General features: G+C 71.3%; 396 protein-coding genes, 6 tRNA genes, 31 pseudogenes and 1 riboswitch (1 of these 434 cut by a window edge). Of the genes and pseudogenes, 195 read left to right on the forward strand and 238 right to left on the reverse strand.

Annotated elements, in window-relative coordinates:
• On the reverse strand, positions 1–225 hold the beginning of the coding sequence (glgC, locus tag ENC19_RS01335; protein WP_164445325.1) for a glucose-1-phosphate adenylyltransferase. 1,008 nt of this gene lie to the left of the window's left edge; the window shows 225 of its 1,233 coding nt (coding positions 1–225); the start codon lies at positions 223–225; its stop codon lies off the left edge, out of view.
• A gap of 95 nt (positions 226–320) precedes the next feature.
• Between glgC and glgA the strand changes: the two genes are divergently transcribed.
• Entirely contained in the window at positions 321–1,520 is a 1,200-nt protein-coding gene (gene glgA / locus ENC19_RS01340) for a glycogen synthase (protein ID WP_164445326.1), read from the forward strand.
• 5 nt (positions 1,521–1,525) lie between these two features.
• Here the strand turns inward: glgA and ENC19_RS01345 are convergent, their stop codons facing one another.
• The 3 genes from ENC19_RS01345 to ENC19_RS01355 all read right to left on the reverse strand — a co-directional run bounded on the left by ENC19_RS01345 (position 1,526) and on the right by ENC19_RS01355 (position 3,014).
• The gene (locus ENC19_RS01345; protein ID WP_164445327.1) at positions 1,526–1,981 is read right to left on the reverse strand and encodes a type II toxin-antitoxin system VapC family toxin; all 456 of its coding nucleotides are present in this window, start codon (positions 1,979–1,981) and stop codon (positions 1,526–1,528) included.
• Positions 1,971–2,210 (reverse strand): AbrB/MazE/SpoVT family DNA-binding domain-containing protein, encoded by a 240-nt coding sequence (locus ENC19_RS01350; protein WP_164445328.1) that lies wholly within the window; start codon positions 2,208–2,210, stop codon positions 1,971–1,973. The genes ENC19_RS01345 and ENC19_RS01350 overlap by 11 nt, the downstream gene beginning before the upstream one ends.
• A gap of 129 nt (positions 2,211–2,339) precedes the next feature.
• Positions 2,340–3,014 carry a nucleotidyltransferase domain-containing protein gene (locus tag ENC19_RS01355; protein ID WP_164445329.1) on the reverse strand — a complete coding sequence of 225 codons (675 nt, stop codon included), beginning with the start codon at positions 3,012–3,014 and terminating at the stop codon, positions 2,340–2,342.
• Between the two features lie 91 nt (positions 3,015–3,105).
• On the opposite strand from ENC19_RS01355, the gene ENC19_RS01360 reads away from it, so the two are divergent.
• The 5 genes from ENC19_RS01360 to ENC19_RS31195 all read left to right on the forward strand — a co-directional run bounded on the left by ENC19_RS01360 (position 3,106) and on the right by ENC19_RS31195 (position 11,643).
• Entirely contained in the window at positions 3,106–5,244 is a 2,139-nt protein-coding gene (locus tag ENC19_RS01360) for an alpha-1,4-glucan--maltose-1-phosphate maltosyltransferase (RefSeq protein ID WP_164445330.1), read from the forward strand.
• Positions 5,232–7,334 carry a 1,4-alpha-glucan branching protein GlgB gene (glgB, locus tag ENC19_RS01365; RefSeq protein ID WP_164445331.1) on the forward strand — a complete coding sequence of 701 codons (2,103 nt, stop codon included), beginning with the start codon at positions 5,232–5,234 and terminating at the stop codon, positions 7,332–7,334. Before ENC19_RS01360 ends, glgB begins: the two co-directional genes overlap by 13 nt.
• Before the next feature lie 462 nt (positions 7,335–7,796).
• Positions 7,797–9,086 carry a lipopolysaccharide biosynthesis protein gene (locus tag ENC19_RS01370; protein WP_309246122.1) on the forward strand — a complete coding sequence of 430 codons (1,290 nt, stop codon included), beginning with the start codon at positions 7,797–7,799 and terminating at the stop codon, positions 9,084–9,086.
• Positions 9,083–10,453 (forward strand): glycosyltransferase, encoded by a 1,371-nt coding sequence (locus tag ENC19_RS01375; RefSeq protein WP_164445332.1) that lies wholly within the window; start codon positions 9,083–9,085, stop codon positions 10,451–10,453. Before ENC19_RS01370 ends, ENC19_RS01375 begins: the two co-directional genes overlap by 4 nt.
• Positions 10,450–11,643: a glycosyltransferase family 4 protein gene (locus ENC19_RS31195; protein WP_164445333.1), complete on the forward strand. Its 1,194-nt coding sequence runs from the start codon at positions 10,450–10,452 to the stop codon at positions 11,641–11,643. The genes ENC19_RS01375 and ENC19_RS31195 overlap by 4 nt, the downstream gene beginning before the upstream one ends.
• 31 nt (positions 11,644–11,674) lie before the next feature.
• Here ENC19_RS31195 and ENC19_RS01385 read toward each other — a convergent pair whose 3' ends face one another.
• Genes ENC19_RS01385 through ENC19_RS01400 form a run of 4 tightly spaced genes read right to left on the reverse strand, consistent with a single transcriptional unit; the run spans position 11,675 to position 16,041 of the window.
• Positions 11,675–12,661, reverse strand: coding sequence for an LCP family protein (locus tag ENC19_RS01385; RefSeq protein ID WP_164445334.1), 987 nt, complete (start codon positions 12,659–12,661; stop codon positions 11,675–11,677).
• Positions 12,662–12,668: 7 nt separating this feature from the next.
• A complete protein-coding gene (gene wecB / locus ENC19_RS01390) occupies positions 12,669–13,787 on the reverse strand; it encodes a non-hydrolyzing UDP-N-acetylglucosamine 2-epimerase (RefSeq protein WP_235944349.1) in 1,119 nt (372 codons plus the stop codon).
• An 8-nt stretch (positions 13,788–13,795) separates the two neighbouring features.
• Complete coding sequence (locus tag ENC19_RS01395; protein ID WP_164445336.1) at positions 13,796–14,929, reverse strand: SDR family oxidoreductase; 1,134 nt, start codon at positions 14,927–14,929, stop codon at positions 13,796–13,798.
• Positions 14,926–16,041, reverse strand: a complete 1,116-nt coding sequence (locus tag ENC19_RS01400) for a polysaccharide biosynthesis protein (RefSeq protein WP_281601610.1) — start codon at positions 16,039–16,041, stop codon at positions 14,926–14,928. The genes ENC19_RS01395 and ENC19_RS01400 overlap by 4 nt, the downstream gene beginning before the upstream one ends.
• A 160-nt stretch (positions 16,042–16,201) precedes the next feature.
• Between ENC19_RS01400 and ENC19_RS01405 the strand changes: the two genes are divergently transcribed.
• Positions 16,202–17,587, forward strand: coding sequence for a hypothetical protein (locus ENC19_RS01405; protein WP_164445337.1), 1,386 nt, complete (start codon positions 16,202–16,204; stop codon positions 17,585–17,587).
• A 34-nt stretch (positions 17,588–17,621) separates the two neighbouring features.
• Here ENC19_RS01405 and ENC19_RS01410 read toward each other — a convergent pair whose 3' ends face one another.
• Entirely contained in the window at positions 17,622–18,662 is a 1,041-nt protein-coding gene (locus ENC19_RS01410) for an App1 family protein (protein WP_164445338.1), read from the reverse strand.
• A 114-nt stretch (positions 18,663–18,776) separates the two neighbouring features.
• Between ENC19_RS01410 and ENC19_RS01415 the strand changes: the two are divergent.
• The 4 genes and pseudogenes from ENC19_RS01415 to ENC19_RS01430 all read left to right on the forward strand — a co-directional run bounded on the left by ENC19_RS01415 (position 18,777) and on the right by ENC19_RS01430 (position 23,062).
• Positions 18,777–20,399: pseudogene (locus ENC19_RS01415) on the forward strand (ArnT family glycosyltransferase).
• Positions 20,400–20,407: 8 nt separating this feature from the next.
• A complete protein-coding gene (gene yaaA / locus ENC19_RS01420; RefSeq protein WP_408058038.1) occupies positions 20,408–21,199 on the forward strand; it encodes a peroxide stress protein YaaA in 792 nt (263 codons plus the stop codon).
• 146 nt (positions 21,200–21,345) lie between these two features.
• Positions 21,346–22,015: pseudogene (locus ENC19_RS01425) on the forward strand (hypothetical protein).
• 84 nt (positions 22,016–22,099) lie between these two features.
• Positions 22,100–23,062, forward strand: coding sequence for a TAXI family TRAP transporter solute-binding subunit (locus ENC19_RS01430; RefSeq protein ID WP_328824128.1), 963 nt, complete (start codon positions 22,100–22,102; stop codon positions 23,060–23,062).
• A 9-nt stretch (positions 23,063–23,071) separates the two neighbouring features.
• On the opposite strand, the gene ENC19_RS01435 is transcribed toward ENC19_RS01430, so the two are convergent.
• From ENC19_RS01435 to ENC19_RS01485, 11 genes are all read right to left on the reverse strand, one after another.
• On the reverse strand, positions 23,072–23,311 hold the full coding sequence (locus tag ENC19_RS01435; RefSeq protein ID WP_164445340.1) for a helix-turn-helix transcriptional regulator: 240 nt from the start codon (positions 23,309–23,311) through the stop codon (positions 23,072–23,074).
• 15 nt (positions 23,312–23,326) lie between these two features.
• On the reverse strand, positions 23,327–24,178 hold the full coding sequence (locus tag ENC19_RS01440) for an ABC transporter permease (RefSeq protein WP_164445341.1): 852 nt from the start codon (positions 24,176–24,178) through the stop codon (positions 23,327–23,329).
• A complete protein-coding gene (locus ENC19_RS01445; RefSeq protein WP_164445342.1) occupies positions 24,175–25,146 on the reverse strand; it encodes an ABC transporter ATP-binding protein in 972 nt (323 codons plus the stop codon). The genes ENC19_RS01440 and ENC19_RS01445 overlap by 4 nt, the downstream gene beginning before the upstream one ends.
• 96 nt (positions 25,147–25,242) lie before the next feature.
• Entirely contained in the window at positions 25,243–26,697 is a 1,455-nt protein-coding gene (locus tag ENC19_RS01450) for a sensor histidine kinase (RefSeq protein WP_164445343.1), read from the reverse strand.
• Positions 26,698–26,707: 10 nt separating this feature from the next.
• The gene (locus tag ENC19_RS01455; protein ID WP_164445344.1) at positions 26,708–27,364 is read right to left on the reverse strand and encodes a response regulator transcription factor; all 657 of its coding nucleotides are present in this window, start codon (positions 27,362–27,364) and stop codon (positions 26,708–26,710) included.
• Between the two features lie 85 nt (positions 27,365–27,449).
• The gene (locus ENC19_RS01460; RefSeq protein ID WP_235944350.1) at positions 27,450–27,797 is read right to left on the reverse strand and encodes a hypothetical protein; all 348 of its coding nucleotides are present in this window, start codon (positions 27,795–27,797) and stop codon (positions 27,450–27,452) included.
• 101 nt (positions 27,798–27,898) lie between these two features.
• Positions 27,899–29,656 carry a CDP-glycerol glycerophosphotransferase family protein gene (locus ENC19_RS01465; protein WP_164445345.1) on the reverse strand — a complete coding sequence of 586 codons (1,758 nt, stop codon included), beginning with the start codon at positions 29,654–29,656 and terminating at the stop codon, positions 27,899–27,901.
• Positions 29,657–29,850: 194 nt separating this feature from the next.
• Entirely contained in the window at positions 29,851–31,464 is a 1,614-nt protein-coding gene (locus ENC19_RS01470; RefSeq protein ID WP_164445346.1) for a DUF6077 domain-containing protein, read from the reverse strand.
• Positions 31,392–31,634, reverse strand: coding sequence for a hypothetical protein (locus ENC19_RS01475; RefSeq protein WP_164445347.1), 243 nt, complete (start codon positions 31,632–31,634; stop codon positions 31,392–31,394). The genes ENC19_RS01470 and ENC19_RS01475 overlap by 73 nt, the downstream gene beginning before the upstream one ends.
• The gene (locus tag ENC19_RS01480; protein ID WP_164445348.1) at positions 31,610–32,167 is read right to left on the reverse strand and encodes a hypothetical protein; all 558 of its coding nucleotides are present in this window, start codon (positions 32,165–32,167) and stop codon (positions 31,610–31,612) included. Before ENC19_RS01480 ends, ENC19_RS01475 begins: the two co-directional genes overlap by 25 nt.
• 188 nt (positions 32,168–32,355) lie before the next feature.
• On the reverse strand, positions 32,356–32,955 hold the full coding sequence (locus ENC19_RS01485; RefSeq protein WP_164445948.1) for a TetR/AcrR family transcriptional regulator: 600 nt from the start codon (positions 32,953–32,955) through the stop codon (positions 32,356–32,358).
• A gap of 219 nt (positions 32,956–33,174) precedes the next feature.
• On the opposite strand from ENC19_RS01485, the gene ENC19_RS01490 reads away from it, so the two are divergent.
• The 4 genes from ENC19_RS01490 to ENC19_RS01505 all read left to right on the forward strand — a co-directional run bounded on the left by ENC19_RS01490 (position 33,175) and on the right by ENC19_RS01505 (position 38,269).
• Positions 33,175–34,071 (forward strand): ABC transporter permease, encoded by an 897-nt coding sequence (locus ENC19_RS01490; RefSeq protein ID WP_164445349.1) that lies wholly within the window; start codon positions 33,175–33,177, stop codon positions 34,069–34,071.
• Positions 34,072–34,078: 7 nt separating this feature from the next.
• Entirely contained in the window at positions 34,079–34,879 is an 801-nt protein-coding gene (locus tag ENC19_RS01495) for an ABC transporter ATP-binding protein (RefSeq protein WP_164445949.1), read from the forward strand.
• Positions 34,880–35,029: 150 nt separating this feature from the next.
• Complete coding sequence (locus tag ENC19_RS01500; RefSeq protein ID WP_164445350.1) at positions 35,030–36,535, forward strand: bifunctional cytidylyltransferase/SDR family oxidoreductase; 1,506 nt, start codon at positions 35,030–35,032, stop codon at positions 36,533–36,535.
• Between the two features lie 36 nt (positions 36,536–36,571).
• Entirely contained in the window at positions 36,572–38,269 is a 1,698-nt protein-coding gene (locus tag ENC19_RS01505) for a CDP-glycerol glycerophosphotransferase family protein (protein ID WP_164445351.1), read from the forward strand.
• A gap of 118 nt (positions 38,270–38,387) precedes the next feature.
• Here the strand turns inward: ENC19_RS01505 and ENC19_RS01510 are convergent, their stop codons facing one another.
• On the reverse strand, positions 38,388–39,035 hold the full coding sequence (locus ENC19_RS01510; protein WP_164445352.1) for a DUF4360 domain-containing protein: 648 nt from the start codon (positions 39,033–39,035) through the stop codon (positions 38,388–38,390).
• Positions 39,036–39,506: 471 nt separating this feature from the next.
• Between ENC19_RS01510 and ENC19_RS01515 the strand changes: the two genes are divergently transcribed.
• The gene (locus ENC19_RS01515; RefSeq protein WP_164445353.1) at positions 39,507–40,157 is read left to right on the forward strand and encodes a DUF4360 domain-containing protein; all 651 of its coding nucleotides are present in this window, start codon (positions 39,507–39,509) and stop codon (positions 40,155–40,157) included.
• A 109-nt stretch (positions 40,158–40,266) separates the two neighbouring features.
• Here ENC19_RS01515 and ENC19_RS01520 read toward each other — a convergent pair whose 3' ends face one another.
• Both ENC19_RS01520 and ENC19_RS01525 read right to left on the reverse strand, forming a co-directional pair.
• On the reverse strand, positions 40,267–41,076 hold the full coding sequence (locus ENC19_RS01520; RefSeq protein ID WP_164445354.1) for a class I SAM-dependent methyltransferase: 810 nt from the start codon (positions 41,074–41,076) through the stop codon (positions 40,267–40,269).
• Positions 41,077–41,258: 182 nt separating this feature from the next.
• Positions 41,259–41,570 (reverse strand): hypothetical protein, encoded by a 312-nt coding sequence (locus ENC19_RS01525; protein ID WP_164445950.1) that lies wholly within the window; start codon positions 41,568–41,570, stop codon positions 41,259–41,261.
• Positions 41,571–41,923: 353 nt separating this feature from the next.
• On the opposite strand from ENC19_RS01525, the gene ENC19_RS01530 reads away from it, so the two are divergent.
• Together ENC19_RS01530 and ENC19_RS01535 are read left to right on the forward strand one after the other, a co-directional pair.
• Positions 41,924–42,736: a helix-turn-helix domain-containing protein gene (locus ENC19_RS01530; protein WP_164445355.1), complete on the forward strand. Its 813-nt coding sequence runs from the start codon at positions 41,924–41,926 to the stop codon at positions 42,734–42,736.
• Positions 42,727–42,927: a DUF397 domain-containing protein gene (locus ENC19_RS01535; protein ID WP_164445356.1), complete on the forward strand. Its 201-nt coding sequence runs from the start codon at positions 42,727–42,729 to the stop codon at positions 42,925–42,927. The genes ENC19_RS01530 and ENC19_RS01535 overlap by 10 nt, the downstream gene beginning before the upstream one ends.
• Before the next feature lie 67 nt (positions 42,928–42,994).
• Here ENC19_RS01535 and ENC19_RS01540 read toward each other — a convergent pair whose 3' ends face one another.
• The 4 genes from ENC19_RS01540 to ENC19_RS01555 form a co-directional block, all read right to left on the reverse strand.
• Positions 42,995–43,891 (reverse strand): C39 family peptidase, encoded by an 897-nt coding sequence (locus ENC19_RS01540; RefSeq protein ID WP_164445357.1) that lies wholly within the window; start codon positions 43,889–43,891, stop codon positions 42,995–42,997.
• 226 nt (positions 43,892–44,117) lie between these two features.
• Positions 44,118–44,258, reverse strand: a riboswitch (cyclic di-AMP (ydaO/yuaA leader).
• Positions 44,259–44,525: 267 nt separating this feature from the next.
• Positions 44,526–45,293 (reverse strand): hypothetical protein, encoded by a 768-nt coding sequence (locus ENC19_RS01545; RefSeq protein ID WP_235944351.1) that lies wholly within the window; start codon positions 45,291–45,293, stop codon positions 44,526–44,528.
• A gap of 199 nt (positions 45,294–45,492) precedes the next feature.
• On the reverse strand, positions 45,493–46,005 hold the full coding sequence (locus ENC19_RS01550) for a hypothetical protein (RefSeq protein ID WP_164445358.1): 513 nt from the start codon (positions 46,003–46,005) through the stop codon (positions 45,493–45,495).
• A gap of 110 nt (positions 46,006–46,115) precedes the next feature.
• Entirely contained in the window at positions 46,116–47,444 is a 1,329-nt protein-coding gene (locus tag ENC19_RS01555; protein ID WP_328824129.1) for an acyltransferase family protein, read from the reverse strand.
• 252 nt (positions 47,445–47,696) lie between these two features.
• Between ENC19_RS01555 and ENC19_RS01560 the strand changes: the two genes are divergently transcribed.
• The 5 genes from ENC19_RS01560 (at position 47,697) to ENC19_RS01580 (ending at position 53,573) form a co-directional block, all read left to right on the forward strand.
• Positions 47,697–49,022 carry a polysaccharide pyruvyl transferase family protein gene (locus ENC19_RS01560; RefSeq protein WP_164445359.1) on the forward strand — a complete coding sequence of 442 codons (1,326 nt, stop codon included), beginning with the start codon at positions 47,697–47,699 and terminating at the stop codon, positions 49,020–49,022.
• A gap of 89 nt (positions 49,023–49,111) precedes the next feature.
• A complete protein-coding gene (locus ENC19_RS01565; RefSeq protein ID WP_164445360.1) occupies positions 49,112–50,236 on the forward strand; it encodes a glycosyltransferase family 2 protein in 1,125 nt (374 codons plus the stop codon).
• The gene (pseI, locus tag ENC19_RS01570; RefSeq protein ID WP_216592629.1) at positions 50,227–51,279 is read left to right on the forward strand and encodes a pseudaminic acid synthase; all 1,053 of its coding nucleotides are present in this window, start codon (positions 50,227–50,229) and stop codon (positions 51,277–51,279) included. The genes ENC19_RS01565 and pseI overlap by 10 nt, the downstream gene beginning before the upstream one ends.
• A gap of 52 nt (positions 51,280–51,331) precedes the next feature.
• Positions 51,332–52,438, forward strand: a complete 1,107-nt coding sequence (locus ENC19_RS01575; protein ID WP_164445362.1) for a potassium channel family protein — start codon at positions 51,332–51,334, stop codon at positions 52,436–52,438.
• Between the two features lie 187 nt (positions 52,439–52,625).
• A complete protein-coding gene (locus ENC19_RS01580) occupies positions 52,626–53,573 on the forward strand; it encodes a TerC family protein (protein ID WP_164445363.1) in 948 nt (315 codons plus the stop codon).
• A 10-nt stretch (positions 53,574–53,583) separates the two neighbouring features.
• On the opposite strand, the gene ENC19_RS01585 is transcribed toward ENC19_RS01580, so the two are convergent.
• From ENC19_RS01585 to ENC19_RS01600, 4 genes are read right to left on the reverse strand one after another with little or no spacing between them, the layout of a single operon-like run.
• A complete protein-coding gene (locus ENC19_RS01585) occupies positions 53,584–54,081 on the reverse strand; it encodes a hypothetical protein (RefSeq protein WP_328824130.1) in 498 nt (165 codons plus the stop codon).
• Positions 54,065–54,823 (reverse strand): SDR family NAD(P)-dependent oxidoreductase, encoded by a 759-nt coding sequence (locus ENC19_RS01590; RefSeq protein ID WP_164445364.1) that lies wholly within the window; start codon positions 54,821–54,823, stop codon positions 54,065–54,067. The genes ENC19_RS01585 and ENC19_RS01590 overlap by 17 nt, the downstream gene beginning before the upstream one ends.
• Positions 54,816–56,066 (reverse strand): AMP-binding protein, encoded by a 1,251-nt coding sequence (locus ENC19_RS01595; protein WP_164445365.1) that lies wholly within the window; start codon positions 56,064–56,066, stop codon positions 54,816–54,818. The genes ENC19_RS01590 and ENC19_RS01595 overlap by 8 nt, the downstream gene beginning before the upstream one ends.
• The gene (locus ENC19_RS01600) at positions 56,063–56,314 is read right to left on the reverse strand and encodes an acyl carrier protein (RefSeq protein ID WP_093403117.1); all 252 of its coding nucleotides are present in this window, start codon (positions 56,312–56,314) and stop codon (positions 56,063–56,065) included. The genes ENC19_RS01595 and ENC19_RS01600 overlap by 4 nt, the downstream gene beginning before the upstream one ends.
• Before the next feature lie 27 nt (positions 56,315–56,341).
• On the opposite strand from ENC19_RS01600, the gene ENC19_RS01605 reads away from it, so the two are divergent.
• The gene (locus ENC19_RS01605) at positions 56,342–56,902 is read left to right on the forward strand and encodes a GNAT family N-acetyltransferase (protein ID WP_309246126.1); all 561 of its coding nucleotides are present in this window, start codon (positions 56,342–56,344) and stop codon (positions 56,900–56,902) included.
• Here the strand turns inward: ENC19_RS01605 and ENC19_RS01610 are convergent.
• Complete coding sequence (locus tag ENC19_RS01610) at positions 56,859–58,730, reverse strand: glycosyltransferase family 39 protein (RefSeq protein ID WP_164445366.1); 1,872 nt, start codon at positions 58,728–58,730, stop codon at positions 56,859–56,861. The genes ENC19_RS01605 and ENC19_RS01610 overlap by 44 nt on opposite strands.
• 268 nt (positions 58,731–58,998) lie before the next feature.
• On the opposite strand from ENC19_RS01610, the gene pseB reads away from it, so the two are divergent.
• Genes pseB through ENC19_RS01635 form a run of 5 tightly spaced genes read left to right on the forward strand, consistent with a single transcriptional unit; the run spans position 58,999 to position 64,532 of the window.
• Positions 58,999–59,982, forward strand: coding sequence for a UDP-N-acetylglucosamine 4,6-dehydratase (inverting) (pseB, locus tag ENC19_RS01615; protein WP_164445367.1), 984 nt, complete (start codon positions 58,999–59,001; stop codon positions 59,980–59,982).
• Positions 59,979–61,139 carry a DegT/DnrJ/EryC1/StrS family aminotransferase gene (locus tag ENC19_RS01620; protein ID WP_164445368.1) on the forward strand — a complete coding sequence of 387 codons (1,161 nt, stop codon included), beginning with the start codon at positions 59,979–59,981 and terminating at the stop codon, positions 61,137–61,139. The genes pseB and ENC19_RS01620 overlap by 4 nt, the downstream gene beginning before the upstream one ends.
• Positions 61,140–61,150: 11 nt before the next feature.
• Complete coding sequence (locus ENC19_RS01625) at positions 61,151–61,987, forward strand: hypothetical protein (protein ID WP_164445369.1); 837 nt, start codon at positions 61,151–61,153, stop codon at positions 61,985–61,987.
• Positions 61,984–63,801: a class I SAM-dependent methyltransferase gene (locus ENC19_RS01630; protein ID WP_164445370.1), complete on the forward strand. Its 1,818-nt coding sequence runs from the start codon at positions 61,984–61,986 to the stop codon at positions 63,799–63,801. The genes ENC19_RS01625 and ENC19_RS01630 overlap by 4 nt, the downstream gene beginning before the upstream one ends.
• Positions 63,798–64,532 carry a cytidylyltransferase domain-containing protein gene (locus ENC19_RS01635; RefSeq protein WP_164445371.1) on the forward strand — a complete coding sequence of 245 codons (735 nt, stop codon included), beginning with the start codon at positions 63,798–63,800 and terminating at the stop codon, positions 64,530–64,532. Before ENC19_RS01630 ends, ENC19_RS01635 begins: the two co-directional genes overlap by 4 nt.
• A 5-nt stretch (positions 64,533–64,537) precedes the next feature.
• Here the strand turns inward: ENC19_RS01635 and ENC19_RS31200 are convergent, their stop codons facing one another.
• Entirely contained in the window at positions 64,538–64,762 is a 225-nt protein-coding gene (locus tag ENC19_RS31200; RefSeq protein WP_328824131.1) for a hypothetical protein, read from the reverse strand.
• On the opposite strand from ENC19_RS31200, the pseudogene ENC19_RS01640 reads away from it, so the two are divergent.
• Positions 64,703–65,583: pseudogene (locus tag ENC19_RS01640) on the forward strand (spore coat protein). The gene ENC19_RS31200 and the pseudogene ENC19_RS01640 sit on opposite strands and share 60 nt — an antisense overlap.
• On the opposite strand, the gene ENC19_RS01645 reads toward ENC19_RS01640, so the two are convergent.
• The 3 genes from ENC19_RS01645 to trpB are packed head-to-tail and all read right to left on the reverse strand — an operon-like array spanning position 65,548 to position 68,327.
• Complete coding sequence (locus ENC19_RS01645) at positions 65,548–66,315, reverse strand: GntR family transcriptional regulator (protein ID WP_164445372.1); 768 nt, start codon at positions 66,313–66,315, stop codon at positions 65,548–65,550. The pseudogene ENC19_RS01640 and the gene ENC19_RS01645 overlap by 36 nt on opposite strands.
• 15 nt (positions 66,316–66,330) lie before the next feature.
• A complete protein-coding gene (gene trpA / locus ENC19_RS01650) occupies positions 66,331–67,131 on the reverse strand; it encodes a tryptophan synthase subunit alpha (RefSeq protein ID WP_309246129.1) in 801 nt (266 codons plus the stop codon).
• Entirely contained in the window at positions 67,128–68,327 is a 1,200-nt protein-coding gene (gene trpB / locus ENC19_RS01655; protein ID WP_164445373.1) for a tryptophan synthase subunit beta, read from the reverse strand. The genes trpA and trpB overlap by 4 nt, the downstream gene beginning before the upstream one ends.
• Positions 68,328–68,475: 148 nt before the next feature.
• Here trpB and ENC19_RS01660 point away from each other — a divergent pair, with 148 nt between their 5' ends.
• Positions 68,476–69,111, forward strand: coding sequence for an alpha-ketoglutarate-dependent dioxygenase AlkB (locus ENC19_RS01660; RefSeq protein ID WP_164445374.1), 636 nt, complete (start codon positions 68,476–68,478; stop codon positions 69,109–69,111).
• A gap of 124 nt (positions 69,112–69,235) precedes the next feature.
• Here the strand turns inward: ENC19_RS01660 and ENC19_RS01665 are convergent, their stop codons facing one another.
• The 5 genes and pseudogenes from ENC19_RS01665 to ENC19_RS01675 form a co-directional block, all read right to left on the reverse strand.
• Positions 69,236–70,618, reverse strand: coding sequence for an RICIN domain-containing protein (locus ENC19_RS01665; protein ID WP_164445375.1), 1,383 nt, complete (start codon positions 70,616–70,618; stop codon positions 69,236–69,238).
• Positions 70,619–70,830: 212 nt separating this feature from the next.
• Positions 70,831–73,470, reverse strand: a complete 2,640-nt coding sequence (locus ENC19_RS31205; protein WP_373688889.1) for a DNA gyrase/topoisomerase IV subunit A — start codon at positions 73,468–73,470, stop codon at positions 70,831–70,833.
• A 132-nt stretch (positions 73,471–73,602) separates the two neighbouring features.
• Positions 73,603–74,367, reverse strand: a pseudogene (locus ENC19_RS31210) (LAGLIDADG family homing endonuclease); the annotation flags it as partial.
• Positions 74,346–74,610: pseudogene (locus ENC19_RS31640) on the reverse strand (DNA gyrase subunit A); the annotation flags it as partial. The pseudogenes ENC19_RS31210 and ENC19_RS31640, both read right to left, overlap by 22 nt.
• A gap of 31 nt (positions 74,611–74,641) precedes the next feature.
• The gene (locus ENC19_RS01675; protein ID WP_164445954.1) at positions 74,642–76,699 is read right to left on the reverse strand and encodes a DNA gyrase/topoisomerase IV subunit B; all 2,058 of its coding nucleotides are present in this window, start codon (positions 76,697–76,699) and stop codon (positions 74,642–74,644) included.
• 340 nt (positions 76,700–77,039) lie between these two features.
• On the opposite strand from ENC19_RS01675, the gene ENC19_RS01680 reads away from it, so the two are divergent.
• Together ENC19_RS01680 and ENC19_RS01685 are read left to right on the forward strand one after the other, a co-directional pair.
• A complete protein-coding gene (locus ENC19_RS01680) occupies positions 77,040–78,296 on the forward strand; it encodes an SGNH/GDSL hydrolase family protein (protein ID WP_164445377.1) in 1,257 nt (418 codons plus the stop codon).
• Positions 78,297–78,419: 123 nt separating this feature from the next.
• A complete protein-coding gene (locus ENC19_RS01685; RefSeq protein ID WP_164445378.1) occupies positions 78,420–79,274 on the forward strand; it encodes an alpha/beta hydrolase family protein in 855 nt (284 codons plus the stop codon).
• A 132-nt stretch (positions 79,275–79,406) separates the two neighbouring features.
• On the opposite strand, the gene ENC19_RS01690 is transcribed toward ENC19_RS01685, so the two are convergent.
• Positions 79,407–79,841: a hypothetical protein gene (locus ENC19_RS01690; protein ID WP_164445379.1), complete on the reverse strand. Its 435-nt coding sequence runs from the start codon at positions 79,839–79,841 to the stop codon at positions 79,407–79,409.
• 214 nt (positions 79,842–80,055) lie between these two features.
• Between ENC19_RS01690 and ENC19_RS01695 the strand changes: the two genes are divergently transcribed.
• The 3 genes from ENC19_RS01695 (at position 80,056) to ENC19_RS01705 (ending at position 82,161) form a co-directional block, all read left to right on the forward strand.
• The gene (locus ENC19_RS01695) at positions 80,056–80,952 is read left to right on the forward strand and encodes an RNA polymerase sigma-70 factor (protein WP_164445380.1); all 897 of its coding nucleotides are present in this window, start codon (positions 80,056–80,058) and stop codon (positions 80,950–80,952) included.
• A 97-nt stretch (positions 80,953–81,049) separates the two neighbouring features.
• The gene (locus tag ENC19_RS01700) at positions 81,050–81,688 is read left to right on the forward strand and encodes a hypothetical protein (RefSeq protein ID WP_164445381.1); all 639 of its coding nucleotides are present in this window, start codon (positions 81,050–81,052) and stop codon (positions 81,686–81,688) included.
• An 86-nt stretch (positions 81,689–81,774) separates the two neighbouring features.
• Complete coding sequence (locus ENC19_RS01705; protein ID WP_164445382.1) at positions 81,775–82,161, forward strand: hypothetical protein; 387 nt, start codon at positions 81,775–81,777, stop codon at positions 82,159–82,161.
• Positions 82,162–82,180: 19 nt separating this feature from the next.
• On the opposite strand, the gene ENC19_RS01710 is transcribed toward ENC19_RS01705, so the two are convergent.
• Complete coding sequence (locus ENC19_RS01710; RefSeq protein WP_164445383.1) at positions 82,181–83,074, reverse strand: DUF72 domain-containing protein; 894 nt, start codon at positions 83,072–83,074, stop codon at positions 82,181–82,183.
• 82 nt (positions 83,075–83,156) lie between these two features.
• Between ENC19_RS01710 and ENC19_RS01715 the strand changes: the two genes are divergently transcribed.
• Genes ENC19_RS01715 through ENC19_RS01725 form a run of 3 tightly spaced genes read left to right on the forward strand, consistent with a single transcriptional unit; the run spans position 83,157 to position 85,544 of the window.
• On the forward strand, positions 83,157–83,894 hold the full coding sequence (locus tag ENC19_RS01715; RefSeq protein ID WP_166457891.1) for a Pr6Pr family membrane protein: 738 nt from the start codon (positions 83,157–83,159) through the stop codon (positions 83,892–83,894).
• Between the two features lie 53 nt (positions 83,895–83,947).
• Positions 83,948–84,994, forward strand: a complete 1,047-nt coding sequence (locus tag ENC19_RS01720; protein ID WP_164445384.1) for an NAD(P)-dependent alcohol dehydrogenase — start codon at positions 83,948–83,950, stop codon at positions 84,992–84,994.
• Between the two features lie 34 nt (positions 84,995–85,028).
• Positions 85,029–85,544 carry a 2'-5' RNA ligase family protein gene (locus ENC19_RS01725; protein WP_164445385.1) on the forward strand — a complete coding sequence of 172 codons (516 nt, stop codon included), beginning with the start codon at positions 85,029–85,031 and terminating at the stop codon, positions 85,542–85,544.
• A 49-nt stretch (positions 85,545–85,593) separates the two neighbouring features.
• Here the strand turns inward: ENC19_RS01725 and ENC19_RS01730 are convergent, their stop codons facing one another.
• From ENC19_RS01730 to ENC19_RS01745, 4 genes are read right to left on the reverse strand one after another with little or no spacing between them, the layout of a single operon-like run.
• A complete protein-coding gene (locus ENC19_RS01730; RefSeq protein ID WP_164445386.1) occupies positions 85,594–86,505 on the reverse strand; it encodes a siderophore-interacting protein in 912 nt (303 codons plus the stop codon).
• Between the two features lie 28 nt (positions 86,506–86,533).
• Positions 86,534–88,630 (reverse strand): iron ABC transporter permease, encoded by a 2,097-nt coding sequence (locus tag ENC19_RS01735; protein ID WP_164445955.1) that lies wholly within the window; start codon positions 88,628–88,630, stop codon positions 86,534–86,536.
• Positions 88,631–88,635: 5 nt separating this feature from the next.
• Positions 88,636–89,619, reverse strand: a complete 984-nt coding sequence (locus tag ENC19_RS01740; RefSeq protein ID WP_164445387.1) for an ABC transporter substrate-binding protein — start codon at positions 89,617–89,619, stop codon at positions 88,636–88,638.
• Positions 89,620–89,658: 39 nt separating this feature from the next.
• Positions 89,659–90,492 carry an ABC transporter ATP-binding protein gene (locus ENC19_RS01745; protein WP_164445388.1) on the reverse strand — a complete coding sequence of 278 codons (834 nt, stop codon included), beginning with the start codon at positions 90,490–90,492 and terminating at the stop codon, positions 89,659–89,661.
• Positions 90,493–90,806: 314 nt separating this feature from the next.
• Here ENC19_RS01745 and ENC19_RS31645 point away from each other — a divergent pair.
• Positions 90,807–92,282, forward strand: a pseudogene (locus tag ENC19_RS31645) (hypothetical protein); the annotation flags it as partial.
• Positions 92,283–92,570: 288 nt separating this feature from the next.
• Here ENC19_RS31645 and ENC19_RS01750 read toward each other — a convergent pair.
• Together ENC19_RS01750 and ENC19_RS29765 are read right to left on the reverse strand one after the other, a co-directional pair.
• Positions 92,571–93,896 carry a cation:proton antiporter gene (locus ENC19_RS01750; RefSeq protein ID WP_208020790.1) on the reverse strand — a complete coding sequence of 442 codons (1,326 nt, stop codon included), beginning with the start codon at positions 93,894–93,896 and terminating at the stop codon, positions 92,571–92,573.
• Positions 93,897–94,308: 412 nt separating this feature from the next.
• A complete protein-coding gene (locus ENC19_RS29765; RefSeq protein WP_235944352.1) occupies positions 94,309–94,974 on the reverse strand; it encodes a hypothetical protein in 666 nt (221 codons plus the stop codon).
• A 321-nt stretch (positions 94,975–95,295) separates the two neighbouring features.
• Here ENC19_RS29765 and ENC19_RS01760 point away from each other — a divergent pair, with 321 nt between their 5' ends.
• Both ENC19_RS01760 and ENC19_RS29770 read left to right on the forward strand, forming a co-directional pair.
• Complete coding sequence (locus ENC19_RS01760; protein WP_164445390.1) at positions 95,296–96,264, forward strand: helix-turn-helix transcriptional regulator; 969 nt, start codon at positions 95,296–95,298, stop codon at positions 96,262–96,264.
• Between the two features lie 81 nt (positions 96,265–96,345).
• Positions 96,346–96,765 (forward strand): annotated as a pseudogene (locus ENC19_RS29770) (ATP-binding protein); the annotation flags it as partial.
• Between the two features lie 764 nt (positions 96,766–97,529).
• On the opposite strand, the gene ENC19_RS29775 reads toward ENC19_RS29770, so the two are convergent.
• Positions 97,530–97,913: a hypothetical protein gene (locus tag ENC19_RS29775; protein ID WP_235944353.1), complete on the reverse strand. Its 384-nt coding sequence runs from the start codon at positions 97,911–97,913 to the stop codon at positions 97,530–97,532.
• 84 nt (positions 97,914–97,997) lie between these two features.
• Positions 97,998–98,570, reverse strand: coding sequence for a hypothetical protein (locus ENC19_RS29780; RefSeq protein ID WP_235944354.1), 573 nt, complete (start codon positions 98,568–98,570; stop codon positions 97,998–98,000).
• Between the two features lie 176 nt (positions 98,571–98,746).
• Between ENC19_RS29780 and ENC19_RS29785 the strand changes: the two genes are divergently transcribed.
• The 3 genes from ENC19_RS29785 to ENC19_RS01775 all read left to right on the forward strand — a co-directional run bounded on the left by ENC19_RS29785 (position 98,747) and on the right by ENC19_RS01775 (position 100,406).
• Positions 98,747–99,142: a response regulator transcription factor gene (locus tag ENC19_RS29785; protein ID WP_328824148.1), complete on the forward strand. Its 396-nt coding sequence runs from the start codon at positions 98,747–98,749 to the stop codon at positions 99,140–99,142.
• A gap of 191 nt (positions 99,143–99,333) precedes the next feature.
• On the forward strand, positions 99,334–99,858 hold the full coding sequence (locus ENC19_RS01770; protein WP_309246134.1) for a hypothetical protein: 525 nt from the start codon (positions 99,334–99,336) through the stop codon (positions 99,856–99,858).
• 23 nt (positions 99,859–99,881) lie between these two features.
• Complete coding sequence (locus tag ENC19_RS01775) at positions 99,882–100,406, forward strand: DUF3558 domain-containing protein (protein WP_164445391.1); 525 nt, start codon at positions 99,882–99,884, stop codon at positions 100,404–100,406.
• 16 nt (positions 100,407–100,422) lie between these two features.
• Here the strand turns inward: ENC19_RS01775 and ENC19_RS01780 are convergent, their stop codons facing one another.
• Positions 100,423–101,640 carry an FUSC family protein gene (locus ENC19_RS01780; RefSeq protein WP_164445392.1) on the reverse strand — a complete coding sequence of 406 codons (1,218 nt, stop codon included), beginning with the start codon at positions 101,638–101,640 and terminating at the stop codon, positions 100,423–100,425.
• A gap of 304 nt (positions 101,641–101,944) precedes the next feature.
• On the opposite strand from ENC19_RS01780, the gene ENC19_RS01785 reads away from it, so the two are divergent.
• From ENC19_RS01785 to ENC19_RS01795, 3 genes are all read left to right on the forward strand, one after another.
• Positions 101,945–104,059 (forward strand): cellulase family glycosylhydrolase, encoded by a 2,115-nt coding sequence (locus ENC19_RS01785; protein WP_164445393.1) that lies wholly within the window; start codon positions 101,945–101,947, stop codon positions 104,057–104,059.
• Positions 104,060–104,121: 62 nt separating this feature from the next.
• Positions 104,122–104,502, forward strand: coding sequence for a YccF domain-containing protein (locus ENC19_RS01790; RefSeq protein WP_099851924.1), 381 nt, complete (start codon positions 104,122–104,124; stop codon positions 104,500–104,502).
• 11 nt (positions 104,503–104,513) lie between these two features.
• Positions 104,514–105,332, forward strand: a complete 819-nt coding sequence (locus ENC19_RS01795; RefSeq protein WP_208020791.1) for an SDR family NAD(P)-dependent oxidoreductase — start codon at positions 104,514–104,516, stop codon at positions 105,330–105,332.
• A 4-nt stretch (positions 105,333–105,336) separates the two neighbouring features.
• On the opposite strand, the gene ENC19_RS01800 is transcribed toward ENC19_RS01795, so the two are convergent.
• The 4 genes from ENC19_RS01800 to ENC19_RS01815 all read right to left on the reverse strand — a co-directional run bounded on the left by ENC19_RS01800 (position 105,337) and on the right by ENC19_RS01815 (position 110,005).
• Positions 105,337–106,251 carry a cation diffusion facilitator family transporter gene (locus tag ENC19_RS01800; RefSeq protein ID WP_164445394.1) on the reverse strand — a complete coding sequence of 305 codons (915 nt, stop codon included), beginning with the start codon at positions 106,249–106,251 and terminating at the stop codon, positions 105,337–105,339.
• Positions 106,252–106,421: 170 nt separating this feature from the next.
• Positions 106,422–107,798, reverse strand: a complete 1,377-nt coding sequence (locus ENC19_RS01805; protein WP_164445395.1) for an FAD-dependent oxidoreductase — start codon at positions 107,796–107,798, stop codon at positions 106,422–106,424.
• Positions 107,799–107,969: 171 nt separating this feature from the next.
• Entirely contained in the window at positions 107,970–108,866 is an 897-nt protein-coding gene (locus tag ENC19_RS01810; RefSeq protein WP_164445396.1) for a bile acid:sodium symporter family protein, read from the reverse strand.
• Between the two features lie 71 nt (positions 108,867–108,937).
• Positions 108,938–110,005, reverse strand: coding sequence for a DUF2855 family protein (locus ENC19_RS01815; RefSeq protein WP_164445397.1), 1,068 nt, complete (start codon positions 110,003–110,005; stop codon positions 108,938–108,940).
• 147 nt (positions 110,006–110,152) lie between these two features.
• Between ENC19_RS01815 and ENC19_RS01820 the strand changes: the two genes are divergently transcribed.
• Together ENC19_RS01820 and ENC19_RS01825 are read left to right on the forward strand one after the other, a co-directional pair.
• Positions 110,153–110,749, forward strand: coding sequence for a SigE family RNA polymerase sigma factor (locus ENC19_RS01820; RefSeq protein WP_164445398.1), 597 nt, complete (start codon positions 110,153–110,155; stop codon positions 110,747–110,749).
• Entirely contained in the window at positions 110,739–112,100 is a 1,362-nt protein-coding gene (locus tag ENC19_RS01825; RefSeq protein ID WP_164445399.1) for a hypothetical protein, read from the forward strand. Before ENC19_RS01820 ends, ENC19_RS01825 begins: the two co-directional genes overlap by 11 nt.
• Positions 112,101–112,160: 60 nt before the next feature.
• Here ENC19_RS01825 and ENC19_RS01830 read toward each other — a convergent pair whose 3' ends face one another.
• The gene (locus ENC19_RS01830; RefSeq protein WP_281601662.1) at positions 112,161–112,631 is read right to left on the reverse strand and encodes an SRPBCC family protein; all 471 of its coding nucleotides are present in this window, start codon (positions 112,629–112,631) and stop codon (positions 112,161–112,163) included.
• Positions 112,632–112,728: 97 nt separating this feature from the next.
• Positions 112,729–118,227, reverse strand: coding sequence for an ATP-binding protein (locus ENC19_RS01835; protein WP_164445401.1), 5,499 nt, complete (start codon positions 118,225–118,227; stop codon positions 112,729–112,731).
• A gap of 304 nt (positions 118,228–118,531) precedes the next feature.
• On the opposite strand from ENC19_RS01835, the gene ENC19_RS01840 reads away from it, so the two are divergent.
• From ENC19_RS01840 to ENC19_RS01855, 4 genes and pseudogenes are all read left to right on the forward strand, one after another.
• Positions 118,532–118,753: a hypothetical protein gene (locus tag ENC19_RS01840; RefSeq protein WP_099851929.1), complete on the forward strand. Its 222-nt coding sequence runs from the start codon at positions 118,532–118,534 to the stop codon at positions 118,751–118,753.
• A 163-nt stretch (positions 118,754–118,916) separates the two neighbouring features.
• A pseudogene (locus ENC19_RS01845) lies at positions 118,917–120,403 on the forward strand (DEAD/DEAH box helicase).
• A 136-nt stretch (positions 120,404–120,539) separates the two neighbouring features.
• A complete protein-coding gene (locus ENC19_RS01850; protein ID WP_164445402.1) occupies positions 120,540–120,914 on the forward strand; it encodes a PadR family transcriptional regulator in 375 nt (124 codons plus the stop codon).
• Positions 120,911–122,311, forward strand: a complete 1,401-nt coding sequence (locus ENC19_RS01855; RefSeq protein WP_164445403.1) for a permease prefix domain 1-containing protein — start codon at positions 120,911–120,913, stop codon at positions 122,309–122,311. Before ENC19_RS01850 ends, ENC19_RS01855 begins: the two co-directional genes overlap by 4 nt.
• 150 nt (positions 122,312–122,461) lie before the next feature.
• Here ENC19_RS01855 and ENC19_RS01860 read toward each other — a convergent pair whose 3' ends face one another.
• From ENC19_RS01860 to ENC19_RS01880, 5 genes are all read right to left on the reverse strand, one after another.
• Complete coding sequence (locus ENC19_RS01860) at positions 122,462–122,890, reverse strand: type II toxin-antitoxin system VapC family toxin (RefSeq protein ID WP_235944355.1); 429 nt, start codon at positions 122,888–122,890, stop codon at positions 122,462–122,464.
• Positions 122,887–123,132 carry a FitA-like ribbon-helix-helix domain-containing protein gene (locus ENC19_RS01865; protein ID WP_164445404.1) on the reverse strand — a complete coding sequence of 82 codons (246 nt, stop codon included), beginning with the start codon at positions 123,130–123,132 and terminating at the stop codon, positions 122,887–122,889. Before ENC19_RS01865 ends, ENC19_RS01860 begins: the two co-directional genes overlap by 4 nt.
• A 43-nt stretch (positions 123,133–123,175) precedes the next feature.
• On the reverse strand, positions 123,176–123,910 hold the full coding sequence (locus ENC19_RS01870; RefSeq protein WP_164445405.1) for a YqjF family protein: 735 nt from the start codon (positions 123,908–123,910) through the stop codon (positions 123,176–123,178).
• Positions 123,911–123,973: 63 nt separating this feature from the next.
• Positions 123,974–125,566: a GGDEF domain-containing protein gene (locus ENC19_RS01875; RefSeq protein ID WP_164445406.1), complete on the reverse strand. Its 1,593-nt coding sequence runs from the start codon at positions 125,564–125,566 to the stop codon at positions 123,974–123,976.
• 49 nt (positions 125,567–125,615) lie between these two features.
• Positions 125,616–126,842, reverse strand: coding sequence for an MFS transporter (locus ENC19_RS01880; RefSeq protein ID WP_164445407.1), 1,227 nt, complete (start codon positions 126,840–126,842; stop codon positions 125,616–125,618).
• Between the two features lie 278 nt (positions 126,843–127,120).
• Between ENC19_RS01880 and ENC19_RS01885 the strand changes: the two genes are divergently transcribed.
• Complete coding sequence (locus ENC19_RS01885; protein WP_164445408.1) at positions 127,121–128,383, forward strand: hypothetical protein; 1,263 nt, start codon at positions 127,121–127,123, stop codon at positions 128,381–128,383.
• A 61-nt stretch (positions 128,384–128,444) separates the two neighbouring features.
• Here ENC19_RS01885 and ENC19_RS01890 read toward each other — a convergent pair whose 3' ends face one another.
• From ENC19_RS01890 to ENC19_RS01915, 6 genes are all read right to left on the reverse strand, one after another.
• Positions 128,445–130,838: a ricin-type beta-trefoil lectin domain protein gene (locus ENC19_RS01890; protein WP_164445409.1), complete on the reverse strand. Its 2,394-nt coding sequence runs from the start codon at positions 130,836–130,838 to the stop codon at positions 128,445–128,447.
• Positions 130,839–130,972: 134 nt separating this feature from the next.
• A complete protein-coding gene (locus ENC19_RS01895; RefSeq protein WP_164445410.1) occupies positions 130,973–131,824 on the reverse strand; it encodes a sugar phosphate isomerase/epimerase family protein in 852 nt (283 codons plus the stop codon).
• A 7-nt stretch (positions 131,825–131,831) separates the two neighbouring features.
• Positions 131,832–133,019: a substrate-binding domain-containing protein gene (locus tag ENC19_RS01900; RefSeq protein ID WP_235944356.1), complete on the reverse strand. Its 1,188-nt coding sequence runs from the start codon at positions 133,017–133,019 to the stop codon at positions 131,832–131,834.
• Between the two features lie 12 nt (positions 133,020–133,031).
• Complete coding sequence (locus tag ENC19_RS01905) at positions 133,032–134,015, reverse strand: ABC transporter permease (protein WP_164445411.1); 984 nt, start codon at positions 134,013–134,015, stop codon at positions 133,032–133,034.
• A gap of 1 nt (position 134,016) precedes the next feature.
• The gene (locus tag ENC19_RS01910; RefSeq protein ID WP_216592568.1) at positions 134,017–134,991 is read right to left on the reverse strand and encodes an ABC transporter permease; all 975 of its coding nucleotides are present in this window, start codon (positions 134,989–134,991) and stop codon (positions 134,017–134,019) included.
• A 76-nt stretch (positions 134,992–135,067) separates the two neighbouring features.
• Positions 135,068–136,576: a sugar ABC transporter ATP-binding protein gene (locus tag ENC19_RS01915; RefSeq protein ID WP_164445412.1), complete on the reverse strand. Its 1,509-nt coding sequence runs from the start codon at positions 136,574–136,576 to the stop codon at positions 135,068–135,070.
• 525 nt (positions 136,577–137,101) lie between these two features.
• Between ENC19_RS01915 and ENC19_RS01920 the strand changes: the two genes are divergently transcribed.
• A complete protein-coding gene (locus ENC19_RS01920; RefSeq protein WP_164445413.1) occupies positions 137,102–140,650 on the forward strand; it encodes a ThuA domain-containing protein in 3,549 nt (1,182 codons plus the stop codon).
• Positions 140,651–140,712: 62 nt separating this feature from the next.
• On the opposite strand, the gene ENC19_RS01925 is transcribed toward ENC19_RS01920, so the two are convergent.
• From ENC19_RS01925 to ENC19_RS01960, 8 genes are all read right to left on the reverse strand, one after another.
• Complete coding sequence (locus tag ENC19_RS01925; RefSeq protein ID WP_164445414.1) at positions 140,713–141,690, reverse strand: aldo/keto reductase; 978 nt, start codon at positions 141,688–141,690, stop codon at positions 140,713–140,715.
• Positions 141,687–142,562 carry an amidohydrolase family protein gene (locus tag ENC19_RS01930; protein WP_164445415.1) on the reverse strand — a complete coding sequence of 292 codons (876 nt, stop codon included), beginning with the start codon at positions 142,560–142,562 and terminating at the stop codon, positions 141,687–141,689. Before ENC19_RS01930 ends, ENC19_RS01925 begins: the two co-directional genes overlap by 4 nt.
• Positions 142,559–143,320 carry a 2-dehydro-3-deoxy-D-gluconate 5-dehydrogenase KduD gene (gene kduD / locus ENC19_RS01935; RefSeq protein ID WP_164445416.1) on the reverse strand — a complete coding sequence of 254 codons (762 nt, stop codon included), beginning with the start codon at positions 143,318–143,320 and terminating at the stop codon, positions 142,559–142,561. The genes ENC19_RS01930 and kduD overlap by 4 nt, the downstream gene beginning before the upstream one ends.
• Positions 143,317–144,342, reverse strand: a complete 1,026-nt coding sequence (locus ENC19_RS01940; RefSeq protein WP_164445417.1) for a zinc-dependent alcohol dehydrogenase — start codon at positions 144,340–144,342, stop codon at positions 143,317–143,319. The genes kduD and ENC19_RS01940 overlap by 4 nt, the downstream gene beginning before the upstream one ends.
• Positions 144,343–144,404: 62 nt before the next feature.
• The gene (locus ENC19_RS01945; protein WP_164445418.1) at positions 144,405–145,643 is read right to left on the reverse strand and encodes a mandelate racemase/muconate lactonizing enzyme family protein; all 1,239 of its coding nucleotides are present in this window, start codon (positions 145,641–145,643) and stop codon (positions 144,405–144,407) included.
• A 1-nt stretch (position 145,644) separates the two neighbouring features.
• Positions 145,645–146,472 (reverse strand): carbohydrate ABC transporter permease, encoded by an 828-nt coding sequence (locus ENC19_RS01950; protein ID WP_164445419.1) that lies wholly within the window; start codon positions 146,470–146,472, stop codon positions 145,645–145,647.
• A complete protein-coding gene (locus ENC19_RS01955; protein ID WP_164445420.1) occupies positions 146,472–147,416 on the reverse strand; it encodes a carbohydrate ABC transporter permease in 945 nt (314 codons plus the stop codon). The genes ENC19_RS01950 and ENC19_RS01955 overlap by 1 nt, the downstream gene beginning before the upstream one ends.
• Positions 147,417–147,456: 40 nt before the next feature.
• Complete coding sequence (locus tag ENC19_RS01960) at positions 147,457–148,722, reverse strand: ABC transporter substrate-binding protein (RefSeq protein WP_164445421.1); 1,266 nt, start codon at positions 148,720–148,722, stop codon at positions 147,457–147,459.
• A 143-nt stretch (positions 148,723–148,865) separates the two neighbouring features.
• Here ENC19_RS01960 and ENC19_RS01965 point away from each other — a divergent pair, with 143 nt between their 5' ends.
• Positions 148,866–149,636, forward strand: a complete 771-nt coding sequence (locus ENC19_RS01965) for a FadR/GntR family transcriptional regulator (RefSeq protein ID WP_164445422.1) — start codon at positions 148,866–148,868, stop codon at positions 149,634–149,636.
• A gap of 85 nt (positions 149,637–149,721) precedes the next feature.
• Here ENC19_RS01965 and ENC19_RS01970 read toward each other — a convergent pair whose 3' ends face one another.
• The 3 genes from ENC19_RS01970 to ENC19_RS01980 form a co-directional block, all read right to left on the reverse strand.
• The gene (locus ENC19_RS01970; RefSeq protein WP_164445423.1) at positions 149,722–151,116 is read right to left on the reverse strand and encodes an RICIN domain-containing protein; all 1,395 of its coding nucleotides are present in this window, start codon (positions 151,114–151,116) and stop codon (positions 149,722–149,724) included.
• 364 nt (positions 151,117–151,480) lie between these two features.
• Positions 151,481–152,584, reverse strand: a complete 1,104-nt coding sequence (locus tag ENC19_RS01975) for a glycoside hydrolase family 53 protein (RefSeq protein ID WP_164445424.1) — start codon at positions 152,582–152,584, stop codon at positions 151,481–151,483.
• A gap of 188 nt (positions 152,585–152,772) precedes the next feature.
• Positions 152,773–153,636 (reverse strand): alpha/beta fold hydrolase, encoded by an 864-nt coding sequence (locus ENC19_RS01980; RefSeq protein WP_164445425.1) that lies wholly within the window; start codon positions 153,634–153,636, stop codon positions 152,773–152,775.
• Between the two features lie 142 nt (positions 153,637–153,778).
• Here ENC19_RS01980 and ENC19_RS01985 point away from each other — a divergent pair, with 142 nt between their 5' ends.
• From ENC19_RS01985 to ENC19_RS31225, 6 genes are all read left to right on the forward strand, one after another.
• A complete protein-coding gene (locus ENC19_RS01985; protein ID WP_164445426.1) occupies positions 153,779–155,005 on the forward strand; it encodes a trypsin-like serine peptidase in 1,227 nt (408 codons plus the stop codon).
• Positions 155,006–155,096: 91 nt separating this feature from the next.
• Positions 155,097–155,531: an SRPBCC family protein gene (locus tag ENC19_RS01990; protein WP_164445427.1), complete on the forward strand. Its 435-nt coding sequence runs from the start codon at positions 155,097–155,099 to the stop codon at positions 155,529–155,531.
• Positions 155,528–156,445, forward strand: coding sequence for an SMP-30/gluconolactonase/LRE family protein (locus ENC19_RS01995; protein WP_164445428.1), 918 nt, complete (start codon positions 155,528–155,530; stop codon positions 156,443–156,445). Before ENC19_RS01990 ends, ENC19_RS01995 begins: the two co-directional genes overlap by 4 nt.
• Before the next feature lie 135 nt (positions 156,446–156,580).
• Positions 156,581–156,790, forward strand: coding sequence for a DUF3072 domain-containing protein (locus tag ENC19_RS02000; RefSeq protein WP_164445429.1), 210 nt, complete (start codon positions 156,581–156,583; stop codon positions 156,788–156,790).
• A 135-nt stretch (positions 156,791–156,925) separates the two neighbouring features.
• Positions 156,926–158,908: a HelD family protein gene (locus ENC19_RS31220; RefSeq protein ID WP_309246135.1), complete on the forward strand. Its 1,983-nt coding sequence runs from the start codon at positions 156,926–156,928 to the stop codon at positions 158,906–158,908.
• Positions 158,866–158,994 (forward strand): hypothetical protein, encoded by a 129-nt coding sequence (locus tag ENC19_RS31225; protein ID WP_309246136.1) that lies wholly within the window; start codon positions 158,866–158,868, stop codon positions 158,992–158,994. Before ENC19_RS31220 ends, ENC19_RS31225 begins: the two co-directional genes overlap by 43 nt.
• Here ENC19_RS31225 and ENC19_RS02010 read toward each other — a convergent pair.
• Entirely contained in the window at positions 158,984–159,583 is a 600-nt protein-coding gene (locus tag ENC19_RS02010) for a TetR/AcrR family transcriptional regulator (protein ID WP_164445430.1), read from the reverse strand. The two genes, ENC19_RS31225 and ENC19_RS02010, sit on opposite strands and share 11 nt — an antisense overlap.
• A gap of 72 nt (positions 159,584–159,655) precedes the next feature.
• Between ENC19_RS02010 and ENC19_RS02015 the strand changes: the two genes are divergently transcribed.
• Both ENC19_RS02015 and ENC19_RS02020 read left to right on the forward strand, forming a co-directional pair.
• A complete protein-coding gene (locus ENC19_RS02015) occupies positions 159,656–161,632 on the forward strand; it encodes an acyl-CoA dehydrogenase family protein (RefSeq protein ID WP_164445431.1) in 1,977 nt (658 codons plus the stop codon).
• A 33-nt stretch (positions 161,633–161,665) separates the two neighbouring features.
• Complete coding sequence (locus ENC19_RS02020) at positions 161,666–162,346, forward strand: GntR family transcriptional regulator (RefSeq protein WP_164445432.1); 681 nt, start codon at positions 161,666–161,668, stop codon at positions 162,344–162,346.
• 1 nt (position 162,347) lies between these two features.
• On the opposite strand, the gene ENC19_RS02025 is transcribed toward ENC19_RS02020, so the two are convergent.
• The gene (locus tag ENC19_RS02025; protein ID WP_164445433.1) at positions 162,348–162,824 is read right to left on the reverse strand and encodes a MarR family winged helix-turn-helix transcriptional regulator; all 477 of its coding nucleotides are present in this window, start codon (positions 162,822–162,824) and stop codon (positions 162,348–162,350) included.
• A 123-nt stretch (positions 162,825–162,947) separates the two neighbouring features.
• On the opposite strand from ENC19_RS02025, the gene ENC19_RS02030 reads away from it, so the two are divergent.
• Both ENC19_RS02030 and ENC19_RS02035 read left to right on the forward strand, forming a co-directional pair.
• A complete protein-coding gene (locus tag ENC19_RS02030; RefSeq protein WP_164445434.1) occupies positions 162,948–163,595 on the forward strand; it encodes an FMN-dependent NADH-azoreductase in 648 nt (215 codons plus the stop codon).
• Positions 163,596–163,844: 249 nt separating this feature from the next.
• Positions 163,845–164,840 (forward strand): glycosyltransferase family 2 protein, encoded by a 996-nt coding sequence (locus tag ENC19_RS02035; protein ID WP_281601690.1) that lies wholly within the window; start codon positions 163,845–163,847, stop codon positions 164,838–164,840.
• Between the two features lie 357 nt (positions 164,841–165,197).
• On the opposite strand, the gene ENC19_RS02040 is transcribed toward ENC19_RS02035, so the two are convergent.
• Entirely contained in the window at positions 165,198–165,407 is a 210-nt protein-coding gene (locus ENC19_RS02040; protein ID WP_164445436.1) for a hypothetical protein, read from the reverse strand.
• 437 nt (positions 165,408–165,844) lie between these two features.
• Here ENC19_RS02040 and ENC19_RS02045 point away from each other — a divergent pair, with 437 nt between their 5' ends.
• Positions 165,845–167,359, forward strand: coding sequence for a hypothetical protein (locus tag ENC19_RS02045; protein WP_164445437.1), 1,515 nt, complete (start codon positions 165,845–165,847; stop codon positions 167,357–167,359).
• 80 nt (positions 167,360–167,439) lie between these two features.
• Here ENC19_RS02045 and ENC19_RS02050 read toward each other — a convergent pair whose 3' ends face one another.
• The gene (locus ENC19_RS02050; protein ID WP_164445438.1) at positions 167,440–169,014 is read right to left on the reverse strand and encodes an alpha/beta hydrolase; all 1,575 of its coding nucleotides are present in this window, start codon (positions 169,012–169,014) and stop codon (positions 167,440–167,442) included.
• A 508-nt stretch (positions 169,015–169,522) separates the two neighbouring features.
• Here ENC19_RS02050 and ENC19_RS02055 point away from each other — a divergent pair.
• Positions 169,523–170,299: a hypothetical protein gene (locus tag ENC19_RS02055; RefSeq protein WP_164445439.1), complete on the forward strand. Its 777-nt coding sequence runs from the start codon at positions 169,523–169,525 to the stop codon at positions 170,297–170,299.
• 30 nt (positions 170,300–170,329) lie between these two features.
• Here the strand turns inward: ENC19_RS02055 and ENC19_RS02060 are convergent, their stop codons facing one another.
• Entirely contained in the window at positions 170,330–170,836 is a 507-nt protein-coding gene (locus ENC19_RS02060; RefSeq protein ID WP_164445440.1) for a GNAT family N-acetyltransferase, read from the reverse strand.
• Between the two features lie 58 nt (positions 170,837–170,894).
• Here ENC19_RS02060 and ENC19_RS02065 point away from each other — a divergent pair, with 58 nt between their 5' ends.
• The gene (locus ENC19_RS02065) at positions 170,895–171,473 is read left to right on the forward strand and encodes a TetR/AcrR family transcriptional regulator (RefSeq protein ID WP_164445441.1); all 579 of its coding nucleotides are present in this window, start codon (positions 170,895–170,897) and stop codon (positions 171,471–171,473) included.
• Positions 171,473–172,609 (forward strand): GDSL-type esterase/lipase family protein, encoded by a 1,137-nt coding sequence (locus tag ENC19_RS02070; protein ID WP_164445442.1) that lies wholly within the window; start codon positions 171,473–171,475, stop codon positions 172,607–172,609. The genes ENC19_RS02065 and ENC19_RS02070 overlap by 1 nt, the downstream gene beginning before the upstream one ends.
• A gap of 11 nt (positions 172,610–172,620) precedes the next feature.
• On the opposite strand, the gene ENC19_RS02075 is transcribed toward ENC19_RS02070, so the two are convergent.
• Complete coding sequence (locus ENC19_RS02075; RefSeq protein ID WP_164445443.1) at positions 172,621–173,568, reverse strand: SDR family NAD(P)-dependent oxidoreductase; 948 nt, start codon at positions 173,566–173,568, stop codon at positions 172,621–172,623.
• A gap of 94 nt (positions 173,569–173,662) precedes the next feature.
• On the opposite strand from ENC19_RS02075, the gene ENC19_RS02080 reads away from it, so the two are divergent.
• From ENC19_RS02080 to ENC19_RS02100, 5 genes are all read left to right on the forward strand, one after another.
• On the forward strand, positions 173,663–174,337 hold the full coding sequence (locus ENC19_RS02080; protein WP_166457894.1) for a TetR/AcrR family transcriptional regulator: 675 nt from the start codon (positions 173,663–173,665) through the stop codon (positions 174,335–174,337).
• A 27-nt stretch (positions 174,338–174,364) separates the two neighbouring features.
• A complete protein-coding gene (locus ENC19_RS02085) occupies positions 174,365–175,171 on the forward strand; it encodes a hypothetical protein (RefSeq protein WP_235944358.1) in 807 nt (268 codons plus the stop codon).
• A 91-nt stretch (positions 175,172–175,262) separates the two neighbouring features.
• Positions 175,263–175,958, forward strand: coding sequence for an Ntn hydrolase family protein (locus ENC19_RS02090; protein ID WP_164445445.1), 696 nt, complete (start codon positions 175,263–175,265; stop codon positions 175,956–175,958).
• 132 nt (positions 175,959–176,090) lie between these two features.
• Positions 176,091–176,681, forward strand: coding sequence for a redoxin domain-containing protein (locus ENC19_RS02095; RefSeq protein ID WP_164445446.1), 591 nt, complete (start codon positions 176,091–176,093; stop codon positions 176,679–176,681).
• A 2-nt stretch (positions 176,682–176,683) separates the two neighbouring features.
• Complete coding sequence (locus ENC19_RS02100) at positions 176,684–177,595, forward strand: cytochrome c biogenesis CcdA family protein (protein ID WP_164445447.1); 912 nt, start codon at positions 176,684–176,686, stop codon at positions 177,593–177,595.
• Between the two features lie 40 nt (positions 177,596–177,635).
• Here ENC19_RS02100 and ENC19_RS02105 read toward each other — a convergent pair whose 3' ends face one another.
• From ENC19_RS02105 to ENC19_RS02115, 3 genes are all read right to left on the reverse strand, one after another.
• Complete coding sequence (locus tag ENC19_RS02105; protein ID WP_164445448.1) at positions 177,636–178,592, reverse strand: 1-acyl-sn-glycerol-3-phosphate acyltransferase; 957 nt, start codon at positions 178,590–178,592, stop codon at positions 177,636–177,638.
• 21 nt (positions 178,593–178,613) lie between these two features.
• Positions 178,614–179,855 carry a dihydrolipoyl dehydrogenase family protein gene (locus ENC19_RS02110; RefSeq protein ID WP_164445449.1) on the reverse strand — a complete coding sequence of 414 codons (1,242 nt, stop codon included), beginning with the start codon at positions 179,853–179,855 and terminating at the stop codon, positions 178,614–178,616.
• Positions 179,856–179,954: 99 nt separating this feature from the next.
• Positions 179,955–180,128: a hypothetical protein gene (locus tag ENC19_RS02115; protein WP_164445450.1), complete on the reverse strand. Its 174-nt coding sequence runs from the start codon at positions 180,126–180,128 to the stop codon at positions 179,955–179,957.
• 77 nt (positions 180,129–180,205) lie between these two features.
• Here ENC19_RS02115 and ENC19_RS02120 point away from each other — a divergent pair.
• Positions 180,206–180,986 (forward strand): annotated as a pseudogene (locus tag ENC19_RS02120) (transposase family protein).
• A 188-nt stretch (positions 180,987–181,174) separates the two neighbouring features.
• On the opposite strand, the gene ENC19_RS02125 reads toward ENC19_RS02120, so the two are convergent.
• Positions 181,175–182,095 carry a hypothetical protein gene (locus tag ENC19_RS02125; RefSeq protein WP_164445451.1) on the reverse strand — a complete coding sequence of 307 codons (921 nt, stop codon included), beginning with the start codon at positions 182,093–182,095 and terminating at the stop codon, positions 181,175–181,177.
• Positions 182,096–182,340: 245 nt separating this feature from the next.
• Here ENC19_RS02125 and ENC19_RS02130 point away from each other — a divergent pair, with 245 nt between their 5' ends.
• Positions 182,341–183,936: an ABC transporter ATP-binding protein gene (locus tag ENC19_RS02130; RefSeq protein WP_164445452.1), complete on the forward strand. Its 1,596-nt coding sequence runs from the start codon at positions 182,341–182,343 to the stop codon at positions 183,934–183,936.
• 15 nt (positions 183,937–183,951) lie between these two features.
• On the opposite strand, the gene ENC19_RS02135 is transcribed toward ENC19_RS02130, so the two are convergent.
• Both ENC19_RS02135 and ENC19_RS02140 read right to left on the reverse strand, forming a co-directional pair.
• A complete protein-coding gene (locus ENC19_RS02135) occupies positions 183,952–184,890 on the reverse strand; it encodes a nucleotidyltransferase family protein (RefSeq protein WP_164445453.1) in 939 nt (312 codons plus the stop codon).
• Between the two features lie 692 nt (positions 184,891–185,582).
• Positions 185,583–187,568 (reverse strand): asparagine synthase-related protein, encoded by a 1,986-nt coding sequence (locus ENC19_RS02140; protein ID WP_164445454.1) that lies wholly within the window; start codon positions 187,566–187,568, stop codon positions 185,583–185,585.
• 63 nt (positions 187,569–187,631) lie between these two features.
• On the opposite strand from ENC19_RS02140, the gene ENC19_RS02145 reads away from it, so the two are divergent.
• Together ENC19_RS02145 and ENC19_RS02150 are read left to right on the forward strand one after the other, a co-directional pair.
• Positions 187,632–187,913 (forward strand): PqqD family peptide modification chaperone, encoded by a 282-nt coding sequence (locus ENC19_RS02145; RefSeq protein WP_164445455.1) that lies wholly within the window; start codon positions 187,632–187,634, stop codon positions 187,911–187,913.
• Entirely contained in the window at positions 187,910–188,314 is a 405-nt protein-coding gene (locus tag ENC19_RS02150) for a lasso peptide biosynthesis B2 protein (RefSeq protein WP_164445456.1), read from the forward strand. The genes ENC19_RS02145 and ENC19_RS02150 overlap by 4 nt, the downstream gene beginning before the upstream one ends.
• Positions 188,315–189,204: 890 nt before the next feature.
• On the opposite strand, the gene ENC19_RS02155 is transcribed toward ENC19_RS02150, so the two are convergent.
• Together ENC19_RS02155 and ENC19_RS02160 are read right to left on the reverse strand one after the other, a co-directional pair.
• Positions 189,205–189,678 (reverse strand): DUF6461 domain-containing protein, encoded by a 474-nt coding sequence (locus ENC19_RS02155; protein WP_309246137.1) that lies wholly within the window; start codon positions 189,676–189,678, stop codon positions 189,205–189,207.
• Between the two features lie 78 nt (positions 189,679–189,756).
• The gene (locus tag ENC19_RS02160) at positions 189,757–190,128 is read right to left on the reverse strand and encodes a NucA/NucB deoxyribonuclease domain-containing protein (RefSeq protein ID WP_444968372.1); all 372 of its coding nucleotides are present in this window, start codon (positions 190,126–190,128) and stop codon (positions 189,757–189,759) included.
• 276 nt (positions 190,129–190,404) lie between these two features.
• Between ENC19_RS02160 and ENC19_RS02165 the strand changes: the two genes are divergently transcribed.
• Positions 190,405–190,662, forward strand: coding sequence for a hypothetical protein (locus tag ENC19_RS02165; protein WP_164445459.1), 258 nt, complete (start codon positions 190,405–190,407; stop codon positions 190,660–190,662).
• Positions 190,663–192,189: 1,527 nt separating this feature from the next.
• On the opposite strand, the gene ENC19_RS02170 is transcribed toward ENC19_RS02165, so the two are convergent.
• Both ENC19_RS02170 and ENC19_RS31230 read right to left on the reverse strand, forming a co-directional pair.
• A tRNA-Val gene (locus tag ENC19_RS02170) sits at positions 192,190–192,264 on the reverse strand.
• A 50-nt stretch (positions 192,265–192,314) separates the two neighbouring features.
• Positions 192,315–192,992, reverse strand: a complete 678-nt coding sequence (locus tag ENC19_RS31230; RefSeq protein ID WP_309246138.1) for a TIGR02611 family protein — start codon at positions 192,990–192,992, stop codon at positions 192,315–192,317.
• Positions 192,993–193,288: 296 nt separating this feature from the next.
• Between ENC19_RS31230 and ENC19_RS02180 the strand changes: the two genes are divergently transcribed.
• Complete coding sequence (locus ENC19_RS02180; protein WP_007457244.1) at positions 193,289–193,720, forward strand: SsgA family sporulation/cell division regulator; 432 nt, start codon at positions 193,289–193,291, stop codon at positions 193,718–193,720.
• Between the two features lie 210 nt (positions 193,721–193,930).
• Here ENC19_RS02180 and ENC19_RS02185 read toward each other — a convergent pair whose 3' ends face one another.
• Positions 193,931–194,707, reverse strand: coding sequence for a glucose 1-dehydrogenase (locus ENC19_RS02185; RefSeq protein ID WP_164445461.1), 777 nt, complete (start codon positions 194,705–194,707; stop codon positions 193,931–193,933).
• Between the two features lie 211 nt (positions 194,708–194,918).
• Here ENC19_RS02185 and ENC19_RS02190 point away from each other — a divergent pair, with 211 nt between their 5' ends.
• From ENC19_RS02190 to ENC19_RS02200, 3 genes are all read left to right on the forward strand, one after another.
• A complete protein-coding gene (locus ENC19_RS02190) occupies positions 194,919–195,818 on the forward strand; it encodes a helix-turn-helix transcriptional regulator (protein WP_164445462.1) in 900 nt (299 codons plus the stop codon).
• A gap of 84 nt (positions 195,819–195,902) precedes the next feature.
• A complete protein-coding gene (locus tag ENC19_RS02195; RefSeq protein WP_164445463.1) occupies positions 195,903–196,358 on the forward strand; it encodes an RrF2 family transcriptional regulator in 456 nt (151 codons plus the stop codon).
• Between the two features lie 110 nt (positions 196,359–196,468).
• On the forward strand, positions 196,469–196,642 hold the full coding sequence (locus tag ENC19_RS02200) for a DUF4236 domain-containing protein (RefSeq protein ID WP_093402924.1): 174 nt from the start codon (positions 196,469–196,471) through the stop codon (positions 196,640–196,642).
• Between the two features lie 81 nt (positions 196,643–196,723).
• On the opposite strand, the gene ENC19_RS02205 is transcribed toward ENC19_RS02200, so the two are convergent.
• Positions 196,724–197,578: a hypothetical protein gene (locus ENC19_RS02205; protein WP_164445464.1), complete on the reverse strand. Its 855-nt coding sequence runs from the start codon at positions 197,576–197,578 to the stop codon at positions 196,724–196,726.
• 48 nt (positions 197,579–197,626) lie between these two features.
• Positions 197,627–198,148, reverse strand: a complete 522-nt coding sequence (locus ENC19_RS02210) for a VOC family protein (protein WP_164445465.1) — start codon at positions 198,146–198,148, stop codon at positions 197,627–197,629.
• Positions 198,149–198,197: 49 nt separating this feature from the next.
• Between ENC19_RS02210 and ENC19_RS02215 the strand changes: the two genes are divergently transcribed.
• The 3 genes and pseudogenes from ENC19_RS02215 to ENC19_RS02225 all read left to right on the forward strand — a co-directional run bounded on the left by ENC19_RS02215 (position 198,198) and on the right by ENC19_RS02225 (position 202,961).
• A complete protein-coding gene (locus tag ENC19_RS02215) occupies positions 198,198–198,659 on the forward strand; it encodes a MarR family winged helix-turn-helix transcriptional regulator (RefSeq protein WP_164445466.1) in 462 nt (153 codons plus the stop codon).
• A gap of 68 nt (positions 198,660–198,727) precedes the next feature.
• Positions 198,728–200,577 (forward strand): annotated as a pseudogene (locus ENC19_RS02220) (tetratricopeptide repeat protein).
• A 161-nt stretch (positions 200,578–200,738) separates the two neighbouring features.
• Positions 200,739–202,961: a HelD family protein gene (locus ENC19_RS02225; RefSeq protein WP_164445962.1), complete on the forward strand. Its 2,223-nt coding sequence runs from the start codon at positions 200,739–200,741 to the stop codon at positions 202,959–202,961.
• 83 nt (positions 202,962–203,044) lie between these two features.
• Here the strand turns inward: ENC19_RS02225 and ENC19_RS02230 are convergent, their stop codons facing one another.
• Positions 203,045–203,446, reverse strand: coding sequence for a hypothetical protein (locus ENC19_RS02230; RefSeq protein WP_164445467.1), 402 nt, complete (start codon positions 203,444–203,446; stop codon positions 203,045–203,047).
• 172 nt (positions 203,447–203,618) lie between these two features.
• Here ENC19_RS02230 and ENC19_RS29800 point away from each other — a divergent pair, with 172 nt between their 5' ends.
• On the forward strand, positions 203,619–205,661 hold the full coding sequence (locus ENC19_RS29800; protein ID WP_166457895.1) for a glycerophosphodiester phosphodiesterase family protein: 2,043 nt from the start codon (positions 203,619–203,621) through the stop codon (positions 205,659–205,661).
• 197 nt (positions 205,662–205,858) lie between these two features.
• Complete coding sequence (locus ENC19_RS02240) at positions 205,859–206,236, forward strand: hypothetical protein (protein ID WP_164445468.1); 378 nt, start codon at positions 205,859–205,861, stop codon at positions 206,234–206,236.
• A gap of 86 nt (positions 206,237–206,322) precedes the next feature.
• Here ENC19_RS02240 and ENC19_RS02245 read toward each other — a convergent pair whose 3' ends face one another.
• Together ENC19_RS02245 and ENC19_RS02250 are read right to left on the reverse strand one after the other, a co-directional pair.
• Positions 206,323–207,324: a sporulation protein gene (locus ENC19_RS02245; protein ID WP_164445469.1), complete on the reverse strand. Its 1,002-nt coding sequence runs from the start codon at positions 207,322–207,324 to the stop codon at positions 206,323–206,325.
• Between the two features lie 185 nt (positions 207,325–207,509).
• On the reverse strand, positions 207,510–208,121 hold the full coding sequence (locus tag ENC19_RS02250) for a hypothetical protein (protein WP_164445470.1): 612 nt from the start codon (positions 208,119–208,121) through the stop codon (positions 207,510–207,512).
• 119 nt (positions 208,122–208,240) lie between these two features.
• Between ENC19_RS02250 and ENC19_RS02255 the strand changes: the two genes are divergently transcribed.
• Positions 208,241–208,657: a MerR family transcriptional regulator gene (locus ENC19_RS02255; protein ID WP_164445471.1), complete on the forward strand. Its 417-nt coding sequence runs from the start codon at positions 208,241–208,243 to the stop codon at positions 208,655–208,657.
• A gap of 70 nt (positions 208,658–208,727) precedes the next feature.
• On the opposite strand, the gene ENC19_RS02260 is transcribed toward ENC19_RS02255, so the two are convergent.
• Positions 208,728–210,116, reverse strand: coding sequence for a cellulase family glycosylhydrolase (locus tag ENC19_RS02260; RefSeq protein WP_164445472.1), 1,389 nt, complete (start codon positions 210,114–210,116; stop codon positions 208,728–208,730).
• 346 nt (positions 210,117–210,462) lie between these two features.
• On the opposite strand from ENC19_RS02260, the gene ENC19_RS02265 reads away from it, so the two are divergent.
• On the forward strand, positions 210,463–211,425 hold the full coding sequence (locus ENC19_RS02265) for a TIGR03557 family F420-dependent LLM class oxidoreductase (RefSeq protein WP_164445473.1): 963 nt from the start codon (positions 210,463–210,465) through the stop codon (positions 211,423–211,425).
• A gap of 123 nt (positions 211,426–211,548) precedes the next feature.
• Here the strand turns inward: ENC19_RS02265 and ENC19_RS02270 are convergent, their stop codons facing one another.
• The 6 genes from ENC19_RS02270 to ENC19_RS02295 all read right to left on the reverse strand — a co-directional run bounded on the left by ENC19_RS02270 (position 211,549) and on the right by ENC19_RS02295 (position 216,961).
• The gene (locus ENC19_RS02270) at positions 211,549–212,343 is read right to left on the reverse strand and encodes an endonuclease/exonuclease/phosphatase family protein (protein ID WP_164445474.1); all 795 of its coding nucleotides are present in this window, start codon (positions 212,341–212,343) and stop codon (positions 211,549–211,551) included.
• 7 nt (positions 212,344–212,350) lie between these two features.
• Positions 212,351–213,841 carry a phosphatase PAP2 family protein gene (locus ENC19_RS02275; protein ID WP_164445475.1) on the reverse strand — a complete coding sequence of 497 codons (1,491 nt, stop codon included), beginning with the start codon at positions 213,839–213,841 and terminating at the stop codon, positions 212,351–212,353.
• Positions 213,842–213,913: 72 nt separating this feature from the next.
• On the reverse strand, positions 213,914–214,930 hold the full coding sequence (locus ENC19_RS02280) for a YihY/virulence factor BrkB family protein (protein WP_164445476.1): 1,017 nt from the start codon (positions 214,928–214,930) through the stop codon (positions 213,914–213,916).
• Positions 214,931–215,025: 95 nt separating this feature from the next.
• The gene (locus tag ENC19_RS02285; protein ID WP_281601723.1) at positions 215,026–216,021 is read right to left on the reverse strand and encodes a diacylglycerol/lipid kinase family protein; all 996 of its coding nucleotides are present in this window, start codon (positions 216,019–216,021) and stop codon (positions 215,026–215,028) included.
• Between the two features lie 125 nt (positions 216,022–216,146).
• Positions 216,147–216,725, reverse strand: a complete 579-nt coding sequence (locus ENC19_RS02290; RefSeq protein ID WP_164445478.1) for a Clp protease N-terminal domain-containing protein — start codon at positions 216,723–216,725, stop codon at positions 216,147–216,149.
• Positions 216,725–216,961, reverse strand: coding sequence for an HTH domain-containing protein (locus ENC19_RS02295; RefSeq protein ID WP_093402906.1), 237 nt, complete (start codon positions 216,959–216,961; stop codon positions 216,725–216,727). Before ENC19_RS02295 ends, ENC19_RS02290 begins: the two co-directional genes overlap by 1 nt.
• Positions 216,962–217,081: 120 nt before the next feature.
• Between ENC19_RS02295 and ENC19_RS02300 the strand changes: the two genes are divergently transcribed.
• From ENC19_RS02300 to ENC19_RS02315, 4 genes are all read left to right on the forward strand, one after another.
• Positions 217,082–217,852, forward strand: coding sequence for a PP2C family protein-serine/threonine phosphatase (locus ENC19_RS02300; RefSeq protein WP_281601724.1), 771 nt, complete (start codon positions 217,082–217,084; stop codon positions 217,850–217,852).
• A gap of 97 nt (positions 217,853–217,949) precedes the next feature.
• On the forward strand, positions 217,950–218,780 hold the full coding sequence (locus ENC19_RS02305) for a universal stress protein (protein WP_164445479.1): 831 nt from the start codon (positions 217,950–217,952) through the stop codon (positions 218,778–218,780).
• Between the two features lie 115 nt (positions 218,781–218,895).
• Entirely contained in the window at positions 218,896–221,289 is a 2,394-nt protein-coding gene (locus ENC19_RS02310) for a phosphoketolase family protein (protein ID WP_164445480.1), read from the forward strand.
• Positions 221,290–221,302: 13 nt separating this feature from the next.
• Entirely contained in the window at positions 221,303–222,184 is an 882-nt protein-coding gene (locus ENC19_RS02315; RefSeq protein ID WP_164445481.1) for a universal stress protein, read from the forward strand.
• Between the two features lie 23 nt (positions 222,185–222,207).
• Here ENC19_RS02315 and ENC19_RS02320 read toward each other — a convergent pair.
• A pseudogene (locus tag ENC19_RS02320) lies at positions 222,208–224,119 on the reverse strand (heavy metal translocating P-type ATPase).
• Positions 224,120–224,365: 246 nt separating this feature from the next.
• Positions 224,366–224,488 (reverse strand): hypothetical protein, encoded by a 123-nt coding sequence (locus ENC19_RS31650; RefSeq protein ID WP_408058039.1) that lies wholly within the window; start codon positions 224,486–224,488, stop codon positions 224,366–224,368.
• Positions 224,489–224,559: 71 nt separating this feature from the next.
• Between ENC19_RS31650 and ENC19_RS02325 the strand changes: the two genes are divergently transcribed.
• Positions 224,560–225,360 carry a nitroreductase family protein gene (locus tag ENC19_RS02325; protein WP_408058040.1) on the forward strand — a complete coding sequence of 267 codons (801 nt, stop codon included), beginning with the start codon at positions 224,560–224,562 and terminating at the stop codon, positions 225,358–225,360.
• Between the two features lie 102 nt (positions 225,361–225,462).
• On the forward strand, positions 225,463–227,091 hold the full coding sequence (locus ENC19_RS02330; protein ID WP_373688891.1) for a GAF domain-containing sensor histidine kinase: 1,629 nt from the start codon (positions 225,463–225,465) through the stop codon (positions 227,089–227,091).
• A 10-nt stretch (positions 227,092–227,101) separates the two neighbouring features.
• On the opposite strand, the gene ENC19_RS02335 is transcribed toward ENC19_RS02330, so the two are convergent.
• Complete coding sequence (locus ENC19_RS02335) at positions 227,102–227,740, reverse strand: response regulator (RefSeq protein ID WP_164445482.1); 639 nt, start codon at positions 227,738–227,740, stop codon at positions 227,102–227,104.
• 245 nt (positions 227,741–227,985) lie between these two features.
• Here ENC19_RS02335 and ENC19_RS02340 point away from each other — a divergent pair, with 245 nt between their 5' ends.
• Positions 227,986–228,960, forward strand: coding sequence for an Acg family FMN-binding oxidoreductase (locus ENC19_RS02340; RefSeq protein ID WP_164445966.1), 975 nt, complete (start codon positions 227,986–227,988; stop codon positions 228,958–228,960).
• A 5-nt stretch (positions 228,961–228,965) separates the two neighbouring features.
• Here the strand turns inward: ENC19_RS02340 and ENC19_RS02345 are convergent, their stop codons facing one another.
• From ENC19_RS02345 to ENC19_RS02360, 4 genes are all read right to left on the reverse strand, one after another.
• Positions 228,966–229,994 (reverse strand): NAD-dependent epimerase/dehydratase family protein, encoded by a 1,029-nt coding sequence (locus ENC19_RS02345; RefSeq protein WP_164445483.1) that lies wholly within the window; start codon positions 229,992–229,994, stop codon positions 228,966–228,968.
• 275 nt (positions 229,995–230,269) lie between these two features.
• Complete coding sequence (locus tag ENC19_RS02350) at positions 230,270–231,283, reverse strand: LacI family DNA-binding transcriptional regulator (RefSeq protein WP_164445484.1); 1,014 nt, start codon at positions 231,281–231,283, stop codon at positions 230,270–230,272.
• A gap of 128 nt (positions 231,284–231,411) precedes the next feature.
• The gene (locus ENC19_RS02355; protein ID WP_164445485.1) at positions 231,412–232,449 is read right to left on the reverse strand and encodes a LacI family DNA-binding transcriptional regulator; all 1,038 of its coding nucleotides are present in this window, start codon (positions 232,447–232,449) and stop codon (positions 231,412–231,414) included.
• Between the two features lie 100 nt (positions 232,450–232,549).
• A complete protein-coding gene (locus ENC19_RS02360; protein WP_164445486.1) occupies positions 232,550–233,842 on the reverse strand; it encodes an extracellular solute-binding protein in 1,293 nt (430 codons plus the stop codon).
• A gap of 252 nt (positions 233,843–234,094) precedes the next feature.
• Between ENC19_RS02360 and ENC19_RS02365 the strand changes: the two genes are divergently transcribed.
• From ENC19_RS02365 to ENC19_RS02375, 3 genes are all read left to right on the forward strand, one after another.
• Positions 234,095–235,717, forward strand: a complete 1,623-nt coding sequence (locus tag ENC19_RS02365) for a glycoside hydrolase family 43 protein (protein ID WP_164445487.1) — start codon at positions 234,095–234,097, stop codon at positions 235,715–235,717.
• A 419-nt stretch (positions 235,718–236,136) separates the two neighbouring features.
• The gene (locus tag ENC19_RS02370; protein ID WP_164445488.1) at positions 236,137–237,330 is read left to right on the forward strand and encodes an endo-1,4-beta-xylanase; all 1,194 of its coding nucleotides are present in this window, start codon (positions 236,137–236,139) and stop codon (positions 237,328–237,330) included.
• A gap of 94 nt (positions 237,331–237,424) precedes the next feature.
• Positions 237,425–238,093, forward strand: coding sequence for a polysaccharide deacetylase family protein (locus ENC19_RS02375; RefSeq protein WP_235944359.1), 669 nt, complete (start codon positions 237,425–237,427; stop codon positions 238,091–238,093).
• Positions 238,094–238,203: 110 nt separating this feature from the next.
• On the opposite strand, the gene ENC19_RS02380 is transcribed toward ENC19_RS02375, so the two are convergent.
• Entirely contained in the window at positions 238,204–239,271 is a 1,068-nt protein-coding gene (locus ENC19_RS02380) for a saccharopine dehydrogenase NADP-binding domain-containing protein (protein WP_164445489.1), read from the reverse strand.
• Between the two features lie 98 nt (positions 239,272–239,369).
• Here ENC19_RS02380 and ENC19_RS02385 point away from each other — a divergent pair, with 98 nt between their 5' ends.
• Positions 239,370–240,317 carry a helix-turn-helix domain-containing protein gene (locus ENC19_RS02385; RefSeq protein ID WP_164445490.1) on the forward strand — a complete coding sequence of 316 codons (948 nt, stop codon included), beginning with the start codon at positions 239,370–239,372 and terminating at the stop codon, positions 240,315–240,317.
• Between the two features lie 55 nt (positions 240,318–240,372).
• Here ENC19_RS02385 and ENC19_RS02390 read toward each other — a convergent pair.
• Both ENC19_RS02390 and ENC19_RS02395 read right to left on the reverse strand, forming a co-directional pair.
• Positions 240,373–240,447 (reverse strand) — tRNA-Val (locus ENC19_RS02390).
• A gap of 39 nt (positions 240,448–240,486) precedes the next feature.
• Positions 240,487–240,559 (reverse strand) — tRNA-Gly (locus ENC19_RS02395).
• A 152-nt stretch (positions 240,560–240,711) separates the two neighbouring features.
• Between ENC19_RS02395 and ENC19_RS02400 the strand changes: the two genes are divergently transcribed.
• Positions 240,712–240,951 carry a DUF6458 family protein gene (locus tag ENC19_RS02400; RefSeq protein WP_164445491.1) on the forward strand — a complete coding sequence of 80 codons (240 nt, stop codon included), beginning with the start codon at positions 240,712–240,714 and terminating at the stop codon, positions 240,949–240,951.
• Positions 240,952–241,033: 82 nt separating this feature from the next.
• Here the strand turns inward: ENC19_RS02400 and ENC19_RS02405 are convergent, their stop codons facing one another.
• The 5 genes from ENC19_RS02405 to ENC19_RS02425 form a co-directional block, all read right to left on the reverse strand.
• Positions 241,034–242,254 carry an FAD-dependent monooxygenase gene (locus tag ENC19_RS02405; protein WP_164445492.1) on the reverse strand — a complete coding sequence of 407 codons (1,221 nt, stop codon included), beginning with the start codon at positions 242,252–242,254 and terminating at the stop codon, positions 241,034–241,036.
• The gene (locus tag ENC19_RS02410; RefSeq protein WP_164445493.1) at positions 242,251–242,847 is read right to left on the reverse strand and encodes a PadR family transcriptional regulator; all 597 of its coding nucleotides are present in this window, start codon (positions 242,845–242,847) and stop codon (positions 242,251–242,253) included. The genes ENC19_RS02405 and ENC19_RS02410 overlap by 4 nt, the downstream gene beginning before the upstream one ends.
• Before the next feature lie 128 nt (positions 242,848–242,975).
• Positions 242,976–243,050: transfer RNA gene (locus tag ENC19_RS02415), tRNA-Val, on the reverse strand.
• Between the two features lie 13 nt (positions 243,051–243,063).
• Positions 243,064–243,134: transfer RNA gene (locus tag ENC19_RS02420), tRNA-Cys, on the reverse strand.
• Between the two features lie 34 nt (positions 243,135–243,168).
• Positions 243,169–243,241 (reverse strand) — tRNA-Gly (locus ENC19_RS02425).
• A 175-nt stretch (positions 243,242–243,416) separates the two neighbouring features.
• Here ENC19_RS02425 and ENC19_RS02430 point away from each other — a divergent pair.
• Together ENC19_RS02430 and ENC19_RS02435 are read left to right on the forward strand one after the other, a co-directional pair.
• Positions 243,417–244,019 (forward strand): TetR/AcrR family transcriptional regulator, encoded by a 603-nt coding sequence (locus ENC19_RS02430; RefSeq protein ID WP_164445494.1) that lies wholly within the window; start codon positions 243,417–243,419, stop codon positions 244,017–244,019.
• Between the two features lie 90 nt (positions 244,020–244,109).
• Entirely contained in the window at positions 244,110–244,685 is a 576-nt protein-coding gene (locus tag ENC19_RS02435) for a TIGR03086 family metal-binding protein (protein ID WP_164445495.1), read from the forward strand.
• A 49-nt stretch (positions 244,686–244,734) separates the two neighbouring features.
• Here ENC19_RS02435 and ENC19_RS02440 read toward each other — a convergent pair whose 3' ends face one another.
• On the reverse strand, positions 244,735–245,637 hold the full coding sequence (locus ENC19_RS02440) for a hypothetical protein (protein WP_164445496.1): 903 nt from the start codon (positions 245,635–245,637) through the stop codon (positions 244,735–244,737).
• 176 nt (positions 245,638–245,813) lie between these two features.
• Here ENC19_RS02440 and ENC19_RS02445 point away from each other — a divergent pair, with 176 nt between their 5' ends.
• The 4 genes from ENC19_RS02445 (at position 245,814) to ENC19_RS02460 (ending at position 249,431) form a co-directional block, all read left to right on the forward strand.
• Positions 245,814–246,482, forward strand: coding sequence for a class I SAM-dependent methyltransferase (locus ENC19_RS02445; RefSeq protein ID WP_164445497.1), 669 nt, complete (start codon positions 245,814–245,816; stop codon positions 246,480–246,482).
• Between the two features lie 9 nt (positions 246,483–246,491).
• Positions 246,492–247,670, forward strand: coding sequence for a cytochrome P450 (locus ENC19_RS02450; RefSeq protein WP_164445498.1), 1,179 nt, complete (start codon positions 246,492–246,494; stop codon positions 247,668–247,670).
• An 85-nt stretch (positions 247,671–247,755) separates the two neighbouring features.
• Positions 247,756–248,682 (forward strand): ATP-binding cassette domain-containing protein, encoded by a 927-nt coding sequence (locus ENC19_RS02455; RefSeq protein WP_164445499.1) that lies wholly within the window; start codon positions 247,756–247,758, stop codon positions 248,680–248,682.
• On the forward strand, positions 248,679–249,431 hold the full coding sequence (locus ENC19_RS02460; protein WP_164445500.1) for an ABC transporter permease: 753 nt from the start codon (positions 248,679–248,681) through the stop codon (positions 249,429–249,431). Before ENC19_RS02455 ends, ENC19_RS02460 begins: the two co-directional genes overlap by 4 nt.
• A 20-nt stretch (positions 249,432–249,451) precedes the next feature.
• Here the strand turns inward: ENC19_RS02460 and ENC19_RS02465 are convergent, their stop codons facing one another.
• The 5 genes and pseudogenes from ENC19_RS02465 to ENC19_RS02485 form a co-directional block, all read right to left on the reverse strand.
• The gene (locus ENC19_RS02465; RefSeq protein ID WP_164445501.1) at positions 249,452–250,129 is read right to left on the reverse strand and encodes a response regulator; all 678 of its coding nucleotides are present in this window, start codon (positions 250,127–250,129) and stop codon (positions 249,452–249,454) included.
• Complete coding sequence (locus ENC19_RS02470; protein ID WP_164445502.1) at positions 250,126–250,527, reverse strand: hypothetical protein; 402 nt, start codon at positions 250,525–250,527, stop codon at positions 250,126–250,128. The genes ENC19_RS02465 and ENC19_RS02470 overlap by 4 nt, the downstream gene beginning before the upstream one ends.
• Positions 250,524–251,726, reverse strand: a complete 1,203-nt coding sequence (locus ENC19_RS31235; RefSeq protein ID WP_164445503.1) for a sensor histidine kinase — start codon at positions 251,724–251,726, stop codon at positions 250,524–250,526. Before ENC19_RS31235 ends, ENC19_RS02470 begins: the two co-directional genes overlap by 4 nt.
• Before the next feature lie 57 nt (positions 251,727–251,783).
• Positions 251,784–252,521: a dethiobiotin synthase gene (gene bioD / locus ENC19_RS02480; RefSeq protein ID WP_164445504.1), complete on the reverse strand. Its 738-nt coding sequence runs from the start codon at positions 252,519–252,521 to the stop codon at positions 251,784–251,786.
• Positions 252,509–253,644 (reverse strand): annotated as a pseudogene (locus ENC19_RS02485) (8-amino-7-oxononanoate synthase). Before ENC19_RS02485 ends, bioD begins: the two are co-directional and overlap by 13 nt.
• A 179-nt stretch (positions 253,645–253,823) precedes the next feature.
• Between ENC19_RS02485 and bioB the strand changes: the two are divergent.
• The 3 genes from bioB to ENC19_RS02500 are packed head-to-tail and all read left to right on the forward strand — an operon-like array spanning position 253,824 to position 255,527.
• Entirely contained in the window at positions 253,824–254,819 is a 996-nt protein-coding gene (gene bioB / locus ENC19_RS02490; protein WP_164445505.1) for a biotin synthase BioB, read from the forward strand.
• Positions 254,816–255,016, forward strand: a complete 201-nt coding sequence (bsaP, locus tag ENC19_RS02495) for a biotin synthase auxiliary protein BsaP (RefSeq protein WP_164445506.1) — start codon at positions 254,816–254,818, stop codon at positions 255,014–255,016. The genes bioB and bsaP overlap by 4 nt, the downstream gene beginning before the upstream one ends.
• Before the next feature lie 4 nt (positions 255,017–255,020).
• A complete protein-coding gene (locus ENC19_RS02500) occupies positions 255,021–255,527 on the forward strand; it encodes a GNAT family N-acetyltransferase (protein WP_164445968.1) in 507 nt (168 codons plus the stop codon).
• Between the two features lie 89 nt (positions 255,528–255,616).
• On the opposite strand, the gene ENC19_RS02505 is transcribed toward ENC19_RS02500, so the two are convergent.
• On the reverse strand, positions 255,617–258,559 hold the full coding sequence (locus ENC19_RS02505) for a glycoside hydrolase family 9 protein (protein WP_408058041.1): 2,943 nt from the start codon (positions 258,557–258,559) through the stop codon (positions 255,617–255,619).
• Between the two features lie 361 nt (positions 258,560–258,920).
• Here ENC19_RS02505 and ENC19_RS02510 point away from each other — a divergent pair, with 361 nt between their 5' ends.
• Positions 258,921–259,706, forward strand: a complete 786-nt coding sequence (locus tag ENC19_RS02510; RefSeq protein WP_164445507.1) for an LPXTG cell wall anchor domain-containing protein — start codon at positions 258,921–258,923, stop codon at positions 259,704–259,706.
• Positions 259,707–260,026: 320 nt separating this feature from the next.
• Positions 260,027–261,595: an aldehyde dehydrogenase family protein gene (locus tag ENC19_RS02515; protein WP_164445508.1), complete on the forward strand. Its 1,569-nt coding sequence runs from the start codon at positions 260,027–260,029 to the stop codon at positions 261,593–261,595.
• A gap of 99 nt (positions 261,596–261,694) precedes the next feature.
• Here ENC19_RS02515 and ENC19_RS02520 read toward each other — a convergent pair whose 3' ends face one another.
• Both ENC19_RS02520 and ENC19_RS02525 read right to left on the reverse strand, forming a co-directional pair.
• Positions 261,695–262,756: a GNAT family N-acetyltransferase gene (locus tag ENC19_RS02520; RefSeq protein WP_164445509.1), complete on the reverse strand. Its 1,062-nt coding sequence runs from the start codon at positions 262,754–262,756 to the stop codon at positions 261,695–261,697.
• A 101-nt stretch (positions 262,757–262,857) separates the two neighbouring features.
• On the reverse strand, positions 262,858–263,559 hold the full coding sequence (locus tag ENC19_RS02525) for an ACT domain-containing protein (protein ID WP_164445510.1): 702 nt from the start codon (positions 263,557–263,559) through the stop codon (positions 262,858–262,860).
• A gap of 148 nt (positions 263,560–263,707) precedes the next feature.
• On the opposite strand from ENC19_RS02525, the gene ENC19_RS02530 reads away from it, so the two are divergent.
• Together ENC19_RS02530 and ENC19_RS02535 are read left to right on the forward strand one after the other, a co-directional pair.
• A complete protein-coding gene (locus ENC19_RS02530; RefSeq protein ID WP_164445511.1) occupies positions 263,708–264,760 on the forward strand; it encodes a phosphotransferase family protein in 1,053 nt (350 codons plus the stop codon).
• Positions 264,760–265,980, forward strand: a complete 1,221-nt coding sequence (locus ENC19_RS02535; RefSeq protein ID WP_164445512.1) for an acyl-CoA dehydrogenase family protein — start codon at positions 264,760–264,762, stop codon at positions 265,978–265,980. Before ENC19_RS02530 ends, ENC19_RS02535 begins: the two co-directional genes overlap by 1 nt.
• A 369-nt stretch (positions 265,981–266,349) precedes the next feature.
• On the opposite strand, the gene ENC19_RS02540 is transcribed toward ENC19_RS02535, so the two are convergent.
• From ENC19_RS02540 to ENC19_RS02565, 6 genes are all read right to left on the reverse strand, one after another.
• Entirely contained in the window at positions 266,350–267,396 is a 1,047-nt protein-coding gene (locus ENC19_RS02540) for a LacI family DNA-binding transcriptional regulator (RefSeq protein ID WP_164445513.1), read from the reverse strand.
• 82 nt (positions 267,397–267,478) lie between these two features.
• On the reverse strand, positions 267,479–268,912 hold the full coding sequence (locus ENC19_RS02545; protein WP_164445514.1) for a GH1 family beta-glucosidase: 1,434 nt from the start codon (positions 268,910–268,912) through the stop codon (positions 267,479–267,481).
• Complete coding sequence (locus ENC19_RS02550; protein WP_093402872.1) at positions 268,909–269,751, reverse strand: carbohydrate ABC transporter permease; 843 nt, start codon at positions 269,749–269,751, stop codon at positions 268,909–268,911. Before ENC19_RS02550 ends, ENC19_RS02545 begins: the two co-directional genes overlap by 4 nt.
• 10 nt (positions 269,752–269,761) lie before the next feature.
• Positions 269,762–270,730 (reverse strand): carbohydrate ABC transporter permease, encoded by a 969-nt coding sequence (locus ENC19_RS02555; protein ID WP_164445515.1) that lies wholly within the window; start codon positions 270,728–270,730, stop codon positions 269,762–269,764.
• 189 nt (positions 270,731–270,919) lie between these two features.
• Positions 270,920–272,209, reverse strand: a complete 1,290-nt coding sequence (locus tag ENC19_RS02560) for an ABC transporter substrate-binding protein (RefSeq protein ID WP_164445516.1) — start codon at positions 272,207–272,209, stop codon at positions 270,920–270,922.
• 282 nt (positions 272,210–272,491) lie between these two features.
• Complete coding sequence (locus ENC19_RS02565; protein WP_164445517.1) at positions 272,492–273,037, reverse strand: plasmid pRiA4b ORF-3 family protein; 546 nt, start codon at positions 273,035–273,037, stop codon at positions 272,492–272,494.
• 151 nt (positions 273,038–273,188) lie between these two features.
• On the opposite strand from ENC19_RS02565, the gene ENC19_RS02570 reads away from it, so the two are divergent.
• From ENC19_RS02570 to ENC19_RS02625, 12 genes and pseudogenes are all read left to right on the forward strand, one after another.
• Positions 273,189–273,935 (forward strand): pyrimidine reductase family protein, encoded by a 747-nt coding sequence (locus ENC19_RS02570; protein ID WP_164445518.1) that lies wholly within the window; start codon positions 273,189–273,191, stop codon positions 273,933–273,935.
• 179 nt (positions 273,936–274,114) lie between these two features.
• Complete coding sequence (locus tag ENC19_RS02575; protein WP_164445519.1) at positions 274,115–275,866, forward strand: ATP-binding protein; 1,752 nt, start codon at positions 274,115–274,117, stop codon at positions 275,864–275,866.
• 15 nt (positions 275,867–275,881) lie between these two features.
• Complete coding sequence (locus tag ENC19_RS02580) at positions 275,882–277,030, forward strand: exonuclease SbcCD subunit D (RefSeq protein ID WP_164445520.1); 1,149 nt, start codon at positions 275,882–275,884, stop codon at positions 277,028–277,030.
• Positions 277,030–279,482, forward strand: a pseudogene (locus ENC19_RS02585) (AAA family ATPase). The gene ENC19_RS02580 and the pseudogene ENC19_RS02585 overlap by 1 nt, the downstream one beginning before the upstream one ends.
• Positions 279,483–279,489: 7 nt before the next feature.
• A pseudogene (locus tag ENC19_RS02590) lies at positions 279,490–280,453 on the forward strand (hypothetical protein).
• 1 nt (position 280,454) lies between these two features.
• Positions 280,455–281,314: pseudogene (locus ENC19_RS02595) on the forward strand (spermidine synthase).
• Positions 281,315–281,397: 83 nt separating this feature from the next.
• Positions 281,398–282,090 carry a sigma-70 family RNA polymerase sigma factor gene (locus ENC19_RS02600; protein ID WP_164445521.1) on the forward strand — a complete coding sequence of 231 codons (693 nt, stop codon included), beginning with the start codon at positions 281,398–281,400 and terminating at the stop codon, positions 282,088–282,090.
• Entirely contained in the window at positions 282,087–282,863 is a 777-nt protein-coding gene (locus ENC19_RS02605; protein WP_164445522.1) for an anti-sigma factor family protein, read from the forward strand. Before ENC19_RS02600 ends, ENC19_RS02605 begins: the two co-directional genes overlap by 4 nt.
• A 212-nt stretch (positions 282,864–283,075) precedes the next feature.
• A complete protein-coding gene (locus ENC19_RS02610; protein ID WP_164445523.1) occupies positions 283,076–283,744 on the forward strand; it encodes a COG4315 family predicted lipoprotein in 669 nt (222 codons plus the stop codon).
• A 548-nt stretch (positions 283,745–284,292) separates the two neighbouring features.
• Positions 284,293–285,933: a stealth family protein gene (locus ENC19_RS02615; protein ID WP_309246141.1), complete on the forward strand. Its 1,641-nt coding sequence runs from the start codon at positions 284,293–284,295 to the stop codon at positions 285,931–285,933.
• An 83-nt stretch (positions 285,934–286,016) separates the two neighbouring features.
• Positions 286,017–286,916 carry a hypothetical protein gene (locus ENC19_RS02620; RefSeq protein ID WP_164445524.1) on the forward strand — a complete coding sequence of 300 codons (900 nt, stop codon included), beginning with the start codon at positions 286,017–286,019 and terminating at the stop codon, positions 286,914–286,916.
• Complete coding sequence (locus ENC19_RS02625) at positions 286,913–289,762, forward strand: stealth conserved region 3 domain-containing protein (RefSeq protein ID WP_164445525.1); 2,850 nt, start codon at positions 286,913–286,915, stop codon at positions 289,760–289,762. The genes ENC19_RS02620 and ENC19_RS02625 overlap by 4 nt, the downstream gene beginning before the upstream one ends.
• A 108-nt stretch (positions 289,763–289,870) precedes the next feature.
• Here the strand turns inward: ENC19_RS02625 and ENC19_RS02630 are convergent, their stop codons facing one another.
• Positions 289,871–291,670 (reverse strand): stealth family protein, encoded by a 1,800-nt coding sequence (locus ENC19_RS02630; RefSeq protein ID WP_235944360.1) that lies wholly within the window; start codon positions 291,668–291,670, stop codon positions 289,871–289,873.
• 453 nt (positions 291,671–292,123) lie between these two features.
• Here ENC19_RS02630 and ENC19_RS02635 point away from each other — a divergent pair, with 453 nt between their 5' ends.
• Positions 292,124–293,041, forward strand: a complete 918-nt coding sequence (locus ENC19_RS02635; protein WP_164445526.1) for a DNA-3-methyladenine glycosylase family protein — start codon at positions 292,124–292,126, stop codon at positions 293,039–293,041.
• A gap of 9 nt (positions 293,042–293,050) precedes the next feature.
• On the opposite strand, the gene ENC19_RS02640 is transcribed toward ENC19_RS02635, so the two are convergent.
• Entirely contained in the window at positions 293,051–293,263 is a 213-nt protein-coding gene (locus tag ENC19_RS02640) for a hypothetical protein (protein WP_164445527.1), read from the reverse strand.
• Between the two features lie 136 nt (positions 293,264–293,399).
• On the opposite strand from ENC19_RS02640, the gene ENC19_RS02645 reads away from it, so the two are divergent.
• Entirely contained in the window at positions 293,400–294,500 is a 1,101-nt protein-coding gene (locus tag ENC19_RS02645; protein ID WP_164445528.1) for an ATP-dependent DNA ligase, read from the forward strand.
• A gap of 33 nt (positions 294,501–294,533) precedes the next feature.
• On the forward strand, positions 294,534–296,117 hold the full coding sequence (locus ENC19_RS02650) for an alpha/beta hydrolase (protein WP_164445529.1): 1,584 nt from the start codon (positions 294,534–294,536) through the stop codon (positions 296,115–296,117).
• 18 nt (positions 296,118–296,135) lie between these two features.
• On the opposite strand, the gene ENC19_RS02655 is transcribed toward ENC19_RS02650, so the two are convergent.
• Entirely contained in the window at positions 296,136–297,221 is a 1,086-nt protein-coding gene (locus ENC19_RS02655) for a hypothetical protein (protein ID WP_164445530.1), read from the reverse strand.
• A gap of 4 nt (positions 297,222–297,225) precedes the next feature.
• Positions 297,226–297,897: a winged helix-turn-helix transcriptional regulator gene (locus ENC19_RS02660; protein WP_164445531.1), complete on the reverse strand. Its 672-nt coding sequence runs from the start codon at positions 297,895–297,897 to the stop codon at positions 297,226–297,228.
• Between the two features lie 63 nt (positions 297,898–297,960).
• Between ENC19_RS02660 and ENC19_RS02665 the strand changes: the two genes are divergently transcribed.
• The gene (locus ENC19_RS02665; protein ID WP_164445532.1) at positions 297,961–298,686 is read left to right on the forward strand and encodes a DUF899 family protein; all 726 of its coding nucleotides are present in this window, start codon (positions 297,961–297,963) and stop codon (positions 298,684–298,686) included.
• A gap of 96 nt (positions 298,687–298,782) precedes the next feature.
• Here the strand turns inward: ENC19_RS02665 and ENC19_RS02670 are convergent, their stop codons facing one another.
• On the reverse strand, positions 298,783–299,577 hold the full coding sequence (locus ENC19_RS02670) for a LamG domain-containing protein (RefSeq protein ID WP_164445533.1): 795 nt from the start codon (positions 299,575–299,577) through the stop codon (positions 298,783–298,785).
• Between the two features lie 223 nt (positions 299,578–299,800).
• Here ENC19_RS02670 and ENC19_RS02675 point away from each other — a divergent pair, with 223 nt between their 5' ends.
• A complete protein-coding gene (locus tag ENC19_RS02675; protein WP_164445534.1) occupies positions 299,801–300,253 on the forward strand; it encodes a GNAT family N-acetyltransferase in 453 nt (150 codons plus the stop codon).
• On the opposite strand, the gene ENC19_RS02680 is transcribed toward ENC19_RS02675, so the two are convergent.
• Positions 300,243–300,527, reverse strand: a complete 285-nt coding sequence (locus ENC19_RS02680; RefSeq protein ID WP_164445535.1) for a hypothetical protein — start codon at positions 300,525–300,527, stop codon at positions 300,243–300,245. The genes ENC19_RS02675 and ENC19_RS02680 overlap by 11 nt on opposite strands.
• A 387-nt stretch (positions 300,528–300,914) precedes the next feature.
• Here ENC19_RS02680 and ENC19_RS02685 point away from each other — a divergent pair, with 387 nt between their 5' ends.
• Together ENC19_RS02685 and ENC19_RS02690 are read left to right on the forward strand one after the other, a co-directional pair.
• Positions 300,915–301,781 carry a helix-turn-helix domain-containing protein gene (locus ENC19_RS02685; protein WP_373688879.1) on the forward strand — a complete coding sequence of 289 codons (867 nt, stop codon included), beginning with the start codon at positions 300,915–300,917 and terminating at the stop codon, positions 301,779–301,781.
• The gene (locus ENC19_RS02690; RefSeq protein ID WP_164445537.1) at positions 301,774–301,971 is read left to right on the forward strand and encodes a DUF397 domain-containing protein; all 198 of its coding nucleotides are present in this window, start codon (positions 301,774–301,776) and stop codon (positions 301,969–301,971) included. The genes ENC19_RS02685 and ENC19_RS02690 overlap by 8 nt, the downstream gene beginning before the upstream one ends.
• Before the next feature lie 175 nt (positions 301,972–302,146).
• Here ENC19_RS02690 and ligD read toward each other — a convergent pair whose 3' ends face one another.
• The gene (ligD, locus tag ENC19_RS02695) at positions 302,147–303,172 is read right to left on the reverse strand and encodes a non-homologous end-joining DNA ligase (RefSeq protein ID WP_164445538.1); all 1,026 of its coding nucleotides are present in this window, start codon (positions 303,170–303,172) and stop codon (positions 302,147–302,149) included.
• Positions 303,173–303,219: 47 nt separating this feature from the next.
• Here ligD and msrB point away from each other — a divergent pair, with 47 nt between their 5' ends.
• The gene (msrB, locus tag ENC19_RS02700) at positions 303,220–303,630 is read left to right on the forward strand and encodes a peptide-methionine (R)-S-oxide reductase MsrB (RefSeq protein ID WP_164445539.1); all 411 of its coding nucleotides are present in this window, start codon (positions 303,220–303,222) and stop codon (positions 303,628–303,630) included.
• 30 nt (positions 303,631–303,660) lie between these two features.
• On the opposite strand, the gene ENC19_RS02705 is transcribed toward msrB, so the two are convergent.
• Both ENC19_RS02705 and ENC19_RS02710 read right to left on the reverse strand, forming a co-directional pair.
• Positions 303,661–304,257 carry a DUF305 domain-containing protein gene (locus ENC19_RS02705; RefSeq protein WP_328824132.1) on the reverse strand — a complete coding sequence of 199 codons (597 nt, stop codon included), beginning with the start codon at positions 304,255–304,257 and terminating at the stop codon, positions 303,661–303,663.
• A gap of 107 nt (positions 304,258–304,364) precedes the next feature.
• Positions 304,365–305,114, reverse strand: coding sequence for a lytic polysaccharide monooxygenase (locus ENC19_RS02710; RefSeq protein ID WP_164445540.1), 750 nt, complete (start codon positions 305,112–305,114; stop codon positions 304,365–304,367).
• Between the two features lie 153 nt (positions 305,115–305,267).
• Here ENC19_RS02710 and ENC19_RS02715 point away from each other — a divergent pair, with 153 nt between their 5' ends.
• From ENC19_RS02715 to ENC19_RS02730, 4 genes are all read left to right on the forward strand, one after another.
• A complete protein-coding gene (locus ENC19_RS02715) occupies positions 305,268–305,528 on the forward strand; it encodes a Prokaryotic metallothionein (RefSeq protein WP_164445973.1) in 261 nt (86 codons plus the stop codon).
• 67 nt (positions 305,529–305,595) lie between these two features.
• Positions 305,596–306,036: a GNAT family N-acetyltransferase gene (locus ENC19_RS02720; RefSeq protein WP_164445541.1), complete on the forward strand. Its 441-nt coding sequence runs from the start codon at positions 305,596–305,598 to the stop codon at positions 306,034–306,036.
• Positions 306,037–306,241: 205 nt separating this feature from the next.
• Positions 306,242–307,339: a lytic polysaccharide monooxygenase auxiliary activity family 9 protein gene (locus ENC19_RS02725; protein ID WP_164445542.1), complete on the forward strand. Its 1,098-nt coding sequence runs from the start codon at positions 306,242–306,244 to the stop codon at positions 307,337–307,339.
• A 251-nt stretch (positions 307,340–307,590) separates the two neighbouring features.
• The gene (locus tag ENC19_RS02730; RefSeq protein WP_164445543.1) at positions 307,591–308,688 is read left to right on the forward strand and encodes a lytic polysaccharide monooxygenase auxiliary activity family 9 protein; all 1,098 of its coding nucleotides are present in this window, start codon (positions 307,591–307,593) and stop codon (positions 308,686–308,688) included.
• 95 nt (positions 308,689–308,783) lie between these two features.
• Here the strand turns inward: ENC19_RS02730 and hemQ are convergent, their stop codons facing one another.
• From hemQ to hemE, 3 genes and pseudogenes are all read right to left on the reverse strand, one after another.
• The gene (gene hemQ, locus ENC19_RS02735; RefSeq protein ID WP_164445544.1) at positions 308,784–309,485 is read right to left on the reverse strand and encodes a hydrogen peroxide-dependent heme synthase; all 702 of its coding nucleotides are present in this window, start codon (positions 309,483–309,485) and stop codon (positions 308,784–308,786) included.
• A pseudogene (hemG, locus tag ENC19_RS02740) lies at positions 309,482–310,885 on the reverse strand (protoporphyrinogen oxidase). The gene hemQ and the pseudogene hemG overlap by 4 nt, the downstream one beginning before the upstream one ends.
• A 5-nt stretch (positions 310,886–310,890) precedes the next feature.
• Positions 310,891–311,988, reverse strand: coding sequence for a uroporphyrinogen decarboxylase (gene hemE, locus ENC19_RS02745; protein ID WP_164445545.1), 1,098 nt, complete (start codon positions 311,986–311,988; stop codon positions 310,891–310,893).
• 157 nt (positions 311,989–312,145) lie between these two features.
• Between hemE and ENC19_RS02750 the strand changes: the two genes are divergently transcribed.
• The 5 genes and pseudogenes from ENC19_RS02750 (at position 312,146) to ENC19_RS02770 (ending at position 318,664) form a co-directional block, all read left to right on the forward strand.
• Positions 312,146–312,718 carry a DUF3000 domain-containing protein gene (locus tag ENC19_RS02750; RefSeq protein ID WP_164445546.1) on the forward strand — a complete coding sequence of 191 codons (573 nt, stop codon included), beginning with the start codon at positions 312,146–312,148 and terminating at the stop codon, positions 312,716–312,718.
• An 86-nt stretch (positions 312,719–312,804) separates the two neighbouring features.
• A pseudogene (locus tag ENC19_RS02755) lies at positions 312,805–314,110 on the forward strand (ribonuclease D); the annotation flags it as partial.
• Positions 314,111–314,338: 228 nt separating this feature from the next.
• The gene (locus ENC19_RS02760; RefSeq protein WP_164445547.1) at positions 314,339–315,535 is read left to right on the forward strand and encodes a thiolase family protein; all 1,197 of its coding nucleotides are present in this window, start codon (positions 314,339–314,341) and stop codon (positions 315,533–315,535) included.
• Complete coding sequence (locus ENC19_RS02765) at positions 315,532–317,598, forward strand: 3-hydroxyacyl-CoA dehydrogenase NAD-binding domain-containing protein (RefSeq protein WP_164445548.1); 2,067 nt, start codon at positions 315,532–315,534, stop codon at positions 317,596–317,598. Before ENC19_RS02760 ends, ENC19_RS02765 begins: the two co-directional genes overlap by 4 nt.
• A gap of 133 nt (positions 317,599–317,731) precedes the next feature.
• Positions 317,732–318,664, forward strand: a complete 933-nt coding sequence (locus ENC19_RS02770; protein ID WP_164445549.1) for a hypothetical protein — start codon at positions 317,732–317,734, stop codon at positions 318,662–318,664.
• Between the two features lie 35 nt (positions 318,665–318,699).
• On the opposite strand, the gene ENC19_RS02775 is transcribed toward ENC19_RS02770, so the two are convergent.
• Positions 318,700–319,137, reverse strand: a complete 438-nt coding sequence (locus ENC19_RS02775) for a winged helix-turn-helix transcriptional regulator (RefSeq protein ID WP_164445550.1) — start codon at positions 319,135–319,137, stop codon at positions 318,700–318,702.
• 126 nt (positions 319,138–319,263) lie between these two features.
• Between ENC19_RS02775 and ENC19_RS02780 the strand changes: the two genes are divergently transcribed.
• Positions 319,264–320,136, forward strand: coding sequence for an aldo/keto reductase family oxidoreductase (locus tag ENC19_RS02780; protein WP_164445551.1), 873 nt, complete (start codon positions 319,264–319,266; stop codon positions 320,134–320,136).
• A 66-nt stretch (positions 320,137–320,202) separates the two neighbouring features.
• Here ENC19_RS02780 and ENC19_RS02785 read toward each other — a convergent pair whose 3' ends face one another.
• The 4 genes from ENC19_RS02785 to ENC19_RS02800 form a co-directional block, all read right to left on the reverse strand.
• Positions 320,203–320,616 carry a VOC family protein gene (locus ENC19_RS02785; protein WP_164445552.1) on the reverse strand — a complete coding sequence of 138 codons (414 nt, stop codon included), beginning with the start codon at positions 320,614–320,616 and terminating at the stop codon, positions 320,203–320,205.
• Positions 320,617–321,376: 760 nt separating this feature from the next.
• The gene (locus ENC19_RS02790) at positions 321,377–322,570 is read right to left on the reverse strand and encodes a sensor histidine kinase (RefSeq protein WP_328824133.1); all 1,194 of its coding nucleotides are present in this window, start codon (positions 322,568–322,570) and stop codon (positions 321,377–321,379) included.
• Positions 322,567–323,235, reverse strand: a complete 669-nt coding sequence (locus tag ENC19_RS02795) for a response regulator transcription factor (protein ID WP_164445553.1) — start codon at positions 323,233–323,235, stop codon at positions 322,567–322,569. Before ENC19_RS02795 ends, ENC19_RS02790 begins: the two co-directional genes overlap by 4 nt.
• A gap of 119 nt (positions 323,236–323,354) precedes the next feature.
• Positions 323,355–324,650, reverse strand: coding sequence for an outer membrane protein assembly factor BamB family protein (locus tag ENC19_RS02800; RefSeq protein WP_164445554.1), 1,296 nt, complete (start codon positions 324,648–324,650; stop codon positions 323,355–323,357).
• Positions 324,651–324,732: 82 nt separating this feature from the next.
• On the opposite strand from ENC19_RS02800, the gene ENC19_RS02805 reads away from it, so the two are divergent.
• Positions 324,733–326,571, forward strand: coding sequence for a hypothetical protein (locus ENC19_RS02805; RefSeq protein WP_408058050.1), 1,839 nt, complete (start codon positions 324,733–324,735; stop codon positions 326,569–326,571).
• A 7-nt stretch (positions 326,572–326,578) separates the two neighbouring features.
• Here ENC19_RS02805 and hpxZ read toward each other — a convergent pair whose 3' ends face one another.
• From hpxZ to ENC19_RS02850, 9 genes are all read right to left on the reverse strand, one after another.
• Positions 326,579–326,968, reverse strand: a complete 390-nt coding sequence (gene hpxZ, locus ENC19_RS02810) for an oxalurate catabolism protein HpxZ (RefSeq protein WP_164445556.1) — start codon at positions 326,966–326,968, stop codon at positions 326,579–326,581.
• A gap of 97 nt (positions 326,969–327,065) precedes the next feature.
• Positions 327,066–328,739: a permease family protein gene (locus tag ENC19_RS02815; protein WP_164445557.1), complete on the reverse strand. Its 1,674-nt coding sequence runs from the start codon at positions 328,737–328,739 to the stop codon at positions 327,066–327,068.
• Positions 328,740–328,751: 12 nt separating this feature from the next.
• Positions 328,752–329,444, reverse strand: coding sequence for a cysteine hydrolase family protein (locus tag ENC19_RS02820; protein ID WP_164445558.1), 693 nt, complete (start codon positions 329,442–329,444; stop codon positions 328,752–328,754).
• 8 nt (positions 329,445–329,452) lie between these two features.
• On the reverse strand, positions 329,453–330,142 hold the full coding sequence (gene biuH, locus ENC19_RS02825) for a biuret amidohydrolase (protein WP_164445559.1): 690 nt from the start codon (positions 330,140–330,142) through the stop codon (positions 329,453–329,455).
• An 18-nt stretch (positions 330,143–330,160) separates the two neighbouring features.
• Positions 330,161–330,586, reverse strand: a complete 426-nt coding sequence (locus tag ENC19_RS02830) for an allophanate hydrolase-related protein (RefSeq protein ID WP_164445560.1) — start codon at positions 330,584–330,586, stop codon at positions 330,161–330,163.
• Positions 330,583–332,034: an allophanate hydrolase gene (atzF, locus tag ENC19_RS02835; protein WP_164445561.1), complete on the reverse strand. Its 1,452-nt coding sequence runs from the start codon at positions 332,032–332,034 to the stop codon at positions 330,583–330,585. The genes ENC19_RS02830 and atzF overlap by 4 nt, the downstream gene beginning before the upstream one ends.
• Before the next feature lie 75 nt (positions 332,035–332,109).
• The gene (locus ENC19_RS02840) at positions 332,110–332,775 is read right to left on the reverse strand and encodes a GntR family transcriptional regulator (protein WP_164445562.1); all 666 of its coding nucleotides are present in this window, start codon (positions 332,773–332,775) and stop codon (positions 332,110–332,112) included.
• 44 nt (positions 332,776–332,819) lie between these two features.
• Positions 332,820–334,643 (reverse strand): hypothetical protein, encoded by a 1,824-nt coding sequence (locus ENC19_RS02845; protein ID WP_166457898.1) that lies wholly within the window; start codon positions 334,641–334,643, stop codon positions 332,820–332,822.
• The gene (locus ENC19_RS02850; protein WP_164445975.1) at positions 334,643–336,535 is read right to left on the reverse strand and encodes a glycosyltransferase family protein; all 1,893 of its coding nucleotides are present in this window, start codon (positions 336,533–336,535) and stop codon (positions 334,643–334,645) included. Before ENC19_RS02850 ends, ENC19_RS02845 begins: the two co-directional genes overlap by 1 nt.
• Before the next feature lie 317 nt (positions 336,536–336,852).
• On the opposite strand from ENC19_RS02850, the gene ENC19_RS02855 reads away from it, so the two are divergent.
• Entirely contained in the window at positions 336,853–338,052 is a 1,200-nt protein-coding gene (locus ENC19_RS02855) for a hypothetical protein (protein WP_164445564.1), read from the forward strand.
• A 136-nt stretch (positions 338,053–338,188) separates the two neighbouring features.
• Here ENC19_RS02855 and dxs read toward each other — a convergent pair whose 3' ends face one another.
• The 3 genes and pseudogenes from dxs to ENC19_RS02870 all read right to left on the reverse strand — a co-directional run bounded on the left by dxs (position 338,189) and on the right by ENC19_RS02870 (position 343,468).
• On the reverse strand, positions 338,189–340,135 hold the full coding sequence (gene dxs, locus ENC19_RS02860) for a 1-deoxy-D-xylulose-5-phosphate synthase (RefSeq protein ID WP_208020793.1): 1,947 nt from the start codon (positions 340,133–340,135) through the stop codon (positions 338,189–338,191).
• Between the two features lie 71 nt (positions 340,136–340,206).
• Positions 340,207–341,423, reverse strand: a pseudogene (locus ENC19_RS02865) (class I SAM-dependent RNA methyltransferase).
• Entirely contained in the window at positions 341,420–343,468 is a 2,049-nt protein-coding gene (locus ENC19_RS02870; protein WP_164445565.1) for an APC family permease, read from the reverse strand. Before ENC19_RS02870 ends, ENC19_RS02865 begins: the two are co-directional and overlap by 4 nt.
• A 152-nt stretch (positions 343,469–343,620) precedes the next feature.
• On the opposite strand from ENC19_RS02870, the gene ENC19_RS02875 reads away from it, so the two are divergent.
• Both ENC19_RS02875 and ENC19_RS02880 read left to right on the forward strand, forming a co-directional pair.
• A complete protein-coding gene (locus ENC19_RS02875) occupies positions 343,621–344,283 on the forward strand; it encodes a potassium channel family protein (RefSeq protein WP_164445566.1) in 663 nt (220 codons plus the stop codon).
• Positions 344,280–344,975 (forward strand): potassium channel family protein, encoded by a 696-nt coding sequence (locus ENC19_RS02880; protein WP_164445567.1) that lies wholly within the window; start codon positions 344,280–344,282, stop codon positions 344,973–344,975. Before ENC19_RS02875 ends, ENC19_RS02880 begins: the two co-directional genes overlap by 4 nt.
• A 44-nt stretch (positions 344,976–345,019) precedes the next feature.
• Here the strand turns inward: ENC19_RS02880 and ENC19_RS02885 are convergent, their stop codons facing one another.
• The 4 genes from ENC19_RS02885 to dut form a co-directional block, all read right to left on the reverse strand.
• A complete protein-coding gene (locus ENC19_RS02885) occupies positions 345,020–345,742 on the reverse strand; it encodes a DUF3159 domain-containing protein (protein WP_164445568.1) in 723 nt (240 codons plus the stop codon).
• A 31-nt stretch (positions 345,743–345,773) separates the two neighbouring features.
• Positions 345,774–346,154 (reverse strand): OB-fold nucleic acid binding domain-containing protein, encoded by a 381-nt coding sequence (locus ENC19_RS02890; RefSeq protein WP_164445569.1) that lies wholly within the window; start codon positions 346,152–346,154, stop codon positions 345,774–345,776.
• Positions 346,155–346,328: 174 nt separating this feature from the next.
• On the reverse strand, positions 346,329–347,009 hold the full coding sequence (locus ENC19_RS02895; protein ID WP_164445570.1) for a DUF3710 domain-containing protein: 681 nt from the start codon (positions 347,007–347,009) through the stop codon (positions 346,329–346,331).
• Complete coding sequence (dut, locus tag ENC19_RS02900; protein ID WP_164445571.1) at positions 347,006–347,536, reverse strand: dUTP diphosphatase; 531 nt, start codon at positions 347,534–347,536, stop codon at positions 347,006–347,008. The genes ENC19_RS02895 and dut overlap by 4 nt, the downstream gene beginning before the upstream one ends.
• A gap of 86 nt (positions 347,537–347,622) precedes the next feature.
• On the opposite strand from dut, the gene ENC19_RS02905 reads away from it, so the two are divergent.
• A complete protein-coding gene (locus ENC19_RS02905) occupies positions 347,623–348,114 on the forward strand; it encodes a DUF3093 domain-containing protein (RefSeq protein WP_164445572.1) in 492 nt (163 codons plus the stop codon).
• Between the two features lie 57 nt (positions 348,115–348,171).
• On the opposite strand, the gene ENC19_RS02910 is transcribed toward ENC19_RS02905, so the two are convergent.
• Both ENC19_RS02910 and ENC19_RS02915 read right to left on the reverse strand, forming a co-directional pair.
• On the reverse strand, positions 348,172–348,966 hold the full coding sequence (locus tag ENC19_RS02910) for a hypothetical protein (protein ID WP_164445573.1): 795 nt from the start codon (positions 348,964–348,966) through the stop codon (positions 348,172–348,174).
• 143 nt (positions 348,967–349,109) lie between these two features.
• Complete coding sequence (locus ENC19_RS02915; protein WP_007075406.1) at positions 349,110–349,406, reverse strand: DUF4193 domain-containing protein; 297 nt, start codon at positions 349,404–349,406, stop codon at positions 349,110–349,112.
• Positions 349,407–349,835: 429 nt separating this feature from the next.
• On the opposite strand from ENC19_RS02915, the gene ENC19_RS02920 reads away from it, so the two are divergent.
• Entirely contained in the window at positions 349,836–350,351 is a 516-nt protein-coding gene (locus ENC19_RS02920) for a LytR C-terminal domain-containing protein (protein ID WP_216592635.1), read from the forward strand.
• 41 nt (positions 350,352–350,392) lie between these two features.
• Here ENC19_RS02920 and ENC19_RS02925 read toward each other — a convergent pair whose 3' ends face one another.
• Positions 350,393–351,214 carry an inositol monophosphatase family protein gene (locus tag ENC19_RS02925; protein WP_164445575.1) on the reverse strand — a complete coding sequence of 274 codons (822 nt, stop codon included), beginning with the start codon at positions 351,212–351,214 and terminating at the stop codon, positions 350,393–350,395.
• Positions 351,215–351,501: 287 nt separating this feature from the next.
• Here ENC19_RS02925 and ENC19_RS02930 point away from each other — a divergent pair, with 287 nt between their 5' ends.
• On the forward strand, positions 351,502–353,103 hold the full coding sequence (locus tag ENC19_RS02930) for an RNA polymerase sigma factor (RefSeq protein WP_164445576.1): 1,602 nt from the start codon (positions 351,502–351,504) through the stop codon (positions 353,101–353,103).
• A gap of 244 nt (positions 353,104–353,347) precedes the next feature.
• The gene (locus ENC19_RS02935; RefSeq protein ID WP_093410327.1) at positions 353,348–353,581 is read left to right on the forward strand and encodes a DUF7455 domain-containing protein; all 234 of its coding nucleotides are present in this window, start codon (positions 353,348–353,350) and stop codon (positions 353,579–353,581) included.
• Between the two features lie 189 nt (positions 353,582–353,770).
• Here ENC19_RS02935 and ENC19_RS02940 read toward each other — a convergent pair whose 3' ends face one another.
• The 3 genes from ENC19_RS02940 to ENC19_RS02950 form a co-directional block, all read right to left on the reverse strand.
• Entirely contained in the window at positions 353,771–355,501 is a 1,731-nt protein-coding gene (locus ENC19_RS02940) for a DEAD/DEAH box helicase (RefSeq protein ID WP_164445577.1), read from the reverse strand.
• A 193-nt stretch (positions 355,502–355,694) separates the two neighbouring features.
• On the reverse strand, positions 355,695–356,348 hold the full coding sequence (locus ENC19_RS02945) for a trimeric intracellular cation channel family protein (RefSeq protein ID WP_164445578.1): 654 nt from the start codon (positions 356,346–356,348) through the stop codon (positions 355,695–355,697).
• Between the two features lie 39 nt (positions 356,349–356,387).
• On the reverse strand, positions 356,388–356,606 hold the full coding sequence (locus ENC19_RS02950; RefSeq protein ID WP_164445579.1) for a DUF3039 domain-containing protein: 219 nt from the start codon (positions 356,604–356,606) through the stop codon (positions 356,388–356,390).
• Between the two features lie 88 nt (positions 356,607–356,694).
• On the opposite strand from ENC19_RS02950, the gene ENC19_RS02955 reads away from it, so the two are divergent.
• Together ENC19_RS02955 and ENC19_RS02960 are read left to right on the forward strand one after the other, a co-directional pair.
• A complete protein-coding gene (locus ENC19_RS02955; RefSeq protein WP_164445580.1) occupies positions 356,695–357,630 on the forward strand; it encodes a pseudouridine-5'-phosphate glycosidase in 936 nt (311 codons plus the stop codon).
• A 5-nt stretch (positions 357,631–357,635) separates the two neighbouring features.
• The gene (locus tag ENC19_RS02960; protein ID WP_164445581.1) at positions 357,636–358,550 is read left to right on the forward strand and encodes a carbohydrate kinase family protein; all 915 of its coding nucleotides are present in this window, start codon (positions 357,636–357,638) and stop codon (positions 358,548–358,550) included.
• A 15-nt stretch (positions 358,551–358,565) separates the two neighbouring features.
• Here the strand turns inward: ENC19_RS02960 and ENC19_RS02965 are convergent, their stop codons facing one another.
• Positions 358,566–358,928 carry a DUF3099 domain-containing protein gene (locus tag ENC19_RS02965; protein WP_164445582.1) on the reverse strand — a complete coding sequence of 121 codons (363 nt, stop codon included), beginning with the start codon at positions 358,926–358,928 and terminating at the stop codon, positions 358,566–358,568.
• Between the two features lie 110 nt (positions 358,929–359,038).
• On the opposite strand from ENC19_RS02965, the gene ENC19_RS02970 reads away from it, so the two are divergent.
• Both ENC19_RS02970 and ENC19_RS02975 read left to right on the forward strand, forming a co-directional pair.
• Positions 359,039–359,338, forward strand: coding sequence for a hypothetical protein (locus tag ENC19_RS02970; RefSeq protein ID WP_232511440.1), 300 nt, complete (start codon positions 359,039–359,041; stop codon positions 359,336–359,338).
• Between the two features lie 2 nt (positions 359,339–359,340).
• Complete coding sequence (locus ENC19_RS02975; protein ID WP_164445584.1) at positions 359,341–359,652, forward strand: hypothetical protein; 312 nt, start codon at positions 359,341–359,343, stop codon at positions 359,650–359,652.
• A 64-nt stretch (positions 359,653–359,716) separates the two neighbouring features.
• On the opposite strand, the gene ENC19_RS02980 is transcribed toward ENC19_RS02975, so the two are convergent.
• From ENC19_RS02980 to ENC19_RS02990, 3 genes are all read right to left on the reverse strand, one after another.
• On the reverse strand, positions 359,717–360,943 hold the full coding sequence (locus ENC19_RS02980; RefSeq protein ID WP_164445585.1) for a low temperature requirement protein A: 1,227 nt from the start codon (positions 360,941–360,943) through the stop codon (positions 359,717–359,719).
• Between the two features lie 34 nt (positions 360,944–360,977).
• Positions 360,978–361,559, reverse strand: a complete 582-nt coding sequence (locus tag ENC19_RS02985) for an HhH-GPD-type base excision DNA repair protein (RefSeq protein WP_164445586.1) — start codon at positions 361,557–361,559, stop codon at positions 360,978–360,980.
• Positions 361,560–361,692: 133 nt separating this feature from the next.
• Complete coding sequence (locus ENC19_RS02990) at positions 361,693–362,913, reverse strand: S8 family peptidase (protein WP_164445587.1); 1,221 nt, start codon at positions 362,911–362,913, stop codon at positions 361,693–361,695.
• Positions 362,914–363,174: 261 nt separating this feature from the next.
• On the opposite strand from ENC19_RS02990, the pseudogene ENC19_RS32005 reads away from it, so the two are divergent.
• The 6 genes and pseudogenes from ENC19_RS32005 to ENC19_RS03015 form a co-directional block, all read left to right on the forward strand.
• Positions 363,175–363,279 (forward strand): annotated as a pseudogene (locus tag ENC19_RS32005) (hypothetical protein); the annotation flags it as partial.
• A gap of 115 nt (positions 363,280–363,394) precedes the next feature.
• Entirely contained in the window at positions 363,395–364,567 is a 1,173-nt protein-coding gene (locus tag ENC19_RS02995; protein ID WP_456243347.1) for a DUF7782 domain-containing protein, read from the forward strand.
• A gap of 52 nt (positions 364,568–364,619) precedes the next feature.
• The gene (gene dtd / locus ENC19_RS03000) at positions 364,620–365,042 is read left to right on the forward strand and encodes a D-aminoacyl-tRNA deacylase (protein WP_164445588.1); all 423 of its coding nucleotides are present in this window, start codon (positions 364,620–364,622) and stop codon (positions 365,040–365,042) included.
• A 77-nt stretch (positions 365,043–365,119) separates the two neighbouring features.
• On the forward strand, positions 365,120–365,578 hold the full coding sequence (locus ENC19_RS03005) for an SRPBCC family protein (RefSeq protein WP_164445977.1): 459 nt from the start codon (positions 365,120–365,122) through the stop codon (positions 365,576–365,578).
• On the forward strand, positions 365,575–365,913 hold the full coding sequence (locus ENC19_RS03010) for an ArsR/SmtB family transcription factor (RefSeq protein ID WP_164445589.1): 339 nt from the start codon (positions 365,575–365,577) through the stop codon (positions 365,911–365,913). Before ENC19_RS03005 ends, ENC19_RS03010 begins: the two co-directional genes overlap by 4 nt.
• Positions 365,914–366,002: 89 nt before the next feature.
• Positions 366,003–366,443 carry an SRPBCC family protein gene (locus tag ENC19_RS03015; protein WP_208020812.1) on the forward strand — a complete coding sequence of 147 codons (441 nt, stop codon included), beginning with the start codon at positions 366,003–366,005 and terminating at the stop codon, positions 366,441–366,443.
• A gap of 23 nt (positions 366,444–366,466) precedes the next feature.
• Here ENC19_RS03015 and ENC19_RS03020 read toward each other — a convergent pair whose 3' ends face one another.
• A complete protein-coding gene (locus ENC19_RS03020; RefSeq protein ID WP_164445590.1) occupies positions 366,467–367,255 on the reverse strand; it encodes a sporulation protein in 789 nt (262 codons plus the stop codon).
• A gap of 254 nt (positions 367,256–367,509) precedes the next feature.
• Here ENC19_RS03020 and sigB point away from each other — a divergent pair, with 254 nt between their 5' ends.
• The 4 genes from sigB (at position 367,510) to ENC19_RS03040 (ending at position 369,887) form a co-directional block, all read left to right on the forward strand.
• Complete coding sequence (sigB, locus tag ENC19_RS03025) at positions 367,510–368,520, forward strand: RNA polymerase sigma factor SigB (protein ID WP_235944362.1); 1,011 nt, start codon at positions 367,510–367,512, stop codon at positions 368,518–368,520.
• 121 nt (positions 368,521–368,641) lie between these two features.
• A complete protein-coding gene (locus ENC19_RS03030) occupies positions 368,642–368,995 on the forward strand; it encodes an ArsR/SmtB family transcription factor (RefSeq protein ID WP_164445591.1) in 354 nt (117 codons plus the stop codon).
• Positions 368,992–369,483, forward strand: a complete 492-nt coding sequence (locus tag ENC19_RS03035; protein ID WP_164445592.1) for an SRPBCC family protein — start codon at positions 368,992–368,994, stop codon at positions 369,481–369,483. Before ENC19_RS03030 ends, ENC19_RS03035 begins: the two co-directional genes overlap by 4 nt.
• Positions 369,480–369,887, forward strand: a complete 408-nt coding sequence (locus ENC19_RS03040) for a VOC family protein (RefSeq protein WP_164445593.1) — start codon at positions 369,480–369,482, stop codon at positions 369,885–369,887. Before ENC19_RS03035 ends, ENC19_RS03040 begins: the two co-directional genes overlap by 4 nt.
• An 11-nt stretch (positions 369,888–369,898) precedes the next feature.
• Here the strand turns inward: ENC19_RS03040 and ENC19_RS03045 are convergent.
• The 3 genes and pseudogenes from ENC19_RS03045 to ENC19_RS03055 form a co-directional block, all read right to left on the reverse strand.
• A pseudogene (locus ENC19_RS03045) lies at positions 369,899–372,447 on the reverse strand (bifunctional acetate--CoA ligase family protein/GNAT family N-acetyltransferase).
• A gap of 28 nt (positions 372,448–372,475) precedes the next feature.
• Positions 372,476–373,657, reverse strand: coding sequence for an acetoin utilization protein AcuC (locus ENC19_RS03050; protein ID WP_164445594.1), 1,182 nt, complete (start codon positions 373,655–373,657; stop codon positions 372,476–372,478).
• Positions 373,658–373,762: 105 nt separating this feature from the next.
• Positions 373,763–374,603, reverse strand: a pseudogene (locus tag ENC19_RS03055) (sulfurtransferase).
• A gap of 99 nt (positions 374,604–374,702) precedes the next feature.
• Between ENC19_RS03055 and ENC19_RS03060 the strand changes: the two are divergent.
• The gene (locus tag ENC19_RS03060) at positions 374,703–375,389 is read left to right on the forward strand and encodes a metal-dependent transcriptional regulator (protein ID WP_164445595.1); all 687 of its coding nucleotides are present in this window, start codon (positions 374,703–374,705) and stop codon (positions 375,387–375,389) included.
• An 11-nt stretch (positions 375,390–375,400) separates the two neighbouring features.
• Here the strand turns inward: ENC19_RS03060 and ENC19_RS03065 are convergent, their stop codons facing one another.
• Positions 375,401–375,640 (reverse strand): DUF5522 domain-containing protein, encoded by a 240-nt coding sequence (locus ENC19_RS03065; protein WP_164445596.1) that lies wholly within the window; start codon positions 375,638–375,640, stop codon positions 375,401–375,403.
• A gap of 91 nt (positions 375,641–375,731) precedes the next feature.
• Here ENC19_RS03065 and ENC19_RS03070 point away from each other — a divergent pair, with 91 nt between their 5' ends.
• Together ENC19_RS03070 and ENC19_RS03075 are read left to right on the forward strand one after the other, a co-directional pair.
• A complete protein-coding gene (locus ENC19_RS03070; RefSeq protein WP_164445597.1) occupies positions 375,732–376,073 on the forward strand; it encodes a YciI family protein in 342 nt (113 codons plus the stop codon).
• Positions 376,074–376,159: 86 nt separating this feature from the next.
• Positions 376,160–377,341 carry an RNA polymerase sigma factor gene (locus tag ENC19_RS03075; RefSeq protein ID WP_164445980.1) on the forward strand — a complete coding sequence of 394 codons (1,182 nt, stop codon included), beginning with the start codon at positions 376,160–376,162 and terminating at the stop codon, positions 377,339–377,341.
• A gap of 16 nt (positions 377,342–377,357) precedes the next feature.
• On the opposite strand, the gene ENC19_RS03080 is transcribed toward ENC19_RS03075, so the two are convergent.
• Complete coding sequence (locus tag ENC19_RS03080; protein WP_164445598.1) at positions 377,358–378,296, reverse strand: GlxA family transcriptional regulator; 939 nt, start codon at positions 378,294–378,296, stop codon at positions 377,358–377,360.
• A gap of 83 nt (positions 378,297–378,379) precedes the next feature.
• Here ENC19_RS03080 and ENC19_RS03085 point away from each other — a divergent pair, with 83 nt between their 5' ends.
• Together ENC19_RS03085 and ENC19_RS29465 are read left to right on the forward strand one after the other, a co-directional pair.
• Positions 378,380–378,913, forward strand: coding sequence for a DUF6010 family protein (locus tag ENC19_RS03085; protein WP_208020794.1), 534 nt, complete (start codon positions 378,380–378,382; stop codon positions 378,911–378,913).
• Positions 378,850–379,332: an HIT family protein gene (locus ENC19_RS29465; RefSeq protein WP_208020795.1), complete on the forward strand. Its 483-nt coding sequence runs from the start codon at positions 378,850–378,852 to the stop codon at positions 379,330–379,332. The genes ENC19_RS03085 and ENC19_RS29465 overlap by 64 nt, the downstream gene beginning before the upstream one ends.
• On the opposite strand, the gene ENC19_RS03095 is transcribed toward ENC19_RS29465, so the two are convergent.
• Complete coding sequence (locus ENC19_RS03095) at positions 379,253–382,132, reverse strand: vitamin B12-dependent ribonucleotide reductase (RefSeq protein WP_164445599.1); 2,880 nt, start codon at positions 382,130–382,132, stop codon at positions 379,253–379,255. The two genes, ENC19_RS29465 and ENC19_RS03095, sit on opposite strands and share 80 nt — an antisense overlap.
• Before the next feature lie 66 nt (positions 382,133–382,198).
• Positions 382,199–382,687 (reverse strand): transcriptional regulator NrdR, encoded by a 489-nt coding sequence (gene nrdR / locus ENC19_RS03100; protein WP_164445600.1) that lies wholly within the window; start codon positions 382,685–382,687, stop codon positions 382,199–382,201.
• A gap of 539 nt (positions 382,688–383,226) precedes the next feature.
• Here nrdR and lexA point away from each other — a divergent pair.
• The gene (lexA, locus tag ENC19_RS03105; RefSeq protein WP_164445601.1) at positions 383,227–384,009 is read left to right on the forward strand and encodes a transcriptional repressor LexA; all 783 of its coding nucleotides are present in this window, start codon (positions 383,227–383,229) and stop codon (positions 384,007–384,009) included.
• Between the two features lie 52 nt (positions 384,010–384,061).
• On the opposite strand, the gene ENC19_RS29470 is transcribed toward lexA, so the two are convergent.
• Together ENC19_RS29470 and hflX are read right to left on the reverse strand one after the other, a co-directional pair.
• Positions 384,062–385,753, reverse strand: coding sequence for a beta-propeller fold lactonase family protein (locus ENC19_RS29470; protein WP_208020796.1), 1,692 nt, complete (start codon positions 385,751–385,753; stop codon positions 384,062–384,064).
• Positions 385,754–385,817: 64 nt separating this feature from the next.
• A complete protein-coding gene (gene hflX, locus ENC19_RS03115; RefSeq protein ID WP_164445602.1) occupies positions 385,818–387,266 on the reverse strand; it encodes a GTPase HflX in 1,449 nt (482 codons plus the stop codon).
• A gap of 175 nt (positions 387,267–387,441) precedes the next feature.
• On the opposite strand from hflX, the gene ENC19_RS03120 reads away from it, so the two are divergent.
• The gene (locus ENC19_RS03120) at positions 387,442–388,914 is read left to right on the forward strand and encodes an NAD-dependent malic enzyme (protein ID WP_164445603.1); all 1,473 of its coding nucleotides are present in this window, start codon (positions 387,442–387,444) and stop codon (positions 388,912–388,914) included.
• Between the two features lie 97 nt (positions 388,915–389,011).
• On the opposite strand, the gene dapF is transcribed toward ENC19_RS03120, so the two are convergent.
• Genes dapF through ENC19_RS03135 form a run of 3 tightly spaced genes read right to left on the reverse strand, consistent with a single transcriptional unit; the run spans position 389,012 to position 391,507 of the window.
• The gene (gene dapF / locus ENC19_RS03125; RefSeq protein ID WP_164445604.1) at positions 389,012–389,854 is read right to left on the reverse strand and encodes a diaminopimelate epimerase; all 843 of its coding nucleotides are present in this window, start codon (positions 389,852–389,854) and stop codon (positions 389,012–389,014) included.
• A 7-nt stretch (positions 389,855–389,861) separates the two neighbouring features.
• Entirely contained in the window at positions 389,862–390,791 is a 930-nt protein-coding gene (gene miaA, locus ENC19_RS03130) for a tRNA (adenosine(37)-N6)-dimethylallyltransferase MiaA (RefSeq protein WP_373688892.1), read from the reverse strand.
• Positions 390,776–391,507, reverse strand: a complete 732-nt coding sequence (locus ENC19_RS03135; protein ID WP_164445605.1) for a class III extradiol dioxygenase subunit B-like domain-containing protein — start codon at positions 391,505–391,507, stop codon at positions 390,776–390,778. Before ENC19_RS03135 ends, miaA begins: the two co-directional genes overlap by 16 nt.
• 262 nt (positions 391,508–391,769) lie before the next feature.
• Here ENC19_RS03135 and ENC19_RS03140 point away from each other — a divergent pair, with 262 nt between their 5' ends.
• The gene (locus tag ENC19_RS03140; RefSeq protein ID WP_164445606.1) at positions 391,770–392,978 is read left to right on the forward strand and encodes a DUF349 domain-containing protein; all 1,209 of its coding nucleotides are present in this window, start codon (positions 391,770–391,772) and stop codon (positions 392,976–392,978) included.
• 300 nt (positions 392,979–393,278) lie between these two features.
• Complete coding sequence (locus tag ENC19_RS03145; RefSeq protein ID WP_164445607.1) at positions 393,279–394,652, forward strand: pectate lyase family protein; 1,374 nt, start codon at positions 393,279–393,281, stop codon at positions 394,650–394,652.
• Between the two features lie 95 nt (positions 394,653–394,747).
• Here ENC19_RS03145 and miaB read toward each other — a convergent pair whose 3' ends face one another.
• From miaB to selD, 3 genes are all read right to left on the reverse strand, one after another.
• Entirely contained in the window at positions 394,748–396,244 is a 1,497-nt protein-coding gene (miaB, locus tag ENC19_RS03150; RefSeq protein WP_164445608.1) for a tRNA (N6-isopentenyl adenosine(37)-C2)-methylthiotransferase MiaB, read from the reverse strand.
• An 85-nt stretch (positions 396,245–396,329) separates the two neighbouring features.
• A complete protein-coding gene (locus tag ENC19_RS03155; protein WP_164445609.1) occupies positions 396,330–396,809 on the reverse strand; it encodes a hypothetical protein in 480 nt (159 codons plus the stop codon).
• Between the two features lie 215 nt (positions 396,810–397,024).
• Complete coding sequence (gene selD, locus ENC19_RS03160; RefSeq protein WP_164445610.1) at positions 397,025–398,014, reverse strand: selenide, water dikinase SelD; 990 nt, start codon at positions 398,012–398,014, stop codon at positions 397,025–397,027.
• Between the two features lie 188 nt (positions 398,015–398,202).
• On the opposite strand from selD, the gene ENC19_RS03165 reads away from it, so the two are divergent.
• From ENC19_RS03165 to ENC19_RS03180, 4 genes are read left to right on the forward strand one after another with little or no spacing between them, the layout of a single operon-like run.
• Complete coding sequence (locus ENC19_RS03165) at positions 398,203–398,949, forward strand: amino acid ABC transporter ATP-binding protein (protein ID WP_164445611.1); 747 nt, start codon at positions 398,203–398,205, stop codon at positions 398,947–398,949.
• Positions 398,950–399,009: 60 nt separating this feature from the next.
• Complete coding sequence (locus ENC19_RS03170; protein ID WP_164445612.1) at positions 399,010–399,891, forward strand: glutamate ABC transporter substrate-binding protein; 882 nt, start codon at positions 399,010–399,012, stop codon at positions 399,889–399,891.
• A 24-nt stretch (positions 399,892–399,915) separates the two neighbouring features.
• On the forward strand, positions 399,916–400,623 hold the full coding sequence (locus ENC19_RS03175; protein WP_164445613.1) for an amino acid ABC transporter permease: 708 nt from the start codon (positions 399,916–399,918) through the stop codon (positions 400,621–400,623).
• Positions 400,620–401,606, forward strand: coding sequence for an amino acid ABC transporter permease (locus ENC19_RS03180; protein ID WP_164445614.1), 987 nt, complete (start codon positions 400,620–400,622; stop codon positions 401,604–401,606). Before ENC19_RS03175 ends, ENC19_RS03180 begins: the two co-directional genes overlap by 4 nt.
• A 708-nt stretch (positions 401,607–402,314) precedes the next feature.
• Here the strand turns inward: ENC19_RS03180 and ENC19_RS03185 are convergent.
• The 11 genes and pseudogenes from ENC19_RS03185 to ENC19_RS03225 all read right to left on the reverse strand — a co-directional run.
• A pseudogene (locus ENC19_RS03185) lies at positions 402,315–402,968 on the reverse strand (ATP-binding cassette domain-containing protein); the annotation flags it as partial.
• Between the two features lie 259 nt (positions 402,969–403,227).
• Positions 403,228–404,994, reverse strand: coding sequence for a ribonuclease Y (rny, locus tag ENC19_RS03190; RefSeq protein WP_164445615.1), 1,767 nt, complete (start codon positions 404,992–404,994; stop codon positions 403,228–403,230).
• 779 nt (positions 404,995–405,773) lie between these two features.
• The gene (locus ENC19_RS03195) at positions 405,774–406,340 is read right to left on the reverse strand and encodes a regulatory protein RecX (RefSeq protein ID WP_166457902.1); all 567 of its coding nucleotides are present in this window, start codon (positions 406,338–406,340) and stop codon (positions 405,774–405,776) included.
• Between the two features lie 179 nt (positions 406,341–406,519).
• Entirely contained in the window at positions 406,520–407,020 is a 501-nt protein-coding gene (locus tag ENC19_RS31240) for a hypothetical protein (RefSeq protein WP_269742610.1), read from the reverse strand.
• Between the two features lie 171 nt (positions 407,021–407,191).
• Positions 407,192–407,746 (reverse strand): annotated as a pseudogene (locus tag ENC19_RS31655) (LAGLIDADG endonuclease); the annotation flags it as partial.
• 60 nt (positions 407,747–407,806) lie between these two features.
• Positions 407,807–408,658 (reverse strand): annotated as a pseudogene (gene recA / locus ENC19_RS31250) (recombinase RecA); the annotation flags it as partial.
• 185 nt (positions 408,659–408,843) lie between these two features.
• A complete protein-coding gene (locus ENC19_RS03205) occupies positions 408,844–409,044 on the reverse strand; it encodes a DUF3046 domain-containing protein (RefSeq protein ID WP_164445618.1) in 201 nt (66 codons plus the stop codon).
• Positions 409,045–409,048: 4 nt separating this feature from the next.
• Positions 409,049–410,431, reverse strand: coding sequence for an MFS transporter (locus ENC19_RS03210; protein WP_164445619.1), 1,383 nt, complete (start codon positions 410,429–410,431; stop codon positions 409,049–409,051).
• Between the two features lie 68 nt (positions 410,432–410,499).
• Positions 410,500–411,639, reverse strand: coding sequence for an acyl-CoA dehydrogenase family protein (locus tag ENC19_RS03215; RefSeq protein WP_164445620.1), 1,140 nt, complete (start codon positions 411,637–411,639; stop codon positions 410,500–410,502).
• Positions 411,640–411,671: 32 nt separating this feature from the next.
• Entirely contained in the window at positions 411,672–412,373 is a 702-nt protein-coding gene (locus ENC19_RS03220) for a UdgX family uracil-DNA binding protein (protein ID WP_164445621.1), read from the reverse strand.
• A gap of 110 nt (positions 412,374–412,483) precedes the next feature.
• Positions 412,484–413,824 (reverse strand): aminotransferase class I/II-fold pyridoxal phosphate-dependent enzyme, encoded by a 1,341-nt coding sequence (locus ENC19_RS03225; protein WP_164445622.1) that lies wholly within the window; start codon positions 413,822–413,824, stop codon positions 412,484–412,486.
• Positions 413,825–413,858: 34 nt separating this feature from the next.
• Between ENC19_RS03225 and ENC19_RS03230 the strand changes: the two are divergent.
• A pseudogene (locus tag ENC19_RS03230) lies at positions 413,859–415,093 on the forward strand (bifunctional pyridoxamine 5'-phosphate oxidase family protein/GNAT family N-acetyltransferase).
• Positions 415,090–415,752, forward strand: coding sequence for a leucine efflux protein LeuE (gene leuE / locus ENC19_RS03235; protein WP_164445623.1), 663 nt, complete (start codon positions 415,090–415,092; stop codon positions 415,750–415,752). The pseudogene ENC19_RS03230 and the gene leuE overlap by 4 nt, the downstream one beginning before the upstream one ends.
• 39 nt (positions 415,753–415,791) lie before the next feature.
• Here the strand turns inward: leuE and ENC19_RS03240 are convergent.
• The 10 genes and pseudogenes from ENC19_RS03240 to ENC19_RS03285 all read right to left on the reverse strand — a co-directional run.
• A pseudogene (locus ENC19_RS03240) lies at positions 415,792–416,709 on the reverse strand (sporulation protein); the annotation flags it as partial.
• A gap of 9 nt (positions 416,710–416,718) precedes the next feature.
• On the reverse strand, positions 416,719–417,786 hold the full coding sequence (locus ENC19_RS03245; RefSeq protein ID WP_164445624.1) for a hemolysin family protein: 1,068 nt from the start codon (positions 417,784–417,786) through the stop codon (positions 416,719–416,721).
• The gene (locus ENC19_RS03250) at positions 417,783–419,135 is read right to left on the reverse strand and encodes a hemolysin family protein (protein ID WP_164445625.1); all 1,353 of its coding nucleotides are present in this window, start codon (positions 419,133–419,135) and stop codon (positions 417,783–417,785) included. The genes ENC19_RS03245 and ENC19_RS03250 overlap by 4 nt, the downstream gene beginning before the upstream one ends.
• Positions 419,136–419,304: 169 nt before the next feature.
• A complete protein-coding gene (gene mnhG, locus ENC19_RS03255) occupies positions 419,305–419,640 on the reverse strand; it encodes a monovalent cation/H(+) antiporter subunit G (RefSeq protein WP_164445626.1) in 336 nt (111 codons plus the stop codon).
• Positions 419,637–419,900, reverse strand: coding sequence for a monovalent cation/H+ antiporter complex subunit F (locus ENC19_RS03260; RefSeq protein ID WP_164445627.1), 264 nt, complete (start codon positions 419,898–419,900; stop codon positions 419,637–419,639). Before ENC19_RS03260 ends, mnhG begins: the two co-directional genes overlap by 4 nt.
• Complete coding sequence (locus ENC19_RS03265; protein ID WP_164445628.1) at positions 419,897–420,478, reverse strand: Na+/H+ antiporter subunit E; 582 nt, start codon at positions 420,476–420,478, stop codon at positions 419,897–419,899. The genes ENC19_RS03260 and ENC19_RS03265 overlap by 4 nt, the downstream gene beginning before the upstream one ends.
• A complete protein-coding gene (locus ENC19_RS03270) occupies positions 420,475–421,977 on the reverse strand; it encodes a Na+/H+ antiporter subunit D (protein ID WP_164445629.1) in 1,503 nt (500 codons plus the stop codon). Before ENC19_RS03270 ends, ENC19_RS03265 begins: the two co-directional genes overlap by 4 nt.
• Before the next feature lie 37 nt (positions 421,978–422,014).
• Entirely contained in the window at positions 422,015–422,479 is a 465-nt protein-coding gene (locus ENC19_RS03275; protein ID WP_164445630.1) for a Na(+)/H(+) antiporter subunit C, read from the reverse strand.
• Positions 422,476–425,310 carry a Na+/H+ antiporter subunit A gene (locus tag ENC19_RS03280; protein ID WP_164445631.1) on the reverse strand — a complete coding sequence of 945 codons (2,835 nt, stop codon included), beginning with the start codon at positions 425,308–425,310 and terminating at the stop codon, positions 422,476–422,478. Before ENC19_RS03280 ends, ENC19_RS03275 begins: the two co-directional genes overlap by 4 nt.
• A 147-nt stretch (positions 425,311–425,457) precedes the next feature.
• On the reverse strand, positions 425,458–425,838 hold the full coding sequence (locus ENC19_RS03285) for a hypothetical protein (protein ID WP_164445632.1): 381 nt from the start codon (positions 425,836–425,838) through the stop codon (positions 425,458–425,460).
• A gap of 214 nt (positions 425,839–426,052) precedes the next feature.
• Between ENC19_RS03285 and ENC19_RS03290 the strand changes: the two are divergent.
• A pseudogene (locus tag ENC19_RS03290) lies at positions 426,053–430,589 on the forward strand (ATP-dependent helicase).
• A 58-nt stretch (positions 430,590–430,647) separates the two neighbouring features.
• On the opposite strand, the gene ENC19_RS03295 reads toward ENC19_RS03290, so the two are convergent.
• Positions 430,648–430,974: a hypothetical protein gene (locus tag ENC19_RS03295; RefSeq protein ID WP_164445118.1), complete on the reverse strand. Its 327-nt coding sequence runs from the start codon at positions 430,972–430,974 to the stop codon at positions 430,648–430,650.
• A gap of 516 nt (positions 430,975–431,490) precedes the next feature.
• On the opposite strand from ENC19_RS03295, the pseudogene ENC19_RS03300 reads away from it, so the two are divergent.
• Both ENC19_RS03300 and ENC19_RS03305 read left to right on the forward strand, forming a co-directional pair.
• Positions 431,491–432,398: pseudogene (locus tag ENC19_RS03300) on the forward strand (SAM hydrolase/SAM-dependent halogenase family protein).
• Positions 432,399–432,424: 26 nt separating this feature from the next.
• Positions 432,425–432,667 carry a CPCC family cysteine-rich protein gene (locus ENC19_RS03305; protein WP_164445633.1) on the forward strand — a complete coding sequence of 81 codons (243 nt, stop codon included), beginning with the start codon at positions 432,425–432,427 and terminating at the stop codon, positions 432,665–432,667.
• A 74-nt stretch (positions 432,668–432,741) separates the two neighbouring features.
• Here ENC19_RS03305 and ENC19_RS03310 read toward each other — a convergent pair whose 3' ends face one another.
• Positions 432,742–433,623 carry a hypothetical protein gene (locus ENC19_RS03310; RefSeq protein WP_235944364.1) on the reverse strand — a complete coding sequence of 294 codons (882 nt, stop codon included), beginning with the start codon at positions 433,621–433,623 and terminating at the stop codon, positions 432,742–432,744.
• A gap of 430 nt (positions 433,624–434,053) precedes the next feature.
• Here ENC19_RS03310 and ENC19_RS03315 point away from each other — a divergent pair, with 430 nt between their 5' ends.
• Positions 434,054–434,857, forward strand: a complete 804-nt coding sequence (locus tag ENC19_RS03315) for a zinc finger domain-containing protein (protein WP_164445634.1) — start codon at positions 434,054–434,056, stop codon at positions 434,855–434,857.
• 246 nt (positions 434,858–435,103) lie between these two features.
• The gene (locus ENC19_RS03320; RefSeq protein ID WP_164445635.1) at positions 435,104–438,838 is read left to right on the forward strand and encodes a hypothetical protein; all 3,735 of its coding nucleotides are present in this window, start codon (positions 435,104–435,106) and stop codon (positions 438,836–438,838) included.
• Positions 438,839–438,849: 11 nt separating this feature from the next.
• Here the strand turns inward: ENC19_RS03320 and pspM are convergent.
• From pspM to ENC19_RS03355, 7 genes and pseudogenes are all read right to left on the reverse strand, one after another.
• A pseudogene (gene pspM / locus ENC19_RS03325) lies at positions 438,850–439,631 on the reverse strand (phage shock envelope stress response protein PspM).
• Positions 439,632–439,674: 43 nt separating this feature from the next.
• Positions 439,675–440,535: a PspA/IM30 family protein gene (locus ENC19_RS03330; RefSeq protein ID WP_164445636.1), complete on the reverse strand. Its 861-nt coding sequence runs from the start codon at positions 440,533–440,535 to the stop codon at positions 439,675–439,677.
• Positions 440,536–440,718: 183 nt separating this feature from the next.
• Positions 440,719–441,177 (reverse strand): helix-turn-helix domain-containing protein, encoded by a 459-nt coding sequence (locus tag ENC19_RS03335; RefSeq protein WP_164445637.1) that lies wholly within the window; start codon positions 441,175–441,177, stop codon positions 440,719–440,721.
• A gap of 239 nt (positions 441,178–441,416) precedes the next feature.
• The gene (locus ENC19_RS03340; RefSeq protein WP_164445638.1) at positions 441,417–441,926 is read right to left on the reverse strand and encodes a CinA family protein; all 510 of its coding nucleotides are present in this window, start codon (positions 441,924–441,926) and stop codon (positions 441,417–441,419) included.
• 57 nt (positions 441,927–441,983) lie between these two features.
• On the reverse strand, positions 441,984–442,577 hold the full coding sequence (pgsA, locus tag ENC19_RS03345; RefSeq protein WP_164445983.1) for a CDP-diacylglycerol--glycerol-3-phosphate 3-phosphatidyltransferase: 594 nt from the start codon (positions 442,575–442,577) through the stop codon (positions 441,984–441,986).
• Between the two features lie 71 nt (positions 442,578–442,648).
• Positions 442,649–444,136 (reverse strand): 30S ribosomal protein S12 methylthiotransferase RimO, encoded by a 1,488-nt coding sequence (gene rimO, locus ENC19_RS03350; protein ID WP_164445639.1) that lies wholly within the window; start codon positions 444,134–444,136, stop codon positions 442,649–442,651.
• 57 nt (positions 444,137–444,193) lie between these two features.
• Positions 444,194–445,116 (reverse strand): annotated as a pseudogene (locus ENC19_RS03355) (ornithine cyclodeaminase family protein).
• Positions 445,117–445,245: 129 nt separating this feature from the next.
• Here ENC19_RS03355 and ENC19_RS03360 point away from each other — a divergent pair.
• The gene (locus ENC19_RS03360; protein WP_164445640.1) at positions 445,246–445,560 is read left to right on the forward strand and encodes a DMT family transporter; all 315 of its coding nucleotides are present in this window, start codon (positions 445,246–445,248) and stop codon (positions 445,558–445,560) included.
• 85 nt (positions 445,561–445,645) lie between these two features.
• A complete protein-coding gene (locus ENC19_RS03365; protein ID WP_164445641.1) occupies positions 445,646–445,873 on the forward strand; it encodes a hypothetical protein in 228 nt (75 codons plus the stop codon).
• A 389-nt stretch (positions 445,874–446,262) separates the two neighbouring features.
• Here the strand turns inward: ENC19_RS03365 and ENC19_RS03370 are convergent, their stop codons facing one another.
• Complete coding sequence (locus ENC19_RS03370; RefSeq protein WP_164445642.1) at positions 446,263–446,640, reverse strand: VOC family protein; 378 nt, start codon at positions 446,638–446,640, stop codon at positions 446,263–446,265.
• A complete protein-coding gene (locus ENC19_RS03375; RefSeq protein ID WP_164445643.1) occupies positions 446,633–449,083 on the reverse strand; it encodes an FtsK/SpoIIIE family DNA translocase in 2,451 nt (816 codons plus the stop codon). The genes ENC19_RS03370 and ENC19_RS03375 overlap by 8 nt, the downstream gene beginning before the upstream one ends.
• Before the next feature lie 112 nt (positions 449,084–449,195).
• Between ENC19_RS03375 and ENC19_RS03380 the strand changes: the two genes are divergently transcribed.
• Both ENC19_RS03380 and ENC19_RS31255 read left to right on the forward strand, forming a co-directional pair.
• A complete protein-coding gene (locus tag ENC19_RS03380) occupies positions 449,196–449,675 on the forward strand; it encodes a YbjN domain-containing protein (protein WP_164445644.1) in 480 nt (159 codons plus the stop codon).
• 116 nt (positions 449,676–449,791) lie between these two features.
• Positions 449,792–451,333: pseudogene (locus tag ENC19_RS31255) on the forward strand (YbjN domain-containing protein).
• Between the two features lie 47 nt (positions 451,334–451,380).
• On the opposite strand, the gene ENC19_RS03390 reads toward ENC19_RS31255, so the two are convergent.
• From ENC19_RS03390 to ENC19_RS03415, 6 genes are all read right to left on the reverse strand, one after another.
• On the reverse strand, positions 451,381–452,565 hold the full coding sequence (locus tag ENC19_RS03390; protein WP_164445645.1) for a S1 family peptidase: 1,185 nt from the start codon (positions 452,563–452,565) through the stop codon (positions 451,381–451,383).
• Positions 452,566–452,731: 166 nt separating this feature from the next.
• A complete protein-coding gene (locus ENC19_RS03395; RefSeq protein WP_164445646.1) occupies positions 452,732–454,423 on the reverse strand; it encodes a ribonuclease J in 1,692 nt (563 codons plus the stop codon).
• Between the two features lie 52 nt (positions 454,424–454,475).
• On the reverse strand, positions 454,476–455,402 hold the full coding sequence (gene dapA, locus ENC19_RS03400; RefSeq protein WP_164445647.1) for a 4-hydroxy-tetrahydrodipicolinate synthase: 927 nt from the start codon (positions 455,400–455,402) through the stop codon (positions 454,476–454,478).
• Positions 455,403–455,480: 78 nt separating this feature from the next.
• The gene (gene thyX / locus ENC19_RS03405) at positions 455,481–456,224 is read right to left on the reverse strand and encodes an FAD-dependent thymidylate synthase (protein WP_164445984.1); all 744 of its coding nucleotides are present in this window, start codon (positions 456,222–456,224) and stop codon (positions 455,481–455,483) included.
• A gap of 63 nt (positions 456,225–456,287) precedes the next feature.
• A complete protein-coding gene (locus ENC19_RS03410; RefSeq protein WP_408058044.1) occupies positions 456,288–456,902 on the reverse strand; it encodes a DUF2752 domain-containing protein in 615 nt (204 codons plus the stop codon).
• Complete coding sequence (locus ENC19_RS03415) at positions 456,899–458,128, reverse strand: winged helix-turn-helix domain-containing protein (RefSeq protein ID WP_164445648.1); 1,230 nt, start codon at positions 458,126–458,128, stop codon at positions 456,899–456,901. Before ENC19_RS03415 ends, ENC19_RS03410 begins: the two co-directional genes overlap by 4 nt.
• 78 nt (positions 458,129–458,206) lie before the next feature.
• Between ENC19_RS03415 and ENC19_RS03420 the strand changes: the two genes are divergently transcribed.
• Positions 458,207–458,761 (forward strand): GNAT family N-acetyltransferase, encoded by a 555-nt coding sequence (locus ENC19_RS03420; RefSeq protein ID WP_164445649.1) that lies wholly within the window; start codon positions 458,207–458,209, stop codon positions 458,759–458,761.
• Here ENC19_RS03420 and ENC19_RS03425 read toward each other — a convergent pair.
• Positions 458,657–459,940 (reverse strand): glycosyltransferase family 87 protein, encoded by a 1,284-nt coding sequence (locus tag ENC19_RS03425; protein ID WP_164445650.1) that lies wholly within the window; start codon positions 459,938–459,940, stop codon positions 458,657–458,659. The genes ENC19_RS03420 and ENC19_RS03425 overlap by 105 nt on opposite strands.
• A 35-nt stretch (positions 459,941–459,975) precedes the next feature.
• Between ENC19_RS03425 and ENC19_RS03430 the strand changes: the two genes are divergently transcribed.
• Positions 459,976–460,557, forward strand: a complete 582-nt coding sequence (locus ENC19_RS03430; RefSeq protein ID WP_164445651.1) for a GNAT family N-acetyltransferase — start codon at positions 459,976–459,978, stop codon at positions 460,555–460,557.
• A gap of 29 nt (positions 460,558–460,586) precedes the next feature.
• On the opposite strand, the gene dapB is transcribed toward ENC19_RS03430, so the two are convergent.
• Complete coding sequence (dapB, locus tag ENC19_RS03435) at positions 460,587–461,360, reverse strand: 4-hydroxy-tetrahydrodipicolinate reductase (protein WP_164445652.1); 774 nt, start codon at positions 461,358–461,360, stop codon at positions 460,587–460,589.
• Between the last annotated feature and the right edge of the window lie 13 nt (positions 461,361–461,373).

A 461,373-nucleotide genomic window follows, 5' to 3' on the forward strand; every position in this document is an offset into this window, starting at 1 on the left:
CATCCGCCACGTCTTGGTGATGTGTCGGTCGAGGGAGTGGGATTTGTACTGGGTCAACACGACGATCTTCAGATAGCCGGCGTTGGCCAGGTTGGAGAGGACGAAGTCGACCATGCGGTACATCCCGCCGAACGGGACGGCCGGCTTGGCCCGGTCCGTGGTCAGCGGCATCAGGCGCTTGCCCTCTCCGCCGGCCAGGACGATCGCGAGCACCTTGGCAGCCATGAACAGACGCTATCCATACCGCTGCCGGTTCACCACTCGTACGGGACAGTTCCGCGGCCGGGTGCGGCGCCGGATTCTGCACTAGGGTGCCGGGCATGACCGACTCCGCACAGCTACGCGTGGACCTGCTGACCCGGGAGTACCCACCGGAGGTCTACGGCGGCGCCGGGGTGCACGTCGAGTACCTGGCCCGGGAGCTGCGCCGGATCACCGACGTGCGGGTGCACTGCTTCGGTGCGCCGCGTACCGAGCCGGGAGTTCGGGCGTACGCCGAACCGGCGGCCCTGACCGGCGCGAACGCCGCGCTGCGCACCATGGGCGTGGACCTGGAGATGGCCGCCGGATGTGCCGGCACCGACGTGGTGCACAGCCACACCTGGTACGCGAACCTGGCCGGGCACACCGCGAAGCTGCTGTACGGGGTGCCGCACGTGGCGACCGCGCACAGCCTGGAGCCGCTGCGACCGTGGAAGGCCGAGCAGCTCGGCGGCGGCTACGCGCTCTCCTCGTGGTGTGAGCGCACCGCGTACGAGGCGGCCGACGCGATCGTGGCGGTCAGCGCGGGGATGCGGCGGGACGTGCTGGCCGCGTACCCGTCGGTGGACCCGGACCGGGTGCACGTGATCTACAACGGCATCGACACCGCGCAGTACGCCCCGGATCCGGGCACGGACGTGCTGGCGCGACTCGGCATCGACCCGGCCCTGCCCAGCGTGGTCTACGTCGGGCGGATCACCCGGCAGAAGGGCCTGCCGCACCTGCTGCGCGCCGCCCGCGAGCTGCCGGCGGACACCCAGCTGGTGCTGCTGGCCGGCGCGCCGGACACCCCGGAGATCGCCGCCGAGGTGGAGGGCCTGGTCGCCGAGCTGCGGGAGAAGCGCTCCGGGGTTGTCTGGGTGGCCGAGATGCTGCCCAAGCCCGAGGTGATCCAGGTGCTCACGCACGCCACCATCTTCGTCTGCCCGTCGGTGTACGAGCCGATGGGCATCGTCAACCTGGAGGCGATGGCCTGCGAGACGGCGGTGGTGGCCACCGCCACCGGCGGCATCCCCGAGGTGGTCGCCGACGGCGAGACCGGCCTGCTGGTCCCGCTCGACCAGGCCGGCCTCGACGGCACACCCGTCGACCCGGCACGCTTCGAGGCCGACCTGGCGGCCCGCCTGAACGAGCTGCTGGCGTCTCCCGAGCGTGCCGCCGCACTCGGCCGGGCCGGCCGGCACCGCGCCGTCGAACACTTCTCCTGGGACGCCGTCGCCGCCCGCACCCTCGACCTGTACCGCTCCCTACTCAAGTAGGGCGATCAACCGGCCGGGCTGATCAACTCCAGCTTTGGGAAATACGTCCGGTAGCGTGCCCCGTCGCGGGTCAGCAGACGGTATCCGCACACGGCCGCATGTGCCCCGATGTAGAAATCGGCTATCGGCGACCTCTTGGTGCCGCCCTGCGCTCGGTAACTCGCGTACGCCTTGCCCGCGAGGAAACCGGCCGCATACGGGAGTTCCTCACGAAGGAAGTCACCAGCCGGCAGCGCCTCGCCGAGGTCCTCGATGCGGTCGAGACGGACCGACACCTCGGCGTACACAATGGGGTTGATCACCAGGGCCCCGTTGTCCCGTGCCTCGGCCAGTGACTCGCTGGACCAGTTCGCCCACCGGGCGTCGTCGGTGAGGATGTCGAGCAGCACGTTCGTGTCGACCAGGGTCGTGGCCGAGTCGATGGGCCGGTGCGCGACGGCGCGGAGCCGATCAATCCCCACGCAGCAACTCCATGAGGTCGTCGGTGGACATGCCGGCGGTCTGCTTCGTGCCACCGCGCCCGCGCATGTGTCGCACCAGGCGCTGCCCTCGACTCTCCGCGCCGCTCACCCGGACGATTCGGAGCGCACCGCCGTCCTCGATCACGTCGACCTCGTCACCCTCGTGCAGCCCGTACCGGGCGCGCAGCGCGGCCGGGATGGTGACCTGCCCCTTGCTGTTGAGCTTCATGGCGCCTCCGCGTATCACGTAATACGAACGATACGTGTCAGAAGAGGGATACGTCCTCCGAGCATCAGAACAGCAGTCGGCGGGGTAGCTCCCGGGCGGCCTCGGCGGCCCACGACGGCACCTCGACGGTCACTCCAGGTTCCTTTCCCGTACGGCGGTGAGCAGCCGGTCTACGGCATCGCGGTCGGGTTGTTCCGGCAGCGCGGTGGTGGCGGCCGCGTCGGCGAGTTCAGCTTGCAGGGTCTCGGCCCAGCCGGTGACCGCCTCCCAGGACAGCTCGCCTCGGCGCACCGCGAGCAGCCGGTCACGCAGGTGCCGCACGTCGACCAGGATCTCCCCGGTGCGCAGCACGTGCACCCCGGCGACCAGCAGCCGGATCATGTGCATGGCCTGCTTGTGGTTCGTCTCGCCGGTGCGCTCGCGGCGGGCCGCCACCCGGTCGAGCTGATCCCGGGCGTAGCCGCCGTAGGTCTGGGCCACCCTCCGTGACAGGAACGCGTGCCGGGTGGCCAGCAACTGTCGCCCGTCCTCGGTGATCGTCTCGACGAGCGGGGACCAGAGCACCTCCAGCACCGTCGGATTGCTCTGCAGGGCCAGCTCGCAGAAGCGTTCGAACTCCCAGGAGAACTGCTCCGCCGCCGGCCCGTCGAGGTGGGTGGGTGGCTTGTCCAGGCGCCAGAAGGCGCGGGTCGGTGCCACGTACACGCCGCGCCGGCCGTGGTCGGAATCCGGGCCGTGCAACCCGTACGCCCGCGACCCGACCATGACGGCGAGGGCGGTGTGCCGCTCGACCAGTTCGATCACGCCGGGCACGCTACCCGGCGCACCACCGCCCTCCAAGATCTCGTTGGTCGTCGGCCGAGCGCGAGGGGATCTCGGGCAGTAGGTTGGGGCGGTGAGCGGACGGTTCCCGATCGAAGACGTCTCCCCCGTCGTCTCCTGCGGTCGCTACCCGGCCCGTGCGGTGGTCGGCGAGGTGGTGCCGGTGTCGGCGCGCGCCTACCGCGAGGGGCACGACGCGCTCGGCTGCAACGTGGTGTGGCTCGGCCCGGACGGGGTGGCCCGCCCGTTCACCCGGATGCGTCCGGGTGAACCCGGCCAGGACCGGTGGCACGCCAGCATCGTGCCGGACGCGGTGGGCGAGTGGAAATTCACCGTCGAGGCGTTCAGCGACCCCTACCTGACCTGGCACAACGCGGTCACCAAGAAGATCGCCGCTGGCCAGGGGCCAGCCGAGCTGGCCAACGACCTCGCCGAGGGCGTACGCGTGCTGAGCGCCGCCACCAAGCTGGTGCCGAAGGGCGAGCGGGCCCGCCTCAAGACGGCCGCGAAGGCCCTCGGTGACGCCAAGCGGCAGTTGCCCCAGCGGGTGAGTCCGGCGTTGGAGCTGGCCGACCTGCTCTGGGCGCATCCGGTGCGGGAGCTGGTCACCACCGGCGAGGAGTACCGCCTCTGGACCGACCGCGAGCGGGCCCTCTTCTCCGCCTGGTACGAGTTCTTCCCCCGCTCCGAGGGGGCGATCCCGGCGACCGTCGACGCGCCGGCCCGCTCCGGCACCTTCGCCACCGCCACCGAGCGGCTGCCAGGCGTGGCGGCGATGGGTTTCGACGTGCTCTACCTGCCGCCGATCCACCCGATCGGCCGGGTCAACCGCAAGGGCCCGAACAACAGCCTGCTCGCCGGGCCGGACGACGTGGGTTCGCCGTGGGCGATCGGCGCGGCCGAGGGCGGGCACGACGCCATCCACCCCGACCTGGGTACGCCGGAGGACTTCCGCGACTTCGTCGCCGCCGCCGCCGAACACGGCCTTGAGGTGGCGATGGACCTGGCGTTGCAGTGCGCGCCGGATCACCCGTGGGTGACCGAGCACCCGGAGTGGTTCACCACCCGGGCCGACGGCAGCATCGCGTACGCGGAGAACCCGCCGAAGAAGTACCAGGACATCTATCCACTGAACTTCGACAACGACCCGGAGGGCATCCGCGCCGAGGTGCTGCGGGTGGTGCGGCACTGGGTCGGCGAGGGCGTGAAGATCTTCCGGGTGGACAACCCGCACACCAAGCCGGTCGACTTCTGGCACTGGCTGATCTGGGAGGTCAAGCGGGTCGACCCGGACGTGCTCTTCCTGGCCGAGGCGTTCACCCGACCGGCGATGATGCACGGGCTGGCCAAGGTCGGCTTCACCCAGTCGTACACGTACTTCACCTGGCGGACCTCGGCCGCCGAGATGCGCGAGTACTGCACGGAGCTGGTGGCGGCGGCCGACTACATGCGGCCGAACTTCTGGCCCAACACGCCGGACATCCTGCACGCCTCGTTGCAGCACGGCGGGCCGCCGATGTTCAAGATCCGGGCGGTGCTGGCCGCGCTGCTCTCCCCGTCCTGGGGCATGTACGCCGGCTACGAGCTGTTCGAGCATGTGGCGCGCCCCGGCGCGGAGGAGTACCTCGACAACGAGAAGTACGAGCTGCGGCCCCGGGACTGGGCCGGCGCCGAGGCACGGGGCCGGTCGCTGGCGCCGTTCCTCACCACCCTGAACCGGGTACGCCGGGAGAACCCGGCCCTGCGCCGGCTGCGCAACCTGGTCTTCCACGACATCGACAACCCGGCCCTGCTGTGCTGGTCCAAGCACGATCCGGAGACCGGCAACACGGTGCTGGTGATCTGCTCGTTCGACTCGCACACCGTGCAGTGGGGCAACACCACCCTGGACATGCCGGCGCTGGGCCTGGACTGGCACGACCGGTTCACCGTGCACGACGAGCTGACCGGGGCCCGCTACGACTGGGGGCAGCGCAACGCGGTCCGGCTCGACCCGTACCTGCAGCCCGCGCACGTGCTCACCCTGCGCCCGGTCGCGGCGGCGTCGCCGTCGACCGGGCCGGGCGCGTCCGGGCCGGCCGACGCCGGGTCACCGGGTCAGGGCGGCACCGAGCCGGTCACCCTGACCGTTGAGAACGTGCCGGCCGACCTGTCGGGCGGCACCGCACCGACCGTTCCCGCCCAGAAGGACGACACCCGATGGACCAGCTGATCTCCGGGGAGATCCACGACCCACACGCCGTGCTCGGCGCGCACCCGACCGGCGGGCGTACGGTGATCCGCGCCCTGCGCCGGGGCGCGGGCGACGTGAGCGTGCTGGTCGGCGAGGAGCGGCACCCGATGAAGCGGGTGCACGACGTCGGCGTCTTCGAGGCCACCGTCCCCGGTGAGGTGCTCGACTACCGGCTCGACGTCGACGGGGTACGCCACGACGACCCGTACCGTTTCCCGCCAACCCTCGGCGAGCTGGACCTGCACCTCATCGCTGAGGGCCGGCACGAGCGGCTGTGGGAAGCGCTGGGCGCCCGGGTCGTCGACGGCGGGGTGGCATTCGCGGTGTGGGCGCCGAACGCGCGGGGCGTGCGGCTGGTCGGCGACCTGACCGGCTGGGCACCCGACGACGGATGGCCGATGCGGTCGCTCGGCTCGACCGGCGTGTGGGAGATCTTCGTGCCCGGGGCCACCGCCGGCAGCCGGTACAAGTACCGCGTGCTGGGCGCGGACGGGTACTGGCGGGACAAGGCCGACCCCCTCGCCGCGTACGCGGAGGTGCCGCCGGCCACCGCGTCGGTGGTGCACCGGTCGACCTTCGAGTGGTCGGACGCCCAGTGGCTGGGCCGGCGGTCGCGGCGGCAGCCGCACCAGGAGCCGATGAGCGTGTACGAGGTGCACCTCGGCTCGTGGCGGCCCGGCCTGGGCTACCGGGAGCTGGCCGAGCAGTTGACCGCGTACGTGGTGGAGCTGGGCTTCACCCACGTGGAGTTCCTACCGGTGATGGAGCACCCGTTCGGCGGCTCGTGGGGCTACCAGGTGACCGGCTACTTCGCCCCGACCGCCCGGTTCGGCGATCCCGACGACTTCCGGTACCTGGTGGACCGGCTGCACGCCGCCGGCATCGGGGTGATCCTGGACTGGGTGCCCGCGCACTTCCCGAAGGACGAGTGGGCCCTCGCCCGGTTCGACGGCACCCCGCTCTACGAGCATCCCGATCCGCGCCGGGGTGAGCATCCCGACTGGGGCACCTACGTCTTCGACTTCGGTCGCCGGGAGGTACGCAACTTCCTGGTCGCCAACGCGCTCTACTGGCTCGACGAGTTCCACGTCGACGGGCTGCGGGTGGACGCGGTCGCCTCGATGCTCTACCTGGACTACTCCCGCCAGGACGGGCAGTGGACGCCGAACGTGCACGGCGGCCGGGAGAACCTGGAAGCCATCGCGTTCATGCAGGAGGTCAACGCGACGGTCTACAAGCACCACGCCGGCGTCATGATGATCGCCGAAGAGTCCACCGCCTGGCCGGGGGTGACCCGGGCGACCAGCGACGGCGGGCTCGGCTTCGGGTTCAAGTGGAACATGGGCTGGATGCACGACACCCTGCTCTACACCTCGAAGGACCCGATCTACCGGCAGCACCACCACCATCAGCTCACCTTCTCCCTGGCGTACGCCTGGAGCGAGAACTACACGCTGCCGATCAGCCACGACGAGGTGGTGCACGGCAAGGGCTCACTGGCGAGCAAGATGCCCGGCGACACGTGGCAGCGGCTGGCGAACGTCCGGGTGCTGCTGGCGTACATGTGGGCGCACCCGGGCAAGCAGTTGTTGTTCATGGGGTGTGAGCTGGCCGACGACCGGGAGTGGAGCGAGGAACGCGGCCTCGACTGGTACCTGCTGCACGATCCGGCACGGGCCGGCGTGCAACGCCTGGTCGGCGACCTGAACCGGGTCTACCGGGACACCCCGGCCCTGTGGGCGCAGGACACCTCCCCCGCCGGTTTCCGCTGGCTCGCCGGTGACGACGTCGCCAACAACACCATCTCGTTCGTCCGGATCGCGCCCGACGGGGCGACGCTGGTCTGCGTGGCCAACTTCTCCGCGCTGCCGCTGGAGGACTACCGGATCGGGTTGCCGGCCGCGGGTGCCTGGGCGGAGGTGGTCAACACCGACGCCCACCACTACGGCGGCTCGGGCGTCGGCAACCTGGGCACGGTGCACGCCGAGAACGTGCCGTGGCACGGCCAACCGGCCTCGGTGGCGCTGCGCGTACCGCCCCTGGGCGCCCTCTGGCTCCGCGCGGCATGAGCAGCGAGCAGTGATCAGTAGGGCGAGTGGCACGGTTGGAGACAGTCGAGACTAGTGCGCCGCCACGGCGGGCGAGATCGATGAGTTGACCCTTTTCCCGGTCGTCCGCTCCATACCGACCACGCACCCCGCATGACCAATAGTACGCTTTGTCCGATATGGCAGTTATCGGGGTGACGCGGGGAGCGCCATGTTCTGGAGGCGTGGCACCCAGCTTTGCCCTGCGTCCGCTAGCGCACCAGCCTGCGATACCTCTCGGTGACGGCTGGAGACACTTCCCGACGCGGCCACCAGGTGGCCGGTTTGTCTAGGCCCAACTTCACAGACGGCGGGCGGCCGACCATGCCAGCCGACGCGGTCGGCGTGTCCCTCGCCCCGAGCACCTCAGCGCACTCGAATACCCCCGGGCCCTCGACCGGCCGACCAGGGACTCCGGCGGTCGCTTCATGGATAGCCACCGCAGTGATCGGACGCGCGGTCAGCGCCATCGTGCCGCTGGCGCTGATTCCGGTGACGCTGTCGTATCTCGGCCCTGATCTGTACGGGCTGTGGATGGCGGTGCTCGCTCTGACCGGCATGGCTGCCTTCGCCGACCTGGGACTCGGGAACGGCCTGCTCACCCGGCTGGCGCCGTGTTGCGCCAGTGGTGACAGCCGACTGGCCCGCGGTTACGTCACCAGCGCCTACGCGATGGTGACGGGCATCGCCCTGAGCGGCTGCGCCGCGCTGTGGCTCATCTCGGGGCTGATTCCCTGGCGAACCGTCTTCAACGCGCCAGATTCCATTGCACCCGCCGACGCCCGCACCTTGACCCTAGCCTGCCTGACCGCGTTCTTGCTGAACATGCCCCTGTCGCTGGTCAACCGGGTCCAGTTCGCGTATCGACTCGGAGCAACAAGCAACCTGTGGCAGGCGGCCGGAGCGGCTTCCTCGCTGCCGCTGGCGCTTGGCGCAGTGCATATCGGCAGCCCCGCTGTCGCGGTCGTCGCTGCCGCCGTCACCGGCCCGGTGCTGGTCAACGTCGTCAACACCGCCTGGACGTTCGGTCGCAGGCTGCCTGACCTCGCTCCGACATGGCAGGCCCTGGACCCCGCAACCGGCCGGCAGCTACTGAGGATCAGCGGCTTGTTCGGCGTCGTCACGATCCTGATGACCGTCGCCGACAACGCGGACAGTTTGATCATCGCGCACACGCAAGGTCTCGCCGAGGTCACCGCGTACGCGGTTCCGGCCCGGTTGTTCATACAGCTCGGCGTGGTCGTGATGCTGGTGAATCAGCCATTCTGGCCGGCACACGGCGAAGCGCTGGCCGCCGGTCGGGTGAGCTGGATCCGCCACACCGCGCGGCGGATGGTCCTCGTGTCCACGGTCATCGTGCTGGTGCCGGCCACCGCCCTGGTCCTGTGCGGTGAGTGGCTGTTCGTCACCTGGTTGTCGGTGCCGTTGGTGGACGATCGCTGGCTGTTGCCGGGCCTGGCCCTGTGGTGGCTGGTCGTGGCGGCCACCTCACCGATATTCATGGTGCAGAACGCCGCCGGAGTCGTCCGACCGCAACTTATCGGCTACGCCGCCTATCTCGGTCTGTCGCTCGTCGGCAAATGGTACGGCGCGAAGTGGTTCGGCATTTCCGCCGTGCCGTACGTCGGCGCGGCCTGCTATCTGCTGACTGTCGTCCCGGCGGCGATACACGGCTACCACCGGGCGTTGGCCTCCCGGGCACTACCCGAACATGCGAAAGGTGATCTGCGATGACACGTCCTCGTGACGATTCGCCGCACGGTGGCGGATTCCCCAAGGTGCTGGTCGTCGGACACATGCCGTTCGACCGCTCCACCGGCACGACGATCACATTGTCCAACCTGTTTCACGGCTGGCCGAAGGACCGCCTGGCGCAGGTCTACACCTCTGGTGCCGAGCCGTCGACGGAGGTGTGCGAGGAATTCCTGCAGTTCCCGCCGCGCGAGCACTACCCCCGCCCGCAGTATCTCGCGCTTCGGATGCTGGGGTGGAACGGCACCGGCCCGGTCCAGAACATGCCGGCACTCGCCGCAGTTCGCGACGCCGCGGACCGGCGGTCCACCGTGGCGTCCTGGTACACGCATCTTGTCGCGCTCGGCGATCTCAGCCCACTGCGCCTTCCGCCCCGGGTCGCCGACTGGATGCGGCAGTACCGACCCGACCTGGTCTACTCGATGCTCGGCAGTGTCCGACTGACCCGGCTGGCGGCCCACGCCGCCCGGCTCTGCGGGGTGCCACTGGTCCCGCACTTCACCGACGACTGGCCAGCGACTTTGTACGGTCGTCGCGAGCTGTGGGGCGTCGCGGCGTCGCGGTTGCACGCCGCGGTCCGCGACCTCATCAGGCTCGCCCCGTGCGGCATGGCGATCAGCGAGCCGATGGCCGAGGAGTACCAGCGCCGGTACGGGATCCCGTTCGACGTCTTCACCAACTCGGTGGACGCGGACTTCTTCGCCGCGCCACCGCCACCGGTGGCGCCTGAACGGGACCGTCCGACGAACCTCGTCTATGTCGGAGGGCTGCACCTGGGTCGTTGGCGGTCGCTGCTCAGCATCGCGGCCGGCGCGGCAGCGATCAGCACCGCAGCCACCCCGGTCCGGCTCACCGTGCACTGTCCGACCGAGGACGCCGACCGCTACCGTCGCGAGTTCGCCGGTTATCCCGGCGTGCACTTCGGGCGGTCGCTGGCCAGTCACGAGGTGCCCGCCGTGCTCGCGGCAGCGGACATCCTGGTGCACGTCGAAAGCTTCGCCGAGGACACCCGGCGCTATACGCACTATTCGGTGTCGACCAAGATTCCTCAGTACCTGGCCGCCGGCCGACCCATCTTCGGGCACGGTCCGGCCGAACTCGCCTCGATGGCGTACATCCGGTCGGCCGGCGCCGGGATCGTGGTCGGAACACCTGAGCCGGACGTGGTCACTGAGCAGTTGTGGAAGCTGTGTCTCGACTCTTCCTCCTGGCGGGAGTACGCAGGCAACGGTCGGGCGCACGCGGAGCGCCACCACCGACGGGAGCGGGTGGCGACGCGGTTCGCCGAGGTACTCCAACGGGCCGCGCGATCGAGCCCCACACCGACCGGGACGAGGGAAAGACTGTGAATCGCTCAGGAGAGTGGATCGCCTGTGTCGGCCCGTTCCTCTTCCCCTGGGGCGACGCTAGTTCCCGCCGAGTTTTCGGCCTCGTCGGCTCGTTGGCGGCCGCCGGCCAGCAGGTTGTGGTGGCCAGTGGCGATTCGCAGCCGCGCGTACCGACGCCGGTGCCCGGCTTCGACGGACCAGGCACCGTATCCCACGTGGGCCTCGGCGAGGCACCAGCGGCGGATGCGGGACTGCTCCGCGTCTCGGTGCGGGCCTTCGTCACATGGGGTCGACGCACGGTGCGCTGGCTGGAGGAGCAGCCGACGAAACCGTCGCACGTGCTCCTGCACGGCGGGCAAGCACAGTACGCCCACCAAATCATCCGCTGGTGCAGCCGGCATCGGGTGCCACTGGTGGCTGACGTGGTGGACTGGCATGACGGACGCTACGTCAGGGGCGGCAGGTTCGGTCCGCTGAACGCCAGCATGAAGTTGGCGCTGCGGTACCACTACCCGCGCTGCGACGGCATCATCGCCATCAGCGCCCTGCTCACCGAGTACTACGAGGCGCGCGCTCGTGCGGTGGTGCGGGTACCGTCGACGGTGGACGTGGCAAATCTTCCTCTCCTCGCCCCGAAGGGTCGACGCGGAGCCGCACTCGTCATCGCCTACGCGGGGAATCCCGGCCGGAACAACAAGGACCTGCTTTCCCACGTGGTGCTCGCCGCGCAGCGGGCACACTGCGCACAGGCACCGGTCGAGCTGCGCATCCTCGGCCCGTCCCCCGACGAGGTGCGTGCGCTGATCGGTGGGGCGCTGCCGGACAATGTACGCGCACTGGGACGGCTGGCACAGCACGAGGTTCCGATCGCGGTGCAGCAGGCCGACTTCACGGTGCTGCTGCGCCGGCCGGAGCGGGCCTCCAACGCGGGATTCTCCACCAAGTTCTGCGAGAGTCTCGCCAACGGGGTACCGGTGATCGCGAATCTCACCGGCGACATGGCTGAGTACCTCCACCACGGGGTAGAGGGGCTGGTCTGTCCCGATTACTCCGTGGAGAGCGTGACGCAGACCCTTCGCGTTGCGGCGCGGCTCAGCGATCGGGACCGGGCGCAGCTTCGGGTGGCGGCGCGGGAGCGGGCGCTGAAGTCCCTCGACTACCGCGTCCACGCCGTCACCCTCGGCGAATTCTTCGATCGCCTGCACGCCTGACCTTCCGCGTACGCGGCGGCTGGTGCGGTGACTACTGCGGATTCTCCGTCAACCAGTGGTCCAACTCGTCGTTTTTGACCGCCTGGTACAGCGCGGCGGCGGCAGGCCGGTCCGCAAGGACGACGCTCTGGTCACCGATCATGCCAACTCCGGCGGTGGGACTGGTCAGCATTGTCACCCGGTCGGCCCTGATCCTGCGGAGACGCCAGGCGGTGTCCCCAACGGCCAGATCCGCGTCGATCTGCACGGCACCTGCGAGTCTTCGCAGAAAGGTGTTGAGACGCGCCGGTTCGACGAGGATGCCCGCGCGGGTCACCTCTTGCAACACGGCGGTGAAGATCGCTTGTTGGTGACGAATCCGGCTGAAGTCGCCGTCGGCGAACTGATAGCGCTCACGGGCGTACTCGAGGGCGACCGCGCCATTCATCCGGTGCGTACCCGGAGGAAAGACGGCACCACCTGCGGCAAAGGACCTGAACGGCGCATCGACGACCACCTCTATCCCGCCGAGCCCATCGATGATTTCAGCGAACCCGGCGAAGTCCACAACTGCGACGTGGTCGACCCGGACACCGGTGAAATCCTCGACGGTTCGTACGAGCAGCGGTGCGCCACCCCAGGCGTAGGCAGCATTGATCTTGGCATGCCTGGGCCGGTCGGCCGTGCTGGCCGTTGGGACGTTGACCCAGGTGTCACGAGGGATGGAGATGACGTACGCCCGGTCCTGGCTCGGCGGGACGTGCACAAGAAGAATGCTGTCGCCACGTTGCGCCGCACCAGGCTGTTCAGCCTGGTCCGTACCGATCACGAGGAAGTTGAGCGCCTCATCCGGCGCCGGCCGCTGCTCGGCGGGGATGCGCTCGAAGGCGTCGACGCGCCGGATCTCGGCATCAAACGAGCGAAGGTAGAGCCAACCGCCGACGCCGGCACCGGTGATCACCAGCAGGGCCAGGGCGGCAACCAGTGCCACCGCCCTGGTCCAGCGGTTGCGCAACACATTGGGCCTGCGCAGTTCCATCGTCACCTCATTCTTGACGCCTGATGCCCGCCCAATCGTGGTGCCGACGGACCGTGGAAAGGACGAAGTCGACCACCCGGCGTGAGGTGTCGGGAACTTGGTAGTCAGCCGGGCAGGGCACCCCCGCAGCAGAGACCTGATCCAGCGTCACCCCGACCGCCTCGACCACGCCCGACGGCTCCAGACCGGTCATGATGATCCCGCCGGCATCCAGCGCCTCCGGCCGTTCGATCGACTCGCGCAGAGTGACGGCCGCAAAGCCGAGGATGGCGCTCTCCTCGCTGATGGTGCCGCTGTCCGACAGCGTGCATCGGGCATTTCGTTGTAGCTGCACGTAGTCGAAGAGGCCGAAGGGTTCGTGGAACTCGATGCCGTCCAGGCCGGTGGGATCCGCGGCGAGCGCCTCCAGTCGCTTGCGGGTCCGCGGATGGGTGGAGACCAGCACCGGTAGCTGCCACTCGTCACGGACCGCACGCAGGCAGTCGAGCAGGCTCGTCAATCGCGCCGGATGATCGACGTTCTCCTCCCGGTGCGCGCTCACCACGAAGTATCCGTTCGGCACCAGGTCGAGCTGCTCCAGAATGCGTGAACTCCGGATGTCCTCGACGTAGTGGTCGAGCACCTCACGCATGGGCGAGCCCGTGTGCAGGATGCGACGGGGATGCAGCCCCTCGGCGAGCAGGTTACGCCGAGCGTGCTCGGTGTAGACCAGGTTGAAATCAGCCACGTGATCGACCAGACGGCGATTGGTCTCCTCGGGAACGTTCAGATCGAAACAGCGGTTGCCGGCCTCCATGTGGTAGACGGGCACCCGCATCCGCCGTGCCATCAGTGCTGCGATGCAGCTGTTGGTGTCGCCGAGCACGAGTAGCGCGTCCGGCCGCACCTCGTCGATCGCCTGCTCGACGCCCGTCAGCACCCCGGCGAACACCCTGGCCAGCGAGGAGGTGTCGACCCGCAGGAATCGATCGGGTTCCCGCAACCGCAACTCAGCGAAAAAGACCTCGGACAGTGCCCGGTCCCAGTTCTGCCCGGTGTGTACCAAGACATGATCCAGCGTACGGTCGAGCCGGTCGATCACGCGGGACAGACGGATGATCTCGGGCCGGGTGCCCACCACGGTCATGACGCGGGTCATGGCGCCACCCCCGTCGTCTGTGCCGCCGAATTACCTACGGATTCCGGGTAGGTGTCCGGGTGAGTCGGGTCGAACAGCTCATTGGTCCAGAACAGCGTGAGCAGGTCATCCGTACCGGTATTGATGATCTCGTGGGCCCACATCGTCGGCATGTCCACCACAACCGGCGAAACACCGCTGACCGGGAAGCTGACCACGTCTCGGTACCCGACCCGTCGCAGCCGGATCTCGGCGGTGCCGCGAACGACCGCGAAGCGTTCGACCTTCGCCAGGTGGAAGTGATTCCCGCGACTGACTCCCGGCCGGGTCGTCGACACAAAGGTCTGCCCACCGCCACCTCGGGCCCGGACGACCTCCGTCAGGCTCCCTCGGTTGTCGCTGCGGTCGGTCAGCGGAAGCGGCATGTCAGCCGGAAAGCAGTGCGATCGGTACGTGTTGAACATCCGCACGGCGTGCCGGTCGGACAACGCCGGAAACTCCCCGGACCGGTAGAAGGTCGCCAGGTCAGTCAACCATTCAGCGAGGCGTGGCACGTCGATCCGTAGTGCCGGCATGGTCGAGTCCCAGGTGTGCCCGGATGGCAAGCCGATGAGTCGTGCCGCGGCATCCTGCACGTGCACCAGTGCCAGTTCGTTGTCGACTCTCACCTCCGGCCGGCCGCCGTCGGCGAGGATCCGGCAGAAGGTCGCCACCACCGAGTTGTAGAAGGGCCGGCCGTGTTCGCCGTAGAGGTTCGGCAACGGGACGTCGTCGAAGTCGTAGCCGACGCCCGAGGCAGCGGCCAGTGCGCCAGCCGCCGCCGCCTTGCTCTCGCCGTACGGCGTCGCGTTGCCGGCCTGCACCGAGTTGGCGAACACGACCCGTTTCGGCGGGGCGGGACATCGTCGAAGGGCATCGGCCAGGGACTTCGCCGAGTTCACGTTGCCGGCGACCACGTCGGCCGGACTACCCCGATTGACACCCGCGAGATGCAGGAGCAGATCCGCGCCAGCGATCCGGTCGGCGGCAACCGCCGGAACGGCCAACTCCGCTTGGGTCAGCACCGTCGGCACGGGCCAGCCCACCGCCCGGAGTAGTACCCGGACATGCCAGCCGAGAAATCCGCCGGCACCGGTCAGAGCGACCTTCATGACACCAGCACCGGCTCGCGCAGGGACAGTTCTGCTCGAATCGGAGGAAGGTTGAGCAGCACCTCCCTGACTCCGGACACGTCCAGGCGCGGTGCGTTCGCCGAGTTGAGTTCCTGCACCACGGCGGCCCCCGCGATGGCGAGACTGTGCGGCAAGGACTGCACGCCACGGCCCTCCATCGGCACCCGCAGGAAGTCACCGAAGTCGTCAGCCCGCGCCACCTCTTCCGCGCTGGCCAGGCACTCGTGCAGCTTTTCACCGAGACGGATACCGACCACGTCGAGCTTCTCCGAGACATCGAACAGCTGGCACAAAGCCGTGGCCAGATCTCCCACCCGGCAGGCGCTGGCCTTGTGGATGAAGACATCGCCGGGGCGGGCGTGCGTAAACGCGTGTTCGACCAGTCGCACGGAGTCCGCCAACGACATGAGGAATCGCGTCATGTTGGGATCGGTGACGGTTGGTGCCCGCCCGGCCCGGATCTGCTCCACGAACAGTGGAATGACCGAACCACGTGAGTACATGACGTTGCCGTAGCGGACACACGAGACGGTCGTGTCGCTGGCGGGATGGTTGCGAGCGTGCGCCTGGGCCAACTTCTCCATGATGGCCTTGGTCATCCCCATGGTGTTGACCGGCTGGACCGCCTTGTCGGTGCTCAGCAGGACGACCGAGCGCACCCCGTTACGCTCGGCCGCCTCCACCACGTTGGCGCTGCCGGAAACGTTGGTTCGCACCGCCTCGATAGGGAAGAACTCGCAGGCCGGGACCTGCTTGAGGGCGGCGGCGTGGAAGATGTGGTCGATGTCGCGGCTGGCACGCAGCACAGTCTCGAAATCCCGGACGTCACCGAGGTGGTAGCGCACGCGATCATCCGGGAGGGCGTGGCGCATCGCGTCCTGCTTGGCCTCGTCTCGGCTGAGAACCCGTACCTCGGCAACGTCCCTCTCAAGCAGTCGACGGACCATCGTCTGGCCGAACGAACCGGTGCCGCCGGTGACGAGGACCGTCGCGTCGGGCTCAAATGGTGTCATCAAGATCCCCTTACAGCTGTCACTACTGCCAAAGCGGAGGCGCTTCCCCTGAAGGAGGTTTACCGGATACAGAGGCACGAAAGGCGCAATCTGCCAAAAAGGGTACTTAAGTGTGGATTAGGCTCTGGATTGGTAGCGTCGCATCGCAGCAGAGATTCCGATCCGGTCCGCGCGGCGGCGGCCTGCCGACCGTGCACGATCCGTGTAGCGGGGCGAGGACAACCGGAAGGTGCTGTAGGTGGCATCTGTAGATGCGCAACGCGGCGGGGTCCAAGGAGCACACCGTGGCGGTGGGACCGACACGGCCTGGCACCCCGATCCACCAGAGTCCGGCCAGCGGGAGCAGCCCGGCCCGCTGCGGATCTGGTTTCCCCTACTCCTGGCCCTCTGCTGGATGCTCGGCACCTTCGCGGTCTTCTGGCTCAGCGACTTGGACCAACGGGTGCCGAACAAGACCCAACTGTGTGTCTTCGTGTTCAGTGCCACAGGCCTGTTCGCCTTCGGATACGCCGTCCAGGCCTGGCGCTGCAAACCAGACAGATTTCTCTCCGTCGCGCCTACCGAGTTCACCAGGGCTCGGAAACTGCTGTTTGTGGGAGTCGGCTATCACGTCGCGGTGAGCGCCGTCGCGATGGCCACGCTGGGGGCGACAGGTCCGACAAGTGTCTGGTCCAACGTGCGTGATCCAGCCAACGCCTACTTCGACAAACTGGACGCATACGAGCAGGGCGTCGGCCAGGGTAATGGGACCCTGACACTGCTGGCGCTACTCGGCGTCTGCGGCACCATGTTGGCACCGCTCCTGGTGGTGTACTGGCACCGCCTTTCCTGGCCGGTACGGACGGTCGGCCTGCTCGGCCTCGCCTTCCACGCGACGTACTACCTCTTCGTCGGCACGCTCAAGGGCCTCGGCGACGTCGCGGTCATGCTGGGGGCGGGACTGCTCGTCGTCGCGGTGACCGCCCGCCGACGCCCGGGTACCCGACGCGGCAGATTGCTCGCGCTCGCTGCGATGATCGCCGTCGCCTTCACGGCCTACATGGTCTTCAGCCAGGCGGCACGGAGTACCGTCTCCGGCACGAGTGACATGGTCAGGGCAAGCCCGACCGTGGCGAGTGTGGCCGGTCCCCACGTGGCCAACGGTGTCGCCGCAGTGGTGTTCTACCCAACCCACGGCTACCTCGGACTGGCGCACAACCTACAGGTGCCGTTCGAGTGGTCCCGTGGCCTGGGCAGCGCACCCGCCGCGACCATCCTCGCCGAACAGCAGTTCGGCGCGGACGCGTCGGCCCACCCGAGCTATCCGAAGCGTACGGAGAACGCGACCGGCTGGCCTGCCCAATTGTACTGGGCGACGATCTACCCCTGGCTCGCCTCTGATCTCACCTTTCCCGGCGCCGCCCTGTTCATGGGCCTGGTCGGGTGGTTCTTCGCCCGGGTGTGGTTGGAGGCCACCCTCGCCCGACGGGTGCTGCCACTACTGATCTTCGCTCAGCTCTGGATCGTCATCGCCTACCTGCCGGCCAACAATCAAATCGGCATGTCCCCGGAATCCGTCAGCGGAATGATCACCCTGTTGGCGCTCTACCTGTGCCGATCTCGGCCTGCGCGGCGGGCCGCATAGGTCCAGATCCGGCCCCCAGGCCGCGCGGTTCAGCTCAGACCAGGCCAGCGTCGCGCAGCAGGGTCCACAGTCCGGCGCCGTCGGGAGCGGAGAGCCACTTCTGCCCCACCGGCCCCTCGGTGGGGTGGCCGTGCGGGACGGGCAGGCTGCCGGCGAGCACCGCCTGGGTGGGTGACAGCCGGCGGATCGCCACCCCGGCGACGTTGTCCGGGTGGGCGACGGCGAACTCGCGGTAGATCTCCTGGTCGTGCTGGCCGTCGTCGCCGACGAGCAGCCAGCGTACGTCGGGGAACTCCTTGGCCAGCCGGGCCAGGGTGGCGCGCTTGTGTTCCCGGCCGCTGCGGAACCAGCGGTCCTGCGTCGGCCCCCAGTCGGTCAGCAGCAGCGGCCCGGCCGGGTAGAGGTGCCGGGACAGGAACCGGGTCAACGTCGGTGCGACGTTCCACGCGCCGGTGGACAGGTAGAACACCGGCGCGCCGGGGTGGGCGGTGACCAGCCGCTCGTAGAGCACCGCCATGCCGGGCACCGCGGCGCGGGCGTGCTCGTCGAGGACGAAGGTGTTCCAGGCGGCGAGCAGTGGTCGGGGCAGCGCGGTGACCATGACCGTGTCGTCGATGTCGGAGAGGATGCCGAAGCGCACCTCCGGGTCGAGGATGCGCACCGGCGCCTCGACCGGATCGGCGTCGGGCAGGCTCAACCGCACCGAACCCCAGCCGGGTGGCAGGCCCGCCTCGACCACCGTGTCGATGAAGCCGCTGCGGTCGGCCCGCGCCTCGTGCACCACCCCGCCGGTCTCGATGGTCACCGTGACGTGCTTGGCCGGCAGGGTGGTGAAGCTGCGCCAGCCCCGGACCTTCTCCAGCCGGCCACGCTGGCGGGTGTCGGGCCGGCCCAGCAGCACCCGGCACATCACCCGCACCCAACCGGGCCCGCCGTAGCCGGTGTACGCGATGATGTTGGTCCGCCAGCCGGTCCGGCGCAGCCGGCGTTCCACCAGGGCGTGCACGGCGTCCTCGATCCGCGCGGCCCGGTGCAGGTTCGGTATGGCCAGCTGGCCTGCGGGAGTGGGTGGCACGCCAGCAACCCTGCCACAGACCGGCCACCTCGGCCACGCGAGCTGTGCCGAACCGCCACGCCCGGCGTGGCCGTCGTGACACACTCCGGTCGGGACGGCGACGGGGGCGAGGTCGTGCCACGAGCAGCGGCGGAACCAGGGCGACAGCGGGGGCGGTGGCGGCCACGGCTCGACCGGCCGGCGCTTGTCGCGCTGCTGTTCGGGATGGTCGGAGTCGGTTACCGGCTGGTCCTGGTGCTGACCACGGTGCCGGTCTCCAACAGCGACGAGGCGACCTTCGGGCTGGCCGCGCTGCACATCGCGCAGGGCCGCGAGCAGCCGATCTTCCTCTACGGCCAGCGGTACATGGGCACCCTGGAGTCGTACCTGGCCGCGCCACTGCTCGCGGTGACCGGACCGAGCTGGCCGATGCTGCGGCTACCGGTGCTCGCCCTCTACGCGCTGTTCCTCTGGTTGATCCACCGGTTGACCCGCGGGATCTGCTCGCCGTGGTTCGCCACCGTGGTGGTCGGGCTGCTCGCCCTCGGTTCCGAGCGGGTCGTCCGGGATCAGGTGACCGCGGTCGGCGGGCGGCCGGAGGTCAAGGTGGCGGTGCTGGCGATGCTGCTGGTCGTGGTGGCGCTGGCCCGCGGCACGGTACGGCACCGGACGCTGGCCGTGGGCGGCTTCGGGCTGCTCGCCGGGGTGGCGCTCTGGTCGGACTGGCTGATCGTGCCGTACCTGGCGGTGGCCGGGCTGGCGCTGGTGTGGACGCTGCGCCGGGAACTGTTCGGCTGGGCGGGGCTGCTGCTGGTGATCGGGTTCGCCGTCGGGCTCGCCCCGATGGTCCGGGACAACCTGGTGGCCCCGCCCGGGCAGGACTCCCTGTCGGTGTTGCGTGGCGTCAGCGGCGAGAACGGGCCGGTGCCGCCGTGGTCGCAGCGGCTCGGCGGTGGGCTGTTGGAGGGGGTACCGCTGGCCGCCGGGCTCTGCCCGGTCGACGGCTGCGCCCGGTGGCAGGCGTGGTTCGGCCTGCTCTACCCGCTGCTGCTGCTGGTGGCGGCGGGCTCGCCGGGCTGGCGTACCGGCGGGCGTGCGGGCGCCACGACCGGGTCGGCCCGGTCGTGCACCTCGCGCTGCTCGCCGGCGCGGCGCTGACCCTGCTGGCGTACGTGCGCAGCCCGCTGGCGGCGGCGGATCCGCTGGGCAACGCCCGCTACCTGTCGGTGCTGCAACTGTCGCTGCCGGCGGTGCTGTGGCCGTTGTGGGTGGCGGCGGTCGCCGCCCGACGGGGCACGGCCGGCGTGGCGGGCCGGGTGGCGGGGGTGGCGGCCACCGCCGTGCTGGGCGCGCTGGCGGCCGCTTCGCTCGTGGTGACCGTGCTGTTCGCCACCACCGGCGCGGATCCCGGGCGCGTCGAGGAACGACAGGCCCGGCAGTTGGCCGACACGGTACGCGCGGCCGGTCTGCGTGAGGTGTACGGCGAGTACTGGACCTGCAACCGGCTGGTCTTCAACACCGCCGAGGAGGTGGTCTGCGGGGTGATCGACGGCAGCCTGCACCCGGGCCAGAACCGGTACCCGGCGTACTGGTGGCGGCTGGCCCGGGCACAGCGGCCCGGGTACGTGCTGGCGGCCGACGCCCCGGCGGACCGGCGGCTGCGGGAACTGCTCGGCGGCCGGGCCGACGCGCGCTGCTCGCGGAGGTCGGCGGTTTCCGGGGTACCACCCACCGGAGCCGCTGCGGCCGTGGCGTTAGAGTCACCCATGCTCATCCTGCTGCCGCCCTCGGAGGGCAAGGCCGAGGCCGGCTCGGGCCGCCGACTGGACCTGACCGGCTCTCCTGCCGGAGCTGAACCCACGGCGGGAGGAGGTGCTGTCCGCGCTTGTCGCCCTCAGCGCCGGGCCGCCGGAGACGGCGCTTGCCGCGCTGGGCCTCGGTGCCGGGCAGCACGGCGAGCTACGGCGCAACGCCCGGCTGCGGCAGGCAGCCACCGCGCCCGCCGGCCGGATCTACACCGGCGTGCTCTACGAGGCCCTCGACCTGGCCGGCCTGCCGGCGACGGCGCGCGCGCGGCGGCACGTCAGGTGCTGGTCAGCTCCGGTCTGTGGGGCGCGGTGCGGCTGACCGACCGGATTCCGCCGTACCGGTGCCCGATCGGGGCCCGGCTGCCCGGCGTCGGCGCGTTGCCGGCGCTGTGGCGTCGGGATCTGGGTGCCGCGCTGACGGCGGCGGCCGGTCGCGGCCCGGTGCTGGACCTGCGTTCCGGGGCGTACGCGGCGGCCTGGACACCGCGTGGCGAGTTGGCCGAGCGCACCCTCACCGTGCGGGTGCTGCACGAGCGGGAGGTCGACGGGGTGCCGGTGCGCTCGGTGGTCAGCCACTTCAACAAGGCCACCAAGGGGCGGCTGGTGCGGGATCTGCTCCTCGCCGGTGCCCGGCCACGTTCCGTGGCCGCGCTGACGACGACGCTGCGGGACCTGAAGTACCAGGTGTGCGAGCAGGCCACCACGCCCGGCCGACCGCGTCAGGTCGACGTGATCGTTTCGGAGCTGTAACCAGACGCAAGATTTCCTCAAGGCTGGACCGGATCGGTACCACCGGTCGGTGTCCCGGGTCACCGTAAGAGGACCCGACGCGACGAGGAGGCCCTCCGGTGGTTGCCGAACCGATCCTGCTCGACCGGTCCCGCCCGTCATCGGCCCTGCCGGCGCCGACCATGCCGTCGGCGGTCCGGCCCGCGTCGGCACCGCCACCGCTGGACTGGACGACCCTGGCCGACGCCTTCGAGACGGCCTGCCTGCTGCGCTGCATGCCGCCGCCGGCGACCACCGCGCACCGGCAGGCCGGGCAGCAACCCGTCGGGCCGACCACGATCGAGTTCAACCGGGAGGAGGCGGCCCGGCGGACCGGCAACTGCTCGGTCGCCTGACATCCCGGTGCGGCACGAGGTGGCGGTCGGTGGGCTGCGCCGCCGGTACGAACTGCACCGGCTGCACGTCGAGCGGGAACACCGGCCGACGTACGGGGCGATCGTGGAGAACGGCTGGCGGCGCGGCCGGCGCGAACTGCTCGGCGGACCGGTGCCGGGTGCCTCGACGGCGCGGCGGTTGTGGCGCACCCGGTTGGCCGCCGCCGCCTGGCGGGCCGCGCTGCTGGCCGGGGGTCGGCATGTCCGGCGGCACATCCTCGGGGTGCGGATCACCGACCGGGAACTCGGTGCGGTGCTGGTACGCGGCGCCGCCCTGCTTGACGTACCGGCGCTGCTGCGGCCGAGCACCGGTTGCTTTCTGGTCAGCGTGGCGCACGGTCGGGACCGGGATCGGATCCTGCGGTACGCGGCGGAGGAGGCGGTGCAACGGCCGGTTGCCTGACCTGGCGGTCGTGCCACGGCCGCACCACGCTGCGCCCGTCCCCGGGGTTGCGCCATCGGGGTCCGGCGGCGCACAGTGCTGCCCGTGACCCGTACCCGGTATCCCGCCCGAGCCCGGTGGCGCGGCGCCCGCGTGGCGGTGGCGCTGACCGTGCTGCTGGCCCTGCCCGGCCTCGTCGGTTGCCGCGACGATCCGGGCGAACCGGTGGTCATCCGGATCGCCACCGGCAGCCCGACCGCCGTCTACCACGCCTTCGGCGCGTCACTGGCGGCCATCCTCAACCGGGAACTCCCGCAGGTGCGGGCCCAGGTGCTGGTCACCGCCGCCTCGGCGGAGAACGTGCGACTGCTCAACGCCGGGCAGGCCGAACTCGGCTTCACCCAGGCCGACGTGTTGCAGCCCGATCCGGGTCCGAATCCGCCGGTGGTGGCGGTGGCCCGGGTCTACGACGACCTGCTGCACCTGGTCACCAGCGCCGACAGCCCGGTGCGGACCCTGACCGACCTGCGCGGGCGGCGGGTCTCGGTGGGCGCGGCCGGCTCCGGGACCAAGATCACCGTGGACCGGCTGTTGACCGCGGCCAGCCTCGACGGCGCACAGGTGCGGCAGGAACAGCTCGGCCTGGACGATTCGGTGGCGGCGCTGCGCGCCGGCCGGATCGACGCCTTCTTCTTCTCCGGCGGGCTGCCTGTGCGCGCGGTCGCCCAGTTCGCCCAGGGCACCCCCACCCGCATCGTCGACCTCGGCGAGTGGACGGCACCGCTGCGGCGCGGCAACCCGGAGGTGTACGTGCCCCGCGACATCCCCCGCTCGGTGTACGGCGTCGACCCGGTCACCACCGTGGCCAACCCGAACTACCTGGTGGTGCGGGCCAACCTGCCGGAGTCGCTGGTACGCGAGGTGACCCGGCTGCTGATGGAACGCCGCTCCGAGCTGGCCGCCGCGCACCCGGCGGCCGGCCGGATGAGCCCTCGCTCGGCCATCGCCACCTCACCGTTGCCGCTGCACCCCGGTGCCGTCGACTACTACCGGGCCAGCAAACCCTGATCGGGCGGTTCAGGCGGACCGGGCGGGGTCGCCGAGGCGGGGGAACGGTTCGGTGGAGAAGACCACCTCCACCGGCACCTCGAAGTGCCGGGCGATCCGCAGCGCCAGATGCAGGCTCGGGCTGAACTCGCCGCGTTCCAGGTAGCCGATGGTCTGATAGTGGACGCCCAGCGCCTCGGCCAGCTGCCGGCGGGAGATCCCCCGCTCCGCCCGGAGCATGGCGATGCGGTTGTGGACCAGCTCACTCATCTCGACGGTCCATCCTCAGGTCACCCGCTGCATGGCCTTCTCGCGGCGGGCCGCCACGCTGGACCCGGACTCCCGGCGGGCCATCCGGCGCAGCACCACCGGTGCCAGCACCAGCCCGGCGACCGCCCAGCCGCCGAGCACCAGCAGCGTCTCCAGGTGCCGCCACGACTCGCCGAGCTCGACGGCGGCCATCGCCTCGGGCAGCAACGCCGACCGCATGCCGAGACCGAGCCAGTAGATCGGGAAGACCTGCGCGACCGCCTGCAACCAGCCGGGCATCGCGGTGATCGGGTAGAAGATGCCCGACGTCGCGATGAGTCCCATCATCGGCAGCATGATCAGCCCCATGTTCCGGGGGTTGGACAGCAGCGAGCCGAAGACCGCACCGACCGGCATGGTCGCCACCATGCCGACCAGCATCACCCAGGCCAGGGTCAGCCAGGCACCGATGCTGTCCAGCGCGAAGACGTCGAAGAGAAAGAGACCCGGTACGAGCAGCAGGGCGACGCTGACAAGCGTCATCCCCGAAACCAGGGTGATCTTGCTGATCAGGTAGCCGAACATGCCGTTCGGGGTGGCCTTGGCCCGCAGCAGGGTGCCGTCCTCGCGTTCCACGGTGAGGATCGACGCCATGGTGACCAGCCCGCCGAACGCCACGGTCATGCCGAGCGTGCTGGGCAGTGTCTGCGCGCCGAGCGAGAACTCGGTGCCCGGCACCTTGGCGCCCCGCAGGAAGAACATCACCACCAGCAGGACGACCGTCGGGAAGAGGTACCCCCAGAGGGTCTCCGCGTTGGTGAAGCTCTGCCGCAGTTCGATGCGGCCCCGGGACAGGCCGGCCCGGGCGGCCACGACCAGCGGGCTCATCGAGCCACCTCCTCGAACGCGCGGGTCGCGCCGTCGGCGCGGCCGGACTCGTGATCGCGTACCAACGTCATGTAGGTGTCCTCCAGGCTGGCCCGGCGCACCTCCAGGTCGGCGATGTCCTCGCCGTGCTGGGCGAACAGCTCCCGGACGAAGCCGGTCGCGTCGGCGGTGGAGTGCACGAACCGTGCCCCGCCCTGGCTCCAGCGCACCTCGGCGTCGGCGGAGATGCGGCGGGACAACTCGTCGGCGGACCCGCTGGCGATGATGCGGCCACCGGCCAGGATGAGGATCCGGTCGGCCAGCTTCTCCGCCTCGTCCAAGTCGTGGGTGGTGAGCAGGATGGTGGTGTCGTCGATGTCGGTGAGCCGGTGCACCAGGTCGTGGAACTCGCGGCGGGCGGCCGGGTCGAACCCGGCGGTCGGCTCGTCGAGGAAGAGCACCTCCGGCCGGCCGACGATGCCGATCGCCACGTCCACCCGGCGGCGTTGGCCACCCGAGAGCTGACCGACCTTCTTGTCCGCGTGCTCGGTCAGCCCGACCACCTGGATCAGCTCGTCGATGTGCCACGGCCGGCTGGTCCGCTCGGTCGAGTAGGGCGCGTAGTAGGAACCGAGGTGCGCCAGCAGTTCCCGCACCCGCCATCGGCTGTGGTCGCGCCAGGACTGGAGCACCACACCGAGCCGGGACCGCCACCGCTCGTCGCCGCGCGCCGGGTCGATCCCCAGCACCTCGACCCGGCCGCCGGAGCGCATCCGGAAGCCCTCCAGGATCTCGATGGTGGTCGTCTTGCCGGCACCGTTGGGGCCCAGCAGGGCCAGCACCTCGCCGCGTCGCGCGCGGAACGACACGCCGGTGAGCACGTCGGTCGAGCCGTACCGCATCCGCAGGTCGTGCACGTCCAGGGTGACGCCCCGGTCGGTCGGCGGCCCGCTACTGGTCGGGGTCTCCGCCTCGGCGCTGACAGCCATGGACCACCACCTCCGTATGATCTGTGCGCTGAAAGATAGCACTCATACTACAACTAGCAGCAAACCTCGGTTGTCCTGCGGTGCACGGTGTTGCACTCAGGCCACTGCTGGCTGGGACGACGCCGGGTCGCTGGGTGCCGCTGGTTCGGCCTCGACGCCCGCGTCGGCGGGGTCGGCCGGCTCCGCCGGCTGCGGGAACCACAGCGCGGCGACCAGGCCGCGCGGCGAGTTCGGGTGCATGGTGAGCCGGCCGTCGGAGGCGTCAACGAGCACGGCGGCGATGGTCAGGCCCAGCCCGGCACCGTCGACGTTCTGCACCTCCGGTGCCCGCCAGAACCGTTCGGTGGCCCGACCGAGCTGGCTGCGGGTCATCCCCGGGCCGGTGTCGCGTACCTCGAGGGTCGTGCCGCCGTCGCGGGCCGCGACGGTCACCGTCACCTCGCCGCCCGCGCCGCTGAACTTCACCGCGTTGTCGATCAGCGCGTCCAGCGCCTGGTCGATGGCGGTCGGCACGGTACGGGCATAGGCCGGGCCGGAATCGGCCGCCAGCCGCAGGGTGACCGACCGGTGCCGGGCCAACGGCTCCCAGGCCGCGACCCGGGAGGCGGCCGCGGCCGTCGCGTCGACGGTGATCCGCTGGTTCTCGCGGCGCTCCGCTCGGGCCAGGGTGAGCAGCGCGTCGAGCAGCAGCGCGAGCCGGTCGGTCTCCTCCAACGCCAGCCGGTGCTCGGCGCGGCCCTGCTCGTCGGTGACGCTCGGCCCCAGCTCCTCCACCCGCAGCCGCAACGCGGTCAACGGATTGCGGAGCTGGTGGCTGGCGTGCGCGACGAACGCACGCTGCCGGTCCATCACGTCGGACACGACGTCGGCCATGTGGTTGAAGCTCGCCGCCAGGCGGCGCAGCTCCGGCGGCCCCAGCCGGTGCTGCACGCGGGCGCCGCGATCGCCCTCGGCGATCTCGTGGGTGACCGCGTCCAGCTCGGTGACCGGACGCAGCACCCAGCCGGCCAGCCCGAACGCGGTGAGCACGCAGGCCAGCACGGCCAGCAGGCCCAGCGCGGCGACAAGCGTCCACCAGGTGGCGACGGTACGCCGAACCCCGTCGGCCGGGGTCGCGGTGACCACCGCACCGAGGACCTCGCCGCCGTCGTTGATCGGCACCGCCACCACGATCGGCCCCTCGACCCACGGCCAGACCGAGTCGGGTCCGCTGGCCTGCTGCCCGGACAGCGCGACGTCGAGTGCCTCGCGGGTGCCCGGGGCCGGGCGCCAGCTCGCCGAGGCCACCACCTCCCGCCGGTCCCGGTCCACCACCGCCGCGCCGATGCCGTACAGCTCGTCGTAGCTGCCCAGCTCGTGGTCGAGCGGACCGGGCGTGCCGTCCCGCAACGCCGGCCCGGCCAGCGACGCGAACCGGGTGGCGTCGGCGAGCCGGTCGGCCCGCACCCGGTCGGTCTCCCGGGTGGTCAGCGTCACCGCCAGCGGCGTGCCCAGCGCCACCACCACCAGCACCATCAGCAGCAGATAGCTGATCACCAGCCGCCGTCGCACCCTGGGCTCCTCACTCGCCCCGGAGCCGGTAACCGACGCCACGGACGGTCTCCACCAGACGCGGGTCGCCGAGCTTGCCGCGCAGCGAGCCGACGTGCACCTCGACCGTGTGCCGATCGGTGAAGGTGGTGCCCCAGGCGTCGAGCAGGATCCGGTCGCGGGGCACCGCGACGCCGGGTTGCCGGGCCAGCGAGAGCAGCACGTCGAACTCCTTGCGGGTCAACGACACCGCCCGTCCGGCCACCGCCACGGTGCGGGCCGCCACGTCGATGTACACCGGCCCGACCTCGATCAGGTTGCGCTCCGGTGCCGCGTGCGCGGCCCGCCGCAGCACCGCCTCGATGCGGGCCTGGAGTTCCACCATCGAGAAGGGCTTGACCACGTAGTCGTCCGCGCCGAGCCGCAGGCCGAGCACCCGGTCCCGCTCCTCACCTCGGGCGGTCACCGCGATGATGCCGAGCTGGTTGCTGCGCCGCCGCAACTGCCGGCACAGGTCGGTGCCGTCACCGTCAGGCAGGGTGAGGTCGAGCAGCACCAGGTCGCAGGGGGCGGCGGAGAGCGCGGCCGCGACGGTGGCGGCGTGCTCCACCTCGTAGCCGCGACGGGTCAGGGCCGACGACAGCGCGGCGGCCACCCGTCGGTCGTCCTCGACCAGCAGGATGCGCACCCGGCCTCCCCGTTCGGTCTGCTAACCCGCACTAGATGGTGGCAGACGAGCGGCCGGGTGGACAGGCCCGGGCCCCGGGGGCGGTTCAGAGGCCGAAGGTCTCGTCGGAGGCGCCGTCGCGCACCCCGTCCACGAAGCCCTTGAATCCGGGATCCTCGTGGCTGGCCGGCACGGTGGCGACGACCTCGCCGGTGGCCTCGGTGACCGCGTCGATCAGCGGCGCGAAATCGATCTCGGCGTCGGCGAGGGTGTCGTCGTCGGCCTCCGCCAGGTTGATCACGTGCTGGACGTCCTCCGACGGCGTGTCGGGGTCGTCGGCCCAGTCGGCGCCGGCGCGGTAGCACTCGTCGTAGAGCGCGCGCTGGCTGTCGGTCCAGTCCTCGTGGTAGCTCTCCATGCCCATCCCCTCGCCGGCGGCCTGCCCTTCGAGCATGCCCGCCGGGGCCGTGGACCGGGCCGGTACCGGACAAAACCGGGTCAACGACGACGTGCCCGGGACGAGGGCTCGTCCCGGGCACGTCAGGTCGGTCGGTGTCAGCGGCAGAGCCGGCCGACCTCCTCGGCGAACCGGTCCATCGGGTTGGCGTCGGCCGGGCCGAGCAGATAGGTCTTCAGCTCCCGGCGGGCCTCGGTCATCGGGTCGTCACCGGCCCGGGTCACCGCCACGATCTTCTCCAGCTCCCCGCAGTCGGCGGCCAGCAGGTACGCCGCCCGGGAGGTCGGGAAGGACCGTCGGAACTCGTCCTCGGGCAGCCCGGCGGGGTTGGCCACCACGTACGGCCGCTGGCTCTGCACGAAGTCGGAGACCACGCTGGACACGTCGCTGACCAGCAGGTCGGTCTGGTTGAAGCAGTCGAACAGCGCCGGCACCCGCCCGGTGACGACCCGGTGTGCCGGACCGTCCAGGGTGCTCGCGTCGACGTCGCCACCGGCGGCGCGGATCATCGCCACGATTCGCTCGTGCACCGCCTTGGCCTGCTTGGACCGGCTGCCGGTCAGCGGGTGCGGCTTGTAGACCACCCGCACCCCCGGCCGGACCGCCAGCAGGCCGGCGATGATCCGCTCACCCATCAGCACCAGCGAGGTGTGGTACGGGTCGTCGTCGAGCCAGCCCTCCCAGGTGGGCGCGTAGAGCACGGTGAAGGGCCGCTCGACCGACTCCGAGCCGAAGGTGTGCACCCCGGCCAGCTGCGGCCGGCCGATCTCCACGATGTCGGCGTCCAGGACGCCCACCCCGGCCCGCGCGTACCGTTCGCGCCCGGCCAGCCCGGCGACCCAAACCTCGTCGTAGACCTTGCTGTACGGGTTGACGCTCGCCGCCTTGTCGCTGTCACCGTGGCCGACGAACACGTGCTTCATGCCGGGTTCACGCAGCATGTGGATGTTCGGGCCGACGTTAGCCGCGTACAGGGTGGTCCGCAGGCTGCTCTTGTCGAGATTCATGAAGTCCGGTGCGGCCGGCACGCAGATCACCGGCAGTCGGGTGTCGGCCAGCTCGAGGAACGCCTCCTTGCTGCGCATCAGCACCACCGCCGGTCGGCCGAGCGCCTCGATCGGGGCGAGCCACATGTTCGCCTGGTAGACGTCCTTGGCCGGACCGGCGAAGTACAGCGCCACCTCGGGGCGGTCGCGGTCCAGCCAGCGCTGCACGGCCGGCAGCAGCGGGCTCTGGCCCGCGCCCCGGCCACGCAGCCAGGTCACCATGACCACGCCGCCGACCAGCGCGGCCAGCCCGACGGCCACCGCGCCGGCCACGAAGACCGGTGCCGGCTCGCTCGCGGCCGCCGTGACGACCGCCCCCGGCAGCAGCAGCACGTTCACCCGGGGCAGCCGGTCGCCGACGAAACGGGTGGCCCACTCCGGCGGACGAGGTGCTGCGGACACCGGCCCCAGGTCGATGTTGCGCACCAGGGCCGAGAGGGGGTTACGCCTGTCGATCATGCGGTTGAACGCACCGGCGAAGACCGCGATCACCCAGACCGCGGCGGGCAGCAGGAGCAGCAGGGTCAGCTCCTGGTCGATCAGCGGCACCTCGGCGGCCACCAGCAGGACGGCCGACAGGTCGCGGCTGAGTTGGCGGTAGATCCGGCTGATGCCGACCTTGCCCAGCAGGTTCACCGTCGCCGGTGACCACCGCTCGACCGCGAACTCCCCCAGGACCGCCGCCAGGGCGGCGACCGCGAAGAGGCCGACCCAGCCGAGCGCGGCCGCGGCCAGCAGGATGAGATAGGACGCCACCAGCAGGGCGCCGCGCGCGGCGACCCCGACGCGTGCAGTCAACGTGCCGAACAACGAGAACGCTCCCTAAAGAGATCGATGACCGGCTGGATACGCCTCGACGGCCGCCAGCGTAGCTGCGACCTTAACGCGAATCGTCTCCGGGACAACGTCGGGGTATCCGGCACTTTCCCCCAAACCACCGGGCCCGACAGCGGGACGAGCACCCCGGCCGGGCAGAAACCGCCCGGCCGGAGTACCGGCCCAGGTCAGGCCCGACGCAGGCAGGTGACGGCGCCGGGCTGATCGGGCACGGGTGGGGGCCGCTCGGCGAATTCGAGGTAGCCCAACCGTTGGGCTGTCCGACGGGCGAAGCGGTTGCCGCTGTAGACACAGATCGTTCCGACGTCCAGCCGCTCCAACGCTCCGGCGACCTGCTCGCGGGTCGGTCGGCCCTCGGCCGCGCCACTGTTGGCGAACCGGGTAAGCAGCAGCCGGTCCTGGGCGAACTGCGAGTCCAGGTCGTACTCCACCAGGTAGAAGTCGCGCGGCAGGACCACCCGCACCCGGGTGGTCAGCATCGGTATGGCGCGCATGGCGGTCTCCGGCGCGAGAACGAGCCCGTCCGGACGGTCGAGGGTGGTGATCCACTGCGCGATGCCCAGCCGCTGTTGCGGGATCTTCCAGACCGGTTCGGCGTGCACCTGAACCCAGCTGCGCTCGGACCACATCGGCGTGGCGTAGGTGGCGAACGAGGCAACCATCGCCCCGGCCAGCACCACGCCGACAAGCGCCCGGACGCTGCGCAGCCGGGTCGGCAACCAGACGGTGCAGAGCAGCCCGATCAGCGCCGGCAGGGCAAGCAGCCACGGCACCCGCCACAACACCACCGAGATGCCGGTCAACTCACCGAGCCACTCCAGCACCCCCGGCAGCAGCAGCACGCTGAGCGTGAGGCCGCCGCCGGCCGCGAGCAACGCCGGGGTGCGGCGGCGGGCCAGCAGCGGGCCGCACCACAGGGCCAGGCCGGCGATCACTCCCACGATGCCGATCTGGAACGTGCGCTGGAAGGTCCGTTCGGCACCCCAGACGTTGACGTCCGCCGCGGCCTCGGTGGCGGATCCGACGAGCAACTGGGCGACGGCGACCACCCCGACCGGGTACGCGAGGGCCGCGACGCCGGCCACCAATGCCGCCTTCCACCGCCCCACCAGCAGCATCATCAGGGCCGCCCCGCCGACCAGCAGCGGCAGGATGATCGCGGCGGTGGTGGTCAGCCCGATCGCGGTGATCGACAGGGCGACGATCAGCACCAGGGCACGCCGGGAGCGCTCGTCGAACCACCGGGTCAGGTAGAGCCACATCAGCGGCACGACCGCCGAGACGAACATGCCCTTGCCCTGGTAGAGCCGGGGTAGGTGGAAGGTGCCCAGGGCGGCGTCGGGTCCGCAGACCAGGGCGAGGAAGGCCACCGCCACGGTGAAGGCGAGCACCGGGCGCCGGGGTGCCCAGCGCTGCACCAGCCGCCACAACGCCAGCACGGCGAGCACCGCCATGATCGGCAACAGCACGTACCAGGTCGCCGAGGCGGCCGGGAGGGAGAGGAGGCGGGCCAGCGCGCCCGCGAGCACCTCGACGCTGGCGACCGGGGGCTGCGAGGCCATCGGCGGCAGCACGTTCTCGCTGAACAGGAAGTCGTTGAGGGGAACCTGATCCCGCTCCGCCACCCACACCGAGCGGCCCACGTAGTAGATGTCGTCGGGAGTGTTGCGGGCCAGGTAGAGCGAGGCGACCGCGGCCCCGCCGGCGATCAGCAGCGCGTACGCCGACTGCCAGGCCCCGGCGACGGCGCCGCCGGGGTGCTCGCCGGGGCGACCCGCCACGTCCGCCAGGTGAGCAGTACCGCGCCGACCGCCGCGACGGCACCCGCCGAGGCCGGCACCCACCAGGAGATTCCCTCGCCGGCCGGCGTGCCGGCCACCCCTGCGGTGATCGCCGCGCCGGTGCCGATCAGCAGGACCAACGCCGTCAGCAGGCGCTGCGCCACCGGCATCCGTGGGATGTTCGCGCTGTCGGTCCGCGCAACCGGGTCACGCGTGGCCGTGTCCCGCGTCCGGGCTGCGGCGGTGTCGGGCGCTCGGTCGCCACCCGGCTCCGCCGGGGCGGCCTCGTCGACGCCGTTGATGTCGGTGTCGGTGCTCCGGTCCGGCGGCGCGAGGGCAGCGTCGGGGTGTCGCCCGTCGCCACGGTGGTGCCGGTGGGCCGGGCGGCCCGGCGACGGCGGCGCCAGCGCAGGGCGAGCCGGGTCGCCACGGCCAGCAGGGCCAGGGCCGGACCGGTCATCAGCCAGGTCCGCAGCGTCAGCGACGGGGCCAGGTCCAACAGCAGCGCCGCGTGGTAGAGCAGCGTCCAGAGGGCGAACGCGAGCACCGCACCGTCGGTCAGCACGGCGGGTATCGCGGCGAAGCCACGCCGGACACGGCCGGCCACCACCCGTACCCGACGGGGGCGGGCCGGCGTGGGGACGGTCGCCTCATCGGCCGTTGCCGGCTCGACAGCGGCGACGGCGACGGTCTGGTCGGTCATCGACACGGGCGTCCTTGTCGTCGTACGGGCGAATCCGGCGGGGCTACGCGCTCGTGCGCGGCGGTGCCCCGCACCACGATCCACACCGAGAGTAGTAGTCGTCGCGGGGCCGTCGAGTCGAGCCGACGCGCGGGGCGGCGGCCTGCCGGGGGGCCGTTCCGGACAGCCCTACCCACGGCGGCCGATGCTCAACCAGGGTCGGGCGCGGACCGTTGCCGGGGGACCGAGTCCTGGGCACCGAGCCCGGACGCCACCGACTCCACCAGTGCCTCCAGGTAGCTGTCGGTGACGGGGGTACGGGCGATGGCGATCCGCCAGTACAGCGGACCGACGATCAGATCGACGGCGACGTCCGGATCGGTGTCGGCGGGCAGTTCTCCGCGCCGCACCGCCCGGCCGATCAGCTCACCGGCGACCTCCTGCTGCCGGGCGCGCAGCACGCGTTGGAGAGTCTCGTCGATCGTCGGGTTGCGGGCCGCCTCGGCCAGCAGGTCGGGGATGATCTGCGAGGCCAGCGGGTGCCGCAACGCGTGCGCCAGGACCTGGAACAGCAGGGACAGGTCACCGCGCAGGGTGCCGGTGTCCAGCGCGGGCAGCCGGCGGCCGGCGGCGGCGGCCACCACCTCCAGCACGAGATCCAGCTTCGAGTTCCAGCGCCGGTAGATCGCGGTCTTGCTGACCCCGGCGCGACGGGCCACCGCCTCGATCGAGAGCCGGCCGTACCCGACCGCGGCGAGTTCCTGCATGAGGGCGCGCCGGATGGCCGTGGTGATTTCCCCACGGAGCACCGCCGCACCGGCTGGTGTGCGTCTCTTCTCGGCCGTCACCTGGGACTCTTCTCGACTGTCACGAGGGACAGCGTAGCGCAACGACGCTACGGTTGCGTCCCGACGCATTTCGGACTACTGTCCAGCCAGCGACCGGGGGCGGCGCTCCCGCACTGACCACGCTAGATTCTCTCGTCGCGAGACATAACGCCGGCACGACAGATCGGAGCGCCAATCCCCATGGCCAACCTGCTGGCCGACCCCGACTCCGGCCTCACCCCAGCTCAGCTGGCCGCCCGACACGGGCTGCGGGTGGCCGGCGAGCGGCCCTCGATCGGCGCCTACAGCGGCCAACTGTGGCGCTACCGGCATTTCATCTCCGCGTACGCCCACGCCAAGCTGACCGCCTCGTTCAGCAACGCGCGGCTCGGGCAGCTGTGGCAGGTGCTCACCCCGCTGACCAACGCGGCGGTCTACTTCCTGATCTTCGGTCTGGTGCTCGAACAGAGCCGCAACATCCCCAACTTCATCGCCTACCTGACCACCGGGCTGTTCATCTTCAACTTCACCCAGGTCAGCGTGCAGCAGGGCACCCAGGCGATCAGCGGCAACCTCGGTCTGATCCGCGCCCTGCACTTCCCCAGGGCCTGCCTGCCGCTGGCCATCACCGCCACCCAGTTCCAGCAGCTGCTCGGCTCGATCGTGGTGCTGCTGGCCATCGTGGTCGCCACCGGTGAGCCGATCACCCTGATGTGGCTGATGCTGGTGCCGGCGGTGCTGCTCCAGACGGTCTTCAACGCCGGGTTGACCATGGTGGTGGCCCGGCTGGGCGCCAAGGCCACCGACCTGAAGCAGGTCATGCCGTTCGTCCTGCGGGCCTGGATGTACGGCTCCGGGGTGCTCTACAGCGTCAACCTGTTCGCGGAGAACCTGCCGGGCTGGGCGACCGCGGTGGTGCAGTTCAACCCGATGCTCGTCTACATCGAGCTGGCCCGCATCTCCCTGCTGGAGAACACCCACCTGCTCAACGACTCACTGCCGCTCACCTGGCTGATCGCGCTCGGTTGGGCGGCGCTCGCGGGCCTCGGCGGTTACCTCTACTTCTGGCGCGGCGAACAGGAGTACGGCCGTGGTTAACCTGGAAATGTCCAATGATGTGACGGTGACCCTCCCCCGGATCCAGGAGCGGATCCCCACCGTGGTGGTGGACGACGCGCACGTCGTCTACCGGGTGCACAAGGGCGCCGCCGGCAACACCAGCCCGGTGGCCGCCTTCAAGCGGATGGTCACCCGCACCAACGCACCGAACGTACGCGTGGTGCACGCCGTGCGCGGGGTCACCTTCACCGCGTACCGGGGCGAGGCCATCGGGCTGATCGGCACCAACGGCTCCGGCAAGTCGACCCTGCTGCGGGCCATCGCCGGACTGCTGCCGGTGGAGCAGGGCGCGGTCTACACCCAGGGGCAACCGTCCCTGCTCGGAGTGAACGCCGCCCTGCTCAACGACCTGCCGGGTGAGCGCAACGTCACGCTCGGCTGCCTGGCCATGGGCATGTCTCCGGCGGAGGTGCGGCGCAAGCTCCCGGAGATCATCGAGTTCTCCGGCATCAACCAGCGGGGGGACTTCGCCTCACTGCCGATGCGCACCTACTCCTCCGGCATGTCGGCCCGGCTGCGCTTCTCGATCGCCGCGGCGAAGCAGCACGACGTGCTGCTGATCGACGAGGCCCTGGCCACCGGGGACAAGGCGTTCCGCAAGCGCAGCGAGCAGCGGGTGCGGGAGTTGCGGGAGAGCGCCGGCACTGTGTTCCTGGTCAGCCACCAGCTCTCCTCGGTACGGGACACCTGCGAACGGACCATCTGGCTGGAATCCGGCGAAATCCGGATGGACGGCCCAACTCCTGAGGTGCTGGCGGCCTACGAGGCATTTACGAACGGCAAGTAGAGTCTGGGTGAACCAGCGGCGTCCTGGGCCGCGTTGTCCCGTTGGGGCGACGCGGCCCGCGCGTTATGGTTCACTCCGTCGCCGTGTCGGCGGAACCTTCCGTTCACGTACCCCACCACTGTCATGCACCCCCGAGAGCGAGGACCGGCAATGACGCAGGACCAGACCACCGATCCGGGTACGACGCCGGAGGGCCGGGCGCCGTGGCGACCCTCACGGACGGTGGCGGTGGTGTTGGCCGGCGGCACCGGCACCCGGTTGGGCCTAGGCATCCCCAAGCAGTTGCTCAAGATCGCCGGTAAGCCGATCATCGAGCACACCCTCGCCGTCTTCGAGGCCGCGCCCGAGATCGACGAGATCATCGTGCTGATGGCCACCGGGCACGTCGCCGAGGCGCAGAAGATCGTCGACAAGGCCGGCTTCCGCAAGGTCACCAAGGTGATCGAGGGTGGCGACACCCGCAACGCCACCACCCGCGTCGCGCTGGACGCGGTCGGTGCGGGTGACTGCAACATCCTCTTCCACGACGCGGTGCGCCCGCTGCTCAGCGGCCGCATCGTCCGCGAGTGCGTGAACGCCCTGTGGACCTACTCGGCCGTCGACGTGGCCATCCCGTCGGCCGACACGATCATCCAGGTCGACGAGAACGAGTGCATCACCGACATTCCCGTGCGGGCCACACTGCGTCGGGGTCAGACCCCGCAGGCGTTCCGCTCCGGCACCATCCGCGAGGCGTACCGCCGGGCCGAGGGCGATCCCGACTTCGCCGCCACCGACGACTGCGGCGTGGTCCTGCGCTACCTCCCGGAGACCCCGATCAAGGTGATCGACGGCTCGGACGAGAACATCAAGGTCACCCACCCGGTCGACGTGCATCTGGCCGACAAGCTGTTCCAGCTGGCCGCCGCCAAGGTGCCCCGGCTCACCGACCACCGCGCGTACAGCGAGGAGGTCTCCGGCCGGACGATCGTCGTCTTCGGCGGCAGCTACGGCATCGGTCACGACCTGACGGAGCTGGCCCGCCGCTACGGTGCCCAGGTCTTCCCGTTCAGCCGCTCCAGCACCGGCACCCACGTGGAGCGCCCCGAGGACGTCGAGGCCGCGCTGCGGACCGCCTTCGAGGCCACCGGCCGGATCGACCACGTGGTGGTCACCGCCGGGATCCTGGAGAAGGGCGCGCTCGCCGAGATGGACCAGGAGACCATCGACCGGGTGCTCCAGGTCAACTTCGTCGGCCCGGTCACCGTCGCCCGGCAGGCCCTGCCCTACCTCCAGCAGACCAAGGGCCAGCTGCTGCTCTACACCTCCAGCTCGTACACCCGTGGGCGGGCCGACTACGCGCTCTACTCGGCCACCAAGGCCGCCCTGGTCAACCTCACCCAGGCGCTGGCCGACGAGTGGGCGGAGTTCGGCGTACGGGTCAACGTCATCAACCCGGAGCGGACCGCCACCCCGATGCGGACGAAGGCCTTCGGCGCGGAGCCCGAGCACACGCTGCTCGCCGCCGAGACCGTCGCCCAGTCGTCGCTGGACGTGCTGATCTCGGATCTCACCGGCCAGGTGATCGACGTTCGCCGTCCGCCGGGCGAGGCACCGGTCGCCGTCGCCGTACCCGCACAGACCGACCGGTCGGCAAGCGCCGCCGCCGTCGGCTGACCTCCGACCCACACGACCCGCGAAAGCGACACCGAGATGCGTGGTGAGCTGGTCCGGAAGTTGACCGCACGGGGCCTGGCCACCGGTGGGGCGGTCCTGGCGTTCCTGGTGCTCGCCCTCACCGGCGCGACCGCCTGGGGGCTCTGCCTGGCCGTGGCGGCACTTGCCGCCACCGTCTGGGAGCGCCGGGTACGACCCGGTGCCGACAACGTCGCGGAGACCACGCTGATCGCGGCGGGAGTGCTGGTCGGCTATGCCCGGCAGCTCGACGCCGGCTTCGATCCGGCGCTGGCCGCGACCGCTCTGGTGTTGCTGGGCCTGGTGCTGCTGACCGGTCCGCTGCGCCAGGCCGGGAACCTGGAGATCCGGGTCGCCAACCTGCCGGTACGGACCTGGGTGCCGCAGGCCGCGGCGATGCTCGGCGACGCCGTGGCCGCGCTGCTCGGCCTGCTGGCCCTGGCCGCCCTGGCGGGTCTGCCCGCCGCCGTGGCCCTGGCGGCGACGCTGCTGGTCGGTGGGGTCGCCGCAGCGGTCGCGCTCGGTCTTGCCCGGCGACGGTTCCGGCCGTCCCCGGCCGGGTCGGCGGTGGCTCGGGCGCTGCGCCGGCACCAGCCCGAGTTCGTGCTGCACTTCTCCGCCCCGCCCGGTTCCGAATATCAGGTCACCATGTGGCTGCCGTACCTGGCACGGATCGGCCGGCCCTTCGTGGTGATGGTCCGGGAGCCGGAGTTCCTGGCCTCGATCGCGGCGGCCACCACCGCCCCGGTGATCTACTGCCCCACCACCCGGAGCATGGACGAGGTGCTGGTGCCGAGCCTGCGGGTGGCGTTCTACGTCAACCACGGCGCCAAGAACAGTCACTGCATCAGGTTCACGCAGCTCACCCACGTGCAGTTGCATCACGGTGACAGCGACAAGGCCCCCAGCGCCAACCCGGTCTCGGCGATCTTCGACCGGATCTTCGTCGCCGGTGCGGCGGCCATCGAGCGGTACGCCCGCGCCGGGATCGACATCCCGGCCGAGAAGTTCGTGGTGGTCGGTCGTCCCCAGGTCGAGGCGATCGAGGTGCGCTCGCGGCCGGCGCGGGCCCTGACGAACCCGACGGTCCTCTACACCCCCACCTGGACCGGGCACAACGCCGACGCCGACTACTGCTCGCTGCCGGTGGCGGAGCCGCTGCTGCGACGCCTGCTGGACCGGGGGGCCACCGTCATCCTGCGGGCCCATCCCTACACCGCGCAGAACCCGGCCTCGGCCCGGCAACTGGCCCGGCTGCACGACCTGCTCGCCGCCGACCGGACCCGCACCGGGCGGGCGCACGTCTACGGTGCCGCGGCGAGCCGGCTCACGCTCACCGACTGCGTCAACCGCGCGGACGCGCTGGTCTCCGACGTGTCCGGGGTGGTCTCCGACTGGCTCTACTCGGGCAAGCCGTACGCGGTGACCGACATGGGCACCGACGGCGACCGGTTCGTCGAGCGCTTCCCGCTGGCCGCCGCCGGCTATGTGCTGCGCCGGGACATGGCCGACCTGGACGACGTGCTGACCCGACTGCTCGACACCGATCCGCTCGCGGAGGCCCGCTGGGTCACCCGCCGCCGCTACCTGGGTGACTTCCCCGTCGACTCGTACGCCGAGGTCTTCCTGGCCGCCGCCCGACGCGAGCTGGACCCGGCCTGGACCGCACCGGCGCAACGCGCCGCGGTCGCCGTGCCCTTCACCTCCGCCACCTGAGATCACACGCGGCGCGTCCCGCTCGGGATCCGGTGCCGGGTGGTCGTCGGATCCCGGGCGCCCGGTGAGGGTGGCCGGCGTCGCCGACCACCCTCACGAGCCGTTGGCCGGGGTCAGGTCACGGGCAGGGCTGCCAGGCGAGGTGGTACATCGTCTGGATGCTGCCGTCGGTCGAGTCCATCGTGAGGAAGTTCGTGTCCGTGGACCTGCCCCGGCTCAGGCGCAGCTCGGTGTTGATGTTCAGGTTGCGCAGCTCGCCGCAGGGGTGCCAGACCACGGAGGCGATCGGCACCTCGTCGGTCACCATCCAGTTGTCGTCGAGCGGAGCGGCGATGGGGTGGTTGCTGAAGGTGCTCTGCGTCATGCCCTGGAAGTAGTAGTTCGCCCGCGCCGAGGCGACGGCGCCCGGGTTGAGCAGCCCGTACCCGCGGTAGTCCACCTTGACGATCGCGAAGGTGTAACCGGCCGGGGCGTGCACCAGCACGTTGAGCTGGCAGTTCCGGCGCCCGTCGGTGACCGGGATGCCCGGGCCCGCCTGGACCAGGTAGTCGCTGTAGATGGTGGTGAAGGCGGTGTTGTCCGGGGAGACCGCGACGTCGGCGGTGCCCGGTCGGCATCCGGAGCCGGCCATCGCGACAAGGTCGATCACGACCTTGTCGGTGGGCGGGTCATCCATGATTCCCCTAGCGGACGCCGGCGTTCCCACGGTCAACGACGAAGCGAGTAGCACAAGCACCACGCCGCCCCGCGTCAGCAGTTTACGCATGAATCCTCCTCCGGTACAGGAAACGACGCCAGATGCGGAACAAGCTACGTACAGACATAGATGTGTGTCAACGTAATCCCCATTGTTTCACGGCGAACTGCAAACCGAATATTATTCGGCTCAGTTCGCCAGCTTTACGTCGTCCCACAGAGTGAGATCGCCGGAGGCTCCGACCGATGAGGCCACTTGATCAGGCACACACCCGTTGCGCAGCAACAGTTATAGAGGTTGATCTCCGCTTCCGGCAATTACGATCAAGCGCACACCCGTAATCGATCATATAGACGTGTGCTGATGCTTGCGGGTGCCGTACAGCGTCGCTAGCATCCTCTCGCAGAACGACATCCGAGTGCTCTCCATCACCACTCGCCACCGCCTGCACCGGGTCGGTAGGCGACGAGTCTCACGGCCGTTCGGCGAAGAAACACGCGTTGAATTCGGTGAACATCAACTGCATCCGAGAGGAACAGAATGACAAAGAACCTCGTCGGCGCGAGAACCGCGATCTTCGCCGTACTCGGCACGGTTCTCGCGTTGTCCCTGTCCGCACCGGCCCACGCCGCCCCAACCGGTTCCACGGCTGCGCCCGACAGCGAGATCACCGTCGAGGTGGTGGCCGCCAACGGCTCCGGCTGTTCGCCCGGCACCGCTCGTGTGGTGGCCCATCCCGACAACACCGGCTTCCGGATCCGGTACTACGACTTCGTCGCGACCGCCGGCCGGGGCGTCGAGGTCACCGACAGCCGGAAGAACTGCCAGCTCGGCGTGCTCGTCAACGTGCCGGCCGGCTGGACCATCGCCGTCGCCGCCGCCGACTACCGGGGCCGGGCCCGGATCCCCACCGGCGCGACCGGTCGCCAACGGACGAGCTACTACTGGCAGGGCTCGTCCGAGACCAGCCGCACCGACGCGACCTTCACCGGCCCCTACAACGGTTTCTGGGGCACCTCGGACGTCGCCCCCGTGCTGGTCTACACACCCTGCGGACAACAGCGGGTGCTCAACGTCAACACCGAGTTGAGAGTGGACCCGGGCACGGCCGGGTCGAACGTCAGCATGTCCATGACGACGACCGAGGGCGACGTCGACACCCTGTTCAACCTCAAGTGGGAACGGTGCTGATCCCCTGATCCGGCAGAGTCACCACGCCGAGCCACCCGGCGGCGGGCGCGGGCGAACAACCCGCCCCGCCGCCCTGGTTACCTGAGCGGAAACGGGCGCGGCGGGTAGATCAGTCGAGGCGTGCGGCGACCTGGAGGGTGTTCAGGTAGTGCTTGCGTATCGTCCCGGCCGGACGGGTGGCGATCAGCTGCCGGATCCCGTCGAAGAGGGTTCGCCGCTGCCAGGGCTCGGCGGCGATGTGATTGGAGTACGTGGACAGCACGGCCAGGTACTCGTCGGCGGTGTAGTCGCGGCTCCAGACGTAGCGGTGCACGGTCGGGCTGGCGAAGAACCCGCTGCCCGCCATCGCCGCCGCATCGGGGGCCGCGATCGTCTCGGGTGGCTGCGGGCCGCCCTGCCCGTCCCCCATGCCCACCTCGGCGTAGATCCGCTGGACCTGCCGGAAGAAGTCGTCGCCACCTGCCGGTGACACGTGCTCGGTGGCCACGATCGCCAGGTGGCCGCCGGGACGCAGCAACTCGGCCGCCCGGCGGTAGGCGACCTCCGGGTCCAGCCAGTGCCACGCCGTGGCGGCGAAGACGAGGTCGAACGGCACGCTCTCGTCAGCTTCCCACCGCTCGAAGGGCGCCACCAACACGCGCACGTCGCCCCGGCCGGCGAGTACCCGACGCGCCACGGTGGCCAGTTCCCGTCCCGGCTCCAGGCCGACCACCTGCCAGCCACGCGCCAACAGACCACGGGTGGCCTTACCGGTGCCCGTACCGACCTCCAGCGCCCGGGCCGGCCCGGCCACCAGGCCCGTCGTCTCGGCCAGGTCGGCGAACAACGCCTCCGGATAACCCGGCCGGGCCTGCTCGTACAGTTCGGCGGCCGTGTCGAACGTCGTGGCCAGCCCCGCGTACGGTTCCTGCTCCCCCATGATGTCCCCTCGCAGGTGTCAGACGTCGCGGCCGATGTCACAGGTGATCGTCGCACCACCACGACCAGCCGCCCCCACGCCACTCCCACCCACTCGCCGCCCGAGATCTTGGAACGTTTCCGTCTTTCGCGAACGGAAACTTTCCAAGATCTCGGGTTCTCGCGCTGGGCGGCGACGGGGTGCTAGGTGGGACGGCGGGTCCAGGCCATGAAGCGGGTGAAGAGGGTGGTGGGTGTCGGGCCGTCGTGCGGGTTGAGGCGGTAGAGGTCGCGCATCGCCTCGTACATCAGGCCGGCGAGGTAGATGGACAGGCCGGGCAGGTTCCCGTCGTATTCGACCCGCAGCAGCAGCCGGGCCTGACCGCAGGGCCAGGGCTGCCCGTCGACGCGGCAGCACCAGATCGGCCGCAACGGGGTGTGCGGCACCTCGTCACCACAGGTGGAGGGTCGCAGCGGACGCGGACCCCGCTCGGGAGGGAAGAGCCGGGTGGTGATCGCACCCGACCGGCCCACGGTCACCACCGGCCCCCGTTGACCCGCCGTTGCCACCCCGGTGAGGACACCGGCAGCAGCGTCGTCGGGCACAGGTAGCGGGCAACCCGGGTACGCACATCGACCTCCCAGTCAGTGATCGGAAGGGGCCGCCCGGACACGGGGGAAGGCGCACGGGCGGCCCCGGAGCAGAACCGCCCCGTCCCTGTCGGATGGGAGCGGCCCCGCTGCGTGACAGTCTGGTGAGGACACCACTACTGTCGGAAGGCATCGACGCTGGCCACGGTGGGTTCCGGGTGCCCCGAACCGGTCCCTGGCGGCCCCTTGGCGATCTACGTAGACCCGGTGGAGGGGACATGGAACGCGAGCAGCCTTCCGACCTGCACGAGTTGATCCGTACGCAGCTCCGCCGGCTGCGAGCCGCGGCCGGCATGAACCAGGAGGAATTCGGTCGGCGGACGAACTACTCGGCGTCGCTGGTGTCCGCTGTGGAGGTGGGCACCCGTCCCCTCGACCGGCCGTACGCGAAGCGGGCCGACGAGGTGCTTCAGACCGGGGGCATGTTCGAGGAGTTGCTGCGCACGGCGGAGGTGCTGCGCCAACCCTCGTGGTTCCTGCCCTACCTGGAGGCCGAGCGTAACGCCCGGCAGCTCCGCTGTTACCAGCCGACGCTGGTGCCGGGCCTGCTCCAGACCGAGCGCTACGCCCGCGCGGTGATCCGGACCGACGCCGCGCTGACCGAGGCGGGGGTGGAGCGTCGGCTGGCCAACCGGATGGCCCGGCAGGCGGTGCTGGAGCAGGACGACCCGCCGCAACTCGTCGCGGTGATCGACGAGGTGGTGCTGCGGCGGGTCGACGAGGAGCTGAAGGACGTGCTGGTCGAGCAGGTGCACCACCTCATGGAGCTGGCCACCCGGCCCAACATCAGCGTGCACCTGGTGCCCACCGGCGTCGCGATGCACGATGGACTGACCGGCCCCTTCATCCTGGCGAGGGGCGCGGACGGCGGCTGGGTGGCTAATCTGGACACCCAACTCGGCGGCGTCCTGGTCGACAAGGACGACGACCTGAGTGTCCTGCTGTCGAAGTGGGAGACGGTGCGCAACGAGGCACTGTCCGGCCGCCAGTCGATCGAGCTGATGAAGGATGTGGTGAAGCCGTGGATCTGAACGGCGCGACCTGGCGCAAGTCCACCCGCAGCGGCTCCAGCGGCAACGACTGTGTGGAGGTCGCCGACAACCTGACGGGCATCGTGCTGGTCCGCGACACCAAGGATCGCGACGGCGGCACGCTGGCCTTCACCCCGGCGGCCTGGGCGAGCTTCGTCGGCCAGGCGAAGCAGCGCGGCCCGCACGCCTGACGTACGTACCCGGAAGCCCTCGGCCGGCGGGCCGAGGGCTTCCGGGTGTGCAGCGGGACCGGTGCGATCAGGCCGAGTAGCCGCGGGTGGCGGCCCAGTTGGCCAGGTCGATGGTGCTGAGCCAGTACGACGGGTACGAGGCGTCCGCCGAGTCGGCGATCTTCACCAGCCGCCCGGAGTCCTTGTAGCCGACCACGGCGATGTAGTGCCCGCCGGGGAAGGAGTGCCAGCGGCCGTCGGTGTCGGTGACGGTGCCGGCGACGTTCACCACGACGCCCCGCCCGTCGCTGACGGCGGTGACGACGTCCGCCTGGAGCTGGTCCATCTGGGCCGGGCTGGCCGCACCGCCACGGATCATCGTGGTCTCGTACGGGTCGCCCTTGACGACGGCGTTGAGGACGCGGGTGGTGTCCTCGGCCGAGTTGGTGCCCGCGAACGTGGTGCCGAGCTGGCTGGCCAGGGCGTCCTGGCTGCGCGCGACACCGGCGGCGCTCAGCGCGTTACGCACCGCGGCGGGACCGCAGTAGTAGCCGTTGATCTGGGCCTGGTGGTCGTACGCCAGGACCTTCGAGGCGGGCGGCTTCGGTGCCGCCTTCTTGCTGGTCAGATCCGGGTCCGGGGTGGCCGAGCTGGGCTTCGGCGACGGCGAGGCGGTGGCGCTTGCCGGTGCCGGGCTGGCCGGCGCGGCGCTGCTCGGCGCGGCGCTGCTCGGTGCGGCGCTGCTCGGTGCGGCGGTCGACGGCGCGACCTCCGCCTGGCTCGGCGCGGCCACCGTGTCGCCGGACAGTTCGGCGGCGGTGGTGGCCTGCGCGGGGGCCGGGGTGTTCCCGGTGCCGGCGAGGGCGGCTCCGGTGCCGGTGGCCAGGACGAGGGCCACGGCGGATCCGGCAACGAGCTGATAGGGGCGTTCGCTGACCAGCCGGCGGAGCCGGCGGGAAAGGGTGTGCTTCACGGATTCCTCCACGGGCTGAGGGGAGAACGGCACACCGGCTCCGGCGGTCGGGTCGGCAACGGGACGCCGACGACCGCCCGGGCGAGCGGGACAGGCCGTTCAAGGGGTACGCCCGGAAGAACCCGGGCGGTGGCGATGACCGGGGTCAGCTCGCGGCGGTCGGGCCGGCGAGCACGGGCACCGCGGTGCCGTGGAGGCGGGGGAACGGGGGAATCACATCGGACTGCACGAGGGTTGGTACTCCTTCCGTCACCGCCGACCGGGTTAGCTGACGGATTCGGGCGGGAAGTCGCCCTACCGCGGGCCGAGGCTCGCGGATTCACCCCAGTGGTGCAGTGGGTCCCCGGTTCGTGAGTTCACGATTGAGCGGGTCGGTACGGCGTCGCTTCCTGCGATCGGTTACCGCACCGGACGCGCTGACACTACTGGCCGGTTACCTCGAAGCCAACCCGCTCTGACCTGCTTAAACATGATCGAGCCAGGCAATTTTCGGGTACCCGGGAACTGGCGTCACTCAATGGGACCGACGGCATTCCGGGCACCTTCGGGTGACAACCGGACGGCAGGGGAAAATCTCGTCGGGGATTACTGCGGTAATCGTCTCACCTACGAACAGTGACCGAATTTCGAGCCAATGTGACCCAGCTCACGGAATTTCAGCCGAGCCGAGCCGGACGCCAGCGCGGGACCAGGTCGGGCCGCCCGGCGGTGGCTCGACCGGAGACGGGCGGTCGGGTCGGTCGGAGCCGCTCGGCGGCCGCGTACGCCTCGGCGGAGAGGCTGCGGGCCGCCTCGGTGGCCAGTTCCGCCGCCCGCCACAGGTCACGCTCCCGCTCGGCGGCCGATCGATAGGCGGCCAGACGGTTGTCGCGCACCACCCGGGCGAGGACCGCCTCCTGCTCGGCCGGGTGACGTCGGGGTCCCAACCGGACCGGTGCGCCAGCACGTCGGTGAGCTGTCGGGCGGTCAGGTCACCGCGCCAGTGGGCAGCCATCGCGGCCCGGTGCAGCCAGCGTTCCCGAGCCGCGTACTCGGCCGGGGTGCGCGGGGTGCGCGGGGCCGACAGCCCGGTGACGCCGGCCAGCCGACGGGCGGCGGCCTCCGCCTGGTCGTACGCGGCCCAGGCGCGGTCCAGCTCCGCCTGGGCCACCCGCCACGCCGTACGCCGTCGCTCGGCGTTCTGCCCGGCACCGGCTGCCGCGACCGCCACCTCCCCGGCGTATCGGCGCAGGTCGGCCTCCTCGGTCGCGGCGCGGACCGCATCCTGGTCGGTGGTCTTCTCCACCGGCCCGGCCGGCTCCGGGCGGGCGACCAGCACGGTGAGTACGCCCAGCGCGAGCACCAGCAGAACCGACCAGATGGCGGCGGCGCGTGGCACCTCGATCAGGAACTGGTAGAGAACGGTCTTCTCCATGTCGGCACCTCAGAGACATCGGTACGGCGTCGGTGGTCGTACCGGCAGCGGATGGCGTTGCGGCGCGGTTGCCGGGTTGGCGGGCGGTGCCGCCGGTCAGCGCGAGCATCGACGGCGCGACCGGCGGCGACGGGCTGGCCGTGCTCGGCGCCGAGGCGCGGCCGGGCGCGGTCTGGAGGCGAGGAAAGGGTCGCCAGGATCAGGCGTGCGGTGGGGCGCGGGCGACTCGGACACCCGTCACCCGAGCCGGCGACCCCCGCGTGACGCCGGCGGTGCCGCTGCCGAGCGCCGTCAGCCCGGGCTGGCCATCGGCCGCCGGTGGCATCGCGGGAATTCCGGACCCGGCGAAGTCACCGGCGTCCCGCGCGATCGGCGACCCGGTCGCCTCCGCCGCGTCAGCAGCGCGCGGTCCGGTGGACGACGCGGACACCCCGGCGAGGTCGGCGCCACCGGCACCGCGCATGGTCGGCGTCGCCAGGCCGACCGGGTCGAGGCCGGCCACCAGGTCGAGACCGGCCAGGTCGAGGGGCGCGGCGACTTCGTGGGCCAGGTCCGGTGCGACGGCGGCGGCCGGCGATGCGGCGGCGGGTGACTGGTCGGGCAGGGCCCAGGCGCCGAGGGTGAAGGCGGCGGCGACCGCGAGCCCGGTCAGCAGCCGCGCGGCCCAGCGCGCCAACCACCACAGCGGACGGGCGGGCGCGGCGGGAGGCACCTCGTCACGCTACCGCCACCGCCCGCCCGCACACACCGGTCCCCGGGCGTGTCGACCGTCCGGCGCGTCGGCCACGTACGTCGATACGCGCAGGTCAGCCCGGCGGCCGCCTACCGTCCCTGATGGACGGGGCGGTCCTGCTCCGGGCCGGTGGCGGGGTCCGGGTCGCTGCCACCGGACACCCGCTGGCGCGGCAGCCCGTCCACGACCGGTCCGCCCGGCGCGCCGGATCTCGGGGCACCGTTCGACTCCGTGGCTCGCGCCGTGCCACCCGGCGTCGTGGACCACCCGCCATCCGACGTCGCGGACCGCGCCGCGCCGTTCTGCCGGCCGGGTCGTGGCGGCCGGGACGGGGCCAGGCGGCGCATCATCGGCTGTTCCACGTACCGGTGCAACAGCGCGGCCAGTCCCAGGGTGAGCAGCAGGAAGCCGATCACCGCGACCGGGCCCCACCAGCCGGGCAGGCCCGTGCCCCAGTCGCCGGTCACCCGCAGGATCGTCATGATCACGAAGACGTGCACCAGGTAGAAGGCGAAGGAGACCTCACCCAGCCAGACCATCGGTCGGGAGCGCAGCGGTGAGCGCCGCCCGTGCACGTCCGCGTCGGCCGCCGCCGCGATCACCAGGACGTACGCCGCCGACAGCAGTGCCGCCCAGAATTCCGCCCGGATCCACTGAGCGGCCGCCACCCAGGTCACGACGAAGATCAGACTGGCCAGCGGCAGTCGTGGTCCCCGCCAGCGACCGCGCAGCATGAGTTCGGCGGCGGCCACGCCCATCCAGAACTCCAGCGAACGGACCAGCGGGAAGACCTGGGTGAACCACCAGCGACTCTGCTCCGGCACCAGCGCCTGCCCGGGCCAGAGCGCCAGCGTCAGCAGCGGCACCGCGATCACCACGGCCCACAGCAGCCACGGTCGGGCCCGTCGCACCGCCGGCAGCGTCAACGGCAGACACAGGTAGAAGAACAGTTCGCAGGAGAGCGACCAGCTGACGTTGTTGACGCTGTAGAAGTGGCCGGGCCGGGGATCCCAGGCCTGGACGAGGAAGAGGTTCTCCAGCGCCGCCACCGGGTTGATCGGATCGGCGAACCAGAGCATCGCCAGCATGGCCAGCGCCCACAGCACCAGGTGGTTCGGATAGATCTTGGCGAGTCGTCGTCGCCAGAACCGGCGGCGGGAAGCACCGGGCCGCATCGACCAGACCAGCACGAAGCCGCTGAGGATGAAGAAGAACTGCACCCCGGACAGGCCCAGGGTGAAGATCTCCCCCACCACGGCCTGCGGGCCGGGGTCGGCGATGATGCGCATGGTGCCGGCGTGGAAACCGAAGACCAGCAACGCGGCGATCCACCGCAGACCGGTGAGCGACGGCAGGCGGCTCGCGTACCCGGGCCCGGCGGCGGGCGTCGGTCGATCGACGGCGATGGTGCTGGTCACCCCGGAACCCTACCCACTGAACCTCGGTCCACCTGGACGGCGTGGCACGCAGGCTGTCTGCGGCCGGGCGGCGGTGGCGTACCGGACACACTCGGGCGCTGACCCACAGATCAGCACAGACCTTCCGCAACCGCCGCATGTGTCATCTGCCGGCCTCGTGGCCTACTATTCCGAGACCCGAGAGGTACACCACCCCGTCACCTGGCGACCCGCGGGCGTGGGCGGACGCACCGACGAGAGGCAGAGCCAGCGATGCACCAGCGGATCCTGATGCGAGCCCGCAAGGAGCCCTTCGAGGTCAACTCCCCGGAGGAGACGTTCGACCGGAACCTGATCGGTGACAACGTCGGCAACCTGGTGTTCAGCCACGCCGCACACAAGCTGCTGGGCGCGCCCGGCGTCGAGATCACGTCCAACCGGTTCGTGGTCAACCCGCGTGCCGCGGACCGGATCAACGAGAAGTACGACGTCTTCGTGGTGCCGCTGGCCAACGCGTTCCGCCGCAGCTACGCGCACCGGGTCGACGCGATGACGAACCTCATCGAGCGGCTGAAGATCCCGGTCGTGGTGCTCGGCGTGGGCGTGCAGACGAACGTCGACGGTGACCGGGAGTACCTGCGACCGATCGACGAGTCGGTCAGCCGGTTCTGCCGCGCGGTGCTCGACCGCTCGCACAGCATCGGGGTACGCGGCGAGATCACCGCGAGCTACCTGCGTACGCTCGGTTTCTCCGCCGTCGAGGAGATCGGCTGCCCGTCGATGTTCCTGCACGGGGACACCCTGCCGGTGGAGAAGCGCAAGGCCACGCTCGGCACCGACGACCGGATCGCGTTGACCGTCTCGCCGTACGTGAAGGCGATGGCGAAGATCATCCAGTCGCACCAGCAGCGCTACCCCAACCTGCGCTACATCCCGCAGGACCTGAAGACCCTGGGCACGCTGCTCTACGGCGACGCGCCAGAGGACCGGGGCAAGACCAGCGCGATCCCGCTGCACACCTCGCATCCGCTGTTCACCGAGGACAAGGTGCGGATGTTCGTCGACCCGTGGACCTGGATCGACTACCTCACCGGCTTCGACTTCAACTTCGGCACCCGCATCCACGGCACGATCGTCTCGTTGCTGGCCGGCACGCCCGGCTACCTGTTCGCCCACGACTCACGCACCCTGGAACTGGCCCGGTACTTCGAGATCCCGCACCGGGTCATGCGGGACGTGCCCAAGGACGTCGACGCCGCCCAGTTGTACGACGAGGCCGACTACTCCGGGATGATCAACGGGCACAAGGCGCGCTTCGCCACGATGCTCTCCTTCCTCGCCAAGCACGATCTGGGCAACGCCTTCGCCCACGGGGACAGCCCGGCGGCGTTCGACGCCCAGGTCCGCGCGACGACCTTCCCACCGGCGGTCCGGCCGGCGCTGGCGACCTCACCGGAGGTGCTGCTGCACCGGATCCAGTGGCTCTACGACCGGGACGTCGAGCACCGCGAGCAGCTCCAGCAGCAGCGTCCGGACCGGTTCCGCACCCGGATCAAGAAGGCCGTTCCGGCACCGGTACGCCGCATCCTCAGCCGTTAACCTGATGCCGGCCGGCTGTTCAATTACTGAACCGTCGCCGGTCACGTCAGGTTCCAGGTCTGTCCACCCGGGTGGCCAATTGTTTCCGGGTGGTCACACAGCCGACGCCAACGCCGCTGCTGAGCATCGTCGTGCCGGTTTACGGCGTCGAGGCGTACCTGCGCCAGTGCCTGGACTCGATCCACGCCGACATTCCCGCCGACGAGGTGGCGCAGGTCGAGGTGGTCGCCGTCGACGACGCCTCACCGGACCGGTGCGGTGACCTGCTGCGCGAGTACGCCGCCGAGCATCCCGGGCTGCGCGTGCTGCACCTGGCGCGCAACGTCGGCCTCGGGCCGGCCCGCAACGCGGGCCTGGACGTCGCCACCGGCCGGTACGTCTGGTTCGTCGACAGCGACGACTGGCTGCCGGCCGGCACGATTCCGGCGGTGCTGGACCGGCTGCGGGTGGACCGCCCCGACGTGATGATGGTCGACCACCTGCGGGTGCACGAATGCGGACGCGAGGAGGTGGACGCCAGCAGCCGACTGCTGCGCGCAACCCCCGGCGTGGTGCGGCTGGCCGACCGACCGCAACTGCTGCGGGTGCAGCACACGGCCTGGAACAAGGTGGTACGCCGGGAGTTCATGGCTGAGCTGGGGCTGCGCTTCCACCCCGGCTGGTACGAGGACATTCCGTTCAGTCACCCGCTGCTGGTCGGCGCGGAGCGCATCAGCGTGCTGGACCGGGTCTGTTACCTGTACCGCCAGGGCCGCCAGGGCGCGATCACCTCGACGCGCAGCGGCCGGCACTTCGACTCCTTCGAGCAGTACGACCGCCTCTTCGCCTGGCTGCGCCACCGGCATCCCGACGGACGCTGGCACGCCGAACTGTTCGACCTGATGGTGAACCACTTCCTGGTGGTGGTGGGCAACGACGACCGGCTGCATCCACACCTGCGCCGGGACTTCTTCCGCCGGGTCGCCGCGCACTACCGCAGGTACCTGCCCAGTGGCGGCTACCCCCGACCGGGCGGGGTGTCGGGGCTCAAGCACCGGCTGGTCGGCCGCGACAGCTACCTGGCGTACGCGGCGCTGCGGCGAGCCCACCGGCTCGCCGGCCGGTTGCGGGGCGGCACCGGTGGGGATCCCGCGACGGCCGGGACGGGCCCGGCAGCGGACGGCCCGGCCCGAGATCGCACGTTGGTGAACACGCACGGAAACGGATCGGAATGACGTTCAAGATCGGATCGCATCTGGTCGGCACCGGGGAGCGCCCCTTCGTGGTCGCCGAGATGTCCGGCAACCACAACGGCGACCTGGACCGGGCATTGTCCATCGTGGACGCGGTGGCGGCCAGCGGTGCGCACGCGCTGAAGCTCCAGACGTACCGGCCGGACACCATCACCATCGACGTGGACACGCCGGACTTCCGCATCTCCGGCGGGCACGAGCTGTGGGGTGGGCAGAACCTGTACCGGCTCTACGAGAAGGCGCACACCCCGTACGAGTGGCACCGGCCGATCTTCGAGCGGGCCCGCGCCCTGGGGCTGACCGTCTTCTCCTCCCCGTTCGACGCCTCCGCGGTGGAGCTGCTGGAGGAGCTGGACGCCCCGGCGTACAAGATCGCCTCGTCGGAGCTGGTCGACCTGCCGCTGATCCGGCTGGTGGCGGCCACCGGCAAGCCGATGGTCATCTCGACCGGCATGGCCACGCTTGCCGAGATCGACGCCGCCGTGCGCACCGCCCGCGACGGCGGTGCGGGTGGGATCATCCTGCTGGCCTGCACCGCCTCCTACCCGGCACCGCCGGCCGACAGCAACCTGCGCCGCATCCCGGTGCTGGCCGACGCGTTCGGCGTGCCGGTGGGCCTGTCCGACCACACCCCCGGCATCGGGGTGCCGGTCGCCTCGGTGGCGCTCGGCGCCTGCTTCATCGAGAAGCACGTCACGCTGGACCGCGCCGACGGCGGGGTGGACTCCGACTTCTCCCTCAACCCGACCGAGTTGGCCGCCCTGGTGGTCGAGTCGGAGCGGGCGTACGCGGCACTGGGCGGCACGGCGGTCGGGCCGACCCCCGCCGAGCAGGAGGGCCTGCGCTTCCGGCGCTCGCTGTACGTGGTGGCGGACGTGCGGGCCGGAGACGAGGTGACGGTGCACAACGTCCGCTCGATCCGACCGGCCGGTGGGCTCCCCCCGGTCGAGATCGATCGGGTGCTGGGCCGCCGGTTCACCGCCGACGTGGCCCGTGGCACCGCACTGAGCTGGGACCTCATCTGACGGTGCCGGGGCGCGTCGTGACGATCACCGGCGGACGGGTATACCTCTGCGTATGACCTTGGTAGCGGTGACGGCGGGCCTGGCACTGATCGCCGTGGTGGTGGTCGACGTCTGGCTCACCGTGCTGCATCCGGACGCGGAGGGACCGATCGCCCGTACGGTCCGGCGGCTGGTCTGGCGCGCCTCGTCGCTGACCGCCGGCCGACGCCGCACGCCGCGCCGCACGCCGCTGGTCTGGGCCGGGCCGGTCCTGGTCACCGGCACGTTCCTCGCCTGGCTCGGGCCGCTGGTGCTCGGGGTCGCACTCGTCGTCTGGCCGAACCTGGACGGCTACCACCGGGTCGCCGGTTACGGGCCGGCCGGTTTCGTCGACGCCCTCTACTACGCCACCGGGCTGCTGACCGTGCTCGGCTTCGGCGACCTCACCCCGGACACCGGGCCGCAGAAGCTGTTCGCCGTGACCGCCGCCGCCCTCGGTTTCGGCTTCTTCGCCGCGCTGGCCACCTATCTCATCGAGCTGATCACCGGGCTGACGGTCCGCAACCGGTTCGCGCTCACCATTCACGACCAGGTTCGCGGCACCGACGGGGTGGGCCTGCTCGCCCGGAGCCTGACCGACGAGGGGGTCGACGTGGCCCGCGAGCGGTGTACGGCCTGGGCGGCGAGCCTGCGGGAGGTCGACGACACCGTCCGTCGGTATCCGCTTGTCGCCCTCACCTACCGGCCCCGCCGCCGGGACTACGACATCGAGCCCGCCCTGGAGCAGATCGCCGCGGTCACCGTCGCGGCCCTGCTGGCCGCCAGGTGCGATCCCTGGCGCGGCCTGCGCCCCCGGGCGGAGGAACTGGCGTACGCCCTGCTGCGCCTTCAGGACACCATCGCCAGCCGTTACCTGGGCCGTCATCTGCTGCCGGCGGCCAGCGATCCGGCGGCGGCCGACGCGCATCCCGACGAGGTTCTCCGCCGCGTGCACGCGCGGCTGGTGGACGATTTGGGGCCCCGGTTCGATCGGCCACCGGACGGCGACAGGTTCGTCGACGAGGTGCTCTCCCGGTCACTGCCGTTCCTCGCGGCGCTGCGCGGCTGGTCGGTGCTCGGGGTCACCCGCGACGGACCACCGATCGGGGTGGCCCGGCCGGACGAGCCGGAGCGGCCTTGACGCACGAAGCATGCTTCGTGAATAATGGTGCGTAGTTCGAGGGGGAGTACCCGACGCACTGCGCGCCACCGTCAGTACGGGCCCGGCCCATCCGGGCCCCGGTGGCGCGGCCACCACACCGGTGGCCGGGGAGACCTTCGTCCCGCGACGCCGGACGCCGCGTCCGGCCGGACGAGAGGTCTTTCCGGTGTCTGTCTCCTGGTGGGTCTGGGCCCTGCTGATGCTGGCGATCGCCGTGATGCTGGCGATCGACCTGTTCCTGCACCGTGACAACCACGTCATCGGCTTCCGCGAGGCCGCGACCTGGTCGGGCATCTGGATCGCCGCCGGCCTGCTGTTCGGGGTGGTCCTGTGGGCGTGGCAGGGCGGTGACGTGGCCGGCACCTACTTCGCCGGCTATCTGATCGAGAAGGCGCTGTCCATCGACAACGTGTTCGTCTTCGCGATGATCTTCACCTACTTCGCGGTTCCCGCCGCGTACCAGCACAAGGTCCTGTTCTGGGGCGTCATCGGTGCGCTGGTGTTCCGGTTCGTGTTCATCTTCGTCGGCGCGGAACTGCTGGAGACGTTCTTCTGGACCGCGTACCTGTTCGGTGCGTTCCTCATCGTGACCGCCTACAAGATGGCGTTCCAACACGGCGAGCAGACCCCGCCGGACCGCAACCCGGTGGTGCGCCTGGTACGCCGTCTCGTGCCGACCGATCCGGCGTACCACGGCGACCGGTTCTTCACGAGGATCAACGGCAGGAGGGTCGCGACCCTGCTGTTCGTGGTCCTGATCGCGGTCGAGACCACCGATCTGATCTTCGCGGTCGACTCGGTCGCGGCGATCCTCGCCATCACCACCAGCACGTTCATCGTGTGGACCGCGAACGCGTTCGCGATCCTCGGGTTGCGCAGCCTGTACTTCTGCCTCGCCGGCCTGCTCCGCCGCTTCGTGCACCTGCACTACGGCCTGGCGGTGCTGCTGGCCTTCGCCGGGGTCAAGCTCATCCTGTCCGAGACCCCGGTCGGCAAGCTGCCCATCCCGGTCACCCTGGGCGTCATCGTGGCGACGATCGCGGTGTCCATCGCCTGGAGCCTGCGCAGCACCAGCTCGCGCCCGGAGACGCCGGAGCCCGCACGACTTCCCTGATGGTGCGGTCTCAACCGGCGCCGGACACCGCAATATCCGGGAAAGTGCCCGACTCCCGCTCGATGGGGGTGGCGGGGGTGAAGGCGACGGTGACGACCAGGTCGTCCAGCGGCAGGGTGCGCCACAGCCAGGCGGTGCCGGGCGGCACCTCCAGGCCGTGCCGGTGCCACCAGGTGGCCACCGGCACGTCGGCGAGCTTGGCCAGACACTCGACGCGGGTCCACCGGCCCCAGAAGTCGGTGGACCCGAACCGGCGGGCCAGCGCGGGGGGTAGCGCAGCGGCGGCCCGCTCGGCGTCGATCGCGACCCGCCAGCCGGGCACCGGCGGGGCGTACCAGCCGACACAACGTCCGTCGCCGAGATGGCTGCGGGTGACGGCGGCACCGGAGTCGGCCACCGCCGCCACCCGCAGGTGTCGTGGCGCGGCGGCGAGCAGGGCGGAGACCTGTTGTCCCGCACCTTCGTAGGTGCGGGACAACGGGTGCGGCGGATCAGATCGAGGCGGCACCGTCGACCACGATGACCTGGCCGTTGATGTTCGTCTGGTCGCGCAGCAGCAGCCGCACCACCGGCACCACCTCCTCCGGCTCGGTCAGCTGACCGGTCGGCGTACGGCGCACGATCTGGTCGAGCTGGGTCTGGCCGAGCACCGCCGACATCTCCGAGGCGAAGAAGCCCGGCGCCACCGCGTTGACCAGTACCCGCCCGCCCAGTTCCCGGGCCAGCGAGCGGGTCGCCGCGTCCATCCCGCCCTTGGTGGCGGAGTACGCCACCAGACCCGGGAAGCCGCGCTGCGCGCAGATCGAGGTGATGTTGACGATCCGCCCACGCCGCCCCTGGGCCAGCATCCGCCGCACGACCAGCCGGGTGAGCTGCAACGGTGCGGTCAGGTTGGTCTCGATGATCCGGGCGATGTCGGCGGTGGCGGTGTGTACGTGCAGCGAGTCCTGCCCGACGGCCGCGTTGTTCACCAGGCCGTCGATCGGACCGAGCCGCTCCTCGGCCGACCGGACGAACGCCTGCGCGGCGGCGAGGTCGGTCACGTCGACCGAGCCGACGTGGGTCCGCTCGGGGTGGGCGTCGGCGAGCTTGGCCAACTCGGGTGTGACGGTACGGGCGAAGGCCGCTACCTTCAGGCCCGAATCGAGCAGGTCGGTGACGATGGCGAGGCCGAGGCCGCGGGATCCGCCCGAAACCAGCACCACGGAGCTGGGCGGTACGGGCCGGGCGAGGGTGGTGGGGTCAGACATCGCTCTTCAGGGTCTCCTTGACGGGAATTTCGGTCAGCACACGGATCCGCCGCGGGACCGCGTACTCGGGCAGCTGGTCGGCGCACCAGCGCACCAACGTCGCCTCGTCCAACTTGGCGCCTGCGGTCGGTACCACCTCGGCCACGACCATGTGGCCGAGCAGCGGGGCACGCCGACCGGTGACCCGGGCCCAGGCCACCTGCGGATGCGCGGTCAGCACGTCACGGACCACACCGGCGGAGACCTTGCTGCCACCGACGTTGATCTCGTCAGCGTCGAGCCGACCGGTGATCAGCACCCGGTCACCGCTCACCTGCGCCCGGTCCCCGGTGCGAACCGGACCGTCCAGCCCGGCGCCGTGGTACGGCGAGGTGATCACCAGCTCCCCGTCACGCACCCCGATCGTGGGACGGCCCGGAGCTGCCCGGTCCAGCCAGTCCACCGGAAACCCGGCCCGCCCGTCGTGCACCACGATGGCCGCGCCGACCTCGGAGGAGGCGTAGATCCAGGAGATCCGGGCCGCCGGGAACACCTCCCGCAACCGGTCCAGGATGGTCTGGTCGACCGGTTCGCCGCCGAGGGTCAGCTGACGCAGCGGCACCCGGGCCAGCCCGGCCGGGTCGCGGTGCAGGGCCCGCCGCCAGAAGGTGGGGGTGCCGGAGGCGGCGTCCACACCGTGCTCGGCCGCCAGTGCCGGCCAGTCGTCGAGCTGGTCCGGTTCCACCACCACCAGGTGCTGCCCCGGCTGGGTCAGCGACAGCGTGACCACCTGCCACCAGGCGTACGTGCCGGGGGCGTACGGGCAGAGCCAGGTCCGCGCCGGCTGCTGCCCCCGCACGGTGGTGAGCGATTCGAGGGTGTGCCCCACCCGCTTGGGACGACCGGTGGAGCCGGAGGTCAGCAGCCACAGCCGACCGGGCTCGGCGGCCCGCGCCGCGGGCGCCGTCGCGTCCCCGGCCGTCGGGGCGTCCAGCTCGGTGACCGCGAACCCGGCGTCGCGCAGTTCCGCGCGCATCGCCGCGTCGACCCGGCTTGCGGTGCTGAGCAGCAGCTCGGTGCCGTGCACGGCGTGGTGCCGGGCGGCGGCGAGCGCGTACCGGGCCGAGTGGGCCAGCGCGGCGACGGGCTCCGGCAGAGTCAGCTCCGGCAGGTCACGCCAGGTCAGCGTGGCACCGTCGACGACGATCCGGTTGTCCGCCCCCGCCGGATGGACGGGGGCCGGCGCGGCGGTCTCGACGCTCACTGCCGCTGCAACTCGACGAGGAAGTCCAGCACGTCGCCGACGGTGGCGATCCGGCGCAGCCCGGGAGCGTCGAAGTTCAACTCCTCCCCCGTGGCGTCCTCGACGCGCAGCGCCAACTCGGAGAAGTCCAGCGACCGGAAACCGACCTCGCGCAGATCGGCGGCGTCGTCGGCGGGCAACGCCTTGCCCTGGTTCTTGAGAACCTCGCCCATGAGGTCGCGAATCTGCGCCCGACTCAATTCCTTCATGCGGCGGAGTGTACAGCCAGGTGAATCGTGATTAGGGTGCCCGGTGACCAGGTAAACGGAGCGGAAAGCGAGCGGTACGTGTTGCGTGACGCCACCGAGGACGACGTTAACCTGATGTTGTCCTGGCGTAATCAGGAAATCAACCGACAGGTCAGCAAGACCAGTCACGTCATCACCGTCGAGGAGCACCGACGGTGGTGGTCGGCGGTCCGTCAGGACCCCACCCGCCGGGTGCTGACCTACCTGCGCGACGGCGTACCCAGCGGCGCGGTCAGCTACTTCGACCTGCGGATGTCCGGCCCGCGTACCGGCGGTTGGGGCTTCTACCTGGACGCCGAGGGGCTGGCCGAGCGGGGTGACACGCTGCCGGCCTGGCTGGAGGTGATGCGGGAGGCGGTCGACCACGCCTTCGACGTGCTGGCCCTGGACCGGCTCGACGGCGAGGTGCTCGCCCACAACACGGCGGTGCGCCAGATGAACCGTCGCTTCCGTTTTGTCGAGGGGCCCGGTCGTCAGGAGACGCACGACGGCCGGGAAATCACCGTCATCCCCATTTCCCTGGAGCGCGCCAACCGCCGCGTTCGCTGATTCTTGGCATTCCGTCCACGCATTGTTCACGTGGCCGACGGGTTGCGTTGGCCGTTACTGCGGGATTGTCACCGACGCCGCCACGCGGCCCACTGCCGCTGCGGGTCGCCGCCCAGCCGGACGAAGCCGTACCGCGCGCCGTCCCAGTCGCCGGGCTCGCCGGGCGCCCAGCGGGCGAAGACCACCTCCGCCTCGGCCGGCGGCCGGTCCCGGAACCACGGCACCTCGGTCCAGGTGACCTGGTGGCTGAGGTTGAACCGGAGCTGGTAGGGCACGCCGATGGAGGCGGCGACCCGCTCCGGTGCGCGGACCCCAGCCCGGTCACGCTGGGCACGGGTGTGCCGGCCGCCGCCAGCGGGCGGATCAACCGCTGCGTGATCACCTGCATGGTCGCCACGTTGACCACGACCAGCGCGGCGAGCACGACCGCCAGCAGGCCGGTGCGCGCGGCCGGCCGGCGGATCGCCAGCACGAGCACCAGCAGCAGGCAACCGGCGACCCCGATCGCGGAGCCGACCAGGGGACGCATCTGTCGCCACCCGTCGGTCAGGGCCATCAGGTCCGGCGCGCTGAACCCACCCCAGCGCAGCCGCGCGCCCCGGGCCTCGGCGTGGTCCAGGCGAAGCCGGATCAGTGTCCCGCCCACCACCAGCAGCAGCACGGTGACCCCGACCCGGCGCAGCAGCGGACGGTACGCCGCGCCGAACAGCAGCCCGACGCCGACCAGCAGCCAGAACGGGGCGAACACCTGCACGTAGCGGGCGTAGATGGCGTCCGGTACCCGGTCCGGCACACCGGCCAGGACGACCTCCGCGCCGACGGCGACGCCCACAGTGGTCAGCAGGGCCATCCCGAGCGTCCACCTGGCGGCGTCACCGCCCCGGCGACACACCCTGGTCACCGCCTCGGCACCGGCCAGCCCGGCCAGCCCGAAGGTGACCACCGTCAGGTACCACAGCTGCGTACCGACCGACGCCAGCACCTGCGACAGGCCGCGGACCGAGGTGAGCGCCCGTACGGCGTTGCCACTGGCCGGGTTGCCGAGCAGGTGCACCGTGTCGCCGAGCAGTCGTACTCCCGCCTCGTTGCCCAGCGCCGCGACCGCCACCGGCAGCACCGCCGCCAGCAGCGGCACCGGGCCCAGCCGACGGCGGACGAGAAGTGCCAGGGCCAGCAGCGCGGATCCGGCGACGACCACCACGCCGCGCGAGTGCACCAGGTGGGCCGCGCCGGCCAGGGCACCGCACACCGCCGCGGCGACCGGCCCGGGTCGGTCGACCAGCCGGTGCACGGCGAGCAGCCAGGCCAGCAGCAGCGGCCCGAGCACCGCGTCGGTCATCGCCACCGTGGCGTGGAAGGCCACCGCCGGCAAGGTCGCCGCGCCGACCGCCGCCGCCAGCGCCGGACCGGATCGCAGCCCCAACAGCCGGCGACCGAGCAGGTACGCCAACGGCAGGACCGTCGCGTTCAGCGCCGCGTTGATCACCCGTACCAGCAGGTAGGTGTCGAGGAACTCCCGGTCCAGCAGGAAGGCCGGCGCGATCAGCAGCGGGTAGCCGATCCGGCGCAGGGTCTCGTTCTCACTGCTGAACCCCCCGGGACCGCCGGCCAGGGCGCGTGCGGTGTTGAGGTAGCTGTCCTCGTCGGTGTGCGCGAACGGCATGCTGGCGTGGCGGGCCAACCAGATCCGCCACGCGGTCGCCAGCAGCCAGCCGCCGACCAGCAGCAGGGGCAGCAACCAGCGGCGACGGTCGGGCCAGGCCGCTGCCCGCCGGTCCACCGGCCCGTCCGGGTCCTCGGCCCGGATCGTCTCGGCTTCGACGGTCATTGTTTCCTCCCACGACACGGCCGGGCCGGCAGCCGCCGTCCGAACGCGCCACGGTTCCCGGTCGGGTCGAGACGCTAACGGCCCGGTCGACGCAGGTCGGCGGGCACGCCGCGACGACGGCAGGTGTTCGCCAACCGGGTGCCGGCCATTCACCGCCGCACGGCACGTGGTTAACCGCAGGGCTCGGGCCCGTTAACCCGCCGCGTCTAGCGTTCCCACCCGGCCGGCCCAGGCCGACCGCGAATCCGACACACACGGGAGCACCAAGTTGAGCGAGCTGAACGGATCGTCCATCCTCGTCACCGGGGGAACGGGTTCCTTCGGCAGGACCTTCCTGCGGCACCTCCTCGCCGATACCGATCCGGCCCGGGTGGTGGTCTTCTCCCGTGACGAACTCAAGCAGTACGAGCTACGTCAGCAGCTCGGCGACGACCATCGGCTGCGCTGGTTCATCGGCGACATCCGCGACCGGCACCGGCTGACCCGGGCCATGCACGGCGTGGACTACGTCGTGCACGCCGCCGCCCTCAAGCAGGTCGACACCGCGGAGTACAACCCGTCGGAGTTCATCGCCACCAACATCACCGGTTCGCAGCACGTCGTCGACGCGGCGATCGAGGCCGGTGTGCAGAAGGTGGTGGCCCTCTCCACCGACAAGGCGTCCAGCCCGATCAACCTGTACGGCGCGACCAAGCTGGTCGGCGACAAGCTGTTCATCTCCGCCAACCACTACGCGGCACAGCACCCGACCCGCTTCGCGGTGGTGCGCTACGGCAACGTGGTCGGCAGCCGGGGCTCGGTGGTTCCGCTGTTCCGTCGGCTCGCCGCCGAGGGCAAGAGCCTGCCGATCACGGACAAGCGGATGACCCGCTTCTGGATCACCCTGGACCAGGCCGTGCAGTTCGTCATCGACTCGTTCGACCAGATGCAGGGCGGCGAGCTGTTCGTCCCCCGCATCCCCAGCATGCGCATCCTCGACCTGGTCGAGGCGGTCGCCCCGGACGCCACCACCCATGAGATCGGCATCCGGCCCGGCGAGAAGCTGCACGAGGAGATGATCGCCCCGGACGACAGCCGGCGGACGCTGATCGCCAAGGACCGGTTCATCGTGCAGCCGACCATCGCCACCTGGGGCTACCAGCCGCCCGTCGGCTGCGAGCAGGTGGCGGACGGCTTCGCGTACCAGTCGGACACCAACGACGAGTGGCTCACCGTGCCCCAGCTGCGTGAGATGCTCGGCATCGCGGCATGAGTTCGTCTTTTCTTCCGTACGGACGCCAGTCGGTCACCGACGACGACGTGGCCGCCGTGGTCGCCGCCCTGCGCAGCGACTGGCTCACCACCGGCCCGGAGGTGACCGCCTTCGAGGCGGACATCTCTGCGTGGGCCGGTGGCGCCGGGGTGGCGACGGTCTCCAACGGCACCGCCGCGCTACACGTGGCGTACGCGGCGGCCGGTGTCGGCCCCGGCGACGAGGTGATCGTGCCGCCGATGACGTTCGTGGCCACCGCCAGCAGCGCGGTCGCCCTGGGTGCCCGGGTCGTCTTCGCCGACGTGGAGGAGGAGACGTTCACCCTGGACCCGGCGGCGGTGGCCGCGGCGACCACCGAGCGGACGAAGGTCGTCGCCGCGGTGGACTACGCCGGTCACCCGGCCGACTACGACGCGCTGCGTGCCGCGCTCGACGGCAGCGACGCGCTGCTGCTCGCCGACGCGGCCCACTCGATCGGTGCCACCTACCGGGGCCGGCCGGTGGGATCGCTTGCCGATCTGACCACGTTCTCGTTCTTCCCGACCAAGAACCTGACCACCGCCGAGGGCGGCGCGGTCGCCACCACCGATGCGCGGTTGCTCACCCGGGCCCGCCGGTTCCGCAACATCGGGCTGGTCCGGGAACCCGACGAGCTGCGCTGGCCGGACGAGGGTGGCTGGCACCAGGAGGTGCACGAGTTCGGCCTGAACTACCGACTGCCGGACGTGTTGTGCGCGCTCGGCCGTAGCCAGTTGCGCCGCCTCGACGCCTTCCTGGCCCGTCGCGCCGAACTGGTGGCCCGCTACGACGAGGCGCTCGCGGAACTGCCCGGCGTGCTCGTCCCCGGCCGGCGCGACTGGGCGGCACCGGCCTGGCACCTGTACCCGATTCGGGTGCTCGACGGCCGCCGCCGCGAGATCTACGAACGGATGCGCGCCGCCGGCATCGGCGTACAGGTCAACTACATCCCCGCGCACTGGCACCCGGCCTTCGCCGATCTCGGCTACCGGCGCGGCAGTTGCCCCGTGGCGGAGGCCTTCTACGCCCAGCAGTTGTCGCTGCCGCTCTACCCTGGACTACGCGACGCCGACCAGGAGCGCGTCATCGACGCATTGGCTGCGGCCCTGCGCGGCACCTCGCTCCGGTCCGCCGCCTGAAGGAAAGCCCGATGCACCACGCCAACCACTTCTACGGTCACGCCCACGTGCTGGCCCGCTACGCCGGGCTGGGTGACGGCCATCCACCCCGGATCAACGGGTACGTCCAGCACGGCTGGAACATCGGCGACGGCCTCGCCCCCGGGCACCCGTACGCCGAGCGCACGCCGAGTCTGCTCTGGTCGGAGCAGACCCGGCGGCGGGCCTGGTCGGTCGGGCGGCGCAACGTCACGGTGATCGGGGCACCGTTCGTCTACCTGCTGGCCATGCGGCCGGAGGAGGAATCCGCGCCGCACCGGGAGGGCACCATCTGGTACCCGTTCCACGGCTGGGAGGGCCAGCACGTCAAGGGTGACCACAAGAAACTGATCGCCCGCATCCGGGACACCGAACCCGGCCCGGTGACCGTCTGCCTGTACTGGCACGAACACCGGATGCGGCGGGTACGCCGGCTCTACGAGAACGCCGGCTTCCGGGTGATCTGCCACGGCTACCGGGGACACTGGTGGTCCGACACCGACCCACAGTTCCTGGACCGCCAGCTCGCCGAGCTGCGCCGGCACCGCCGGGTCGCCTCCAACCGGCTGACCAGCGCCATCTTCTACGGCATCGCGGCCGGTTGCGAGCCGGCGGTGTACGGCGACCCGATGGTGCTGGCCGACGAGGACCCGACCTTCGGCGGCACCGCCCGGATCCGCCGGCAGTGGCCGCAGCTGCACGGCGAGCAGGTGCACCTGCCGACCGCCGTCGAGATCGCGCACGCCGAACTGGGCACCGACCACCACCACCCGCCCGCCGCGCTGCGGGAGCTGCTGGGGTGGTCGTACCCGCAGGAGGAGACGACGTGACAACCGAGACGGCTTCGGCGGTGACGCTGCCCGGCGGCGAGATGCTCGCCTGGTCCGACCGGACGGACCCGGCCGACGACGGCCCTCTCGCCGCGTTGGCCGCCCGCCTGGTGCCGGCCGGCGCCCGGGTGCTGCTGGCCGGACCGCACGGTCCGGCGGTGCTCGACGCGCTGGCCCACACCCGGCTCACCTGCCTGCTGCGCGGCTACCCGGACGCGACAGCGGTCGCCGGACGGGTGGACCGGGTCCTGGTGTCCGGCCTGCGGGGCCTGCCCGCTGGCGAGGAGTACGACGTGGTGATCGCCGGTGCCGGGCTGGACGCGATCGAGTCGGTCGAGGGTGAACGGCTCGGCTGGGACGAGCTGCTGGCCCGCCTGGTGGCGGCCGTCCGCCCCGGCGGTGACCTGCTGCTACGGCTGGACAACCCGCTCGGCGTGCACCGGCTAACCGCCGCGGAGAGCTGGTACGCCGGCCGGGGCGACGCCGAGTGGACCGTCGGTGGCGTGCTCGACGCCGCCCGCCCCGCCAATCTGGCGCAGGTACACGAACGGCTGACCGTCGCCGGGATGCGCGTCGGCACCTGCTACGCCGGGTATCCCCGTCCCGACCTGACCACCGCGCTGCTGGCCGCCGACGAGCTGGCCCGGCACACCACCAGCGGACTGTTCGACGCGGTGCTGCACGCCGCCTGCACCGACGGATACACCGGCCGGTTCGTCCTCGCCGACCCGGCCCGGCTGGCCGTGGACGCCCTGCACGCCGGTCGCGCCGCCGACCTGGCCCCGTCCTGGCTGGTGCTCGCGCGCCGGCCGGCCACCGGGTCGGGCGGCACCGACGACTACTCCGGCGACCCACCGCCGCGCCTCGACCGGCCGGAGGATCCGCCGCCCGGGGTCGGCGGGCCCGACCGGCTGCCGGTGGCCTTCTTCGCCGACGCGACGGCGGGCGGCACCGTGGTCGAGGTACGGGACGGGCCACCGGGCTGGCACTGGCACCAGTCCGGCGTCACCGTGCCCGCCCCGTCGGCCGACGCACCGAACGCCGGTCGTGAGCCGGCCCACCGTGACCCGGCCGCCCCCGACGGACCGGTGCCCGACGGGCGTCTGCTGCGCAGCCTGCTGCTCGACGGATGCCTGCGGCGCGACACCGCACTGCTGCGCCGGCTGCTCCGTGGGTACGCCGACTGGCTCGACGGCCAGGCCGAGCAGGGACGGCTCGCCGGGGCGGTGGCCCTGGCCGGGGCGGACAGCCTGGTCGTCGACGGTGACCGCTGGGGAGTGCTCGACCGGGGCTGGCGCGCCGACGCCCCGTTGCCGGTCGACGTGGTGCTGGTCCGGACGCTGTGGCGCTTCGCCGCCGACCTGCTCACCGGCGGGTACGCCCACCCGTGGACCTCCACGCTCGACGTGACGGGGCTGACCGTGCTGCTCGGTGGGGTCGCCGGACGCGACGTCGACCGGGCCGCCGTCGAGGCCGCGATGGCGAAGGGCGCGACGGCTGCGGAGGCCGAGGTCAGCCCGACCGACCCGCCGCCCGGCCCGCGCAGCTACCAGCAGCTGCGCGAGGCGTGGCTGCGCCAGCGGGAGGAGAACACCCGGCTGACCGCGCTGCTCACGTGGACCGAGAACCTGCTCACCTCGCGCGAACGCGCGCTGCGTCGGGCCGAAGCGAAGATCAACCTGATGAGCGGTTCGCTGAGCTACAAGGTCGGGCGGCTGGCCTTGACCCCGGCCCGGATGGCCAAGCGCGGCGCCCGCGCCGCCAAACGCCGTGCCCGCACGGCCATCGCCGCGAAGCAGGGAGAACAGAAATGACGGACCGGATCGTCGGCATCGTGCAGGCGCGGATGGGGTCGTCCCGGCTGCCCGGCAAGGTGCTGCGTCCGCTGGCCGGACGCAGCGTGCTCGGCCGGGTGGTCCGGGCCGCGCAGGACAGCGGCGTACTGGCCGACCTGGTGGTGGCGACCAGCAGCGACGTCGGTGACGACGCGGTCGTCGCCGAATGCGAACGGCTCGGCATCGCCTGGCACCGGGGCCCCGTGGACAACGTGCTGACCCGCTTCGTCGGCGCCCTGGACGCCCATCCCGCCGACGCGGTCATGCGGTTCACCGCCGACTGTCCGCTGCTGGACCCGGAGATCGTCAGCCTGGTCGCCTCGGTGTACCGCGCCGTGCCGGGACTGGACTACGCCAGCACGTCGATCGCCCGTACCCTCCCCCGGGGGCTGGACGTCGAGATCATCCGGGCGGACGCGCTGCGTACCGTCGATCGGCTCGCCACCGACCACCACCGGGTACACGTGACCTCGTACGCGTACGCGCATCCGGAGGTGTTCCGGGTGCTCGGCGTGACCCTCACCCCGGACCGTTCGCAGCTGCGCCTCACCCTCGACACCGACCGGGACTGGGAGCTGGTCCGCGCGGTGGCCGACCACTTCGGTGACGTCAGCGTGCCGTTGGCCAAGCTCGCCGACTGGCTGGACGGGCAGCCGACGCTGCGCGCGCTCAACGCCGACGTCCGGCAGAAGCGGTTGGAGGAACGCTGAGCACGTTACGCGTCGGGCTGCGCTGCGACGCCGGGCCGCTGCGCGGTGTCGGGCACCTGGTTCGCTGTCTCGCCCTCGGCGAGGCGTTCCAGGCCCGGGGGGCCACCGTCGAGGTCTTCGGCACCGTCGACGGCGTCGGATGGGCGGCCGACCAGCTCACCGCCCGGGGCATCGCGTCGCACCCCGGCCCGGACACCCCGGCCGAGCTGGTCGCCGCCGCCCGCCGCCACGACCTCGACGTGCTGGTCCTCGACTCGTACGAGCTGGATCCCGCCGGTGCGGGGGCGCTGCGGGCCGCCGGGGTGCTGACCCTGGCCATCGTCGACGGGGACACCCGGGGACAGGACGCCGACCTCTACCTCGACCAGAACTTCGCCACCGACCTGGCGGTGCCCGCGGGCCGGCTGCTCGCCGGCAGCGGGTACGCCCTGTTGCGCGCGGGTGTCCTGGCCGCCCGGCCGGCGGCCCCGCGCCCGGCGGTGACGGTCGATCCCCCTCGGTGCTGGCCTTCTTCGGCGGCACCGACGCGGTCGGCGCGGCACCGGTGCTGACCGAGGTGCTGCTGTCGACCGGCCGGCCGATGGAACTCACCGTCGTCGTCGGCCGGCCCGAACTGGGCGAGCGGATAGCCGGGCTGACGCCGGGCCCCGGGCAGTCGCTGCTGCCGGTGCCTCCCACCGCAACGCTGCCGGCCCTGATCGCCGCGGCGGACCTGGTGGTCAGCGCGGCCGGCACCTCCACCTGGGAACTGTGCTGCCTCGGGGCGCCGTCGGCGCTGGTCTGTGTGGTGGACAACCAGCGCGAGTCGTACCACCGGGTGGTGGCCGCCGGGCTGGCCGCCGGGCTCGGTGAGCTGCCCGCGCTGGCCGGTGACCCGGCGGCGGTCCGCGCCGCCACGCACACCCTGGCGGGGCTGCTCGACGACGGGGCACGCCGGGCGGAGCTGTCCGCCCGGGCCTGGGCCACGGTGGACGGGCGCGGGCGGGAACGGGTGGTGGACGCGGTGCTGGACGCGCTACGGCAGGTCGCGGCTGGCTCCCCAGTGCAGTGACAGGCCCCGCACGGCCCGGTCGGTGTTGATCTGCATCATGTTGCCGAGGATCGTCGCCCGGTCGACCACGATCGCGGTGCCGTCGAGCGTGTAGGTGGTCCGGTCGCTGATCAGCACGGCAGCGCCCGGTGCGGCGTCGAGGTGTGTCGCCAGCGCCGCGTCGAGGACGCCGGGCCGGATCGTCTCGGTGGCCCGGGCCACCGAGACACCTCGGGCCGCGAGCGCCTCGTACAGCGACGTCGCGGTGAAGTCCACCTCACGCAGCCCGTCCGCGTGCGACGCGCGAACCCACGAGACCTGGTGCACGGCGCGGCGGCCGGCGAACGCGCGCACCCGCTCCAGCCGCAGCCCGTAGTCGGTCGTGTCGGTCCGCAGCGTGCCGGCGATCCGCGCCGGCAGCCGGCGCACCGCCCGGCCGACGACGGTGGTACGCACCTCGTGGCCCTGATCCCGCAGGTCGTCGGCGAAGCTGCGCAGCGAGCCCAGCCGGTACGCCAGGTGCGGCGGGGCGACGAAGGTGCCCCGGCCGGGTTGCTGCTCGATCAGCCCCTCGTCGCTGAGCTGCCGCAACGCCTGCCGCAGCGTCATCAGCGTGACGCCGTAGGCGGCGCTGAGATCGCGTTGGGAGGGCAACGCCTCGCCGGGCCGGTAGTCCCCGGCGCGGATCTTGGCGGCGAGGTCGGCGGCGATGGTGCGGTACCGCGCCGTGGGCGCGTCCTGCCCAGTGACCATGCCGCCGCCCGCCCCCTAACCTCCGGCGTCCGCCGTTGTCCGTGCCGGCACGCCGTCCAGCGCCGTGCGCAGTGACCGGACGAATCCGGCGGTCGACGCCGGGTCCGCACCGTCGAGCAGGCGTCGCATCAGCGCCGCGCCGACGATCACACCGTCGGCGTCCCGCGCCGCGGCAGCCGCCTGCGCCGGTGTCGAGATGCCGAATCCCAAGAATACGGGCCGGTCCGTGACGCCCCGCAGGCGCCGCGCCAGTGCGGCGGCCGAGGCGGCGAGGTGCTCCCGTTCGCCGGTGATTCCCATCAGGGAGACCGCGTAGACGAAACCACGGCTACGCTCGGCGATCTCCCGAAGCCGGTGGGTGGGCGTGGCCGGTGACGCCAGCAGCGCGAGGTCGACGTTCGCGGCCCGGGCGGCCACGCTTGTCGCCCCGGCCTCCTCCAGCGGCAGGTCGGGCACGATCAGGCCCTGGACGCCCGCCTCGGCGAGGGACCGGCAGAACCGGCCCGCGCCGCGCCGCAGGGCGAGGTTGGCGTACGTGCTGACGACGACCGGCACCTCGACCCGGTTCCTGGACAGGTCGGCGAGGACGCCGTCGGTGGTGGCGCCCCGGGCCAGCGCGACGTCGGACGCCTCCTGGATGGTGACGCCGTCGAGGGTGGGGTCGGAGAAGGGGATACCGACCTCGATCGCGTCGGCCCCGGCATCGGCGATCGCGCGCAGGTGGTCGGTCCAGTCCGGGGTGACTCCCCCGGTGAGGTAGGGCATGAGCAGCTTGCGTCCACGGTCGCGCCGCAGCCGGGTCTCCAGCGTGGTCACCGCGCCTCCTCGTCGCCGAGGTACGTCGTCAGGGTCGCGATGTCCTTGTCGCCGCGGCCGGAGAGCGTGACGAGCACGCTGCTGCCGGTGGGTAGGTCGGTGGTGCCGGCGGCCCGGACGACCCAGGCGAGCGCGTGCGCCGACTCGATCGCCGGGACGATGCCCTCGGCGCGGGCCAACCGGACCGCCGCCGCCAGTGCCTCCTCGTCGGTGGCGGTGACGTACTCGGCCCGGCCGAGATCGCGCAGGTGGGCATGCTCCGGACCGACTCCCGGGTAGTCCAGGCCCGCCGCGACGGACCGTGCCTCCCGGATCTGGCCCTGCTCGTCCTGGAGGAACAGCGACTGGAATCCGTGCAGGACGCCGACCTCACCCAGCGCCGCGCCGGCACCGCCCGCCGCCTCGACCCCCACCAGGCGGGCTGGCGTGTCCACGAAGCCGGCGAAGGTGCCGGCGGCGTTGGAGCCACCACCGACGCAGGCGACGACCTGATCCGGTGTGCCGGCCGACAACTGCTCGGCGCACTGGTGTCGGGCCTCCTGGCCGATGACCGCCTGCAGCTCGCGCACCAGCCACGGGTACGGGTGCGGCCCGATCACCGAGCCCACGCAGTAGTAGGCGTCCTCGGTGGCGCTCACCCAGTGGCGCATCGCCTCGCTGGTGGCGTCCTTGAGGGTCCGGCTGCCCGAGCGCACCGGCACGACCTGCGCACCGAGCAGCCGCATCCGGAACACGTTGTGCGCCTGCCGCTCGACGTCACGCTCGCCCATGAAGACCGTCACCGGCAGGCCCAGCAGGGCACCGGCGGTGGCGGTGGCCACGCCGTGCATTCCCGCGCCGGTCTCGGCGATCAGTCGCCGCTTGCCCATCCGGCGCGCCAGCAACGCCTGCCCCAGCACATTGTTGATCTTGTGAGAGCCGGTGTGCGCCAGGTCCTCCCGCTTGAGCAGCACCGTCACGCCGAGTTCGGCCGACAGTCGCACGGCCGGAGTCAGCGGGGTCGGTCGGCCCGCGTACCTCGACAGCAGCCACGCCAGGTCACCCCGGAAGCCGGGATCCGCCCACGCCTCGGCGAAGGCCGCCTCGACCTCCTCGCACGCGGGGATCAGCGGCTCGGGCACGAACCGGCCACCGTGGCGCCCGAACCGACCGGCCACGGGCGCGGCGGTCGGGCCGCGCAGGGCCAGAGCTTCCATGACAGCTCCCAACTGTTCTATAACTGTTGGCATCAGTTATAGAACAGTTCCTCCGAGGTGCGCAAGGGACTCCACCGACGCGCCCACCACACGACCGGACCGGCACCGCCCTAGGACAGGTGTGCTAACTCGCTGCTAGGGTGGGGGCATGTCGCAGACCGCGTACCAGCCGTCGATGCTGGAGGTCACCGATGCGGCGCCCACCCTCGGCCCGTTGGCCGGGCAGCCGCGCCGGCACCCGCTGACCCGGGGCGCCTGGGTCGATCACCTGCCCGGCTGGGTGCGCGGCTCCGACCAGGTGCTCGACGTGCTGCTACGCGAGGTGCCGTGGCGGGCCGAGCGACGCACCATGTACGACACCGAGGTCGACGTCCCCCGGCTGCTCAGCTGGTACGGTGCCGGCCGACCACTACCACACCCGGTGCTCACCGCCGCCCGCGCGGCGCTGACCCGCCACTACGCCGACGAGTTGGGCGAGCCCTTCGTCACCGCCGGGATGTGCCTCTACCGCGACGGTCGGGACAGCGTCGCCTGGCACGGCGACACCCAGGGCCGCTCCGCCCACGTCGACACCATGGTCGCCATCGTCTCCTTCGGCTCGCCCCGCCAACTGCTGCTGCGCCCGCGCGGCGGCGGGACCAGCCTGCGTTTCCCACTCGGCCACGGCGACCTGGTGGTGATGGGCGGCTCCTGCCAGCGCACCTGGGAACACGCGATACCGAAGACCGCCCGCCCGGTCGGCCCCCGGGTCAGCGTCCAGTTCCGCCCGGCCGGCGTCGCCTGAGCGACCCCGCAGCCGCTCCACCGTCCTGAGCACGGGCGAGCCCGCCCCCGCCGGATCGACGGGAACGGGCTCGCCCTCAGCACGGTCGCGACCTGAGGGACGCGTTCTGCTCAGACCGCGCACCCTAGAACTGCGCGAAGAAGCGCCACACCTCGCCCTTGGTCCAGGTCCTGGCGCCGCTGTCGCCGCCGCCATCGACCGGGCCGGGGGTGTGACCGCCGTCGAACGCCCCCCACTGCACGGGATAGCCGGCGCGGCATCCCGAGTAGACGGTGGTGATGTGCGTCCGGCTGCCCGCCGCCGGCTCCGGCGGGTTCTGCGGGGTGCAGCCGTTGTTACGGACGAACCTGTCCCGCAACGACCGCCCGCTGGTGATGTTGTCGGAGATGCCGTGGATGCCGAAGTACGCGATCGGCTCGGTGCCACCACTGCACCCGCTCAGCTCCCGGGGAGCGCCGTAGACCGCGACCGCCCGGAAGACGCCGGCGCGGGCACAGGCGAGGGCGTAGCTCATCGCGCCGCCGTAGCTGAACCCGAGGGCGAAACGCTGCGACGTGTTGACGCACAGGTCGCTCTCGATCCGGCGGATCATGTCGTCGACGAAGGTGACGTCCTCGCCGCCGGAGTTGGCCCAGCCGTTGCCGATGCCCTGCGGCGCGACCAGGATCGCGGTGTTGTTCGACTGCTCCTGCTGCCCGTAGTAGGCCCAGGCCGCCCCGTCGGCCCCACCGTAGGCGACATCGCCGGCCGTGCCGCCCCACCAGTGGAACGCGAACATCAACCGGTAGCGGGTGTTGCTGTTGTAGTTGGCGGGGAGCCTCAGGATGAAGCTGCGACTCTGGCCGCCGCTCTGGATGGTGTGCGTACCGTTGCCCAACGTCGGCGTCCGGCCGCATCCCGCGCCCGGCTCACCGGTGGGTGGTGGCGACGTGGGGCCACCCCCGTCGACCCGGGCCAGCTGCCACTGCTGGTTGGCGCCATTCCAGTCGGCGTACTGCACCACGTTCGCGCCGTCCGCCGTGGCCGCACCCTGCACCTCCACGACCTTACCGCTGTGCCGACCGACCAACCGCACATGACCACCATCGGAATCAGCCAACCGGAACTGCTGATTGGTGCCGTTGTGATCAGACCACTGCACCACCGCCGCACCATCCGCGGTCGACGCGTTCGACACATCCAGCACCTTGCCCGAATGCCGCGACTTCAACCGGTAGTAACCACCACCGGAATCCACGAACTGCCACTGCTGATTCGCACCGTTGTTACGCGTCCACTGACTGATCCGCGCACCATCGCTGGTCGCCAGACCATACACGTCCAACGCCTTACCACTGTTGCGGTTCACCAACACGTACCAGGCATTGGTGTCCACGGTCGCCGCCGCCGCGGGCGCCGCGTTGACGGCGACGAGGCTACCGGCCACCAGGACGGCCGCACCGACCGCCGCCACGACCGACCGTCGGCGACGCCTGGGAGGAGAGGCGGGACGAACCTCACCATTCATTGATCCACTCCTTCGACTAGGACCACGCGCGGTCGGGAGGGGACGCGCGTTGTCGCAGGCACCGACGGTGTGGATGGTGGTGTCGACACGTCGGGCCGCCAGCGAGCAAGCCCCAACGTATCGTCGTAATACGTCATACGTCAATGAAGGACGTCGATGGACTGCGGCGTGCCGGACGATCACGTCCGGCACGCCGGGTGCGGAACAGGCAGCTACTCGCGGTCGATCTGGTGACCCACCACGGCCGGGCCGAGCATGACGGCGAAGCCGGAGCCGTCGCGGCGCGGGTCGGCCGCCGGCAGCTCCACCGCCTCACCGTTGGCCGTCGAGCCGACCGGCCGGGGACCGACCCAACCGACCACCACGTCGGTCTCACCCTTGAGGAACCGATGGGCACGCACCCCGCCGGTCGCCCGCCCCTTCGCCGGGTACGCCGACAGCGGCGTCACCTTGACCGTCGCACCGGTCGAGGTGACCACCATCGGCTCACCGTGCTCCGGATCGTCGGTGCGCACCGCGCCGAAGAACACCACCCGAGCCCCGGATGGCAGGGCGATCCCGGCCATCCCGCCGCCCTTGAGCCCCTGCGGCCGGATCGTCCCGGCGGCGAACCGCAGCAGCGAGGCCGCGCTGGTCAGGAAGGCGAGCGTCTCAGCACCGTCGACCAGCCAGGTCGCCCCGACCACCTCGTCGCCGTCGCGCAGCCCGATCACCTCGAACTCGTCGGAACGCACCGGCCAGTCCGGCGCGCAGACCTTCACCACGCCCTGCCGGGTACCGAGCGCCAGACCCGGTGAGCCCTCGGCGGCACCGAGCGGCGCCAGGCCGACCACGGTCTCCCCCGGCTCCAGCGGCACCAGCTCGGCGGCGGACATCCCGCCGCGCAACGACACCGTGCCGGCCTGCTCCGGCAACACAGGCAGCGGCAGCACGTCCACCTTGAACGCCCGGCCGGCACTGGTCACCAGCAGCACCCGCCCCCGGGCGGTGGAGTGCGCCACGGCGCGTACCGCGTCGTGCTTGACCCGGCCGTGCCGGCGGCGCCCCTCGGCGGCCTCCTCCGACTCGGCCGCGGTGCGGGCCACCAACCCGGTCGCCGACAGGATCACCTGGCACGGGTCGTCGGCGACCTCCAGCGGCCCGGCCGGCGCGGACGCGGCCAGGACCTCCTTGAGGTCGCCGTCGACGAGCGTCGTCCGCCGGGGCGCGGCGAACTGCTTGACCACCGCGGCCAACTCGTCCGAGACGACCTTCTTCAGCACGTTCTCGTCGTCCAGGATGGTCGACAACTCGGCGATCTCGGCGCGCAGCTTCTGCTGCTCGGCCTCCAACTCCAGCCGGTCGTACTTCGTCAGCCGGCGCAGCGGAGTGTCCAGGATGTAGTTCGCCTGGATCTCGGAGAGCTTGAACTGGCGCATCAGGCCGCTGCGGGCCGCCTGGGCGTCCTCGCTGCCCCGGATCAGCTTCACCACCTTGTCGATGTCGAGCAGGGCGATCAGCAGACCGTCGACCAGGTGCAGCCGCTCCTCCCGCTTACGTTTGCGATAGGCGCTGCGCCGGGTCACCACCTCGTAGCGGTGGGCCAGGAACACCTCCAGCAGCTCCTTGAGCCCCAGGGTGCGCGGCTGCCCGTCGACGAGCACCAGGTTGTTGACGCCGAAGGACTGCTCCAGCGGGGTCAACCGGTAGAGGTCGGCGAGCAGGGCCTGCGGGTTCACGCCGACCTTGCACTCGATGACCAGCCGGGTGCCGCTCTCGCGGTCGGTGAGGTCCTTGACGTCGGCGATCCCGGTGAGTCGCTTGGTCTTGGTCACCTCGTTGGTGATGGCGGCGATGACCTTCTCCGCGCCGATGCCGTACGGCAACTCGACCACCGTGATGGCCTGCCGACCCCGGCTGCCCTCCAGCGGCCCGATCTCCACCTTGCCGCGCATCCGCACCACGCCCCGGCCGGTCTCGTACGCCCGGCGCACCTCGTCCAGGCCCAGCAGCATGCCGCCGGTGGGCAGGTCGGGACCGGGCACGAATTCCATCAGCTTGTCGAGGGTGGCGTTCGGGTGCCGGATCAGCCACCGGGCCGCCGCGACGACCTCGCCCAGGTTGTGCGGGATCATGTTCGTCGCCATCCCGACCGCGATCCCGGCGGCACCGTTGACCAACAGGTTCGGGAAGGCCGCCGGCAGCACCGTGGGCTGGGTCAGCGAGCCGTCGTAGTTGGGCTCGACGTCGACGGTGTCCTCGCCCAGCTCACCGACGAGCAGCATCGCCTCCCGCGACATCCGAGCCTCGGTGTATCTCGCCGCTGCCGGTCCATCGTCTGGGCTCCCAAAATTTCCATGCCCGTCGATGAGTGGCACGTTGAGTGAGAAGTCCTGCGCCAGCCGGACCATCGCGTCGTAGATCGCGCCGTCGCCGTGCGGGTGGTACTTGCCCATGCAGTTGTGGACTATGTAGCCCTCGGCAACGAACGCGTGGTCGTCGGCTCCAACCTGGATGTCGTAGGTGGCGGCAGGGGCTACGGCCTCAACTGCGGCAACGCGAAGGAAAGAGCGGCCGGACAACGTCTCAAGCCGGTTCGCAAGCGGTGAGCCGATTCGCCGGAGTTTGCGCACCCACCCGTCGCGTTCCGCGCGCCACAGCGGGAACGACCGGTCCGAAAGGTGCACTCCATTCCGGTCTTTACCGTAACGCACCTTGCTTCCAGCACCCGACAATGACGCCCGAAAAGCTTTACCGCCCACCTCGTGGAACCATCCGCCACCTCGATGCGCCTTGGCGAACTCCTGCATCACTGGACCACAAGGAAGGCGGTCGTTACCTTGTTTACCGCCGTATGGGTATCCAAGCTCCATCACCCGGCGAAGCCCGTCGTTCTTGTATGGAATTCGCACCCAGGGCAGAAGCAACTCGGCAATGGCAGCAGCGTCCCGCCCAGTAACGGCAAGACCGCAGAGCGGGTGGTCGCCGGCTCGGTTGCTGGTCCAGTGGTGGCCGTGCACTCCCAAATCGGCAAGCATGGCGTATACCTGACGCACCAACGTCTCGCTGGTGCTCACAAAGACGATCTCTCGAAAACGTTTCCGCACATAGCCGTCGCCGTCGAAGAAGCCGGCGAGGAACGGTGCCCAGGCGGAGCGGTTTTCGATGATGTCGTCCGGGATTCGCTTGGCACGGCTGAGCGGCGTCGCAGCGTCAAGCAGACCCCGATGCCGGGCGAACGTGATGATGTGCTGGTCGCGATGGCCCGGCTTGGCTGCCTCGCGCTTACCCCGAGTGGCATTCAGCCCATTGGCTATAGCCCAACCGTGCGCGGCATCGAGCGGCTCTCCGTCGCACATGTGTAGTCGGACACGACCATCTGCGGCTCGTGCACGATCGACGGGGAAGCCCTCGGCTACAACGAGCCCGCGGACGTAGTCGTAGATGTCTCCACCCGGGATGGCGGCCTGCCAGCGACGTCCGCCGTAAGCCAGTGTCAGGTGATTCTTCAGGTTCCGGGCTTCGGTCCAGCCAACGGTCAGATCATCATTTACGACACGAAACCGTTGACCGGGCGTGACGACCATGGTGTGACCATTACTCCAGGTTATTCGGACCAGTTCCGACACGGGGTTTCGGTAGACCTGGGTGACCGGAGTAGCGGCGCCATCCCCGTCCAACACGAGGTCACCAATCTCAATGTCCTCGATAGCCCTGAGACCTTCGGGTGTGGGAACCAGCGTTCCCGCGACGAAACAGTCCCCGACGATCCGGGCGGACTTCACGTGCGCCCGGTCCGGGCGATGGCCCTGCTCGTACATCGACCAGAGGATGCGTCGGTGCACCGGCTTGAGGCCGTCGCGTGCGTCGGGCAGGGCCCGGGAGTGGATGACCGAGAAGGCGTACTCCAGGTAGGAGTCGGACACCTCGGTGGTCAGCGGGTTGTCGATGATCCGCGCGCCGGCCCGGTCGAACGCGGAGTGGTCGACCTTCGTCTCCTTGCGGCGTGCCATGGCTCAGCTTTCCTTCCGAGAGACCCGATGGTCAGGCGTCGATGGCGTCACGGTCGACCCGGTCGGCGGAGTCGATCAGCCAGTTGCGGCGCGGCTCGACCTTCTCCCCCATCAGCAGTTCGAGGATCCGCTCGGCGGCGTCGATGTCGTCCAGGGTGATCCGGCGCACCGCGCGGGTGGCCGGATTCATCGTGGTCTCCCACAGTTCCTCGGCGTCCATCTCGCCGAGACCCTTGAACCGGGGCACCGGGGTGACGATCTGCTTGCCGGCCTTCTCGAACCGGCGCACCGTCGACTCCATCTCCGCCTGGGTGTAGGTGTAGACGGTCTCCGGGTTGCGCCCCTTGGTCGTGATCTTGTGCAACGGCGGCATCGCGGCGTAGAGCCGGCCCGCCTCGATCAACGGCCGCATGTACCGGGCGAAGAGGGTGATCAGCAGCGTCCGGATGTGTGCGCCGTCGACATCGGCGTCGGCCATGATCAGCACCCGTCCGTAGCGCAGCGCCGACAGGTCGAAGGTGCGCCCGGAGCCGGCGCCGAGCACCTGCACGATCGCCGCGCACTCGGCGTTGTCCAGCACCTGCTGAAGGCTGGCCTTCTGCACGTTGAGGATCTTGCCCCGGATCGGCAGGAGCGCTTGAAATTCCGCAGAACGGGCTAGTCGCCCGGTACCCAGGGCGCTGTCCCCCTCCACGATGAATAGTTCACTTCTATCGATGCCTGAGGCGCGGCAGTCGACGAGTTTGGCGGGCATGGCCGCGCCTTCGAGGGCGGTCTTGCGCCGGGCCGCGTCCTTCTGCTGCTTCTGGGTGAGGCGTACCCGGGACGCGTCGACGATCTTCTGGAGGACCGTACGCGCCTCGGTGCGCGTCTTGCGGTCGTCCAGCCAGGACTTGACGTGCTGCTCCACCAGGCCCTGCACGACCTTGGTGATGCCGGCGGTGGAGAGCTCGTCCTTGGTCTGCGAGGTGAACTGCGGCTCGGGCACCCGCACGTGCACCACCGCCGTCATGCCCTCCAGCACGTCGTCCAGGGTGGGCGCGTCCTCCTTGGCCTTGAGTAGGCCCCGGGTGTTGCGTACGGCGTCGGCGAGAGTACGCGCCAACGCCCGCTCGAAGCCCTTGCGGTGGGTGCCGCCGTGGGCGTTGCGGATGGTGTTGGTGAAGCACTCGACCGTGCGTTCGTAGCCGGTGCCCCAGCGGAAGGCGATCTCGACCTCGGCCCGGCGCTGCACGTTGGACTGCATGACGCCGTTGGCGTCGGCGGCGTTCTCCCGGTACGTCCCCTCGCCGGTGACCAGCAGGGTGCCGGAGACGGGCCGGTCGCCGGCCGGTGCGAGGAACTCCACCATGTCGGTGAGGCCGTTGGGGTAGTGGAAGCGCTCCTCGGTGGTCTCCCCCGTGGTGCGGTCGTGCAGGGTGTAGCCGACGCCGGGGACCAGGAAGGCGGTGTGGCGCAGCTTGGCCCGCACGGCGTCGTGGTCGAGGGTGGCACCGGTCTCGAAGTAGCGGGGGTCGTGCCAGTAGCGGATCGAGGTGCCGGTGCGGCGGCCGCGCTTCATGGCGCCGACGACCTGGAGGCCGGGGCCGGGGGTGAACGGCGCGTCGGGGCCGTCGCCGTCGAAGACGCCGGGCACCCCGTGCCGGAACGACATGGTGTGCACCTTGCCGCCCCGGCGCACGGTGACGTCGAAGCGGCGGGACAGGGCGTTGACCGCCGAGGCACCCACGCCGTGCAGGCCGCCGGAGGTCTTGTAGCCGGAGCCGCCGAACTTGCCGCCGGCGTGCAGGCGGGTGAGCACCAGCTCCACCCCGGAGATGCCGGAGCGGGCGTGCACGTCGGTGGGGATGCCCCGGCCGTCGTCGTCGACCTGCACCGACCCGTCGGCGTGCAGGATGACCTCGACGCTTGTGGCGTGGCCGGCGACACCCTCGTCGGTCGAGTTGTCGAGGATCTCGTTGACGAGGTGCCCCACGCCACGGCTGTCGGTGGAGCCGATGTACATGCCGGGCCGCTTGCGGACGGCGTCCAGCCCCTCGAGGTGCGTGAGGTCGTCGGCCCCATACAGGGTGTCAGGCTCTGCGGTCAACTGGTCGTACTCCCCGGTCTCGGCGATGTGCTCCCCCGCGCCGTCGGCGGTCGGCCCGGCGCGGACACGCCGCAGCGAGCGTAGCCGCACGCCCCGACAACCTGTGCGGACACCCGCCCGGCACGCCGCGGGCCGCTCCTGGCGGACCTGCTGCGGTCAACGCCCCGGCCGCCGGCCTTATGCCCGGCGGCGGCACTCGACGCCGTTCGCGGGAGCATCCCTGACCCCGCTGGACCCACCTGTCACGGATGTTTCCCACTGTTGACGTTCGTCACACCCGCGTGATCTCATCACCGCACCAGAGGATCTTTCACATTTCTATGAACGGATGGGGATGCCGATGTCCGCGTTGCGTCGTACCGCCGCCGCGATGGCCCTGGCCGTCACCGCGGCGACTCTCTCCACCGCCGTCGCGGTCCCCACCGCCTCGGCCGCCCCACCCACCGCGGCGGTGGCCCTCGGCGACAGCTTCATCAGCGGCGAGGGCGCCGGCTCCTACCAGCCGGTGGTCGACGTGACCGGCGTGGCGCGGAGCTTCCCGGGGTGGACAGCGCCCAACAGCAATGCCTTCTTCTGCCACCGCTCGGCCAACGCCTCGCTGCACAAGGCGACGCTGCCCGGCATCCAGGACCGGTTCAACCTGGCCTGCTCCGGTGGCCAGCCGCACGACATCGCCGCCGCCTCGTCGGCCCGAACGAGCGGCCGGCAGGTCGCCGCCCAGCTCGACCAGCTCCGCGCGGTCGCCCAGACCCATGACATCGACCTGGTGCTGATCGGGCTCGGCTCGAACAACAGCTCGTTCACCTTCGGCGGGGTGGCCGAGAAGTGCGCCAACCGGTTCATCGCCGACGCCTGGACCGGCTGGTGGGAGTTCTGGGCGTACCTGAACGGCCCGGTGGAGCAGAAGCCGTGCAGCGACGCCGACCTGGCCACCGCCGCTCAGATCACCGCCGCGACCGCGGAGACCACCGCGGCCGTACGCCAGATCCTGACCACCCTGCGCGAGGTGGACGCCGACGGTCAGCACCGGGTGGTGCTGCAGGACTACACCAACCCGCTGCCGCTGGACCTGGCCCCCACCTACCACTCCGAGGACAACCGGGACGACACCCGGGACAAGTTCCGCGCGCTGGGTGCCGAGCGGTACGCGGCCGGCTGCCCGATCCACCGGGCCAGCCTCCCGCCCGGTCACCGGTTCTCGCAGGGCCTCGGGACCATCGTGCGGTCCACCCGGGACACCCTGGCCGCCGAGTTCGCCGGTGCCGACCTGGTCTACCTCAACGTGCAGCGCGCCTTCGACGGCGCCCGGCTCTGCGAGAACACGAACAGCCCGACCGGCACCCTGGCCACCCCGATCCGGTTGATGGACAACCCGCCGAACGGGACCTTCGTGACCAGCCTCTCCGGCAAGGACAAGATCGCCATCCAGCGGATCGCCAACACCTGCGTGAGCTACTTCCAGACCTGCCAGGAGTCGTGGCACCCGAACGCCGCCGGGCACCAGGTGCTGGGGCAGTGCCTGTCCGGCGCGGCCAGCACCGCGGCCCGCTCGGTGGCCTGCGTACGCTCCGCGAACGGCACGATCGGCGTTTCCTGACCGCCCCGAGTCGGGCAGTGGGGTGCCCCGGAGTCCGGCCGGACTCCGGGGCACCCGTCGCCGCGGTGCGATCCCGGCGGGGGTGGCCCCCCGCCACAACCTACCCGCCGGTAACCTGTGGTCGTGAACGCGACGGAGTATCAGCAGGAGTTCGTCCAGGTCGACGATGCCCGGCTCGGCATCCAGGTCTACCCGGAGCCCGTCGGGGTGGCCGATGCTCCGGTGGTGCTGATCTCTCCGGCGATGGGGGTCCGGGCCCGCTACTACCGACCGTTCGCCGCCGCGCTGCGCGCCGCCGGGCTCGCCGTGGTCGTGGCGGACCTGCGCGGCACCGGCGAGAGCACTCCCCGGCCGAGCCGGACCTGCCGGTACGGCTACGCCGAACTGGCCGCCGACATCGGGGCGGTACGGACGGCGCTCAAGCCCCGGCTCGACGGCCGGCGGACGGTGTTGCTGGGACACTCCCTCGGTGGCCAGGCCGCCGTGCTGCACCTGGCCCTGCACGGCGAGCACGAGGTGGACGGGCTGGCCCTGATCGCGGTCGGCATCCCCTACTGGCGTGACTTCTCCGGCCCCCGACGGTACGGGGTACTGCCGTACACCCAGGGCATCGCGGCCACCGCCCGGATGCTCGGCGTCTGGCCCGGTTGGGGCTTCGGTGGTCGGCAGGCACGCGGGGTGATCCGCGACTGGGCGCACACCGCACGCACCGGACGCTTTCCCGAGCTGGACGGGGTGGACACGGAGGCGGCGGTGCGCCGGATCCGCACCCCGGTGCTGGCGATCAGCGTCGACGGCGACCAGTACACCCCGCATCCCACGCTGGACCGGCTCTGCGCCAAGCTCACCGCAGCTCCCGTCGAGCGTGAACGCTACGGCGCGCCGGGCACCGACCTGGACCACTTCACCTGGGTACGCGCCGCCGGACCGCTGGCCGCGCGGGTGGCCGACTTCGTCACCACCCTGCCCGCCCGCTGACCCGCACGGCGGCGGCCGGGACGCCCGACAGCGGTCAGGCCGACGGGCTGGCCGAACGGCGCCGGCGAAGCCGGAACAGCAGCCGGGCCACGGTCATCGGCAGCAGGTGCAGCACCACCACCAGCGCAGCCGTCAGCATCGCGTACTGGCCCACGGAGAGCCCGGCCAGGGCCAGCACCAGCCCGGCGCAGGCCGTGACCTGCCAGTCTGGCCTGCGATCCGTAAGGTGATCTGTCGGGCGATTGGGTCCACCTCGGCCTCGGTGGATCGTCGCAGCGCCGCGCCGGCCGCCGCCGCGATCATGGTCAGGCCGGCGAACTGCAAGGCCCAGAGGGCGACCCGGCCGACACCGGCCTCGTCGGTCGCCGCCGGCGCGACGAGGGTGGCCAGCGCGAACACGACGAAGGTCGGTGGCCAGGTGAGGACGAAGGCGGCCAGCACCGCCAGCGCGACCCTGCTCGGCAGGCTCGGCTCCGGGGTGACCTCCTGCCGGATACGGGCGGCCACCTCGTCGGGTGCCCACACCAGCTTGCCGTCGGTGCCCGCTTCTGGTGCCGGTTGTGCCATGCGGCGAGCCTAGTGGGATCGGTCAATGCGCTCGGGTGCGGCGTATCCCGTCGGCCGACCACCACCGCACGGCGACGTGACCTGCCTCACCAGGCGGCACAGCGGTGGGCATTACGGTGTCTTGCGGCCGGAGCCAGACCCACGGGGCGCCATGATCCCCGGTGCTCGTCATCGACGGCGGGTACGCCGGGGTCCGGAAGGAGAGGTCGAGACAGTGAGTGAGCGCATCACCGACCCGGCGACCACCACCTTCGTCGCCCACCGCAACCTGCTGTTCACCGTCGCGTACGAACTGCTCGGCTCGGCCGCCGACGCCGAGGACGTCCTTCAGGAGACCTGGCTGCGCTGGGTCGACGTCGACCTGGATCGGGTCCGCGACCAGCGTGCCTACCTGGTCCGGATCACCACCCGGCAGGCGCTCAACCGGCTGCGCACGTTGCGTCGCCGCAGGGAGTCCTATGTCGGCTCGTGGTTGCCCGAGCCCTTGCTCACCGCACCGGACGTGGCCGAGGACGTCGAACTCGCCGAGAGCGTCTCGATGGCTCTGATGCTCGTCCTCGAGACGCTGTCACCGACCGAACGGGCCGTGTTCGTGCTCCGCGACGCGTTCGAGGTCAGCTACGACGAGATCGCCGCAGCGATCGGGCGCAGCCCCGCAGCGGTGCGACAGATCGCGCACCGGGCCCGCCAGCATGTCACCACCCGCCGCCCCCGCGACGTGGTCTCTGCCGGCGAGACCCGGGCGGCGCTGGAGTCGTTCCGGCGCGCGGTCGAGACCGGCGACCTCCAGGCCCTGCTCGACGTGCTCGCTCCCGAGGTCGTCCTGGTCGCCGACGGCGGCGGCGTGCGGCAGGCCGTGCCGAACCCGGTCGTCGGCGCGGACAAGGTGGCCCGCATGATCCTCGGCGGTCTCCGCCGGGCGCCGGGCCGGCTGACCGCGACCGTGACGGCGCTCAACGGCAGCCCGGCCCTCGTCGTACACCTCGATGGTGATCTCGACGGCGTGCTGGCCGTCCGGGTCGGTGAGGCGGGCATCGGTGGCCTCTACTACGTCCGCAACCCGGCGAAGCTGACCCGGGTCGGCTCCGAGACCCGACTCGTCCGCCGCTGAACGCCGGGATCATCGCGGCGGGTGTCCCCAGGTCACCGCGATTAGCCCGGCCGAAGGCGGGTAAGCCGCTGCGCCCGACACGGTGGAAGGGGACCAGATGTCTGACAGCCACACCGCACTACGTTCCATGCACGACCTGGGCCTGGCGGCCTGGTTCGGCGGCAGCCTGATGGGTGCCTTCGGCGTGAACGGTGCCGCAGCCCGGATCGGCGACTCGACCCAACGACTCTCGGTGGCTTCGACCGGTTGGAACCGGTGGACGCCGGTCAACGCGGCGGCCATCGGCGCTCACCTCGCCGGCGCGGTCGGCGAACTGGTGACCGAGAGCCCGCGCATGGCCGCCCAGGCCGGGGTCGGCCGGGCCAGCACCGTGAAGACCGCGCTGACCGTCGGCGCCCTGGCGGTGACCGGGTACAGCCGGTTGCTCGGCATGCGACTGGCCAAGGCCGGCCAGGCGTCGGTCGAGGGGGTGACCGAGCCGAACGGACAGACCCCGGCGAACGTGGCCTCCTGCCAACGCCAGATGAAGGCGCTGCAATGGGCGATCCCGGCGCTGACCGGCGCCCTGATCGTGGTCACCGCCTACATGGGTGAGCAGCAGAAGCCCGGGCAGGTCCTGCGCGGCATGCTCGGCCGCGTGGGTGGCCTCGGGCACTCGTCGAAGACGATGGGCAAGGGCGCCGGCGGGATGGCGGCGGCCAAGGCGATCCGGCAGATGGCGATGTCCGGCCGCTGACGGCGGCGGCATCACCGCCAGTGCACCCATGTGCCGGCGTCGGTATCGGGTAGACCGGCGGCCGCGCACCGATCAGCGAGGTGGCCATGACGGACCGGGACAGGCAGGACCGGGCACCCGAGGGTGTCTCCCCCTGGGGGACCACCGACGGCTTCGACGGGGATCCGCCGTGGGGTGCCGGCGCGGACTCCCCGATGGATGAGGGCAGCGAGGAGACCGCCGTGCCGGAGGGACGACGCGGTGAACGACGCGCGGCCGGCACTTCCGCCGGTGATCCGACGGACCGGCCCGCCGGGCGGCACGGGTTCGGCTCGGTGGAGCCGACCCGTACCCCGGCGGCCGGGCCCGGGGCACCACCGGACCCGGCGCCCTCGCGGCGCAGCTTCCCGGACGACTCGGCCGGTGGGGACCTGCCGGACAACGCGCTGGAGGAGGCGACCGGGATGCACCCGGAGGGCACCTGGCGCGGGTGAGCGCCACCGTGCCGTCCACTCAGGACGGTACGGCCCGCCGGTCGGCCCCGTCGAGCAGACCGACCAGCCGCTCCGCGTCGCGTTGGGCCTGACCCGCGCAGCAGTTGTTGAACAGCACGTGCAGCTCGTCGGCCTGCCCGGCGAGATCGATCAGCAGCTCGGACCAGCGGCGCAGTTCCTCGTCGCCGTAGGCGTACCGGAACCGGTCCTCCTTGTCGCCGCTGGTCCAGGCGCTGCTGTGGCCGTGGAACCGGATCATCGCCAGGTCGGCGGTGGCGACCGGGATCGGCGGCACCGAGTCCGGATGTCCCTGCGGCATGTCCACGCAGCAGAAGGTCAGTCGCTGCTCGCGCAGGAAGGCCAGCGTCTCCAGCGCCGCCGCCCCGTCGAACCAGGAGGCGTGCCGCAGCTCGACGGCGACCCGCCACGGTCGGCACCGCGACGCCAGCTCCGCGATCCGTCGGCGGGCCGCCTCGCCGCGGGCCAGCCACGGCGGGAACTGCAACAGCACCGCGCCGAGCCGGTCGGCCGCCGCGATCGGCGCCAGCGCCGCCCGGAACCGGTTCCACAACTCGTCGTACGCGGCCGTCGGCAGGTCACGTCGGCGGATCCGGGCCGGACCGCCGCCCGGACGGAGGTCGGCGGGCAGGGTGGCCACCGGGGTCGGGTGACCGGTGAAGAGACTGAACGCCTTGACGTTGAAGGTGAACCCGTCGGGCGTGGCGTCGACCCAGCCCTGCGTGGTCTCCGGTGCGGGCACCGCGTAGTACGACGTGTCCACCTCGACCAGCCCGAACCGGTCGGCGTAGTGGCGCAGTCGGCCGGCCGGTGTGTTGGCCTGGCGCGGGTACCAGCCGGAACGGACGAGCGTCCGGTCCGCCCACGAGGACGTGCCCACCTTGATGACACCCATGTAGTTCAGTGGACCGCCGAACGGGCCCATCGGCAACCGCTGGGCGGTGACCGCCGGGCCGACCCGTTGGTAACGTGCCGCGATGACTCTGCGGCGTCGATCCGCGGCGGTGGTGGTGCTCCGCCTGGCGATCGTGACAGGTGTGCTGGCCGGCGTGGTGCTCACCGCGCTCGGCCCGGCCACGGTGACCGGGCTGCTGCCGTACTTCACCATCCAGAGCAACCTCGCGGTGGGCCTGGTCGCCGGGTACGCGGTCTGGCGGGGCCGGCCGGATCCGTCGGACGTGCTCGCCGCCGCGGTGACCCTCTACATCACCATCACCGCCGTGGTGTACCACGTGGTGCTGGCCAATCCGGCCAGCCCGTTCGCCATGCCGCAACCGGACCGGGCGCTCGGTGAGGCGTTCGGTAACCAACTCCTGCACACCGTGGTGCCGTTGCTCGCCGTCGCCGACTGGGCGGTGCTTCGCCGGCACGGGCGGCTGCGCCTGCGGCACGCGCTGTGGTGGTTGGCGTTCCCGCTGGGTTACCTGGGTTTCGCCCTGGTACGCGGGCTGGTGGTGCACCGCTACCCGTACCCCTTCCTGGACGCGGGCGAGCTCGGCTACGCCGGGGTGGGCATCGTCTCGGCCTGCCTCGCCGTGGTGTTCTGGCTGCTCGGCCTGCTGCTCGTCGGCATCGACCGGACGCTGACCCGGCTCCGGCCGGCATCCGTGCCGGCCGACCCGGACCCGGTGCCGGCGGCCCGACCCGCCCCTGCCGGGTCGGCACCGCCCGACACTGCGACCCCACCGGAGGAGCAGGCGGCGGAGGTGGTTTGAGTCGGCATCCGTCGGGGAGCCTCGGGCAGGGGTAACGGCGACGGGAGACAGGGATGCGTGCACTGCGGCTGCCCGCCTGGAAGACCGAGCCGGAACTGGTCGAGGTCGACCAACCGACACCCGGCCCGGGCCAGGTGGTGGTGCGGATCGGGGCCGCCGGTGCCTGCCATTCCGACCTGCACCTGATGCACGACTTCGAGGCCGGCGGCCTGCCCTGGAATCCGCCGTTCACGCTCGGCCACGAGAACGCGGGCTGGGTGCACCGGCTCGGCGCCGGGGTGACCGGCCTGGAGGTGGGCCAGCCGGTGGCGGTCTACGGCCCGTGGGGCTGCGGTCGCTGCGCCCGCTGCCGGGTCGGTGTCGACAACTACTGCGAGAACCCGGCCGCGGCGCCGGTGCCGGGCGGTGGTGGTGGCCTCGGCCTGGACGGCGGGATGGCCGAGTACGAGCTGGTGCCGGACGCCCGGCACGTGCTGCCGCTGCCGGACGGGCTCGATCCGGTCGACGCCGCGCCACTGACCGACGCGGGGCTGACCCCGTACCACGCGATCCGCCGGTCGTGGCCGAAGCTGCCACCGGGCAGCACCGCGGTGGTGATCGGCGTCGGTGGGCTCGGGCACGTCGGGGTGCAGATCCTCAAGGCGACCACCGCCGCCCGGGTCGTCGCGGTGGACACCCGGGAGGAGGCGCTGCGGCTCGCCGAGGAGTGCGGTGCCGACCTGACGATGCGCTCGGCCGAAGGCACCGCCGAGGAGATCCGCCGGGTCACCGGCGGCCGGGGCGCCGACGTGGTGCTCGATTTCGTCGGCGCCGACGCCACGCTCAGGCTGGGCGTCGCCGCCGCCCGGACCGTGGGCGACCTGACCATCGTGGGGCTCGGCGGCGGCTCGCTGTCGGTCGGCTTCTTCTCCGTGCCGTACGAGGTCAGCATCCAGACCACCTACTGGGGCAGCCGTCCGGAGCTGCTCGAGGTGCTCGACCTGGGTGCGCGCGGACTGGTACGACCGAAGACCACCACGTTCGGGCTGGACGAGGCGATGCGCGCGTACCGGATGATGCAGGACGGCAGTCTGGAAGGTCGGGCCGTGATCGTGCCGTGAGTCGCCCGACGACGCGCCCCTCTACAGTGATCATGTGGTCGCCGCGTTGGAGCTGTACCTGGACCCCGTCGCCACCCGGCGGATCCGCGTGCTGTGGGACGCCCTGGAGGCCGAGGGGGTGCAGAGCATGCGCTCCCTGCTGGCGCAGCGGCACCGGCCACACGTCTCGCTCGCGGTCGCGCCGCGCTTCGACCCGGAGCAGGTCACGGCGGCGCTCGCCGGCACCACGGTGGCGGCACCGCTGCGATTGTCGTTCCAGCATGCCGGCCAGTTCGTCGGTCGGGTGCTCTGGTTGGGCCCGGTACCCACCCCGGAGCTGCTGGCGCACCACCGACGGGTGCACGACCTGCTCGTCGCCGGCGGGGTGCCGCTGGTGGAGCACTACCGGCCCGGCCGGTGGGTCCCCCACTGCACCCTGTCCATGCGGGTCCCCAACGCGCTGATGGCCCCCGCCGTCCGCCGCTGCCTCGAGGTCCTACCGCTGGAGGCCACGGTCGTCGCAGCCGCCCTCACCGACCACGCCCGCAACATCTCCCACCCCCTCCCCTGACAGACCGCTCCCACCCCTGGGGCGGCGGGTGGGGTGGGGTCGATGAGGGTCAGGAGGGGTGGTTGTGGCGCCAGTAGCCCATGAAGGCCACCGCGCGGCGGTCCAGGCCCCGTTCGGTGACCAGGTGCCGGCGGAGGGTACGGATGACTCCGGCCTCTCCGGCCAGCCAGGCGTAGAGCGGGGCGGTCGGGTGTGCGTCGGGTACCTCCCAGAGGATCTCGTGGTCCTCGTCCACCTCGTCGACCGGTTCCGGTACCGGGCCGTCGCCGGTGACCGGGCCGCTGGCCAGCAGTTCGTCGGCGGCCGCGGCGACGGCGGCGACGAGCCGGCTGCCGTGCCCGCCGGCACCCCGGGGCAGCCAGGTCACCTCGACACCGGGCGGAGTGACCAGCGACAACGCGTCGCCGGCCTCGGGGACTTCCAGCAGCACCCGACCACACGCGTCAAGTGGCAGCCGCTCGCAGATGCCGCTGATCGCCGGCACTGCCGTCTCGTCCCCGGCCAGCAGCAGACGCCCGGTCGACGGGGGGCGGAACTCGACGCCACCGTGGTCACCGCCGTACGCCGAGTCCGGGCCGACGATGGCGATCTCGTCGCCGGGGCGGACCCGGCGGGCCCACCGGGTCGCCGGCCCACCGTCGCCGTGCAGCACCAGGTCGACGTCGACCTCGCTCAGGTACGGCCGGACCGCGCGCACCGTGTAGGTCCGGATCGGGTTGCGCTGGTGATCCGGCAGGGCCCGCCACCGCGCGTACCAGTCCGGCCCCTGCGGCAGGAGCACACCGGCCTGGCCGGGCAGCGGCAACGCCAGCTTGATCCGTTGGTCGTAGCCGTTGTCGGCGAAGCGGTCCAGGTCGGGACCGGTGAAGGTGACCCGGACGAAGGACGGGCTGAGCCGACGTACCGCGCGGACCTCGACGGCGAACAGCCGCCACGGTGCGACGGGCAGGGTGTGGGTCATGATGCCTCTCCGGGTCGGGTCGGTGCGCTTACCGGGACGGGGTGGCGGCGCGGGACCGCCACAGCAGCCAGACGAAGTAGGGGGTGCCGATCATGGCGGTGACCAGCCCGGCGGGTATCTGCGCCGGAGCGATCACGGTGCGGCCGAGCGTGTCGGCGAGGCTGACCAGGGCTGCGCCGAGCAGCGCGGCGACCGGAAGCACCCGGGTGTGCCGGCCGCCGACGAGGGCCCGGGCCGCGTGCGGGGCGACCAGGCCGACGAAGCCGATCACACCGACGGCGGAAACCGCCGTCGAGGTGAGCAGGGCCGCCGCGCCGAGCGCGATCAGTCGGGTGCGTTCCAGCCGGACACCGAGCACCCGAGGGGTGTCGTCGTCGAGCGTCATCAGGTCCAGCTCGCGCCGGGCGGCGACCACGGCCGGGGTGAGCACCAGCAGGGCTATCGCCACCGGCAGCACCTGCGTCGCGGTCCGCCCGTAGGTGGAGCCGGAGAGCCAGGTGAGGGCCTTGCCGGTGTTCCAGGGATCGAAGGCGACGATCATGAAGGTGATCATGGCCATGCCGCCCTGCCAGGCACCGAAGCCGATCAGGACCAGCCGGTCGGAGCTGAGACCACCGCGCCACGCCGCGCCGTACACCAGGGCGAAGGCCAGCATGGCACCGAGCCCGGCGACCCCGGAGACGGCCCAGACACCGGCCAGCGGCACGAAGGTGAGCAGCGAGACCGCGCCCAGCCCGGCACCGGCGGTGATGCCGAGGATGCCGGGCTCGGCCAGCGGGTTGCGGCAGACCGCCTGCACGGTGGTGCCGGCGACCGCCAGGGCCGCGCCGGCCAGCATCGCCGCGGCGACGCGCGGCCACCGTTGGTCCAGCACGAAGGTGTACGCCGGCCCGGTGCTGCCGTTGATCCAGTTGACGATGTCGCCGAGCAGCAGCCAGGTGTCCCCGGCGAGCATGCCGAGCAGCACCGCCGCGACGGTGACCGTGGCGGCGACCGCCACCACGGTGCGGTGGAAGGTCGCGGAGCGTACGGCGGCGTGGCCACCGGCGGGGCGGCGGGTGGGGCCGGCGTCGCGGTGCCGACGGGCCAGCCAGATCAGGATTCCCGCGCCGAACAGTGTGGTCACCACGCCGGTCGGGATGTCGACACCGGCCTGTCCGCCCATCAGGGCCCGCAGCAGCACGTCGGAGCCGAGGACGATGATGACGCCGGCCATGCCGGACAGTGGCAGCAGGATCCGGTGCCGGTGGACACCCGGCACCAGCGGACCGAGCAGCCGGACGATCACCGGCGCGCAGAGGCCGACGAAGCCGACCGGGCCGGTGAGGGTGACCGCCGCGGCGGACAGCAGCACGGCCAGCACGGTGACGATCAGCCGGGTACGGCGTACGTCGATGCCGAGCACGGTGGCGGTGTCGTCGCCGAGGGCGAGGATGTCGAGGCGGTGGCCGAACAACATCAGCGTCGCCATGGCCGCCACGATCACGGGGGCGAGCTGGGTGAGGGTGTCCAGGTCGCTCTGCACCAGTGAGCCGTTGCCCCAGGCGAACAGGCCGATGGTGGCCTGCTCGAACAGCAGGAGCAGCAGCATGGTCACCGAGCTGAGCGCCAGCGCGGTGGCCGAGCCGGCGAGGATCAGTCGGGTGGTGCCGGCCTGGCCGCCGGAGGACATCGCCATGACCAGGCCGGCGGCGGCGAGGCCACCGCAGAAGGCCAGCCCTCCGGCGGGCAGCGCGGGCAGCGCGATGCCGAACGCGGCCACCGAGACGATGGCCAGGTGGGCGCCGGCGTTGACGGCGAGGGTGTCCGGGGACGCGAGCGGGTTGCGGGCTATCGACTGCAACGCCGCGCCGGCGAAGCCGAGGGCGACACCGATGGTGAGCCCGGCGAGCAGCCGGGGCACCCGGGAGGCGACGAAGACCCGGGCGGTCTCGTCGTCACCGCCGGTCAGCAGGCGGAGCAGATCGAGCGCGCCCACGGTGGAGGTGCCCTGGGTGAGGTGCACCGCCACGACCACCAGCAGCAGCGCGGTGGCCGCGAGGAAGATCCCGACGACGCGCGGAACCGAGGCGCGCCCGGCCGGAGCCGGCTGGACAGCCGGCTCCGGACGCGAGGGCGCGGACAGCATGGTCACCCCGCGTAGGTGGTGACGAGCTGGTCGATGTACTGCTTGCCGGACAGCGGCCCGCCGAAGGTCCAGATCCCGTCGGGCATCCGGTGCAGGTTGCCCTGCTTGACGAAGGGCAGCGACTTCCAGATGGCGTTGCTGTTCAGCCCGTCGGCGAAGACGTCGGTGCCGTCCGAGGCGTTGTAGAAGAAGTGCAGGTCCGGGCTGGAGAGCACGGTCAGGCCCTCGACGTCGGTCTGGCCCAGGCCCCACGCCGGGTCGGTCTCGCCGGTCCACGCGTTGGTGAGGCCGAGCTGGATGCCGATCTGGGAGACCAGCGCGCCCTCGCCGAACATCCGGATGCTGACCGTGCTGCCCTCCTTCCAGCCGTCGGCGATGGCGAACGGCTTGCCGGCGGCACCGGCGTCGGCGATCTTCTTCTTGCCGTCGGCGATGGCGGCGTCGAAGTCGGCGAGCAACTTCTCTGCCTCGGCGGTCTTGCCGACCGCGGCGGCGATCATGTTCAGGTCGGCCCGCATCCGGCCGAGGTTGTCCGAGGCGTCGCTGCCCTTGGTCACGATGACCGGGACGTACTTCTCCAGCTGCGTGATGACGTTGGCGCCCCGGTCGTCCTCCATGACCACGAGGTCGGGTTGCAGCGCCACGATGGAGTCGATGCTCGGCTCGCCGCGGGTGCCGACGTCCTTGACGCCGGGGTCGAGCTTGGCGGCGCTGACCCAGGTCGCGTACCCCTCGGGGTCGGCGACGCCGACCGGCATGACGCCGAGACTGACGAGCATCTCGACCTCGCCCCACTCGAGACCGACCACCTTGGTCGCGGGGGCGTCGAGCTTGACCTCCTTGCCGCGGCTGTCGGTGACGGTGACCGGGCCGCTGGCGGCGGAGGTGGCGGCGGCGGGCTCGGTGGTGTTCTCGGTGGTGCCGCAGGCGGCCAGCAGCACCGCGGTGGCGGCAGCCAGCAGGGCGGTTACACGGGTACGGGACATGATGTTCTTTCTCGGGTGGGTGTCGTGACCGGTCTGTGCTCAGACCGGGACTCGGGCCAGGTGTCGGCCCACTGGGCGGGCCGTCACCAGCCCGCTGAGCGGGTCGGTGCTGACCTCGATCCGGATGCCGTAGGTCTCGGTCAGATCCGGTTCGGTGAATACCTCGGCCGGGGTGCCGGTGGCGCGGACCCGGCCACCGTGCAGCAGGACCACCTCGTCGGCCACCGCGGCGGCCTGGTTGAGGTCGTGCAGCACGACGCCGACCGCGACGCCGTGGTCGTCGGCGAGGTCACGCATCAGGTCGAGAATCCCGACCTGATACCGCAGATCAAGGAAGGTGGTGGGCTCGTCGAGCAGCAGCACCGGGGTGTCCTGGGCCAGACAGGTGGCCAGCCAGACCCGCTGCAACTCGCCACCGGAGAGTTCGTCCACCGGCCGACCGGCCATCGCGCTGACGCCGGTGACCTCCATGGCGCGGGCGATGGCGGCCGGGCCGTCCGGGTCGTCCGCGCGCCACCGGCCCCGGTAGGGGTGGCGGCCGTAGCCGACGACGTCGCGGACGGTGACGCCGTTGGGGACCGGCCTGCTCTGGGCGAGCAGGGTGACCCGGCGGGCGTACTCCTTGGCGGGCAGGCCAGCGGCGGCGATGCCGTCGGCGAAGAGCACGCTGCCGCGGTCGAGCGGATGCAGCCGGGCCAGTGCCCGCAACAGGGTGGACTTGCCACTGCCGTTGGGGCCGACCAGAGCGGTCACCGTTCCGGGGCGCAGGGCGATCGCCGCGCCGTGCACCACCGTCGTGCCGTGGTAGCCCAGGCACAGGTCGACACCGCGTAGACTCTGCTCGGCGTCGTTCGACATCAGTCCGCTCGACATGTGGTTAGGCTAACCTAACCTAAGTACCTGTCAAGACGTGGGTCCGTCTCACCCTTCTGAACCTCGACCGTCACTCGGCGTTGCTGGACCGCCGTCGATGCGCCGAGCCACCTCGCTGGCCAGCCCTGGTGGCGCACGCCGTGACGAGCCGCCACCTGCGATCGGGCCGGGACGCCGATGCCGGGCCACCCGTCAGGCGGCCCGAAATCCGTACCGGGGTGGGACGACAGAGCAGTCGGAGCAGCGGTAACGTTGCGCGTCATCCGCCGCCGGCCCGCCGGCGTGGCGCTCTTCGATCCTACGGAGGATGGGGCATGTCCATCGGCGAGGAGCCGTTCGCAGTCCGCGACGACCTGGCCTCGCGGCCGAACTTCGAGGTCGCCCTGCGTGGGTACGACAAACGGCAGGTGGAACGCTACGTCGAGCAGATCGACGGCCGGCTCGCCGCGGTCTCGGCGGAACGGGACCGGGCCACCGCCCAGTTGCGGGAGCTGACCGGGAAGCTTCAGGCGGTGCAGGGCGAGATGGCCGAGCTGCGGCAGCGACCGGCGCAAGTGGACAAGGCCACCTTCCAGGACGTCGGCCCGATGGTCGGCCAGATCCTGGACCTGGCCGAGAAGCAGGCCGCGGCGATCATCGAGACGCACAGCCAGCGGGCCACCAAACTCCAGGCGGAGGCGGAGAAGACGCTCGCCAACGCGCGGGAACGCACCGTCAAGGCGCTTGCCGACCTTGAGGAAGAGCTGGCCGGCCGGCGGGCCGAGCACGAGAAGACGTACGAGGAGTTGCGGGCGGCCGCCGACGCGGAGCTGGCCGAGAGCCGAGAGCGGGCCGACAAGCTGCGCGCCGACGGGGAGGCCGCACACGAGCGTGCGCAACAGGAGGCGCAGCGGATCGGCGAGCAGTGCCGCCAGCAGGTCGAGCAGGCCCGCTCGGCGGCGGAGGCGCTCACCACCTCGGCGCGTACCCAGATCCACCAGGAGATCCAGGCGGCCCGGTCGAAGAGCCAGCAGGAGCTGGCGCAGTGGCGGGCCACGGTCGAGGAGGAGCTGGCCGAGCGGCGGGCCACGGCCGAGGAGGACCTGGCCGAGCAGCGGGCGGCCGTCGAGCGCGAGTTGGCCGCGCAGCGGTCCGCCGCCGAGCAGCGGGTCAGCTCGATGATCGCCGACGCCCAGCAGTACTCCGCGGAGATCCGCAAGCGCGCCGACGAGCAGGCGGCCGAGGTACGCAAACTCAGCGACGAGCAGGCCGCGGCGGCCGAGGAACAGCTGCACGCCGTCCAGCTCGAGGTCGGGGAGCAGCGTCAGGCACTGGCCCAGCTGCACGAGCAGTTGGACGACGCCGAGCAGCAACTCGACGCCGCCCGCCGCACCAAGGACGCCACCGAGACCGAGCTGACCCGGCTGCGGCAGTTGCTGGAGGAGACCAGCCACGAACTCGTGGCGGAGCGCCAGCGGCTGGACGAGGTGCGCCGGGCGGCCGAGGCCGCCGAGCGGCACGCCAAGGAGACCCGGGCCCGGGTGCAGCGGGAGGCCAAGCGGGTCGCCGATCTGGCGGCCGCGGCGGTGATGGCCGCGGCGGCCGGTGGCGGCGAGACCGCCGAGTACCCGATGGTGGCCGCCCGACTCGGGGTGTCCCGAACCGCTGGCGACGCCGCCGCGGCGGGCGGTGGCGAGGTGACCTCGGCGGCCGGTGGTCAGACCGAGGACGTGGCCACCGAAGCCGAGGGCAGCGCCGAGCGGGCCGGGTCGGATCCACAACGTACCGTCACCGACGCCACCGACCCGGCGGGTCGGGAGCGCAACGGCGTGGTCCCGGCCGACCGGGGCACCCACAGCCGGAGCAGGGCGCACGCCCCGTGGTCGATCCGGTGGCTCGCGCGGCGGCCGCGGTGGCGGCCGGTGGGCCGGGTGGCATCGACTGGTTCGCCGGTCAGGGCGGGAACCAGCAGTTTGAGGCTGAGGAACCGCCGACGCCGGGCGCGACCGCGGCCGACCGGGCGCCGGAACCCGCGGCGAACTGAGCGCGACCGACAACGGGCCGCCCACCCCGAACCCCGGGGTGGGCGGCCCGCCGCGTCAGGACCGGCTGGTTGCCAGTTCCGGTTCCCGCGCGGTCGGATCCGGCACCAGCCCGGAGGGGCCGTAGACGAGGCCCCTGCGCCGTGCGCCCCGCTCGAACATCCGATGCAACGGAGTCGCGGCGAAGGTGGTCACGATGGCCATGATCGCCAGCACCGTGTAGAGCTGTTGGCTCACCAGGCCGGCGGAGAGCCCGATGTTGAGCAGGATCAGCTCCATCAGCCCTCGGGCGTTGGCCAGTGCGCCCATCGACCCGGCCTCCCGCCAGGTCATGCCCTGCCACCGGGCCGCGAGCCCGACGGCACCGAACTTGCCCAGGAAGGAGGCCGCCATTACCACGGCGGCCACCAGCAGCACGGACGGCTCGAAGATGAGGCTGAGCTTGGTGTTCAGCCCGGAGTAGATGAAGAAGGCCGGTAGCAGCAGGTACGCGGCGAGCGGCTCGGCCCGTTCCCGGAGCGCGTCGACGAAGCGACCCCGCGGCATGACCGCACCCGCGACGAAGGCACCGAAGACCGAGTAGATGCCGACGAAGTCGGTGAACCAGGCGGCGAGGAGCACCACCGTCAGCGTGACGGTCAGCGGCCCCACCGGCAGTGCCGCCGTCTCGCCGACGGCACGTCGGCGCTCGGCCCAGTCCTCCAGTCGGCGCAGCAGCGGCCGACCCACGAAGATCATGAACAGCAGGAACGCCAGCCCACCACCGAGGGCCACCACACCGCCGCCGATCCCGCCGGCGGCCGTGGCCACCACGATCGCCAGGAGCACCCAGGCGCAGGCGTCGTCGGAGGCCGCGCAGGCCAGGGCCATCGTACCGAGCCGGGTGCGCAGCAGGCCCGAGTCGTAGACGATCCACGCCAGCATGGGGAACGCGGTGATGGCGATGGCCGAGGCGATGAACAGGGCGCCCTGCCAGGGCGCCACCCCGGCGCTGAAGTACTCGTCACTGTGGACGGTCAGCCACCAGCCGAGCACGCCACCGAGCAGCAGCGGCACGCCGAGCCCGGCCGAGGCGGTGGCCCCGGCCTGCCGGACGTGCCCACGGAGAATACCCAGATCGAACGAGCAACCGACCAGAAACATGTAAACGACGAGACCGAGTTGCCCGATGACATAAATGGCGGTCAGCGAGGGGTGCGGTATGGCCTCGCCGCCGACCTGCAATGTCAGGGGGAACATCCATTGTTGCGCCGCCGGCCACAACAGCCCGAACAGCGACGGGCCCAGCAGGAAACCGGCGACCATGATGGCCACCACCTGCACCTGCCCCAACCTGCGAAACAGCGGCCAGATCAGTCGATAGACGGCCAGAATCACGGCCATCTGCAGAAAAAGATGCATGGCAATTTCGAGCATCGAAGGCATGAGCCATCCACTTCTCGATTGACACGGCAACGGAAACAGCGCTCGACCGAAATTTCCCCCGGAGGAATTATCGACGATGCTAGATCCGGTCCGGAGCGGCGACAAGAGTGGCTCGGCGTCCCCGACCGTCTGGTGGCGGACACTTCACGGTCCGACCTGGTTGCCACCCCGGTACCACCGGTGGAAACGACGAAAGGTCTGGTTGGTCGAGTCTCTCTTCGCTCTTCAGAAGGGACCTTCCCCCGCACCCGGCGAGGTTCGCTCGATATCGGGTCGGCTGGGACGCCGACCGGTGACACCGCCGCACCCGGTGGTCACGGGCTCACGCGAGCCGGGGACCGCCGGGCGCGGCGTACGGCCGCCGGGCCGGTCAGAACGGCCGGCGTGGCAGCCAGCCGAGGAAGCGGTTGCGGGCCCGGGCCAGCGGCAGCCCGGGCAGGTCGCGGGCGGCGGCGAGCAGACAGGAGCCCAGGTAGACCGCGAGCGCGGCGCGGGCCCCGCCGAACTCCGCGAGCAGTTGACTCTGCTTGACCGCGCACGGCCACTCCTGCCCGCAGCCGGTGCAGGTCCAACTCGGCGGCGAGGGCAGGTGCTCCGGTGGCTTGGCGGAGCGGTAGCGCACGGCGGCACTGTTGCGTCGGCCGACCCGGGTCGGCAACCGGTGTGGACCGCCCGACGCGGGATGCCGATCGGTGAACAGTTCCCGACGGGCCAGTCCGAGCGCCCCGCCGACCCGGACCAGCGCGTCCGGCCCCGGGCGATAGCCGACCACGGCACCCAGCAGGTGGTGACCCAGCAGATCGAAGGCGTCCGGCCCGAGCGCTAGATCGCGACAGAGCGCGATCAGCCGCGTCGGTGCCGCCACCCGCTGCGCCACCAGGGCGCAGCGCAGCACGTCCCGCAGGCCGCCACCCAGGTCGGACAGGCGGGTTCCCACGATGCCGGCAAGGTCCGCCTCCCCGGCGACCCGCCGGAGTGCCTCAGCCGTCGCCAGTCGGACGATGTCAGTCGGATCCTTGGTCTCCAACGCCCCCACCCCTATCCGTTAGGCGAACAATTGCCCTTGTTCGACACCCTTCGCATGATCACGGCCACGGACGGTTGCTGGCTAGCCCGGTTCGCGCAAGCCGGACCGCACCGACTAGCCCAAAAACGAAAACTCCCCTGACATCGACAACGAGCGAGATCCACCGGCGCGACGGATGCGCCGCGAAAACTTCATGGGACTCCTTCCTTTGTGGATACCATCGATGGGAATCCTGGCTCCGCATGTCCTACCGCTCTCCGGATCCACCACGTCCGTCGGGTGCCATCCCGGCGTGCCGAAGCGCCCTCCGTCCAGGTCGATGGAGACGTATTGAAGACGAAGGTGCCGACCACCCACCGGTTCGACAGCGGCGACCCGGAGACGATCCACGACTTCCTGGCCCGCGCCTACCACTCCAGAGTGGCCATCCGCGCGGCCGTCGACGCCCGGTTCCGGTTCCGCCACCACCGGGTCGACGCGGGCTCGTTCTGGTGGGAGACGGTGGACCAGTCCACGCAGCTCGACATCGATGTCGAGCCAGCCCACGCGTTGGTGATCTGCGAAGTCGTCAGCGGACGCGTCGACCGCTCCGGTGCCGGTACGCACGGTCGGTTCGGGCCGGGTGACGTCTTCCTGGCCACCCTGCCCGACCTGGCCTGCTCACTGCGCTGGCTGCCGGGCAGGATCACCGCCTGCCTGCTGAGTCCCTCCGTCCTGGACCGGGTGACCGGCATCGCCTCCGCCGGCCGGGCGAGCAGGATCCGGTTCACCGGGCTGATCCCCGCCTCCCCGGCCCTGGCCGGTCTGTGGCGACACACCACGAGCTATCTGCACCATGTCGTGCTGGGCAATCCATACGCGTACCGCGAGCCCCTGGTGATCGCCAACGCGGCCCGGATGCTGGCCGCGTCGGCCCTGGCGGTCTTCCCGCACACCAGCGTGGGCTGGTCTCCCGCCGCCGACCAGCGGGCCGCCACCACCACCGCGCTGCGCCGGGCGACGGCGTTCATCGAGGAGTACGCCGACCGTGACATCGGTGCGGCCGACATCGCCGCCGCGGCCCAGGTCTCGCTGCGGACCCTGCAACTGGCGTTCCGCCGACATCTCGGCACCACCCCGATGGCGCACCTGCGCCGGGTCCGGCTCGACCGTGCCCATCGCGAACTGCTACAGGCCGACCCGCGGCAGGAAACCGTCTCGGCGATCGCCTCGCGGTGGGGATTCCTCAGCCACAGCCGGTTCACCGCGCGCTACCACGCCACCTACGGATTCCCGCCCAGTCGCACCCTGCACGCCTGACGTCCGTGCTGACCGACCGCCGCGGGGCGGGCCACCGTCCGCATGATGGCCGCCCCACCGCATCGATGCCAGAATCGCACCATGCGGGGTACGCTCGTCGGCCGCGACGGGGTGTTCGATCAGTCCTGGCGCGCACTGCGCGAGCCGGGCTCGGTGCTGTTGGAGGGCCCGGCCGGCATCGGCAAGACGACGGTGCTACGGGAACTGGTCACCGAGGCGAACCGGGCCGGCTGGTCGGTGCTGAGCTGCGCCCCGACCGAGTGCGAGACCGAGCTACCCTTCGCCGCCCTCGCCGACCTGCTCCGCCCACTGGCGGACCTGGTGGCGGCGCTGCCCCGCCCACAGCGGGTCGCGGCCGAGGTGGTGCTGCTCCTGCGGGACAGCGACGAGACCATCGACGAGCGGGCGGTCGGCGCCGCCACCCGCTCGCTGCTGGAGGCGGCCCTCGCCGCCGGCCGGCCGGTGCTGGTCGCCGTGGACGACGCGCCGTGGCTGGACCGGCCGAGCGAACGAGCACTGCGGTTCGCGCTTCGCCGGGTCGGGCCCGGGCTGTCCATCCTGGTCAGCTGCCGCACCGACAACAGCGCGGCGCTGCGGATCGCGCCACTCGGGCTCGACGCCGGTCCCGGCCGACTGACCCGGCTGACCCTGGCGCCGCTGGGCGTGGGCGCCCTGCACCACCTCCTGCGGGAGCGGGTCGGTGCCGTCCTGAGTCGTTCGCTGCTGGCCCGGATCGCCCGGGAGGCCGCCGGCAATCCACTCGTCGCCATCGAGGTGACCCGCGCGGTACAGCGCCTGCCGCAGCCACCGGAACCGGCACAGGACCTGCCGGTGGCCTCCTCGATGCACCAGCTCCTCGGCGAGGTGCTGGCCCGGCTGCCGGCCGGCTGTCGCGATGCCGTACGGCTGGCGGCCCTGCTGGGCGTACCTCTGCTTCGGGACCTGGCCGCGGCGGGGGTCTCCCCTGCCGCGTTCGACGCCGCGGAGGAGGCCGGGTTGCTCGTGGTCGGGGCCGCGCGGGTGGAGTTCACCCATCCGGTCTACGCCGCCGCGGTCCGCGCCGGCATCCGCCCGGCGTCCGGCGCGGCCTGCACCGCAGGCTGGCCGAGGTGGTCACCGATCCGGACGAACGGGTCCGGCACCTGGCCCTGTGCACCACCGCGCCGGATCCGGTGGTCGCCGACGCCCTCGCCGCGGCTGCCGCCCGCCAGTACGCGCGGGGTGCGCCGGAGGCCGCCGCGAACCTGTACGAGCCGCGGCGCGGCTCACCCCACCGACGACGAGGCCGATCGTGGCCAGCGGCTGTTGGCGGCGGCCCGGTGCCGCTTCGGATGCGGCGACCATCCCGGGGCACGGATCGCCGCGAGGCGGTGGCCGAAGGGTTTGGCGGCGACGTCCGGGCGGAGGCGCTGCTGCTGCGCGCGGTGGTCGCGTGGAGTGCCGACGAGTCCGGCGGTACGGCGGTCGAGGCAGCCGGGCGGGCGCTGGCCGCGACCAGTCCGGACGCCCCGCTGGCCGGCCGGATCCACGCCCACCTGGCGCTCTTCGTCGACCTGCCGGATCCGGCGCGGGCCCACGCCGAGGCCGCCATCGCCCTGCTCACCGGTGCCGGTGGGGACCGCACGCTGCTCGCCGCGGCGCTGCTGCACCTGTTCTTCAACGAGGTACGCGCCGGCGAACCGCCCCGCGTCGAACTGCTCGACCGGGCGCTGGAGATGGAGGGGCCGGAGCCGTCATGGCTCGCCGGCACGATCCCGGCGATCTGGTGGAAGTCGATCGACGATCCGGCGCGGGCCCGACGACGGCTGGGCCGGATGCTCGACCTGGCGGCAGCCCGGTGCGACGAGCCCTCGCAGTACGACCTGCTCAAACACCTCGGCGAGACGGAGCTGCTCGCCGGGCGGTGGTCGACCGCCGAACGGCACATCGCGGCGGCCCGGGAACTCGGCGAGCTGCTGGGCACCGAGGCGACCGCGGAGATCTGGCTGGCCGGGCTGCTCGACGCGTTGCGCGGCCGGCTCGACGTGGCGCAGCGGGTGGCCGAGGCGGGGCTGCGACTGGGCGAGCGGCTCGACGACGACTGGTGTCGGCGGATCCACCTGCAACTGGGCGCGTTCGTGGCGCTCTGCGCCGGCCGGATGGCCGACGCCGCGGCCGGATACGGTCGACTCGCCGCGACGGTCGACCGGATGGGTCTGGCCGAGCCGCTGGCACAGCGCTTCGAGCCCGACTGGATCGAGGCCTGCGTGGGCGCCGGTGACCTCGTCACGGCACGGGTTGCCCTGGCCCGGCTGGCGGAGCGGCACCGGCGGTTGCCACGCCCTGGACGCGGCTGGGCCTGGCGCGCAGCCGGGCCCTGCTGGACAGCGCCAGCGGCGCCGACCCGTCGGCCGCCCTGGACGAACTCGCTGCCGCGCGGTCCGCCGTGCCGCCGGAGGTGCTGCCGCTGGACCGGGCGAGGTGTCTGCTGGTCGAGGGCGTGGTGCACCGCCGGTCCCGCCGCAAGCGCCCGGCCAGGGAGGCACTGGCCTGCCGCGGCGGCCGAGTTCGACGCGCTGGGCGCGACGGTGTTCGGCGGGCGGGCCCGGGCCGAGGCCGCCAGGCTCGGCGGGCGGCCGCCGCACCGTCGGACCTCACCGCCACCGAGGAGCGGGTCGCCCGGCTCGCCGCGCAGGGACGGACCAGCCGGGCCATCGCCGACGAACTGTTCGTCAGCCCGAAGACCGTCGAGACCAACCTGTCCCGGGTCTACCGCAAGCCGGGCATCTCCCGTCGGGCGGAACTGGGTGCCGCGCTGGCGCGGGTCGGTGGAGCCGACGAACAGGCGCGCGGGCCGGCGGCCACCGCCAGCGCGCCGGCCGGCGCGGTCAAAGGCTAGGGAAACGCCGGATTCATCCACGGCCGGGTGGTCGTAGCGTCGAACTGTCACTCCCGCCGGGCCGACTCGTCCGGCCGGCACGTCAGCAGACCCTGCCGCCCGGAGGGCCGGCTTCCGCCACCGGCGCGGTCCCACACCATGTCGAGCTGCCCGGCCCGGTCGCGGTCGGGTGTCAGAAGGGAACCGAACACGTGCGTCGACTGATCCTGCCCGTGGTGCTGGTGGCCGCGCTCGCGCTGACCGGCTGCGACAGCGCCGAACCCACGCCACCGGCGGCCGGCCCCGGCGCGGACGCGGAAGCGGAGACCGACCTCGACCTGCCCGCCGACGGTGCCGGCAACCAGACCCCGGCCTGCCCGTTCACCGCGGCCCAGGTCTCCGAGCTGGTCGGCCAGTCGATGGTCGACGACGGCAACTGCAGCTTCGGCGACGGCAAGGGAGTGGCGGCGCTGTCCGTGACGACCGCCTCCCAGCTGGCCGGCGAGACGACCTACGACTACCAGCGCCAGCAGGCCGAGCAGAGCTACCAGACGGTGACGGACCTCGACGGCGACGGTAAGGGTTACCTGGCGGTCAAGGACATCGGCGCCGAGGCGGTGCTGGTCGGCGGAGCCGGCAGCTTCACCGTGACGCTGAGCAGCTTCGAGCGCCTCGGCGCGGAGCCCGACGGCTACGCGCAGGCGCTGCGCCGGCTGCTCGACGCCCTGCCCCGGTGACACCACGCCCCGAGGAGACGACCGTGAGGTACCTCAAGCTCGCCGCGGCGGCCGCTGCCGTCGCCGTTCTCACCGCCTGCGGCGGCAGCGCCGAACCTGCCGCCGCGCCACCGCCACCGACCGAGGTGGCCGAGCCGGCACCGCCCAGCGAGGCGACCGAGGCGGAGCCATCGACCGAGGCACCGCAGGTCGACGCCTGTGCCCTGGTGCCCAAGGAGGACGCCGAGAAGCTGGCCGGCACCCGCCTGGAGGATGCGGTGCCGGTCCGCGAGACCTGTACCTACACCGGGCCGACGTCGGGTCCGTTGGCGCAGGTGGAGGTGTACGTGGGCGACGGAGCCAAGAAGATCCTCGACGTCGACCGTGACCTCGACCACGAGTTCGAGACGCTGTCCGGGATCGGGGACGAGGCGTACCTGGAGGACGGCGCGGTCTTCTTCCAGTCCGCCGGGGTGTGGGTGGCCATCCGACTGGTCCGGCTCGACGACCCGGCGAAGTACGACAAGCCGCTGACCGAGCTGGCGCGGACGGTCGCCGGGCGGCTCTGAGTCCGGCCGGGGCCGATCACGCCGCCTTCCGCTCGGCGGGCGACGCCTCCCCGTCCTGACTCCGCAGTTCGTGACGCTGCGCCTCGAAGCGTCGCCGGATCACCTCGACCGCCTCCTCCTCGTGGCAGCCCAGGCTGCGCAGCAGGTCGGTGGCGACGGTGCGGATCTGGGCCACCACCACGCTGCCGGAGAAGCCGACCCCCTCGTCGTACGCCTCGGCGGCCCGGTCGACCGCTCTGAGGACCAACTGCTCGGAGCGCGTCGTGCGCTGCCGACTCTCCGCCTCGACCTGCAACAGCGCCAGGGCGTCGCCGAAGTAGTGCACCGCAGCCGACAGCCCGGCCGGCATCGGTTCGCCGTCGCGCACCGCGGTGGCCGCCCGGCGCAGCATCTCCTGGCCGCCCCCGACGGACAGGTCGAGGTAGCGGGTACCGCGTTGGTAGTGCTCGAACTCGCCCCGTCGGTGCCAGCGGGCCGGCGACACCGCCACCGCCTCCTGTGCACCGGAGACAGCGTCGTTGAGCAACGCCAGTTGGGGGGTCAGGCCGTACAGCCCGTCCCGGGCCCGGGCCACCGCCCCGGCGTCGCCCCGGGACATCCCGTCCGCGGCGTCGTGCAGGTGCTCGATCAGTGCGGCAAAGAGGGGGCGGGCGGCCCGTTGGATGATGCGCACCGGGTTGACCGGCAGCAGGGCCACCACCACCACGGCGGAGACCGCGCCGATGACCGCGTCGATCACCCGCGGCACCTCCAGTCCCCGCTGGATCGGCGAGAGGGTCGCGATCAGCACCGCCGTACCGCCGGCCTGGGTGACCACCGCGCCACCCCGGCTCATGGTCAACGCGAGCAGGATGGCCAGGGTGACCACGGTGCCGATCTGCCAGGGGCCGGTGCCGATGACCATGATCAGGGCATCGCCCACCAGCAGACCGGCCAGCACGCCGACAAGCAGTTCGAGGGTGCGGCGGGTCCGCCGGCCGATCGCGGCGGCGATCGTACCGACGGCGGCGCTGGGGGCGAACACCGGCGAGGGGTGACCCAGTAGTTCGTGCGCCAGCGTCCAGGCGAGCGCGGCGGCCACCCCGGCCTGCACCGCGAGGATGGCGTACAGCTCCAGGCTCCGGCGTCGCTCCCGCCAGTTGATCTTCCGGCTGATGCTGCCGACCGTCTCGGCGACCCCGGCCTCGAACCGGTCACCGGCACGACGCGCCCAGCTCCGGTCGTCCTCCGCCACCGCCACGCCGCCGACTACCCCGCGAGGCCACGCTCATTCGCTGCCTGCCGGACCAGTGCCGCCTGACTCCGACTGCCGCCACCGATCCGCTGGACGTCGGCTTTCCACCCCTCCGGTACGACGGGCCACCCCTGTTGCTCATCGGGCCACCCTCCCCACCTGGAAAGAAGGAGACTAAATCGCAGAACGTCAATTGACAAAGTTGACGATCCCAACTTATGGTGCGAGCCGGCCGGATGTTTCCGGTGGACCGGCGACGCCCGGCCAGCCACCCCGTCGACACCATCACCACGCGAGGAGCGTCATGGCTGGGCTGAAGGGCACACTACGCAGGACACGATGGCGATTCGGCCTGGTCGCCAGCGGCGTCGCCGCACTACTCGCCGGTGCCGGCCTGATCACCGCCGGCACCGCCCACGCGGCGGCCGGATGCCGGGTGGCGTACTCCGCCCCCAGCCAGTGGCCGGGCGGGTTCACCGCGAACGTCGCGGTGACAAACCTCGGCGATCCGCTCAACGGTTGGCGACTGACCTGGACGTTCCCCTCGGGGCAGCGGGTCACCCAGGCCTGGAACGCCACGGTCACCTCGTCCGGTAACGACGTCACCGCCAGCAACGTCGGCTACAACGCCGCGCTGGGCACCAACCAGACCGTGTCGTTCGGCTTCAACGGGTCGTGGTCCGGCAGCAACACGGCACCGACCACGTTCGCCCTCAACGGTGTCACCTGCACCGGCAGCGTCGGCACCACCCCGCCGCCGACCACCACCCCGCCGCCGAGCACGCCCCCGCCGACGACCCCGCCGCCCACGTCGCCGCCGCCGGCCGGCGACCCGATGGCCTACGTGGCCGCGATGCAGCCCGGCTGGAACCTCGGCAACACCTTCGACGCGGTCGGTGCCGACGAGACCGCGTGGGGCAACCCGCGCGTCACCCAGGCACAGCTCGACGCCATCCGGGCACAGGGCTTCAACAGCATCCGCATCCCGGTGACCTGGAGCAACCACCACGGCCCCGCCCCGTCGTACACCATCGACGCGGCCTGGCTGAACCGCGTCAAGGAGGTCGTCGGCTGGGCCCTGGACGACGGCTTCTACGTGATGATCAACCTGCACCACGACTCGTGGCAGTGGATCCACGAGATGCCGACGAACCGGACCACGGTGCTCAACCGCTACAACGCGCTGTGGACCCAGATCGCCGCCGCGTTCCGGGACCACTCGCCGAGGCTGCACTTCGAGAGCGTCAACGAGCCGCAGTTCGCCAACAGCTCCGGCGACGCCCAGAACGCGGAGCTGCTGCACGAGCTGAACGTCAACTTCCACCGGATCGTGCGCGCCTCCGGCGGCGTCAACGCCACCCGGATGCTGGTCCTGCCGACCCTGCACACCTCCTCCGAGCAGGCCCGGATCAACGAGCTGACCACGACGATCAACCAGCTCAACGACCGCAACCTGATCGCCACCGTGCACTTCTACGGCTACTGGCCGTTCAGCGTCAACGTGGCCGGCGGCACCCGCTTCGACGCCACCACCCAGCAGGACCTGACCGACTCGTTCGACCGGGTGCACAACGCCTTCGTGACCCGCAACATCCCCGTCGTGATCGGCGAGTACGGGCTGCTCGGCTTCGACCGGCACACCGGCACCATCCAGCAGGGTGAGAAGCTCAAGTTCTTCGAGTTCCTCGGCCACTACGCGCGGACCAAGCGGATCACCACCCAGCTCTGGGACAACGGCCAGCACTTCGACCGGGTCGCCTTCCAGTGGAAGGACCCGGAGCTGTGGGCCCAGATCAGGTCGAGCTGGACGACCCGTTCCGGCACCGCGTCGTCCGACCAGGTGTACGTGCCGCGTACCGGCTCGGTCACCGCGAAGTCGTTGACCCTCAACCTGAACGGCACCACCTTCTCCGGGTTGCGCCAGGGCAGCACCAACCTGGTGCAGGGCACCGACTACACGGTCTCCGGCAACCAGCTCACCATCACCGCCAGCGCGCTGACCCGGCTGGTCGGCAACCGGGCGTACGGGGTCAACGCCAGCCTCCAGGCCCGCTTCTCGGCCGGCGTGCCCTGGCGGATCGACGTGATCACCTACGACACGCCGGTGCTGTCCAACGCCACCGGCACGACCGCCGCCTTCGCCATCCCCACCCAGTTCCGCGGCGACCAGCTCGCCACCATGGAGGCGAGGTACGCCGACGGCAGCAACGCCGGCCCGCACGACTGGACGTCGTTCAAGGAGTTCGACGTGGCCTTCTCACCCGACTACCCGGGTAACCGGATCACGTTGACCGACACCTTCTTCGGCGAGGTCCGCGACGGCGCACCGGTCACCCTCACCTTCCACTTCTGGAGCGGTGCCCAGGTGACCTACCGCGTCACCAGGTCCGGCAGCAACGTCACCGGGGTCACCGGCTGACCGGCCCGCGCCACCGGCCGCCCACCGGGTGGCCGGTGGCGCGCGGCGGTCATCATGGGCTCATGATCCGATTCCTGCTGAACGTGCTCTGGCTCATCTTCGGCGGTGGTCTGGTGCTGGCGATCGGCTACGGTATCGCCGCCCTGATCTGCTTCGTGCTCGTCATCACCATCCCGTTCGGCGTGGCGTCGCTGCGGCTGGCGTCGTACTCGCTGTGGCCGTTCGGCCGGACCCTGGTGCCCAAGCCCGGCGTCGGGGTGGCCTCGGGACTGGCCAACATCATCTGGGTGCTGCTGGCCGGCTGGTGGCTGGCGCTCTCGCACATCGTCGCCGGCGTCAGCCTCTGCCTGACCATCATCGGGATCCCGTTCGGCGTGGCCAACTTCAAGCTCGTCCCGGCGGCGATCTGGCCGTTGGGACAGGAGGTCGTACCCGCACCGTGAGAGTTGAAGACGTGTTTCCGACAAACGACCTGACCGGCCGGGTCGCCCTGGTCACCGGGGCCAACCACGGCATCGGCGCGGCCACCGCCGTCGCGCTGGCCCGGGCGGGCGCCGCAGTGCTGGTCAGCTATCTACGGTTGGACGACCCGCCGGATGCGGGCATCCCCGACACGTACCGGCGCAACCGGGCCGGCGACGCGACCGAGGTCGTCGAGCGCGTGCGTGCCGTCGGCGGCCGGGTGCTTCCCGTCGAGGCGGACCTGGCGGACCCGGCCGTCCCGGCCCGGCTGTTCGACATCGCCGAGCGCGAGCTGGGCACGGTCGACATCCTGGTGAACAACGCCAGTGGCTGGCTGGCGGACACCTTCAAGCCCACCGCCGTCGACCGGCACGGCCGCACGCTGCGGCCGGTGAGCGCCGAGTCGTTCGACGCCCAGTTCGCCGTGGACGCCCGCGCGGGCGCCCTGCTGATCGCCGAGTTCGCCCGCCGCAACGTCGCCGCGCGGCGCGGCTGGGGGCGCGTCATCAGCCTCACGTCGGGCGGCAACGACGGCTTCCCCGAGGAGGTCTCCTACGGTGCCGCCAAGGCGGCCCTGGTCAACTACACGATGGCCGCGGCACACGAGCTCGCGCCGTTCGGTATCACCGCCAATGCCGTGCACCCGCCGGTCACCGACACCGGCTGGGTCAGCGACGAGGTACGCGCCGCCGTCGACGACGACCCGCACCTGCTGCGGGTGGCCGAGCCCGAGGAGGTCGCCGACGTGATCACCTTCCTCGCCGGGGAGAGCGGGCGGCTGGTCACCGGCAACGTGGTCCAGCTGCGCTGACGACTCACCAGTGGGCGCCGCCGCAGACGCCTTCGGCGTCGCGTGGCTCGACCTGCAGGGTGGCGTGCTCGATGGTGAAGCGGTCGTGCAGCAGCTCGCGGGCGGCGGCCAGCACCGGGGTCAGCTCGGCTCCGGTGTCCAGGGTGAGGTGTGCCGAGGCCACCTCCATGCCCGAGGTCAGCGTCCACACGTGCAGGTCGTGCACGTCGGCGACGCCGTCGAGCCCGCGCAGCCCGTCGCGTACCTCGGCGACGTCCAGGTGCGGGGGCGCGGCCTGCACCAGCACCCGCAGCGCGGCGCGGGCGAGGCGGTAGGTGCGCGGCAGGATGAACAGCGCCACCCCGACGGCGACGATCGGGTCCGCGTACCACCAGCCGGTCAGCGCGATCACCCCGGCCGCGACCAGCACGCCGACCGAGGCGAGCAGGTCACCGAGGACCTCCAGGTAGGCGCCACGCACGTTGAGGCTCTCCGTCGACCCGGCGCGCAGCAGCAGGAAGGCGGCCACGTTGGCGACCAGCCCGCCGACGGCCACCACGAGCATCGGGCCGACCAGCACCTCCGGCGGCTCGTCGAGCCGCCGCACCGCCGCCACCAGCACGTAGAGGGCCACCCCGGAGAGCAGCACCGCGTTGGCCAGCGCCGCCAGGACCTCCATCCGGTACAGGCCGAAGGTGCGCTGGCCCGCCCGGGAGGCCCGGCTCGCGGCGGTGATCGCGGCGAGCGCCATGCCGATGCCCAGCACGTCGGTGAACATGTGGCCGGCGTCCGACAGCAGGGCCAGCGAGCCACTGACCCAGGCACCGACCGCCTCCACCAGCATGAAGACCGTCAGCAGGACGAAGGCCGCCCACAGCCGCCCGCGGTGCTTCTCCCCCGCCCGGGCGACCTGCCGCCCGTGATCGTGCCCGGCACCCACCCCGCACTCCCTCCGTCCGTCCCACCCGCAAACATATGCTGACATTGCAATGAGTGCAACAGTTGCTCGGCCACCACCCTCGCGATCTTGCACTTCCGGTCGGCGAGATGCGTGTTTTCACCGCTTTTGCGGGGGCCAGAAGTGCAAGATCGCGGGGAACGTGGCGGAGATCAGCGGGCGCGGCGGTTGGCCAGCAGGGCGTTGAGGATCACCGTTGGGGTGGCCAGGGAACTCGGGTGTTTGCGCATCGAGACGACGTCGTTGAACCGGCGGGCGGTGGCCACGTCGGTGACGGTCGCCGCGATGATCTGCCGGCTCACCCAGCTGGAAAGCCGGTAGCCGCGTGGGTAGGGGCCGTCGACGTGCGGCAACGCCAGGTCGGCCGAGGTGGAGATCGACCAGGCGGCGTCGACCACGACCTTCTGGAGGGCGAAGAAGTGTCGGGCCGGCAGGCCGAGGTCCGGGCGGGACCGCAGGTAACTCGCCAGGCAGGCCGCGTGCAGCGCGGCGGCGGTGATGCCCTGGCCGTACACCGGATTGAACGAGGCGACCGCGTCACCGACGCTCACCAGCGCCGCCGGCAGCCGGGTCAGCGCGTGGAAGTCCCGGCGCCGGCTGTCGGCGTGCCGGTAGGTCTGCACGTCGCCGAGGAGTTCGCTGTCGGCGACCACCGCGAACTCCGGCGGGAACTGCTCCCGCAGCCGGCGGACGAAATCCTCGGCGGTACGGCCGGGACGGTTCTCCCCGTAGCCGGCCATCATGGCCATCCACCGACCGTCCTCGATCGCGAAGAAGGCGGCACCGGCCACGTCCACCGACCTCGTCGGGCTGTGCAGCGCCAGCACCACCGCGTGCTCCGGGTTCGCCTCGTGGCGCCGGAACAGGGCGGTCGCGTAGTTGAGGTCCACCGTCATCCGCCGCAGCGCCGGCCGCTGCCAGCCGGCCTCCGCCAGCCAGTCGGACAGCCGGCTGGACCGCCCCATGGCGTCCACCACCAGGTCGGCGTGCTCGACACCGGCCGCACCGCCGACGTCGCACCGCACTCCGCTGGTCACGTCGCCGTCGAAGACCAGGCCGGTGGCCCGCGCGGTGACCGTCTTGACGTTCGGCAGTCGCAGCACCTGCTGCCGGATCAACGACTCCAGCAGCGGCCGGCTGCCGGCCAGGCTGTCCGCGTCGTCCGGCACGACGACCTTCAGCCGGCCGTCCAGGTAGTTCCGCCGGGCCGCGGGCGGAGCCTCCACCGCCCCCTGCGCCAGGGCCTGCTCCCGGAACCCGGGGAACAGCTGCTCCAGCAGGAGGAACCCGCCGGGCAACAGGGCGTGCAGCTGGGTTCCCTGTGGTACGCCCGGTCGCCCGCCGGTCGCGTGCAGGTCGTCGCGGTCGACGACCACCACGCTCTCGGCGTGATCGGACAGCACCCGGGCGGCCAGCATCCCGGCGATGCTGCCGCCGACCACCACCGCCTTGCCGACGACGGGAGACGACTGGTCGGGCGGTCGCACCGCGTTCAGCGCGGCGAGGACCCGAGCCGGGGAGCGGGACATCGTGCTCTCCAAAGGGGTACGAGGTGGGGCGCCGTTCCGCCTGCCTGCCAGTGACCGTTGCTCGGTCAGGCCGACGGAGCCGGACGGTCGGCATGACGCCCAACGATCGTTGCACAGCAAGGGAACGCCGACGGCGAACCGGTCGTACCTCTGTCACGCGGCCTCGTCGGCTCAGGTCCGGGCGGCACCGTCCGGCGCGGCGTCGCGTCCGCTGCCCACCCGGTTGACCAGGTACCCGAAGGCGGCGGCCGTGAAGAACATGACGATGCCGTAGACCGCGCCGGGAATCGCCATCCGGGTGCTGTCGAGCAGCGCCGGACTGAGCGCGACGGTGATGGCCAACGTGCTGTTGTGGATGCCGATCTCGAACCCGGCCGCCTTGGCGGCGCTGCGCTCGACCCCGGCCAGCCTCGGCACCCCGTACCCGATGCCGAGGCTGAGCAGGTTGAACGCGAGTACGGCCAGACCGACGGAGACGAAGTAGTCGGCGAGGTTCTCCCGCTCACCGAGCACCGCACCGGCGATCACCGCGACCAGCACCACCACGGACAGCACCCGGACCGGACGGTCCAGCCGCTCGGCCACCCGGGCCCAGCGTGCCCGGACCAGCATGCCGACCACGACCGGGACGAGCACGATCGCGAACACCTGGAGCACCTTGTCGAACTGCAACCCGATGCTCCGTGCGTCGCCGAGGAAGTACGCCGCCGACAGGTTGACCACGATCGGCAGGGTGAACACGGCCAGCACCGAGTTGATGGCGGTGAGGGTGATGTTCAGCGCCACGTGGCCGCCGAACAGGTGACTGTAGAGGTTGGCCGTGGTGCCGCCCGGCGAGGCGGCCAACAGCATCATCCCGACCGCCAGTTCGGGCGGCAGGTCGAAGGCGAGCACCAGGCCGAAACAGAGCGCCGGGAGCAGCAGCACCTGGCACCCCAGCGCGATTACGGCGGCCTTCGGGTGCCGGGCCACCCGGCGGAAGTCGCCGGTGGTCAGGCCGAGACCCAGACCGAGCATGATGATGCCGAGGGCGACGGGTAGTCCGATCAGGGTCAGGGCGGAGTCCATGACACGACATCGTTACCACCGGGTAATGCACTGGCAATCCTCCATGCGGCCGGGGTGCCCGCTCCCCCCGCTCAGAACTGGACGACCCGCCCCACCCGGGGCGGGGTTCGGCCCGCGAGCACGTCGAGCCAGGCACTCTCCAGCGCGGCCGGGCCGGTGCCGAGCTGGACGTCGACCCATCCGCCGGCCACCTCCGTGAAGCGCCGCCAGGCGTCGGCGAAGCGTCGGTCGAGCCCGTCGCGACCCCAGTCGAGGCGGCGTTTGCGCATCTGCACCGGGGCGAAGAAGACCTCCCCGGCGGCGTCGGCGTTCGGGATCTGGTTGGTCAGGCCGACCGCGATGTCGCGCACCAGCCGGTCGCCCAGGTGCCGCCGCAGGGCAGCCCGGGTCGCGGGAGCACCGGACAGGTCGAGGTACGCGGTCGGCACCGGGTCGAGGGCGGTGATCCCGTCGTACGGCAGCACCTCGTCGTAGCAGCCGAGCGCGCGGGTGAACTCGACGTTGCCGGGCGAGGTGAGCCCGACCAGACGTGGGCCGCGCCCGCGCAGTTCGACGGCGGCGGCGTACGCGGTCTTGCTGGACGCCGACGAGACGACCAGCGACGTCGCGCCGTAGCAGTCGTTGTCGACGACCTGGTCGGCCAGCATGAAGGAGGTGAAGAACAGCGGCCGGAACAGGATCAGCAGGTCCTCCTGGTCGGCCTGGTACGCCGGGTCACTCACCGTCGAGCGGTACCCGTTGTACGGCGAGGGCAGGTCGGCCCGGTGCGCGCTGGCGTCCCGGAACCCGGTGGCGTCCACCCTCGCCGGCCGGACCACCAGGTGTCCTGCCGGCGGAAGGTAGCCGTACACCCGGCACCCCACCTCGACCTCGGCGACGGTCGAGGCGACCACCTCGGCGAAGCCCCACACCGGCGGCAGCCCCCACTGCCCTCCCAGCCCGTGGTGCTCGGGTGGAAAGAACTCCCAGTAGCGCATCGAGTCGCCGAGCACCGCGTAGGTGACGTTGTTCGCGGTCAGTCCGACACGGTCCACGCGCAACAGCGCCTCGCCGTCGGACAGCGCGGGCACGGCACGCTCCACCAGGGTGGTGCGGCTCAGCTCGGCACGGGCCACGGCGAACGTCCAGGAGGCAGCCATGCCGAAGACGCTAGGCAGCCCCGGCCTCCGAAACAAGATGCACTGTAGGTGCAAAATCCCACTCCTCGTCGGCACCGCACAACCTTTCCGGTCGGCCCGGGGTCTTCCTGTCATGAACGATGCCCAGGCAGGGCTGGAGGGGCGCAGGTGACCGATGACGGCTTCCGCGAGTTCGTCGAGATCAGGTACGCGGACCTGGTCCGGACCGCGTACCTGCTGACCGGTTCCCGTCACGCGGCCGAGGATCTGGTGCAGATCGCGCTGATGCGGGCGATGCGCCGGTGGAGTCAGGTGGACGAGCCGATGGCGTACGTCCGCCGGATCATGGTCAACGAGCGGACCCGGCTCTGGCGGCGGTTCGGTTCCCGAGAGCTCCTCGCCGGTGTCACAGGTTCCTGGCGGTCTCCGAGCGAGCCTGGCCGGGACCTGGCCCACGATGTCGTGGTCCGCGACGAGATGCTCGCCGCGCTGCATCACCTGCCACCCCGGATGCGTGCGGTGCTGGTCCTGCGCTACTGGGAAGACCTCACCGAGGCCCAGATCGCCGACGCGCTCGGATGCTCGGTCGGCACCGTGAAGAGCCAGTCCTCACGGGCGCTCGCCCGGCTCCGGGCGGTGCTGCCGGCGGCACCGCCCCGGCCGGTGACATCGGAACAACCGGCACCGTGCCGCGACGTCGACAAGAGTTCGCTGGCCGCGGTGCCGGACGCGTCGAGAAGGAGAGATCCGAGCGATGGCCGATGAGATCAGGCACGCGCTGGCCCGGCTCGCCGAACCGGTGGTGCCCGAGCCCGACCCGTACCAGCGGTTGCTACGTCGCGTACGGCGACGCCGGCGGCGACAGGCGGCGTTGACGGGTGTGGCCGCCCTGGTGTTGGCCATGGTGACCATACCGCCCGTGGGTCTTGCAAGCCTGCTGAGGACCGACGAGTCCACGCTGGCCACGGCGGCGTACCAACCGGCGAGTCCGATCGACGATCCGATGGTGCGCCGGCTGCTCGACTCACCCACCCGCGGCAGTCTGGCCGGCGACACGGCGCTGATCGCCACCATCGAACGGGAGTACCGGGCCGCCCGCGCCGAACTCCTTGTCGATCCGTCGTTGGACGAGGTGCGGGTGCTGTTCGCCGACGACATGCCGGGCGCGTCCCGCGTGGTGGTGGTGGCCTACCTGAACGACTCGCACGCACTGATTCGCCACAGCAGCGGCCCGGAGGGTGCGTCCGTGCCGGAACTGCTCGACCAGACCGGGACGCCGGACGAGCCGCAGGAATTGACTCCGTACGTCTTCTTCGCACGGTACGCCCCCAGGGGCGACGACCACGTCGCCGATCTCGCGGTCGGCCTGGCACCGGCCGGTTGCCGCGTGGAGGTCTCCAACGCCGGTCGGCTCCAGCCGGACGGCTCCGTCGTCCGGTCCTGGGCGCGGATGAACACCGACGGTTACGCGGTGCAGGGGGGTGAGCCGGCCGGACGGTGGCAGTTCACCTGCGACGGGACCGTGCGGTACTCCGGCCCGGCCGTCCAGGCCGGCGTGCGGACGAACCTGACGATCACGGAGGCGCAGGAAACCGACCTCGGCAAAACCGCCGTCCGCGAGCTGCGCGACGTGCTCGACGGCGAGGGACTCGTCGGCTCGACGCCCGAGGTGTTCTGGACCGGTCGGTTGCCCACCTGGGTCCCCGATGCGCCGGCAGCCGTCCTGGTCCGGTCCTGTTCGCTCGACGGCGGTTGCGCCGCGCTGCTCAAGGCCGACGCTCGTGCGCTTGCGCGATCACACCCAGCGATTCCGCCCGACCACCGGACCGGCATCGGCAGCGCCGCCCTCGTCGCCGTGCCGTTGCCGGGCGAGACCGCCGGTGTGCTGGTGGCCGGGCCGGAATCGGCAGCGCGCGCCGAGCTGGTCGACGCGCGGGGGTCGACGATGGCCGATGGACCGCTGAACGACGGCATCGGTGTCTTCAAGATCGACCATCGCAAGGTCGCCGGGGTAAAGGTCTTCGACAGTGCGGACCAGCCGTTGCTCACCGCTGCCACGCCGCACCTCACCGAGGACACGCATCAACTCGCCGAGCCGACGGTCTGGGCCTGGTGAGGCGTCATACCGGACCCATTCGACTCGGGAGGGGCACGCCGACGGGGAGGCCGGGTGTGGCTACGCCGCCATGCGGCGGGTCAGTTCGGCCGCCCGGTACGCCGCGACCCGGCGGGCCGCACCGGCCACGAAGCGCCGCAGCGGCGCCGGCGCGTCGGCGGTGACCCGCTCGTGCACCCGGGTGCCCGCCGACAGGGCGGTCAGCGTCACCACGGCCCGCAGGGACACCCGGCCTGGGCTGCGCACCTGGCTGACCAGCGGGCCGTGCGGCGGCGTCGACACCATGCGTACCCGGATGCGGTTGTCCCACCGCACCGGCCCGACCAGCCGGAACCGCTCGACGGCGAGGTACTCGGCGACCGCGCGGCCCTCGGCGTCGTGACCGTGCCGCACCTCGTCGACCGCCACGATCAGCGGCGACAGTCCGATGTAGCTGCGTGGATCGGCCAGGTGCGCGTACACCACGTCGGGCGCAGCCGCGACGGTGCAGGTGGTCTCGAACGCGATCGGCGGCTTCCGGTCCTCGGGCACGCCCCATGGTGGCACGGCGGCGACGGAGTCCGTACCGCCGCCGGGTCCGACCGGTCGACCCGGCGCGGCCGCGCGGTCGCCTTGGTCACCGCGCGAGCTACCCCCGCGCCGCCTTCGCCAGCCCCCGTTCGACGGCCGCGACGAGCTGCGGGCGCAGTTCCTCGGGCCGGATGATGGCGTCCACCGAGCCGACCTCGACCGCCCGCTGGATGCTGTGCACGCCGTCGAACTCGGCGGCCACCTCCGCCAGCTTCTCCGCCCGCACCGACGCGCGTACCTCCATCAGCCGCGTCACCAGCGCCGCCCGCTGCCCGCCGCTCGCCGCCGCGACGCGGGCCTCCAGCTCGGCCACCCGGGGATCCTTGGCGGTACGGGCGTCGACGTCGCCGGCGAACACCACGGCCGCGGCCGGTGCGCCGCCGATGACGGAGGCGAACGAGCCCGCCACGGCGAGGACCGTCATGTTCGGGTTGAGCGCCTTGGAGAAGACCACGAACGCGCCACCGTGGTACCGCGAGATCACGCAGAAGACGATCGGTCCGTCGAAGTTGACGATCGCCCGGCCGATCTCCGCGCCGTACTCCAGTTGCAACTGGCGCATCGACTCCGGTGAGCCGTCGAAGCCGGAGAGGTTGGCCAGCACCACGAGCGGCCGGTTTCCGCTTGCCGCGTTTATCGCCCGGGCGGCCTTCTTGGACGAACGCGGGAAGAGCGTGCCGGCGGTGTAGGTGTCCGGCCCGTCGGTGGGCGGGAACCCGCGCCGGGGCACCGAGCGGGACTCGATGCCGAGCAGGCACACCGGGATGCCGCCGAGGTGCACGTCCTGCACGACCGCCGTCTCGGCGTCGGCCATGCCCGCCCAGCGTTCCAGCACCGCGTGGTCCTGGTCGGCCAGGGCCCGCATCAGCGTACGGATGTCGAATGCCTTCTTGCGGTCGGGGTTGCGTTCCCGGGAGAAGATCTCGCCAACGGTGGTGAAGTCGCTGTCCGGCACGGCGTGCGGGTAGTCGGAGATGTCGCGGTCGATCGGGTCGGTGGTGACCGCACGACGTGGTCCGCTCTCCCCCGGTGCCACGTAGGCGTGGTCGTGGTACGCCATCAGCACCCGGTGGGCGCCGCGCAGGTCCGGCGCCCAGTACTGGGCCTGACCGTTGGGACCCATCACCCGGTCGTAGCCGCCGATGCCGAAGTTGTCCTCGGCGGAGACCCCACCGGAGAAGTCGAGCGACTGCTTGCCGGTCAGCACCATCGCCGAGTCGGGCGTCATCACCAGGATTCCCCGGGTGTGCATGAGCATCGTGGCCTCGGCGTTCCAGTACGGCTGGGCACCCACGGTGATTCCCGCGACGACGATGTTGATCTCACCACCGGCCTGGGTGAACTCGACGATCCGCTTGAGCGCGGCGGCCACCCAGTCCATGTTCTCGGTGCCCGAACTCATCGAGATCCGCGCGCCGGCCGACAGCGCGAACCAGTCGACCGGTACCCGCATCCGCTCGGCCAGGTCGAGCGCGGCGATCACCCGGACGCACTCCGGCTCGGCCAGCGCGCCCAGCGCCCTGGTCGGATCGCCGAGCAGCACCACCCGGGTGACACCCTCCGGATAGCGCTCGGTGGGCGTGCTCGCCACACCGACGACGATGCCCGCCGTGTTCTGGCCCTTGGGTCGCCGCACCGGCACCAGTTCGCCGGAGTCGGTCAGGTCGTGCTCGACGAAGCTGCCGTTACGGCCGGCCAGCAGCTCGGTCAGCTCGTACGGGTAGGTGGTGCCGCGCCGCCGAGCCGACAGCACCTTCTGCCGGTAGTCGTCGAGCGGTTGGATCAGCTCCGTCGTCGGCTCGGTGACGGAGATGCGCATGCCCTCGGCGTAGGAGATCTGCACCGCGATGTCGGTCAGCTCACCGGTGTCCGCGTCCCGCTGGCGGCCGAGGAACAGCACCTCCTCCAGTCCGGCGTCCGCCGTGATCGGAAGCACCCGCTGAGCGACGGTGTTCAGCTCCTCGATGCTCAGCTCGTTGGGCGGCCAGACGAAGATGGTGATCCGGTTGGTGTCGAACCGCTTCTTCGCCGGGCGCTGGGCCTGCACCTTGCGGATCGCGTCGAGGCAGGCGTCGAGCGCACCCTCGACCGCGGGCAGCGCCAGGATCCGACCGTCGGTGTCACGCAGCGGGGTGAGGTCGCGTACCTGGGCCATCGCGGCCAGCCGCTCGTCGGCCGGATTGTCCGGGGCGACGCAGTGGAAGAGGTACACCTCCTCGTCGGCCGAGGGCAGCCGGGTCAGGTCGAAGTTGCGCAGCCGGGGCAGTTGCAGACGCTGGGCGATCAGCGGGTGCAGGCCCCGGATCACCCGGTCCTCGCCCAGGTCGGGCCGGAAGGTGAAGTGGTGGTGCATCTCGGCGCCGTTACGCCCGGCGACGGAGATCGTCACCCGCTGGAGCATGTCCAGCAGGCCGGCATTGTCGAGCACCTCCCGCAGGGTCGCGGCCATCGCCTCCGCGTCGGGCTGCTCGGCCCAGGTCAGGTACACGTCGGCGACTGACGGCGCACGATCGCCGCCCGCCATCAGCGACACCGAGCCGTCCGCGCCGACCAGCGCGGCGATCTTCGTCAGGGTCGCCGGCAGCCCGGCGAAGTCCGTGGCCGCGGCGACCAGTCGGAAGCGTTCGCCGTCGCGGTCGTACCCGGCGGTGAAGAACGACCGCCCCGCCACCTCGACGGCTCGGGCATCGCTCGCACCACGGCTGCCGTAGTAGCGGCGACTGAGCACCTCCAGCATCGGGCCATGGTCGACGCCCGGCCGGCCGATGCGCTGGGCGAGCAGCCGGACCAGCGGCTCCGGTGAGGCGACCATCGTCGCGATCCGCTCGGCCCGGTCGGGCGCGCCGGGGTCGCGGTCGAGGTGACGCAGGTTGCGCCGCACGTCGGCGTACACCTCGGCCCGCTTGCGACGCAGCATCGGCTGCGCCGCCCAGCGGAACACCACGCTGCGGGCGAGGTCGCCGATCACCGGGAAGCGGCGCTGGGTGGCGAAGATCAGGTGTTCCAACGCCTGACCGACCAGCTCGCGCAGGCTGTCGGCCGGCGGCGGCTCGGTCAGCCACCGTTGCAGGAAGGTGACGACCACCTTCGCATCGGCCGCCGCCCGCTGCTGGGCGAGGAAGATCCGGAAGACGGCCTCCTCCAGCTCCGGGGTCCGTTCGAAGTCCTCGACGCCGTAGTGGGCTAGCACCCGGGCGAGCCGCTGACGGAACGTCTCCGGCAGGGCGGCCCGCTCGACGTCGAGGCACTGGAGGTAGGTGTGGAAGTACTCACGCGGGCTGTGCACCCGGGTGTCGGTCCTGGTCTCCTCGCCGGCCGGCCGGTTGCGGCTGAGCTCGGACAGGTCGGCGAAGACCTGGAGCAGCTCGACCTCCTCCTCCAGTGGCCGGTGCGGCAGTTCGGCCCGGGCAGCCAGGTACGCGGCGAGGACGCGGCGCTCGTCACGCGGGTCCAGGTCGTAGCCGAGCAGCAGACTGCGCAGGTCGGCGATGCCCCGCGCGACCCGGTCGCCGGCCGACAGGCCGGTCGGCTCGGGCGGCAGTTCCAGGTCGACGGCGGTGGACTCGGCGACCTCGCTCACGGTCGGATCACCGAGCGGCTCCAGGCGCAGCAGCGGTGCGCCGGTCTCCACCTGGCTGCCGACGGAGACCAGGCACTCGCGCACCTTCGCCGCGAACGGGGCGCGCAGCACGGTCTCCATCTTCATGCTCTCCAGCACCAGCACCGGCGCGCCGGCCTCGACCTCGTCGCCCACCGCGAGCGGGGTCGCCACGACGAGCGCGGGTGACAGGGAGCGCAACACGCCGCCCTCGTCGCGGCTGACCCGGTGCGTGACGCCGTCCACCTCGACCAGGTGGATGGGTCCGTGGGTGTCGGTGACCAGCCGGAACCGCCGACCGTTGACCAGGATCCGTCCGCTGTGCTCGTCGTAGCGCTCCAGTTCGACGTCCACCGTCGCCGTCTCACCGACGCCGACCCGGAACCGGTGTGGGCCGGTCTGCGCGACGGAGACCCGGTAGGTCGCGCCGCGCAGCTTCAGGTCGATCGGCCGGCCGCTGACGTGCTGGACCTGGGGACGGCCGCCGTGCGCGGTGGAGAGCAGGCGCTGCCGCTCCACGTGCGCCTCGTCCTCGTACGCCTCGATGGCGGCGGCGGCCAGCGCCACCCCGGAGTGCCGGGTGCAGACCAGGCGGCCCTGCGCGCGGACCCGGTCGATCCAGCCGGTGTCGGCGCTGGCGTCGATCACCTCGGGCTGGTCCAGCAGGTCGAGCAGGAAGCTCTTGTTGCTCGCACCACCCTCGATGATCACCGTGGTCTCGGTGACCGCGCGGCGCAACCGGCTCAGCGCCTCGTCGCGACTGCGGCCGTACGCGATGATCTTCGCGATCATCGAGTCGAAGTCGGCGGGGATCACGTCGCCCTCGCTGACCCCGGTGTCCACTCGCACGCCGGGTCCGCTGGGCAGCACCAGGCGCACGATGCGACCGGGCGACGGGGCGAAGTCCCGGTCGGGGTCCTCGGCGTTGAGGCGGGCTTCCACGGCGTGCCCCGCCTCGACCGGGATCCGGTCACCGAGCCGTCCCCCGGCGGCCACCTGGATCTGCGCCTTCACCAGGTCGAAGTCGGTGGTGGCCTCGGTGATCGGGTGCTCCACCTGCAACCGGGTGTTGACCTCCAGGAAGGCGAACATCCGGTCACCCGGGTGGTAGAGGAACTCCACGGTGCCCGCGCCCCGGTAGTCCACGGCCAGCGCGAGCCGCTCGGCCGCCTCCTTCAGCTCGCGGGTCTGCTCGGCGGAGAGCACCGGCGAGGCGGACTCCTCGATCACCTTCTGGTTGCGTCGCTGCACCGAGCAGTCCCGTACGCCCAGCGCCCACGCGGTGCCCTGGCCGTCGGCGATCACCTGCACCTCGACGTGCCGCGCACCGGTGACCAGCCGCTCCAGGAAGACCACACCGCTGCCGAACGCGCGCTGCGCCTCCAGGCTCGTGCGCTCGTACGCCTCGGCGAGTTCGGTGTCGCTGCGCACCACCCGGATGCCCCGGCCACCCCCACCCGCGGTCGCCTTCAGCATCAGCGGGTAGCCGATCTCGGCCGCGGCGCGCTGGGCCGCGTCGAGGCTCTCCACCGCGCCGCGACTCCACGGCGCCACCGGGACGCCGACCTCCTCGGCGATCAGCTTCGCGCCGATCTTGTCGCCGAGCTTGCGCATCGCCTCCGGGCTCGGACCGATGAAGGTGACGCCGTTCTTCTCGCACAGCTCGGCGAAGGCCGGATCCTCGGCCACGAAGCCCCAACCCACCCAGGCCGCGTCGGCGCCGGTGTCGTGCAGCGCCCGTTCCAGGACCCGGTGGTCCAGGTACGGTCGGGCGGACGCGGGCCCGAGGCAGTAGCTGTGGTCGGCCTCGCGTACGAAGGTGGCCAACCGCTCCGCCTCGGTGTAGAGCGCGACGGTCTCGATCGGCGGGGCGTCGGTCTCGGCATTGAGCTCGCGAACAGCGTGGATCAGCCGCATGGCGGCCTCTCCCCGGTTGACGATGGCGATGCGGCTGAACACCGAGCAGGCCTCCGGAAGATCGTCCTGACAGGAGGGGACGCTCCCTCGGACAGGGGGTCCCGCTCAACCAACCTTCGTGGCTACCGGCGGGTAAGGAAGACGTGGGAACTGCCACCTCCGGACAACGGATTTTGTCGGGACCCTCCAACGCCACGCTTGGACCCGGACGACGGGTGGCCCGGGTCACCCCGGACGGGCCCCGAACGACCACACCGGGTCGAGGCGGCAAACACCCTGCGTGGCGGTCAAATCTCCCAAGATCATCAACATTTCCCTGACGGACCTGGTGCTATACGGTCAGCGGGTGAGAGTTGAGCGTCACTGGTGGAACGGCGACCACACCCCACGCGGACGTCGCGACGTCTACATCCGCACGGACGGTGAGTCGTGGGAGGTTGAGGCCCGGGCCGGCGGCGGCACCGGCCGCTCCAAGATCTACCCCTGCCCAGGCCGCAAGTCGGCGGAGATCCTGGCCGGAGCGTGGATGGGCGGCCAGAGCCGCTGGCGGGTCGTGGCACCCTCCTGAACCTCACCGGCAGCCGGCCCGCCGCCGGTCGGGTAGGCTGACCATGCGACCCGCCCGACGGCGGGTCCGATTCGATGCCCCAGACCCCGCGCCGTCGACGCGCCAGGCCACGGCCGGCAACGCAGCGCCGGATGGGACGTCCCCTTCGACGTTCGGAGCCTTCATGGCGGCACGCCGCCCGCAGCAACAGACCACCCCGCCCACCGTCCCGACCTTCGCCGAGCTGGGCGTGCCCGCCGCACTCACCCGGGTGCTGACCGCGACGGGGGTGGACCAGCCATTCCCGATCCAGGCCGCCACGCTGCCCGACGCCCTGGCCGGTCGCGACGTGCTCGGTCGGGGCCGCACCGGTTCGGGCAAGACGTACGCCTTCGCCCTGGCGGTGCTCACCCGGCTGGCCGCCACCGCCACGCCCCGCCGGCCTGGCGACCCGGGCGCTCATCCTCGCGCCCACCCGGGAGCTGGCCACCCAGATCGACAGCGTGATGGCGCCGCTGGCCCAGGCGCTGTCGCTGCGCACCATGACCGTCTTCGGCGGCGTCGCCGCGCGGCCGCAGATCGCCGGTCTGCGCGCCGGGGTCGACGTGCTGGTGGCCTGCCCGGGCCGGCTCGCCGACCACGTGCAGGCCGGACACGCCCACCTGGACGCCGTCGAGATCAGCGTGCTCGACGAGGCCGACCACATGGCCGACCTGGGGTTCCTGCCGACCGTCCGCCGGCTGCTGGAGCTGACCCCGCGCGGTGGGCAACGGCTGCTCTTCTCCGCCACCCTGGACTCCGGCGTCGACGTGCTGGTGCGGCGTTTCCTCACCGATCCGGTGGTGCACAGCGTCGACTCTCCCCGGTCGCCGGTCGCCGCGATGACGCACCACGTGCTGCACGTGCAGGCCGAGGACCGGTTCGCCGTGCTTGTCGACCTGACTGCCGCGCCGGGCCGGACGGTGGTGTTCACCCGCACCAAGCGCGGCGCCAAGACCCTCACCCGCCGGCTGGTCGCGGCCGGGGTCGCCGCAGTGGAGCTGCACGGCAACCTGGCCCAGGGGGCGCGCACCAGGAACCTCAAGGCGTTCTCCGACGGCACGGTGCGGACGCTGGTGGCCACCGACATCGCGGCGCGGGGCATCCACGTCGACGACGTGGCCCTCGTGGTGCACGCCGATCCACCCGTGGAGCACAAGGCGTACCTGCACCGGTCGGGGCGTACCGCCCGGGCCGGCGCGGCCGGGACGGTCGTCACGCTGATGACCGACACGCAGGCCCCGGAGGTGCGGGAGCTGACCCGCAAGGCGGGCATCGCGGCGACCACCACCCGACTGCGTCCCGGGGACGCGCTGCTGCGTGAGCTCGCGCCGGGGAACGCACGCTCGCGGTCGCGCCGGCCGCCGGAACCCCAGCCACCCGGCGGAGGTGCCGTCCGCACCCACTGGCCGCCGTCGACGCGGCGGCAAACCCGCCCAGACCAGCGCGACCCGCTCCGCTTCAGCGAACTCGGGGCGGGCGGTACCGGCCGGCTCGGTGCGGTCCGCGTCGGCCGGCACCGGGCGATCCGGTGCCGCCCGGCCGAGCGTCGGGCAGGCCGGTGCCGCCCGCTCCGGTGCGGCGGCGTTCTCCGCCCGGGCCCGGCCCGGCGGGCGTGGCGGCGGGCGCTGAGCGGCACCCCACCCCCGACGACCTGGACGATCCACCCGAGCGCCCGCCGGCGATGCCGGCGGGCGTTTCTTGCGCCGTCCGCATACCTAGAACTACTATGCCTCACAGTTCTAGGTATTGGTGGTGGGAGAATCTCATGAAGGTCACCAAGGATCTCGTCGCCGCCTCGGCGACGCCGATGGTGCTCGGCATCCTGGCCGACGGGGAGAGCTACGGGTACGCCATCCTCAGGCGGATCAACGAGCTGTCCGACGGCGAGCTGGACTGGACCGAAGGGTTGCTCTATCCCCTGCTGCACCGGCTCGAACGGCTCGGTCACGTGGAGTCGAGCTGGCAGTCGGTCCCCGGGGAACGGCGACGCAAGTACTACCGCATCACCGACAGCGGCCTGGCCGAGCTGGCCGAGCAACGTCGCCAGTGGGACACCGTGGTGAGCGCCCTCAAGGCGATCTGGGTCGACCCCGGCGACGTGCGGCGTCTGGCGACGATTCCCCTCGGAGGTCTGGCATGACCGCGCCCGGCAGCCCCGACGGCGGCACGACACCCTACGGACCGGACGGGCTGGAGGCCCAGTTCGACCAGTGGCGTCACTACGTCCGACGTCGCCCGGAGTTGCAGCGCTCCGACGCCGAGGAGTTGGAGGACCACCTGCGCGGCTCGGTGGACGAGCTGATCGCCGCCGGTCTGCGCCCCGACGAGGCGTTCCTGGTCGCGGTCAAGCGGCTCGGCGGCCTCGACGAGCTGTCCCGCGAGTTCGCCCGGGAGCACTCGGAGCGGTTGTGGAAGCAACTGGTCCTCACCGGCGGTACCGATGATCCGGAGACGGACAACCGGTCCCGGCGCGACCTGGTCGCGATGATCGTCTGCGCGGTCGGCGCGGCCGTGTCGATCAAGCTACCGGCGTTGTTCGGCCAGGGTTTTGAACAGGACGGTGCCTTCTACGCACCCAACTTCGCGTTGTTCACGCTGCCCTGGCTGGCCGCGTACCTGGCCTGGCGGCGCCGGGCCGGGACGGCGGTGATCGGGGTGATGGTGGCGTTGTTCGCGCTCGGCGCGGTGGCCGCCAACGTCTACTCCCTCGCGGAGGACTCCCAGTCGCTGGTGCTGACCACCATCCACCTGCCGATAGCCCTGTGGTTCGTGGTCGGCCTGGCCTACGTCTCCGACGACCTACGCTCGTCGCGACGACGGATGGACTTCATCAGATTCACCGGCGAGTGCTTCGTCTACTTCGTCCTCATCGGCCTCGGCGGCGGCGTGCTGACCGCCTTCACGGTCGGCACCTTCCAGGCGATCGGCATCGACCCGGAGGGCTTCGTCTCGGAGTGGTTGCTGCCGTGCGGCGTGGTGGCCGCGGTGGTCGTGGCGGGTTGGCTCGTCGAGGCCAAGCAGAGCGTCGTCGAGAACATCGCCCCGGTACTCACCCGCCTGTTCACGCCGCTGTTCACCGCCGCGTTACTGGCCTTCCTGATCGCCATCGTCTGGACCACCGCCGGCATCAACGTCGAGCGGGAGGCCCTGATCCTGTTCGACCTGCTGCTGGTCGTGGTGCTGGGGCTGCTGCTCTACTCGATCTCGGCCCGCGACCCGCTGGCCCCGCCCGGCCTGTTCGACAGGTTGCAGCTCGCCCTCGTGGTCAGCGCGCTCATCATCGACGTGCTGGTGCTGTGGGCGATCACCGAACGGATCACCGAGTACGGCACCACCCCGAACAAGGCCGCGGCACTCGGTGAGAACGTCATCCTGCTGGCCAACCTCGCCTGGTCGGCGTGGTTGGTGCTGGGATTCGTCCGTCGGCGCACCCCGTTCGCGGCCCTGGAACGCTGGCAGACCGGCTACCTACCGGTCTACGCCGGTTGGGCCTGGATCGTGGTGCTGCTCTTCCCCCCGCTGTTCAACTACCTCTGATCCGCCACGCGCCCCGAGCGGCCACCGGCTAGCACTGACGGCAATCGTCCGCGCCCGGTGGCCGCCTGCGCGCCGATCTTCCAGCTCCTGGCACCGGCAACCGCTTGAAGCGCCTTCATGCCGATCGACCACGCAGTGAGTGCCGGCGTCTCAGCTGGTCGCGCCGCGCCAGGGATCGACGACATTGATCCCTGTGTCAGTGAAGTCCTTAGTGTTCCGGGTGGCGAGGGTGGCGGCCTGGACGCGGCAGATGGCGGCGATCTGGGCGTCGAACCCATCGATCGGGTGGCCGAGTTTTTCCCGCACCGCGACCACGTCGGCGTAGGCACCGGCTGCGGCGAGGTCGAAGGGCAGCACCTGGCGAGGAAAGGCGGCGAAGATCTCGCTGGCAGCCTGGTGCAGTGATTCCCGGCGCTGGCCTTCCGGCAGCCGCGCAATGCCGTAGCGGATCTCGGCGACGGTGACGGCTGTGGTGTACAGGCCGGTGCTCGAACTCTGCTGGAGCCACGCGAGAACCACTGGAGCGGGCTCGGCCCGCATGAGCTCGGAGACAACGTTGGTGTCGAGAACGATCATCATTCGGGCAGATCCGCCGCACGGGGGGCCGTGGAACGTGCCGGTACATCCAGCTCAACCCCACCGAGTCTGGTGAATCGATCGGTGAGTGCGCTGAACAGATCGTTTGCCGGTGCGTCCTCGGCAACTGCCGCAGTGAGTATGTCGCGGATCTCGGCCTCCATGGATCGGCCGTGTTGCGCAGCGCGGCGGCGCAGCTTGTCGCGCACGCTGTCGTCGAGATCTCTGATGCTGAGGGCTGCCATGCTGTTCCTCCCACCTACCCAATGAGAGCAATGCTAGCATGGGCTACCGCACGCTGGTCGGCGGGCCGAAGGCGACCGGCACCCCCGGCGAGTAGAGCACGCTGACCGGCGGCCCCTGCGGCGGCGGCAGCCCGGCGGCGGTCACCAGTTCGTCGTCCAGGTCGAGCAGTTCCGCGTGGTGCAGTGGCCAGCGGGGGTGCCAGTTCGGCAGGTGCCGGGTTCGTCGGTACGCCCGGGTGTGCAGGCCCCAGCGCGCGGTGACGAAGTGCTCCAGCGGCGTCGGCTCGGCGATCGGCTCGCCGACCCGCACCTCGATCCGGCTGGTCGTGCCGGTCGGGCCCGGCCACCGACGCCGGCAGCGGTAGCGGAGTCGGTCGCCGTCGCGTTCCAGGCTCATCGCCGACCACAGGTACGGCAGCCGCAGGGTGGCCCGGGCCACCAGCACCGGCACCAGCCGGGAGGCGTCGAGCGAGCGGAAGACCACGGCCCGTCGGCCGGAGCCGTCCACGGAGTACAACCGCACGTTGGTTTCCCAGAAGCTGCCGAAGTACGGCACACCCGGCCCGAAACCCAGCCCCAGACCGACCATCCGGAAGCCGATCAGCCCGACGTAGGTCAGCCCGTCGAGCGTGTCGGGGCGGGTGCCGGCCGGCAGCAGCGGTGCGACCCGCGCCGGCTCGACCGGCCAGTGCAGGAAGATCAGATCATCCCAGCGTTGCCGAAGGATCGCGCGGCGGAATCCCCGCACGGGCGCGACGTCGACCGGCTCGATGTCCACACACCGATCCTGCCGGACCGGCCGACGCCGCCGCACCCGGCATGTCCGGGCCGCGATCGGCGGTCAGGTACCGGGGTGGCGGCTGCTAACCCGGTTACCGCCCGCCCGCTTCGCCGCGTACATCGCACCGTCCGCATGCGCCAAGGTCTCGCCGAGGGTGTACGCGGAGCCGCCGGCCACCCCGACGCTCACCGTCACCCGCCACGCCGCCATTCCGGCGACGGCGTCGACGGTCCGCTGGGCGACCTGCTCGGCGGCACCGAGATCCGCCCCCGGCAGGATCGCGACGAACTCGTCGCCGCCCAGCCGGGCGACGAGATCGTCCCGGCGGACACTGGCCGCGACCACCTGGGCCACCGCCCGCAGCACGTCGTCGCCGGTGGCGTGCCCCAACGAGTCGTTGACGTCCTTGAACCGGTCCACGTCCACGATCAGCACCGCCACCGGATCCGTCCCGGCCGCCGTGGGAGTGGCCAGGCGCTCCAGGAAGCTGTCCAGGCCACGCCGGTTGGCCACCCCGGTGAGGGGGTCGATCCGCGCGGCCCGTTCGGCCCGCTCGTGCTGCCACCGCAGCACGTCGTACGACTGCATCGTCACCGCCGCGTGCAGCCAGCGGTGCCGCTGACGCCACAGCAGTTCCGCGAGCGCGTCGCCGTAGGTGAGGCCGGGCAGCGCGTCGCGCGCCCCGTTCTTCGCCAGCAGCACGGCGTGCGTACGGTGCAGCGCCGCGGTGATCAGCCAGTCGCTGTCGGGAGACAGGCCGGTCACCGCCTCCTCGATGACACGCAGCGCCTCACCCGGCCGCCCGGACCGGCTGAGCGCGACGGCGTGGAACGGTCGGCACAGCAGTTGCTCCTGGTGCCCCTGTTGGACACCGTGCTCCTGCAGCGTCGCCAGGAACCGGGGGATGTCCTCCGCCGCACCGGCCGGGTCCTGACGGTCGGCGCGGGCGCACGCCGCGAACAGCGACGCGGAGAGCCGCCACACCTCCGCCTTGGGGCCGGAGGCTTCCGTCATCGCCCGCATCGCGTGCTCCTCGGCCACCGTGGTGTGCTTCTCCGCCTCGGCGACCTGACCCACCTGGTACAGCTCCAGGGCCCACATCAGGTTGAGTTCGGCGAGGTTGCACAGCCACATCGCCCGGTTGCCGTTGTCCGGGTACCCGGGTCGGCAGGTGGTCTCGTACGCCGCCTGGAACTGTGGCACCGCCAGCTCGTAGAGGCGCAGCTTCGCGTACCCGATCGCCAGCCCGGTACGGGCGTTGCCCTCGATCACCGGGTCGGGTTCGCCGGCCAGCAGAGCCGTCTCCGCGCGGACGAGATCCCGCAGGACGGCCTCGATGTCGTACTCGGCGATGTCCTGGTCGCCGAGGCGCAGCCGCCGGTCGGCGCGCAGCGACAACGCGCAGGAGCGCCACCCGGCGCTGTTCTCCCGCTCGGCGGCGACGAGCATCAGATCGGCGGCGGCGATCGCGGCGCGCAGGTCACCGAGCCGGGTCAACGCCACAACCCGCGCGAAGTGCATCGCCGCGGGGCCGTCACGCAGTTCCCCGGTCGGTTCCCGCAGTGCCGCGACCGCCTCCGCCAGCACCTGGGCCGCCCCACCGGCCTGCGCCTCCTCCAGTAGCCGCAGGGCTCGGAGGGTCACATCGTCCATGCGGTCTCCTCCGCACCGCCCAGGGAAGAACAGCCCGATGGTACGGTAATCAGCCCTCTTCGATAGCCTCCGACCGGTTCTGACTCTGCGTCAGCGGTCGCCAGGCGGCCAGAGCGACAAGCGCCATCGTCACCCCGGCGATCCAGAACGGTGTCGTGATACCCCAGACGCCGGCGATCAGACCACCGAGGAGGGAGCCGACCGCCGCCCCACCGAGATCGAGCACCGCGTACGCGCTGCCGACCCGGCCGAGCAGATGGGACGGCGCCAGCCGTTGTCGCAGCGACGCGACGGTGACTCCCCAGACCATGCCGTGCGCGCTGAACACGACAAGGACGGCCACCACGACCCAGAGCGCCGTGGTGGTGGCCAGGATCAGGTGCGTGAGCATCTCGACGACCAACCCGACCCGCAGCACCACGGTTCGTCCGAACGTCCGGACCAGCCGGGTCGCCAGCGCGGTGCCGGCCAGCCCACCGACCGCGAACGCGGTGAGCAGGAAGCCGTAGCCGACGTCGGAGACGCCCAGACGCTGCCGGCAGTAGAGCACGAACACCGCGAACGCGGCGCAGAAGGCGACGTTGCCCACGCCCATGCTCAGGGCCAGGGTCCGCAGCAGCCGGTGCCGCCACAGCCACCGCACCCCTTCGGCGATCGAGCGGATCACCGAGGCGTGCGTCGTGGCGGCCGGTGCCGGGGCCGGCCGCAACCTCACCAGCAGCACTGCGGCGAGGACGAACGTGAGTGCGTTGAGCCCGAACGGCGCCGCCGCGGCGATCACGAACAGCCAGGCGCCCAGCGGCTTGGCCACGAACTGGTTGCCGATCGTGAAGGTGGCGTAGAGCCGCGCGTTCGCGCTCGACAGCCGGTCGGGGGCGACCACCGATGGCAGCAGCGCGCCCATGGCGGTGTCGGCCAGCGTCTCCCCCGTACCGAGGAGGAAGAGCACCGCGTAGCAGACGGCCACGGTGACGGTTCCGGTGGCGATGGTGAGGGCCAGCGTGGTGAGGGCGGCGGCTCGGACCAGGTTCACCGTCACCACCAGGCGACGCCGGTCGAGCCGGTCCACGTAGGCGCCACTGAGCAGGGCGAACAACAACCAGGGCAACTGCTGTACGAAGACGGCACCGGCGACCAGCGCCGGGCTGTCGGTGATGGAGGCGATCAGCAGGGGGCCGGCCGCCATGGTGATGCCGTCACCGACGTTGGACACCGCCGAGGCGGTCCAGAGTTTGGCGAAGTCCGCGCCGAGACGCGCGGAGGTCAGGGCAGGCAAGATTGCTCCTCGAGCTGGAAGGGAACGGCCGTCAGGGGACCGCTCCGCGGCGAGGAGCACCGCCACCGCCGGTGGACCGACGGTGGGCCGCGCAGGTCAGCGCACGGTGAGCTCTCGCGCCGGAGCGGGGGCCGTGACCAGGTCGAAGCGCATCTCAACTCCTGTCCGTCGCCGGATGTCGACGCGCACGATAGTCATCCGATGTCGTACGACGACACCGGTTTTCGCCGGGTCGCGCTGCGCCCGTGGGTCGCGACATCGGTCGATACAGTGACCCGGTGGAGCAGATCAGCCGGCGGCGGTTCGTCGACGAGATCGTGGCCGTCACCCGGGACCGGCAGGCCACCACTCACCTCTACGTGATGCTGCGCGAGGGCGGGGCCATCGGCGTGCAATGGGAGCAGCCCGGTCTGGACCATCTGCGGGAGTTCCGCGTGGTCGACCCGGACGGGCCCGTCTGCCCGCACTGCCTGATCATCGAGACGGTGGTGAGACTGGCCCCTGTCCTGCCGCTCGACATGCTGCGGACGGCCCGTGCCCGGGTGCAGTACGAGCGGGTCCTGCGTGCCGGGATGCTGCCGGCGCCCGCGTTCGCCCGGCAGTCGGCGAGTCGTGAGGTCACCTGGTTGGGGGACTGCCACGGGGCGACCGGCAATCCGCACACCGACGCGGACTGCGCCGAACACGCGGCGATCGGTCCCGCCGTGGTCAGCGATCCGCTCGACGTCGACCCCGTGGCGACGCTGCCCCGGGCACTGCTCGAGATGACCGACGTCGCCGACGTCCGGGACCGGCTGCGGCTCGCCCGCGACTGGCGCGACACCGCCGCCGAACTGGCGCGGCGCAGCCGTTGGGCCGCGACGACCTGGGGTTTCCTGCGCAGTTCCGCGGTGCTGGGTGTCCCGGTGGCCGGGGTGCCGGGGCTGGTCCACGCCCTCGACCCGGACGTGCCGGCCGACGACCGTCCCTTCGCCGAGGCGTACGCGACGGCGATGCGGTCGCTTGCCGGTCAGGGCGACCTGGTCTACGCGGACCGGGTCTGCCTGGTGCCCGACCCGGTGCCCGGAAGTCAGCGGATGCCCAGCTTCGCCGGTGCGGTGGACGTGGCCGCCGGGCAACCGGTACGCACGTTGCGGCTGCCGTCGCCCCGCCGGCCGCTGAGCCGGCTCGGCCGCGGGATCCTGCTGCTGTTCGAGGCGCGGCACGTGATGCTGATCCGCCACGTCCAGCGTGATCCGGACTGGGAGTCCGAGGCGGCGCTGCACCTGTTCGAGTTCGGCATGCTCGAGGAACTCGGCGGTCCCGCGTATACCTCGGCCGTGGCCGCCTACCTGGACGCTCTGCGGCGCGAGGGTGAGTTGCTCGCCCGGCCGCAGCAGGTCCTGGACCGCCGCGAACGCCGGGCGCTCGCCAGTATCTTCGGCGACATCGACGACGAGGAACTGCACCTGTGGGGTTCGGTCGCCTACCGCAACGCGATCATGGTGATGCTGGGCAGCCAGGCCGCCTTCGCCGAACATCTTCGCCGGCAGGCGTCCTGAACCGACAGCGGGCCGGCCCGGGTGGGTGGGTTCGGTGCGCGAACCCACCCACCGGGGGGCGTCAGTTACGCAGGTTCCACTGCTGGTTGGCGCCGCCGTGGCAGGCCCACAGGTGGATCACGGTGCCGTTTGTGGTGCCGTAGCCGCTGGCGTCGAGGCAAAGTCCGGACTGCGCACCGGTGATGGAGCCGTTGGCGTTGACGTTCCACTGCTGGTTGACCTGGCCGTTGCAGTCCCAGATGATCGCCAGGGTGCCGTTGCTGGTGCCCTGCCCCGAAGCGTCGAGGCACTTGTTGCCGTACACCATGAGTTGCTTGCTGGCGGTGTAGGTCCACCGCTGGTTCGTCCCGCCGTGGCAGTCCCAGAGCTTCGCCTGAGCGCCGTTGGTCGTGCTCGCACCTTCGACGTCCACGCACCGCCCGGACTGGGTACCGACGATCTGCACGTTCTGGGTGCTGCTGCCGCCCTGCGGACCGGCCCCGGCCATCACCGCCTGGGCACCCGAGGGCCAGTTCCCGTTGGTCACCGTCACGTTGCCGGACACGACGTTGCCCCGGTCCCCGTTCGTCACGTTGGTGCTGCCGTTCGTTGACCAGTTGTTGGTGACGGTGAAGTTACCCATGTTCTCGGCGTACCAGTAGTTGGCGGTGGCCCAGGTGCCGGTGGACGAGAACACGTTGTTGCGGGCGGTGTAGTAGCGGGATCCCTCGTCGAAGTAGACGCCGAAGTAGCCGTTGGTCCGCAGGCAGTAGTTGTCGCTGATCAACCCGCCCGGGTTCGCCGACAGGGTGTAGATGCAGCCACCGTCGTTCATCTGCTGCATCACGTCGTGCACGTAGTTGCCGATCAGGCGGTTGTTCGACGCGGTGGTGGCCGTCGTGTAGCGCGGCTGGTAGTTGTACAGGCCACGGCCGGCGTAGTGCTCACTGCCACCGGCGTCGTTGGAGCCCCAGCCGTACCCGATGGACATGCCGGTGTACGGCATGTTGTAGACCTCGTTGTACGACACCGTGGAGTTGGTGACGTAGGTGGTGAGCACCGAGACGATGCCCCGGTACTCGATGCCCAGGTTGTGCAGGCGGTTGTTGCTGATGGTGATGTCCCGGTTGACCATCCGCTGGTCACTGGGGTGGTGGGCGTCGGCGCGTACGCCACCGACGACGATGCCGCCAGCCGCGTTCCGGGCGATCTCGGAGCGGGTGACGGTGATGTTGCTGGCCCCCAGGCCCACCCCGCTGGCGTGGGCGTTGGCGTCGTTGCCGATGCCGATGGCCGTCTGCCCGAGGTTGACGAACTGGGAGTCGCTGAAGGTGATGTTGTTGGCGGCCGAGACCTGCACGGCGGCGGGCATCTGCTGCCAGTTCGGCCGGGTGGCCTCGAACTGCGGGCAGCCGTTGTGGCAGGAGGAGAAGCTGGGCCAGTTCCAGTTGCCGTAGATGTAGGCGCCGGTCTGCTGGTCCACGTAGCCCTGGTTGCTGCTCGCCCCCAGCCAGGTCGTGCCGGTGAAGGTGATCCCGGTGAACGAGATGTGGTGTGCCGGCGAGGCGTAGGTCCCGCCGAGGTTGACCAGGGACTGCTGCGTCGGCAGTTCCACGCTCACACTGCTCATGTTCTGGCCGGCTAGCGGGATGTAGTTCAGCGCGCCGCTGCCCGGGTCGAGGTACCACTCCCCCGGGGTGTCCAGGAACTCGTAGGCGTTGGCCAGGTAGAGCGGCCCGGCGCGGTGCGGGCTGGTGAAGGTGTCGTACCCGAAGTTGTTGTTGCTCCAGCCGGGCTGCTGCATCCGGATCAGGTTGCCGCTGATGCTCTGCACCGACACGTACCGGTCGGTGAACGAGTTGACGCTCTCCATCTGGATGCGGCTCTGGTTGGCCAGGTTGTTGAGGTAGCTCAGGGCGCCGCTGGTGAACCGCATGCCGGTGCTGTCAGCGGTGAAGTCCGCCCGGTTGACCTGGGTGCGGGCCCGGGTGGCGAGTGCGCCGTTGACGTAGAGCTGGCGGGTGTCGGTGCCGGCGCCGACGTTGGCCCGCCAGATGTTGCGGCCGGTGTCCACCTGCGACCAGCCGGTGACCGCCCGGGCGCCGCTGATCACGGGACGGGCCGACGGTGCCGCCTGCCAGATCACCCGGTAGCCGTTGGTGCCGGAGTCGGCGGCGGTGAACCGCAGCGGCGAGGAGAGCCGGTAGACGCCGTCGGCCAGTTGCACGACGATGTCGCCCGACATCGAGCTGTTCATCGAGCGGACGGCGGTCTGCGCACCGGTCAACGAGCACGGTTGAGCGGCGGTGCAGCTGCTGCCGCCACCGGAGGGGGAGGCGTAGAGGGTGGTGGTCGCGGCGAGGGCCGGTGCGGCGAACGTGGTCACGGCGGCCACGGTGGCCGCGGCGGTCAGCGCCACCGCCGCGGTCGCGGCGAGCACCCGTCGGGGTGTGCCGGAGGATGGAGGTACGGACACGGGGGTCTCCTTACCTGGGCCGGTGGTGCGGTGTGGTGGGTGGCATATGGACGGCAGTTCATCATACGAATGATGTCTGCGCAAGGATCGACCGAGCTCACGCCGGTGACCTGCTGCCGGCGTGGCGGCGCAGCTCAGCCGAGGATGCTGCGGAGATAGGCCAGCCCGTCCCCCGCGAGCCGGTCCGGTGACGGGGCGAGCGGGCGCCAGATCGAGGCGGCGGTCGCGATCGTCGCGTTCTCCGGGGTGAACGACTCGATGCAGATCGCCCCCCAGTAGCCGGTGGCGGCCAGGGCGGCGAGCAGCCGGGGCCAGTCCAGGTGATCCGACCCGGGCGCGCCCCGGTTGGTGCCGCTGACCTGTACGTGCTTGATGTGCGGACCCGCCGCGGCCAACGCCGCGTACGGGTTCGCCTCCTCGATGTTCATGTGATACGTGTCGATCATGAGACCGACGTTCGACGGCAGACCGTCGATCATCTCCACGGCCTGTTCGAGCGTGTTCACGACGCTGGTCTCGTACCGGTTGAGCGCCTCCACCCCGATGGACACCCCCCGCTCGCCGGCCCGGTCGGCGACCGGCACCAGCGCCCTACGGAAATCCACGTAACAGGTGGCGCGTTCGGCCGGCGTCATCCGCCAGGTGCGGCCGACCGACGCGTAGACCGGACCACCGACGCACGGCGCACCGATGATCGCCGCGCTGTCCACGCAGCCGTTCAGGTACGCCACCGTGGCCTCCACCACGGCGGGCTCGGCGTTGACGAGTTCCCGCCCGGGCGGGGTGACCGCACAGACGCCGGCCGCGGCTAGCCCGTACCTGGCGAGCAGGTCGCGGACGCGGTACGGATCCCAGTCGCCCGGCTGCTCGATCGGCAGTTCGACCGCGTCGAAGCCGAGCGCCGCGATCCGTGGAATCAGCGCGGCCAGGGCCTCGTCGTCGACCGGCGAGGCCCAGACCCAGGGATTGACACCGACGGCACGCATCGGACGCCTACTTCCAGCGCTGCGGGTAACCCGGCAGGTCGGTGCAGCCGCACATGGCGTAGTGCAGCGGCGGCATGTTCGGGTCGAGATAGCTGTCCAGGTTCTCCTGGGTGATCGTCGGCTGGGGCAGCTTCCACGGGTCGGACACCTGCTGGCCGTCGAGGATCCGCAGCGCTGCGATGATCGGCGTACGCCACTGGTAGGTCGGGTACGTGGGCGCGATCGCGGTGAGCCCCTCGTCCTTCCACATCTTGAGGAAGTCGAGCTGGTCCTCACCGTTGATCGGCGGCACCGGCTGACCGGCGTCCTGGAACGCCTCCACCGCCGCGACGGCGACCGCGCCCGCGTCCATCCAGACGCCGTCGATGGTGCCGTGCCGCTGGATGTAGTCGTTGACGATCTTCTTGGTCTTGGCCGGGTCGCCGTCGGTGAACTCGACACCGACCACGTCGACCTGCGCCTTGTCGAACGCCACCTTCGCGGCGGACCACCGGGTCTCCAGCACGTCGACACCGGGCAGGATGCGCAGCGCGAGGACCTTGCCGCCGGGTTTCATCCGCTGGCTGACGAACTCCGCGCCGACGTGGCCGAACCCGTACCCGCCGATCGGGTTGATGAACGTCACCGGGCAGTCGGTGTCCACGCCACGGTCGAAGACGATGACCGGCAGACCGGCGTCGCAGGCCGCCGTCACGGCCGGGGTGAGCGTGGCGGTGGTGTTCGGCGAGACGATGAGCGCGTCGCAGCTCTTGCCGAGCAGGTCGTTGATGTCGGCGATCTGCTTCTGGTCCTTGCCCTCGGCGTCGACGTGGACGAACTCGGAGATCCGGTCGCCCTGCGCCTCGACCTCGGCCTGCATGGTCTTGAAGCCGACCTGCCGCCACGGGTTGTTCAGCGCCGCGTTCGAGAAGCAGATCTTGTGGGGGCCGTCCTTCTTGAACTTGGCGGTGTCCACCATCTTCGGGTTGAGCACCTGCTCCCACGGCTTGTCGGCCGGCCCGGTCGGTGCGGCGTCGAGCAACGCGAGTTCGTTGTCGTAGTCGGCCTGCACGAAGAACTTCGACTGCTCGCCGGTGCCGGCCCCGGCCGGTGGTGCGGAGGCACCGTCCGACGGGGTCGCCACGGGCTCGTCGGTGGCACAGCCGACGAGGGACACCAGGAGGAGCGCGGCCGTGGCCGCCATGTGTCGTTTCATGAAGGATTCCCCTTATCTCGACGTGGAACGTCGGGTCGAGACCGCCACGGCGAACAGGATGATGGCGCCCTGGACGGTCGGTCTGAGGGCGCCGGAGACGCCGTAGAAGTTCATGAGCGTGAAGAGCAGTTCCAGGGTCAGCGCGCCGAGCATCGCGCCGGCGACCGAGCCACGTCCGCCACCCAGGGCGACGCCGCCGAGGACGACCGCGGTGATGGCACCGAACTCCAGACCGGCACCGGCCTGGAAGGACACCCCGCTGTAGCCGCCGATCAGGATGGCCGCGACGGCGGCGGCGAGGCCGCTGAGCATGAAGGCGATGGTCCGGGTACGGGCCACCCGGGCGCCGCTCAGCGCCGCCGTCCGCGCGTTGTCCCCGACCGCGACCAGGATCCGGCCGAAGTCGGAGCGCATCAGCAGCACCGCGAGCGTGGCGAGGACCAGCAGGACGACCAGGGCGTACGGGATGCGGCCGAGCACCGGAACGTCCTCGAAGGCACGCCGGCCGAACCGACGGAACTCCTCCGACAGCCCGCCCTTCGGCGCGCCGTCGGACCAGAGATAGACCGCCCCCACCAGGATCAGGAACATGCCGAGGGTGGTGATGAACGAGGGCACCCGCAGCCGCGTGGTGATGAGCCCGTTGACCAGCCCGACGAGCACCCCACCGGCGAGCAGCACCAGCACCACCGGCCAGGTCCGGGACGGATCGCTGTCGATGAGCCGGGCGGCGACCACGACCTGCGCGGTGACCAACGAGCCCACGGACAGGTCGAACTCACCGGAGACGATCACGAAGTACTGACCGGCGGCGAGCAGGATGATCGGCGCCGACCGGCCGAGGAAGGACATCAGGGAGGCCGGAGCCAGGAAGTCGGGCTGGCGTACGGCGACCAGAACCAGCAGCACCGCGAGTATCGCGAGCAGGGGCAGCAGGCCGCCGGCGCGTACCCGGGACAGCTGGGGCGGCAGCGGGCGACGCTGGACGAGCTGCATGTCAGACGGCCGCCTTTCGCATGGCCCGACGGGCGTAGACGGCCACGGCGGCGATGATGATGGCCCCCCGGATGACCTGCTTGAAGAAGGCGTCCACCTCGAGCTGGTTGAAGATGGCGTCGATGCTGGCGAGCAGCAACACGCCGCCGAGCGTGCCGACGACGCCGCCCTTGCCACCGGCGAGCGCGGTGCCACCGATCACCACGGCGGCGATCGACTCCAGGTCGTAGAGGCCCTCGGTGCCCACCCGTGGGGCACCCGAGCCGAGCCGACTGGCCAGGTAGATCCCGGCGAGTCCGGCGCAGAGTGAGCAGAGCACGTGGGCGGTGACCAGCACCCGGTCGTTGCGGACGCCGGAGAGTCGGGCGACCTCCGGATCACCGCCGACGGCGACCAGGTGGTGACCGAACCGGGTCCGTGCCAGGGCGAACCAGCACGCCCCGGTGACGGCGAGCAGCAGCAGGAAGGACAGCGGCACCGGGCCGATGCGCTGATAGCCCAGGCTCTGCACGAGCCCCGGCGAGGTGCTGCCGGCCGGACCGTCGTAGCCGTTGTCGAGATATCCCTTGAGCAGCAGCCCGACGCCGAGAGTCGCGATGAACGCGTTGATCCGCAGCCGGGTGACGAGCAGTCCGTTGAGCAGCCCGACCGCGGCGCTGACCGTGAGCGCCAGACCGACCGCGGGCAGCAGCGCACCGTCGCGGCCGTTCATCGTCTCGGCCGCGACGAGGGTGCTCAGGCTGATCACGTACGCCACCGAGAGGTCGAGCGAACCCCCGAGGATGACCAGGGTCTGCCCGACGGCGACGAGGCCCAGTCCGGCGGCGACGTGCAACAGGCTCACCGTCGTCGACTGGTTGAACAGCTGACCGCCGTCGATCATGACGACCAGCCAACCGACCGCCAGCGTGATGGCCAGCGCCACGAACACGCCTGGCACCGGCCGTCGGGTCGGCCGCAGCGACAGCACGCTCACGCCACCGCCTCGCTTCGCTCCACGGCGGCGCGAGACGCCACGCTGCTGAGCCTGATGGTTCGCTCGCTACGCTCGCTCACGCCGCCGCCTCCCGTACCGTCCCGACCGCCAGGGCGAGGACGTCCTCCTCGGTGGCGCCGGCGGGTAGCTCACCGGCGACGCGGCCGTCGCGCATGACGAGCAGCCGGTCACTCATGCCGAGCAGCTCCGGCAGCTCGGAGGAGATCATCAGTACCGCCGCACCCGCGCGGGCGAGCCGACGGACGAGATCGTGGATCGCCGACTTCGCGCCCACGTCGATGCCCCGGGTGGGTTCGTCGAAGAGCAGGATCAGCGGGTCGAGCGCGAGCCATCGGGCCAGCACCACTTTCTGCTGGTTGCCGCCGGACAGGAACCGGATCTCCTGGTCGTCACCGGCGGCCCGGACCTCCACCGCGGCGAGCAGCTCGCGGACGCGTGCGGTGCGCGCGGCGCGGCCCGAGCGGGCCGGCACGACCGCCCGGCTCGCGAGCAGGGCGTTGTCGAGCACGGACTGCCGGCCGACGATGCCCTCGCCCTTGCGGTCCTCGGTGACGTACGCGAGGCCGGCCCGCGTCGCCGCGCGCGGTGAGCGCAGTCGGGTCGGCCGACCGTCGATCGTGACCACCCCGGAGGTGAACGGTTCCACTCCGAACAGCGCGCGGGCCAGCGCCGATCGCCCGGAGCCCTGCAGGCCACCTATTCCCAGCACCTCACCGGCGCGCAGGTCCAGGTCGACGTCGCGCAGTTTCCGGTTGCCGCCGCCGCGCACGGTGAGCCGTACCGCGCCGATGTCCGCGGGAACGGCCCGGTCCGGGTAGTAGCTGGACAGTTCCCGACCGACCATCTGGCGCACCACGTCCTCGGCAGTGGCGTCGGCGGTAGGCATCGTCCGCACCAGCCGCCCGTCCTTGAGGACCGTGATCCGGTCGGACAGGTCGAAGACCTCGGTCAACCGGTGCGAGACGTACAGCAGGCCGATGCCCTGCTGTTGCAGCCGTCGGACCAGGCCGTAGAGCAGTTCGACCTCGTGGTCGGCGAGCGCGGCGGTGGGCTCGTCCATGATGAGCAGGCGCGCGTCCAGCGCGAGCGCCTTGGCGATCTCCACCACCTGCTGCTGGGCGACCCCGAGGCGGCCCACCACGGCCTCGGCGGGCAGGTCCGTCTCCCCGATGGTGGCCAGCAGTTCCGCTGTGCGGCTGAGCATCTGTCGCCGGTCGACCAGGCCGCGCCGCTTCGGCTCATGGCCCAGGTACACGTTCTCCGCGACGGTGCGCTCCGGCAGGAGGTTGAACTCCTGGTGGATGATGCCGATGCCGGCCCGCTGCGCGTCCCGCGGGCCGCCGAAGACGCGCGGTTGCCCGGCGAACTCGATGGTGCCGGTATCCGGGGCGTACCCACCCGAGACGATCTTCATCAGGGTGGACTTGCCGGCGCCGTTCTCCCCCACCACGGCGTGCACCTCGCCCGGCGCCACGTCGAGGTCGACACCGTCGAGGACGCGTACCCCGAAGAAGGACTTGCCGATGCCCCGCAGGGTCAGCAGCGCCGGAGGTCGAGCCGACATCAAGAATCCTCACGGATAGTAATCGCCAAGGGCATCGGTGTGCCACCTCAGAATTCGCTCGGGACCGGCCGGTCACCTGGCTTTAGTTATCGGAAGCGAAGCTTCCTGTTGTCGTGCTCAAACTTTCGCTTGACATGACCGAAACATCACACGTATGAAGATAGATGCTCGGGGATGGGTACGCAATCCCCGATCTTCCCGGACTCTCGACCGGGCCGGTAGCAGGCAACGACGCCGGGTCGGGTCCACTGGGGAACGCAGGTGCCGATGATCAGTCCCATCCATGTTGTCGTTAACATCAATATATGTCCATATCACCACTATTTAGGCTCCTTGCCATCACGGGGCCCGGAACCCACTCAGGCGTGACGCTGCGTTACATCCGGCACTGTCACGCCGGTGCGACGATCCGCGCGACGACAATCGCGCGTCCCGTCGTGGCACCAGGCACCACCCGACGTGCCATGGGAGGCGACCGGACTCGTGGTCGCGCCCCCTGTTGCTCCGCCCCGACGAGGAGACGGCATGCGTCGTAAGACAGCCATCATCGGACTGATCACCGGTCTGTTACTGGCGCTCGCGCTGGTCCAGCCGGCATCAGCGGCTCCGGAGTTCCGCGCCCTGTTGTTCACCAAGACCACCGGTTACCGGCACGACTCGATCCCGGCCGGGGTCTCGATGTTCCAGCAGCAGGCCGCCTCCGACAATTTCGAGCTGGTACACAGTGAGGACTCCAGCGTCTTCACCGCAGCCAACCTGGCCACCTTCGATGTCCTGATCATGTTCCAGACGTCCGGCATGGTGTGGACCTCCGCCAGCCAACGCCAAGCGGTGGAGGGCTACCTCGCCAGCGGCAAGGGCATCGTGGCCATCCACAACGCCACCGACATGGGCATCGAGAACGAGTACCCGTGGTGGGACCAGACCATCAACGCGGGTGCCCACATGCCGGAGCACTCCCCCGGCGTCCTGCCCGGCACCGCCATCGTCGCCGACAAGAAGCACCCGTCGACGGCAAGCCTGCCGGATCGCTGGAACCGCAGCGAGGAGTGGTACAACTTCGACAAGAACCCGCGCGGTGAGGTGCACGTCCTGGTCACCGCCGACGAGCGCACGTACAACCCGGGCCCGCGCGCGATGGGCTCCGATCACCCGATCTCCTGGTGCCGTAACACCGGCGGCGGCCGGGTCTGGGCCACCGCGATGGGTCACGCCGCGGCCTCCTACAGCGAGACCCACTTCCGCAACCACGTCCTCGGCGGGGTGAAGTGGGCCGCCGGCAACGAGCCGGGCGACTGTGGCGGCACCGTCTGGGGCAACTTCGAGAAGCGGACCCTCGACAGCAACACCGTCGACCCGATGGCGCTGGCCGTGGCACCCGACGGCCGGGTGCTCTACGTCCAGCGTGACGGCCAGGTCAAGATCTTCAAGCCGAGCACCAACAGCACGGTGACCGCCGGCACGCTCAGCGTCTACACCGGAGGTGAGGACGGACTGACCGGGCTGGCTCTCGACCCGAACTTCGCCAGCAACGGGTACGTGTACCTGTACCACGCACCGGCCAGCAGCTCCACCGACGTCAACCGGGTCTCCCGCTACACGCTCAACGGCGACACGTTGAACATGTCCAGCGGGGTGACGATCATCGACATCCCCGCCTACCGGGACCGGACGTACCCCGAGCCCGGGCACACCGGCGGGTACATCGCCTTCGGGCCCGACGGCAACCTGTACATCGGCACCGGTGACGACGTCGCACCGAACCTCGACCCGAACTGGCAGGGCTACGCCCCGCTGGACTGGCGCCCGGGCAAGCACATGCTCGACTCCGCCCGTACCGCCGGCAACACCAACGACCTGCGCGGCAAACTGCTGCGCATCCGCCCCTCCGCCAGCGGCGGCTACACCGTGCCGTCGGGCAACCTCTACCCGCAGGGGACGGCGCAGACCCGGCCCGAGATCTACGCGATGGGCTTCCGCAACCCGTTCCGCTTCTCGATCGACCCGGCCAACGGCTGGGTCTACCTGGCCGACTACGGACCGGACCGGAACCCGCCGACCACCAACCGGGGGCCCGAGGGCCTCGTCGAACTCAATGTGATCAAGGCGCCGGGCAACTACGGCTGGCCGTTCTGCCACGGCGACAACCAGCCGTACGCGCCGTACAACCCGGACACCGGCCAGGTCGGTGCCAAGTTCAACTGCGCCGCGCCGGTGAACAACTCGCCGAACAACACCGGCCTGACCAACCTCCGGCCGGTCGTCGCACCCAACATGTGGTACGGCTACGGCGCCTCGCAGAACTTCCCGGAGGTGGGCACGGGTGGCTCGGCACCGATGGGCGGACCGGTCTACCGTTACGACCCGGAGAACCCGTCTGCGACGAAGTTCCCGCCGTACTACGACGGCGTGCACTTCTTCTACGAGTGGTCGCGTGACTACATCAAGGAGATGCACTTCGACTCGGCGTCGGCGGTCACCCGGACCAACCCGTTCCTGCCCGCCACCCGGTTCAACAGCCCGATGGACCTCGAGTTCGGCCCGGACGGCTCGCTCTACCTGCTGGAGTGGGGCACCAACTTCGGTGGCGGCAACAGCGACTCCGGTCTCTACCGGATCGACTACGTCCAGGGTGGCCGGTCACCGATCGCCAAGGCCAGCGGTACGCCGACCAGTGGCAACGCCCCGTTGACCGTGCAGTTCTCCAGCGCCGGGTCGGCCGATCCCGACCCCGGTGACACGATCAGCTACCAGTGGACGTTCGGCGACGGCACCACCTCCACGGCGGCCAACCCGTCGAAGGTCTACACCAGCAACGGCAACTACACGGCGCAGTTGAAGGTCACCGACAGCTCGGGCAAGACCGCCTTCGCCAACGTGCCGATCACCGTCGGCAACACCGCTCCGGTGGTCACCATCACCACGCCGGCCAACGGTGGCATGCTCGCCTTCGGCGACCGGGTGTCGTACCAGATCACCGTCACCGACCCGGGCGGCGCGGCGATCGACTGCAGCAAGGTCTTCCTCAACCCGGCGCTCGGGCACGACGACCACGCGCACGAGACCACCGACTACGCCGGCTGTTCCGGGAGCATCCCCACCGACCTGCTCGGCGGGCACCCGGACGGCGCCAACCTGTTCTACGTGCTCAACGCGCGGTACACCGACAACGGTGGGGCGGGCGGCGCGGCCCCGCTCACCGGCCGCGCCCAGGTGATCCTCCAGCCCAAGCACAAGCAGGCCGAGTACCACAGCAGCCAGTCCGGCACCCGGATCATCGACCAGGCCGGCGCGGAGAGCGGCAAGCGCATCGGGGACATCTCCAACAACGACTGGGTGGCGTTCACCCCGATGAGCCTGTCCGGCATCAACACCGTCAGCTACCGGCTGTCGTCGCCCTCCGGCGGCGGATCGATCGAGTTGCGGGCCGGGTCGCCGACCGGCACGCTGCTGGCCACCACTCCGGTGCCGAGCACCGGCGGCTGGGACAACTACCAGTCCACACCGCCGGTGAACGTCACCCCCCTCGCCGGCACCCACACCCTGTACCTGGTGTTCAAGGGCAGCTCCAACAACTGGTTCGACCTCGACTCGCACACCTTCGGTGGTCCGGGAGTGGGCGTCGGTGACACCGGCGGCGGGATTGCCGGCCGCACGTGGACGCTCACCGCCCAACACAGCAACAAGCTGATGGACGTCAGCGGCGTCTCCACCGCCGACGGCGCGCAGATCCACCAGTGGGCGTCCACCGGGGGCAACAACCAGAAGTGGCAGGCGGTCGACGCCGGCGGCGGCGCCGTCTATCTCCGGGCCGTGCACAGCAACAAGTGCGCGGAGATCATTGGTGGCTCCACCACCCCCGGCGCCTTCCTCCAGCAGGCCACCTGCAACAACGGCAACCAACAGAAGTTCACCGTCACCTCCACCGGCACCACCGGGGTCTACACGGTGAAGAGTGTGCCGAGCGGGCTCTGCATCGACGTCAACGGCGGCGCCACCACCGACGGCGCCCGCCTGTTGCAGTGGACCTGCCACAGCGGCACCAACCAGCAGTGGCGGTTCAGCCTGGCCTGACACTCGCGACCATCGGCGACGTCCCTGGTCCGCTCCGGCGGACCAGGGACGTCGGTCAGAGGTCAGATCGAGGCGAGCAGCCCGGCGCTGGCCAACGACTGCCACAGCTCGTCGGGCACCACCGCCGCCGAGCGCCGCACGGTCTGCGCCATCTGCGTGCCGTTGCGGACACCGACCACGGTCGAGACCACGGCCGGGTGCCGGCGGACGAAGGCCAGCGCCGCCTGCGGCAGAGTGACACCGTGCGCGTCGCAGACCTCGGCGATCCGGCGGGCCCGCTCGATCAGCTCCGACGGCGCCTGCTGGTAGTTGTAGAACGCGTCGGCGGACGGGTGGTCCCGGGACAGCAGCCCCGAGTTGTAGACGCCGGCGATCACCACGCCGACTCCCCGGCTCTGCGCGAGCGGCAACAGGTCGTCGGCCGCGCCCTGTTCGAGCAGGGTGTACCGGCCGGCGCACATCATCACGTCCACGTCGGTCTCCCGGACGAACCGGGCGAGCATCGCCGACTGGTTCATGCCGGCCCCGATCGCACCCACCACGCCCTGTTCGCGCAGCTCGACCAGGGCGGGCACGGCCTCGGCGGCGGCCTGCTCCCAGTGGTCGTCAGGATCGTGCAGGTAGACGATGTCGATCCGATCCAGGCCGGTGCGCTCCAGGCTGGCCTCGATGCACCGGCGTACCCCGTCCCGGCTGAAGTCCCACACCCGGCGATGGCTCGCGGGCACGTCGAAGCCCTCGGGGTCGCGCTGGTGCGCGTTCTGCGGCGACGGCTCCAGCAGCCGGCCCACCTTCGTCGACACCACGTACTCGTCGCGTGGTCGGTGCCGCAACGCGCCGCCCAGGCGACGCTCGGACAGCCCGAGGCCGTAGTGCGGCGCGGTGTCGAAGTACCGCACGCCCGCCGCCCAGGCGGTGTCGACCGCGGCGGCGAACTCCTCGTCCGTGGTCGCCCGGTACAGGTTGCCGCCCTGCGCCGCACCGAAGCCCAGCTCGGTGAGGCCGATCGCCGGCCGGCGCGGCAGCGCGTGCGTCCTCATGACGCTGCCAACCGGTAGCAGCGCCGGGCGGTGCCGGCCCAGAACGCCGCGCGGTCGGTCGGGTCGAGGTCGCCCAGCAACTCCGTCACCGCCGCCACCCAGCGGGCGTACGAGGTGGCGAGCAGGGACACCGGCCAGTCCGAGCCGAACATCAGTCGCCGCGGCCCGAACGCGTCGAGTGCGTGGTCGACGGCGGGTCGGAGATCGGCCACCGCCCAGGGTGACCGGGGCACCTCGGTCGTCAGGCCGGACACCTTGGCCGTCGTGTTGGGCGCTTCGGCGAGAACCCGTAGGTCTCGCTTCCAGTTGTCGAACTCCGGGGTGCCCAGCGCGGGCTTGCCGAGGTGGTCCAGGACGAAGCGCACGTCGGGCAGGTCGTGCGCCAACCGGGCGGCCATGGGCAACTGGTGTTGTCGGACCAGCAGGTCGAAGACCAGGCCGGCGGCACCGACCGCGGCGATGCCCCGGCGGACGTCCGGTCGGTCCAGGTAGGCCGGGTCGGTCTCGCTCTGCACGAGGTGACGGATGCCGACCAGGTGCCGCCCGCCGGGGGCAGCGCGCAGCCGGTCGAGGCGATCGGCGACGTCGTCGGCCGTCAGGTCGACCCAGCCGACGACGCCGCCGACCAGGACGTCGTCGGCCGCGACGCGGAGCAGGTCCACGGTCTCCCGCGCCGAGGCGATGGACTGCACGACGACCGTGGCGGTGACGCCCGCCGACCGGGCCAACGGGGCCAGGTCGGCCAGTTCGAAGTCGGCGTCGATGGCCGCCATGGTCACCGGGTCGATCCACGGCTGGGGATGCCGGGCCCGGACCCACAGGTGGTGGTGGGCGTCGACGATGCCGCCCGCGCCCGGAGCTTCGTCGGTCATCGGCCCAACCACCCTCCGTCGACCGGCAGCACGATCCCGTTGACGTAGTCGGAGGCCGCCGACGCCAGGAACACGGTGGCGCCACCGAGGTCGTCGGCGGCACCCCACCTGCCGGCCGGAATCCGGGCGAGGATCGCCCGGTCGCGCTCGGGATCCTCACGCAGGGCCCGGGTGTTGTCGGTGGCGATGTAACCGGGGGCGATGGCATTCACGTTCACCCCGTGCGCCGCCCACTCGTTGGCCAGGGCCTTGGTGAGACCGGCCACGCCCGACTTCGACGCGGCGTACCCGGGCACCGTGATGCCGCCCTGGAAGCTGAGCAGCGACGCGGTGAAGATGATTTTCCCGTGGCCGCGCTGCACCATCGTCCGACCGATCTCCCGACTCAGCACGAACTGGCTGTTCAGGTTCACCTCGATGACATGGTCCCAGAGTTCGTCGGGATGGTCGACGGCCGGGGCGCGGGCGATCGTGCCGCCGTTGTTGACCAGGATGTCGATCGGTTCGAGCGCGATCAGTTCGTCGGCCAGCCGGCGTACCGCCGCCCGGTCGGCGAGATCGGCGCGCAGCGCGGTGAACCGTCGCCCGGTGGCCCGCACCCGGCGCGCCACCTCGCTCTCCTCCGGTTCCAGGTGCGCGGAGACACCGACGACGTCGGCACCGGCCGCGGCGAGGGCCTCGGCCATGGCCAGGCCGATGCCCCGCCGGGCCCCGGTGACCACGGCGGTCCGTCCGGACAGGTCGAACGGGTTCGTCACCGGTCATCCTCCCGCCAGTCCAGCAGCACCTTCATGACACCGCCGCCCTCCAGCGCGGTGAACGCCGCGGTCGCCGCCTCCGGCGGTTCGACCCGGGAGATCAGTTGCCGCGCCGGAATCGCACCCGAGGCGATCAGCCGGATCGCCTCGGCCATGTCGTCGCGCTGGTACAGGCGGGCGCCGCGCAGTTCCAGTTCGCGCCAGAAGAACCGGTGCAGGTCGACCTCCCGGGGCCGGGGATGGATCGCCACCATCACCAGCCGACCCCGGACAGCCAGCACCTCGACCGCGGTGGCGACACCCGCCGCCGCGCCGGACACCTCGAAGGCGACGTCGGCCCCCGCGCCGTCGGTCCGGTCGGCGACCAACGCCGCCACGTCGACCGCGGTCGGGTCGACCGCCTCGATGCCGATGTCGCCCGCCACGGCGCGCCGCGTCGGGTCCGGCTCGACGAGCAGTACCCGCGCACCGCGGCCCTTTGCGACGGTGCCGATGAGCACCCCGATCGGCCCGCCGCCGACGACGACCACGTGATCGCCGGAGGCCACCTCGCCACGCCGTACGTCGTGCACGGCGACGGCCACCGGTTCCACGAGTGCGCCCTGGTCGAGCGGCAGTTCCTCGGGCAGCGGCAGGACGAGTTCCGCCGGCACGTTCCAGCCGGACTGCATGGCGCCGGGCGAGTCGATGCCGAGGAAGTTCATGGCGTGGCAGATGTGCGAGTTGCCGCGTCGGCAGGCGGCACACCGCCCGCACCATCTGGTGGGAAGTACCGTCACCGGCTGGCCGACGGCCCAACCGGTGACGCCCTCGCCCAGCGCCGCGACCCGCCCGGACATCTCGTGCCCGATGATGGCGGCGGCACCGACCCGGGAGTCCATGTCCCCGTGGTAGATGTGCAGGTCGGTGCCGCAGATCCCGGTGTAGGCCACCGAGATGCCCAGTTCACCGGGCCCGGGTGCCGCCGGCTCACGTTCCTCGATTCCGAGGCGCCGTGCTCCCCGGTAGACCACTGCCTTCATCGATCCTCCGTATCAACGGCCGCACGCCGCTCGTGCCGCCGGCCACCACCGTGGGGTCGTTGTCAGTGACGTCCGGTCGGCGACACCTGATTGCTGTTGTGTGCCGGGGTGGCAGTCCGGGCCAGCGGGAAGCCGCCGGCGGCCGGCAGGACACCGTCCGTCGTCGCCAACAGCCGTCGCCCGGCCTGCTCCGGCCGGACGTTCGGGCCGTCGACCGCCTGCGCCTGCGGGTGCCGGTCCACGGCCCGGATCCGTTGTTCGTCGACCCGCAGGCCGAGCCCCGGCGAGTCGCCCAGGACGAAGGCCCCGTCCTCGACGTGCACGTCGACGGAGACGCCGACCGGCGGCCAGAGGTCCTGCAGCTCGCTGGTCAGGTGGTTCGGCACCGAGGTGGCCGCGTGCAGCAGCCCGAACGGGCTGTTGCCGATCGGGCTGACCGGCAGGTCGTAGGCGTGCGCCAGGGCGGACACCCGCAGGAAGTGGGTGACTCCACCGATCGCGGACGTCTGGACGACGTCGACCGCGCCGGCGGCGATCAGCGGTCGGTACTGCTCAAGCCCGGTGAGGTTCTCTCCGGTGGCGACGGAGGCACGCACCCCCCGGCCGACGGCGGCGAGCCCTTCGGCGTCCCAGCGCCGAACCGGCTCCTCGATCCAGATGAGGTCGAGGGTGCGTTCGAGTTCGCAGACGTGCCGGACGGCCTGCTTGCGGGTCCACGCCTCGTTGACGTCGAGCATCAGGCCCGGCCGCAGTCCGTGGCCAGCCTCGGTCAGGATCTCCTTCACCAGGTGGAGCCGGTGTCGGTCGTGCTCGATGTCGAGTCCGCCCTTGAGCTTGGCGGCCCGCAGCCCGTGCTCGGCGTAACGGATGTACGCCGAGACGAGTTCCTCGTCGCTGAGGGCGATGTCGAGCCCGGACGCGTACGCCGGGACCCGGCGGTCGCGGCCGCCCAGCAACCGCCACAGCGGCTGGCCAGCCGCCTGCGCCTTGATGTCCCACAACGCGGTGTCGAGTGCGCCGATCGTGCCGAACACCGGGCCGGCGTGACCTGCCTTGAAGGTGTGTCGCAGCATCCGGTCGTAGAGCGTCGTCACCGCACGGGGATCTTCACCGTCGATGGCCGCGAAGATCCGCTCGATCTCGACGTGCGGGCCGATGCCGACACCCGACAGCCCTTCGTCGGTCTCCACGACGACGATCGGTACCGGGACCCTCCCGTCGGCGAACACGCCGTTGGCGTCGCCGACCGGGCGCCCCCATTCGTGGACCGTGGTGAGCGTCCGATATCCCGTGATGCGCATGTCAGCCCTTCGTGGAGCCGGCGGCGACGCCGTCGGCGATCTGGCGCTGGAGGAAGAGGTAGACCACCAGGACCGGTATCGCGGCGATCAGTACCCCCGAGGCGAAGGTGGGAATGTCGTCGGAGTACTGGCCACGCAGCGAGGTCACGCCGACCATGAGCGTTCGGTGATCCGCCGACGGCATCATCACCAGCGACATCAGGACGTCGTTCCAGCAGAACAGCGCGTTGAGGATGCCGACCGACAGCAGCGCCGGGGTGCCCAGCGGCAGCATGATCCGGCGGTACACGCCGTACACGCTGTTGCCGTCGATCCGGGCCGCGTCGATGACCTCCCGCGGGATGGTCTTGTAGTAACTCGTCATCAGGAAGACGGTGAAGGGCAGGAACTGGGCCACGAAGACCAGGACCAGTCCGGGGTACGTGTCGATGAGGGCGGTGTCGGCCATGATCCGGGCAAGCGGCACCATGATCACCTGGAACGGCACGAACAGGCCGGCGAGGCAGCCCAGGAACAGCGCCGAGGAGCCACGGAACCGGAGCTGGCTCAGGGCGAAGCCGGCCATGGACCCGAGCAGCAGCAGCAGGACGACCGACGACGTCACCACGATCAGGGAGTTGAGGAAGTACCGGTCCATGCCGACGCTGTTCCACGCCGCGCTGATGTTGTCCCAGCGCAGGGTGTCGGTCACGGAGAACCGGTCGAGGATGTAGTCGCGCCGGGTCTTCATCGCCACGTTGACGGTGAACAGCAGTGGGTAGATCGTCGCCAGCGCGAGCAGCGACATCGGGATGGCCAGCAGCCACCGGCTCAGTCGTACCCGGGACATCAGTCCTCACCTCCCGCCCGCCGGAGCAGCTTCACTTGGAGCAGCCCCACGACGAGCATGATCACGAAGAGCACCGTCGACGCGGCCGAGGCGAGTGCGGGCCGGTTCATCTGACCCTGCTGGATCCAGATGTAGTACTCCGGGAGATAGGTGGATCCCTCCGGCCCACCGCTGGTCATCACGTAGAGCAGGCCGAACATCGAGGTCAGCATCCCGACCATGGTGGTCACGGCGACGAACGCGATGGTGCGGGACAGGCCCGGGATGATCACGTGCCGGATGACCTGGGGCAGCGAGGCACCGTCCACGCGGGCGGCGTCCAGCAGCGCGGCGTCCAGGGTCGCGAACCCGGCCAGGAACACCACGAGCGCCATTCCGAAGGTGGCCCAGACGTGTACGCCGACCACCACGAACATCGCGACGTCGGGATTGCCGAGCCAGTCCACCGGGCTGATGCCGACCGCCTCGAACACGGCGTTGACCGGGCCGTCGAAGGCGAGCAGCAGGTTGAAGATCGCGCCGACGATGACCGGTGAGAGCACCGCCGGGAAGAAGTAGACGCTGCGGTAGAAGCGATGCCCGGGCACCTTGAGGTAGATGAACGTCGCCAGCAGCCCGGGGATCGCCACCGCCACCGGGAGCAACAGCACCAGCAGCCCGACGTTGCTCAGTGCGGTGCGGAACAACGGGTCCTCGATCAACTCGAGGTAGTTGTCGAGACCCACCGCCTGACCGTTGCGCTCGCCGTCTCCGGTGAAGGAGAAGTTGACCCCGAGCAGCAACGGGTACAGCCGCAGCACCACGATGATCAGGATGGCGGGTGCGACCAGGACGTAGGGGGCGAAGCGCTCGGCCCGCGAGCCGCCGCGGCCGGGCCGAGCCCGGGCACCACGGCGGCGACGCGCGGAGCCGGCCGCCGCCCCGTCGGTCCGTCCGGCGGGCACCGGACGGACCGACGGTTCTGCGTTTCCGATCGGCACGAAATCAGCCCGCCTGGTCGGAAGCTGCCAGCTGCTTCACCGCCTCGTCGACGCTGATCGAGCCGCTGAGCAGTTGCTGGGAGACCCGTCCCATCAGGTCCAGGGTCTTCGAGGAGAGCGCCACGTGCAGGGCGGGCTTACCGCTGTCGAGCGCGGCGACGATCGCGGCGGCGGCCGGGCCGGCCTGCGACACGTCGATGGTGGTGTCGGCGGCGATCGCGCCGGCCTCGGCGTAGAACGCCTGGAGCGCCCCGGTCGACGTCAGCGACCGCACCAGGTCGGCGGCGACCTTGGGATCCTTGGTCCACTTCGCCACCGCGTACCCGATGCCGCCGTCGTAGGCCAGGCTCGGCGTGGTGCCCGCGGTGACCACCGGGGCCTTCATCACGCCGAGCTTCTCGGGCGTGAGGAACTCGTTGAAGTCCTTCCAGTGCCCCACGTCCGACATCAGCCCGATGACGTGCGCGGCCTTGGCGGACTGGAAGAGCGCGAACGAGTCGTTGAACATCGCGGTCGAGTTGGCCCCGTCGTTGTTCAGGCCGGCGTCGCCGGCCTCCTTCCAGAGCTCGAAGATCCGCTTCACGTTCGGCGAGGTCCAGTCGCGCTTGCCCGCGATCCAGTCGTCGTACTCCTGGGCGGTGAGGATGCCGGAGCCCAGGGCCGACATCCAGAACTGGATCCCGGCACCCTCCTTGTTGCCCAGGGCGAAGCACTTGGCACCGGCCTTGCCGATGGCGGCGCAGTCGGCGAGGAACTCGTCCCAGGTCGTGGCGGGGCTCGCCGGATCGAGCCCGGCCTTCTCGTAGAGCGCCTTGTTGTAGTAGATGGGGTGCCCCTGCAGCGTCACCGGCGCGGCGTAGGCCTTGCCGTCCTTGTTGAAGGCGTCCCAACCCGCGAGCCGCTGCTTGTCCTCGGCCACGTACTCGTCGAGCGGCACCAGCGCGTCGACCCGGTCCCGGATCTGGCCGCCGCCGTTGAACAGCATCACGTCCGGGCCCTTGCCGGACTGGATGGCCGCGCCGAGCAGCGTGTAGTACTGGTCGAACGGCTGCGCGACGAACTCGACCGTGACGTCGGGGTGCTTGGCGGCGAAGTCGGCCTTCGCCTTGTCGACATACGCTTTGGCCGACGGCTCGCCGGACTTCCAGTCCCACACCACCAGCTTGTCGGTCGAGCCGCCGGAGGAGGGGCCCGTGTCGCTGGCACTTCCACAACCTGCCGTCGCCAGTCCCACAACGAGGACGGCGGACCACAATGCTCGTTGTTTCATCGTTGTTCACCTCTGAAGGGAGTGGCTGACGGCCTGCCGCAGCCAACGTGATCAAGAACGTAACTCGTATGACGTCTGACGTCAACAGTCAGCCGTACACTGGCCTTGGACGTCGTGGCACGACGAGCCAATCGGAGGGGGACATGACGCCATCGCAGGAGACGGCCCTGGAGAAGCTGGCCGCCCCGACCTGGTCGCGCCGCCCCACCAACCTCGCCACGGCGGTCACCGCCGAGCTGGTGGAACGCATCGTCCGCGGGGTGCATCCCTCCGGCACCGCGCTGCCCCCCGAGCCGGTGCTCTGCGAGACCTTCTCCGTCAGCCGGACCGTCGTCCGGGAGGCGGTGAAGATTCTCCAGGAGAAGGGTCTGGTGCAGGTCCGTCAGGGTGCCGGCACCATGGTCACCCCGCAGTCGATGTGGGACATGCTCGACGAACTCGTCCTCGGGGCCACCATCGCCGAGGACGACAGCCTCGCCATCCTCGACGATGTGGTGGTGACCCGGCGGCTGCTGGAGTCCGACATGGCACACGTCGCCGCCCGGGTCGCCGATGAGGAGACCGTGGACCGCCTGCGTGCCCTGGTCGATCGGATGGACGAGCTCGTCGGCGACACCGTGGCCTACCACGAACTCGACCGTGCCTTTCACGACACCGTCATGCAGGCGTCCGGGAACCGCATCGCTCGTGGCGTTGTGCAGGCGCTGGAGAGTCAGGTCGTGAACACGGCGCGGTACACCGGCCGCACCGAGCGGTCGCTCTGCGTCGCCTCCAACCGTGGACACCGACGTGTCTACGAGATGATCGCCGCCCACGACCCGGAAGGGGCCGCGACGGCGATGTTCACCCACATCACCGAGGCCTGGCTGGTGCGACGCAGCGGCCCGGGCAAGCCGGACCGCCTGCAACGCTGACCCGGGACACGACGGGCCGACGGGCCCGACCTCCTGGCTCCCACTGCCGCCAGGAGGCCGAGACCCGCCGTCGCGCTCGGCCCGGTCAGGAGAACTGGGCGAAGAATCGCCAGATCTCACCCTTGGTCCAGGTGGTGATGCCACTCTCGGCGTACGTCCCGTCCACCGGCCCGGGCATGTGCCCGTTGTCGAACGCCGCCCACTGCACCGGGTAGCCGGCGCGGCAGCCGGAGTAGGCCGTGGTGATGTGCGTACGGCTGCCCGCTCCCGGCTCCGGCGGGTTCTGGGCGTTGCACCCGTTGTTGCGGACGAAGGTGTCGCGCAGCCCCCGGCCCTGGCCGATGCTGAGGACGTTGTCCGAGATGCCGTGCAGACCGAAGTACGCGATCGGCTGGGTACCGCCACTGCACCCGCTGATCTGCGCACCGGCGATCACGGCGACCGCCCGGAAGACGGTGGCCCGGGCGCAGGCGAGGGCGTAGCTCATGCCGCCGCCCCAACTGAAGCCGAGGGCGAAGCGCTGCCTCGGGTTGACGCACAGGTCGCTCTCGATCCGGCGGATCATGTCGTCGACGAAGGTGACGTCCTCGCCGCCGGCGTTGCCCCAACCGTTACCGAGCCCCTGCGGCGCGACCAGGATCGCGCTGTTGTTCGACTGCTCCTGCTGGCCGTAGTAGGACCAGGCGCTCCCGCTGGTGCCGCCGGAGGAGATGTCCTGCATGGTGCCACCACGCCAGTGGAAGGCGAAGATCAGCCGGTAGGCGTTGGTGTTGTTGTAGTTGGCCGGCAGGCGCAGGATGAACTGGCGGCTCTTGCCGTTGCTCTGGATCGTGTGCGTGCCGTTGTACAGCGTCGGGGCCTTGCCGCACCCGGTGCCACCGGTGGGTGGTGGCGACGTGGGGCCACCCCCGTCGACCCGGGCCAGCTGCCACTGCTGGTTGGCGCCGTTCCAGTCGGCGTACTGCACCACGTTCGCGCCGTCCGCCGTGGCCGCACCCTGCACCTCCACGACCTTACCGCTGTGCCGACCGACCAACCGCACATGACCACCATCGGAATCAGCCAACCGGAACTGCTGATTGGTGCCGTTGTGATCAGACCACTGCACCACCGCCGCACCATCCGCGGTCGACGCGTTCGACACATCCAGCACCTTGCCCGAATGCCGCGACTTCAACCGGTAGTAACCACCACCGGAATCCACGAACTGCCACTGCTGATTCGCACCGTTGTTACGCGTCCACTGACTGATCCGCGCACCATCGCTGGTCGCCAGACCATACACGTCCAACGCCTTACCACTGTTGCGGTTCACCAACACGTACCAGGCATTGGTGTCCACGGTCGCCGCCGCCGCGGGCGCCGCGTTCACCACCACGAGCGCGCTCGCCGCCAGGATCGCGGCGGCCGCCGCGGCCATTCCGGACCGCCAACCGCGTCTGGATGGGGAGGCGGGACGAGCCTCACCGATGGCCTTCATGGTCCACTCCTTCGATCGGGGTCATCCACGCACAGCTCGTGGATGCCCGGCGGATGTGCCGGCGTCAGGTGGTGGCGTCAGCACGGTGGGGTGGTGCGGAAGATCTGGTCACCAGGAACCGCCGGCCAGCATGGCGACGCGCCCACGGTCGCGGCTGGCCGGCGCGGGACCACGGCGGGAAATCGGGCTCCCGGCAGCCACAACACCCGCTCGTGACAGCGAAGTTAGCGTTAACGACGTCATACGTCAAACGACAGAGGTCTATCGATTCTCGGTGCTTCTGACCCCTGTCCCGGACCACGCGAGGGCCACGCAACACCCTCGTGCACTGGGCCCGGTGGCGACTCCCGGGCCCGGGCGATGGTCACGGAGTCCAGTACACGTGCGGGTTCACCCGCCCCGACCAGTCGAAGACGGCCATGTTGTCCCAGCCGTTACCGGTTCCGTTGATGTCCGCCGGATCCCAGCCGTTGCCGCGCACCGCATGCCAGGTCGGCTCCCAGTAGAAGACACCGACCGCACCGGCGTTGCGCGCGGTGTTCTGCACCCAACTGAACTGCTGCGCCTGCCCGGACCAGGTGGCCGGGATGTTGTCGCAGCGCTCGTTACCCGAGATCACGTTCGGCTGGTGGTCGGCGTCGGCCGTGGTGAACGGGTACGCCGTCTCGGCGATCACCACCGGTTTGCCGTAGCGCGACCGCACGTCGGCGATCACGTTGTAGAGGTTGGCCAAGGTGCCGTGCCACATGCAGTAGTAGGACAGGGCGGTGACGTCCCAGGGAACTCCCTGTGCCCGGATCCCGTCGTAGAACCAGCGGGCGTTGGCGTTGCTGTCCGCGTTCGCCGTGTGGATCCACACCTGGGTGCCGCCGTGGCACGCCTTGGTGGCCTGGTAGCCCCGCTTGAGCAGGCTCGCCAGCGGGGCGAAGTCGTTGTTGACCACCTGGCCGGCGGGCCAGAGCATCCCCACGTTGATCTCGTTGCCGATCTGCACCGCGTCCGGCGTGGTGCCCTGTGCCTTCAACGCGGTGCACACGTCGTAGGTGTAGTTGTAGACGTCGGCCTGCAAGTGGCTGAGCGAGTGGTTGGCCCAGGCCGCCGGCGGATACTGCTTGCCCGGATCCGCCCAGGTGTCCGAGTAGTGGAAGTCGATCAGCAGCTTGAAACCCTTCGCCTTGATCGTTCTGGCCTGCTGGAGCACCCTGGCCTTGTTGTTGTAGCCGCTGGCCGGGTTGTTCCAGACGCGCAGCCGCAGGTAGTTGACCCCCTTCGAGGCGAGGATGTCGTAGGGGTCGGCCGGCGCGCCGGAGGCGTTGTAGTAGCGGGCACCGAGGTCGAGGCTGCGTTGCAGCGAGGAGACGTCCGCGCCGCGCATGGTGAGAGTGTTCGCCGCCTGTGCGGGGGCGGTCAGGGCCAGCGGGGCCGCGAGGACGACCACCGCCGCGAAGGCCCGGAGGGACGGTTTCATGGCGCTCCTTCACATCCGCGGGATGCGGGTGCCCGACGGTTCGGGCACGTCCGGCGGGTCTGCCGGACGGTCTCGGAACCAGGTGAGGTGGTGACGGGTGTCGATGCATCAAGCCTGACCGCAAGAGTGACCCACGCCGGTGCCGCCGCACCAGCCCTGACCGTGGAGGCGTGATGGCGGCGCGGCGGTCAGGCGAGGAAGTGGCACAGGGCGGCGGTGAGGTCGTCGGGGTTCTCCTCGGCGACGTGGTGCCCGGACTCGATCGGGTGGCCGCGCAGATCGTCGGCCCAGGAACGCCAGACGGCGAGCGGGTCGCCGTAGAGATCCGCCAGATCGTCCCGGGTCGACCAGAGCAGCAGGGTGGGGCACCGGACCGTACGACCGGCCCGCCGGTCGGCCTCCTCGTGCGCCCGATCGACCCCGAGGCCGGCGCGGTAGTCCTCCAACATCGCCCGTACCGTCGCCGGGTCGTGGATGGCCTGCCGGAACTCCCGGTGGTTGTCGACTCCCATCCGGTCCGGTCGCGCCTTGTCGCCGTACCAGGCGTCGGGATCGGCGCCGATGGCCCGTTCCGGCTTGTCCGGTTGGGCGAAGAAGAACCAGTGGTACCAGTTCCGGGCGAACGTCGCGTCGCACCTGGCGAGGGCCTCGCTGATGGGCACGCCGTCGATGACCACCAGTCGGCTGACGGCGTCGGGATGGTCGAGCGCCAGGCGTAGCGCCACGCAACAACCGCGATCGTGCCCGACGGCGGCGAACGTCGCGTGGCCGAGTGTGTGCATGAGTCGGACCATGTCCGCCGCGACCGCGCGCTTGGACTGCTGGGAGTGGTCCGGCAGGATCCGCGCCTTGCCGGACTGGCCGTAGCCCCGCATGTCGGGGCAGACCACGGCGAACCCGCGATCCACCAGCCCCGGGGCGACCCGGTGCCAGGTCGATCCGGTACGCGGATGTCCGTGGACGAGTAGGACGGCGGGGCCGTGCCCGGCATGCCGGACGCGCAGTTCCACCTCGCCCACGTCGACCCGCTCGTCGGTGAAGCCGTCGAACATGTGCCTCCAGTACCCAGGTCGGCTCCACGTCAACAGGCGGGCCGAGAGGCGGTATTACTCATTGATTATCTTGCATGTATCGATCAGCTTCGGTAAGAAAGCTTAGGAATCGTTCAGGTTCCGCTTCCTGGGAGGAGCGACGATGAAACCTGTCCTGCGCCGTCTACGTACGGTGACCGTCACACTCGCCACCTGCACACTCGGCCTGAGCCTGCTGTCGGCCCCCGCCGCGGCAGGCCCGGTACAGCCGGTCACGCCACTCTCGGACCGGGCACCCGAATCGGACCAGTTCTCGGCCGAGGGTGTGACGACCGTCGGTGAGCTGCGCACCGTCGGCGGTTCCTTGTCGTACGCCCGCGACGGCCGGACCCAGATCATCCAGCACCCCGGCGCGACGTACATCAAGGTGCACTTCAGCTCGCTGCGACTGGCTCCCGGCGAGTACGTCACCGTGTCGAGCCCGGACGGCCGGGAGAGCTACCGGTACGACCGTCACCTGAACCGGGCGACCGGCGCGGACTACACCACCGACGGCCGGCCGGGCTTCTGGGCGATGTCGGTGGAGGGCGACACGGCGGTGGTGACGCTGCACAGCAACCGCTCCTCCCGGGGCAGCGCCGCGACCATCGACCGGTTCTGGCGCGGCTACGACCGCACGGAGATCGGCCAGTACAACTTCTCCACCCAGTCGGTGTGCAGCACCGACGCCCGCCGCGACGTGGTCTGCTACCAGAGCAGCCACCCCACCGAGTACGCCCGGGGCAACGCGGTGGCCCGGCTGCTGATCAGCGGCGGCGGAATGTGCACCACCTGGCGGGTCGGCAACACCAACCGCATGCTGACCAACAAGCACTGCTTCTCGACCCAGGCCGCGGTCAGCGGCAGCGAGATGCAGTTCAACTACCAGTGCGCCACCTGCGGCGGCGCGAACCCCGGGCCCGGCACGAAGGTGAGCGGTGCGACGCTCTACCGGGTGAGCAGTGGTGGCTCCAGCCAGCTCGACTACGCCCTGTTCTCGGTGAACAACTTCGCCGCCATCCAGGGCTTCGGCACGCTCTACCTGGCGACGTCCGCCACCACCACCGGGACGCAGATGTACATCCCGGGGCACGGTGACGGCAGCCCGAAGCGGCTGTCCATCTTCGAGAACACCCAGAACGGGGCGCGCTGCACCGTGCGGAACGCCAACTACAACACCTGGAACATCAGCTACAGCTGCGACACCTCCGGCGGCAACTCGGGCTCACCGGTGCTGAACAGCAGCCACCGGGTGATCGCTCTGCACCACCTCGGCGGATGCCCGTCCAACCAGGGCGCCAAGGCACACCTCATCTACAACGAGATCGCGAGTCTGATCGACAACGGGTGACCACCGTGGTGGCGACCCGGATCGGAGCCGTCCGCCGGGTCGCCACCACCCTCGTCGGGCACGCACCGGACGCCGCCGTACCATCCGGTCCATGACGATTGCCGTCGAACGGCACGTGGCCGCCGACCCCGCCACCGTCTGGCGCATCGTGAGCGACGTCGACCGTTGGGCCGAGTTGCTGCCCACCATCGACGAGATCATCCGCATCGACGACGCCGCTCCGGTGACGGTCGGCAGCCGCTTTCGGATTCGCCAGCCGGGGCTGGCCACCGCCAGGTACGAGATAACCGACTGGCGACCCGGGGCCGGCTTCACCTGGCAGGCCCGTACGCCGGGCGTCCGGACCACGGCGAGCCACGAGCTGCGTCCGGAGGGCTCCGCGACCCGCCTGCGGCTGAGCATCGACTGGGACGGCCCGGCGGCCCGCCTGGTCGAGCTGCTGTATGGCAGGCGCACCCGGCGGCTCCTCGAACAGGAGGCGACGGTCTTCGCCCGACTCGCCTCGGGCAGCGAGGGTGCACGATGAGCCCGGTCGAGCGCACCGTCACCCGGTGGGAGGTCCTGGACGATCGGTTCCGGGCGGTCAGCGGTGACCACGTGGTGCAGCGGCTGTTCGACGGCGGGCGGTGGCTGGAGGGGCCGGCGTACTCCCCCGCGTGGCGCTGCCTGCTGTTCAGTGACATCCCGAACGACCGGGTGCTGCGGTGGGACGAGATCACCGGGCGGTGCGACGTCTTCCAGACGCCCGCCGGTCACCCCAACGGCCGCACCATCGACCGCCTCGGTCGCGTCGTGACCTGCGAACACGGCCACCGTCGGGTCACCCGTACCGAGCCCGACGGGTCACTGACGGTGGTGGCGGACCGGTGGCGGGGCAAGCGGTTCAACAGCCCGAACGACGTCGTCGAGACCAGCGACGGCTCGTTGTGGTTCACCGATCCGAGCTACGGCATAGACAGCGACTACGAGGGGTACCGGGCGGATCCGGAACTGGACGGCTGCCACGTCTACCGCTGCTCGCCGGACGGCCGGGTCGAGCGGGTCGCCGACGACTTCCTGCGACCCAACGGTCTCGCGTTCTCGGCGGACGAACGACGACTGTTCATCGTCGACACCCGACGTCGGCACCTGCGTCACTTCGACGTGGGCCCCGACTGGACGCTGCGCGACCGTGGCGTGCTCGCCGAGTGTGATGCCGGCTCGTTCGACGGGATCCGACTCGACCGGGAGGGCCGGCTGTGGGTCGCCGCCCACGACGGCCTGCACTGCTTCGACCAGGAGGGCACGCTGCTCGGCAAACTCCGGCTACCGGAGATCTGCTCGAACCTGACCTTCGGTGGCCGCAAGCGCAACGTGCTGTTCGTTACGGCCACCACCTCGGTCTACTCGCTCGCGCTGAACGTCACCGGCGCGGGCCCGACCGGCCCCGCCACCGGGTAGGCACACCGACGTCCGCTGGTCGGACCACCCGAACACCAGCCACCGGTCCACCGCTGGCGGGCCACGGCACCCGGGGAGGGTTGGGTGGCCACCGGCCCGGGTATGGCACACCTGTTCGAGAGAAGGGGTGCCGAGATGACCGAGAAGCATGATCCGCAGGCTGCGGTGAAGGATCCGGACGAGTGGCTGACCGGCGACGAGCCGACGACGGCGGCACAGGAGTCCTACCTGCGGACCCTGGCCCGCGAGGCGGGCGAGAGCGTGCCGGACGACCTCACCAAGGCCGAGGCGGCGAAGTTGATCGACCAGTTGCAGCAGCAGACCGGGCGGGGCGACCAGGCCTGATCCCGGGAGGCCACCTCCAGCTTATCCACGCGTCAAGTCGCGCGAATCGCCCTGGATGCCGATTTTGTGGGTCTGGCCGGTACATATTCTCGACCGGTCCCCGAGCGGCAAACCGCTGGCAGACCAGGGAGCAGTGTGTCCGAGACGGTGCGGCAGCTCGCCATCGAGCAGCAGGTGGTCGACAAGGTGTACGCGCGGCTGGAGGTCATGCGGTCGCAGGCGAGGGAACTGGAGTCCGAGGGTCGCGGTCGCGCCTCGGCCGGCCCGCTGACCGGGCTGGTCGAGCGCGACGCGATGGTGTTGCGCGCCGCCACGCGGCTGTCCGACCTGGACGGCCAGGAGGAGGGCCTGGTCTTCGGTCGGTTGGACTTCGACGACGGCGAGACCTACCGCGTCGGCCGGCTGGGCGTACGCGACGAGGACCGGGAGCCGCTGGTGGTGGACTGGCGTGCGCCGGCTGCCGCGCCCTTCTACCGAGCCACCCCCGGCGAGCCGCTGGGCGTGGTCCGCCGTCGAATCATCACCTGCGCCGGCCCTCGGGTGGTCGGGGTCGACGACGAGGTGCTGTCGGCCGGCGACGTCGACGGTGTGGTGGGTGAGGGCGCCCTGCTCGCGTCCCTCACGCGGGAACGCGGCCCCCGCATGCGGGACATCGTCAGCACCATCCAACGCGAGCAGGACGAGGCGATCCGCGCGCCGGCGCACGGCGTCATCGTCATCACCGGTGGTCCCGGAACGGGCAAGACCCAGGTCGCTCTGCACCGTGCCGCCTATCTGCTCTACACCGACCGGGGCAGGTTCGCCGACGGCCGGGTGCTGGTGGTCGGTCCGTCGACCGTGTTCACCGAGTACATCGGCCGGGTGCTGCCCGGTCTCGGTGAGGACAGCGTCCACCTGCGGGCGATCGGCGAGCTGTTCGACGGTGTGGTGGCGACCCGGCGTGACCGCGCCGAGGTCGCCAGGTCCAAGGGCGACCTGAAGATGGTGCGGGTGCTCACCGAACTGGCCTGGGACACCCCGCCGAACGCGCCACAACGGTTGGGCAGGCTCGACGCCGACGACCTGGCGAAAGCCCGCCAGGAGGTACGTCGACGGTGCGAGGCTCGGGGCATCAAGCCCAACCTCGCCCGCGCCGAGGCGGCGCAGGTGCTCTCGGACCTGCTCGGCGGCCGGGAGATTCCGGACACCTTCCTGAGGTCGTGGTGGCCGATGCTGACCCCGCAGGACGTGCTGCCCGCGCAGCACGGGCAGTGGTCTGTGGACGACGTCCCGCTGCTCGACGAACTCGCCGAGATCCTGGGCCCGCCGGTCGCCCCGACGGTGACCGGGAACGAGTGGCAGGTGCGTGAGTTGAGCAGCGGTCCGCGTCTGGCGGAGACCTTCGTGCTCAGCCTGAGCCTCAACGACGGTTGGCAGCTCTTCGCACCCGGCCTGTCCACCCCGATCGCCGTCTCCGGCCAGTCCCTGGACACCGGCAACGCCTGGGCGGCGCAGCGCTGGGCGGCGGCGATCATCCTGCGCGAGGGCCACACGGTGGTGGGCTGGGCGGACGGCTTCGACCCGTACGGCGAGGAGGGGTACGTGCCGGAGCTGGCCGAGCCGCTGCCGGTCGCCGAGGCGGCCGAGCCCGTCGAGGACGCGTACCTGCACGTGATCCTCGACGAGGCCCAGGACCTGTCACCGATGGAGTGCCGGATGATCGCCCGGAGGGCCGCCCACGCCTCGATGACGATCGTGGGCGACCTCGGTCAGGCGACCCATCCGCTGGCCGCCGGTAGCTGGCCGGAGCTGGTGAAGCAGCTCGGCAAGCGCGAGGTCCGGATGCTCGATCTGCCCACCGGCTATCGGGTGCCGCAGGTCATCGCCGACTTCGCCGCCCGGGCGCTGGCGCCCGGGATCGCGCCGACCCGCTCCTTCCGACCCGGCGGCACCCTCACGATCCGCCAGGTGGACGATCTGCGGGCGGCCCTCGACGAGGAACCGGCGCGGTCATCGCCGCGGACGCGATCGCCGACCAGCTCGGGGCGATCCCGGTCAGCCAGGTCAAGGGACTGGAGTACGACCGGGTGGTGCTGGTGGAACCCGCCGACATCGTCGCCGCCGAGCCTCGCGGCATGAACCGGCTCTACGTGGCCCTGACCCGGGCCGTCGCCGAACTGGTCATCCTGCACACCAAGGCACTGCCGGAGGCACTCAGGTCGTGACCTCCGCGACGACCCGCCACACCTGGACGGCGAGCCAGTCGTTGAGCTGGTCCGGCTCCACCTCGTCCCGGTGGTCGAACCACCAGATGATCCCGGCGTCGACCATGCCGACGACGCTGGCCACCACGTACGCGGGCAGGTGCGCCTCGTGCCCCGCGGCGCGCAGATTGGCGACGGCCGCTTCGGTGATCTCGGGAACGGCGTGCGCGGTGCCGAGGCGGGCCCGGAACCGATAGAGGTTGGGGTGGGCCACCGCCCAGCTCAACACCCGGCCGATGACGCCGTGCACCACCTCCGGCGGGGTGCCCGGAGCCGACAGCGACGGGCGGATCCAGGCGCTCACCTGGCGGGCGGCGTGCCGGGCCACGGCCTGATCGAGGTCGTCCTTGCTGGTGAAATGACGGTAAACGTGCGGTCTGGGCAGCCCGGCGTGGTCGGCCACCGTGCCCAGCCCGGCGCCGGTGCCGTGTTCCTCGATGACGCGGACCGCGGCCTCCACGATCGCCTGCCGCCGCCGGGCCCGCTCCTGCGGGATGCCACCGGCGCGGCGGGCGGCGATGGTGTCCCGTTTCACCGCCGCATTGCTCACCGGATCACTGTAGCGGCTCGGTACCCTTGGTTGGGTACGAGCTGTACCCAACCAGCGTCCTGCGAGGTAGCCATGCCCAGTCCAGCACCCGGCCCCGTCGACCTCACCCGCCTTCAGGACGTGCTCGACGGACCGTGGGCCGAGGTCCGCAACGCGCACCGCAGGCACCTCGACGAGCGCTTCCTCCCGGTGTACGGCGAGACCGGCGACCAGGCGCGCGAGCGGGTCACCCGGCTGCTCGGCGAGCTTCCGGTGAAGCTGGGCATCGCCTCGGCCTTCCCCACCCAGTACGGCGGCGGATCCGACGTCGGCGGCTCGATCATCGCCACCGAGATGCTGGCCCAGGTGGACCTCTCGCTGATGGTCAAGGCCGGCGTGCAGTGGGGCCTGTTCGGCGGCGCGGTCGCGGCCCTGGGCACCCGGCGCCACCATGACGCCTACCTTCGGGACATCATCTCCGGCCGGATCCTGGGCTGCTTCGCGATGACCGAGACCGGGCACGGCTCCGACGTCCAGCAGCTCCGCACCACCTGCACCTACGACCCCGAAACGCAGACCTTCGACCTGCACACCCCGTACCAGGCGGCCCGCAAGGACTACATCGGCAACGCCGCCCGGGACGGACGGATGGCGGTGGTCTTCGCGCAGTTGGTCACCAACGGGCAGCGGCACGGCGTGCACGCGTGGCTGGTGCCGATCCGCGACGAGCGGGGCAACCCGCTACCCGGCGTGACCATCGGCGACGCGGGGCCCAAGGCCGGCCTGCTCGGCGTGGACAACGGGCGACTGAGCTTCGACCACGTGACGGTGCCCCGGGACATGCTGCTGGACCGTTACGGCCAGGTCGCCGAGGACGGCACGTACTCCAGCCCGATCGAGAACGACTCGCGGCGCTTCTTCACCATGCTCGGCACCCTGGTCCGGGGCCGGGTCAGCGTGGGTGGAGCCGCGTCGGCGGCCACCAAGTCGGCGTTGACCATCGCGGTCCGGTACGGCGACATCCGCCGCCAGTTCAGCACTCCCGACGCCGAGCGGGAGGTGCCGCTCAACGACTACCTGGCGCACCAGCGCAAGCTGCTGCCCGCCCTGGCCACCACCTACGCACTGCACTTCGCCCAGGCCGAACTGGTCGCCGCGGTGCACGAGGTGCAGGGCGGCGACGGCCCGGTCGACGAGCGGCGGCAGCGGGAGTTGGAGTCCCGCGCCGCCGGGCTCAAGGCCGCGCAGACCTGGCACGCCGCGCGCACCATCCAGCTGTGCCGCGAGGCGTGCGGCGGCGCCGGCTACCTGGCCGAGAACCGGCTGCCGGGCCTGCGCGCCGACACCGACGTCTTCACCACCTTCGAGGGCGACAACACGGTCCTGCTGCAACTGGTGGCCAAGGGGCTGTTGACCGGGTACCGGGACGAGTTCGGTTCGCTGGACGGCTGGGGACGCGCCTCCTTCGTCGCCGAGCAGGTCCGGGAGATGGTGCTCGAACGCAGCGCCGCCCGGTCGCTGATCCAGCAACTGATCAGCGCCGTACCCGGACGCGACGAGGAGGTCGCCGTCACCGACCGGGGTTGGCAGCTCAAGATCTTCGACGACCGCGAGAAGCACCTGCTCGAAGGGGCGATCCGCCGCCTGCGCAGCGGCGCGGCCAGCAAGCGGGACCGTCCGTTCGACATCTTCAACGACGTCCAGGACCACGTCCTCACCGCCGCCGCGGCGCACATCGACCGGATCACCCTGGAGGCGTTCGTCGCCGGCATCGAGGACACCGCGGACCCGGCGGTCCGGGCGCTGCTCTCCCGCGTCTGCGACCTGTACGCCCTCAGCGTCATCGAGTCCCACAAGGGGTGGCTGCTGGAGCACGGCCGACTCACCCCGGTCCGCTCGAAGGCGATCACCGCGGTGGTGAACGGCCTGCTCAAGGAGCTGCGTCCGCACATGCGAACGCTTGTTGACGGCTTCGCCATCCCGGAGACCTGGCTGCACGCCGCCATCCTGCGCGAGGAATCCGGCCGCCAGGACACCATGACCGCCCACGACAGCACACGAGGCAGTTGACATCCCGCGCGGTGGAAATGTGCAATATGTTGCATGCCGATTCCTGCGCGCGCTGGCGTCGTTGCCCGGTCACTGCTGCGCGACGACGCCTTCCGGGCGATCCGCGACGCGATCGTGAACGGGACGCTGGCCCCTGGTGAGCGGCTCAACGACGGCGATCTCGCCCAGTGGCTCGGGGTCAGCCGCACGCCGGTGCGCGAGGCGCTGACCCGGCTCGAGGAGGCGGGCCTGGTCCGGACGAGGCCGGGCCGCTACACCATGGTCAGCCCGCTGGACCTGCGGGCACTGCGTGGTGCCCAGTCCGTGACCACCGCGATGCACGAACTGGCGGTGCGCGAGGCACTGCCGAACCTGTCCACCGCCGAACTGGACGCCATGCGGGCGGCGAACGCCCGGTTCGCGCGGGCGCTCCGGGACGACGACGTGGACGCCGCCGTCGCGGCGGACGACGACTTCCACGGCGTCCTGGTGGGCGCCTCGGCGAACGCGGCGCTGCGGTCGGTGCTCGACCAGTTCACGCCCGCGCTGCGGCGGCTGGAACGACTCCGTTTCGCCTCGCTGAGCGGCCGTGGCTCCGTCGCGCAACACGAGCGGATCATCGCGCGGTGCGCGGCCGGTGACGTCGAGGGTGCGGTCGCGGCCACCCGCGCCAACTGGCAGACCCTGGCCCCCCTGCTGGACACCGCGATCGACGCGGGCGGGCCCGACACCTGAGCTACCGCGGCAGCCGCGCCGCCTCGTCGATCTGGTGCGTCACCCGACAGGCGACCTCCCGCAGCGCGGTGACCTGTTCCTCGGTGAGCCCGTCGATGACGAACCGGCGTACCGCCGCGACATGCCCCGGTGCCGCGGCGACCACGAGATCCCACCCGGCCCCGGTCAGCACCGCCCGGTTGTAGCGGGGGTTCTCCGGGTCGGGCTCACGACGCAGCAGGCCTCGCTGCTCGAGACGCTTGACGACGTTCGACAGCCGGGACAGCGAGCTGCTGATCTGGCTGGCCAGGGCGCTGAGCCGCAGGGTGCGCCCGGGTGCCATGGACAGGCCGCTCAGCACGAAGTAGTCGAACAGCGTGAGGTCGTGGTCGCGTAGCAGCTGCGCGTCGAGCGCGCCGGGCAGCTTGAACATGAGGCTGGCCAGGGCGAGCCAGGCCTCGCGCTCGCACTCGTTCAACCACCGGGGTTCCTCCGGCATGCCGCCCAGCCTAGCCGTCGATCGCGCGGCGGGAGGTGAGCCATCTCGCATTCACTTCAGCCTTGAACCTCACTGGCTCTATCGTCGACTTCAAGCTTGAACTCAACAGACCTTGGAGTTGTCGTGACCCTGTTCCGACTGGACGCCAGCATCCGTACCCACGGGTCCGCGAGCCGCGAGATCGCGGACATCGTCGAAGCGGAGTGGCTCGCCGCTCACCCCGGTGACCCGATCGAACGTCGCCACATCGGCGTCGACGCCCTGCCCGCCACCGCCTGGGCGGCGGCGGTCACCGCCGGGACGACCGCGCCCGAGGAGCACACCGCCGAGCAGCGCGCGGCCCTCGCCCTCGCCGCGACCCTGGTGGACGTGCTGCTCGCCGCCGACGCCGTCCTGTTCGCCGTGCCGTTGTACAACTACGGCGTCTCACAGCACTTCAAGACCTACGTCGACCTGGTCAGCACCGACCAGCGCGCATTCGGCGAGCCGTTCCTCGCCGGCAAGCGGGTCGTGCTGGTCACGGTCCGGGGCGGAGCGTACGGGGGTGGCACCCCCCGGGAGGGCTGGGACCACGCCACGCCGTACCTGCGCCGGATCATCGCCGACTGCTGGGGAGCCGACCTCACCGTCGTCGAACGCGAGTTCACCCTCGTCGGCGTCAACCCCGCCCTCGACCCGTTCACCGACCAGGCCGCGACGATGCACGCCGAGGCCCTGCAGGCCGCCCGGGAGGCCGGTCGCGCGCTCGGCGCCGTTCCGGTCCCAGCCTGAGCCGGCCACCGGGAACCTGCCGGGCAGTCCGTGCCGCACACCGAGGTGTGCGGCACGGTTGCGACCGCGCCGTCCCTGCCCGACATCACAGCTCGACCATCCACGCGGCAGGCGGGATTCGCCGACCGTTAACGCCCGCGCCGGACGGGGGTCAACTTCTCGGGGGAAGGTGACCGCTTGCCTGCTTTGTGCGGGCGCTTCTGAGGTGGACTCTGCGTGGGACGGGGCCGGCAGACAATGCGATCCGACGTGACCGGAGAGACGACCCTGTCCGTGGTCGTACCGATGTACAACGAGGAGGCCGTGATCGACGGCCTCGTCGCCCGACTCCGCCCGGTGCTCGACGACCTGCACGTCGACTATGAGGTGGTGGCCGTCGACGACGGCAGCCGAGACGCGACGGTGGCGCTGCTCACCGCGCAGGCGCGGGACTGGCCGCAGCTGCGCATCGTCCGGTTGCGGCGCAACAGCGGCCATCAGGCGGCGCTGACCGCCGGCCTGCACCGGGCTCGCGGGCGGTGGGTGGTCAGCCTCGACGCCGATCTCCAGGATCCACCGGAGACGATCGCCGAGATGTTGCGGTTGGCGCGGGCCGGTGCCGCCGTGGTGTACGGGGTACGCGCCGACCGCAGCACCGACACCTTCTTCAAGCGGCACACCGCGCGGATCTACTACCGGCTGATGCGGCGGATCGTCGGCGCGGAGGTGCCCGCCCAGGCGGGCGACTTCCGGATGGTCAGCCGGGAGGTGGTGCAGACGCTGCGTCGGCTGCCGGAACGGAACCCGGTCTACCGGCTGCTGATCCCGGCCCTCGGCTTTCCCAGCGCCGAGGTCCGCTACGTGCGCGCGGCCCGGCACGCCGGACAGACGAAGTACCCGCTGCCGCGGATGATCGCGCTGGCCTGGGACAGTGTCGCGAACTTCTCCGCCGCGCCGTTGCGGCTGGCCACCTGGCTGGGCACGGGCAGCTTCCTGGCCTGCCTGGTACTGATGGCCTTCGGCGTCGTCGGGCATCTGCGCGGGGTGACCATCCCCGGCTGGACGTCCCTGTTCGTCGCGGTGCTGCTGCTCGGCGGGGTGCAGTTGGTCTGCCTGGGCCTGCTCGGCGAGTACGTCGGCCGAATCTACGCCGCCGTGCAGAACCGGCCGACCTTCCACGTCGGGTCGGACACCGCCGACGACCGGCCCACCGGGACCGAACACCGGTCGGCCGACGCACGCCCGGTCGCTGCCGTCCGTGGCTGAGTCACCGCTGCCCGCCACCCACCCGCGACCGTCCGCCGTTCCGTCGGCACCGCCTGCTCGGGGACCGGTGGGCCCGGATCCGGCAACCGCGCAGGGCACGGCGGCACCGGTGCCGGGGACCGATCCCGGTGTGCCCACCCGTGGCCCGGCCTACCGTGAGGTGCTACGCCGGTCCGCCACGCTGCTGCCCTGGCTGGCCGTGCTCGCCGTGCTGCCGATCTGGTGGTGGGACGGCGGCATCCCGATTGCCGAGGTGGGGGCGTTCGGGGCGTACTGGACGTTGGCGGTGGTGCTGCCGGGGACACTTGTGCACCGGGCGTTGCGCGGCAGCCGGGGCAACCTGCCCGAGGATCTCGGCTACGGAGCGGCCACCGGCCTGCTGCTCGAACTGGCCGCCTGGGCGCTCGCCGCCGCCACCGGAGGCCAGCACCTGCTGCGCTGGTGGGCGCTGCCGGTGGTCGTGGTCTTCCTGGCCGTGCCCCGATTGCGGCGGCACTGGCGCACCGGACCCGGCCGGCGGCTACCGCTGGCCTGGCACTGGGCGATCTGCGCGGTGCTGCTGCTCATCGCCGTGTGGGGTTACGCCAACTGGCGGTCGTTGCCGCTGCCGCCGGCCGACTACGCCTACTACCCGGATCTGCTCTACCACCTCGGACTGGTGCACGAACTCACCCGGGCCATGCCCTTCGAACTGCCGCACCTGGCCGGGGAGCCGCTGCGCTACCACTACCTGTCCGACGCGCACGTCGCCAGCGCCAGCATGATCACCGGCGTGCCGCCGGCCACGGTGCTGCTGCACCTGTGGGTGGTGCCGGTCGCCTGGGTCGCCGCGCTGGTCGCCGCCGCCCTGGTCCGCGAGCTGGCCGGACCCTGGTCGGCCGGTCCGCTGGCCGCCGCCGGGGTATCTGGGCGCCTCACCCACGCTCGGCTCGCCACTGGACATTCCGTGGACCCGCGCGCTGTCGTACGCCAGCCTTTCGCAGACGTACGCGCTGCCGCTGCTGATGCTGCTCGCCGCCGTCTGTGTCCAGGTGTTGCGCGGGCGGGCCCTCGGCCCGGCCTGGGTGCTGGTTCCGGCGCTCGGCCTGGCCTGCGCGGGCGCCAAGGCCAGCGCCCTGCCGCCCCTGATCGCCGGACTCGGGCTCGCCACGCTGGCCGCCTGGATCCGTCGTCGTCGGGTGCCGTGGCGCGTGTTCGCGGTGCTGGCATCGCTGGTCGCTGCCATGGTCGTCGGTTACCGGCTGTTCGCCGGTGGCGGCGCGGGCACCCTACGGGCCCAGCCCCTCGGGCTGATCCGCCATCTGGTGCCCTATCAGCAGACCTACGGTGCGGACGACGGCGCCCAGTTCGGAGGGTTGCTGCCGCCGGGCCTGGCCGAGGCGGACGGGACGGCCGGGTGGCTGCTCGCGGCGGCTCTGTTCGGCTCGTGGCTGCTGCGGCAGACGCCTCGACTGGCTGGCGGGCCGCTGCTGGCCACACCGGCCCGACGCGATCCGGTCGCCTGGTTGTTCACCGGTGCGGTCGCCGCCGGCCTCGCGGTGGCCTGGCTCACCTACCACCCCTCCGCCAGCCAGATCTACTTCTGGCTACCCGTCATCCCGTTCGGCGCCCTGCTCGCCTGCTGGCTGCTCGCCCGGATCCGGGTGCGGTGGCCGGTGCTCGTGACGGCCGGTCTGCTCGGCCTACTCGCCCAACTCCTCGCCCCGCCGCTCGGGTCGCCGCCCGCGCTGACCCAGGCGGAACGGGCCGTCGAGTCGGTACGCGTCGCCAACGCCAACGACTGGATGACGACGCTCGGCTGGTCGGCTGCCCGGTACGCCGCCCTGATCGTCCTGGCCGCACTGCTCGCCGTCGCGGTGGAGGCGCTGCTCCTCACGTGGCCCCGGGCCGCTGTCACCGCCCGCCGTGCCGCCCTGGTCCGTCGGCTGGGCCGCCCGGCGCGGACCACGCTGCTCGGCAGATCGGCGCTGGCCGGAACGGTCACGGCACTGCTCGGTGCCAGCATCGCCACCGGAGTGGAGATCCCGGTGCGGCACCTGCTCGCCCGTGCGGACCCGCTCGCCGCCATCAACCAGCAGCTCGTGGTCTCCGAGACCGAGATGCGGGCCGCGCTCTGGCTGCGGGAGCACACCGACCCCGACGAGCGGGTCGCCACCAACGTGCACTGCCGACCCGTACGCACCACGCCGCACTGCGACGCCCGCGCCTACTGGGTCACCGGCCTGGGCGGCCGCCGCGCGCTTGTCGAGAGTTGGGCGTACGCCGACGACGTCGTCGCCGCCCACGGCCGTGACGGTTACGGCTACCCCCGACAACCCGCACCCGACCCGGCGCTGTTCGCCCTCAACGAACGGGTCTTCACCGATCCCACCCCCACCGACCTGGCCCGGCTCCGCGACACCCACGGAGTGCGCTGGTTGCTCGCCGACACGAACGCCGGACCGGTCTCCACCGACCTGGCCCGGCTCGCCCCGGTCCGCTACACCGCCGGCCCGGTCACCATCCACGAACTGCCCTGACGTCTTCCGGCACGGGGTGCCGACCGGGACCGGGGGTGGTCGGCTCGCCTCGGCGAACCGACCACCCCCGACCCGACAGCTCAGAACAGCCAGGTCGGCAGCGCCGGGGCACCGCGCAGCGGCACCGGTGGCTGTGCGGTGGGGCCGGACTCCTGGCTCGGCGTCCGACCACGGGCCGACGTCGTGCCCGGCGGCGGGGCGGCGGCGCACCGGGTACCTTCCGCCGGCACGACCCGGTCGATCAGGTACGTCTCGATGGCCTCGTCCGCACAGCTCACGCGGCCGTACACGATGTGTCCCCAGCCCTCGTAGGTGAGCAGTTCGGCGTGGTCACCGAACTGGTCGGCGGCACCGAGCGCCCAGTTGTAGCCGGTCGCCGGGTCGTGCAGCGAGTTGACCAGCAGCAGTTTCGACTCGTTCGTCGGGTTGATCCGCCGCTGCGGGTTGTTCGCCGAAGTCGGCCAGCCCAGGCAGATCGCGCCGACCGACGCCCGGGGCGGGTCCGGCAGGTCCGGTGCGGCCCGTTGGGCCTCGGCGAGAATGGACCGCCACCGGGTGACGTCACGCGCCTTCAGGTTCCAGTCCTGGCAGAGCACCGCCTGGTACGCGAAGGGCACCACGGTCGGCGGTTCGTCGGCGACCTCCCGCGCCACCGCCGCCGAGGTCCCCCACGGCCGTCCCGCGTCGACCCGCTCCAGCTCGGCGGCGATCTCCAACCAGTACGGCTGGTAGTTGAGATTGCCCAACACGAAGTTGACCAGATCCCGCTGGGTGATCTTGTAGCTGTGGTCGTCCGGATCCGGCAGCTCGCCCCGGGCGGCGCGGTCGAGCAGCCGTTGCCAGAACTGGCGGATGTCGCGGCCGTACAGGGCACACTGCGGCAACCGGGAGCAGCCCGCCACGAACTCGTTGAACGAATCCTGCCCGGTGGCCGCCTGGGTGACGGCGAACCCACGCGCGTCCTGGCTGTGGTCCATCACGCTGTCGGCCACGATGGCGCCGACGCGGTCCGGATACATCTCCGCGTACTGCTGGGCCATCAATGTGCCGTATGACATTCCGAGGAAATTCAGCTCGGTGTCACCGACGGCCGCGCGTATCGCGTCGATGTCCTGGATCACCTGGATCGTGTCCACGTGATCGAATACCGGCCCACTGTTGGCGCGGCAGTCGTCGGCCAGCGCCCGGCTCGCGGAGACCATCCGGGAAAATGCGCTGGATGTTTTGATCGGCTCGACCGGCAAATCGTTGATCCGGTCGAGAGTGCACATGATCGGTGAACTGCGGGCCACCCCGCGTGGGTCGAATCCGACGATGTCGAAATGACGACGCAGTTCGTCGCCGTAGCTGGCCCACAGCGCCGAGTCGACACCGGAGCCGCCCGGACCGCCCGGGTTCACCAGCAGCGACCCGCGGCGCACCGCCGGATCCGTCGCCGGTCGCTTGGCCAGCGCCAACTCGATGGTCGGCCCGTCCGGATCGGCCCAGTCGACCGGTACCTCCAGGGTGCCGCACAGGGCGCCCGCGTCCTGCTCGCACGGCATCCACTCCACGTCCCCGCTCGGGGATGCGGACCCGGACGACGGGGCGAGCGGCGCCAGCACCACCCCCACGGTGACCCCGGCGAGCAATCGCCGGATCAATTTTCTGCGCATGCTCCCTCTTCCAGATCGTTTTCCGGCTTTCCGCCGGCCGGTGCTGAACGTAGCGAATGCGCCACGGTGCGGGGTTACCGGAGAATGTCGTCGTCACTACCATTCAGGTCGCGACCCGAATGACCGGAATGACAGGATCCGGGAGCGCTCCCACGGATCGCTCGTGAATGGCGAGGTCAGGCAGGAGAAATTGGGCGTCGCGACCGGCGGCCCGACATCCTTCCGACGATTGTCAACATGGCGGAGGTCACAGGCGGCGGCGATGTTCGCGCTAACATCAGAGGCACTTCATCGCGACGCCCGGCCAAATTGCGTGACGAATTGGAAACCCCGAATTCACGTACTCGAACGGCGGGTCCGCTCCCCGACCTCGGGCGTTCGGCGTACGGTCGGGTACGGCGATCCGCCGGTCGTGGTGGCTCTGTGCGGCCGGGACGCGCCGGCTGTCGGTTTTGCCGGGCGCGCCGACGGGCAGGAAGCCACGAGATCCGACGGTGGAGGCGACGCGATGAGCCAGCACGTACCCCAGGAGGCAGGGCGGGCCCGCCTGGTGAGAAGGGCGCTGGTGCTGCCGCTGCTCGGCGCTCTCGCGGTCGCCGCCGGCTGCGGAGGTGCCGACACCACCGGCGAACCGGACCCGGCCGCCACCCCACCACCGTCGGCGTCGAGCGTCGCGACCGAGCCGGCGACGGCCACCCCCACGGCCGACGCGACGGTGGTCATCCCGAAGTCGGCCTTCCTCGAACTGCCCGCGGAGTTGCGGAAGCTGCCGGCGCGCACGATGCCCGTCGCCGACGCCCTACCCGAGTTGTGCGACGACGGGTTCGGCACCGGCGGTCGGTCGGTCACCGCCAGCGCCGCGATGATGAGCGGCTACCGGCAGCCCGGCGACCCGCCCTCCAACGTCCCGTACGGCACGATCGCACAGACGATCTTCACCTTCTCCGGTGACGGCGCGGCGGACTACCTCCGGCGGCTCCGGGCGACCCTCGCCGACTGCGCCTCCTTCACCATCGACAACGGCGACACCGTGAAGGTTCGCAGCGAGGCGTTGCCCGACGCCGGCGACGAGGGACTGCTCGTCGTCCAGGTACGGCCGGCACGGAACCTGCCGGGCGACCTCGTCGAGGGCGAGACGACGACCACGCAGGTCGCCGTGGTACGGGTGGCCGACGCGGTCACCCTGCTGCACGACGAGGGGTGGGAAGGCACCAGCGGCGACCCCGCTCTGGTGGACGACTTCGTGCGGGCGGCGGTGGACGCCCTCGACACCTGGCAGCGCTGAGACCCGGAGCACGCCGGCGCCGAGCCGCTGTCAGTCGATGCCACGGAGTCGACGGCGCATGATCCAGGTCGACGCGGTGCCCTCTGCGGTCACCGCGCCCGTACCCGGGTCGATCGCCCTCCAGCGGTGCCGGTGCGGTCCTACGATCACGTAGCCCAACCTCGCGTAGAACGAGACGGCGGCCTCGTCGTCGACGTCCACGTCGAGACTCATCGCCTCGGCTCCCCGTGCCGCACCCGCCGCCTCACCGGCTCCGACGAGCGCCCGTCCGATGCCACGGCGACGGGCCGACGCGACCACCGCCAGCCCGTACAGCCATGGGTTCGGTGGGTCGCAGCCGTCCCGCCACCGGACGCTCACCACTCCCACCACGCGATCGGCGGCCACGGCGACGAGCATTTCCTCCGCGCCGCGCCGGGCGGCCTGGAGCCGCACCTCGGCGCGGTCCCGCGACCCCGCCATCTCCCCCAGCCCGTCCAGGTCGGTGTCCAGCGCGGCTCGGATCAACACCCGGATGACCGTACCGAGGTGCGTCATGCCGGCCACCGAACCTAAAGCTATTAGGTTCGCAGCTACAGGATGTAGGGTGGTGGGTATGGCACGTGCGAACCTGACCCGGGCGGTCGTCACCACCGCGGCGGCGGAGCTGGCCGACCGGGAGGGATTCGAGGCGATCACCCTGTCGGCGCTGGCCCGCCACTTCGGGGTGCAGACCGCGAGTCTCTACTCACACGTCCGCGACCGGTCGGCACTGCTCGACAGCGTCCACGAACTGGCCCTCGGTGAGCTGGCCGACCGGATCGCCGTGGCCATCGGTGGCCGGGCACGACGCGACGCGCTCACCGCCCTCGCCGACGCGCACCGTGACTACGCCCGCCAGTGCCCCGGCCGCTGGGCCGCCCTGCAACGGCCGGCGGCGGCATCGACCGTGCGGTCGGACGCGGCCGGCCGACTGGTCGCGCTGACCCTGGCGATGCTCCGTGGCTACCGGCTGCCGGAGACCGAACTCGTCCACGCCACCCGGCTGCTCGGCGCGACCATCAACGGCTTCCTGGCGCTTGAGGTCAACGGCAGCTTCGGGCACCGCGAGCCCTCCTCCGACGTCTCCTGGCAGCGAGCGTTGAGCGCGCTCGACACCGCCTTCCGCTCCTGGCCCACCGAAGAGAACCACTGATGGCCGTCTCCTCCGACCTTCTCCGCGGCGTCGCCGAGACCGAGGTGACCCCGCGCGGCATCCGGCCACACCGGCTGCCGGCCTGGGTACGGCAGCAGTTCCCGGACGGTCAGTTGCTCGCGATGGAGAGCCAGCCCTCCGGCGTACGCCTCGTCTTCCGGACCGCGGCGAGCACGCTCGACCTGGTGACCCACCCGACCCGGATCACCTACCTGGGCGCCGAGCGATCGCGTGGCCGCATCGACGTCTATGTCGACGGCGTACTCGCCCTCCGCGACCCGCTCGGCGGCGGCGACCGGGTGGAGGTCGACCTCACCACCGGCCAGAGCGTCTTCCATCCCGGGCAGGCGCACACCACACGCGTTTCCGGGCTGCCCGCCGGCCGGCACCGGATCGAGGTCTGGCTGCCGCACAACGAGAGCGTCGAACTTGTCGACCTGCGGGCGGACGCCCCGATCGAGCCGGACGACGCCACCCTGCCGCTGTGGGTACACCACGGCAGCTCCATCAGTCACGGCTCGAACGCGCTCGCACCCAGCGAGACCTGGCCGGCCGTCGCCGCCCGCCGGGCCGGCGTCGAGTTGCGCAACCTCGGGCTGGGCGGCAGCGCGTTCGTCGACCCGTTCCTGGCCCGCGTGATCCGCGACGCCCCCGCCGACTACATCAGCGTCAAGCTCGGCATCAACGTGGTGAACCTCGACGGGATGCGGCTACGCACCTTCGTCCCCGCCGTGCACGGCTTCCTCGACACCATCCGCGACGGTCACCCGGACGTCCCGCTGCTGCTGATCTCGCCGCTGTTCTGCGGCATCCACGAGGACACCCCCGGGCCGGGCGCGATCGACCCCGACTCGATCGGCACCGACCAGGTGCGTTTCGTCGCGACCGGAACACCGGGGGACGTCGCGCTGGGACGCCTGACGCTCCAGGTCATCCGGCGTGAGCTGAGCTCGCTGGCCGAGCGACGCGCCGCCGACAAGAACCTGCACTACCTCGACGGCACCACCCTGTACGGCCCGGCTGACGCCGTCGACCTTCCGCTACCGGACGGCCTGCACCCGAGCGCCGAGGCCCACCATCGGATCGGTACCCGTTTCGCCGAGTACGCCTTCACCCAGAACGGCCCGTTCGCGTAGGTGTCGCGGGGCTACCCCGCGGTGACCGGTCCGGCGGCGAACGAGTTCGGCTGGGCCTGGACGACGGGGAACGTGACTCCGGTGAGGTCTTCGGAGACGGCCCACAGTCGCTGCTGGACGGCCACCTCGTACGACTCCGGGCTGGAGGTGACCAGCCGAGGGTGGCCCATGACCTCCTGGCGTCCACCGGGACCGTAGTACTGGCCGCCGAGCACGGCGGGATCGGTGGCGGCGCGCAGGGTCGGCAGCGCGCCCATCGCCGGTGTCTGGGCGATCAGCGGCGCGAGCCAGGTGAGCGGAAGCCGGAGCGCTGCGGGGCTGTTGCGGGCGAGTTCGGTGCTGGACACGCCGGGGTGCGCGGCCACCGCGACCGTGGTGCCGAGCGGGGCGAGCCGGCGCTGCAACTCGTAGGTGAACATCAGGTTCGCCAGCTTGGACTGGCCGTAGGCGGCGACCCGGCGGTACGACCGCTCCCAGTGCAGGTCGTCGAAGTGGATCGCGGCCCGGATGCGGTGACCGACGCTGCTGACCGTCACCACCCGGGAGCCGGGCACCGGCAGCATCAGGTCGAGCAGCAGGCCGGTCAGCGCGAAGTGGCCGAGGTGGTTGGTGCCGAACTGCATCTCGAAGCCGTCCCGGGTGGTCTGCTTCGGGGTGTACATCACGCCGGCGTTGTTGATCAGCAGGTCGAGCCGGTCGAACCTGGAGCGCAGTGCCGCCGCCGCGGTCCGGACGGAGTCGAGCGAGGTCAGGTCCAGTTCCTGCACGGTCACATCGCCGGCCATCCGGGCCGCCGCCCGCTCACCCTTGCCGATGTCGCGGACGGCGAGCACCACGGCCGCCCCGCGCTCGGCGAGGGCCTTCGCGGTCTCGTACCCCAGGCCGGTGTTGGCCCCGGTCACCACGGCCACCCGCCCGCGCTGGTCCGGAATGTTCGCCGTCGTCCACTTCTCGCCCATGCCAGACTCCCTTTACGTACCGGAGGTATCTTGTGTCCGTAACGCTAAAGTACTATCGGTACGTTGTCAACGTACCGACGGTACGTAAGTTAGGATGGCGACCGTGACATTCCAGCGGGCGCGTACCGAGGAGCAGCGGGAGATCCGCCGGCAGGCGATCCTCGACGCCGCGTCGGCGATGCTCGACGAGATGCCGGTGGCCGCGGTCACGCTCAACGAACTCAGCCGCCGGGCAGGTCTGGCGAAGCCGAACGTGCTGCGCTATTTCGAGTCCCGCGAGGCGGTGCTGCTGGAACTGCTGGACCGGTTCCTGGCGGAGTGGCTGGCCGACCTGACAGCCGAGCTGACCAACGGCATCGACGCGAAGCTACCCATGGCCGAGCGGGCGGTAGCGGTGGCCGAGATCCTCAGCCGCTCACTCTCCGGTCGCGTGGTGCTGTGCGACCTCTTCGGCGCGCAGGGCAGCGTCCTGGAACACAACGTCTCCGTCGAGGTCGCCGTACGCCACAAGCGCGCCTCCCTGGCCCACCTGGCCACCATGGCCGAACTGGTCCAGCAGCATCTGCCGGAACTGGGCGAGAACGCGGAGCTGTTCGGCCTGCAAACGCTGGTCATGGCCGGCTCGCTGTCGGCGTACGCCACTCCCCCACCCAGCCTGGCGGCGGCCTACCAGGCCGAACCAAGCCTGGCCCGCTTCCACATGGAGTTGAAGGACGCCTTGAAGCTGGCCCTGACCGCGGCCCTGCTGGGCGTACTACCCCGCAGCTGACCCGACGGGATCGGACATCATCACCGCATGGGCGACCTGCTGATCAATCTGCTGGCAAGTGTCATCGCCGGCACGGCCGTCTGGCTCACGGGCTTCCTGCTGCGGCGACACAAGCTGAACCGGGCCCGTGCCTTCTTCGGCCTCGCCGCCGGAGCGAGCTGCCTGCTGGTGGTGTCCCGGCACGCCTCGTCGCCGCGCGAGTTCAGCGTCCACCGCCGCGACGTCGCCGCGCTCGTGGAGCTGGCGACCATCGCCCGCGAATGCGGCGCCCGGGCGGACCGGGTCGGCGAGAACCAACCGACCGGCGAGATCGGCCGGTTGACCGAGTTCTGCGTCGGCGGCCCCGGCGGCGCGAGCCCGCGCAGCGTCACGCACGTACGCGCGATCCTCCGTGGCGTGGCGTACGAGGTCTTCGACGAGGAGAAGCGTCGACTGTCGTTCACCGTCGGCGGCACCGAGTACGTCTACAGTCCGGAAACCAGCTACGTCCTGCTCGCCCGCTTCTGGGGGCCGGTCGGTGGACGCCCGGTGTTCTTCATCGGTGGCCTGACCGCCGGCAGCAACCTCGCCGGCGCCCGCTACCTGGCCCGGTACCACCCCGAGCTGTACCGCCAGTTCGGCGCCGACCGGCCGTTCGCACTGGTGCTGCGGATCGTCGAGCCCGCCGCGTACGGCACCGATTTCACCGAGCTGGCCGCCGACGTGACCGACGTGGCGTTCCAGCCGGCACCACAGCCTGGTGTCATCGACTCGGCCGGGACACCGCCGTCGACGAACTCGGACGACGGAGATCCACCCCGGACACTCCAGCCGGGCGTCTCGCCGGCACAGTAGGACAACACGGACCGACACCTGTCGGGGTGTAGGCAGGCGGAATGCCGGGTACCTCGCGCCCCAACCCCGCACCCCCGCCCAGGAGGACCCCATGACCGTCGTACTCGCCGTCGTCTGCAGCGACGGGGTGGTGATCGGCGCGGACTCCCAGATCACCGACAGCGACCGTGGCCTGAGCTTCCCCGCCCGGAAGCTGCACCCGCTGGGCTCCTGCGCCGCCTGGGGCGGCAGCGGCGCGCGGGGAGTACTCAACGACCTGCGCCCCCTCCTTGAGGACTCGGCCACCGCCATCCTCGAAGCACCCGACATCGGCGACGAGTTGCAGGAGCGCGTCCTGCCCGTCTTCAAGAAGCACTACGAGAACTACATCCCGGACGTGCCCGGCGAGGACGACGGCGGCGGGGTGTCGGCGTACCTGCTCGCGGCCGGCTACAGCCAGGGCGCGCCGTGGATCGTGGAGATCAACCCCAACGGGCTCATCGGCCGTTACGAGGACGTGGGCTTCCACGCCATCGGCTCCGGCGCGCCGATGGCCCAGCAGGCCGGCGCGCTGCTGTCCCACTTCCGGATGACCACGCGCACCGTCGAGTACGGCGTGGTGGGCGTGATACGGGTGCTGGAGGCGCTGGATCTGACCTCACCGTCGGTCGGCGGGCCGTTCAACGTCGCGTGCATCCGCGAGGAGGGCGCCCACCACCTCGACGAGAAGGAGATCGCCAAGGCGCTGAAGGACTCCCAGCGCTGGCGCGACCTCGAACAGGAAGCACTCGACCGGCTGTTCGACTGAAGCCGGCGATGACGGCCGACGGCTGCTGCAGCCAGGTCAGGTCGTAACCGACGACGAGCAGTTCCGCGGCATACGCCGCCCGTAAGGAGCTCGTAAGGCCGCCCGAGCCGGTGGCCGGGTTAGCATCCGATCATGCCCGGCATCCGTACCGCCCCCGCCGTCGCCGCCCTCACCGCAGCCGTCCTCGCCCTGACCGCCTGCGGTGGCACGGAGCAGCCCGCCGATCCGAAGAGCACGACTGCCGGGCCGAGCACAGCGGCTCAGCCGACACCGTCGGGTGCCGCCGCGCCGACGGCGAGCAGCGGGACGGAAACGACGGTCCCGCAGGCGCTCTCGTTCACTGCCCGGACGATCGACGGTGAGAACTTCGCGGGTGGCAGCCTCGTCGGCAAGCCGGCGGTGTTGTGGTTCTGGGCGGCCTGGTGTACCCGGTGCCGCGCGGTGGCCGACGAGGTCGCCGCTGTGCAGCGGGACAACGCAGGCCGGGTAAACGTGATCGGCGTGGCCGGGCTCGGCAGCGGCGACGAGGCGATGCGGCGGTTCGCGAAGCAGACCGGAATCGAGCGCTTCCCCAACCTGGCCGACGACGACGGTCAGGTATGGCGCCGCTTCGAGGTGACCAGCCAGGAGCAGTACGTGCTGCTCGACTCCGCCGGCACTGTCGTGCACTCGGGACCACTGTCGCAGCAGGACCTGCGCAAGCGGGTCAGCGAGCTGAGCTGACCATGACAGACACCCCGTACGGCCTCGCCGTCGGTGCCGGGCTGTTGGCTGCGGTCAACCCGTGTGGCTTCGCACTGCTACCGGCGTACCTGTCGATGCTGGTGCTGGGCGACGAGCCATCAGCCGAACGGGACGCGCTTGCGTCCGTCGGTCGGGCGGTCGCGTTGACCGGTGCCATGACGCTCGGATTCGTCGCGGTGTTCGGCGCGTTCGGGCTGCTCGCCGCCCCCGCGGCGGACGCGGTCGCCCGTCACCTGCCCTGGGTGTCGATCCTCATCGGGCTCGCCCTGGTGGCTGCCGGTGGCTGGCTGCTGGCGGGGCGCCAGTTGCCCACCTTCGCGCCGAAACTGGCCACCGGGCCGGAGGTCCGCCGGCGCTTCGGCTCGATGGTGCTGTTCGGTGCGGCGTACGCGATCGCTTCGCTCGGCTGCACCATCGGCCCGTTCCTCGCCGTCGTGGTCGCCACTTTCCGCGCCGGATCCGCCCTGTCCGGAGTCGCCCTGTTCGTGGCGTACGCCTTCGGTATGGGGCTTGCGGTGGGGGCAGCCGCGCTGGCCGTCGCACTCGCCCGTGAGTCGCTGGTACGCCGCGCCCGCCGAGCTTACTCGCTGCTCGGGCGGGTCGCCGGGCTGCTGCTGGTGGTCACCGGCGGGTACGTTGCCTGGTACGGCTGGTACGAGGTGCGGACTTTCTCCGGTAGCGGTGCCGTGGACGACCCGATCATCGAGGCGGCCGGCACCGTCCAGACAGCGGTCAGCACCTGGCTGGCAGAGCTGGGTCCGTGGACGGTCGCGGTGGCGGTGCTGGCCCTGCTCGCCCTGGCCGCAGGGATCACCCTGCAGCGTCGGCTACCTGCCCGCCGGGCCGTCGCTCGCCCGGCTGGGCCTGACCGTTCGCCGGACGACCGGGCATGAGTGTGGGTCTGCTCCATCCCGCAGGTGGCGGCCACGACCGTCAACGGCGAGCCTCGCTGGCCGAGCCGTCAAGGAGCGCCTGCACAGTGTCATGCACACGAGCGGCGCACCGGGCGACGTACTCGTCGTCGGCGGCGGCCTCCGGACCGTGCCGTTCGAAATGGATGGGCGGACCGATCCTGACGGTGATCCGGGCCGGCAGTGGCAGGTAGGGCACCGCGGGGAGAAAGGTCAGCCCCCATGGCAGGCTGAGCAGCAGCGGCCACCGTGCGAGACGCAGCCACCGTCGGGTGCGTAGCAGCCGGGCCACGGCGGCACCGTCGTACAGGACCACGGCGGTGTTGTGCGCGCCGGCTGCGGCGACCGGAACAACCGGCACGCCGCAGGCGACCGCGAGGCGCGCATGGCCGACGCGACCATCGAAGATCACCTGGTGTCGGTCGGTCCAGCGGCGAGCACCGTCGGCGTCGCCGCCCGGATAGACGAGGACCTTGTCGCCCTTCGTGAGCAGCGCCACGGCGGTGGCGAAGTCGGCGGGCACGGCGCCGAGTGGTCGGAGCCAGCGCCCGAGCAGGGTCAGCCCGAGGTCGTGGGTGAGCACCCACGGTGTGTCGGCCAGTCCCCGCGCGTGGTGCACGGCCGCGGCGAACAGGTAGGTGTCGCCGGTGTAGAAAACGCCGTTGTGGTTGGCGACGTACAGCGCCGGACCGGACGGGATGTGTTCGATGCCGATGACCCGCGCACGGTGGTAGGGCACCAGGATGCGCCGGACCCGTCCGGCCGCGCGGGCGATCGCCCGCGGATCGCGCTGCGGCTTCATCTGGTACGGGCGTGCGCTGTCGCGGCCAGCAGTGGCCGGGTCAGCCGGCGAATTGGCCAGGGTCAGCAGCCGCGCCTGCAGGTGCTCGCCCACGGCGTCGACGGCGGCAAGTGCATACGTCGGGTAGGGGTGCACGGTGCGGTACAGGTCGGTGAGCCGGCCGCGGCGGGCGACCATGCGGCCAGTTCGCCGATGACCTCACCCGCGGCGGAGCGCCACCACGGTGGCGCCGACCGAGCGCCCCCGCGGATCGGCGACCAGCTGCGCCCACCCAATCGGTACGTCCGGCGGCCACCGCCAGTCCACCTCGGTCAGGTCGAGGCGGGTGATGATGGCGCGGTCGCCCCACCGGTGGCGGGCCTGCGCGGCGCGCAGGCCGACCCGGGCGACCTCGGGGTCCGTGAAGATCACGTACGGCATCGGCAGGTAGCGAACGTGGCTCGGCAGCCAGAACAGCGCGTTGAGCGTGGCCGTGCCCGCCTGGTGGGCAGCGACGTGGGTGAAGGGCAGCACGCCCGTGACGTCGCCGGCGGCGTACACACCCGGGGCGGTGGTCCGCATCCGGCTGTCCACCCGGACCGCACCCTGGTCGGTGACGGCCACGCCGGCAGCTCCCAGGCCCAACTCGGCGGTGCGCGGCCGTCGCCCGCCCGCGACGAGGATCCGGTCGAAACCGACCGCCCCCGGCTGGTCCCCGGTCAATCGCACCCGCCACGGGTCGGCGGCGGCCACCTCGGTCACCTGTGTGCCGGTGCGCACGTCGACGCCCTCGTCGCGTAACCGGTCGGTGATCAGCTGCCCGACCTCTGGATCTTCGCGGGGCAGTAGCCGCGGCGCCCGCTCCACCAGCGTCACCGCGCTGCCGAGACGGGCGAACGCCTGACCGAGTTCGCAGCCGACCGGCCCGCCGCCGAGCACCAGCAGCCGCGGCGGCAGAACCTGCAGGTCCCAGATGGTGTCACTGGTCAGCGGGCCGGCCGCCGCCAGCCCCGGCACCGGCGGCAGCTGCGGCTGCGATCCGGTCGCCACCAGCACACACCGCGCCGTCACCTCCCGGCCGTCAGAGGCCAGCCGCACCCGCCGAGGACCGACGAAGACGGCCTCGTCCGTGATGACCTCGGCTCCGGCCGCGCGGACCCGTTCCGGTGCGTCATGCGGTGCGATCGCCTCCTGGGCCGCTCGCACATGCGCCATCACGCCCGTCAGGTCGATGTCCGGTTCCACCGGGGTCAGGCCGACCCGGTCGGCGCGGCGCATCCGGTGCGCCAGGTCGGCCGCCTCGATCAACGCCTTGCTCGGCACACACCCGGTCCACAGGCACTCACCGCCGGTACGGTCCCGTTCGATCAGCGCCACCCGGGCACCGAGCCCGCCGGCGATCACGGCGGAGACCAAGCCGGCGGTACCGCCGCCGAGCACCAACAGATCCAGGTCGGTCATGAGCACCTCACCGCAGGCCAGGTGGGTCGCAGCCCATTGTCGATCACGCCGCGACGCTACCCGGCGGCACACCGGCCGGCATCCCCGTACGGGAACTCGTCACCAACCGGTAAGCCCGGCGAGGTCAAGGTAGGCGGCTTGCGTGCCGGAGACCACGTGCACGTGCCCACCGCGCATCACCTTGACCCCTGTCATCCGCCCGCCGGGCCGCAGCAGGCCGACCGCCTGCTCCCACGCCGGTCGCCAGTCGCCGTCGACGCTGAGCGCGTACATGAACAACACCGCGTCGAACAGCTGCCCAAAGGGACGTCTCGTAGCTCCGGCGTTCGTCCATGATGGATCATGTCGGGGTGCAGGTGATCTCGGCAGCCCGCCCAGAGTGGATCTTCCCGTTCACCGGGCTGCAGCCCGTCCAGTTCCGCCGGCTGGTCAGGCTGGTCTCCGAGCGGGGCGGTGACGCGATCGCAGATGGTCGGCCGGGGCGGCAGTGGTCGCTCGATCTGGCTGATCGGGTGTTGCTGGTCGCCGCGTACTGGCGGACGACCCTGACGATGCGGCAGATCGGTCCGCTGTTCGGGGTGTCGCACTCCGCCGCGCACCGGGTCATCGACACCCTCGGCCCGCTCCTCGCCTTGGCTCCGGTACGCCGACGCCGGGTCGACCAGATCGCCATCGTCGACGGCACCCTTGTCCCGACCCGCGACCACCGCCTCGCCGCACCGAGCAAGAACTACCGCTACTCCACGAACCCTGCAGGTCGCCATCGACGCCCACACCCGCCTCGTCGTCGCCCTGGGCGACCCGCAGCCCGGCAACCGCAACGACACCATTGTCTACCGCACCTGCGGCATCGACGCCAAGCTCGCAGGCAGGCCGGTCATGGCCGACGGCGCCTACCGCAGCAACCCCGACGTGATCATCCCCTACCGCAAACCCATTAACGGCAGTGAACTAACCTGCTGGAAGAAGAACCTGAACAAGCAGCACCGCACCGTCCGAGCCCAGGTCGAACACGCCCTCGCCCGGATGAAGACCTTCAAAATCCTCCGCGACTACCGCCGCGCCGCCCACACATCGACCGACACCGCATCCGGCATCGCCCACCTCCACAACATCATCCTGCTCGGATGACACCAGCACCGGTACCAGGCAACGCCTCCACCGAGTTACGAGACGTCCTTTAGCGACCACGGAGGTTCACGGTGTTGGATAACACACCGTCCGAGTACCGATTTTCGGCGTGGGTTTCCACGCGACCACGGACGCCAGCAGGCCCCGGTGTGCGCGCAGCGCAGCTCCGTGCGACGTCGCTGCTCGCGTCAGCCGGCCGATGACGGAGTGAGCGGCGCGACAGGTAGGTCGGCCCGGGGCGTCGAGTTGGATTCGGCGGCGTGGCGAGGGCGGAGTCCGTCGGTATCCCGTCCACCCATCGCCGCCTCCTCAATCAGCATCGCCACCCGACTCCCGGTCCATCGGTTCGACGGCCGGTCCAGCTGAACGATCGGAACGGCACTGGCCAGGCCGGCTATCCACCGCAGATGCGCCTGATGCTGAAGGATGCAGAAATAGGGCCGGAGCGTGTTGGTGATGAGAGCCGTGAGGGCTGCCGGGCCCGTCAACGCGTGGACATCCGACACCACCTCGCCGCCCTCCGGGCGTAGGACGACCACCAACTCCAGGGACAGTTCGTCGTGATCGGTGGGGACGAGGGGAAAGCCGAGCTTGCCCGTTCCGATTATCTCCTCGCCACCGTCCCGGCTCATGCCGAGACGTTCCACGGTCTCCCGCCGCAGCCTCAACCGGCGACCTGACGGGCAGACGGTGGGGATGACGACGCCCTCCCGCACGGCAAAGTCGACGGCGGTGACCTCGTCAGTGACGATGGAGTGCCCTCGGCCGGCCAGGAGTGCGGCGGTAGTCGATTTTCCCGCACCGCTCGGCCCGGCCACTGCCACCAGGCGTCCTCCTACCCGGATCGTCGAGGCGTGCAGGGCGAATCGGCGTTGCTGGATGAGGACCAGCGAGGCGACCATGCCTTCGAGCCACATGCGGATCACTGAGGCCGATGCCCCGGGCATCACCTGCACCTGGACGTGCCGGCCCTGCCAGACGTGGAACCTGGCAGCACCGGGGATCTCCAGTACCGCCTCCGAGGCGTCCGCCGTCAACCAGGGCGTAGCGATGATCGGATTCGACACCCTACGGTCGACCCGACCGGCCTCCACCTTGGCCCCGAACACCGTCGGCACCGCAGCGATCAATCGGTCCTGACATACCTCCATGAGTTCTCTTTCTAGCACAAAATAGACATATGCACCTTAAGATCGACAGTATGCTCCTGGTTGCCCGTCGCCCGACGGTTGTCATCACCGCCTGGTTTCGATCCGTCTATTCAGACGTCCGCTCAGGTGAAGTCAAACTAGCCGCACTCGCCTGTCTGGGTCTCGTCAAAGGCATCGTCGAGGCGGCTCTCATCGTCCAATTGGTGACCCTGGCCCTGGCCGTGACCGGCGACGACGGCAGATCCACGATGAACCCCCTCATCGGCCTCTACCAGCTTCCGCTGCCCCACGCGGTGACCGCGCTGGCCGCATGCACCCTGCTCGCGGGCTACCTGCACTGGCTTTCCGAACGCCTCATCATGACCGTCTGCACCGAAGCCACCGTCACCGTCCGGTCGCGACTGCTGTCCTCGTACTGCAATGCGGGGTGGCACCAGCAGGCCGCCGAGCGGCCCGGTTCCCTGCAGGAACTCGTCAGCAGTTGCGCCGTGACCGTCAGCCAGGGAATGCTCACCGCGTCGTCGGCGCTCGTCGCCGCTGCGCAGATGGCCGTACTCACAGTAACCGCCGTCGTGATCAGTCCGGTCGCTGCTCTCGCCATCGTCACGGTCGGCACGGCGGGCCTGGCGGTCGCCCACCCGTTTCGTGCCAGGACGCGTCGGCTCGCCCGCGACGCCGTCCGCGCGAACGACGACCTAGCCGCCATCATCGGCGAAACCACCCTGCTCAGCAGGGACATGTGGGCCAACGGCGTGCACACGGTTGGCCCCCGCAGGGCGCGCACACCAATTGAAAAGGCCGCGCGGCTCACCGCCCGCGTCCGGTTCGAGTCGAGGATGGTACCCACGGTGAGTCGCGACCTCACCATCCTCGGCGTGGGTCTGGCCCTGGCCGTCGTCAGTCAGACCACGGTGATCGCGATCGGTTCGATCGGCGCCATCGTGCTGTTGGTGGTGCGTGCGGTCGGCCTGGGACAACAGATCTCCACGGCTTTGCAGGCCCTTTCCGACCGCCAGGCAAGCCTCAACCAGATAAGCACCGCGATCGAGCGCTACCGCAGGGCCGCCCCGAGCACCACCGGCCGCCCCGCACCGCGCCTGGAGGTCGTACGGTTCGAGGACGTCTGGTTCACATACCCGTCGACGAGCGAACCGACCTTGGCCGGCGTCGACCTGACCCTGCGTCCAGGCAGTGTCGTGGGCATCGTCGGCGGCAACGCCGCCGGCAAGTCGACGCTCCTTCACCTGCTGCTCCGGCTCGCCCAACCCACTCGGGGCCGGATCGCCGTCAATGACGTCGACATCCGCCACGTCTCCCTCACCAGCTGGCTCAGCCAGGTTTCGCTGGTGCCGCAGGATCCCGCTCTGCTCGACGGGACGGTAGCGGAGAACATCCGGTTCTTGCGCCACGGCATCGAAGAGGTCGACGTGCAGCGTGCCGCCCAGGCGGCCGGGCTGGACGAGGATCTCCGATCCTGGCCGCAAGGGTTGTCGCACCCGGTCGGCCCCCTTGGCCGGGCACTCTCTGGTGGGCAGCGTCAGCGAATCGCCCTGGCCCGAGCGTTGGCGGGTAAGCCACGACTGCTCGTGCTCGACGAACCCACCAGCGCTCTGGACACCCACACCGAAGCCATCGTGCGGGACACGATCGAACGGGTCCGTCAACACGCGGCGGTGCTGATCGTCACCCACCGTGCCAGCACCCTGTCGGCCTGCGACCGGGTGTTGGAACTACGACGTGGGCGGCTGATCGAGCAGGTCGGCACGGCTCACGGAGACAGCGTTCTCGTCGAGGGGTGAAGGAGCACTCCGCCTTCACCGCGGACGGACCGCCCACGCGCGCGCGGCTCGCCGCCAGGCACGGATCGCCGACGATAGTTGGGTGGCCATCCAGACCGGCCGGAGCAGATAACACGCGACGAGCCAGAAGGTGCCCCGCGCGGCGAGCGGCATCGACCGCCGCAACACCACCTTCGACGGGAAGACCCGTTGCACGACGAGCAGAGGACGCCGCCAGGGACGAGCGGCGTGCAGAGCGTTCAGAGTTCCCGTGCCGCGCACCTCGGTCAGGGCCCGCACCGCGAGTTCAACTGGTACGTACACCCCTCCGCCGAGCTCATCGGCCAGCTTGGACGACTCGGGAACCATACGCAGCCCCGCCACAAACGCAGGCATCGCGCCGAGTTGCGCGGCCACCGTCGCCGCTGCCCGCATCGTGTCGTCGCCGAGAATCTCCAGACCACGCCGGAGATCGCTCGGTGGTTTGGGGTCCTTCACGCCGGTACGTGCCGCGTGCAGTGCCAGGTGACAGGCCAGCGCCACGTCGTCGAGCACGGCCACCTCGGTCGTCCCGATCGTCGATCGCCGAGTGTGCTCCCGCAGCAGCGACCATACGCGGACCGGGGGCACGCCACAGCCGGCGAGCGTGATGTGCAGGTCCACGGTTGCCTGATCCGAGGTGCGGCGCCAGGTGGACGCATGAGGGGCGCGCTCGTTGCGCCGGGCGCCGGCCATCAGGTCGACAAAGCCCACATCTGTGAGGATGGCCTCGGCGTCGGCATGCCGACGCGGGTCGACGAGCAGATCGACGTCGCGATAGCTGCGGTTCACTGCCTTGCCGTCGTACAACCGGTCAACGATGCTGCGTCCCTTGAGCAGGATCGAATCGATTCCGTGCTGCCGGAAATCCGCGACCAGGCGCGCACCGACCGCGTCCAGCATCAGGCATCGCATCAGTTTTCGATTGAGAAACATCGCGGCCGTAACTGTCTGCTCCCGATCAGGATGGGCTATTCGCCCGGGACCGTACGTCTGCATCTCAACTGCCCCTTTCATAGGTCCTCGCCAGGATGGCCGAACGCCATGATCTCGACCATCCTGGCGACACCTACGAGCGAGACTCGCACCAGTTGCGACTTGACCGCATCCAATAGGCAGCGCGGCCTCGGGAAAGCAGATTCAAGCCACTGGCCAGGCTAGGAGTCCAAGCCGATAAGTGCGTCGAGGATCAGCAACACACCGCTGGCCGTGGCTCCCGCCGCCAGGCGATTCAGGCGCGGGGGCGACCAAACCGGCCTGCTCTCGCCTTGTGACAAGCGGTTCCCCGATCCGCTCGGACGTGACATGCTCATCTTTCCTCCTGTTGAATCTAAGGTGCGGAAAAGCCCGCTTCCCTCTCTTACGGCGTTTGACGCCTCTGCGATTCTGACATTTCACACCGGCATCACGCAGGACATTCGACAGCCCCACCCACCCCCGCAGAAGTTGTTTCCGACCGAAGCCAGCTCGGCCAGGACAGGCAAGGACGAAAGAATTCGCCAACCGAATGACCTCGATGCGGCCAATTTCCGATAATCTTTCATAATGGTGTCGACTGACGGTTCGGAAGCCGCCCGCCACCTGTCCACCACCGTCCGGGTGTCGGCAACGATCAGGGAAGCCGCCGATCACGGCGCGAAGTGCGAGGCGCGTTCACGGGCCTGCGGTGGTGGTGCCGCGACGCTGCGCCGGTCGGCCGTTGCATAGTGACGAAGCCAGCGCAGGTACTTACTCGTCGCCAGCGCTCGGGGCAGCAGCAGCGTGTAATCCCGCGCCACCACCGGATCACCGGCCTGGTCCGGAGTCGGCCAGTCGCGTATCAGCGCGTCGAGACGGGGCAGGTCCATCAGCTCCTGAGTGGCCGGATCCACCCGCGCGGCGGCGAACTCGTCGCGGATCTCGTCGCGCCGGTCGGTGATCCGGTCGTACCAGTCGGGCAGTTGGGCACCGCGAACCACACGCAGTCTGATGCCGTCCGGGACCCGTCCCGCCATGCTGGCGCGGGCGGCGGCCCGACCCCGTCCGCGATGGCGACGCGCCCAACCCGGCTGCCTGGCGGAGAGCTCGATCAGGGCGAGGTCGGCGGTGGGGTCCACGACACGGCCACGGCACCGCACATCGAGAGTGGCCATCACCTCGGCGTGCTGGGCATTGTCGTCGACGAAGCGGCCGAGGCCGGAGATCCTCCGGTAGGCGTCGATGCCGCCGGCGATGCGTGCCGCGAGCGCGGTCGTGGCCAGGTGCGGCCGCAGCGGGCTCGCGGCCAGCCACTGGGCGGCCGTAGACCGGTGGCCACGACGTAGCTCGATCAGTCGGTGCATGGACCCGGGCAGCATCGGACGCAACACCCCCTGGACCAGGGTCTCGCGCCAGCCGCGCCGGGCCGACCAGGCGGCGGCCTCCCGCCACGCCTCAATTAGCCGCCCGGCACGCGCCAGGTCCACCAACCACCGAGGCTCGTCCCGGGAGAAGGTCAGGTTTCCGATGCCGCCGGTGAACAGGATTGACACGTTGTCGGTCACCGCCCGCTGGTGGATGGCTCTGACCCACATCATGTTGAGGGTGTTGCGCACCGGGGTACCTCCGGCCGCGAAATAGGCGTCATCACCGTCGATGGCATGGGCGCCAACGGCGTCGACGAAGGCCGGCGCAAGGTTGGGATGCGCGCCGGCCAGCAGCCTGACCAGGGAGGATTCGTCGGTGTCCCGTCCGTTCGCCGATTCCGTCCAGCCAGCTGGCGGCACCGAGGTGTAGGTGCGCAGCCGCGCGGGGGCGACCTGCTCGGCGAGGGTCGCCGCCACAGCGGTCGAATCCAAGCCTCCACTGAGCATCACGCCGACCCCACCTCGATGCCGAAGGTGCGCGCGTACCGCCTGGTCCATTGCGGTGCGCAGCTCCTCGGCGTGCTCAGCGGCGGACCCGGACCGCCGGGGCGTGTCGTCCAGCGACCAGTAACGTCGGTGTTGCGTCCGCTCAGGGGTGATCCAGATCGTGCTGGCCGCCGGCACGGGAGCGACGTCCCTGATCCAGCTGCGTCGGGTGTCCTGGGCGACAGCCAGGAACTCGACAGCCCGATCGAGGTCCGGTTCCAGCGGCACCTGCGGCATTGCGGCGACCGCGAGCGCGGTGCTGCCGAAGCCGAGCCATCCAGCGCTCTGGTACAGGTGTAGCGGTCGCCGTCCGAGATGGTCGCGGGCGAGTAGCACTCCCCCGCGCCGCCCGTCCACCACTGCGAAGGCAAAGTCACCGCGCAGCCGGCGGCAGCAGTCCGCGCCCCACCGGGTGTAGGCGTGGGCGATCAGCAAAGAGTCCGGTACGGCCGCGGCACCCCGCAGTTCCAACATCCGGCACAACTCCACCCGGTTCGTGAGCACCGCGTCAGCGACCACCACCGTCCCGGCTTCGGCCGACGCCCATGGTTGCCGGTCCTCGTCGTCCTCGGGGACGCGACAGTGCACGACCGACGCCACTGCCGCCGCGACCGCCCCCGTTCGACCGGCCCAGCATCCGCGGGCATCCGCGCCGAGAGCGGTCAGCACGGTGATCGCGCCATCCAGATCACGCTCGGCGTACGGCCGGCCGTCCAGACTTACGAGGCCCGCGAAGCCCGTCATGTGTTCACCCGTCTTCACCCGAAAGCCGACCTACCCGAGAGACGGTATGGCACCATTTGTTCCGTGTCAGTCACTTTGTCATCTCAGGTGGTGCGCAGTTCCGCAGCACTGACCGCCACCGTCAACGACGAGATCGTCATGCTCGACCCCGAGCAGGGTGCGTACTTCGGTCTCAGCCGGGTGGCCTCCCGCATCTGGGAACTCATCGCGGAACCGACCTCCGTGGAGGACATCTGCGCCACCCTGCGCACCGAGTACGGGGTGGAGCCCGACACCTGCCACCACGACGTGACCGCATTCCTGGACGACCTGGTGCGAGCACGCCTGATCACTGTCACTCCGTGACCAGGCCAAGCACGATCGCCCTCGCGCTGGAGGCCGCCGCCCGGCTCACGACCGCCCAGATCCTGGTCGCCGTCTGTTCGGGACCACGACTCATGCGCCTGCTCGGACCAGTCGAGCGGTCCGACACCGCGACGGAGGACGCCTGCCCACGCTGGCCCGCAGCGCGCCGTGTCGCCCGAGTGGTGGACCGAGTCGGAAACCTCCTGCCCTGGCACCCCGTGTGCCTGCCGCGGGCCATGACCACCCGGGCCATGCTGCGACGTCGCGCCATCCCGTGCGAACTGCACCTCGGCGTCACCAGCACCGCACCCCTCGCCGCCCACGCCTGGGTGACGGTCGGCGGCCGGGTCGTACAGGGTGGGTCAGTCGAACACGTCACGCCGTTGGCAACATTGCGTTGAGCGCATCTGGTTCGTGGGTCGGTCGGACGGGTGGGTGATCCGCTCGCTGCGGTACTACGACGACCGGCGCCTGCCGTCCACAGCGCGGACATCGGCTGGACACCGGACGTACCGAAGTCGCGATCGACAAAGTCATCCGCCGGTGCCGGCCGTGCGGGCGGCGTACACGATGCTCCAGGGCCTGCCGCGTCCTGCAACGGGACGGTGATCGGCGGTGACGCCGCCGCGTCCAGCGTTTCGGCGGCGATCTCGGCGAACCGCTCGGCTGCAGGGTGCGGTGACTGCGCCACCGTGCCGCGGCGGTGGTCTTGTGCGGTGGATGACCGATGAGAGGACGCCAGACCACACGCGGCTCACGTCGAGCGGCGTTCTCCGGTTCGAAGGCGACGCCGTGGCCGGCGAGGCAAGCAGTCGCTCGCAGATGGCCGCACACCCGGCAGATGAGGATTCCCGATCACCTCCCGAGCCTTCCTCAGCGGCCATCACGCGGATCCTGCCAGCCGAGTGTGGACCCTCGTCTCCGAACCCGGCTACCGGCGCTACCTGCACCAGCTGCCCTGCGACCACGGACCCGACACGGTCACCAACCCACAGCGCTTCGACGACCTCTAGACACCAGCAGGTCGACCCCGTCGGGCGATCGCGTGATGACCCGGACAGCGGATGCTCCTATTCGCGTTCCTCGGTCCGCCCTTCCATCTGAGCCCGAGGTGGGACGGACGCAGGGCTGGGGAGCAGGCGCCCGGGCGCCCGGCGGCTGGTGGTACGCGGGCGGCTTGGCGAGAGAGATTCCCCGCTGGTCACAAGAGCTGCGGTGAGTAGCGGCCCGTCGACGGTGCGGGAGTCGAGCGCGGCACCGATGTGTGCCGCAACCACCTCCAGGACCGGCATCAGCCGCGAATGCGGCGAAGGACGTAGGCGAGGTGAACCTCGACAGCGTCCCACCAGGGATGTGGTGGTTGCGGCTTCGTGAAAGTCATGCCGGGCTCGAAACGCTCGACGCGTCGACCGTCACGCCAGTGGGCGAAGCTGTTCATGCCGTCGGCGCCACGCAGGACGCTGAGGGTCTCGGTGCCCTCGGACAGGGTGGTACATGTGCCGGACATGGCGCCGGTGATGCCGTGCTCCTCGAAACAGAACGACCACATGCACAAGGAACCGGCACGCAACATCGACCCTTCCTGCGCGGTCGCGGCGTACTTGGAGTTGGCCTCGTCGCGGTCGAGCAGGCGGGCGACTCGCGGGTCCGCGCCGTATCGCCCGAGCACATCTGAGGCCGTGATGGCCCGGGTGAATGTCACACACCACATGACCAGGCGTGGATCCCCGGCCCACGCCCACTGTCCGGCCGTCGTTTCACTCATGTACGTCTCCTGCGCTGTCCCACGGGGGCCGGGCGGGGCCGGAGGCTTCTTCGGGGCCCCCGGCCGGCCACGGCTTCGTCAGCTCACGGCGTGGACGTCGAACTTCTCGGTGTCGAGGACACGCTGGTTCCTCACGAAGGCACCGTACTTGCCTCCGGCGGAGGAGTTCGCGTCTACGTCAACATGGCCGCGTACGCACGGTTCGTTGAAGGTCACCGGCTTGTCTGCCCGAGCCTCGTCGAGCACCCACTGACCGTTCTCGTACAGCGGGAGGATGTCCGCGCACAGCCTGCCGTCCGTTCCTCCCTCGTAGGTGCCGGCGAAGGGGAACTCGTCGCACGAGTCGTTCGGGACGTACTCCGGCATGTACACGAACGGGTCGCTGCTGCCGGCGCCGCAGGTGCGCTCCCGGTTGGCGTTCGCGATGGCCTGGCTGTCGGTCCGGCTCAGCGGAGCCCAGCCACGAAGGTACGCCTGGGCGAACTGGTAGAGCGCGCGGCTTCGCCGTGGTTCCGATCCGAGACGGAGTACTCAAGGATTGCCCGCCGTTCCGGGATGACGCAGCCGGGCGTGCTGAGTTCCGCGTCGCAGCGGATCGGCGCTTGGACGGGGGCTATCCCAGTAGACGTTCGGCGTGGTAGGGATGCTGCCCGCGGTCGTGACATACATGTGGTATTTGGTCTGATGTTGGTGTCCCGCGCCCCGGATGCCACGGCGCTTCGGTACGTGACCGTGCCGGATGCCGAAGCGCCAGGACCGACATTCCGTGAGCCGGGCCAGGGTCGGTTGGTCGTCGCGGAGCAGGTCGACGTGCAAGCCACATCGAAGGCGATGTCGAGGCTCCTCACCTGCCCCGTCACGCCGGTCACCCGGACAGTGACCGACTCGTTCCACGCGGCGCTGCTCTGGCTGAGGGTCATGCTGGTGGCGATGTTCATGACGCCGGTGCCCAGCACCGCGCCCCTGTCGCTGTACAGGGTGTAGGTGACCGTCATGCCATTCAGGCACAGGCCGCTGGTCCGCGTCCACGTCCAGTAGCCGGGTATGGTGATGTCGCAGGCCTCGTTGGCAGCGGTGGTGTCCGCCGAGCCGGTACGGCTCACGGCCTGCGGTGTGGTGTCGACGCAGGATTTGACCGCGCCACCGACAGCGGCGCGAGCGGCCGGCGCGATGGCCGTACATAACTGACCAGTTCGGACTTTCTGCTGACCGCGCCCTACTTCCGTACGGGGAAGGTCAGCGGGGGTGATGGTGGCGATTGCCTGGTGCCGGCTGTCGGCCCGTGGATTCTGGCCCGGGGCGACAGATTCGGCTGCTTGCGCTGGTGCGCCTCCGGAGGCGATTCCGCCGCCCACCAACAAGATGAGGAGGCGACTGATCCACTTCATCCGGCGAGCATCACTCAAGGCTACCCCTCCGTCTCTTTGGGTTACGGGAGTGTGGAGGCTACCAAGAGATCAACAGATGCATTGGTCCCGATATTGTCAGCCAGTGCCAATTGATAAGAATGTTTACATGATGGCGATAAGAGACCCCTCGGATTTCACCATAAGTCCCAGCTACAAGGGGAACGTTGCCCGTGTGCGCGCCGGCCGCGCCGAGGGCGCCGCGCTGGTCCTGAACGGCAACTGGCTCCTACTCACCCGCACCATCGGAACCCTGAGCACGCACCAGCCCGAGTGGTGGGATACCTACGGCACCAGGAACCTTCTTCCGTAGGGGACCTTCCTGGGGCGGCCGTCACCTCGGTGGGCACTCCGGCCCCCAGGCGCGGGCCCGCCACCCATGACGGCAGATCCGGCAGCGCCGGACATGACGTACTCGGCATCGACAATCTTTAGGAGTAGTGGTGGAGTTGTCCCGGCGCCGGCAGACGAGGGCTTTGGGCTGATGCCCCAGCGGCATTCGAGTTCGAAGTCGAGCCAGGGTGCCAGTTGTCGGCCAGGAGCGTGCTGGGGCGAGGACTCGGCGGCGAGCGCGGTGACCTAGCGTTCCAGGACCTGGCTGCCGAACTCGGCGTCGTGGTGCAGGAGTAGGTGTCCGAGTTCGTGTGCGGATCCATCCGCGAGCAGGCCTTGCCGGTCTTGGCGGGGTTGAGGAAGACGAAGGGCCGTTGGCCGCACCAGCGAGAGAAGTGGTCGACCCGTTCGAAGACCTCGGGTAGTTGCCGGCATTGCCATCGGGTGACAGGCGCTGCGAGCACTCAGCGGTGGCGTCCCGACCTCCAATGTGGGACAAGGTCGACAGTGCCTGCAGGTCAATGGCGGGCAGCAGAATCTCCGCGACGCCCACCGGTCCAAGAACCGACCTGTCCGGGCTGCGGGATTTCCGATCCTGCTCTGGCGATCTCGACAGCGGCCACGCGGTCGTCGGCCGCCGGAATGGCGGGCGGGGAGGCCCGGCCCGCGTCATCGCCAGCCTGCTCCCAAACTGCTCCCAATTCAAGGGGTGACAGCCAATAAGCTCGTTACCGACCCAACCGGCAACGAGCTTCTGACCTGCACATATCGATGGTGGGCGATACTGGGATCGAACCAGTGACCTCTTCGGTGTGAACGAAGCGCTCTCCCGCTGAGCTAATCGCCCTCAGCGCGGATGACTCTACCCGATCGGGCGCGCGGACCGCGAACCCGGGGTCAGTGCGTCGCGAGGTAGTGCAGCACCTGGGCGATCACGTCGATGCCCAGGCTGTACTTGATCGACAGCAGGGCGACGGCGCCGACGAAGACGAGGCCGACCGAGCCGATCACCAGGCGTACGGGCAGGGATTGTTTCTTGACCCAGGCTGTCCAGCCGTGGACGTGTCGGCGGGTGAAGGCGAGTAGGCGTTTGGCCCAGTGGAACTCCACCGCCCAGATGCCGAGGCCGGCGATCACCAGCAGCCAACCGGGGCCGGGCAGCGGGATGAGTGCGATGCCGAGGGTGACCACCAGGGCACCGAACACCCCGAAGATGATCTTTAGTGCGATTCGGCCGGTGGGGTTGGCCCGGATCAGGGCGAGAGTGGTGGATATCCGCTGCCGCCACGGCGGCGGGTCGCGTCGCTCGGACACGGCGACACCACCCCTCTCGCGCTGCACGCCCCCGGTCATCTCCCCACGATGCCCCTTCCCGGTCGGTCTATCCCGGCTTCCCCCCGGGCAGCCACGTCCGTTACGCACCTGGACGGCCGCAGTGCCACGGCCACCCGACCGACCGTGATCGATCACTGACCGACCGTGCCGGTTCCTGCGCTTTTTCGGCACCCCGTACCCCCGCTGTTCGGCTGTGCGGACCGCGACGTTCGACGGGTCTCGCCCGGTCACCGCATCCACTGAGGAGCGCGTCCGCGACCATTTCCCGCCCCAGTGTGGCGCGGGCCGTCACTGCAACCGCCGACTGGACGTTACCGGAGTAAGTCGACGACTCAACAAACCCGATGCCGGGCAGGATGAACCCACTGGGCAGAATCGGAAATTCTACATGAAGTTTCACTTTCATGAGGCCCTTCCGACCCCCTTCCCACCACTGGGTGAAGTCAGCGCATGGCGGAGCGTAGCCAGGAGTAGCGGCTGAGTATGGGAAAAGCGGGACACGCGCGTTCCGCAGCGGTGCCGGGGGGAGAACGTTCATGAGTGTCATCCGACCGACGACCGTAGAGGTCGAGACGTCGCTAAGGCTCGTCGCACCTGACGCCACCGCCCTGCCGGTGCGCGCCAGTCTGCGCTACGACCCTGCTGACCCGTATGCGGTCCATGTCCTGTTCCATGCGGAATCGGCTGGCGGCGAGGCGGTGAGCTGGTCCTTCGCCCGTGAACTGCTGGTGACCGGGCTGGACGAGCCGGCGGGCATCGGGGACGTACGGGTCTGGCCCTGGGCCACCCCGCGCGGCGACTTCGTCGCGCTGGCGCTGTCGTCGCCGGACGGCAACGCCCTGTTCGAGGTGCCGCGCAGTGTGCTGGTGCGTTTCCTGCGGCGGACCTACGTCGTCGTTCCGCGCGGCCGGGAGGCCGAGCACCTGGACGTCGACACCGCGGTGAACCGGCTACTCGCCGGTCGCTGACAGACCGAACCGGGGGCCGCGCGGATCTGCCGAATCCGCGCGGCCCCCGCCTACCCTCCCCCGCGCCCCGCGACACCCTCCGCGATCTTGCACTTTTGGTCGTTGTTACGCGGCTTCTGCGGCATATGCACCGACACAAACTGCAAGATCGCGGGGGCGGGGCAGGGCGGGGGCAGGGCGGGGCGGGGATGCTGCGGCGGGGTGGGTGGGTCAGCCGTGGGTGGTCAGGCCGCCGTCGACGGGGATCACCGCGCCGGTCAGGTAGGCCCCGGCTCGGGAGGCCAGGTAGATGGCGGTGCCGGCCATGTCCTCGGGACGGCCGATGCGGCCGAGGGGAATCTGGGCCTCGATGGCCGAGCGGGAACCGGGGTCGTCGAGCGCGAACGCCATCATCTTGCTCTCGAACGGCCCGGGGGCGATCGCGTTGACGGTGATCTGCTCACCGGCCAGCTGATGGGCCAGGCTGCGGGTCAGCATGTGCACCGCCGCCTTGGTGGCCGAGTACGCGTACACCTCCATCATCGGCACCCGGATGCCGTCGATGGAGCCGATGTTGATGACCCGCGCCGGATCGTCCGAGTCCGCCGCCGCACGCAGGGCCGGAAGCAGGGCGGTGGTCAGCCGGAAGACCGCCTTGACGTTCACCGCCCACAACTTGTCGAACGCGCTCTCCGGGTAGCTCTCCAACGGCGCTCCCCAGGTGGCGCCGGCGTTGTTGACCAGGACGTCGAGCTTGTCGACCCGGTCCTGGACGGCGGCGGCGAGGTGCTGCGCGCCCTCGTCGCGGCCCAGGTCGGCGGGGATCGCCTCGCAGCGCCCGTGCGCGGCCAACTCCTTGGCCACCGCCTCGCAGACGTCGGCCTTGCGGGAGGAGATGATGACGTGCGCCCCGGCGGCGACGAAACCCCGGGCGATCATCAGGCCGATGCCCCGGGAGCCGCCGGTGACCAGGACGGTCTTGCCGTCGACCGAGAACAGATCCTTCATGCCATCCCCTTGCGGTACCCGGCCTGGGGCAGCCGGTGTCGGTGCCGCCGTCACGAACCTCGGGGGCGTCACGACGACCAGGTCACTACCGATCAGTAACCTAACCGTCCGGACACTTCGGGAACAACCCCGTCCGTCCGCCGAAGTCGCAACCTCCCAACCGGGTGGGGCGGGATGCGTACGGGCCGGGCTCGGGCTAACGTCGCAGGTGATGGTCCCTTCCGGTCACCTCGCCACGGCGCTGCCCCACGCTGCCGCCAACCCGACCGAGATCGACACGGTCACCCTCGGTGATCTCACACCCGACACCGGGTGGCGACGGCCGGTGCTGCTGGACCGCGACGTGATCGTGTTGACCACTAGTGGTCACGGGCTCGCCGAGGTGGATTTCCGAGCCCTGCCCTGCCGGCCCGGCACGCTGCTGCGGATCCGTCCCGGCCAGGTGCTGCGTTGCGCCCTGCCCCAGCTCGACGCCACGGTGGTCCGCTGGCGTCCGGAGGCGCTGGACGGGTTCGACGTCGACGCCGACGACGTGCCCCACTGGGTCCAACTGGCCGGCGAGGACGAGGACGCGATCATCAACGAGGTCAGCCAACTGACCGTCGACGCCAGCCGGCACCGGGACACCCGGGCCGCCCGCAGCCTGTTGCGCCATCAACTCAGCGTGCTGCTGCTGCGGCTGAGCATGCTGCCGTCCGGCTCCGGACAGCTGTCGCGGCCGGAGGACGAGACCTTCCGCCGACTGTGCCGCGAGGTTGAGCGGGGATACCAGGACACCCGGCGGGTCGAGGACTACGCCGAGCGGCTGGGCTGCTCGGTGCGTACCCTCACCCGGGCTTGCCTGGCGATTACCGGGCGCAGCGCCAAGCAGGTGGTGGACGAGCGGGTCGCGCTTCAGGCCAGCCGGTTGCTGGCGGCCACCGACGAGCCGATCGCCCGGATCGGCCGCCAGCTCGGCTTCACCGAACCGACGAACTTCGGCCGGTTCTTCACCCGCGAGGTCGGCATGAGCCCGGGCGCTTTCCGGGCCGCCCGCGAACGGCCCGCGTCGGCAGCGGTGGTGCGCCCCCGCCCACCCGTCGACGCGCGCATCGACGTCCATCGGGCATGACGGTGCGGCGCACGTGACGCGCCGCCGGGCGATCCGGCGGGCTCGGTGCGGCACCGGCGGCCACGGATTGGGCATGATGACGGGGTGCAGATCTCCGCGCGTGGTGACTACGCGGTACGGGCGACACTGAGTCTCGCGGCAAGCTACCCGTCGCTGCTGTCCACCCAGGCCATCGCGGCGGAGCAGGACATGCCCCGCAAGTTCCTGGAGGCGGTCCTCGCCGACCTGCGTCGGGCCGGCATCGTGCGGGCCCAGCGCGGCGCGGAGGGCGGTTACACCCTGGCCCGACCGCCCGGCGAGGTGACCGTGGGCACGGTGTTGCGGGCGGCGGAAGGGCCGCTGGCCGGCGTCCGAGGCCTGCGTCCGGAGGAGACCCGGTACGAGGGGGTGGCCGCGCACCTGCCCGAGTTCTGGGTCGCGGTTCGCGCCGCCCTGCGCCGGGTCGTCGACGAGGTGAGCCTCGCCGACCTGGTGAACGGGCGGCTGCCTGCCCACGTCCGTCGCCTCACCACCCTGCCGGACGCCTGGGAGCCCCGCTGATGCCCACCCCCACCTGCGACTGAAACTCCACTGCGGATCCGGCCTGGTTTGGCGAATCGACGCAACGGGAATCTTCGAGCCCGTACGGGAAGTCTCGAAGGGAGCCCACAATGGGTGTGATGTTGCGTAAGCGCAAGAAGTTCGGGCCGCTGATCCTGCACTTCACGCAGAACGGCTTCTCGTCCTGGAGCATCAAGCTCGGTCGGTGGTCCTGGAACTCGCGGGCCAAGGCACACCGCGTCGACCTGCCAGGGCCGCTGCACTGGAAGCAGGACAAGTCCTGAGATCCCCAACTCCCAGCGGGGCGCCGGCATCCCCGGCGCCCCAGCACTGTCTCCAGCGGATCGCCGGCTTCTCAGATGTGGTCAAGCGTCTGACCGCACGGGTGTGACCAGCACGTCGCCGCCGAGCCGGCCGTCCGGCGGGGTCCGGGTCACCCGGCCGCTGTCGAGCAGGTCGTTCAGGGCCTGCACGGCGTCCACCGCCCGGTAGGCGGTCTCCGTCACCGCGTACCGGCGCAGCTCGGTGACCGTGCGCGGGCCGTGCCGGGTCAGCTCGCCCAGCAGCGCCCGACCCAACGGGGCCGGGTCCACCGGGGACGCCGGTGACAGTGGCTCGCCGTACGGGTCACGGAGCCGCAACCCGCTCGCCCACAGGGTCTCCTTCAGCTCCTCCAGGCTGCGGTCCGATCCGGTGCCGAAGCCGAGCCGCCGGTCGGCGTCGACCAGCTCAACCTCGGTGGCCAGTGCGAACCCGGCGTCGACAAGCGCCGCCCGCAGGTGCCTCGCCGCACCGGCGACCACGAACGCCTCGGCGGCCCGGCCGGCCGCGGCGGCGGTCAGCGCCACCGGATCATCCGCCTCCAGGTAGGACAGCACCGGCGCGCCCGCGGCACCGGCCGCCCGAAGGGCCACCGGCAGCCGGGCCGGCGGGCCGGGCATCAGGTGTACGGCGACCTCGGCCGGCAGTGCGGCCTCGGCGGCACCGATTCTGGTCGGTAGTTCCTCGGTGCCCTCGGCGAGCACGAGGACGGTGAGCCGGCAGCCGGGCAGCCGCGCGGCGTGCTCGCCGGCCAGGCGTACGGTCCGCTCGGCCAGGTGCGGGTCGCTGCCGTCGTACCCGAGGGCGACGGTGGCCCGGCGGGCGCGGCGCAGCGCGGCCGGCAGCCACCGGTCCAGGTGTCGGAGGAACGGCGCGTGCCCTACGGTGTCGATCGGCATGCTGTGGTTCTACCGCAACCGGTCAGGCCGGCTCGCCTGGACGGCGGGTCACACCGGGACCGAGATGCCGACGCCGCCCCGGGTGCCCCCGCCGTAGCGCTGGAAGTCGGCGGCCAGGTCGAGACGACCGATCCTGGTCCGGGCGGCGAGGGCGGCGTCGTCGAGCTGGTCGGCGGGCACCAGCCAGACCACCTCGAACTCCAGCCCGTCCGGATCCTGGCCGTAGAGGCTCTTGGTGGTGCCGTGGTCGGAGGTGCCGACCAGCGCACCCGCCTCGGTCAGCCGCCGGGCGGTGGCGGCCAGCTCGTCGAGGGTGTCCACCTCCCAGGCCAGGTGGTAGAGGCCGACGGTGGCCCGGCCGGCGGTCGACCGACCGGCACCCGCGCCGATCTCGAACAGGCCGAGGTCGTGGTCGTTGGTGGAGCCCGGCGCCTGGAGGAAGGCGGCACCCCGGAAGCCTTCCGGGGTCATCGGTACCCGGCGGAAGCCCAGCACGTCGCGGTAGAAGGCGACGCTGCGGTCGAGGTCGCCGACGTAGAGGACGGCGTGGTTGAGGCGATGGATTCCCATGCGCCAAGGCTAGCCCGAAATTAGTTGAGTGTTCAACTACTGCGCTATGATGCTGGTCATGACCCGCTGGCTGGACCCGGACGAACAGCGCACCTGGCGGGCGTTCCTGACCGCCTCCCGGGCACTGATGGACACGCTCGACCGCGAGTTGCAGCGCGACGCCGGGATGCCGCACGCCTACTACGAGATCCTGGTACGGCTCTCCGAGGCACCCGGACGCCGCCTGCGGATGAGCGAGTTGGCCGAGTCCAGCGGCTCGTCGCGCAGTCGGCTGTCGCATGCGGTGGCCCGCCTGGAGGCGGCCGGCTGGGTGCGTCGCGAGGACTGCCCCACCGACCGGCGCGGCCAGATCGCCCACCTCACCGACGACGGTTTCGCGAAACTGGCCGCCGCCGCGCCCGGCCACGTCGAGGGGGTACGCCGGCACCTGTTCGACCCCCTCGACGCCGACCAGGTGGCGCAGCTACGCCGGATCAGCGAGGTGCTGGCCGAACGCCTGAGGTCAGCGTGACCGGATCCTGACCGAACCACTCCGGCGCGGGTCTTGTACTAAACGTCGCTGAATGAGCACGATGGGGCGTGCCCTCCGGCTTCGGTGAACTGACTGATCAGGCGCACGACCTGGTCTCCGCCGGCGATCTCGCCGGCGCCCAACGGCTGCTCGCCGACGCGCTGACCGGCGCCGACCCGCGCCCGGCCAACGCCACGTCCGAGTTGGCCGAGGCGGCCAGCCTGCACGCGCGGGTGCTGGTCGCGCTCGGTGAGCCGCACTCGGCACGCGGCTGGGCCGCCTACGCGTACGCCGCCAGCACCCGGCTGTACGGTCGTTCCGATCCGCGTACGGTGGCCGCCGCAGCCACCCTGGCGGCGGTGCTGCACCGGGTGGGCAGTTGGTCGCGGGCGGCACGGCTGTACCAGGAAGTGATCATCGAGCTGACCGCTTCGGACGGGCCGGAGTCGCTGCGGGTGCTCGCCGCCCACGCCGACCTGGCCACCGTGGAGTACGCCCGGGGTCAGTGCCAGGTCGCCCGCGACCGGCTCCAGGACGCCTGGGAGCTGCACCGCGAGGTCTACGGCGACGGGCACCCGAGCGGGATCAAGATGCTGGCCCGGCTCGGCTCGATGCAGCGCGACTGCGACCAGTTCGCCGAGGCGCAGGACAACCTGGCGCTGGCCCGTGAACTGGCCCGCCAGCACCTCGCCGCGGACGATCCACTGGCCATCCAGGTGGCGGCGCTGTCCCGGGCGGCGGCCAACCCGGACCACGTCTGCGCCGACAACCCGCCGGTCAGCGCGGAGGAACCGGTTGTGCCGTCCGCCCGCACCCCGCCGACCGAAGACATCCCGCCCGCGTCGACCTGGCCGCATCCGCGCCTGCCCGACGACGACGGTTCCGCCTGGACGGCGTCCGCGCCTACCGAGGCGGACACCACACCTGCCGGAACAGCCGCGGACACCTGGGCCGAACACGAGTCAGGATCCGCCGCGCCGCCGCGTGACACCTGGCCGCCCGCCTGGGCGACGGCACCGGAGGACGAACCGCCGGACGAGCCGACCTGGTCCGCTGCCGCGCCGCCCTGGGGTTCGGACGAGCCGGCGCCCGCCGTTGGGGAGGACCATCCGGCGGAGGGCTACCACCCGAGCCACGGGTACCCGACGGCGGATTCCGCACCGCCCGGTGCCGCCTCGGCGGTGCCCACGCCTCGGCAGCCGGTCGACGGCCCGGCCGGGCCGCCCGAGGACTGGTGGGTCGGCCCGGCCGCCGAGCAGCCCGCCCCGAACCCCTATCCGGAGGTGCCGCCACCGGCCGGCGGTGCCGTGCCGCCGAACGTGGTCGGACTGACCGGCACGCCACAGGCCCCGGGGTGTACCGGCTGCGCCGGGTCGAGCCGGAACGCCCCGGGCCACCGTCGCGGCTGCTGCCGGTTCCGGTACGCCGTACCGCCGCCGCACCGGAACCGGCCGACCGACCGAACCGGCTGGTGCTGATCGTCGCGGCCGGAGTGGCCGTGGTGCTGCTCGGTGCCGCGGCGGTGATCGCCGGGGTGTCCCGGGTCGACGGCGGCGATCCGGCACCGCCGGCGGCCAGCGGTGACCCGAGCGGCGCGGCACCTCCGGCGGCCACCGCCACCGACGGCGCTGCTCCCCCGGCCTCGCCCGGTGCCGCGCCGACCGGTCTGTCGCTGCGCGACAACCGGGACAGTGTGACGTTGCGGTGGACGTACCCGGCCGGGGCGGAGGGGCCGGTGATCGTCTCGGGCGGTCGGAACGGTCAGCCGCAGAATCCGTTCGCGGATCTGCCCGCCGGCAGCGACAGCTTCGTGGTCTACGGGCTCAACCGCAGTCTCGACTACTGCTTCACCGTCGCCGTGGCCTGGTCCACCGACACCGTCGCCCGCTCCGACGAGGTCTGCACCGAGCGTCGCTGACCGGCGGAACGCGCTATCTTTGGCAGTTCAGGCACAAAAAAGAACGGCTTCAAAAAGCCGTTCTGAATGCGAATTCTAGCCAATCGGGAGACGGATTGTCAAGGCACTCCGGCGGTTCACCGTCCGACGACGAGATCGGCCGCGAGCAGGAGTACGTCTCGATGCTCTACCAACGCCTCGACGACCTGCGGGACCAGGCGGCGACGCGGTTGACCGAGCAGCTGCGGTCCACCGGTGGCACGTTGCAGGCGCGCTCGCAGCGCGACAGCTCGGTACGCATGTACGCCGATCAGGTCGAGCAGTTCTCGGCGGTGGAGAACGGCCTCTGCTTCGGCCGGCTGGACACCGACAGCGACCAGCGCCACTACATCGGTCGAATCGGCATCTTCGACACCGAAGGTGACTACGAGCCGCTGCTGATGGACTGGCGGGCTCCGGCCGCCCGCGCCTTCTACCTCGCCACCGCCGCCAACCCGCAGGGCATCCGGCGACGCCGGCATCTGCGAACCCGGCAGCGGAAGGTGGTCGGCCTCAACGACGAGGTACTCGACCTGACCGCCGCCTCCCCCGCCGCCCACGAGGAGCTGACCGGTGAGGCGTCGCTGCTCGCGGCGGTGAACGCCGGCCGGACCGGCCGGATGCGCGACATCGTGGAGACCATCCAGGCCGAACAGGACCGGATCATCCGGGCCGACCTGTCGGGGGTGCTGGTGGTGCAGGGCGGGCCGGGTACCGGCAAGACCGCGGTGGCGCTGCACCGGGCCGCGTACCTGCTCTACACCCACCGGCGGGAACTGTCGTCCCGGGGGGTGCTGCTGGTCGGCCCGAACGTGACGTTCCTGCGGTACATCTCGCAGGTGCTGCCGGCGCTCGCCGAGACCGGCGTGCTGCTGCGCACCCAGGGCGACCTGTTCCCGGGGATCACCGCCCACCGGGCCGAGCCGGCCACCACCGCCGCCCTGAAGGGCCGCCTGACGATGGTCGAGGTGCTGACCAACGCCGTACGCGACCGGCAGCGGGTGCCCGACGAGCCGGCGGAGATCGAGTTGCCGCAGCGGGAGGTCCTGGTCCTCGACCCGGCCACCGTGTGGGCGGCGCGCGACCGGGCCCGGCGCAGCGGCCGGCCGCACAACCTGGCCCGCGCGGTCTTCGACATCGAGGTCATTCACGCGCTCGCCGACCAGGTGGCCGAACGCATCGGCGCCGACCCGCTGGGCGGGGAGAACCTGCTGGAGGAGGCCGACCGCGCCGAGATCCGCCGTGAGCTGCGCGAGGATCCGGAGGTACGGGCGGCCCTGGACGAGCTGTGGCCGGTGCTCACGCCGCAGCGCCTGCTCGCCGACCTGTACGCCGCCCCCGAGCGCATCGACACCGCCGCGCCCATGCTCAGCGACGCCGAGCGGGCCGCGTTGCATCGCGAGCCGGGCGGGTGGACGCCGGCGGACGTGCCCCTGCTCGACGAGGCGGCGGAGTTGCTCGGCGAGGACGACCGGGCCGCCGCCGCCCGCCGGGACCGGATCCGTGCCCTGCAACGCGAGTACGCCGAGGGCGTGCTGGAGATCGCCCGGGGTTCGCGCTCGATCGACGTGGAGGACGAGGCCGAGGGGGGCGAGATCCTCGGCGTGACCGACCTGCTCGACGCCGACCGGCTGCTGGAACGGCAGGAGGAGGCGGACCGGTTGACCACCGCCCAACGCGCGGCGGCCGACCGGGGATGGGCGTTCGGGCATGTCATCGTCGACGAGGCGCAGGAGTTGTCGCCGCTGGCCTGGCGGCTGCTGATGCGCCGCTGCCCGAGCCGCTCGATGACCATCGTGGGCGACGTGGCGCAGACCGGGGCGCTGGCCGGCACCCCGTCGTGGGCGGAGGCGCTGGCGCCGTACGTGGCGGACCGGTGGCGGCTGGCCGAGCTGACCGTCAGCTACCGCACCCCCGCCGAGATCATGGAGGTGGCCGCGGGCGTACTGGCCCGGATCGATCCGGCGCTGCGCCCGCCCCGCGCCGTACGCTCCAGTGGTTTCGCGCCACGGCAGCGGACGGTGCCGGCGGAGTCGCTCGGCGCGGAGCTGGTGGCGACCGCCACCGCCGAGGCGGCCGGGCTGACCGACGGGCGGCTCGGGGTGATCGTCCCGGCCGGCCGGCTCGACGACCTCGGTGCCGCACTGACGGCGGCGCTGCCCGAGGCCGCCGTCGGTGAGCAGCCGGAACTGGAAAGCCGCGTCGTGCTACTGACCGTCGCCGACGCCAAGGGCCTCGAATTCGACTCGGTCATCGTGGTCGACCCCGACCGCATCATCGCCGAGTCCCCCCGAGGCCCCAGCGACCTCTACGTAGCCCTGACCCGCGCCACCCAACGCCTGACCACCCTCAACCCCACCCCTTGACGCCCGTTGATCATGAGGTTAGCGGCACTCACGGAGATCGAAAACGCCGCTAACCTCATGATCAACAAGGTGGAGGTGGGTGGTTAGTCGAAGTTGCCCTGGTGGGTGGTGGGGGTGGAGTTGTCGCTGGTGGAGCCGGCGGACGGGGTGGTCATGCCGCCTGTGGTGGCGTCACCGGTGGTGGTCGGGGCGACCTTGCCGGGGTGGCGCTCCGGTTGGCGGGCCACCCGACGGGCGCTGGCCGGACCGGCGGTGCCGCCGGTCGTGGTGATCGCGCCCTGGCCACGGGTCGGCCCGCCGTCGCGCAGCACGGTCGGGTCGATCGGCACGTCGGCCGGGTCGTCCGGGTCGTCGCGCTGCAACTGGCTCTCCACGTCGGTCGGCGGCACGGTCACCTCGTCCAGGGCACCTTCGCCGTACACACCGCCGGTGATCCGCTCCTCGGCCCGGCGGGCGGCGTCCTGTCGCATCTCGTCCTCACGCACGATCCATCACCTCGCAGAAGGGTCGGTCTCGGTGCGTGCCCGGTGACCGGCGCGGCAAACCCGCACCGCCGGTTCACCCGACCGTCGCGCTGCGCTTGCCTGCCCGCCGTGCCGACTGCCGATGCTGTGCAGCGGATTCGGCGGGAGATCCCCGCAGGAGGGAGAGGACAGCGTGCGCACCGTACGCCGTACCGCCGTCGTGGCTCTGGTCGCGACGACAGTGACGACCATGCTGGCGGCGCCTGCCCCGGCACATCAGCGCCCGGACCGGGACTTCGACCTACAGGCCCACCGGGGCGGGCTCGGGCTACGGGTGGAGAGCACCCTCGCCTCGTTCGGCAACGCCCTCCGGCTCGGGGTGAGCACCCTCGAACTGGACGTGCAGATCACCGAGGACGGACGGGCCGTGGTCACCCACGACCGGCGGGTCAGCGCCGCGAAGTGCACCGACACGGCCCCGGTCGTACCCGGCGACCCCGAGTTCCCGTACGTCGGGAAGTACGTCAACACGTTGACCCTGGCGCAGGTGCGCACCCTCGACTGCGGCTCACGTACGCTGCCGGACCGGCCCGGGCAGCTCGCCGTGCCGGACGCCCGGATGCCGCTGCTGAGCGAGGTCTTCGCTCTGGTGAAGCGGTACCGGGCGCACGACGTGACGCTCAACATCGAGACCAAGGTGGAGGCGGGGGCGCCGAGCGAGACCGCCCCACGGGAACAGTTCGTCCAGGTCACCGCGAAGGAGATCCGGGCCGCCGGGCTGCTGCGGCAGGTGACCATCCAGAGCTTCGACTGGGGCGCGCTGAGGCGGATGCGTCAGGTCGAGCCCCGGCTGCCGCTGGTCGCGCTGACCAACTACGACTTCCTCCAGGTCGGGCAGCCGGGCGCCTCTCCGTGGCTGGGTGGGCTGGACATCGACGACTTCGGCGGCGACCCGATCCGGGCGATCCGTAGCCTGGGCGTCACCGCCTTCTCGCCGGTGCACGGCTTCCCGCAGAACGGCACCGTCACCGATCCCGGCTACCGGCCGTACGTGACGCGGGAGATGGTGACCCACGCGCACCGCAACGGCATCCGGGTGGTCCCGTGGACGGTGAACGACGTGCCGACCATGGCCAAGCTGATCGACGACGGGGTGGACGGCATCATCACCGACTACCCGGACCGGCTGCGCACGCTGCTCGCCCAGCGCGGCTACCGGCTGCCCCGGGCGTACGCGTCGCCGTTCGACATCCAGGCCCACCGTGGCGGCCGGGCGACCCGACCCGAGAACACCCTGCCCGCCTTCGCCAACGCCCTGGCCAACCCGGCGATCTCCACCCTGGAACTGGACACCGGGGTGACCGCCGACGGCCGGCTGGTAGTGCTGCACGACCGCACCGTCAACGGCTCGCACTGCCTCGACACCGCACCGGTGCGGCCGGGTGACCCGCAGTTCCCGTACGTGGGCAAGCTGGTGCACTCGCTCAGTCTCGCGCAGCTCAAGACCCTCGACTGTGGTACGAGGACCGCCGCCGACATGTCCGGCCAGGTGCCCGCCCCGGGTGCCCGGATCCCCACCCTGGAGGAGGTCTTCGCGCTGGTGAAGACCAGCGGCCGCACGGATATCCGGTTCAACATCGAGACGAAGATCAGCCCGTTGGTGGACGACACCGAGCCGTACCGCGGCTTCACCCGCAGGCTGGTCACCGCCGTGCAGCGCGCCGGCCTCACCGGCCGGGTCACCATCCAGTCCTTCGACTGGCGCACCATCACCTACGCCCGACGCCTGGACCGGCGGATCGAGACGGTCGCCCTGGTCTGGCAGTACGGGCCGACGGAGTGCGCCGGGCTGGCCGACGAGTGTTCGCTGCGGGCGGTGTACGGCGACCCGTCGGTCAAGAGCCCGTGGACCGCCGGACTGGACTGGTGGAAGTACCGGAACCTGGGCCGGCTCACCCGGGCCGCCGGCGCCGCCACGGTGTCGGCGAACTGGCAGGTGCACGACCCGGCGCAGGGGTCGGTCACCGACCCGGACTGGTACCTGCGGCAGGACCCGACGTACTTCCACGGACCGGACGTACGCACCCTCCAGGCCCGGTACGGGCTGAAGGTGATTCCCTACACCGTCAACGACGCGACGGTGATGCAGCGGGTGATCGACCTCGGGGTCGACGGCATCATCACCGACGACCCGGATCTGCTGGTCGGCGTGGCCATCCGCAACGGCCTGCGGTGAGCCGCGGCGCGGGCGACGCGGCACGCCGGCGTCGCCCGCGCCAACGACGGGAATCGCGGACCGGGCCGGCGTTACTGCCCCCGTCGGCGGGGGTAGACGCGGGGTGCCCCCGCCAAGTGCGCGAACCGTGCCGTGGCCGACACGCGGTAGCGGGGCGAGGGTCGCAGGTTACGACTCATCAATCCTGAGGAGGACAGATGAGCACGCAGGCTGCATCTACCAGGCCGATGAACCGTCCGGCGCAGGACGTGCAGAACCGCGCGGCCATGCAGGAGGCACCCACCCGTCAGATGCCGATGATGCAGGACGGGCACCGGGAGCCCATGCCGGGTGCGGGTACCGAGACGAAGCAGTCGTTCCTGACCACCGAGTTCTGGATCTACGCGGCTGCCGTCACCGCCGTGGTCATCGCCGCCTTCTGGCGTGGCACCACCGACTACGGACTGAACCTGAACAACCCGAGCCAGGCGTGGTTCTTCATCACCCTGCTGACCCTCGGTTACCTGGGTAGCCGTGGTCTGGCCAAGGCCGGCAGCGCGAAGCGTTCCGGCGAGGAGCGTAAGCGGGGACGGTGACCCCGCTCGGGCGAGGCCGCGACCGGCCCGCACACGCACGGTGGCCCTTCGGGATTCGTTCCCGAAGGGCCACCGTCCCGTCGTGCCTAGAACTCCTCGAAGCCGCCGAAGTCGCCACCGAAGTCACCGGCGGCCTCGCTCACCTCGTCCTCGGCGCCCTCGAAGGCGTTGCCGATCATGTGGCCGGCGAGCATGCCACCGGCGGCACCGAGCGCGGCGCCGGCCACCACGCCACCCATCCCGGAGCCGTGGCGCTGATGCGGGTGGCCGAACTTCTGCCCGCCGCCGTAGCCGTGCGGGCCGAACGCCTGGGTGCGCAGGGCACCGAAACGGCCGATCGTCTCCTGCAACCAGCCGTCGACCACCTGCACCCAGTCGGAGCGCTCCGCGTCGGTGTGCGCGACCTGGTAGCGGCCGAAGACGTCGTGCCCGGGTGCCAGGAAACCGCCGCGCTTGTCGCACTCCAGCACCACGTCCACGCCGTGCGGGTTGGTGACGAAGGTCAGTTCGAGTTCGTTGATGGTTTGCGCGTACTGCGGGGCGGCGAAGAACTCGATCTCCTGGTAGAACGGCAGGGTCTGGTGCACCCCGTGGATCAGCCCACGCTCCAGATCGGCCTTCTTGAACCGGAAGCCGAGCTGCAGGAACGCCTCCAGGATGCGCTCCTGCACCGGCAGCGGGTGCACGTTGATCTCGTCCAGGTCGCCCTTGTCGACGGCGCGGGCGATCGCCAACTCGGTACGCAGCCCGATGGCCATCCCGTGCAGACGCTGCCCGTAGACCGCGGTGATCGGCGTTTCCCAGGGCAGCGGCAGCTGGAACGGGATGGACAGCGCCTGCTTCGCCGCGAGTTGCAGTGGCCCGCTGACCGACTGGCGGTGGAACTCCATCACACCGGCGTGCTCACCGATCTCGACCCGGGTGACCAGGCTGATGGCGATTTCCTCGATGTCCGCCGCCGCGTCCCCGCCGAGCAGGTTGACCTGGCCGTCGAGGGCGAGTCCGGGTCTGGTGTTCGGGTTGGCCAGGACGGTGTCCACGCTGGGACCGCCCACGCCCAACGCGCTCAGCATCTTCTTGAAGACCATTGGTACTCCTGCGAGGTCTGGTGCCCGTACTCCATTGTGGGAGCGGACGCGGACCAGCGCACCCTATCGACCGGGCCTGTGAGGTCGCTGAAAAACCGGCGATCCCGGTGCGTCCCGGGTGCGTTCCCGGACGCCGACTGGCCGGGCGGCCCGAACCCGGGCCGCCCGGCTGCACGCGTTACCGGTCAGGGACGCCGAATGCTCTTGGTGTTCGGCGAGGAGTACGGACACTGGCTGGAGTATCCGGTACCGACCACGACGTAGCCCGACGGAACGGGCGAGACCCCGCAGACGACGGTGGTGCCGCTGGCGGACGGGATGCGGATGGTCCAGGTGTTCGGCCAGGCGTACGGACACTGGGTGGAGTTGCCCTGGGCCAGGATCACGTAGCCGTCCGGCAGCGGCCCGGCCTTGCAGACCACGGTGGTGGTGCTCGTGGACGGAATCCGGATCGTCATCGTGTTCGGCCACGCGTACGGGCACTGCGTGGAATTACCCTCGCTGAGCATGACGTAGCCGGCCGGGATGGTCGACACCTTGCAGACCGTGGTGGTGCCGGTGGTGGACGGGGTGGTGATGGTCCAGGTGTTCGGGTATGCGTACGGGCAGGAGCTCGACGAGCCCTCGGCGATGATCACGTAGCCGGCCGGTACCGGGGAACTCTTGCAGATGGTCGTGGTCGCCGCGCTGGCCGGCGACGACGCCGCCAGGTTGACGCCGATTGCCGCGGCGAGTACGACCAGCATGGTCAGTACGGCCCGCAACCTCGCATGACCCGCTTGACGCAACAACTGCACTGACGCCTCCACTTGTCAAGACTTCAATCGCTTTTCTGGGAGTCGGCCGCCGCGGCTTGACGCCAATCGCAATGATGCAAGTTAATGCTGACATGAAGTCAAGATCTGGTGGGCGATCAATGACTATCGGCGAGCTGGCCGGCCGGTTCGGCCTGGCTCCACACGTACTGCGGCACTGGGAGGCGATGGGTCTGCTCGCCCCCGACCGGCAACCCAACGGACGGCGTCGTTACCAGCAAAAACACGCCGGTCAGGTCGGTCTGATCCTGCTCGGCAAGGAGGCCGGGTTCAGCCTCGGCCAACTGCGGGCACTACTGGCCAACCGGGACGACCCGACGGTATGGCGGCAGCTGCTGACCGAACAGCGAAACGTACTCCGCCGGCGAATAAGTGACTCACGCACCTCGTTGGCAATTATTTCCCACGCTCTGGACAGCGATCACCGGGACCTCACCGAATGCACCGAACTGGTGAATTCGATGAACACGACCGATGCCCGGTCGGAGTCCTCCCCCATTTCCGGCGAACCCGACTGAGCCCTTTCCACCTCGACCCCGACGCAGCGGTGGCCGGGCCCGTGCGGGCCCGGCCACCGACGGTGCGAGATCAGCTCGCGGTGCAGCTCACCGCGGGAGCCGAGTTGGTCCCGTTCCAACTGCCGAGGAAGCCGAAGTTGGTGCTTGCCCCGGCGCCGAGGCGGCCGTTGTAGGAGACGTTGCGGGCGGTCACGGTGGACCCGCTGCTGGAGATCGTCGTGTTCCAGGACTGGGTCACCGTCTGCCCGTTGGCGTACGTCCAGCGCACCGTCCAGCCGTTGATGGCGGTGGAGCCGGCGGTCACCCGCACGTCGCCCTGGAAACCACCCTGCCACTGCCCGGTGATCGAGTAGGTCGCCGTGCAACCGGCGCTCGGCGGCGGGGTCGACGGGGGCGGCGTCGAGGGCGGCGGGGTCGAGGGGGGCGGCGTGGACGGTGGCGGGGTCGACGGCGGCGGCGTGGTCGGCGGGATCGAGTCGTAGACGCTTGCCTGCCGCGCGGTCTGCCGGATGCCGTTGGTGCCGTTGAACAACCGCTCACCCCAACTGGTCAGCTGGTTGGGGTTGAAGTTGGTGGCCATGTCGAGGTACTCCACGCCACCGCTGTTGCCGCTCCACGACCAGCCGAGCCAGCCGATGCCGTTGGCCTGGGTGTAGGCGAGGATCGCGTCCTCGTCGGGGTTGCCGTCGGAGTGGTTGTGCCCGAACTCGCCGACCACGATGGGCAGGCCACGGCTGCGGAACCGGCCCAGGTAGTCGCTGATCTCGGCGGCGGTGTCGAAGACGCCGTACATGTGGACCGAGAAGACCGTGTTGCCGGCCGGGTCGGCGCTGAACACGGTGGGCGCGCTGTCGCGCATGGTGAACGACCAGTCCTGCCCCCAGTTCGGGGCGTCCACCATGATGGTGTGGGTGAGGCCGCCGGTGCGCAGCCGACGGATCGCGTTGGCGGTGTCGGTGGCGTACGACGAGTAGTTCTGGTTCCCGTACGGCTCGTTGCCGATGTTGACGATGACGTACGCTTCCTGGCCGTTGAGCGCACTGGCGATGCTGAGCCAGTAGTCGACCGCGCGGTCCAGGCTGACCGCCCCGCTCTGCTCGCCGTACCCGGTGGTGTCGTGCACCTCCAGCACGCAGATCAGCCGGTTGGCCTTGCAGAGCTGGATCACGTTCGACACGTCACTGGCGCTGTTGCGGGTCCACCGGTCGCCGCTGGAGAGCACGACCCGCACCGAGTTGGCGCCGAGTGCCTTGACGTCGGCGAAGGAACTGGTCTGGTTCGGGTACCAGGTGTGCGCGTGGTTGACCCCACGCATGATGAACTCGTTGCCGTTGGCGTCGTAGAGCCGTCCGTTGCTGACCGTGAAGCCGGCGGCGGCGTGGGCCGAAGGTCCGAAGGCGAACACTGCGGCGACGGTCGCCAGCAGGACGGCGCCGACGGCCGCGAACAGTTTTCTCATGCATTCCTCGCAGGAGATGTCTCCCCCGTGCCCAGGGGGTGCGGTGAGTGGCAGGTGAGCGGCTGCAGCCCGACAGCCGCGTTCAGACCCGGCGAGGCATCAGCGTATGCCGATGGGATGGCGAAAGCAACCGGTTCAGTACGCCGGCTACCCGTGACGACCCAGGAGACACCGAGTCGTCACGGGGGCGGACATCCCCACCACAGGACGTACACCACGCCGGCATCTGAACCGGTTCAGACAACGGTAGGCACGGGCCGGGCGCACCGTCAAGCGTCGAACAGGGGTTGACCGATCCGGGCCGGGGTATCCGGAATGACCTGCCCCCGGCCCGAAGGAGACGTCAATGGTCAGCGTCGGCTACACCCTGATGTGCGAGCAGGCAGGTCCGAAGGAACTCGTCGACCACGCCGTACGGGCCGAGGCGGCGGGCTTCGACCACCTCGTCATGTCCGACCACTACTACCCCTGGCTGGAGTCGCAGGGGCACTCCCCGTACGCCTGGTCGGTGCTGGGCGCGGTCGCGCACGCCACCTCCCGCGCGGCGCTGATGTCCTTCGTGACCTGCCCGATCCGCCGTTACCACCCGGCGGTGGTGGCGCAGAAGGCGTCCACGCTGGGGGTGCTCTCCGACGGTCGGTTCACCCTCGGACTCGGTGCCGGGGAGAACCTCAACGAGCACGTGGTGGGCGGCTGGCCGCACGTGCAGCAGCGGCACGAGATGTTCGAGGAGGCGTTGCAGATCATCCGTCCGCTGCTGAACGGCGAGACGCTGACCTTCTCCGGCAACCACTTCGACGTGCCGGACGCCTACCTCTGGGACCGACCGGACACGCCGGTGCCGATGGCGGTGGCCGCCTCCGGCCGCCAGTCGGCGACCCTGGCCGCCGAGTACGCCGACGGCATGATCGCCACCGATCCGGAGCCGCACCTGGTCGAGATGTACGAGCAGGCCGGCGGGGCCGGGCGTCCCCGGTACGGGCAGGTGGCCATCTGCTACGGCCCGGACGAGGCCGAGTGCCGCAAGATCGCCCACGACCAGTTCCGCTGGTTCGGACTGGGCTGGAAGGTCAACACCGACCTGCCCGACACCGACTCCTTCGCGGCGGCCACCCGCAGCGTCCGCGAGGAGGACGTGGCCGCCGGGCTCTCCTGCGGCCCGGACGTCGACAAGCACGTGGCGGCGTTCAAGAAGTTCGTCGACGCCGGCTTCACCCACGTGGCCCTGGTTCAGGTCGGCGGCGACACCCAACCGATGTTCCTGGACTGGGCGCAGGACGAACTGCTGCCCCGACTGCGTGACCTGTGAACAGGAAGGTGTGATCGTCGATGCGATTCGGTAACACGGAGATCCGACCGGCCGGCGGCGGCGTCGGCTGCCTCCTGATGATCCTCTTCTCCCTCGTCGCCTCGGTCGTCCTGACCGTCCTGCTCAACCTGCTCCTGTGACCGCCGCCGGCGGGGTGAGAGCGAACTCGGCGACCAGGGGGTAGTGGTCGGAGGCGTGGTCGGTGTGGGGGGTGCGGACCACCTCCACGTGGGTGAGGTGGGTGGCCAGGGTGGGGGTGGCGAGCAGGTAGTCCAGGCGCACGTCGGGGAACTCGGCGCCACCGTGGGCGGTGGGCACGGTCGGGCCGGCGTCCGCGCCGAGATCCACCAGGCCGGCGGCGAGCAGCCGGGCCACCGCGCGGGTCTCCACCGTCCGCCCGTCCCGACGCAGATGCCGTCGCCGGTACCCGGGCGGTAGCCGACCCACCCGGTCAGCGTGCTCGGCGTACGGGTCGAGGGTGTTCAGATCACCGGCGAGCAGCGCCAGGCCGTCCCGGTCGGTACGCACGGCGCCGGCCGCCCAACCCGCCTCGACCAGCCGTCGGGTGCCCGAGTACGGGTCGAGGTGGGTGCCGAGCACCGTCAGCGGACCGGCGGCGGTGCCCACCACCACACGTTGGGCCGCGTGGTGGAACGGCCGACGTACCGGTGCGGCGGCCAGCACCGGCCACGGCGCCCGCACCAGCACCGCGACCGGCTGCCCGAACCAGGAGCGGGCCAGGTACGGCCGGAGCTCGACGTCGCCGGCGAAGCCCGCGACGTCGAGACCACCCAGTTCCTGCAGGGCGAGCACGTCCGGCCGCTGCCCGGCGACGACCCGGGCCACCAGCTCGCGCCGGTCCGGACCGCCACGGTCCCGGCCGCCGGTGCGGATGTTCCAGGTCATCACCCGCAACACGGGCGGCTCAGCCGGGCCGGCCGGCCCGGGCCAGCTCGTCGTCGAGGGTGTCCACGTCCTCCGACTCGATGGCCGGCTGGTTGCCCTGCCGGACGTCCTCGTTGGGGCGAACCACCCAGTACAACAGCCCGATCCAGAGCGTGGTGAGCAGGATCGCGCCCATGAAGTCCGTCGGGTGGTGCATCCCCCGGTACATCCGGGAGATCGCCACTCCCACCGGCATCACCACGGCGAGCGCCACGAAAACCCACCGCCACCACCGGTCGGTACGCGGGAAGACGATGACGGCGATCGCCACCCAGATGCAGAGCGTGGCGGCGATGTGCCCGGACGGGAACGACGAGGTCGGCATCGGCCCGTCCAGGTTCTCCACCGGCGGGCGCGGCCGGTCCACCGCCGCCGCGCTGGCCAGGAAGAGAGTCAACTCGCCGAACATGGTCAACGCCACGAACAGCACCGGTCGCCACCGCCGCCAGATGGCCAGCACCAGCGGGCAGAAGACCAGCGAGATCGCCAGGATGGCGTGGGTGTCGCCGACCTTGCTCCACCACCAGCTGACATCGTCGAGCGCGGCGGTACGCCGATCGGCGAACCAGGTGGGCACCGTCTCGTCGAGGCTGGCCAGGAAGGTGTTGTCGGCGTAGTAGCTGACGAACATGCCGAAGCCGTAGAGGGCACCGAACACCAGCACCCAGCCGACGATGATCTCGGCGACGCCGGCCCGGGCGTGCGGCAGCAGCTTCTCCTCGTCCGGCGCGGGCGCCACCTCCTGCCCGGCCTCCGGCTCCAACCCCTCGGTCAACGGCGCCGCGGGCCGCCCCCGCTCCAACCGCCACAACCGGAAGGCGTACGCGGTGACTCCCAGCCAGGCCGCGCCGAGCAGCCAGGCGCCGATCACGTCGGAGAGGAAGTGCACGCCGAGCGCCACCCGGGTGAACCCGATCAGGAAGACGACGGTGGCGACCAGGGCCATCGCCGGCCGGCGCCAGCGGGGTGCCATCGCCGGCAGGAACACCAGCAGCAACGCGCCGTAGGCCACCATCGACCCGAGGGCGTGACCGCTGGGGAAGCTCTGTCCCGCGTACGCGCCGATCGGCACCTCCACCTCGGGACGCAGCCGGTCGACGAGCGTCTTGAGCGACGGGTCGAGGATCAGCGCGCCCGCGCCGGTGACGATCAGGAACACCGCGAGGCGGCCTAGCCGGCGGATCAGCAACCCGACCACGGCGACGGTCACCAACCAGATGATGACCGCCCGCCCACCGAGGTCGGTGATGGCGGTGAGCACCGTCACCAGCGGCCCGATCGGTGACACCTGGTCGTTGAGCCACTGCGCCACGCCGTGGTCCACGTCGTACAGCGGCGACCACCGCACCCGGACCAGCACCAGCAGCAACCCGAAGCCCACCCCGGCACCGAGCACGAGCGCCAGACCGGCGAGCGTACGTTCGGTGAAATGTCCCAGGGGTCGTCGCAGTACGTCCCTGACCGCGCCCACGGCAGCCTCCTTCGCTTCTGGCGTGGCGCAGTACCCGATCCGCCGCCGCGGTACACCCGGCGCCCGGCTGGGTCAGAGTGCGGTCATCTCGCCGGTGTCGTGCACCGGTACCCGCTGTACGTTCGGCTCCCACAGGTCCGGCTTCGCCGGCTCCTGCACGCCGATGCGTACCGCCTCCAGTTGCGCCGCGAACGAGAGCCCGCCGAACAGCGCCATGCCGGTGAGGTTCGCCCAGAGCAGCAGCGCCATGATCCCGGCCAGCGCGCCGTAGGTCTGCCCGAAGTCCTCGCTGAACCGCACGTACCCGGCGAGCAGCAGACTGGCCAGCCACCACATGGTGGTCGCGATGCCGGCACCGAACAACAGCCAGGACAGGCCAGGCTGGTGACGGCGGGGCGCGTGGCGGAACAGCACCGCGACGGCGAGCACCGTCAGGCCCAGGCTGAGTGGCCAACGCACCACGTCCCACACCGTTCCGGCGACATCACCCCAGGCGTAGTGGCGTTCCACCGAGTCGCCCATCGGCCCACCGCCGACCAGGATGAGGAACCCGGCCAGCGCCGGAAGACCGGCGGTGACGGCAAGCACGGCGGCCCGCAGGTACTTCCACAACGCCGGGCGGTCCCGTTCGACGCCGTAGATCCGGTTGGCCCCCCGCTCGATCTGGGCCATGGTGCTGGTCAGCGCCACCAGGCCGGTGATCATACCGAGGGTCAGCGCCACCTCGCCGGCCTCCTCGACCCGCTCGGCGCCCGCGTCGTCGCCCCCGCCGAGCAGCTCGGCGACCATCTGGTCACTGGTGCCGGGGGTCAACGCCAGCACCGTGTCGGCGACCACCTCCCCGCCCTCGGCCACGCCCAGCTCGGAGATCAGCCCGGTGAGGGCGATCAGGAACGGCACCACGGCCAGGCAGAGCTGAAACGCGAAGGCGCGGGAGTGGCTGAACCCGTCGCCGTAGCGAAACCGGGTGAACGCGTCCCGCAACAGGTGCCAGCCACCCTCCCGGCGCAACGTCTGCCAGGCGTGGTCGGCGCAGAGCTGTTCGTCGGACATCAGCCGGGTCTCCGGCACGATCCTGGTGCTGCTCACCCGACCAGCCCTCCGTTCGCGACTGCGGGGCTCGCAAGCTCACTCCTCGCGCTCACCCGACCAGCCCTCCGTTCGCGACTGCGGGGCTCGCAAGCTCACTCCTCGCGCTCACCCCTGCCCTCCTCGACGAGGTGTTCGCCGCGCTCGGCGGCGGCCGACGCGTCCTCGGCCAGGTCGGGCGCCTGCTCCGGCCGCGGTACGCACAGCCACAACGCTCGCCGCCGGATCTGCACCCGCAGCTGGCGACCCGGTTCGATCAGGTCGCCGTCCAGTTCCCGAGGCTGGCTCCGGTTGCTGGTTATCTCCACTCGACGGGCGCGGTACACCTCCATCCGCGGCACCCGGTCGCGACGGCGCAGCACCGCCCAGCCGAGGGTGAGCCAGTGCCGCAGCGTGCGCGGGGTGAGCACGGCGACGTCGAGGTAACCGTCGTCGGGCTCCGCCTCGGTGAGCAGGGTGACCCCGCCCTGGAGCCGGCCGACGTTGGCGACCAGCACCGAACGGGCGCGGCGGCGCAACGGCGGCTGATCGTCCAGGCGGATCGACACCCGCATCGGCCGGTCCCGCAGGTGTCGTGCCGCCCCGACCACGTACGCGGGCCAGCCGATCCGGCGCTTGGTGGTCTCGCTCGTGGCATCGAGCATCTGGGCGTCGAAACCCATGCCGGCCATCACCGCGAAGTGGTGCCCGTCCACCGCACCGACGTCGAGCAGGCGGCGGCCACGCTCGATGGCCACCGCCAGCCCGGCGGGCAGTTCGTCGGAGAGTCCCAGGTTGGCGGCGAGCAGGTTGCCGGTGCCCTGGGGCAGCACGGCGAGCGCCGCCTCGGTGCCGACCAGAGCGTCGACGCAGGCCATCACCGTACCGTCGCCGCCGCAGGCGAAGACCACGTCGACCCCGGCGGCGAGCGCCTTCTCGGTCTGACCGCGACCGGGATCGTCGGGGGTGGTCTCGAACCACAGCGGTTCCGGCCAGCCGGCCGCGTCGAGCGTGTCGCCGACGGTCCGGCGCAACGCGTCGAGATCGGTCACCTTGACCGGATTGACCACCACCGCGCTACGCAGCGGCCCTTCGTCCCGTCCAGCTTCCACGGCGTCAGTGTGCAGCACGGTGCCGGGTTGGGCGACCCGACGCCGATGTGCCTCGATTCACCCCGCCGACGCCCCGTGCCGACGTTTCGACCGACGTTCGTCGGGGGACGCGGAGCAGTCGGTCGTCAGGCGCTGGCACGCAGCGCGACCTCGACCCGCTGGCGTACGTCGGCCAGGTCGACCCCGGCCTCGGTGAGCGCCAGCGCGGCGAGGCCGTTGCCCTCCCGCAGCAGGCCGAGCAGGATGTGCTCGGTGCCGATGTGGCGGTGCCGCAGCCGGATCGCCTCGCGCAGCGACAGCTCCAGCACCTTCTTCGAACGGGCGGAGAAGGGACCACCGGTCGGCCGTCGCCGGCCCCATCGGCGGCGCGGTGCCGGCACCGCCTCGCGCAGGGCGTCCTTGCCGAACGACTCCTCGATTCGGGTGACGATGGCGGCCAGGTCGATGCCGATCTCACGCAGCGCCGCCGCATCGGCTTCACCCAGGCCACTGCCCCCGGTCGCGGTGTGGCGGCGGACCCGCTCGCGCAGGTCGTCCGCGGTGACACCCGCGTCGCGGAGCACCCGCGCGGCCAGGCCGTCCCCGTCGGCGAGGACGGCCAGCAGAAGGTGCTCGGTGCCGACCGGCCGTTGGCCCTCGGCGCGGGCCTCCTCGCGGGCCCGTCGCACCACCTCGCGGGCACGGTCGGTGAATCGTTCGAACATCACGCCTCCCAGGAGGAATCGACCGCCGGTCGCCCGGCGTGCTTCTTGTGCACCGCCTGCCGGCTGACCTCGAGCGCGTCGGCGATCTCCTGCCACGACCAGCCCTGCCGTCGGGCGTTGTCGACCTGGACCACCTCAAGCCGTTCGAGCAGCCGGCGCAGGGCGCGGACGGCACGCAGGCCGACCCGGGGGTCGGTGCTGCCGGCCGCGGCCGCGAGTTCCGTCGCCTGACTCATGGCGTCAACTTACATTGACACCACAGCAGTGTCAACCCTAGTTGACACCCGAGGTGTGGTCCCCTTCGCTAGGGTCGTGGCCGCGCGGGCGTTCCGCGCCAGCCGTAGGTTGGAGGCCCGGTGAGCCAGGACGCGGACTACCAGGCAAGCCGTTTCACGCTCACCGACCTGACTCTCGAAATGGCCGGCGGCAGCGTGATCGGCAGCCGGTACCGCGACAACTACGACGTGCTCCACGTCGATCCCACGCTTCCCTTCGCCGTGGTGGCCGACGGTATGGGCGACGGTGCGGGCAGCCGTCGCGCCGGTGCCGCCGCGGTACCGACGTTCGCCGCGCTCGTCCGCGAGGCGTGGCTTGAGGTCGGGGCCGATCAGCTGCGCACCGCTGCCGACGCGGTCCAGTCCGCCGTACTCGAGGCCGGCCGGGGTAGCCCCCAGCTGACCGGCTGCACGCTCACCGGTCTGGTCGTCGAGCCGGAGGGCAGCCGGGGCTGGGTGGTCCAGTTGGGTGACTCGCGGGCCTACCGGCTCCGAAACGACCTGCTGGAACTGATCACCACCGACCACACCATCGCCTGGCTGGGGGTGCTGCACGGCTGGTACCCGGCCGACTCTCCGGCCGCCGCCCGGGCCCGGTACCAGCTCACCCGCTACGCCGGCCACCCGGCCGCACCGGAAGCCGACCTGCTGGCCGTGACCGTGCGTCCCGGCGACACCTGGCTGCTCTGCACCGACGGGGTGAGCGACCAGGTCAGCTACCACGTGATGCAGGAGGCACTCATCCGGCCCGAGCCGGCGGACGCGGTCCGGACTCTGCTGCGCGCCGCACTGGACGCTGGTGGGGCCGACAACGCCAGCGCGGTCGTCGTCCGGGCCTGGCCGGCGTCCTGACCACCCACCGGCGGTGCGGCGATCACGCCCCGGAGCAGCACCGGCGCGACTAGCCTCAACAGCAGGCCGAGCGCGACAGCTGCGGGGGTGATGGCGGATGGCCGCAGCCAGCGACGCGCCGGTGCTCGTCGGCGTCGGTCCGGAGGACGCCCTGCCGGTGGCCCGACTCGCCGCCCGGGTCGCCGCCGCCCACGGACGCGGACTGCACCTGCTGCACGCCTTCAACTGGGCGGCCTTCGACGCACCGGCGGTCTCCAGCTCCCGGGCCGCCGCCGAACAGTTGATCGCCGAGGCGACCGCGGCGGCCAACGCGAACGAGCCGGGCGTGCCGGTCACCGCCGAGATCGCCGAGGGCTCGGCGGTGGCGAACCTGGTCCGCCGGTCGGAGGCCGCCTTTCTGGTGGTGGTCGGCGACGGCGGTATGGCCCACTGCGACCGCTGCATACCGGCGGACAGTCCCGCCGTGCAGGTGGCCGCCCGCGCCGAGTGCCCGGTGCTGGTCGCCCGGCGGGAACCACCACCCGCCGGCCCGGTCCTGGTCGGCATCGACGGCTCGGCCTCCGGCGAGATGGCACTGGACTGGGCGCTCACCTGCGCCATCCGGCATGGGGCTCGGCTGCTGGCGGTCTGGGTGGTCGACTCCGACGGCATCGTCGAGGATGCCACCGCACGGCTCAGCGAGACGGTGGCGCGCCATCGGGCCGACCATCCCGACGCCGCCGTCGAGTGCCACGTCATCCGGGGCGAGCCCGGTGACGTGCTGGTCGACCAGTCCCGCTCGGCACAGTTGGTGGTGGTCGCCGCCCGGGGCGAGGAGCCGCTGCGCGGGATGCTCGGCGCGGTCAGCCAGTCACTGCTCTACCACGCGCCGTCCCCCGTCCTGGTGATCCGTGGCGTGACCGACACACCGGACCCGGACGGGTCGTGACACCCGGGCCGGCGGGACCAACGGCCCTGATCCAGGATCGCCGATTCGGCGAAGCTGACAGAGGAAACCGCGTTGCGGATGCGAGATTCACCGACCCGCGAGAGGCTCAAGCAGTATGGACACCGCTGTAGACCTGCGAAGCCCCCTGACCGATGACGAACTGCGCCGGCTGGACGCCTACTGGCGGGCGGCGAACTACCTCACCGTCGGGCAGATCTACCTGCTGGACAACCCCCTGTTGCGCGAACCGCTGGCCCCCGAGCACGTCAAGCCCCGGCTGCTCGGGCACTGGGGCACCTCTCCCGGACTGAACCTGATCTACGCCCACCTGAACCGTGCCATCGTGGCGCGCGATCTCAGCGCCATCTACATCACCGGACCCGGGCACGGCGGACCGGCGCTGGTGGCGAACACCTGGCTCGAAGGCACCTACAGCGAGCTCTACCACGACATCGGTCGCGACGAGGCCGGCATGGCCCGGCTGTTCCGCCAGTTCTCCTTCCCCGGCGGCATCCCGAGCCACGTCGCCGCGGAGGTGCCGGGTTCGATCCACGAGGGCGGCGAGCTGGGGTACGCGCTCAGTCACGCCTACGGCGCCGCCTTCGACAACCCCGACCTGCTGGTCGCCTGCGTGATCGGGGACGGCGAGGCGGAGACCGGCCCGCTGGCCGGCAGCTGGCTGTCCAACGTGTTCCTCAACCCCGCCCGCGACGGCGCGGTGCTGCCCATCCTGCACCTCAACGGATACAAGATCGCCAACCCGACGGTGCTGGACCGCATCCCCGAGTCCGACCTGCTCGACCTGATGCGCGGGCAGGGCTACCAGCCGTACGTGGTGGCCGGCGACGATCCCGCCGTGGTGCACCAGACCCTGGCGGCCACCCTGGACCGCGCGCTCGACGAGATCGCCGAGATCCAGCGCCACGCCCGTTCCGGCGCGACCGTCGAACGCCCGCGCTGGCCGATGATCGTCCTGCGTACCCCGAAGGGCTGGACCGGGCCGCACGACGTCGACGGCAAGCGGGTCGAGGGCACCTACCGCGCGCACCAGGTGCCGATCTCCGAGGTCCGCAGCAACCCGGATCACCTCGCCGAGCTGGAGAGGTGGCTGCGCAGCTACCGTCCGCAGGAGCTGTTCGACGCCACCGGCGCGCCCGTCGCCGAGCTGGCCGAGCTGCCGCCCAAGGGACCACGACGGATGAGCGCCAACCCGGTCGCCAACGGCGGCACGCTGCTGCGCGACCTGACCCTGCCCGACTTCCGCGACTACGCCGTCGAGGTGCCCCGGCCCGGTGGGACGGTCACCAGCGCCACCGGCGAACTCGGCAAGTGGGTCCGGGACGTGATCAGCGCCAACCCGCAGACGTTCCGGCTGTTCGGACCGGACGAGGTCGCCTCCAACCGGCTCCAGGCCGCCTTCGAGGTCACCGACCGGGCGTGGGTGGCCGGCACCGTCGACGGGGACGACCACCTCTCCCCCGACGGACGGGTGATGGAGGTCCTCTCCGAGCACCTGTGCCAGGGCTGGTTGGAGGGCTACCTGCTCACCGGCCGGCACGGCATCTTCACCAGCTACGAGGCGTTCATCCACATCGTCGACTCGATGGTCAACCAGCACGCCAAGTGGCTGAAGGTCACCCGTGGCATCCCCTGGCGGCAGCCGGTCGCCTCGCTGAACTACCTGCTGTCCAGCCATGTCTGGCGGCAGGACCACAACGGCTTCTCCCACCAGGATCCGGGCTTCATCGACCACGTGATGAACAAGAAGGCCGAGGTCGTACGGGTCTACCTGCCGCCGGACGCGAACACCCTGCTCTCCACCATGGACCACTGCCTGCGGTCTCGCCACTACATCAACGTGGTGGTGGCCGGCAAGCAGATCGCGCCCAACTGGCTCACCATGGACGAGGCCGTCGCGCACTGCCGGCGTGGCCTGGGCATCTGGGACTGGGCAAGCACCGACGACGGCAGCGAACCGGACGTCGTGCTCGCCTGCGCCGGCGACGTGCCGACACTGGAGACGCTCGCCGCGGCGGACCTGCTGCACCAGCACCTGCCCGAACTGAAGGTACGAGTGATCAACGTCGTCGACCTGATGCGGCTCCAGCCGGACTCCGAGCACCCGCACGGCCTGCCGGACTCCGAGTTCGACACGCTGTTCACCCGCGACAAGCCGATCATCTTCGCGTACCACGGCTACCCGTGGCTGATCCACCGGCTCACCTACCGCCGCACCAACCACCACAACCTGCACGTCCGCGGGTACAAGGAGGAGGGCACCACCACCACACCGTTCGACATGGTGATGCTCAACAACCTCGACCGCTTCCACCTCGTGATCGACGTGATCGACCGGGTTCCCGGCCTGGCCGCCCGCGCCGCGCACCTGCGCCAGGAGATGACCGACGCGCGCCAGTCCGCCCGCGACTACACCCGTCGGTTCGGCGAGGACGACCCTCGGGTCGCGGAGTGGCGCTGGGTCCGCGAGACCGACCCGACCAACCGGTGAGGAGATGGCCGTCATGAGCGAGCACGGCGCGGGCGCGGAGATCCTGGTGGGCTACGACGGCTCCCCGGACGCCGCGGCGGCCCTGGAGTGGGCGCTCGATCAGGCCCGCCGCGACGGCCGGCCGGTCCGGTTGGCGTACGTCTTCGAGTGGTTGACCGTGGCCGGCTGGGTCGGTCCGGGCGTCACGCCGGGGATGTGGCCCGACGAGCAGGCCCGCCGGCAGGTCGAGGAACTGGTCGGCAAGGCCGCGGCGGACGCCGCCGCCACCCATCCGGGACTGGACGTACGCGGCGAGGTGCTGGACGGTCCGCCCGCCCTGATCCTGGAGGAGGCTTCGACGCAGGCCGGCCTGGTGCTGGGCAACCAGCACGGCGGCTTCGCCGGCCTGCTCGCCGGCTCGACCGCCGTCGCCGTCAGCGCGCACGCACACTGCCCGGTGGTGGTGGTCCGTCGCCGGCCTACCGAGAGCGACCGGGCCGGGCACGTCGCCGTCGGCGTGGACGGCTCGGAGCATTCGCTGCTGGCCCTCGGCTACGCCTTCGAGCAGGCCGCACTGCGTCGGGTACCGCTGCACGTGGTGCGCGCCTGGCAGCCGCGACGCGACCAGTGGAGCCTACCCGGCGAGCAGGCCCGCGACGCGGCGCTCGCCGACCAGCGTGCCGAGCTGGACGAGGCACTGCACCGCTGGCAGGACACCTTCCCCGAGGTGGAGGTGACCGTCGAGACGGCCGCCGCCGCGCCGGCCGGTCTGCTCGTCGACGCCAGCCGCAACGCGCAGCTGATCGTCGTCGGCACCCGGGGACGCGGCGGGCTGCGGGGCATGCTGCTCGGCTCGGTCAGCCAGCAACTTCTCCAGCACGCCCACTGCCCGGTCGCGGTGGTCAGGGAGCGCTGAGGTGCACCGTGGGCCGGCCGCTGTCAGGCCGGCCCACGGGAACCGCCCCGGAGCGCGCGCAGCGCGTTGAGGATCACCAGCACGTCAATGCCCTCCTGCAGGAACGCGCCCGCCACGGGCGGCAGCCGACCGGTCGCCGCGAAGCCCATCGCGAGCAGCGCCAACCCCATGCCGACCGTGGCACTCTGCACCGCGATCCGACGGGCGTACCGGGCCACCTCGACCGCGTCGGCCAGCGGATCGAGGCGGTCGACGCTGAGCACGGCGTCGGCGACGTCGGCCGAGGCGGTCGCCCCGGTGGCTCCCATCGCCACTCCGACGTGCGCCTCCGCCAGCGCCGGAGCGTCGTTCACCCCGTCGCCCACCATCACGGTCACCGCCCGGCCCGCCTCGGCTCGGACCCGGGTCGCCTTCTCCTGCGGCGTGCACCGGCCAGCACGTCGTCGACGCCCACCGCGTCGGCGACCCGGCGGGCGTCCTCCGGCCGGTCGCCGGTGACCACCACGATCCGGGTGAGACCGGGCGGCACGCAGCCGAGCCATGGTCCGGCGGGCGTCGGGCCGTACCGGATCCTCCAGCAGGACGGCGCCCAACGGCCCGGTCACCCGCCACCCAGACCAGCGAGTGTCCGCCGCGCCGGCCCGACGGCTGGCCCGCTCGGCCCACTGCGGCAACTCACCCGAACTGGCGCGGACCCGGACGCGCCGGCCGTCCACCCGCCCACTCACCCCCGGCCCGGCTCCTCGGTCACCTCGGCCGGGGTGACCAGTCGAAGACCGCGCTCGCCGGCGGCGCGCACCAGCGCCGCCGCCAACACGTGCGAGGACAACTGCTCCACCGAGGCGGCCAACCGCAACACCTCGTCGGGGTCGCCGCCGGGAGCCACGACGATGTCGGCGACCCGGGGACGGCCGGCGGTCAGCGTCCCGGTCTTGTCGACGAGCAGGGTGCGCGCCCGGCCCAGGACCTCCAGCGAACCGCCGTCGCGGACCAGCACCCCGCGTCGGGCCACCCGGGACAACCCGGAGACGATGGCGATCGGGGTGGCCAGCAGCAACGGACACGGTGTCGCCACCACCAGCACCGCCACCGCCCGGAGGAAGTCGCCGGAGAGCACCCAGCCCAGCCCGGCCAGCGCCAGCGTGAACGGCACGAAGGCGGCGGCGTACCGGTCGGCCAGCCGCACCGTCGGTGCCCTGCGGGCGGTCGCCTCCTCGGCCAGCCGGACGATGCCGGCGTACGTGCTGCGTTCGGCGCTTTCCGCGGCCCGCAACCCGAACGCGGGTCCGGCGTTTACCACGCCGCTGGCCACCCGGGCCCCGGCCGCCCGCTCGACGAGCCGGGACTCCCCGGTGACCACCGACTCGTCGAGCGTCGAGGCGCTCTCGGTGACACCGTCGACGGCGACCACGTCACCCGGACCGACCAGCAACCGGTCACCGGCCGCCACCCGGTCCACCGGTACCTCCTCGACCGCGCCCTCGGCGGTTCGCCGCCGTGCGGTACGGGGCGCCCGCTCCAGCAGCGCCCGCAGATCACGGGTCGCCCGACGCTGCGCGTACGCCTCCAGCGTCCGCCCGGTGGCCAGCATCACCCGCGACCACCGCGCCGGCCAGTCGCCGACGACAAGTGCGCCGCCCAACGCCAGCACGGCGATCACATCCACGCCGAACTGCCGCCGCGGCAGGTCCCGCAGCACCGACACGGCCGCCGAGCAGCGCGCCAGGGTCGCTGCCGCCCACAGCGCGTCGGCGACGCCGGGACGCCCGGCCGGTCCGTACCGCCGCACCGGCCAGCACCAGCAGCGTGAGACCGGCGGTCGATCGACCACCAGCTGCCACGCCGCCGACGGGATGCCTCGGGTTGCGGACGCACCGGCTGGTCCGGCAGGCACTCGCCCCCGCCCCGGTCACCTGCCGACCGCTGCTCACCCACCTGCGGATCGTCTCAGCCGGACCGGGCGGTCGCGGCGGAACGCGGGCCACACGTCCCGCCGGGTAGGGACGTGCGGATCGTGCGACGCGGCGGCCGATGACGCACGATGAACCGGACCGCGCCCACAGCCGTACCGAGGTGCGGCACGATGGGCAGAGACGGAAAGGTCGTGAGGATGAGCCACCAGACGCCGGCTACCCACCGCCCGCTGACCACAGCGCTCGCGGAGGCCGCCGCGATGGCCGGTCACGCGCCGTCGGTGCACAACAGCCAGCCGTGGCGCTGGCGGGTGCTGCCCGACGCGCTGGAGCTGCGGATGGTACGCGACAGCAGGTTGGCCGCCACCGACCCGGAGGGCGAGTTGGTCACCCTCAGCTGCGGTGCGGCGCTGCACCACGGCTGGCGTTGGCCGCCGAGGGTGGGCTACCGACGTGCGGCGGATGCCCGACCCGAGCGACCCCGACCTGCTCGCCCGGCTCACCGAGCCGCGGGCCACCGGCGCCGACCCGGACGCGATGCGGGCGGTGCAGTGCATGCAGGTGCGGCACACCGACCGGCGTCCGGTCAGCGACGAGCCGGTCCCCGACGACTCCTTGAGCGCCATCGCGGCGGCCGCCGTGCAGGAAGGTGCCCGGTTGGAGGTCCTCGACCGCGACCAGGTGCTGCAACTGGCCGCGTCCGCCTCGCAGGCCGCCACGGTCGAGGCGGAGGACTCCCGACTCCGGGAGGAACTGGAGTACTGGACCAGCCGTGCCGGCGGCACCGGGCTCACTCCCGAGGTGTTGCCGGAGCAGCCCGCGCAGACCACCGTGCCGGGGCGGGACTTTGGTCGCGCCGGCACGCTGCCGGTCGGGCCGGGACACGACCGGGCGGCGTCCTACGCGGTGCTCTACGGCGACCAGGACGAGCCGGTCGACTGGCTGCGGGCCGGCGAGGCGCTGTCGGCCGCCTGGCTGGCCGCCACCCGACTGGGTGTTTCGATGGTCCCCGCTCAGCGGGTGGTCAGGTGCCGGCCACCCGGCAGACCCTGCGCCAGTTGCTCGCCGGGCTCGGCCACCCCGTACCTCGGCCTGCGCCTGGGGTGGCCGACCCGGCGCACGCCGGCCCACCGCACACCCCGCGACTGCCGCGCGAGCAGGTGGTGGACACCTCGGCGGTGTCCGGCGACGCCGCCTGACCGCGCGGTCCCGGACACCGCGCCGGCCGCATCGGGCGTTTCCGCGCGGTCGGTCGCCGGTTAGCATCGCCGGGTGACCGTCGGCGCACCCAACCCCCGCAACGAGCCACCATCGCTCGGCCTGAGCCCACTGTCCCGAGTACGCCTGGACGAGCTGCTCCAGGAGATGCTGGATCGCGTCGGCGAGGTCATGACCAGCCGGGAACGCCTACGGGCGCTGCTCGACGCGGTCGTCGGCATCGGCACCGACCTGGATCTGCGCAGCACCCTGCGGCGCATCGTGCAGGCGGCCTGCGACCTGGCCGGGGCCCGCTACGGCGCGCTCGGGGTGATCGGTCCCGACCGGATGCTGCACGACTTCATCACCCACGGCATCTCCCCGGAGCTGCACGCGAAGATCGGTGACCTGCCGCACGGCCGAGGGGTGCTCGGCCTGCTCATCGACGAGCCGAAACCGGTGCGGATGCCGGACATCACCCAGCATCCGAACTCGTACGGCTTTCCGGCGCACCATCCGCCGATGCACACCTTCCTCGGCGTGCCGGTACGCATCCGCGACCAGGTCTTCGGCAACCTCTACCTGGCCGAGAAGCAGGGCGGCGTCGAGTTCACCGACGACGACGAGGAGATCGTCGTCGCGCTCGCCGGTGCCGCCGGCGTGGCGATCGAGAACGCCCGGCTGTACGCGCTGGCCCACCGGCGGGAACGCTGGCTCGCCGCCACCGCCGAGATCACCTCACTGCTGCTCGGCGAGGTACGCCGTACCGACGCACTGACCCTGGTGGCGCGGCGCGCCCGCGAGGTCGCCGAGGCCGAACTGGCCCTGGTGCTGCTCTACGACGAGGATGCGGAGCACTTCACCGTCGAGGTCGTCGACGGCGTCGGCGCCCAGGCCGGCGCGCTGGTCGGCACGGTGCTGCCGGCCGCCGACACCAGCTTCGCCGGTCCGGTCGTCGCGGGTCGGCATGATTCGGTGGAGGATCTGGCCCACGCCGCGCCGTGGCCGGCGGTGCTGCACACCGGACCGGCGGTGATCTCTCCGCTGGCCACCGCCGACACCCTGCACGGGGTGCTGGTGATCGCGCACCGCGTCGACCACGGCGGCGCCACCGACGACGACGTGGCCCTGCTGGGCAGCTTCGCCGGTCAGGCGGCGCTGGCCATGGAACGCGCCCGTGGCCAGGAGGAACGCGAGCAACTGGTGGTGCTGGAGGACCGCGAGCGGATCGCCCGGGACCTGCACGACGTGGTGATCCAACGGCTGTTCGCCACCGGTCTGCAACTGCAGAGCGCGGTGCCGTTGACCGCGCGGCCGGAGGTCGCCAAGCGGATCAACGCCGCCGTCGACGACCTGGACACCACCATCAAGGACATCCGCCGCACCATCTTCGAGCTGCGTACCCCGATGAGCGCGGCGCTGCGCACCGAGATCCGCGAGGCGGTGGAGGCCGCCGCCGAGTCACTTGGTTTCCGACCGAGGCTGGAGCTGACCGGGCCGATCGACAGCGCCGTGCCGGACGAGGTCCGCCCCGAACTCGCCGCCGTGCTCCGCGAGGCGCTGTCCAACGCCGTACGCCACGCCGAGGCCACGGCGGTGTCGGTGGTGGTACGCGTCGACGCCGCCCGGGTCGCCGTCACCGTCACCGACAACGGCGTGGGTTGCGACCCGGCCGCCGCCCGGGGCGGACTGGTGAACCTGCGCGAACGCGCCGAACGGCACGGCGGCACCTTCGAGGTACGCGGTGCCGAGCCGCACGGCACCGAGCTGCACTGGTCGGTGCCGTTGGGGGGGTGAGCCGCACTGGTCAGTGCGTCTTGCCCAGCAGGCGGGTGGCCAGCACCGCGGCCTGGGTGCGTCGCTCCAGACCGAGCTTGGCCAGCACGCTGGAGACGTAGTTCTTCACCGTCTTCTCGGCCAGGAACATCTTGCTGGCGATCTCCCGGTTGGTCAGCCCCTCGGCGACGTACTCCAGGATGCGCCGCTCCTGCTCGGTGAGGGACTGCAACTCGCGGGGCTGCTCCACGCCGCTGCGGATGCGATCCAGCACCCGGGTGGTGATCGCCGGGTCGAGCAGCGACTGACCGGCCGCCACCCGGCGTACCGCGTCGACGAGGTCGGTGCCCCGGATCTGCTTGAGCACGTACCCGGAGGCACCAGCCATGATCGCAGCGAACAGCGCCTCGTCGTCCTCGTACGACGTCAGGATCAGCCCCTTGATCGAGGAGTCCACGGCCCGTACGTCCCGGCACACGTCGATGCCGTTGCCGTCGGGCAGCCGGGCGTCGAGGATCGCCACGTCGGGCCGCAGCGCCGGAATCCGGCGGGCCGCCTCCAGTGCGGAACCGGACTCACCGACCACCTCGATGTCCCCACTGGCATGCAGCAGGTCGGCCAGACCACGACGGACGACCTCGTGGTCGTCAAGCAGAAACACCCGGATCATCCCCCCTTTCTACCCCCTCCCGCCCACCCCCACCCGGGCCAAAAGTCCCAACCTCCCCCACCACCTCCACCCGGTTCATCAAGAAGTTTGCGTCTCCGGCGGGCCGGATCCCGACCACAACCTCTTGGTCAACAGGCTCAGGGGAGGCGGGGGGTCCTGGGGGTTCGGGACGTGTGGCCCTGCTGGGTGGGGGTGGGCGGGGCGCACCGTGGGGAGGTACCAGGCGGATGCGAGGGGGCACGACCATGGAGACCGGCTACACCGTCGAACAACTGCGGGCCGCCGCGACCGACGCGGTCCGTGCACCGTCCCTGCACAACGTCCAGCCGTGGCGGTTCCGGTTGCGTGACGGCGGGATCGAGGTGCTCCTCGACCCGACCCGACGGCTGCCCGCCACCGACCCGAGCGGCTGGGGTGCCCGCGTCGCCGGTGGAGCGGCGTTGTTCAACCTGCGCCTGGCCCTGGCGGTGGCCGGCGCACCGGCGACGGTACGACTGCGCCCGTACCCGTCGGAGCCGGACGTGCTGGCCCGGCTGGTGCCGGACCTGCCGCGCCGACCCAGCCCCGCCGAGCAGGGCCTCTACGCGGCCATCCCGCGCCGGTTCAGCAACCGTGCCCCGTTCTGGCCCGACCCGGTCCCGGCCGACTCCCGCTGGCGACTGGGTGAGGCGGCCCGGGCCGAGCACTGCTGGCTGGAACTGCTGATCGGGGTGAGCGCGGTCAACGCCTTCGCCGAGATCGCCCGCAGCGCACACCGGGTCCTCGAACGCGACCCCGCCTACCGGGCGGAGCGCGAGGCGTGGGTACGCGCCGGCACCGAGCCGGACGGCGTCCCGGTGACCGCCAGCGGCCCCCGGGCCGAGCCGCAGGACCTGCTTCCGTCGCGTGGCTTCGGTGGCACCCAGCGGGCACCCGGGCGAGACTTCGAGCCGGAGCCGCTCGTGGCGGTGCTCGGCTCCGCCGGCAACACCGCCGTCGACCAGGTGGTCGCGGGCCAGGCGTTGCAGCGGGTGCTGCTGACCGCCACCGACGCCGGGCTGTCGGTGTCGATGCTGTCCCAACCGATCGAGGTGCCGTCGGCCCGGGAGCAGCTCCGGCTGTCGCTGGGACGGTTCGGTACGCCGCAGATGGTGATGCGGATCGGGTACGGCCAGCCGGGTTGGCCCACCCCCCGCCGCTCGGTGGACGAGGTGCTGGACCTGCCGGTGTCCCTCGCCTAGCGACGTCAGCGGGGTGGCACCGCGGACGGAGGATCGGTGGCCAGGGCCGCGAGCAGGCCGGCCTCCCGGGCCGGGTCCAGACCGACCGGCGGCCGGGCCGGTCGACCGGCGCGGGCCGGCACCGAACCCACCCGGCGCAACCAGGCCCAGGTGTCGACGACGGTCTCGGTCACCGGGCGGCAGCCGAGCCCGCCGGCGTACGCGCGGGTGACGTCCATCTGCTGCATCCACCGGTACTCGTGCCCCGGCGGGATCCAGATCGGCAGATCGTTCCACGGTTCCACCCCGGCGGCGAGCAGGCGCCCCGGATCGACCCAGTTCAGCCGGGCGGCAGCGCCGGTGGCCGCCATGCCGGCGGTGAGCAGTTCACCCATGGTGGTGTGGCCGGGCCGGCTCACCACGTTCACCGCTCCAGCCTGGCCGGCGGCCCCGGCATCCAGCAGGAAGGCCGCCAGGTCGCGAACGTCGACGTACTGCACGGGCAGGTCCACCGGGCCGGGCGCGAGCACCTCACCGCCCTGGGCGAGACGGTTCAACCACCACGGCAGCCGGCCGATGTCCTCACCCGGACCGAGGATGAGACCGGCCCGGGCGAGCAGTACCCGGTCGCCGAGCACCGCGCGCAGCGCCCGCTCGGCACCGGCCTTGAGCATCGGGTAGTCACCGTCGACGTCGTCCGGGGCGGCCTCGACGAGCGGAGCCTGCTCGGTCACGCCGGCCGGCACCGGCTGGGCGTACACCGAACCGCTGGAGACGTAGACGTAGTGTCCTACCCGTCCGAGCAGCATCCGCGCCGTCGCCTGGGCGACGCGGGGCGCACCGTCCCATGTGTCGACGACGAGATCCCACTCCCCCTCGGTCAGCGCGGCCAGCCCGTCGGCGGCGGTGCGGTCACCCACCAGGTGCCGTACGCCAGCCGGAGGCGCCCCGTGCCGCCCCCGGTTGAACGCCGTCACCGCCCAGCCCCGGTGCGTCGCCTCGGCGACCACCGCCCCGCCCACGAATCCCGACCCGCCCAGCATGAGGAGTTTCATGTGAGCCACCCTGCCCCTCGTCGGCGCTGTCCGGGTGGCTCGTTCACCGTCAGCGGATCTGCCAACGGCAGAAGCCGGCGACGGCCCACGTCGGATCGGATGGGAGGTGGGTGCCGTGTCCGGCGGACGGCGTGGGCGTCCGCCGGACACGGCCGGGCGGTGCCGCGGGCACGGCGGGCACCACCAGCCAGTTCCTTGGTGAAAGGACGGCGAGTCCCATCGTCGGCCCCACCGGATGCGGCGTCAACAACTTCCGGAAAAATATCGGTAGCCGGTTAGGCGGGGGCGGCGCTGTCCCGAATGACGAGTTCGGTGGCGAGTTCGACCCGGGGGCTCTCCACCTGCTCGCCCCGGGCCAGCCGCAGCACCGTCCGCGCCGCCAGCATGCCCATCTCGGCCAGCGGCTGCCGCACGGTGGTCAGCGGCGGCGAGCACCACCGCACCTCCGGCAGGTCGTCGAAGCCGACCACGCTGACGTCGTCCGGTACCCGCAGACCCCGCTGCCGGACCGCCTCGTACACACCCAGCGCCATCTGGTCGCTCGACGCGAAGATCGCCGTCGGCGGCTCGGTCAGCCCCAGCAACCGCACCCCGCCGTTGAAGCCGGCCTCGTGGTAGAAGTCGCCCGGGCAGACCAGGTCCTCGTCGAAGGAGAGCCCGGCGGCCTCCAGGGCGGCCCGGTAGCCGTCCATCCGGGCCCGGCTGCACATCAACTGCGGCGGCCCGGCGATGAACCCGATCCGCCGGTGCCCCAGCCCGATCAGATACTCCGTCGCCCGCAGGCCCCCCGCCCAGTTCGTGGCGCCGATGGTCGGCGCCTCCCGGGCCGGCAGGCCGTCGGCGTCGACGATCACCACCGGAATGCTCAGCCGACGCAGCTCGGCCTGCAGGGGCGGCTCGACCATCGAGGTCACGAAGATCACGCCTTCGGTGCCCCGGCGGCGCATGCCGTCGAGCCACTGCTCCGCCGAGGAGGTCTGCCGGTGGATGGCCGACACGACCGTGCCCACCCCGACGGCGTGCGCCACATCCTCCACACCCCGGATGATCTCCACCGCCCACGGGCTGTCCAGATCGTTGAAGACCAGGTCCACCAACCCCGAACTGGCCCGCATACTCGGCGGCCGACGCCGGTAACCATGCCGCGTCAGCAACTCCTCCACCCGCTCACGGGTCTGCGGAGCCACATCCGAACGACCATTGATCACCCGGGACACCGTCGGCACCGACACGCCCGCCAGGTCCGCTATCGCGGATATTGTGATCTTCCGGGTGTCTCTGGCAACCACGGCACTCCCCACCCAACCGGTACGGCGACAGCCCGCACCATGCCCCGGGGCGGCCAGGACGGGCAACCAGCCGCCCGCCCACACCCTAGTGCCGGAAATTTCACTCGACTATCGGTAGTTGGCGCAGTTCACTCCGCGGGCCCCCGGTCGGCCCGTGGCGCGCACGAACTGTCCCGGATGACGAGTTCGGTGGCCAGTTCGACCCGGGGGCTCTCCACCTTCTCGCCCCGGGCCAGCCGCAGCACCGTCCGCGCCGCCAGCATGCCCATCTCGGCCAGCGGCTGCCGCACCGTGGTCAGCGGCGGCGAGCACCACCGCACCTCCGGCAGGTCGTCGAAGCCGACCACGCTGACGTCGTCCGGCATCCGCAGACCCCGCTGCCGGACCGCCTCGTACACACCCAGCGCCATCTGGTCGCTCGACGCGAAGATCGCCGTCGGCGGCTCGGTCAGCCCCAGCAACCGCGCCCCACCGGAGAACCCGGCCTCGTGGTAGAAGTTGCCCGCCTGGATCAACCGGTCGTCGATCGGGATCCCGGCGGCCTCCAGGGCTGCCCGGTAGCCGTCCATCCGGGCCCGGCTGCACATCAACTGCGGCGGCCCGGCGATGAACCCGATCCGCCGGTGCCCCAGCCCGATCAGATACTCCGTCGCCCGCAGGCTCCCCGCCCAGTTCGTGGCGCCGATGGTCGGCGCGTCCTGGGCGGGGACACCCGCCGGGTCGACGATCACGGCCGGGATGTTCAGCCGGCGCAACTCCGCCTGCTGCGGCGGTTCGAGGGTGGAGGTCACGAAGATGACCCCCTCGGTGGACCGGGTCCGGATGTTGTCCAGCCACTGCTTGGCCGAGGACGAGCGCCGGTGGATGGCCGACACGACGGTGCCCACCCCGACAGCGTGCGCCACATCCTCCACACCCCGGATGATCTCCACCGCCCATGGACTGTCCAGATCGTTGAAGACCAGGTCCACCAACCCCGAACTGGCCCGCATACTCGGCGGCCGACGCCGGTAACCATGCCGCGTCAGCAACTCCTCCACCCGCTCACGGGTCTGCGGAGCCACATCCGAACGACCATTGATCACCCGGGACACCGTCGGCACCGACACCCCCGCCAGGCGGGCGATGGCCGCGATGGTCACTGTCCGGTTGTCGTTGGCAGCCATGCGCCCTTCCCTACTTCGCTCATCCCTCGACGCTGCCGGCGGGAGCGCCGACGAGCTGACGTACGGCGGCGGCGCGGTGCCCGAGCGCCGACGACGCCCGTTACTGCTTCTTCGCCACCCTGGTGATGTCCTTGACGATCTGGTCCGGCCGCTTGGTGCCCGCGATCAGCTGCGCCACGCTCTCGTTGACCTGGGCGCCCACCGCCGGTGGGTACGCCTGGTCGAGGTAGAGCTGGAAGCCGGTCGCGATGCCGAGGTTCGCCGCCACGACCTGGTTGTTCAGATCCTTGATCCCGCCGGCCGCGGCCTGGTTGGTGGGCAGCACCGCACCGGTCTGCGCGGCCCGGCGCTGGTTCCTCGCCTGCAGCAGCGTCCGCAGGAAGTCCACGGTGGCGGGCGGCGCGTCGCGGCCGACCACGAAGCCGTTGCCGCCGCCGAACGCGTCGGTGGCCGAGCCCTTGCCGTCCTCGACGGCCGGGAAGGGGAAGAAGGCGAGCCGGTCACCGAGGCCACGCTTGCTGGTCGAGGAGGACGCCTGCACCGACGGCGCCCACTGGCCCATCAGCTCCATGGCGGCCTCCTCGTTGCCCATCGTCGCGGCCTGCCCGGTCTCGGACCCGTACTCGGCGCGTAGGTAGCCCTTCTGGAACGGCTGCATGTCGACAAGTTCGCGGAGGCGCTCACCGGCGGCGACGAAGACCGGGGTGTCGAAGTTGCGGTCCTCGGCCGCCTGTTGCAGCGCCTCGAGACCGCCGATCCGCATCGCCAGGTACGCCCAGTAGTAGTGCCCGGGCCACTTGTCCTTGCCGCCGAGCGCGATCGGAGCGATGTTGACGGCCTTGAGCTTGGTGACGACCTGCAGCAGTTCGCCCCAGGTCTTCGGCGGCGTCTCGATGCCGGCCTTGGCGAAATGGTCCCGGTTGTACCAGAAGCCGACCATGCCGATGTCGAACGGAATGCCGTAGATCTTGTCGTTCACCGTGTACGGCTGCAACGAGGCGGGCAGCAGTTGCCCGATCCAGCCCTGGACCTCGCTGGTGATGTCCTTGACCAGGCCGGCCTCGACCTGCTGCTGCAGTGCGCCGCCGCCCCACGACTGGAACAGGTCCGGAGGCAGCGCGGCCTCGACGGCTCCGTTCAGCTTGGTCTTGAACGCCTCGACCTCCAGCGGCTGCACGTCGACCGTGACGTGGGTGTGCGTGCTCTCGTACTGCCGGGCCAGATCAGCCCAGACGCTCAGCATCGGCTCGGCGTCCTGGACGTGCCACCATCTGATCTTCTGCGGGCTCGCGGAAGCGCCGCTGTCCCCATCCCCGCAGGCGCCGAGCAGGAGCGCGCCGGCGCCCGCGCCGGCCAGCCCCAGCAGCGACCGGCGGGTGAGGTGCGATGTCATGGTTCATCCCTTCGGGAGGCGTAGTAACGCGGAGGGAACACCACCGCGATCAGCGGCGGCCATGAAAGCGGGATCGCAAGTTTCGCTTCGATACCGATATTTTCGACGTGATGGCCGGCACGTTACGACGGGCTTGCGTCGCCGGTCAAGGGGGTGTCGCGAGCGGACGTCAGCCGATACCGTGAGCGCCATCCTGGCATTTCCGGAGTATTTCCGGTAAGAAACCGGGATCGTGACCTGAAGGAGTCGAACATGTCGACCGAGATCGCGGACGTGGCCATCGCCCGGTCGATCCGCAACCCCGTTCTGACCGGCTTTCATCCGGATCCGTCCATCCTGCGGGTCGACGACGACTACTATCTGGCGACCTCGACCTTCGAGTGGTATCCCGGTGTCCGGGTGCACCATTCGAAAGACCTCGTCCACTGGCGGGAACTCGGCGGCATCATCACCGAACGCCGACTGCTCGACCTTCGCGGCTGCGGCGACTCCAACGGGATCTGGGCGCCCGACCTCACGTACCACGACGGACTGTTCCACCTGGTCTACAGCGACGTCGCCAGCTTCGCCAGCGGCTACTGGGACGCACAGAACTTCCTCACCACCGCGCCGACCATCACGGGACCGTGGTCGGACCCGGTACGGCTGCACTCGCACGGCTTCGACGCCGCGCTGTTCCACGACGACGACGGCACCTCCTGGCTGCTGGCGATGAGTGCTGACTGGCGGCCGGGGCGCGACCGCTTCGGTGGCATCGAGATTCAGCAGTATGACCCGGCCCGACGGCAACTGGTCGGCCGACCCCGGATCATCTTCACCGGCACCGAGGTCGGTCTGACCGAGGGACCGCACCTCTACCGGCACGACGGCTGGTACTGGCTGGTCACCGCCGAGGGCGGCACCAGCTGGGAGCACCAGGTCACGGTGGCCCGGTCGCGGGAGTTGTTCGGACCGTACGAGGTGGACCCGGCCGGACCGCTGCTCACCTCGGTCGGGCGCCCGGACCTGACGCTGCAGAAGGCCGGCCACGGCAGCCTGGTGCGCACCCAGCGTGGCGAGTGGTACCTGGCCCACCTGGTCGCCCGTCCCTACACGCCACTCGGCAATTGCGTCCTCGGTCGGGAGACCGCGATACAGAAGGTCGACTGGTCGCCGGGCGGCTGGCCGTGCGTGTCCGGCCGGGTGCCGGCCGACGAGATCCCCGCCCCGGACCTGCCGGCCCATCCGTGGCCCGACGAGCCGGCCACCGACCACTTCGACGCCCCGCGCCTGGGTGCCGGCTGGTCGACCCTGCGTCGCCCGGCGACCGACGACTGGATCGACCTGCGCTCCCGCCCGTCGTACCTGCGGGTGCACGGCGGCCAGTCCCCCGTCGGCAAGCAGACGCCGAGCCTGGTGGCGCGGCCGGTGGGCGCGGTGCGTTGTTCACTGGAGACCGTCGTCGAGTTCGACCCCGGCGACCACCGGCATCTGGCGGGCATCACCGGTTACTACAACACCGAGAACTGGCACCACCTCTACCTCACCCGGGCCGACGACGGACGGTCCGTGCTGGAGCTGCTCAGCTGCGACGGTGGCCACCGCACCGCGTATCCGCAGCTGACCGTCGACACCGGCGGCCGGCTGCGGGTGGGCCTGCGGGTCACCTTCGACGGGCCGGTGCTGCGCTTCGCGTACGAGCTGGGCGACGGTTGGCGGCGGCTGCCGGTGGAGTTGGACGCGACCATCCTCTCGGACGAGCACGCGGCCCGGATCGTCGACGGCGAACCGGCGGCCTGGGGCTTCACCGGTGCCCTGCTCGGCCTCTGGGTGCAGGACATCGGCGGCGACGGCCGCTACGCCGACTTCGATCACGCCACCTATCTCGAACACTGATCCGCGTCGACCTACCCGCCCGCCCCGATCGATCCACCGCCGGCGGGCCCCCGGCACCGGGCCGGCTCGCTCCCGTCCACGGAACCCGCGGGAGCGAGCCGGCCCGGCTACTTCCGGGGGCGGCGGGGGCTCAGCCGAGTCGGTTAGCCGGAGTTGGATCCGGAAGTTTCCGGTTGTAAACCGGACGTTCCAGCAGTGCACACGGCCGACTTCCGGAAGTCTTCGTGGTTGACTGCGCGCATCGATGGCCCTAACGTTTCGGCCAAGTTACCGATCGAAATTCGGAAAAGTATCGGCGCCCTTTCCGGCACCTGCATGTCCGGCCAGAGCGCCGCCCAGCGCTGCCAACCTGCTCAGCACCGGTCCGACCCGGCACTTCATGATCGACACACGTCGATCGAAGATCGAGAGGAATGCAGATGAAGTTGAGACGGTGGATGGCCGTCGGTGCGGTCGCCGTCGCGACCGCAGCGACATTGAACATGGTGCCGGCCACGGCCGGCCGGCCGTACGACCCGACCGCACAGACCCTGGGTGCCCTCGGCCTACGCCACGGCCTGCAGATCGGCACCGCGGTCAGCGCGGACGCCCTCAACGACACCGCCGACCCGGAATATCGCAAGATCGCCGCGTCCGAGTTCGTCTCGGTCACCGCGGAGAACGCCATGAAGTGGGAGAGCCTCGAACCCACCCGGGGCAGCTACGACTGGGAGGCGGCCGACCAGCTCGTCAACTTCGCCAAGCGCAACCGCCAGAGCGTACGGGGTCACGTGCTCGTCTGGCACAACCAGTTGCCGCAGTGGCTGACCGAAGGCGTCGCCGACGGCTCCATCAGCAAGCAGGAGCTACGCGAGCTGCTGCGCAAGCACATCACCACGGTGGTCAAGCGCTACAAGGGCAAGATCTGGCAGTGGGACGTCGTCAACGAGGCGGTCAGCGACCCCTGGGACACTCCGCCGACCCTGCACTACAAGGGTTTCTGGGCCGAGAACCTCGGGCCCGGCTACATCGCTGACGCGTTCCGGTGGGCCCGCGCCGCCGACCCCAGGGCGCTGTTGTTCTACAACGACTACAACATCGAGGCGTTCGGCTCCGGCAACCCGGCCGACGACAAGACCCAGTTCGTCTACGACATGGTCAAGCGGCTGCGCGCCCAGGGCGTACCGATCGACGGCGTCGGCGCGCAGGGCCACCTCGGCACCCAGTACGGCAACTTCAACACCTTCCAGGTGACCGAGGCGCTGAAGAAGTTCACCTCGCTCGGCGTGGCGACCGCGTTCACCGAGGTCGACGTCCGCAGCCAGATGACCGAGGCGGTCCAGGCCGGCAACTCCGAGGAGATCAACCCCAGGTTGCAGGCGTCGGCGGCCAACCACAGCGTGCTGATGAAGGCCTGCCTGCTCGTCCGCAGCTGCCTCTCGTACACCGTCTGGGGCTTCAGCGACAAGCACTCCTGGGTGCCCGGCTGGTTCGACGACCCGCCGGAGGGCCTGGCCACCATCATGGACGAGAACTACCAGCCCAAGCTGGCCTACCACGAGATCAAGTCTGACCTGATCCTCGCCGGCCCGCCGTTCGTCCTGCCCCGCATCGCACCCAAGCCCCGCCGCTGATCCTCGTCGCGGCGGGCGGACCAGCCATCCACCACCAGCGGGCCGTGTGGGGCGCCGAGCGCCCCACACGGCCCACCAGCGGAAGGTCCGACCGATGTCGTCCACCATGCAGCCCCTGCGTACCCCGCGTGCCGCGCCCGGGTTGGGCGTCGGACCGCCGCCGGTACGGCCCACCGAGGTGATCGGCACCGACCGGGTCATGTGCCTCACCTTCGACGACGGACCGCACCCGGAGCACACCCCGCACCTGCTCGACGTCCTGGCCGCCCACCACGTGCGGGCGGTCTTCTTCCTTCAGGGCGACCGGGTCATCGAGCACCCCGAGCTGGTCCGCCGGATCGTCACGGCCGGGCACGCGCTGGGCAACCACAGCATGCACCACGACGACATGGGGTCCTGGGCCGCCGGCCGGATCGCCTCGGACCTGCTGGAGACCAACGCGGTCATCCGGCACGCGGTCCCCCACGTCCGAGTCCCCTACTTCCGGGCACCGTACGGTGCCTGGGGCCAGACGCCCGGGGTGGCCACGGCACTCGGGATGCGACCGATGGGCTGGCGGCTCGCCGTCACGGACTGGGAACCACCCGGCACGGACGAACTGCTGCGGCGTCTCGTCGAGGGCGTCGCACCGGGCGCCGTGGTGCTGTTGCACGACGGCGGCGGCGACCGCAGCCAGACCGTCGACGCCGTCGACCGCGCCATTCCCGCCCTGCACGCGGATGGTTGGCGCTTCGCCCTGCCCACCAGCGCCGACGGCCGCTGAGGATCGCCGACCCGGCCATCGCCCCGGCCGGCGTGCACCGGAGGCGCTGCGCGAAACGTCGGTCCGGATGACCGTCCGCACCCGACGGCACCCGACCGCCCGGCCTGCGATCAGCGTAGGTGGGACAATTCCGACGCGAGCCCGGCGTCGAGCGGCACGTGCAGCGACAGGTCCGGGGACAGGGCGGAGAGAAAATCCGGCGCGTCGAACATCGCGCCCGCCGAGGCTACGCCGACGGCTCTGGTCCGGCCGGTGAGGATGCGGTCGACGGCCTCCACCGCGAGCGGCGCGCTTATCGCGTAGATGTCCTGACCCGTCGCCGCCAGGCGCCGGTGCGTACCACCGGCCCGGACGAGGACGTCGACCAGGAAGGTCTGCGCGGATCGGCCGCGCTCGTCGACGGCGGTCGGCGCCGGGGCGTCCGGAGCGGACAGGTCCGCCGCCGCCGCGGCGGCCATGTAGGTACACACCCGAGGGACGGCCAGGTGGCTGGGCACGGTGACGACATCTGCCATGGTGAACTCTCCGATGACGGGTCGCGGGCCGAGCGGAGCCGGGAAGGGCCACTCCAGGGTCGGTAGCGCGTCGTCGTGGTACTCCAGTTGCCCGCCTGTGTAGCGGACCCGGCGGTGGCCGCGGCGCCGTGCCGACACCGCGCCAGCGGCGCGCGTTCCGGGGGTGGGCTGCCAATTGCTCAGGCCGTAGGCGATGTGCACCTCGTCCGCCGCCGTCGCGCCGTCCAGGATGGTGGTGACCAGCAGGTCGCCGAGACCGCCGAAGAAGGCCATCGCCGGGACCACCGCGACGCCCGCGGCGTGGGCCGGCGCCGCGAAGTGCCGGAACGTGTCGAGGTTGGCCTCGATCTCCGCCGCCACGTCGACGTACGGGATGCCGGCGCGCAGCGCCGCCGTCACCAGCGCGGCCGCGGTCGAGGCGAACGGCCCGGCACAGTTGATCACAGCGGTCGCGCCGCGCAGCGCGCGGTCGAGGGAGGTCGGATCGTCGATCGACGCCTGCCGCGTCACCAGCCCCGGTCGGGTCCGCGCCAACGCCAGCAGCTTGTCCTGGTCGCGGCCGAGCAGCAGCGGCACGTACCCGCGCTCGCCCAACTCCGCCACCACGAACCGGCCGGTGTGCCCGTACGCGCCGAACACCGCCACCTCTCGCCCCGCTGCCATGCCTGCCTCCTCCTCGACGCAATCTTCTGGGCAGACTCTGGCGGGGTCGACGCGACAGTGCGAGTGTCTGGAACGACACGACCCATACAATTCCCGACATGAGCGTCGCCCCACGCTCCGTCGCGATCGCCGCCACCGACGGGATGCTGCACTTCGAACTGGCGCTGGCCTACGAGGTCTTCGGCGCCGCCCCGGACGCCGTGCCCGTTCCCTGGTACGACGTCCGGGTGTGCGGCACGCATCCCGTCCGCGTCGGCCGGTTCCGGCTGGAGCCGGACCACGGGCTCGACCGGTTGGCAGCCGCCGACACCGTGATCGTGCCCGCCCTGGCCGACGTCGCCGAGGAACCACCCGCCGTCCTGGTCGAGGCGGTGCGTACGGCGTACGAATCGGGTGCGCGGGTGGTCTCCCTCTGCACGGGCGTGTTCGTGCTGGCCGCCGCCGGCCTGCTGGACGGGCGGCGGGCGACCACGCACTGGGCCCACACCCGGGATCTCGCCGCGCGCTATCCGAGGGTGACGGTCGACCCGGACGTGCTCTACGTCGACAACGGCCGGGTGCTCACCTCCGCCGGCAAGGCCGCGGCCATGGACCTGTGCCTGCATCTGGTCCGCCGCGATCACGGCCCGGCGATCGCCAACGTGGTCGCCCGCCGCCTGGTCGTGCCGCCGCACCGGGCCGGTGGTCAGGCCCAGTTCGTCAGCACGCCGGTGCCCGCCCGGGACGGCCACCCCCTGACCGAACTGCTCCCCTGGGTCATGCACCGGCTGGACCAGCCGCTCACCGTCGAGGACCTGGCCCGCCGGGCGAACCTCAGCTCCCGCCAGCTGACCCGCCAGTTCCGCTCGGTGACCGGTACGACCCCGCTGCAGTGGCTGCTGACGCAGCGGATCCGTCGCGCACAGGAACTGCTGGAAAGCACCGACGACAGCATCGACATCATCGCGTCGGCGGCCGGGATGGGCACGGCGACCACGCTGCGCCGGCATTTCCACCGCACCATCGGCGTGCCACCGGACACCTATCGGCGGACCTTCCGAGCCTGAACCGGCTGCCCGCCCGGAACTTCGCCGTCGCGGCTCTGCGGCGCTACGCGAAGGATGGTGGGCGATACTGGGTTTGAACCAGTGACCTCTTCCGTGTCAAGGAAGCGCGCTCCCACTGCGCCAATCGCCCGTGGAGACCGGCGACACCCGCAGGTGTGGCCGGACCGCGAGCGGACGACGGGATTCGAACCCGCGACCCTCACCTTGGCAAGGTGATGCGCTACCAGCTGCGCTACGTCCGCCTGCTCCCGACAAGCGCCGGGAACGGGCCAACTGTACCCGATGACAAGATCGCTGGAGACGCCGCCCCCGGCAGCCGGTGATTGCGCCGCTCCCGACCCGGGTACAGACCTCTCCCGACAGCACACCGCACCCCCGGACAAAGGAGGCTGTCATGGGTATCGGCACCAGCATCTTTCTCTTGGCGCTCGGCGCCATCCTCACCTTCGCGGTCAACGCCAGCATCGGCGGGCTCGACATTGACGTGGTCGGCTGGATCCTGATGGCCGCCGGCGTGCTCGGTCTGATCCTGACCACGCTCGTCTGGAACCGCCGTCGTCAGCCGGCCGCCACGGACGAGCCGGTGGAGTACCGCCGGGTCGAGGAGCGGCGGGACGTCGCGCCGCCGATGTGACCGGCAGGCGGTGGCGGTCACCGTCCGGTGGCCGCCACCGCCACGCGTCGGCGCGGCCCGGCCCTAGGCGCGGCTCGTCGACTCAGGAGCGGCCGGCGGCCAGTTCCGTGGTGACCGGCGCGTCCCAGTCGATCCGGTAGCGCTGCTCCGGGCCGAGCGTCCGCTCCGGGTTGAGGAAGGTACGCAACGCCAGCGGCATCATGATCCGCATCATCCGTTTCGCGACCGGGCCGACCGTCTTCGTGGAGGTCGTCTGCCGGCCCCGCCGGAGCACCTTCTCCACCCGCACCCGACGCAGCCGCTCGTACGCGTCGAACGCGTCGGGTACCTCGGTATGGTCGCGCAGACAGCGGGCCAGTTGCACGGCGCTCTCCACGGCCAGTGACGCACCCTGGCCGGAACTGGGCGACGGCGCGTGCACCGCGTCACCCACCAGCACCAGCCGACCGCCGTGCCAACGCGGCACCGACGGCATGCTCTCGATCGATCCGATGGCCACCAGGTCGTCCGGCTCGGTGTGGGCGAGCACCTGCCGGGCCGGCACGTCGTCGGCGAACACCTCGCGGAGCCGGTGCAACCACTGCGGTCGGGGGATCCGGCTCGCCTCGGCGTAGCTGGTCGGTCGGCGGTCCGGCACGTTCGCGAACCAGGCGGTGCGGCCGTCGGGCTGCACCCAGTAGCCGAAGAAGGCCCGAGATCCGAAGACGAAGTACATCGCCTCCGGGTCGGCGTCGGGCACCGCGTACCGGGCCGCGCCGCCGAGGTTCAGCAGTGGCAGCACCTGCGGCCCGGGCGCCTGCGGGTCGATGAGCGTACGCACCCGGGACCGGACGCCATCCGCGCCGACCAGCACGTCGGCGCTGGCCGTGGAGCCGTCGGCGAACCGGGCGAGGACGCCGTCACCGTGCTGCTCGGCGTCGACCAACCGTTTGCCGTACGCGATCCGCACGCCCTGCGCCTCGGCGCATTCGCGCAGCACCCGGGCCAGGTCGTCGCGCCACAGCCCGAGCGTGACCGGTTCCACCGCCACGTGCGGGAAGGCACCGATGCGGCCCCCGCGACCGTCGGTGACCACGGTGCGTCGCATGGGTAGGCCGACACGCTGGACGGGTCGCTCGGCATCGACCAGGCGCAGCGCGGCCAGTCCGTTCGGCGCGAGGGTCAGGGTGACCCCGCTCCCCTCGGTCGTCGACGGGTACGCCTCGTGGACGGTGGCCTCGATGCCGGCGCGACGTAGCGCCATCGCGGTCACCGGACCGGCGATCCCGCCGCCGATCACCAGCGCGGTTCGAGCGGCTGTCATGCGCGACCTCCCATGGTCTCCTGCCAGGACTTCGCGTAGTCCGGTTGCTTGAGGGACTCGATCAGATCGGTGACGAACCGGCGCTCCGCCTCCAGCAGCGCGAGCGCGTACTGCTCCTCGACCAGGAAGATCCACCCGACACCGTCGGCGCGCGCCTCGTCGATGGTCGTGCGGGTCTCCTCGATCCGACCGGCGAGCGCCGCCGACCGGCGGCGCAGCACCTCGACCGCCTCGTCGGGCGGAAGCAGGCTGAGCAGCGACAGCGCGACGGCGAAGTGCGGATGCTCCTGGCGGGGCTGGGCCAGCAGGGAACGCAGCCAGTCGTGCACCTCGTGCCGGCCCTCGTCGGTGATCGCGTACACCGTCCGTTCGGGCCGGGCGCTGTCCCGGACCGTCTCCTGCGCGGCGACGAAACCGGCCCGGGCGAGTTGCTCGATGACCATGTAGAGGGAGCTGCGGGTGTACCGGATGAGCTTGTCCTGACCGGTCTGCTTGAGCCGTCGACCCAGCTCGTAGGGGTGCATCGGCTCCCACATCAGCCAGGCCAGCACGGCCAGGGCCAGCGGGTTGGGCACTCTCCGACGTCGCTCCACCAGCACTCCTTAGTCAGGACTGACTATCCAGCACTGACTATTGAACCGTCAAGCCGCCGCCGAGGCGGCATGCCGGAGAGAATGCGAAAAGCCCGCTACCGGATCTCCGGTAGCGGGCTTTCATCTGCTGGTGGGCGATACTGGGTTTGAACCAGTGACCTCTTCCGTGTCAAGGAAGCGCGCTCCCACTGCGCCAATCGCCCTTGCTGTTCACCGAGGTGGGGACGGGATTTGAACCCGCGTACACGGCTTTGCAGGCCGTTGCCTCGCCTCTCGGCCACCCCACCGAGGTTGCCCCCGTCACGCGTGGCGGCAGCTCCGAGCGGACGACGGGATTCGAACCCGCGACCCTCACCTTGGCAAGGTGATGCGCTACCAGCTGCGCTACGTCCGCACGCCCCGGGCGTACCCGGTGACGGATGAGAACTCTAGCCGAGCGGCGGATCGGATGCCAAATCGGGCTCCCGTCCCGGCGAGTCCGGAACTGTCCGGCTTCCGACTGTCGCAAGCCGGATCAACAGGGGTTTGGTGACCGGCCGTATCCGTTTCGATCGGATACGGTGACGGACGTGACGAGACGTGCGGCGGAAATCCGCCTGGATGCCCTGCTCCGCACCGCATGTGACGTGATCGGGCAGCGCGGGTTGGCCAACACCCGCACGGCTGATGTGGCGCAGGCCGCCGGGGTGAGCCAGGCACTTGTCTTCTACCACTTTGCCACCAAGGAGCGGCTGCTCGCCCAGGCCTTCGCGTACGCGGTCGAGCAGGATCTGGCCCGGCTCGACGCGGTCACCCGCTCGAGCGCCCCGCCGCTGACCAAGCTCCGTCGCATCCTGCGCCTCTACACCCCGGCCGGGCGTGCCACCTCCTGGTCCATGTGGATCGACGGCTGGGCGGAGTCGCTGCGTACCCCCGAGTTGGAGAAGGTCTCCCGCAAGCTGGACCTACGGTGGCGGCAGGACCTCGCCACGGTGATCGCCGACGGGGTCCGGGAGGGCAGCTTCGTCTGCGCCGACCCGGCCGGGGCCGCCTGGCGGATCAGCGCCGTGATGGACGGCCTGGCGGTGCAGCTCGCGGTGCACGACCGGGTGATCTCCCGCCGACAGTTCGCCGAATGGGTACGCCTGGTGACCGCCCGCGAACTCGGGCTCGATCCCGAGCAGCTGGAATAGGCAGGCGCGGTCGGCGGCCGGGCAGCCGACGGTTACTCGCGCCACCGAATCCGGCGGGTTACCCGCGCCGCCGACGGGAACAAGGGCGAGATGGAGCTGCTGAAGACATACCGGCGCAGCCTGGCCGAGTTCACCGACCGGGTGGAACAGGTGCACCCCGGCCAATGGTCGGCCGCCACCCCCTGCCCCGGCTGGGACGTCCGCACACTTGTCAACCACGTGGTCAGCGAGGAACGCTGGAGCGTGCCGCTGCTCGCCGGGCGCACCATCGACGAGGTCGGTGACCGCTACGACGGCGACCAGCTCGGCACCGACCCGATCGAGGCCGCCCGCGAGGCCGCGGCGCAGGCCGAGGTCGCCGCCACCAGCCCGGGCGCGCTGGACCGGACCGTGCACCTGTCGGCCGGCGACACCTCCGCCGAGGAGTACCTGCACCAGCTGCTGGCCGAACATCTGGTGCACGGCTGGGACCTCGCGGTGGCGATCGGCGCGGACCCCACGATGGACGCCGACGCGGTGGCCGAGGCGGCCCGCTGGTACTCCCGCCACGTCGCCGACTACCGGCGCGACGGGCTCGTCGAACCCGAGGTCGAGCTGCCCGCCGGGGCCGGCGAACAGGACCGCCTCCTCGCCGCCTTCGGGCGGAACCCGGACTGGGCCCCGTGACGTGACGCCACGGTGGGCCGGTTCGCGACCGTGCCCACCGTGGCCCGGATCAACTCAGGTAACCGTCGTCTCGGGGTACCGTCCGCCACCGGCTCCGCGGGTCCGGCCGTCGTTCCCAGTGCCCGGGCGTCGGACCGCCGACATCGACCGCCGGCTCCGGCTCCCGGGTCAGCTGCCGCAACCGCAGCAGCAGGCCCACCCCGAGGAAGAGCAGCAGACCACCGAGGAGGAAGGCCACCTCGGTCAGACCCAGCCCGCTGCCGGCCTGGTTTCCGGCGGCGTCGGCGTCCGGCGGCTCGGCCGCCCCACCCGCGTACCCCGCGTCGTCGGCGGGAACGCTCTCCTCCTCGGTCGGATCCACCGTCGGCACCTCGGTCGGGTCCTCCGTCGGGTCCTCCGTCGGCACCTGCGACGGGGTGGGTGGCGCGGTCGTGGGACGGGCCTGGCCGCCCCGACCCACCACCTCGCGGGTCGCGGTCTGGCGGGACAGCAACCGCAGATTACGGTCGTACGCCTCGGCGGCGAGGCTCACCCGCCCCCGATCGACCTCCCGGTCGAACGCGATCCGGTACTGCGCGGTGACCGTACGCCCCGGGCAGAGCGTGCCCGGGTCGAGCTGACGGTCGGTCAGCCGGGCCGCGTCGCCCTCGGCGCGCACCTCCACCGGGAACGAACCGGTCTCCTCGATCCGGTCCACCCGCACCTGGTCCAGTCGCAACCCCTGCACACCCAGCACCAACGACCAGCGCACCTTGATGCAGTCGCCCTGGTCGTCGCGGGACACCACAGCGGAGACCGTCGCCACCCGCCCACCGGCGGTGAACTGGTCCGGCAGGCCGCCGAGTTCGGTGGCGAACGCCGCGTGCGCCGGCGCGGCCATGGCGAAGTCCACCCCGGTGAGACATGCCAGTGCCACCCCGATCCGTAGCGTGTGACGCCACAGCCTCTTCACGATCCGTCCTCCCGTTGGTCGCCTCCATTGGCAACGCTAGGAGCGCGGGAAGCCACCCGGTAGACGGGCGTGTTCGCACGTACCGTGAAGCAAGATGCCCGATTTCACGTACGGTATTGAACCGCCTACGGATCACCCGCGACACGCCGAACACGGCGACGGTGGACAATCACCGGATGTCCGCGCTCTCCGCCGCCTTCGTCCGGCTGCACGCCCGGCTCACGCCCGTCGCCTTCGTACCCGAGGTGCGGTTGCACCAGGCGGACGAGCCGATCGGGTTGTGGGAGCTGACCGAGGGTGAGTTCCGCAGCGACCGGCCGCCGCCGTTCTGGGCCTTCGCCTGGGCCGGCGGCCAGGGCCTGGCGCGCTACGTCACCGACCACCCGGAGACGGTCGCCGGCCGCCGGGTGCTCGACCTGGCCTCCGGCTCCGGCCTGGTGGCCATCGCCGCCGCCCGGGCCGGCGCGGCCGCCGTCCGCGCCGTGGAGATCGACGAACTGGCCGTCGCGGCCGTCGCGCTCAACGCCGAGGCCAACGGGGTACGCGTCGACGCCGAACTCGGCGACATCCTCGACGGCGACGCCCACGACGCCGAGGTGGTCCTGGCCGGCGACGTCTTCTACAGCGAGGCGATGGCCAACCGGGTGCTGCGGTTCCTGCTGCGGGCCACCCGGGCCGGGGCGTCGGTGCTGGTCGGCGACCCGGGCCGGGCCTTCCTGCCCCGGGAACGCTTCGACGAACTCGCCGCCTACGACGTGCCGGTCAGCGAGGCGCTGGAGAGCGTACGCGTGAAGCGCACCACGGTGTGGCGGTTGCGCGCCGGGCGCCCGACGGCGGCCGACTAGCGTGACGCCGTGCTGTTCCGCAGCTGGGAACGGGCCCCGGCCGGTACCGGGGTCGGCCCCGCCCACTGGCCCGACGTGGCCCGGGTGGCCGACCACGTGGGTGTCGAGCATCTGCTGGTGACCCGGCACGCTCTGGTCCGGCAGGTGCTCACCGACCCCACGACGTTCCGACCCGACAACGCACTGGACGCGGTGACCCCGATGCCGGTGGCCGCGCTGCGGGTGCTCGCCGCCCACCGGTTCCGGCTGCCGCCGACGCTGGCCAACAACGGTGGTGCCACCCACCCGGAGATCCGCGCCCTGGTCGCCGAGGCGCTGCATCCGACACGGGTGGCCGCCCAACGGGACTGGCTGGCCACGCTGGTCCGGCAGCGGGTCGCCGGGCTGACCGCCGCCCTGGACACCGGCGCGCCGGTCGACCTGCACGCGGGTCTCGCCGCCGATCTGCCGCTGCTGGTCCTGGCCCGGCTGGTCGACCTGCCCGACGCGCCCGTCGCGGCGGTGAAGGAGTTCGCCCGCGCGGCGCTGGAACTCTTCTGGGCGCCGCTGGACGTCGACCGGCAGCAGGTGCTCGCCGCCGAGGTGGGGCGTTTCCACCGACTGCTGCGGGAGTTCGCCACCACCGGTGACGGCCTGGTCGCGTCCCTGCGCGCCGCCGGACACCCGCCCGACGTGGTCGTCGGTGCGCTGTTCTTTCTGCTGGTCGCCGGACAGGAGACCACCTCGCAGTTCCTCACCCTGCTGCTGCACCGACTCACCGGCGAGCCGACGGTGCTCGCCGGGCTGCGCGAAGGCTCGGTCGACGTCGCCGACGTGGTCGAGGAGGGGCTGCGGCTGGAACCGCCGATCGTCACCTGGCGGCGGGTCGCCGCCGTGGACACCACGCTGGGCGGGACGGGGGTGCCGGCGGGCACCAGTGTGGTGTTGTGGCTGGCCCGAGCCGGACGGGACCCGGAGGTCGTGCAGTCGCCGGACGAGTTCCGCCCGGGGCAACGCGGGTCGCGCCGGCACCTGGCCTTCGGGGCGGGCGCGCACCGCTGCGTCGGCGACCAACTCGCCCGGATGGAAGCCGCCACGCTGGTGCGCGAGGCCGTACCGCTGCTGTCCGGGGTACGTGTGGTACGCCCACCCCACTATCCCGACAATCTCACCTTCCGGATGCCCGACGCCTTCGTCGTCCGCCGCTGACCCGGGCGGGAGTTGACGAAAGTCAGGGCCGGGTGCTGCCTTTCGGGCACGGTGGGCCACATCGTCACCGACCTACCGTCCCGGCATGATTACGTTACGTGCGTTGACCAAGCGGTTCGGGGAGACCACCGCTGTCGATGAACTGACCGTCGACATCGGTCCCGGCCGGGTCACCGGCTTCCTCGGGCCGAACGGCGCCGGCAAGTCGACCACCATGCGGCTGATCCTGGGACTGGACCGGCCCACCGCCGGCCAGGCGCTGATCGGTGGGCGGCCGTACCGCGAGCTGCGCCGGCCACTGCACGAGATCGGTGCGCTGCTGGACGCGCGGGCCCTGCATCCCGCCCGTTCCGGCCGGGCCCACCTGTTCGCGATGGCCGCCAGCAACGGCATACCGAAACGCCGGGTGGACGAGGTGCTCGCCACCGTCGGGCTTGACGATCGGGCGGCGGCGAAGCCGGCACGCGCGCTCTCCCTCGGCATGGGTCAGCGGCTCGGCATTGCCGGTGCCCTGCTCGGCGACCCGCCGGTGCTGATGTTCGACGAACCGGTCAACGGCCTCGATCCGGACGGGGTGCGCTGGATCCGGCAGCTCAGCCGGTCCCTGGCCGCCGAGGGCCGGACCGTGCTGATCTCCAGCCACCTGATGAGCGAGATGCAGCAGACCGCTGACTGGTTGGTGGTGCTCGGCCAGGGCCGACTGATCGCCGACGCGCCCACTGCCCAGGTGATCACCGGCAGCGGACTGGCCGTACGAGTTCGCAGCCCGCGACCGGCCGGGCTGGCGGCCCTCGCCGATCGGCTGACCGCAGCCGGTGCAGTTGTCGAGTCCGGCGAAACTGACGAGCTGACCGTCACCGGCAGCACCGTCGAGCGGATCGGCGAGCTGGCGTACGAGCTCGGGGTACCGCTGCACGAGTTGGCCGCGCAGGAGGCATCCCTGGAGCGGGCCTTCATGGCCCTGACCGCCGACCACGTCGAGTACCCGGCCGGCGCGGGAGGTGCGGCATGACAACGATCCGCGCGGAGTGGACCAAACTCCGGACGGTACGCAGCACCTGGTGGACGGTGCTCGCCTCGGTGGTGCTGATGGCCGCCGCCGCCGGGCAGCTGGCGATCTACGTCGCCAACGGCAACACCAACGACGATCCGAGCGACGACGCCGGGGTGGTTCCGGTGGGGACCGTACTTGTCGACTCGCTGGAACTGGTCCAGTACGCCGTGCTCGCCCTCGGCCTACTCATGATCACCAGCGAGTTCACCACCGGGACGATCCGCACCACCTTGCAGTGCACGCCGTCGCGGGGTCGCCTACTGCTGGCCAAGGCGGCCGTGACAGCGGCCGTGACCTTCGGGCTCGGCTTGCTGCTCGGCGGGGCCGGTGCCCTCGTCGCTTCGCCGGTGCTCGGTGAATGGGGAGCCGTCCCGGCGGCCGGCACTCTCCGCGACGTCGTCGCCCTGGCCGCCTACCTGGCGTTGATCGGTGTCCTCGCGCTCGGCCTCGGCGCCGTGCTGCGCAGCGCCGTGCTGACCTTGACGGTGCTCCTCGCGGTTCTGATGATCGTGCCGGTGTCGTTGCGCGAGCCGGACATCAACGCGCTGCACCGGATCGCCGACGCCCTTCCGGGCGAGGCCGGCAAACACCTCCTGGCCGGCGACGGGCAACCGTACCCGCCGGTGGTCGCACTGTTGCTGCTCGCCGGCTGGGCCGCCGTGGCGCTGCTGGCCGGCCGAGCGGCGCTGCACAGACGCGACGCGTGAGAGGTGAGGCGGGGCTGGTCCTATTCGACCGATTCAACCAGCCCCGCCTCGTACGCGAGGATCGCCGCCTGCACCCGGTTACGTACCTCAAGCCGGGTGAAGATGCTCGTCAGGTAGGTCTTCACGGTGCCCTCGACCAGATACAACCGGCTGGCGATCTCGGCGTTGGACAGTCCCGCCCCGACCAGCGCCAGTACCTCCCGTTCCCGGGTGGTCAGCCCGGCCAGCCGATCCCGGGCCAACGGTCGGCGGGCGACCCGGTCGCCGCCCAACTCGATCACCCGGCGAGCCACAGTCGGGGACAGGTACGCGCCGCCACCGGCTACCGCGTGCACCCCGGCGATGAGTTCCCGCGGGTCGCCGGACTTGAGCAGGAAGCCGCTGGCCCCGTGCCCCAGCGCCCGCGCCACATGGTCGTCCTCGCCGAACGTGGTGAGCATGATGGTGGCCGTCTGCGGCACCGACCGGCGAATCTCGGCGGCGGCGGCGAGCCCGTCCAGCTTCGGCATCCGGATGTCCAGCAGGGCCAGCCGAGGCCGGTGGGCCCGGACCAGTTCCACAGCCGTCCGGCCGTCGCCGGCCTCGGCGACGACCTCGATGCCGGGGTCGGTGGCCAGGATCGCCCGAACGCCGGCCCGGATCATCGCCTCGTCGTCGGCCAACAGCACCCGTACCGGCGCCACTGGAACACTTGTCATTCGTCCACCCGCTCCTTGCTGACCAGCCGCCCGTCGACGAAGCACAACCGCCACGTCGGCTGGGCCAACGGGAAGTTGCCGTCGGTGTAGTACTCGCAGTCCGGCCGGGCCCCGGCAGGCCGGTCGACCTGCCGGGGCGGCAGACCAACCAGGTCGCCCCGGGCCACACCCACCGGTAGTTTCTCGAAGGTGTTCCGGTCCAGCACCGTGCCGACGGTGGCGACCGGGTAGTAGATCAGCGACAGTGCCAGCGTGAGGCCGACCGGTGCGCCGAGCGCCACCAGCAGGCTGCGCCGGACCTGCCGGCGGGCTGCCGCGCCGACCGGGTGACCGCCGGCAGCAGCCGAGCCGGCCGGAGCCGGGTCGGGCGGATCAGCCGGGTCGGGCAGGTCGATCACGTCGGACCAGGCGCGCGCGCGGCGTCAACGTCGGTGGCGGGGTCAGATACGGGTAACCGGGCTCGGACGGCAAACCCGCCCTGCGGGCATGCCCCGGCGCTGAGCGAGCCACCGGCGAGCCGGACCCGTTCGGCCAGGGCGAGCAGGCCGGAGCCGGTGGCGGGCGGCCCCGGCAGCGGACCGGCCGGCGGTGGCTCGTTGACCACCTCCATTACCACGCCGTCACCCCGCCGGACCAGCCTGACCGTCACCTCGGCTCCGGGCGCGTACCGGGCGGCGTTCGTCAGCGCCTCGCGGACCAACCCGTACGCGGCGTGCCACGTCAACTCCGGCAGGGCCGGCGGTGCGTCCAACCGGCCCGACGGCACCTCATCCGGGTTCGGCGACATGCTCCGTAGGTCCAGTCGCACCGCCATGCCGGCCTCCCGCGCGCCCTCGACCAGGTCGGCGATGTCCTCCCCGGCGGGACGGGTGGTGACCGGTGCGCTCTCCTCACGAAGCACCCCGATGATCCCGTGCAACCGCTCGGTGGCCTCGGCCACGCTGGCCCGTACCTCCCCGGCGGCTGCGCGGTGCCGGGGATCGAGTCCGTCGGCGAGTTCCAGTGCGGCGGCACGCAGCGCGATCAGGCTCAGCGAGTGCCCGAGCGAGTCGTGCATCTCTCGCGCGATGCGGGCCCGCTCGCGCAACCGGATCCGTTCCGCGGCACCCAGGCGCTCTTGTGTGCGAGCCTGCTCGTAGCGGCGACCGGCGTCGACAAGCGCTGCCTGCTGCCGCCGGTACCTGCCGATCAGCCAGGGAAAGACGCCCGCGAACAGCAGCACCGTGGCGAGCAGAAACCAGGTGGCCATGCCGGTGCCGAGCAGCCCGAGGTTGAGCACCGTGCCACCGGCCGCGATCAGCGCGAAGACCGCGGCCACCGGCCGCGTACGGGAGCTGCGTCGGCCAGCCAGGTAGCTGAACACCGGGATGGCGAAGACGAAGTTCCCGTCGAGCAGCGTGCCGAGCACCACCACGAGCAGGGCGACAAGCGGCAGCCGCCGGCTGACCGCGACCGCGACACCGACCCCGCCCAGGCCGATGAGCAGCGACACCACTGCGTCGCGGGAGTGCGGCGGAGTGGCACCGACGTACCCGAACGGCGCGGCCAGCACCGCCCAGAGCAGCAGGTCACGCCACCTCTTGTGCACAGCGGTCACGCTACCCACCCCCGGCCGAGGTCGGCACTGACGAAAGTCAGCAGGTCGGCGGGGGGCTCAGGTGGTCTCGTCGGCCCAGGCGCGCCAGTCGTCGAGGACGCCGTACAGCGCCGGGGTGAGCCAGCCCGGCGCCGAACGCCGGAACACTCCCGGGTCCATCGCTCCGGCGCCGGCCGGCAGGGCGCCGAGCAGATTCGGCAGCAGGTCGCTGAGGTTCGCCCAGTGCACCAGTTCCGGCTCGGCCGGCCAGGCGCCGATCACCACGCCCGCCGGTACGGCCCGCCGTTCGAGGGCCTCCAGGGTGAGCGCGGTGTGGTTGAGGGTGCCCAGGCCGGCCCGGGCCACCACCACCGCCGCGGCGCCGAGCGACACGGCCAGGTCGGCGACCGTCCACGGCTCACCGGAGGGCCGCAGGCCCATCGGTACGAGCAGTCCGCCCGCCCCCTCGACCAGCACCAGATCGTGCTTGTCGGCCTCGTCCCGCACCGCGTCCACCGCGTTGTACAGCTCCAACGGTGGCAGCTCGGCCACCCGGGCGGCGGCCAGCGGCGCGAGCGGGTCCGGGAAGCTGGCGAGCGTACGGCCGGTCATCGGGGCGGCCAGCCGGGTGACCGTCTCGACGTCGGCGGGATCGCCGGTCGCCGTACCGGTCTGGCCTGGTTTGACCACCGCGACCCGTAGCCCGGCCGCCTGCGCCGCGGCCGTGATCGCCGCGGTGACCACCGTCTTGCCGACCTCGGTGTCGGTGCCGGTGATCAGCACCGGTCCGCGCCACTGATCCGTCATGGCGCACATTCCACGATGACCTCCAGGGCGTGTTCGAAGTCCCGCCGTGGCACCCCGGCGCTGATCGTCAGCCGCAGCCTCGACCGGCTGTCGGGGGTGGAGGGCGGGCGGAAACAGCCGACCGCCACCCCCTGGTCCCGGCAGGCGGCGGCCCACGCCGTCGCCGCCTCCGGGCTGGGCGCGGTGACCGAGACGACGGCGGCGTCGGCAGCGGAGACGTCCAGGCCGGCGGCGCGCAGCCGGCCGACCGCAGGGCGGCCCGCTCGGCCAGCTCGGCGCGCAGGCCGGTGCCGGAGCGCGCCAGCCCGACGGCGGCCCGCACCCCGGCCGCCACCACGGGCGGCAGGGCGGTGTCGTAGATGAAGGTCCGCGCGGTCTCCACCAGGTGCCGGACGAACTCGGCCGGGCCGGCCACCACGCCACCGGCCCCGCCGAGCGCCTTGGACAGCGTCGCGGTGACCACCACGTCGGGTTCGCCGGTCAGTCCGGCCCCGGTCACCGCGCCGGCACCGTCCGGGCCGAGCACGCCCAGCGCGTGCGCGTCGTCGACGAGCAGCAACGCGCCGTGTTCGCGGGCGGTGGCGTGCAGCCGAGCCAGCGGGGCGAGGTCACCGTCGACGGAGAAGACCGACTCGGTGACCACCACCGCCGGCCGGCCCGGGGCGGCGGCGAGGGCGGCGGCGACCGCGGCCACGTCGGCGTGCGGTGTCACCACCGTCTCCGCACCGGAGATCCGGCAGCCGTCGATGAGTGAGGCGTGGTTGTGCGCGTCGGAGATCAGCAGCGTACGGGGACGCACCAGCGCGCGGATCGCACCGAGGTTGGCCAGGTACCCGGAGGAGAAGACGAGCGACCGGTCGGTGCCGAGCCAGTCGGCGAGCGTTTCCTCAAGCGTGTGGTGCGCATCGGTGGAACCACGGACCAGCCGTGAGCCGGTCGCACCCAGCCCGTACGCGGAAAGGGCCTGCGCGGCGGCGGCAACCACCTCGGGGTGCCGGGCCAGACCCAGGTAGTCGTTGCCAGCCAGGTCGATCACGCCGTCCGCGGCGGCGCGGGGATGCAGTCGGCGGGTCAGCCCCGCCTTCGCCCGCAGCTCGGCGCGGCGGTCCAGTGCCGCCAGCCAGTCCGCCACCGCCACGTCCCTTCCCCGCCGGTTCCCGCCCGTCAGGCGCTTCCGCCGGGCGAAGTTACCACCCGCCGGGCCTGCCCCGGCGTGGCGTGGTGCGGCTCGCCGCACCACGCCGAGACCGCTCCGCGCCCGCCGTCCGCGCTCGTTTACCGCCTGCGAAGGGGCCTTGTAGGGTACGTGCCATGCCAGAGATCCTCGACCAGGCCCGGGACCAGGTGCTGCACAACGGCGTCGGTCTCGACGAGGCCGGTGTCCTCGCCGTGCTGAACCTGCCCGACGAGCACCTGTCCGCCACCCTCCAGCTCGCCCACGACGTGCGGATGCGCTGGTGCGGCCCGGAGGTCGAGGTCGAGGGCATCGTGTCGCTGAAGACCGGCGGCTGCCCGGAGGACTGCCACTTCTGTTCCCAGTCCGGCCTGTTCACCTCGCCGGTGCGGTCGGTGTGGCTGGACATCCCCTCGCTGGTCAAGGCGGCGAAGCAGACCGCCGCGACCGGGGCGACCGAGTTCTGCATCGTGGCCGCCGTGCGCGGTCCGGACGACCGGCTGATGAAGCAGATGCGTGAGGGCGTCGCCGCGATCAGGGCCGAGGTCGACATCCAGGTCGCCGCCTCGCTCGGCATGCTCACCCAGGACCAGGTCGACGAGCTGGTCGACATGGGGGTGCACCGCTACAACCACAACCTGGAGACCTGCCGCTCGTACTTCCCGAACGTGGTCACCACGCACTCCTGGGAGGAGCGGTGGGAGACCCTGCGGATGGTCCGCGAATCCGGCATGGAGGTCTGCTGCGGCGGCATCCTCGGCCTCGGTGAGACCGTCGAGCAACGGGCGGAGTTCGCCGCGCAGCTGGCCGAGTTGGATCCGCACGAGGTGCCGCTGAACTTCCTCAACCCTCGGCCCGGCACGCCGCTGGGCGACCGCCCGGTGGTCGAGGGCAGGGACGCGCTGCGGGCCATCGCCGCGTTCCGGCTGGCCATGCCGCGCACCATCCTGCGGTACGCGGGCGGCCGGGAGATCACCCTGGGTGACCTCGGCACCCGCGACGGACTGCTCGGCGGCATCAACGCCGTGATCGTCGGCAACTACCTGACCACCCTCGGCCGGCCCGCCACCGACGACCTCAAGCTGCTCGACGAGCTGAAGATGCCGGTCAAGGCGCTCTCGGCGACCCTGTGACGGCGGCCGTGGCGGGTCAGACCTGGTGCGACAGGTGCGGCGAAGCGGCGGTGGCCGGCGCACACGAGCAGTGTGCGGCGGCCCGCGCCCTGGAGCCGCCCCGTTACTGCGGCCGGTGCCGCCGCCGGATGAAGGTGCAGGTGCTGCCGGTCGGCTGGTCGGCGATCTGCGTCGAGCACGGTGAAATTCGGAGCTGAGCGGATGCTGCGCGGTACGGCGGTGACCCTACGATCGGCGACGGCCGCCGACGTGCCCGCGCTGGCGCGGATCCGCGCCGAACCCGAGGTGCGCCGCTGGTGGCGCGGCGGCGACGACCTGGTCGCGGCCGTCGAGGCGGATCTCGCCGACGAGAGCGTCTCGGTGTACGCCATCGAGCACGGCGACCGGATCATCGGCGCGATCCAGTGGCACGCCGAGGACGACCCGGACTACCGGCACGCCGGCCTCGACATCTTCCTCGACCCCTCGGTACGCGGCGCCGGGCTCGCCGGGGACGCCATCCGCGTGCTGATCCGGCACCTGATCGACGTGCACGGCCATCACCGTTTCACCATCGACCCGGCGGCGGCGAACACCGCCGCCATCCGCGCGTACGCGAAGGTTGGTTTCCGGACGGTCGGGGTGATGCGCCGCTACGAACGTGGCGAGGACGGCCGCTGGCACGACGGCCTGCTGATGGACCTGCTCGCCGACGACCTGCGCGACTGACCGGCCCGCCGTTCCCACGTCAGGAACAGGACTCGGCCGTGCCCGTCCCGGACCTGGGACGGGCACGGCCGAGCCGTCGCCGGCTGATCTCAGCCGATGGTGCAGGTGGCGCCGTTGAGCGTGAACGTGGTGGGCTTCGGGTTGCTGCCGGTGTGCGTGCCGTTGAAGCCGATGCCGACCGACGCGCCCGGTGCCAGGTTGCCGTTGTACGACATGTTGGTGGCGGTCACCGCCGCACCGGTCTGGGCATAGGTGGCCGACCAGCCCTGGCCGACCCGCTGCCCGGCGTTCGGGAAGCTGAACGCCAGTGTCCAGCCGTTGATCGCCGTCGTGCCGGTGTTGGTGATGGTGATGTTCGCGGTGAAGCCGGTGCTCCAGTCGTTGGTGCCGTAGGTGACCCGGCAGGGCGACGTGGGCAGCGGCGCCGAGGTGGTCACCGTCACGGCCCCCGAGGGTGGTGAGGCGTTGCCGGCCGCGTCGATCGCCACCACGTAGAACTGGTACCCGGTCTGCGGGCTCAACCCGGTCAGCGTGTGGGTGGGTGCGGTGACCGTGTCGACCAGGACGTCCACCAGGTGTACACGATAGATCCGGTAACCGGTCACCCCCACGTTGTCGGTCGACGGAGCCCAGGTCAGCGTCGCACCGGTCGAGGTGACGGCGGAGACCGTGGGCGTGCCCGGCGTGGTCGGTGGGACGGTGTCCCCCGCGTCCACGGCGGGAGTCGTCACGCTCAGCGACGGTGACGAGAAGGACGTGTTGCCGGCCCTGTCCCGGGCCACCACGCTGAACTCGTACGTCCGGGCCGGCAGCACGTCGATCGTCAACGAGTTGGTGCTGGCGTTGCGAAGCGTGATCGCGTCGTTGCCGACCAGCCGGACGCTGACCAGGTACACGTCGACCCCGCTGCCGGTGTCCGTGGACGGTGCCCAGGTCAGGCTCACCGACCCGGAGCTGACCGCGGTGGCCACCGGGGTGCCGGGGGTGGTCGGCCGGGTGGTGTCGGGGGCATCCGGCGCGGGCTCCGAACCCCACACCACCTCGCCTCCGGAGTAGAGCGGCACGTTGCGGTTCGGCCCGGCGGTGGTCTGGTACGACGGGTCGTTAGCCGGGTTCCAGGTGCCGCCCTCGGGCACGCCGACCTTGAACTGCACCTCCATCCGGTGCTGCGACTGGCCGGCCGGCGCGATGGTGTGCCCGGTGCAGTCGACCTCGACGTACCAGAGGTCACCGCTGGCCTGACGGGCGGTGGTCGGTGCCGGACAGCCCTGGGTGTAGCTGGAGGTCACCTGCACCGGGCCGGTGCCGTCGGGCCGGAAGTAGTAGCGGAACTTCGCGTCGGTCAGCGCCCGGGCCGGGAAGGCCGACTTGTTGTAGATGATCGCCTTGATGCCGGTGGCCCGGGTCTCGTTCTGCATGACCGTGGTCTCCACGGTCAGCTCGTCGATGTCCGGCTGCTCGGGAACGGGGAAGTTGGCCAGCGGGGTGCCGCCGTACTCCTGGGACAGCCGGGCCAGCGCGGAGGTGAAGCCGGCGTTGTAGTCGGTGGCGACCTCGTTCATCACGTAGTCCGACCGGTTGTCGGTGTACGCGTCGTTCGGCGAGGACGGCCCGCCGACGAGCGCGCCGTAGAGGGTGTGCCGGGTCTCGGTGGGTACGGTCTGGCTGTCCCACCAGGAACCGTGCGCGGTGCGGTGGTGCGGATTCTTCGGCGGGTTGGTGCCGAAGCCGATCACATAGCTGGAGTTGCGGGGGTTGTCGCCGAGCGCGTAGTTGATCTGCCGGACGGCGAAGTCGTGGTAACGCGCCTTACGGGTCGCGTCGGTGGTCTTGTCGCTGTAGACCAGTGCGGCGAACGCGGTGTTGGCGGCGTACCGCAGGGCACCCCACGAGTCGAGCACCGCCATCCCGCCGGGCGAGTACCGGACCCGTTCGCCGTTGACCCCGACGGTCCAGAAGTCCAGCCACCGGTTGGCGTCGTCGACGTACTTCTGCTTGCCGGTCAGGTTGGCCAGCAGCACGTACGCCCCGAACTGCTTGTTGTCCCAGGCGACGGTCCACTTGTACGAGCGGGTGGTGGTCTGCGGTTCGGTACCGAGCTTGTCGTACTCGCTCTCCGCCTTGGCCAGGTACGCGGCGTCACCGGTGGCCCGGTACAGCCAGATCGCGCCCCAGACCAGTTCGTCCTGGTAGCCGCTCCAGGACCGGTAGAAGCTGGTGGCGTCGGTGATGCACTCGTGGTAGTTCTTCCGCACCGTGTCGGCGAAGGTGTAGAGCTGCTTCGCGTGGGTCAGCAGCTTGTCGGCGTACGCGGCGTCGGTGGGCCGGAACACCATGGAGGAGGCGGCCATCGCGGCGGCGGTCTCCCCCGCCAGGTCCGCGCCACCACAGCTCGCGTCGATCTTGTACGCGGGCCGTGCCATCGGCATCACCTCGGCCGGCCCCCACCATTTGTGGTCGTCGTCCCCGTTGCCGACCTGTCCGTAGAGGACGTTCGGCGACGGGTGCGCCTTGACGAAGTAGTCGTTGACGTAGCGCAGGTTGTTCAGCAGGTGGGTGAGCTGGCCGGAGGCGGCGTACCCGGACCGGTACTCGACCGCGCCCCAGGCCAGCATGGTGGCGCTGAACGCCATCGGGAAGCCGAACTTCACGTGGTCACCGGCGTCGTACCAGCCGCCGGTGAGGTCGACTCCGACGTCCGAGCCGTCGCGGAGCGCCGAGTCACCGCGCCACGAGACGCGGTTCCAGTCCGGCAGTTTTCCGGACTGCTGCGCCTCGTAGAACAGCAGGGACTTCTGGAGCGCCTCCGCGTAGTTGAAGGCCGGTGCGGCGGCGGTCGTCGCGGCACCATCGGTCGGCGCGGCGGCGGCACCGGTCGCGGGTACGCCGAGCGCGAGCGTGCAGCCGGCGGCCAGCGCGGTGACGGCGGCCAACATCCGGCGGGGCCAGGGCTGGTCGGGACGATGGTGCGGGGGCAGGTCCGGCACCGGCCGGTCGGCGCGGATGCGGCCCGACCGTGGGGTTAGGTGCATGCGACTACTCCTGTCGATGCGTGCCCGACGGCACCGACCGGACGCGTGCCCGCGTCGGAGTGGACGGCTGCCGGCGGTGGTGGTGGCGGCGAGGTGGCTCCAACAGGACCGGGAGCGCTCCCATGGATAGTTGACAATGTAATCCGGGCACCGACGGTTGGGAAGCCCGCTCGGCGGCGACATCGGGCGTCGGAAAGCCGTGCGGCGTTACACCGACACGCGCGAGGACAACACCGCAGACACCGTCGCGGGCGCATCGCGACCTCAGGTCCGCCCAGGTCAGACCGTTCGCCTGAGATCAGCAACGGCGGCCCGGATGCGAGCATGTGCCGTCATCACGCCGAGATCCGGAGGAATTCTCATGCCACAGCGTCGGCATGCGGCGCGCGCGGCCCTTTCTGGCGCCGCTGCCGCGGCCCTTATCTCCCTCGCCACACCGGCCTGGGCGAGCAGCACCGTACCGCTCCACTCGGCCCACCGCGGCTCCGTCGCGGCCGACTTCCAGCAACAGTGTGCGGACACCAGGTTCGCCGACCGCCCCGCCGACCACGACGGTTGGCACTTCGTCCTACCCGGCGGCCCTTCCGTGGGCGGCTTCGAGAGCCTGACGCTGACCTTCGACAACGGCTCCGGCACGGTGAACGTCACCGTGCCGGACGCCACCGATGCCTACCCCGACGCGCTCTACCCCGCCGGTAACAACGGCCGCGTCATCCACGCCTACCTGTTCACCCCGGCCGGGTGGACGCTTGTGGACGGCAGCGCCACGATCAGCGGCCAGGGCGCCCGCTTCAACCTCAGTCACACCTGCGCCGGCCAGCCAACGCCGGAGTCGCCGACCCCCACGCCCACCAGCCCGGAGTCACCCTCTCCGACGCCCACCAGCCCGGAGTCGCCGACTCCCACGCCGACCACTCCGGAGTCACCCTCTCCGACACCCACCGTTCCGGAGTCGCCGACGCCGACGGCCCCGGAGTCGCCGGTTCCGTCGGACGGCACCGGCGGTGGCGGCGGTGACGACGGCGACCTGCCGGTCACCGGTGCGGCGGTGACGACCATGGCCGTGGTCGGCGTCGGTTTGATCGGTGGCGGCGTCGCCCTTGTCACGCTGCGACGCCGTCGTGACAGGATCACCTTCACCAGCTGACACCATCCGAGAACGGCCGCCGGCATCCTTGCGGCGGCCGTTCTCGTGGTAGCGGGTGATACCGCCGAGCGACCGTACCGTACTCGCCAGTAACAAAGCGGGAATCATCACACAATCGAGGGAGGTCGATCAATAGAGCGTAAACCGCAGGTGGAGATGGCCGGCGACAGCGTGACTTCAACCTCCACTGAGGACCGACCACCATCGGATGTCCTGCGATACGGACCGTACTGTTGCTGTCGCACTGGGCGGCGGGCGACAGTACGCGGCACCTGGCGGCACCCGTCGACGGCCGCTCCCGCCCACCTGAGGAGATCGCGATGGCTCTACGACTCGCCGACGGAACCTCCTGGTCCGACACTCTCGCCCGGGCGGTGGCCGGCACCGCGGAGGCGTTCGACCGCCCGGCCGACGGCACCATCACCCTGCGGAATCTGGTCGGCGGCGAGTGGCGCACCGGCGGTGCGCCGACGCCGGCGCGTACCCCGGTCGACAACAGTGTGCTGGTCAAACTGGCACGGCTGGACGCGGCGGCCGCCCACGACGCGGTGATCCACGCCGGCACGGCCCACGCCACCTGGGCCGGTACCCCGCTGGCCGAACGCCGGTCGCGGGTCATCGACGCGCTGGACGCGCTCACCGCCCACCGCGACCTGCTGGCCCTGCTGCTGGTCTGGGAGATCGGCAAGCCGTGGCGGCTGGCCTGCGCCGACGTCGACCGCGCACTCGACGGGGTGCGCTGGTACGTCGACGAGATCGACCGGATGCTCGCCGACGGCCGCACCCCGCTGCCCGGCCCGGTCAGCAACATCGCCTCGTGGAACTACCCGATGAGCGTGCTGGTGCACGCCGAACTGGTGCAGATGCTCGCCGGCAACGCGGTCATCGCCAAGACGCCGTCGCAGGGCGGCGCGGTCTGTCTGACCGTGGCGCACGCGCTGCTGCACCGCGCCGGGCTGCCCGCCACGCTGCTCTCCGGCAGCGGCGAGGCGCTGTCCGAGGTGCTGGTACGGGCACCCGAGATCGGCGCGGTGGCCTTCGTCGGTGGCCGCTCCAACGGGGGAAAGGTGGCCGCCGCCCTGCTCGACTCGAACAAGCGCCACTTCATCGAGCAGGAGGGCCTCAACGCCTGGGGCGTGTGGAACTTCTCCCAATGGGACCTGCTCGCCGCGCACCTGAAGAAGGGCTTCGAGTACGGCAAGCAGCGCTGCACCGCGTACCCCCGGTTCGTGGTCCAGCGGGACCTGGTCGACGAGTTCCTCGACATGTACCTGCCGGTGGTCCGCTCGGTCCGGTTCGGGCACCCGCTGGCGGTCGACGAGACCTGGCGGGCCGGCGACCCGCTGCCGGAGCTGGACTTCGGCCCGCTGATCAGCGCCGCCAAGGCCGACGAGTTGCGCCGCAAGGTCGACGAGGCGGTACGCGGCGGCGCCGTCCCGTTGTACCGGGGCAAACTCGACGGTGCGCCGTTCCTGCCCGGTCAGGACACCTCGGCGTACGTCGCACCGTCGGTGCTGCTCGCCCCGCCCGGCCGGTCCCGGCTGATGCACGCCGAGCCGTTCGGCCCGGTCGACACCATCGTCGTGGTGGACACCACCGACGAGTTGCTGGCCCAGATGAACGCCTCCAACGGCGCGCTGGTGGCCTCCCTCGCCTGCGACGACACCGACGAGGCGGCGAAGCTTGCGGTCGACCTGCAGGCCTTCAAGGTGGGCATCAACAAACCCCGCTCGCGGGGCGACCGCCAGGAGCCGTTCGGCGGGCGGGGTGCCTCCTGGAAGGGCGCCTTCGTCGGCGGGGACCTGCTGGTCCAGGCCGTCACCGTGGGCGACGACGACCGCCTCTACGGCAACTTCCAGGACCGCACCGCCCTGCCTCCGAACCTCTGACCGGGGCCCGGCCGGAAAGCACGCGGTGGGCAGGACTCCCGCACCGGGAGTCCTGCCCACCTCACCGGCCTCCGCACCGGAGGTCGGTCGTCTGAGCCGTCAGCCGGCGGTGTCCGCCGTCGCCGGCGTCTCGGCGGCCAACGGCACGGTCATGGTCAGCAGGCCGCCGTCCCGCTGGACGGTGGTCGGCCGGGACAACCGGCGCAGCGTACGCAGCATCGGGGCGTTGTCCGCCTGGACGTGCAGCACCATCGCCGCGTAGCCGGCCGACTCGGCCTGCCGGGTCAGCCGGCGCAGCAGCGTCGAGCCGAGCCCACGGCGCTGCCAGTCGTCGCGTACCAGCAACGCCAACTCGGCCTCGTCACCCTCGGCGAGCAGGTTGGCCATCGCGACGACCGACTCCGCCGCCCCGCCGGAGCCGGTCGTCGCGGCGACCAGGGTCAGCCCGCGCGCCGGCTCCAGCAGCCGGCGCAGTCGGGCCGGTGCGGGCACACCCGCACCCCCCAGATAACGGCGCTGCCGGCTCCGCGCCGAGCAGGCCTGATGCAACTCGACCACCGCCGTGAGGTCGTCCGCGACGGCGGGGCGTACGGTCAATTCGGCACCGTCGGGTAGGACCACGGTGACCTGCTCGGTGCTGCGGCGGGCGGCGGTGGCCCCCAGTTCGAGCAGCGCCTGGGCCCGGGCGTACTCGGCCGGGGTGAAGCTCGGCGCGAGCCGGCGCAGGGTGTACGACCCCCCGTTCGGGTCGGCCAGCAGCATCGTGTTGCCGTCGATCCCGGGGCGGGCCAGGGCCGGCGCGGCCCGCCAGGTCACCTCGTCGGCACCGAGCAGCGCCCGGAGCACCTCACCTGTCGCGTCGGGGTCATGCACCAGCCGGGTCGCCAGCCCGAGCACCCGGGTCGGCTGATCGGCCAGGCCACGCGCCTCACTGCGCGCCACCCAGCAGTCCCGCCCCCGGCCCCGTTCGACGGCGGCGAGCAGTCCCGCCTCGTCGAGGGTGTCCGGCGCGTCGACGAGGAAATCGTCGACGGCACCGTGCTCGGTGGTGTGCACCTGCACGGTGAGGATGTTGACTCCACGCAACGCGAGGCTCGCCGTGAGCACCGACAGGTAGCCCGGCCGGTCGTCCACGGTGGCTCGGATCCGCCACAGCGTCATCGTTGCCTCCCTTCGCCTGCCACCCTCGTCCGCGGCTGTTGCCGGTCGGTTGCCTCACCATGTCCAGCCGCGTCCGGCCCTGCGGTCTGCGTCACAGCCGGTCAGGGGTTGGCGCTCACCGACGGGGTGCCCACCAGGTCGAGCCGGTCGCCGAGGATCACCGCGCAGGCGCGGACCAACTGGGCGAGCCGGTCCACCTCGGTCGAGTGGAACGCGGCCGGCGTGAGCGTGTCGCTGTGCTCGCGGGAGACCACCAGGACCAGCCCGGCCCGACCGAACGGCGCGACCGCGAAGTGACCGCCGTCGGGTGCGGTCATCGCCCGGGCGCGCAGCGGGGTCACCTCCGGCAGCTTCGGTGGCACCGGGGTACGCCAACTGGCGTGCCCGACCGTCGCACCGCCACCCCCGGTACGCGACGCCCAGTCGACCGGCACCACCGCGGCAACCGACCAGTCGGCGGCGAGCAGCCCGGGTACCGCGTCGACCAGGGTGGCCAGCCCGTCGGCCGGGTTCGCCGCGACCTGCGCCAGCAGCTCGGCGTCCTGGCCGGTGGTGGTGGGCGCGCCGATCGCCCGCCAGACCCCGTCCACCCGTACGCCGGGGATCGCCGCCAGACCGACCAGCAGCCGTTCCACCCGGGCGGCGCCCGGCCACACCACCGTGAAGTCGTCGACCGCCCGCCCGCCGAGACGTTCCAGCACGACCACCTGGACGATGTCCGCCCCGGACACGCCGAGGGTGCGCGCCACCTGACCGAGCGTTCCCGGACGGTCCGGCAGGGTGACCCGAACGCGCAGCAACATCTCAAACCCCTCCGCTCGGCGGGCCGACACGGTGGCCGGCAGGCTGATGTCAGCCTGGCAGTTGACCATTTCGTCCCTGTTGCGGCGGCATGTCCCGAGGGTCAAACCTGACCTTGACAAGCCGCCGGAGCTGCCATGGACTGTCCGGATGACCGAACCGACCGCCGGCCCGCCCGCCGGTCTGGATCTGGACCGGCTCGGCGGCTACCTGGCGGCGCACCGTCCCGATCTGGCCGCCGGCCCGCTACGGGCCGAGCTGATCGCCGGTGGCCGGTCGAACCTGACCTATCTGGTCCACGCCGGCGATCGGGACGTGGTGCTGCGCCGTCCACCGCTCGGGCACGTGCTGGCCACCGCGCACGACATGGCCCGGGAGTTCCGGGTCATCTCGGCGCTCGCCCCGACCGACGTCCCGGTGCCCGGCGCCCTGCTGCTCTGCACCGAGCCGGACGTGCTGGGGGCACCCTTCTACCTGATGGAACGGGTGCCGGGTGAGGTGTTCCGCAGCCGCGCCCGCACCGACCAGCTCACCGGCGGGCAGCGACACGGGCTGGCCATGACGATGATGGACACCCTGGCGGCGCTGCACACGGTCGAGCCGGCAGCGGTCGGCCTGGCTGACTTCGGCCGCCCGGAGGGGTTCCTGGCCCGGCAGGTCCGCCGCTGGTCGGGGCAGCTCGACCGGTCCCGCAGCCGACCGCTGCCCGGCATCGACGAGCTGCGCGACCGGCTCGCCGACACCGCGCCCGAGGGGGCCAACGCCGGTCGGATCGTGCACGGGGACTTCCGGCTGGACAACCTGCTCGCCACCGTCGACCCGGTGACGGTGACGGCGGTGCTGGACTGGGAGATGGCCACCCTCGGCGACCCGCTGGCCGATCTCGGGCTGTTGCTGACCTACTGGGACGTGCTTGGCGGCGACGCTCTCTCCGACGGCAATCCGGTCGCCGACGGCCTCGGGCCGCGTGCCGGCTTCCCCAGCGGCGCCGAGCTGATCGACCGGTACGCGGGCCGCAGCGACGTCGACGTAGGTCCCCTGCACTGGCACGTCGCGCTGGGCTGCTTCAAACTGGCCGTCATCTGCGAGGGCATCCACTACCGGCACACCCTCGGCCAGACCCTCGGCGAGGGCTTCGACACCATCGGGGGCCTCGTCGCCCCGCTTGTCGCACACGGACTGACCGCGGTGAGGGAGACCTGATGGACTTCGCGTACGACGCCCGGACCGAGCAGCTGCGCACCGAGCTGACCGACTTCCTCGAGCAGCACGTGTACCCGGCCGAACCGGTGCACGCCGCCCAGGTCGCCGCGGCTGGTGACCCGTGGGCCCGCCCGCCGGTGCTGGCCGAGCTGAAGGCCGAGGCACGCCGGCGCAACCTGTGGAACCTCTTCCTGCCCGATCCGCGCCACGGTGCCGGGCTGACCAACCTCCAGTACGCCCCGCTGGCCGAGCTGACCGGGCGCAGCCCGCACCTCGCGCCGGAGGCGCTCAACTGCGCCGCGCCCGACACCGGCAACATGGAACTACTCGCCGAGTTCGGCTCCCCCGCGCAACAGGAACGCTGGCTCACTCCGCTGCTGGCCGGCGAGATCCGCTCCGCGTTCTGCATGACCGAGCCCGACGTGGCCTCCTCCGACGCGACGAACATCGCCACGTCGATCCGTCGCGACGGTGACCACTACGTCGTCGACGGCCGCAAGTGGTGGTCGTCCGGCGCGATGGACCCGGCCTGCGAGATCCTCATCGTGATGGGCAAGACCGACCCGGGCGCCGAGCGGCACCGGCAGCAGAGCATGATCCTGGTTCCCCGGGACACCCCGGGGGTCACCATCCGCCGGGGCATGCGGGTCTTCGGCTACAGCGACGCCTCGCATGGCGGACACGCCGAGATCGACTTCGACGGTGTGCGAGTGCCGGCGGAGAACCTGGTCGGTGCCGAGGGGACCGGCTTCGCCATCGCGCAGGCCCGACTCGGTCCGGGCCGGATCCACCACTGCATGCGTTTGATCGGCATGGCCGAGCGAGCGCTGGAGCTGCTCTGCCGCCGGACCGTCGAGCGGACAGCCTTCGGCCGCCCGCTCGCCGAACAGGGCGTGGTACGCGAGTGGATCGCCGAGGCCCGAGTCCGCATCGAGCAGGCCCGGCTGCTGGTCCTCAAGACCGCCTGGCTGATGGACACCGTCGGCAACAAGGGCGCGCACACCGAGATCCAGGCCATCAAGATCGCCACCCCGGCGATGGCCGAGTGGGTCATCGACAAGGCCATCCAGGCGTACGGCGCGGCCGGGGTCAGCCAGGACACGCCGCTGGCCGCACTCTGGTCCCAGGCTCGCACGCTGCGCCTCGCCGACGGCCCCGACGAGGTACACCGCAACAGCCTCGCCAAGCGCGAACTGCGCCGCTGGACCGCCCCCGCCTGAGCGCAGCCGCCCCGTGCCGCGCGAAGCACTACCGCTGGTGCCGGCACCGGTAAGCGCCAGACCTACATCCGGCGTTTGCCCCGAACATCACTCCCTGTGCACATCAGGCCGCCCCCCGATGTACCAGGTCGCAGCCTTTGCTCTGCTTCAACCGACGCAACGCTCACGGTCCGCATCCGCGTGCGGCCGACAGTCAGAACCGGCCGTCGCGTTACCACTGCTCAGACATGAATGCGTCCGTTGAAGCAGAGCAAAGCGTGCAAGGTGGCAGGTGGGTGGGACGGCCGTTAGTCACGCAGTGTCAGAAACACGGAGAGTCAGCGAGGCAGGGAGGAGGCGGTGCGGCGGCAGGGAGGAGGGGTACGCAGATCAGGCGGACGCGCGCTCGACGAACTGGGTGTCCAGGACGACGTGTGGGGTGAGCATCTCGTCGCCGCGGATGCGGTCGACGAGCAGCCGTGCCATCTGCCGGCCCATCTCCTCCACCGGCTGAAACACCGAGGTCAGTGGCGGGTTGGCCTGCCGGGCGATGGGCTCGTCGCCGAAGCCGACCACCGCCACGTCCTGCGGCACCCGGCGGCCGGCCTCCCGCAGCGTCCGCATGGCACCGAAGGCCATCAGGTCGGCGGCCACGAACACGGCGTCCAGGTCAGGGCAGCGCTCCAGCAGCCCTCGCATGGCCGTCGCCCCGCTCTCCTCGCTGAAGTCGCCGTACGCGATCAGGTCGGGATTGACGCCGAACCCGGCGGTGCGGACCGCGTCCCGGTAGCCGGACAACCGGGCCAGGCCGGCGCCCATGTCCTGCGGGCCGGCGATGGTGGCGATCCGCCGTCGTCCGCGACTGGCGAGATACTCGACGGCCTGCCGCGCCCCGCCGGCGTTGTTGACGTCGACGAACGACACGGGCTGCGCCTCGGGGTGCAGCATCCGCGCGGGCCGCCCGCCGAGCACAGTGGGCAGGCCACGCTCCTCCAGCAGGGTGGGCAGCGGATCGTCGTCGTGCAGCGACAACAGCAGTACGCCGTCGACGTGCTGGTTGGTCAGGTGGTGCTCGACCCGCTCCCGCTCCAGCGGCGACTGGGCCATGGCCAGCCAGAGCTGCAACGGCGTCTCCAGCAGGGCGGAGCTGATCCCCCGGACGATGCCGGCGAAGAACGGCTCGGCGAAGATCCGCTCACCGGACTCGCTGACCACCAGGGCCACCGAGTCGGTCCGCTGGGTGACGAGCGCCCGAGCGGCGCGGTTGGGTACGTACCCCAGCTCGGCAATGGCCTGCTGCACGGCGGCCCGGGCCTCCGGACTCACCTGCGGGGAGCCGTTGACCACGCGGGAGACCGTGCCACGGCCAACTCCGGCACGGGCGGCGACCGCGTCGAGCGTCGGTCGCCCGAGCGACCGGGTGCGCTGCGTTGTCATCGTCTGCTCCTCCGACGTCAGGCGGCCCCGGCACCTTCACCAGCGTCGGTGCCGGGCCGCCCGTTACTGGCTGGCCATCGCCCTATTGTGCGGCCAGACCGTTGCGTCGGATCACCTCCGCGTACCACCTGGCACTGGACTTGGGGATGCGGGTCTGCTTGTCGTAGTCGACGTAGATCATGCCGAACCGCTTCGTGTAACCCCACGCCCACTCGAAATTATCCAACAGCGACCAGGCGAAGTATCCCCGCAGGGGGACGCCCGCGCTGATCGCCTCGTGCGAGGCGCGCAGGTGAGCGTCGAAATAGGCGAGCCGGTCGACGTCGTCGACCCGCCCGTCGACCACCTCGTCGACGAAGGCCGAGCCGTTCTCGGTCACGTAGAGCGGAAGGTCCGTGTACTCCTCGTGCACCCGGCGCAGGGTCTCCACCAGACCAGGAGCGTCGATCTCCCAGTCCATGTCGGTGACCGGCACCCCCCGGGTGACGAACCGGACGTCCTCGCTGCCCGGCCAGCACGACTGGGCCCGCCAGTACGGTTCCGGCTGCTCGCCCGAGACCGGTGCGGCCACCACATGCCGGCTGTAGTAGTTGACGCCCACCACGTCCAGCGGCGTGGAGATGGTGGCCAGGTCACCGTCGTGGACGTGGCCGAAGTCGGTCACCTTCGCCAGGTCGGCCACCAGGTCGTCGGGGTACGCGCCGCGCAGGATCGGGTCGAGGAAGAACCGGTTGGCCAGGGCGTCGATCCGCCGGGCCGCGTCGACGTCACCCGGCGAGTCGCTGGCCGGGGTGACCGGGTACAGGTTGACGGTCACCCCGAGCTGTGCCTGCGGCACCGCCGTGCGCAGCGCCTGCACCGCGAGCCCGTGCCCGAGCATCAGGTGGTGTCCGGCGCGGACCGCGTCGGCCCCGTCGGAGCGGCCCGGGGCGTGCACCCCGGAGCCGTACCCGAGGAAGGCCGAGCACCACGGCTCGTTGAGCGTCGTCCAGTACTTCACCCGGTCGCCCAGGGCGTCGGCCACCAACAGGGAGTAGTCGGCGAACCGGGCAGCGGTGTCCCGGGCGGGCCAGCCCCCGGCGTCCTCCAACTCCTGCGGCAGATCCCAGTGGTAGAGGGTCAGCCAGGGCTCGATCCCGTTGGCCAGCAGCTCGTCGACCAGCCGCTGGTAGAAGTCGAGCCCTTCGGCGTTCGCCGGACCCGACCCGCCCGGCTGCACCCGCGGCCAGGACACCGAGAACCGGTACGACTTCAACCCCAGCTCGGCCATCAGCCGGACGTCGTCGCTGAGCCGGTGGTAGTGGTCGCAGGCGACGTCGCCGGTGTGCCCGGCGACCGTCCGGCCCTCGGTGTGGCTGAAGGTGTCCCAGATCGACGCGGTCCGACCGCCCTCGTTCGCCGCGCCCTCGATCTGGTACGCGGCGGTCGCCGCGCCCCAGAGGAAGCCGGGCGGGAAGGTGAGCGGCGGACGCTCGTCGAGGACGCCGACGGCGGGCGGGGTGGCGGGGTTGCTCACGACTTGACTGCACCTTCCATGATCCCGCCGATGATCTGGCGGCCGAAGAGGAGAAAGACGAGCACCAGCGGGATGGTGCCGACCGCCGTGGCGGCGAAGACCTGGGAGTAGTCCGTGTAGTAGGCGTACGAGAGGAAGGAGAGCGAGACCTGCAGGGTCGGGTTCTCCGGGGTGAGGATCGCGTACGGCCAGAGGAAGGAGTTCCAGGTCTCCATGAACGTGAGCAGACCGAGCACGCCGGCCGCCGGACGCAGCGCGGGCAGCACGATGTTCCAGTAGATCCGGAACGTGCTGGCACCGTCGACCCGACCGGCCTCGATCAGCTCGTCGGAGATCGCCTGGCTGGCGTACTGGCGCATCATGAACACGCCGAAGGCGCTCACCAGGAACGGCACGGTCACCGCGTAGAGGGTGTCGTACCACCCCAGCGACTGCATCATGCTCCAGAGCGGGATGAGACCCATCTGGGTCGGGATCATCATGGTGACGATGATCGCCAGCAGCAGCACGTTGCGACCGCGGAAGCGCAGCTTCGCGAAGGCGAAGCCGGCCAGGGAGCCGGTCAGCACCACCGACACGGTGACCACCGAGGAGACGATGATCGAGTTCATCAGGCCCTTGAGGAAGTTGGCCGCGTCGTTGTCGAGCACCCGGCCGAAGTTGTCACCGAACGCGCCGGCCGGGGTCATCGGCGGTGGCACGTCGTTGATGGACTCCAGGCTGCGGGTGCCGATCACGATCATGTAGTAGAAGGGGTAGATCGACAGCAGCGCCGCCAGGACGAGCGCCATGTAGGTGAGTGGACTGGTGCGCCACAGGCGCTTTGAAGCCGAGATCATCGATCTCTCCTCACTTGGCCGCGCGGCGGACGAGTACGAAGTTGATCAGCGACACGAAGACGATGATCATGAAGATGGCCCAGGCCACCGCGGCACCGTAACCTGCGGTACTCAGGTTGTAGATGCCCTTCTCGTACATGTACATGGCCAGCGTCTGGAACTCCCGCTGGTTGCCGCCGATGATGCTGCCGTTGGCGAAGAGCAGCGGCTCGGTGAACAGCTGCATGCCGCCGATCGTGGAGAGGATGACCACGAAGATGAAGGTGGGCTTGAGCATCGGCAGGGTGATCTGCCAGAACTGCCGCCACGGGCTGGCCCCGTCGATCGCGGCCGCCTCGTACAGGTCCTTCGGGATGGCCTGCATGCCGGCGAGCAGGATCAGGGTGTTGTAGCCGGTCCACCGCCAGTTGACCATCGTGGCGATCGCGGTCCAGGAACTCCACTCCTGGGCGCGCCAGTCGATCTGGTCCACCCCGACGAGGCCGAGCAGCCAGTTGAACAGGCCGAAGTCACGCTGGAACAGCATGCCGAAGACGATCGCGACGGCGGCCACCGACACCACGTTCGGCACGAAGATGGCCATCCGGAAGAAGGTCTTGGCGCGCAGCAGGGTCTGGTTGAGCAGGTTCGCCAGGAACAGCGCCATCAGCAGCTGCGGGATGGTCGACAGGGCGAAGATGCCGAACGTGTTGACCAGCGCGTTCCAGAAGTACTCGTCGGAGACCAACGCGCTGTAGTTGTCGAGCCCGATGAAGGTGTGCTCGCCGACCATGTCCCAGTCGTGCAGGGACATCCAGGCGGTGCGCAGCATCGGGTACAGCCCGAAGGCTCCGAAGATCAGGAAGAACGGCGCGATGTAGAGGTACGGGGAGTACTTGAGATCCAGGCGGTTGAAGAGATAGCCCCGCCGGCGCCGGGCGGGGGCGTCGGGGGGTGGTGCTGCTGGCGACGGCGGCGCCGTCGTGGCCGACACGCTCATGACGCCACTCCGCTGCGCTCCGTGCCGTCACGAGGCACCACAGCACTGACGTGATGATTCGCTCGCTTACGCTCGCTCATTCGAGTTTCCTTTTCCAGCAAGGCCCGAGGGCCCTCGCGCAGAGTGCTGCGCGGTGGGGACCGACCGGTGGCGTCCGGGTAGTCCCGAACGCCACCGGAAGGGAATCACTCAGAAGACGCCCTGGGTCTGCGCGTCCTTGGTGAACTGCTCCCAGGCCGCATCCTTACTGGCCTGCCCGTTCTCGAACGCCCGCATCGCCGGCTCGAACGCGTTCTCCTTGACCGCCTGGTGCTTCGGGCCCAGGTGGATCGGCTCGATCTGGGCGACGCTCTCACCGAAGATCTTGCCGGTCGGCGCGTTGCTGAAGTACTCGTTGGTGTAGTTGAGGAAGGCCTCGTTCTTCAGCGCCTCCAGGTTGGTGGGCAGCGGGCCCTTGGCCTTGAAGGCCTCCACCTGGCTGGTGGCGTTGGTCAGGAACTGGGCGAGCTTCGCCGCCTCCTCCGGGTACTTGCTCTGCTCCGGCACGGCCAGCCACGAGCCGCCCCAGTTACCGCCGCCACCCGGCACGGCCGCCACGTCCCACTTGCCCTTGTTGGCCTCACCGGAGTTGTCCGCGACGATGCCGAGCATCCAGGACGGGCAGAAGGTGGCCGCGAAGGTGCCCTGCTTGAAGCCGCCGGACCACTCGGGCGACCAGGTGGACGCCTTGGCGGAGATGTCCACCATCGAGGTGGCGGTGTCCCAGGCAGCCTTCACCGCGGGGCTGGAGTCCGCGATGATGTTGTTCTCCTTGTCGTAGAACAGGTCGCTGCCCTGCTGGAACAGCACGCCGTTGGAGACGGCGGTGATCGAGTCGATGAACGCCTTGCCGGTGGCCTGCTTGTACTTCTGGCCAGCCTGGTGGAAGCCGTTCCAGTCCGGCCAGAGCGCCGAGACCGCGTCCCGCTCGGTGGGCAGGCCGGCGGCCTCGAACAGGTCCTTGCGGTAGCAGACCGCGAGGCTGCCGACGTCGGTCGGCAGGCCGATCAGCCGACCGTCCGGCGCCTTGCCCAGCTCCCACTTCCAGGGCAGGTAGTCGTCGGAGATCTCGGACGGCACCAGCGGAGTCAGGTCGGCCCAGTTGCGCGGGTTGGCCTTGAACTCGTTGAGGATGCCCTCCTCCAGGGCGGTCACGTCGGCCGCGCCCTTGCCGGTGGCGAGGTAACGGACCAGCTTCGGCCGGTACTCACCGAGCTGCGCGGTCTTGCGCAGCTCGACCTTGATGCCGGTCTCCTGCTCGTACTGCTTGACGAGCTCGTCGTAACCCATTTCGCCGAAGGTGTCGACGACCAGCTTCGCGGGCTTCTCGCCCTCGGCCGGCGTGTCGTCGTCGTTGCCACAGGCCGCGAGCCCGCCGATAGCGGTGATCGCGGCCAGGGTGGCTGCCGCCATGCGGGAACGCCGCGTGGTGAGGCTCATCCTGACCCCTCTTTCGATGGTGAGGCTGCTTTTGTCTGTGGTGGGGGGTGCCGCTGCGCCTGCCGACACCGACTCGGTCAGCCGGCGTCGGCGACCAAGGGCGCGCCGTGTGATCCACGCCTCTTGGGAACGCTCCCATGAGATTGCCGGCAGGTGTCGGGAGTGTCAATAGTCCAGTTGGAGCGATCCCAGATCGTTACCACGCAGCTCGTTCGCCCAGGCAAACAATCGGGAATGGCTGACAGGTTGCGCACCGACAACGGTCGATGGGGTCGGCCGCAGTCAGCAGAGACGACGCAACAGGGTGTCGACGCGACGGGCGTCGAAGAACGCCGGATCGAAGGCGGCACCGACCCAGTCCCGCATCGTCCGATGCTCCGGATGACCCGGCTCGGCCAGCGCGGCGAGCAGCAGCCGATAGCCCTGCGGGCCGCCGACGTCCTCCGGTGGGCCGGCCCGCTCACCGCCGAGGCAGCTCGGGTAGCGTTCCTCCGCCTCGGCACCGAAGACGTCCTCCACCAGCAGGTCGTGCTCCCACCAGTCGCCGAAGTCGTAGGTGTAGTGGAACCGGCTGCCCTTGCCGACCACCGCGTCCAACCGCACGTCCAACTCGTCGTGCAGGGCCAGCTCGCCGTCGGGGTCGGGCTCGCCGTACTGCACGCCGTCGATCTCGAACGAGTGCAGGTGGCAGTCCCGCCAGCCCATCGCGTGCTGCACCACGCGGTGCAGCCGGTCGAGGGTGTAGCCGCCGGGTACCAGCACCCGACGCCAGATCGCCGGACGAACCCCGGACAGGGACATCCTCAGCTGGAAGATCTGACGCGGCATGGGTGTCCCATCCTCCCTCGGCATAGGCTGCGAGCATGATCTGCCGAGCGTGCCGGGCGCGGCGGCACGACGACTGCCCGGGCCGGAACTGGTGCGACTGCCAGCACCGTACCCCCCGACCGACCCCTCCCGTCACCGGTCCGGCCGGCGAATGAGCGACAGAGCGCCGATTTCCGTCCTCTGGCCGGACCCGTCCCCGGAGCCGGTGGACGACGACACGCTCATCGCCCGGTACGGTCGCGCCGACCGGCCACGCCTGCGGATGAACTTCGTGACCAGCGTCGACGGCGCGGTCAGTCTCGACGGTTACTCGGCCGGGCTGTCCGGCACACCCGACAAGCGGGTCTTCGGGCTGCTCCGGATGCTCTGCGACGCGCTGCTGGTGGCTGCCGGCACGCTGCGCCACGAGGGCTACCGGGCGATCCGGCTCGACGAGCGACGCCGGGCCTGGCGACGCGCGCACGGGCTGACCGAGTATCCGACCCTGGTCGTGGTCTCCGGCACCCTCGACCTCGATCCGACCCAGGCCGCCTTCGCCGACGCACCGGTACGCCCCGTGGTGCTCACCCACCGCAACGCGGCGGCACCGCCCGGCCTCACCGACGTGGCCGAGCTAATGCGCCACGGCGACGACCGGGTCGACCTGGTCGCCGGGCTGGCCGAACTGCGCCGACGCGGACTCTCTCAACTGCTCTGCGAGGGCGGGCCACACCTGTTCGGCGCCCTCACCGCCGCCGATCTGGTCGACGAGGTGTGCCTGTCGATCGCGCCCCTGCTCGCCGGGGCCGGGCCCGGGCGGATCACCGCCGGTGACCCGAGTCCCGCCCGGCGCCTGCCGCTGCGGCACGTGCTCCGCGCCGACGACGGCACCCTGCTGCTCCGCCACGCCCGGCACTGACGGGCGACGTGCTGTCCCAGGCAGCCCGGACACCCGCCGTCAGAGTCCCGTCGCCGTACGCGATCGGCACGGTGTCGTTACGTGGCCTGCGCCGCGTCGCGTGGCGGCCTGTCGTACTCCTCCGGCAGGATGCAGGGCGTGTGTGCCGACCGCGACGACCGACCGAGCGGAGTAGCCCGATGATCGACCAGGGGTTCGACGGCCCGGGCGAGGGGGTGGGCCGGGTGCTGGGCACCGCCGACGCCACTCCCCTGCAGTTCTGGACGGCGGTTTCCCCGGGCAGCTATCTCCAGCTCGACGACGTGGTGGTGACCCGGCGGGAGTTGCCCGACCGGGAGCCGGTGACCATCGCCGGAGTGGTCACCCAGGTCCGGGCGCGGCACGAGGGCGCACAGTTCGACTCCGACGTCTTCGCCATCGCCGACGGCACGCTGCCGGCGCAGGTGCAGGAGGCCGCCGAGATCACCACCACCCGGGTCGATCCCGAGTTCTACGTGCCGCCGCAGCCGGGTGCCGTGGTGCACCGGGCCGAGGGCGACGCCCGCGCCCGGGCCCTGCACTTCGACCGGATGGAACGGCGGATCCCGATGGGCACCGGCCGCGACGGTGTGCCGGTCTACCTCAACGCCGACTTCCTCGACGGCAGTCGGGGCGCGCACGTGTCGATCTCCGGCATCTCCGGGGTGGCCACCAAGACCAGCTTCGCCACCTTTCTTCTCTACTCGGTGTTCCGCTCCGGCCAACTCGGCGGTGACGCGGTGAACGCCAAGGCGTTGATCTTCAACGTGAAGGGTGAGGATCTGCTCTTCCTCGACCACCCGAACGCCCGGCTCGACGATCCGACCCGGGCCGCGTACGCCCGGCTCGGCCTGGCCGCGGACGCCTTCCCCGACGTGCGGGTCTACGCGCCGCCCCGGGTCGGTGACTCGTCCGGCACACCGGACGTGAGCAGTCGGCTCACCGGGGTCGACAGCTTCTACTGGACACTCACCGAGTTCTGCGCGGACCGCCTGCTGCCGTACGTCTTCGCCGACGCCGACGACGAACGTCAGCAGTACACGATGGTGGTCCACTCCGTCGCCGCCCACCTGGCCCGGTACGCCCAGCCCGCCGACGGCGGCGTCAGCATCGACGGTGTCCGGCTGGGCAGCTACGGCGACCTGGTCGATCACGTCGTCGAGCAGCTCAGCGACGACGAGACGCGCGGTGACTGGGCGGGCAGCGCGGTCGGGCTGGGCACGGTGAACGCGTTCGCCCGTCGGCTGATCGGCAGCAAGAAGGACCTGTCCCGGCTGATCCGCGGCGATCTGGCCACCCGCCGTCCGCACAGCATCAACACCTCGGAGTCGGCTCAGGTCACCGTCGTCGACCTGCACAACCTGCCGGACCGGGCGCAACGTTTCGTGGTCGGCGTGACGCTCAAGACCGAGTTCGAGCGTAAGGAGAAGGCCGGCACCGCCAAACCGCTGCTGTTCGTGGTGCTCGACGAGCTGAACAAGTACGCCCCCAGGGAGGGGTCCTCCCCGATCAAGGAGGTGCTGCTCGACATCGCCGAGCGGGGCCGCTCGCTCGGGGTGATCCTGATCGGCGCGCAGCAGACCGCGAGCGAGGTGGAGCGGCGCATCGTCACCAACTCGGCCATCCGGGTGGTGGGCCGGCTGGATCCGGCCGAGGCGTCCCGTCCGGAGTACGGTTTCCTCCCGCCCGCCCAGCGGCAGCGCGCGCTGCTGGCCAAGCCGGGCACGATGTTCGTCAACCAGCCGGACATCCCGGTACCGCTCTGTCTGGAGTTCCCGTTCCCCGCCTGGGCGACCCGGGTCTCCGAGGCGGGAGCCGCGCCGTCGCAGACCCTGCGGTCGATCACCCAGTCCGCCGACCCGTTCGCGGTCGTCGGCTCCGGCGGCGGCACCGACGACGACATCCCGTTCTAGCCCGGGGGTAACAGCATGAAGATCCTGCACACCTCCGACTGGCACGTGGGCAAGGTCCTCAAGGGACAGTCGCGGGCCGAGGAACACAAGCAGGTGCTGGCCGGAGTCATCGAGATCGCCCGGCGGGAACGGCCCGACCTGGTCGTCATCGCCGGTGACCTCTATGACACGGCGGCACCGACCCCGGAGGCGACCCGCCTGGTCACCCGGGCGTTGACCGCGCTGCGCCGCACCGGCGCGGACGTGGTGGCGATCGGCGGCAACCACGACAACGGTCCGGCCCTGGACGCGCTGCGCCCGTGGGCCGAGGCCGCCGGCATCACCCTGCGCGGCGGCGTACGCGAGGATCCGGCCGAACACGTCATCGACGGCACCACCGCCGACGGGGAACGCTGGCGGTTGGCCGCGCTGCCGTTCCTGTCCCAGCGGTACGCGGTCCGGGCGGTGGAGATGTACGAGCTGACCGCCGCCGAGTCCACCCAGACGTACGCCGACCACCTGGGCCGCATCCTGGCCCGGTTGACCGAGGGTTTCGACGAGCCGGACCGGGTGCACCTGGTCACCGCCCACCTCACGGTGGTCGGCGCGGCCACCGGCGGCGGCGAACGCGACGCGCACACCATCATGGGTTACGCGGTGCCCGCCTCGGTCTTTCCCGGCACCGCGCACTACGTGGCGCTCGGGCACCTGCACCGCGCCCAGCGGGTGCAGGGGCCGTGCCCGATCCGCTACAGCGGCGCCCCGCTCGCGGTGGACTTCGGCGAGCAGGAGAACGTCCCGGCGGTGACGCTGGTCGAGGTCACCGCGACCACGGCGGCGCGGATCCGCGAGGAGCCGGTAACCGCGGCGACCGCGCTGCGCACCGTGCGCGGCACCCTCGCCCAACTCGCCGAGATCACCCCACCGGAGGGCTGGCTGCGGGTGTACGTGCGCGAACAGCCCCGCGCCGGCCTACGGGAAGAGGTGCAGCAACTGCTTCCGCGGGCCCTGGAGATCCGTATCGACCCGGAGCTGGTGCCGGCGCCCGGCAGCGGCACCCGGGTGGCGCAGCGGTCCGGTCGCTCGCCCCGGCAGTTGTTCGCCGACTATCTGGACAGCCGGGGGCATGCCGACGAGGGCGTTCGGGAACTCTTCGACGAGCTGCTCGAGGAGGTCGATCACTGATGCGGCCGATGCGGCTGGACCTGGCCGGCTTCACCGTCTTCCGCGACGCCACCACGATCGATTTCACCGACGCGGACTTCTTCGCCCTGGTCGGGCCGACCGGTTCGGGCAAGTCGACGGTGCTCGACGCGATCTGCTTCGCGCTGTACGGCACGGTGCCCCGCTGGGGCGGCACCCGCGGGCTGGGCAACGCGCTCGCGCCGTCGGCCACCGAGGCGCGGGTTCGGCTGGTCTTCGAGTCCGGCGGTGCGCGCTACGTAGCCACCCGGGTGGTGCGTCGGGACAGCCGGGGCAACGTCAAGACCGCCGGCGCCGGGTTGCAGCTCATGCCGGAGGGGTTCGACGTCACCAAACTGGACACCGGGCTCAGTCCGGAGGATCTCGGCGAGGTGGTCGCCGGCACCCCGGCGGAGATGGACGCGGCCGTGCTGGCGGCCGTCGGCCTGCCGTACGAGCAGTTCACCAGCTGTGTGGTGCTGCCGCAGGGCCAGTTCGCCGACTTCCTGCACGCCCGCCCGGCTACCCGGCAGCAGATCCTGGTCAACCTGCTCGGCCTCGGCGTGTACGAGCAGGTGCAGCAGCGGGCCACCACTCGGGCCGGTCAGGCGGAGGCGAAGCTGGAGGCGGTCGACCAGTTGCTCGCCGGGCTGTCCGACGTCGACGACGCCGCACTGGAGCAGGCCACCGGTCAGGTCGACCGGATGCGGGAGCTGGCCGGGTCGGTGACCGCCGCCGTACCGGAGCTGGAAGCGGCGCGGACGACCGTGCGGGAGGCCAACGCGGCGCTGGCCACGCTCGACGCCGAACTGGCCGCGTTGGACGAGGTTCGGGCACCGGACGGGGTGGCCGAGGTGGCCCGGGCGGTGACGGCGACCCGGGCCGAGTCCGACGCGGCGGCGACCGCGGTGTCGCTGGCCGAGGAGCGCGAGGAGAAGCAGCGGCGAGCCACCCGCCGCCGGCGACGAGCGCTCTGCGGATGCTGCCAGTGGGCGTACGCCGACTGGGAGCAGTTGTCCGCGGAGCAGGTCCGGGCCGGGATGGAGGCGGCCGGCGTCGAGCACGACGCGGCGGTGCGGGCACTGACTGGCGCAGGCGGCGTCGAACGCGCCGGAGGCGGAGTTGGCGGCGGCGTTCCAGGCGCACGAGGACGCGAAGACCGCCGACCAGGCGACGGCGTTGCGGGCCCACCTGACCGACGGCGACTCGCCCGGTCTGCGAGCAGCCGGTGGCCCGCCGGCGACCTGACCGGCCCGGCGGCGGCGCGCGGGCGGTGGCGGCCGGCAAGGCGGCCCGGGCGGCCGGAAGAGACGGCCAGGAAACTCGTCACCGAGCCGACGCCGCCGCACGTGACCTGGAACGGGTGCTGCCATGCTGCCCGTGCCGAACATGACGGCTCGCGGGCCCGACTCGCCGACGAGCGGCTGACTGGTGCGGCTACCGCCGAGGCGCTGGTGGCGCGGCTGGCGGAGTTGGCCCGGCTGGGTGGCAGGGGCTGGACGAGGCGACCACGGCGCTCCGCGCCGGCTGGGACGCCGCCCGGCAGGCCCGGGCAGGCGGTCGAGGCGGCGCAGGATCGGCTGCGGACGGCATGGCGGATGAAGCTTCGACGGCGCCGTGACGCGGTCGCCCGGTTCGGACTGCTGGCCACCGACCGCGACGATGTCGCCGCCGCCTGGGCCACGTTGGCCGAGTGGGCACGGACCAGGCGTGGCACCGCCGGTCGGAGTGGACGGGCTGGCCGGTGCGGTGGTCGAGGCGGAGACGGCAGGCCGGCGCGGCGGCGGACCGCATCGCGGGCATCTTCGCCGGGCTGCCTGCCCCGGACGATCCGGTCCGCGCCGCCGCCGTCGCCGTGGAGCGGGCCGAGGCCGAGCTGCGCCGGTTGACCGAACGACGCGAGCAGGCCGGGGCGCTGCGCGAGCAGCGGGCCGGACACGAACGCGAGGCGCAGGTGGCCCGGGCGCTGGCGGGGCACCTGCGGGCCAACAATTTCGAGCGGTGGCTGCTGGCCGAGGCGCTGGATCTGCTCGTCGACGGCGCGTCGGGGATCCTGCGGGAACTCTCCGGCGGCCAGTACGACCTGGTCCACGACAAGGGCGAGTTCTTTGTGGTCGACCACCACGACGCCGGGCTGCGGCGCGGGGTGCGGACACTGTCCGGCGGCGAGACGTTCCAGGCGTCGCTGGCCCTGGCACTGGCGTTGTCCGAGCAGTTGGCCGGGATGTCCACCACCGCGGCCAGCCTGGAGTCGATCGTGCTGGACGAGGGCTTCGGCACCCTCGACGCGGCCACCCTCGACACGGTGGCCGCCACCCTGGAAAATCTCGCCGCCCGGGGCGACCGGATGGTAGGCGTGGTCACCCACGTGCCGGCGCTGGCCGAGCGGATCCCGGTCCGCTTCGAGGTGCACAAGGACGCCCGCTCGGCCCGGGTGGAACGGACCGGCCGGTGATGCGGACGTGAACCGCTTCTTCGTCGATGCCTGGGATCCCGGCTACGGGGCGTCGTTCGAGGCCGCGCCGGCCGGCCCGGCCGCGCCGAGCAGCGCCCAGGTCGAGGCGGAACACGAGCTGCCGGCGGTGGACTGGCGGGCGATCGGCCCCCGCCCGGAGGTCCGGGCACCGGACGTGGTGCTGCTTGTCGACGGGGTACGCCGGATCGACGCCAGTATCTGGACGGCCGAGGAGGACGGCGGCTCGTTTCCCGGGCTGGCCGCCTCGTACGCGGCCGGGGCAGGCGCTGCGACCTTCGACCGCGGTGCCGCGTAACTGGCCGGCGCCACGGTGGAGCGGGGCCTGTTCACCGCCAGCCCGTCGGCGACCGACGTGGTGGCCGGCAACGTCCGCTACCCGGTGCACCGGGTCGGCGGCAGCGGTGAGCTGGCCAAGCTGCCGGCGGCGGTGCAGGGTCCGCTCACCGCCCTGGAGGTGCAGGTGTCGGCGGCGGCGCGTACCGACGACGACCTGCTGGTGGTGGACGGGCCGTTGCGTAACCGGCGGCAGCTGCCGCGCACCCTCGGCTACATCAAGACCCAGCACAGCCAGTACCTGGACGCCCGGCTCACCGCCGTGGTCACCGGTCTGCCACCGGGTCACCGTTCGCCGGTGTTCCGGCTCGGCACCGCCTGGGGCGGCTGGTCGTGGTATCTGCGGCTGCCGGTGACCGCGGGCGCGCCCTGGGCCGGCATCGTGCGGCTGGAGTGCTCCGCCGACCTGGAGATCGCCGAGGCGGTGTGGCTGGCCGACCTGTCGCTTGTCACCCTGCCCCGGTTCGCCTCCAGCCCGTACAAGGATCCCCGGGCCCCGCAGAACCTGGTGCCGATCGCCGGGCTGGAACGGTTGCTGCGCTCTCGCCTGGGCGACGCCCGGCTGCTGCATCGCGCTCACCGTCGCCGCTCACCGCCGCCGCCCGCCGGCTGCTTGATGTGGGACGGCGGCGCGACGCGGACCGGATCTCCGAGCCGGTCGACACGGGGCTCGCCGAACTGGTGCCGGATCCGGACCGGTCCGGCTCGTGGACGCTGCTGCTCGACGGCGTACCACAGTCGCATGTGGACCTGACCGACCCGACGCACCTGGAGTTCGAGTACGTCCGTCGGCTGGCCGCCGCGATCGACCTGGTGGCACCGGCGGGCGCCCCGCTGCGGGTGCTGCATCTGGGCGGCGGTGCGCTGACCCTGCCGAGGTACGTCGCCGCCACCCGCCCCGGCTCGACGCAGCGGGTGGTCGAGGTGGACGGGGCACTCGTCGATCTGGTCCGACGGACGTTGCCGTGGCGGGCCGATCCGCGCCTGAAGGTACGGGTGGGTGACGCGCGGACGGTGCTCGCCTCCGGTCGGGAGGCCAGCTACGACCTGGTGGTCGCCGACGTGTTCGCGGGCGCCCGGACACCGGCCCGGCTCACCTCCGTCGAGTACGCCGCCGAGGCTGCCCGGGTGCTGCACCCGGCGGGCTGGTACCTGGCCAACGTCGCCGACGGCTCGTCACGTGCCGCCACGCCCGGGCACAGGTGGCCACCGTGCGAGCGGTGCTGCCCCGGGGCGGTCTTATCGCCGACGCCGCCGTGCTGCGCGGCCGGCGCTACGGCAATCTGGTGCTCGTCGCCGGCCGGCAGGATCCGCCGGTGGCCGCGTTGGCCCGCCGTGCCGCCGGTGACTGGTTTCCCGGCCGGGTGTTGGCCGAGGCGGAACTCGACCGCTTCACCGGTGGCGCCGTCGTGGTGCACGACGGCTCGGCCGTCGACTCGACGCCACCTCCGCCGGGGATTTTTTCCGTCCGACGTTGATCCGTTCGGTGCCGCCTTCCGTACCAGTCAGCAGCCATGCCCGTGGGGGGACGGCTTTCTGTCCAGGGACGTCGGAGGTCTGCATGCACGCACTGGCGGTCGGTTGGCAGGGCGACCGGGTGCGGGTGGACTGGATGTCCGCCCGGTCCCAGTCGCGGCCGACCACGTCCACCCGTGGGGTCGACTCTCGTCCGGCGGCTCGCCAGAATAGCCCGGTGACGCCGCGACCCACCCCTGGCCGCCACCAGGCTTCCACCACCGAAGCCGCCCACTCCGACCAGTTGGTCCGCACGCTCTACGCGGAACACGCCGGACCGCTGCTGATGTTCGTGATGCGGCTGACCGGCGGAGACCGGCAACGGGCCGAGGACATCGTCCAGGAGACGCTGCTGCGGGCCTGGCGCAACGCGCACCGGTTGGGCGCGCAGGGACAGGGGTCGCTACGGCCGTGGCTGGTCACGGTGGCGCGACGGATCGCCATCGACGAGCACCGCAGCGAGCAGGCCCGCCCGGCCGAGACGTACGACCGGGACCTGACCGCGTTCGCCGAGGCCGACAGCACCGACCGGGTGCTGCGGTCGATGACGGTGGCGGACGCGCTGCGAACGTTGAGTCAGTCGCACCGGGAGATCCTGGTGGCGACGTACTTCCGGGGCCGGACGGTGCCGGAGGCGGCCGAGGAGCTCGGTCTGCCGTTGGGCACCGCGAAGTCGCGGGTCTACTACGCGCTGCGCGCGCTGCGCACAGCTCTGCAGGAGAGGGGGGTGACGGAATGAGCCGGGTTGACCACATGGACGTCGCCGCGTACGCGCTCGGCGTGCTTGACGAACAGGACATGGAGCGGTTCGAGGAACACCTCGCGACCTGCTGGGCCTGTGCCGCCGAGCTGGAGACGATGGTGCCGGTGGTCGGGCTGCTCTCCGACATCGACGAGGAGTCGATCACGGCACTGGAGCAGACCCACTCGGATCCGGTCCTGCTGGACCGGACGCTCGTGGCGCTGCGTACGCACCGTCGGCGGGCCCGGTTCCGGCAGGTCCTGGCGACCGCGGCGGCCGTGGTGGTCTTCGGTGGGCTGACCGGTGTCGTGTTCAGCAATCTCACCGACAGCAGCACGGCACCGCCGATCGCCGGGCCGACCACGGCTCCGGTGGGCCCACCGACCGACCGCACCGGCAACCCCAGCGGCCCTAGCTTGGGTGGCAACGAGCAGGAGGGTGAGCAGGTCGATGTCACCGACCCGGCCACCGGTGTCGAGGCGACGTTCTGGCTGACCTCGAAGGACTTCGGCACGAAGATGGACTTCAGCCTGGGCAAGCTGCCGGGGCCGCGCACCTGCCGCCTGGTGGTGGTACGCGACGACGGCTCCACCGAGGTCGTCTCCACCTGGTCGGTGCCGGACGGCGGGTACGGCACGAACGCCAACACGCAGTTGCTCACCCTGTCGGCGGCCACGTCGACGAAGCGGGACGACATCAAGCAGTTCGAGGTGCAGGAGATCGATTCGCGGGGTGCCACGGACACTCTGGTGACCGTCCCAGCGGCCTGATCCACGTACCCGGAAGGCCCGCCTCGACCCCGAGGCGGGCCTTCGGTCTTTCCCGGCGTCAGGCGACTCAGCCACCTGGGGATACGGACTCACACGGACAGAAAACCCAGACGGTTCAATGGATTCTTGTGAACTTGCCCACCCTTTCGGATTCAACCTTGACAGCGCTCGACCCGTACTTCCCGGTGAACTGCCAAGTATGAGGAGGGCACGTGGCACAGATGAAGCGGACCGTCATCGCCGTGGGCGCCATGTTCGCACTTACGGCCTGCGCACCCGCAGGCTACAACGGGGCGGACGCGGGCGCGGCCGAGCCGGTCGCCGTCGCCGCGGCCGAGCCCAGCGTGACCGCCGACCCCGAGGCCAGCGCGGAGCCGGGCGCCTCGGCGTCACCGGGCGCGGAGGAAGAGACCGACGCTCCCCTGCCCGAGGGTGTCGAACTGACCGACAGCCTGACCGGCAAGAAGTTCCCCCGGATGGGTAGCGCCGTGGTCAACCAGGACGGCTACATCCTGTACCGCTTCGACCGCGACACCAACGACCCGCCGTCGTCCAACTGTGACGGCCAGTGCGCGGAGGTGTGGCCGCCGGCGCTGACCGACGGCGCTCCGGAACTCAAGGGTGTCTCCGACGACGACGTCGGCACCATCACCCGCGAGGACGGCACCCGCCAGATCACCCTCGACGGCTGGCCGCTCTACACCTACATCGGTGACAAGAAGCCGGGCGCCTGGAAGGGCCAGGGCGTCGGCGGCACCTGGTTCGTGGTCAACCCGGACGGCAGCAAGAACCTGGAGTGCCTGCCCAAGGGCACCCCGAAGGCGGTCGCCCCGCCGTCGAAGACCGAGTCGAACGAGTCGGACTCCGACTACGACTACTGATCCAGCAGGCACCTCGGTGGCCGGCCGCAGCCAGCAGTGGCGCGGCCGGCCACCGGCGTCTGTCAGGCGCGCACCAGCCGTCAGACGCGGGACGCTGCGGCTGCTTGATCGAAGATCAACGGTCAGCCGAACAGCCGGCAACGCCTGGACGAACGGCAAGTATCCTCACGATCACCAGGCTGATACATTGCCACACGTCGCGCGCCGGCGCGTTCGGCCACGGCATGCCGAGCCTGACACCGCTCCGCGGCCGACGAACTAATCGGGGAGTCTCCGGCGCGCCCGGAGAGATACACGGGGGATCTCGGCTTGTCTGCTGAACCTGTCCGGCAAGATGATCAGCAAGGCTCGGCCCTGGCAGAAGCAGACCTGCGATGATCGCGCTGCGTATCTACCGGGCCTTGCCTCGGCGCTATCGAGTCCGACTCGTCCAACTTCTTCCCCCACAGCGGCAACTCTGGCTCGTTCGACGATTGACCAGACTGGCACCGCCTCGAGCCCATACCCCTGTCGGACGCGTACACCGGGTGCGCGACCGCAGTAGCTGGGTGACGGCCGAGGTGGTTGAGCAGGCGACCCCGCTCGCCATGTGGCAGCGCAACCTCGATCTGGTGACCGACGCGCTCGACGGGGCGGGCATCGACTACTTCTGCGTCCGCCACAAGAACGACCTGCACAGTGCGGTCGCCGTGCCGCTAGCGCGCAAGGGCGAGGCACTCCGGGCGCTCCAACAACTCACCCAACAGCCGCAGGTCACGGTACGCCTGACCAACGGTGAGGGGAAGCACGCAAGCGCCAAACAGCGGACCGCAGTCGTCCAGGTCTTCAACGCCGTGTCAGATCCTGACAGCGTCACCGTTCTCGGTAGCGAATTTGCCTGCGAGGTCGAATTCTGGCAGGTGACAACACCAACCGACCGACCGATCACTGAGATCGTCGCACCGCGTGGCAACCAGGTCGCCAGTTCCCTGCCGGCCCAAGGCCAAGCCGTTGCCGTACCGGCCTCGCGCCTGACCCGCCTCGCGCCGGAACGCGGCGAGCCGGGCCGCTACCGGAGTCGTGCGGAGTTCGCGGGCTTGGGGTACGAGCACATAACGTTCCCGATCGACGCCGTCTACACCTGGGTGGACGGCAACGACACCGACTGGATGCAGCGGAAGAACCTGGCGCTACTCGATCAGCAGCCGGGTTCCGAGATCAGCGACGTGGCCGCTAACGCATCCCGCTATGTCAGCCGGGACGAACTCCGCTACTCCCTCCGCTCACTCGTGGCCTTCCTGCCCTGGATCCGGATGATCTATCTTGTGACGGACGACCAGGTGCCACCCTGGCTGGATGTCACACATCCCATGATCAAGGTCGTGCCTCACCGAGACATATTCGGTGACACCGGCCGGCTCCCGAGCTTCAACTCTCATGCGATCGAGTCACGATTGCACCGCATCTCTGGCCTCAGCGAGCACTTCATCTACATCAACGATGACATGTTCTTCGGTCGCCCGCTGCTGCCGACCAAGTTCTTTCACGCCAACGGGCTCGCGAAGTTCTTCCCCTCTCCAGCCCAGCTCGATGTCGGACCAGCGACGATCTATGACGCGCCAGTGACCGCAGCTGGCAAGAACAACCGCCGGCACATCCAGGAACGGTTCGGTCGTACGATCACGCAGAAGATGCGTCACGTGCCGTACCCGCTTCGCAAGAGCGTCTTGGAAGACATCGAGCGGGAGCTTACCGACGAGGTGCTCGCGACGGCTGAACATCAGTTCCGGCACCCGGCCGACCTGTCCATTCCCTCGTCATTGCAGCACTACTGGTCCTACCTGTCGGGGAAGGCGGCACCTGGATCGATCGCCTACTCCTACGCCGACCTGGGTCATCCCTCCGCGCCGATTCAGTTGGCGCGGCTGCTGACCCGTCGTGATCGCGACGCCTTCTGCCTGAACGACACCGACTCGGCCGAGGTCTCACTTCCCCAACAACACGCCATGCTCAGCGAGTTCCTCTCGGCATACTTCCCGTTCCGCGCGCCGTTCGAGCTGCCTGCCCACCTCGAGGTGGAGCGAGCACGCCAAACCGCGAGTGCACTCGCTGCGGCGAGCCTGCCGCTGGACCCGACCGACCTGATCCGTCGGGGCTCCGGAAGCAGCCAGGCGAGCATCTTCACCAACGGCCGTGAGCCTGTCCAATGAGTCCGAATGATCGCCGGAGATCTTCTCGGCCGCCGCTGCGGCTCCTGCAAGTGGTCTATGGTGCTCGCCGACGAGCGGGTGTGGTGGCGGATCGTCTCACCCGGCGGACCACCCGCTTATTGCGCGAACCCGTTGTAGATCTTCCCAGGGCGACCTGCGACTACTTCTCGGTTCTCGACGGGCGGACACTGCATGTGCACGCCCTACTACCGGCCTCCGCGGTTGCCGTCGAGCAGGCGAGTCTACTGTTCATCCAGAGCTCCCGAGTGGTGGTGTGCCCGGCGTCGGCCGAGACGATTGGTGACCGGATCTCGGTGACCGCACGAGCCGCATTCGGAACGGGTACTGATGAGATCTCGCTGGGCAAGGGGATCTGGTCGGTGGCGGTCACAGTGTCGGAAGCAAGCGGAGAGCGTCGGTTCGCGCTGCAGACGACAGAGCCGGCAGAGCACGATGGACCCACGGTGCCGACTCCGCCCCACCCGGTCTCCGGCTGGCGATTTGAGCCAGGTTGCGGCAACCAGGGACTGGCACACCTCACCGTCAAGGCAGCCAAGGCTCGGGCTGAGGTGCTCCGGCTGGCAACCGGGCCGACCGAGGCACGGATTTCCGCTCGGTTGGTCGGCGTCGGCTCACTGCAGGACCCGATGATCGTTTTTACCCCGCGCGGTGACGGCACCGATGTGATGATTCCTATCGACCCGGTGAACGGGCAGTTCGAGTTCACGGTCCCGTTGGCTGAATTGGCCGTTGGACCGCCCGGCGCCGAGGTGATCTGGGAGGCCTGGGTACGCACGTCACCAACTCGAATGGTCCGCCTCGGCCGGTTTCTGCACGACCTACGTGATCCGCGGACCGTGCTACGGGTCAGCCGGACCACTGTGACGATCGACGATCGACGCTTCGTGGGATACCGGCCCTACTACACCAAGGCCGGCAACCTCGCGGTGGCCTGTCTGCACTTTACGGGGGCATCCACATGAAGATCACTTACCTGCTGAACACAGCCGACGCCCTCGGCGGAACCGAACGGGCCATCCTCACCCAAGCCGACTACTTGGCGCGCCGTCATCAGGTCGAGGTCATCAGCGTCTTCCGCACCAGCGAGACGAGCTTCTTCGCGAACGATGCGCGAGTTCGCCGACGTTACCTTGTCGACCTTACCGGGCCCACACCTCGGCCCCTGCGACCCACGTCCGTCGACGACGCCGCGTACGAGGCACTGGCTCGCAGCGATAGCCGGCTGATCCCCAAGCGATGGGAGAGGCAGTTCAATCGCCTGGCCGACCTTGAGGTCGAGCAGGCACTGCGGTCCCTCGACGCCGATGTTCTGGTCTCGTCGTCTCCCGCGCTGATGTCACTGGCAACCCGGCTGGCACCTCCCGGGGTCGTCACGGTGCATCAAGAGCACCGACCGTCGCAACTACGCGGCGGAACCGGTCAACCGCTCTTCCAGATGTCTCCACGGCTGGACGCTCTGGTGGTGCTCACCGACCGGACCAAGGACTGGTTCGTCGACACCTTCGGCACCTCCGCCCCACGCTTGGAGGTCATCCCAAACAGCATCCCCGACGGTTTCCGGCCCCGATCCGATCTGCGCAACCCGGTGGTGGCCATCGCCGGGCGGATGGTGCCAGAGAAGCGGATCGACCACGCCATCCGGGCATTCGGGAAGGTCGCTGCTGCCCACCCGCAATGGACATTGCGGGTCTACGGCGACGGCCCGCTGCTGCCGGAGATGCGACGTCTCGCCGCCGACCTCGGTCTGCACGACAACGTGCAACTTGTGGGTGCGACCGACCGGATGACCGAGGAGTGGGCCAAGGCCAGCCTCGCGTTGCTCTCCTCCCGAGACGGCGAGGCGCTGCCGCTGGTCCTGCTGGAGGCGTTCGCCGCAGGCGTCCCGGCGGTCAGCTACGACATCCAGACCGGGCCAGCCGAGATCATCACCCACGGTGTGGACGGCCTGTTGGTCCCGTCCGGCGACGAAGACCACCTCGCGCAGGCGCTGATTCGGCTTATCGCCGACAACGAGATGCGCCGAAACTTCGGTGCCAACGCGCTCGTCGCCGCCGAGCGCTACCGCATCGAGCCGATCATGCGACGGTGGGAAGAGCTCTTTACCGAGCTGATCGCCGATCACACGAAGCAGGAGCAAACCCGCGCTGATCGTCTGGCCTCCTGGTTGGCCCTGGCTGGTGGTTCTGGTTTCGCACCCGCCGCGCCCCGGCCAGGACATGTGACCGTCGGGCCTGATCTGGAGTCACTTGAGAGGCAGATTGAGGACGCAGTTCCCGGCCTGATCCGCAGCGGCGGCCGGTTGAGCGTAGTCCGTGACGATCTGGTACCAGCCGACGTCTCGTACGACAACTTCAGCGCAGTGGTCGATGTACTGACGGAGCACGGCATCCGGTACTGGATAGCCCGCGACGCAGGCGTTCGACACCGCGTGGTGGTGCCACTGGAGGAGCGGGAGGCGACCCTGGCCGCGCTCGCCCGCAAGTTCGCCAGGGCTCCCTACTACGCCGAGACCCTGGCCGCCGGCGCCAAAGTCACCTCGGTGACACTCGCGGCATGCCTGGTTAGCGAGCCACGGGCGGCCGATGCTGTCGGTCTGCGGGTGTTCAAGCCCCTCGTGTCACCGTCACGGACTCTGCGTTACGGCCCCGCAGTCGGCTGTGACGTCGAGTTCTGGGTGCCCTCCACAAAGGGGGATGCACTCCTGGCGACCCGCCGGACGCTGCTCGGCGATTCGATATCGACGGCGGCAATGGTGCCGGCGACCGTTACCATCCGGGACCGGCAGCATCCCACCATCGAACCCTTCGCCCAACGACTTGTATCCGATGTGGACTTTCCCATCGACGTCGTCTATACCTGGGTCGACGGCGCGGATCCAGCTTGGTTGGCAAGCAAGAACAGTCTTTTATCGGCGGCCGGAAGATCCCCGGTGGACGCAGCGGAAAGTATGGCCCGGTTCCGGGACCGCGCCGAACTGCGCTACTCCCTACGCTCCATCGACATGTACGCCCCGTGGGTACGAAACATCTACCTGGTCACGGCTGGACAGACCCCCAACTGGCTGGACACCGGTCATTCTCGAATCAAGGTCATCGACCACCGGGACCTGTTCGGCTCACGAGGCACGCTACCGACATTCAATTCACACGCCATCGAGTCACAGCTGCACCATATCGATGGGCTGGCGGAGCACTTCATCTATTTCAACGACGACTTCTTCCTCGGCAGACCGGTACAACCGAGCCTCTTCTTCCGCAGCAACGGGTTGGCGCAGTTCTTCCTCTCTCCGACACCCATCCCCATGGTCGATGTGAGCGAGGAGGACGACTTCAACTTCAGTGCGGCGAAGAACAACCGCCGGCTGATCCGAGAGGCGTTCGACCGCGTTCTCACGCACGGGCTGCTGCATGCGCCCTACCCGATGCGCCGCAGCGTCGCCTACGACCTTGACAAGGCCTTCTCCGACGAGATCGAGCGGACTGCGGCAAGCCGGTTGCGCGACCACACCGATGTATCGGTCGCCTCCTCACTGCATCACTACTACGCCTACCTCACTCAGCGCTCCGTACAGGGATCCATCCGAGTCAGCTACGTGAACACGGGGGACCCGAACGAGCACCCGCAGCTGACCCAGATTCTCATCACCCGCGGCTATGACGCGTTCTGCCTGAACGACACCCACCACGGTGACCTCGATGAGACGGAGCAGGTTCGAGTCGTCTCCGGTTTCCTTGAGAGCTACTTCCCGGTCGCGAGCCAGTTCGAGCGCGGCAGCCCGCGGAACCAGGCAGTTAGGGCTCGGTTGTAGGCAACGACCCGTGCCGGCTGGGCGCTTCCCGCCGGCACGGGCTCGTTGAACAATCAGCGACGATGGGTGGCCTGACGCTCCCAAAACGGTCGGGCGAACCAGACATCATCAGAACGTTCTGCTGTCGCCGATCACGTTGAAGCGGGAGTTGGGCAGGGTCGGTGCGTCGACCTGGTTCGGCCGCCGACTAGCCGGAAGACTCTGCCGGGAACGGCGCCACAGGGTGCTCGCCCCCTGCCCGCGGCGCTCGGCCACCGTTTCCTCGGGCAGTTCGAACGGTGCCGGGAAGGGCAGATAGCGGGGCAGGAAGTCGGCGAGCATCCGCTCCTGTTCCGGCAGTGCGCGAGGATCCGAGTCGGTGTCGTTGAGGCAGAACACGTCGCGGTGACGACGCGCGAGCAGTTCGGCGAGGCGGGCCGGGGTCGAGGGGTGACCGAGGTCCGCGTACTCGTACTCGATGTCGGCCGGGACCGCCTGCGCGGTCAGGTACGCCCAGTACTGGTGCAACGACGACGGGATCGAGAGGTCCTCGTGGTGGCGGAACCGGTGCTGCGCGGTGGCTGTCACGTCGGCCTGCAACACCGCCTCGATCTGGTGCATGATGCTGCGACGCAGGGCGAACGGCGTGTGCTTCATCTTCTGCGTGATGGTCACGCCGAACTGCCGTTGGATGTGCCGGCGGTTGTTCTTTCCGGCGGCGTTCACCGGCGGATCGGTGGGCTTGGCCTCGCCGAGCCCGAACTGGGCGGGCGAGAGGAAGAACTTCGCGATCCCGTTGGCGTGGAAGAAGTGGGTCGGCAGCAACGGCCGGCCCAGGAAGACGTCGTCGTTGAGGTAGAGGAAGTGCTCCGCCAGCCCCTCGATGCGGTGCAGCCGGGCCTCGATGGCGTGCGAGTTGAACGACGACAGCCCACCGAGGTCGGCGAAGAGTTCAGCGTGCGACACGACGGTGATCATCGGGTGGCTCGGGTCGAGCCAGCTGGGCAGCTGGCCGTCGGTCACCAGGAAGATCTTCCGCAGCCAGGGGGCGAAGCTGTGCAGCGAGCGCATCGAGTACCGCAACTCGTCCCGGTTCTGGTAGCGCGACGAGTTGGCCGCGATCGCGTGCAGCTCACCGTCGGGGCCGCCCAATGCGGCCCGCTTGCGCTCCAACCACTCCGGATCCGAACCGTCCACCCAGGTGTAGACCGCGTCGATCGGGAACCCCACCCGATCCGGGGCGCGGACCGTGAGGTCCCGTCGGGTGCCGTAGGTGTGGTCGTCCGCCTCCGGCACGAAGTGGCTGAGCAGCGCCGCGGCGACCCGGACCGGCTCGGCCCGGGCCGGCGCCTCGTCGATCACCGCGTTGTGCCGGGGGGCGCGGACGACGTCGCCCGCCCGGCTCCAGAACTCGATCTCGCAGGCGAACTGGGCACCGAGCACCACCCCGGCCCGGACGTCGGTCACCGGGAACCACACCTGAATGACCTCGGTCGGTGCCAGGTCGGGCTGGTTACGTCCGGGGCGTACCTCGACGGTGCGTACGTGGGCACCCGACAGCGCCGGCGCCGAACGCACCAGCCGGCGCACGGCGTCCCGCTGATCCACCAGAATCGCCACCGAACTGCGCAGGTAGTCGTCGTTGCGCAGACAGTGGTACTCGATGCCGGCGTCCTCCAAAGCCGTGGTGACGGCGGTCAGGTTGCGGTGCCACATCTCCAGCGGTGTCGCCGCAGCCACCACCTCGGCCTCGGTACGGGAACCGTCGTCGGTCACCGTCACCCGCGCGCCGACCGGGTGCAGGTCGTCACCGCCGCGCGGCCGGGTGAAGGTACGCACCAGGCCGAGCCGCCGATGCGCGGGAAGCAGGTGGAGCAGCCGCTGCCGGAGAGCGGGCGGCAGGAGACGGTAGACGCGCAGCGCTATCATTCGGCGGGCCGTTCGATATGGACGGTCACGGCACGATCAGCGCTGACGGACGCCGGAGGGTGAACCGTGCGCCAAGCGCTCTGTATGAACAACCGCTGCGGCCGTCATCCCCGTTACCCTCCTGCACAGCTCCCCGTGTCGCGCAAGGACGACCGGTCGATGGTTCCCCCGGTGCACCGTGCCGTTTGCCGGACGGATCTGACCCTGCGCAGGTCGGACCATAGCAGCGTGTTCACCAGTGGGACAGGTGCGCTACTCCTGTTGGTCACCGTGTCGACAAGCCAGCAAGCCGGATAGATCCGGTGGTGCGGATTTTGCCCAAATAATCCTGGCCGATCAGGTGGTCCGAAAACCGGACGGATGGCTGTCAAGAATTGGCTGGGTAAATGGCTGCCCAGCATGCCGGGGTGGGTCGGCGGTGACCTGTCGCGAGCGGGGTGACACAGTGACCTGGTGACCGGGACGGAACCGAACGCCCGCCGGGTGTCGCCAACCCCGCCCGGCTACCGCCTGGCCGCTTCGGTACGCCCGCTCACCTTCAGCCCGTACGACCCGTGTGCGCGCTTCGTCGCGGGCGCCTTCTGGTGGGCGGCGCGCACACCCGACGGACCGGCCACCCTGGCCCTGCGACACGAGGGCGGCGAGCTGGTCGCCGAGGGTCACGGCCCGGGTGCCGGCTGGATGGTCGAGCACGCCGACGCGGTGGCCGGGCTCCGCGACGACCTGACCGGGTTCGCGGAGCTGGCCGCGAGCCACCCCGTGGTGGCGCGGCTGGCCGCACAGCAGGCGGGGCTACGGATGCCAGCCAGCGGGTTGATCTTTCCCCGGGTGCTGCGGGCCGTGTTGGAGCAGAAGGTCACCGGCAAGGAGGCCTACCGGGGGTACGCGGCGACCGTACGCCACTTCGCCGAGCCGGCGCCCGGGCCGGTGCGGTTGCTGCTGCCACCCGATCCGGCGGTGATCGCCGCCGCCCCGTACTGGGTCTTCCATCCGTTCGGCGTGGAACAGCGCCGCGCCGAGACACTGATCCGGGCCGCGCGGATGGCCGACCGCCTGCAACGGTGCGCCGACTCGACCCAGGCCACCCGCCTGCTGCGGTCGATCCCGGGCGTCGGGCCGTGGACCGCCGCCGAGGTGGTCCGGGTCGCGTACGGCGACGCGGACGCGGTGAGCGTCGGCGACTACCACGTACCCAACACGGTCGCCTGGGCCCTGGCCGGCGAGGCGCGCGGCGACGACGCCCGGATGCTGGAGCTGCTGGAGCCGTTCCGGGGTCACCGGGGCCGGGTCTGCTGGCTGCTGGAGACCGCCGCTGTGCAGGCGCCGAAGTTCGGCCCGCGCGCCCCGATCCGCTCCTTCGCCCACTACTGAGCGCCGGTATCAGGCGGCCTCGCGCAGGTCGGCCAGGTCGACCGGGGTACGCCGACGCAGCAGCTCCGCCAGTTCGTCCACCGAACCCACCTCGCCGAGCACATTCCTGCCGCCGCCGAAGCGCCGGGGATAGGTGTGCGCCAACCGGTACACGTACCGGCCGTGAATCAGCTCGACGCTGATCCGCCACCGTCCGCAGCACCCGCACACCCACTCCGCCACCTCGCGAAAGTAGCTCTGACCTGCGGTTTCTCGATCCGCCCGAGTGGGACGTGACGGGCCGGAGGAGGACACGCCGCCCACCGGGCGGCCGTGATCCGGGTCACCGCTGTCGGTGCCGTCTGGTTGACTGATCGCCGTGGACCTGCCGATCAACCCGCCGGTGGAGCCGATGCTCGCCCGCAGCGTCAACTCGATCCCCACCGGCCCGGGGATGACCTACGAACCCAAGTGGGACGGCTTCCGCTGCATCGTCTTCCGCGACGGCGACGAGGTGGAGCTGGCCAGCCGGGGCGGCAAGATGATGACCCGCTACTTCCCCGAGGTGGTGGAGCAGGCCCGCCGGCAGTTGCCGCCGCGCTGCGCGGTCGACGGCGAGCTGATCGTGATCCGCCGCGACGGCCCGGACGGGCAGCCCCGGCTCGACTTCGAGCTGCTGGCCCAGCGCATCCACCCGGCGGCCTCCCGGGTGAAGCTGCTCGCCGAGACGACGCCGGCCGACTTCGTCGCCTTCGACCTGCTCGCGCTCGATGACGAGAGCCTGCTCGACGCGCCCTACCCGACCCGCCGGGCCCGGCTGGAGCAGGCGTTGTCCGGGGTGCAGCCGCCGGTGCACGTCACCCAGATCACCACCGACGCCGAGGTGGCGCGCCGCTGGTTCGACGTCTTCGAGGGCGCCGGCCTGGACGGGTTGATCGCCAAGCCGGCCGACCTGCCGTACGAGCCGGGCAAGCGACTCATGTCCAAGGTCAAGCACGCCCGCACCGCCGACGCGGTGGTGGCTGGCTTCCGCTGGCACAAGTCCGGTCCGGTGGTCGGGTCGCTGCTGCTCGGCCTCTACGACGACGCCGGGGTGCTGCACCACGTCGGGGTGAGCGCCTCGTTCACCATGGCCCGCCGAGCCGAGCTGCTGGAGGAGCTGGCCCCCTACCGCGACGTCGGGCCCGAGCACCCGTGGGTGCACGGCGACCACGAACGCGGGCAACGCATCCCCGGCGGGGTCAGCCGGTGGACCGGCACCAAGAACCTGGAATGGGAGCCGCTGCGCCCGCAACTCGTGGTCGAGGTGGCGTACGACGCGATGGAGGGTGACCGGTTCCGGCACACCGCGCGCTTCGTTCGCTGGCGACCCGACCGTGACCCGCTCTCCTGCCGATACGATCAACTTGACCGGCCGGTCCGGTTCGACGTGGACCAGGTGCTGCGGGGTGACCCGGCGGTGCCGGCCGGGCCCGCGTAGCTTGGCCGTCGACCCGATCACGGAGGTTCGTTCGTGACCCGCACGCCCGACCGGACCCGCCGTTTCCGGCTCACCGTGGCCGGCCTCACCGCCGCCGTGGTGGTCACCGCCGGCTGCACGCTGCCGGCGTTCGCGCCGCGCACCGACGTCGACGGCGAGGCCGCGGCACCGGGGACCGCGCCGACCTGGCGGTCCTGCCCGGAGGTGGCCGACGAGGTGGTCGGGCGGCGCGCTCCGGACATCCGGTACGAGTGCACCCGCATCCAGGTGCCGCAGGACTGGGCGGGCGGCAGCGCCGCCACAACCGGCCCGGGCGCCGGTGAGACCTTCGAGATCGCGCTGCTGCGGGCCCGCTCCACCAACCAACGCGACCGGATCGGCTCGCTGCTGGTCAACCCGGGCGGCCCCGGCGGCTCGGGCGTCGACACCGCCGTCTACCTCACCTTCGGCGAACAGTACGGCGGCCTGCCCGACGCCATCCTCGAACGCTTCGACATCGTCGGCTTCGACCCGCGCGGGGTGTCCCGGTCCAGCCCGGTCGAGTGCATCTCCGACGCCGACCTCGACGCCGTCTTCGGTTACAACCCCGACCCGGAGAGCCAGGCGTCGTTCGACGACTTCGTCGCGCTCAACGAGCGCATCGGCCAGGGCTGCGGCGCCAAGTACGGCGACCAACTACCGCTGTACGGCACCGAGCAGGCGGCCCGCGACATGGACGCGATCCGGGCCGCCGTCGGCGACGACAAGTTGACCTACCTCGGCTACTCCTACGGCACCCTGCTGGGGGCCACGTACGCCCAGTTGTTCCCGCAGCGGGTGCGGGCGCTGGTGCTCGACGGCGCGGTCGACCCCCGGCAAGACCTGATCGAGGGTTCGGAGAGCCAGGCGAGAGGCTTCGAACGCGCCTTCGACAACTTCACCAGGTGGTGCGCGGCGAACGCGGCCCGCTGCCCCATCGCCCCCGACGCCCGGGCGGCGGTCACCTCGGCGATCGACAAGGCCGAAGTCTCCCCCGTCCGTTCCGCCGACGGGCGGGAGGCCACCGCCGGCTGGATCTTCTACGCGATCGTCTCGTCGCTGTACTCCGAGCCCGGCTGGGAGCAACTGGCCCGGGCCATCGACCGGCTCAACGAGGGCAACCCGAGCGACGTGTTCCGGCTAGCCGACAACTACACCGACCGCGACTCCGACGGCGACTACAGCAACCTCTTCGACGCCAACCTGGCCATCAACTGCGCCGACGAGGAGCAACGCCCCAACCTGGAGCGGATCCGCCAACTCCAGTCCGAGTGGCGCAGCCGGTATCCACTGTTCGGCGCGCCACTGGCCGCCGGCCTGGTCTCCTGCACCGAGTGGCCCGGCGGCAGCGACCCCTACCCGACCGGCCGCGCCGAGGGCGCCCCGCCGATCCTTGTCGTCGGCACCACAGGCGACCCCGCCACGCCGTACGAGCAGACCCCGGCGCTGGCCGAGATGCTGGGCGTGGGGCGGGTGCTCACCTGGGAAGGTGAGGGGCATACCGCCTACCCGCAGACGGCCTGCATCACCCAGGCCGTCAATGCGTACCTCATCGACCTGACCGTCCCGCCCGAGGGCAAGCGCTGCCCGGCGCGCTAAGGCGCTCGGACATCCGCGTTAATCGGCAGTGAGCGCAGAGATCGCGGACCTCGCCTGCGGCATTGCGAACAGTTGCTCCAGGACCTCGGGATAACTGGCACCCTGCGCGACCCGGCCACGCGATTGTTCAAAGGCCATCTCAACCTCTGGTGAGGCGACCGGTGGGCGGGCCCGGATGGTGAGCGATTCCCCAGCGGACGCAGACAGCGCAGAGCCGGCACGAGCGACGAGTCGGCGTATCAGGTCCGCGTAGGAGAGGCCGCACCCGTCAAGTATGGGCTGCGAATTGCGCAACTCCTCCGGCTCAGGAATCTCACTCAGCGCCAACTGATGGGTGATCGAAGCAGCAGCGAGCACGACGTGCTCAAACTGAACCTCGGTAGCCCCCTCGCGGACCGCCTGGCGGCCAGCCTCTTCCTCAAGTGTCGTCAGCAGGCCCGAACTCGGCCCGTCGATCTTCCTCGAAATCGCGTTGATGGGCCACACCAAGATGCGGCTCACCACGTTCACCCGCAGGAGTCCCACCCTCTCCAGCGAATCGACAGCAGGTGCCCACGGGTGCTTACCCTGGAACGACTTCAGCAGGCCGACCTCCGACAACACCTCACCCCGATCGACGCCGCTACGCGTCACGAGGGCACTCGCCGTCGTCCCCTCGCTCGCGAGAAGCGCGAGCAACACTTCGCGGTCACCGACCCAGGGAAGGTGCCGTTCCGCAGAGATTGCTCGCGCCTCGGCCAGGACGTGCACGGCCCCTGCCGTCCACGCCGGTGACATCGAGGGCTGCTCACCAATAAGGAAGTCCGATCCCGCGCGCACCGCCTCACGCAGGACGGCACGTGCCCCGTACAACGAGAGCGGGTCTACGCTCCCAGCCCTTCCCTGGATGTCAGACCTCGGGCCGTCCGGCGCCGGATAGTTCGACTTCAGGATGGACCTCAGGAGGGGTGCCTTGGCGCCCATCCGCCGACAGAATTCGAGCAGCAGGTCACCCGATCCGACGGTTGCTCGGCCGCCACGTGAGGCCCTCTTGAATGCTGGCACGAGGATCGCCAGAACCGTCCAGCTCGAATAGTCACCAGCGTTCACCTGCATGAAGGCCATCCCGTCAAGCTTGAGATTCCGCGACGTAGTGTCGTACGACGCGGGTGACGGTGTCGCGGTCGCCATCGACGCGTACGGTGCCGGCGCGTTCGGCGTCGGTGAGCGGCAGGCCACCGAAGAGCACCTCGCTCCAGGCCGTCGAGTCGGTGGTCACGGTCGCCACCGGGTCGACGGCGGCACCGGGCCGGACGTCCAGCATCCCGTTGACGGTGGTCAGCCGGTACTCGCGTACTGGAGGGTCGGGCTGGCGGATGTCGTAGAGGCGCAGGGCGGTCAGTGGCAGGCCCTCGGGGACGGGGGGCGCCATGGTGCGCATGGCGAGGACCATGGCGTCCGGGGTCATGCCACCGCTGGTGCGCGGGTCCGGCCCAGAGGAGTACCAGCGGCCCAGGGACGCGAGGACCGACTCCAGGCCACGGCCCCACTCGGTGACGGCGTACGCGCGGGTGCGCGCCAGGTCGGTAAGCGTCACTTGGTCGACGATGCCGGCCTGACGCAGGGATCTGAGCCGCTCACTGAGGACGGCCGGCGTGATGCCCCGGACGGACTCCTGAAGATCGGCGAAACGCTTGGGACCGAGGAGCAGTTCGCGGACGACGATCAACGTCCACCGGTCACCCACCAGGTCGAGAGCGTTGGCAGCCCGGCAGGCGTCGCCGTGGTGCGCATAGGTCAACTTGACAGGCAATCCCGATCAACTTCTTTCACACGAGTGGACGCTATGTTTATAGTAGCGGGTATGCCGAGTATGGATAGACAACCAGCGCCGCCGGTGGTCGACCGCGACACCTGGCTTCGGGAACGGAACGCACTGCTCGTACGGGAGAAGGAGCACACCCGGGCCGGTGATGCCATCGCGGCCGCCCGCCGTCGCCTCCCGATGACCGAGGTCAACCCGGTCAAACTGGTCGGCGAGCAGGGCCCGGTCTCGTTGCTCGACATCTTTGACGGGCGAAATCAACTCGTGGTCTACAAGCACATGTGGCACCTCGGCAAGCCGTTCGAGGAGCAGTGCGAAGGCTGCACCATCAGCATCTGGAACTTTCACGAGGCTAGCTACCTGGCGGCACGGGGCATCAGGTTCGCGGTCTTCGCCGAGGGACCGTACGAGGAGATCGCGCCGTTCCGCGAGTTCATGGGCTACCTCCACCCGTGGTACTCGAACTACGGCATCGACGAGCCCGCCGTCGCCGGCGGCGGCAACATCGCCTGCTACCTGCGCCAAGGCGAGCGGGTGTTCCTCACCTACGAGACGACCGGCCGCGGCGTCGAGGCGATCATGGGCTCACTCAAACTGCTCGACATGACCGCCTACGGACGACAGGAAGCCTGGGAGGACTCTCCCGACGGCTGGCCGCAGGCCGACCCGACGTACAGCTGGTGGCGCAAGGACGGCCGCCCGGTAGCCCAGTGGACTCGCCCCGGCGTCACGCCCGTTCAGTCGGACCAGCACCACTGCCACTGAGCACCTCAGGCGCTGGCTGCCATCTACTTCGGATCAACCGCGGCTTGCACGAAATCCCTGGGCGCGCCGTAGGCGGCCCAGGGATTTCGCTGGTCCCTAGCTCGCGGCGAAGTCGGCGATGCGGTCGGGATGGAGGGTGGACGCCCACAGTCGCACGTCGTCGACGACACCCCCGAGCGGCGACCATCGCTTTCCCTTGGTGGTGCCGGCGCAGCCAATCAACGTGGGTCCACCCGCCATCCACGGTGAGGGCGGAGCATCCGCTTCGCCCTGCAACACGCCATCGACGTAGAGACGCACCTTACCCGCCGGGACGTCGTACACCCCGGCCAGGTGAGTCCACCGTCCGAGCTCTGGCGGCTGCTGCGACCTGACCCTGTGCCAGCTCGGTGAAGCGCCCATCCCCGTCGACGGGAGGCCGAACTGCCAACGGTCAGCACCGGCGTGGTACCTGAGGTGGAATCCGGCCCGCTTCGCGGCGGCCTGTGACAAGACAGTGTGATTTGCAGTGGTCTGCTCGAGCATCACCCACGCGGCCACGGTAAACGACGCATCGGTTCGCACCACCGGGCCAGCCGTCTCCGCGCACGAGTCGTTCGCGAGTTCCAGGCGCATTGCGCCTTCCCTCCCGTACCCGCGATCCCGCGCCCAGCTGTACGAGCCAGTAATGGACATGTCATGGCCATTGCCCGACCAGTCAGTCAAGTAGGTCGCCGTGCCGCTCGCCGGCCCATCCAGTGGCCACATGGCCTCCAGCGTCGCGGACGGGTCGTCATCCGGCGTGGGGTCATCGGTCGCGGCGCGAGCGGGTGACCCCACGATCTGAAGCAGAACCGAGAGGACAGTGCCGGCCACAACGGACGAAAACCAGGCAGGACGAATCAACGGCACAGCCACACCCCGTGAAGACGCAATCAAGATCGAGGACTCAACATGCAGAAGGACCTATCTTCGCAGACGCCGGGGCCGACGTCTGTCCCGGCGGCCGGGAGCGGCCGAGTGCTGGACGGCGTCGGCGCCTCCGTGGCGGTGCTCGAACGCGTCACCCAGCGCAGCGACAGTTGACGGGTGCTCTGCCACACATCGGGTCGCACCGTTGTGGGACGCTCGCGGGATGGGTGAGGTGATCTTCCGTGAGGCGGTCCGGGCGGACCTGCCGGCCGTGCTCGACCTGCTCGCCGACGACATGCTCGGTCGTACCCGTGACGTCGGGGAGGTCGACGCCACGTACGAGAAGGCGTTCGCGGACATCACCGCCGACCCGCGCAACCAGCTCGTGGTCGGTGAGACCGACGGCGAGGTGGTGGGATGCATGCAGCTCACCTACATTCCAGGGCTCGGCCGGCACGGCGCCGAGCGGTTGCTCGTCGAGGCGGTGCGGATCCGCTCGGACCAGCGCGGACGGGGTCTAGGCCGGCAGATGATGACCTGGGCGATCGAACAGGCGCGGCAGCACGGCTGCGGCCTGGTGCAGCTCACCACCGACAAGGCCCGCCACGACGCGCACCGCTTCTATCTCGGTCTCGGCTTCGTCGCCAGCCACGAGGGTATGAAGCTCAGTCTCTGACACCGGCGGACGGAGGCTCTGCCAGCCTGGGTCGCCCCACGTCGCATCGGAGGACGGTGGCCCAGAAGGTCGTCAGCGTCGCCAGACTCGACCCGTGGGCCAAGGACCGGGTGGACTTCCGGATCAGCCAGAAATCCCCCTCGGGCAGGACGATCGCCCAGCCAATGGGTACGTCGTTCTCCGCCACGAGCACCAGCAGGTCCGGCTTGCTGTCGACTTCGATCTCGGGCAGGTCCGCCATCTCGACGGACCCCATCCCCTGCTCCCCGCTCACCGGTAGCTCCGCCGGTGGCATCGCCGCACGGCGTGGCTAAAGCGCTCCTGCCCCGCCCTGGTCAAAGGCCGCTGTCGTGGCTGAACCTCCGTCGGGACGTTCGCACGCAGTTCGACCGGCGCGGTAGGTACCGGGCTGCTCGCGATGGACGGCCGGTTCACCACGTCGATCGGCTCGTCTTTGCGTTGGAACCACTTCCACCGGGCCACCTCAGACCTCCCAACGTCAAGAGCCAGTTCCTTCAATCGCCACAATCCGGGAAGTTCGATGGACGGCGCAACACTCATCGTGAGACAGTCATTTAGGGATGCGCATATCGTCTACTGATGCAGGAGCCGTCTCACAGCGAGCCCGATGACGTGTCGGGATGAGACAGGAAGGACGGCAGTGGCTGAAGTTGGCTCTACGGTGCCTCGTCGGGAACTGGGACGTCTGCTCCGCCAAACCCGAGAACAAGCCGGGATCGGCTTGGAAGCCGCCGCCTCAGATCTTGAATGGTCGCGGGCAAAGATGTACCGCATCGAGTCCGGGCAGACTCCGATCCGCGCACTGGACGTCGAACAGATGTGCCGGCTTTACGGTGCCTCGCCAGAGACATCGGAGGTCCTGATCAGCCTCGCCAAGGAGTCCAAGGGCAAGGGCTGGTACCACGCCTACGGCGAGGTGATCCCTCGGTGGTTTCAGCTGTACGTCGGGCTTGAGTCGGCCGCAAGCCACATTCGCACCTACGAGCACGGTTTGGTTCCCGGACTCCTACAGACTCCCGAATACACGGCACGAGTCGCGCGATCTCGACCGGGCATAACGGACGAGGAGGTCGCAAAACTTGTTGAGCTGCGGTTGGAGCGTCAACGCGTTCTCGCCAGGCAGCGTCCGGCGGCGCCCACCCTTGACGCAATCTTGGACGAGGGCATTCTGCACAGGAGCGTGACCGGCATGGCTGAGCAGATTGACCGGCTGCTTGCGGCCAGCGAGAAACCCAACGTGTCGATCAGGATCTCCCCGCTTGGCAGCAAGCTGACTCGTGCTGCCGTGGCCGGGAGCTTCGTCATCCTGGACTTTCCCACACAGGGTGCTCGGTCAGCCGAGCCGACCACCGTGTACTGCGAGGGGCTTACCGGCGCGCTATACCTTGACCGACTGGAAGAGGTCCGCGCGTATGCCGAACTCTGGAACCACATCAGCGCCGAAGCGTTGAGCGTCGAGGCGTCCCGGACGCTGATGCGGCGAATCAAGGAGAGGCAGCATGACTGATTTGACCGGTGCGATCTGGCGAAAGGCCAGCCGCAGCAGCGACCAAGGCAACTGCGTAGAGGTGGCGGACAACCTTGCCCAGGTCGTGGGTGTACGGGACAGCAAGGACGTCGCCGGGCCGGTGCTGCTGTTCGCCCCCACCCAGTGGCGGTCCTTCGTCGAGACCCTCAAGGTCAACGGCCTCCCGTAGCCCCTTCGCCACAACCTGCGGGCAGCGGGTCCCACCTCGTTCCGCGCCCAAGTTCACACCTCCTGCCCAAGCCTCGTTGACCATGGGGTTAGCGGCAGTTTGAAGATCCAGTACTGCCGCCAACCTCATGATCAACGGATACGAAAGGTGGGAGGGGACGGAAGAAGCAGGTGGGTCAGCGGGGGCGGTCGCGGTCCTTGGAGGGTTGGACCCGTTTCGGCTCGCCCGGCATCTTCGGGTGGTCGGGCGGGTAGGGCAGGTCACCCTCTCCGGCGGCGGCGTCCCGCTCGGCCCACTCCAAAAGCGGGGTGATGTCCCACCCGGCGTCGTCGATGCCGGCGTGCGGGTCGCCGCGCTGGGCCAGCCGTTCCGGCACGGTACGCAGGTCGAAGTCGTCCGGCTCGACGTCGGGTAGCTCGTCCCAGGTGACCGGGGTGGAGACGGTCGCCCGGGCGTTGGCGCGCAGCGAGTACGCGCAGGCGATGGTGCGGTCCCGCGCCATCTGGTTGTAGTCCACGAAGACCCGCTCGCCGCGCTCCTCCTTCCACCAGGCGGTGGTGACCAGGTCGGGCCGGCGGCGGGCCAGTTCCCGGGCCAGCGCGATGGTGGCCCGGCGTACCTCGACGAACGTCCAGCGCGGCTGGATGCGCAGGTAGACGTGCACGCCCCGGCCGCCGGAGGTCTTCGGCCAGCCCGGCACGCCCAGCTCGTCGAGGATCGCCCGCAGCTCGGCGGCGGCCGTCGCGGCGTGGGCGAAGTCGGTGCCGGGCTGCGGATCGAGGTCGACCCGCAGCTCGTCGGGCCGGTCGACGTCGGCGGCGCGGACCGGCCACGGGTGGAACACCACGGTGCCCATCTGCGCCGCCCAGGCCACATGGGCCAGGTCGGCCGGGCACAGCTCCGCGGCCTTGCGACCGCTGGGAAAGCTGATCTCGGCAGTCCGCACCCACGGCGGCACGCCTCGGGTCGGCACCCGCTTCTGGAAGAACATCTCCCCCGCGATGCCGTCGGGGAAGCGCTGCAACGTCGTCGGTCGGTCGCCGAGCGCCCGCATGATGCCGTCGCCGACGCTGACGTAGTAGTGGAAGACGTCGGCCTTGGTGAAGCCCCGCTCCGGGAAGATCACCCGATCGGGACTGGACAGTCGTACGGTCTGCCCGGCCACCTCGATCTGCTCGGCCGCAGCCTTCGTGCCACCCATTGCGCGACCATATGCGATGGGTCCGACCTTCGGCGTACCGTTGACCTGTGACTGTTCCCGACAGCGAACTGCCCCGCACCGAGGACGAGTGGCGGGTCCGGCTCAGCCCCGCCGAGTTCCGGGTGCTGCGCGAGCACGGCACCGAACCGGCGTGGACCGGCGAGTACGTCGACACCAAGACGCCCGGCATGTACCGGTGCCGGGCCTGCGGTGTCGAGCTGTACCCGAGCGACACCAAGTTCGATTCGCACTGCGGCTGGCCGAGCTTCGACGACGCCATCCCGGGCGCGATCAAGGAAATCGAGGACAACTCCCTCGGCATGAGTCGCACCGAGATCCGCTGCGCCCGCTGCGACAGCCACCTCGGTCACGTCTTCCGGGGTGAGGGCTTCACCCCGAAGGACACCCGGCACTGCGTGAACTCGCTCTCCATCCGCCTGGACCCGAGCGCCGCCTGACCCGGCCACCCGCACCGCGCCGCCGGGCGGTCAGCCGGCTGCGGGCCGGCCGGCCATCAGCGCGACCTGAGCGGTACGCGACTGCTCGACGCGTCGGGCCAGGTCGAGCACCCGTGCGTCGGTACCCGCCTCCTGGTGTGCCCGGGCCAGGTCGGCCGCGGCCTGCTGGTGCGCGCTGAGCACCTCGATCAGCACCGCGTCGACCTCGGCGTCCGGGGCGTCGCGCAGCCGTGCCAGCTGCTCGGGGCCGGTGCCGTGCCCGGCGTGGTCGTCGGCGCGGGCGCTGCGCCCGGCCCGTGCCAGCCAGCCGCGTGCGGTGGCCAGTTCGTCGGACTCGGTCGCCTCGACGGCGGCGACGAGGGTGCGCAGCTCGCTGTCGCTCAGTCGGTCCCGGACGAGCCGGACGATCTGGAGGGTCTGCTCGGTGTGCCCGGCCATCATCGACAGGAACAGCAGGTCGATGCCGGTCATCTCGCTGGTGACACCAGGCGTCGCGGCGGAGGTCGCGGCCACCGGCGGCAGCGGCGCGTCGGAAGGCGCGGGCGCGCCGCCACAGCCGGCAACCAGCAGCACCGCGATCAGGTGCAGCGGCAGCACGCGCAGCGTGGCACGCCGTACCCCCGACACGGCGGCTCCGGCCGACAGCACACCAGCTCCCGCCCGCAGCACTGCGCGCGGGTGCGACGGTACGGCGGGCGGGAGGTGCGGCCAGCTCCGGCCGCACCTCCCGCTGGTCAGATCTGGCTCCACAGCGCCGGTACGTTCGGCGGCTCCCAACCGGCGATTGCGGTGTGCGCCTGCCGGCAGCGGTAGGTGCGGCCACCGTAGGTGACCTGGTCCCCGACCGCGTACGCGCGACCGGCGGCCCAGGTGCCGCCGGTCGGCGGGTTGGTGGTCGGGGCGACCGTCGGGGTGGGCGACGGTGCGGGTGGGTTGATGGTGGGGCTCGGGCTGGGCGGGGGGTTGCCGCCGCCACCGCCGATCTGCAGGTCGACGCAGGAGTAGAAGGCGTTCGCGGTGTCGGAGATGTTCCACACCGCCAGCAGCTTCTGCCGGCCGGAGTAGCCCGACAGGTTGACGGTGTGCGAGACGGTCGCGCCGGGCTGGCGTCCGCCACCGGAGAAGACCGCGACCCGGGTGTTGCCGATGAAGTACTCCCAGTCGCGGGTGGCATGCATGGCCGTGTTGACCCAGGTGAACGTCACGGTGGTGCCGACCGAGGTGGCCGGCCAGCCCCGGTTGTCGTCGTTGAGGACGGCGAAGTGCGAGATGTTGGCGTGGCAGTTGCGCAGCCCCTTCGGGCCCTCGACGCTCTGCGGCTCCCATCTGATCTGCCCGCAGTCGGGCACCCGGTTCTGGGCGCAGAGCGCCTGGCGGCTCGGTGGTGACGAGACGTAGCCGTGGGCCTGGGCGGGAGTGGCGACGGCCAGGGTGGAGACCATCGCGCCCGTCGCGACGAGCGGAAGGGTGAATCTTCGACGCATGGCGGCAGCTCCTTGTCGGCGTGGTGCCTGGTGAGGTGCCACAAACATAATTTAAACCTTGTTAACAGTAAAGACCGCTGTCGATAAAACGGGGATCAGCCAACGCCGTGCCGCAAGATGGGACAAAAGGTCTCTCTGATGGAGGTACGGGGCGTGGCTACCTGCGAGGTCTGCGGCAACGACTACTGGTTGGCGTTCGAGGTGCGTACGGTCAGCGGTGACGTGCACACCTTCGACAGCTTCGAGTGCGCCGCCCACAAGCTCGCCCCGATCTGCGAACACTGCAATGTCAAGATCGTCGGCCACGGGGTCGAGGTCTCCGGTCGGTTCTTCTGCTGCGGTCACTGCGCCCGCGCGGTGGAGACGGAACAGGGCGCCGAGATCCGCGACACCGTCGGCGCCCGCCCCGCCTGATCGTCCCGTACCGACACCAGCACCAGGTGCCAGCAGGGTCGCGGGGACACGGCACTAGCCTGGCGGGATGCCTGACACGCCGCTGCACAGCGCGAGTTTCGCCGAGTTGGACACGCACACCTTCCACGACCTGGTGCGGCTGCGCGTCGACGTGTTCGTGGTCGAGCAGGAGTGCGCGTACCCGGAGCTCGACGGGCGGGACGTCGAACCCGGCACCCGGCACCTGTGGCTGACCCGCGACGGCGCTCCGGTGGCGTACCTGCGAATCCTGGCCGACCCAGGCGGGGTGGCCCGGATCGGACGAGTGGTGGTCGCCCCGACGGCCCGGGGCGACGGGCACGCGGGCCGGCTGATGACGGCGGCCCTCGCGGAGATCGGTGACCGGCCGTGCGTGTTGGACGCCCAGTCGCATCTTGTCGACTTCTACACGCGACACGGCTTCACGGTCAGCGGGCCCGAGTACGTCGAGGACGGCATCCCGCACACACCCATGAGCCGGAAGCGGTGACCGACCGCGAAACCAGTGCTGGAAGCGCTTCGACGACCCCGTGCACCCGGTGCTGGAAATCGCTTTCCTCATTGACGGATGACGATCGAACGTGCCATCCTTCCGGTCGAGTCAGCACGCGAGGGCCACACCGACGGCACGGGAGAGGGCAAATCCCGAGCGTCCGGGCGATGTCGAGATCCGACGACTCCCCCTGGGGGCTCCCATGTCCAACTCGCTCAGATCATCACGGGCGCTCTGGCTGCTGGCCGTCGCGGCCGTCGCCACGCTGCTGCTCTCCACGGCATACGTACGACCCGCCGCCGCGCACGGCTCGGTGGCCAACCCCATCTCCCGCAACTACGGCTGCTGGCAGCGCTGGGGCGGTGACTTCCAGAACCCACGGATGGCCACCGAGGACCCGATGTGCTGGCAGGCGTGGCAGACCGACACCAACGCCATGTGGAACTGGAACGGCCTCTACCGCGAGGGCGTGGCCGGCAACCACCAGGCCGCCATCCCCAACGGCCAGCTCTGCTCCGGCGGGCGCACCGAGAACGGGCGCTACCGGGCGATGGACGTGCCGGGTGCCTGGCGGACGACCTCGGTCGGCAACAGCTTCCGGCTGAAGTTCTACGACCAGGCCAGCCACGGCGCCGACTACATCCGGGTGTACGCCACCCGGCAGGGCTACGACGCGCTGACCACGCCGCTGGCCTGGTCGCACCTGGAACTTGTCGGCCAGATCGGCAACACGCCGGCGTCGCAGTGGCAGCAGGAGCCCGGTGGGGTCTCCATCGAGATCCCGGTCAACGCCCCGGGGCGCACCGGTCGGCACGTCATCTACACGATCTGGCAGGCCAGTCACTCCGACCAGTCGTACTACATCTGCAGCGACGTGCAGTTCGGCGGCGGATCCAACCCTCCGCCGACCACGCCGCCGCCCACCACGCCCCCACCCACGACGCCGCCGCCCACCACGCCCCCACCCACCTCGCCGCCGCCCACCAACCCGCCACCGGCAGGGGCCTGCTCGGCGACGTACCGGGTCACCTCGACCTGGTCCGGCGGATTCCAGGGCGAGGTCCAGGTGACCGCCGGCAACGCCGCCATCCGCGGCTGGCGGGTGAACTGGACCAACGGCAGCGGACAACAGGTCAACCAGGCCTGGAACGCCACCGTCACCTCCAGCGGCTCCACCGTGACCGCCACCAACGTCAGCTACAACGGCAACCTCGGCGCCGGCGCCAGCACCAGCTTCGGCTTCCTGGCCTCCGGCAGCAGCACGAACACACCGACACTGACCTGCACCGCCACCTCCTGACCCCGGCCGGGGCCGCGCCACACTCCCTCGGGCGCGGCCCCGCCCGGCTCACTGAGCGGCAGCCAGCACCTGGCTGGTGGTGGTGTCGGAGCCCCGACCTGGAGCGCGCTTCCCGCGTTGACGTACGCCGATGCCCCATGGCACGCTTCCTCCGGAGCCAACACCACAGGGCAACGCGGATCGGCCACGGGAGAGGCAACTCCCGAGCGTCCGGGCGCAGTCGCGAACTGACGATTCCCTTGGGGAGCTCCATGTCGAACGTACTCAGATCACCACGCGCTGCCTGGCTGCTGGCCGTCGCGGCCGTCGCCCTGTTGCTGCTCACCACCGCGCTGACCAACTCCGCCTCCGCGCACGGCGCCACCGTCAACCCCGGGTCCCGCGCCTACGGCTGCTGGGAGCGCTGGGGTGGTGACCACATGAACCCGCGGATGGCCACCGAGGACCCGATGTGCTGGCAGGCCTGGCAGGCCAACCCGGCCGCCATGTGGAACTGGAACGGCCAACTCCGCGAGGGTGTGGGCGGCAACCACCAGGCGGCCGTACCGAACGGCCAGCTCTGCTCCGGCGGGCGGGCCGAGGGCGGTCGCTACAACGCCCTCGACACGCTCGGTGCCTGGCGGACCACCCCGGTCCCCAACAGCTTCCAGTTGAAGTTCTTCGACCAGGCCAGCCACGGTGCCGACTACATCCGGGTGTACGCCACCCGGCAGGGCGTCGACACGCTCACCAAGCCACTGGCCTGGTCCGATCTGGAACTGGTCGGCCAGATCGGCAACACGCCGGCGTCGCAGTGGCAACGGGAGGTCGACGGGGTGTCGATCCAGATTCCGGTGAACGCGCCGGGCCGCACCGGCCGGCACATCATCTTCACCGTCTGGCAGGCCAGCCACTTCGACCAGTCGTACTACCACTGCAGCGACGTCCAGTTCGGTGGCGGCACCACCCCGCCGACCACCACGCCGCCCACGACGACGCCGCCGACCACCACGCCACCCACCACCACCCCGCCGACCACTACCCCGCCCACCACCAACCCGCCGGTGACGGGGGCCTGCTCGGCGACCTACCGGGTCACCTCGACCTGGTCCGGCGGATTCCAGGGCGAGGTCCAGGTGACCGCCGGCAACGCCGCCATCCGCGGCTGGCGGGTGAACTGGACCAACGGCAGCGGACAACAGGTCAACCAGGCCTGGAACGCCACCGTCACCTCCAGCGGCTCCACCGTGACCGCCACCAACGTCAGCTACAACGGCAACCTCGGCGCCGGCGCCAGCACCAGCTTCGGCTTCCTGGCCTCCGGCAGCAGCACGAACACACCGACACTGACCTGCACCGCCACCTCCTGACCCCGGCCGGGGCCGCGCCACACTCCCTCGGGCGCGGCCCCGCCCGGATCAGCCGGCCAGATCGGCAGGCCAGCACCGGCCAGCCGGCCGGCGCCTCAGGCCAGTGCGGAGACGATGTCGGCGACCGAGCGGCGACGGCCGGTGTAGAACGGCACCTCCTCGCGGACGTGCAGCCGGGCGCGGGAGGCTCGCAGGTCACGCATCAGGTCGACGATGCGGTGCAACTCGTCGGCCTCGAAGGCGAGCATCCACTCGTAGTCGCCGAGCGCGAACGAGGCGACCGTGTTGGCCCGTACGTCGGGATAGCCGCGGGCCATCTTGCCGTGCTCGGCCAGCAGTTCCCGCCGCTCGGCATCGGGCAGCAGGTACCAGTCGTACGACCGGACGAACGGGTAGACGCAGAGGTAGGCGCGAGCCTCCTCGCCGGCCAGGAACGCCGGGATGTGGCTCTTGTTGAACTCGGCCGGCCGGTGCAGCGCCATCTGCGACCAGACCGGGGTCATCGCCCGGCCCAGGGCGGTCCGCCGCAACCGCAGGTACGCGTCCTGGAGCGCGTCGCTCGACGCGGAGTGCCACCAGACCATCAGGTCGGCGTCGGCGCGCAGCCCGGACACGTCGTAGGTGCCGCGCACCACCACGTCCTTGCCGGCCAACTCCTCGATCAGCGACTCGACCTCGCCGGTGACGTTGTCCCGCAGCGACGGCAGCGGCGCGCTGGCCCGGAACACCGACCACATGGTGTAGCGGATGGTGTCGTTGAGTTCCTTCAGTCGGGCCGCGTTGCTCTGCTCGGTCATCTCCCCGATCCTTCCAGTGCCGTGATGATCCCCTCGGCCGCCGTCTCACCGGAGCGGACGCAGACCGGGATGCCGACCCCGTCGTAGCCGGCACCGGCCAGCCGCAGCGTCGGATGTGCCGCCCGCAGCGCCGAACGGGCGGCGACGACCCGGTCGAGATGACCGGGGGTGTACTGCGGCAGCGCGCCGCCCCAGCGCTGCACGTGCCCGGCGACCGGGGCGGGCAGCGGGGCACCCAGCACCGCCGACACCTCCCGGTGCACGGTGGCGGCGAGGTCCTCGTCGGGGCGCTGGAGCTGCTCCTCGTCGCCGTACCGGCCGACCGAGGCGCGCACCAGGGCCAACCCGTCCGACCGGCGCAGGTGCCCCCATTTGGTGGTGAAGAAGGTGGCCGCCTTGACCAGCAGCCCTTCGGTGGCGGGCACCAGGAAGCCGGAGAGGTCCGGAAGCACCCCTGCGGGCAGCGCGAGGGTGACCAGCGCGACGCTCGCGTAGTCCAGTCCGCCGATCTCCTTCGCCGCCTCCGGGGCGACGTCGGCGAGCAGCCGCGCCGCCGGCCGGGCCGGCACCGCGAGCACCACCGCGTCCACGTCGACCTGCTCCGGGTCACGGGTCGGGCCGACGGTCAGCCGCCAACCGACGCCGGTCGGGGTGAGTTCGCGTACCGCCGCGTTGCGGCGGATGGTCGCGCCGCTGGCCGCCACCGCCGCGTCGACCAGGGTGCTCAGCCCGCCGTCGAGGGTGCCGAAGACCGGCTCGCCGGGGCGCGCGGCGCGGCGGCCTGGGCCGTGCGGACCGCAGCGAGCAGCGTGTGTTCCACCCGGCGGCCCGGGCCAGCGCCGGCATGGTGGTGACCAGGGACAGGTCGTCGGCGCGGCCCGCGTACACCCTGCCGAGCATCGGGTCGACCAGCCGGTCGACCACCTCGTCACCGAACCGCGCGCGGACCAGTGCCCCCACGGCGACGTCCTGGTCGGCACCGAGCAGCGGCCCGCCGCCGTCGCGGTCGGCCTCCGGAGTCGGCCGCGCCACCGCCGCCGCCTTGTCCAGATCACCGGGTACGCCGACAAGCGTGCCGCCCGGGATCGGGCGCAGCCCGGCGTCGACGGCCAGCGCCGCCTGCCCGACGGTCGGGTGCACGATCCGTGCCGCCAGGCCGAGCCGGCGGATCAGGGCCACGGCGGCGGACTCCCCGCCGGTTGGGTCGCGCATCAGAAACGACTCAGCGCCGAACTCGACCGGCCCGCCGACCAACTCGCCGGTGCGCAGCTTGCCACCGAGCGCGCCGGACTGCTCGTACACGGTGATGTCGACGTCGGCGGGGCGCGGTCGCGCAACCGGACCGCGGCGGCCAGGCCGGCGATGCCGCCGCCGACCACCGCCACCCGCCGCCTCGCCACGGCGGTCAGCCCCGGTCGACCGGTCGCGCGGACAACTCGTGCACCAGGGCGACCACCCGGGTCAACACCTCCGGGTCGGTCTCCGGCAGCACACCGTGGCCGAGGTTGAACACGTGCCCCGGAGCGGCCCGGCCCTGCTCCAGGATCCGGCGCACCTCGTTCTCCACCACCGGCCACGGAGCCAGCAACAGGGTCGGGTCGAGGTTGCCCTGCACCGCCCGGTCCGGCCCGATCCGGCGGGTCGCGACGTCCAACGGCGTACGCCAGTCGACGCCGACCACGTCGGCGCCGGCCTCGCCCATCGCGCCGAGCAGTTCGGCGGTGCCCACCCCGAAGTGGATCCGGGGCACGCCGGTGTCGGCGAGCCCGGTCAGCACCTTCGTCGAGTGGGGCAGCACGAACCGGCGGTAGTCGGCCTCGGAGAGCGCGCCGGCCCACGAGTCGAACAGCTGCACCGCCGACACCCCGGCTTCGATCTGCACCCGCAGGAACGCCAGGGTCACCTCGGCCAGCCGGTCGGCGAGGGTGTGCCACAGCTCGGGCTCACCGTGCATCAGCGCCTTCGTCTTGGCGTGGGTACGCGACGGACCGCCCTCCACCAGGTAGCTGGCCAGCGTGAACGGGGCCCCGGCGAAGCCGATCAGCGGGGTGTCGCCCAGTTCCTTGACCAGCAACCGGACCGCCTCGTCGACGTAGTCGACGTCGTCGCGGCCGATGGGCCGGATCCGTTCGACGTCGGCGGCGGTACGCACCGGTTCGGCCACCACCGGACCGGTGCCGGGCACGATGTCCAGGTCGACCCCGGCGGCGGCCACCGGCACCACGATGTCGCTGAACAGGATCGCCGCGTCCACGCTGTGCCGGCGTACCGGCTGAAGGGTGATCTCGGTGACCAGGTCGGGCCGGCGGCACGACTCCAGCATCGCCACGTTGGCCCGGATCTCGCGGTACTCCGGCAGCGACCGGCCCGCCTGGCGCATGAACCAGACCGGGGTGTGCGGAACCGGCCGGCGGCGGCACGCCCGCACGAAGGGCGAATCGGCGGGCCCGCCGGGGCGGGATTCGTCGTCTCGGGCGGCGGTGCCCGTGGTGTCGGTGGTCATCGCGGCAATCGTGCCACGCGGCCGATCGTCACCCCCCGCCCACCGCCACCTTTGTGACGTGAGAGGAGAAGCACGCCGTCGACAGTCATGGATCATCGGGGCGTCGGCTCGGCGTGCCGACGCGACCGAACCGGTACGGCGGCCTAGGCTGCGGGGCATGGCCCCCCCGATCGCGCTTCCGGACACGTTCGCCCGCGCGGTCGCGGGTCTCCGGTCGGCGACGCCCCGGCCGGAGATCCTGCTGGAGGAGGTGGGGGCGCCGCAGCGGCTGGCCCCCTACTCCTTCGCGCTCTCCGCCTCCGTGCTGCGCGACGGTGACGAGGTGGCGTCCGGGCGGCTGATCCTGCTGCACGATCCGGCCGGGCACGAGGCGTGGCAGGGCACGCTGCGGCTGGTCACCTACGTGACCGCCGAGATGGAGGTCGACCTCGCCGCCGACCCGCTGCTGCCCGGAGTGGGATGGACCTGGCTCACCGACGCCCTCGACGCCCAGGACGCGGGGTACCGGGCCATCGGCGGGACGATCACGCAGACGATGTCGACCCGGTTCGGTGAGCTGGCCGGCCCGCCCGCGACCGGCGACGTGGAGATCCGCGCCTCCTGGACACCGACCGGCGTCGACCTCGCCGCGCACCTGGACGCCTGGTGCACCCTGCTGGCTTCCACCGCCGGCCTGCCGCCGCCCGGCGTCATCGCCCTGCCGGAGCGCCGCCCGGCCGCCGCCGGCTGAGTCGGCCGCGCCTCTCCCGGCCGGTCAGCCGACACGCGGCGGGGCGGGTGGCGGCACTCGATCCACTCGGGCACTAGGGTTGTCAGGTGACCGACGAACCACCCCCTGCGCCGTCGGGCCGCCGCAAGCCGTACGGGAAACGACACGCAGCACCCGCCGTCGGCGCGGTCGGAGCCCTCGGACGCGGGGACCGAGCCCACCGGCGGCGAGTCCGTGCCGCTGACCGCGCCCCGCGAGGGCACCCCCGAGCCAGTCGCCACCCCGGATCAGCTCGCCGAGGTGGTGGCGCGTTTCGCCGGCGGTGCCGGCCCGGTGGCCCTGGACGCGGAACGCGCCTCCGGCTACCGGTACAGCCAGCGCGCGTACCTCGTACAGCTGCGTCGCGCCGGTGCCGGCACCGCATTGATCGACCCCTTGCCGCTGCCCGACCTGAGCACCCTCGACGCCGCGATCGCCGAGACGGAGTGGGTGCTGCACGCGGCGAACCAGGATCTGCCCTGCCTCGCGGAGTTGGGGCTGCGGCCACGCCGGCTGTTCGACACCGAGTTGGCGGCGCGGCTGGCCGGCTTCGAGCGGGTGGGTCTCGCCGCCCTCACCGAGCAGTTGCTCGGATTCAGCCTGGAGAAGCACCACTCCGCGGCGGACTGGTCGAGCCGGCCACTGCCCGAGTCCTGGCTGACCTACGCCGCGCTGGACGTCGAGCTGCTGACCGACCTGCGCGACGCGCTCGACGCGGAGCTGGTTCGGCAGGGCAAGTCCGAGTGGGCGGCGGAAGAGTTCGCCGCGCTCGTGGCCAGTGGCACCCGACCGCCCCGGGTACGCGCCGAACCGTGGCGACGGACGTCCGGGATCCACCGGGTGCGGGGCGCGCGGGCACAGGCCCGGGTCCGTTCCCTGTGGTACGCCCGGGACCAGATCGCCGCTCGGCGGGACTCGGCACCGGGCCGGGTGCTGCCCGACTCGGCCATCGTCGCGGCGGCGGAGTTGGATCCGAGAGACGAGAAGGCGTTGCTCACCCTGCCCGGCTTCGGCGGCCGGTCGGTGCGGCGGTTGGCGCGTACCTGGCTGGCGGCGCTGGACGACGCGCGGCAGTTGCCGGACGACGCCCTGCCGGTGGCGCCGACCGTGGAGGGCCCACCCCCGCCGCACCGGTGGGCAGAACGGGACCCGGTTGCCGCCGCCCGGCTGACCCGCTGCCGGGAGGTGGTGTTGCGGGTGGCCGGCGAGCACAACCTGCCCCCGGAGAACCTGATCTCGCCCGACACCATCCGCCGGGTCGCCTGGCAGCCCCCCGAGGAGATCACCGAGGCCACCGTCGCCGAGGCCCTGCGCGCCCACCACGCCCGCGATTGGCAGATCACCCTCCTCCTCCCCCACCTCCCCACCGCCCTCACCCCCACCTCCTGACAGCGCCCCCGCCCGCACCCCCGCCCGGTTCCAACCCGGCGCGCGGGCACGGGCGGGAGCCCGGTGGGTGTGGGATGGGTTACAGGGGGAGGTGGCGCGGGGGTTATTACTGGCGAGTAGCATCGGGGAAACGCCAGTGCTGGCGACCTTTGTCCGGTCCGTCGCGCGCCTCGGGCGACACGAACCGGATCGTGGTCGAATAGGAGGCTCATCGTGCCCCGTGAAGTCCGGGATGTCGTCTTCGTCGACGGCGTCCGCACCCCCTTCGGCAAGGCGGGTGGCATGTACGCCAACACCCGCGCCGACGACCTGGTGATCCGCTGCATCCGCGAACTGCTGCGCCGTAACCCGCAACTGCCGCCGGAGCGGGTCGAGGAGGTGGCGATCGCCGCCACCACCCAGATCGGCGACCAGGGCCTGACCATCGGCCGCACCGCCGCGCTGCTGGCGGGCCTGCCCAAGACCGTTCCGGGCTTCGCCATCGACCGGATGTGTGCCGGGGCCATGACCGCCGTGACCACCGTCGCGGGCGGCATCGCCATGGGCGCGTACGACATCGCGATCGCCGGTGGCGTCGAGCACATGGGCCGGCACCCGATGGGCGAGGGTGTCGACCCGAACCCGCGCATCATCGCCGAGAAGCTTGTCGACCCGTCCGCGCTGGTGATGGGCTCCACCGCGGAGAACCTGCACGACCGGGTCCCGCACATCACCAAGCAGCGCACCGACGCGTTCGCGCTCGCCTCGCAGCAGAAGACCGCGAAGGCGTACGCCAACGGCAAGCTCCAGGACGACCTGGTGCCGGTGGCGATCCGCGATGAGGAGAACGGCTGGGGCCTGGCCACGGTGGACGAGGCGCCCCGGGACACCTCGATGGAGAAGCTCGCCACCCTCAAGACCCCGTTCCGTCCGCACGGCAAGGTCACCGCGGGCAACGCGGCCGGTCTGAACGACGGCGCCACCGCCAGCCTGCTCGCCGACGAGGCCACCGCCCGCGAGTTGGGCCTGCCGGTGGCGATGCGGCTGGTGTCGTACGGCTTCGTCGGCGTCGAGCCGGAGGTGATGGGGGTCGGCCCGATCCCGTCGACCGAGAAGGCGCTGCGCATCGCCGGCCTGACCATCGACGACATCGGCCTGTTCGAGCTGAACGAGGCGTTCGCCGTGCAGGTGCTCGCCTTCCTCGACCACTTCGGCATCGCCGACGACGACCCGCGGGTCAACCCGTGGGGCGGCGCCATCGCCATCGGGCACCCGCTCGCCTCCTCCGGCGTACGGCTGATGACCCAGCTCGCCCGGCAGTTCGCCGAGCACCCGGAGGTCCGTTACGGCATCACCGCCATGTGCATCGGCATCGGCATGGGCGGCACCGTGATCTGGGAGAACCCGAACTGGGAGGGTGGAGACAAGTGAGCCTCACCGCACCGAACGAGGTGGTCACCAAGGCGCTGCTGCGGCAGGTGAACGTGCCGGGGCTGGACCGCCCGGCCGCCCTGATCACCCTCGACAACGGATTCGACCACACCAAGCCGAACACCTTCGGCCCCGGCGGCCTGACCAGCCTGGACGAGGCGATCAGCGCCGCGCTCGCGGCCGACCCGGCGTTCATCGCGGTCACCGGCAAGCCGTACATCTTCTGTGTCGGCGCGGACATCACCGGCCTGCCGCAGCTCGCGGACCGAGAGCAGGCGCTGGAGATCGGCCGGCTGGGTCACCGGGTCTTCGCCCGGCTCAAGGACAGCTCCGTACCGACCTTCGCCTTCGTCAACGGCGCGGCGATGGGCGGCGGTCTGGAGCTGGCGCTGCACTGCCACTACCGGACCCTGTCGGCCGGCGCGGCGGCGCTGGCGCTGCCGGAGGTCTCGCTCGGGCTGATCCCGGGCTGGGGCGGCACCCAACTGCTGCCGAACCTGATCGGCATCCCGGCCGCCACTCAGGTGATCATCCAGAACCCGTTGATGCAGAACAAGATGCTCAAGCCGAAGCAGGCGGCCGAGCTGGGCATCGCGGACGTGCTGCTGGAGCCGGCCGACTTCCTGGAGCGGTCGCTGGAGTGGGCCGCCGGTGTCGTCCGGGGGCAGGTCGAGGTGACCCGGCCCGAGGTCGACAAGGACATGTGGGCGGGCGTGCTCTACTTCGCCCGGCAGACGCTGGACCAGCGGCTGCACGGCGCGGTCCCGGCCGCGTACAAGGCGCTCGACCTGCTGGAGACGGCGAAGGACGCCGACTTCGCCACCGGCACCGCGGCGGAGGACGAGGCCCTGGCCGACCTGGTCTTCTCCGAGGAGCTGCGCAGCGGCCTGTACGCCTTCGACCTGGTGCAGCGGCGGGCCAAGCGGCCGGCCGGCGCGCCGGACAAGGGCCTGGCCCGGCCGGTGACGAAGGTCGGCATCGTCGGCGCCGGTCTGATGGCCAGCCAGCTGGCGCTGCTGTTCGCCCGCCGCCTCCAGGTGCCGGTCGTGCTGACCGACCTGGACCAGTCGCGGGTCGACAAGGGCGTGGGCTACGTGCACACCCAGATCGAGAAGGCGGTCAGCAAGGGCCGGATGGACAAGGGCACGGCCGCGAAGCTGTACGGCCTGGTGTCCGGCTCGGTCGACAAGTCCGTCTTCGCCGACGCCGACTTCGTCATCGAGGCGGTCTTCGAGGACCTGAACGTCAAGAAGCAGGTCTGGGCCGAGTTGGAGAAGATCGTCAAGCCGGAGGCGGTGCTCGCCACCAACACCTCCTCGTTGTCGATCACCGAGATGGCGGCGGAGTTGGAGCACCCGGAGCGGGTGGTCGGCTTCCACTTCTTCAACCCGGTCGCGGTGCTGCCGCTGCTGGAGATCGTCCGGGGCGAGCGGACCGACGACGCCACCCTGGCCACCGCGTTCGCGGTCGGCAAGCAGCTCAAGAAGTCGAGTGTGCTGGTGAAGGACGCCCCGGCGTTCGTGGTGAACCGGCTGCTCACCCGCTTCCTGGGCACCGTGTTCGCCGCCGTCGACGCCGGCACCCCGCTGGAGGTGGCGAACCGCGCCCTGGATCCGCTGGGTCTGCCGATGCGCCCCCTCGCCCTGCTCCAGTTGGTCGGGCCGGCCGTCGCGTACCACGTGGGCGGCACCCTGCACGCCGCCTTCCCGGACCGGTTCGGGGTCAGCGAGAACCTCAAGCGGATCGCCGACTCCGGTCAGCCGATCGTGGTCGACGACGAGATCAACGCCGAGGTGGCGAAGCTGCTGGTGGTCGGCGACCAGCCGCTCACCGAGGAGCAGGTACGCCAGAACGCGCTGGACGCGCTGGCGCAGGAGATCCGGCTGATGCTGGACGAGGGCGTCGTCGCCGAGGCGCAGGACATCGACCTGTGCATGATCCTCGGTGCCGGTTGGCCGTTCCACCTGGGCGGCGTCACGCCGTACCTGGACCGGACCGGCACCAGCGAGCGGGTCACCGGTAAGCGGTTCCTGCCGCGCGGCGCGGCCAGCCTGGCCGGCTGAGCGGCAAACGACACCGATCGCGGTGGTCGCCCGACCAGGGCGGCCACCGCGAATCGCGTTCTCGTGGTGCTGCTGGTGCGGATGCGACACCTGGCTACGATGACCGATCCACCCGAACCCAGGAGCTGACCGCATGTCCCACCCCTCGGACGAGCACCACAACCCGCCGCCCGCCGGCCCGTACCCACCCCCGGGTACGTACCCGAACCCGGCCCCGGGGGCGTACCCCCAGCCGGGCCAGGCGCCGTACCCTCAGCCGGGCCAGGCGCCGTACCCAGCGGCCGGCACCCAGCCGGCCCCGCCGCAGCAGCCCGGCGGCCAGCCGGCGCCCGGCGCCTACCCTCCGCCCGCCTATCCACCACCCAGCCAGCCGTACCCGACCGGTTCAGGCTTCCCCGGCCCGGGGCCGGCCGGTCCGGGATTCGCTGCTCCAGGGCTCGCCGATGCAGGGCCGGTCGGTGCAGGGCCGGTCGGTCCGCCGAAGAAGAAGTTCCGGGTCTGGATGATCGTGCTGATCGTTCTCGCGGTCCTGCTGGTGCTCTGCGGCGGGGGTGGCGCCGCCATCTGGTTCGCGGTCAAGGACGACGTCAGCGAGGCCGTGGACGCTTCCCGGACCCGGATGGTCGCCCCGGCCACCGTGGCCGGCCGCCCCAAGCTCACCGAGCCGGAGTTGCAGCAGGCGGCCGACGAGATGCTCAGCGATATCCGGTCCACGGTGAGCAATGAGACAAGCGCGGTCGCCGCGTTCTACGGCAGCCCGACCGGCGAGAACCTCGTCATGATCGCGGGTGCGTCCGGTTTGATGTCCGACCCGAAGCAGGAACTCGACGCGCTGGTCCAGGGCCTCTCCGCCGGCATCGCGCTCCGCAACATGACCTCGGTCGACGCGGGTCCGCTCGGCGGGGAAGCCAGGTGCGGCGACGGCCAGACGGAAGGCGTGCCGCTCGGCGTCTGCACCTGGGCCGACCGGGGCAGCGTCGGGCTGATCGTGCTGTTCTTCTCGTCCCGCGCCGACGCACAGGCCGAGTTCGTGGCCATCCGCGGTCAGATCCAGCAACGCGAATGAGCACGGCCGACCTCAGGGCGGCGGACACGAGCGCGTCATGAGGTGGCTGCGTCGTAGTCGTCGCGGTGGGTAAGAACCTCGCTCATGTGTGCCTGAGCCCAGTACCTGATCTCGCGTGTCGTGCGGTGGAGCGACAGACCGAGGTCGGTCAGCTCGTAGGTGACGGTGACCGGGACGGTCGGCGTCACGGTACGGGTGAGCAGGCCGTCACGTTCAAGCGAACGCAGGGTCTGGGTCAGCATCTTCTGACTGACCCCGGCCAGCAGGCGAGCAAGCTCGGAGTACCGCATCGCCCTCGGCCCGTCCGACCCGCCGGGTTGCGGGGAGGCATCGCCGCCCAACGCGCACAGGATCAGCACGACCCACTTGTCCGAGATCCGATCGAGCAGTTGGCGGCTGGGGCAGGCTGCGAGGAACGCGTTGTAGTCCGCTCTGGCCTGCGCCTGCCGCTGAGCCGCCCTCATCGTGGTCATTGCTGTCCTCTCGCTGCTGGGGCGTTACGCACTTTGAAGTGCCTACTTCCCGATGGAAAGTGGCTCTTCAAGAATGATGCGGGCAAGCAAGACATGCCACCGTCTCTCCAGCGAGGAAGCGACACCATGAGCACCCGCACTACTCCCCTTCCCGGCGGCACCTGGACACTTGGCGATCGGGCAGTCACCCGTTTCGGGTACGGTGCCATGCAACTCGCCGGGCCATGGGTGATGGGGCCACCCGCCGACCGCGACGGCGCCCTGGCCGTGCTGCGCGAAGCCGTCGACCGGGGAATCACCCACATCGACACGAGCGACGCCTACGGGCCGCGCGTCACCAACGAGCTGATCCGCGACGCACTGCACCCCTACCCCGAGTCGCTGCTCATCGCCACCAAGGTCGGGGCGAACCGCGACGCACAGGGCGGCTGGCCGACGGCCCGCCGACCCGAGGATCTTCGCAGGCAGGTCCACCAGAACCTGCGCTCCCTCGGGGTCGACACCCTCGATCTGGTCAACATGCGGATGGGTGACGCGGAAGGCCCCCAGCCCGGCTCGATCACCGAGGCGTTCGAGACGCTCGCCGCGCTCCAGCAGGAGGGCCTGATCCGTCACCTCGGCGTCAGCAACGTCACCGCGGAGCAGGTCGCCGAGGCGCGGGCGGTCGCCTCGGTGGTGTGCGTGCAGAATCTGTACAACCTCGCCCACCGCCACGACGACGACCTCGTCGCGCAGCTCGCCGCCGACGGCATCGCCTACGTGCCGTTCTTCCCGCTCGGTGGTTTCTCGCCGGTGCAGTCCGAGGCACTCTCGGCCGTCGCCGCCCGGCTGAACTCGACACCGATGTCCGTCGCCCTCGCCTGGCTGTTGCAGCGCTCACCGAACATCCTGCTGATCCCCGGCACCTCGAAGGTGGCGCACCTGCGCGAGAACATCGTCGGCGCGGGGCTCTCGCTGTCCGCCGAGGACGTCGCCACGTTGGACGGCATCGGCCGCTGATCGGTACGCAGGACTGACATCGGAGCGGCGGCACCCCGCCGCTCCGATGTCGCGGCGTCGTTCCGCTCAGCCGTCCGTCACAGAGCCTTCCGCCGCCTGCCGGACCGCCGCCTTCTCGGCGGCGCTGCGCAGTACGCAGAACTCGTTGCCCTCCGGGTCGGCGAGCACCACCCAACCGGCACCGGTCGGCCCGATGTGGTCGGCGACGTGCCGGGCCCCGATGCCGAGCAGCCGCTCGACCTCCTCGTCCCGGGTCCGGTCGGTCGGTTCCAGGTCGAGGTGCAGTCGGTTCTTCACCGTCTTGCCCTCGGGTACCGCCAGGAACAGCACCTCCGGACCGCCCGGCGGCAGCAACATGGCCTCCGGGTCGCCCGGGAAGTCGTCCGGCTGGCGGGGGCACTCGAAGACCTGGGCCCAGAAGCCGGCCAGGGCGTACGTGTCGTGACAGTCGATTCCGATGTTGTGGATCCGTGCGCTCATGTGTCGTCCTCGTGGTCTTCGCCACCGACTGAGTAGCCCCACCGGCCGCCGTCCGCCCGTGCCGACAAGCCTGCGACAGGCTGGACGTGGCACGGCGGGATCGGAGGCGGCCTTGCGGGCACGGACGTCGGGGCGGTCAGAACTGGCGTGACTGGTCCGCTGAGTTGCGGGACAGCGATCCCGCTTGAGGTGCCCCGCGAAGGTGAGCGGTCAGCCGGCAGAGCGGGGCGCGGACAGCATCATGGTGAACATCGACGCACCCCCCTCCTCGATCGAGCTGACCCGGAGATCTTTGCACCGTCGTGCCCCGGGCAGCAACCCGTACCGGCATCAGCATGGCCATCAGTCGATGCGCCGAGCCCGGACATCACCTTCCGTGTCCAACAAGCCGCCCTCCCGATGTGGTGTCCCGCTCCTTTGCTCTGCTTCAACCAACGCAACGATTGCACTCAGTATCCATGCGCGGCCGACGGCTGAACCTCGCCGCCGCGTTACCGCTGTTCAGACACTCGTGCGTGGGTTGAAGCAGAGCAAAGGGCGCGGGGTGGCATAGGTACCCCCGGCGAGTTGGTTACGCAGCGTCGGAAACACGGAGAGTTATCCACCGAATGACGGTGGCCCTGCCGGAATCGGCGCCTCGCCGACGCCGAGCACCGCCGCATCCCGACGGTCGGGCTCCCGCTGCGGCCGCGAGCGCCGACGGCGATCAGGGCCAGCCGCCATGAACACGGCATCCAACTCGGGGGCTGCCCGACGGCGGTCATCGGATGGCGGCCCCTGCCGCCGGCAGACTGACGGTCACCTCCAGGCCGCCGCCGGGCTGCGCGACGGCGGTCACCGTGCCGCAGTGCGCGTCGCAGACCGCGCGCACGATGGACAGGCCGAGGCCCGACCCGCGTGCCCCGGTCCGTTCCCGGCCGCCCCGCCGGAAGGGCTCGAACAGCCCCGGCACGTCGGCCGGGTCCACCTCGAAGCCGGTGTTGCCGACCACCAGCCAGGACCGCTGCCCGTCCGAGCCGGTGTGCACCCAGAGCCGACCGTGCAGGTGGTTGTAGCGGACCGCGTTCTCGATGAGGTTGCCGGCCAGCCGGTCCAGCAGCCCGGGATCACCCACCACCGGCGCCGGCTTCAGCGACGTCTGGACCGCCAGCTTGATCCGCTCCACCTCCCGGCGTACGGCAGAGAGCGCGTTGACGGTGCCGGCGGCCAGGTCGAACTCGCTGCGCCGGCCGAGCCGTTGGCCGGCCTGCGCCTCGCTGCGCGCCAGCACCAACAGCGCGTCGACCAGACCGTTGGCGCGCTCGGAGGCGTCGCGGACCACGGTCGCCATCCGGCGGTACTCGGCCGTGTCCGCTTCGTCGTCGCTGAGCGTCACGTCGATTTCGGTACGCATCACCGCCAGCGGCGTACGCAGTTCGTGCGAGGCGTTGGCCACGAACCGTCGCTGCGCCTCGAAGGCGGCGGCGATCCGGTCCAGCATGGCGTCGAACGTGTCAGCCAGCTCGGCCACCTCGTCGTCCGCGCCGGAGTAGCCGATGCGCTGGTCCAGCGTGGTCTCGCCGAGCCGGCGCGCGGTGGCGGTGACCTGGTGCAGCGGGCGTAACGCGCGCCCGGCGACCGCGTACGCCCCGACCACGCCGACGATGCCGATCGCCAGCAGCGCGGCCAGCCCCTTGGCCAGCAGTTCCCCGGAGGCCGCGTCGACGAGCCGCTGCTGCCATGCGGCGGCCTCCAGGGTGCTCCCGTCGGCGAGCACCACTGTGGTGCCGGGCAACAGCTCGTCGGTGGGGCGCAACGCGTCCCGCACCAGCAGCCAGGCCAGCAGCACCAGGATCGCGCCGGCACCGACCAGCAGCACGCCGTTGAGCAGGGTCAGCCGCAGCCGCAGCGTGGGACGTAGCCGCAGGGCGGGCCGCCGCAGCGCGGGCAGCCGGCGGCGCGCCGTACCCGTCACTGCACGACCTCGGCCGTCCGGTAGCCGGCGCCGACCACGGTCTCGATCAGCGGTGGGTCACCGAGCTTGCGACGTAACGTCATCACGGTGACCCGGACGATCGTGGTGAACGGATCGGTGTTGGCGTCCCAGACACGTTCCAGCAGTTCCTCGCTGGAGACCACCGCACCCCGGGCCTTGAGCAGCTCGCAGAGCACGCCGAACTCCTTGTTGGTCAACTCGACCGGCACTCCGCCGCGGGTGGCGGTGCGGCGGGCCGGGTCCACCACCAGGTCCGCGACCTCCAGCACCGGCGGGGCCGCCGGGGTGGCCCGCCGGCCGAGTGCCTGCACCCGGGCGACCAGTTCGTCGAAGGCGAACGGCTTCGGCAGATAGTCGTCGGCACCGAGCTGCAACCCCTCGACCCGGTCGGCGACCGTGCCGCTGGCGGTCAACATCAGCACCCGGGTCAGTTCGCCGGACGCGGCCAGCTCCGCGCAGATCTGGTCGCCGTGCCGGCCGGGCAGGTCACGGTCGAGCACCACCACGTCGTACCGGGTCACGAAGGCCATCTCGTGGCCACTGTCGCCGTCGTACGCGACGTCCACCGCCATGCCCCGTTTGCGCAGCCCCCGCGCTATCGCGTCGGCGAGGTTGCGCTCGTCCTCGACCACCAGTACCCGCATGCCCGCCTCTTTTCCGCCCGCCGACCACCGACAACGTAACGCCGCCGACCAAGCCGGCCGGCACGGGTGCCGACCGGACCGGCCGGGACGAAGGTGCGTGCCAGCCGCGCGGGACGGGATCAGTCGGGCAGTTGCCAGATGCCGTAACGACCGTCGCGCAGGCGGCAGCCGACCAGGTCGTACCGGCTCTGGCAGTCACCGCCGGCGTCGAGCAGCAGGTCGAGCCGGCGGGCCGGTGCCCCGGTGGGGTCGAGCCGGGCCAGCACCAGCCCCACCTCGGGCACCGGACGCACCACGTGCACCTGCGGCGCGTACTCGTAGCGGGCCACCATGTTCCACGATCCGTGTTCGGTCAGGGTCGCGCCGGTGTCCAGGTCGAGGGTGAGCATCTCGTTGGTGTTCCGCGCCACCGCGAGGACGTGACGCTCATCGACAAGCACGAGGTCGAGAATGTCGTCACTGCTCCAGCGCACCGCCCCGGTGGCCGGGTCGAGGACCTGCAACCCGCCGCCGGCCAGCCCGGCGCAGAGCAGTGGCCCACAGTCGGTGACGTAGGTCGCCGTCGGCACGGTCACCTGCCAGCGCTGGGTCAGACCGTCGACGCTGAGCGCGGTGATGCTGCTGGAGTTGCGTACCACCGTCACCAGGTCGCCGGCGACCCACGCCTGCTGGTAGCCGCTCGCGTGGTCGGCGGGTGGGGGAAGGCGATGGCGTACCGTCCCGGTCATCGGGTCGATCACCTGGACCTCGCCGTCGACCGTGGCCACCACGATGCTGTCGAGCGTCCCGTCGTCCCGCTGCCGGTAGTCGACGCTGGCCGCCGACAACGACATGGACCACAGCTCACGGGCGTCGGCCAGCTCGATCACCCGTAGCACGGTCGGCTCACTGTCGGTGAAGGTGCGCAGCAGCGCCCAGCCGGGCGTGTCGAGAACCGCGATACCGGGTACCCGCCAGCGTTCCTCGCCGGTGTGGGCGTCGAGCCGCAGCGTCTGGCTGGTGCCGGTTTCCTGCCGACTCATGGCGACCAGGACCCCGGCGTCGGCGACCGGATGCACCCGGTAGACCCGGTTGCCCGGGGGCACGGGCACCCGCCACAGCGGTGTCAGCAGCTGCGGTGCGTCGGTGGGACGATCGGGCCGCGGATAGGCGAGCAGTTCCTGGCTGCCGTCGGTGGCCCCGGGCGTCGGGGAGACGGTGAAGACCTGATCGGCGGCGATGAACAGGTCGCTGCCCAGGGTTGCGGGCACGATCGCGTGGATCCGTCCGGCCGGCGGTGCGCCGCCCGCCAGGGTCAGCAGCGCGACAAGTGCCACCACGACGACCGCCACCCGGTGACCACCCGGCCCGGATCGACGGCGTGGCACTGGCGGATCGGTCCGCTCGGTCAGCTCACCGAGGTCGATCAACGTCACGCCTGTCCTCCCCTGACACACACCAGACGCGCGGCGGGCGGGCGGGGTTCCGCCTGTACGATGGCCCGTCGTGGCTGTGCCGGTGGTGAATCCCTCGCTGAACCCCGTCTCCGAGACCGTCGAGACGCGATCAACGACAACACGTCCCCGGCGGCGGCCGACACGCGCCGACGTGCTGGCCATCGGAGCCTACGTGCTGCTCGGCGTCGTCGTCTGCCTGAACTACTGGGCCGACGTGAACAACCGGGTCTCGTCGCACCTGCCCACCGACCACAGCTGGTTCGAGTGGCTCTTCGCACACGGTGCGTACTCGGTGCAGCATCTGGAGAACCCGCTCTTCACCGCCCGGCAGAACGCCCCGGACGGGGTCAACATGATGGCCAACACCTCGCTGCTCGGGGTGACCCTGCCGTTGGCGCCGCTGACCATGCTGCTCGGTCCCCAGGTCGTGTACGCGCTCTACCTGGGTGGGGCGTTGGCCGCCACCGCCGGCACCTCGTACTGGATGCTGTCGCGGCACCTGGTGCGCTCCCGCGCGGCGGCCTTCGTCGGTGGCGCGTTCCTGGGCTTCGCCCCGGGCATCGTGCACCACGCCAACGGTCAGCCCAACTTCGTCTCCAACTTCCTGCTGCCGCTGATCGTGGTGCGGGTGTTCCGGTTGGTCGAGCCGGGCCGGTGGCGGCGCAACGGGCTGGTGCTGGGGCTGCTGGTCGCGTACCAGATCTTCATCAACGAGGAGATGCTGCTGCTCACGGCGCTGGCCTGCCTGGTCGTCGTGATCGCGTACGCGGCGATGCGTCCGCGCGTGGCGTGGGCACGGGCCGGCACGTTCGCGGCCGGCCTGGGCGTCGGTGGTGGGGTGGCGCTGCTGCTGACCGCGTACCCGATCTGGTTCCAGTTCAACGGTCCGCAGTCCTACCGGGGGCTTCAGGGCGGGGTGTTCCACAGCTGGGGCGAGGACGTCGTCGCGTTCGTCACCTTCCCCCGCGACACCATCGCCGGTGACGAGGCGGTGGAGGCGACCATCGGCATGACCGAACAGAACACCTGGTTCGGCTGGCCGCTGGTGCTGCTGTCGGTGGTGGCCCTGGCCCTGCTGGTACGCCGCTCGCTGGTGGCCCGGATCCTGGCCGTGCTGGTGGTGGTCTTCTCGGTCGCCGCGCTCGGCCCGGAGATCCGGTTCAACGGCGAGCTGACCGGGATCGCCGGCCCGTGGTCGTACATTCCGGCGGATCTGCCACTCGTCGAGATGATGATGCCGACCCGGCTGACCCTGGTGACCACCGCCGCGCTCGGCGTACTGCTGGCGTTGGCCTGGGACGCGGTGGCACGCAGCCACCGGCCGCCGGTGCCGGCGCCCCGCGCCCCGGAGGCCACGGTCACCGACCGGCGGCGACTGCGCTGGCAGCACGTCGTCGGGTACGCCGCGATCACCCTCGCCCTGCTGCCGCTGCTGCCCCGTCCGCTGCCCGCCGAGCCGGTCGACGCGCCGCCGGACTTCATCACCTCGGGCGCCTGGCGACCGTACGTGCCGGACGGCCGCACGCTGGTGCCGGTGCCCATCCCCAGCAACGTGCACGGCCTGTCCACGCTGCGGTGGAGCGCGCTGACCGGGCACGAGTTCCCGATCCCGGCCGGCTACTTCATCGGCCCGAACGAGGACGGCGAGGGGGTCTTCGGTGCCCCGAACCGGCCCACCAGCACCCTCATCTACCAGACCATGGACGCCGGTGAGCTGCCCGAGATCAGCGACGAGAACCGCCAGCAGGCGGTGGCGGACCTGCGCTTCTGGCGGGCGTCGGTGGTGGTGCTCGGCGCGCATCCCCGCGAGCCGGTGCTGCGGGAACTGCTGACCGCGCTGCTCGGTGAGCCGCAGCGGGTCGACGACGTCTGGCTCTGGGACGTACGCGACCGGGTGTGAGAGGTGGTCATCCCGGGTCGGACGGCAGCGGCTCGGAGACGTGGGCGGTGACGATCCGCCAGCCCTCCGGTAGGCGTACCCAGGTCTGCGTCTGCCGGCCCGTGGTGGCGCCGCCCGCGTACCCGAACCGGGTCGTGACGACCGCGAGGTCCGCGCCGAAGGCGGTGACCACCGTGTCGACCAGCCGGCGGCCGGGCGGCAGCGGTGGTTGCACGGCCCGCCACTTGCGCTGCTCGTCGAGCCCGTACTGGTGGTCGGCCAGGCCGAAGCGCACGGTGGCCTCGGAGTCCCAGAAGTATCCACAGATTCCGTCGACGTCGCCGGCCACGAGCGCCTGCTCGTAGCCGGCGAAGGCGGCCGTCACCTCGGCGACCACGTCCGTCCGGTCGATCTCCATCCGGCGAGGGTCCTTTCTGGGCGGGCGGGACGTGGGTGGGCGCACCCGGCCGGGCGGCGGCGGGCTGGTGCGGGCCGCACCGCCGCCCGGCCGGAGTTCAGCTGTTCACCGCCGGTTCGCGCTTCTCGTCGCCGACCGGCTCGCCGGTCGCCACCGGAACCGCCGGGCCGGTGACGGCGGGAGTCGGGGGTGCCGGAGAGTCCCCGCCGTGCAGGCGGTCCAGTTCGGCCTCCTCCGGCTCGGGCACCCGGGGCGGGTACTTGCCGAGCGCGAAGATCGCGCAGATCACCGCCACGAACAGGTAGCCGAGCGCCACCTGACCGTTGGCGTTCCACCGCACCTCCTCGCCGTGGATCAGGCCGATGAAGGCGAGCACCGATCCCGAGGCGGCGAAGATGGCCGCCTGGACGAAGCGTTTGTCGATGATGAAGGCGACGATCGCGCCGAGCACCAGACCGGCGAGGATCGCGCCCTCGCCGAGAATGCGCAGGCCGTCGTAGACCACTCCGGCACCGGCCAGGGCCTCGTCGCCGACCTCGGCGGCGGTGGTGCCGGCCGCCGCCAGGGCGTTGTTCATCTGCCCGGTCGCCCACGCCGCGATGTTGGGTATCAGGGCCGCCACCACCGCCGCGGCGTGTGCCCGGGGCGTCGCCTGGAACGCCTGGGCGCCGATCAGCAGCCCGATGTAGAGCAGGATCGGCACGATCGCCGCGGTCGGGAAGATCGCGCCGAGCAGGGAGAACATCCCGAGGAAGCAGAGCAGGGCGATGACGATCCCGGTCGCCATCGAATAGCCGGTACGCCCACCGGCGGCCTTCCAGCCCGGGTGGCCGACGTAGACCGCCGGGGGAAACGGCGAGCCGAGGGCGGAGCCGATGACCGCGCCGGCTCCGTCGGCGAGCAGCACACTGCGCAGGTTGTAGTTGTCCCCGGCGGTGGCCGCGCTCTCCACGTTCGTCATCGCCTCGGTGAAGTTGTAGACCCCCAGCGGGATCGCGGTCGCCAGCAGCGGCGCCATGTCGGAGAGCCCACGCAGCAGCAGGTCGAGTTGGAAGGTGGGGACGGCGAACGCGATGTCCCGGGCCGCCGCGGTGACGTCCGGCACCGACATCGCCCCACCGAGCCAGCCGATCGCCGTACCGAGCAGCAGGGCGGCCAGCCCGATCGGGAAGTTGAACGGCAGTTTCACGTCGGTGAGCAGGCCGATCAGCAGCAGCGCCAGGACCGGCAGGGCGATCCAGGCCAGCCGCCACATCTGGCCGGCCGGGTTCATCGAGATGAAGGTGATGGAGATGCCGGCGAGCGTGCCGAGCAGCGCCGCGCGCGGCGTGTAGCGACGGATGTACGGACCGACGAACGCACCGATCAGCACGATCACGCCGATGATGAAGGCCCAGGCCAGCCCCGCCTCCCAGGCGCGCACCGGGTCACCGGTGCTGAGGTAGATGGGCAGCATGATGACGAAGATGACGATGAACATGTGCGGCACGCTCGGCCCGTACGGCAGGGCGGTCACGTCGGAGCGGTTCTCCCGCCGGGCCAGCCGGCGGGCCAGGTGCGTGTAGTAGATGTTTCCCGCGACCAGGGCGATGCCGAGGGCCGGCAGAATCGTGCCGAACACCTCCCGCTCGGGCAGGTTCACCACGAAGAGGCAGAGCCCGGTCAGGGTGAGCACGTTGACCAGGACGTTGACGCCGAAACCGAAGAACGCGTTGGTGTCGCCGCGCACCCAGTACGGCAGCGACGCGACGGAGGGTCTGGTGGGGACCATGGTTGCTCCCGGTCAGGAGGAGGATTGCAACACGGGGGTGGTGGGCAGCACGGCGAGCACGTCCGTCGAGTCGGCGACCCACCCGAAGATGCCGCCCTGGGCGGCGATCATGTCGAGCCCCACCCGATGGAACTCGGGGAAGTAGGACCCGACGCAGTCGGCGAGCACGAGGCACTCGTACCCACGGTCGTTGGCCTCCCGGACCGTGGTGTGCACGCACACCTCGGTGGTCACCCCGGTGACCAGGAGACTGTGGATGGTCCGCTCGGTGAGCAGGGCGTCCAGCCCGGTGGCGTGGAAGGCGCCCTTGCCCGGCTTGTCCACGACCGGCTCGCCGGGCAGCGGCGCCAACTCGTCGACGATGTCGTGGCCGTACTCGCCCCGGACGAGGATCCGGCCCTTGGGCCCCGGGTCGCCGATCCGCTTGCTCGGCAGGCCCCGGTTGAGCTTGGCCGGTGGGCAGTCGGAGAGGTCGGGCAGATGCCCCTCCCGGGTGTGCACGACCGTCAGTCCGGCGGCCCGGGCGGCGGCCAGCAGCCTCGTCAGCGGCGCGATGGTCCGCCGCAGCTGGCCGACGTCGTTGCCCAGGCTCTCGCCGAAACCGCCGGGCTCCAGGAAGTCGCGCTGCATGTCGATGACGAGCAGCGCGGTGGTCGCGGGGTCGAAGGTGTACGGGATGGGCCGCGCCGCGGCAACTGTCAACATGGCTCACCTCACCTGGTCGTGGCGGCGATGACGGCGTCGGAGGTGGCGACGCAGCCGAACACGCCGCCCTGCATGGTCACCATGTGCAGCGCGGCGTCGTGGTTGTCCTTGTCGGTGGCACCGGTGCAGTCGGCGAGGATCAGACACTCGTAGCCCCGGTCGTTCGCCTCGCGCATCGTGGTGTGCACGCAGACGTCGGTGGTGATGCCGGTGAGGATCAGGTGGGTGATCCCCCGGGTACGCAGCACCAGGTCGAGATTCGTGGCGTAGAAGGCGCCCTTGCCGGGCTTGTCGACGACCACCTCGCCGGGCGCCGGGGCGACCTCGGGCACGATCTCCCAGCCGGGCTCACCCTTGACCAGGATCCGTCCGCACGGTCCGGCCGCGCCGATCTCGGCGCCGATCTGCGCCGAGCGCCAGCGTTTGTTCGCCGGCAGGTCGGACAGGTCGGGGTCGTGCCCCTCCCGGGTGTGCACGACGAGCATGCCGAGCGACCGGGCGTGCTCCAGCAGCCGGGCGGTGGCCGGCAGCCCCGCCCGGGTGAGGCCGATGTCGTAGCCCATCGCGTCGACGTAGCCGCCCGGGCCGCAGAAGTCGGTCTGCCAGTCGATGCAGAGCAGTGCGGTACGCGCGGTGTCGGCCGTGCCGTCGTACGGCCACGGGTAGGGGTTCGCCGTTACCGGCCCGATGCTGCCCATCCTCTCCTCCTCCGGTTGTCAACTCCGCTGCGCCGCGGCCCGGCGGTAGGCCCGCCACCCGCCGGCGGCGCTGATGTCCTCGGCACCCGAAACGGCCGCGTACGCCTCGCAGAGGAAACCGAGCACGTCCCGCCCGTCGTGCAGCCGGACCCAGCCCAGCGACAGCGGGGCCGGCACCCCGGTCAGCAGCTCGCCGACGGCGGCCACCGGCAGCCGCCACAGCTCGACCTCGATCGGGTGCCCGTCCGGGTCGGTGTCGGCGACCCGGACCAGGCCGGGCAGTCCTGCGCCGTCGGCCGTCGCCAGGCGGTAGAGCCGGTAGCGCGGCGCGGTGCGTGCGGCACCGGCGAGCGTGGCGCCCCGTTCGGTCAGCTCCGCGTTGCGGGACTCGCCGGCCAGGTGCCGCCCAACGACGGCGACCAGCACCTGCGCCGACCCGGTCACCGAGGCGGTGGGTACGGCCGGCGGACGGGCACCCACCGGGTTGGCGCCGGCAGCTCCGTGCCGGCCTGGTCGGCGGGCGCGGCGGCAGCAGGGGTGGCCCGGGAAGCGGCGGTGAAGGCGGCGGCGAGCTGCGCCAAAGTGGTGTCGCTGAACGCGGGGCCGAGCAGGGTCAGGCTCGCCGGCCGGCCCGCTGCGGTGAACCCGTTGGGCACGGTCACCGCCGCCAGGTCGAGCAGGTTGGCGAACTGGGTGTAGCGGCCGAGCACCGTGTTACGGCCGATCGGGTCCTCGGCGACCTCGGCGAGCGTGAAGGTCGTGCCGACGGTGGGCAGCACCAGCACGTCGACCTCGTGCCACAGCTGGTCGACCTGGGCCCGCAACTCGCGCAACCGGTGCTGCCCCCGGAAGGCGTCGATCGCGTCGTAGCGCCGGCCGGTCTCCAGCACGCTGCGGGTCACCGGCAGGACGGCCTCGGGATGTTCCCGCAGGAAGCCGTCCAGCCCGGCGAGCCGTTCGGCCACCCACGGTCCCTGGTAGAGCAGCTCGCCCGCCTCGAGGAAGCTCTGCAACGGCACCGACCCGACCTGGCCGACCAGACCCCGTAGCGCCTGCACGCCCGCGGCGAACCGGACCGCCTGTCCGGCGTCGCCGAAGAACTCCAGGTCTTCTGCGTGGGGCACACCGAGGCGTAGCGTGCCCGGCATGCGGGCCACCACCCGCTCCGCCGGTAGCGGACGCCCCCACGGGTCGGCCGCCGAGACGCCGCGCGCGGCGTGCAGCACGTCCACCGCGTCCGCGACGTCGGTGGCGAAGACCGAGACGCAGTCGAGCGAACGGCAGGCGGGCACCACTCCGGCGGTGCTGAGCAGGCCCCGGGTGGGCTTGAGGCCGACGATGCCGTTCAGCGCCGCCGGCACCCGGCCGGAGCCGGCCGTGTCCGTGCCCAGGGCGAAGCTGACCTGGCCGGCGGCGACCGCCACGGCCGAGCCGGAGCTGGAACCGCCGGAGATCAACCCTCCGCCGAAGACGCTCGCGCAGCTGCCGTACGGCGAACGCGACCCGGTCAGGCCGGTGGCGAACTGGTCGAGGTTGGTCTTGCCGACGAGCAGGGCACCGGCGTCGAGCAGCCGGCGCACCACGGGCGCGTCCTCGACGGCGGCGTACCCGAAGTCGGGGCAGCCGGCGGTGGTGGTCATGCCGGCGACGTCGATGTTGTCCTTGACCGCGAACGGTATCCCGTACAGCGGCAGGGTCGCGGGGTCGGCGGTGGCCGCCAGCCGCTCGGCGCGGGCGAGGAGCTGGCCGGCCGGCACGGTGCTGATCCAGACCGGCCCGCCGTCCGCTCCGGACAGCCCGGCCAGGACCCGTTCCGCCAGGTCGGTGGGGGTCAAGCCGCCGTGGCGGTACGCCGACCGCAGCTCCGAGATCGATCCGATCCGCTCTGGCATACAGTCGATTGTCGACAGTTGTGTTTCCAGGGGGCGCGCGCCAGGTAACGAAGCCGTGACGGCCGGCCGGAGGAGCTAGCCGAGATACGAGCGCGCCCCGTGCTCGGACAGCACGGCGAGCACCAGCTCCGGGTCACCGGCGGCGACCGCCTCGAAGAGCCGTTCGTGCCGGTGGACGCCGTCCTGCGGCCGCGCCACCTCCGCCTCGCGGCGCAGGTTGATCGCCATGTACAGCTGCAACTTCACCAGAATCGAGTCGTACACGGTGGAGAGCTGCCGATTGCCGGCCAGCGCCACCAGCGCGACGTGGAACGCCCGGTGCGACTCGGCCACCGCCAGCCGATCACCGTCCCGGGTCGCCTCCCGCATCTGGTCCAACGCCGCCCGCAGTCCGGCCAGGTCGCTATCCCGACGCACCGGGATCGCCGACCGCACCGCGAAGCGTTCCAGCACGTCACGCAGCTCGTACAGCTCCCGCACGTCGCGATCGGACAGGGTGGCGACCCGGACCCCCCGGCGCGGGACGTGCTCGACCAGGCCCCGCTGCGCCAACAGCCGCAACGCTTCGCGCAGCGGCGCCCGGCTGATCCCGAGCCGCCGGGTCAGTTGCTCCTCCACCAGCCGTTCACCGGGATCACTCCGGCCGCTGAGGATCTCCCGGGTCAGCCGGGCTACGGCGAGCTCCACCAGACTGACACTCTCCAGCTCGCCCTCCGCCGGCGATGCGGCCACGTCGTTCACCCCGACGAGTGTGCCACCTGCCGCCGGAGCCGCCCGCGGACGCGTCAGCCCACGAGAGGCCGGACATCCCAGACGAGGGCACCGTCGATCTCCCGGGCCGGGCCGAGCAGCGCCTCGACCGTCCGGCGTACCGGGTCACCGTGGTGCAGTCCGCCCTGCACGACCACGGCCGCCCGCCAGTGCCTCAGGTCGGCCACCGCCTGCCGGCGGTCGGTGTCGCTGATCGGCGGCAGCTCACCGGTGTCGGCCACCCGGCGCAGCAGCAACGACGTGGGCCGGTCCGGGGCGCCCCACCGGGCCGCCGGGTCGTCCGGGGAACGGGGGCCGATGAAGAATCCGCCCGGTGCGGTGAAGGCCAACCCGGTGCGGGCGGACCAGAGCATCGCCGGGCTCTGGCCCGCGTTGGTCACCGGCGGCACGGCCACCACGGTCCGCCCCGCCGGCACGTAGGCCCGCCAGGTGCCCTCCGCCACGAACGCCGGCACCTGCCAGACCGGGACGGTACGGATCGGGGTCGGGGTCAGCGGCAGCAGCGCGGCGGCCATCGCGCCGGCCCAGAGCAGCCGCACCGGCACCGCGTCCGGTCGCGTCGCGGTGCTGACCGCCTGCCGTCGCACCCGGTCCACGGAGAGGGCGAGCAGGATGCCCAGCACCGGCACGCAGACCAGCGCGAACCGGGCCGGCACCACGTGGTCGAGCAGGGGCAGCTCGGCGATCAGCCGGTACGGACCGGGCAGGTCGGTCAACGCTCCGTCGAGGCGTACCCGGGGGCCGAGGGAGAGCAGGGCGAACACCACTGCGCAGCCGGCCAGCGCCCGGACCAGCGGGCGACGCCGCAGCCACACCGTCACGACCAGGGCCAGCACCAGCAGACCCGGCCCGAAGAAGGAGTTCTCCTCGGTGGCGTTGGGTGCCAGCAGTGCCGGCAGGCGATGGTCGCCGAAGACGGTCTGCCGGGCGGTGGCGGTGAACGACGCGGCGTCCAACTGGAAGCCGTACGCGTGGAACGGCATCCCCCGGTAGTGGCCGGGGCCGAAGAACTGGAACCACAGCGGGTAGGCCAGCAGCGCCGCCGCCACCACCGCGCCGACCGCGATCCGGCCGGCCGTGGCCGGGGCGAGCCGACGTGCGGCGGCCCGGTCGGCCAGCGCGTACCCGACGACGAGGACGCCGGCGGCCAGCGCCACCAGGAGCAGCACCTCCTCGCCGAGGAAGACCTGGTACGTCACGACCAGACCGAGCAGCACCCCGGGGCGCCACACCCGCGACCAGATGCCCGACGAGGACGCGTTCGCATCGGCGGGGTCGGGGGCGAACACCAGTGCCAGGATCACCGGCACCAGGAACTGGGCGGCCATGTGCAGGTGCGATCCGGCCTGCGCGACCATGCCGGGCGCGAAGCCGCAGACCAGTCCGCCGACCGCGGCGGCCAGCCGGGATTCGACCAGCCGGCGGCGCAGCAGGACGTACCAGGCGGTGGCCGTGCCGGCCAGGCACCCGACCACCGCCACCCCGAAGGCCACCTGCGAGCCGAACAGCAGGGTGACCGGGGCCAGCGGGACGCCGAGGCCGAGCACCGAGGTGTTGGCCATCAGGTTCACCCCGTCGGGGGCGTTCAGCGCGTCGCTCCACAGCGGATGTGCCCGACCGGAGACGACCCGGGCGGCGTGGGCCAGCATCCACTCGAAGAGGATCTGGTCGCCGGCCTGGTGGAAGAGTCGGTCCGGTCGGCCCCACTGCCGGCTGGTCAGCCAGCCGGCCAGCGCCAGGTAGCCGGCCACCACCGCCAAATCAGGTATACCCGGGCGGAGCCGCCAACGGCGACGGGGGCGGGCCTGCGCCTCCCGATCGAGCGTACCGACCGACATCAGGCCCGGGGGTCGGTGAGTGACCGTACGTCCCACACCCAGACGTCCAGTTCGAGCCGGGCCGGCCCGACCAGTTGCTCGACGGTCTGCCGCAGTGACTCCGAGTGCGGCTGCCGGACCGGCAGCACCAGGATCGCCGCCCGCCAGTACCGCAACTCGTCCAGGGACCGGCGCCGTTGGCGGTCGTTCAGCTCAGGGGTCCGGCCGGTGGTGGCGACCTCCTCCAGCAGTTTCCCGATGCCGCTGGGTCGGCCACCGAAGCGACCGGGGTCGCCGGTGTTGCCGTTGCGGGGGGCGAGGAAGTAGCCACCGGGGATCTTGAAATCGAGGTTGGTGGCGGCGGCCCAGCGCATGCCGTGGGTGTTGCCCATGCTCGGCACCGGGATCGGCACCAGCGTCTGGTCCGGCGCGACGTAGGCGCGCCACCGGTCGGAGGTGATGAAGTCCGGCACCGGCGGTCGGGACGTCATCGGCAGCGGCATGGGGGTGATCGGCAGCAACGCGAGCACCAGACCGGCAGCGGTGAGCGTACGCACGGTCCGCCGGTCCAGGGACAGCGTGCTGGTCCGCTCGATGGCCAGGGCCAGCAGGATCGCCACCACCACGCTGGTGATCATGCCGAACCGGGTCGGCACCACCGCGTCGAGCAACGGCAGCCGGACCAGCCACTCCCACGGACCGACGACCAGTTCCCGGTCCCACCAGCTGACCCGCTCGCCGAGGGAGAGGACGGCGTAGAACGCGGCGGTCGCGGCGAGCGCCCGGACCAGCACCTCCCGCCGGAGCCAGAGGACGATCCCGACGGCGATCAGCGCCAGACTCCACCCGAAGAACGCGTTCTCCTCCGAGTAGTTCGGCGCGAGGTTGACGTTCGCCCGCTGGTTGCCGCCGACGGTGGGTGAACCGGGGGCGAAGTAGGCGGCGATGTCGTTGCCGTAGTCACGCACCGCCTCACTGAGCCCGTGATACGCCATCGGACCGGCGAACTGGATGTACAGCGGGTACGCCAGCAGCGCGCCGGCGATCACCGTGCAGGTGGCCAGCGCCTTGGCCAACGGCCGCCAGGCCGCCGACCAGAGCCCGGGCCGCTGGACGACCACCGCGATCAGGAAGATCCCGCAACCCATCGCGGTGAAGAGCAGGATCTCCTCGTTGATGAACGCCTGCACGGTGACCAGCAGGGCCAGCAGCGCACCGTCCCGAAACGGTCGGGTCGACCTCGTGATCACCATGACCCGCCACACGATGAACGGCAGCAGGAACTGACTGATGATGTTCGGATGCCAGCTGGCGTGCGACAGCATCGCCGGTGAGAAGCCACAGAACCAACCGCCCACCACCGCGGCGAGCCGGTTGCTCACCACGTGCCGGGACAGCACGAAGTACCAGGCCGAGGCGGTCCCGGCCAGACCGAGCGTCACCAGCAGCACGAAGGTCACGGCCGGTCCGAACAGCAGGGTCACCGGCACCATCGGGATGCCCAGGGCGAGGATGGCCGTGTTGGCCATCAGGTTGACCCCGTCGGGGTAGTTGAACTGCTCGGTGAAGAAGGGGAACTCGCCGTGCAGGACCACTCGTACCGAGTGGGCGAGAAAGAACTGCACCTGGGCCGGGTCGCTGCTGTAGAGCGAGGCCACCCGCCCGGCCGGGTCCATCCAGATCTGGCTGGTCACCCAGAGCGCGGTCACCAGGAACCCGCCGAAGACGGCGAGATCCCGTCGCCGGGGAGTCCACCTGAACCGGCGTCGCCGTTCCGGCGCGGCGTCGACGTCGTCGGCACCTCGCGTACCGTCGGCCGACGCGGTCTCCGGCAGCTGCCCGTCAGCCCCGGCCTCGGTGGCGGGTGCCTCGGTGGCGGGTGCCGCTCCGTCGATCGCCACGGCCTGGACCATGGCCGGCTCGACGGTGGGTGCGGTCTCCGGTGTGAGCGCGTCGGCGTCGTTGCGCGCCCCGTCACCCACGGTGACAACTTCGGACGGAGAGTCGGCGACGTCGGCGGATCTCGGCAGCGCGGCGGCGCGGGTCTCGGCAGGCGTCACAGTCGGCGGAGTCTACCCGAGTGGGGAAAGTGCCCCAAGTCAGACGCGATGTCCCCTGTGGCCGGTGTGGTGACCGCGCGACGCAGCGTACGGTGGCCCGAAGCATCGGCGGGACATCTCGTACTATTGCCCTCCGACACGACGACGCGATCCGATCGGGGGCGTGACAGGTGGCTCCAGCCCGTTGGCGCGGCTTGACCGCCACCGGCCTGTCCACCCTGCTGATCGCGGTCACCGCGTGCGGGCCGGTCGCCGAGCGTCAGGCACGGGACCTGCGGGTCGGCTACGACAGCATGGACGGCGCCTTGACGGTGTGGCCGCCGCGCGGCTCACTGGCCGAGGACACGACGGCGACCGCCGCCGTCACCGAGGCGGTACGCGACTGGCGCTCGCCCGTGGACGACCGGGTGCACGTACCCTCCTCCGGCATTCTCTTCTCCGGTGAGGTCGACGGCCGTCCGCTGGCCCTGGTCGCCGCTTCGGTACCCGGCGAGGCCGCGTCCTGGCTGCTTCAGCTCACCGGCGACGGCGACCGGTACACGGTCAGTCACGCCACCGAGTACACCGACCCCGGCTACCTGGTCTACTCCGACGTGCTGCCGGTCCAGTCCGCCGACGGCCGGCGCTACCTGACCTCCGAACGGGTTCGGCGGCTCGTCGGGCCGAACGGTCGCATCGTCTCCGACCGCGACGGCCTGACCAGCCCCGTCGAGGTGCCCCGGTGCCGAGCGGTGACCGTCACCGCCACCCTGCGCTCCACCGAGTCGTTGCCTCGGGGTCGGGCCACCGACCGGCTGCTCGACCTCGGCACCGGCATCACCGCCCCGCGATATCCGCTGGTACGCGACGAGAGCGGCTCCGGCCGACGCGCCCTGACCGGCCTCGACACCTGCCTGCTGGCCAACGAGGACGGCCCGTTCGGCAGCATCGACCGGCGGGTCGGCGACCGGGACGTCCCGCAGTCGGTGCCGGCGTCCTGGCCGATGGCGAAACTCGCGGTGCGTACGCTCGGCGAGTTGTCGCTCGACGGGGGCGAGCCGGCCGAGTTGGAGCAGCTCACCTGGGAGAGTGCCGAGGGCACGATGAGCGCGGTGGTGTACCGGCCCGCCGGCGACGGTGCGGTGGTGCTCTCCCCCGCCGACCGGACGAACCCGTTGCAGGTCTACGAGCTGCCGGTGCCGGATCAGCCGCTGGTCGTGCTGAGCTGGCGCGCCACCAAGGACACCGCGCTCTCGGTGCCACCCAACACGATCCGCCTGGTCGACCGCCCCGGCCTGGTGGTGGCTCCCCTCCCCGAGCGCCGCGAGACCTTCAGCCTGGCCGCCGCCGAAAAGACCCACTACCGCTCCGCCGGCTCCCCCCGCCGCTAACCCCCACCCCCACCCCCACCCCCCGGCCCCCGCCCCCCGGGTTGATCATGAAGTTGTTGTCGCGCCACGCCGGAGGCAGTGACAACAACTTCATGATCAACGCCGCGAGGCACCCGCGCGGGGTCGGGCGGGAAGGTTAGTTGGGGGTGGGGTTGGCGGTGAGGTGGGGTGGGTCGACCGGTTCGGTGTCGAGGCGGGAGATCCAGCCGGTCACGTCGCGGGCCACGTCCTGAGCGGTCAGGCCGAGGTCGGTCAGGAGCTGGTTGCGGGAGCCGTGCGGATACCAGCCGGCCGGTACGCCCAGATCGCGCAGCGGCACCCGGACACCGGCGTCGCGCATGGCCTGGGCGAGCGCGTCGCCCACCCCGCCGGAGCGGACGCCGTCCTCGACGGTCACCACCAGCCGGTGCTCGGTGGCCAGCTCGACCAGCTCCGCCGGGACCGGACGGACCCAGCGCGGGTCGACCACGGTCACCCCGTAGCCCTGCTCGGCCACCCGGGCGGCGACGTCCACGCCAAGCTGACCGAAGGCACCCACCGCGACCAGCAGCACGTCGGTACGCGCCGACTCCGCCAGCACGTCGACCGGCCCGACCCGCCGCAGAGCGGGCAGATCGGCGGCGACCGCGCCGGTCGGGAAGCGGACGATCGTCGGGCCGTCGTCGACGGCGACCGCCTCCCGCAGCTCCTCACGCAGCGTGGCGGCGTCCCGGGGGGCCGCGATCCGCAGGCCCGGCACCACGCCGAAGACCGACATGTCCCAGATGCCGTAGTGGCTCGGCCCGTCGGGCCCGGTGATCCCGGCCCGGTCCAGCACGAAGGTGACCGGCAGCTTGTGCATCGCCACGTCCAGCAGGACCTGGTCGAACGCCCGGTTGAGGAAGGTCGCGTAGACCGCCACCACCGGGTGCAGCCCACCGAGCGCCAGGCCGGCCGCCGAGGTGGCGGCGTGCTGTTCGGCGATGCCCACGTCGTAGGTGCGCTCCGGGTACTTGCGGGCCAGCTTCGCGATGCCGGTCGGCCCGGCCATCGCCGCGGTGATGCCCACCACGTCGGGCCGCTCGTCCGCGATCGCCACCAGCTCGTCGGCGAAGACGTGGGTCCACTTCACCGACGGCGCGGCGGTGGCCTTGCCGTCGGCGATGTCGAAGGCGCCGGGGCTGTGGAAGCAGTCCGCCTCGTCCTCCTCGGCGGGGCGGTAGCCGTAGCCCTTGCGGGTCACCGCGTGCACGATCACCGGGCCGCCGAAGTTCTTCGCCGCCCGCAACGCCGTCTCGACGGCGGCGATGTCATGCCCGTCGACCGGGCCGACGTACTTGATGCCGAGATCCTCGAACATCGCCTGCGGGGCGACCGCGTCCTTGATGCCCTTCTTGACCGCGTGCAGCACCTCGTACATCGGCTTGCCGACCAGCGGGGTCGAGCCGAGGGCGTCCTTGACGGCGTCCAGCACCTTCTCGTAGCCGGGGTTGAGCCGCAGCGTCGAGAGGTGATGAGCCAGACCACCGATCGTCGGCGCGTACGAGCGGCCGTTGTCGTTGACCACGATGACCAGCGGGTTGTCGGTGGCGGCGATGTTGTTCAGCGCCTCCCAGCACATGCCGCCGGTCAACGCCCCGTCACCCACCACGGCGACGACGCTGCGCGACTCGCCACGCAGCGCGTACGCCTTGGCCAGCCCGTCGGCGTAGGACAGGGCGGTCGAGGCGTGCGAGTTCTCGATGAGGTCGTGCTCGCTCTCGGCCTGGTTGGGGTAGCCGGAGAGCCCGCCCCGCTGGCGCAGCTGGTCGAACCCGCCCTGCCGGCCGGTGACGATCTTGTGCACGTACGCCTGGTGGCCGGTGTCGAACAGCAGCCGGTCCCGGGGAGAGTCGAAGACCCGGTGCAGGGCCAGGGTGAGTTCCACCACGCCCAGGTTGGGCCCGATGTGCCCACCGGTACGCGACACCTTGGCGATCAGGAAGTCGCGGATCTCGGCGGCGAGGATGTCCAGTTCGGTGGCGGACATCCGCTTGACGTCCTGGGGACCGTGCACCGTGGCCAGCAGCCGGCCGTGGTTGGCCGTGTCCTCTTCAACACTCATGACCGCAGAGTCTATCGGCCCTCGCGCACCCCGCAGCCCGGGCGCGGTGACCACCGGTCCTGAGCACCTGGTCAGGCCGGCACCAGCAGTCCGACCAGTTCCACGTGCCGGGTCATCGGAAACAGGTCGTACCCGCGCAACGCCGCCAACCGCCAACCCGCCTCGGTGAAGACCCGCAGGTCCCGCGCGAACGCCGCCGGATCACAGGCGACGTAGGTCACCACGCGCGGCCCGGCGGCCAGCACGTCGCGTACCACCCGCGCCCCGGCACCGGTCCGGGGCGGGTCGAGCACCACCACGTCGACCGGCCCGGTGACCCGGCGACGGGCCAGGGCGGTCTCCACCCGGGCCGCCACCACCTCGACGGCGGGCAGGTCACGCAGGTTCTCCCGGGCCGCCGCGACGCCGTCGCCGGCCGCCTCGACCAGGGTGACCCGCCCGGTCTCGCCGACCCGAGGGCCAGCGCGGCGGCGAACAGGCCGGCGCCACCGTAGAGATCCCAGGCCCGCTCCCCGGCCGGGGGTCGGCCAGCTCCAGCACCGCGTCGACAAGGGTGTCCGCGGCGGCGGGTGCACCTGCCAGAACGACGAGGCGGGCAGCATCCACTGCGGCCGGCGGCCCGCTCCCGTACCCGTTCCGGGCCGCTGACCCGCCGACCGGCCCCGGCCGCCACGGCGGTCACCGCCACGTCCCCGCCGGTGGTGGCGACGGTCTCCACCGCCTCGGCGTCCGGCCAGCTCACCCCGCTGGAGGTGAGCACCGGCAGCTGCTGGATCGCCGGATGGGCGATCAGGCAGCGGTCGACCGGCACCACCTCGTGGGAGCGGTGCTTGAGCAGCCCGGCGCGACCCGCCGCGTCCACCGCGTACCGGACCCGGGAACGCCAACCGAGCGGACCACCCGGCAGCGCCTCCACCCGCAGGTCCAGCGCGTCACAGCCGGCCTCGTCCAGCCCGCCGAGGCGGACGAGCTGTTCCCGGACCACCGCCGTCTTCCAGCGCAGCTGCGCGTCCGGGGCGACATGTTGCAGGTCGCAGCCGCCGCAACGGCCCGGTCGGGCGTACGGACAGGGCGGGTCGACCCGGTCCGGTGCCGCCTCCAGCACGGTGACCGCGTCGGCCCGGACGAACCCCCGGTGCACCTCGGTCACCTCGGCCAGCACCCGTTCACCCGGCAGGGCGTGCCGGACGAAGACCACCTGGCCGTCCACCCGGGCCACGCAGTGCCCTCCCGGGGCGACGGCCGCCACGGTCAACTCGACCCGCTCGGCCTCCTCCAGCCCGCTCACCGGGCCTCCCCGTCCGACGACTCACGCTCGGCAGGCGGCGGCAGGGTGGCGCGTGGTGCCACCCGAGGCCCCCGGACCGGCCCACGGCCGAGCGTGGCGTCCATCCGGGCGAGGTCCTTGCCGGCCGTCGAGGCGAGCTGCCACGGCACGCTCGTCACCATCACACCCGGCTCGAACAGCAGCCGCCCCTTGAGCCGCAGCGCGCTCTGGTTGTGCAGCAGGTTCTCCCACCAGCGGCCCACGACGTACTCCGGAATGAAGACCGTGACCACGTCGCGCGGCGACTCCCGGCGGACGCCGGCCACGTAGTTCAGGATCGGTCGGGTGATCTCCCGGTACGGCGAGTCGATCACGGTGAGCGGGATCGGCACTCCCCGACGGTCCCAGTCGGCCTGCAACTGCCGGGTGTCGTGGTCGTCGACGTTGACGGTCACCGCGGTGAGGGTGTCCGGTCGGGTGGCCTGTGCGTACGCCACCGCCCGCAGCGTGGGTTGGTGCAGCTTGCTGACCAGCACGATCGCGTGGTTGCGGGCCGGCAGCACCGGCCGTCCGTCGTCGGGGGCGAGTTCGACGGCCACCCGGTCGTAGTGCCGGCGGATGGCCAGCATCAGCACGTAGATCAGCCCCATCGCGACGATGGCGATCCAGGCGCCGAGCAGGAACTTGGTGATCAGCACGATCACCAGCACCGTGGCGGTCATCGCCATGCCGAAGGTGTTGATCGCCCGGGACCGGAGCATCCGACGACGCACCTGCGGGTCCCGCTCGGTGCGCAGCAGCCGGTTCCAGTGCCGGATCATCCCGGCCTGGGAGAGGGTGAACGAGACGAAGACACCCACGATGTAGAGCTGGATGAGCTTGGTCACCTCGGCCTGGAAGCCGATGATCAACAGGATCGCGAAGCCGGCCAGGAAGAGGATCCCGTTGGAGAAGGCGAGCCGGTCACCCCGGGTGTGCAGTTGGCGGGGCAGGTAGCGGTCCTGGGCGAGGATCGAGCCGAGCACCGGGAAGCCGGTGAAGGCCGTGTTGGCGGCCACGAACAGGATCGTCGCGGTCACTCCGACGACCAGGAACAGCAGCACCGACCCGGGTCCGAAGATCGTCTCACCGAGTTGTGCGGTGACCGTCTTCTGCACGTACCCCTCCGGGCCGGAGACGATCTGCAGGGCGGGATCCTCGACGAACTGCAGCCCGGTGAGCCGGGCCAGCCAGACGATGCCGACCAGCATGGTCACCGCGACCAGGCCGAGCATCAGCAGCGTGGTGGCGGCGTTGCGGCTCTTCGGCGCCTTGAACGCCGGCACCCCGTTGGAGATCGCTTCCACACCGGTGAGCGCGGCGCACCCGGAGGAGAAGCTGCGCAGCAGCAGGAACGCCATCGCCCAGCCGGTGGTGTCGTGCCACTCGGCGGCGATCACCAGGTCGGCGCTGGGGGCGCGCAGGTCCTCGCCGAGCACGACGACCCGGACCACCCCGGTGAGGATCATGCCGATGATAACGATCATGAAGCCGTACGTCGGGACGGCGAACGCGCTGCCCGCCTCCTTGATCCCGCGCAGGTTGACCGCGGTCAGCAGCGCCACGGCGGAGACCGCGATGAGCACCTTGTGGGTCGCCACGAAGGGAATCACCGAGCCGAGGTTGGCCACCCCGGAGGAGACCGACACCGCGACGGTGAGCACGTAGTCGACAAGCAGCGCACTGGCCACGCCCACCCCGGCGCGCGGGCCGAGGTTCACCGTCGCCACCTCGTAGTCGCCGCCGCCCGAGGGGTACGCGTGCACGTTCTGCCGGTAGCTGGCCACCACGGTCAGCATGACCACGACCACGCCGAGGGCGACCCACGGTGAGAACACGAACGCCGAGGCACCCGCGATGGAGAGCATCAGCAGGATCTCGTCCGGCGCGTACGCCACGCTCGACAGCGCGTCCGAGGCGAAGACGGGCAGCGCGATGCGCTTCGGCAGCAGGGTGTGCTTGAGCCGGTCGGACCGGAACGGCCGGCCGACGAGCAGCCGCTTCAGCAGGGAGGTGGATCGGGCCACAACGGCCAAGCGTACGGCCACCGGCGACGGGCACGTGGGGTGGCCGGTCACGGGCGTATCCGAGGCGGGAGTACCGTCGGTCCCCGGCCGCGGCCCGGACGTGGCAGGCTCGCAGGCGACGAGGCGCAGCGGTACGCACCGTGGGAGGCAGCGTGCATGTCGTGATCATGGGTTGTGGCCGGGTCGGCTCGACCCTGGCGCACAGCCTGGAGGCCCGGGGACACTCGGTGGCGGTCATCGACCAGGACGCGGACGCCTTCCGCCGGCTGCGGCCCGACTTCGCCGGGGTCACCGTCACCGGGGCCGGCTTCGACGGCGACGTGTTGCGCCAGGCCGGCATCGAGCGGGCCGACGCCTTCGCCGCCGTCTCCAGCGGCGACAACTCCAACATCATTTCGGCCCGGTTGGCCCGTGAGACCTTCGGCGTGGTCCGGGTCGCGGCTCGCATCTACGACCAGCGCCGCGCGCAGGTCTACGAACGACTCGGCATCCCCACCGTGGCCACCGTCCGGTGGACGGCCGACCGGATGCTGCGGCACCTGCTGCCCGAGGGCAACGTGGAGATCTTCCGCGATCCGACGAGCACCGTCTCGATCGTCGAGGTGCCGGTGCACAAGGACTGGATCGGTCGCCCGGTGCGGGCCCTGGAGGAGGCGACCGGTGCCCGGGTGGCGTACCTGATCCGCTTCGGCATCGGCACGCTGCCCACGGTGGCCAGCGTGGTGCAGGAGGGTGACCAGATCTTCATGCTGGTCACCGACGACATGGTGGCGGCGGTCACATCCGTGGCGGCGACGCCGGAAGGGGGTCAGTGATCATGCGGGTCGCTATCGCCGGCGCCGGCAACGTGGGCCGCTCCATCGCCCAGGAGCTGATCGAGAACGGCCACCAGGTGATGCTCATCGAGCGGCAGCCCCGGATGCTCCGGCCGGCCCGGGTGCCGGACGCCGAATGGGTGCTGGCCGACGCCTGCGAGCTGGCCAGCCTGGAGGAGGCCGAGTTGGCCGGCTGCGACGTGGTGGTCGCGGCCACCGGCGACGACAAGGTGAACCTGGTGGTCTCGCTGCTGGCCAAGACCGAGTTCGCGGTGCCCCGGGTGGTCGCCCGGGTCAACCGGGCCGAGAACGAGTGGCTGTTCACCGAGCAGTGGGGCGTGGACGTGGCGGTCAGCAAGCCCCGGGTGATGGCCGCGCTGGTCGAGGAGGCGGTCACCGTCGGCGACCTGGTCCGGCTGATGACGTTCCGGCAGGGCGAGGCGAACCTGGTCGAGATCACCCTGCCGCCGACCGCGCCCTACGTCGGGCACCCGCTGCGCGAGGTGCCCCTGCCCCGGGACTCCGCGCTGGTGGCGATCCTGCGCGGCAAGCGCGTCCTGGTGCCCAGCCCGGACGACCCGGTCGAGGCCGGTGACGAGCTGGTCTTCGTCTGCACCGCCGAGGTGGAGGACGCGGTACGGGCGGTGGTGCTCGGCCCGGACAGCGTCGAGCGCACCCGCGAGTCACGCTGACCGCTACGCCGGGCCGGGCCCGGCGCCCCGACCGCCGGTGCGGCTCAGCTCGGCAGCGGCTCCGTCGGGCGCTCGCGGGTCACCCGCCGCACCGTCCAGACCGTGATCAACAACAGCAGCACGTACGGCGGGTAGCCCAGGGCCAGCCGCGCCACCCCGAGGGCGGTCTCCATGTCGGCGGCGGCGGCCTCGTCGCCGAGCTGGTCGAACCGCCGGGCCGCCAGGTAGATGCCGGCCTGCACGCCCACCTTGGCCAGCCAGACGACGCCCCAGAGCACGGTCAGTCTGGTGAAGGTGCGCACCAGCAGAGGGTCGTCGCGCCACTGCGAGCTGCCCTTGGCCACCAGCACCGACCAGATCCAGCCGACCAGCGGTTGCCGGATCACCGCCGACAGCAGCAGGGCCAGGCCGTAGCCGATGCCGTAGAGGATCCCCGGCAGGTAGAAGTCGCGCGCGTCGCCGGTGCGCCAGGCGATGGCGGCGCCGATCCCGATGCCGAACAGCCCGTTGACCGCGTGCCGCACCGGTCGGCGCTGAGCCAACCGCAGCCCACCGATCAGCACCGCCACCGCCACCGAGGCGATCACGGCTGGCCGCAGGTCGGTGACGATGTTGGCGATCACGAAGACCACCACCGGAATGCTGGACTCGGCCAGCCCTCGCCAACCGCCGAGCTGGTCGGCCATCTGCTCGGCGACGGTGGGCAGCCGCTCCTCGTCCACCGGCCCGGTCTCCGGCTGGGTCGCCGGGTGCTGTCCGGTGGTCATCGCCCGCTGTCCATCCGCAACGCCCGCAGCTTCACTTCGACGGCTCCAGCTCGTAGTACGGGTTGTAGATCACCTTGCGGTCGTCGCGCACCGCGACCCGCCCCCGGGCCGTCAGGTGCCGGCCCGGCTCGATGCCGACGATGTGCCGTCGCCCGAGCCAGACCAGGGTCACGACGTCGCTGCCGTCGTAGAGATCCGCCTCCAGCGCCGGCAGGTTCGTCCGGGGGGTGTAGACGACGGTACGCAGTCGGCCGCTGACCGACACCACCTGCCCCCGACCGCACTGCAACACCGGCATCGCGCCACAGCGGGCACTCTCCCGCTGCAACTGCTGCGCCTCGATCTCGGCCTCGCTCGCGGTCAGCCGTCGCAGCATCCGCCGCAGCGAACCCCGACCCTCGTCGGTGGTCATGTGCTCCGCGTCACCCTCTCCACACCGGCCGGCTGGCACCGGAAGCCACGGCCGCCGGACGACTGCCGCGACGGCATCCGCCAGCGTACGCCGGACAGGGCGTTTCCGGCGCACCGGAAGCGCTCCTGCGGCCGTGCCGGGCACCCGCGCGGGGGCGGGGCCGCTGCTGGCCGATCAGCGGTTCCCGGGTGCCGACGCGGCGTCGGCCGGCCCGGTGGCCGGACCGGCCGCCGCGGCCTCTCCCGCCTCGCGGGGCAGCCGCAGCGGCAGCGGCTCACGTACCGGCTTGGCCTCCACCCCCCGGTCGACGACCAGCCCGTCCAGGCAGTGTGCCAACGGGCCGGCGGCGGACGGATCGGTGGCCGCCGCGCCCTGATAGACCGCCCGAACCATCCAGCGCGGGCCGTCGATGCCGACGAACCGCAGATCGGTCAGGCCGTCCTCGGTGCGTACCCGGGCGTGCAGCTCGGTGCCGTACTCGCCGGTGGCCTCCTGCGCGGCGGCGCCGTCGGCGAGCAGCGACTGGCGGATCTCTTCGCGTACCTCGTCCCAGATTCCCTCCGACCGCGGGGCCGCGAAGACACCGAGTTGCAGGGCGCTCTGGCCGTGCACCAGCACGACCTGCTGGACCACCCCCTGCTGGTCGGCCTGCACCCGCACCTCGACCTCGGGCACCGCCGGGATCTGCAGGCTGCCCAGGTCGAGCCGCTGCACCTCGGCCGGGGCCTCGGTGACGTCGTACGGCCCACGCGCCGGCTCCGCCGGGGCCGACGGGGCGTCCTCGATCTCGGGCAGGTTCGTGGCCCGCTCGTCAAGGGCGTGCCGTCCCGCGGCCCGCTTCCGGGAGAAGATCACTGCGTCCAACCTCCGCTGTTCGCACTCACGGTGCCATCTTTTCCGTTCGCGCCGTCCGTGGCCGGCGGCGGTACCAACCCGGCGTGCCCGCCGGTGGAGCCGTGCCCGCCGGTCCCGCGTCCGGACGCGGGCAGCTCGGCCACCGGCTGGAAGATCGCTCGTTCCACCCGCTGCACGATCAGCTGCGCGATCCGGTCACCCCGGGCGATCCTCACCGCCGCGGCTCGATCATGGTTGATCAGGTTGACCAGGATCTCACCCCGGTAGCCGGCGTCGACCGTACCGGGCGCGTTGAGCACCGTCACGCCGAGTCTGGCCGCGAGCCCCGATCGGGGATGGACCAGACCCACGTACCCCTCGGGCAGGGCGATCGCCACGCCGGTCGGCACCAGCGCCCGACCGCCCGGTGGCAGCTCCACGTCAGCGGCCGCCACCAGATCGGCACCGGCGTCACCGGGATGGGCGTACTCCGGCATCGGCAGCTCGGGATCGAGCCGCCGGACCGGCACGGGCACCACGTCGGTCATGATGTCCCTCTTTCGTCCGTTCCGCTGGGGGTGACCCTGTCATCCTGCCCGGTACCCGAGGGCCGCCGCGCCGTACCCTGGCATGAGTGAGCCAGTCAGCGTCACCTTCGTCCGTCTCGGCCCCCCCGGCGTACGCCGAGCGTCTGCGGCTGCCCTGGTGGTTGTGGCTCGCCGGGCTCGCGGCCGCCGCCCTGCTCGCCGTGGAGGTGTGGATGGGCGCGGCCGGTGCGCGCGCCTGGCTGCCGTTCGCGGTGTTGCTGCCCGCCGCTGCCGCCGGGCTGGCCTGGTTGGGCCGGATCCGGGTCGCGGTGACCGACGCGGAGCTGCGGGTCGACGACGCCCGGCTGCCTGTCCGGTTCGTCGCGGACGCCGTCGCGCTGGACGCCGCGGGGCGGCGTGAGGTGCTCGGTGTGGGCGCCGATCCGCTGGCGTTCGTCGTGCAACGCCCGTGGGTCCCCGGTGCCGTCCAGGTGGTCCTGAACGATCCGGCCGACCCCACGCCGTTCTGGGTGGTCAGTTCCCGGCACCCGGTCGAGCTGGCCGAAGCGCTGCTGGCCGCGCGGGACGCGGCCCGCTGATCCGAGCCGCCACCGGTCACCGGATCGTGCGGTGTCCGCCGACGCCGCTGCCGGCGGTCAGGACGACTCCGGCAGGGCCGGCGGGGTGGGCGGCGCAGCGGGCAGGGTGTGCCGCTGCCGGCGCAGGTCGGTGCGGAGTTGGTCGGCCAGCGTCCGGGTCGCCCGTCGGTTCAGGTAGCTCGCCACGGCGGCTCCGGTGAGGAAGGGACCGAGCGTGGTGAGGTTCCGGCCGAAGCGCTTGAGCAGCGTGTCCCGCAGCTCGTTCCGGGCGGCCGTACCCAGCACGGCGCCCACGCCGACGCCGGGCATCATCGGGTTGACACCGCGCTGGCTGGCCCATCCCTGCACCAACGCGATCGTCCGCTCGGTGCCGCCGGCCGGCAGCGGTACGCCGTAGATCTCGTGCAGCTCACCGGTCAACTTCAGCTCCACCGCCACCACCGCGACCGTCTCGGCGGCGAGCAGTACCGGAGCGGAGAGCAGGGTCGGTGTCACCGTCCACTGCACCGCCGAGGCTCCGCCGCCGGCCGCGCCGACCCCCGCCGTGGCCCGGGAGGCGTTGCGGACCAGCCGGTCGGCCAGTTCCTCGTCCGACAGCCCGGGAAAGTGGCGGCGCAGGGTGGCCAGATCCCGGACCGGCACGTGCGGGGCGATCTCCGCGACGGTGTCCACCATCCAGCGCAGCGCGGCCCTCGGCTTGAACAGGTCGCCGATCCCCCGGGCCCGAGCCTGTCCGACCAGCCGGGTGAGCAGTTGACGCCGTCTCGCCGGCTCGATCTCGTCGGCGGTCAGCGCCGCGACGGTCTTCCCGAGCTCGTCCCGGTCCTCGGTGCGCTCGCTGCCCTCGCTCATGACCGCACCACGGCGCCGCGCCCGCCGATTCGCTCGCTCATGGCTATCGAGTCAACCAGGTTGCGCGGCGTCGCGCTCGCCGAGCCGGGCGGCGGCGACTCCACTTGGGAGTCGCCGCCATGGTCGTGGTCGTCGCACTGCGGTCAGACGCACTCTCGGCAGATCAGCTCGCCGTTGCGTTCGACCGCGAGCTGGCTGCGGTGGTGCACCAGGAAGCAACGGGCGCAGCGGAACTCGTCCTGCTGCATCGGTAGCACCTTGACCGTCAGTTCCTCGTCGGCAAGGTCGGCGCCGGGCAGCTCGAAGCTCTCAGCCACTTCGGCCTCGTCGACGTCCACGGCGCCCGACTGCGAGTCGACGCGCCGGGCCTTGAGCTCTTCCAGGCTGTCCTCGCCGAGGTCGACCTCGTCTCGGCGCGGAGCGTCGTAGTCGGTGGCCATCGGTTTCACTCTCCCATTTCGATGTTGTCGCTTCCGGTTGTAACGCCGGACGACGCTGTTTCGGTTCCGCTGGCCGGCCACCGCTAGTGTCGGCCACCTGACCCGACGACCGCTCGGACCAGACCGCCAGAGGATCTCCCCGGCGAGCGCGGAACCCTACCCCCCCTTTGGGCGAGGCATGTATACCGCCCTCGTGGCTGAGATGTACGCCCCTGCACGGGAAGTTGTTCCCAATGTGACTCAGGCGACACGAAGATAGGGGTAGTACTACCCCGTTCTCCGGTGGCGCGCCGGCATGTCGGACTGTTTCCACGCGACGGTCGGACACCCGTTAACCTCAGCGGCGTACCCGACGACCGACGGAACGGCCCGATCGTCGGCCGCCGCCACCCACCACTGCCCGGGAGTGACCTGATGAGCTTTGCGCGAGTGCGAGCACTCGTTGTCGTCGGTTTACTGGCGGTGGTCGCCCTGGTCTTCGTGGTCGTCGCCCTGGTCAGGGACACCCAGAGCAACGCCGGCGCCGGTGAGGGTTGTCCGGACGACTGGCCGCGCGCCGACGTCACCCTACGCGACCACAAGGACGTCAAGATCAACGTGCTGAACGGCACGGACCGTCCCGGTTTGGCCGCCGACGTCGCGGGCGACTTCCGCAACCGCGACTTCCAGGTGCAGAAGGAAGCCACCCAGAAGAAGAAGATCGACGACGTGGCGGTGCTGCGCTACGGGCCCAAGGGAGTCGGCTCGGCGCACCTGCTGCGGGCGTACTTCCTCGGCGACGCCGAGCTGGAGTACGACCCCAAGCGCGAGAACGACGTCGTCGACGTGGTCCTGGGCGGCAACTTCCAGCAGTTGGCCACCATCACCGAGGTCAACCAGTCGCTGGGCGACCTGGGTGCCCCGGTAGCCCCGCCCGGTTCCTGCCCGATGTCGGTCGAGGGCTGACCACCGGGTCGTCCAGCGGGCCCGACGGGCACCACACGGCCTCAGGGGCCGCCGGAGGCGTCCAGGGCGGCCAGGCGGTCGTGCAACGCGTCGAACAGCGCCGGCGGGGCGGCGACGACCATCTCCGGCCCGGGGGCCGCCCCCTTGAGCCCGCCGACCCGCAGACCGGCCTCGGTGGCCACCAGCGCCCCGGCGGCCTGGTCCCAGGCGGCCAGACCCTTCTCGTAGTAGGCGTCGGCCCGCCCCTCGGCGACCAGGCAGAGATCGACGGCGGCGGCGCCGAGACGGCGGATGTCGCGCACGTGCGAAATCAGCTCGGTCAGTACCCGGGCCTGGTGAACCCGGCGGGCGGCGTCATAGCCGAAGCCGGTGATCACCAGCGCCTGACCGAGATCGGTCTCGGTGGAGCAGTGCAGTCGCCGACCCGCCCGCCAGGCACCCCCGCCGACGGTCGCGGTCCACTCCTCGCCGGTGTGGATGTTGCGCACCACACCCGCCACCACCTCGCCGTCCAGCTCCGCGGCGATGGACACCGCGCAGTGCGTCAGGCCGTACAGGTAGTTGACGGTGCCGTCGATCGGGTCGACGATCCACCGCACCCGGGCACCCGGGCCCTCGCCACTGGCCGCGGCACCGTACTCCTCGCCCAACACGGCGTCGTCCGGCCGCAGCCGGCGCAGCTCGGCGGTGATCTGCCGCTCCACGGCCCGGTCAGCCGCGGTCACCACGTCCGTGACGGTGCTCTTGGTCGCCGCGACCGAGACTCCTTCGGTACGCATCCGGTACGCGGTGGCCGCCGCGCCCCGGGCCACCTCGATCGCGATCTCCAGCAGTTGCGGTGGCGGTGGCGCCGCGCGCTCCATATCCGTTCCCTTCCCGCACGGCCAGGTATCCGGCTTCCGCGCGGGTATCATCCTTACAAAGTCCAAAAGCGCACCGAATCGGCGGTCCCGACCGCCGATCAGCCGTGCGGCGCAGGATGATCGCCGCAGACGGCGTTACAATTCACCCCTGCCCACGCGCCACGGACCGCCCGACAGCCGGCCGGCCCGGGACACGGGGGTTCCTCAACCACATCGCCCGGCGCGGTGCCCTACGCTGCGTCGGACGAACCCGGCCGTGCTCGCTCTTCGCCTCCGGAAGGTCATTCGTGACAGAACCCCGCCAGACCGGCGCCGACGTTCGCTCGCTCACCGACACCTTGATCGCCCACGCGCAGAGCGCTGGCGGCCAGCTCACGTCGGCCCAGCTCGCGCGCACCGTCGAGTCCGCCGAGGTGACTCCGGCCCAGGCCAAGAAGATCCTGCGGGCGCTCTCCGAGGCCGGGGTGACCGTCGTGGTCGACGGCTCGGCCAGCACCCGCCGCCGGGTCGCCGCCGCCCGGTCCGCCACCCCCGCGTCCCGGGCCACCACCGCCAAGACCACCAAGAAGGCCGCCGCGCCCGCCCCGAAGCAGGCGCCCTCGGCCGAGGAGGCACCGGCGCCGGCACCGCGCAAGGCGACCTCGCGCAAGGCTGCCGGCACCACCGCCGAGGTGGCCGCCAAGGCCGCCGCGCCGGCCAAGAAGTCCACCCGGGCCACCAAGGCCACCGTGGCCGCTGCGGCGGGCGCGGCGAAGCCGGCCAACGCCGCCGAGGGCGAGGCCGCCGAGGGCGAGGTCAATCCCGAGGAACTCGCCGCGGAGATCGAGGACGTGGTGGTCGAGGAGCCGGCGGAGCTGGCCCAGGCCGCCGCGGCCGACGCGGCGAACTCCGCCACCGACAACGACTTCGAGTGGGACGACGAGGAGTCCGAGGCGCTCAAGCAGGCGCGTCGCGACGCCGAGCTGACCGCCTCGGCGGACTCGGTCCGGGCGTACCTCAAGCAGATCGGTAAGGTTCCGCTGCTCAACGCCGAGCAGGAGGTGGAGCTGGCCAAGCGGATCGAGGCCGGGCTCTACGCCGCCGAGCGGCTGCGGGCCGCCGACGAGGGCGAGGAGAAGCTCGTCCGGGACATGCAGCGCGACCTGCTGTGGATCTCCCGGGACGGCGAGCGGGCCAAGAACCACCTGCTCGAGGCGAACCTCCGCCTGGTCGTCTCGCTGGCAAAGCGGTACACGGGCCGGGGGATGGCGTTCCTCGACCTCATCCAGGAAGGCAACCTCGGCCTGATCCGCGCGGTCGAGAAGTTCGACTACACCAAGGGCTACAAGTTCTCCACCTACGCCACCTGGTGGATCCGACAGGCCATCACCCGCGCCATGGCCGACCAGGCCCGCACCATCCGCATCCCGGTCCACATGGTCGAGGTGATCAACAAGCTGGGCCGGATACAGCGCGAGCTGCTCCAGGATCTGGGCCGGGAGCCCACGCCGGAGGAGTTGGCCAAGGAGATGGACATCACACCGGAGAAGGTGCTGGAGATCCAGCAGTACGCCCGGGAGCCCATCTCGCTCGACCAGACCATCGGTGACGAGGGCGACAGCCAGCTCGGTGACTTCATCGAGGACTCGGAGGCGGTGGTCGCCGTCGACGCGGTCTCGTTCTCCCTGCTTCAGGACCAGCTCCAGCAGGTGCTGCAGACGTTGTCCGAGCGTGAGGCGGGTGTGGTGCGTCTGCGGTTCGGGCTGACCGACGGCCAACCGCGCACCTTGGACGAGATCGGTCAGGTCTACGGAGTCACCCGCGAACGGATCCGGCAGATCGAGTCCAAGACGATGTCCAAGCTCCGGCATCCCTCGCGTTCCCAGGTGCTCCGGGACTACCTCGACTGATCAGCATCCGTCAACTGATCGTGCCGTTTTGACCACCTGGCGTACAACGTCGGATGGTGATCAGGTGGTTGCACGAATGTGATCGTTGACGTGGCACCCTGGGTGCACGGCACACTGTCCGTGCCAGGTGTGACCTCGGTCCCCCGCGGGCACACAGGGAAGGCGAGGCCCGACAAGGGTGTTGCACGATAGGTGACCAAGACCGAAGAGAGTGTTCATCGGTGACGACCAGAGGAGGAAGGCGATGACCCCGACCCTCACGCCGCCGCCCGAGACGGTGAGCCCCCCGGCCGCCGATGAACGGTGCGACCGCTGCAATGCCGCCGGCAAGCTCCGGATCACCCTGGCGGGTGGCAGTGAGCTGGTGTTCTGTGGGCACCACGCCAACAAGTACGCCGAGGATCTCGTCAAGATCACCGTGCGGTACGCGACGGACCCGGAGTTCACCTGGCGCGGTGCTGACCTGATGGCCAACTAAGGCTTCAGCAGACCGGACAAAAGCCGGCCGGAGACATCCACAGGATGTCTCCGGCCGGCTTTTCCATACCCCCCACCCACCCCACCCCACCCCGGTTGATCAAGAAGTTTTCGTCACCGCCAGCGCGTTTCACGACGCAAACTTCTTGATCAACGCGGCGGTGGGTGAGGTCGGGTGGGGTGGGTGGGGTTAGAGGGTTTGGACGGTGGCTATGCGTTCTTCGAGTTGCTCGATGGTGGCCTGGGCGCTGGGTGGGCCGCCGCAGATGCGGCGCAGCTCAGCGTGGATCTTGCCGTGGGGCTGGCCGGTGCGGTGGTGCTGGGCCGCGACCAGGGCGTTGAGCTGACGGCGCAGGGCCACCCGGCGCTGGGCGGCGCTCATCGGTGCCGGCGGAGCGGACGCGGGCGTGGCGGACTCCGTCCTCTGCTCGGTCGCCCGACGTCGCTGGGCAGCGAGCTGGTCGGCCTGCCGCTTGGCGAGCAGTGACGCCACCTGTTCCGAGGTGAGCAACCCGGGCAGGCCGAGGTACTCCTCCTCCTCGGGAGTGCCGGCCTGGGCCGCCGTACCGAACGAGGCCCCGTCGAAGATCACTTGATCCAGTTCCGCCGTGGCGGACAGCGCGGCGAAACGCTTCTCCAGTTCACCGCTGGCCTGCTCGTCGCGCTGAGCCCGGTCCAGCAGCTCGTCGTCGAAGCCCTCGCGGTCCTTGGGCTTGCCGAGCACGTGGTCCCGCTCGGCCTCCATCTCGCTGGCCAGCCCGAGCAGGTGCGGCACGCTGGGCAGGAAGACCGACGCGGTCTCCCCGGGGCGCCGGGCCCGGACGAAGCGCCCGATGGCCTGCGCGAAGTACAGCGGGGTGCTGGCACTTGTCGCGTACACACCAACGGCCAGCCGGGGGATGTCGACGCCTTCGGACACCATTCGTACCGCGACCAGCCATCGTTGCTCGGACGCCGCGAACGTCGCGATCCGGGCCGAGGCACCCGCGTCGTCGGAGAGCACCACGCCCGCCCGCTCCCCCGTCACCTGCTCGATGAGCCTGGCGTACGAGCGGGCCGTCTGCTGGTCGCTGGCGATGACGAGGCCGCCCGCGTCGGGCATGCCCGCCTCCCGTAGCACGGTCAGCCGAGCGTCGGCCGCCCGCAGCACCTGCGGCATCCAGTCACCCGCCGGATCCAGGGCGGTACGCCACGCCTGGGCGATGAGATCCTGCGTCATCGGCTCGCCCAGCCGGGCCGCCAGTTCCTCCCCGGCGTTGGTCCGCCATCGGGTCTCACCCGAGTACGCCAGGAACAGCACCGGCCGTACCACGCCGTCGCGCAGCGCGTCGCTGTAGCCGTAGACCGAGTCGGCCCGGGAACGCAGCAGGCCGTCGCCGCCCCGCTCGTAGCTGACGAACGGGATGGGGTTGTCGTCGGACCGGAAGGGCGTACCGGTGAGCATCAGCCGGCGTACCGCCGGCTCGAAGGCCGCCTTCACCCCGTCCCCCCAGGTACGCGAGTCACCGGCGTGGTGGATCTCGTCGAGGATGACCAGGGTCCGGCGGGTCATGGTGCGCCGCCGGTGCACCTGCGGCGCCATTCCGACCTGTGCGTAGGTGACCACGGCGCCGTGGAAGTCGGCCGAGGAGTGCAGGTCGGCGTTGCGGAAGGCGGCGTCGAGTTGGATACCCACCCGGGCCGCCGCCTCCGCCCACTGGGTCTTCAGGTGTTCGGTCGGCGCGACCACGGTGACCGCCTCGACGCTGCCGTCGGCGAGCAGTTCGGCGGCGATCCGCAGGGCGAAGGTGGTCTTACCGGCCCCCGGGGTGGCGACCGCGGTGAAGTCCTCAGCCCGACGGCGCAGGTACTCCACCAGAGCCTTGCGCTGCCAGGCGCGAAGGGACGGGAACGTGTCGAGCGCCGGCGTCCGGACTGCCACGAGTTAGCTCCTCTCCGGCCACGGAATGTCCCGGCCGCAGGCCGGCGGGCCCGGGCCGGGGGGCACGGCGGTCGCCCCACGAAAATGCCTCCGCGCAGCCGAGCCGCGAAGGCCGACACAGCATAACCAGCAGCCGCCCGGCCGCCCACGCGACGCCACACCCGTCACCGAGGTGCCGTTCGCCACTGCTGGCTCACTCCGGCGGCGGCCCCGACAGACCGGTGCGTGGTGGTCGCACCGTCGCCACCGGAGCCGACCAGCGCCGACGCAGGGCGACCAGGCGTACGCCGAAGACCAGCACCACGGCGACGGTGAGCGGGATCGGCCCGGTGTGCCCGAGGCCATGGAGGAGCACCACCACGATCGAGCCGACGAGCGACGCGACCGCGTAGATCTCCCGCCGCAACACCACCGGGATCTCACCGGTGAGCAGGTCGCGGACGAGTCCCCCACCGATCGCGGTGATCATGCCGATCAGGCAGGCACCGACCGCCGGGACCCGGGCGTCGAGGGCCTTGAGGGTGCCGGCGACGGTGAACAGGCCGAGCCCGGCCGCATCCAGCACCAGGACGGTGGTGCGCAGCCGGGCGAACTGTGGGTGCAGCCAGAAGATCGCTGCGGCGGTCACGGCGGCGGTACCCGCGTAACGCCAGTCGGCGAAGGCCAACGGCGGAACCTCGTCGATGACCAGGTCCCGGACGATCCCGCCGCCGAGGGCGGCGACGAAGCCGACGAAGACCACGCCGAAGAGGTCGAGCCGTTTGGCCACCGCCGCGGAGGCGCCCGAGGCGGCGAAGACCGCGACTCCGGCCAGGTCAGCCAGGAGAAGGGCGGTGGAGGTGGTCACCGCCGCAGGTTACGCGGGCCGCCGCGCGGACCGAGGGCGTCACTCGCGGTACGAGTCGTAGATCTCCTTGCACTTCGGGCAGACCGGTGAACCCGGTTTGGGCGTCTTCGTCACCGGAAACGTCTCCCCGCACAGCGCCACGACGAAGGTGCCCATGACGGCACTCTCGGCGATCTTTTCTTTCCGGACGTAGTGGAACATCTCCGGACCGGTGTCGGCGTCCTTCAGCTCGGGACGTTCGAGGATCTGTGTAGTCACGTCTGCACCTCCAACCGACAAGTCTGGCAGGTCACCCGCACCCGGTCCACCTGAGGTGACCCGGATGGCGGGCGTACGGTGAGCGATTGTGACCGACTTTCATCTTCGCTACGGCACCGAGGTGGCCCGGGCACTGCGCGAGCAGGGGCCCGTGGTCGCTCTGGAGAGCACCATCGTCTCGCACGGCCTGCCCCGGCCGGACAACCTCCGGGTGGCCCGGCAGATCGAACAGGCCGTCCGGGACGCCGGCGCGGTGCCGGCCACCATCGGCATGGTCGCCGGCGAACTCGTGGTCGGGCTCGACGACGCCGAACTGACCCGGCTGGCCACCGCCGACGGGGTGACCAAGCTCTCCGTACGCGACCTCGCGGTGGCGGCCGCATCCGGCGCTGACGGTGCCACCACGGTGGCCGCGACAAGTGCCGTGGCGGCCGCGGCGGGCATCGGCGTGTTCGCCACCGGCGGGCTGGGCGGGGTGCACCGCGAGGCGGCGCAGACCTTCGACGAGTCCGCCGACCTGGTCACCCTGGCACGTACGCCGATCGCGGTGGTCTGCGCCGGGGTGAAGTCGATCCTCGACGTGGGCGCGACCCTGGAGCGGCTGGAGACCCTCGGGGTGGCCGTGGTCGGCTACCGGACCCGCCGGTTTCCGGGCTTCTTCATCACCGACGGCGGCTTCGACCTGGACTGGTCGGTCAACTCCCCGGAACGGGTCGCCGACGTGCTGGCCGCCCGCGAGCAGCACCGGGCACACCATGGCGGGCTGATCGTCGCCAACCCGCTGCCCACCGACGAGCAGCTCGACCCGGACCTGCACGACCGTACCCTCACCGAGGGTCTCGCCCGGCTGGAGCGCGACGGGGTGACCGGCAAGGCCGTCACGCCGTACCTGCTTGCCCACTTCCACTCCGCGACGCAGGGCGCCAGCCTGGCGGTGAACGTCCGGATCATCCTGCGCAACGCCGATCTGGCCGCCCGGATCGCGGTCGCCGCCGCCCAGCGCCGGGTCGACGCGTCGGCGTGACCGGGGTGACCGAGAACGACAGCGGCGGTACCGGCCGGGTCCTGGTCGTCGGCGACGTGGTCACGGACGTGGTGGCGGTGCTCTCCGGACCGTTGGCGTCCGGCTCCGACACCCCGGCGGCGATCAGGTCCACCGGCGGCGGGCAGGCGGCCAACACCGCGTCCTGGCTGGCCGCCCAGGGGGTACCGGTGACCCTGGTGGGCGCGGTCGGCGACGACGGCGCCGGGCGTGACCGGGTGGCGGAGCTGACCGCCGCCGGAGTCGACTGCGCCGTGGAACGGATCGCCGGTACCACCACCGGCACGGTGATCGTGCTGACCGCCGGCGGCGAACGCACCATGGTCACCGAGCGTGGGGCGAACGTACGGCTGCGTCCCGACCACGTGGCCGCGGCGCTGTCCGGTGCGCCGGATGCCACCCACCTGTACCTGTCCGGGTACACCCTGTTGGACGCGGAGTCCCGACCGGCCGGCCTGCGGGCGCTGGCCGGCGCCCGCGAACGCGGCCTGACCACGAGCGTCGACGCGGCCTCCGCGGCACCGCTGCGGGCGGTCGGGCCGGCGGCCTTCCTGAACTGGGTACGCGAGGTCGACCTGCTGCTGGTCAACGTCGACGAGGCCACCGTGCTGGCGGGTGGGCTGGAGCCGGCGGCACAGGGCAGGGCACTGCTCTCCGTGGCCCGTCGGGTGGTGGTCAAACGCGGCGGGGCCGGTGCCGTCTGGGTCGACCGGGACGCGACGATCGTCACCTCGGCGGCGCATCGGGTGACGGTGCGGGACGTGACCGGGGCGGGTGACGCCTTCGCGGCGGGCCTGCTGCGTGCCTGGCTGGCCGGGGCGGCACCCGACGCCGCCCTGGCCCGGGCGGTCGATCTCGGTGCCGCGGCGGTGGCGCAGGTCGGGGCCCGACCCGTTCGTTGAGCCACGCCGGGCGGGTCAGGGCTCGGCGTCGATCACCTTGTGCGGCCGCTCCTCGGCGGCGAGGCTCATCGGGGGCGGCGCCGCCTCGGTGGCCGACCGCGACGAGAAGCGGTTGGCGAGGCGGTGGCGCTCCTTGGGCGGCCGGTCGTTGGCCAGCAGTACCGCGAGCCACGGGATGAGCACCATGCCCAGCGCGACCAGCGGCAGCCAGAGCCAGAGCAGTGGTGCCCGCACCCCGACCAGGATCGCGCCGACGATCACACAGGCGACGCGGACACCCATCATCACGACGTAACGCCGCTGCCGGCTGGTCAGTTGATCATCCTGGCTGCGGGCGGCGTCGGTGATGAGAATCGGCTGGTACGCCTGGCGCTTCACCCGTGGTACCTCCTCTGGAGGGGTCGCACTCCATCCTGTCACTCGGACCGGGCGAGCGACGAGGATCGTCGCGCCCGAAATTCGTGTTACGCCCGTGGTACGCTCGCCGCGTGGGCAGCAGGTTCAGCTTCACTGACGAGGCGCTGGCCAATCTGCGGGTCTACGACGTCACGCCGGGGGAAGTCTGGGAGGCGCTGCACAGCGGCCGGCGGGTGATCCGCCACCTCGGCGACGACGTGATGGTGGTCTACGCCCCCACCGCCCGCGGACGCCGGGTGGCCGTGCTGCTGGCCGAGACCGACGGCGCCGACAACGACTGGGACGTCCTCTCCGCCCGCGAGTTGAGCGACGTCGAGGCAAAACGCTACGACGAGGCCGTGCGGAATTCTCCGGAGACGAGGAGGCGGTGACGATGAACCGTCACGACGCGATCAAGCAGTTCCACGGCGGCGGCGACCGGATCGCCGATCTGATCGACGAGAGCCAGGCGGTGGGACTGCCCACCCCCGACACCGAGACTCCGATGATCAGCCGGTCGGTCCGGCTGCCGCTGGAGACGTACGAACGGGTCCGGGCCGCCGCCGACGCCCGGGGCATCGGCGTGACGACGCTGATGCGGCAGTGGATCGAGGCGGGCCTGGCCGACCTGGACGACTCGGCGACCGTCTCGCTGGCCGACGTCCGGCGGGCCATCGCCTCGCTGGCCCACCCGAGCGCCGCCTGACGGAATCGTCATCCGTGCCCGGCGACCCGCGCCGGGCCCACGCGGCGGGGCCGTGGCGCGCACGTCAGGTCGGGAAGTTGGCATCACCCGGATCCGGGCGGTCCAGCGGGGAGGCCGACGACTCCATCGGCTGATCACGAGCCCGCAACCCGTCCACGACGGCCACCACGGCCAGCCCACCGGCAACCACGGACAGCGCCAGCATCGGCGTGCCGAGCAGGAGCAGCGGAGCGGACCCGACCAGCACGAGCGTCATCAGCACCCGTCGGCGGGAGACCCGGGCGAAGATCTCGTACTCGAAACGGGTCCGCCCCAGCAGGAACAGGACCGGCCCGCCGACGATGAAGATCAGCCAGGCCGGCTCGACCCGGTCGAACGGTTTCACGATGACCAACTCGTAGCCCACCCCGGTGAGCAGCACGCCGAGCACCATGACCAGGTGCGTGGTGGAGGCGGAGGCACCGAGCCGACCGGGCGACCGGGCCAGCCGCAGCGCCTCGACGAGCAGGTGACCGGCCCGATGGAAGTAGATCCGCCAGAGCAGCGCGGTGGTGAGGAAGGCGACCGTGAAGGCCGCCGCCGCGAGCTGGCCGAACCCCTCGCCGCTGTAGGTGATCCCGATGACCAGGATCGTCTCGCCCAGCGCGATGAGGAAGATCTGCTGGTAGCGCTCCGCGATGTGCTCCCCGGCGATCCGCCAGGCCGAGACCGGCGCCCGCCCCAGCCCGGGCACCGGCCAACCCAGCAGGTATCCGGTCAGGTCGATGGTGATGGCCAGCGCCCACAGCCCGAATCGCAGGTCGGCGTGCCCGAGCGCGCCGGCCAGCCAGAACGCACCGGACAGCGCCGCCCAGGCGGCCAGCCGCCACGGCACGGTACGGCGCGGGTGCCGACCCAGCACGGCGGCGATGATCAGCGGTCGCGCGATCACCGTCACCAGGTAGGCCACCACGAACGGCAACGCCCGCTCCTCGAACCCCCGGGGCACGGTGACGGCCATCACCAGGCTGCCGAACATCGTCCCGACCACGACGAGCTGGATCGTCAGGGCGTCCGGCTCGTACCGGCTGGTGACCCAGTTGATCAATGTCCAGACATGCCACAGGGCGAGGAAGAGGATCAGGGTCTCCAGGAAGCCCAACACGGTCAGCCCGTGCTCGACCTCGTCGATGAAGCGGACCGAGACCCGGGTGAAGGCGAAGACGAAGGCCAGGTCGAGGAAGAGTTCCAGGAAGGTGGCCCGCGACATGCCGTGCCCACCACGCAGCAGCGCGCCGCCCCGCTGCGCCATCGACCGCCCCCCGCCGTCGTCGGAGGCGGCCCGGTCAGTCCCCGAGTGCGTTCGCCTTCGCCGCCGCCTTCATCTGCTGTTTGTACTCCCGAACCAGGCGCAGTGACTCGGCATCGGTCACATCGGCGACGGACCGGTGGGCCTCGGGATCGCCGTAGTGACCCGCAGCCTCCCGCCAGCCCGGCGGTCGCACCCCGAACCGCTTGCCGAGCAGGGCGAGGAAGATCTGAGCCTTCTGCCGACCGAATCCGGGCAGGGCGGTGATCCGCCCGAGCAGCTCGCGGCCGTCGGCCGGGTCCGCCCAGAGCCGGGCCGCATCGCCGTCGTAGCGCTCGACCAGCACCCGGCACACCTGCTGTACCCGGGCCGCCATCGCCTTGGGAAAGCGGTGCAGCGCGGGTGGCTGGGCGAAGATGGCCACCAGGGCCTCCGGATCGAAGTCGGCCAGCTCCCGGGCGTCCAGGTCGTGGCCGAGCCGCTGGGCCAGCACGTACGGCGAGGAGAAGGCCTTCTCCATCGAGACCTGCTGGTCGAGCACCATGCCGACGAGCAGGGCCAGCGGGTCGCGGGCCAGCAGCTGGTTCGCCTGCGGGTCGATGGGCAGCGCGAGCGTCATGCCCTCATCCTGCCCGTACGCCGGTCGGGACGGGCGCCGACACCCACCTCGGACCGACCGGTCGGGGCACGACGTGACGCGGCCCGGCGGATCGGTTTCGCACCGTCCGCCGGGCCGGTTGTGCCGGTGAGGGTCAGTTGACCACGAACAGCAGGCGGTTCGGCGAGCCGCTGCCCGGGCTGGTCACCACGCCCGTGGTGGCGTTGTTGACCAGGTAGCTCTTGACCTGGGCCGGCGAGTAGGACGGGTTGGCGCCGAGCACGAGCGCGGCGGCACCGGCCACGTGCGGCGAGGCCATCGAGGTGCCGCTGATGGTGTTGGTAGCGCTGTTGCTGGTGTGCCAGGCCGACGTGATGCTCGAACCCGGCGCGAAGATGTGCACGCAGGAGCCGTAGTTGGAGAAGGAGGACCGGGCGTCGGTGCTGGTGGTCGAGCCGACGGTGATCGCGGTCGAGGTCCGGGCCGGCGAGTAGTTGCAGGCGTTGGCGTTCGAGTTGCCCGCCGCGACCGCGTAGCTGACGCCGGAGGCGATCGAGTTGCGCACCGCGTTGTCGATGGAGGTGCTGGCGCCGCCACCCAGGCTCATGTTCGCCACGGCCGGCTTCACCGCGTTGGCGGTCACCCAGTTCACCCCGTTGACCACGCTGGTGGTGGTGCCGCCGCCGGAGCAGTTGAGCACCTTCACCGCGACCAGGCGGACCCCCTTGGCCACACCGTGGGTCGAACCGCCGACCGTGCCGGCGACGTGGGTGCCGTGGCCGTTGCAGTCGGTGTTGTTGCTGTCCACGGTGTTGGTGCCCCAGGTGGCCCGGCCGCCGAACTGGCTGTGGGAGGTCCGGATTCCGGTGTCGATGATGTACGCCCGCACGTTCGAGGCGGTGTTCGGGTAGGTGTAGGTGGTGCTCAGCGGCCGGTTGCGCTGGTCGATGCGGTCCAGACCCCAGGTCGCGTTGGTCTGGGTCGCCTGGATCGTGACCACCTGGTCCTGCTCCACGTAGGCAACCGCCGGGTTGGCGGCGAGCCGGGCCGCCTGGGCGGCGGTCATCTTCGCCGCGAAACCGGTGAGCGCGGCGCTGTAGGTGTCGGAGACACTGCCCCCGTACCGCTTGACCAGGGCGCTGGCCCGATCCGGAACGGCGGAGCGAGCCGTCGACGAACCGGCGGCACCGACGGCGTCGGTGCGCAGGACGACCAGGTAGCTGCCGCTGACCGCGTTCGACGCACCGGCGCCACGGATCTCGCCGGTGGGCGCGGCGACCGCCGCGGTGGTGCCGGCCGCCGAGACGGCTGCCGCGGTGGCGACGACGGCGAGCGCCCGGATGAGCTGCCGTCGCGCGGTGGACCCTGAGGACATCGTGCTCCTTACCTGGGCGGCCGACCGGGCTTCTGGCCGGGCGGTCCGCACCCTGGACTGAGTTGGAGGGAATGCTAGCGTTAGATCGACAGATATGACATAGATGTCGGTAGATTTAACTTCGGATGTCACGGGCGGTGCTCTCCGGACCCGACGCCACCAGGCAGGATGACGGTGTGGACGGACATGACATGCTGCTCTCCCCCGCCGGCATCGAAGCGCTGCGGACCGCGCTGACCCGGCGGGCTTCACCAGAACGGCATCGCCGCGCGGTTCGGCCCGCAGGCGACCGGCGGGTCGCCCGCAACGACTTCCGGGCCGGGCAGCGCCACCGCCGACCGGGATCCCCTGGCCACCCTGATCCGGGTGTTCATCTGCGAGCAGACCGAACTGGAGGCGGCGGTGGCGGCCGCGCTGGCCGCTGCCGCTCACCGACGCGCTCGACGCCGGGATCGTCGAACGGCACGGCGACGGGCTGCGGATGGGACTGGACCTGGAGCCGTACGGCGACGACTGGTGGGTCTCCGCGGACGTGCCGGCCAGCGCCCGCCCGGGCCGCCCGCTGCACGCCGAACACGTGCTCGGCATCGGCGGCGCGACCCAGACGATGATCGGGGCAGCCGTCCGACGGCCGGTGGACAGCGCGCTGGACCTGGGTACCGGCTCGGGCGTGCAGGCACTGCACCTGGGCACCCACGCCCGGCGGGTCACCGCCACCGACGTGTCCCGGCGGGCGCTGCGCTTCGCCGCCACCACCGCCGCCCTCAACGGTCAGGAATGGGAGTTGCTGCACGGTGACCTGGTGGCCCCGGTCGCCGGCCGGCGGTTCGACCTCGTGGTGAGCAACCCGCCGTTCGTGGTCGGGCCGGGCACCACCACCCACGTCTACCGCGACTCCGGCCGGGTCGGCGACGCCATCGGCGCGGAGCTGGCCGCCGCCGCCCCCGGCCTGCTCACCGAGGGCGGCACCATGCAGTACCTCGCCAACTGGGTGCACGTGACCGGCGAGGACTGGGGCGAGCGGGTCGCCGGCTGGTTCGCCGGTACCGGCCTGGACGCCTGGGTCATCCAGCGCGAGGTCGCCGACCCGATGGCGTACGTGAACCTGTGGCTGACCGATGTCGGGGAGGCCACCGACCCGCAGCGGATGGCCGACTGGCTCGACTGGTTCGACGCGCACAAGGTGGAGGCGATCGGCTTCGGCATCGTCTCGCTGCGTCGCGGCGACCGCGACGACCCGGTGCTGCGGGTGGAGGACCTGCGCCAGCGGGTACAGCCACCGATGGGCGACCGGATCGCCGACTGGTTCGACCGGCAGGACTGGCTGCACGGACGCGAGACCGACGGGCTGCTGACCGCGCGGTATCGCGCCGCCGACGGGCTCCAACTGCGCCAGGAGGCGACGATGGGCACCGACGGTTGGGGGGTGGACCGGCAGGTCCTCGCCCTGCCCGACGGACTGCGCTGGACCGAGGAGATCGACCCACTGGTGCTGGCCCTGGTGGGCGGGGCCGACGGGCGGTTGCCGCTGCGTGACCAGCTCGCGCTACTTGCCGTCGCCCACGACGTGGCCGTCGACGAACTGGCCGAGGCGGCCGGGCCGATCGTGGCGCACCTGGTGGAGCGCGGCTTCATCGCGCCGGTGCAGCCGTGAGCCGCCCGATGCCTGCACGCTCGGCAAGCGGTCGCGCGCCGGTGGCCGCCTGATGCGGGCCGTAGTGCAGACCGTCGGCCGGGCCAGCGTGACCGTCGACGGCGAGGTGGTCGGCGCGGTCGACGACGGGTTGCTGGTGCTGCTCGGAGTCACCCACAGCGACACGGCCGAGATCGCTCGGACGATGGCCCGCAAGGTGCACGAGCTGCGCATCCTGGACGACGAGCGGTCGGCGGCGGACATCGGCGCGCCGATCCTCGTGGTCAGCCAGTTCACCCTCTACGGCGACGCCCGCAAGGGCCGCCGCCCGAGCTGGACCGCGGCGGCCCCGGCCGAGGTGGCGGAACCGCTCGTCGAGGAGACGATCCGGGCGCTGCGCGAGCGTGGTGCGACGGTCGAGACCGGCCGCTTCCGCGCGCACATGCTGGTGGAGAGCGTCAACGTCGGCCCCCGCACCATCCTCCTCGACCTGTAGCGCAACTTTTTGTTGCGCGTTCCACCGACACCCCCTAGAGTCATACGCAACCACAGGTTGCAGGTATGGAGGAGCGGATGGAGTACGGCAGCATCGAACGCGAGATCCACATCGACGCCACGCCCGAAGTGGTCTACGAGGTCGTCACCGCGCCCGAACACCTGCGGCAATGGTGGCCGGACGACGCGGACCTCGAACCGGTCCCCGGCGCGACCGGGACGATCACCTTCGGCGACACGCCGAACACCCAGGTCGTGCCACTGACCGTGGTGGCGGCCGACCCGCCCCGGCGCTTCTCGTTCCGGTGGGTGTACGACGATCTCGCCGTCGCGACGCCGACCAACTCGCTCCTGGTGACCTTCGACCTGGTCCCGTCGGGCGCCGGGACGCTGCTGCGACTCACCGAGACCGGGTTCCGGGAGCGGGGCTGGCAGGCGGCCGTGCTCGAGGAGCACTACCGCGACCACGTCACCGGCTGGGACCACTTCCTGCCCCGCCTCGTCGATTACGTGGCGCGCCTGGTGTCGGCTCGATGAGCGTCGGCGTCGACGACGACCTCTGGTCCGCCGTCGGGGATCCGACCCGGCGGCGGATGCTCGACCTGCTGCTGACCGACGGCGGCGGCACGGCGACCACGCTGAGTGAGCAGTTGCCGGTCACCCGGCAGGCGGTCGCCAAACACCTCGGCGTACTCGGCCGGGTCGGGCTGGTCCACGGCACGCCGTCCGGCCGCGAACGCCGCTACGAGGTCGACGAGACACAACTCGCCCGTGCGGTCGCGCAACTGTCATCGGTCGGCGCTACCTGGGACGCGCGGTTGCGACGGATCAAGCGGATCGCCGAGGCGATCCAGCGCGGCCAGCAGAGCTGAATCCACCCACCCGATCGCCGCCACGTCCGTGGCGGCGCGATCCATCCTGCCCATGGATGGGCGTCATCACCCAGAAACGAGGTATCGAGATGCTGGACATCCTGCACCGGGTCGGCGTCACGTCGGCTGCCGAGGACGTCTACACGGCCCTGACCACCGTCGACGGGCTCGCGAACTGGTGGACCGAGGACACGGGCGGCGACGGCGACGTCGGCGGGGTGCTCCGGTTCCGCTTCATTCCCGGCGGCTTCGACATGAAGGTCCTGGAGACTCGGCCGGCCGAGCTGGTGCTCTGGGAGGTCGTCGACGGTCCCGAGGAGTGGATCGGCACCCGGGTCCGCTTCGAGCTGAAGCGGGAGGGCGACTTCACGATCGTGCTGTTCCGGCACGAGGGTTGGCGCGAGCCGGTGGAGTTCATGTACCACTGCAGCACCAAGTGGGCGATCTACCTGATGAGTCTCAAGCGGCTGGTCGAGACCGGTAAGGGCGAGCCCGCGCCGCACGACGTGCAGATCAGTAACTGGCACTGAGGTACGGCGCGGGTTCGCGGAGTTCAGCCGAAGAGGCCGCGGCGTTGCAGCGACTGACGCAGCCAGCCGTCGAGCTGGGCGGCAAGGTCGGTGTTGGCCGCCGAGGCGTGCTCGACGGCGAAGCGACCGAAGACGTCGCGGCCCTCGGTGAACAGTCCGCCCCGCTTGTCCAGCTCCAACACCACCTGCACCTGCCGAGGATCGGTGACGAAGGTGACCTCCAGCTGCTTCATCGCGCCCGCGTACTGCGGCGGTGGGTAGAACTCGATCTCCTGGTAGAACGGCAACGTCTGGTGTACGCCGTAGATGTGCCCGCGTTCCACGTCGGCACGGGAGAACCGGAAACCGAGCCGTAGCAGCGCCTCCAGCAGTCGCTCCTGGGCCGGCAGCGGGTGCACCGCCACCGCGTCCAGGTCACCCTTGTCGACCGCGCGGGCCACCTCCAGTTCGGTACGCAGACCCATCGTCATGCCGTGCAGGTGCTGCCCGTACAGCTCGGTGAGCGGGGTCTCCCACGGCACCTCGAACCGGAACGGGACGTCGTATCGCTGCCCCGCCTCCAGCCGGAACGGGCCGGTGACCTGCTGGCGCTGGAACTCCTGGTTGGTGGTGTACTCGTTGTCCCCGCTCTCCACCTCCACCCGGGTGAGCAGCCCCAGGGCCACATAGGACACGTCGACCCCGTGGTCGCCGCCGGTGACCGCGATGCTGCCCTCCAGGTGGCCGCCCGGCCGGCAGTTCGGATTCGACAGCACCGTCTCCACCGACGGACCACCGACTCCCATCGCCTGCATGAGCCGTTTGAACACCACGATTGCCTCCGTCGCTCGATCGCCCGCATCCGGGCCGGTACGCCGGCCCGACGGCCGACCGCTGGCACGGTAACCGGCGCCGACAAGCCCGGTCGGCCGAACCGCCGAACCGCCGTGTCGCCGAGTGCCGACTCAGAGACTGTCGGTTCCCCGATCGCCTCACTCCCGTTTTACGCCCCGACCGCCAAGCTGTTTGTCACCGGCGCGACTGGCCGGCGGACACGGCACGGACGTGGACACGGGGAGAGACTGAGATGGCCCAGCAGATGACGGAGCACCGGACGCACGCCGGCACCGAGGCGGAGCACGACGTCGACACCCTGACCGACCTGGACGCCACCGACGAGCGCGGCGTCTCCACCGACCTGGTCCGGGCATACCTCAACGGAATCGGTCGGACCAAGCTGCTCACCGCCGTACAGGAGGTGGACCTGGCGAAGCGGATCGAGGCCGGCCTGTTCGCCGAGGAGAAGCTGAGCACCTGCACCCCGGTCTCCGAGGAGCTGCGTGCCGACCTGGAACTCGTCGCGCGGCAGGGCCGGGCGGCCAAGAACCACCTGCTTGAGGCGAACCTGCGGCTGGTGGTCAGCATCGCCAAGCGGTACACCGGTCGGGGCATGGCCTTCCTCGACCTCATCCAGGAAGGCAACCTCGGCCTGATCCGCGCGGTGGAGAAGTTCGACTACACCAAGGGCTACAAGTTCTCCACCTACGCCACCTGGTGGATCCGACAGGCCATCACCCGCGCCATGGCCGACCAGGCCCGCACCATCCGCATCCCGGTCCACATGGTCGAGCAGGTGAACCGGATGGTTCGCGCCCGTCGGGAGCTGGCGGTGTCGCTGGGTCGGGAGCCCACGGTCGCCGAGGTGGCCCGCGCGCTCGACGTGCCGGAGTTCCAGGTGATCGAGCTGATCTCCTATGACCGGGAGCCGGTGAGTCTGGACCAGGCTGTCGGCGAGGACGGTGAGAGCGCCCTCGGTGACTTCGTCGCCGCCGTCGACCCCGCAGCCGGACCGGGGGACGCCGCCACCCAGGGCGAACTGCGCAACGAGGTGAGCATCGTGCTGGCCACGCTCTCGCAGCGCGAGCAGGCCGTGATCCGGTTGCGGTTCGGCCTCGACGACGGCCGGCAGCGCACCCTGGACGAGGTCGGCCGCGAGTTCGGCCTCTCCCGGGAACGGATCCGGCAGATCGAGAAGGTGACGCTGCTCAAGCTGCGGGCACCGGAGCGGGCGCAGCGGCTCGAGGCGTACGCCTGCTGAGCTGAGCGTTCGGCCATCGGCCCCCGGCGGTTCGCCGGGGGCCGATGTGCTGTTCCCACTTGACGGCAGGGACACGGTCAGATACAAACCTCTTGGTTATCAAACCGAAAGGTTATATGACGTGCTCACCGATCTGGACGCCACCTTCGCCGCCCTCGCCGACCCGACCCGGCGGGCCATCCTCGCCCGGTTGGCGACCGGCGAGGCCACCGTCACCGAACTCGCCGCCCCCTTCGCGATGAGTCAACCGGCCGTCTCCAAACACCTGCGGGTGCTGGAACGTGCCGGACTGGTCAGCCGAGGACGCGACGCCCAACGGCGCCCGTGCCGCCTCGAAGCCGCGCCGCTGCGGGAGGCCACCGCCTGGCTCGCCGCGTACCGCGACCACTGGGCCGAGCGCTATCAACGTCTCGACGCCCTGCTCGACGAGCTGCGCGCGGCCGGGGAAGGACAGCACGGCGGTACGGCCCGGTGATAGACGACCATCTGGTGGTCGACACGCCGGGAGATCGGGAAATCGTGCTGAGCCGGGTCTTCGACGCACCGGCACAGCTCGTGTTCGCCGCCTTCACCCGCCCCGAGCTGCTCGTCCGCTGGTACGGCGCACGCGGCTGGCAGTTGGTCGGGTGTGAGGTGGACCTGCGGGTGGGCGGGCGGTGGCGCTTCGAGTCGCAGGGCCCCGACGGGGAGCGGATGGTTCAGCGCGGCGTCTACCGGACGATCAACCCGCCGCACGGCCTCGTCTGCACCGAACGCTTCGACGACCAGTCGTACCCCGGCGAGACCCTGGTCAGCCACACTTTCACCGAACTGGCCGGGCGAACCACCGTCACCACCGCCCTGCGCTACGCCACCCCCGAGGGACGAGACATCGCCCTGCGGTACCCGATGGTCCGCGGGGTCTCCGAGAGCTTCAGCCAACTCGCCGAACTGCTGGCGACGGGAACAGGAGGACCGCAATGAACTGGACGCTGGAAGTGGTCGTCGTACCGGTCTCCGACGTGGACCGGGCCAAGGATTTCTACGCCGAACGGCTCGGTTTCGCCGTCGACCACGACACGGTGATCAGCGACGACGTCCGCATCGTGCAGCTGACCCCGCCCGGGTCCGGCTGCTCGATCGTCATCGGCAAGGGTGCCGTGCCGATGATGCCGCCGGGGTCGCTGAAGGGGCTTCAACTCGTCGTACCGGACCTTGGCAAGGCCCGCGCCGAGCTGCTCGAACGCGGCGTCGAGGTGAGCGAGATCCAGGTGCTCGGCGAGAACCCGCGCCCGGTGCCGGACCCGCTGGACAACGTCGGTTTCGTCTTCTTCGCCGACCCCGACGGTAACGCCTGGGCGGTGCAGCAGATCTCCAGCCGAGCCTGACCCACCACCCTTCACAGCCGGCGGGGGCCGGTGTCGGGGCGCGGCACGTCGGCCGAGCCGATCCGGACGTTCGCGTGCAGCACCGACAGACCGTCGGGCCGGGCGAGCACCGGGTTCAACGTCAGCGCCCGGACCCGGGGCTGGTCGTCGGCAAGACGACCGACCCGCAGCAGCAGATCGGCCAGGGCGGCGCGATCGACCGGCGCGGCGCCGATGACCACGGAGCAACGGGGCCGCCCGAGGCGCGTCGACCAGCTCGGCGGCATCCCGGTCGGTCAACGGCACGGCCCGCCACGCGCGGTCGCCGAGCAGTTCCGTGGCGACCCCGCCGAGCCCGAACCCGACCACCGGCCCGAACGCCGGGTCCTCGACCAGCTCCACCACACAGGCCACCCCGGGCGGCACCATCGGCTGCACCAGAACCTCCGCACCGAAGGCCGCCGCCAGCTCCGAACCGGCGCGGCGCACGGCGGCGGCGTCCGACAGGTCGAGGCGGACCGCACCGAGGTCGAGTCGGTGCCGCAGCCCCGGCGCCGCGGGCCTAGCGCCACCGGGAACCCGAGCCGGGTGGCCGCCTCGACAGCCTCGTCGACCGAGGCGGCCGGCACCGACTCGACCACCTCGATGCCGTACGCGGCCAGCAGCGCCGCCACGTCGGTGTCGTCCGCCCGCAGCGCCGCCTGCGCCGCCCCCGGTCGACCCGGACAGCTCCGGCAGGGTGCCGGTCGGCCGGCGCAGCCACTGCGCGTACGCGGTGACCCGCCCAGCGCCCGAACCGCCTCCTCCACACTCGGGTACGAGGGCATCCCGGCCGGGCACGGCCGACGAGGAAGGTCGCCACCGCCGGCTTGCCGCCGGACAGCGCCGCGGGCAGGGCCGCGGTGAGGTCGGCCTCGGTACCGGTGAACTGGCCGGGCAGCGGCGGCGCGAAGAGCGCCACCAGGGCGTCGACCGAATCGTCGGCGGCGGCACCGGCCAGCGCCTCGGCGAACTCGGCCGCGCTCGCCCTCGGCCCCACGTCACGCGGGTAACCGTCGGCGACGGTGAGACCCTGGGCCGCGCAGGCGGTGGCCGCGAGCCCGGTCAGCGCCGACGAGTTGCCGACCACGCCGACCCGGTCGCCGGCCGGCAGCGGCTGGTTGGCCAGCAGCACCCCGACGTCGAGCAGCTCGCCGACGGTGTCCACCCGGATCACCCCGGACTGGGCGAACAGCGCGCTGACGGCCGTGGCGTCCGGGCCGGTGGCGTCACCCACCCCCGGCGGGCGGGCCGGTGAGGCCAACGCCACCACCGGTTTGTCCCGGCCGATGCGCCGGGCCAGCCGGGCGAACTTGCGCGGGTTACCGAAGGTCTCCAGGTACAACATGATCACGTCGGTGCCGGCGTCGTCCTGCCAGTACTGCAACAGGTCGTTGCCGGAGACGTCGGCCCGGTTGCCGGCCGAGACGAAGCTGGACAGGCCGAGCCCGCGCCGGTCCGCCTCGGCCAGCAGCGCCACGCCGAACGCGCCGGACTGGCTGAAGATGCCGGCCCGGCCCGGCACCGGCAGGCACGGGGCGAGGGTGGCGTTGAGGCGTACCGCCGGGTCGGTGTTGGCCACCCCAGGCAGTTCGGGCCGATCACCCGCATGCCCGCCGCGTGGGCCGCGCGGACCAGCGCACGCTGCGCGGCGGCGCCCTCGACACCGGCCTCGGCGAAGCCTGCGGAGATCACCACCAGTCCGTGCGCCCCGGCCGCCGCGGCGTCGGCGACCACCGCGGCGGCGGCCTCGGGGGCACCGCCACCACCGCCAGGTCGACCGGCAGCCCGGCATCGGCCGCCGACGGGTACGCGGGCAGCCCGCCACCCGCGCCGCGCTCGGGTGCACCGGCACCACCGACCCGGTGAACCCGCCGTCGCGCAGGTGTCCGAGCACCGCCGCACCGACTCCCTGACCGGTGGCGCTGGCCCCGTAGACGGCGACGCCACGCGGGGCGAGCAGCCGTGCGATGGACCGTGCCTCGGTGCGGTGCTCCCGCCCGCGCTGCACCTCCAAGGTCGCCTCGGTGGGCGCGATCGGGAAGCTCAGATGCACCACCCCGTCGGCGAACTCGCGCTGGATCTGGTACCCGAAGTCGGCGAACACCCGCAGCATCTGCCCGTTGGCCGGCAGCACCTCGGCCACGAAGTTGACGATCCCGGCCCGGCGGGCGGCGTCGGCGAGATGCTCCATCAACACCGAACCGATGCCCCGCCCCTGGTAGGCGTCCTCCACCACGAAGGCCACCTCGGCGTCGGGCGCGGCCGGGCCGAGCCGTTCGTAGCGGCCCACGGCGACGATCCGGTCGCCGGCCAGCACCACGAACGCCTCCCGGTCGCGGTGGTCGACGTTGACGAAGCGGTGCAGGTCCCGCTCCGGGATCCGGGGGTACGGCGAGAAGTAGCGCAGGTACCGGGTGCGTTCGGAGAAGCGGGAGTGCATCGCCACGATCTCGGGCGCGTCGGACGGGTCGATCGGCCGCAACTGGACCGTGCTGCCGTCGCTGAGCAGCACGTCCACGGCGTGTTCGGCAGTGGTCACCTCGGACGGCCCTCCCCGGCCGGCTCAGTCAGTCACGCGGATCGTGCGGGTCGAGGCCGAGCAGCGGGAAGACCGCTTTGCGGGTCGCCGCGATCGCCCGGTCGACCGCGCTCGGTTCCCCGGTGGGCTGCCACGGCTCGTACCCCGGGTCGACGTCGTCGGTCATCCGCAGCGGCACGTCGAAGCCCGGCCGGCGGGTGGCGGCCAGTTCCCGCCAGGCCGGCGGAGTCAACGTCGCCGGATCCAACGGCGCGCCGGTGGCCACCGCCAGCAGATGCGTCCAGGCCCGAGGCACCACCTCGACCAGGGCGTACCCACCGCCGCCGGTGGCCACCCAACGCCCGTCGCACAGCTCGTCGGCGAGCGCCCGCAACGCCAGGTAGGTGGCGCGCTGCCCGTCGACGGACAGGTGCAGGTCGGCGAGGGGGTCGACCCGGTGGGCGTCCGCCCCGCACTGGGTGAACAGGAGTTGTGGACGGAACGCCCGCAGCACCGACGGCACGACCGCGTGGAAGGCACGCTGCCAACCGGCGTCCTCGATGCCGGGCGGCAACGGGATGTTGACCGCGGTGCCCGCGGCGTTCGGGCCACCGGTCTCGTCCGGGAAGCCGGTGCCCGGGAACAGCGCGAGCGGCGTCTCGTGCAGGCTGACCGTCAGCACCCGGGGGTCGTCCCAGAAGATCTGCTGCACCCCGTCGCCGTGGTGCACGTCCACGTCGACGTACGCGATGCGCTCGGCACCCAGGTCGAGCAGGCGGGCGATGGCCACCGCCGGGTCGTTGTAGACACAGAATCCGGCCGCTCGGGCCGGCATCGCGTGATGCAGGCCGCCAGCGACGTTGACCGCCCGGCGGGCCGTGCCCCGCCACACCGCCTCGGCCGCGATCACGCTCGCCCCCGCGACCAGCGCGCTGGACTCGTGCATTCCGTCGAAGACGGGATTGTCCGACGTGCCCAGACCGAACCCGGCGAAGAGCGGATCGCGCGGCGCGATCCGGACCGCGTCCAGGTAACGCGGATCGTGCACCCGGGTGAGCAGAGCGTCGTCGGCCGGTGTCGGCGGCACCAGGCGCACCCCGGCCCGTTCCAGCACGCCCAGTTCCCGAGCCAGGGCGATGGTCAGTTCCACCCGCACCGGATCGAGCGGATGGTCACCGAGGTCGTAGGCGAGCAACGACTCGTCCCACACCACCACCGTGTCGTCGGACATCTGCCCATGGTCGCACGACGGCCGGTCGGCGGCCCGGCGGCCGGGCCCGGCGACCCGGGCCTGCCGCCGCCGGGCCCGCGACACGGCCACCGGGTGTCGGGACGGTCAGGTGTCGGTGGCGACCGGTCGGTCCGGGTCGGCGACCCAGTTGCTCCACGAACCCACGTAGAGCGCGGCGTCCGTGCGGCCGACCAGATGCAACGCGAGCACGGCCTGGGCTCCGGTCACCCCGATCCGCAGTACGCCCCGACGGGAGCCTCGGCGGCCACGCCGACAGCGGCGAAACGGTGCCGCAGGGTCTCGGCGGCCGGGAAGCGACCCTCGGTGACGTACTCGGGCGCCGGCAGGTTCACCGCGCCGGGGATGTGACCGGCGACCGGGTCGATCGGCTCGTGCTCGCCCCGGTAACGGGGCGCGGCCCGCACGTCGATCAGTACGCCGTCGCCGGCCGCCAGGCGGGCGGCTGCCGTGGCGTCCAGCACCGGCAGGGCCCCGGGCGGACGGTCACGTCGCCCGGTACCGGAGCGGGTCGGTCGGTGCTTACCGGCAGGCCGGCCGCCGTCCAGGCCGGGTAGCCGCCGTGCAGCAGCCGGACCGCCCGGTGCCCCGCCCAGCGCAGCGTCCACCAGGCCCGCGCTGCGGACATCCCGTCACCGCCGTCGTACACCACCACCGGGTGCCCGGCCCGCACGCCGGCCGCCCGCAACGCCGCCTCCAGCGCGACCGGTTCGGGCAGCGGGTGCCGCCCGGCCGGGCCGGGAGCGCCGCACAGCGCGGTGTCCAGGTCGACGAAGACCGCGCCCGGTAGATGTCCGGCCAGGTAGTCGTCCCGTCCGGGCGGCCCGATCAGACGCCAGCGGACATCGAGCAGGGTGGGCGGGTCGACGCCGTCGAGCTCGGCGGCGAGCCGCTCGGCCTCGACCAGAAGTTCCTCGCTAGCGGGCATGGCCCCCAGTCAACACCACGAGTGACATGCCCGACGGCTCGGCAACCGACCTCCAGGGTGCGGCAGGGTACCATCGAGGCCTGGAGGGCCGCTGACACCATGAAGACCCACGACCTGGTCGATACGACCGAAATGTACTTGCGTACGATCCTCGAACTCGAGGAGGAGGGTGTGCCTCCGCTGCGCGCCCGGATCGCCGAACGCCTGCGCCAGAGCGGCCCCACGGTCAGTCAGACCGTTGCCCGGATGGAACGCGACGGCCTGCTCACCGTGGAAGGTGACCGGCACCTCAGCCTCACCGACCAGGGGCGCAACGCCGCCGTCTCGGTGATGCGCAAGCACCGGCTCGCCGAGCTGCTGCTGGTCAACGTGATCGGGATGCCCTACGAGGAGGCCCACGAGGAGGCCTGCCGCTGGGAGCACGTGATGAGCGACGCGGTCGAGAAGCGGGTCTACGACCTGCTCAACCGGCCGACCCGGTCGCCCTACGGCAACCCGATCCCGGGACTGGACGAGTTGGGCTCGCCCCAGTCCGAGCCTGAGCCGACGGACGTCGAGCGCAACCTCGCCTTCCCCGGTCTGACCGGCACGGTCATCGTGCGACGTATCTGTGAGAGCGTGCAGACCGACGCCGAGGTGCTGCGGCAACTACACGCGGCCGGTGTCGACCCGGGTGCCACGGTGACGGTGGCGCAGGAACGCGACGCCGTGTCGATCGACCGCTCCGGCGAGAGCGTCCGGCTGCCCCGCGAGATCGCCTCCCGCGTCTTCGTCGCCGCCGCCTGAGCACGGCGAGCTCACTCCACGTACGGGCAGTGTCGACAGCCCCGGCCGCAACAGGTGCCCCGGCGGGCCAGGAAACCGGCCGTGAGGACGAACAGCCCGGTCTCCGGGTCCAGGTAGCCGGCGTCGCCCGCGGCCAGGGCGGCGGCATGCTCGGTGAGGATGCGCTGCCGGCCCGGGTGATCGAGCGGCAACCGGGACGGGTGCGGCTCGGTCAGCGGCCGAGCCGCCAGGGGCCGTCGTTCTCCGCTCATCACCGGCAGTCTAGGTTCTCCCCGGTCGCGTCCATCCGCACTGGCACCGCCCAGTGACGGGACAGAGGATCAAGTCGATGAAGGAGTCCCCATGACCCAGTACGCGGTCCTGATCTACTCGCCGGCACCGGCCGACCCGATGGACCTCACCCCCGACTACATCGCCCTGCTGGACCGGTACCCCGCGCAGGTGGCCGAGCTTGGCGGGCAGATCGTGACGGGCTTCGCCCTGCAACCGAGCACCACCGCCACCGCGGTGCGCGGCGACCTCGTCACCGACGGCCCGTTCATCGAGGCCAAGGAGGTCGTCGCCGGGTTCTTCGTGCTGGAGGCGCCCGACCTGGACACCGCCGTGCGAATCGCCAAACTGAACCCGGCCACCATTCACGGCGGGGTGGAGGTCCGGCCGCTGTTCGAGCCGCCCGCCGAGTGAACGCCGCCGAGCGCGCCGTCGTACCGGCCACCGCCGCCGAGGTCGAACGGGCCGTCGCGGACGCACACCGCCGCGAGTGGACCTTCGTGCTCGCCGCCACGGCGCGCGTCGCCGGTGACTTCGACCTCGCCGAGGAGAGCGTCCAGGAGGCGTACGTGGCCGCGCTCGGCGCCTGGGCCCGCGACGGCGTACCGGAGCGGCCCGGTGCCTGGCTCACCGCCACGGCTCGGCGCAAGGCCCTCGACGTGCTGCGCCGACGGCAGGTGCTCCGCGCGAAACTGCCCCTGCTCGTGGAACCGGACCAGGTGGAACCGGACGTCCCGGACGAGGTGGCCGTGCCGGACGACCGGCTGCGCCTGGTCTTCACCTGCTGCCATCCGGCGCTCGCCCGGGAGGCGCAGGTGGCGCTCACCCTGCGCCTGGTCTGTGGGGTGAGCACCGCCGACATCGCCAGCGCCTTCCTGGTCCCCGAGCCGACCATGGCGGCGCGGATCACCCGCGCCAAGAAGAAGATCGCCGCCGCCCGGATCCCCTACCGGGTCCCCGAGGCCGTCGAACTGCCCGACCGGCTCGACGGGGTGCTCACCGTCGTACACCTGCTCTACACCACCGGGCACACCGCACCCAGCGGCGGCGACCTGGTCCGCGCCGACCTGGTCGACCGCGCGCTGCACCTGGCCCGGATGCTGGCCGCCCTGCTGCCCGACGAGCCGGAGGTACGCGGGCTGCTCGCGCTGCTGCTGCTCACCGACGCCCGCCGGGCCACCCGTACCGACGCCGAGGGCCGGCTGCTGCGCCTGGAGGACCAGGACCGCACCGGTTGGGACCGGGACGCCATCGCCGAGGGGCACCGTCTGGTACTCGACGCGTTCCGCACCGGACGCACCGGCCGGTACGCGATCCAGGCTGCCATCGCCTCGCTGCACGCCCACGCGCCCAGCTACCAGGCCACCGACTGGCCGCAGATCGTCCGGCTCTACGACGCGTTGCTGGCTCGCTGGCCCTCCCCGGTGGTCGCGTTGAACCGGACGGTCGCGGTGTCGATGGTGGACGGACCGGCCGTGGCGCTCGCCGCGGTGGACGCTCTCGCCCGGGACCCGCGGCTGGCCGGCTACCACTACCTGCCGGCGATCCGGGCCGACCTGCTACGCCGGCTCGGCCGCGACGCCGAGGCGGCGGGTGCCTACCGGGATGCCCTGGACCTGGTCGACAACGATGCCGAACGGGACTTCCTCACCACCCGTCTCGGGGAGGTCCTCGCCTCCTGACGACGTCTGCGCTGGGCTATCGGGCGGAGGGCGGGAAGGTCGCCCGGTAGTCGCGGGGACTGACGCCGACAAGCTGCCGGAAGCACGCCCGGAAGGCCGTCGGGGACGTGAAGCCGACCAGCTCACCGATCCGCTCGACCGGCTGGTCGCTGCGCTCCAGCAGGTGCTGCGCCCGACGGACCCGGTGTCGGCTCAGCCAACGCATCGGGGTGGTGCCGGTCTGGTCGCGGAAGTGCCGGCTCAACGATCTCGGGCTCATCGTCGCGTACGCGGCGATCTCGGCCAGGGTGAGCGGACGATGCAGGTTGTCGGTGAGCCAGGCCAGCAGCGGTTCGAGACTGTGCCCGGCCGGCGCGGGTGGCTCGTACGCGATGAACTGTGCCTGCCCACCGGCCCGCTCCAACGGCATCACGCAGCTACGGGCGGTTTCGGCGGCCACGGCGGCGCCGTGGTCGCGGCGTACCACGTGCAGGCAGAGGTCGAGCCCGGCGGCGGCACCGGCCGAGGTCAACACCGGCGCGTCCTCGACGAACAACACGTCCGGGTCGACGATGACGCTCGGATACCGGCGGGCCAGCTCGGCCGCGGCGGCCCAGTGGGTGGTGGCCCGCCGACCGTCGAGCCGGCCGGCGGCGGCCAACATGAAGGCGCCGGTGCAGATCGACAGCAGCCGGGCCGGGCTGTCGGCCAGCGCCACGCGGACCGCCTCCGGCAGCGGCGCGTCCAGGTCGGCGATTCCCGGTACGACCACCGTGTCCGCCTCGGCCATCGCGGACAGGTCGTACGGCACCCGCAGCCCGAACGCTCCGGCCCGGACCTCGTCGGTCGCCCCGCAGACCCGGACCTGGTACGCGGCAGCACCGTCGGCCCGTCGAGCCCGGCCGAACACCTCGACCGGCACGGACAGGTCGAACGGGACCACACCGTCGTACGCGACCACCACCACTCGGTGCATCCGCCCATTCTGGCGAGAACCCGTCGGTCGATGGCTCGCCGGCCCCTGCTCTCCAGCGCCGCCGGTACCTAGATTCACCGCTCGTGAACATCGTCGTGCCGCTGCTCATCGGCGTCCTCTACGTCTGCCTCAACTCGCTGATCCGGGAACCGCACCGCCGCCGTCTCAACGCCATCATGATCGCGGGAGCGGGCGCGGCGTACCTGAGCGGTGGTGGGCTCGGTGCGTGGGAGTTCCCGTTCGTGGCCGTGCTGGTCTACGTGGCCTTCCGTGGGCTGGAGTCGTGGCGGTGGATCGGCGTCGGCTGGCTGCTGCACACCGGCTGGGACATCGTCCACCACCTGAAGGGCAACCCGATCATCCCCTTCGCCCACGACTCGTCGTTCGGCTGCGCTATCTGCGACCCGGTCATCGCGCTCTGGTGCCTGACCGGCGGCTGGTCATTGCGGGACCTGCTCCACCTCCGCTCGTCACGAAATCTTGGTGCGAAACCGCCCTCGGAGGGGCGGCTTCGCACCAAGATCCCATGGTTGTCGCTCGGTACGGTGCGGGGATGGACTGCTATGTGTGCCGCAGCGAGGAGCGGTTCGACGCGTTGCCGCCACGGGAACGCGTAGACACCGACGAGCACTGGCGGGTGGTGCACGCGTTCGACAGTCGGCTACCCGGCTGGCTGGTGCTCGTCCCCCGCCGGCACGTCACGTCGATCGCCGACCTGACCGACGCCGAGGCGGCCAGCCTCGGCACCTGGCAGGTCCGGCTCTCCCGGGCGCTGACCGCCGTCACCGGCTGCGTGAAGACCTACGTCATGCAGTACGCCGAACAGGCCGGCTTCGCCCACCAGCTTGACCAATCTTGGTACGGCAGTGCCCACGGGAGGGCCGTTTCGGTCCACGGTCGCCAAGAGACGAACGAGCCCCGGGCGGATCACCGCCCGGGGCTCGTCGCGTACTCGGTCAGCTGCAGCCGCTGGTGGAGCCGCAGCCCTCGCAGACGTAGCAGCTACCGGCCGGGCGCATCTTCGTACCGCAGGTGAAGCAGAGCGGTGCGTCGGCGGCCTTGCCGATCACGGCCTCCAGCAGCTCGGTGCTGGAACCGACCGGCGGTGCCGGCTTGACCGCGGCGACGTCGGCGAGTTCCTGGGCCGGCTGGGCGACCGGGCCGGCCTTCGGCTCCTCCGGCTTGGCCTCAACCGGGGCGGAGGCGGCCATCGCGGTCAGGTCCGCGCCGTTCGCCTCGGCCTCGGCCTCGGCGGCGAGCTGGGCGGCCCGCTCCTTGGCGGTGAAGATGCCCAGCTCGGCGCGACGCTCGTAGGGCAGGAAGTCCAGCGCCAGGCGACGGAAGATGTAGTCCATCACCGAGGCGGCCATCCGCACGTCCGGGTCGTCGGTCATGCCGGCCGGCTCGAAGCGCATGTTCGTGAACTTGCTGACGAACGTCTCCAGCGGCACGCCGTACTGCAGGCCGATGGAGATGGCCACCGAGAAGGCGTCCATCACCCCGGCCAGGGTGGAGCCCTGCTTCGACATCTTGAGGAAGACCTCGCCGAGACCGTCGTCCGGGTACGACGAGGCGGTGAGGTAGCCCTCGGCCCCGCCCACGGAGAAGGAGATGGTCTCCGACGGGCGCTTCTTCGGCAGCCGCTTGCGCACCGGGCGGTACTCGACGACCTTCTCCACCACTGGCTCGACGGCGGTGGTGGTCGCCTCCGGCTCGGCGGCCTTCTTCTTCGCCGCCGACAGCGGCTGGCCGACCTTGCAGTTGTCCCGGTAGATCGCGAGGGCCTTGAGGCCGAGTTTCCAGCCCTCGAAGTAGATCTTCTCGACGTCCTCGACGGTGGCCTGCTCCGGCATGTTGACCGTCTTGGAGATGGCGCCGGAGATGAACGGCTGGACCGCCGCCATCATCCGCACGTGCCCCATCGGCGCGATGGACCGCTCGCCCATGGCGCAGTCGAAGACCGGGTAGTGCTCCGGCTTCAGGCCGGGGGCGTCCACCACGTGGCCCTGGTCGGCGATGTGCTCGACGATCGCCTCGACCTGCTCCTCCGGGTATCCGAGGGAACGCAGGGCGCGCGGCACGGTCTGGTTGACGATCTGCATCGAGCCGCCGCCGACCAGCTTCTTGAACTTGACAAGCGCCAGGTCCGGCTCCACACCGGTGGTGTCGCAGTCCATCATCAGGCCGATGGTGCCGGTCGGCGCGAGCACGCTGGCCTGGGAGTTGCGCCAGCCGTTCTTCTCACCGATCTTGTTGCCGAGGGTCCACTGCTTGGTGGCCTCGCGGGTCAGGGCGGTGGCCACCGTGCCGGACGGCTTGATCTCGTCGTTGGCCGCGGCGTGCTTGCGCATCACCCGCTTGTGCGGCTCCGCGTTGCGGGCGTAGCCGTCGTACGCGCCGACGATGCCGGCCAGCTCGGCGGAGCGGCGGTACGCCGTGCCGGTCATCAGCGAGGTGATCGCGGCCGACAGCGAGCGGCCCTGATCCGAGTCGTACGGCAGGCCGGAGGCCATCAGCAGGGCGCCCAGGTTGGCGTAGCCGATGCCGAGCTGCCGGTACGCCCGGGTGGTCTCGCCGATCTTCTCGGTCGGGAAATCGGCGAAGCAGATCGAGATGTCCATCGCGGTGATGACCAGCTCGACGCTCCGGACGAACTTCTCCACCTCGAAGCCGCCGTCGGCGCGGAGGAACTTCATCAGGTTCAGTGAGGCCAGGTTGCACGAGGAGTTGTCCAGGTGCAGGTACTCCGAGCACGGGTTCGACGCGGTGATCCGGCCGGTCTCCGGGCAGGTGTGCCAGTCGTTGATGGTGTCGTCGTACTGCAGGCCCGGGTCGGCGCACTCCCAGGCGGCCTGGGAGATGGTGCGGAACAGGTTCTTGGCGTCGATGGTGTCGATCACCGCGCCGTCGAGCCGACCACGCAGGTCGAAGCTGCCGCTGTTCTCCACCGCCGCCATGAACTCGTCGGAGACCCGGACCGAGTTGTTGGCGTTCTGGTACTGCACGCTGACGATGTCGGAGCCGCCCAGGTCCATGTCGAACCCGGCGTCGCGCAGCGCGCGGATCTTGTCTTCCTCGCGCGCCTTGGTGACCACGAACTCCTCGATGTCCGGGTGGTCGACGTCGAGGATGACCATCTTGGCCGCGCGACGGGTGGCACCACCGGACTTGATGGTGCCGGCGCTGGCGTCGGCACCGCGCATGAAGCTGACCGGGCCGGAGGCGGTGCCGCCGGAGGAGAGCAGCTCCCGGGAGGAGCGGATCCGGGACAGGTTGACCCCGGAGCCGGAGCCACCCTTGAAGATCAGCCCTTCCTCTTTGTACCAATCCAGGATGGAATCCATCGAGTCATCCACAGATAGGATGAAACAGGCGGATACCTGCTGGGGCGAGGGGGTGCCGACGTTGAACCAGACCGGGGAGTTGAAGCTGAACACCTGGTGCAGCAGCATCCAGGTCAGCTCGTGCGCGAAGACCTCGGCGTCGGCCGGGGAGGCGAAGTAGCCGTACTCCTCGCCGGCGGTGCGGTAGGTGGTGACCACCCGGTCGATCAACTGCTTGAGCGACCACTCGCGCTCCGGGGTGCCCACCGCGCCCCGGAAGTACTTGGTGGTCACGATGTTGGCCGCGTTGACGCTCCAACTCTCCGGGTATTCCACACCCCGCTGCTCGAAGTTGATCGAGCCGTCCCGCCAGTTCGTCATCACGACGTCGCGGCGTTCCCAGGTGACCTCGTCGTACGGGTGCACTCCCGGGGTCGTCCAGACCCGCTCGACCTTGAGCCCCGCGCCCGCCTTGTTTCGTGACCTGCTTGTCGTCACACCGTCCCCCGGCATCTCATCCGCCCCCTCGTCCGCGCGGGCCCGCCGCGCGATCCGACTGTCACTGGTACTGCTGAAAATTCACTGCGCGCTGGCCGGCTCGGCACCGGCAGCCTCGCGGGCACGCGCGGCGGCCCGTAGCGTGTCGATCTCCCGCTCGAAGTCGGCGAGCGAGTCGAACGACCGGTAGACGCTGGCGAACCGCAGGTAGGCGACCTCGTCCAGGTCCCGTAGTGGACCCAGGATGGCCAGCCCCACCTCGTGGCTGGGGATCTCGGCGGCCCCCTTGGCCCGGACGGTTTCCTCGACCCGCTGCGCCAGCAGCGCGATCGAGTCCTCGTCGACCGGCCGGCCCTGGCACGCCTTGCGCACCCCGCCGATGATCTTCGTCCGGCTGAACGGCTCGGTCACGCCGCTGCGCTTGACCACGGCGAGCACCGCCTCTTCGACGGTGGTGAACCGCTTGCCGCACTCGGGGCAGGCCCGCCGCCGCCGGATCAGCTGGCCGTCGTCGGCCTCCCGCGAGTCGACCACCCGGGAGTCGGCGTGCCGGCAGTACGGACACCGCATCGCCCGACCTCCTCGATCGACCATAGGGTTAGCCGCCCGCCCCCGGGCACGCCTCGGCAAGCCGGAGCCATCCCCGCAGGATGGCCGCCGGCCCGGCGGTACGGGAGTGCGGTCGGTAGTCGAACCCAACCTGTAGGCAACTTACGCCCATGTGACTACTACATCTAGGGGTCGACCGTAGGCCGCCGACGATCCGCGGTCAAGTTGGTCGGCGTGTCCGGCGCGTCACCCGAGCCCTCGTTTCTGCACAACCGGAGGGCCCAACGCGACGCGGCCCACGCCGGTTACCACCGACCCGGCGCGGGCATCGACAATTCCCAACCACTCGAACACCAGTCCTATTTATCAGGAAGGACCCGGCGTCGCGCTGATTTCCGGATCGACACGCGACCGAAGGTCGTACAGATGTTTGAAAAAGACCGATCTCACCTATACGGTCATGAACAACCGGAGGTGACCATGGTCGACCCGCCGGCCAGCAGACCACCGCGCGCACCACGAGCCGCCGAGGCACCCAGCGCCGACCAGGGAGGACGGACGTGACCGAGGACCGGGCCAACCGGCCACAGAGCCCGCAGCAGAGCATCGAGGCGGGTCCGCCGGCCGCCCGACGCCGGAGTGTCACCCGCGCCCGCTCCGGTCAGCCGACCGTGCGTCCGGTGACCCCGGTGGTCAGCAGCTTCCCCGACCCGGCGACCGTCGACCTCACCGCCCGGCAGCGACGCATCCTCGACTTCATCCGCACCTGGGTCGAGCGCCACGGCTACCCGCCGAGCGTGCGCGAGATCGGCGAGGCGGTCGGGCTGGTTTCCCCGTCGAGCGTCGCCTACCAGCTCAAGGAATTGGAGAAGAAGGGCTTCCTCCGGCGCGATCCGAACCGGCCCCGGGCCGTCGACGTCCGCTCGCCGAACGACGTCGACGACGAGCTGAGCCGCTCCCAGCGCCCCACGCCGGCCTACGTCCCGATGCTCGGTCGCATCGCCGCCGGTGGCCCGATCCTCGCCGAGCAGTCGATGGAGGACGTCTTCCCGCTGCCGCGCGAGCTGGTCGGCGAGGGCGAGGTCTTCATGCTCCAGGTCAAGGGTGACTCGATGCTCGACGCGGCGATCTGCGACGGCGACTGGGTGGTGGTCCGGCAGCAGCCGACCGCGGATTCGGGTGAGATCGTCGCCGCCATGCTCGACGGCGAGGCGACCGTGAAGACCTACCGGCTGCGTGACGGTCACGTCTGGCTGATGCCGCAGAATCCGGCCTTCGACCCGATCCCCGGCGACGACGCCACCATCATGGGCCGGGTGGTCGCGGTGCTGCGCCGCATCTGAATCGGCGACCGGTGACCGGGTACCGACCCACGCTCGGTACCCGGCCGTCACATCAGTACCGGTCGCCCCGGTAGCCGTAGTGGCCGCCGCGCACCTGACCATACGGTTCGCCGTCGTCCTCCCGGTAACGCCCGGACCGCCGCCCCCGGTAGTCGGGCTCGGCCGGGCCGCCACGTCGGGGCGGCTCCGCTCGCCCACCGGCACCGGGCTGCCCGCCGCCACGGGCACCGCCGCCGCCGTAGACACCGCCGCCCGGGCGTCCACCGCCGCCGGACGGTCGACCACCGCCCGGCCGCCCACCGTAGACGGGAGCGCCCTCACCACCGGGCCGGGCTCCACCGCCGCCGTAGACGCCTCCGCCGCCCTGCCCCGGGCGAGCACCGTTGCCGGCGGCCGGTCGGCCATTGCCGCCACCGTAGACGCCGCCCGGGCCTGCACCGCCGGCCGGAGATCCGCCGTATACGCCACCGGCCGCTGCCCCGCCGTACACCCCGCCCCGGCCCCGGTCCTGGGCCGAGCCGAATCCGTCGCCCTTGCGCTTCGCGGCGTCCACGTCGTCGTCGCCGCGGTTGCGACCGGCCGGTGCCGGGCGCTTGCGGGCGCGCAGGATGCCGAAGATGCCCGCGCCGACCAGCAGGGCTCCGAGCACGCCCACCGCGGCGATCAGGTACATGATGTCGGTCGGGGTCAGGCCGTCGAGGAACGACTGACCCGACTTCTGCGCCGCGTCGGGATCGTTCGCCAGATCTTTCGGCCCCTCGGTGGAGGGGGTGTAGCTGAGGATGTTGACGGGGTCCTCGTCCTCCAGGTGACCGGCGTCGGAGACGGTCAGGAACGTCTTGCCGTCGGTCGAGTAGGAGATCGCCTCGCCGAACGGGTCGGCCAGGGCGGTGACCCGGGGAGTGGTCGTGGTGAGGGCGGTGACGATGTCGCCGTTGGCGACGTCGTACTCGAAGGCGTCGGCGTAGGTGCGCAGCACCACCCGTGAGCCGTCCAGGGATCGGGCGGCACCGGTGATCGCAACGCGCCCGAAGGTGCTCAGCGGGTTCTCGGTGTCCGTTCTGGGCAGTTCGATGTCGCCGAGCTTCTTCATCGGTACGGGCTCGGTGTCACCGGTCTTGAGCGGCCCGTCCGGGGTGAAGATCTCGGCCTTGCCGGCGGTGACCTTGGTGATGATCAGCGGTAGTTTGTCGTCGCCGATCAGCAGCGCCTCGGCATCGCGCGGCTTGCCGTCCGGGTACGACAGCCGGTGCAGCTTCGGCTGGCTGCCACCGCCGATCGGCATGCTCCAGACCGCCACCCGCTCACGGCGTTCGCGGCTTGTCACGTTGTCGCCGGTGTCGGCGATCCACAGCGTCTTTCCGTCCGGGGCGACCGCGAGATCCTCGGTGTCGAACGGCCCCGCCCCCGAGTAGGGCACGTCGCGGACGACCTGGCAGTCCTTGTTGAGGTAGAAGACCCGTTTGCGGTCGTCCTGCTCGGTGCTGTCGTTGACGACGATGTAGCCGTTCTTGGTCGCCACCAGGCCGGACAGCTCACGCAGTCGCGAGTCGGTGACCGAGCACTGCTTCTTGCCCGCCGCGGTGACCGGCGGTCCCGCCACGGCGGCCGGAGGGGCCGCCACCAGGGAAGACGCTGCCTTGGCGGGGGTCGAGCCGGGCGCGGCGAGCGCGGCACCGGTGACCGCCACGGTGACCCCGGCCAGGCCAAGGGCAACCGTGACGGAGGAAACAGTGCGGAGCATGAAAGAAGTGTCGCATGCCGCAGGTTTCCGCCGGGTGACGCGGCAGCCCGATCACCGCAGGCGATCACCGCGCGACACGGGCCGCCTGCGCCGTGTCATGGTACGGGACCAGTTCGGCCGCGAGTGCCTCGTTGACCCGGACGTGCAGCATCGTCCCTTCGGGCAGGTGGGCGGTGCTGAGCACCTCGCCCTGCCGGTGCAGCCGGGCCACCAGGTCACCCCGGTCGTACGGCAGCACCACGCGCATCTCGACCGCCGGGCGGGGCAGCCGCCGCTCGATCGTCTCGCGCAGGTCGTCGATGCCGCGGCCGCTGTGCGCGGAGACGAAGACCGCCTCGGGCCAGAGCCGCTTGAGCCGGAGCAGGGTCTCCTCGTCGGCCGCGTCAATCTTGTTGACCACCAGCAGCTCGGGCAGCCGATCGGCGCCGACCTCGCCGAGCACCTCGCGGACGGCCCGGACCTGCTCCTCCGGGTCGGGGTGGGCGCCGTCGACCACGTGCACCACCAGATCCGCCTCGGCGACCTCCTCCAGCGTCGACCGGAACGCCTCGACGATCTGGTGCGGCAGGTGCCGGACGAAGCCCACGGTGTCGCTCAGGGTGTAGACCCGTCCGTCGGACGTGGTGGACCGGCGGATCGTCGGATCGAGCGTGGCGAACAGGGCGTCCTCCACCAGCACGCCCGCCCCGGTCAGGCGATTCAGCAGGCTGGACTTTCCGGCGTTGGTGTAGCCGGCGATCGCCACCGCGGGCACCGCGTTGCGGGTGCGGCGGGCGCGCTTGGTCTCGCGTACCGTCCGCATGGCCTTGATCTCCCGGCGGAGCCGGGCGATGCGGTGGCGGATGCGCCGCCGGTCGGTCTCCAGCTTGGTCTCACCGGGGCCACGGACGCCGACGCCGCCGCCGGCACCACCGCCCCGGCCCGACCCACCGGTCTGCCGGGACAGCGTCTCGCCCCAGCCGCGCAGCCGTGGCAGGAGGTATTCCAGTTGGGCCAGCTCGACCTGCGCCCGGCCTTCCTTGCTCTTGGCGTGCTGGGCGAAGATGTCGAGGATCAGCGCGGTGCGGTCGACCACCTTGACCTTGGTGCGCTGCTCCAGGTTGCGCAGTTGGGACGGGGACAGCTCCCCGTCGCAGATCACCGTGTCGGCGCCGGCGGACAGCACCACCGAGCTGAGGTCGTCGACCTTGCCGCGACCGATGTAGGTCGCCGGGTCGGGGCGGTTGCGTCGCTGGATGAGCCCTTCGAGCACCTGCGAGCCGGCGGTCTCCGCCAGCGCGGCCAGCTCGGTGAGGGAGTTCTCCGCGTCGAGGAGGGTGCCCTCGGTCCAGACGCCCACCAGCACCACCCGCTCCAGCCGGAGCTGTCGGTATTCGACCTCGGTGACGTCGGTCAGCTCGGTGGAGAGACCGGGGACCCGTCGTAGCGCCTGCCGTTCGGAGAGCTCGTACTCGCCGGTGGTGGCGTCGAGCTCGTCGTCGGGGATGGAAACGTAGGTCTCCTGGTCTCGCAAGCGATCTCTCCTGTCCGTTCTGTGCATGTACCGAGTAATCCTGACATGTGTCGACGCCCGCTGCACCTGGTATATGCCCGCCCGCCGATCGGCGAGAGCGGGGGCGGATGCCGGCTGCCCGGGGCGGGCGAGTAGAAATGCGGACGAGCCGTTCAGCGCCGACGGAGGGACCTGCGTGGCCACGACCCGACTGCCCAGTGCCGGATTCTCGATCACGATCCGGATCGCCGTGCCCGCCGACGCCTCCTCGATCGGCCGGCTCACCACGTCGGTGGGTGAGGCCGGGGCGATCGTCACCGCGCTGGACGTGGTCGACTCCGATCCGACGAACGTGATCGTCGACCTGACCTGCGACACCGCCGACGCCGGTCACGCCGACCAGGTGGTCGACGCGCTCAGCGCGCTCGACGGCGTGGACGTGCGAAAGGTTTCCGACCGCACCTTCCTGCTGCACCTCGGCGGCAAGATCGAGGTGAGTCCGAAGGTCGCCCTGCGGAACCGGGACGAGCTGTCGCGCGCGTACACCCCCGGAGTGGCCCGGGTCTGCCAGGCGATCGCCGACAACCCGGCCGACGCCCGGCGGCTGACCATCAAGCGCAACACGGTGGCGGTGGTCAGCGACGGCTCGGCCGTGCTGGGGCTGGGCAACCTCGGTCCCGCCGCGTCGCTGCCGGTGATGGAGGGCAAGGCGGCGCTGTTCAAGCGCTTCGGCGGGGTGGACGCCTGGCCGGTGGTGCTCGACACGCAGGACACCGACGAGATCGTCGCCATCGTCAAGGCCATCGCACCCGCGTACGGCGGGATCAACCTGGAGGACATCGCCGCGCCGCGTTGCTTCGAGATCGAGGCCCGGTTGCGCGAGGCGCTGGACATCCCGGTCTTCCACGACGATCAGCACGGCACCGCCATCTGCGTGCTGGCCGCGCTGACCAACGCGCTGCGCGTGGTGGGCAAGCAGCTCGCGGACGTGCGGGTGGTGGTCTCCGGCGCGGGTGCCGCCGGCACCGCGATCATGAAGCTGCTGCTGCGTCAGGGCGTCGGCGACATCATCGCGTACGACCGGCAGGGTGCCCTGCACCGTGGGCAGACCGATCTCAACCCGGCCTGGCGGTGGCTGGCCGAGAACACCAACCGGGACGGCTACTCGGGTGACCTGCCCGGCGCGCTGGCCGGCGCCGACGTCTTCATCGGGGTGAGTGCCCCGAATCTGCTCACCGGCGACGACATCGCCACCATGGCGAAGGACGCGATCGTGTTCGCGCTGGCGAACCCGGACCCGGAGGTCGACCCCCGGGAGGCGCGCAAGCACGCCGCGGTCGTCGCCACCGGCCGCTCCGACCAGCCGAACCAGATCAACAACGTGCTCGCCTTCCCCGGCGTCTTCCGCGGCATGCTCGACGCGCACGCCGAGGAATTCACCGAGGAGATGGCGATCGCCGCCGCCCGGGCCATCGCGGACGTGGTGGGCGAGGAAAAGATCAACCCCACGGTCATCGTGCCCAGCGTCTTCGACTCCCGAGTCGCTCCGGCCGTCGCCGCCGCCGTCCGCGCCGCCGCCCAGAACCCGACCACCACCCCACCCCCCGCCGCCGACCCCGGCCCGGCCGACCTCCCCGAGATCGCCGCCTCCGCCTCCGCCACCCCCTGACGGACCTCCCGACCCCAACCACCCATGTTGATCATGAGGTTGACGGCAAGTTCGATCTCAGGAACCGCCGCTAACCTCATGATCAACGCAGGTCAGGTCAGGTCAGGGGTGGGAAGGTTAGTTCGCCGGTGGCGACGAGGAGGGCGGGGCCGGAGAGCCAGCAGGAGTCGGGGGTGACGGTCACGGTTAGGCGGCCGCCTGGGACGTCTACGGCGACAGTCCCGGTCTCCTGGTCGGCGTCGCGCAGGGCCACCGCGGCGACCGCGCAGGCACCGGTGCCGCAGGACAGGGTCTCGGCGGAGCCACGCTCGTGGACGCGCATCAGCACGTGTGCGTCGACGCCGGGGACCGGTCCACCGACGGTGGTGAACTCGACGTTCACCCCGGCGGGGAAGACCGCCGGGTCGATGTCGGGGGCGCGGGTCAGGTCCAGTCCGGCCAGGTCCAGCCCGGCGGGTACCGGGCAGACCAGGTGGGGATTGCCGACATCCACCGCGGTGCCGGGCAGGGTCAGTCCGCCCAGGGCGGCGGCGGAGGCGCCGTACAGCTGAGGTCTTTGCATCTCGACGGCGATGGTGTCGCCCTCGACCCGTGCCCGCACCACGCCGGCCCGGGTCGCCACCGGCAGTGCGTCGCCAGACGGTACGGCCAGCCCGTTCGCCAGCAGGTACCGGACGAAGACCCGGGCACCGTTGCCGCACATTTCGGCGAAGGAGCCGTCGGAGTTCCAGTAGTCCATGAACCACTCGGCCTCGCCGGCCAGGGCTGCGCCGTCGGCGTGCTTCGCGGCGCGGACCACCCGCAGCACGCCGTCCCCGCCGAGACCACGCCGCCGGTCGCAGATCGCCGCCACCAGTTCGGGCGTCAGGTCGAGCGCGCCGTCCGGGTCGGGCAGGATCACGAAGTCGTTGCCGGTGCCGTGCCCCTTGGTGAACTCCACGCTCCCATCATTGCGCAGCCTCACCGAGGATCCGCATCGCGGCCCCGATCAGTCCCGGGTCGGCCGAGTCGAGCCAGTGCACCCGAGGATCGCGCCGGAACCAGGAGCGCTGGCGGCGGACGAAGCGACGGGTGGCCCGGACCGTCTCGTCGTACGTCTCGGTCTCGGTCAGCTCCCCACCCAGGAAACGCAGCACCTGCTGGTAGCCGAGCGCCCGGCTCGCGGTAAGCCCCTGCGGCAGGCCGCGCTCGACCAGTCTCCGGGTCTCCGCGACCAGCCCGTCGGCCCACATCCGGTCGACCCGCGTCGCGATCCGCTCGTCGAGCAGCGCGGTGTCCAGGTCCACGCCGAGCTGCACCGCCGGGTAGTAGGGCGTCGGCTCGGGCAACGCCGCGGTGAACGGCTTACCGGTCAGCTCGATCACCTCCAGCGCGCGCACGATGCGCCGGCCGTTGCCGGGCAGGATGCCGGCCGCCGCGACCGGGTCGGCGTCGCGCAGTCGCGCGTACAGCGGCACCGGCCCGAGCGCGGCCAACTCGCCTTCCAGGCGTTGGCGCACTGCCGGATCGGTGCCGGGGAACTCGAACTGTTCCAGCACCGCCCGCACGTAGAGCCCGGACCCACCGACCAGCAGTGGCACCCGGCCCCGGGCGAGGATGTCGTCGACCGCCGCCCGGGCCAGCCGCTGGTACTCCGCCACGCTGGCCGGTTCGGTGACCTCCCAGATGTCGAGCAGGTGATGTGGTACGCCGTCACGTTCGGCGACGGTGAGCTTGGCCGTGCCAATGTCCATGCCCCGGTAGAGCTGCATCGAGTCGGCGTTGACCACCTCACCGTCGAGCGCGTGCGCCAGCGCGATGCTCAGCGCCGACTTGCCGGCCGCCGTCGGCCCGACGACGGCGACCACGGTGCTCGGGGCGGTCACGGCCGCTGCCAGTTCGCCACGAGGTAACCCACCCCGTAGGGCGCGGCGTGGTAACGCAGCTCGCCACGCCAGCGATCACCCGCCGCTCGTGCGGCACCGGCGAGCACCTGCCAGGGCGCCCGTCCCGCGACCTTGAGCTGCGTCGACAGGCCGGGATCCAGGCCGAGCAGGGCGTCGCCGTCCGCGTCGGCCAGGGCTCGCGCGACCGTCTCGTCGTACGCCTCGGCGCGCGGATCGGCGTAGCCGGGCGCCTTCTCGCCCCGGCAGGCCGAACCGTCCCCCATCACCAGCAGCGCCCACGGCTGGTCCGAGCCGAGCCGGGCACCGAGGTCGGCGCAGGTATCGACCGGGTCGGCGGCCCCGACCGTCGTCATCCGCCAGTCCATGCCCCGGTTCCTGGCCGACGGTCGCCGGCCGAGCAGCCACGCGCCGACCAGCAGGCTGAGCGGTAGATGGTCGGTGCCCACCAATCCGTCGGGGTGGTCGCCGAGGCGTACCTCAAGCGGCACCCCCCACGGCGCGAAGCTGCCCCGGAACGGAGAGTCGAGGTCGGCTCCGCGGTCGCCGGCCCCGATCACCAGGACGGTCCGCGCTTCCGAGTCGAGCAGGCGGGCGACGGCGGCGTCACAGGCGGCGCGCAGGTCGTCCAGCTCGGGCGCCGCGGCACCGGCGATCTCGGGGATGAGCAGCGGCGGGTGGGGGCAGACGGCGGCGGCGACCAGTGGCACCAGGCAACCGTAGCGGTCCGCTTCGGCAGCGTGGCCGCGTGCCGCCGGGAAGGACGACCGCGCCGCACGTACACCGTACGGTCGAAAGCGGCACGCCGGTCGGATGGCCCAGACAGGCCCTAGGACACCGTATGGTCACGGTCGGCGATAGGCGCTCGACGCGGACCGGGGCGCACCTGTGACAATGCCCGGAGAAACTTGGCTGCGCCGTGGCGGCGCCCGGGAGACTGCTCCCTGGTGCCGGGAGAACGAGGATGGGCACATGAGCGACTGGACTGCCTTCGGACGGGTGGACGCGGACGGCACCGTTTACGTCAAGACCGCCGAGGGCGAGCGGGTGGTCGGATCCTGGCAGGCGGGAGCACCGGAGGAAGGGCTGGCACACTTCGCACGCCGCTTCGCCGACCTGGTGACCGAGGTGGATCTGACCGAAGCACGGCTCAACTCCGGTGCGGCGGACGCCAACCATTCGCTCGCCACCATCCGACGGATCCGTGCTTCCCTCCCCGAGGCTCACGTCGTCGGCGACATCGACGCCCTGGCGACCCGGCTCGACAAGCTCGCCACCGTTGCCGAGGAGAAGGCCGGTGAGGCCCGGGCGGCGAAGGAGGCCGCCCGCGTCGAGGCGCTCGCCCGCAAGACCGCCCTGGTGGAGGAGGCCGAGAAGCTGGCTGCCGAGTCGACCGGTTGGAAGACCGCCGGTGACCGGCTCAAGGAGATCCTCGACGAGTGGAAGACCATCCGGGGGGTCGACAAAAAGACCGATGGCGAGTTGTGGAAGCGGTTCGCCGCCGCCCGGGACGGCTTCACCCGCCGCCGAGGTGCCCACTTCGCCTCCCTCGACGCGCAGCGCAAGCAGGCGCAGACGGTCAAGGAGGAGCTGGTCGCCGAGGCCGAGAAGGTCGCCGAATCGACCGACTGGGCGGCGACGGCCAACCACCTCAAGAACCTGATGACGCAGTGGAAGGCCGCGCCGCGCGCCTCGAAGGAGGCCGAGCAGAAGCTCTGGGAACGGTTCCGGGCCGCCCAGGACGCCTTCTTCAGCCGGCGTAGCGAGGTTTTCTCCGCCCGGGACAACGAGCAGCGCGCCAACCTGGAGCGCAAGCAGGCACTGCTCGCCGAGGCCGAGGCGCTCGACATCGACGGCGACCCGAAGGGCGCCCAAGCGAAGCTGCGGGAGATCCAGGCGCAGTGGCACGAGGCCGGTCGGGTGCCGCGCGAGGCGGCAGCCGGGCTGGAGCGCCGGCTGCGCGCAATCGACGAGAAGGTCCGCGAGGTGATGGACTCGGCCTGGCGGCGCACCAGCCGGGAGGACAATCCGCTGCTGGCCCAGATGCGTTCGCAGGTCGCGGAGGCAGAGGAGCGGCTGGCCCGGGCGCAGGCCGCGGGTGACACCCGACGGATCAAGGAGGCCGAACAGGCGCTGGAGTCCAAGCGCCAGTTCCTCAAGCTGGCTGAACAGTCGAGCTGAGTCGCGTCGGCTACCGAGCCCCCGCCCTTTGAGGCGGGGGCTCCGTTGTGTCCGTCCCGCCGGTACTTGACGACCAGACGAAGCGCGTTCGGGCGGCACACCCTTTACATCGACGACCGTCTGTGGTTCGCTGAGGAAAGCGCTTACCTATGGGCACGGCACGGGAGCCATCCGTACAGCGCAGTCAGCAATTGGTAAGTCCATTGGCAGGGACGGCCCGACCGGCACGCCCGTCTGGGCACCGGGCAAACGCGGATCGAGCCGACCATCCCTGCGCACCCTCTCCGAGAGGAAGCGACCATGCGCACCGCACGGCGTCGTACGACGCTGCTCGCCACCACCGCCTCGGCCACCGCCGCACTGCTCGCCGCCGGGGTACTTACCGCCGTCACCGCCCACGCCGCGGCCGGCTGCCAGGTCAACTACTCGGTCGCCGGCGAGTGGCCGGGCGGCTTCACCGGCAACGTCGTCGTCACCAATCTCGGCGACCCCATCTCCGGCTGGACCCTGCGCTGGTCGTACAGCGCCGGGCAGCAGGTCGTCAGCCCCTGGAACGCGACGATCTCGCAGAGCGGGAGCCAGGTGACCGCCACCAATGTCGCCTACAACGGCAACATCCCCACCAACGGGAACGTCTCGTTCGGGTTCAACGGCTCCTGGAACAACTCCAGCAACCCGGCCCCGACGAGCTTCACCCTCAACGGCGTGTCCTGCACCGGCGGCGTCACGCCAACCACCCCCGGCGGAACCACGCCGCCACCCACCACCACACCACCGACCACTCCGCCACCGACCACTCCGCCACCCGGCCCGGTACCGACGGGTCTGGTCGGCTGGGCCACCCAGAACGGTGGCACCACCGGCGGAGGTAACGCCTCCTCCACCACGGTCACCAGCGAGTCGGCGCTCCGTTCGGCAGTCAGTTCGTCAAGCGCCGCGGTTATCCGGGTGTCCGGCACGATCAGCTGCTCCGGCATGCTCAGCGTGGGCAGCAACAAGAGCATCCTCGGCGTCGGCTCGTCGGCCACGATCTCCGGTTGCGGCTTCAACATCAATGGCAGCCGGAACGTGATCATCCGTAACATCAACTTCCGCAACTGGAACGACGACGCCATCAACGTGCAGGAGTCGGCCACCAACGTCTGGGTGGACCACAACTCGTTCACCAACGGCTACGACGGCGCGGTGGACATCAAGCGCGGCTCCGACTACATCACGGTGTCCTGGAACCGGGTGTTCAACCACGACAAGTCCATGCTGCTCGGGCATTCCGACAACAACAGCAGCCAGGACCGCGGCCACCTGCGGGTGACCTACCACCACAACTGGTTCGACGGTTCCGGCAGCCGGCACCCGCGGGTGCGGTTCGGTAACCCGGTCCACGTGTTCAACAACTACTACTACAACAACGACTACGGCGTCGCGTCGACCATGGGCGCCGGCGTGCTCGTCGAGGGCAACTACTTCGAGTCCGTCGACGACCCGACCCTGGTCGGGTACGCCGCGTCGGGCCCGGGGACGTTGGTCCAGCGCAACAACCACTTCGTCAACTCCGGCAGCCCGCAATCGTCGGGCAGCGTGGCGAGCATCCCGTACTCGTACTCGCTGACCAGCGCCAGCCAGGTCAAGTCGGTCGTCACCAACGGCGCAGGCACCGGCAAGATCGGCCTGTAACCGTCGGTTTCACGGTGTTCCCCGGCCACCCGGTGGCCGGGGAACACACCTGCCTCACGCCGGTAGACGCCTGCCGAACTCGACCCGGCGCTCGGTCAGCGTACGCAGGCCGACTCGGCCGGCGGCGCGGCCGGCGGCACGCCCACCGTGGGCAGCCCCAGCGACACCCCGCCGGTACGCGGCACCCGTCCGGCCTCAACCGCGTCACCGGCCCTGGTCCGCCGGTGCGACAGGGGTTGACCGTCGGCGTTCAGATGGTGCGGAGCAGCGTAGGTGACCGTGGTCTCAACGAGGTCACCCGGGCGGATCGCACCCGCCAGCGACCCCACGTCGAAGTGCACCAGGCGGCCGTCGCAGGCCCGGCCCGACATCCGGCCGGTCCGCTCGTCCTTGCGGCCCTCACCGACGGCGACCAGCACCTCGACCGGCGTCCCGACGAGCTTGCGGTTCTCCGCCCAGGTGATCTCCTCCACGCAGGCGATCAGCCGCTCATACCGCTCCTGCACGACCTGTTTGGGCAGCTGGCCGTCCATGCTCGCGGCCGGGGTGCCGGGCCGCTTGGAGTACTGGAAGGTGAACGCGGAGGCGAACCGCGCCTCGCGGACCACGTCCAGGGTGCGCTCGAAGTCGGTCTCGGTCTCGCCGGGGAAGCCGACGATGATGTCGGTGGTGATCGCCGCGTCGGGCATGGCGGCGCGGACCTTTTCGATGATCCCCAGGTACTTCTCCGACCGGTACGACCGGCGCATCGCGCGCAGCACGTCGTCCGAGCCGGACTGCAACGGCATGTGCAGCGAGGGGCAGACGTTCGGCGTCTCGGCCATCGCCGCAATCACGTCGTCGGTGAAGTCCTTCGGGTGCGGGCTGGTGAACCGGACCCGCTCCAGCCCGTCGATCTCGCCGCAGGCGCGCAGCAGCTTGCCGAAGGCGTACCGGTCGCCGAACTCGACGCCGTAGGAGTTGACGTTCTGCCCGAGCAGGGTCACCTCCAGCACGCCCTCGTCGACAAGCGCCCGGACCTCGCTGAGGATGTCGCCGGGGCGGCGGTCCTTCTCCCGGCCGCGCAGCGACGGCACGATGCAGAAGGTGCAGGTGTTGTTGCAGCCCACCGAGATCGACACCCAGCCGGCGTAGGTCGACTCGCGGCGGGTCGGCAGCGTCGAGGGGAAGACGTCGAGGGATTCGAGGATCTCCACCTCGGCGGCGGCGTTGTGCCGGGCGCGCTCCAGCAGCACCGGCAGCGAGCCGATGTTGTGGGTACCGAAGACCACGTCCACCCACGGTGCCCGGCGGACGATGTCGCCCCGGTCCTTCTGGGCCAGGCAGCCACCGACGGCGATCTGCATCCCCGGGTGCCGGTTCTTGACCGGACGCAGGTGACCGAGGTTGCCGTAGAGCCGGTTGTCCGCGTTCTCGCGGACCGCGCAGGTGTTGAACACCACCACGTCGGGGGTGTCCTCGGCCTCGCCCGCGCGGACGTAACCCGCCTGCTCCAGCAGGCCGGAAATGCGCTCGGAGTCGTGCACGTTCATCTGGCAGCCGTAGGTGCGCACCTGGTAGGTGCGCGGGCCGCCCGCCGCTGCGGTAGTCATGACGTGCACAGCGTAGCTGGGCCCGAGGAATCGGACGCAAACGTGATGCACTGCGGCAGCCGACCCGCCGCGGCGTCGTAGGACCTCAGGCGGCGGCCAGGGCGGGGTTCACCGAGTCGGGCGCCCAGCGGGAGCGGCGGCAACGCGACCAGCCCCGGCAGCGCGGATCCGCCTCGGTGCACAGCCGGCGGTCGCTGAGCACCTCGCCGTCGTCGGTCTCCCGCACGTCGAAGTGGACCGGGCGGATGCTGCCGTCCGGGGCCACCAGCAGGTGCCGGGTGTCGTCGAGCGTGTCGTCACGCAGGACGCAGTTGCGGCCGAGCAGCCGGGCCAGCGCCGCGACGCTGGGCAGCTCGGGCAACTCGTCCGGTACGCCGTAGCAGTCCACGATCGTGGCGAACTCCCCCGGCGCCTGCCAGACGTCGCAGACCACCGCGTACGTCGGCAGCCGCAGCGGATCCGCCACCGCCAGCGGCATCACCACCCGACCGAGCGCGTCGGCCAGCGCCGGGTAGACCTCCACCGGTCGTACCTGGTCGATTCTCCAGTTCCACAGCTCGGTCATGCCGTCTCCTCGCTGTGCTCGTCCCCACCGGCCTCCGGATCGGGCCATACGACGATGGTGGGGGGCATTTGCCCCCAGCCGGGGGCAAGTTACCGGTCTGTGACCATTCTGGCCCAAATTTCCCGGAGCATCATCGCTCCAGGTAGCGGGAAGATGACAGTTTATCGGGTATCGTGCGCGTTCCCACGCAACGGCACGCGTACCGAAACCTGCGTTCAGCGCAGGACGACCCGGTGTTCCCCGGGGGGCAGCAGCTCACCGATCACCGGGGCGCCCGGTATCTCCCCGGCGATCAGCAGCCCGCCGGAGGTCTGCGCGTCGGCCAGCAGCAGCCGATCCTGCTCGGTGGCGGCGCCGAAGTCCGTCCACGGGGTCACCCACTCCAGGTTGCGGCGGGAACCACCGCTGACGTACCCGTCCCGGACCGCCTCGCGGGCACCGGCCAGGTACGGCACCCGGGCGGTGTCGATCGCCACCGTCAGCCGGCTCGCCCGGGCCAGCTTCGAGGCGTGCCCGAGCAGACCGAATCCGGTCACGTCGGTGCCGCAGCGCACGCCGGCCGCCACGGCCACCCGCGCGGCGTCCCGGTTCAGCGTGGTCATCGCCGCCACCGCCGCCGGGAAGCTCTCGCCGGTGCTCTTGTGGCGGGTGTTGAGCACGCCGACGCCGAGCGGTTTGGTAAGCGACAGCGGCAGACCGGCCCGCCCGGCGTCCAGGGTGATCAGCTCTTCCGGCCGGACCAGCCCGGTGACGGCCAGGCCGTACTTCGGGCCGTCGTCGTCGACGCTGTGCCCGCCGACCAGATGACAGCCCGCCGCGCGGGCCACGTCCAGGCCACCGCGCAGCACCTCCCGGGCCAGTTCCAGCGGCAGCACCTCGCGCGGCCAGCAGAGCAGGTTGAGCGCCACCAGCGGGCTGCCGCCCATCGCATACACGTCGGACAGCGCGTTGGTGGCGGCGATCCGACCCCAGTCGTACGCGTCGTCGACCACCGGGGTGAAGAAGTCCGCCGTGGTCACCAGGCCGGTGCGCTCGTCCAGCCGGACCACCGCGGCGTCGTCACCATGGTCCAGCCCGACCAGCAGCTCGGCGGTGCCGGCAGCGGGGCCGAGACCGGCGACCATCGCCTCCAACTCGCCGGGCGGGATCTTGCAGGCGCACCCGCCGCCACGGGCGTACCGGGTCAACCGCACGGGCTCGGTCATCTCCTCATGATCTCCGTCACGGAGGCGGGATGCCAGCCGGGCGGGTCAAATTCGGACGCCGGAGTCGGATCATCCATGGTGTTACCGCTCCGTGACCATCTGAGTTGTGTTCCGCCACTTCACCCCGCCTACAGTGGCCGCTACCGGGGGTCGACCGACTCCCGACAGCGACGAGGAGGACAGACGACGTGGCGACGGGCGAACCGCTCATCGTGCTGGACTCGGTCAACAAGTGGTTCGGGCCGTTGCACGTACTCGACGACGTCTCGCTGTCGGTGGGCCGGGGCGAGGTGGTCGTGGTGATCGGCCCGTCCGGTTCCGGCAAGTCGACCCTGTGCCGCACCATCAACCGGCTGGAGCCGATCAACTCCGGCACCATCACCTTCGACGGGCAGGCGCTGCCGGCCGAGGGCAAGGCCCTGGCCAGGCTGCGCAGCGAGGTCGGCATGGTGTTCCAGTCGTTCAACCTCTTCGCGCACAAGACGATCCTGGAGAACGTCACCCTCGGCCCGATCAAGGTCCGCAAGGAGAAGCCGGCGGCGGCCCGGGAGCGAGGGCTGGCCCTGCTCGACCGGGTCGGCATCGCCAACCAGGCCGACAAGTACCCGGCCCAGCTCTCCGGCGGCCAGCAGCAGCGCGCCGCGATCGCCCGCGCGCTGGCCATGCAGCCCAAGGCGATGCTCTTCGACGAGCCCACCAGCGCGCTGGACCCGGAGATGGTCGGCGAGGTGCTGGACGTGATGACCTCGCTGGCCCGCGACGGCATGACCATGGTCGTGGTCACCCACGAGATGGGCTTCGCCCGGCACGCCGCGAACCGGGTCATCTTCATGGCCGACGGCAAGCTCGTCGAGGAAGCCGAGCCCAAAGAGTTCTTCGCGAATCCGCGCAGTGAACGGGCCAAGGACTTCCTCTCCAAAATCCTCACGCACTAGCCGTCCGTAGTGGGGCACGCCGTCGATCGACGGCGGGTTCCGTCTTAGAAGGAGATGAACATGCGTATCAAGCGCATAGCGGCGATCGCCGCGGCTGCCACCCTCACGCTCGGCATGGCCGCCTGTGGCGGCGACGACGCCGGTGAGGGCACCGGTGCCGGCACCGACAAGGATTTCGCTGCTGGCAGCACGATGGAACGGCTGAACCAGGCACAGGCCATCAAGATCGGTACGAAGTTCGACCAGCCACTCTTCGGTCTGAAGGGACTCGACGGCAAGCCGCAGGGCTTCGATGTCGAAATCGGCAAGATCGTTGCCGACGAGCTGGGTATCCCCGAGGACAAGATCGAGTGGGTCGAGACCCCGTCGACCGTACGCGAGCAGCGCATCGAGGAGGGCGCCGTCGACATCGTCGTGGCGACCTACACGATCAACGACACCCGCAAGGAGCGGATCGACTTCGCCGGCCCGTACTACATCGCCGGTCAGACCATCCTGGTCAAGGCCGACGAGAACGAGATCACCGGCCCCGACTCGTTCAAGACCACCGGCAAGAAGGTCTGCTCGGTCCAGGGCTCCACGCCCGCCGCCAACATCGAGCAGTACCTGAGCAACGTGGGCGAGCAACTGGTCGTCTTCGACGTCTACACCAAGTGCCTCGACGCGCTCAAGGGTGGTCAGGTCGACGCCATCACCACCGACAACGTGATCCTCAGCGGCTACATGTCGCAGAACGAGGGCCAGTTCAAGCTGGTCGGTGGCACCTTCACCGAGGAGCCGTACGGCATCGGCCTCAAGAAGGGCGACAACGACTTCCGCACCTTCCTCAACGACACCCTGGAGAAGATCTTCGAGGACGGTCGCTACCTGCAGGCGTGGAAGGACACCGCCGGCAAGATCGACTCCGCCGACCCGAAGATCCCCACCGTCAACCGCTACTGATCCCCGCAGCTGAAGGGTGATTTTGTGGACGTTCTCGTCAACAACTTCGACGTCTTTCGCAACGGATTCTTCGTCACCCTTCAGTTCTGCATCCTGGCGGCCACGGGGGCGTTGATCATCGGCGTCCTCGTGGCCGTGATGCGGATCTCACCCGTGCCACCGCTGCGCTGGCTCGGCAGCACGTACGTCACGGTCCTGCGCAACTGCCCACTCACGATCGTCATGTTCTTCGCCGCGTTCGCCCTGCCGGCCCTCGGCTCCAACGCGGACTTCCTCCGGATCCCCGGACTGGACCAGATCTTCAAACGTCTCGGCACCGACCTGCCGTACTTCCGGTTCGCCCTCATCGCGCTCAGCGTCTACACGGCCGCGTTCGTGGCCGAGGCGATCCGCAGCGGCGTGAACGGTGTACCCAGCGGCCAGGCCGAGGCGGCCCGGGCGATCGGGCTCACCTTCACCCAGAACCTGCGGTACGTCGTCCTGCCCCAGGCATGGAAAGGAGCGGTCGTGCCGCTCGGCAGCGTCCTGATCGCCATGATCAAGAATTCGGCCCTGGCCGGTTTCTTCGGCGTCGCCGGTGACCTGTCCGCCAGCGCCCAGTCACTCACCAGCGCCGGCGGTTTCCCGATCATCCCCGTCTTCATCGGCATCAGCCTGGGCTACCTGATCCTCACCGTGCCCCTCGGCCTGTTGCTGGACCGGGTGGAGCGCCGGCAGGCGGTGGCCCGATGAGCAACGATTCGATGTCGGTCCTCTACGACGCCCCGGGACCACGGGCCCGCCGGATCACCCTTATCTCGAGCATCCTCGCCGCGCTCGCCGCTGTGGCCGGACTGTACTTCCTCGTCTACCGCCCGCTCGACGAACGCGGCCAGTTCTCGATGGAGCGGTGGGGCCCCCTGATCGACCCGGGCAACGAGGTCTTCGGTCAGGTGTGGACCCAGCTCGGACAGGGCTTCCGGGCGACCCTGACGGCCGCCGCGCTCGCCATCGTCAGCTCGCTGGCCTTCGGCACCCTCCTGGCGGTGCTGCGGGTGCAGCTCAAGTCGCTGATGCGCCGCCGGTTCGACAGCCTTCCCGCGCCGGTTGCACTGGCCGTACGCGCCCTGAGCTGGCTCCTCAACGGGGTGACCAGGTTCTTCGTCGAGGTCTTCCGAGGGCTGCCGGTCGTCATCACGATCTTCTTCTGCGCGAGCGGCCTCCCGGTGCTCGGCGTGGACCTCGGCGACATCCTCTGGTACCTGGTGCTCGGTCTGACCATCTACAACGGCGTGGTGATCGGTGAGATCCTCCGCTCCGGCATGGAGGGCCTGCCCGGCGGCCAGCGCGAGGCGGCCGACGCGATCGGGCTGACCTCATTCCAGGCGACCCGCATGATCCTGTTGCCGCAGGCGTTCCGGATCATGCTTCCGGCACTGATCAGCCAGCTCGTTGTCGTGCTCAAGGACACATCGCTCGGCTTCATCATCAGCTACGAGGAAGTGCTGCGGAAGAGCAGCTTCATCATCCAGGTCCTGGACAACCCGATCCAGGTGTACGTCGTCGTCGGCGTCATCTACATCGCCGTCAACTACCTGCTGTCGAAGCTGGCCGAATACGCCCAGCGTCGTCTCGCCAAGGGGCGACGTACCGCACGCAAGTCGAAGCCGGCGACGACCGGAGGCGAATCGACCACTGTGCAGGAGACCGAAGCGGTAGCCGGCACCGCCACCTGACATTCTTAGCTGGTTTGTTCGCGTGGGCAGAGTTCCCGCCCGCCCCCGAGACCCGAACCCCTCCTGACCGACTGCGGCTGGAGTGGTCACTAAACCGTTACAACTCAAGTCTAGTACGGGCCCCCGGCTCCTGAATGGAGGGTAGGCTGTCCGGGCTGTGAGGCGGTAGCGGGCCGGGTGCACGGGTAGCATCAGCGAGCCATCGCGGACGTGTCGGTCAATGCCCGGCTGGTGGTGATGCGGACACGCATGCGCCGTCCGGCGTGCCCTAGGCTGGCGCCGTCAGGATTCTAAGAGCAGCTTCCGGGTGCTCTGATCCGTTACCATCGCCGCACACCCCACCTTATCTTCCAGATCGCTGGGGTGGTGCGTCGGCTGGCCGGCCGCAGGACGCTCGGGTGGTGTCGGCCCTGGCGATGGTCGTCATGTCCCGGCAAACCGCCCTGCGGTGACGTCAGCGTTACGCCACAGTTCTACTCAAGGCGGTCATCCGAAAGCCCATCGATATGCTATCCCCCTGTAGGGTGGCAACGCCGGAAACATGGCTGCGCGACCATCCCGGTGTCGCGGTGGTGTGCCGAGACACCCCCCGGCGCGAACGGGTGCCACACCCCGCCCGAGCATTACGAAGCGGTGCCGGTTGCGCAACTCGTACACCGACAGCTGATCATGATCGCCCGTGCGCCGACAGGCCGGAAGGCCTAGATGTCAGCGCGAACGCGCATCGGCAGCGTAGCCCTCTGCTTGAGCGGCGAAAAGAGCTGCGTAAAGGTTGTCCGCCTCAACCAGTTCATAATGTGTGCCCTGCTCCACGAGTTGGCCGCCATCCAAAACGAAGATGCGGTCGAGGTGGCGCAACGACCCGAGTTGGTGGGAGATTAGCAACGTCGTCTTGCGGCCCCCTATTGATTTCAAGACCTCACGGAGGCGGCGCTGAGCAAGCGCGTCTAGACCTGATGTTGGCTCATCGAGAATGGCAATGACTGCATCCTCACGTAGTAACGCCCTGGCAATCGCGAGACGCTGCCACTGGCCACCAGACAACAGCGAGACGTCGGCATTTTCATCGTCGGCCATAAAAGTCTTGCTTAACAGGGTTTCGTAACCGCTGGGCAGGGCGTCAATCTCGTCGCTTAGTCCCGCCTTCTCAGCAGCCTTCCGCACTGCGGCACGGTCCGCGCGGCGCTCGATGTTGCCTACCGCGATATTTTCCGCGACAGTCAGATCGTAGCTCATAAAATCTTGGAAAACTGCAGTCATGCGACGTCGGATCTCCGAGGGATCAAGATCACGGGCATTCTTGCCATCGAAAAGTATGACCCCCCGAGAGGGCTCATAGAGTCGGCACAGCAGCTTGACGAGAGTGCTTTGACCATAGGGCCAGTAGCGTAAAGAAGATTGGTAGCCGGGCGAGGTGAAGCTGTCAACAAAGCCATCAGCCGATCAATAAGGATTTGCTCGAGGAACCCCGCCGTCGTCTTACCTGCCTCGATTCAACTGTCGGTCTAATGCCTGGCAGGCATGGCGACGTCTCTGCGTAATGACCTTGGCAGATTGGTACTGTTAGTCCATATATCCCCCCTGCGCTCGGTAGTACCAAGAGCCCGATATCTTCTCCCGGTCAGCGGGCGATCTCGGTCACCCGGGACTCGCGGACCACCGTCACCCGGATCTGACCCGGATAGGTCAACTCCTCCTCGACCTGCTTGGCCACGTCCCGGGCCAGCACCGCCGCACCGATGTCGTCGACGTCGTCGGGCTTGACCATCACCCGGATCTCGCGGCCCGCCTGCATGGCGAAGACCTTGTCCACCCCGACCTTGCCGGCGGCGATCTCCTCGATGCGTTCCAGCCGCTTGACGTACGCCTCCAGGCTCTCCCGCCGCGCTCCCGGCCGCCCGCCCGAGCAGGCGTCCGACGCCTGGGTCAGCACCGCCTCCACGGTCTGCGGCGGCACCTCGTTGTGGTGCGCCTCGATGGCGTGCACCACGTCCTCGCTCTCGCCGTACTTGCGGGCCACGTCCGCGCCGATGATGGCGTGGCTGCCCTCCACCTCGTGCGTGAGCGCCTTGCCGATGTCGTGCAGGAACGCCGACCGCTTGATCAACGGCACGTCCAGCCGCAGCTCGGCCGCCATCACCCCGGCGATGTGCGCGGTCTCCACCAGGTGCTTGAGCACGTTCTGCCCGTACGACGTGCGGTAGCGCAACCGGCCCAGCAGGGTGACCAGCTCCGGGTGGATCTCGGTGATGCCGACCTCCACCAGGGCGTCCTCGGCGGCCCGGTGGCAGAGCTGGTCCACCTCCTGGCGGGCCAGTTCGTGCACCTCCTCGATGCGGTGCGGGTGGATCCGGCCGTCCAGCACCAGCTTCTCCAGCGTCAACCGGCCCACCTCCCGGCGCACCGGGTCGAAGCACGACAGCAGCACCGCCTCGGGAGTGTCGTCGATGATCAGGTTCACCCCGGTGACCGACTCGAAGGCCCGGATGTTGCGGCCCTCCCGGCCGATGATCCGACCCTTCATCTCGTCGCCCGGCAGGTGCAACACGCTGACCACGCTCTCGGCGGTCTGCTCGCTGGCCACCCGCTGGATGGCGTCCACCACGATGTGCCGGGCCCGCTGCTCGGCGGTCGACCTCGCGTCGGACTCGATGTCCCGGACCAGCAGCGCGGCCTCCCGCTTCGCCTGGCCCTCGATCGCCTCGACCAACTCGGCCCGCGCGGCGTCGGCGGTCAACCCGGCGACCCGCTCCAACTCACGTCGCCGCTGGTTCTCCACCTCGGCGAGATCGGCCTCCCGCTCGGCCAACGCCGCCTCACGGGCCGTCAGCGCCGCGTTGGCCGCGGTGAGCTGGCGTTCCCGCTCCGCGAGCCGCTCCACCTCCTCGGTGTGCAGCCGCTCCCGCTCGTCCATCCGGGTCGCCCGCCGCTCCACCTCGGCCGCCTGCTCCCGGGTGGTCGCGGCCAACACCGCCACCTCCCGCTCACCGCTGCGCCGGGCCGCCGTGCGCAACTGCTCGGCGTCCGCCTCGGCCTGCTTGTGCGCCCGTTCCAACACCGTGTCCGCCTCGGCGCGGGCGTCGTCGAGCACCCGCCGCGCCTCCGCCCGGGCGGCCTTCGCCTCGGCCTTGGCCGCCGCCGCCTCGGCGCGGGCCGCCGCCGCCGCGGACTTCGCCACGTCGATGGTGCTGTTGACCTCGTCAGCGGCGGTACGCAGCGCGGCCAGCGACTGCTCCTGCCGGTCCTTCTCCGCGATGAACGCCGGATCCTCCGGTGCCGGACGGGTCAGCAGACCCCGCATCAGCCGCACCCCGAGCAGCACCGCGCCGAGCACCACGAGGGTCAGCACCAGCACGGCGACCAGGATCACGACGTCGAAGGCGCTCATCGGCCGGCTCCGCCCGGACCGTCACCGGCCACCGCTGCGGCAGGTGGACCGGAACTCTGCTCACCGTCGTCGCCGGCCCCGGACTCCGCCGCACCGGGAGCACCCGCCCCCGCGCTCATGCCGACACTCCGTTCCGCCGCGCACCCCTGACGGGCAGCGCCGGACAAAGCCGCACGGTCGGCCCGCTCCGCTCGCTCATGCCGGGACTCCGGTGAACCTGTGCCGCCTCGCCATGGCGCGCCTCCCCTGAACCGTCGCGCCGCAACAGCCTGCCGGGTGGGCACGCTCCTGCGACTCTGGACGCCCGACCGGAGCGCATGGCCGTGGGTTGGCTTCCTCCGCCGACGTCCTGACGGCCGTAGGCGGGCCGGGTGCAGTGTCACGCGAGCCCGGACCGGCCTGTCCGGAGCTGACGTACGCGGCCGAAGGTGCCGGCCAAAGTGATGCTGTTCTGTTACGGGATCTATGTTGTGCGCTTAGCCTGCGCTTGGTCGGGCAATGTGAGCCTTTATGGCGAGGCTAGGTCTCAACCGGCCTCCGGTCAAGAACAGATGATCAAACCACCCGGACGGAGAGAAGTTAACTCGTCACCCTCCGCCAATGAACACTCGGACGCCAGCGGGCAAAAAAGACGAACGACCAACGCCGAGTTGACTCATCGGGGCTGGTCACGTCACGGAGGCGGTCGTCGCACCCGCGCTCGTCGCATCGCCTGCGGCCCTGTGACGGGCCGGCCCGAGATCACGTCGGGTGGACGGCAGGATGGCGCGAACGCGCGGTCAACGGTCGATCTCACCCTCGGCGTCGGCGAGGGCGTCGGCGTCGATCTGCTCGGCGAACTCGGCCGCCTCGGCGCTCTGTGCGGCGATCGCGTCCTTCACCGCCCGGATCGCGACACCGGCCGGGTAGCCCTTACGGGCCAGCATGCCGACCAGCCGCCGGAACACCGCGTCCGGCTCACCCCGGACGGTCCGCAGTTTCCGCTCCACCAGCGCGCGGGCGGTCTCCGCCTCGGTGGTCTCGTCCAGCTCGTCCAACGCCTCGCTGGCCGTGTCGCCGTCCACGCCGCGCTGACGCAGCTCGTTGGCCAGCGCCCGGCGCGCCAGTCCACGGCCGGCGTGTCGGCTGCTCACCCAGGCCCGGGCGAACGCGGCGTCGTCGATGATGCCGACCTCGTCGTACCGGTCGAGGACCTGGGCTGCGGTCTCCTCGGAGATGCCCCGCCGCGCCAACGCGGTGGCCAGCTCGGCACGGGTACGCGGGCGCACCGCGAGCTGCCGCAGACAGATCTCCCGGGCCACCTCGGCCTCGTCACGAGGCGCGGCTGCCGCGTCACCGGTTGCCAAACCGCCGGCCCGTCGGGCGGAACCGGCCCGGCCCGACGCGTCCGAGGGGTCACCCGGGTCGGCGGGCCTCCGGCGGCGCGGCGGCCCCGGCGGGGACGTGGTGTGGCGTCACCCGCGCGGGGCGGGCTGGCATCCCAGCCCCGCCCCGTGCGGGCACGTCGTCCTGCCACGACTCAGGATCAGAAGTCGACCGGCGGCAGCTCCGGGCCACCGGCGGCGTCGCCCGCGCCGACCCCGACGCCGAGCTTCTCCAGGATCTTCTTCTCGATCTCGGCGGCCACGTCCGGGTTCTCCCGGAGGAACTCGCGGGCCTTCTCCTTGCCCTGGCCCAACTGGTCGCCCTCGTAGGTGTACCAGGCGCCGGACTTGCGGATGATCGACTGCTCGACACCGACGTCGATCAGCGAACCCTCGCGGGAGATGCCCTTGCCGTACATGATGTCGAACTCGGCCTGCTTGAACGGCGATGCGACCTTGTTCTTCACGACCTTGACCCGGGTGCGGTTACCGACCACGTCGGTGCCGTCCTTCAGACTCTCGATGCGCCGCACGTCGAGCCGGACCGAGGCGTAGAACTTCAGCGCCCGCCCACCGGTGGTGGTCTCGGGGCTGTTGTGCACCATGACGCCGTCGACGAAGTAGTTGTGGTTGCCCTCGACCTCGATGTCGAACCGGTTCATCGAGCGGGTCTTCGGCTTGACCCGGACATCGATGACCCGCGCCGGCACCGGCATCAGCTCCGCCGCGACGAACTGCGGCTCGACGGCGCACTGGCCCCGGAAGCGCGGCAGCAGCATGGCCCCCATCGCCGCCGGCACGTAGGGAGCGACCAGTTCCTGGAACCTCGCCGACGACTCGGTGGTGAAGACGATCGACGCCGTCTGCCGGGCCCCCCGGGCGACCAGCTTCACGTCCATCCCGTACGCGCCGCGCAGATGCTCCACCAGACGGTCGCGGCTGCCCTCCGCCATCGCCTCGACGCAGATCTCGATCCGGCCGGAGCCGCCGGCCGTGCGCTCCTGGAGGCCCTTGGAACGGACGGTGAAGCAACCGTCATCCATGTACCACACCGCGAGCGCCAGCGGAGTCAGCGCCTTGAGGTAGTCCCAGCTGAGGTGCTTTTTGCCGTCACCCAGGTAGACCGCGCGGCGCAACTCGTCCAACTCCGGCAGCGGAGTGAAGTCGACGAAAGCCGCTCCCCGGGCGTCGGTACGCCGGGAGTGGCCGATGTTGCCCAGCAGCGAGACCTTCCAGTCGAGATAGTCGACCTGCTGTGCACCGTGGCCAAGGCGGAAGCGGACACCGGAGCGGTCCTGGCGGTTCGGCGACAGGGCACCATCGCCCATCAGCGAGCCGAGCACGACCTGCCACTGCTGCTCGCTGAGGCGGCGTGACTCGGCGAGCATCACCCGGTCACCGGCGATCAGCTCACCCGCCTCCCGCCAGCCCCCCGGAGTGCGTACCAGGTGGTTGGCGGTGGCGGCGAACTGCGCCCGCCCGTTGCCGCCCGACTTGGCGACGGTGAACTGGAGGAACTGCTCCGCCGGACCGTTGTTGAACCAGTTGGTGATCCGCTTCGGCTCCACCCGGTCGGTGTCCGGGTTGTAGGAGAGAACCTCGACATTCATCCGCTGGTTGACGATCTTGCCGATCTTCTCCTGCGTGCCGTCGGCCAGCGTGACCCGGGTCGAGTACGACATGCACCCGAACATGACGCCGATCTTCTCGCGGAGCTGGTTGATGAAGATGGCGGTGGTGCCGGTGTTGTTGAGCACGCCGGTGATCTTCCGCAGCGCCTGGCTCATCAGCCGGGCCTGGAGACCCACGTGGCTGTCGCCCATCTCCCCCTCGATCTCGGCGCGCGGCACCAGCGCGGCGACCGAGTCGATCACGATGATGTCGATCGCGCCGGAGCGGACCAGCATGTCCGCGATCTCCAACGCCTGCTCGCCGGTGTCCGGCTGGGAGACCAGCAGGGCGTCGGTGTCGACACCGAGTGCCCTGGCGTACTCCGGGTCGAGCGCGTGCTCGGCGTCAATGAAGGCGGCGATGCCGCCGGCCCGCTGGGCGTTGGCCACCGCGTGCAGGGCGACCGTGGTCTTACCGCTGCTCTCCGGGCCGTACACCTCGACGACCCGACCACGGGGCAGACCGCCCACGCCGAGCGCCACGTCGAGCGCGATGGAGCCGGTCGGGATGACCGAGGTCTGGATGACCGGTCGCTCCCCCAGCCGCATCACCGAGCCCTTGCCGAACTGCTTGTCGATCTGAGCGAGAGCAAGGTCGAGCGCCTTCTCCCGGTCAGGACCTGCCGCCATCGTTGCCACCCCTGCCTTCGCCGGCGTCTTTCCTGAGCTTCGCGTCACGCGGGACACGCTAGGCGCTGGGTCCGACAGAAAACCAGCCGACTGGCCGTGGCCTGTGGACGAGCACCTCGCTGTGGACAATAGCCGAACAGGTGTACGACTCGGCAAGAGACACGCGGAAGTAACGAATCGGCTGCTCAGCGTAGCCGGGCGGGGACGCGGTCCGGATAGGCCGCGACCACGGCACGCCACACCACGTGCGTCTCCACGCCGGCCCTGAGGGCCTGCTCGATGGTCCGTCCACCGAGTTCCGACAGCACCTGGTCGCTGGCGATGCTGGCCGCGTACGCCGGCCCGAACGCCTCGGCCAGGCGCGCCCAGAAGTCGGTCAGCCGCACGTGATCAGTCCCTCCTGTCCGGTGCACCCACCGGCACCGGACGCAACGCTAGCGCCAGCAGGGGTGCCACCGCGACCGCGGCGAGCAGGGTGAGCACGGGATAGCCCGCGAGTTGCATGACAAACCCGCTGAGTGCTCCGGCCAACGCGCCCGCCAGCCCCATGAGCAGGTCGGACAGCCCCTGGGCGCTGGGCCGCACCTCGTCCGGCACCGACTCCGACAGCAGGGTGGAGCCGGCCACCATGGTCGCCGACCAGCCGAGCCCGAGCAGGATCAGCCCGACGGTGAGCCGGGGCGTGTGGTGCCCGGCGGTGCCGGCGACCGCGCAGGCGGCCAGCAGCGTCGCGATCCCGCCGAGGATGACCGGGCGCCGGCCGAACCGGTCGGCGAGCCAGCCGACCACCGGCGCCAGCGCGTACATGCCGGCGATGTGCAGGCTCAGCACCAGCCCGACCACCGGCAGCACCTCGTCGACGGCGTAGTACTCCCGCAGGTGCACCGGGGTCATCGCCATCACCGCCACCATCACCAGATGGCCCACGGCCACGGCGGACACGCCGAGCCGGGCGGCCGGTCGGGCGCGTACCACCGACCAGGCGGCGCGCATGCCTCCGCCGCGCCGGGCCGGCGCGGCCGGCGCCGGGATCGGGCCGGCCGGGGCGAGCGCGGACGCCGCCTGGGCCGGCTCGGCCGGTGCCGGTGGCGGACCGGGCGGGGTCGGCTCGGACTCGCCGGCCCGGGCCGCCGCGAGCCGGCGCGCGGTGAGCAGCGGATCGGGCCGCAACCACAGCAGCAGTACGCCGGCGGCGAGCACGAACGCGACGGCGCTGAACGCGAACGGGCCGGACAGTGCCGGCAGCCCCCAGCCGCTGGTGGTCCGGTCGGCGAGGGCGGCGAAGTTCGGGGCGGCCACCGCGCCGATGGTGGTGGCCCAGACGATCAGCGACAGTTGTCGGGCGCGCCGGTCCGGTTCGGCGAGGTCGACCGCGGCGTAGCGGGCCTGGAGGTTGGCGGCGGAGCCGCCGCCGAAGAGGAGCATGCCGAGAAAGAGCAGCGGGACCGACCGGGTCGCCGCGGCGAGCACCACGAGCGCTCCGCCCACCGCCCCGACCAGGTACGCGACGGCCAGGCCGGGGCGGCGGCCGTACCCGGTGATGATCCGGGTGACCGGGACGGCGAGCAGGGCCGCACCGACCACGGCGGCGCTCTGCGCCAGGCCGGCCACGGCGGTGCCGGCGATCTCGGCGGCGAGCAGGGCGCCGACGGCGATGCCGATGGTCACGCCGATGCCGCCGACGACCTGGGTGGTGAAGAGCAGCCGCAGGGTGCGCCGCTGGATGGGCGCGACGTCCGGGTACGCCGGTGTGGTCGTCAGGTCAGTGGCCAACGGGAGGCTCCTTGGTAAGGGGTGACCATCCTTTCGCACCCGACCGACGGTCGGCAGCCCGGTTTTCGTCACAGCCCCAGGCCGCGGCCGATGATCTCCTTCATGATCTCCGTGGTGCCGCCGTAGATGGTCTGCACCCGGCTGTCCAACCAGGCCCGCGCCACCGGGTACTCCGCCATGAAGCCGTAGCCGCCGTGCAACTGCACGCACCGGTCGGCGACCCGGTTCTGCAACTCCGTGGTCCACCACTTGGCCTTGGCCGCGTCGGTCACCGACAGCCGGCCGGCGTTGAACTCGGCAACGCAGTGGTTGACGAAGGTCCGCGCGATGGTGACCTCGGTGTCCAGTTCGGCGAGGAGGAACCGGTTGTGCTGGAACTTCCCGATGGGCCGGCCGAACGCCTCCCGGGTACGCGCGTAGTCGAGGGTGAGGGCGAGCAGCCGTTCCGCGGCGGCGACCGCGGCCACGGCGATGCTGAGCCGTTCCCGGGGCAGGTTGGCCATCAGGTGGTAGAAGCCGTGGTTCTCGGTGCCGAGGAGGTTGGCGGCCGGTACCCGACAGTCGTCGAAGAAGAGTTCGGCGGTGTCGTTGGCCTTCAGCCCGACCTTGGCCAGCCGGCGACCCCGGGTGAAGCCGGCGGTCCCGGTCTCCACCGCGATCAGGCTCACGCCGTGGGCGCCCTCGTCGGCGGTACGGGCCACCACGATCACCAGGTCGGCCAGCTCACCGTTGGTGATGAACGTCTTCTGCCCGTTGAGCAGGTAGCTGTCGCCGTCGCGGACGGCGGTGGTGCGGACGCCGGCCAGGTCGGAGCCGGCGCCGGGTTCGCTCATCGCGATGGCGGTGACCAGGTCGCCGGAGCAGAACCGGGGCAGCCAGCGCTGGCGCTGATCCTCGGTGGTCAGCTCGGTGAGGTACGGCGCGACCACGTCGTTGTGCAGGCCGAAGCCGAGCCCGGAGCAGCCCGAGTTGACGATTTCCTCGACCAGGACGGCGTTGTACCGGAAGTCCCGCTGTCCGCCGCCGCCGTACGCCTCGTCGACGTCCGGGCCGAGCAGTCCGGCGGCGCCGGCCTTCCGCCACACCTCGCGGTCGACGATGCCGTCGGCCTCCCAGCGGTCGTGGTACGGCACGGCCTCGCGGTCCAGGAAGCGTCGGCACAGGTCGCGGAACGCGTCGTGGTCGGGCTGGTAGAGGTGCTGCTGCATGGCGGCAAGTGTGGCACCGCCGGGCGCGGGCGTCAGCCGGCGAGGGCGCGGGAGACGACGGTGAGGTCGGCGACCAGCCCGTCGTACGCGACGTCCTGGTTGTCGGCTCGCAGCACGGCGGACGGGTGGATGGTGGCCAGCAGTTGGGCCGGTGGTGCGTCGGCGGCGTGGCCGGTGTTGTCGACCGGCACCTGGTGGAAGTCCTCGGGGCGCTGGGCGGCGGCCGGCCAGGGCAGCAGCTCACCGCGCTGACGGGTGACCCGGAACGTCGGGCCGAGCAGCGCCTTCGCCGCGGTCGCCCCGAGTACCACGATCACCTCGGGGGCCAGCTGGGCGAACTCGGCCACCAGCCAGGGCCGACAGGCGGTGATGTGTACCCGGTCGGGGGTCTGGTGGATGCGCCGCTTGCCGCGTACTTCGAAGCGGAAGTGCTTCACGGCGTTGGTGAGGTAGATGTGGGCCGGGTCGAGGCCGGCGTCGTCGACCGCCTTGCGGAGCAGCCGACCGGCCGGGCCGACGAAGGGCAGCCCCTTCTGGTCTTCAATGTCGCCGGGCTGCTCACCGACGAAGACCACCCGGGCGCTGGCGTCGCCTCGGCCGAAGACGGTCTGTGTGGCGTCCCGGTACAGCTCGCAGCCCCGGCAGCCGGTGGCGGCCGCCCGCAGCTCGTCGAGGGTGTCGGCCTGCGGCGGAATGAACCGCTGTGCGCCGGGCGCGGTGTCGGTGTCGGCCATGGCGACTGTTCTACCCGGTTCGGTGCGGCCCACGCGAGCCAGCGGCGACGCGTCGCTCCGCGCGCCCGACCGTTCACGCCTCACGTGTCGTGGGGGCGGCAGGGGTCTGCTCAGGCGGTGAAGCCTGGGGGCGGGGTGGGGCGGGCCGCGTGGGCGACCGTGTCGGCGAACGCCGGGATCTCCTTGTCGTGCAGGTCGCTGACGGTGATGCGCAGTCCGGGCGGGCCGGCGATCCGGTAGAGCGCGCCCGGCGCGACCACCCAGCCGGCGTCGCGGAGCACGGTCAGCGCGCTGGTCTCGTCGTCCACCGGTACCCAGACGTTGATGCCGGTGCGGCCGTGGGCGGGCAGGCCACGGTCGGTGAGGGCGGTGACCAGCGCGTGACGCCGTCGTTCGTAACTCTGCGCCGCCCGGTCGACAAGGGCGGTCGTCTCCGGGTCCGCCCAGAGCGAGAGCACGAGCCGTTGCAGCACGGTGGAGACCCAGCCGGTGCCGACCCTTGCCCGGCCGGCCACCCGCGCCACCGTGGTCTCGTCCGCGGCCAGCACGGCCAGGCGCAGGTCGGGGCCGAAGGGCTTGCTGACCGAGCGGAGGAAGGCCCAGTGGGTGGTGGCTCCGGCGAGCGGGTGCAGCGGTACGCGAGCCAGTTCGGCGGCGTGGTCGTCCTCGATCAGCAGCAGGTCGGCCCGGCTGGCGAGCAGGGCGCGTAGGGCGTCGGCCCGGTCGGCGGAGATTGCCGCGCCGGTGGGGTTCTGGGCCCGGCTGGTCACGATGAGCGCTCGTGCTCCGGCGTCGAGGGCGGCGGCGACTCCCGCGACGATCGGCCCGTCGTCGTCGACGGGCATGCCGATCGGCCGTAGCCCGAGGGCGGCCAGCAGGTCGAGCAGGCCGGCCCAGCCCGGATCCTCCACGGCGACCGCGTCACCGTGGCGCAGGTGCGCGTCGAGCAGACGCTCGATGCCGTCCAGTGCACCGCCGGTGAGGGTCAGCCCGGGCGCTGGTACCCCGTCGGCGGCCAGTCGAGCCCCGGCCGCCTCGGTCATCTCGGGTAGCACACCGAGGTCGGGATAGCCCACGGGGTCGCCGACGGTGTCGGCGAGGGCGGCCAGGTGCCGACGCAGCGGCGGCAGCAGCCGCTGGTCGGGTTGACCTCGGGACAGGTCACGCAGACCGGGTGCGGGCGGCGGGCGCAGGGCGGCTCGGCGGGCGGCGACCGGCGGTCGGGGGCGTACCCGGGTGCCGCGCCGGCCGGCGGTGACGACGAGTCCGCGACGGCGCAGCTCGGCGTAGGCCCGGGAGACGGTGGCGGGGCTGACGGCCAGGTCGGCGGCGAGCGTGCGCACCGGTGGCAGTGGGTCGCCGGGAGCGAGGGCGGCGTCGCGGATGGCGGATTCGATGCTGGCCGAAATCTCGACGGCCGTCGCACCGGTCACCTGATAGCGTGCTGACACAAAGATGGGATTGTACTAGAACAAAGGTGGAGGCATGTACCCGCAGACCACCCGCACCACCGCCAGCCGTTCCCGGGACCGGATGAGCTACGACCGGATCGCCGCGCACGCCGTACTCGACGAGGCGTACCACTGCGCGCTCGGGTTCACCGTCGACGGCGAGCCCCGGGTGCTGCCCACGCTGCACGTGCGCATCGGCGACACGCTCTACCTGCACGGCTCCACCGGCAGCCGGCCGCTGCTCGCGGCCCGTGTCGACGGCCTTCCGGTATGCGTCGCGGTCACCCTGCTCGACGGGCTGGTCTACGGGCGCTCCCAGTTCCACCACAGCGCCAACTACCGGTCGGTGATCGCGCACGGCACCGCACACCTGGTCACCGACCCGGACGAGAAGACCGACGTGCTGACCGCCCTGGTGGAGAAGGTCGGCACCGGCCGCGCGGCGGACAGCCGACCGCCGAGCCGACGGGAGCTGGCCGAGACCGCCGTGCTGGCGTTGCCGCTGACGGAGGTGTCGCTGCGCACCCGCACCGGCGGGGTACGCGACGACCCGGCCGATCTCGACCTGGCGCACTGGGCCGGGGTGGTGCCGCTACGGCTGACCCCGGCCGGCCGGAGCCGGACGCCGGGGTCACCGCGCCGCTGCCGCCGTACCTGCGCCCGCGCCGCTCGCCCTGGCACGAACCGGCGGTGCTGCGCGGTGCCCACGTGCTGCTGGAGCCGCTCGACCTGGCACACGCCGACGAGTTGTACGCGGCCACCGCCGACGCCGAGGTCTGGCGGCACCTCACCCGACCGCTGCCGACCGGGCCGGGGCAGGTGCGTGAGGTGATCATCGAAGCCCTTGCCGACCAGCAGCGGGTCGCCTGGGTGCAACGGTGCGCGGTCACCGGCGCGGTGGTCGGCTCCACCTCGTACTACGAGATCGACCCGGCGCGTCGGTCGGTGGCGATCGGGCACACCATGCTCGGGCGGCCGTGGTGGCGTACCGGGATCAACACCGAGGCGAAGCTGCTGCTGCTCGCCCGCGCCTTCGACGAACTCGACGCGGTGCGGGTGGTCTGGCACACCGACATCCGCAACGAGCGTTCGCAGCGGGCCATCGAGCGGCTCGGCGCGACCCGGGAGGGGGTGCTGCGGATGCACCGGTTGCGGCCGGACGGCTCGTGGCGGGACACCGTGCAGTATGCGATGACCGTCGACGAGTGGCCGAAAGCACAGGTCAGCCTGCGGGAAAGGCTTCGTGCCCAGCCCATGTCGGCCCGATGATGTCGGACGTGCTGGGAATCACCGACCTCTGGACGTACGTGCTGGGCACCGTGGCCATCGTGCTGCTGCCCGGCCCCAATTCGTTGTTCGTCCTCTCCACCGCCGCGCGGCGTGGCGTCGGCGTCGGCTACCGGGCGGCGAGCGGCGTCTGGGTCGGTGACGCGATCCTGATGTTCCTCTCCGCCGCGGGAGTGGCGTCGCTGCTCAAGGCGTACCCGCCGGTCTTCCTTGTGATCAAGTACGCGGGCGCGGCGTACCTGGGCTATGTGGGGTTGACCATGCTGCGCGGGGCGTGGCGACGCTGGCGGGAACGCAACGACCCGGCCACCCCGCGGTTGATCGATGCCGCGGAGCCGGCGGCGATGCGCAGCCCGTTCCGCAAGGCGCTGGTGATCAGTCTGCTCAACCCGAAGGCGATCCTGTTCTTCGTCTCGTTCTTCATCCAGTTCGTCGATCCGACCTACCCCTGGCCGGCACTGTCGTTCCTGCTGCTCGGTCTGATCGCCCAGGTGACCAGCGCGCTCTACCTGACTGCGTTGATCTTCGCGGGTACCTTCCTGGCCGCCCAGTTCAGTCGGCGTCGCCGGCTGGCGGCCGGCGCGACAAGCGCGGTCGGTGCGCTCTTCCTCGGCTTCGGCCTCAAGCTCGCCCAGGGCTGAGCGGCGTCCGGGAGATCTCGTGCCGCCGCCACCGTCGCCACCGCCGCCCTCGCCGCCGCCGACACCCGCGCCGCCCGCGTCGCCACCGAATGTCGGGCCGGGTGGCAGCGGCCGGTCGGGTGGGCGGCTGACGTGGGCCGACTCGGGGACGGGGGCTGACCAGTCGGCGTGTGCCGCGGCGGCGGCGTGCCGGTTGATCGCTTCGCGCAGCCACCCGTCCACGGTGCTCACCCAGTCCCGCTGGTCGGCGCCAACGTGCCAGATCCGGAACCGGCTGATGCTGGTGTGGGTGATTCCGGCCAGCGCCAACCGCCGGTCGCACCAGAGGATCACCTCCAGGCCGGCGGAGTTGGTCACGAAGATCACCTCCAGCTCGGTGATCGGCCCGGCGTAGAGCGGACCGACCCAGAAGCCCCACCGCTGGTGCAGGGGCAGGGCCTGCTCCACGCCGGGTAGCCGGCCGTCGACCAGGCCGGACTGGCGGACGCGGAAGCCGAGCGTGTCCAGGGCGGCCAGGATGTGCTGCTGGGTCGGCAGCGGATGGACCAGAACCGGCACCATCGCCCCCTGGTCCAGGGTGGCGTCGATCGCCACCTCGGTACGCAGTCCCATCCGCAGGCTGAGCAAGGGCACCCCACCCAGCGTGGTCACCGGCGTCTCCCACGGCACCGGGAACTCGAACGGGATCGACCGGGCCCGTCCGGCCCGCAGCACCATCGCGTCCGCCACCTGCGCCTGATGGAACTGCACCAGCCGGCGGGGAGCCTCCGGATCGTCCGGCTCGACCGTGCTGACCAGGCCGAGCCGGACGTGCCGGACCGCTACGTCGACGGAGCCGGCGATCAGGTTCACCCGCCCCGGCAGGCGCAGGCCGGGACGGGTGCTCGGGTTGGCCAGCGCGGTCTGCACCGTCAGGCCCGTTCCGCCCGATCCCGGTGACACCCCCGTCAGCCGCACCCGTTACCCCTATCTGAGCCGGCGTACCGCGCGCGGGATCGGATCGGTCTCGTCGTCGAACTCCCCGATGACCTCCTCCAGCAGGTCCTCCAGCGCGACGAAGCCGACCGGCCGGGTGGGTCCACCGCCGTTGCGGACCAGGGCGAGTTGGGACTGGCGGGCCCGCATCACGGCCACCGCCTCGGTCACGGTGGCGGTGTCGGGCAGCGTGATGGCGTCGTTCATCAGGTCCGCCGCGGTGGCGTCGGGTCGACCGGCGGTGGCCCGTACCGCCTCCCGTACGTGCACCAGGCCGCAGACGTCACCGGCGGCGTCCAGCACCGCCAGCCGGGACCGGCCGCTGTCCCGGCTGACCTGCTCGATGCGGTTCGCCGGATCGTCCCGGCGCACGGTCACCATCCGGTCGAACGGTTCCATCACCTGGGCGACCGTCGTGCCCTGCAACTCCAGCATGCTGGTGAGCAGTTCGTGCTGGGCGGCGCCGAGCAGCCCGTGTTCCCGGGACTGTTCCAGCAGCATGCGCAGCTCGTCCGGGCCGTGCACCTGGGCCAACTGGTCCTGCGGGTTCACCTTCACCAGCCGCAGCATGGCGTTGGCCACCGCGTTGAGCACCGACAGCACCGGGCGGGCCACCCGGGCGAAGGCCCGGAACGGCAGGGCCAACAGCAGCGCGGACCGCTCCGGGTGGGTGATCGCCCAGGACTTCGGTGCCATCTCACCGACCACCAGGTGCAGGAAGGTGACCAGGCTCAGCGCGAAGATCAACGCGATCACGTGGCTGGCGCCGTACGGCACGCCGACCGCGTGCAGCAGCGGACTGAGCAGCCGCTCGATCGCCGGCTCGGCCAGCGCGCCGAGGCCCAGCGTGCACAGGGTGATGCCGAGTTGCGCGCCGGCCAGCATCAGCGACAGCTCACGCACGCCGTCGAGGGCGGCCCGGGCGGCCCGGCCGCCGCCGGCCGCCGCCTGTTCCAGGCGGTACCGCTTGCTCGCCACCAGGGCGAACTCGGCGGCGACGAAGAAGCCGTTGAGCGCCAGCAGGACCACCGAGGTGATCAGCGCGAATCCGGTGCTCATGCCGTCACCTCCGACTGCCCGCCGGTGACCTGGAGGCGGACCGAGTCGGCCACGTGCCGATCCACCGCGAGCACCTCGACCAGGGCGCGCGGTGGCACCTGGCCGTTCTCGCCGTCGGCCGGCAGGCTGATCTCCAGCCGGTCACCGACCTCGGGCACCCGGCCCAGCTCCCGCATGACCAGCCCGGAGAGGGTGTCGTACTCGGCCCCCTCGGGCAGGGCGATGCCGGTGCTGTCGGCGACCTCGTCGATGCGCCAGCGGGCGGGCACCACCCAGGAGCCGTCCTCCTGCCGCGTCGGGGCCCGCTCCGGCGGGTCGTCCTCGTCGCGGATCGGGCCGACCAGTTCCTCGGCGATGTCCTCGAGCGTGATGACTCCGGCGAAACCGCCGTACTCGTCGACCACGCAGGCGAGCTGGCGGTGCCCGGAGCGCAGCCGGTCCAGCACGGTGGGCAGCGGCAGTGTCTCGGGCACCAGCAGCGGCGGTACGGCGACCGCGCTGACCGGGGTGGCGGCCCGCTCGGCCGGTGGTACCTGGAGCACGTCGGCGATGCCGATCACGCCGACCAGGTCGTCGACGCCCTCCGCGCCGCGTACCGGGAAGCGGGAGCGGCCGGTGTCGAGCAGCTCGACCACCCGGCTCACCGGCTCGTGCGCGCGTACGGTGTGCACGTCGACCCGGGGCACCATCGCCTCACCGGCCGTCAACTGCCGGAAGTCGAGCCCCCGGTCCAGCAGCTCCGACATGTCGGCGTCGAGATGCCCCTCCAACCGGGACTCGGCGATGATCTGTTCCAGGTCCTCCGGGGTGGCGCCGCTGGGCAGTTCCTCGATCGGCTCGATGCCGACCCGCCGCAGCAGCCGCACCGCGGACTTGTCGAAGAGCTTGATCAACGGCCCGGCCATGGCCAGGTAGACCAGGGTGGACCGGGACAACGCCCGGGCCACCTGTTCGGGCCGGGCGATGGCCAGGTTCTTCGGGGCCAGCTCCCCCACCACCATCTGCACCACAGTGGCGATGACCAGGGCCAGCGCGACTGACAGCGGCAGGCTGACGCCGGTGGAGACACCGGCCACGCCGAGCAGCTCGGCCAGGCCGGCACCGAGGTACGGCTCGGCGACGTAACCGACGAGCAGTGCGGTCACGGTGATGCCGAGCTGTGCGCCGGAGAGCATGAACGAGAGCCGTCCAGCGACCTCCAGGGCCCGGACGGACGCCTGGTCACCTTCGGCGGCGAGCTGCTTCAGCTTGCCGCGGTCGACCGCGACGTAGCCGAACTCCTGCGCGACGAAGTACCCCGTCGCGACGGTCAAGACAACGATCAGAAGAAGACCGACGAGGATCAACACGGGAGGTTCAGGGCTCCCGGGGTCGTCGGTGCGTAGGGATGCCGGGGCCTACCCGGCTGGCTACTGCTGCCCTCCTGGGCAGAAGAGTCGATCATGTGGTCATTCTACCGGCGGCGTGGCCCGGGCCGGGCGGGTGTGCTTACTCATCGTGCCCGCCGGCCGGGACGGCTCAGTGGTCGGCGAGTTCGTCGGCGTCGAGCAGGTCCCGGTCCACCCGCCCGGCCCGGTACGCGGCCCGACCGATCATCTGGGCGGCGACCGGGGCGGTGGCCAGTTGAAAGACCCCGACGAGAACGATCATGCCGAGGTCGGCCGGGCTGCGCAGCCGCAGACCCACCCCCAGCAGCAGGAGCAGCACGCCGAGCACCTGCGGCTTGGTGGCCGCGTGCATGCGACTCAGCGTGTCCGGGAAGCGCAGCACCCCGATCGCGGCGGCCAGGCTCAGCAGCGCACCGGTGACGAGGCTGACCGCAGCCAGCCAGTCCGCGACGGCGCCCGGTGTCACGGCCGGTCCCGGACGGCGAAGCGGACCAGCGAGACGGATCCGACGAAGCCGAGCAGGGCGAGGACCACCAGCACCGGCAGGGTGGTGGCGTGCCGGTTGACCGCGGCCTCCGCGCCGACGGCGCCGACCATGGTGGCGAGCAGCATGTCGGCCGCGACGACCCGGTCCAGCAGCGTCGGACCCCGGTAGAGGCGGACGAGGGCGAGCAGCGCGGTCACCGACAGCAAACTGGTGAGCACGACGGCGAGGAAGATGGTCACGGGAACTCCTTGTCCACTTCTCCGGTACGCGTCCGGCGTAGTTCGGCGGTCGAGCCGATCGCCGCTACGATCCGCCCTTCCACGGCGCGGACCTGGTCACGGCTGGCGGCGAGCGAGGCGGGGCCGCGTACGTCGAGCACGTGCACGTAGAGGATTCCGGCGTCCCGGTCCACCTCGATGATCAAAGTGCCGGGCACCAGGGAGAGCACCTCGGCGGTGAGGGCGAGGTTGAGGTCGGTGGGCAGCCGCAGCCGCACGCCGATGATCGCCGAACGGGGCGTGTAGCCGGGCTGCACCGCGATCCGGGCGACGTGGGCGCTGGCCCGGACCAACTCGACGACGAACCGGCCGCCGAAGACCAGCAGCCCCCACGGCCGGAGCCGGCCGTGGAAGGTCACCGGCGGCAACGGGAAGAACAGCAGCACCACTCCGGCGGTCAGCAGCCCGCCGAGCAGGTTGCCCCAGGTGAACTCCCCCCAGAACAGGTTCCAGGCGAGCACCAGCCAGCCGTAGGCGATCAGTTGGTCACGCCATCGGCCGATCCGGGTGCGCCGCTCCGGCGCCTCGGGCGTGGTCACGACGCCCCGCCGGGCAGGACGGCCCGCACGTACGGGGTGCGCTCGATCAGATCCGCCGCCGCCCGCCCGGTGACGTCGAACAACGGTCCGGCCACGAAGGTCAACGACACGCCGAGCACCACCAGGGCGACCGTGGCGCCGACCATCAGCGCGGGCAGCGGGGCGGTCGGCGCGACCGTTTGGCAGGGCGAGCGCCAGAAGGCGATGTTCCACACCCGGCTCGCCACGTAGAGGGTGAGCAGGCTGGTCACGGCACCGACGGCCACCAGCGTCCAGGGCAGCGGACCGCCCACGGCGACACCGGCCTGGAGCAGGCCGAGCTTGCCCAGGAAGCCGGAGAACGGCGGGATACCCGCCAGGTTCATCGCCGAGACGAAGAAGAGCACGCCCACCAGGGGCGCCAGTCGGGCCAGCCCGCCGAGGCGGCGCAGGTCGGTGCTGCCGGCCCGCTGCTCGACCAGCCCGGAGATCAGGAACAGGGTGGTCTGGATGGTGATGTGGTGGACCACGTAGAAGATGGCACCGACCAGCCCGGCGACCGTGCTCAGCCCCACCCCGAAGATCATGTAACCGATGTGACTGACGAGCGTGAACGACAGCAGCCGCTTGATGTCCGACTGGGCCACCGCGCCGAGGATGCCGACCAGCATGGTCAGGCCGGCCGCCACCATCAGCAGTTCCCCGGCCTGCTGCCCAGGGAAGAGCAGGGTCTGGGTCCGGATGATCGCGTACACGCCGACCTTGGTGAGCAGGCCGGCGAAGACCGCGGTGACCGGGGCCGGTGCCGTCGGATAGCTGTCGGGCAGCCAGGCCGACAGCGGGAAGACCGCCGCCTTGATCCCGAAGGCCACCAGCAGCATCAGTTGCAGGCTCAGTCGTACGCCGCCCGGTAGCGCGTCCAGTCGCGCGGTGAGCTGTGCCAGGTTGAGGGTGCCGGTGGCCGCGTAGACCAGGCCCACCGAGATCAGGAAGATCATCGACGCCAGGACGTTGACCACGACGTAGGTGGAGCCGGTCCGGATGCGTGGCCCGGTGCCGTTGAGGGTGATCAGGACGAAGCTCGCGGCGAGCAGCATCTCGAAGCCGACGAAGAGGTTGAACAGGTCACCGGCGAGGAACGCGTTGCACACGCCGGCGGTCAGCACGAGGTAGGTGGGGTGGAAGATCGCCACCGGGGACCGCTCCCCGACCTCCGCCTGGCCCTGCCCGATCGAGTACAGCAGCACGCAGAGGGTCACCGCCGAGGAGACCACCAGCATCAGCGCGGCCAGTTGGTCGGCGACCAGCACAATGCCCACCGGCGCCGGCCAGCCGCCGATCTGCACCACCAGTGGGCCCTGCCGGTACGCCTGGACCAGCAGGACGACCGCCACCACCAGGCTGGTGCTCAGGCACCCCACGCTCACCGTCCGCTGGGTCCACGGCCGGCCCGCCAGCAGCAGGGTCAGCGCGGCACCCAGCAGCGGCAGCACCACCGGCAGCGGCACGAGAGTGTTCATCGCCGCCACCGGTCCGGTCCGGCCGGCGCGTACCGGCTCATCCCGGGCCCTCCTCGCGCGGTGGGGCGGGTGCGTCGACCTGCTGCGGGTCGGCGGTCGGCGGCTCGCCGGTGAGATCGGCGGCGGAAACCTCGTGTTGGGCGGTCCGGCGGACGATCTCCCGGTCCTCTATGTCGTCGGGCACCTCGTCATCGCCGCTGAGGTACCAGCTGCGGTAGCTGATCGCCAGCAGGAAGGCGGTGAAGCCGAAGGTGATCACGATGGCGGTGAGCACCATGGCCTGGGGCAGGGCGTCGCTCATCGCCGCCTCGTCGCTGACGCCGACCACCGGTGCCTCGCCGGACCGGCCACCGAAGACGATCAACAGGTTGACGCCGTTGCCGATCAGGATGACGCCGAGCAGGATCCGGCTCAGGCTGCGTTCCAGCAGCAGGGTCACGCCACAGCCGACGAGTACCCCGATCGTGATGAAGGAGACCAGGTTCGCTCCGGCGGCCCTCACCGTGCCTCCCCTCGCTGGCCGGCGAGCCCGCCCCCGGACCCGCCGGCCGTCTCGATGTGCCGGTCCACCTCGGCGCCGAGGCTGCGCAGCACGTCCAGCGCCAGACCGATCACCACCAGGTAGACGCCGACGTCGAAGAAGAGGGAGGTGACCAGGTAGAAGTGACCGATCAGGGGCAGCCAGAGGTCGACCCTGGTGCTCTCCAGCACCGTGCCGTCGGCGATCAGGGAGACCACGCCGCCGCCGACCGACAGCAGCAGGCCGGCACCGAGCACGGTGCCGGCACCGATCGGTGCCGCCTCGACCAACTCGTACCGGCCACCGGCGAGATACCGCATGGTCAGCGCGAGGCTGGCCACCAGCCCTCCGGCGAAGCCGCCACCGGGCGCGTTGTGCCCGGAGAAGAGCAGGTAGAGCGAGAACAGGACCGCGGTGTGCGAGATCAGTCGGGTGACCACCTCCAGCACGATCGATCGTTGCCGTTCGTGCAGCGTCGCCCCGCCACGCAGCCAGACCGCCCGACCTGCGGGCGCGTCGTCCTCGGCGACCTCGCGGCGACGGGGACGGGGCCCGGTACGGGACCGGTGGAAGATCAGACTCGCCACTCCGGTGGCCGCCGCCACCAGCACCGCCATCTCCCCCAGGGTGTCCCAGGCGCGGATGTCCACCAGGGTCACGTTGACCACGTTGCGTCCGTGCCCCTCCTCGACCGCCAGGTGCGGGAACTCCTCGGAGATGGACCGCGCCTGCCGGGCCGCCGCGGCACCGACAGCCAGCGCGGCCACGGTCGTACCGACGATCACGCCGATCGCCCGCCGGATCCACCGACTGCGCCGCAGCGGCCGGGTCGAGAACCGTTCGGGGAGTCGGCGCAGCACCAGCACGAAGATCGCGATGGTCATCGTCTCCACGAGGAACTGGGTCAGCGCCAGGTCGGGCGCGCCGTAGAGCACGAACAGCATCGCGGTGCCGTAACCGGTCATGCCGACCAGCAGCATCGCGGTCAGCCGCCGGGTGGCGCCCACGGCGAGCAGGGCGGCGACGCAGACCACCAGCAGCACCACCGGCTGCGCGGGAGTGGCCCACAGCTCCAGCGGCTGTTCCCAGGGCTCGATGAGGAACACCGCCCCGCCCGGCACCGCGGCCAGCACGATCAGGATGAGGCCGAGGTACTGCGGCAGCGATCCTCGCTGGGTGACGCTGGTGACGTTCAACGCGACCCGGTCGAAGCGGTGGGTGGTCCACTCGTACCCCTGTTGGCCGGTGACCGGCCATCGCAGCCGGGCCAGCACCGGGGCCAGCGGGCCGCGCAGCGCGAACAGCGCGGTGCCACCCACCAGCGCCAGCGCGGACAGGCCGAGCGCCGGGGTGAGCCCGTGCCACAGGGCCAGGTGTTTCCCGACGGCGCCGAAGAGTTCGGGATACGGGCGGAGCAGATGGTCCAGCGCTCCGGCGGCCGGGCCCGCGACGAGCCCGACGACGGCCAGCAGGGCCGGTGGGGCCAGCAGCGACGGGGCGATCCGTCCCAGGTCGGTGGCGTCGGCGCCGGGGCGGTCGGCGAACGCGCCCCAGATGAACCTGATGCTGTACGCGACGGTGAGCACGGTGCCGACGACGAGCACCGCCAGCACCAGTGGCTGGTCGGCGAAGGCGGCGAACACAGCCTCCTTGGCGACGAAGCCGAACAGCGGTGGCAGCCCGGCCATCGAGGCGGCGGCGAGCACGGCCACCCCGGTCAGCACCGGTGCGGTGCGCCGCAGTCCCGACAACTCGCGCAGGTCACGGGTCCCGGCGCCATGGTCGATCACACCGACCACGAGGAACAGCGCCGCCTTGAACAACGCGTGGGCGAGCAGCATGGCGACACCGGCGAGCGCGGCGTCCGCGGTGCCCACCCCGACGACCACCGTCAGCAGTCCGAGCTGGCTGACCGTGCCGTAGGCGAGCAGCAGCTTCAGGTCGGTCTGCCGCAGTGCCGCCCAGCCGCCCACCAGCATGGTGGCCAGGCCGGCGATCAGCACCACCGGACGCCACGGGCCGACCACGGCGAGCACCGGGGTGAGCAGGCCGAGCAGGTAGACGCCGGCCTTCACCATCGCGGCCGCGTGCAGGTACGCGCTGACCGGTGTCGGTGCGGCCATCGCCACCGGCAGCCACGAGGTGAACGGCAGCACCGCCGACTTCGACAGCGCACCGAGCAGGATCAGCAGCACCGCGACGACCAGGTACGCCCCGCCGGGCAGCGGTCGCTGGGCCAGCTCGGACCAGCGGTAGGTGCCGGCGTGGTGACCGAGTATGAGGAACCCGACAAGCATGGCCAGACCGCCGAGGGTGGTCACGGTCAGCGCCTGGGCCGCGGCCCAACGGCTCGACCGCCGTTCGGTGCTGTGACCGATCAGCAGGTACGAGAAGACGGTGGTGAGTTCCCAGCAGACGTAGAGCAGCAGCAGATCGTCGGCGAGGACCAGCCCGAGCATCGCGCCGGCGAAGGCGACAAGCACACCGGCGAACCGTGAGTTGCCGAGCGCGTCGGGCGGGAAGTACCGGGCGCTGTAGCCGAGCACCAGCGCGCCCACCCCGCCCACCAGCAGGGTCATCAGCCAGGACAGGGTGGTCATCCGCAGCGCGAGGTCCAACCCCAGTTCCCGGATCCACGGGTAGGTCTCGACGACCGCACCGCCACGCGTCACGTCGGGTGTGCGTACCAGCGCCCAGCCGAAGGCGGCCGCCGGCACCAACGCCAGCAGGTAACAGGCGCGCGGACCCCACCGGCGAACCAGCAGCGGTGCCGCGACGGCCGCCACGAGGTGCAGGATGAGCAGTACGAGCACGCGCGCTCCCGGTCGAGGTGGCCGCGACGCCCCACGGGGGTTGGGGGTCTAGCAGCGATCAGACGACAGATCGGCGCGCTATGGACGCTTTTTCCGAGATAAAAACACTTTCGCCGTCAATACGGCTAAACGTGGGGGAAGGCCGAATCAGCTGTGCGCGGCAACATCCGTCGGGGCGCTTTCGCCGCCGCGTACCGGACGCCCCTCGACCACCAGGTCCGCCCGGCCAAGTTGAGAGGCGGCCTTGTTGACCAGTCGCTGCGCGGCGGCCAGGGACCGCACGGACAACAACCGCCCGCGGCTTTCCCGACGCAGGACGAAGTAGTGCACGGCGGCCCGCACCTGGGCACGGTCGGCCGCGCTGGCCTGCGCGGTGGAGACGACCAGTTCGCGCAGGCAACTGGCGAGCCGCTCGGCCAACTCGAGATCCGCGCCGTGCAGCCCGGCACGCAGGGCGGTGACGTGGCTGTCGACCTTGCGGATCAGGATGTCGGTGCCGGGCCCCGAACTCCGCTCCTCGACGGCCATCCGACTTCCCTCCACCGCTCGCCCACGACCCGGGTGAAGTTACTTTATGTTGCCCCGCAAGAGCAAGCAGTTAAGTAAGACTTAACGGATTCTCGGCGCAAGTCACCTGAAACGCCTTAACACCACATACTCGCCTGGCTCGCGGCGGATGAATGTCGGTGCCCGGGGGCAGGATGGGTTCGTGGCGGACTCCAGCACGGCCTCCGGCGAGGGGGTGCTCTCCCGGTTCGGGCCGGCGACCCGGGAGTGGTTCGGTGCGGCGTTCGCCGCGCCGACGGCGGCGCAGGCCGGTGCCTGGAACGCGGTGGCCGCCGGCCGGCACGCCCTGGTCGTGGCGCCCACCGGTTCCGGCAAGACGCTCGCGGCGTTCCTGTGGTCACTCGACCGGCTCTCCCGCGAGACCGCCCCGGCCGATCCTCGACGACGCTGCCGGGTGCTCTACGTCAGCCCGCTCAAGGCGCTCGCGGTCGACGTCGAACGCAACCTGCGCGCCCCCCTCACGGGAATCCGGCAGGCCGCCACCCGGCTCGCCCTACCCCCGCCGGAGATCACCGTCGGGATGCGCACCGGCGACACTCCCGCCGACGAGCGGCGGGCCTTCGCCCGCACCCCGCCGGACATCCTCATCACCACGCCGGAGTCGCTGTTCCTACTGCTCACCTCGGCCGCGCGGGACTCGCTGCGTGGTGTGGAGACCGTGATCGTCGACGAGGTGCACGCGGTCGCCGGCACCAAACGGGGTGCCCATCTGGCGCTCTCCCTGGAACGGCTCGACGAACTGCTGCCTGCTCCGGCACAGCGCATCGGGCTCTCCGCCACCGTCCGGCCGCTGGACGAGTGCGCCCGTTTCCTCGGCGGCGCCCGCCCGGTCGAGGTGGTGGCCCCGGCGACCGCCAAGACGATCGAGGTCAGCGTCCAGGTGCCGGTGGAGGACATGACCCGCCTCGACGAGCAGCCGACGCCGGAGGACGATCTCGCCGGTCCACGCACGGCATCCATCTGGCCGGCCGTGGAGGAGCGGGTCTTCGCCCTGATCAGGGCGCACCGCTCGACGATCGTCTTCACCAACTCCCGGCGCAGCGCCGAACGTCTCTGCGCCCGGCTCAACGAGTTGGCCGCCGACGAGACGGCCACGGCTGCGTCACCCGCGACCGGCCCGGCGGCTCGGACACCTGCCGAGATGATGGCCCAGGCCGGCGCGGTGTCCGGTGCGCCGCCGGTGATCGCCCGGGCGCACCACGGCAGCGTCTCCCGGGAGGAGCGCCGGCAGATCGAGGAGGCGCTGAAGGCGGGCCGGTTGCCCGCGGTGGTGGCCACCTCCAGTCTCGAACTCGGCATCGACATGGGCGCGGTCGACCTGGTCGTGCAGATCGAGGCACCGCCGAGCGTGGCCGCCGGCCTGCAACGGGTCGGCCGGGCCGGGCACCAGGTCGGCGCGGTGTCGCGCGGGGTGGTCCTGCCCAAGCACCGCGGCGACCTGCTCTCCTGCGCGGTGGTCGCCGAGCGGATGGGCGAGGCGGCCATCGAGGAGCTGCGCCATCCCCGCAACCCGCTGGACGTGCTCGCCCAGCAGGTCGTCGCGATGGTCGCGCTGGACGAGTGGCGGGTCGGCGACCTGGCGACCGTCGTCCGTCGGGCCGCACCCTTCGCCGAGCTGCCCGACTCCGCGCTGCACGCCGTACTGGACATGCTCTCCGGCCGCTACCCGTCCACCGCCTTCGCCGAGCTTCGTCCCCGCCTGGTCTGGGATCGCGCCACCGACGTGCTCACCGGCCGTCCCGGCGCCCAGCGACTCGCGGTGACAAGTGGCGGCACCATCCCCGACCGGGGGCTGTTCGGCGTCTTCCTGGCCGGGGCGGAACGGGCCGCCCGGGTCGGCGAGCTGGACGAGGAGATGGTCTACGAGTCCCGGGTCGGTGACATCTTCCTGCTCGGTTCCTCGTCCTGGCGGATCGAGGAGATCACGCCCGACCGCGTGCTGGTCTCCCCGGCACCCGGGCAGGCGGCGAAGATGCCGTTCTGGAAGGGCGACCAGCCGGGCCGGCCGGTGGAACTGGGCCGGGCGATCGGTGCCCGGGTGCGGGCCCTGCTCCGGCAGGACACCGAGCAGGCCACGGCCGCGCTGCGGGCCACCGGGTTGGACGACTGGGCCGCCGGGAACCTGCTGACCTACCTGCACGAGCAGCGGGCGGCGACCCGGGCCCTGCCGGACGACCGGACGGTGGTCGTCGAACGCTTCCGCGACGAGCTGGGTGACTGGCGACTGGCCGTGCACAGCGTCCTGGGCGCCCGGGTCAACGCACCGTGGGCGTTGGCCATCGGCCGTCGGCTCGCCGAGCGCTACGGGGTCGACGCGCAGGTGATGCCCGCCGACGACGGGATCGTGGTCCGGCTGCCGGACACCGCCGACACCCCGCCCGGTGCCGACGTGGTGGCCTTCGACCCGGAGGAGATCGCCCAACTGGTGGAGGAGTCGGTGGGCACCTCGACGCTGTTCGCCGCGCGGTTCCGGGAGTGCGCCGCCCGGTCGCTGCTGCTGCCCCGCCGCGATCCGCGCCGCCGCCAGCCGCTGTGGCAACAGCGGCAACGCGCCGCCCAACTGCTCGACGTGGCCCGCGAGTACGCCGACTTCCCGGTCACCTTGGAGGCGGCGCGGGAGTGCCTGCAGGATGTCTTCGACCTGCCCGCCCTGACCGAGGTGATGCGTGACCTGGCCGGCCGCCGGGTGCGCCTGGTCGAGGTGGAGAGCGCCCGGCCGTCCCCGTTCGCCCGCTCGCTGCTGTTCGGCTACGTCGGTGCCTTCCTCTACGAGGGCGACGCCCCGCTGGCCGAACGCCGGGCCGCTGCCCTCACCCTGGACTCGGCCCTGCTCGGTGAGTTGCTCGGCCGGGTCGACCTGCGCGAGCTGCTCGACCCGGCGGTGCTCGCCGAGACCGAACGGCAACTGCGCTGGCTGACCCCGCAACGCCGGGCACGCGATGCCGAGGACGTGATCGAACTGCTCCGACAGCTCGGCGACCTGAGCGCCGCCGAGTTGGCCGAGCGCGGGGTACCCGAGGCGTGGCTCACCGACCTGGCCGCCGCCCGGCGGGTGCTGCGGGTTCGCATCGCCGGTCAGGAACGCTGGGTCGGCGTCGAGGATGCCGGCCGGCTGCGGGACGCTCTCGGCGTGGCCCTGCCGGTCGGTGTCGCCGAGGCGTACCTCGAACCGGTCACCGACCCGCTCGGCGACCTGGTGGCCCGGTACGCCCGCACCCACACCCCGTTCACGGCCGCAAGTTGCGCGGCCCGGTTCGGGCTCGGCGTCTTCGTGGTCGAGCAGGCGCTGCGCCGGCTGGCCGCCGCAGGCCGGGTGGTCTCCGGCGAGTTCACCCCGGACACGGCCGGCACCCAGTGGTGCGACGCCGAGGTGCTGCGCCTGCTGCGCCGCCGTTCCCTCGCCGCGCTCCGCCGCGAGATCGAACCGGTGCCACCGCAGGCCCTGGCCACCTTCCTGCCCCGCTGGCAGCAGGTGGGCTCCGCGGCGCGCGGTGTGGAGGCGGTGGCCGCGACGGTCGAGCAGTTGCAGGGCGCCTCGGTGCCCGCGTCGGCGCTGGAACGGCTGGTGCTGCCCGCCCGGGTCGCCGACTACTCCCCCGCCCAGCTCGACGAGCTGTGCGCCAGCGGTGAGGTGCTGTGGGCCGGCGCGGGGGCGATCTCCGGTGGGGACGGCTGGGTCAGCCTGGCGTACGCCGACTCGGCTGCCCTGCTGCTCCCGCCGCCGGACGAGACCCTCACGAGTACGCCCCTGCACGACGCGGTGCTGGACGCGCTCGACGCCGGGCAGGCCCTGTTCTTCCGGCCGTTGGCCGACCGGGTCGGCGCCACCGACGACGCCGAGCTGACCGCCGTCATCTGGGACCTGGTCTGGGCCGGTCACCTCACCAACGACACCCTGGCTCCGCTGCGGGCGGTCCTCGGCGCCGGTGGCGCCCACCGCGCCCACCCGACCGCCGCCCGCAGCCGTTACCGCCGACCGGGACGGGTGGCGCTGCCGAGTCGCGGTGGCCCGCCGACGGTGGCCGGACGCTGGTCCCGGCTGCCGGCGCGAGACACCGACCCGACCCGCCGCGCCGCCGCCCTCGCCGACGTGCTGCTCGAACGGCACGGTGTGCTGACCCGGGGTGCGGTCGTGGCCGAGCAGGTGGCGGGCGGCTTCGCGGCCGTCTACCCGGTGCTGTCCGCGCTGGAGGGCGCGGCGCGGCCCGGCGGGGATACTTCGTCGACGGGCTGGGCGCGGCGCAGTTCGCGGTGCCGGGCGCGGTGGACCGGATCCGCGCCGGTGCCGATCCACTCGACGGTGGCCGGCCCCGGGGCGGGGCCACGGTGGTGCTGGCCGCCACCGACCCGGCGAACCCGTACGGCGCGGCGCTGCCCTGGCCGGAGCGGGCCGTCGACTCCGGTGACGCGGCATCGCCACCGACCAGCGGGCACCGGGCGGGTCGCAAGGCCGGGGCACTGGTCGTGCTGGTCGAGGGCGGGTTGGCGCTCTACGTGGAGCGGGGTGGACGGACGCTGCTGTCCTTCACCGACGACGTCGACGTGCTGGCCGCGGCCGGCAAGGCGCTCGCCGACGCCGTCCACTCCGGCGCGCTGGGTCCGATCTCGGTGGAACGCGCCGACGGCGAGTCCGTAGGCTCGTCGCCGCTGCGCGACGCCCTGACCGCCGCCGGCTTCCGCACCACCCCCGCGGCCTCCGCCTGCGCCCCTGACCCGCTCCGCCACCGCGCGCCAGGCGGGGCAGGACGAGGGCAGAGCGGGGTGGAGGGGTCAACGGAGCTTGTCGAGGACCTTCTCGTAGCGGGGGCGGTCGGCGGGCGGCGTCGGTGCCTCAAGGTAGTTGAGCACCACGGTGCCGTTGCGGTAAGCGGCTCCGCTCCACCGCTCGGCCAGGTCACCGGCGCTGCTCTCGTCGGGGAAGACGTAGACGGCCACGTTGTCGGTCACGACCAGCTCCGAACAGCCCAGACCCAGCCCGTCCGGTCCACAGTCGACGGAACGGTCGCGGACGTTGGCCGCCTTGAGCCCGGCCGCCCGGAACGCCGCCACGACCTCCCGGCCGGTCGGTTCGCCGGCCTGACGCGGTGGTAGCTCCACCGGAGGCGGGCTCGGCGGTCGCCGTTCGGTGGTGCCGTTGGCGTTCGGCGCGGTCGGCGCCGGTCGGGGCGACGACGGCGGTACGGCACCGCCCGTGGCGACGTCCCCGGGGCGGCGGGACTCACCGCGCCGGTCGGCGCAGTTGCGGCGCCCGGCGGGCCAGGATCCGCCGATGGTCCGCTGACGGCCGGTGCCGGAGCGGCGGCAGGCGGTCCGCCCTGGTCGGCTCCGCAGGCGGCGAGGACCCCGGTGACCATGAGCAGAACGACGGTTGGCAGCATCCGGTGACTCACCCACGCAGTCTGTCCAACCGGGACCGCCACCGGCAGTGGCCGGTCGGTCAGCCACGCTGTCGGCTTTCCGGCATCGCAGCGCCCACCGCACGACTGCCGCAGACCGACGTGGTGCGGCAGCGGCGGCGCGGGTACGCGGCTGCCGGGGATCGGCGGCGAAAGCGGCGATCCCGCGCCGGCACCGTCCGCCGCGACGGCGGATACGGGCGTACGATCCGGTGCCGTGACCAGCAGCGCCGCCCGCGAGTCCCGACCACCGGCCGAGGTCGTCTCGCTGACCACCGACTACGGCCTCGCCGACGGCTTCGTGGCCGCCTGCCACGGGGTGATCGCCCGCCTCGCGCCCACGCTGCGGGTCATCGACGTGACCCACCTGGTGCCGCCGGGTGACGTCCGCCGGGGCGCGGCGGTGCTGGCCCAGACCGTGCCGCACCTGCCGCCCGGGGTGCACGTGGCGGTGGTCGACCCGGGGTCGGTACGAGCGGGCGGGGTGTCGCCCTGGGCACGCCTCAGGGTCTGCTGGTGGGCCCGGACAACGGCCTGCTGCTGGACGCCGCCGCGGCGCTCGGCGGGGTGACCGGGGCGGTGGAGCTGACCAATCCGCGCTGGCTGGCCCCACGGGTATCGGCCACCTTTCACGGACGGGACGTCTTCGCCCCGGTCGCGGCCCGCCTGGCTCGCGGTGCCCCGCTGACCGACGCCGGCCCGGCGGTCGACCCGGCGACGCTGCTACGGCTGCCCGAACCGCTGGTCCGCCGGGGGCCGGACGGGTTCGTCGCCGAGGTGCTGACGGTGGACCACTTCGGAAACGTCCAGTTGGCCGCCCCTGCCGAGCTGCTCGACCCCCTGCCGGCGCGGGTCCGGGTGTGCCCGGCGACCGAGCCGACCGCACCCGGCGCGGACGAGGACGCCCCGGCGGGCGTCGGCGGGTGGGAGCGGGAAGCGGTGCACGGGCGTACCTTCGGAGACGCCCCGGTCGGTGCCCTGGTGGCGCACGTCGACTCGACCGGCCGGGTCGCACTCTCCGTCAACGGTGGACACGCCGCCGAACTACTCGCGGTGGATCCGGGTACGCTGCTGCGGGTCCGGGGTTACGGCGTCGTGGGGGACGCTCCCGGACAACACGGATGAAGTGTCTACTGTGGAAAGCTGTCAAGGTGGATGATCGCTGGGTTCCCGCCGCTTGTCCCTGCTGCGCGTACCGGACCGGCGGCGGCACCTGCCCGGTCTGTTTCTGGACAGACGACGGTCAGGGCGACGCCGACGCGGACGTCGTACGCGGCGGGGCGAACGGGGACCTGAGCCTGTCGCACGCCCGCCTCAACTTCGCCGTCTACGGTGCCTGCCATCCCCGGTACCAGGAACTGGTGCGGACGCCGAGGCCGGAGGAGATGCCCTGAATCGGCCGGGCACCCGCTGACGCGGCGAGCCGGGCCGGCCTGGGAGGACGCCGACCCGGCTCGGGGTGCCGGTATCAGCAGACCGGCACCGACCCACCCCAGACCGTCGAGATGTACGCGTGGCTGACGAACTGCCCGCTGGCCAGGCGGTTCCACCGGTTGGTGGTGCGGTACGGGCCGACGATCGTCTGCCCGGTCACGTAGCACTGGATCGGCACGTTCGCGTACTGGGCGGCCAGGCCCCGGGACTGGTAGCCGGTGCTCGGGCCGGAGCGCACGGTCAACGGCCCGTCACCGACCACCCCTCGCGGGCCGGTGCCGGTCCACAGGTACGCCACGTCGACCCAGGCGTTCGTGGACAGCTGCAACCCGTCCCAGAACGTCCCGTCGGCGAGGTCGATGCCGGCCGGGTTGAGCACCACCCGACCGAACTGGTCCCGCCCGCCGTTGTAGCCGTCCTGGTACGCGGCCTGCGCCTGCGGCCTGCCCTGCGGCAGTGCCTTCCAGTTCTCCCGCACCGCGCTGAGATTCCAGTAGTCGTCGCGGGTGTTCCACGGGCCGACGTCCCAGACCGGAGCGTATTCGCAGCGGCTGCCGGTGACGGTGCAGACCCGGACGGTGTAGTCGCCGGTGTTGCGTGGGGACAGCCCCCGGCGCGAGGGCAACGCGACGAAATGGTCCCGGGTGCGAACCGTGTGCCCGTTCGCGGTCAACTCGCCCACCAGTCCGACCCGGGTCGCGTACACCCGGTAGGTCAGGCCGGGGGTGGCCGCGGTGGTGGCGGCGACGGTGTCGGCGGTGAGCCGGACGGCACGCACCTCGCTGCTGGCACCGGCGGGGCTGCCGGTCAACACCACCCGGGCCTGCACCCGGCGGACCGGCCGGTCGAAGACGGCCGCGGGTGCCGCGTCGCGCCACTCGGTCCAGCCGGCGGCCCGCCAGCCGCGGACCTGCACGGTCGCGGTGGCGCCGGACCGGGCGGCGATGGTGGCCTGGGCGCGGATCCGGTGGCCGGGCGACTGAGGGCACGCGGTACGGACACCAGCATGCCCTCGGCGACGGCGCTACGTCGGGCGGACCCGCCGGGCGGCCGGGCGTCGGCCAGTCGCAGGCCGGTACGGGTATGTCGCACGTTGACGTCGTCGGCGTCGACGACCGACAGGTCGGCGGTCCACCGGTCGGCCCGGCCGGCCGAGGATGCGGATTGTGGATGGAGGGCGATGGCGAGGGCGGTGGTCAGAAGGGCGGCCAGGACGGCGTTGCGGGGATGATTCATCGGCATTCTCCTCAGAACTCCCCGATAGTGCCTATATCCGTAGATCGAACAGAAGCGCCATACAAATAGCGATACATGTGAATTGCGCTCGGGTGAGGGAGAATGGTGCCGTGCCCGAAGGTGACACCGTCTGGAACACCGCCCGCGTCCTGGAACGCGCGCTGGTCGGCGCCCGGCTGACCGGCAGCGACTTTCGGGTGCCCTCGCTCGCCACCACCGACCTCGCCGGATGGTCGGTACGCGACAGCGCGAGCCGGGGGAAGCACCTGCTGCTCCGGCTGGACGCACCGGCCGGCACCGGCGAGTCGCGCTGGACGCTGCACTCGCACCTGCGGATGGACGGCACCTGGCGGGCCTACGCGCCCGGGGAGCGGTGGACGGGCCGACCGGCGCACCTGATCCGGGTGGTGCTGCGCGCCCCGGCCGCGACCGCCGTCGGCTACCACCTGCACGAGGTGGCCCTGGTGCCGACCGCCGACGAGGAGCGCCTCGTCGGTCACCTCGGCCCCGACCTGCTCGGCGCCGACTGGGATCCCACCGAGGCCGCCCGTCGACTCGCCACCCACCCGGACACCCCGGTCGGTGTGGCCCTGCTCGACCAGCGCATCCTGGCCGGCGTCGGCAACCTCTACAAGTGCGAGGTGCTGTTCCTGCGCGGTGTGCACCCGCGTACCCCCGTGCGGGACGTGACCGACCTCACCGGTTTGGTGACCCTGGCCCAGAAGTTGCTGGCCGCGAACCGGGGTCGCTGGACGCAGAGCACCACCGGTGCGCTGGGGCGCGGCCGGACCAGCTACGTGTACGGCCGCCGGGCGCAGCCGTGCCGACGCTGCGGCACCGCCATCCGCAAGGAGGAACTGGGCGACCGGGTCACCTACTGGTGTCCCACCTGCCAGCCCGGCGAGCCGACCTGACCCCTCACCGCGCATCTTCCACGCGGCGGTCTGGGCAGGTCGTGACCGGTGGACGGCCGGCCACGCCACCGGCGCGGAGTGGCGACGGCGACACGCCGGCAGCTCGGCAGATTGGCACGAAAGGGGACTTCCTAACCGGCCACCACACGTCGCATGCTGCGGTTGAGGGCTCACGGAACGTCAGCACGCGTGTCCGGGCCGCCACGTCGGGGTGGTGGCCGGCGCGCCCCGATCACCGGGAGAGCCATGGCCGTGTTCCGCAGACTCCGGTCGACCTGGTTGGACCGCGTCGCCCGCACCGACCAGCCCGGCACACCGAGCGCCGTCCCCGGCACCCGGACCGCCCCGGACACGGAGCACGGCACGCACCCCCGTCCCGACCGCGAGGCTCCGACGGCTGGGACCGCCGGGACCGGAAGTACCGACGACACGGGCGCGGCGACGCGGACACCGGCGGTGCCCGGGCAGCCGCATCCGGAAACGGCCCCGTCCCGGCCCGGGCCGGCGAGCCTGGACCCGGCGGCGGCCCCCCACTACTTCGGCGCCGTGCCGAACCACGCCTACAGCCCACTGCCCGCCCTCGGCGAGGACAGGCAGGTGGTGCCCGGCACCGGGTTGCGCAAGTTCGTCGACCCACTGCCCGGTCTCGGTCCGCTGGGACGTACCCCGCACGGTGCCCACCTGCCGGTCGCCGTACCCGACACGATCACCTATCCCGGTTGCGACTACTACGAGATCGGGCTCCAGGAATACACCCAACGGCTGCACCGGGACCTGCCGGCGACCCGGCTGCGCGGCTACCGCCAACTGAACCTGGGTACCAACCCGGACGGGCACAACACGGTCGCCCCGCCACGGCGACCCTGGCATCTCGGTCCGGTCGTGCTCGCCCGACGCGGCCGGCCGGTACGCGTCAAGTTCATCAACCAACTGCCCACCGGCGACCTCTTCCTACCGGTCGACCCGACCGTGCCCGGTGCCGGCCCGGGGCCCCTCGACGGGCCGGCGCCCTACCCGCAGAACCGGGCCGTGCCGCATCTCTGCGGCGCACTCACCGGCTGGATCAGCGCCGGCGGCCCCTGGCAGTGGATCACTCCGGCGGGCGAGATCACCCCCTACCCCACCGGCGCCGGCCTGGCCCACGTGCCGGACATGCCCCATCCGGGGCAGGGTGCCACCACCCGCTACTACCCGAACGACCAGAGCGGCCGGCTGCTCTGGTTCCACGACAACACCATCGGACTCGCCCGACTGACCAGCTACTCCGGTCAGCTCGCGCTCTACCTGCTCACCGACGACGCGCAGGAGCGGTTGATCGCCGACGGGACGCTGCCGTCCGAGCAGCTGCCGCTGGTCTTCGAGGACAAGACGTTCGTGCCGGACGACGCCCAGCTCGCCGCCCAGGACCCGACCTGGGACCGGGACCGGTGGGGTTCCCGCGGCTCCCTCTGGCACCCGCACGTCTACCAGGTCCGCCAGAACCCGTACCGGCGCGACGGGATCAACCCGACCGGCCGGTGGGACTACGGGCCCTGGTCGCGTACCGCCCCCGCCGGTGCCGACGCCTCCGCCGCCACCGTGCCCAACCCGCATCACGACCCGGTCACCGACCCGGACGAGCCGCCGGAAACCCCGGGCGTGCCGCAGCCGAGCGCGGTGCCCGCCGCGTACGGCGACACGGTCCTGGTGAACGGTGCCGCGTACCCGTACCTGGAGGTGCAGCCGAAGGTCCACCGGTGGCGCATCCTCAACGCCTGCACCGACCGCTGGCTCAATCTGCAGCTGTACCGGGCCGCCTCGGACACGCCGATGTGGACGCCGGACGGCACCCTGGTCGACGCCGCCGCCGGTGAGGTGCCGATGGTCGACGCGGTACGCGCCCCGGACCGGCCGGCGGGCTGGCCCACCGACGGGCGGCCCGGCGGCGTGCCGGACCCGACGGCGGCCGGGCCGGAGATGATCCGGATCGGCAACGAGGGCGGCCTGCTGCCGGCACCCGTGGTGGTGCCGAACCGTCCGATCGGCTTCCGCCACGACCGACGCGACCCGACCGTGCTCAACGTCGACGGCCACGCGCTGCTGCTCGCCCCCGGCGAGCGGGCCGACGTGCTCGTCGACTTCGCCGCCGTCGACCCCGGCACCACCCTGATCCTCTACAACGACTGCCCCGTCCCGCTGCCCTGCTTCGACCCCCGCTACGACCACCACACCGGCGATCCCGACCGGACCGCCGAGGGCGGTGCGCCGCCGACCGTGCCCGGGTACGGTCCGAACACCCGCACCCTGTTGCAGCTGCGGGTGACGGGCACTCCGGCCCCGCCGTACGACCTCGACCGGCTGTGGGACCGCCTGCCCGCCGCGTACGCGGCCAGCCAGCGTCCCCCGGTCGTGCCGCAACCGGCCTACGACCCCTGCTTCGGCACCACGAGTACGGCGACCCGGATCCCGGTCCACGCCAGCACCGTCGAGTTCACCCCGCCCGGCGGAGCACCGGTGCGCCTGCCGCTGACCGTGCGGTCCGTGTGTCAGGTCTTCGAACCCGAGTACGGCAGGCTCGTCGGCCGCCTCGGCGTGGCCCACCCGCACGGCGGACCACGCGGCGCGGCGACCCTGCCGCTCGGTTCCACCGACCCGGCAACCGAGGTGGTGTACGCCAGCGACCCGGCCCTGGCGGTCGGCACACCGGGTGACGGCAGTCAGCTCTGGCGGGTACGCGGCTGCGGACGGCAGAGCCATCCGGTGCGCTTCGACGGCCTGGACGTGCAGGTGATCGGCCGGGTCGGCCGGGACGGCAGGATCCGGCCACCGCACCCCGGCGAACTCGGCTGGAAGCAGGTGGTGCGCGTCGATCCCGGTGAGGACGTGCTGCTCGCGCTGCGCCCCGAGGCACCACCCCTACCGTTCAAGATCGGCGACAGCGTACGACTGCTCGACCCGACCCGCCCGGCCGACACCCGGCTCGACTCCACCCCGGTCAGTCCCGTCGACGGGCGACCCGCGTCGGTGGTCAACCAGCTGGTGAACCTCGGCTGGGAGTACCGCTGGGGCAGCGCGGCGGCCGGCCATCGCGATCTGGGCATGAGCCGCCCGCTCGTGGTCCGGGTCTCGCCCCGGGCACCGACCGGGCTCACCGCCGCGCCGGCCCCGGGCTCGGCCACCGCGCTGCCGGCGATCACCCTCGCCTGGACCGGCAACGGCAGCCGCCCGCCGGCCACCAGCCACCTGCTGCACCGGGCCACCGACGCGACCTTCACCAACGGGCTGACCACCATCACCGTCGCGGCCACCGCGACCCGGTACACCGACGCCACCGTCACCCCGGGCGTCACCTACCACTACCGCATCCGCGCCGAGACCGCGGCCAGCTGCTCCACCTGGTCGAACAGCGTTCCCGCGTCGGTACAGCTCACCGCGCCGGCCAAGCTGACCGCGACCGTGCCACCGGCCGCACCGCTGCGGGTGGCACTGCGCTGGGCCAACAATTCCTTCGCCACCGGCATCGACGTGCAACGCGCCACCAACCCGACCTTCACCAGTGGGCCCGGCACCACCGCGATAAGCGTCGGCGACAGTCACCTGGACCCGGCGGTCGCGCCCGACACCACCTACTACTACCGGGTACGCACCACCTACCTGGGCGCCGCCTCACCCTGGTCCACCCTGGCGGCGGTGACCACCCCACCCGCGCCCGGCACGCCGACCTCGGTCAGCGTGGCCGCCACCGCTCCCGGCCCGGACACCGCGACCGTGGTGCTCGGCTGGTCGGCCAGCACGCCCGCCGGACAGGGTGCCGGCTTCACCGTGGAGCGGGCCCTGGACCCGGCGTTCACCCGGGAACTGGCCACCTTCACCGTGACCGGTCGGGGCTTCACCAACACCGGCCTGTCCCGGGGCGTGACCTACCACTACCGGGTGCGCTCGTTCAACGTGGTCGGCGCCTCCCCGTACACCGGCCCCATCCCGGTCACCACCCCCGAGTAAGACGGTGGCGGTCAGCGCGACGGGGCGGGGCGGCCCACGGCGCGTAGTTCGGAGAGGGCGGAGGCGAAGCCGTGGAGGAGGTCCGTGGCTTCGGTGAGGCGGGCGGCTGCGGGGTGTTCGGTCTCGGGGCGGTACTCCTCGGCGAGGTAGCCGGCGGCGGCGGCGACCAGCCGCTCGTACGCTGTCACGCCCGTCTCCAGCTGCCCGGTGAGCGCCCGGTGCGCCTCGGCCAGCGGCGGCTTCGCGTCGGCCGGGGCGAGCCGGACCGCGCGTTCCACGCTGGCGACCCGGTTGGCCAGCTCGCGCAGGGACTGCTCGGCGGCGGAGGCTTCGGCGACGGCCGGTTCGGCGAGGCCGGTCAGCCGGCCCGCCATGGCTGCCATGGTCGCGGCGGCCCGGTCGAGGCGTTCCCACGGCTGGGCGGCGGTGGTGCCGCGCAGCGCGGTGCGGGAGCGGACCCGTCGTACCTCGGCCAGCACGCCGGCACCGGCGGGAGCCGTTCCACGGCGGCGACCAGGCGGGCCCGGTTGCGGGCGGCCGCCTGGGCCGGGTCCAGCGGCGGTGGAGCGGGTTGGGCGGCGAGGGCACGCAGGTCCACCCAGCGCCAGGTGGCAAGTGCGGTGGCCGCGCCCGCGGCGGCGGCCCACGCCGCGTCGGCCAGACCGATCCCGGCGTACGGGGTCAGCACCGCTGCTGCGCCACCGAGCCCGCCGGCCAGGACGCTCCACCGGCGGGCGGAGCCGCGCAGCCTGCTCAGCCGGCGGAAATACCGGGTACGCTCGTCCGCTGCCACCGTCGCCCTCCTCGATCCTCCGCCTCAGCCGGCGACTCTCCGCTCAGCCGGCGGCCGTGGTGTCGCCGGTGCCGCGTTCGCGGCTCATGCTGGCGCGGATCTCGTCGAGCCGGGCCACCCCCGGGTCCGCGCTGGCCGGTTGCTCCTCGGCGGTGCCGCGGTCGGCGCCCGCGCCGAGCTGCTCACCGGCCATGCTGGCCCGGATCTGGTCCAGCCGGGCGGAGCCCGCCGAGTCCAGCGTCGCCTGCTGGATCTCCAGCATCCGGCCCTCGGTCGAGTTGCTGGCCAGCTCGGCGCGGCCCATGGCGTTTGCGTAACGGCGTTCGATGCGCTCGCGTACCTCGTCGAGGGTGGGCGTGCTGCCGGGGGCGGTGAGCGCCGACATGGACTCCAGCGAGGCTGCGACGCTCTCCTGCATCTTGGCCTGCTCCAGCTGGCTGAGCAGCTTGGCGCGCTCGGCGAGCTTCTGCTGGAGAATCATGGAATTGTTCTCCACCGCCCGGCGGGCCTGCCCGGCGGCGGCCAGCGCCTGGTCGTGCAGGGTCTTCAGGTCCTCCGCGGACTGTTCGGCGTTGACCAGTTGGGTGGCCAGGGTCTGCGCGGACTGCTCGTACCGCCCGGCCTCCGCCTCGTCGCCCTTGGCCCGGGCCTGGTCGGCCAGGACCAGCGCCTGGCGGGCGTTGGCCTGCAACCGCTCGACGTCGGACATCTGCCGGGACAGCTTCATCTCCAGCTGCCGCTGGTTGCCGATCACCGCGGCGGCCTGCTGGACGAGCGCCTGGTGCTGCCGGTGCGCCTCGTCGATGGCCTGCTGGAGCTGCACCTTCGGGTCGGCGTGCTCGTCGATGCGGGCACCGAAGAGCGCCATCAGGTACTTCCACCCCTTGACGAACGGGTTCGCCATCTCCGCGGTATCCCCTCAGTCACGTCGCTGCGCCTGCCCCACCTCCGGGCAACCGGCTCGGCTTCCGGCGATGGTGGCTCCATCGTCCCAGCCGGGCGCCAACACGGCATCCGTACCGGCGGAAGGGGACGTCCGCGATCAACCCTACGCGGCGGGAGCTACCGCGACCATCGGCCACGAGGCTCAGGCGGCGCAGACCACGTCCCGGTCACTGCGGTCCGCGGGCCGGACCCGGGCGCTGCGCAGGGTGGCCTTGAGCGGGGAGTCCTGGCGCACCGAGACGGCGACGTTGCCGTCCGAGGTGACCTGGCGTACGCCCCGACCGGTGGTCTTGTGCACCGACGCGGCGGCGACCGACGTCGACTCGGCCGGCTCGTCCTGCACCGGCACCAGCACGCCCGGCATCTGTTCGGCGAGCGCGACCGTGTCGCTGACCTCGCGCAGCAGCTCGGAGAGGCGGGCACCCAGCGCGTCGCAGATCGCCGCGAGCAGCTCGCTTGAGGGTTCCTTCTGGCCGCGTTCGATCTCCGAGAGGTAGCCCAGGCTGACGTTGGCTGCGGACGAGACCTCACGCAGCGTGCGGTGCTGCCCCTGCCGGCGCGCCCGTAGTGCGTCACCGATCACCCGGCGTAGCAGGACCATCGCACCTCCCCTGAGGGACACAGTTCGCCCGGCCGACCGGCCTGCGGGAGCACCGGCTGTCGGAGCTTTCCCGCAACCGTACCCGCTGTGCGCCGCCGCGACATCCCGCCCCGCCCGGTCATCCCACGGCCGCCGCCCGCCGCTCGGCCGATCCGTGGCAGCGCAGGTGTCCGATTCGCCCGTGCGGCGGCACCTGGAGTGCCACCGTCGGTGGCACCCCAGAATCGACGGCGGCGAGGTCAGGCCGGGTGCGGGGCGGCGATCCGGTCAGCCAGCAGGCGCAGGGCCTCGGTCACGGCGGCTCCCCGGACCTGGTCGCGCCCACCATCAAGATTCAGTTCCCGCACCTCGGTGCCACCCGGTCCGGCGACCGCGACGAAGACCAGGCCGACGGGCTTACCATCCTGCGGTTCCGGGCCGGCCACCCCGGTGGTGGCCAGACCCCAGTCGGCGCCACAGCGTCGCCGCCCACCCTCGGCGAGTGCCGTCGCCACGTCGGGATCGACCGGGCCGCGTTCGGCCAGCAGCTCCGCCGGTACGTCGGCCAGCCGCTGCTTCAGCTCGGTGGCGTAGACCACCAGTCCACCCCGGTAGACGGCGCTCGCCCCGGCGATCTCCACGACCGTGGCGGCCAACAGGCCTCCGGTCAGCGACTCGACGGTGGCGAACGTCTCCCGCCGTTCGGCGAGCCGGTGCACCACACCGGCCGCCGCAGCGCCCATCGAACCCTCACCCTCGCGTACACCCATGATCTGCATCCTTCCCGGCCCCGGCGCGGTCTACCCGTCGCAACGCCGTTGCCCCGCTCACCCCTTGGCGCGTCGCAGGCGGGTGGCCTGGGCGATGTAGTCCAGCCCGGTGACGAGGGTGACCGCGACCGCCGCGCCCATGATCCAGGGCCCGACCGGGGTGAGAGCGGCCGGCATCGGCCACAGGTACCAGGTGATGGCCAGCACCTGAAGCGCGGTCTTGATCTTTCCGCCCCGGCTGGCGGCGATCACGCCGCGCCGGATCACCCAGAACCTCAGGGCGGTGATCCCCAGCTCCCGGGCCAGGATGACCGCAGTCACCCACCAGGGCAGCCGGTCGTACCAGGACAGCAGCAGCAGGGCGGCGCCGGTGAGTGCCTTGTCGGCGATCGGGTCGGCCACCTTTCCCACGGCGGTGACCAGCGCGAACCTGCGGGCGATCCACCCGTCGACCAGATCCGTCACCGAGGCCACGGCGAAGATCACGCAGGCGATGACCTGCCATCCGGCGTGGGTCATCCCCGACACGACCACCGAGGCGGCGAAGACCGGTACGAGCACCAGCCGCAGCGCGGTCAGGGCGTTGGCGGCGTTGACCACGGGTACCCGGGCCACCACCGGCACCGGAGGCGACTCCGTCGCCCCGGTCATCGAACTGCCCCGCTCGGGTGGCGCACCCAGCACCGCACCTCGTGCCTCCTCCGCCTCGTCCCAGCCCACCGTCACCGCGCCGCGCCGGGCGCGGCGGAGATCATCTCGTCCGGCACGGCGAGCAGGTCGACGCCCTCGGTGCCGGTCACCGTGGCCCGGACCAGGTCGCCGGGACGCAGCGCGGCCAGGTCGACGCCGCCGCCGTCGGGGGCGACCAGGGTGGTCGACCCGTCCACCTCCGGCGCCTGGTGCGCCGCCCGTCCCTCGACGACCCCACCGTCCACCGAGTCGACGAGCACCTCCACCGTCGAGCCGAGGCGGTCCTCGGCCCGCTGCGAACACAGCTCGTCGGCGAGCGCGCTGAGCCTGTCGTACCGGCGTTTGATGGTGGCGGCGGAAACCTTGCCCGACAGTCCGGCGGCCTCCGTGCCGTCCTCGTCGCTGTAGTCGAAGACGCCGATCGCGTCGAGCCGGGCCTCGGTGAGGAACCGCACCAGTTCGTCGACGTCGCCCCGGGTCTCACCGGGGAACCCGACGATGAAGTTGCTGCGCGCCCCGGCCTCCGGCGCGATTTGCCGGGCGGCGGCGAGCAGGTCCAGGAACCGGTCGGTGGAGCCGAAACGACGCATCCGGCGCAGTACCGGCTCGCTGGAGTGCTGGAACGACAGGTCGAAGTAGGGTGCCACGCCGGGCGTGCCGGCGATCGCCTCGATCAGCCCGGGCCGGGTCTCGGCGGGCTGGAGGTAGCTGGCCCGGACCCGGACGATGCCCTCGACGGCGGCGAGCTGCGGCAGCAGCTTCTCCAGGGCACGCGGGTCGCCCAGGTCCTTGCCGTAGGAGGTCGAGTTCTCGCTGACCAGCACGAGTTCCCGGACGCCGCTCTTGGCCAGCCACTCGGCCTCGGCGAGCAGCTCGTCCGGCGTGCGGGAGACGAAGGCGCCCCGGAAGGCGGGGATGGCACAGAAGGCGCAGCGCCGGTCACAGCCACTGGCCAGCTTGAGCGAGGCCACCGGGCCACTGTCCAACCGGCGACGCAGCACCGTACGCAGGTGGGCCGGGGTGTGCTCGTCGACGTCGGTGCCGCGGCCGTGCCCGGGCAGGGAGACCGCGCTGTCGCGCCGGGCGACCGGGGTCAGCGGCAGCAGCTCGCGTCGGTCTCGGGGCGTGTGCGCGGCGACCTCCCGGCCGGCCACCACCGCGTCCAGCCGGGCGGCGATGTCGGGGTAGTCGTCGAAGCTGAGCACCGCCTGCGCCTCGGGAAGACTGTCGGCCAGTTCCCGGCCGTACCGCTCGGCCATGCAGCCGGCGGCCACCACCTTCGCCCCGGTGTCGGCGGCGGCCAGCAGCGTCTGGATCGAATCCTGCTTGGCCTTCTCCACGAACCCGCAGGTGTTGACGACCACCACGTCGGCACCCTCGCCGTCGGTGGTCACCTGCCAGCCGTCGGCGTGCAGGCGGGCGGCCAGCTCCTCCGAGTCGACCTCGTTGCGGGCACAGCCCAGGGTCAGCAGTGCGACCCGGCGACCATCGGGGGAAGGCGAGGAGGTGGCAGACACCATCCGAGGGTACCGGGCGGCGGTGCCCGCACCGGCGACGGCGGTCGACGCCGGTGCCGCTCAGACCGCCGTGGCGAGGATCCGGACCACGCGGTCGAGCAGGAAGACCTCGGTACCGGCCAGACCGACCGAGCAGAAGACCGAGATCTGGTCCGCGTCGGTCCGGCCGGGTGCCGTGCCGGCCAGCACCGCGCCCAGGTCGCGCAACCGGGCGGCGTACGGCGGCAGCGCGGCGAGCATCGGCGGGGCGTACGACCGCGCCTGCGCCACCGAGTCGCTGGCCAGCACGGTGGCGGCGTCGAGCAGGTCGGTGCCGAACTCCGCGCGGTCCAGCTGCTTGAAGCCGACCGCGTTGACGTGCGTTCCGGGGCGCAGGTCGGCAGCGCTGAGCACGGGAGTCGGGCTGGTGGTGGCCAGTACCACCACGTCCCGGTCGCGTACCGCCTCCCGGGCGGTGTCCACCGCGCGGGCCGCGATGCCGAGTTCGGCCCGCACCCGGGCGGCGAACGCCTCCCGACGCGCGGCCGAGCGGCTGTGCACGGTCACCTCACCCAGACGTCGCACGGCGGCGATGGCCCAGACCTGGGTCCACGCCTGCCCGCCAGCGCCGATCACGCCGACGGTCGCCGCGTCCGCGCGGGCCAGCGTGTCCACCGCCACCCCGCCCAGTGCGCCGGTGCGCCGCGAGCCCAGTTCCTCCCCACGGCCACGGCCCGCACCGCGCCGGTCCGCCCGTCGTGCAGCACCACCACCTGCTCGGCTTCCGGGTGCCCGAACGTGTCGTACGCCCGGTACCCGTACCACTGCCCCTCCATGTGGCCGGCGGTGAGCACCATCCGGCCGGCGCCCAGCGACGCGGCGGCCCGGGGCGGGGCGACGAGCCGCCCGTCGTAGGCGGCGAGCAGGGCCTGACGCATCGCGTCGACCGAGGTCGCCGCGTCCAGCGCGGCGGCGACCTCCGGATCGGAGATGAGCACGGTCACGCGTCCATGGTGCAGCTTGAAGCGGGCTTGAGGTCCATCCGGGGTGATCCGTCTCACCCGGACCGCCGTCGGGGCGGTGCTACGGTCGGTTTCGGCGGCCCGCGTGGCCACTGCTGAAGAGGTGACCTGATGGCCTGGCTCGTGCTGGTGCTCTCCGGACTGCTCGAAACGGCCTGGGCCATCGCCCTGGACCGCTCCGCCGGATTCACCCGACCCGTCGCCTCGACGGTGTTCGCGGTCACGCTGGTGTTGAGCATGGCCGGCCTGGCGTACGCGCTGCGGGAAATCCCGGTCGGCACCGGCTACGCGGTGTGGGTCGGCATCGGTGCGGTCGGCACCGCCGTCGTCGGCATGGTGGCGCTCGGCGAACCGGCCAACCTGCCCCGCCTGCTCAGCCTGCTGCTGGTGGTGGCCGGCGTGATCGGTCTGAAGCTGTTCCACTGACTCGCGGGCGGGTGTGCGTGGCGATCGTCCGTAGTGGGTAGAGATCCGGACAGCAGACCTGACACTCATCCCCTTGGAGGAAGACATGGCCACCAGCACCGTCCGCTCGACCAGCGCCGCCCGCATCTGCACCATCGTGGGTTTCGTCTGCGCGGTACTCGCGCTGCTGCTCAACCCGGTCCTCTTCGGAGTCATCGGTCTGGTCCTCGGCGTCGTCGGCGCGGTGCTCGGTGACAAGCCGCTCGGCTGGTACGCCGCCGCGGCCAACGTGGTCGCCATGCTGCTGAGCATGCTGATCCTCAGCGCCCTCTGATCCCGGCTACGTCGACGGCCCGCCACATTCCGTGGCGGGCCGTTGCCATGACCTGTTCCACCCCCACGTCGGCCCGTCCCACCCATGGTCCCCGCATGACTGCTCCACTGGCATGACGCCCGGCCGAACGCCGCTACGGACAGCAACACTGCGCGCTGAACACGAACCGTAGCGCCAACGGGGCAGCCCACCCTTACCCCTTCCGCCGCTTTGCTCTGCTTCAACCCACGCAACAGCTTGTGAACTGCGGCGATGATGATGCACCTCGCCACCGGCGGACGATCGACCGTTACCTTCGGTGACCGTTGCGTATATTGAAGCAGAGCAAAGGGAGCAGAGGGGTAGGGTGAGTTGCCGGGCAGGGATTCACCTTGAGTAACGTAGGTTGGTCAGCCGTGGTCGGCGACCAGGACCCGGTTGCCGTCCGGGTCGCGGACGATCGCCATCCGCTCACCCCACGGCTGCGTCTGCGGCTCGGCGAGCACCTCCACGCCCGCCCCGACCAGCCGGGCCAGCGCCGCGGCGCAGTCCGCGACGTACACCCAGAGGGTTACCGGGCCGGCGGGCTGCTCACCGGCCTCCTGCCGCCCGATGCCCAGCTGGCCGTCGCCGAAGCGCAGCGAGACGTACGCGGCCTCCCCGGTCTCCGGGAAGCGGTACTCGACCCGGCCGCCCAGCAGCCCCTCGTAGAAGCGCAGTGCGGCGTCGAGGTCGGCGGCCGTGATGATCGGAAACAGCTCGCTGGCCAGTGCCGTCGGCTCAGCCATCGCCGCCCCGCAGGCCCTCCAGCACCTCTTCCAACTCGTCCGGCTTGACCAGCACGTCACGTGCCTTGGAGCCCTCCGACGGGCCGACCACGCCCCGGGTCTCCATCAGGTCCATCAGCCGGCCCGCCTTGGCGAAGCCGACCCGCAACTTGCGTTGCAGCATCGAGGTCGAGCCGAACTGCGAGGTGACCACCAGTTCGACCGCCTGCACCAGCAGGTCCAGGTCGTCGCCGATGTCCTCGTCGATCTTCTTCTTGCTGTCCTGCGCGGGGGTCAGCACGTCCGGGCGGAACTCCGGCTCCCGCTGGTCCTTGCAGAACTTGACCACATCGTTGATCTCGCGCTCGGTGACCCAGGCACCCTGGATCCGCACCGGCTTCGAGGCGCCCATCGGCAGGAACAGCCCGTCACCCCGGCCGAGCAGCTTCTCCGCGCCCGGCTGGTCGAGGATGACCCGGGAATCGGCCAGCGACGACGTGGCGAACGCCAGCCGGGACGGCACGTTGGCCTTGATCAGGCCGGTCACCACGTCGACCGAGGGCCGTTGGGTGGCGAGCACCAGGTGGATGCCAGCGGCCCGGGCGAGCTGGGTGATCCGCACGATCGAATCCTCGACGTCGCGGGGGGCGACCATCATCAGGTCGGCCAACTCGTCCACGATCACCAGCAGGTACGGGTACGGGCGCATCTCGCGCTCACTGCCCGGCGGCGCCTTGATCTCGCCGTTGCGGACCTTCCGGTTGAAGTCGTCGATGTGCCGGACCCCGTTCGCGGCGAGGTCGTCGTAGCGCATGTCCATCTCACGGACGACCCACTCCAGCGAGTCGGCCGCCTTCTTGGCGTTGGTCACGATCGGGGTGACCAGGTGCGGGATGCCCTCGTAGCCGGTCATCTCGACCCGCTTCGGGTCGATCAGCAGCAGCCGCACCTCGTCCGGCGTCGCCCGGGTCAGGATGGACATGAGCAGGCTGTTCAGGCAGCTCGACTTACCCGCGCCGGTGGCTCCCGCGATCAGGATGTGCGGCATCTTCGCCAGGTTGGCCACCACGTAGCCGCCCTCGATGTCCTTGCCGAGGGCGACCACCATCGGATGGTGGTCACTGGTGGCGGCGCGCGACCGCAGCACGTCACCCAGCGCCACGTTCTCCGGGTCGGTGTTCGGGATCTCCACACCCACCGCGCTCTTGCCCGGGATCGGGCTCAGGATGCGTACGTCGGGCGACTTCACCGCGTACGCGATGTTGCGGGAGAGCTGGGTGATCCGCTCGACCTTCACCCCGTGGCCCAGCTCGACCTCGTAGCGGGTCACCGTCGGCCCCCGGGTGAAGCCGGTGACCGCCGCGTCGACGTCGAACTGGTCGAAGACGCCGGTGAGCGCCGCGATCACCTCGTCGTTGGCCTTGCTGCGGGTCTTCGGGGCGGCCCCGCTGCCGAGCATGTTGGACGGGGGCAGCGTGTAGTCGCCGGCCAGACCGGTCAGCGCGAGCTGCTCGGCCCGGGTCGGCGCGGGCGAGTGCTCCGGCGGCTCGGCGGGCTTGCGACTGGCCGGCACCCGCGACGGCGCCTTGCGCGGCAGGACCATGGTCTCCTGCAGGTCCGCGCCGTCCAGGTCGTCGAACTCGTCCGGGTCGACCGGCGGGGGCACCCGCTTGGTGGGTCGCCGCCGGGTCGGCGTCGCGGACGCCTCCGCCGGCTCCGCCTCGTCCTGCCCGATCACCCCGCCGGCCAGCAGACCGAGCCGCTCGGGAATCTTGTTGATCGGGGTCGCGGTCACCACCAGCAGCCCGAACACCAGCAACAGGACCAGCAGCGGCACCGCCACCCAGGCGGTCACCGCGCGCTCCAGCACGCTGCCCACGCCCGCGCCGATCAGCCCACCGGCGAAATCCCGCTCACCCGGGCCGGCCGGCTGCTGGCCGATGTGCAGCAGCGCCGCGGTGGAGACCAGCATGGAACCCCAGCCGACCAGTCCGCGCCCCCGGTGCTCGGGATCGCCGGGCTGCCGCATCAGCCGCCACGCACCGATGCCCAGCAGGACCGGCACCACGATGGAGATCGCGCCGAGGAAGAGCCGCACGGTGTCGGCCAGTCGGGCACCGACCGGACCGGCCGCGGAGAACCAGATGGCACCCGCACCGAGCAGGGCGAGGCCGATGAGCAGCAGGCCCGCGCCGTCGCGGCGGTGTTCCGGGTCGAGGTCGCGGGCCGAGGCGGCCTGCCGGCCAGCCGCGCGGACCACCCAGCCGACCCCGTGGGCCAGGCCCATCCACAATGCCTGGACGGCCCGACCGACGTACGCGGCGAGGCCCGGCCCTCTCGTCGAGGTGCGCCGCCGCGCCGGCGTACGGGTGGTCTTCTTGGCCGGCTGACGGGCACGGCTGTTCGTGCCGCCACGCGGCGACGCGCCGCGCCGCCGACTCGCCTGAGGGGTACGGCCCGCCATAGCATCACCGTAACGGCGGGCCGGGTGATTGGCCGGTCATCCTGGTCGCTCCGCGTGTCGCAGCGCGGTCACCGCCGCCTGCCGTGATATTCGCCTCGCGAGGGAGTGTCCGATGGGGTCGCCGGAATTCGAGGACCGTGCCGACGACCCGTTGGCGGGTCATCCGTCGACGCTCCGGCCGTTGACGCGGGATCTCGTCGCCGCCGTGCTGACCCATCGCGGTCACACCGTGGCCGCCGATGCCGACGGGGCGCTCGTGGGCAGGTGGGCACAGGGGCACATCTGGTTCCTCCGCGCCGGAGACGCCGGGGAACTGCTCCAGGTACGCACGGTCGCCGCCCACGCCTTCCCCGTGGAGGACGTGCCGTGGCTGCACGACTTCTGCAACACCTGGAACCGCGACCGGTTCTGGCCGAAGGCGTTCGTGCACGTCGACGACGCCGGTCAGGCCCGGGTCTGCGGTGAGGCCATCACGGACCTGGAACGCGGCGTCACTCCGCACCAGCTGGACCGGCTGCTCGACCGGGGCATCTCGGCCGGCTGCCGGCTGGCCGCCGAGGTCGGCCGGCTGGCGGGGACGGAGCACCCGTGACGGGGCCGCTCCCCGGCGCCCGCCGCAGCCGCAGCCGGGTGCGAGGCACCGCCGGTCCGGCCGACGGCGTACGCGCCGAGCAGCGAATTGCCGACGCCCTCGCCGACGCCCGGGACATGCCCGACGGCGAGCTGCGCGTCGGCGAGTTGGAACGGGTTGCCGCCCTCGCCGAGGCGGACGGTGATCGACACACGGCGCTGGACGCCTGGTGCGAGCTGGTCGAGACGCACCTGCGCGGCGGCGAGCGGTGGCGGCTGTTCGAGCCCGTGCAACGGTGCCTGCGCGCGGCGGAGACGGACGACGACACGCTGCGCCGCGCTACCGGCGGTACGCCGTCGAGGCGCTGCTCGGCACCCCTCGCATCGGCCTGGACCAGGCGCACGGCCTGCTGGACGGGCTCGTCGGCGCGGGGGCGAGACGAACACGGCGCTGGTGGCGCAGCTGCGGTGCCGGATCGCCGACCACGTGGGTGACGAGCCCGCCGCCCGACGCTGGCTGGCCCGGTGGCGGGTCGCGGCACCGACCCGGCCGCCGGGTGCCCCGACTGCCTGCCGGTACGGCAGGCGCGGCTACTGGCCGGCTGGGGCGACTGGACCGCGGCGCTCGACGTGCTCGATCCGCTGCTCGACGCGCCGGCCGGCTGCACCGCCCAGCCCGAGGCGGCCCTGACCGCGGCGCTGCTGCCCTGGTTGCGGGCCGGCCGGCCGGAGCAGGCGGGCCACGCGCACATGCGGGCGTACCGGCGACATCGGACGGAGCCCGACGGGTTCGGCCACCTCGCCAATCACCTGCGCTTCTGTGCACTCGGTGGGCACCTCGACCGCGGTTTGGAGATCGTCGTCGAGCAGCTGCCCCGACTGGACGCCCCACACGAGGACCTGTCCGTGATGGAGTTCGCCGCGGCGGGTGCGTTGGTCTGCGGCCTGGCGGGCGAGGCGGACGCCGGCCGGATGGTACGCCGGCCGGCGTACCGTGGGCGACCGGCCGCCGAGGTCACGGCGACTCAGCTCGGTGCCGAACTGCTCGCCGTCGCGACCACGCTGGCCGGCAGCTTCGACGCCCGCAACGGCACCGGGCACCAGTCCGGTCGGATGGCGGCCTGGCTGGCCGAGCGTCCACTCGCCCCGGCGGTGCCGCTGCCCGCCGACGAGGAGTTCGGGTCCGACGACGAGTTCGGGCCGGACGGGGAACCCGACGGCCCCGCTGGCCGGTCGACGTCGCTCGGTGGTACCTCCGGGATGGCCGTGGACGAGATCGGCGCGTTGACCGTGTCAATGATCACCGAGGCGCTGGACCGGCGCGGGGACGACTACACCGTCGACCCCGCCGGCACGGTGCTCGGACGCTGGGATGACGCGGTGATCCAGTTCCGGCGGGCCGGGGCGCACCAGGACATCCTGCACGCCCGGGTGGTGGCCGGGCGTCGGCTGGCGGCGACCCGGCGCACGGAGGCGTACGCCTTCTGCAACGCCTGGAACCGGGACCGGCTGCTGCCCAAGGCGTACGCGCACGATCCGGGCGACGGTGAGCTGGTGCTGGCCGGCGAGGTGACCACCGACCTGGCATACGGGGTCGCCCCGGATCAGGTCGCGGTGCTCGTCGACGCGGCGATCCGCACCGGCGTCGCGTACGCGGCGGCGGTCACCGCCCTGCCCTGATCCTGACCCGGTCGGGCGCGGAACAGCACCCGACCGGGATCGACGGATCAGCGCCGGCTGCTCAGGGCGCGGAAGTTCTGCGTGGTGAGCAGGGTCAGGTTGTTGCGCTGGAGGATCTCGTTGACCGGCTGGTAAAAGGTGGTGCCGCCGCGGACGCAGTCGCCGGAGCCACCGGAGGTCACGCCCTGCGCCTGGTTGCCCGAGATCCAGGAGCCGCCGGAGTCACCGGGCTCGGCGCAGACGTTGGTCCGTACCAGGCCGCCCACCAGCCCTTCCGGGTAACGGACGGTGGCGTTGCGGGCCTGCACCGTGCCGCACCGCACCCCCGTGGTGGAACCGGAGCGGCAGATCGACGAGCCCACCGGCACCTCCTGTGAACCGGCCACCCGGGCCACCCCGCCGCGGAAGTCGGTCACCTCCGGCAGCACCCTGGTGTTGTTGTTGACCTGCACGAAGGCCCAGTCGTCACCGGGGAAGGACGAGGCCCGGAAGACGCCCTGCGGTGCCCGGTCGGCACCGGTGGTGCGGGCACCGACCCGCCCGCAGTGACCAGCGGTGACGAAGCCGCCGACCACCGCGAAGCCGACCGAGCAACGGCCGCTACCGATGAAGTAGGGCTCACCGCCGCGTACGTCGGCGAAGAGCCGGGGCTGCTCCTCGGTGGCCATCCGCACCGCGGTTCGCGGCACGCCGGCGCGGGCCACGAAACGCCAACCGGCCGCCTCGGCGCCCGGCTCGGCGAGCACCACCACGCTGTTCGAGGCGACGTCGACGTACCAGCCGGAGACCTGCTGGGCCCGGGCGGCGGTACGGTCCATCCGGCTCTTGAGGGTGTCGAGCTGGCCGACCCCACGCTCGACCACCTTCGGCACCGCACCGGCGGCCCGGACCCGCCGCGCCTGGGCCGCGTCGGCGACCGCCACGTTGAGTTCGCTGCCGTCGGCGCTGAGCCAGCTGCCGCCGTAGGCCGCGCCAAGGTCCGTCCGGAGCTGGTCGACCACCCCGGAGGCCCAGCGTTCGGTCTTCAGTCGGGCGGCCACCTGCGAGTCGTTCAACCGCAGGTCCCGACGCATCGCCTCGACCACGTCCGGGTCGGCGCCCTCGACCACCCCGCTGGCCGGTGCGCCGGCCGGCGCGCCACCGTCACCGGCGAACGACGGCAGGGCGACGGCCGCCGCCGCGCCCACGGCCGCCACCACGACACCGATGGCTGTCAATCGTCTGCGGTCCATCCGCCACGCTCCTCCCGGCCGGCGCGGTCACGCCTGCCGGCTCGGAGTACGGGCAAACCGCTCGAACGGTTGAACTCGCACGTTATAAATCGATCTACTGACGCCGATGGGCCACCACCCGCCGGGGTGTGGTGGCCCACCGGAGTCGGTCCGGTACGTCCGGTGTTCAGACCTCGACCACGGTAGGAACGATCATCGGACGACGACGGTAGGCGTCGTTGACCCAGCGACCCACGGTGCGCCGGACGATCTGCTGAAGCTGGTGCGGGTCGGTGATCCCGTCCGCGGCGGCCCGGTTGAGCGCCTCGGTCACCAGCGGGATCACCGCGTTGAACGCCGCCTGATCCTCCGAGAAGCCCTTGGCCGAGACGGTCGGGCCGGCGACCACCTTGCCGGTGACCGAGTCCACCACCACGGTGGCGGCGATGAAGCCACCGTCACCGAGGATGCGCCGCTCGGTCAGCAGTGACTCACTCACGTCACCGACGGCCAGGCCGTCGACGTAGACGTACCGGCTCTTGACGTGGCCCACCAGGCTGGCCCGCCCCTCCACCAGGTCGACCACGTCGCCGTCCTCGCAGAGCACCACCCGGTCCGCCGCCACGCCGGACTCGATGCCCAGCCGGGCGTGGGCCCGCAGGTGCCGCCACTCGCCGTGCACCGGCATCAGGTTGCTGGGCCGGACCACGTTGAGCAGGTAGAGCAGTTCCCCGGCCGGGGCGTGCCCGGAGACGTGCACCTTCGCCACGTCCTTGTGCACGACCACCGCACCGGCCCGGGCCAGTCGGTTGATCACCCGGTAGACGGAGGTCTCGTTCCCCGGCACCAGCGACGAGGCGAGTACCACGGTGTCACCGGGCGCGATGGTGATGTGCCGGTGGTCGCCACTGGCCATCCGGCCCAGCGCGCTCATCGGCTCGCCCTGCGAACCGGTGGACATCAGCACGATCCGCTCGGGCGGCATCGAGGTCGCCTCGTCCAGCCCGACGACCAGGCCGGGTGGAATGTTCAGCAGGCCGAGATCCCGGGCGATGCCCATGTTGCGGACCATCGACCGGCCGATCAGGGCGACCTTGCGGCCGTGCTCGGCGGCCGAGTCGAAGACCTGCTGCACCCGGTGCACGTGGGAGGCGAACGAGGCCACGATGATCCGGCCCCGGGCCTTGGCGAAGATCGAGTCGAGGACCGGGCCGATCTCCCGCTCGGGCGTGACGAAGCCCGGGATCTCCGCGTTCGTGGAGTCCGACAACAGCAGGTCCACGCCCTCGGCGCCGAGCCGGGCGAAGCCGGCCAGGTCGGTGATGCGACCGTCCAGCGGCAGCTGGTCCATCTTGAAGTCGCCGGTGTGCAGCACCAGCCCGGCCGGGGTCCGGATGGCCACCGCGAGCGCGTCGGGAATCGAGTGGTTCACGGCGAAGAACTCGCACTCGAACGGACCCAGTCGCTCCCGACCGCCCTCCCGCACCGTGAGCGTGTACGGCTGGATGCGCCGCTCGGCCAGCTTCGCCTCCACCAGCGCGAGGGTGAACTGCGAGCCGACCAGCGGGATGTCGGGCTTGTGGGCGAGCAGGTAGGGCACCGCGCCGATGTGATCCTCGTGACCGTGTGTCAGCACGATCGCCTGGATGTCGCCGAGCCGATCGAGGATCGGTCCGAAGTCCGGCAGGATCAGGTCGACACCGGGCTGTTCCACGTCCGGGAAGAGCACGCCGCAGTCGACGACCAGCAGCTTGCCGTCGTACTCGAAGACGGTCATGTTCCGGCCGATGGCGCCGAGCCCGCCGAGCGGTATGATCCGCAGTCCGCCCTCCGGCAGCGGCGGTGGAAGTTGGGCCTCCTCGTTGTGCGCCTCGGTCACGCGTTCACCTCATTCTGCGACGCCGTCACCCGGCGTCCGTCGTGTCGTTTGATCATTCAGGGAGCGGCAGGCCCGCCGCCACGCAGTCAGCGCGCAGCTGGGCGATCTCGCCGTCGGTGGCGTCCACCAACGGCGGTCGGACCGGCCCGCCAGGCAGGCCCTGCACCGTCAGGCCCGCCTTGACCAGGATCACGCCCTGGGTACGGAAGATCCCCGTGAACAGCGGTAGCAGGCGGCGGTGCAGCGCCAGTGCGGTGGCCGTGTCCCCCGTGTCGAACGCCTCGATCATCCGCTTGGTCTCGGCGCCCGTGAAGTGCGTGGAGGTGCCCACCACGCCGACGCAGCCGACGGCCAGGGCGGGCAGGGTGAGCGAGTCCTCGCCGCTGTAGTACGCCAGCTCGGCCCGGCTGGTCACCCAGCTCGTCGCCGTCAGGTCGCCCTTGGCGTCCTTGACCGCGACGATCCGACCGTGCTCGGCGAGCTGGACCAGGGTCTCGGTCTCGATCGCCACACCGGAGCGGTGCGGGATGTCGTAGAGCATCACCGGCAGCCCGGTGACCTCGGCCACCGCCGTGAAGTGGTGCAGCAGACCGGTCTGCGGCGGCTTGTTGTAGTACGGCGTGACCACCAGCAGCCCGTGGGCGCCGGCCTTCTCCGCCGAGGTCGCCAGCTCGATGGTGTGTCGGGTGTCGTTGGTGCCGACCCCGGCCACCACCCGGGCCCGGTCGCCGACGGCCTCCACCACGGCCCGGATCAGGCGTTCCTTCTCGGCGTCCGTGGTGGTCGGTGACTCGCCGGTGGTGCCGTTGACCACCAACGCGTCGTTGCCCTGCTCGGTGACCAGATGATCCGCCAGCCGCGCCGCTCCGTCGAGGTCGAGCGCCCCGTCGGCGGTGAACGGGGTCACCATGGCCGTGAGCACCCGGCCGAACGGACGGGAGGCCGTTCGGACCGGAGCGTCGAGGTGGTCGTGCGTCATGGTGACAACCTATCGGACGGCCGACGGCCGGCCACCGGGGAAGGGCTCACCACCCCCGGGCGGGCGGTCCGCAACCGGTCAGGACGCCTCGGCGTGCGGGCTCTGCGCCACCTCCGTGCCGTCGGGCAGCGTCGTGATGGTGAAGTCCGCGAAGACGTTCGGCGCGACCCGCTGCAACTGCCGCAGGCACTCCACCGCCAGCTCACGGATCTCCACGTCGGCGTGCTCGGTGGCGCGCATGCCGACGAAGTGCCGCCAGGCCCGGTAGTTGCCGGTCACCACGATGCGGGTCTCGGTGGCGTTCGGGAGCACCGCCCGGGCCGCCTGGCGGGCCTGCTTGCGCCGCAGGGTCGGGTTCGTCACGTCGGCGAAGCGACGTTCCAGCCCCTCCAGCAGATCGTTGTAGGCCCGTACGCTCGCCTCGGCGGCCTCGACGAACCGCTTGTGCAGCTCCGGGTCCTCGGCGATGACCGTCGGCTCCACCATCGCGGCGTCCCGCTCCGGCACGTACCGCTGTGACAGCTGCGAGTACGAGAAGTGCCGGTGCCGGATCAGCTCATGGGTGAACGAGCGGGACACGCCGCTGAAGTAGAAGCTCACCGAGCCGTGCTCCAGCACCGAGAGGTGCCCGACCTCCAGAATGTGCGCCAGGTAGCCGGCGTTGGTGGCCGTCGCCGGATTCGGCTTCTTCCAGCTCTGGTAGCAGGCCCGCCCGGCGAACTCCGCGAGCGCCTGCCCCCCGTCGGCGTCGGTCGACCACGGCACGTCCTCCGGTGGATCGAAGTGTGTCCACGCGATCAGCTTGACCTGGGGCTGCACCATCTCCGGCATTCCTGGGACTGTAGCCGAGACCCACCGACGAGCAGAAAACGCCGGTCCGGGCCGCTACACGTAGAGGGCGGTGAAGGGTGGCCACGGCAGGTTGCGGACCACCGAGAAGGCGAGCCAGGCGGCGAGGAAGCCGCCGACCAGCTTCGGACCGATGCGCAGCTCGGGCAGCCGCCAACCGAACGCCTGCCGACCGGCCCAGGCGACGAAGAGGTACGCCAGGAAGGGCAGCGCGAAGACGAAGAGGAAGTGGTGGCGGGCGGCGGCCGGCAGGTCGGCGTGCAGCACGTACCAGAGGGCACGGGTGCCGCCGCACCCCGGGCAGTCCAGCCCGGTGGTCAGCTTGAGCAGGCAGGTCGGCAGGGCGTCGGGCGCGGAGCGGGTGGGATCGCTGAGCAGCGTGTACCCGATGCCGGCGGCGACACAGCCGACCGCGGCCAACGGCACCACCCAGCGCGGCGTGCGGGCGTGCGCCCGTTGCACAAACCGGGTGAGACGGTCGGACTCGGCCACCGGATAGCCGGCCGGGTAACCAGCCGGCCAGTCGCCCTGCGGCGCCGCACCCGCCGGCCAACCGGACGGGTGACCGTCCGGGTCACCATTGGGGTGCTCGCCGTGCAGGTCGGGCCGCGGCTGGGCGTCCGGTCGGTCAACGCTCGTCACGAGCCTCACCGTACACCGGCAACGCCCACCAACGCGGCGGCCAGCGGCGCCGCGAGGTCACCGGCGGCCGGCGGGGCCACCGCGTCCAGGTCGAGCCAGCCGGCCAGGCGGTACAGCTCGGCGGCGAGGGCGAGCGCCGTCTCTCCCGGGTCGGCACCCGGCTCCACCCACGCGGCCGGCACCAGCAGCACTCCGGACTTGCGGTCCGCCTTCAGGTCGACCCGGGCGGTGAAGCGGTCCCCCTGGCGGAACGGCAGCACGTAGTAGCCGTGCACACGCTGCGGCGCGGGCACGTAGATCTCGATGCGGTAGCTGAAGTTGAACAGTCGTTCGGTGCGGGCGCGTTCCCAGACCAGCGGGTCGAAGGGGCTCACCAGGCCGTTGCCGCGTACCCAGCGGGGTAGCCGGGCCTCGGCGTGCAACCAGGCCGGCTGCCGCCACCCCTGCACCGTGACCGGTCGCAGCTCCCCCGCCTCGACCAGGTCGGCGATGGCCCGCCGCGCGCCGGCCACCGGCAGCCGGAAATAGTCGCGCAGCTCCGGCTCCGCGGCCACCCCGAGCGACCGGGCCGCGATCGCCACCAGGGTGCGGTACGCCTGTGCGTCGGACGGCGTCGGCGCGTCCAGCACCTCCGCCGGCAGCACCCGTTCCGGCAGGTCGTAGCGGCGGGCGAAGGAACCGGTGCGTTGTGCCGCGCACACCTCGCCGGCCCAGAAGAGATATTCCAGGGCCTGCTTGACCGCCGACCAGTTCCACCCCCAGTTCCCGGTCTGGCGGGGCGCGTCGTGCTCGATCTCGGCCACGGTCAGCGGCCCCCGGGCGGCCACCTCGTCGCGCACCCAGGCGACCAGGGCGGGCTGCTCGGCGGCGATGCGGCGCATCCCACCCCAGGCGTCGGTGTGCGCCCTCGCCATCCGCCAGCGCAGCGCCGGATGCAGGACGACCGGCACCAACGACGCCTCGTGGCCCCAGTACTCGAACAACTCGCGGGGGCGGCGGTAGGCGGCGGAGTCGAGCAGGGTGGTGGGATAGGGCCCGAGCCGGCTGTAGAGCGGCAGGTAGTGCGCCCGTTGCAGGACGTTCACCGAATCCATCTGGATCAACCCGATCCGGTCGAGCACCCGACGCAGGTGCCGGCGGGTGGGCGCCCCGGTGGGCGCCGGATCGGCGAAGCCCTGTGCGGCCAGCGCGACGCGGCGGGCCTGGGCGAGCGAGAGCGATTCCGGTGCGGCCATCGCAGGCAGGCTACGGCAGACGTACGACATCGGTGCGGACACTGGACCTGCCCGCCCCGGCGGCCTAGAACTACGTACATGCCCTGCATTCGCCGTGAGCAGCCCGACGACGCCGAGGCGGTGGCCCGGGTGCACGTGCGCGGCTGGCAGGCCGGCTACGCCGGAATCATGCCGGACGAGGTGCTCGACCGGCTCAACCCGGTCGCCTGGGCGCAGCGCCGGCGGGCCCTCGGCACCGCCGACCCGGACCACCCGTTCACCACCCTGCTGGCCGAGGAGCACGGCACGCTCGTCGGGTTCGCCACCTTCGGGCCGTACCGCAACGACCAGGATCGCGGCGACCTCGACCCGGCGTACGGCGAGGTGGTCAGCCTCTACGTCACGCCTGAGCACTGGGGTGACGGCACCGCTCGGGCCCTGTTCGCGGCGGCCCGGTCGGGCCTGCGTGAGTCCGGCTGGGCGCAGTACCGGCTCTGGGTGCTGGCGGCCAACGACCGGGCCCGCCGGTTCTACGCGCGTGCCGGGTTGTCACCGGACGGTGAGCGGTCGACCTATCCGGTGCCGTTGTCCGGCGGCCGACCGGCGATCGAGCTTGTCGAACTGCGGTACAGCGGCCGGCTCGACGGTGGCTGAGGCCGACGGCGACCGGGGCACGACCCGGTGTACCGGCAGGAAGACCAGCAGCGCCAGACTGATCCAGACGTAGGTGTTGCCGAACAGGAAACCGTCGAGGCCGGTGAAGTCCTCCTCCCACGCCCAGACGATCCGGCTGGTCAGGAACGCGTACCCGACGGCCGCGCAGGCCAGCAGGACGCGGCGCCGGCCGCCCGGCGGGGCGGCCATACCGCGGTCCACCAGCAGCAGCAGGCCCGGCAACAGCCAGACCAGGTGATGCACCCAGGTGACCGGACTGACCAGGCACATCACCGCGCCGGTCAGGGCCAGCCCGGTGGCCTCGTCGCCGACGGACGCCGCGACGCGGGACCGCCACGCCCAGAGCACCAGCGTCCCGGCGACCAGCAGCAGCCAGGCCAGCGTGCTGGGACTCTCCGGGTCGAGCCGGGCCACCACGCCGCGCAGCGACTGGTTGGAGACGAAGGCCAGCTCACCGACGCGCCCGGTGTTCCACAGAGCGCTGGTCCAGAACTCCCGGGAGGCGTCCGGGAACAGCGCGGCGGCCAGCACGGTCGCGGCGGTCGCGGTGCCCGACGCGGTCACCGCGGCGCGCCATCGTCGGGTCACCAGCAGGTAGACGATGAAGATGCCCGGCGTGAGTTTGATCGCGGTGGCCAGGCCGATGCCGATCCCGGCCCATCTGTTGCCGCCCGGCAGCAGCCGGAGCAGATCCACCGCCACCAGGAAGAGCAGCAGCGTATTGACCTGGCCGAAGTTGATCGTCTCGCGCATCGGTTCGAAGGCGGCGACCAGGCACAGCGCCACCGCGAAGGCGAACCAGCGGGTCCAACCGACGCGCCGGGACACCGGATCCAGCAGCCACCAGACCAGCACCGCGCTGGTCAGCACGCCGGCGGCCACGCTCACCACGATCGCGGCGTGCCAGGACAGGTACGCCATCGGCAGCATCACCAGGGCGGCGAAGGGTGGGTACGTGAAGCCGTACTGGGTGCCCGGCTTGAGGTAGTCGTAGATCTCCCCGCCGTCGTGCACCCACCAGACCAGGGCACCCCGGTAGACCTGCAGGTCGAAGAATCCGTGCCGGACGGCCGCCACGGACAGGAACCCGGCCACCGCGACGGCGAGGACCACGACCGCGGCGACCTGTCCCACCGTCCGCCTGGCACCCTGCGCCACCGTCGCCTCCCTCGCCCTGCGTAGGCTGTCGTGCCATGAGTCTCGGGTACGTCCGCCCGGCGCGTCCGGAGGACGCCGCCGAGATCGCCCGCATCCAGCTCGCCACCTGGCGGGTCGCCTACCGGCGACTGCTGCCCCGGGACGTGCTGAACGACCTCGACGAGGCGTCGCTGGCCGAGCGCTGGGACGCCGCGGTGCGCCAGCCGCCCGGCGACACCCACCGGGTGCTTGTCGCCGTCGAACAGGCCGAGCAATCGTATCTGGTGGGTTTCGCCGCCTCCGGCCCGGCCGATGCCGAGGCGCTGGCCCCGAACGAACCGGCCGACGCGCTCGGCGCGGACGTGGTGGCGGTGACCGACCTGCTGGTCGAGCCGCGCTGGGGCCGGCGCGGACACGGCTCCCGGCTGCTCGCCGCCAGCGTCGACCTGTGGCGGGAGTCAGGCTTCGACCGGGCGGTGGCGTGGGTGTTCGAGGGTGACCAGGCGTCCCGGAAGTTCCTCACCACCGCCGGCTGGGCCCCCGACGGCGCGGGACGCGCGCTGGACGTCGACGACATGCTGGTCCCCCAGCTACGCCTGCACGTCGCCGTCCCCACGGAACCGCCGCCGGCCGGCTGACCGATCCGTCCGGCCCGCCTCGGCCGCGCTCAGTCGAGCAGGGCGTCCAGGCCGAGGGTCAGGCCCGGACGGTTGCGCACCGCGCGTACCGCGAGCAGCACGCCCGGCATGAACGAGACCCGGTCGTACGAGTCGTGCCGGATGGTCAGGGTCTCGCCGGTGGCGCCGAAGAGCACCTCCTGGTGGGCGACCAGCCCGGTGGCCCGCACGGCGTGCACCCGTACCCCGTCGACCTCGGCACCCCGGGCACCGGCGATCTCGTCCTTGGTGGCATCCGGTGCCGGACCGAGGCCGGCCTCGGCGCGGGCCGCCGCGACCAGGCGCGCGGTGTGCATGGCGGTGCCGCTGGGCGCGTCGAGCTTGCGCGGATGGTGCTGCTCGATGATCTCGACCGATTCGAAGTAGCGGGCGGCACGCGCGGCGAACTGCATCATCAGCACCGCGCCGAGACCGAAGTTGGGGGCGATCACCACCCCCACGTCGGGCCGGCCGGCCAGCCAGCCGCGTACCTGTTCGATCCGCTGTTCGGTGAAACCGCTGGTGCCGACCACCGCGTGGATCCCCTGGTCGATGCACCAGTGCAGGTTGTCCAGCACGACGTCGGGAGTGGTGAAGTCGACGAGCACCTCCGCGCCGGCCTCGGCGGCGTTCGCCAACCAGTCGTCCTGGTCGACCGTCGCGACCAGTTTCATGTCGGCGGCCGCCTCGACGGCCCGGCACACCTCGGCACCCATCCGACCACTGGCGCCCAGCACGCCGACCCTGATCGACTCGGTGGCGCTCTTCTCCTGCTCGTCAGTCACGCGGCACAACCTA

Origin of the sequence: Verrucosispora sioxanthis, assembly GCF_010560025.1 — a bacterium.
Classification (GTDB): domain Bacteria; phylum Actinomycetota; class Actinomycetes; order Mycobacteriales; family Micromonosporaceae; genus Micromonospora; species Micromonospora palythoicola.

What these genes read in the sequence shown, in the direction of transcription:
- ENC19_RS01660 (WP_164445374.1), top strand. Translation starts at nt 68,476, where the DNA reads ATGTCGCAGACCGCGTACCAGCCGTCGATGCTGGAGGTCACCGATGCG.
- ENC19_RS03420 (WP_164445649.1), top strand. Translation starts at nt 458,207, where the DNA reads ATGCCCTGCATTCGCCGTGAGCAGCCCGACGACGCCGAGGCGGTGGCC.
- ENC19_RS03215 (WP_164445620.1), bottom strand. Translation starts at nt 411,639, where the DNA reads ATGCAGCAGCACCTCTACCAGCCCGACCACGACGCGTTCCGCGACCTG.
- dut (WP_164445571.1), bottom strand. Translation starts at nt 347,536, where the DNA reads ATGACCGACGTGGTGCCCGTGCCGGTCCGGCGGCTCGATCCCGAGCTG.
- ENC19_RS01875 (WP_164445406.1), bottom strand. Translation starts at nt 125,566, where the DNA reads ATGGACGATGTGACCCTCCGAGCCCTGCGGCTACTGGAGGAGGCGCAG.
- ENC19_RS02535 (WP_164445512.1), top strand. Translation starts at nt 264,760, where the DNA reads ATGGACTTCGCGTACGACGCCCGGACCGAGCAGCTGCGCACCGAGCTG.
- yaaA (WP_408058038.1), top strand. Translation starts at nt 20,408, where the DNA reads ATGCTCATCCTGCTGCCGCCCTCGGAGGGCAAGGCCGAGGCCGGCTCG.
- ENC19_RS01860 (WP_235944355.1), bottom strand. Translation starts at nt 122,890, where the DNA reads ATGATGATCGTTCTCGACACCAACGTTGTCTCCGAGCTCATGCGGGCC.
- ENC19_RS03220 (WP_164445621.1), bottom strand. Translation starts at nt 412,373, where the DNA reads ATGGCCGACACCGACACCGCGCCCGGCGCACAGCGGTTCATTCCGCCG.
- ENC19_RS02375 (WP_235944359.1), top strand. Translation starts at nt 237,425, where the DNA reads ATGTCGTCCACCATGCAGCCCCTGCGTACCCCGCGTGCCGCGCCCGGG.
- ENC19_RS02630 (WP_235944360.1), bottom strand. Translation starts at nt 291,670, where the DNA reads ATGATAGCGCTGCGCGTCTACCGTCTCCTGCCGCCCGCTCTCCGGCAG.
- ENC19_RS02600 (WP_164445521.1), top strand. Translation starts at nt 281,398, where the DNA reads ATGCACGCACTGGCGGTCGGTTGGCAGGGCGACCGGGTGCGGGTGGAC.
- ENC19_RS02885 (WP_164445568.1), bottom strand. Translation starts at nt 345,742, where the DNA reads ATGACCACCGGACAGCACCCGGCGACCCAGCCGGAGACCGGGCCGGTG.
- ENC19_RS02565 (WP_164445517.1), bottom strand. Translation starts at nt 273,037, where the DNA reads ATGCCGCGTCAGATCTTCCAGCTGAGGATGTCCCTGTCCGGGGTTCGT.
- miaB (WP_164445608.1), bottom strand. Translation starts at nt 396,244, where the DNA reads ATGACTACCGCAGCGGCGGGCGGCCCGCGCACCTACCAGGTGCGCACC.
- ENC19_RS03270 (WP_164445629.1), bottom strand. Translation starts at nt 421,977, where the DNA reads ATGAACACTCTCGTGCCGCTGCCGGTGGTGCTGCCGCTGCTGGGTGCC.
- ENC19_RS02065 (WP_164445441.1), top strand. Translation starts at nt 170,895, where the DNA reads ATGGCACGTGCGAACCTGACCCGGGCGGTCGTCACCACCGCGGCGGCG.
- ENC19_RS02295 (WP_093402906.1), bottom strand. Translation starts at nt 216,961, where the DNA reads ATGAGTCAGGCGACGGAACTCGCGGCCGCGGCCGGCAGCACCGACCCC.
- ENC19_RS01720 (WP_164445384.1), top strand. Translation starts at nt 83,948, where the DNA reads ATGCGTGCACTGCGGCTGCCCGCCTGGAAGACCGAGCCGGAACTGGTC.
- bioB (WP_164445505.1), top strand. Translation starts at nt 253,824, where the DNA reads ATGCCAGAGATCCTCGACCAGGCCCGGGACCAGGTGCTGCACAACGGC.
- ENC19_RS02710 (WP_164445540.1), bottom strand. Translation starts at nt 305,114, where the DNA reads ATGCGTCGAAGATTCACCCTTCCGCTCGTCGCGACGGGCGCGATGGTC.
- ENC19_RS02525 (WP_164445510.1), bottom strand. Translation starts at nt 263,559, where the DNA reads ATGTTGCTGCGCGTTCGGGTCACCCTGCCGGACCGTCCGGGAACGCTC.
- ENC19_RS01625 (WP_164445369.1), top strand. Translation starts at nt 61,151, where the DNA reads ATGCACCACGCCAACCACTTCTACGGTCACGCCCACGTGCTGGCCCGC.
- ENC19_RS03170 (WP_164445612.1), top strand. Translation starts at nt 399,010, where the DNA reads ATGCGTATCAAGCGCATAGCGGCGATCGCCGCGGCTGCCACCCTCACG.
- ENC19_RS01740 (WP_164445387.1), bottom strand. Translation starts at nt 89,619, where the DNA reads ATGTCCCGTACCCGTGTAACCGCCCTGCTGGCTGCCGCCACCGCGGTG.
- ENC19_RS02335 (WP_164445482.1), bottom strand. Translation starts at nt 227,740, where the DNA reads ATGATCCGGGTGTTTCTGCTTGACGACCACGAGGTCGTCCGTCGTGGT.
- ENC19_RS01385 (WP_164445334.1), bottom strand. Translation starts at nt 12,661, where the DNA reads ATGGAACTGCGCAGGCCCAATGTGTTGCGCAACCGCTGGACCAGGGCG.
- ENC19_RS02990 (WP_164445587.1), bottom strand. Translation starts at nt 362,913, where the DNA reads ATGTCCTCAGGGTCCACCGCGCGACGGCAGCTCATCCGGGCGCTCGCC.
- ENC19_RS01520 (WP_164445354.1), bottom strand. Translation starts at nt 41,076, where the DNA reads ATGGGGGAGCAGGAACCGTACGCGGGGCTGGCCACGACGTTCGACACG.
- ENC19_RS02070 (WP_164445442.1), top strand. Translation starts at nt 171,473, where the DNA reads ATGGCCGTCTCCTCCGACCTTCTCCGCGGCGTCGCCGAGACCGAGGTG.
- ENC19_RS01710 (WP_164445383.1), bottom strand. Translation starts at nt 83,074, where the DNA reads ATGGGTGTCATCAAGGTGGGCACGTCCTCGTGGGCGGACCGGACGCTC.
- ENC19_RS03180 (WP_164445614.1), top strand. Translation starts at nt 400,620, where the DNA reads ATGAGCAACGATTCGATGTCGGTCCTCTACGACGCCCCGGGACCACGG.
- ENC19_RS02095 (WP_164445446.1), top strand. Translation starts at nt 176,091, where the DNA reads ATGCCCGGCATCCGTACCGCCCCCGCCGTCGCCGCCCTCACCGCAGCC.
- ENC19_RS01715 (WP_166457891.1), top strand. Translation starts at nt 83,157, where the DNA reads ATGACTCTGCGGCGTCGATCCGCGGCGGTGGTGGTGCTCCGCCTGGCG.
- dxs (WP_208020793.1), bottom strand. Translation starts at nt 340,135, where the DNA reads ATGAGTGTTGAAGAGGACACGGCCAACCACGGCCGGCTGCTGGCCACG.
- ENC19_RS01960 (WP_164445421.1), bottom strand. Translation starts at nt 148,722, where the DNA reads ATGAAACAACGAGCATTGTGGTCCGCCGTCCTCGTTGTGGGACTGGCG.
- ENC19_RS02015 (WP_164445431.1), top strand. Translation starts at nt 159,656, where the DNA reads ATGCCCAGTCCAGCACCCGGCCCCGTCGACCTCACCCGCCTTCAGGAC.
- ENC19_RS03370 (WP_164445642.1), bottom strand. Translation starts at nt 446,640, where the DNA reads ATGGCTGAGCCGACGGCACTGGCCAGCGAGCTGTTTCCGATCATCACG.
- ENC19_RS02460 (WP_164445500.1), top strand. Translation starts at nt 248,679, where the DNA reads ATGACAACGATCCGCGCGGAGTGGACCAAACTCCGGACGGTACGCAGC.
- ENC19_RS02975 (WP_164445584.1), top strand. Translation starts at nt 359,341, where the DNA reads ATGAACCGTCACGACGCGATCAAGCAGTTCCACGGCGGCGGCGACCGG.
- ENC19_RS02075 (WP_164445443.1), bottom strand. Translation starts at nt 173,568, where the DNA reads ATGGGCGAGAAGTGGACGACGGCGAACATTCCGGACCAGCGCGGGCGG.
- ENC19_RS02915 (WP_007075406.1), bottom strand. Translation starts at nt 349,406, where the DNA reads ATGGCCACCGACTACGACGCTCCGCGCCGAGACGAGGTCGACCTCGGC.
- ENC19_RS01785 (WP_164445393.1), top strand. Translation starts at nt 101,945, where the DNA reads ATGGCTGGGCTGAAGGGCACACTACGCAGGACACGATGGCGATTCGGC.
- ENC19_RS01645 (WP_164445372.1), bottom strand. Translation starts at nt 66,315, where the DNA reads ATGGTCACTGGGCAGGACGCGCCCACGGCGCGGTACCGCACCATCGCC.
- ENC19_RS03005 (WP_164445977.1), top strand. Translation starts at nt 365,120, where the DNA reads ATGGAGTACGGCAGCATCGAACGCGAGATCCACATCGACGCCACGCCC.
- leuE (WP_164445623.1), top strand. Translation starts at nt 415,090, where the DNA reads ATGATGTCGGACGTGCTGGGAATCACCGACCTCTGGACGTACGTGCTG.
- ENC19_RS01745 (WP_164445388.1), bottom strand. Translation starts at nt 90,492, where the DNA reads ATGTCGAGCGGACTGATGTCGAACGACGCCGAGCAGAGTCTACGCGGT.
- ENC19_RS01700 (WP_164445381.1), top strand. Translation starts at nt 81,050, where the DNA reads ATGTCTGACAGCCACACCGCACTACGTTCCATGCACGACCTGGGCCTG.
- ENC19_RS02980 (WP_164445585.1), bottom strand. Translation starts at nt 360,943, where the DNA reads ATGGCGCAGCGGGGCGGCGCGCTGCTGCGTGGTGGGCACGGCATGTCG.
- ENC19_RS01900 (WP_235944356.1), bottom strand. Translation starts at nt 133,019, where the DNA reads ATGAAACGACACATGGCGGCCACGGCCGCGCTCCTCCTGGTGTCCCTC.
- ENC19_RS02085 (WP_235944358.1), top strand. Translation starts at nt 174,365, where the DNA reads ATGGGCGACCTGCTGATCAATCTGCTGGCAAGTGTCATCGCCGGCACG.
- ENC19_RS01865 (WP_164445404.1), bottom strand. Translation starts at nt 123,132, where the DNA reads ATGGCAGCCCTCAGCATCAGAGATCTCGACGACAGCGTGCGCGACAAG.
- ENC19_RS02625 (WP_164445525.1), top strand. Translation starts at nt 286,913, where the DNA reads ATGAAGATCACTTACCTGCTGAACACAGCCGACGCCCTCGGCGGAACC.
- glgB (WP_164445331.1), top strand. Translation starts at nt 5,232, where the DNA reads ATGGACCAGCTGATCTCCGGGGAGATCCACGACCCACACGCCGTGCTC.
- ENC19_RS01945 (WP_164445418.1), bottom strand. Translation starts at nt 145,643, where the DNA reads ATGCGCATCACGGGATATCGGACGCTCACCACGGTCCACGAATGGGGG.
- ENC19_RS02775 (WP_164445550.1), bottom strand. Translation starts at nt 319,137, where the DNA reads ATGACCACGATGAGGGCGGCTCAGCGGCAGGCGCAGGCCAGAGCGGAC.
- ENC19_RS02730 (WP_164445543.1), top strand. Translation starts at nt 307,591, where the DNA reads ATGTCGAACGTACTCAGATCACCACGCGCTGCCTGGCTGCTGGCCGTC.
- ENC19_RS02205 (WP_164445464.1), bottom strand. Translation starts at nt 197,578, where the DNA reads ATGCCGATCGACACCGTAGGGCACGCGCCGTTCCTCCGACACCTGGAC.
- ENC19_RS01750 (WP_208020790.1), bottom strand. Translation starts at nt 93,896, where the DNA reads ATGGCCGTGATTCTGGCCGTCTATCGACTGATCTGGCCGCTGTTTCGC.
- hemE (WP_164445545.1), bottom strand. Translation starts at nt 311,988, where the DNA reads ATGACCACCGACACCACGGGCACCGCCGCCCGAGACGACGAATCCCGC.
- glgA (WP_164445326.1), top strand. Translation starts at nt 321, where the DNA reads ATGACCGACTCCGCACAGCTACGCGTGGACCTGCTGACCCGGGAGTAC.
- ENC19_RS02055 (WP_164445439.1), top strand. Translation starts at nt 169,523, where the DNA reads ATGAGCCAGCACGTACCCCAGGAGGCAGGGCGGGCCCGCCTGGTGAGA.
- ENC19_RS01980 (WP_164445425.1), bottom strand. Translation starts at nt 153,636, where the DNA reads ATGTTCGACGGCTTCACCGACGAGCGGGTCGACGTGGGCGAGGTGGAA.
- ENC19_RS03360 (WP_164445640.1), top strand. Translation starts at nt 445,246, where the DNA reads ATGGCCTGGCTCGTGCTGGTGCTCTCCGGACTGCTCGAAACGGCCTGG.
- ENC19_RS02325 (WP_408058040.1), top strand. Translation starts at nt 224,560, where the DNA reads ATGCCCGACCCGAGCGACCCCGACCTGCTCGCCCGGCTCACCGAGCCG.
- ENC19_RS02140 (WP_164445454.1), bottom strand. Translation starts at nt 187,568, where the DNA reads ATGACGGGCTTCGCGGGCCTCGTAAGTCTGGACGGCCGGCCGTACGCC.
- ENC19_RS02315 (WP_164445481.1), top strand. Translation starts at nt 221,303, where the DNA reads ATGAGCGAGCACGGCGCGGGCGCGGAGATCCTGGTGGGCTACGACGGC.
- ENC19_RS03285 (WP_164445632.1), bottom strand. Translation starts at nt 425,838, where the DNA reads ATGGCCGTCGAGGAGCGGAGTTCGGGGCCCGGCACCGACATCCTGATC.
- ENC19_RS01705 (WP_164445382.1), top strand. Translation starts at nt 81,775, where the DNA reads ATGACGGACCGGGACAGGCAGGACCGGGCACCCGAGGGTGTCTCCCCC.
- ENC19_RS02435 (WP_164445495.1), top strand. Translation starts at nt 244,110, where the DNA reads ATGGAGCTGCTGAAGACATACCGGCGCAGCCTGGCCGAGTTCACCGAC.
- ENC19_RS03060 (WP_164445595.1), top strand. Translation starts at nt 374,703, where the DNA reads ATGAAGACCCACGACCTGGTCGATACGACCGAAATGTACTTGCGTACG.
- ENC19_RS02845 (WP_166457898.1), bottom strand. Translation starts at nt 334,643, where the DNA reads ATGTCGGTCGGTACGCTCGATCGGGAGGCGCAGGCCCGCCCCCGTCGC.
- ENC19_RS02925 (WP_164445575.1), bottom strand. Translation starts at nt 351,214, where the DNA reads ATGGAGCGCGCGGCGCCACCGCCACCGCAACTGCTGGAGATCGCGATC.
- thyX (WP_164445984.1), bottom strand. Translation starts at nt 456,224, where the DNA reads ATGGTGCAGCCCCAGGTCAAGCTGATCGCGTGGACACACTTCGATCCA.
- ENC19_RS02210 (WP_164445465.1), bottom strand. Translation starts at nt 198,148, where the DNA reads ATGGGAATCCATCGCCTCAACCACGCCGTCCTCTACGTCGGCGACCTC.
- ENC19_RS01475 (WP_164445347.1), bottom strand. Translation starts at nt 31,634, where the DNA reads ATGCCGGTGGCGCAGCGCCTGCTGACGGCGTTGGTCCTGCTGATCGGC.
- ENC19_RS03375 (WP_164445643.1), bottom strand. Translation starts at nt 449,083, where the DNA reads ATGGCGGGCCGTACCCCTCAGGCGAGTCGGCGGCGCGGCGCGTCGCCG.
- ENC19_RS03380 (WP_164445644.1), top strand. Translation starts at nt 449,196, where the DNA reads ATGGGGTCGCCGGAATTCGAGGACCGTGCCGACGACCCGTTGGCGGGT.
- trpB (WP_164445373.1), bottom strand. Translation starts at nt 68,327, where the DNA reads ATGGAAGCTCTGGCCCTGCGCGGCCCGACCGCCGCGCCCGTGGCCGGT.
- ENC19_RS02795 (WP_164445553.1), bottom strand. Translation starts at nt 323,235, where the DNA reads ATGCGGGTACTGGTGGTCGAGGACGAGCGCAACCTCGCCGACGCGATA.
- dtd (WP_164445588.1), top strand. Translation starts at nt 364,620, where the DNA reads ATGCGGGCCGTAGTGCAGACCGTCGGCCGGGCCAGCGTGACCGTCGAC.
- ENC19_RS01440 (WP_164445341.1), bottom strand. Translation starts at nt 24,178, where the DNA reads ATGAGCCCGCTGGTCGTGGCCGCCCGGGCCGGCCTGTCCCGGGGCCGC.
- ENC19_RS01635 (WP_164445371.1), top strand. Translation starts at nt 63,798, where the DNA reads ATGACGGACCGGATCGTCGGCATCGTGCAGGCGCGGATGGGGTCGTCC.
- ENC19_RS02365 (WP_164445487.1), top strand. Translation starts at nt 234,095, where the DNA reads ATGTCGACCGAGATCGCGGACGTGGCCATCGCCCGGTCGATCCGCAAC.
- ENC19_RS01905 (WP_164445411.1), bottom strand. Translation starts at nt 134,015, where the DNA reads ATGCAGCTCGTCCAGCGTCGCCCGCTGCCGCCCCAGCTGTCCCGGGTA.
- ENC19_RS02385 (WP_164445490.1), top strand. Translation starts at nt 239,370, where the DNA reads ATGAGCGTCGCCCCACGCTCCGTCGCGATCGCCGCCACCGACGGGATG.
- ENC19_RS01590 (WP_164445364.1), bottom strand. Translation starts at nt 54,823, where the DNA reads ATGTCTGACCCCACCACCCTCGCCCGGCCCGTACCGCCCAGCTCCGTG.
- ENC19_RS02555 (WP_164445515.1), bottom strand. Translation starts at nt 270,730, where the DNA reads ATGAGCGTGTCGGCCACGACGGCGCCGCCGTCGCCAGCAGCACCACCC.
- ENC19_RS01500 (WP_164445350.1), top strand. Translation starts at nt 35,030, where the DNA reads ATGACGCAGGACCAGACCACCGATCCGGGTACGACGCCGGAGGGCCGG.
- ENC19_RS02225 (WP_164445962.1), top strand. Translation starts at nt 200,739, where the DNA reads ATGCTCTACCAACGCCTCGACGACCTGCGGGACCAGGCGGCGACGCGG.
- ENC19_RS02215 (WP_164445466.1), top strand. Translation starts at nt 198,198, where the DNA reads ATGCTGGTCATGACCCGCTGGCTGGACCCGGACGAACAGCGCACCTGG.
- ENC19_RS03010 (WP_164445589.1), top strand. Translation starts at nt 365,575, where the DNA reads ATGAGCGTCGGCGTCGACGACGACCTCTGGTCCGCCGTCGGGGATCCG.
- ENC19_RS02100 (WP_164445447.1), top strand. Translation starts at nt 176,684, where the DNA reads ATGACAGACACCCCGTACGGCCTCGCCGTCGGTGCCGGGCTGTTGGCT.
- ENC19_RS02910 (WP_164445573.1), bottom strand. Translation starts at nt 348,966, where the DNA reads ATGAGCGAGGGCAGCGAGCGCACCGAGGACCGGGACGAGCTCGGGAAG.
- ENC19_RS02265 (WP_164445473.1), top strand. Translation starts at nt 210,463, where the DNA reads ATGGTCAGCGTCGGCTACACCCTGATGTGCGAGCAGGCAGGTCCGAAG.
- ENC19_RS01560 (WP_164445359.1), top strand. Translation starts at nt 47,697, where the DNA reads ATGCACCAGCGGATCCTGATGCGAGCCCGCAAGGAGCCCTTCGAGGTC.
- ENC19_RS02405 (WP_164445492.1), bottom strand. Translation starts at nt 242,254, where the DNA reads ATGACAGCCGCTCGAACCGCGCTGGTGATCGGCGGCGGGATCGCCGGT.
- ENC19_RS01990 (WP_164445427.1), top strand. Translation starts at nt 155,097, where the DNA reads ATGACGATTGCCGTCGAACGGCACGTGGCCGCCGACCCCGCCACCGTC.
- ENC19_RS02560 (WP_164445516.1), bottom strand. Translation starts at nt 272,209, where the DNA reads ATGAGCCTCACCACGCGGCGTTCCCGCATGGCGGCAGCCACCCTGGCC.
- ENC19_RS01730 (WP_164445386.1), bottom strand. Translation starts at nt 86,505, where the DNA reads ATGACCCACACCCTGCCCGTCGCACCGTGGCGGCTGTTCGCCGTCGAG.
- ENC19_RS02105 (WP_164445448.1), bottom strand. Translation starts at nt 178,592, where the DNA reads ATGGTCGCCCGCCGCGGCCGGCTCACCGACCTGTACCGCACCGTGCAC.
- ENC19_RS02890 (WP_164445569.1), bottom strand. Translation starts at nt 346,154, where the DNA reads ATGACCACCGACGAGGGTCGGGGTTCGCTGCGGCGGATGCTGCGACGG.
- ENC19_RS01895 (WP_164445410.1), bottom strand. Translation starts at nt 131,824, where the DNA reads ATGCGTGCCGTCGGTGTCAATCCCTGGGTCTGGGCCTCGCCGGTCGAC.
- ENC19_RS01850 (WP_164445402.1), top strand. Translation starts at nt 120,540, where the DNA reads ATGAAGGTCACCAAGGATCTCGTCGCCGCCTCGGCGACGCCGATGGTG.
- atzF (WP_164445561.1), bottom strand. Translation starts at nt 332,034, where the DNA reads ATGCCAGAGCGGATCGGATCGATCTCGGAGCTGCGGTCGGCGTACCGC.
- ENC19_RS03040 (WP_164445593.1), top strand. Translation starts at nt 369,480, where the DNA reads ATGAACTGGACGCTGGAAGTGGTCGTCGTACCGGTCTCCGACGTGGAC.
- ENC19_RS01985 (WP_164445426.1), top strand. Translation starts at nt 153,779, where the DNA reads ATGAAACCTGTCCTGCGCCGTCTACGTACGGTGACCGTCACACTCGCC.
- ENC19_RS02310 (WP_164445480.1), top strand. Translation starts at nt 218,896, where the DNA reads ATGGACACCGCTGTAGACCTGCGAAGCCCCCTGACCGATGACGAACTG.
- ENC19_RS03140 (WP_164445606.1), top strand. Translation starts at nt 391,770, where the DNA reads ATGAGCGACTGGACTGCCTTCGGACGGGTGGACGCGGACGGCACCGTT.
- ENC19_RS02340 (WP_164445966.1), top strand. Translation starts at nt 227,986, where the DNA reads ATGGAGACCGGCTACACCGTCGAACAACTGCGGGCCGCCGCGACCGAC.
- ENC19_RS29470 (WP_208020796.1), bottom strand. Translation starts at nt 385,753, where the DNA reads ATGCTCCGCACTGTTTCCTCCGTCACGGTTGCCCTTGGCCTGGCCGGG.
- ENC19_RS01930 (WP_164445415.1), bottom strand. Translation starts at nt 142,562, where the DNA reads ATGACCGACGAAGCTCCGGGCGCGGGCGGCATCGTCGACGCCCACCAC.
- ENC19_RS01490 (WP_164445349.1), top strand. Translation starts at nt 33,175, where the DNA reads ATGGCCAACCTGCTGGCCGACCCCGACTCCGGCCTCACCCCAGCTCAG.
- ENC19_RS02360 (WP_164445486.1), bottom strand. Translation starts at nt 233,842, where the DNA reads ATGACATCGCACCTCACCCGCCGGTCGCTGCTGGGGCTGGCCGGCGCG.
- ENC19_RS03095 (WP_164445599.1), bottom strand. Translation starts at nt 382,132, where the DNA reads ATGCCGGGGGACGGTGTGACGACAAGCAGGTCACGAAACAAGGCGGGC.
- ENC19_RS02290 (WP_164445478.1), bottom strand. Translation starts at nt 216,725, where the DNA reads ATGTTCGAACGATTCACCGACCGTGCCCGCGAGGTGGTGCGACGGGCC.
- ENC19_RS01510 (WP_164445352.1), bottom strand. Translation starts at nt 39,035, where the DNA reads ATGCGTAAACTGCTGACGCGGGGCGGCGTGGTGCTTGTGCTACTCGCT.
- ENC19_RS02245 (WP_164445469.1), bottom strand. Translation starts at nt 207,324, where the DNA reads ATGGTCTTCAAGAAGATGCTGAGCGCGTTGGGCGTGGGCGGTCCCAGC.
- ENC19_RS02355 (WP_164445485.1), bottom strand. Translation starts at nt 232,449, where the DNA reads ATGGCTGCCAACGACAACCGGACAGTGACCATCGCGGCCATCGCCCGC.
- ENC19_RS02155 (WP_309246137.1), bottom strand. Translation starts at nt 189,678, where the DNA reads ATGAGTGAAACGACGGCCGGACAGTGGGCGTGGGCCGGGGATCCACGC.
- ENC19_RS01480 (WP_164445348.1), bottom strand. Translation starts at nt 32,167, where the DNA reads ATGACCGACCAGACCGTCGCCGTCGCCGCTGTCGAGCCGGCAACGGCC.
- ENC19_RS03390 (WP_164445645.1), bottom strand. Translation starts at nt 452,565, where the DNA reads ATGGACCGCAGACGATTGACAGCCATCGGTGTCGTGGTGGCGGCCGTG.
- ENC19_RS29465 (WP_208020795.1), top strand. Translation starts at nt 378,850, where the DNA reads ATGGACTGCTATGTGTGCCGCAGCGAGGAGCGGTTCGACGCGTTGCCG.
- ENC19_RS02110 (WP_164445449.1), bottom strand. Translation starts at nt 179,855, where the DNA reads ATGACCGACCTGGATCTGTTGGTGCTCGGCGGCGGTACCGCCGGCTTG.
- ENC19_RS01950 (WP_164445419.1), bottom strand. Translation starts at nt 146,472, where the DNA reads ATGTCCCGGGTACGACTGAGCCGGTGGCTGCTGGCCATCCCGATGTCG.
- ENC19_RS31240 (WP_269742610.1), bottom strand. Translation starts at nt 407,020, where the DNA reads ATGAACCGGTTCGACATCGAGGTCGAGGGCAACCACAACTACTTCGTC.
- ENC19_RS02135 (WP_164445453.1), bottom strand. Translation starts at nt 184,890, where the DNA reads ATGTTTCTCAATCGAAAACTGATGCGATGCCTGATGCTGGACGCGGTC.
- ENC19_RS02025 (WP_164445433.1), bottom strand. Translation starts at nt 162,824, where the DNA reads ATGCCGGAGGAACCCCGGTGGTTGAACGAGTGCGAGCGCGAGGCCTGG.
- ENC19_RS03245 (WP_164445624.1), bottom strand. Translation starts at nt 417,786, where the DNA reads ATGAGCACCGGATTCGCGCTGATCACCTCGGTGGTCCTGCTGGCGCTC.
- ENC19_RS01995 (WP_164445428.1), top strand. Translation starts at nt 155,528, where the DNA reads ATGAGCCCGGTCGAGCGCACCGTCACCCGGTGGGAGGTCCTGGACGAT.
- ENC19_RS02510 (WP_164445507.1), top strand. Translation starts at nt 258,921, where the DNA reads ATGCCACAGCGTCGGCATGCGGCGCGCGCGGCCCTTTCTGGCGCCGCT.
- ENC19_RS02580 (WP_164445520.1), top strand. Translation starts at nt 275,882, where the DNA reads ATGAAGATCCTGCACACCTCCGACTGGCACGTGGGCAAGGTCCTCAAG.
- ENC19_RS02725 (WP_164445542.1), top strand. Translation starts at nt 306,242, where the DNA reads ATGTCCAACTCGCTCAGATCATCACGGGCGCTCTGGCTGCTGGCCGTC.
- ENC19_RS02500 (WP_164445968.1), top strand. Translation starts at nt 255,021, where the DNA reads ATGCTGCGCGGTACGGCGGTGACCCTACGATCGGCGACGGCCGCCGAC.
- ENC19_RS01505 (WP_164445351.1), top strand. Translation starts at nt 36,572, where the DNA reads ATGCGTGGTGAGCTGGTCCGGAAGTTGACCGCACGGGGCCTGGCCACC.
- ENC19_RS02040 (WP_164445436.1), bottom strand. Translation starts at nt 165,407, where the DNA reads ATGAGCAGCAGCACCGCGCAGATCGCCCAGTGCCAGGCCAGCGGTAGC.
- ENC19_RS02750 (WP_164445546.1), top strand. Translation starts at nt 312,146, where the DNA reads ATGGCCCCCCCGATCGCGCTTCCGGACACGTTCGCCCGCGCGGTCGCG.
- ENC19_RS02935 (WP_093410327.1), top strand. Translation starts at nt 353,348, where the DNA reads ATGACCCCGACCCTCACGCCGCCGCCCGAGACGGTGAGCCCCCCGGCC.
- ENC19_RS03340 (WP_164445638.1), bottom strand. Translation starts at nt 441,926, where the DNA reads ATGGGTGTACGCGAGGGTGAGGGTTCGATGGGCGCTGCGGCGGCCGGT.
- ENC19_RS02570 (WP_164445518.1), top strand. Translation starts at nt 273,189, where the DNA reads ATGAGCGACAGAGCGCCGATTTCCGTCCTCTGGCCGGACCCGTCCCCG.
- ENC19_RS02090 (WP_164445445.1), top strand. Translation starts at nt 175,263, where the DNA reads ATGACCGTCGTACTCGCCGTCGTCTGCAGCGACGGGGTGGTGATCGGC.
- ENC19_RS01665 (WP_164445375.1), bottom strand. Translation starts at nt 70,618, where the DNA reads ATGAATGGTGAGGTTCGTCCCGCCTCTCCTCCCAGGCGTCGCCGACGG.
- ENC19_RS01620 (WP_164445368.1), top strand. Translation starts at nt 59,979, where the DNA reads ATGAGTTCGTCTTTTCTTCCGTACGGACGCCAGTCGGTCACCGACGAC.
- ENC19_RS01610 (WP_164445366.1), bottom strand. Translation starts at nt 58,730, where the DNA reads ATGACCGTCGAAGCCGAGACGATCCGGGCCGAGGACCCGGACGGGCCG.
- rny (WP_164445615.1), bottom strand. Translation starts at nt 404,994, where the DNA reads ATGAGCGCCTTCGACGTCGTGATCCTGGTCGCCGTGCTGGTGCTGACC.
- ENC19_RS02060 (WP_164445440.1), bottom strand. Translation starts at nt 170,836, where the DNA reads ATGACGCACCTCGGTACGGTCATCCGGGTGTTGATCCGAGCCGCGCTG.
- ENC19_RS02770 (WP_164445549.1), top strand. Translation starts at nt 317,732, where the DNA reads ATGTCCCACCCCTCGGACGAGCACCACAACCCGCCGCCCGCCGGCCCG.
- ENC19_RS02690 (WP_164445537.1), top strand. Translation starts at nt 301,774, where the DNA reads ATGACTGATTTGACCGGTGCGATCTGGCGAAAGGCCAGCCGCAGCAGC.
- ENC19_RS03430 (WP_164445651.1), top strand. Translation starts at nt 459,976, where the DNA reads ATGAGTCTCGGGTACGTCCGCCCGGCGCGTCCGGAGGACGCCGCCGAG.
- ENC19_RS02050 (WP_164445438.1), bottom strand. Translation starts at nt 169,014, where the DNA reads ATGCGCAGAAAATTGATCCGGCGATTGCTCGCCGGGGTCACCGTGGGG.
- ENC19_RS03050 (WP_164445594.1), bottom strand. Translation starts at nt 373,657, where the DNA reads ATGTCCGACGACACGGTGGTGGTGTGGGACGAGTCGTTGCTCGCCTAC.
- ENC19_RS02985 (WP_164445586.1), bottom strand. Translation starts at nt 361,559, where the DNA reads ATGACGCTCGCGCTGCCCATCGACCCGCAGGCGAACCAGCTGCTGGCC.
- ENC19_RS03145 (WP_164445607.1), top strand. Translation starts at nt 393,279, where the DNA reads ATGCGCACCGCACGGCGTCGTACGACGCTGCTCGCCACCACCGCCTCG.
- ENC19_RS02605 (WP_164445522.1), top strand. Translation starts at nt 282,087, where the DNA reads ATGAGCCGGGTTGACCACATGGACGTCGCCGCGTACGCGCTCGGCGTG.
- ENC19_RS02505 (WP_408058041.1), bottom strand. Translation starts at nt 258,559, where the DNA reads ATGCACCTAACCCCACGGTCGGGCCGCATCCGCGCCGACCGGCCGGTG.
- ENC19_RS03335 (WP_164445637.1), bottom strand. Translation starts at nt 441,177, where the DNA reads ATGGTCCTGCTACGCCGGGTGATCGGTGACGCACTACGGGCGCGCCGG.
- ENC19_RS01965 (WP_164445422.1), top strand. Translation starts at nt 148,866, where the DNA reads ATGACGCCATCGCAGGAGACGGCCCTGGAGAAGCTGGCCGCCCCGACC.
- ENC19_RS01575 (WP_164445362.1), top strand. Translation starts at nt 51,332, where the DNA reads ATGACCTTGGTAGCGGTGACGGCGGGCCTGGCACTGATCGCCGTGGTG.
- ENC19_RS01855 (WP_164445403.1), top strand. Translation starts at nt 120,911, where the DNA reads ATGACCGCGCCCGGCAGCCCCGACGGCGGCACGACACCCTACGGACCG.
- rimO (WP_164445639.1), bottom strand. Translation starts at nt 444,136, where the DNA reads ATGGTGTCTGCCACCTCCTCGCCTTCCCCCGATGGTCGCCGGGTCGCA.
- ENC19_RS03415 (WP_164445648.1), bottom strand. Translation starts at nt 458,128, where the DNA reads ATGGCCGCACCGGAATCGCTCTCGCTCGCCCAGGCCCGCCGCGTCGCG.
- ENC19_RS02020 (WP_164445432.1), top strand. Translation starts at nt 161,666, where the DNA reads ATGCCGATTCCTGCGCGCGCTGGCGTCGTTGCCCGGTCACTGCTGCGC.
- ENC19_RS02180 (WP_007457244.1), top strand. Translation starts at nt 193,289, where the DNA reads ATGAGTGTCATCCGACCGACGACCGTAGAGGTCGAGACGTCGCTAAGG.
- hpxZ (WP_164445556.1), bottom strand. Translation starts at nt 326,968, where the DNA reads ATGGAGATCGACCGGACGGACGTGGTCGCCGAGGTGACGGCCGCCTTC.
- ENC19_RS02850 (WP_164445975.1), bottom strand. Translation starts at nt 336,535, where the DNA reads ATGGTCCAGGCCGTGGCGATCGACGGAGCGGCACCCGCCACCGAGGCA.
- ENC19_RS02540 (WP_164445513.1), bottom strand. Translation starts at nt 267,396, where the DNA reads ATGACAACGCAGCGCACCCGGTCGCTCGGGCGACCGACGCTCGACGCG.
- ENC19_RS02995 (WP_456243347.1), top strand. Translation starts at nt 363,395, where the DNA reads ATGGGACTGGACCTGGAGCCGTACGGCGACGACTGGTGGGTCTCCGCG.
- ENC19_RS02520 (WP_164445509.1), bottom strand. Translation starts at nt 262,756, where the DNA reads ATGACGCTGTGGCGGATCCGAGCCACCGTGGACGACCGGCCGGGCTAC.
- ENC19_RS02330 (WP_373688891.1), top strand. Translation starts at nt 225,463, where the DNA reads ATGCTGGATCGCGTCGGCGAGGTCATGACCAGCCGGGAACGCCTACGG.
- bioD (WP_164445504.1), bottom strand. Translation starts at nt 252,521, where the DNA reads ATGTGCGCCATGACGGATCAGTGGCGCGGACCGGTGCTGATCACCGGC.
- selD (WP_164445610.1), bottom strand. Translation starts at nt 398,014, where the DNA reads ATGACCGAGCCCGTGCGGTTGACCCGGTACGCCCGTGGCGGCGGGTGC.
- wecB (WP_235944349.1), bottom strand. Translation starts at nt 13,787, where the DNA reads ATGACCGTGGTGGGCACCCGGCCCGAGATCATCCGTCTGTCCCGCGTG.
- ENC19_RS01920 (WP_164445413.1), top strand. Translation starts at nt 137,102, where the DNA reads ATGCGTCGTAAGACAGCCATCATCGGACTGATCACCGGTCTGTTACTG.
- pgsA (WP_164445983.1), bottom strand. Translation starts at nt 442,577, where the DNA reads ATGACCGGGGCGACGGAGTCGCCTCCGGTGCCGGTGGTGGCCCGGGTA.
- ENC19_RS01970 (WP_164445423.1), bottom strand. Translation starts at nt 151,116, where the DNA reads ATGAAGGCCATCGGTGAGGCTCGTCCCGCCTCCCCATCCAGACGCGGT.
- ENC19_RS01975 (WP_164445424.1), bottom strand. Translation starts at nt 152,584, where the DNA reads ATGAAACCGTCCCTCCGGGCCTTCGCGGCGGTGGTCGTCCTCGCGGCC.
- ENC19_RS01445 (WP_164445342.1), bottom strand. Translation starts at nt 25,146, where the DNA reads ATGGCTGTCAGCGCCGAGGCGGAGACCCCGACCAGTAGCGGGCCGCCG.
- ENC19_RS01805 (WP_164445395.1), bottom strand. Translation starts at nt 107,798, where the DNA reads ATGTCCCGCTCCCCGGCTCGGGTCCTCGCCGCGCTGAACGCGGTGCGA.
- ENC19_RS01680 (WP_164445377.1), top strand. Translation starts at nt 77,040, where the DNA reads ATGTCCGCGTTGCGTCGTACCGCCGCCGCGATGGCCCTGGCCGTCACC.
- ENC19_RS03065 (WP_164445596.1), bottom strand. Translation starts at nt 375,640, where the DNA reads ATGAGCGGAGAACGACGGCCCCTGGCGGCTCGGCCGCTGACCGAGCCG.
- biuH (WP_164445559.1), bottom strand. Translation starts at nt 330,142, where the DNA reads ATGGGCAGCATCGGGCCGGTAACGGCGAACCCCTACCCGTGGCCGTAC.
- ENC19_RS01925 (WP_164445414.1), bottom strand. Translation starts at nt 141,690, where the DNA reads ATGAGGACGCACGCGCTGCCGCGCCGGCCGGCGATCGGCCTCACCGAG.
- ENC19_RS02445 (WP_164445497.1), top strand. Translation starts at nt 245,814, where the DNA reads ATGTCCGCGCTCTCCGCCGCCTTCGTCCGGCTGCACGCCCGGCTCACG.
- ENC19_RS02575 (WP_164445519.1), top strand. Translation starts at nt 274,115, where the DNA reads ATGATCGACCAGGGGTTCGACGGCCCGGGCGAGGGGGTGGGCCGGGTG.
- ENC19_RS01815 (WP_164445397.1), bottom strand. Translation starts at nt 110,005, where the DNA reads ATGGCTGCCTCCTGGACGTTCGCCGTGGCCCGTGCCGAGCTGAGCCGC.
- ENC19_RS01915 (WP_164445412.1), bottom strand. Translation starts at nt 136,576, where the DNA reads ATGTCGGCTCGACCTCCGGCGCTGCTGACCCTGCGGGGCATCGGCAAG.
- ENC19_RS01600 (WP_093403117.1), bottom strand. Translation starts at nt 56,314, where the DNA reads ATGAAGGAATTGAGTCGGGCGCAGATTCGCGACCTCATGGGCGAGGTT.
- ENC19_RS03015 (WP_208020812.1), top strand. Translation starts at nt 366,003, where the DNA reads ATGCTGGACATCCTGCACCGGGTCGGCGTCACGTCGGCTGCCGAGGAC.
- ENC19_RS02665 (WP_164445532.1), top strand. Translation starts at nt 297,961, where the DNA reads ATGCCGAGTATGGATAGACAACCAGCGCCGCCGGTGGTCGACCGCGAC.
- ENC19_RS02720 (WP_164445541.1), top strand. Translation starts at nt 305,596, where the DNA reads ATGCCTGACACGCCGCTGCACAGCGCGAGTTTCGCCGAGTTGGACACG.
- ENC19_RS02045 (WP_164445437.1), top strand. Translation starts at nt 165,845, where the DNA reads ATGCTGCTCGCCGCCGTCTGTGTCCAGGTGTTGCGCGGGCGGGCCCTC.
- sigB (WP_235944362.1), top strand. Translation starts at nt 367,510, where the DNA reads ATGGCCCAGCAGATGACGGAGCACCGGACGCACGCCGGCACCGAGGCG.
- ENC19_RS02115 (WP_164445450.1), bottom strand. Translation starts at nt 180,128, where the DNA reads ATGTACGCGCTCAGCGTCGACGGCGACTGGCGACCGGCGTGGGAGCAG.
- ENC19_RS01435 (WP_164445340.1), bottom strand. Translation starts at nt 23,311, where the DNA reads ATGAGTGAGCTGGTCCACAACCGCATCGCCATGCTCCGGGCGGAGCGG.
- ENC19_RS02675 (WP_164445534.1), top strand. Translation starts at nt 299,801, where the DNA reads ATGGGTGAGGTGATCTTCCGTGAGGCGGTCCGGGCGGACCTGCCGGCC.
- ENC19_RS01790 (WP_099851924.1), top strand. Translation starts at nt 104,122, where the DNA reads ATGATCCGATTCCTGCTGAACGTGCTCTGGCTCATCTTCGGCGGTGGT.
- ENC19_RS01940 (WP_164445417.1), bottom strand. Translation starts at nt 144,342, where the DNA reads ATGAAGGCAGTGGTCTACCGGGGAGCACGGCGCCTCGGAATCGAGGAA.
- ENC19_RS02515 (WP_164445508.1), top strand. Translation starts at nt 260,027, where the DNA reads ATGGCTCTACGACTCGCCGACGGAACCTCCTGGTCCGACACTCTCGCC.
- ENC19_RS01395 (WP_164445336.1), bottom strand. Translation starts at nt 14,929, where the DNA reads ATGAAGGTCGCTCTGACCGGTGCCGGCGGATTTCTCGGCTGGCATGTC.
- ENC19_RS02550 (WP_093402872.1), bottom strand. Translation starts at nt 269,751, where the DNA reads ATGATCTCGGCTTCAAAGCGCCTGTGGCGCACCAGTCCACTCACCTAC.
- ENC19_RS01530 (WP_164445355.1), top strand. Translation starts at nt 41,924, where the DNA reads ATGGAACGCGAGCAGCCTTCCGACCTGCACGAGTTGATCCGTACGCAG.
- ENC19_RS02820 (WP_164445558.1), bottom strand. Translation starts at nt 329,444, where the DNA reads ATGTTGACAGTTGCCGCGGCGCGGCCCATCCCGTACACCTTCGACCCC.
- ENC19_RS01515 (WP_164445353.1), top strand. Translation starts at nt 39,507, where the DNA reads ATGACAAAGAACCTCGTCGGCGCGAGAACCGCGATCTTCGCCGTACTC.
- ENC19_RS02815 (WP_164445557.1), bottom strand. Translation starts at nt 328,739, where the DNA reads ATGGTCCCCACCAGACCCTCCGTCGCGTCGCTGCCGTACTGGGTGCGC.
- ENC19_RS03365 (WP_164445641.1), top strand. Translation starts at nt 445,646, where the DNA reads ATGGCCACCAGCACCGTCCGCTCGACCAGCGCCGCCCGCATCTGCACC.
- ENC19_RS02530 (WP_164445511.1), top strand. Translation starts at nt 263,708, where the DNA reads ATGACCGAACCGACCGCCGGCCCGCCCGCCGGTCTGGATCTGGACCGG.
- ENC19_RS01495 (WP_164445949.1), top strand. Translation starts at nt 34,079, where the DNA reads ATGTCCAATGATGTGACGGTGACCCTCCCCCGGATCCAGGAGCGGATC.
- ENC19_RS02305 (WP_164445479.1), top strand. Translation starts at nt 217,950, where the DNA reads ATGGCCGCAGCCAGCGACGCGCCGGTGCTCGTCGGCGTCGGTCCGGAG.
- ENC19_RS02345 (WP_164445483.1), bottom strand. Translation starts at nt 229,994, where the DNA reads ATGAAACTCCTCATGCTGGGCGGGTCGGGATTCGTGGGCGGGGCGGTG.
- ENC19_RS02370 (WP_164445488.1), top strand. Translation starts at nt 236,137, where the DNA reads ATGAAGTTGAGACGGTGGATGGCCGTCGGTGCGGTCGCCGTCGCGACC.
- ligD (WP_164445538.1), bottom strand. Translation starts at nt 303,172, where the DNA reads ATGGGTGGCACGAAGGCTGCGGCCGAGCAGATCGAGGTGGCCGGGCAG.
- ENC19_RS03080 (WP_164445598.1), bottom strand. Translation starts at nt 378,296, where the DNA reads ATGCACCGAGTGGTGGTGGTCGCGTACGACGGTGTGGTCCCGTTCGAC.
- ENC19_RS03070 (WP_164445597.1), top strand. Translation starts at nt 375,732, where the DNA reads ATGACCCAGTACGCGGTCCTGATCTACTCGCCGGCACCGGCCGACCCG.
- ENC19_RS02255 (WP_164445471.1), top strand. Translation starts at nt 208,241, where the DNA reads ATGACTATCGGCGAGCTGGCCGGCCGGTTCGGCCTGGCTCCACACGTA.
- ENC19_RS02785 (WP_164445552.1), bottom strand. Translation starts at nt 320,616, where the DNA reads ATGAGCGCACGGATCCACAACATCGGAATCGACTGTCACGACACGTAC.
- ENC19_RS02190 (WP_164445462.1), top strand. Translation starts at nt 194,919, where the DNA reads ATGGTCCCTTCCGGTCACCTCGCCACGGCGCTGCCCCACGCTGCCGCC.
- ENC19_RS03330 (WP_164445636.1), bottom strand. Translation starts at nt 440,535, where the DNA reads ATGGCGAACCCGTTCGTCAAGGGGTGGAAGTACCTGATGGCGCTCTTC.
- ENC19_RS01810 (WP_164445396.1), bottom strand. Translation starts at nt 108,866, where the DNA reads ATGGACTCCGCCCTGACCCTGATCGGACTACCCGTCGCCCTCGGCATC.
- ENC19_RS03320 (WP_164445635.1), top strand. Translation starts at nt 435,104, where the DNA reads ATGGCCGTGTTCCGCAGACTCCGGTCGACCTGGTTGGACCGCGTCGCC.
- ENC19_RS02000 (WP_164445429.1), top strand. Translation starts at nt 156,581, where the DNA reads ATGACCGAGAAGCATGATCCGCAGGCTGCGGTGAAGGATCCGGACGAG.
- ENC19_RS02080 (WP_166457894.1), top strand. Translation starts at nt 173,663, where the DNA reads ATGGCGACCGTGACATTCCAGCGGGCGCGTACCGAGGAGCAGCGGGAG.
- dapA (WP_164445647.1), bottom strand. Translation starts at nt 455,402, where the DNA reads ATGACGCACGACCACCTCGACGCTCCGGTCCGAACGGCCTCCCGTCCG.
- ENC19_RS01350 (WP_164445328.1), bottom strand. Translation starts at nt 2,210, where the DNA reads ATGAAGCTCAACAGCAAGGGGCAGGTCACCATCCCGGCCGCGCTGCGC.
- ENC19_RS03155 (WP_164445609.1), bottom strand. Translation starts at nt 396,809, where the DNA reads ATGACCGAGCTGTGGAACTGGAGAATCGACCAGGTACGACCGGTGGAG.
- ENC19_RS02260 (WP_164445472.1), bottom strand. Translation starts at nt 210,116, where the DNA reads ATGAGAAAACTGTTCGCGGCCGTCGGCGCCGTCCTGCTGGCGACCGTC.
- ENC19_RS02185 (WP_164445461.1), bottom strand. Translation starts at nt 194,707, where the DNA reads ATGAAGGATCTGTTCTCGGTCGACGGCAAGACCGTCCTGGTCACCGGC.
- ENC19_RS01545 (WP_235944351.1), bottom strand. Translation starts at nt 45,293, where the DNA reads ATGGAGAAGACCGTTCTCTACCAGTTCCTGATCGAGGTGCCACGCGCC.
- ENC19_RS01825 (WP_164445399.1), top strand. Translation starts at nt 110,739, where the DNA reads ATGGCCGATGAGATCAGGCACGCGCTGGCCCGGCTCGCCGAACCGGTG.
- ENC19_RS01460 (WP_235944350.1), bottom strand. Translation starts at nt 27,797, where the DNA reads ATGCTCGAAGGGCAGGCCGCCGGCGAGGGGATGGGCATGGAGAGCTAC.
- nrdR (WP_164445600.1), bottom strand. Translation starts at nt 382,687, where the DNA reads ATGCGGTGTCCGTACTGCCGGCACGCCGACTCCCGGGTGGTCGACTCG.
- ENC19_RS02240 (WP_164445468.1), top strand. Translation starts at nt 205,859, where the DNA reads ATGAGCACGCAGGCTGCATCTACCAGGCCGATGAACCGTCCGGCGCAG.
- ENC19_RS02455 (WP_164445499.1), top strand. Translation starts at nt 247,756, where the DNA reads ATGATTACGTTACGTGCGTTGACCAAGCGGTTCGGGGAGACCACCGCT.
- ENC19_RS31205 (WP_373688889.1), bottom strand. Translation starts at nt 73,470, where the DNA reads ATGGAGCTTGGATACCCATACGGCGGTAAACAAGGTAACGACCGCCTT.
- ENC19_RS02200 (WP_093402924.1), top strand. Translation starts at nt 196,469, where the DNA reads ATGGGTGTGATGTTGCGTAAGCGCAAGAAGTTCGGGCCGCTGATCCTG.
- ENC19_RS02655 (WP_164445530.1), bottom strand. Translation starts at nt 297,221, where the DNA reads ATGGCCTTCATGCAGGTGAACGCTGGTGACTATTCGAGCTGGACGGTT.
- hemQ (WP_164445544.1), bottom strand. Translation starts at nt 309,485, where the DNA reads ATGACCGAGCAGAGCAACGCGGCCCGACTGAAGGAACTCAACGACACC.
- ENC19_RS02465 (WP_164445501.1), bottom strand. Translation starts at nt 250,129, where the DNA reads ATGACAAGTGTTCCAGTGGCGCCGGTACGGGTGCTGTTGGCCGACGAC.
- ENC19_RS02380 (WP_164445489.1), bottom strand. Translation starts at nt 239,271, where the DNA reads ATGGCAGCGGGGCGAGAGGTGGCGGTGTTCGGCGCGTACGGGCACACC.
- ENC19_RS01690 (WP_164445379.1), bottom strand. Translation starts at nt 79,841, where the DNA reads ATGGCACAACCGGCACCAGAAGCGGGCACCGACGGCAAGCTGGTGTGG.
- ENC19_RS02780 (WP_164445551.1), top strand. Translation starts at nt 319,264, where the DNA reads ATGAGCACCCGCACTACTCCCCTTCCCGGCGGCACCTGGACACTTGGC.
- ENC19_RS02400 (WP_164445491.1), top strand. Translation starts at nt 240,712, where the DNA reads ATGGGTATCGGCACCAGCATCTTTCTCTTGGCGCTCGGCGCCATCCTC.
- ENC19_RS01375 (WP_164445332.1), top strand. Translation starts at nt 9,083, where the DNA reads ATGACACGTCCTCGTGACGATTCGCCGCACGGTGGCGGATTCCCCAAG.